Annotated in this window: 455 protein-coding genes, 3 tRNA genes, 1 other RNA gene, 1 pseudogene and 2 riboswitches (2 of these 462 running past the window's edge); of the genes and pseudogenes, 273 read left to right on the plus strand and 187 right to left on the minus strand. The window is 62.2% G+C overall.

All coding sequences use genetic code 11. The features are described 5' to 3' along the window. Together ACR3EL_RS00535 and ACR3EL_RS00540 are read right to left on the minus strand one after the other, a co-directional pair. On the minus strand, positions 1–658 hold the 5' portion of the coding sequence (locus ACR3EL_RS00535; protein WP_170340807.1) for a winged helix-turn-helix domain-containing protein. Its footprint begins 587 nt before the window's first position; the window shows 658 of its 1,245 coding nt (coding positions 1–658); it begins with the start codon at positions 656–658; the stop codon falls past the left edge of the window. Next, positions 633–1,658, minus strand: a complete 1,026-nt coding sequence (locus ACR3EL_RS00540) for a LacI family DNA-binding transcriptional regulator (protein ID WP_170340809.1) — start codon at positions 1,656–1,658, stop codon at positions 633–635. The genes ACR3EL_RS00535 and ACR3EL_RS00540 overlap by 26 nt, the downstream gene beginning before the upstream one ends. A 114-nt stretch (positions 1,659–1,772) precedes the next feature. Between ACR3EL_RS00540 and ACR3EL_RS00545 the strand changes: the two genes are divergently transcribed. Continuing rightward, positions 1,773–1,849, plus strand: a tRNA-Arg gene (locus ACR3EL_RS00545). A gap of 586 nt (positions 1,850–2,435) precedes the next feature. Here the strand turns inward: ACR3EL_RS00545 and ACR3EL_RS00550 are convergent. After that, the gene (locus ACR3EL_RS00550; protein WP_480719999.1) at positions 2,436–3,821 is read right to left on the minus strand and encodes a peptidase M16 family protein; all 1,386 of its coding nucleotides are present in this window, start codon (positions 3,819–3,821) and stop codon (positions 2,436–2,438) included. Between the two features lies 1 nt (position 3,822). After that, the gene (locus ACR3EL_RS00555; protein ID WP_480720003.1) at positions 3,823–5,112 is read right to left on the minus strand and encodes a M16 family metallopeptidase; all 1,290 of its coding nucleotides are present in this window, start codon (positions 5,110–5,112) and stop codon (positions 3,823–3,825) included. Positions 5,113–5,429: 317 nt separating this feature from the next. Between ACR3EL_RS00555 and ACR3EL_RS00560 the strand changes: the two genes are divergently transcribed. Continuing rightward, positions 5,430–6,755: a sensor histidine kinase gene (locus tag ACR3EL_RS00560; RefSeq protein ID WP_480720005.1), complete on the plus strand. Its 1,326-nt coding sequence runs from the start codon at positions 5,430–5,432 to the stop codon at positions 6,753–6,755. Beyond that, positions 6,752–7,408, plus strand: a complete 657-nt coding sequence (locus ACR3EL_RS00565) for a response regulator (protein ID WP_480720007.1) — start codon at positions 6,752–6,754, stop codon at positions 7,406–7,408. The genes ACR3EL_RS00560 and ACR3EL_RS00565 overlap by 4 nt, the downstream gene beginning before the upstream one ends. 61 nt (positions 7,409–7,469) lie before the next feature. On the opposite strand, the gene ACR3EL_RS00570 is transcribed toward ACR3EL_RS00565, so the two are convergent. The 3 genes from ACR3EL_RS00570 to ACR3EL_RS00580 all read right to left on the minus strand — a co-directional run bounded on the left by ACR3EL_RS00570 (position 7,470) and on the right by ACR3EL_RS00580 (position 9,789). Beyond that, positions 7,470–8,297: a hypothetical protein gene (locus ACR3EL_RS00570; protein WP_480720010.1), complete on the minus strand. Its 828-nt coding sequence runs from the start codon at positions 8,295–8,297 to the stop codon at positions 7,470–7,472. Positions 8,298–8,399: 102 nt separating this feature from the next. Beyond that, complete coding sequence (locus tag ACR3EL_RS00575) at positions 8,400–9,308, minus strand: c-type cytochrome (protein WP_170340819.1); 909 nt, start codon at positions 9,306–9,308, stop codon at positions 8,400–8,402. Positions 9,309–9,321: 13 nt separating this feature from the next. After that, positions 9,322–9,789, minus strand: a complete 468-nt coding sequence (locus tag ACR3EL_RS00580) for a c-type cytochrome (protein WP_170340820.1) — start codon at positions 9,787–9,789, stop codon at positions 9,322–9,324. An 86-nt stretch (positions 9,790–9,875) separates the two neighbouring features. On the opposite strand from ACR3EL_RS00580, the gene ACR3EL_RS00585 reads away from it, so the two are divergent. Continuing rightward, the gene (locus tag ACR3EL_RS00585; RefSeq protein ID WP_170340823.1) at positions 9,876–10,721 is read left to right on the plus strand and encodes a LysR family transcriptional regulator; all 846 of its coding nucleotides are present in this window, start codon (positions 9,876–9,878) and stop codon (positions 10,719–10,721) included. A gap of 2 nt (positions 10,722–10,723) precedes the next feature. On the opposite strand, the gene urtE is transcribed toward ACR3EL_RS00585, so the two are convergent. The 6 genes from urtE to ACR3EL_RS00615 form a co-directional block, all read right to left on the minus strand. Continuing rightward, positions 10,724–11,431, minus strand: a complete 708-nt coding sequence (gene urtE, locus ACR3EL_RS00590; RefSeq protein WP_170340825.1) for an urea ABC transporter ATP-binding subunit UrtE — start codon at positions 11,429–11,431, stop codon at positions 10,724–10,726. Beyond that, entirely contained in the window at positions 11,421–12,161 is a 741-nt protein-coding gene (urtD, locus tag ACR3EL_RS00595) for an urea ABC transporter ATP-binding protein UrtD (RefSeq protein WP_170340827.1), read from the minus strand. The genes urtE and urtD overlap by 11 nt, the downstream gene beginning before the upstream one ends. Next, positions 12,158–13,411 (minus strand): urea ABC transporter permease subunit UrtC, encoded by a 1,254-nt coding sequence (gene urtC, locus ACR3EL_RS00600; RefSeq protein WP_480656824.1) that lies wholly within the window; start codon positions 13,409–13,411, stop codon positions 12,158–12,160. The genes urtD and urtC overlap by 4 nt, the downstream gene beginning before the upstream one ends. 10 nt (positions 13,412–13,421) lie before the next feature. Then, positions 13,422–15,377, minus strand: a complete 1,956-nt coding sequence (gene urtB / locus ACR3EL_RS00605) for an urea ABC transporter permease subunit UrtB (protein ID WP_480720014.1) — start codon at positions 15,375–15,377, stop codon at positions 13,422–13,424. A gap of 67 nt (positions 15,378–15,444) precedes the next feature. Next, a complete protein-coding gene (urtA, locus tag ACR3EL_RS00610; protein ID WP_093964383.1) occupies positions 15,445–16,719 on the minus strand; it encodes an urea ABC transporter substrate-binding protein in 1,275 nt (424 codons plus the stop codon). A gap of 287 nt (positions 16,720–17,006) precedes the next feature. Next, the gene (locus ACR3EL_RS00615) at positions 17,007–17,315 is read right to left on the minus strand and encodes a hypothetical protein (RefSeq protein WP_170340832.1); all 309 of its coding nucleotides are present in this window, start codon (positions 17,313–17,315) and stop codon (positions 17,007–17,009) included. Between the two features lie 289 nt (positions 17,316–17,604). Here ACR3EL_RS00615 and ACR3EL_RS00620 point away from each other — a divergent pair, with 289 nt between their 5' ends. Next, positions 17,605–19,116: an FAD-binding domain-containing protein gene (locus tag ACR3EL_RS00620; protein WP_170340834.1), complete on the plus strand. Its 1,512-nt coding sequence runs from the start codon at positions 17,605–17,607 to the stop codon at positions 19,114–19,116. A 6-nt stretch (positions 19,117–19,122) separates the two neighbouring features. Beyond that, positions 19,123–19,275, plus strand: a complete 153-nt coding sequence (locus ACR3EL_RS00625) for a DUF2256 domain-containing protein (protein WP_217354938.1) — start codon at positions 19,123–19,125, stop codon at positions 19,273–19,275. Here the strand turns inward: ACR3EL_RS00625 and ACR3EL_RS00630 are convergent. From ACR3EL_RS00630 to ACR3EL_RS00665, 8 genes are all read right to left on the minus strand, one after another. Further along, positions 19,272–20,816 carry a cryptochrome/photolyase family protein gene (locus ACR3EL_RS00630; protein WP_480720017.1) on the minus strand — a complete coding sequence of 515 codons (1,545 nt, stop codon included), beginning with the start codon at positions 20,814–20,816 and terminating at the stop codon, positions 19,272–19,274. The two genes, ACR3EL_RS00625 and ACR3EL_RS00630, sit on opposite strands and share 4 nt — an antisense overlap. A gap of 135 nt (positions 20,817–20,951) precedes the next feature. Further along, a tRNA-Thr gene (locus ACR3EL_RS00635) sits at positions 20,952–21,027 on the minus strand. Positions 21,028–21,223: 196 nt separating this feature from the next. Continuing rightward, entirely contained in the window at positions 21,224–23,152 is a 1,929-nt protein-coding gene (gene dxs, locus ACR3EL_RS00640; RefSeq protein WP_480720019.1) for a 1-deoxy-D-xylulose-5-phosphate synthase, read from the minus strand. 15 nt (positions 23,153–23,167) lie between these two features. Continuing rightward, complete coding sequence (locus ACR3EL_RS00645; RefSeq protein WP_170340841.1) at positions 23,168–24,034, minus strand: polyprenyl synthetase family protein; 867 nt, start codon at positions 24,032–24,034, stop codon at positions 23,168–23,170. Beyond that, positions 24,034–24,276: an exodeoxyribonuclease VII small subunit gene (locus ACR3EL_RS00650; protein WP_005979588.1), complete on the minus strand. Its 243-nt coding sequence runs from the start codon at positions 24,274–24,276 to the stop codon at positions 24,034–24,036. The genes ACR3EL_RS00645 and ACR3EL_RS00650 overlap by 1 nt, the downstream gene beginning before the upstream one ends. Beyond that, a complete protein-coding gene (locus tag ACR3EL_RS00655; RefSeq protein WP_170340843.1) occupies positions 24,273–25,199 on the minus strand; it encodes a histone deacetylase family protein in 927 nt (308 codons plus the stop codon). The genes ACR3EL_RS00650 and ACR3EL_RS00655 overlap by 4 nt, the downstream gene beginning before the upstream one ends. Positions 25,200–25,269: 70 nt before the next feature. After that, positions 25,270–25,971 carry a response regulator gene (locus tag ACR3EL_RS00660; protein WP_093964013.1) on the minus strand — a complete coding sequence of 234 codons (702 nt, stop codon included), beginning with the start codon at positions 25,969–25,971 and terminating at the stop codon, positions 25,270–25,272. Beyond that, the gene (locus tag ACR3EL_RS00665) at positions 25,968–26,480 is read right to left on the minus strand and encodes a MarR family winged helix-turn-helix transcriptional regulator (RefSeq protein WP_093964014.1); all 513 of its coding nucleotides are present in this window, start codon (positions 26,478–26,480) and stop codon (positions 25,968–25,970) included. Before ACR3EL_RS00665 ends, ACR3EL_RS00660 begins: the two co-directional genes overlap by 4 nt. Positions 26,481–26,638: 158 nt before the next feature. Here ACR3EL_RS00665 and ACR3EL_RS00670 point away from each other — a divergent pair, with 158 nt between their 5' ends. The 3 genes from ACR3EL_RS00670 (at position 26,639) to ACR3EL_RS00680 (ending at position 29,039) form a co-directional block, all read left to right on the plus strand. Further along, on the plus strand, positions 26,639–27,505 hold the full coding sequence (locus ACR3EL_RS00670) for a branched-chain amino acid aminotransferase (RefSeq protein WP_170340845.1): 867 nt from the start codon (positions 26,639–26,641) through the stop codon (positions 27,503–27,505). Between the two features lie 108 nt (positions 27,506–27,613). Further along, positions 27,614–28,564, plus strand: coding sequence for an AraC family transcriptional regulator (locus ACR3EL_RS00675; protein ID WP_170457115.1), 951 nt, complete (start codon positions 27,614–27,616; stop codon positions 28,562–28,564). Positions 28,565–28,673: 109 nt separating this feature from the next. Beyond that, the gene (locus ACR3EL_RS00680) at positions 28,674–29,039 is read left to right on the plus strand and encodes a hypothetical protein (protein ID WP_170340849.1); all 366 of its coding nucleotides are present in this window, start codon (positions 28,674–28,676) and stop codon (positions 29,037–29,039) included. Positions 29,040–29,436: 397 nt separating this feature from the next. Here ACR3EL_RS00680 and cobO read toward each other — a convergent pair whose 3' ends face one another. The 5 genes from cobO to ACR3EL_RS00705 form a co-directional block, all read right to left on the minus strand. After that, positions 29,437–30,036 (minus strand): cob(I)yrinic acid a,c-diamide adenosyltransferase, encoded by a 600-nt coding sequence (cobO, locus tag ACR3EL_RS00685; RefSeq protein WP_170340851.1) that lies wholly within the window; start codon positions 30,034–30,036, stop codon positions 29,437–29,439. A 56-nt stretch (positions 30,037–30,092) separates the two neighbouring features. Next, the gene (locus tag ACR3EL_RS00690; RefSeq protein WP_149774168.1) at positions 30,093–31,028 is read right to left on the minus strand and encodes a DMT family transporter; all 936 of its coding nucleotides are present in this window, start codon (positions 31,026–31,028) and stop codon (positions 30,093–30,095) included. A gap of 32 nt (positions 31,029–31,060) precedes the next feature. Beyond that, positions 31,061–31,735, minus strand: a complete 675-nt coding sequence (locus ACR3EL_RS00695) for an HD domain-containing protein (RefSeq protein WP_170340853.1) — start codon at positions 31,733–31,735, stop codon at positions 31,061–31,063. Continuing rightward, the gene (gene aroC / locus ACR3EL_RS00700) at positions 31,719–32,819 is read right to left on the minus strand and encodes a chorismate synthase (protein ID WP_170340855.1); all 1,101 of its coding nucleotides are present in this window, start codon (positions 32,817–32,819) and stop codon (positions 31,719–31,721) included. The genes ACR3EL_RS00695 and aroC overlap by 17 nt, the downstream gene beginning before the upstream one ends. A gap of 94 nt (positions 32,820–32,913) precedes the next feature. After that, positions 32,914–33,354: a 6,7-dimethyl-8-ribityllumazine synthase gene (locus tag ACR3EL_RS00705; protein ID WP_170342850.1), complete on the minus strand. Its 441-nt coding sequence runs from the start codon at positions 33,352–33,354 to the stop codon at positions 32,914–32,916. Positions 33,355–33,471: 117 nt separating this feature from the next. After that, positions 33,472–33,626, minus strand: a riboswitch (FMN riboswitch). A gap of 54 nt (positions 33,627–33,680) precedes the next feature. On the opposite strand from ACR3EL_RS00705, the gene ACR3EL_RS00710 reads away from it, so the two are divergent. Beyond that, positions 33,681–34,295 carry an FMN-binding negative transcriptional regulator gene (locus ACR3EL_RS00710; RefSeq protein ID WP_480720027.1) on the plus strand — a complete coding sequence of 205 codons (615 nt, stop codon included), beginning with the start codon at positions 33,681–33,683 and terminating at the stop codon, positions 34,293–34,295. A 17-nt stretch (positions 34,296–34,312) separates the two neighbouring features. On the opposite strand, the gene ACR3EL_RS00715 is transcribed toward ACR3EL_RS00710, so the two are convergent. Continuing rightward, positions 34,313–34,756 (minus strand): c-type cytochrome, encoded by a 444-nt coding sequence (locus ACR3EL_RS00715; protein ID WP_480720029.1) that lies wholly within the window; start codon positions 34,754–34,756, stop codon positions 34,313–34,315. A 473-nt stretch (positions 34,757–35,229) separates the two neighbouring features. Between ACR3EL_RS00715 and petA the strand changes: the two genes are divergently transcribed. The 6 genes from petA (at position 35,230) to ACR3EL_RS00745 (ending at position 39,497) form a co-directional block, all read left to right on the plus strand. Then, positions 35,230–35,790, plus strand: coding sequence for a ubiquinol-cytochrome c reductase iron-sulfur subunit (petA, locus tag ACR3EL_RS00720; RefSeq protein ID WP_093964025.1), 561 nt, complete (start codon positions 35,230–35,232; stop codon positions 35,788–35,790). A gap of 12 nt (positions 35,791–35,802) precedes the next feature. After that, positions 35,803–37,134: a cytochrome b gene (gene petB / locus ACR3EL_RS00725; RefSeq protein ID WP_093964026.1), complete on the plus strand. Its 1,332-nt coding sequence runs from the start codon at positions 35,803–35,805 to the stop codon at positions 37,132–37,134. 18 nt (positions 37,135–37,152) lie between these two features. After that, positions 37,153–37,938, plus strand: a complete 786-nt coding sequence (locus ACR3EL_RS00730) for a cytochrome c1 (RefSeq protein WP_170459606.1) — start codon at positions 37,153–37,155, stop codon at positions 37,936–37,938. 207 nt (positions 37,939–38,145) lie between these two features. Next, a complete protein-coding gene (locus ACR3EL_RS00735; RefSeq protein WP_480720032.1) occupies positions 38,146–38,397 on the plus strand; it encodes a PepSY domain-containing protein in 252 nt (83 codons plus the stop codon). Positions 38,398–38,403: 6 nt separating this feature from the next. Next, positions 38,404–38,979 carry a cytochrome b/b6 domain-containing protein gene (locus ACR3EL_RS00740; RefSeq protein ID WP_480720034.1) on the plus strand — a complete coding sequence of 192 codons (576 nt, stop codon included), beginning with the start codon at positions 38,404–38,406 and terminating at the stop codon, positions 38,977–38,979. Then, entirely contained in the window at positions 38,976–39,497 is a 522-nt protein-coding gene (locus ACR3EL_RS00745) for a helix-turn-helix transcriptional regulator (RefSeq protein ID WP_170370326.1), read from the plus strand. Before ACR3EL_RS00740 ends, ACR3EL_RS00745 begins: the two co-directional genes overlap by 4 nt. Before the next feature lie 6 nt (positions 39,498–39,503). On the opposite strand, the gene mtaB is transcribed toward ACR3EL_RS00745, so the two are convergent. Both mtaB and dapF read right to left on the minus strand, forming a co-directional pair. Beyond that, positions 39,504–40,760 (minus strand): tRNA (N(6)-L-threonylcarbamoyladenosine(37)-C(2))-methylthiotransferase MtaB, encoded by a 1,257-nt coding sequence (mtaB, locus tag ACR3EL_RS00750; RefSeq protein WP_170340869.1) that lies wholly within the window; start codon positions 40,758–40,760, stop codon positions 39,504–39,506. Then, the gene (gene dapF, locus ACR3EL_RS00755) at positions 40,757–41,599 is read right to left on the minus strand and encodes a diaminopimelate epimerase (protein WP_170340871.1); all 843 of its coding nucleotides are present in this window, start codon (positions 41,597–41,599) and stop codon (positions 40,757–40,759) included. Before dapF ends, mtaB begins: the two co-directional genes overlap by 4 nt. A gap of 211 nt (positions 41,600–41,810) precedes the next feature. Between dapF and ACR3EL_RS00760 the strand changes: the two genes are divergently transcribed. The 4 genes from ACR3EL_RS00760 (at position 41,811) to ACR3EL_RS00775 (ending at position 46,578) form a co-directional block, all read left to right on the plus strand. Beyond that, positions 41,811–41,886 (plus strand) — tRNA-Lys (locus ACR3EL_RS00760). Positions 41,887–42,282: 396 nt separating this feature from the next. Further along, entirely contained in the window at positions 42,283–42,732 is a 450-nt protein-coding gene (locus ACR3EL_RS00765) for a hypothetical protein (RefSeq protein WP_174825053.1), read from the plus strand. A gap of 331 nt (positions 42,733–43,063) precedes the next feature. Further along, positions 43,064–44,602 (plus strand): ShlB/FhaC/HecB family hemolysin secretion/activation protein, encoded by a 1,539-nt coding sequence (locus tag ACR3EL_RS00770; protein ID WP_170369048.1) that lies wholly within the window; start codon positions 43,064–43,066, stop codon positions 44,600–44,602. A gap of 1,613 nt (positions 44,603–46,215) precedes the next feature. Next, positions 46,216–46,578: a hypothetical protein gene (locus ACR3EL_RS00775; RefSeq protein WP_170340909.1), complete on the plus strand. Its 363-nt coding sequence runs from the start codon at positions 46,216–46,218 to the stop codon at positions 46,576–46,578. Positions 46,579–47,223: 645 nt separating this feature from the next. Here the strand turns inward: ACR3EL_RS00775 and ACR3EL_RS00780 are convergent. The 8 genes from ACR3EL_RS00780 to ACR3EL_RS00815 all read right to left on the minus strand — a co-directional run bounded on the left by ACR3EL_RS00780 (position 47,224) and on the right by ACR3EL_RS00815 (position 53,451). Continuing rightward, a complete protein-coding gene (locus ACR3EL_RS00780) occupies positions 47,224–47,892 on the minus strand; it encodes a tyrosine-type recombinase/integrase (protein ID WP_480720039.1) in 669 nt (222 codons plus the stop codon). 69 nt (positions 47,893–47,961) lie between these two features. Then, the gene (locus tag ACR3EL_RS00785) at positions 47,962–48,741 is read right to left on the minus strand and encodes a tyrosine-type recombinase/integrase (RefSeq protein WP_480656815.1); all 780 of its coding nucleotides are present in this window, start codon (positions 48,739–48,741) and stop codon (positions 47,962–47,964) included. Positions 48,742–48,760: 19 nt separating this feature from the next. Beyond that, positions 48,761–48,994 (minus strand): integrase arm-type DNA-binding domain-containing protein, encoded by a 234-nt coding sequence (locus ACR3EL_RS00790; RefSeq protein ID WP_367646656.1) that lies wholly within the window; start codon positions 48,992–48,994, stop codon positions 48,761–48,763. 268 nt (positions 48,995–49,262) lie between these two features. Then, on the minus strand, positions 49,263–49,796 hold the full coding sequence (locus ACR3EL_RS00795) for a DUF3833 family protein (RefSeq protein WP_170340913.1): 534 nt from the start codon (positions 49,794–49,796) through the stop codon (positions 49,263–49,265). Beyond that, complete coding sequence (locus ACR3EL_RS00800; protein WP_093964038.1) at positions 49,793–50,410, minus strand: DUF3833 domain-containing protein; 618 nt, start codon at positions 50,408–50,410, stop codon at positions 49,793–49,795. The genes ACR3EL_RS00795 and ACR3EL_RS00800 overlap by 4 nt, the downstream gene beginning before the upstream one ends. Further along, positions 50,407–51,630, minus strand: a complete 1,224-nt coding sequence (locus ACR3EL_RS00805) for an MFS transporter (protein ID WP_170369050.1) — start codon at positions 51,628–51,630, stop codon at positions 50,407–50,409. The genes ACR3EL_RS00800 and ACR3EL_RS00805 overlap by 4 nt, the downstream gene beginning before the upstream one ends. Continuing rightward, positions 51,630–52,166, minus strand: coding sequence for a hypothetical protein (locus ACR3EL_RS00810; RefSeq protein ID WP_170340917.1), 537 nt, complete (start codon positions 52,164–52,166; stop codon positions 51,630–51,632). The genes ACR3EL_RS00805 and ACR3EL_RS00810 overlap by 1 nt, the downstream gene beginning before the upstream one ends. Beyond that, on the minus strand, positions 52,117–53,451 hold the full coding sequence (locus ACR3EL_RS00815) for an NAD(P)/FAD-dependent oxidoreductase (RefSeq protein WP_170340919.1): 1,335 nt from the start codon (positions 53,449–53,451) through the stop codon (positions 52,117–52,119). Before ACR3EL_RS00815 ends, ACR3EL_RS00810 begins: the two co-directional genes overlap by 50 nt. Positions 53,452–53,690: 239 nt before the next feature. On the opposite strand from ACR3EL_RS00815, the gene ACR3EL_RS00820 reads away from it, so the two are divergent. Continuing rightward, complete coding sequence (locus ACR3EL_RS00820; protein ID WP_170340920.1) at positions 53,691–54,416, plus strand: SDR family NAD(P)-dependent oxidoreductase; 726 nt, start codon at positions 53,691–53,693, stop codon at positions 54,414–54,416. 3 nt (positions 54,417–54,419) lie between these two features. On the opposite strand, the gene ACR3EL_RS00825 is transcribed toward ACR3EL_RS00820, so the two are convergent. Both ACR3EL_RS00825 and ACR3EL_RS00830 read right to left on the minus strand, forming a co-directional pair. Further along, entirely contained in the window at positions 54,420–56,072 is a 1,653-nt protein-coding gene (locus ACR3EL_RS00825; RefSeq protein ID WP_480720044.1) for a Y-family DNA polymerase, read from the minus strand. Positions 56,073–56,139: 67 nt separating this feature from the next. Then, positions 56,140–56,427, minus strand: coding sequence for an I78 family peptidase inhibitor (locus ACR3EL_RS00830; protein ID WP_170340924.1), 288 nt, complete (start codon positions 56,425–56,427; stop codon positions 56,140–56,142). A gap of 130 nt (positions 56,428–56,557) precedes the next feature. Here ACR3EL_RS00830 and ACR3EL_RS00835 point away from each other — a divergent pair, with 130 nt between their 5' ends. Together ACR3EL_RS00835 and ACR3EL_RS00840 are read left to right on the plus strand one after the other, a co-directional pair. Then, entirely contained in the window at positions 56,558–57,670 is a 1,113-nt protein-coding gene (locus ACR3EL_RS00835; RefSeq protein ID WP_170360395.1) for an S-(hydroxymethyl)glutathione dehydrogenase/class III alcohol dehydrogenase, read from the plus strand. A gap of 89 nt (positions 57,671–57,759) precedes the next feature. Continuing rightward, the gene (locus ACR3EL_RS00840; RefSeq protein ID WP_260063756.1) at positions 57,760–58,488 is read left to right on the plus strand and encodes an NYN domain-containing protein; all 729 of its coding nucleotides are present in this window, start codon (positions 57,760–57,762) and stop codon (positions 58,486–58,488) included. Between the two features lie 22 nt (positions 58,489–58,510). On the opposite strand, the gene ACR3EL_RS00845 is transcribed toward ACR3EL_RS00840, so the two are convergent. The 3 genes from ACR3EL_RS00845 to ACR3EL_RS00855 all read right to left on the minus strand — a co-directional run bounded on the left by ACR3EL_RS00845 (position 58,511) and on the right by ACR3EL_RS00855 (position 62,942). Beyond that, entirely contained in the window at positions 58,511–59,449 is a 939-nt protein-coding gene (locus ACR3EL_RS00845; RefSeq protein WP_170433682.1) for a DMT family transporter, read from the minus strand. Between the two features lie 108 nt (positions 59,450–59,557). Continuing rightward, a complete protein-coding gene (locus tag ACR3EL_RS00850) occupies positions 59,558–59,971 on the minus strand; it encodes a group III truncated hemoglobin (protein WP_480720048.1) in 414 nt (137 codons plus the stop codon). 16 nt (positions 59,972–59,987) lie between these two features. After that, positions 59,988–62,942 carry an error-prone DNA polymerase gene (locus ACR3EL_RS00855; protein ID WP_480720049.1) on the minus strand — a complete coding sequence of 985 codons (2,955 nt, stop codon included), beginning with the start codon at positions 62,940–62,942 and terminating at the stop codon, positions 59,988–59,990. Positions 62,943–63,064: 122 nt separating this feature from the next. On the opposite strand from ACR3EL_RS00855, the gene ACR3EL_RS00860 reads away from it, so the two are divergent. Then, the gene (locus ACR3EL_RS00860) at positions 63,065–63,535 is read left to right on the plus strand and encodes a DUF1203 domain-containing protein (RefSeq protein WP_170340942.1); all 471 of its coding nucleotides are present in this window, start codon (positions 63,065–63,067) and stop codon (positions 63,533–63,535) included. Here the strand turns inward: ACR3EL_RS00860 and ACR3EL_RS00865 are convergent. Beyond that, positions 63,525–64,517, minus strand: a complete 993-nt coding sequence (locus ACR3EL_RS00865) for an ABC transporter ATP-binding protein (protein ID WP_170340944.1) — start codon at positions 64,515–64,517, stop codon at positions 63,525–63,527. The two genes, ACR3EL_RS00860 and ACR3EL_RS00865, sit on opposite strands and share 11 nt — an antisense overlap. Positions 64,518–64,606: 89 nt before the next feature. On the opposite strand from ACR3EL_RS00865, the gene ACR3EL_RS00870 reads away from it, so the two are divergent. Beyond that, entirely contained in the window at positions 64,607–64,786 is a 180-nt protein-coding gene (locus ACR3EL_RS00870; protein ID WP_093964387.1) for a zinc-finger domain-containing protein, read from the plus strand. 126 nt (positions 64,787–64,912) lie between these two features. Then, positions 64,913–67,714, plus strand: a complete 2,802-nt coding sequence (gene polA, locus ACR3EL_RS00875; protein WP_170340946.1) for a DNA polymerase I — start codon at positions 64,913–64,915, stop codon at positions 67,712–67,714. A gap of 49 nt (positions 67,715–67,763) precedes the next feature. Here the strand turns inward: polA and ACR3EL_RS00880 are convergent, their stop codons facing one another. Both ACR3EL_RS00880 and ACR3EL_RS00885 read right to left on the minus strand, forming a co-directional pair. Beyond that, entirely contained in the window at positions 67,764–67,994 is a 231-nt protein-coding gene (locus ACR3EL_RS00880; RefSeq protein ID WP_170340948.1) for a DUF2798 domain-containing protein, read from the minus strand. 76 nt (positions 67,995–68,070) lie between these two features. Next, positions 68,071–68,823 (minus strand): hydroxypyruvate isomerase family protein, encoded by a 753-nt coding sequence (locus tag ACR3EL_RS00885; RefSeq protein WP_170369061.1) that lies wholly within the window; start codon positions 68,821–68,823, stop codon positions 68,071–68,073. 174 nt (positions 68,824–68,997) lie between these two features. On the opposite strand from ACR3EL_RS00885, the gene ACR3EL_RS00890 reads away from it, so the two are divergent. Beyond that, positions 68,998–69,942, plus strand: a complete 945-nt coding sequence (locus ACR3EL_RS00890) for a DMT family transporter (protein WP_254432929.1) — start codon at positions 68,998–69,000, stop codon at positions 69,940–69,942. On the opposite strand, the gene ACR3EL_RS00895 is transcribed toward ACR3EL_RS00890, so the two are convergent. Next, positions 69,939–70,514, minus strand: coding sequence for a DUF1285 domain-containing protein (locus tag ACR3EL_RS00895; RefSeq protein ID WP_480720054.1), 576 nt, complete (start codon positions 70,512–70,514; stop codon positions 69,939–69,941). The two genes, ACR3EL_RS00890 and ACR3EL_RS00895, sit on opposite strands and share 4 nt — an antisense overlap. Before the next feature lie 65 nt (positions 70,515–70,579). Between ACR3EL_RS00895 and ACR3EL_RS00900 the strand changes: the two genes are divergently transcribed. From ACR3EL_RS00900 to ACR3EL_RS00925, 6 genes are all read left to right on the plus strand, one after another. Then, a complete protein-coding gene (locus ACR3EL_RS00900) occupies positions 70,580–71,587 on the plus strand; it encodes an AAA family ATPase (protein WP_093964056.1) in 1,008 nt (335 codons plus the stop codon). After that, on the plus strand, positions 71,584–72,459 hold the full coding sequence (locus tag ACR3EL_RS00905) for a DUF58 domain-containing protein (protein ID WP_480720056.1): 876 nt from the start codon (positions 71,584–71,586) through the stop codon (positions 72,457–72,459). The genes ACR3EL_RS00900 and ACR3EL_RS00905 overlap by 4 nt, the downstream gene beginning before the upstream one ends. Then, positions 72,456–75,218, plus strand: coding sequence for a DUF4159 domain-containing protein (locus ACR3EL_RS00910; protein ID WP_480720060.1), 2,763 nt, complete (start codon positions 72,456–72,458; stop codon positions 75,216–75,218). Before ACR3EL_RS00905 ends, ACR3EL_RS00910 begins: the two co-directional genes overlap by 4 nt. Next, entirely contained in the window at positions 75,215–77,257 is a 2,043-nt protein-coding gene (locus ACR3EL_RS00915) for a hypothetical protein (protein WP_480720062.1), read from the plus strand. Before ACR3EL_RS00910 ends, ACR3EL_RS00915 begins: the two co-directional genes overlap by 4 nt. 72 nt (positions 77,258–77,329) lie before the next feature. Beyond that, a complete protein-coding gene (locus tag ACR3EL_RS00920) occupies positions 77,330–79,543 on the plus strand; it encodes a response regulator (RefSeq protein ID WP_170340962.1) in 2,214 nt (737 codons plus the stop codon). A gap of 9 nt (positions 79,544–79,552) precedes the next feature. Next, on the plus strand, positions 79,553–80,014 hold the full coding sequence (locus tag ACR3EL_RS00925) for a VOC family protein (RefSeq protein ID WP_170340964.1): 462 nt from the start codon (positions 79,553–79,555) through the stop codon (positions 80,012–80,014). On the opposite strand, the gene yaaA is transcribed toward ACR3EL_RS00925, so the two are convergent. The 3 genes from yaaA to ACR3EL_RS00940 form a co-directional block, all read right to left on the minus strand. Beyond that, complete coding sequence (gene yaaA, locus ACR3EL_RS00930) at positions 80,005–80,775, minus strand: peroxide stress protein YaaA (protein ID WP_170340967.1); 771 nt, start codon at positions 80,773–80,775, stop codon at positions 80,005–80,007. The two genes, ACR3EL_RS00925 and yaaA, sit on opposite strands and share 10 nt — an antisense overlap. Positions 80,776–80,809: 34 nt before the next feature. Further along, positions 80,810–82,849 (minus strand): DNA helicase RecQ, encoded by a 2,040-nt coding sequence (gene recQ / locus ACR3EL_RS00935; RefSeq protein WP_170369067.1) that lies wholly within the window; start codon positions 82,847–82,849, stop codon positions 80,810–80,812. 76 nt (positions 82,850–82,925) lie between these two features. Beyond that, positions 82,926–83,213 (minus strand): YggT family protein, encoded by a 288-nt coding sequence (locus ACR3EL_RS00940; RefSeq protein ID WP_005980077.1) that lies wholly within the window; start codon positions 83,211–83,213, stop codon positions 82,926–82,928. A gap of 131 nt (positions 83,214–83,344) precedes the next feature. Here ACR3EL_RS00940 and ACR3EL_RS00945 point away from each other — a divergent pair, with 131 nt between their 5' ends. From ACR3EL_RS00945 to smpB, 10 genes are all read left to right on the plus strand, one after another. Beyond that, positions 83,345–84,712: an MFS transporter gene (locus ACR3EL_RS00945; protein WP_170369069.1), complete on the plus strand. Its 1,368-nt coding sequence runs from the start codon at positions 83,345–83,347 to the stop codon at positions 84,710–84,712. Then, positions 84,709–85,572 (plus strand): penicillin-insensitive murein endopeptidase, encoded by an 864-nt coding sequence (mepA, locus tag ACR3EL_RS00950; protein WP_170369070.1) that lies wholly within the window; start codon positions 84,709–84,711, stop codon positions 85,570–85,572. Before ACR3EL_RS00945 ends, mepA begins: the two co-directional genes overlap by 4 nt. Beyond that, positions 85,545–86,429, plus strand: a complete 885-nt coding sequence (locus ACR3EL_RS00955; protein WP_170369071.1) for an esterase-like activity of phytase family protein — start codon at positions 85,545–85,547, stop codon at positions 86,427–86,429. The genes mepA and ACR3EL_RS00955 overlap by 28 nt, the downstream gene beginning before the upstream one ends. 91 nt (positions 86,430–86,520) lie before the next feature. Further along, positions 86,521–87,165 carry a queuosine precursor transporter gene (locus tag ACR3EL_RS00960; protein WP_170340977.1) on the plus strand — a complete coding sequence of 215 codons (645 nt, stop codon included), beginning with the start codon at positions 86,521–86,523 and terminating at the stop codon, positions 87,163–87,165. Positions 87,166–87,427: 262 nt separating this feature from the next. Further along, a complete protein-coding gene (arfB, locus tag ACR3EL_RS00965) occupies positions 87,428–87,847 on the plus strand; it encodes an alternative ribosome rescue aminoacyl-tRNA hydrolase ArfB (RefSeq protein WP_170340979.1) in 420 nt (139 codons plus the stop codon). A 60-nt stretch (positions 87,848–87,907) separates the two neighbouring features. Further along, complete coding sequence (locus ACR3EL_RS00970) at positions 87,908–88,654, plus strand: SDR family oxidoreductase (RefSeq protein ID WP_170340981.1); 747 nt, start codon at positions 87,908–87,910, stop codon at positions 88,652–88,654. 73 nt (positions 88,655–88,727) lie between these two features. Further along, positions 88,728–89,741 (plus strand): P1 family peptidase, encoded by a 1,014-nt coding sequence (locus ACR3EL_RS00975; protein WP_170340983.1) that lies wholly within the window; start codon positions 88,728–88,730, stop codon positions 89,739–89,741. A gap of 112 nt (positions 89,742–89,853) precedes the next feature. After that, entirely contained in the window at positions 89,854–90,267 is a 414-nt protein-coding gene (locus tag ACR3EL_RS00980; RefSeq protein WP_093964070.1) for a c-type cytochrome, read from the plus strand. 189 nt (positions 90,268–90,456) lie between these two features. Further along, a complete protein-coding gene (gene idi / locus ACR3EL_RS00985) occupies positions 90,457–90,999 on the plus strand; it encodes an isopentenyl-diphosphate Delta-isomerase (protein ID WP_093964071.1) in 543 nt (180 codons plus the stop codon). Between the two features lie 47 nt (positions 91,000–91,046). Next, positions 91,047–91,523: an SsrA-binding protein SmpB gene (smpB, locus tag ACR3EL_RS00990; protein WP_480720070.1), complete on the plus strand. Its 477-nt coding sequence runs from the start codon at positions 91,047–91,049 to the stop codon at positions 91,521–91,523. 28 nt (positions 91,524–91,551) lie between these two features. Here the strand turns inward: smpB and glpK are convergent, their stop codons facing one another. From glpK to panB, 3 genes are all read right to left on the minus strand, one after another. Then, a complete protein-coding gene (glpK, locus tag ACR3EL_RS00995) occupies positions 91,552–93,030 on the minus strand; it encodes a glycerol kinase GlpK (protein WP_480720072.1) in 1,479 nt (492 codons plus the stop codon). A 72-nt stretch (positions 93,031–93,102) separates the two neighbouring features. After that, the gene (panC, locus tag ACR3EL_RS01000; RefSeq protein ID WP_170340990.1) at positions 93,103–93,954 is read right to left on the minus strand and encodes a pantoate--beta-alanine ligase; all 852 of its coding nucleotides are present in this window, start codon (positions 93,952–93,954) and stop codon (positions 93,103–93,105) included. After that, complete coding sequence (gene panB, locus ACR3EL_RS01005; RefSeq protein WP_170340992.1) at positions 93,951–94,790, minus strand: 3-methyl-2-oxobutanoate hydroxymethyltransferase; 840 nt, start codon at positions 94,788–94,790, stop codon at positions 93,951–93,953. Before panB ends, panC begins: the two co-directional genes overlap by 4 nt. 171 nt (positions 94,791–94,961) lie before the next feature. Between panB and ACR3EL_RS01010 the strand changes: the two genes are divergently transcribed. Genes ACR3EL_RS01010 through ACR3EL_RS01035 form a run of 6 tightly spaced genes read left to right on the plus strand, consistent with a single transcriptional unit; the run spans position 94,962 to position 102,448 of the window. Then, positions 94,962–96,449 (plus strand): ABC transporter substrate-binding protein, encoded by a 1,488-nt coding sequence (locus ACR3EL_RS01010; protein ID WP_480720075.1) that lies wholly within the window; start codon positions 94,962–94,964, stop codon positions 96,447–96,449. 53 nt (positions 96,450–96,502) lie between these two features. After that, on the plus strand, positions 96,503–97,564 hold the full coding sequence (locus ACR3EL_RS01015; protein WP_170340995.1) for a ligand-gated ion channel: 1,062 nt from the start codon (positions 96,503–96,505) through the stop codon (positions 97,562–97,564). Between the two features lie 49 nt (positions 97,565–97,613). Then, a complete protein-coding gene (locus tag ACR3EL_RS01020) occupies positions 97,614–98,561 on the plus strand; it encodes an ABC transporter permease (RefSeq protein WP_170364081.1) in 948 nt (315 codons plus the stop codon). After that, positions 98,558–99,373: an ABC transporter permease gene (locus ACR3EL_RS01025; RefSeq protein WP_170340999.1), complete on the plus strand. Its 816-nt coding sequence runs from the start codon at positions 98,558–98,560 to the stop codon at positions 99,371–99,373. The genes ACR3EL_RS01020 and ACR3EL_RS01025 overlap by 4 nt, the downstream gene beginning before the upstream one ends. Further along, a complete protein-coding gene (locus ACR3EL_RS01030) occupies positions 99,370–100,968 on the plus strand; it encodes an ABC transporter ATP-binding protein (RefSeq protein WP_170369078.1) in 1,599 nt (532 codons plus the stop codon). Before ACR3EL_RS01025 ends, ACR3EL_RS01030 begins: the two co-directional genes overlap by 4 nt. A gap of 34 nt (positions 100,969–101,002) precedes the next feature. Continuing rightward, positions 101,003–102,448: an aldehyde dehydrogenase family protein gene (locus ACR3EL_RS01035; protein WP_170341003.1), complete on the plus strand. Its 1,446-nt coding sequence runs from the start codon at positions 101,003–101,005 to the stop codon at positions 102,446–102,448. A gap of 6 nt (positions 102,449–102,454) precedes the next feature. Here ACR3EL_RS01035 and pncB read toward each other — a convergent pair whose 3' ends face one another. Further along, positions 102,455–103,747: a nicotinate phosphoribosyltransferase gene (gene pncB / locus ACR3EL_RS01040; RefSeq protein ID WP_480720080.1), complete on the minus strand. Its 1,293-nt coding sequence runs from the start codon at positions 103,745–103,747 to the stop codon at positions 102,455–102,457. A gap of 328 nt (positions 103,748–104,075) precedes the next feature. Between pncB and ACR3EL_RS01045 the strand changes: the two genes are divergently transcribed. Next, on the plus strand, positions 104,076–104,447 hold the full coding sequence (locus ACR3EL_RS01045; protein ID WP_254432930.1) for a hypothetical protein: 372 nt from the start codon (positions 104,076–104,078) through the stop codon (positions 104,445–104,447). Between the two features lie 4 nt (positions 104,448–104,451). Here ACR3EL_RS01045 and pncA read toward each other — a convergent pair whose 3' ends face one another. After that, a complete protein-coding gene (pncA, locus tag ACR3EL_RS01050; RefSeq protein WP_480720082.1) occupies positions 104,452–105,045 on the minus strand; it encodes a bifunctional nicotinamidase/pyrazinamidase in 594 nt (197 codons plus the stop codon). A gap of 96 nt (positions 105,046–105,141) precedes the next feature. On the opposite strand from pncA, the gene trhO reads away from it, so the two are divergent. Continuing rightward, the gene (gene trhO, locus ACR3EL_RS01055) at positions 105,142–106,047 is read left to right on the plus strand and encodes an oxygen-dependent tRNA uridine(34) hydroxylase TrhO (protein ID WP_480633745.1); all 906 of its coding nucleotides are present in this window, start codon (positions 105,142–105,144) and stop codon (positions 106,045–106,047) included. Between the two features lie 79 nt (positions 106,048–106,126). Beyond that, positions 106,127–106,645: a potassium channel family protein gene (locus ACR3EL_RS01060; RefSeq protein ID WP_480720085.1), complete on the plus strand. Its 519-nt coding sequence runs from the start codon at positions 106,127–106,129 to the stop codon at positions 106,643–106,645. A 19-nt stretch (positions 106,646–106,664) separates the two neighbouring features. On the opposite strand, the gene ACR3EL_RS01065 is transcribed toward ACR3EL_RS01060, so the two are convergent. After that, positions 106,665–106,994, minus strand: a complete 330-nt coding sequence (locus ACR3EL_RS01065; protein WP_170457244.1) for a hypothetical protein — start codon at positions 106,992–106,994, stop codon at positions 106,665–106,667. Between the two features lie 187 nt (positions 106,995–107,181). On the opposite strand from ACR3EL_RS01065, the gene betB reads away from it, so the two are divergent. The 3 genes from betB to ACR3EL_RS01080 all read left to right on the plus strand — a co-directional run bounded on the left by betB (position 107,182) and on the right by ACR3EL_RS01080 (position 112,578). Continuing rightward, complete coding sequence (gene betB, locus ACR3EL_RS01070) at positions 107,182–108,636, plus strand: betaine-aldehyde dehydrogenase (protein ID WP_480720087.1); 1,455 nt, start codon at positions 107,182–107,184, stop codon at positions 108,634–108,636. A gap of 142 nt (positions 108,637–108,778) precedes the next feature. Next, positions 108,779–111,223 (plus strand): GcvT family protein, encoded by a 2,445-nt coding sequence (locus tag ACR3EL_RS01075; RefSeq protein WP_170341018.1) that lies wholly within the window; start codon positions 108,779–108,781, stop codon positions 111,221–111,223. After that, positions 111,220–112,578 (plus strand): MmgE/PrpD family protein, encoded by a 1,359-nt coding sequence (locus ACR3EL_RS01080; protein ID WP_480720090.1) that lies wholly within the window; start codon positions 111,220–111,222, stop codon positions 112,576–112,578. Before ACR3EL_RS01075 ends, ACR3EL_RS01080 begins: the two co-directional genes overlap by 4 nt. Here ACR3EL_RS01080 and thpR read toward each other — a convergent pair. From thpR to ACR3EL_RS01110, 6 genes are all read right to left on the minus strand, one after another. After that, on the minus strand, positions 112,551–113,114 hold the full coding sequence (gene thpR / locus ACR3EL_RS01085) for an RNA 2',3'-cyclic phosphodiesterase (RefSeq protein WP_170341021.1): 564 nt from the start codon (positions 113,112–113,114) through the stop codon (positions 112,551–112,553). The two genes, ACR3EL_RS01080 and thpR, sit on opposite strands and share 28 nt — an antisense overlap. A gap of 123 nt (positions 113,115–113,237) precedes the next feature. After that, positions 113,238–115,382, minus strand: a complete 2,145-nt coding sequence (locus ACR3EL_RS01090; RefSeq protein ID WP_480720093.1) for a hypothetical protein — start codon at positions 115,380–115,382, stop codon at positions 113,238–113,240. Further along, positions 115,379–116,248 carry a flagellar motor stator protein MotA gene (gene motA / locus ACR3EL_RS01095; RefSeq protein ID WP_170341025.1) on the minus strand — a complete coding sequence of 290 codons (870 nt, stop codon included), beginning with the start codon at positions 116,246–116,248 and terminating at the stop codon, positions 115,379–115,381. Before motA ends, ACR3EL_RS01090 begins: the two co-directional genes overlap by 4 nt. 46 nt (positions 116,249–116,294) lie before the next feature. Further along, the gene (locus ACR3EL_RS01100; RefSeq protein ID WP_480720096.1) at positions 116,295–116,876 is read right to left on the minus strand and encodes a MotE family protein; all 582 of its coding nucleotides are present in this window, start codon (positions 116,874–116,876) and stop codon (positions 116,295–116,297) included. Next, complete coding sequence (locus ACR3EL_RS01105) at positions 116,876–117,430, minus strand: hypothetical protein (RefSeq protein WP_170447451.1); 555 nt, start codon at positions 117,428–117,430, stop codon at positions 116,876–116,878. Before ACR3EL_RS01105 ends, ACR3EL_RS01100 begins: the two co-directional genes overlap by 1 nt. 9 nt (positions 117,431–117,439) lie before the next feature. After that, positions 117,440–117,937 carry a flagellar basal body-associated FliL family protein gene (locus ACR3EL_RS01110; RefSeq protein WP_480720098.1) on the minus strand — a complete coding sequence of 166 codons (498 nt, stop codon included), beginning with the start codon at positions 117,935–117,937 and terminating at the stop codon, positions 117,440–117,442. A gap of 119 nt (positions 117,938–118,056) precedes the next feature. Between ACR3EL_RS01110 and fliF the strand changes: the two genes are divergently transcribed. Genes fliF through fliP form a run of 4 tightly spaced genes read left to right on the plus strand, consistent with a single transcriptional unit; the run spans position 118,057 to position 121,256 of the window. Next, positions 118,057–119,652, plus strand: coding sequence for a flagellar basal-body MS-ring/collar protein FliF (fliF, locus tag ACR3EL_RS01115; protein ID WP_480720100.1), 1,596 nt, complete (start codon positions 118,057–118,059; stop codon positions 119,650–119,652). Next, positions 119,652–120,248, plus strand: coding sequence for a FliH/SctL family protein (locus tag ACR3EL_RS01120; RefSeq protein ID WP_480720102.1), 597 nt, complete (start codon positions 119,652–119,654; stop codon positions 120,246–120,248). The genes fliF and ACR3EL_RS01120 overlap by 1 nt, the downstream gene beginning before the upstream one ends. After that, positions 120,241–120,528, plus strand: a complete 288-nt coding sequence (locus ACR3EL_RS01125) for a FliM/FliN family flagellar motor switch protein (protein ID WP_170341923.1) — start codon at positions 120,241–120,243, stop codon at positions 120,526–120,528. The genes ACR3EL_RS01120 and ACR3EL_RS01125 overlap by 8 nt, the downstream gene beginning before the upstream one ends. Beyond that, complete coding sequence (gene fliP, locus ACR3EL_RS01130) at positions 120,528–121,256, plus strand: flagellar type III secretion system pore protein FliP (RefSeq protein WP_437342671.1); 729 nt, start codon at positions 120,528–120,530, stop codon at positions 121,254–121,256. Before ACR3EL_RS01125 ends, fliP begins: the two co-directional genes overlap by 1 nt. A gap of 17 nt (positions 121,257–121,273) precedes the next feature. Here the strand turns inward: fliP and ACR3EL_RS01135 are convergent, their stop codons facing one another. Both ACR3EL_RS01135 and ACR3EL_RS01140 read right to left on the minus strand, forming a co-directional pair. After that, on the minus strand, positions 121,274–122,713 hold the full coding sequence (locus tag ACR3EL_RS01135) for a sensor histidine kinase (RefSeq protein WP_170341036.1): 1,440 nt from the start codon (positions 122,711–122,713) through the stop codon (positions 121,274–121,276). Then, positions 122,710–123,447 (minus strand): response regulator transcription factor, encoded by a 738-nt coding sequence (locus ACR3EL_RS01140; RefSeq protein WP_093964100.1) that lies wholly within the window; start codon positions 123,445–123,447, stop codon positions 122,710–122,712. Before ACR3EL_RS01140 ends, ACR3EL_RS01135 begins: the two co-directional genes overlap by 4 nt. A gap of 218 nt (positions 123,448–123,665) precedes the next feature. Between ACR3EL_RS01140 and ACR3EL_RS01145 the strand changes: the two genes are divergently transcribed. The 4 genes from ACR3EL_RS01145 to ACR3EL_RS01160 are packed head-to-tail and all read left to right on the plus strand — an operon-like array spanning position 123,666 to position 127,833. Then, a complete protein-coding gene (locus ACR3EL_RS01145) occupies positions 123,666–124,910 on the plus strand; it encodes an ABC transporter substrate-binding protein (protein WP_093964101.1) in 1,245 nt (414 codons plus the stop codon). A gap of 57 nt (positions 124,911–124,967) precedes the next feature. Then, positions 124,968–125,840, plus strand: a complete 873-nt coding sequence (locus tag ACR3EL_RS01150) for a carbohydrate ABC transporter permease (protein WP_093964102.1) — start codon at positions 124,968–124,970, stop codon at positions 125,838–125,840. After that, on the plus strand, positions 125,833–126,732 hold the full coding sequence (locus tag ACR3EL_RS01155; protein WP_093964103.1) for a carbohydrate ABC transporter permease: 900 nt from the start codon (positions 125,833–125,835) through the stop codon (positions 126,730–126,732). Before ACR3EL_RS01150 ends, ACR3EL_RS01155 begins: the two co-directional genes overlap by 8 nt. Positions 126,733–126,735: 3 nt before the next feature. Next, complete coding sequence (locus ACR3EL_RS01160; protein ID WP_170341040.1) at positions 126,736–127,833, plus strand: ABC transporter ATP-binding protein; 1,098 nt, start codon at positions 126,736–126,738, stop codon at positions 127,831–127,833. 61 nt (positions 127,834–127,894) lie between these two features. On the opposite strand, the gene ACR3EL_RS01165 is transcribed toward ACR3EL_RS01160, so the two are convergent. Both ACR3EL_RS01165 and ACR3EL_RS01170 read right to left on the minus strand, forming a co-directional pair. Further along, a complete protein-coding gene (locus ACR3EL_RS01165; RefSeq protein ID WP_170341041.1) occupies positions 127,895–128,503 on the minus strand; it encodes an MlaC/ttg2D family ABC transporter substrate-binding protein in 609 nt (202 codons plus the stop codon). Then, positions 128,493–129,320 carry an MlaA family lipoprotein gene (locus ACR3EL_RS01170; protein WP_170341043.1) on the minus strand — a complete coding sequence of 276 codons (828 nt, stop codon included), beginning with the start codon at positions 129,318–129,320 and terminating at the stop codon, positions 128,493–128,495. Before ACR3EL_RS01170 ends, ACR3EL_RS01165 begins: the two co-directional genes overlap by 11 nt. Positions 129,321–129,616: 296 nt before the next feature. Between ACR3EL_RS01170 and ACR3EL_RS01175 the strand changes: the two genes are divergently transcribed. The 4 genes from ACR3EL_RS01175 to ACR3EL_RS01190 are packed head-to-tail and all read left to right on the plus strand — an operon-like array spanning position 129,617 to position 132,361. Further along, positions 129,617–130,072, plus strand: coding sequence for a RidA family protein (locus tag ACR3EL_RS01175; RefSeq protein ID WP_005980179.1), 456 nt, complete (start codon positions 129,617–129,619; stop codon positions 130,070–130,072). Then, entirely contained in the window at positions 130,069–130,836 is a 768-nt protein-coding gene (locus ACR3EL_RS01180; RefSeq protein WP_170369089.1) for a glycerophosphodiester phosphodiesterase family protein, read from the plus strand. The genes ACR3EL_RS01175 and ACR3EL_RS01180 overlap by 4 nt, the downstream gene beginning before the upstream one ends. A gap of 47 nt (positions 130,837–130,883) precedes the next feature. After that, entirely contained in the window at positions 130,884–132,071 is a 1,188-nt protein-coding gene (locus tag ACR3EL_RS01185) for a GNAT family N-acetyltransferase (RefSeq protein WP_170369090.1), read from the plus strand. Continuing rightward, entirely contained in the window at positions 132,068–132,361 is a 294-nt protein-coding gene (locus ACR3EL_RS01190) for a 4a-hydroxytetrahydrobiopterin dehydratase (RefSeq protein WP_093964109.1), read from the plus strand. The genes ACR3EL_RS01185 and ACR3EL_RS01190 overlap by 4 nt, the downstream gene beginning before the upstream one ends. On the opposite strand, the gene ACR3EL_RS01195 is transcribed toward ACR3EL_RS01190, so the two are convergent. The 4 genes from ACR3EL_RS01195 to ACR3EL_RS01210 all read right to left on the minus strand — a co-directional run bounded on the left by ACR3EL_RS01195 (position 132,358) and on the right by ACR3EL_RS01210 (position 133,929). Then, positions 132,358–132,669 carry a hypothetical protein gene (locus ACR3EL_RS01195; protein WP_093964392.1) on the minus strand — a complete coding sequence of 104 codons (312 nt, stop codon included), beginning with the start codon at positions 132,667–132,669 and terminating at the stop codon, positions 132,358–132,360. The two genes, ACR3EL_RS01190 and ACR3EL_RS01195, sit on opposite strands and share 4 nt — an antisense overlap. Positions 132,670–132,718: 49 nt before the next feature. Then, positions 132,719–133,066 carry an EF-hand domain-containing protein gene (locus ACR3EL_RS01200; protein ID WP_170360535.1) on the minus strand — a complete coding sequence of 116 codons (348 nt, stop codon included), beginning with the start codon at positions 133,064–133,066 and terminating at the stop codon, positions 132,719–132,721. Between the two features lie 11 nt (positions 133,067–133,077). Beyond that, the gene (locus ACR3EL_RS01205) at positions 133,078–133,323 is read right to left on the minus strand and encodes a glycine zipper 2TM domain-containing protein (RefSeq protein WP_170369091.1); all 246 of its coding nucleotides are present in this window, start codon (positions 133,321–133,323) and stop codon (positions 133,078–133,080) included. Between the two features lie 120 nt (positions 133,324–133,443). Beyond that, on the minus strand, positions 133,444–133,929 hold the full coding sequence (locus ACR3EL_RS01210) for a peroxiredoxin (protein WP_170341455.1): 486 nt from the start codon (positions 133,927–133,929) through the stop codon (positions 133,444–133,446). A 99-nt stretch (positions 133,930–134,028) separates the two neighbouring features. Between ACR3EL_RS01210 and ACR3EL_RS01215 the strand changes: the two genes are divergently transcribed. From ACR3EL_RS01215 to ACR3EL_RS01230, 4 genes are read left to right on the plus strand one after another with little or no spacing between them, the layout of a single operon-like run. Beyond that, the gene (locus tag ACR3EL_RS01215) at positions 134,029–135,240 is read left to right on the plus strand and encodes an NAD(P)/FAD-dependent oxidoreductase (protein ID WP_480720108.1); all 1,212 of its coding nucleotides are present in this window, start codon (positions 134,029–134,031) and stop codon (positions 135,238–135,240) included. Continuing rightward, positions 135,237–135,800: a 16S rRNA (guanine(966)-N(2))-methyltransferase RsmD gene (gene rsmD, locus ACR3EL_RS01220; RefSeq protein WP_170341057.1), complete on the plus strand. Its 564-nt coding sequence runs from the start codon at positions 135,237–135,239 to the stop codon at positions 135,798–135,800. Before ACR3EL_RS01215 ends, rsmD begins: the two co-directional genes overlap by 4 nt. Further along, entirely contained in the window at positions 135,793–136,428 is a 636-nt protein-coding gene (locus tag ACR3EL_RS01225; protein WP_170341059.1) for an HAD family hydrolase, read from the plus strand. The genes rsmD and ACR3EL_RS01225 overlap by 8 nt, the downstream gene beginning before the upstream one ends. A gap of 23 nt (positions 136,429–136,451) precedes the next feature. Further along, a complete protein-coding gene (locus ACR3EL_RS01230) occupies positions 136,452–136,631 on the plus strand; it encodes a hypothetical protein (RefSeq protein ID WP_093964114.1) in 180 nt (59 codons plus the stop codon). On the opposite strand, the gene map is transcribed toward ACR3EL_RS01230, so the two are convergent. Then, positions 136,619–137,431, minus strand: a complete 813-nt coding sequence (gene map / locus ACR3EL_RS01235) for a type I methionyl aminopeptidase (RefSeq protein ID WP_170341061.1) — start codon at positions 137,429–137,431, stop codon at positions 136,619–136,621. The genes ACR3EL_RS01230 and map overlap by 13 nt on opposite strands. 251 nt (positions 137,432–137,682) lie before the next feature. Between map and ACR3EL_RS01240 the strand changes: the two genes are divergently transcribed. Then, positions 137,683–138,078: a RidA family protein gene (locus ACR3EL_RS01240; RefSeq protein ID WP_254432932.1), complete on the plus strand. Its 396-nt coding sequence runs from the start codon at positions 137,683–137,685 to the stop codon at positions 138,076–138,078. A gap of 29 nt (positions 138,079–138,107) precedes the next feature. On the opposite strand, the gene sfsA is transcribed toward ACR3EL_RS01240, so the two are convergent. Then, positions 138,108–138,815 carry a DNA/RNA nuclease SfsA gene (sfsA, locus tag ACR3EL_RS01245; protein WP_170341063.1) on the minus strand — a complete coding sequence of 236 codons (708 nt, stop codon included), beginning with the start codon at positions 138,813–138,815 and terminating at the stop codon, positions 138,108–138,110. A 50-nt stretch (positions 138,816–138,865) separates the two neighbouring features. Here sfsA and ACR3EL_RS01250 point away from each other — a divergent pair, with 50 nt between their 5' ends. From ACR3EL_RS01250 to ACR3EL_RS01265, 4 genes are read left to right on the plus strand one after another with little or no spacing between them, the layout of a single operon-like run. Beyond that, positions 138,866–139,588: a competence/damage-inducible protein A gene (locus ACR3EL_RS01250; protein WP_170369097.1), complete on the plus strand. Its 723-nt coding sequence runs from the start codon at positions 138,866–138,868 to the stop codon at positions 139,586–139,588. Then, entirely contained in the window at positions 139,585–140,295 is a 711-nt protein-coding gene (locus ACR3EL_RS01255; protein ID WP_170341067.1) for a GNAT family N-acetyltransferase, read from the plus strand. Before ACR3EL_RS01250 ends, ACR3EL_RS01255 begins: the two co-directional genes overlap by 4 nt. A gap of 12 nt (positions 140,296–140,307) precedes the next feature. Beyond that, positions 140,308–140,880: a peroxidase-related enzyme gene (locus ACR3EL_RS01260; RefSeq protein ID WP_093964120.1), complete on the plus strand. Its 573-nt coding sequence runs from the start codon at positions 140,308–140,310 to the stop codon at positions 140,878–140,880. Next, the gene (locus tag ACR3EL_RS01265) at positions 140,877–141,776 is read left to right on the plus strand and encodes an OmpA family protein (protein ID WP_170341069.1); all 900 of its coding nucleotides are present in this window, start codon (positions 140,877–140,879) and stop codon (positions 141,774–141,776) included. The genes ACR3EL_RS01260 and ACR3EL_RS01265 overlap by 4 nt, the downstream gene beginning before the upstream one ends. Before the next feature lie 56 nt (positions 141,777–141,832). Here ACR3EL_RS01265 and ACR3EL_RS01270 read toward each other — a convergent pair whose 3' ends face one another. Beyond that, the gene (locus ACR3EL_RS01270; protein WP_093964122.1) at positions 141,833–142,738 is read right to left on the minus strand and encodes a LysR family transcriptional regulator; all 906 of its coding nucleotides are present in this window, start codon (positions 142,736–142,738) and stop codon (positions 141,833–141,835) included. Between the two features lie 229 nt (positions 142,739–142,967). Between ACR3EL_RS01270 and ACR3EL_RS01275 the strand changes: the two genes are divergently transcribed. Beyond that, positions 142,968–143,405 carry a DUF4399 domain-containing protein gene (locus ACR3EL_RS01275; protein ID WP_170341071.1) on the plus strand — a complete coding sequence of 146 codons (438 nt, stop codon included), beginning with the start codon at positions 142,968–142,970 and terminating at the stop codon, positions 143,403–143,405. 125 nt (positions 143,406–143,530) lie between these two features. Continuing rightward, entirely contained in the window at positions 143,531–144,463 is a 933-nt protein-coding gene (locus ACR3EL_RS01280; protein WP_480720115.1) for a glycosyltransferase family 8 protein, read from the plus strand. Positions 144,464–144,570: 107 nt separating this feature from the next. On the opposite strand, the gene ACR3EL_RS01285 is transcribed toward ACR3EL_RS01280, so the two are convergent. Beyond that, positions 144,571–146,598 carry an FAD-dependent oxidoreductase gene (locus tag ACR3EL_RS01285; RefSeq protein WP_480720117.1) on the minus strand — a complete coding sequence of 676 codons (2,028 nt, stop codon included), beginning with the start codon at positions 146,596–146,598 and terminating at the stop codon, positions 144,571–144,573. A 135-nt stretch (positions 146,599–146,733) separates the two neighbouring features. Here ACR3EL_RS01285 and ACR3EL_RS01290 point away from each other — a divergent pair, with 135 nt between their 5' ends. Together ACR3EL_RS01290 and ACR3EL_RS01295 are read left to right on the plus strand one after the other, a co-directional pair. Then, complete coding sequence (locus ACR3EL_RS01290) at positions 146,734–147,219, plus strand: RNA pyrophosphohydrolase (protein WP_170341076.1); 486 nt, start codon at positions 146,734–146,736, stop codon at positions 147,217–147,219. 96 nt (positions 147,220–147,315) lie between these two features. After that, positions 147,316–148,242: a DMT family transporter gene (locus ACR3EL_RS01295; RefSeq protein WP_480720119.1), complete on the plus strand. Its 927-nt coding sequence runs from the start codon at positions 147,316–147,318 to the stop codon at positions 148,240–148,242. 8 nt (positions 148,243–148,250) lie between these two features. Here the strand turns inward: ACR3EL_RS01295 and ACR3EL_RS01300 are convergent, their stop codons facing one another. The 4 genes from ACR3EL_RS01300 to nth form a co-directional block, all read right to left on the minus strand. Next, complete coding sequence (locus ACR3EL_RS01300; RefSeq protein ID WP_170341079.1) at positions 148,251–148,544, minus strand: hypothetical protein; 294 nt, start codon at positions 148,542–148,544, stop codon at positions 148,251–148,253. A 26-nt stretch (positions 148,545–148,570) separates the two neighbouring features. Further along, on the minus strand, positions 148,571–148,927 hold the full coding sequence (locus ACR3EL_RS01305) for a hypothetical protein (RefSeq protein ID WP_170341080.1): 357 nt from the start codon (positions 148,925–148,927) through the stop codon (positions 148,571–148,573). A 323-nt stretch (positions 148,928–149,250) separates the two neighbouring features. Further along, positions 149,251–150,240: an adenosine kinase gene (locus ACR3EL_RS01310; protein WP_170341082.1), complete on the minus strand. Its 990-nt coding sequence runs from the start codon at positions 150,238–150,240 to the stop codon at positions 149,251–149,253. Continuing rightward, entirely contained in the window at positions 150,237–150,881 is a 645-nt protein-coding gene (gene nth, locus ACR3EL_RS01315; RefSeq protein WP_170341083.1) for an endonuclease III, read from the minus strand. Before nth ends, ACR3EL_RS01310 begins: the two co-directional genes overlap by 4 nt. Before the next feature lie 132 nt (positions 150,882–151,013). Here nth and ACR3EL_RS01320 point away from each other — a divergent pair, with 132 nt between their 5' ends. After that, entirely contained in the window at positions 151,014–151,865 is an 852-nt protein-coding gene (locus tag ACR3EL_RS01320; RefSeq protein WP_170341085.1) for a methylated-DNA--[protein]-cysteine S-methyltransferase, read from the plus strand. Positions 151,866–152,042: 177 nt separating this feature from the next. Next, the gene (locus ACR3EL_RS01325) at positions 152,043–152,477 is read left to right on the plus strand and encodes a glyoxalase superfamily protein (protein WP_170341087.1); all 435 of its coding nucleotides are present in this window, start codon (positions 152,043–152,045) and stop codon (positions 152,475–152,477) included. A gap of 63 nt (positions 152,478–152,540) precedes the next feature. On the opposite strand, the gene ACR3EL_RS01330 is transcribed toward ACR3EL_RS01325, so the two are convergent. Then, positions 152,541–153,980, minus strand: a complete 1,440-nt coding sequence (locus ACR3EL_RS01330; protein ID WP_170341089.1) for an aldehyde dehydrogenase family protein — start codon at positions 153,978–153,980, stop codon at positions 152,541–152,543. A gap of 217 nt (positions 153,981–154,197) precedes the next feature. On the opposite strand from ACR3EL_RS01330, the gene ACR3EL_RS01335 reads away from it, so the two are divergent. Beyond that, positions 154,198–154,848, plus strand: coding sequence for a peroxiredoxin (locus ACR3EL_RS01335; RefSeq protein WP_093964131.1), 651 nt, complete (start codon positions 154,198–154,200; stop codon positions 154,846–154,848). A 54-nt stretch (positions 154,849–154,902) separates the two neighbouring features. Here the strand turns inward: ACR3EL_RS01335 and ACR3EL_RS01340 are convergent, their stop codons facing one another. Continuing rightward, positions 154,903–155,598: a type 1 glutamine amidotransferase domain-containing protein gene (locus tag ACR3EL_RS01340; protein ID WP_480720123.1), complete on the minus strand. Its 696-nt coding sequence runs from the start codon at positions 155,596–155,598 to the stop codon at positions 154,903–154,905. 132 nt (positions 155,599–155,730) lie between these two features. On the opposite strand from ACR3EL_RS01340, the gene ACR3EL_RS01345 reads away from it, so the two are divergent. Continuing rightward, on the plus strand, positions 155,731–156,618 hold the full coding sequence (locus ACR3EL_RS01345; RefSeq protein WP_480720124.1) for a LysR family transcriptional regulator: 888 nt from the start codon (positions 155,731–155,733) through the stop codon (positions 156,616–156,618). Here the strand turns inward: ACR3EL_RS01345 and ACR3EL_RS01350 are convergent. Then, on the minus strand, positions 156,615–157,346 hold the full coding sequence (locus ACR3EL_RS01350; RefSeq protein WP_480720126.1) for a glycosyltransferase family 25 protein: 732 nt from the start codon (positions 157,344–157,346) through the stop codon (positions 156,615–156,617). The genes ACR3EL_RS01345 and ACR3EL_RS01350 overlap by 4 nt on opposite strands. A gap of 92 nt (positions 157,347–157,438) precedes the next feature. Next, complete coding sequence (gene pnp / locus ACR3EL_RS01355; protein WP_170341993.1) at positions 157,439–159,589, minus strand: polyribonucleotide nucleotidyltransferase; 2,151 nt, start codon at positions 159,587–159,589, stop codon at positions 157,439–157,441. Positions 159,590–160,200: 611 nt separating this feature from the next. Here pnp and ACR3EL_RS01360 point away from each other — a divergent pair. Next, positions 160,201–161,802, plus strand: coding sequence for a BCCT family transporter (locus ACR3EL_RS01360; RefSeq protein WP_170341096.1), 1,602 nt, complete (start codon positions 160,201–160,203; stop codon positions 161,800–161,802). 103 nt (positions 161,803–161,905) lie between these two features. On the opposite strand, the gene ACR3EL_RS01365 is transcribed toward ACR3EL_RS01360, so the two are convergent. Then, the gene (locus tag ACR3EL_RS01365; protein WP_170341097.1) at positions 161,906–162,229 is read right to left on the minus strand and encodes a potassium channel family protein; all 324 of its coding nucleotides are present in this window, start codon (positions 162,227–162,229) and stop codon (positions 161,906–161,908) included. Positions 162,230–162,271: 42 nt separating this feature from the next. On the opposite strand from ACR3EL_RS01365, the gene ACR3EL_RS01370 reads away from it, so the two are divergent. Further along, a complete protein-coding gene (locus tag ACR3EL_RS01370; protein WP_480720130.1) occupies positions 162,272–163,048 on the plus strand; it encodes an amidohydrolase family protein in 777 nt (258 codons plus the stop codon). After that, positions 162,999–163,520, plus strand: a complete 522-nt coding sequence (locus ACR3EL_RS01375; protein ID WP_367646657.1) for an amidohydrolase family protein — start codon at positions 162,999–163,001, stop codon at positions 163,518–163,520. The genes ACR3EL_RS01370 and ACR3EL_RS01375 overlap by 50 nt, the downstream gene beginning before the upstream one ends. A gap of 224 nt (positions 163,521–163,744) precedes the next feature. On the opposite strand, the gene rpsO is transcribed toward ACR3EL_RS01375, so the two are convergent. From rpsO to rbfA, 6 genes are all read right to left on the minus strand, one after another. After that, a complete protein-coding gene (rpsO, locus tag ACR3EL_RS01380; protein ID WP_005980247.1) occupies positions 163,745–164,014 on the minus strand; it encodes a 30S ribosomal protein S15 in 270 nt (89 codons plus the stop codon). Between the two features lie 144 nt (positions 164,015–164,158). Beyond that, on the minus strand, positions 164,159–165,178 hold the full coding sequence (locus tag ACR3EL_RS01385; RefSeq protein ID WP_480720133.1) for a calcium-binding protein: 1,020 nt from the start codon (positions 165,176–165,178) through the stop codon (positions 164,159–164,161). A 95-nt stretch (positions 165,179–165,273) separates the two neighbouring features. Then, positions 165,274–165,783: a DUF1643 domain-containing protein gene (locus ACR3EL_RS01390; RefSeq protein WP_170341100.1), complete on the minus strand. Its 510-nt coding sequence runs from the start codon at positions 165,781–165,783 to the stop codon at positions 165,274–165,276. A gap of 22 nt (positions 165,784–165,805) precedes the next feature. Beyond that, positions 165,806–166,711 (minus strand): tRNA pseudouridine(55) synthase TruB, encoded by a 906-nt coding sequence (gene truB, locus ACR3EL_RS01395; protein ID WP_170341101.1) that lies wholly within the window; start codon positions 166,709–166,711, stop codon positions 165,806–165,808. Positions 166,712–166,765: 54 nt separating this feature from the next. After that, complete coding sequence (locus ACR3EL_RS01400; RefSeq protein ID WP_480720136.1) at positions 166,766–167,509, minus strand: phosphodiester glycosidase family protein; 744 nt, start codon at positions 167,507–167,509, stop codon at positions 166,766–166,768. Further along, complete coding sequence (gene rbfA / locus ACR3EL_RS01405) at positions 167,506–167,901, minus strand: 30S ribosome-binding factor RbfA (RefSeq protein ID WP_093964142.1); 396 nt, start codon at positions 167,899–167,901, stop codon at positions 167,506–167,508. Before rbfA ends, ACR3EL_RS01400 begins: the two co-directional genes overlap by 4 nt. A gap of 92 nt (positions 167,902–167,993) precedes the next feature. Here rbfA and dapB point away from each other — a divergent pair, with 92 nt between their 5' ends. Continuing rightward, positions 167,994–168,803, plus strand: coding sequence for a 4-hydroxy-tetrahydrodipicolinate reductase (dapB, locus tag ACR3EL_RS01410; RefSeq protein ID WP_480720138.1), 810 nt, complete (start codon positions 167,994–167,996; stop codon positions 168,801–168,803). Here the strand turns inward: dapB and tmpB are convergent. Next, positions 168,800–169,390, minus strand: coding sequence for a (R)-1-hydroxy-2-trimethylaminoethylphosphonate oxygenase (tmpB, locus tag ACR3EL_RS01415; RefSeq protein WP_170341105.1), 591 nt, complete (start codon positions 169,388–169,390; stop codon positions 168,800–168,802). The two genes, dapB and tmpB, sit on opposite strands and share 4 nt — an antisense overlap. Next, complete coding sequence (tmpA, locus tag ACR3EL_RS01420; RefSeq protein ID WP_170341107.1) at positions 169,387–170,523, minus strand: 2-trimethylaminoethylphosphonate dioxygenase; 1,137 nt, start codon at positions 170,521–170,523, stop codon at positions 169,387–169,389. The genes tmpB and tmpA overlap by 4 nt, the downstream gene beginning before the upstream one ends. Positions 170,524–170,621: 98 nt before the next feature. On the opposite strand from tmpA, the gene ACR3EL_RS01425 reads away from it, so the two are divergent. Continuing rightward, positions 170,622–171,482, plus strand: coding sequence for a LysR family transcriptional regulator (locus ACR3EL_RS01425; RefSeq protein ID WP_170341108.1), 861 nt, complete (start codon positions 170,622–170,624; stop codon positions 171,480–171,482). A gap of 4 nt (positions 171,483–171,486) precedes the next feature. Here the strand turns inward: ACR3EL_RS01425 and ACR3EL_RS01430 are convergent, their stop codons facing one another. After that, a complete protein-coding gene (locus ACR3EL_RS01430; RefSeq protein WP_093964397.1) occupies positions 171,487–171,669 on the minus strand; it encodes a DUF1674 domain-containing protein in 183 nt (60 codons plus the stop codon). 88 nt (positions 171,670–171,757) lie between these two features. Here ACR3EL_RS01430 and ACR3EL_RS01435 point away from each other — a divergent pair, with 88 nt between their 5' ends. The 9 genes and pseudogenes from ACR3EL_RS01435 to ACR3EL_RS01475 all read left to right on the plus strand — a co-directional run bounded on the left by ACR3EL_RS01435 (position 171,758) and on the right by ACR3EL_RS01475 (position 180,939). Then, complete coding sequence (locus ACR3EL_RS01435; protein WP_170341110.1) at positions 171,758–173,017, plus strand: RsmB/NOP family class I SAM-dependent RNA methyltransferase; 1,260 nt, start codon at positions 171,758–171,760, stop codon at positions 173,015–173,017. Between the two features lie 88 nt (positions 173,018–173,105). Further along, entirely contained in the window at positions 173,106–174,845 is a 1,740-nt protein-coding gene (locus tag ACR3EL_RS01440; RefSeq protein ID WP_480720141.1) for a heparinase II/III family protein, read from the plus strand. 21 nt (positions 174,846–174,866) lie between these two features. Further along, positions 174,867–176,456 carry a bifunctional phosphoribosylaminoimidazolecarboxamide formyltransferase/IMP cyclohydrolase gene (gene purH, locus ACR3EL_RS01445; protein WP_170341114.1) on the plus strand — a complete coding sequence of 530 codons (1,590 nt, stop codon included), beginning with the start codon at positions 174,867–174,869 and terminating at the stop codon, positions 176,454–176,456. Next, positions 176,456–176,932 carry a signal peptidase II gene (gene lspA, locus ACR3EL_RS01450; RefSeq protein WP_480720143.1) on the plus strand — a complete coding sequence of 159 codons (477 nt, stop codon included), beginning with the start codon at positions 176,456–176,458 and terminating at the stop codon, positions 176,930–176,932. Before purH ends, lspA begins: the two co-directional genes overlap by 1 nt. A 50-nt stretch (positions 176,933–176,982) precedes the next feature. Further along, on the plus strand, positions 176,983–177,498 hold the full coding sequence (locus tag ACR3EL_RS01455) for a DUF3035 domain-containing protein (protein WP_170341119.1): 516 nt from the start codon (positions 176,983–176,985) through the stop codon (positions 177,496–177,498). 80 nt (positions 177,499–177,578) lie between these two features. Further along, complete coding sequence (locus tag ACR3EL_RS01460) at positions 177,579–178,919, plus strand: M16 family metallopeptidase (protein ID WP_170341121.1); 1,341 nt, start codon at positions 177,579–177,581, stop codon at positions 178,917–178,919. After that, a complete protein-coding gene (locus ACR3EL_RS01465) occupies positions 178,916–180,226 on the plus strand; it encodes a M16 family metallopeptidase (RefSeq protein WP_480720147.1) in 1,311 nt (436 codons plus the stop codon). Before ACR3EL_RS01460 ends, ACR3EL_RS01465 begins: the two co-directional genes overlap by 4 nt. A gap of 248 nt (positions 180,227–180,474) precedes the next feature. Then, a pseudogene (locus ACR3EL_RS01470) lies at positions 180,475–180,783 on the plus strand (cupin domain-containing protein); the annotation flags it as partial. Positions 180,784–180,795: 12 nt separating this feature from the next. Continuing rightward, positions 180,796–180,939 carry a hypothetical protein gene (locus ACR3EL_RS01475; RefSeq protein ID WP_480722468.1) on the plus strand — a complete coding sequence of 48 codons (144 nt, stop codon included), beginning with the start codon at positions 180,796–180,798 and terminating at the stop codon, positions 180,937–180,939. A 42-nt stretch (positions 180,940–180,981) separates the two neighbouring features. On the opposite strand, the gene ACR3EL_RS01480 is transcribed toward ACR3EL_RS01475, so the two are convergent. The 4 genes from ACR3EL_RS01480 to ACR3EL_RS01495 form a co-directional block, all read right to left on the minus strand. Further along, positions 180,982–181,998 carry a DUF2955 domain-containing protein gene (locus ACR3EL_RS01480; protein WP_170369117.1) on the minus strand — a complete coding sequence of 339 codons (1,017 nt, stop codon included), beginning with the start codon at positions 181,996–181,998 and terminating at the stop codon, positions 180,982–180,984. Beyond that, positions 181,988–183,052, minus strand: coding sequence for an HlyD family secretion protein (locus tag ACR3EL_RS01485; protein ID WP_170369118.1), 1,065 nt, complete (start codon positions 183,050–183,052; stop codon positions 181,988–181,990). Before ACR3EL_RS01485 ends, ACR3EL_RS01480 begins: the two co-directional genes overlap by 11 nt. Next, positions 183,049–184,128 carry an AI-2E family transporter gene (locus ACR3EL_RS01490; RefSeq protein ID WP_170341131.1) on the minus strand — a complete coding sequence of 360 codons (1,080 nt, stop codon included), beginning with the start codon at positions 184,126–184,128 and terminating at the stop codon, positions 183,049–183,051. The genes ACR3EL_RS01485 and ACR3EL_RS01490 overlap by 4 nt, the downstream gene beginning before the upstream one ends. A gap of 163 nt (positions 184,129–184,291) precedes the next feature. Beyond that, complete coding sequence (locus ACR3EL_RS01495) at positions 184,292–184,561, minus strand: potassium channel family protein (RefSeq protein ID WP_315901678.1); 270 nt, start codon at positions 184,559–184,561, stop codon at positions 184,292–184,294. Between the two features lie 245 nt (positions 184,562–184,806). Between ACR3EL_RS01495 and ACR3EL_RS01500 the strand changes: the two genes are divergently transcribed. Then, on the plus strand, positions 184,807–187,455 hold the full coding sequence (locus ACR3EL_RS01500; RefSeq protein WP_480720150.1) for an AsmA family protein: 2,649 nt from the start codon (positions 184,807–184,809) through the stop codon (positions 187,453–187,455). Positions 187,456–187,524: 69 nt separating this feature from the next. Here ACR3EL_RS01500 and ACR3EL_RS01505 read toward each other — a convergent pair whose 3' ends face one another. The 3 genes from ACR3EL_RS01505 to deoC are packed head-to-tail and all read right to left on the minus strand — an operon-like array spanning position 187,525 to position 191,704. Next, entirely contained in the window at positions 187,525–188,334 is an 810-nt protein-coding gene (locus ACR3EL_RS01505; protein ID WP_170419938.1) for an SDR family oxidoreductase, read from the minus strand. Positions 188,335–188,360: 26 nt separating this feature from the next. Beyond that, positions 188,361–190,694 carry an aldehyde dehydrogenase family protein gene (locus ACR3EL_RS01510; RefSeq protein WP_480720152.1) on the minus strand — a complete coding sequence of 778 codons (2,334 nt, stop codon included), beginning with the start codon at positions 190,692–190,694 and terminating at the stop codon, positions 188,361–188,363. 11 nt (positions 190,695–190,705) lie between these two features. Beyond that, a complete protein-coding gene (gene deoC, locus ACR3EL_RS01515; RefSeq protein ID WP_480720154.1) occupies positions 190,706–191,704 on the minus strand; it encodes a deoxyribose-phosphate aldolase in 999 nt (332 codons plus the stop codon). 197 nt (positions 191,705–191,901) lie between these two features. Here deoC and ACR3EL_RS01520 point away from each other — a divergent pair, with 197 nt between their 5' ends. The 6 genes from ACR3EL_RS01520 to ACR3EL_RS01545 all read left to right on the plus strand — a co-directional run bounded on the left by ACR3EL_RS01520 (position 191,902) and on the right by ACR3EL_RS01545 (position 199,237). After that, complete coding sequence (locus ACR3EL_RS01520; RefSeq protein ID WP_480720156.1) at positions 191,902–192,855, plus strand: metal ABC transporter solute-binding protein, Zn/Mn family; 954 nt, start codon at positions 191,902–191,904, stop codon at positions 192,853–192,855. 2 nt (positions 192,856–192,857) lie between these two features. Continuing rightward, on the plus strand, positions 192,858–193,661 hold the full coding sequence (locus tag ACR3EL_RS01525) for a metal ABC transporter ATP-binding protein (RefSeq protein ID WP_480720158.1): 804 nt from the start codon (positions 192,858–192,860) through the stop codon (positions 193,659–193,661). Between the two features lie 3 nt (positions 193,662–193,664). Continuing rightward, on the plus strand, positions 193,665–194,870 hold the full coding sequence (locus ACR3EL_RS01530) for a metal ABC transporter permease (protein WP_170360633.1): 1,206 nt from the start codon (positions 193,665–193,667) through the stop codon (positions 194,868–194,870). After that, on the plus strand, positions 194,867–195,796 hold the full coding sequence (locus ACR3EL_RS01535; RefSeq protein ID WP_170360635.1) for a metal ABC transporter permease: 930 nt from the start codon (positions 194,867–194,869) through the stop codon (positions 195,794–195,796). Before ACR3EL_RS01530 ends, ACR3EL_RS01535 begins: the two co-directional genes overlap by 4 nt. A gap of 282 nt (positions 195,797–196,078) precedes the next feature. Continuing rightward, positions 196,079–197,941 carry a DNA mismatch repair endonuclease MutL gene (gene mutL / locus ACR3EL_RS01540; protein WP_480720162.1) on the plus strand — a complete coding sequence of 621 codons (1,863 nt, stop codon included), beginning with the start codon at positions 196,079–196,081 and terminating at the stop codon, positions 197,939–197,941. Positions 197,942–197,998: 57 nt separating this feature from the next. Further along, positions 197,999–199,237 carry a DNA recombination protein RmuC gene (locus ACR3EL_RS01545; protein ID WP_480720164.1) on the plus strand — a complete coding sequence of 413 codons (1,239 nt, stop codon included), beginning with the start codon at positions 197,999–198,001 and terminating at the stop codon, positions 199,235–199,237. Between the two features lie 3 nt (positions 199,238–199,240). On the opposite strand, the gene ACR3EL_RS01550 is transcribed toward ACR3EL_RS01545, so the two are convergent. The 3 genes from ACR3EL_RS01550 to ACR3EL_RS01560 are packed head-to-tail and all read right to left on the minus strand — an operon-like array spanning position 199,241 to position 201,019. Continuing rightward, positions 199,241–199,645, minus strand: coding sequence for a hypothetical protein (locus ACR3EL_RS01550; RefSeq protein WP_480720166.1), 405 nt, complete (start codon positions 199,643–199,645; stop codon positions 199,241–199,243). Between the two features lie 56 nt (positions 199,646–199,701). Beyond that, complete coding sequence (locus tag ACR3EL_RS01555) at positions 199,702–200,352, minus strand: ChrR family anti-sigma-E factor (protein WP_480720168.1); 651 nt, start codon at positions 200,350–200,352, stop codon at positions 199,702–199,704. 10 nt (positions 200,353–200,362) lie between these two features. After that, entirely contained in the window at positions 200,363–201,019 is a 657-nt protein-coding gene (locus ACR3EL_RS01560; RefSeq protein ID WP_174825133.1) for a sigma-70 family RNA polymerase sigma factor, read from the minus strand. Positions 201,020–201,169: 150 nt separating this feature from the next. On the opposite strand from ACR3EL_RS01560, the gene ACR3EL_RS01565 reads away from it, so the two are divergent. From ACR3EL_RS01565 to ACR3EL_RS01585, 5 genes are all read left to right on the plus strand, one after another. Then, complete coding sequence (locus tag ACR3EL_RS01565) at positions 201,170–201,940, plus strand: DUF1365 domain-containing protein (protein WP_170341158.1); 771 nt, start codon at positions 201,170–201,172, stop codon at positions 201,938–201,940. 87 nt (positions 201,941–202,027) lie between these two features. Further along, on the plus strand, positions 202,028–202,345 hold the full coding sequence (locus ACR3EL_RS01570) for a DUF3775 domain-containing protein (protein ID WP_093964170.1): 318 nt from the start codon (positions 202,028–202,030) through the stop codon (positions 202,343–202,345). Between the two features lie 91 nt (positions 202,346–202,436). Further along, on the plus strand, positions 202,437–203,510 hold the full coding sequence (locus ACR3EL_RS01575) for a hypothetical protein (protein WP_480720171.1): 1,074 nt from the start codon (positions 202,437–202,439) through the stop codon (positions 203,508–203,510). A 121-nt stretch (positions 203,511–203,631) separates the two neighbouring features. Next, a complete protein-coding gene (locus ACR3EL_RS01580) occupies positions 203,632–203,859 on the plus strand; it encodes a DUF1127 domain-containing protein (protein WP_141138513.1) in 228 nt (75 codons plus the stop codon). Positions 203,860–203,909: 50 nt separating this feature from the next. Further along, positions 203,910–204,113, plus strand: a complete 204-nt coding sequence (locus ACR3EL_RS01585) for a DUF1127 domain-containing protein (RefSeq protein ID WP_093964173.1) — start codon at positions 203,910–203,912, stop codon at positions 204,111–204,113. 82 nt (positions 204,114–204,195) lie between these two features. Here ACR3EL_RS01585 and ACR3EL_RS01590 read toward each other — a convergent pair whose 3' ends face one another. Genes ACR3EL_RS01590 through ACR3EL_RS01605 form a run of 4 tightly spaced genes read right to left on the minus strand, consistent with a single transcriptional unit; the run spans position 204,196 to position 207,695 of the window. After that, positions 204,196–205,338, minus strand: a complete 1,143-nt coding sequence (locus ACR3EL_RS01590; protein WP_170341162.1) for a saccharopine dehydrogenase family protein — start codon at positions 205,336–205,338, stop codon at positions 204,196–204,198. A gap of 3 nt (positions 205,339–205,341) precedes the next feature. Continuing rightward, positions 205,342–206,397, minus strand: coding sequence for a saccharopine dehydrogenase (locus tag ACR3EL_RS01595; RefSeq protein ID WP_170341164.1), 1,056 nt, complete (start codon positions 206,395–206,397; stop codon positions 205,342–205,344). 14 nt (positions 206,398–206,411) lie between these two features. Next, positions 206,412–207,026, minus strand: a complete 615-nt coding sequence (locus ACR3EL_RS01600) for a glutathione S-transferase family protein (protein ID WP_093964176.1) — start codon at positions 207,024–207,026, stop codon at positions 206,412–206,414. A gap of 18 nt (positions 207,027–207,044) precedes the next feature. Further along, a complete protein-coding gene (locus ACR3EL_RS01605; protein ID WP_170341166.1) occupies positions 207,045–207,695 on the minus strand; it encodes a histidine phosphatase family protein in 651 nt (216 codons plus the stop codon). A 158-nt stretch (positions 207,696–207,853) separates the two neighbouring features. Here ACR3EL_RS01605 and ACR3EL_RS01610 point away from each other — a divergent pair, with 158 nt between their 5' ends. From ACR3EL_RS01610 to gcvP, 4 genes are all read left to right on the plus strand, one after another. After that, positions 207,854–209,035, plus strand: coding sequence for a hydantoinase/carbamoylase family amidase (locus ACR3EL_RS01610; RefSeq protein WP_170341168.1), 1,182 nt, complete (start codon positions 207,854–207,856; stop codon positions 209,033–209,035). A 316-nt stretch (positions 209,036–209,351) separates the two neighbouring features. Continuing rightward, positions 209,352–210,446, plus strand: a complete 1,095-nt coding sequence (gene gcvT / locus ACR3EL_RS01615) for a glycine cleavage system aminomethyltransferase GcvT (RefSeq protein WP_170341169.1) — start codon at positions 209,352–209,354, stop codon at positions 210,444–210,446. 18 nt (positions 210,447–210,464) lie between these two features. Next, the gene (gene gcvH, locus ACR3EL_RS01620) at positions 210,465–210,830 is read left to right on the plus strand and encodes a glycine cleavage system protein GcvH (RefSeq protein ID WP_170341171.1); all 366 of its coding nucleotides are present in this window, start codon (positions 210,465–210,467) and stop codon (positions 210,828–210,830) included. Between the two features lie 143 nt (positions 210,831–210,973). Continuing rightward, positions 210,974–213,829, plus strand: coding sequence for an aminomethyl-transferring glycine dehydrogenase (gcvP, locus tag ACR3EL_RS01625; protein WP_480720175.1), 2,856 nt, complete (start codon positions 210,974–210,976; stop codon positions 213,827–213,829). A 39-nt stretch (positions 213,830–213,868) separates the two neighbouring features. Here the strand turns inward: gcvP and ACR3EL_RS01630 are convergent, their stop codons facing one another. Beyond that, a complete protein-coding gene (locus ACR3EL_RS01630; protein WP_170369136.1) occupies positions 213,869–215,149 on the minus strand; it encodes a cytochrome-c peroxidase in 1,281 nt (426 codons plus the stop codon). Positions 215,150–215,155: 6 nt separating this feature from the next. Here ACR3EL_RS01630 and ACR3EL_RS01635 point away from each other — a divergent pair, with 6 nt between their 5' ends. Then, entirely contained in the window at positions 215,156–215,626 is a 471-nt protein-coding gene (locus ACR3EL_RS01635; RefSeq protein WP_170369137.1) for a tetratricopeptide repeat protein, read from the plus strand. Positions 215,627–215,666: 40 nt separating this feature from the next. Here the strand turns inward: ACR3EL_RS01635 and ACR3EL_RS01640 are convergent, their stop codons facing one another. Genes ACR3EL_RS01640 through ACR3EL_RS01665 form a run of 6 tightly spaced genes read right to left on the minus strand, consistent with a single transcriptional unit; the run spans position 215,667 to position 221,243 of the window. Beyond that, the gene (locus ACR3EL_RS01640; protein WP_170341179.1) at positions 215,667–216,728 is read right to left on the minus strand and encodes a TRAP transporter substrate-binding protein; all 1,062 of its coding nucleotides are present in this window, start codon (positions 216,726–216,728) and stop codon (positions 215,667–215,669) included. A 25-nt stretch (positions 216,729–216,753) separates the two neighbouring features. Then, positions 216,754–218,043, minus strand: coding sequence for a TRAP transporter large permease (locus ACR3EL_RS01645; protein ID WP_170341181.1), 1,290 nt, complete (start codon positions 218,041–218,043; stop codon positions 216,754–216,756). Further along, positions 218,044–218,631: a TRAP transporter small permease gene (locus ACR3EL_RS01650; RefSeq protein WP_170369139.1), complete on the minus strand. Its 588-nt coding sequence runs from the start codon at positions 218,629–218,631 to the stop codon at positions 218,044–218,046. It lies immediately after the preceding gene. A 52-nt stretch (positions 218,632–218,683) separates the two neighbouring features. Next, positions 218,684–219,202, minus strand: coding sequence for a flavin reductase family protein (locus tag ACR3EL_RS01655; RefSeq protein ID WP_170369140.1), 519 nt, complete (start codon positions 219,200–219,202; stop codon positions 218,684–218,686). Next, a complete protein-coding gene (locus ACR3EL_RS01660) occupies positions 219,199–220,089 on the minus strand; it encodes an aldo/keto reductase (RefSeq protein WP_480720179.1) in 891 nt (296 codons plus the stop codon). Before ACR3EL_RS01660 ends, ACR3EL_RS01655 begins: the two co-directional genes overlap by 4 nt. Further along, positions 220,089–221,243 carry an LLM class flavin-dependent oxidoreductase gene (locus ACR3EL_RS01665; RefSeq protein ID WP_480720181.1) on the minus strand — a complete coding sequence of 385 codons (1,155 nt, stop codon included), beginning with the start codon at positions 221,241–221,243 and terminating at the stop codon, positions 220,089–220,091. The genes ACR3EL_RS01660 and ACR3EL_RS01665 overlap by 1 nt, the downstream gene beginning before the upstream one ends. A 104-nt stretch (positions 221,244–221,347) precedes the next feature. On the opposite strand from ACR3EL_RS01665, the gene ACR3EL_RS01670 reads away from it, so the two are divergent. The 5 genes from ACR3EL_RS01670 to ACR3EL_RS01690 all read left to right on the plus strand — a co-directional run bounded on the left by ACR3EL_RS01670 (position 221,348) and on the right by ACR3EL_RS01690 (position 227,009). Beyond that, positions 221,348–222,058: a GntR family transcriptional regulator gene (locus ACR3EL_RS01670; protein WP_093964188.1), complete on the plus strand. Its 711-nt coding sequence runs from the start codon at positions 221,348–221,350 to the stop codon at positions 222,056–222,058. A 13-nt stretch (positions 222,059–222,071) separates the two neighbouring features. After that, complete coding sequence (locus ACR3EL_RS01675; protein WP_170341190.1) at positions 222,072–223,172, plus strand: Gfo/Idh/MocA family protein; 1,101 nt, start codon at positions 222,072–222,074, stop codon at positions 223,170–223,172. A gap of 182 nt (positions 223,173–223,354) precedes the next feature. Further along, positions 223,355–224,509 (plus strand): phosphoserine transaminase, encoded by a 1,155-nt coding sequence (locus ACR3EL_RS01680; RefSeq protein ID WP_170341192.1) that lies wholly within the window; start codon positions 223,355–223,357, stop codon positions 224,507–224,509. A 68-nt stretch (positions 224,510–224,577) separates the two neighbouring features. Next, positions 224,578–226,173, plus strand: a complete 1,596-nt coding sequence (gene serA, locus ACR3EL_RS01685) for a phosphoglycerate dehydrogenase (protein ID WP_170341193.1) — start codon at positions 224,578–224,580, stop codon at positions 226,171–226,173. Positions 226,174–226,280: 107 nt separating this feature from the next. After that, a complete protein-coding gene (locus tag ACR3EL_RS01690; RefSeq protein WP_170341195.1) occupies positions 226,281–227,009 on the plus strand; it encodes a metallophosphoesterase family protein in 729 nt (242 codons plus the stop codon). Here ACR3EL_RS01690 and ACR3EL_RS01695 read toward each other — a convergent pair whose 3' ends face one another. The 3 genes from ACR3EL_RS01695 to ACR3EL_RS01705 all read right to left on the minus strand — a co-directional run bounded on the left by ACR3EL_RS01695 (position 227,010) and on the right by ACR3EL_RS01705 (position 230,699). Beyond that, positions 227,010–228,527: a malonate--CoA ligase gene (locus tag ACR3EL_RS01695; RefSeq protein WP_170369145.1), complete on the minus strand. Its 1,518-nt coding sequence runs from the start codon at positions 228,525–228,527 to the stop codon at positions 227,010–227,012. Between the two features lie 77 nt (positions 228,528–228,604). Beyond that, positions 228,605–229,309: a GntR family transcriptional regulator gene (locus tag ACR3EL_RS01700; protein ID WP_170341198.1), complete on the minus strand. Its 705-nt coding sequence runs from the start codon at positions 229,307–229,309 to the stop codon at positions 228,605–228,607. A gap of 28 nt (positions 229,310–229,337) precedes the next feature. Then, the gene (locus ACR3EL_RS01705; protein WP_170369147.1) at positions 229,338–230,699 is read right to left on the minus strand and encodes a formimidoylglutamate deiminase; all 1,362 of its coding nucleotides are present in this window, start codon (positions 230,697–230,699) and stop codon (positions 229,338–229,340) included. Positions 230,700–230,780: 81 nt separating this feature from the next. Between ACR3EL_RS01705 and hutI the strand changes: the two genes are divergently transcribed. The 8 genes from hutI (at position 230,781) to ACR3EL_RS01745 (ending at position 238,111) form a co-directional block, all read left to right on the plus strand. Then, a complete protein-coding gene (gene hutI / locus ACR3EL_RS01710) occupies positions 230,781–231,989 on the plus strand; it encodes an imidazolonepropionase (protein WP_170341201.1) in 1,209 nt (402 codons plus the stop codon). Further along, entirely contained in the window at positions 231,986–233,524 is a 1,539-nt protein-coding gene (gene hutH, locus ACR3EL_RS01715) for a histidine ammonia-lyase (protein WP_170341202.1), read from the plus strand. The genes hutI and hutH overlap by 4 nt, the downstream gene beginning before the upstream one ends. After that, complete coding sequence (gene hutG, locus ACR3EL_RS01720; protein ID WP_480720187.1) at positions 233,521–234,336, plus strand: N-formylglutamate deformylase; 816 nt, start codon at positions 233,521–233,523, stop codon at positions 234,334–234,336. Before hutH ends, hutG begins: the two co-directional genes overlap by 4 nt. Next, positions 234,333–236,015: a urocanate hydratase gene (gene hutU, locus ACR3EL_RS01725; protein WP_170341205.1), complete on the plus strand. Its 1,683-nt coding sequence runs from the start codon at positions 234,333–234,335 to the stop codon at positions 236,013–236,015. Before hutG ends, hutU begins: the two co-directional genes overlap by 4 nt. A gap of 72 nt (positions 236,016–236,087) precedes the next feature. Beyond that, on the plus strand, positions 236,088–236,966 hold the full coding sequence (serB, locus tag ACR3EL_RS01730) for a phosphoserine phosphatase SerB (protein WP_170341206.1): 879 nt from the start codon (positions 236,088–236,090) through the stop codon (positions 236,964–236,966). 50 nt (positions 236,967–237,016) lie between these two features. Continuing rightward, a complete protein-coding gene (locus ACR3EL_RS01735) occupies positions 237,017–237,346 on the plus strand; it encodes an ArsR/SmtB family transcription factor (RefSeq protein WP_170341208.1) in 330 nt (109 codons plus the stop codon). Next, positions 237,334–237,771, plus strand: a complete 438-nt coding sequence (locus ACR3EL_RS01740; RefSeq protein WP_170341210.1) for an SRPBCC family protein — start codon at positions 237,334–237,336, stop codon at positions 237,769–237,771. Before ACR3EL_RS01735 ends, ACR3EL_RS01740 begins: the two co-directional genes overlap by 13 nt. 19 nt (positions 237,772–237,790) lie before the next feature. Then, positions 237,791–238,111 carry a YciI family protein gene (locus ACR3EL_RS01745; protein ID WP_170341211.1) on the plus strand — a complete coding sequence of 107 codons (321 nt, stop codon included), beginning with the start codon at positions 237,791–237,793 and terminating at the stop codon, positions 238,109–238,111. Positions 238,112–238,114: 3 nt separating this feature from the next. Here ACR3EL_RS01745 and ACR3EL_RS01750 read toward each other — a convergent pair whose 3' ends face one another. Continuing rightward, on the minus strand, positions 238,115–239,113 hold the full coding sequence (locus ACR3EL_RS01750) for an asparaginase (RefSeq protein WP_170341213.1): 999 nt from the start codon (positions 239,111–239,113) through the stop codon (positions 238,115–238,117). Between the two features lie 179 nt (positions 239,114–239,292). Here ACR3EL_RS01750 and ACR3EL_RS01755 point away from each other — a divergent pair, with 179 nt between their 5' ends. The 5 genes from ACR3EL_RS01755 (at position 239,293) to ACR3EL_RS01775 (ending at position 242,735) form a co-directional block, all read left to right on the plus strand. Beyond that, positions 239,293–239,826, plus strand: coding sequence for an invasion associated locus B family protein (locus ACR3EL_RS01755; RefSeq protein WP_170341214.1), 534 nt, complete (start codon positions 239,293–239,295; stop codon positions 239,824–239,826). Between the two features lie 162 nt (positions 239,827–239,988). After that, positions 239,989–240,156, plus strand: a complete 168-nt coding sequence (locus ACR3EL_RS01760) for a hypothetical protein (protein ID WP_170341216.1) — start codon at positions 239,989–239,991, stop codon at positions 240,154–240,156. 87 nt (positions 240,157–240,243) lie between these two features. Beyond that, positions 240,244–240,621 (plus strand): lysozyme inhibitor LprI family protein, encoded by a 378-nt coding sequence (locus ACR3EL_RS01765; protein WP_170341218.1) that lies wholly within the window; start codon positions 240,244–240,246, stop codon positions 240,619–240,621. An 89-nt stretch (positions 240,622–240,710) separates the two neighbouring features. Further along, a complete protein-coding gene (gene rlmN / locus ACR3EL_RS01770; RefSeq protein WP_093964202.1) occupies positions 240,711–241,898 on the plus strand; it encodes a dual-specificity RNA methyltransferase RlmN in 1,188 nt (395 codons plus the stop codon). A 216-nt stretch (positions 241,899–242,114) separates the two neighbouring features. Next, positions 242,115–242,735 carry a cytochrome P460 family protein gene (locus ACR3EL_RS01775; RefSeq protein ID WP_254437809.1) on the plus strand — a complete coding sequence of 207 codons (621 nt, stop codon included), beginning with the start codon at positions 242,115–242,117 and terminating at the stop codon, positions 242,733–242,735. Here ACR3EL_RS01775 and ACR3EL_RS01780 read toward each other — a convergent pair. From ACR3EL_RS01780 to ACR3EL_RS01790, 3 genes are all read right to left on the minus strand, one after another. Next, positions 242,717–244,396 carry a U32 family peptidase gene (locus ACR3EL_RS01780; RefSeq protein ID WP_170341222.1) on the minus strand — a complete coding sequence of 560 codons (1,680 nt, stop codon included), beginning with the start codon at positions 244,394–244,396 and terminating at the stop codon, positions 242,717–242,719. The genes ACR3EL_RS01775 and ACR3EL_RS01780 overlap by 19 nt on opposite strands. Positions 244,397–244,480: 84 nt before the next feature. Beyond that, on the minus strand, positions 244,481–244,825 hold the full coding sequence (locus ACR3EL_RS01785) for a hypothetical protein (RefSeq protein WP_170341224.1): 345 nt from the start codon (positions 244,823–244,825) through the stop codon (positions 244,481–244,483). Then, entirely contained in the window at positions 244,822–245,751 is a 930-nt protein-coding gene (locus ACR3EL_RS01790) for a DnaJ C-terminal domain-containing protein (RefSeq protein ID WP_170341226.1), read from the minus strand. Before ACR3EL_RS01790 ends, ACR3EL_RS01785 begins: the two co-directional genes overlap by 4 nt. Positions 245,752–245,930: 179 nt before the next feature. Here ACR3EL_RS01790 and ACR3EL_RS01795 point away from each other — a divergent pair, with 179 nt between their 5' ends. After that, entirely contained in the window at positions 245,931–246,314 is a 384-nt protein-coding gene (locus tag ACR3EL_RS01795; protein WP_093964407.1) for a hypothetical protein, read from the plus strand. A 3-nt stretch (positions 246,315–246,317) separates the two neighbouring features. Here ACR3EL_RS01795 and ACR3EL_RS01800 read toward each other — a convergent pair whose 3' ends face one another. Together ACR3EL_RS01800 and ACR3EL_RS01805 are read right to left on the minus strand one after the other, a co-directional pair. Beyond that, positions 246,318–247,424, minus strand: a complete 1,107-nt coding sequence (locus ACR3EL_RS01800; RefSeq protein WP_480720195.1) for a cystathionine gamma-lyase — start codon at positions 247,422–247,424, stop codon at positions 246,318–246,320. A 3-nt stretch (positions 247,425–247,427) separates the two neighbouring features. Further along, the gene (locus ACR3EL_RS01805; protein ID WP_093964208.1) at positions 247,428–248,270 is read right to left on the minus strand and encodes an LOG family protein; all 843 of its coding nucleotides are present in this window, start codon (positions 248,268–248,270) and stop codon (positions 247,428–247,430) included. Positions 248,271–248,349: 79 nt separating this feature from the next. Between ACR3EL_RS01805 and ACR3EL_RS01810 the strand changes: the two genes are divergently transcribed. The 3 genes from ACR3EL_RS01810 to dapD all read left to right on the plus strand — a co-directional run bounded on the left by ACR3EL_RS01810 (position 248,350) and on the right by dapD (position 250,859). Further along, positions 248,350–249,267, plus strand: a complete 918-nt coding sequence (locus tag ACR3EL_RS01810; protein ID WP_170369158.1) for a threonine/serine dehydratase — start codon at positions 248,350–248,352, stop codon at positions 249,265–249,267. A gap of 45 nt (positions 249,268–249,312) precedes the next feature. Then, a complete protein-coding gene (locus ACR3EL_RS01815; RefSeq protein WP_093964210.1) occupies positions 249,313–249,912 on the plus strand; it encodes a GntR family transcriptional regulator in 600 nt (199 codons plus the stop codon). Between the two features lie 119 nt (positions 249,913–250,031). Further along, positions 250,032–250,859 (plus strand): 2,3,4,5-tetrahydropyridine-2,6-dicarboxylate N-succinyltransferase, encoded by an 828-nt coding sequence (gene dapD / locus ACR3EL_RS01820; protein WP_170341233.1) that lies wholly within the window; start codon positions 250,032–250,034, stop codon positions 250,857–250,859. 73 nt (positions 250,860–250,932) lie between these two features. Here dapD and ACR3EL_RS01825 read toward each other — a convergent pair whose 3' ends face one another. Then, the gene (locus ACR3EL_RS01825) at positions 250,933–251,472 is read right to left on the minus strand and encodes a GFA family protein (RefSeq protein ID WP_170341234.1); all 540 of its coding nucleotides are present in this window, start codon (positions 251,470–251,472) and stop codon (positions 250,933–250,935) included. A 28-nt stretch (positions 251,473–251,500) separates the two neighbouring features. On the opposite strand from ACR3EL_RS01825, the gene ACR3EL_RS01830 reads away from it, so the two are divergent. Continuing rightward, on the plus strand, positions 251,501–251,848 hold the full coding sequence (locus tag ACR3EL_RS01830; protein WP_170370135.1) for a hypothetical protein: 348 nt from the start codon (positions 251,501–251,503) through the stop codon (positions 251,846–251,848). Here the strand turns inward: ACR3EL_RS01830 and ACR3EL_RS01835 are convergent. Continuing rightward, positions 251,845–252,903, minus strand: a complete 1,059-nt coding sequence (locus tag ACR3EL_RS01835) for a transporter substrate-binding domain-containing protein (protein WP_170370133.1) — start codon at positions 252,901–252,903, stop codon at positions 251,845–251,847. The genes ACR3EL_RS01830 and ACR3EL_RS01835 overlap by 4 nt on opposite strands. A gap of 200 nt (positions 252,904–253,103) precedes the next feature. On the opposite strand from ACR3EL_RS01835, the gene dapE reads away from it, so the two are divergent. Next, positions 253,104–254,243 carry a succinyl-diaminopimelate desuccinylase gene (dapE, locus tag ACR3EL_RS01840; RefSeq protein WP_480720200.1) on the plus strand — a complete coding sequence of 380 codons (1,140 nt, stop codon included), beginning with the start codon at positions 253,104–253,106 and terminating at the stop codon, positions 254,241–254,243. A 65-nt stretch (positions 254,244–254,308) separates the two neighbouring features. Next, complete coding sequence (gene rnr / locus ACR3EL_RS01845) at positions 254,309–256,573, plus strand: ribonuclease R (RefSeq protein ID WP_480720202.1); 2,265 nt, start codon at positions 254,309–254,311, stop codon at positions 256,571–256,573. Here rnr and ACR3EL_RS01850 read toward each other — a convergent pair. Beyond that, a complete protein-coding gene (locus ACR3EL_RS01850) occupies positions 256,564–256,950 on the minus strand; it encodes a DUF1801 domain-containing protein (RefSeq protein ID WP_170341241.1) in 387 nt (128 codons plus the stop codon). The two genes, rnr and ACR3EL_RS01850, sit on opposite strands and share 10 nt — an antisense overlap. Then, a complete protein-coding gene (locus ACR3EL_RS01855; RefSeq protein ID WP_170369166.1) occupies positions 256,947–257,645 on the minus strand; it encodes a glutathione S-transferase family protein in 699 nt (232 codons plus the stop codon). Before ACR3EL_RS01855 ends, ACR3EL_RS01850 begins: the two co-directional genes overlap by 4 nt. A gap of 83 nt (positions 257,646–257,728) precedes the next feature. Here ACR3EL_RS01855 and ACR3EL_RS01860 point away from each other — a divergent pair, with 83 nt between their 5' ends. Together ACR3EL_RS01860 and ACR3EL_RS01865 are read left to right on the plus strand one after the other, a co-directional pair. Beyond that, a complete protein-coding gene (locus ACR3EL_RS01860) occupies positions 257,729–258,442 on the plus strand; it encodes a helix-turn-helix transcriptional regulator (protein WP_170341244.1) in 714 nt (237 codons plus the stop codon). A gap of 65 nt (positions 258,443–258,507) precedes the next feature. Then, entirely contained in the window at positions 258,508–259,821 is a 1,314-nt protein-coding gene (locus ACR3EL_RS01865) for a lytic murein transglycosylase (protein ID WP_170341246.1), read from the plus strand. Between the two features lie 51 nt (positions 259,822–259,872). On the opposite strand, the gene ACR3EL_RS01870 is transcribed toward ACR3EL_RS01865, so the two are convergent. Beyond that, the gene (locus ACR3EL_RS01870) at positions 259,873–261,270 is read right to left on the minus strand and encodes an aspartate aminotransferase family protein (RefSeq protein ID WP_170341247.1); all 1,398 of its coding nucleotides are present in this window, start codon (positions 261,268–261,270) and stop codon (positions 259,873–259,875) included. Positions 261,271–261,345: 75 nt separating this feature from the next. Continuing rightward, the gene (locus tag ACR3EL_RS01875) at positions 261,346–262,029 is read right to left on the minus strand and encodes a GntR family transcriptional regulator (RefSeq protein WP_093964408.1); all 684 of its coding nucleotides are present in this window, start codon (positions 262,027–262,029) and stop codon (positions 261,346–261,348) included. 140 nt (positions 262,030–262,169) lie between these two features. On the opposite strand from ACR3EL_RS01875, the gene ACR3EL_RS01880 reads away from it, so the two are divergent. The 5 genes from ACR3EL_RS01880 (at position 262,170) to ACR3EL_RS01900 (ending at position 267,460) form a co-directional block, all read left to right on the plus strand. Further along, the gene (locus tag ACR3EL_RS01880) at positions 262,170–263,255 is read left to right on the plus strand and encodes a polyamine ABC transporter substrate-binding protein (protein WP_093964222.1); all 1,086 of its coding nucleotides are present in this window, start codon (positions 262,170–262,172) and stop codon (positions 263,253–263,255) included. Between the two features lie 74 nt (positions 263,256–263,329). Next, positions 263,330–264,457 carry an ABC transporter ATP-binding protein gene (locus tag ACR3EL_RS01885; RefSeq protein ID WP_480720208.1) on the plus strand — a complete coding sequence of 376 codons (1,128 nt, stop codon included), beginning with the start codon at positions 263,330–263,332 and terminating at the stop codon, positions 264,455–264,457. Continuing rightward, entirely contained in the window at positions 264,457–265,347 is an 891-nt protein-coding gene (locus tag ACR3EL_RS01890) for an ABC transporter permease subunit (protein ID WP_005980379.1), read from the plus strand. Before ACR3EL_RS01885 ends, ACR3EL_RS01890 begins: the two co-directional genes overlap by 1 nt. Beyond that, positions 265,344–266,162, plus strand: coding sequence for an ABC transporter permease (locus ACR3EL_RS01895; RefSeq protein ID WP_005980381.1), 819 nt, complete (start codon positions 265,344–265,346; stop codon positions 266,160–266,162). Before ACR3EL_RS01890 ends, ACR3EL_RS01895 begins: the two co-directional genes overlap by 4 nt. After that, positions 266,159–267,460: an NAD(P)/FAD-dependent oxidoreductase gene (locus ACR3EL_RS01900; RefSeq protein ID WP_480720211.1), complete on the plus strand. Its 1,302-nt coding sequence runs from the start codon at positions 266,159–266,161 to the stop codon at positions 267,458–267,460. The genes ACR3EL_RS01895 and ACR3EL_RS01900 overlap by 4 nt, the downstream gene beginning before the upstream one ends. 12 nt (positions 267,461–267,472) lie before the next feature. On the opposite strand, the gene ACR3EL_RS01905 is transcribed toward ACR3EL_RS01900, so the two are convergent. From ACR3EL_RS01905 to ACR3EL_RS01915, 3 genes are read right to left on the minus strand one after another with little or no spacing between them, the layout of a single operon-like run. Then, entirely contained in the window at positions 267,473–268,366 is an 894-nt protein-coding gene (locus tag ACR3EL_RS01905) for a phosphotransferase (RefSeq protein WP_254437811.1), read from the minus strand. A gap of 25 nt (positions 268,367–268,391) precedes the next feature. Next, complete coding sequence (locus tag ACR3EL_RS01910; RefSeq protein ID WP_170369169.1) at positions 268,392–269,057, minus strand: flagellar hook capping FlgD N-terminal domain-containing protein; 666 nt, start codon at positions 269,055–269,057, stop codon at positions 268,392–268,394. A 3-nt stretch (positions 269,058–269,060) separates the two neighbouring features. Beyond that, a complete protein-coding gene (locus tag ACR3EL_RS01915) occupies positions 269,061–270,302 on the minus strand; it encodes a flagellar hook-length control protein FliK (protein ID WP_170341255.1) in 1,242 nt (413 codons plus the stop codon). 111 nt (positions 270,303–270,413) lie between these two features. Here ACR3EL_RS01915 and ACR3EL_RS01920 point away from each other — a divergent pair, with 111 nt between their 5' ends. The 6 genes from ACR3EL_RS01920 to ACR3EL_RS01945 all read left to right on the plus strand — a co-directional run bounded on the left by ACR3EL_RS01920 (position 270,414) and on the right by ACR3EL_RS01945 (position 274,141). After that, positions 270,414–270,689: a rod-binding protein gene (locus tag ACR3EL_RS01920; RefSeq protein ID WP_170341256.1), complete on the plus strand. Its 276-nt coding sequence runs from the start codon at positions 270,414–270,416 to the stop codon at positions 270,687–270,689. Beyond that, a complete protein-coding gene (locus ACR3EL_RS01925) occupies positions 270,679–271,038 on the plus strand; it encodes a flagellar biosynthesis protein FlgN (RefSeq protein WP_170341257.1) in 360 nt (119 codons plus the stop codon). Before ACR3EL_RS01920 ends, ACR3EL_RS01925 begins: the two co-directional genes overlap by 11 nt. A 207-nt stretch (positions 271,039–271,245) precedes the next feature. Continuing rightward, positions 271,246–272,493: a flagellin gene (locus ACR3EL_RS01930; RefSeq protein ID WP_170341259.1), complete on the plus strand. Its 1,248-nt coding sequence runs from the start codon at positions 271,246–271,248 to the stop codon at positions 272,491–272,493. A gap of 78 nt (positions 272,494–272,571) precedes the next feature. Continuing rightward, the gene (gene flaF / locus ACR3EL_RS01935) at positions 272,572–272,946 is read left to right on the plus strand and encodes a flagellar biosynthesis regulator FlaF (protein ID WP_170369173.1); all 375 of its coding nucleotides are present in this window, start codon (positions 272,572–272,574) and stop codon (positions 272,944–272,946) included. Continuing rightward, on the plus strand, positions 272,946–273,347 hold the full coding sequence (gene flbT, locus ACR3EL_RS01940; protein ID WP_170341263.1) for a flagellar biosynthesis repressor FlbT: 402 nt from the start codon (positions 272,946–272,948) through the stop codon (positions 273,345–273,347). The genes flaF and flbT overlap by 1 nt, the downstream gene beginning before the upstream one ends. Before the next feature lie 32 nt (positions 273,348–273,379). Further along, complete coding sequence (locus ACR3EL_RS01945) at positions 273,380–274,141, plus strand: DUF1217 domain-containing protein (protein ID WP_480720215.1); 762 nt, start codon at positions 273,380–273,382, stop codon at positions 274,139–274,141. A 107-nt stretch (positions 274,142–274,248) separates the two neighbouring features. Here ACR3EL_RS01945 and ACR3EL_RS01950 read toward each other — a convergent pair whose 3' ends face one another. The 3 genes from ACR3EL_RS01950 to ACR3EL_RS01960 all read right to left on the minus strand — a co-directional run bounded on the left by ACR3EL_RS01950 (position 274,249) and on the right by ACR3EL_RS01960 (position 276,884). After that, a complete protein-coding gene (locus ACR3EL_RS01950; protein WP_170341266.1) occupies positions 274,249–275,820 on the minus strand; it encodes a DUF427 domain-containing protein in 1,572 nt (523 codons plus the stop codon). A 103-nt stretch (positions 275,821–275,923) separates the two neighbouring features. Beyond that, the gene (locus ACR3EL_RS01955; RefSeq protein ID WP_093964234.1) at positions 275,924–276,625 is read right to left on the minus strand and encodes a winged helix-turn-helix domain-containing protein; all 702 of its coding nucleotides are present in this window, start codon (positions 276,623–276,625) and stop codon (positions 275,924–275,926) included. After that, a complete protein-coding gene (locus ACR3EL_RS01960) occupies positions 276,597–276,884 on the minus strand; it encodes a hypothetical protein (protein WP_093964235.1) in 288 nt (95 codons plus the stop codon). Before ACR3EL_RS01960 ends, ACR3EL_RS01955 begins: the two co-directional genes overlap by 29 nt. A 176-nt stretch (positions 276,885–277,060) precedes the next feature. Between ACR3EL_RS01960 and ACR3EL_RS01965 the strand changes: the two genes are divergently transcribed. From ACR3EL_RS01965 to ACR3EL_RS01980, 4 genes are all read left to right on the plus strand, one after another. Continuing rightward, on the plus strand, positions 277,061–277,525 hold the full coding sequence (locus ACR3EL_RS01965; RefSeq protein WP_093964236.1) for a hypothetical protein: 465 nt from the start codon (positions 277,061–277,063) through the stop codon (positions 277,523–277,525). 111 nt (positions 277,526–277,636) lie between these two features. After that, a complete protein-coding gene (locus ACR3EL_RS01970; RefSeq protein ID WP_170341270.1) occupies positions 277,637–278,254 on the plus strand; it encodes a ribonuclease HII in 618 nt (205 codons plus the stop codon). Between the two features lie 106 nt (positions 278,255–278,360). Beyond that, positions 278,361–279,464 (plus strand): site-specific DNA-methyltransferase, encoded by a 1,104-nt coding sequence (locus ACR3EL_RS01975; RefSeq protein WP_170341272.1) that lies wholly within the window; start codon positions 278,361–278,363, stop codon positions 279,462–279,464. 145 nt (positions 279,465–279,609) lie between these two features. Next, on the plus strand, positions 279,610–280,995 hold the full coding sequence (locus ACR3EL_RS01980; protein WP_170341274.1) for an adenylate/guanylate cyclase domain-containing protein: 1,386 nt from the start codon (positions 279,610–279,612) through the stop codon (positions 280,993–280,995). A 6-nt stretch (positions 280,996–281,001) separates the two neighbouring features. Here the strand turns inward: ACR3EL_RS01980 and ACR3EL_RS01985 are convergent, their stop codons facing one another. Beyond that, positions 281,002–282,138 (minus strand): alkane 1-monooxygenase, encoded by a 1,137-nt coding sequence (locus tag ACR3EL_RS01985; RefSeq protein WP_480720222.1) that lies wholly within the window; start codon positions 282,136–282,138, stop codon positions 281,002–281,004. A gap of 23 nt (positions 282,139–282,161) precedes the next feature. After that, on the minus strand, positions 282,162–283,253 hold the full coding sequence (gene mutY / locus ACR3EL_RS01990) for an A/G-specific adenine glycosylase (RefSeq protein ID WP_170369178.1): 1,092 nt from the start codon (positions 283,251–283,253) through the stop codon (positions 282,162–282,164). Between the two features lie 81 nt (positions 283,254–283,334). On the opposite strand from mutY, the gene ACR3EL_RS01995 reads away from it, so the two are divergent. Genes ACR3EL_RS01995 through ACR3EL_RS02005 form a run of 3 tightly spaced genes read left to right on the plus strand, consistent with a single transcriptional unit; the run spans position 283,335 to position 285,632 of the window. Continuing rightward, a complete protein-coding gene (locus tag ACR3EL_RS01995) occupies positions 283,335–283,841 on the plus strand; it encodes a DUF721 domain-containing protein (RefSeq protein WP_170341278.1) in 507 nt (168 codons plus the stop codon). Between the two features lie 13 nt (positions 283,842–283,854). Beyond that, on the plus strand, positions 283,855–284,520 hold the full coding sequence (locus ACR3EL_RS02000) for a DsbA family protein (RefSeq protein WP_170341279.1): 666 nt from the start codon (positions 283,855–283,857) through the stop codon (positions 284,518–284,520). Continuing rightward, the gene (locus tag ACR3EL_RS02005; protein WP_170341280.1) at positions 284,520–285,632 is read left to right on the plus strand and encodes a CaiB/BaiF CoA transferase family protein; all 1,113 of its coding nucleotides are present in this window, start codon (positions 284,520–284,522) and stop codon (positions 285,630–285,632) included. Before ACR3EL_RS02000 ends, ACR3EL_RS02005 begins: the two co-directional genes overlap by 1 nt. Here ACR3EL_RS02005 and lpxK read toward each other — a convergent pair. From lpxK to ACR3EL_RS02025, 4 genes are read right to left on the minus strand one after another with little or no spacing between them, the layout of a single operon-like run. Continuing rightward, positions 285,629–286,627 carry a tetraacyldisaccharide 4'-kinase gene (lpxK, locus tag ACR3EL_RS02010; RefSeq protein WP_170341281.1) on the minus strand — a complete coding sequence of 333 codons (999 nt, stop codon included), beginning with the start codon at positions 286,625–286,627 and terminating at the stop codon, positions 285,629–285,631. The genes ACR3EL_RS02005 and lpxK overlap by 4 nt on opposite strands. Continuing rightward, a complete protein-coding gene (locus ACR3EL_RS02015; RefSeq protein WP_170341282.1) occupies positions 286,614–287,849 on the minus strand; it encodes a 3-deoxy-D-manno-octulosonic acid transferase in 1,236 nt (411 codons plus the stop codon). Before ACR3EL_RS02015 ends, lpxK begins: the two co-directional genes overlap by 14 nt. Continuing rightward, positions 287,846–288,646 carry a 3'(2'),5'-bisphosphate nucleotidase CysQ gene (locus ACR3EL_RS02020; protein WP_170341283.1) on the minus strand — a complete coding sequence of 267 codons (801 nt, stop codon included), beginning with the start codon at positions 288,644–288,646 and terminating at the stop codon, positions 287,846–287,848. Before ACR3EL_RS02020 ends, ACR3EL_RS02015 begins: the two co-directional genes overlap by 4 nt. Then, complete coding sequence (locus ACR3EL_RS02025) at positions 288,633–289,979, minus strand: TldD/PmbA family protein (protein WP_170341284.1); 1,347 nt, start codon at positions 289,977–289,979, stop codon at positions 288,633–288,635. The genes ACR3EL_RS02020 and ACR3EL_RS02025 overlap by 14 nt, the downstream gene beginning before the upstream one ends. A gap of 199 nt (positions 289,980–290,178) precedes the next feature. Here ACR3EL_RS02025 and ACR3EL_RS02030 point away from each other — a divergent pair, with 199 nt between their 5' ends. Beyond that, positions 290,179–290,859 (plus strand): FkbM family methyltransferase, encoded by a 681-nt coding sequence (locus ACR3EL_RS02030; RefSeq protein ID WP_170341285.1) that lies wholly within the window; start codon positions 290,179–290,181, stop codon positions 290,857–290,859. A 61-nt stretch (positions 290,860–290,920) separates the two neighbouring features. On the opposite strand, the gene ACR3EL_RS02035 is transcribed toward ACR3EL_RS02030, so the two are convergent. Continuing rightward, complete coding sequence (locus ACR3EL_RS02035) at positions 290,921–292,444, minus strand: DUF2125 domain-containing protein (RefSeq protein ID WP_170341286.1); 1,524 nt, start codon at positions 292,442–292,444, stop codon at positions 290,921–290,923. Between the two features lie 133 nt (positions 292,445–292,577). Here ACR3EL_RS02035 and ACR3EL_RS02040 point away from each other — a divergent pair, with 133 nt between their 5' ends. The 3 genes from ACR3EL_RS02040 to ACR3EL_RS02050 all read left to right on the plus strand — a co-directional run bounded on the left by ACR3EL_RS02040 (position 292,578) and on the right by ACR3EL_RS02050 (position 294,644). Next, positions 292,578–293,327: an SDR family oxidoreductase gene (locus tag ACR3EL_RS02040; protein WP_093964250.1), complete on the plus strand. Its 750-nt coding sequence runs from the start codon at positions 292,578–292,580 to the stop codon at positions 293,325–293,327. Continuing rightward, a complete protein-coding gene (locus ACR3EL_RS02045) occupies positions 293,324–293,932 on the plus strand; it encodes an enoyl-CoA hydratase/isomerase family protein (protein WP_170341288.1) in 609 nt (202 codons plus the stop codon). Before ACR3EL_RS02040 ends, ACR3EL_RS02045 begins: the two co-directional genes overlap by 4 nt. A gap of 271 nt (positions 293,933–294,203) precedes the next feature. Then, positions 294,204–294,644, plus strand: coding sequence for a hypothetical protein (locus ACR3EL_RS02050; RefSeq protein WP_254437812.1), 441 nt, complete (start codon positions 294,204–294,206; stop codon positions 294,642–294,644). Here the strand turns inward: ACR3EL_RS02050 and ACR3EL_RS02055 are convergent, their stop codons facing one another. Further along, positions 294,645–294,941, minus strand: coding sequence for an HNH endonuclease (locus ACR3EL_RS02055; RefSeq protein ID WP_170341290.1), 297 nt, complete (start codon positions 294,939–294,941; stop codon positions 294,645–294,647). A gap of 48 nt (positions 294,942–294,989) precedes the next feature. Here ACR3EL_RS02055 and ACR3EL_RS02060 point away from each other — a divergent pair, with 48 nt between their 5' ends. After that, complete coding sequence (locus tag ACR3EL_RS02060; RefSeq protein WP_170341292.1) at positions 294,990–296,180, plus strand: TIGR03862 family flavoprotein; 1,191 nt, start codon at positions 294,990–294,992, stop codon at positions 296,178–296,180. Here the strand turns inward: ACR3EL_RS02060 and ACR3EL_RS02065 are convergent. From ACR3EL_RS02065 to ACR3EL_RS02085, 5 genes are all read right to left on the minus strand, one after another. Continuing rightward, a complete protein-coding gene (locus tag ACR3EL_RS02065) occupies positions 296,177–296,773 on the minus strand; it encodes a glutathione S-transferase family protein (RefSeq protein ID WP_480720232.1) in 597 nt (198 codons plus the stop codon). The genes ACR3EL_RS02060 and ACR3EL_RS02065 overlap by 4 nt on opposite strands. 81 nt (positions 296,774–296,854) lie before the next feature. Then, complete coding sequence (gene holA / locus ACR3EL_RS02070) at positions 296,855–297,883, minus strand: DNA polymerase III subunit delta (protein WP_480720234.1); 1,029 nt, start codon at positions 297,881–297,883, stop codon at positions 296,855–296,857. Then, the gene (gene lptE / locus ACR3EL_RS02075) at positions 297,880–298,380 is read right to left on the minus strand and encodes an LPS assembly lipoprotein LptE (RefSeq protein WP_170341298.1); all 501 of its coding nucleotides are present in this window, start codon (positions 298,378–298,380) and stop codon (positions 297,880–297,882) included. The genes holA and lptE overlap by 4 nt, the downstream gene beginning before the upstream one ends. After that, a complete protein-coding gene (gene leuS, locus ACR3EL_RS02080) occupies positions 298,367–300,904 on the minus strand; it encodes a leucine--tRNA ligase (protein WP_480720236.1) in 2,538 nt (845 codons plus the stop codon). Before leuS ends, lptE begins: the two co-directional genes overlap by 14 nt. Before the next feature lie 72 nt (positions 300,905–300,976). After that, on the minus strand, positions 300,977–301,465 hold the full coding sequence (locus ACR3EL_RS02085) for a DUF3576 domain-containing protein (RefSeq protein ID WP_170341302.1): 489 nt from the start codon (positions 301,463–301,465) through the stop codon (positions 300,977–300,979). Positions 301,466–301,745: 280 nt separating this feature from the next. Between ACR3EL_RS02085 and ACR3EL_RS02090 the strand changes: the two genes are divergently transcribed. Both ACR3EL_RS02090 and ACR3EL_RS02095 read left to right on the plus strand, forming a co-directional pair. Further along, complete coding sequence (locus ACR3EL_RS02090; RefSeq protein WP_170341461.1) at positions 301,746–302,828, plus strand: porin; 1,083 nt, start codon at positions 301,746–301,748, stop codon at positions 302,826–302,828. 103 nt (positions 302,829–302,931) lie between these two features. Next, positions 302,932–303,591 carry a YggS family pyridoxal phosphate-dependent enzyme gene (locus ACR3EL_RS02095; RefSeq protein ID WP_480720240.1) on the plus strand — a complete coding sequence of 220 codons (660 nt, stop codon included), beginning with the start codon at positions 302,932–302,934 and terminating at the stop codon, positions 303,589–303,591. Here the strand turns inward: ACR3EL_RS02095 and ACR3EL_RS02100 are convergent. After that, on the minus strand, positions 303,575–304,075 hold the full coding sequence (locus ACR3EL_RS02100) for a L,D-transpeptidase family protein (RefSeq protein WP_480720242.1): 501 nt from the start codon (positions 304,073–304,075) through the stop codon (positions 303,575–303,577). The two genes, ACR3EL_RS02095 and ACR3EL_RS02100, sit on opposite strands and share 17 nt — an antisense overlap. Further along, positions 304,072–305,166: a GTP cyclohydrolase II gene (gene ribA / locus ACR3EL_RS02105; RefSeq protein WP_480720244.1), complete on the minus strand. Its 1,095-nt coding sequence runs from the start codon at positions 305,164–305,166 to the stop codon at positions 304,072–304,074. Before ribA ends, ACR3EL_RS02100 begins: the two co-directional genes overlap by 4 nt. Positions 305,167–305,328: 162 nt before the next feature. Between ribA and ACR3EL_RS02110 the strand changes: the two genes are divergently transcribed. From ACR3EL_RS02110 to ACR3EL_RS02130, 5 genes are all read left to right on the plus strand, one after another. Next, positions 305,329–306,015: a response regulator transcription factor gene (locus tag ACR3EL_RS02110; protein WP_093964262.1), complete on the plus strand. Its 687-nt coding sequence runs from the start codon at positions 305,329–305,331 to the stop codon at positions 306,013–306,015. A 192-nt stretch (positions 306,016–306,207) separates the two neighbouring features. Further along, positions 306,208–306,996, plus strand: coding sequence for an exodeoxyribonuclease III (locus ACR3EL_RS02115; protein WP_480720246.1), 789 nt, complete (start codon positions 306,208–306,210; stop codon positions 306,994–306,996). Positions 306,997–307,084: 88 nt separating this feature from the next. Continuing rightward, a complete protein-coding gene (locus tag ACR3EL_RS02120; protein ID WP_480720247.1) occupies positions 307,085–308,002 on the plus strand; it encodes a tetratricopeptide repeat protein in 918 nt (305 codons plus the stop codon). A gap of 27 nt (positions 308,003–308,029) precedes the next feature. Beyond that, positions 308,030–308,671, plus strand: coding sequence for an LON peptidase substrate-binding domain-containing protein (locus ACR3EL_RS02125; RefSeq protein ID WP_093964265.1), 642 nt, complete (start codon positions 308,030–308,032; stop codon positions 308,669–308,671). Then, complete coding sequence (locus ACR3EL_RS02130) at positions 308,668–308,853, plus strand: Trm112 family protein (RefSeq protein ID WP_093964266.1); 186 nt, start codon at positions 308,668–308,670, stop codon at positions 308,851–308,853. Before ACR3EL_RS02125 ends, ACR3EL_RS02130 begins: the two co-directional genes overlap by 4 nt. Here ACR3EL_RS02130 and ACR3EL_RS02135 read toward each other — a convergent pair. After that, positions 308,850–310,112, minus strand: a complete 1,263-nt coding sequence (locus ACR3EL_RS02135; protein ID WP_480720250.1) for an FAD-dependent monooxygenase — start codon at positions 310,110–310,112, stop codon at positions 308,850–308,852. The two genes, ACR3EL_RS02130 and ACR3EL_RS02135, sit on opposite strands and share 4 nt — an antisense overlap. Before the next feature lie 57 nt (positions 310,113–310,169). On the opposite strand from ACR3EL_RS02135, the gene ACR3EL_RS02140 reads away from it, so the two are divergent. From ACR3EL_RS02140 to ACR3EL_RS02155, 4 genes are all read left to right on the plus strand, one after another. Beyond that, positions 310,170–311,498: an amidase gene (locus ACR3EL_RS02140; RefSeq protein WP_480720253.1), complete on the plus strand. Its 1,329-nt coding sequence runs from the start codon at positions 310,170–310,172 to the stop codon at positions 311,496–311,498. A gap of 109 nt (positions 311,499–311,607) precedes the next feature. Next, positions 311,608–312,789, plus strand: coding sequence for an aminotransferase class I/II-fold pyridoxal phosphate-dependent enzyme (locus tag ACR3EL_RS02145; protein WP_480643025.1), 1,182 nt, complete (start codon positions 311,608–311,610; stop codon positions 312,787–312,789). A 13-nt stretch (positions 312,790–312,802) separates the two neighbouring features. Beyond that, positions 312,803–315,706, plus strand: coding sequence for a DNA translocase FtsK (locus ACR3EL_RS02150; protein WP_480720255.1), 2,904 nt, complete (start codon positions 312,803–312,805; stop codon positions 315,704–315,706). Positions 315,707–315,745: 39 nt separating this feature from the next. After that, the gene (locus ACR3EL_RS02155) at positions 315,746–316,342 is read left to right on the plus strand and encodes a LolA family protein (RefSeq protein WP_170341318.1); all 597 of its coding nucleotides are present in this window, start codon (positions 315,746–315,748) and stop codon (positions 316,340–316,342) included. 12 nt (positions 316,343–316,354) lie between these two features. On the opposite strand, the gene ACR3EL_RS02160 is transcribed toward ACR3EL_RS02155, so the two are convergent. Continuing rightward, positions 316,355–316,936, minus strand: coding sequence for a transglycosylase SLT domain-containing protein (locus ACR3EL_RS02160; protein ID WP_093964271.1), 582 nt, complete (start codon positions 316,934–316,936; stop codon positions 316,355–316,357). A 188-nt stretch (positions 316,937–317,124) separates the two neighbouring features. Between ACR3EL_RS02160 and hspQ the strand changes: the two genes are divergently transcribed. Next, positions 317,125–317,451 carry a heat shock protein HspQ gene (gene hspQ, locus ACR3EL_RS02165; protein ID WP_170341320.1) on the plus strand — a complete coding sequence of 109 codons (327 nt, stop codon included), beginning with the start codon at positions 317,125–317,127 and terminating at the stop codon, positions 317,449–317,451. A 24-nt stretch (positions 317,452–317,475) separates the two neighbouring features. Here the strand turns inward: hspQ and ACR3EL_RS02170 are convergent, their stop codons facing one another. The 3 genes from ACR3EL_RS02170 to ACR3EL_RS02180 form a co-directional block, all read right to left on the minus strand. Beyond that, a complete protein-coding gene (locus ACR3EL_RS02170) occupies positions 317,476–319,053 on the minus strand; it encodes a gamma-glutamyltransferase family protein (RefSeq protein WP_170341322.1) in 1,578 nt (525 codons plus the stop codon). 188 nt (positions 319,054–319,241) lie between these two features. After that, on the minus strand, positions 319,242–319,703 hold the full coding sequence (locus ACR3EL_RS02175; RefSeq protein WP_170341324.1) for an ATP-binding protein: 462 nt from the start codon (positions 319,701–319,703) through the stop codon (positions 319,242–319,244). A gap of 20 nt (positions 319,704–319,723) precedes the next feature. Continuing rightward, a complete protein-coding gene (locus tag ACR3EL_RS02180; protein ID WP_170342291.1) occupies positions 319,724–320,062 on the minus strand; it encodes an STAS domain-containing protein in 339 nt (112 codons plus the stop codon). A 100-nt stretch (positions 320,063–320,162) separates the two neighbouring features. On the opposite strand from ACR3EL_RS02180, the gene ACR3EL_RS02185 reads away from it, so the two are divergent. Continuing rightward, positions 320,163–321,335, plus strand: coding sequence for an acetyl-CoA C-acyltransferase (locus ACR3EL_RS02185; RefSeq protein WP_170341327.1), 1,173 nt, complete (start codon positions 320,163–320,165; stop codon positions 321,333–321,335). Positions 321,336–321,408: 73 nt separating this feature from the next. Continuing rightward, complete coding sequence (locus ACR3EL_RS02190) at positions 321,409–321,864, plus strand: GAF domain-containing protein (protein WP_093964276.1); 456 nt, start codon at positions 321,409–321,411, stop codon at positions 321,862–321,864. Between the two features lie 5 nt (positions 321,865–321,869). Here ACR3EL_RS02190 and ACR3EL_RS02195 read toward each other — a convergent pair whose 3' ends face one another. Then, on the minus strand, positions 321,870–322,766 hold the full coding sequence (locus ACR3EL_RS02195) for a cation diffusion facilitator family transporter (protein WP_170341329.1): 897 nt from the start codon (positions 322,764–322,766) through the stop codon (positions 321,870–321,872). 38 nt (positions 322,767–322,804) lie between these two features. Further along, complete coding sequence (locus tag ACR3EL_RS02200) at positions 322,805–323,077, minus strand: DUF1294 domain-containing protein (RefSeq protein ID WP_170341332.1); 273 nt, start codon at positions 323,075–323,077, stop codon at positions 322,805–322,807. A gap of 116 nt (positions 323,078–323,193) precedes the next feature. Here ACR3EL_RS02200 and ACR3EL_RS02205 point away from each other — a divergent pair, with 116 nt between their 5' ends. The 10 genes from ACR3EL_RS02205 to rarD all read left to right on the plus strand — a co-directional run bounded on the left by ACR3EL_RS02205 (position 323,194) and on the right by rarD (position 334,382). Then, entirely contained in the window at positions 323,194–323,763 is a 570-nt protein-coding gene (locus ACR3EL_RS02205) for a helix-turn-helix domain-containing protein (RefSeq protein ID WP_093964278.1), read from the plus strand. After that, complete coding sequence (locus ACR3EL_RS02210) at positions 323,763–324,386, plus strand: LysE family translocator (RefSeq protein WP_170341334.1); 624 nt, start codon at positions 323,763–323,765, stop codon at positions 324,384–324,386. The genes ACR3EL_RS02205 and ACR3EL_RS02210 overlap by 1 nt, the downstream gene beginning before the upstream one ends. Positions 324,387–324,390: 4 nt before the next feature. Beyond that, positions 324,391–324,771 (plus strand): GFA family protein, encoded by a 381-nt coding sequence (locus ACR3EL_RS02215; protein ID WP_170341336.1) that lies wholly within the window; start codon positions 324,391–324,393, stop codon positions 324,769–324,771. Between the two features lie 15 nt (positions 324,772–324,786). After that, positions 324,787–327,234, plus strand: coding sequence for a GcvT family protein (locus ACR3EL_RS02220; protein WP_170341337.1), 2,448 nt, complete (start codon positions 324,787–324,789; stop codon positions 327,232–327,234). Between the two features lie 15 nt (positions 327,235–327,249). Further along, positions 327,250–327,726, plus strand: coding sequence for a cupin domain-containing protein (locus tag ACR3EL_RS02225; protein ID WP_093964282.1), 477 nt, complete (start codon positions 327,250–327,252; stop codon positions 327,724–327,726). Positions 327,727–327,738: 12 nt separating this feature from the next. After that, positions 327,739–328,791, plus strand: coding sequence for an alcohol dehydrogenase family protein (locus ACR3EL_RS02230; protein WP_480720265.1), 1,053 nt, complete (start codon positions 327,739–327,741; stop codon positions 328,789–328,791). A 12-nt stretch (positions 328,792–328,803) separates the two neighbouring features. Continuing rightward, positions 328,804–329,697 carry a homocysteine S-methyltransferase family protein gene (locus ACR3EL_RS02235; RefSeq protein ID WP_170341341.1) on the plus strand — a complete coding sequence of 298 codons (894 nt, stop codon included), beginning with the start codon at positions 328,804–328,806 and terminating at the stop codon, positions 329,695–329,697. A 9-nt stretch (positions 329,698–329,706) separates the two neighbouring features. After that, a complete protein-coding gene (locus ACR3EL_RS02240; RefSeq protein WP_170341343.1) occupies positions 329,707–330,690 on the plus strand; it encodes a GlxA family transcriptional regulator in 984 nt (327 codons plus the stop codon). An 87-nt stretch (positions 330,691–330,777) separates the two neighbouring features. Beyond that, positions 330,778–333,231, plus strand: coding sequence for a GcvT family protein (locus tag ACR3EL_RS02245; protein WP_480720267.1), 2,454 nt, complete (start codon positions 330,778–330,780; stop codon positions 333,229–333,231). A 245-nt stretch (positions 333,232–333,476) separates the two neighbouring features. Then, positions 333,477–334,382, plus strand: a complete 906-nt coding sequence (gene rarD / locus ACR3EL_RS02250) for an EamA family transporter RarD (RefSeq protein WP_170342316.1) — start codon at positions 333,477–333,479, stop codon at positions 334,380–334,382. On the opposite strand, the gene ACR3EL_RS02255 is transcribed toward rarD, so the two are convergent. Both ACR3EL_RS02255 and ACR3EL_RS02260 read right to left on the minus strand, forming a co-directional pair. Continuing rightward, positions 334,373–335,080, minus strand: coding sequence for an SGNH/GDSL hydrolase family protein (locus ACR3EL_RS02255; protein ID WP_480720270.1), 708 nt, complete (start codon positions 335,078–335,080; stop codon positions 334,373–334,375). The two genes, rarD and ACR3EL_RS02255, sit on opposite strands and share 10 nt — an antisense overlap. 7 nt (positions 335,081–335,087) lie before the next feature. After that, complete coding sequence (locus ACR3EL_RS02260) at positions 335,088–335,498, minus strand: nuclear transport factor 2 family protein (protein WP_480720272.1); 411 nt, start codon at positions 335,496–335,498, stop codon at positions 335,088–335,090. A gap of 94 nt (positions 335,499–335,592) precedes the next feature. Between ACR3EL_RS02260 and ACR3EL_RS02265 the strand changes: the two genes are divergently transcribed. The 4 genes from ACR3EL_RS02265 (at position 335,593) to ACR3EL_RS02280 (ending at position 338,572) form a co-directional block, all read left to right on the plus strand. Next, positions 335,593–336,240: an RluA family pseudouridine synthase gene (locus ACR3EL_RS02265; RefSeq protein ID WP_480720274.1), complete on the plus strand. Its 648-nt coding sequence runs from the start codon at positions 335,593–335,595 to the stop codon at positions 336,238–336,240. Between the two features lie 129 nt (positions 336,241–336,369). Then, a complete protein-coding gene (locus ACR3EL_RS02270; RefSeq protein WP_170341353.1) occupies positions 336,370–337,041 on the plus strand; it encodes a YiaD family glycine zipper/OmpA-like lipoprotein in 672 nt (223 codons plus the stop codon). A gap of 137 nt (positions 337,042–337,178) precedes the next feature. Next, positions 337,179–337,721, plus strand: coding sequence for an NADPH-dependent FMN reductase (locus ACR3EL_RS02275; protein WP_170451355.1), 543 nt, complete (start codon positions 337,179–337,181; stop codon positions 337,719–337,721). A 38-nt stretch (positions 337,722–337,759) separates the two neighbouring features. Continuing rightward, positions 337,760–338,572, plus strand: coding sequence for an HTD2 family dehydratase (locus ACR3EL_RS02280; RefSeq protein ID WP_480720277.1), 813 nt, complete (start codon positions 337,760–337,762; stop codon positions 338,570–338,572). Here the strand turns inward: ACR3EL_RS02280 and ACR3EL_RS02285 are convergent. Beyond that, on the minus strand, positions 338,564–339,598 hold the full coding sequence (locus tag ACR3EL_RS02285; RefSeq protein WP_480720280.1) for an NAD(P)/FAD-dependent oxidoreductase: 1,035 nt from the start codon (positions 339,596–339,598) through the stop codon (positions 338,564–338,566). The genes ACR3EL_RS02280 and ACR3EL_RS02285 overlap by 9 nt on opposite strands. Positions 339,599–339,653: 55 nt before the next feature. On the opposite strand from ACR3EL_RS02285, the gene mnmC2 reads away from it, so the two are divergent. Both mnmC2 and ACR3EL_RS02295 read left to right on the plus strand, forming a co-directional pair. Further along, positions 339,654–340,319, plus strand: a complete 666-nt coding sequence (gene mnmC2, locus ACR3EL_RS02290) for a tRNA (5-methylaminomethyl-2-thiouridine)(34)-methyltransferase MnmC2 (protein WP_170341361.1) — start codon at positions 339,654–339,656, stop codon at positions 340,317–340,319. Next, on the plus strand, positions 340,316–341,185 hold the full coding sequence (locus ACR3EL_RS02295; protein ID WP_093964295.1) for a DMT family transporter: 870 nt from the start codon (positions 340,316–340,318) through the stop codon (positions 341,183–341,185). Before mnmC2 ends, ACR3EL_RS02295 begins: the two co-directional genes overlap by 4 nt. Here ACR3EL_RS02295 and ACR3EL_RS02300 read toward each other — a convergent pair. Beyond that, positions 341,159–343,132 (minus strand): lytic transglycosylase domain-containing protein, encoded by a 1,974-nt coding sequence (locus ACR3EL_RS02300; protein WP_170341362.1) that lies wholly within the window; start codon positions 343,130–343,132, stop codon positions 341,159–341,161. The two genes, ACR3EL_RS02295 and ACR3EL_RS02300, sit on opposite strands and share 27 nt — an antisense overlap. A 133-nt stretch (positions 343,133–343,265) precedes the next feature. On the opposite strand from ACR3EL_RS02300, the gene dapA reads away from it, so the two are divergent. Next, positions 343,266–344,138, plus strand: coding sequence for a 4-hydroxy-tetrahydrodipicolinate synthase (gene dapA / locus ACR3EL_RS02305; protein ID WP_093964297.1), 873 nt, complete (start codon positions 343,266–343,268; stop codon positions 344,136–344,138). 74 nt (positions 344,139–344,212) lie between these two features. Here dapA and ACR3EL_RS02310 read toward each other — a convergent pair whose 3' ends face one another. The 6 genes from ACR3EL_RS02310 to pdxR all read right to left on the minus strand — a co-directional run bounded on the left by ACR3EL_RS02310 (position 344,213) and on the right by pdxR (position 353,249). Beyond that, on the minus strand, positions 344,213–345,085 hold the full coding sequence (locus ACR3EL_RS02310) for a dimethyl sulfoxide reductase anchor subunit family protein (RefSeq protein ID WP_170369211.1): 873 nt from the start codon (positions 345,083–345,085) through the stop codon (positions 344,213–344,215). A gap of 1 nt (position 345,086) precedes the next feature. Then, positions 345,087–345,836 (minus strand): 4Fe-4S dicluster domain-containing protein, encoded by a 750-nt coding sequence (locus ACR3EL_RS02315; protein WP_170341366.1) that lies wholly within the window; start codon positions 345,834–345,836, stop codon positions 345,087–345,089. A gap of 112 nt (positions 345,837–345,948) precedes the next feature. Further along, positions 345,949–348,768, minus strand: a complete 2,820-nt coding sequence (locus ACR3EL_RS02320) for a molybdopterin oxidoreductase family protein (RefSeq protein WP_170341367.1) — start codon at positions 348,766–348,768, stop codon at positions 345,949–345,951. A gap of 90 nt (positions 348,769–348,858) precedes the next feature. Next, the gene (gene pta, locus ACR3EL_RS02325; RefSeq protein WP_170341369.1) at positions 348,859–349,866 is read right to left on the minus strand and encodes a phosphate acetyltransferase; all 1,008 of its coding nucleotides are present in this window, start codon (positions 349,864–349,866) and stop codon (positions 348,859–348,861) included. A 21-nt stretch (positions 349,867–349,887) separates the two neighbouring features. Further along, positions 349,888–351,663 carry a sulfoacetaldehyde acetyltransferase gene (xsc, locus tag ACR3EL_RS02330; RefSeq protein ID WP_170341371.1) on the minus strand — a complete coding sequence of 592 codons (1,776 nt, stop codon included), beginning with the start codon at positions 351,661–351,663 and terminating at the stop codon, positions 349,888–349,890. A gap of 125 nt (positions 351,664–351,788) precedes the next feature. Continuing rightward, complete coding sequence (gene pdxR, locus ACR3EL_RS02335) at positions 351,789–353,249, minus strand: MocR-like pyridoxine biosynthesis transcription factor PdxR (RefSeq protein ID WP_170341373.1); 1,461 nt, start codon at positions 353,247–353,249, stop codon at positions 351,789–351,791. Between the two features lie 134 nt (positions 353,250–353,383). On the opposite strand from pdxR, the gene ACR3EL_RS02340 reads away from it, so the two are divergent. Further along, the gene (locus ACR3EL_RS02340; RefSeq protein WP_093964304.1) at positions 353,384–353,692 is read left to right on the plus strand and encodes an ArsR/SmtB family transcription factor; all 309 of its coding nucleotides are present in this window, start codon (positions 353,384–353,386) and stop codon (positions 353,690–353,692) included. Beyond that, positions 353,685–354,713, plus strand: coding sequence for a permease (locus tag ACR3EL_RS02345; protein ID WP_170341375.1), 1,029 nt, complete (start codon positions 353,685–353,687; stop codon positions 354,711–354,713). The genes ACR3EL_RS02340 and ACR3EL_RS02345 overlap by 8 nt, the downstream gene beginning before the upstream one ends. A 41-nt stretch (positions 354,714–354,754) precedes the next feature. On the opposite strand, the gene ACR3EL_RS02350 is transcribed toward ACR3EL_RS02345, so the two are convergent. Next, a complete protein-coding gene (locus ACR3EL_RS02350) occupies positions 354,755–355,144 on the minus strand; it encodes a hypothetical protein (RefSeq protein WP_170341377.1) in 390 nt (129 codons plus the stop codon). Positions 355,145–355,194: 50 nt separating this feature from the next. Beyond that, positions 355,195–355,956 carry a DUF1013 domain-containing protein gene (locus ACR3EL_RS02355; RefSeq protein WP_170341379.1) on the minus strand — a complete coding sequence of 254 codons (762 nt, stop codon included), beginning with the start codon at positions 355,954–355,956 and terminating at the stop codon, positions 355,195–355,197. A 130-nt stretch (positions 355,957–356,086) separates the two neighbouring features. Between ACR3EL_RS02355 and ACR3EL_RS02360 the strand changes: the two genes are divergently transcribed. Then, on the plus strand, positions 356,087–356,728 hold the full coding sequence (locus ACR3EL_RS02360; protein ID WP_480720287.1) for a ribonuclease T2 family protein: 642 nt from the start codon (positions 356,087–356,089) through the stop codon (positions 356,726–356,728). Here the strand turns inward: ACR3EL_RS02360 and ACR3EL_RS02365 are convergent. Continuing rightward, the gene (locus ACR3EL_RS02365) at positions 356,725–357,213 is read right to left on the minus strand and encodes a hypothetical protein (protein WP_170341383.1); all 489 of its coding nucleotides are present in this window, start codon (positions 357,211–357,213) and stop codon (positions 356,725–356,727) included. The two genes, ACR3EL_RS02360 and ACR3EL_RS02365, sit on opposite strands and share 4 nt — an antisense overlap. Before the next feature lie 196 nt (positions 357,214–357,409). Here ACR3EL_RS02365 and ACR3EL_RS02370 point away from each other — a divergent pair, with 196 nt between their 5' ends. Continuing rightward, positions 357,410–357,907 (plus strand): lactoylglutathione lyase family protein, encoded by a 498-nt coding sequence (locus ACR3EL_RS02370; protein WP_093964418.1) that lies wholly within the window; start codon positions 357,410–357,412, stop codon positions 357,905–357,907. A gap of 71 nt (positions 357,908–357,978) precedes the next feature. Here the strand turns inward: ACR3EL_RS02370 and recR are convergent, their stop codons facing one another. The 3 genes from recR to ACR3EL_RS02385 form a co-directional block, all read right to left on the minus strand. Then, positions 357,979–358,572: a recombination mediator RecR gene (recR, locus tag ACR3EL_RS02375; RefSeq protein WP_170341385.1), complete on the minus strand. Its 594-nt coding sequence runs from the start codon at positions 358,570–358,572 to the stop codon at positions 357,979–357,981. A 46-nt stretch (positions 358,573–358,618) separates the two neighbouring features. Further along, positions 358,619–358,963, minus strand: a complete 345-nt coding sequence (locus ACR3EL_RS02380) for a YbaB/EbfC family nucleoid-associated protein (protein ID WP_170341387.1) — start codon at positions 358,961–358,963, stop codon at positions 358,619–358,621. Positions 358,964–359,049: 86 nt separating this feature from the next. Then, positions 359,050–360,804: a DNA polymerase III subunit gamma/tau gene (locus tag ACR3EL_RS02385; protein ID WP_480720291.1), complete on the minus strand. Its 1,755-nt coding sequence runs from the start codon at positions 360,802–360,804 to the stop codon at positions 359,050–359,052. A 155-nt stretch (positions 360,805–360,959) separates the two neighbouring features. Between ACR3EL_RS02385 and ACR3EL_RS02390 the strand changes: the two genes are divergently transcribed. Then, entirely contained in the window at positions 360,960–361,463 is a 504-nt protein-coding gene (locus ACR3EL_RS02390) for a protein-tyrosine phosphatase family protein (RefSeq protein WP_480720293.1), read from the plus strand. 3 nt (positions 361,464–361,466) lie between these two features. On the opposite strand, the gene ACR3EL_RS02395 is transcribed toward ACR3EL_RS02390, so the two are convergent. Together ACR3EL_RS02395 and ACR3EL_RS02400 are read right to left on the minus strand one after the other, a co-directional pair. Further along, positions 361,467–361,874, minus strand: a complete 408-nt coding sequence (locus ACR3EL_RS02395; RefSeq protein WP_170341391.1) for a hypothetical protein — start codon at positions 361,872–361,874, stop codon at positions 361,467–361,469. A gap of 86 nt (positions 361,875–361,960) precedes the next feature. Beyond that, a riboswitch (cobalamin riboswitch) is annotated at positions 361,961–362,178 on the minus strand. 28 nt (positions 362,179–362,206) lie between these two features. After that, entirely contained in the window at positions 362,207–362,740 is a 534-nt protein-coding gene (locus ACR3EL_RS02400; RefSeq protein ID WP_480720297.1) for a TetR/AcrR family transcriptional regulator, read from the minus strand. Positions 362,741–362,863: 123 nt separating this feature from the next. Here ACR3EL_RS02400 and ACR3EL_RS02405 point away from each other — a divergent pair, with 123 nt between their 5' ends. After that, the gene (locus ACR3EL_RS02405; protein ID WP_170341395.1) at positions 362,864–363,721 is read left to right on the plus strand and encodes an alpha/beta hydrolase family protein; all 858 of its coding nucleotides are present in this window, start codon (positions 362,864–362,866) and stop codon (positions 363,719–363,721) included. 81 nt (positions 363,722–363,802) lie between these two features. Here the strand turns inward: ACR3EL_RS02405 and ffs are convergent. Next, an RNA gene (ffs, locus tag ACR3EL_RS02410) (signal recognition particle sRNA small type) lies at positions 363,803–363,901 on the minus strand. 39 nt (positions 363,902–363,940) lie between these two features. Continuing rightward, positions 363,941–365,809, minus strand: coding sequence for a 5'-nucleotidase C-terminal domain-containing protein (locus ACR3EL_RS02415; RefSeq protein ID WP_480720300.1), 1,869 nt, complete (start codon positions 365,807–365,809; stop codon positions 363,941–363,943). Positions 365,810–365,982: 173 nt separating this feature from the next. Between ACR3EL_RS02415 and nudC the strand changes: the two genes are divergently transcribed. After that, complete coding sequence (gene nudC / locus ACR3EL_RS02420) at positions 365,983–366,966, plus strand: NAD(+) diphosphatase (protein WP_170459975.1); 984 nt, start codon at positions 365,983–365,985, stop codon at positions 366,964–366,966. Positions 366,967–367,004: 38 nt separating this feature from the next. Next, entirely contained in the window at positions 367,005–367,472 is a 468-nt protein-coding gene (locus ACR3EL_RS02425) for an SRPBCC family protein (protein ID WP_170360904.1), read from the plus strand. 56 nt (positions 367,473–367,528) lie between these two features. Here the strand turns inward: ACR3EL_RS02425 and ACR3EL_RS02430 are convergent, their stop codons facing one another. Continuing rightward, the gene (locus ACR3EL_RS02430; protein WP_093964319.1) at positions 367,529–368,362 is read right to left on the minus strand and encodes a prephenate dehydratase; all 834 of its coding nucleotides are present in this window, start codon (positions 368,360–368,362) and stop codon (positions 367,529–367,531) included. A 119-nt stretch (positions 368,363–368,481) separates the two neighbouring features. Here ACR3EL_RS02430 and ACR3EL_RS02435 point away from each other — a divergent pair, with 119 nt between their 5' ends. The 5 genes from ACR3EL_RS02435 (at position 368,482) to ACR3EL_RS02455 (ending at position 374,845) form a co-directional block, all read left to right on the plus strand. After that, on the plus strand, positions 368,482–368,985 hold the full coding sequence (locus ACR3EL_RS02435) for a c-type cytochrome (RefSeq protein ID WP_170341467.1): 504 nt from the start codon (positions 368,482–368,484) through the stop codon (positions 368,983–368,985). 172 nt (positions 368,986–369,157) lie between these two features. Continuing rightward, on the plus strand, positions 369,158–371,068 hold the full coding sequence (locus ACR3EL_RS02440; protein WP_480722452.1) for an extracellular solute-binding protein: 1,911 nt from the start codon (positions 369,158–369,160) through the stop codon (positions 371,066–371,068). Between the two features lies 1 nt (position 371,069). After that, positions 371,070–372,164, plus strand: coding sequence for a microcin C ABC transporter permease YejB (locus ACR3EL_RS02445; RefSeq protein WP_170341405.1), 1,095 nt, complete (start codon positions 371,070–371,072; stop codon positions 372,162–372,164). Next, positions 372,165–373,271: an ABC transporter permease gene (locus ACR3EL_RS02450; RefSeq protein WP_170341407.1), complete on the plus strand. Its 1,107-nt coding sequence runs from the start codon at positions 372,165–372,167 to the stop codon at positions 373,269–373,271. Continuing rightward, positions 373,268–374,845, plus strand: a complete 1,578-nt coding sequence (locus ACR3EL_RS02455) for an ABC transporter ATP-binding protein (RefSeq protein ID WP_170341409.1) — start codon at positions 373,268–373,270, stop codon at positions 374,843–374,845. The genes ACR3EL_RS02450 and ACR3EL_RS02455 overlap by 4 nt, the downstream gene beginning before the upstream one ends. On the opposite strand, the gene ACR3EL_RS02460 is transcribed toward ACR3EL_RS02455, so the two are convergent. Beyond that, the gene (locus tag ACR3EL_RS02460) at positions 374,842–376,770 is read right to left on the minus strand and encodes an elongation factor G (protein ID WP_170341412.1); all 1,929 of its coding nucleotides are present in this window, start codon (positions 376,768–376,770) and stop codon (positions 374,842–374,844) included. The two genes, ACR3EL_RS02455 and ACR3EL_RS02460, sit on opposite strands and share 4 nt — an antisense overlap. A 212-nt stretch (positions 376,771–376,982) precedes the next feature. Continuing rightward, the gene (hemN, locus tag ACR3EL_RS02465; protein ID WP_170341414.1) at positions 376,983–378,338 is read right to left on the minus strand and encodes an oxygen-independent coproporphyrinogen III oxidase; all 1,356 of its coding nucleotides are present in this window, start codon (positions 378,336–378,338) and stop codon (positions 376,983–376,985) included. Between the two features lie 61 nt (positions 378,339–378,399). On the opposite strand from hemN, the gene fnrL reads away from it, so the two are divergent. Further along, positions 378,400–379,143, plus strand: a complete 744-nt coding sequence (gene fnrL, locus ACR3EL_RS02470; protein ID WP_170341416.1) for a transcriptional regulator FnrL — start codon at positions 378,400–378,402, stop codon at positions 379,141–379,143. Here fnrL and ACR3EL_RS02475 read toward each other — a convergent pair. After that, positions 379,140–380,012 carry a LysR family transcriptional regulator gene (locus ACR3EL_RS02475; RefSeq protein ID WP_170341418.1) on the minus strand — a complete coding sequence of 291 codons (873 nt, stop codon included), beginning with the start codon at positions 380,010–380,012 and terminating at the stop codon, positions 379,140–379,142. The genes fnrL and ACR3EL_RS02475 overlap by 4 nt on opposite strands. A 98-nt stretch (positions 380,013–380,110) precedes the next feature. Between ACR3EL_RS02475 and ACR3EL_RS02480 the strand changes: the two genes are divergently transcribed. Together ACR3EL_RS02480 and ACR3EL_RS02485 are read left to right on the plus strand one after the other, a co-directional pair. Further along, positions 380,111–381,433 (plus strand): serine hydroxymethyltransferase, encoded by a 1,323-nt coding sequence (locus tag ACR3EL_RS02480; protein ID WP_170341420.1) that lies wholly within the window; start codon positions 380,111–380,113, stop codon positions 381,431–381,433. Between the two features lie 58 nt (positions 381,434–381,491). Then, complete coding sequence (locus ACR3EL_RS02485; protein WP_093964328.1) at positions 381,492–381,746, plus strand: GlsB/YeaQ/YmgE family stress response membrane protein; 255 nt, start codon at positions 381,492–381,494, stop codon at positions 381,744–381,746. Positions 381,747–381,797: 51 nt separating this feature from the next. Here ACR3EL_RS02485 and ACR3EL_RS02490 read toward each other — a convergent pair whose 3' ends face one another. Further along, the gene (locus tag ACR3EL_RS02490) at positions 381,798–382,637 is read right to left on the minus strand and encodes a universal stress protein (RefSeq protein ID WP_170341422.1); all 840 of its coding nucleotides are present in this window, start codon (positions 382,635–382,637) and stop codon (positions 381,798–381,800) included. 196 nt (positions 382,638–382,833) lie between these two features. On the opposite strand from ACR3EL_RS02490, the gene ccoN reads away from it, so the two are divergent. Genes ccoN through ccoP form a run of 4 tightly spaced genes read left to right on the plus strand, consistent with a single transcriptional unit; the run spans position 382,834 to position 386,241 of the window. Beyond that, positions 382,834–384,441: a cytochrome-c oxidase, cbb3-type subunit I gene (gene ccoN, locus ACR3EL_RS02495; RefSeq protein ID WP_093964421.1), complete on the plus strand. Its 1,608-nt coding sequence runs from the start codon at positions 382,834–382,836 to the stop codon at positions 384,439–384,441. A 14-nt stretch (positions 384,442–384,455) separates the two neighbouring features. Next, positions 384,456–385,184 (plus strand): cytochrome-c oxidase, cbb3-type subunit II, encoded by a 729-nt coding sequence (ccoO, locus tag ACR3EL_RS02500; RefSeq protein ID WP_093964330.1) that lies wholly within the window; start codon positions 384,456–384,458, stop codon positions 385,182–385,184. A gap of 11 nt (positions 385,185–385,195) precedes the next feature. After that, entirely contained in the window at positions 385,196–385,381 is a 186-nt protein-coding gene (locus tag ACR3EL_RS02505; RefSeq protein WP_093964331.1) for a cbb3-type cytochrome c oxidase subunit 3, read from the plus strand. Next, positions 385,378–386,241, plus strand: coding sequence for a cytochrome-c oxidase, cbb3-type subunit III (gene ccoP / locus ACR3EL_RS02510; RefSeq protein WP_170342399.1), 864 nt, complete (start codon positions 385,378–385,380; stop codon positions 386,239–386,241). Before ACR3EL_RS02505 ends, ccoP begins: the two co-directional genes overlap by 4 nt. Before the next feature lie 150 nt (positions 386,242–386,391). On the opposite strand, the gene ACR3EL_RS02515 is transcribed toward ccoP, so the two are convergent. Beyond that, entirely contained in the window at positions 386,392–386,553 is a 162-nt protein-coding gene (locus ACR3EL_RS02515) for a hypothetical protein (protein WP_170342401.1), read from the minus strand. A gap of 99 nt (positions 386,554–386,652) precedes the next feature. Between ACR3EL_RS02515 and ACR3EL_RS02520 the strand changes: the two genes are divergently transcribed. The 10 genes from ACR3EL_RS02520 to rplA all read left to right on the plus strand — a co-directional run bounded on the left by ACR3EL_RS02520 (position 386,653) and on the right by rplA (position 395,359). Beyond that, on the plus strand, positions 386,653–387,528 hold the full coding sequence (locus ACR3EL_RS02520) for a LysR family transcriptional regulator (RefSeq protein WP_170341427.1): 876 nt from the start codon (positions 386,653–386,655) through the stop codon (positions 387,526–387,528). A gap of 101 nt (positions 387,529–387,629) precedes the next feature. Further along, complete coding sequence (ccoG, locus tag ACR3EL_RS02525; protein WP_170341430.1) at positions 387,630–389,057, plus strand: cytochrome c oxidase accessory protein CcoG; 1,428 nt, start codon at positions 387,630–387,632, stop codon at positions 389,055–389,057. Between the two features lie 3 nt (positions 389,058–389,060). Continuing rightward, positions 389,061–389,519 carry a FixH family protein gene (locus ACR3EL_RS02530; protein WP_093964335.1) on the plus strand — a complete coding sequence of 153 codons (459 nt, stop codon included), beginning with the start codon at positions 389,061–389,063 and terminating at the stop codon, positions 389,517–389,519. Between the two features lie 4 nt (positions 389,520–389,523). Then, on the plus strand, positions 389,524–391,701 hold the full coding sequence (locus tag ACR3EL_RS02535) for a heavy metal translocating P-type ATPase (protein ID WP_170341431.1): 2,178 nt from the start codon (positions 389,524–389,526) through the stop codon (positions 391,699–391,701). Positions 391,702–391,706: 5 nt separating this feature from the next. Further along, a complete protein-coding gene (gene ccoS / locus ACR3EL_RS02540) occupies positions 391,707–391,865 on the plus strand; it encodes a cbb3-type cytochrome oxidase assembly protein CcoS (RefSeq protein WP_170341432.1) in 159 nt (52 codons plus the stop codon). 89 nt (positions 391,866–391,954) lie between these two features. Then, positions 391,955–392,152: a preprotein translocase subunit SecE gene (gene secE, locus ACR3EL_RS02545; protein WP_170341433.1), complete on the plus strand. Its 198-nt coding sequence runs from the start codon at positions 391,955–391,957 to the stop codon at positions 392,150–392,152. A 247-nt stretch (positions 392,153–392,399) separates the two neighbouring features. After that, positions 392,400–392,933 carry a transcription termination/antitermination protein NusG gene (nusG, locus tag ACR3EL_RS02550; protein WP_093964422.1) on the plus strand — a complete coding sequence of 178 codons (534 nt, stop codon included), beginning with the start codon at positions 392,400–392,402 and terminating at the stop codon, positions 392,931–392,933. Positions 392,934–393,154: 221 nt separating this feature from the next. Beyond that, positions 393,155–393,982 carry a DUF2189 domain-containing protein gene (locus ACR3EL_RS02555; protein WP_480720311.1) on the plus strand — a complete coding sequence of 276 codons (828 nt, stop codon included), beginning with the start codon at positions 393,155–393,157 and terminating at the stop codon, positions 393,980–393,982. Between the two features lie 227 nt (positions 393,983–394,209). Then, entirely contained in the window at positions 394,210–394,659 is a 450-nt protein-coding gene (gene rplK / locus ACR3EL_RS02560; RefSeq protein ID WP_093964340.1) for a 50S ribosomal protein L11, read from the plus strand. Position 394,660: 1 nt separating this feature from the next. Next, positions 394,661–395,359 carry a 50S ribosomal protein L1 gene (gene rplA, locus ACR3EL_RS02565; RefSeq protein WP_480720315.1) on the plus strand — a complete coding sequence of 233 codons (699 nt, stop codon included), beginning with the start codon at positions 394,661–394,663 and terminating at the stop codon, positions 395,357–395,359. A gap of 65 nt (positions 395,360–395,424) precedes the next feature. On the opposite strand, the gene ACR3EL_RS02570 is transcribed toward rplA, so the two are convergent. Then, positions 395,425–396,696: a DUF2254 domain-containing protein gene (locus tag ACR3EL_RS02570; protein ID WP_480720317.1), complete on the minus strand. Its 1,272-nt coding sequence runs from the start codon at positions 396,694–396,696 to the stop codon at positions 395,425–395,427. A gap of 331 nt (positions 396,697–397,027) precedes the next feature. Between ACR3EL_RS02570 and rplJ the strand changes: the two genes are divergently transcribed. The 6 genes from rplJ (at position 397,028) to ACR3EL_RS02600 (ending at position 409,026) form a co-directional block, all read left to right on the plus strand. Further along, positions 397,028–397,546 carry a 50S ribosomal protein L10 gene (rplJ, locus tag ACR3EL_RS02575; protein ID WP_093964423.1) on the plus strand — a complete coding sequence of 173 codons (519 nt, stop codon included), beginning with the start codon at positions 397,028–397,030 and terminating at the stop codon, positions 397,544–397,546. Positions 397,547–397,625: 79 nt separating this feature from the next. Next, a complete protein-coding gene (gene rplL, locus ACR3EL_RS02580) occupies positions 397,626–398,003 on the plus strand; it encodes a 50S ribosomal protein L7/L12 (protein WP_480720319.1) in 378 nt (125 codons plus the stop codon). Between the two features lie 251 nt (positions 398,004–398,254). Further along, positions 398,255–402,391 carry a DNA-directed RNA polymerase subunit beta gene (rpoB, locus tag ACR3EL_RS02585; protein WP_170341436.1) on the plus strand — a complete coding sequence of 1,379 codons (4,137 nt, stop codon included), beginning with the start codon at positions 398,255–398,257 and terminating at the stop codon, positions 402,389–402,391. Between the two features lie 50 nt (positions 402,392–402,441). Beyond that, complete coding sequence (gene rpoC / locus ACR3EL_RS02590; RefSeq protein ID WP_170341438.1) at positions 402,442–406,683, plus strand: DNA-directed RNA polymerase subunit beta'; 4,242 nt, start codon at positions 402,442–402,444, stop codon at positions 406,681–406,683. A gap of 195 nt (positions 406,684–406,878) precedes the next feature. Beyond that, positions 406,879–407,988 (plus strand): HlyD family secretion protein, encoded by a 1,110-nt coding sequence (locus ACR3EL_RS02595; protein WP_170341439.1) that lies wholly within the window; start codon positions 406,879–406,881, stop codon positions 407,986–407,988. Between the two features lie 168 nt (positions 407,989–408,156). Further along, complete coding sequence (locus ACR3EL_RS02600; protein ID WP_170341469.1) at positions 408,157–409,026, plus strand: DMT family transporter; 870 nt, start codon at positions 408,157–408,159, stop codon at positions 409,024–409,026. On the opposite strand, the gene ACR3EL_RS02605 is transcribed toward ACR3EL_RS02600, so the two are convergent. Beyond that, entirely contained in the window at positions 409,011–409,817 is an 807-nt protein-coding gene (locus ACR3EL_RS02605; RefSeq protein WP_170341440.1) for a putative rhamnosyl transferase, read from the minus strand. The two genes, ACR3EL_RS02600 and ACR3EL_RS02605, sit on opposite strands and share 16 nt — an antisense overlap. Before the next feature lie 374 nt (positions 409,818–410,191). Here ACR3EL_RS02605 and rpsL point away from each other — a divergent pair, with 374 nt between their 5' ends. The 9 genes from rpsL (at position 410,192) to ACR3EL_RS02650 (ending at position 417,792) form a co-directional block, all read left to right on the plus strand. Next, complete coding sequence (gene rpsL / locus ACR3EL_RS02610) at positions 410,192–410,563, plus strand: 30S ribosomal protein S12 (protein ID WP_005980675.1); 372 nt, start codon at positions 410,192–410,194, stop codon at positions 410,561–410,563. 15 nt (positions 410,564–410,578) lie between these two features. Then, a complete protein-coding gene (gene rpsG, locus ACR3EL_RS02615) occupies positions 410,579–411,049 on the plus strand; it encodes a 30S ribosomal protein S7 (RefSeq protein WP_093964348.1) in 471 nt (156 codons plus the stop codon). 18 nt (positions 411,050–411,067) lie between these two features. Next, a complete protein-coding gene (fusA, locus tag ACR3EL_RS02620) occupies positions 411,068–413,185 on the plus strand; it encodes an elongation factor G (RefSeq protein WP_093964349.1) in 2,118 nt (705 codons plus the stop codon). A gap of 60 nt (positions 413,186–413,245) precedes the next feature. Continuing rightward, entirely contained in the window at positions 413,246–414,421 is a 1,176-nt protein-coding gene (gene tuf / locus ACR3EL_RS02625) for an elongation factor Tu (protein ID WP_170343064.1), read from the plus strand. 235 nt (positions 414,422–414,656) lie between these two features. Further along, entirely contained in the window at positions 414,657–415,604 is a 948-nt protein-coding gene (locus ACR3EL_RS02630; RefSeq protein WP_170342975.1) for an aldo/keto reductase, read from the plus strand. 222 nt (positions 415,605–415,826) lie between these two features. Next, positions 415,827–416,141, plus strand: a complete 315-nt coding sequence (rpsJ, locus tag ACR3EL_RS02635) for a 30S ribosomal protein S10 (protein ID WP_008756422.1) — start codon at positions 415,827–415,829, stop codon at positions 416,139–416,141. 18 nt (positions 416,142–416,159) lie between these two features. Then, the gene (rplC, locus tag ACR3EL_RS02640) at positions 416,160–416,885 is read left to right on the plus strand and encodes a 50S ribosomal protein L3 (RefSeq protein ID WP_170342973.1); all 726 of its coding nucleotides are present in this window, start codon (positions 416,160–416,162) and stop codon (positions 416,883–416,885) included. Next, entirely contained in the window at positions 416,882–417,499 is a 618-nt protein-coding gene (rplD, locus tag ACR3EL_RS02645; RefSeq protein WP_170342972.1) for a 50S ribosomal protein L4, read from the plus strand. The genes rplC and rplD overlap by 4 nt, the downstream gene beginning before the upstream one ends. Further along, positions 417,496–417,792, plus strand: a complete 297-nt coding sequence (locus tag ACR3EL_RS02650; RefSeq protein ID WP_093965341.1) for a 50S ribosomal protein L23 — start codon at positions 417,496–417,498, stop codon at positions 417,790–417,792. Before rplD ends, ACR3EL_RS02650 begins: the two co-directional genes overlap by 4 nt. Before the next feature lie 55 nt (positions 417,793–417,847). Here ACR3EL_RS02650 and ACR3EL_RS02655 read toward each other — a convergent pair whose 3' ends face one another. From ACR3EL_RS02655 to ACR3EL_RS02665, 3 genes are read right to left on the minus strand one after another with little or no spacing between them, the layout of a single operon-like run. Continuing rightward, entirely contained in the window at positions 417,848–418,399 is a 552-nt protein-coding gene (locus ACR3EL_RS02655) for a type II toxin-antitoxin system VapC family toxin (RefSeq protein WP_480720326.1), read from the minus strand. Continuing rightward, complete coding sequence (locus ACR3EL_RS02660) at positions 418,386–418,745, minus strand: STAS-like domain-containing protein (protein WP_480720328.1); 360 nt, start codon at positions 418,743–418,745, stop codon at positions 418,386–418,388. Before ACR3EL_RS02660 ends, ACR3EL_RS02655 begins: the two co-directional genes overlap by 14 nt. A gap of 4 nt (positions 418,746–418,749) precedes the next feature. After that, a complete protein-coding gene (locus tag ACR3EL_RS02665) occupies positions 418,750–419,625 on the minus strand; it encodes a hypothetical protein (protein ID WP_480720330.1) in 876 nt (291 codons plus the stop codon). A gap of 315 nt (positions 419,626–419,940) precedes the next feature. Between ACR3EL_RS02665 and rplB the strand changes: the two genes are divergently transcribed. From rplB to ACR3EL_RS02700, 7 genes are all read left to right on the plus strand, one after another. After that, the gene (rplB, locus tag ACR3EL_RS02670; RefSeq protein ID WP_093965344.1) at positions 419,941–420,783 is read left to right on the plus strand and encodes a 50S ribosomal protein L2; all 843 of its coding nucleotides are present in this window, start codon (positions 419,941–419,943) and stop codon (positions 420,781–420,783) included. 3 nt (positions 420,784–420,786) lie between these two features. Further along, positions 420,787–421,065 (plus strand): 30S ribosomal protein S19, encoded by a 279-nt coding sequence (rpsS, locus tag ACR3EL_RS02675; RefSeq protein WP_005980699.1) that lies wholly within the window; start codon positions 420,787–420,789, stop codon positions 421,063–421,065. A 3-nt stretch (positions 421,066–421,068) separates the two neighbouring features. Beyond that, positions 421,069–421,449, plus strand: coding sequence for a 50S ribosomal protein L22 (rplV, locus tag ACR3EL_RS02680; protein ID WP_039538267.1), 381 nt, complete (start codon positions 421,069–421,071; stop codon positions 421,447–421,449). Next, positions 421,449–422,159 (plus strand): 30S ribosomal protein S3, encoded by a 711-nt coding sequence (gene rpsC / locus ACR3EL_RS02685; RefSeq protein WP_093965346.1) that lies wholly within the window; start codon positions 421,449–421,451, stop codon positions 422,157–422,159. Before rplV ends, rpsC begins: the two co-directional genes overlap by 1 nt. Positions 422,160–422,171: 12 nt before the next feature. Further along, on the plus strand, positions 422,172–422,585 hold the full coding sequence (rplP, locus tag ACR3EL_RS02690) for a 50S ribosomal protein L16 (protein ID WP_005980704.1): 414 nt from the start codon (positions 422,172–422,174) through the stop codon (positions 422,583–422,585). 125 nt (positions 422,586–422,710) lie between these two features. Beyond that, the gene (locus tag ACR3EL_RS02695; protein ID WP_170342968.1) at positions 422,711–423,112 is read left to right on the plus strand and encodes a YybH family protein; all 402 of its coding nucleotides are present in this window, start codon (positions 422,711–422,713) and stop codon (positions 423,110–423,112) included. Between the two features lie 75 nt (positions 423,113–423,187). Beyond that, positions 423,188–423,808 (plus strand): 2OG-Fe(II) oxygenase family protein, encoded by a 621-nt coding sequence (locus ACR3EL_RS02700; protein WP_170342966.1) that lies wholly within the window; start codon positions 423,188–423,190, stop codon positions 423,806–423,808. 16 nt (positions 423,809–423,824) lie between these two features. On the opposite strand, the gene ACR3EL_RS02705 is transcribed toward ACR3EL_RS02700, so the two are convergent. Continuing rightward, a complete protein-coding gene (locus tag ACR3EL_RS02705) occupies positions 423,825–424,460 on the minus strand; it encodes a thermonuclease family protein (protein ID WP_480720333.1) in 636 nt (211 codons plus the stop codon). Positions 424,461–424,722: 262 nt separating this feature from the next. Here ACR3EL_RS02705 and rpmC point away from each other — a divergent pair, with 262 nt between their 5' ends. The 25 genes from rpmC to ACR3EL_RS02830 all read left to right on the plus strand — a co-directional run. Next, positions 424,723–424,929 carry a 50S ribosomal protein L29 gene (gene rpmC / locus ACR3EL_RS02710; protein ID WP_093965352.1) on the plus strand — a complete coding sequence of 69 codons (207 nt, stop codon included), beginning with the start codon at positions 424,723–424,725 and terminating at the stop codon, positions 424,927–424,929. Between the two features lie 4 nt (positions 424,930–424,933). After that, complete coding sequence (rpsQ, locus tag ACR3EL_RS02715) at positions 424,934–425,164, plus strand: 30S ribosomal protein S17 (RefSeq protein WP_170342963.1); 231 nt, start codon at positions 424,934–424,936, stop codon at positions 425,162–425,164. A gap of 76 nt (positions 425,165–425,240) precedes the next feature. Beyond that, complete coding sequence (rplN, locus tag ACR3EL_RS02720) at positions 425,241–425,609, plus strand: 50S ribosomal protein L14 (protein ID WP_005621870.1); 369 nt, start codon at positions 425,241–425,243, stop codon at positions 425,607–425,609. A gap of 2 nt (positions 425,610–425,611) precedes the next feature. Then, positions 425,612–425,923 carry a 50S ribosomal protein L24 gene (rplX, locus tag ACR3EL_RS02725; RefSeq protein ID WP_093965356.1) on the plus strand — a complete coding sequence of 104 codons (312 nt, stop codon included), beginning with the start codon at positions 425,612–425,614 and terminating at the stop codon, positions 425,921–425,923. Next, positions 425,916–426,476: a 50S ribosomal protein L5 gene (rplE, locus tag ACR3EL_RS02730; protein ID WP_093965358.1), complete on the plus strand. Its 561-nt coding sequence runs from the start codon at positions 425,916–425,918 to the stop codon at positions 426,474–426,476. Before rplX ends, rplE begins: the two co-directional genes overlap by 8 nt. A gap of 19 nt (positions 426,477–426,495) precedes the next feature. Next, positions 426,496–426,801 (plus strand): 30S ribosomal protein S14, encoded by a 306-nt coding sequence (rpsN, locus tag ACR3EL_RS02735; RefSeq protein ID WP_093965360.1) that lies wholly within the window; start codon positions 426,496–426,498, stop codon positions 426,799–426,801. A 13-nt stretch (positions 426,802–426,814) separates the two neighbouring features. Beyond that, the gene (gene rpsH, locus ACR3EL_RS02740; protein ID WP_093965361.1) at positions 426,815–427,207 is read left to right on the plus strand and encodes a 30S ribosomal protein S8; all 393 of its coding nucleotides are present in this window, start codon (positions 426,815–426,817) and stop codon (positions 427,205–427,207) included. 11 nt (positions 427,208–427,218) lie between these two features. Continuing rightward, positions 427,219–427,752: a 50S ribosomal protein L6 gene (gene rplF, locus ACR3EL_RS02745; protein ID WP_093965363.1), complete on the plus strand. Its 534-nt coding sequence runs from the start codon at positions 427,219–427,221 to the stop codon at positions 427,750–427,752. Positions 427,753–427,763: 11 nt separating this feature from the next. After that, positions 427,764–428,123, plus strand: a complete 360-nt coding sequence (gene rplR, locus ACR3EL_RS02750) for a 50S ribosomal protein L18 (protein WP_010437103.1) — start codon at positions 427,764–427,766, stop codon at positions 428,121–428,123. Between the two features lie 114 nt (positions 428,124–428,237). Continuing rightward, the gene (gene rpsE, locus ACR3EL_RS02755) at positions 428,238–428,801 is read left to right on the plus strand and encodes a 30S ribosomal protein S5 (protein WP_093965365.1); all 564 of its coding nucleotides are present in this window, start codon (positions 428,238–428,240) and stop codon (positions 428,799–428,801) included. 12 nt (positions 428,802–428,813) lie between these two features. Beyond that, on the plus strand, positions 428,814–429,002 hold the full coding sequence (gene rpmD / locus ACR3EL_RS02760; protein WP_093965366.1) for a 50S ribosomal protein L30: 189 nt from the start codon (positions 428,814–428,816) through the stop codon (positions 429,000–429,002). Between the two features lie 235 nt (positions 429,003–429,237). Next, entirely contained in the window at positions 429,238–429,573 is a 336-nt protein-coding gene (locus ACR3EL_RS02765) for an ArsR/SmtB family transcription factor (protein WP_170342961.1), read from the plus strand. Next, positions 429,566–430,021, plus strand: coding sequence for an SRPBCC domain-containing protein (locus ACR3EL_RS02770; RefSeq protein ID WP_170342959.1), 456 nt, complete (start codon positions 429,566–429,568; stop codon positions 430,019–430,021). Before ACR3EL_RS02765 ends, ACR3EL_RS02770 begins: the two co-directional genes overlap by 8 nt. A 150-nt stretch (positions 430,022–430,171) precedes the next feature. Then, positions 430,172–430,387 carry a DUF1127 domain-containing protein gene (locus ACR3EL_RS02775; RefSeq protein WP_170342958.1) on the plus strand — a complete coding sequence of 72 codons (216 nt, stop codon included), beginning with the start codon at positions 430,172–430,174 and terminating at the stop codon, positions 430,385–430,387. Between the two features lie 542 nt (positions 430,388–430,929). Beyond that, positions 430,930–431,403 carry a 50S ribosomal protein L15 gene (gene rplO / locus ACR3EL_RS02780; protein ID WP_170342955.1) on the plus strand — a complete coding sequence of 158 codons (474 nt, stop codon included), beginning with the start codon at positions 430,930–430,932 and terminating at the stop codon, positions 431,401–431,403. A gap of 109 nt (positions 431,404–431,512) precedes the next feature. Further along, entirely contained in the window at positions 431,513–432,877 is a 1,365-nt protein-coding gene (gene secY, locus ACR3EL_RS02785) for a preprotein translocase subunit SecY (RefSeq protein WP_170342953.1), read from the plus strand. Further along, a complete protein-coding gene (locus ACR3EL_RS02790; RefSeq protein ID WP_093965377.1) occupies positions 432,874–433,518 on the plus strand; it encodes an adenylate kinase in 645 nt (214 codons plus the stop codon). Before secY ends, ACR3EL_RS02790 begins: the two co-directional genes overlap by 4 nt. A gap of 199 nt (positions 433,519–433,717) precedes the next feature. Next, positions 433,718–434,086, plus strand: a complete 369-nt coding sequence (rpsM, locus tag ACR3EL_RS02795) for a 30S ribosomal protein S13 (RefSeq protein WP_093965378.1) — start codon at positions 433,718–433,720, stop codon at positions 434,084–434,086. 15 nt (positions 434,087–434,101) lie between these two features. Next, on the plus strand, positions 434,102–434,491 hold the full coding sequence (gene rpsK, locus ACR3EL_RS02800; protein WP_093965380.1) for a 30S ribosomal protein S11: 390 nt from the start codon (positions 434,102–434,104) through the stop codon (positions 434,489–434,491). Positions 434,492–434,607: 116 nt separating this feature from the next. Then, entirely contained in the window at positions 434,608–435,624 is a 1,017-nt protein-coding gene (locus tag ACR3EL_RS02805) for a DNA-directed RNA polymerase subunit alpha (protein ID WP_170342951.1), read from the plus strand. Positions 435,625–435,742: 118 nt separating this feature from the next. Further along, a complete protein-coding gene (gene rplQ / locus ACR3EL_RS02810; RefSeq protein ID WP_093965383.1) occupies positions 435,743–436,168 on the plus strand; it encodes a 50S ribosomal protein L17 in 426 nt (141 codons plus the stop codon). A 171-nt stretch (positions 436,169–436,339) separates the two neighbouring features. After that, positions 436,340–437,725 (plus strand): trypsin-like peptidase domain-containing protein, encoded by a 1,386-nt coding sequence (locus ACR3EL_RS02815; protein WP_170342950.1) that lies wholly within the window; start codon positions 436,340–436,342, stop codon positions 437,723–437,725. A gap of 4 nt (positions 437,726–437,729) precedes the next feature. After that, the gene (locus ACR3EL_RS02820) at positions 437,730–439,043 is read left to right on the plus strand and encodes a replication-associated recombination protein A (protein WP_170342948.1); all 1,314 of its coding nucleotides are present in this window, start codon (positions 437,730–437,732) and stop codon (positions 439,041–439,043) included. A gap of 96 nt (positions 439,044–439,139) precedes the next feature. Beyond that, the gene (locus tag ACR3EL_RS02825; RefSeq protein WP_480720342.1) at positions 439,140–439,946 is read left to right on the plus strand and encodes a crotonase/enoyl-CoA hydratase family protein; all 807 of its coding nucleotides are present in this window, start codon (positions 439,140–439,142) and stop codon (positions 439,944–439,946) included. A 133-nt stretch (positions 439,947–440,079) separates the two neighbouring features. After that, positions 440,080–440,836: the 5' portion of an RluA family pseudouridine synthase gene (locus ACR3EL_RS02830; RefSeq protein ID WP_480720344.1), read on the plus strand. Its footprint extends 287 nt past the window's final position; the window shows 757 of its 1,044 coding nt (coding positions 1–757); it begins with the start codon at positions 440,080–440,082; the stop codon falls past the right edge of the window.

Genomic DNA, 440,836 nt, shown 5'->3' on the forward strand with positions numbered 1-440,836 from the left:
CTTGATGATCGCACTCCATCACGCCGGGGCATAGATGGGTATCGATCACGCGCTCGGTCAGGTCGTATTGCTTTTGAAACCCTCGGCGCCCTACCACCGTCAGCGCGCCCGAGCGCCACAGGTATTCCAGCGCCGTTTTTGAGGGATGCCAATCCCACCACCCGCTCGAGCCCTTTTTCTCATCCTGCCCCAGATCGGCCGAGCACACCGGGCCGTGGTCGCGGATGTGCCGCAGCACGGTTTCGAACTGCTGTTCGAACCCGTCGCGCCGCCAGTTGCGCCAGCGGGCCCGCAGCATCTCGGCGTCGCGCTGGAAGCGCAGGTGCCAATGCGGGTAGAATGCCATCGGGATCACGGCGGCGTCGTGGGTCCAGTGTTCGAACAGGCCGCGGTCGCGCTCGTACAGGCGCTTTAGGTCGTTCGGCCGATAAGACGGGCGGCGCGAGAACAGGATCATGTCATGGGCGCGCGCCACGGTGTTGATGCTGTCGAGCTGCACGAAACCCAGCCGGTGGATCAGATGCAGCAGATCGGGCCCTTTGGCCGGACCTGCGGGCTGTTCCGCCAGCGCATGACGATCCATGAACAACGCACGGGCGGTTCGGTTGTCGAGTTGTTGCAGCTTGCCCCGTTCAGCGCCGCTTGAGCGTGTCGCCATAGCTGATCTTGGGGGTCAAGGTTATGCGTGTTTCGATCTCGGTATTCGGGTCGGCCAGTTGGGCGGCGATGATTTCTGCGGCCTTGCGACCGATTTCAAGCCGGCAGGCGTCCATGGTGGCCAGCTTGCGCGGCAGACCCTGCAGCAGTTCGACGTTGTTGAATCCCGCAAGGCCGATCTGTCCGGGCACGTCGATACCCTGCTCAAGCAGGTACAGCAGCCCGCCCGCGCCGATCATGTCGTTGGAATAATACAGGAAATCCAACTCCGGAGAGCGGTCGAGCATGGCCTTTGTCATCTCGCGCCCCTTGGCCAGGGCCGAGCCGCCGGAATAAAACTCTCGGTCCTCGATCTCGATCCCGTGCTTGCCCAGAACTTCGGTGAAGCCCTCGAACCGTTTGCGCGCGCGGTGGTCCAGCGGCATCTTGGTCCCCATGAAGCCGATATGCTGATACCCGGCCTTCAGGATCGCCTGCGCCATCTCGCGCCCGGCCCGGCGGTGCGAAATGCCCACCATCGCGTCCACAGGCTTGCCGTCCGTATCCATGATCTCGACCACCGGAATGCCCGCCGAATCCAGCATGGCCCGCGCGGCCTCGGTGTGTTCCAGCCCGGCGATGATCACGCCGGAAGGCCGCCACGACAGCATCTCGTACAGGACCTTTTCCTCTTTTTCCGGCAGATAGTCGGTGACGCCGACCACGGGCTGCAGCTCGGTATCCTCAAGCACCTGGTTGATGCCGGTCAGCACCTCTGGGAAGACCATGTTCGACAGCGACGGGATGATCACCGCCACCAGGTTCACCCGGCTCGAGGCCAGTGCGCCGGCGATCTTGTTGGGCACATATCCCAGCTCTTTCGCGGCGGCCAGAACCCGGGTGCGGGTCGCGTCCGACACATCGCCCCGATTGCGCAGGACCCGGCTGACCGTCATTTCCGACACACCGGACGCTTCTGAGACATCACGGAGGGTAAGCGGGCGTTTCGTTTCTGTTGTCACCGGGGATACCTGCATTGTTGTTTCCCCGATGCTAGCGCGAACAGGGCAATCTGTTCAACTGTTGTGCAAAGGTCATGACAAGCCGAAAAAACCCGGCTACAGAAGGCGCCGCGCGGCCCCGTGGCTCAACTGGATAGAGCAGCCCCCTCCTAAGGGGCAGGTTGCAGGTTCGAATCCTGCCGGGGTCGCCAGCAACTCAGCGCGAGTCGGATTTCGGGTTCGGTTTCACCGCTCAACCGCGATGGCGCGCTTACTTCGTACATGCAGTCCTGGCGATCCTGTTTGCCGTGCATACACTTCTTTTGGTGCAGTCGCCCTGAGAGTTTCTGCCTCTCTCAAATCTGCATTCTGGTGCGGTTTTGGACCAGCCTCGGCTCGTCGTGCATTTGGTATTCCCAGTGCATTGCGCTCCACCGCAGGTTTTCGGCTGCCATTTTCGGTAGGAATCGTATGAGCGCCACCCCTCTGGGCATGCTCCGCCCGCGAACGCGCAAGCGGTCTTTCCCTTGATCGTGACGGTTTTTCCTCCCGCACCATTGCACTCTGCTGCCGTTGGGGCCGCACTTCCGGGAAGTGGCGATACCAACACCAAACACAGACCAACCAAAGATAGTATCTCAAGAACACGCATAGCGTTCTCCTTGCTGCGCGACAGGCAAGTCCAAGCTTACGTGACCGACAGACAATCCCAAAGGGTCAATCCCACGGTACCTTCGAGACGATGTATCGCGGGGATCATCTGCTCTTTGAAGCACCGCAGCATTGGCCCGCGGACAGTCAGTATTCCGCGTTTGACAGCTTGTTAAGGCAACGGCTGATCGGTGCGCCTTTGGGCAGGGCACAGTACACGTCCGACCGCATGTCGGCCGACGGGGATACACCTCCTCCAATCAAGATCACCAGGAACTCCTCAACCGGGGGCAACAGCGTATCGGCGTTCTCAATCGTCTCTTCGGTCGAGACTGTCCGGAATGCCTCAAACAGTGGAAGGGTGATTTCGCCTTCTACGCCGTCAGGATGTTCGTCCAGAAACTGGCGCGCGCCCCAGTCAGGGTCTGTGAAGAATCTGTGATAGTAGGTGCGGTCCAACCGATCTTTCTGGATTTCCAGACTTTCCGGGACAACGCCTCCGTCGCGGACGCCCTGATAGATTTCCATGATCTTGCCGTGGACCTCGGGCCATGCGCTGGCTTCGACGGTCGCGCTCAGCGCGATCACGGCCTTGTTCTTGCCCACGACCACAAAGTCCGCACGTGGATCGTAGGATGCGCGCATGGACTGGCGGATGACCCGAAACATCTCCGAGCCCTGATTGGCGCCGATGTAGTCAACAAGAAGGTTCGAGCCAAGCTGGTCCTGTGCGTTCGAAAACGCCTTTGCATTGGCAAGCAGGATCAACATTTCGGATGCGTCGGGATCGGCGAGATGCACGATACCTTTGGGCAGGGCAAAGGGCGCCCCGTTCGCGCCCGTCCACCCTTCGGCCCATTTGCTCAGGGCGCGCCCCAGCCGGAACCGCGCGCCCGGCAGCGAATTGATCAATCGGACGGTGCGGCGCGTTACCTCTTCTCCCTCTGATCTGAGGATGACCTGAGCAGGTCGTCCGAACTGAAAGTCGGTTTCAAGGGTTTCTTCGTCCGTGGCGGCAGGGTCGAATTCCAGATAATTGGTAATCTCGTTCAACACATCCGACGGCTGTCTGGTTCTGGTCGAGATAACTGGGCGAGACGTCTCAAGCTCTCGTGCGTACCAGTTTGGTGTGTATCGGGGTTCGAGCAATACGTTCTCGAGGTGCACCAGGACTTCCGGGAAGACGTCGCTTGGCGCCGAGACGGTGAGCGTCAGGTTCTTGCCGCTTCTGCCGATTTTCTGTTCGACACCTTTCAGCTTCAGGAACGAACTGACTTCGTAGGATGAGCGGGTCGAGGTCCCACCTGTCACCACGCTCGCAATGGCGGCGGACATGGCGGCAGTGCGGTCCAGCGTCGGGTGGTCAATCGTCCAAACCAGGGTCAGCGCGGACGTGCCGTTCTCGAGCGGAGAGAGCTCGACCAGTTTTGTTTCGCCTGCAGTCGCAATCAATTCTGCCTGTGCCCGCTCACCTTGCAGCAAGGTAAGCGCCACAAAGAGAACTGTGAGAAGCCGGCCCTTGAAAACGCTCATGTCAGTCAGCTTTCTCTGCAAGAACAAAAGACGTCGCCGAGGGCTGCAAGACTTTTTCCGCAAAATCGATAACTTCCTGATCTGTGGTGTTGCTCAGTGTTTCGGCAAAGACCGACGGGCTGATGGGTGGGAATCCATCGGCGGCGACGTTCTGCAGAAACCACAGAAAGACAGAGGGACGGCGGGCCATGTTTTGGGACCAGACCACCTCCTTTTGACGAAGCTGATGAATTTCGTATTTGCTGATGGGCTCGTCCAGCAAGCCAGCCAAGGTCTCGGTCAGCAGATCCTTGGCTTCATCCACGGTGAAGCCAGGCATGAGTTGCAGGTCGATCACCAGTTCAACATCGGCATTCTTCGCAAAATACCAGTTGACGCCATGGTTGAGTATCCGCGTGTCCTCGTGCCGCAGGACCTTGGCGATCCGTTCGTTCAGAATCCCGCTTGCGATGAAGAACGCGCCTTGCATGTCGATGCTCGTGGAGCGGTCTTCGAATTCCCCGAATTTTGCGAACAGCACGGTGTCGCGTTGCAACCGATCCGACTGCAGGCGCACGACGGACTGTTTCCCCGGATTCGGCTTTTGATCCAACCACGGTTTTTTCGGAGCCTCCGATGGTTCGGTATCGCCAAACACCCGCGCCACCAGTTCTTCGGCCCGGGCTGGGTCAATGTTGCCGGAGACGATCAACGTCACGTTGGACGGCACATAGTGTTCCTTGTGAAACTGATAGGCCTTTTCGAGGCTCAGCTTGGGCAGATCCTCGACGGTGTTGTCTGCCCGGCCGCGCAAAGTGCCGTAGAGGTTTTGAAGTGCCATTCGGCTGAGCCAGCGAAACGGATATTGCCGTTCACGCAGCAAGGTTTCCCGCTGGACGATAGCGACTTCGCTCTCCGCAAATTGCGTGGATACGGATGGCGTGTCCAGAACGGCCCGGGAAAGCCGCAACAGCATCTCCGCCTCGGATGGCAGTCCGGAATTCGTGTACACTGTCGCGACATTGTGCGTGGTGGCGTAGATGTCGCGTTCGCGCGGTTTTCTGAGAATGGTGGCGTCGGCCGAGAACGCGGCGAGATGCTCGGTCAGATGGGCTGTGCCGGACGGGTCCGGGTCGTCATACGACCCCGAAAGAACAATCAACTGAACATCCACGCGGTCGAAGTCGTTCACGGGAACCACATATGCCGCGTGCAGCCCGCCTTTTTGGGCAAGCGGAATGACGCTCTGTGCCTGGGCGGATCCGGAAAAACCCAAAAAGACGATCGACAAGAAAAATACGGCGGCGCGCATCAAAATCCTTTGAACTATTTGATTTTCGCTGAAACGCCGGTCAGCCGACGCTCAACCAAAGGGGCAACGGTTGTATCAATGCTTGCGGCGTGCGGGGTGTTTTTCAAGTCGCAAAAGGCATAGCAAATCGGGGTGTGCTTCTGAGGCTGCGGTCGGGGCTTGCTGGGGCGAACATCTGGATCACGTCAGACCAAGGTCTGTGGTGCGGTTTTCGATTGTGGGTCATAGTCGGGACCACAATGAGGACGAAAGTTGCTGAGCTGACGATTGGGAATTGGTCGTTGTCGCGAGTTTTTCTTGCGGCAAGCATCCTTGTGATGGGATCTGCAACCGCGATCGTCGGTGTGTGGGTTTCAAATCGAATCCAGAATGCGGTCGTGCAGAACTCGGCCAATTCGGCGGCGCTGTATATGGAAAGCATCGTCTCACCTCTCAGCCAGGAACTGGCGTTGGGTGACCGCCTGTCCGAGCAGGCGAGGCGGGCGCTGGACGAGATTTTCATGACCCAGCCGATGCGCGATCGTATCGTATCATACAAGTTCTGGAAGCAGGGTGGTGTGGTCGTACACGCCTCGGACACAAGCATCATCGGTAACCGTTTCGAGCCGACGGGTGACCTTCAGCGCGCCTGGATCGGCGAAATCTCGGGCTCGTTCGAGGAACTGGATCACGATGAAAGCGCTGCCGAAGCAGCCTTGGGGATACCGCTGCTCGAGGTCTACAGCCCCATTCGTGAACTGTGGTCCGGTGAAATCATTGCCGTGGCCGAGTTCTATGAAAGGGCCGATCAATTGGAGATGGATCTGGCAAAAGCCAGGCGCACAAGCTGGTTGGTGGTCGGTTCCGCCTTTCTGGCAAGCACGGTTGTCCTGTTTTGCATCGTTGCGATCGGGGACAACACCATCCGGCGGCAGGCGCGGCTATTGAAGAAACGGCTGGCAGAAAGCGAAAGGATGGCGGCGCAGAATGCGATGCTGCGGTCGCGCGTGGTCGAGGCCTCGGGGCGGTATGCCGCGCAGACGGACCGTTTTCTGAAGAAACTCGGCGCCGAACTTCATGACGGCCCGGCGCAGTACCTTTCACTTGCCGCCCTTCGGTTGGAGGCCGCGTTTTCGGACAAATCCCCAAAACCGAAGCAGGCCGAAGAAATCCAGCAGTCGCTGCAGAAGTCTTTGACCGAAATCCGCGCACTGTCCCGGGGACTGTCCGCACCCGATATCGACAATCTGACCTTGGCTGACGTCGTAAAAAGAGCGGTCGAGGACCACGCGGAGCACAGCCCGTTGCGGCCTGAAATCTCGTTTTATGGCAGTGACATGCCGGATTTGTCGGTGTCTGACAAACTGTGCGTTTTCCGCTTTCTTCAGGAAACACTGTCGAATACTGCGCGATATGCCCCGCAGTCCCGCTGCAGCGTCACCTGCCATGTTCGCGACGATTGCATTGTCATTCAGGTCAAGGACGATGGCCCTGGCTTTGATCCTTTGGACGGCACTGTTCTGCGCGATGATGGCGGCCAGGGGCTGCTGGGGCTGCGCGATCGGGTCGAAAGCATCGGCGGGAGGTTTCAGGTCTCGTCCAGTCCCGGCCAGGGCACCACCGTCGAAATGACCCTGCTTCCCAACAAAACGAGCTCACCATGACCCAGACACTTGTCATAGCAGATGATCATCCGATTTTCCGGGATGGGCTGCGGCGGACCTTGGATGAGGCAGAAGGGTTCGAAGTTCTCGCGGCCGGATCCAGCGCCGACGAGGCTGTTGCGCTTGTCGCTCAGCACCAGCCCGACATCGCAATTCTCGATCTCTCGATGCCCGGAGGTGGGATCAACGCGACACGCCGGATCGCCGCAATGGAAAAACCGCCCTGCATCGCGATTCTGACGGTTTCGGAGAACAGCAGCGATGTTGCCGATGCACTCGAGGCCGGAGCGATTGGGTATATTGTCAAAGGCGTAACCGCGAGCGAACTGACCGCCTCCCTGCGCAGCATCGCCGCGGGGGAAGGGTTCGTTTCGCCGGGGCTGGCTTCGCGGGTACTTCTTCAGATCAACAACGACGCAAGCCCTGCGAACAGCAGCGATGTCCTGGATGATCTCACGCATCGCGAAGAGGAGATACTCAGGCGCGTGGCCAAGGGTTTGAGCAATCGCGAGATCGCCGTGGAGCTGGATCTTCAGGAAAAGACGGTGAAACACTATATGACGGCGATCCTGTCCAAGCTGCACGCGCGGAACCGGGTCGAGGCCGCACTTATCGCGCACGACGCGTGGGGCAAGAAAAACAAGCCCGCATAGCCTGTAAACGCCGAAACGGCCTCTCCGACCGAGAGACCGTCCGGGAAATTCGCGCTGTTCGTCAGTTCGCGACCGATTGCAGCCTCCGGATGTCTGCGGCCGTGGCTGTTCTTTCCACAACGGTCCGGTTGAAGGGGTCTTTCAGCTCGTAGCGCCCGAACTCGATCTCTTCTTTCCAGCCGTTGGCGTAGTTGACTTCGATGTTGTTGCCCTGACGTTCGATCTTTGTGGGGCGGCTTCCGGCCGCGCCACCTTGCCGGGATCCGCTTACATTCTTGATCGAAATGCCGTTCGCCAGGGAACGAAGCCTTGAGATATCGGCACCTGTGGCTGGCCGTTCCTCAACGGTCCGATTCTGAGCATTCTTTCTCTCGTATCTGCCGTTTTCGATTTCTTCCTTTGTTCCGTCCGCATAGCGAACTTCGATCCCGTTCGCAGTTGTCTCGACCTTGGTTATGCCGGCCGACCCGGTCGGGGTGGTTCCGGATTGCGACGATCCCTTTTTGCTGCCGCTGCGACTTGATCGATCGTCGTCATCGTCGTCGTCATCATCCCGATCATCATCGTCGTCGTCATCCCGGTCGTCGTCATCATCGTCCCGATCGTCATCGTCATCATCGTCGTCCCGACCGCTGCCACTCTTGCCTTTGCCGCTTTTCGCAAACGCGTAAGCGGGCTCAAGCTGTAAGCCGCCCTCGGTGCTGAACTTGGGAGTGTATGGCGCCGCCGAAATCAACGTCGCCAGTGCCACAGTGCTGAGAAGTTGTCCCAGTTTCCGGTTCGCAATCATTTCAGCCTCCTTTGCTGTTCGACAAATGTCTGGTTGTCGAAGGGAGGCTAAAGCGGGTTGGATCCGTCCACATCGGGCTTTGGTCTGACGAATTTCCAACCAAAGGTCCGAAAGGTGAAGCGAAAAGGCCCAAGGTGCCAAGATCACGCCGCCAGACGAATCGCCAAGGCTTATAGGTTGCCGGGGGATGTGGGCGTCGGCTCAGTCTGTTGTGGCGTCGTTGGCCGGTACCGGAACAGCCTTGAGATATGCGGCAATCGCCAACCGGTCCTCATCGGACAGACGGGAAGTGTTCTCGATGACCTCGGCCATCTCTCCGCCGGCGCTGTCATAGTCCGGAGCGAAACCGGACTTCAGGTATTCGGAGATGTCGGCTTCGGACCAATCCAGGTGGTTGGTGGTCAGGCCGGGAATGCGCCCTTTTCCGCTGGGATTTGGCGCACCCGTCAGCCATTGATCCCGGCTCAAGCCGCCAAGGCCATCTCTGGGCGTGTGGCACTCGGCGCAATGGCCCAAGGCTTCGACCAGGTAGCGCCCGCGCTGCTGCTGCGCATCGAGATCACCGTCCACCACCCACCCTGGTTCAAGGTAGAGAAGCTTCCAGCCGCCCAAGCTTCGCCGGATGTTGAAGGGGAACCCGACCTCGTGCGCGCTGCTTTCCTGCGAGGCGGCCGGCAGGGTGCCGAGGAATGCGTGCAGCGACACGACATCCTCCGGCGTCATGTTCGTATAGGTCGTGTAAGGGAAGGCCGGGTAATAGTGCTGCCCGGCCGGCCCGGTTCCGTAGATCAGGGCATCCGCCAGTTCCAGCGCCGACCATGACCCAATTCCGGCTTCTGGGTCGCTGGATATGTTCGGAGCTATGAACGTACCGAAATCTGTTTCGAACCGACGTCCGCCCGCCAGCACCAGCTTTGCCTCACCCTCGGAGTTCGGCGCTGAATGGCACGAGGCGCATCCGGCCGCAAAGAACACGGTCTCGCCCCTGACAAGATCAGGGGCAATACCGTCCAACTCGGCCGGATCGACGTGTTGCGGTCGGGTTAGAACCAGACCGGTCAGCCCGGCCACGACCGCGACGCCCGCGGCAATCGTCAGAAGCCGCCGCACCGTCAGGGCCTTGTCAGTTCTTTGGGGCTCTGTATGCCTTGTGACATGCCGAACAGGCTCCACCCAATGGTCCCATCGCTGCTTTCAGCGCTTCGACATCTTGCCCGGCGGCGGCCTGCATCGCAACCGCGGCTTCAGCCATTGCCTGGCCCTTGGCGCTGACATCCGGGAAGTTCTCCCAGATCGCCGGAAGCGCACGAGAAGATGGGTCGGAGACATTGTCGGACCCGGCTGGCCACATGGCCGACTGATCGATCTGCGTCACGGCAACCAGGTTGTTTGCCGCGCGCGTCGCGGCCTCGGCGTTGTATTCCACCTCGCCCTTGGCCATGCCGCCAAGCGTGCCCAGATTAAACGCATACAGCTGCATGACGGCCTTCCGCGCCTTGACGGCCGGGTTTTCGCTTTCCTGGGCTACGGCCGTGCCAATAATGGCCGCAGAAAACAAACTCGCCGCAAGGATTGAGAATTTCTTGATCATGGTATCTCTCCCACATGAATGTGTCGAATGGTAACTTGATCGAAATTTCTTGTAATTGTTTATTTCTCTGCGTTTCTTGTTAACTTATGAACAATCAAAACTGGGATGACATCCGATACGCACTCGCCGTAAGCCGGCACGGCTCGTTGAATGCAGCGGCCACAGCGCTGGGCGTGACCCATGCAACGGTGCTGCGCAGGGTGGCGGCGTTTGAACGACGTCATGGGTGCGTGATCTTTCAAAAGAACCCGTCGGGTTACAGTGCGCTGCCCGAGGCCCGGGCCATTCTTTCGGCCATGGAAAATGTCGAGGATGCGGTGCTTTCGGTCGAACGGGCAATCGTGGGCGCAGACCGTTCGCCGACCGGGCGGGTGCGGATTGCCTCGACCGACAGTCTTTGCCAGCTTGTGCTGCCCGGGATACTGAACCGCATTTCTGCGCTTTATCCGGGTTTGGAACTGAGTCTGCTGAGCGGGAACAATCACCATGACCTGTCGCGGCTGACCGCTGACATTGCCGTGCGTCCATCAATACGCCTGGGCGAAGACTTGGTGGGCGAGCGGGCTGGCGCGTTGGCCTTCGGGGTCTACGACGATGGGTCCCCCAACCGAAAATGGATGCGGTTGGACGGGGCGCTGAGCGGTTCGGTCCCGGCCAGATGGATGGCCGAACATGTGCGGGATGAAGACACCACCATCGGCGCGGACAGTTTCCTTGTGCTCGAGCAGATGGCTGCGACAGGTGTCGGCAAGGCATTTTTGCCGACGTTCATCGGTGATGCGGACCCGCGGTTGCGGCGGGCGCCGGACATCGATCCGAAAATCGAGGTTCCTCTGTGGGTGGCCACGCTTGAAGAGATTGCGCGCACGCCGCGGTTTGCCGTCGTGCAGCGGGCCTTGGTGGAACACCTGCCCGAAGCACTGGGCCGGTAAGATCAAACCGAAACGGCCGCCCTGAGCTGCTGCTGACCAAGTTCGGATTTTGATCCTTTCAGGAATGGCGACCCGCGTTCCAGCACCAGAAAACTGTCGCCCAGAGAATACGCGAAATCAAAATACTGCTCGACCAGGACAATCGCCATCTCACCTTGATCGCGCAACAGGCGGATGACTTCGCCGATCTGCTTGATGATGTTGGGCTGGATGCCCTCGGTTGGTTCATCCAGCAAAAGCAGCCTGGGTTTCGTGATCAAGGCCCGCGCAATTGCGAGCTGCTGCTGCTGACCGCCTGACAGATCACCACCGCGCCGCGACAGGAACTCTTTGAGAATCGGGAACAGTTCGAAGATGTAATCAGGTATCCTGTGTTCGCTGCGGGGCAGGCAGGCAAAACCGGTTTCCAGGTTCTCGCGGACCGTCAGAAACGGAAAGATTTCTCGTCCTTGCGGAACATAGGCCACACCTTTTCGAGCCAGCTCATAGGATGTGGCCTTGCCGATCTGCTCGCCGCCAAGCCGGTATTCACCGCCGCTGCGGGGGTGCGTTCCGGAGATGGCTTTCAACAGGCTGGTCTTGCCGACGCCGTTGGTGCCCATCACGCAGGTGACCTGACCCTGACGTGCGGTGATGTCGATCCCGCTCAGGATCTGGCTGCCGCCGTAGTGCAGGGACAGGTCCGAGATTTCCAGAAGCTCAGCGGCCAAGATACACCTCAATCACTTTGTCATTATTGGTGACGTGGTCCAGCGACCCTTCGGCCAGAACTGACCCTTCGTGCAGCACCGTGACCTTGCAGTTCAGGCGGCGGACGAACTCCATGTCATGTTCAACCACCACCACGGCGCGGGTTTTGGCGGCCGCGACAAGAATGTCGGTTGTGTGCTCACGCTCGGCGGGGGTCATTCCGGCGGCCGGCTCATCAACCAGCAGCAACTGCGGATCCTGCGCCAGCAGCATGCCGATCTCAAGCCACTGCTTCTGCCCGTGGCTCAACTCACCCGCCTTGCGGTTCAAGGCATTCTGCAGTCCGATTTCCTCGGCCAGGTCAGCGACCTTCTGATGATCCGACTGTCCGGCCCGAAACCGCAGGACCGCCAGCGGGCCGCGTTTGTTCCTGAGGGCCAGCATCAGGTTCTCGCGAACGCTCTGGTCCTCGAAGACGGTGGGGCGCTGGAACTTTCGGCCGATGCCGGCCTGGGCAATCTGGCTTTCGCTCATCGACAGAAGCGACACGGATTTGTCGCCCCACAGAACATGGCCGTCATCCGGTTTGGTCTTGCCGGTAATGATGTCCATGAACGTCGTCTTGCCCGCCCCGTTCGGGCCGATGACCGCGCGCATTTCGGCTGGGCCAATCTGGAATGTCAGGTTGTTGATGGCTTTAAATCCGTCGAAGGTTACGGACACGCCGGAGACTTCAAGTAACGTACTCATTCGTCGGCCTCTTTTTCGCGCAGCGACCCAAGGTCCGGCCCCAGATCGGCGCCGTGGCGGTCCGGGGCGCGCCGTTCGGCAAACCTGTCGATCAGACCGCCGATGCCCCGAGGCGCAAACAGCGTGACCGCGACAAATGACAACCCAAGCAGGATGGTCCACCAGTCGACCCATTGGATCGCGTAGAATCCCAGCGAGATGTCGGGGGCCTGACCACCCGTGAACCAGGTGGACAGCAGAGAAACGAATGCTGCGCCGATCACCGCTCCGTACAGACGGCCCCGTCCGCCGATGGCCACCCAGACGGCCAGGTAGATTGATGCAATGGGCGCGATCTCGGCTGGATTGATGATGCCGGCTTGAGGGTAGTACAGGGCGCCCGCGATGCCGCAGATCACGGCGGTGAAGGTGAAGATGAACAGCTTGTAGGCTTCGACCGAATACCCAAGGAACCGAACCCGGCTTTCGTCGTCCCGGATGGCGCGAATGACCGATCCGAACTTGCCGGACACCATCCAGGCGCAGACCAGATAGCCCAGCCCCAGCGCCAGGGCCGACGCCCAGAAGAACAGGATCGAAACCGTCGATTGCGGCACCGAATCCAGACCCGGCAGATTCTGCAGACCCGACAGGCCGTTGTTCCCGCGCAGCCCGCTGTCGTTCTGAAACAGGTACAGAGACAGCGCCAGCGTCATCGCCTGTGTCAGGATCGACAGGTAGACCCCGGTCACGCGGCTGCGGAAGGCCAGCCACCCGAACACAAGGGCCAGCAAGCCGGGCACCAGTACGACCGCAGCCAGTTGCAAGGGCAGCGAATGCGCAACAGCCCAGATCGGTGGGAACTCGGATGCGCCGACGACTCCGAAGATCTGGGTGGCGATACCGTCAGAGATTTCCTGGGCCGTTGGTGGCAGGGCCGAGGACGCGAGGCTTTCGATCACGATGATCTCGGTCCGCGCATACATCAGCCACATGCCGATGGCGTATCCGCCGATACCGAAGAAGGCCATATGCCCCAGGGACAGGATGCCCGTGTAGCCCCACACCAGGTCCATCGCCAGGGCCGCAAGGCACAGGCAGAGGGTCTTGCCCAATGTCTTGACGAAGCTGGTGGATATCAGGCCGATCCCGAACCCTTCGCCCAGCACTGTTATGGTCGCCGTGAACAGCGCCAGGACGATCAGAAAGATCGCGACCGAGGGATAGCGCAGCACAAATGGCTTTCGCATCGGGCTGGCTGTGGATGTCATGTCAACCATATCACGCTTCCGCCGCCCGACCCTTGAGCGCGATGATGCCGCGCGGCCGGAATTGAATGAACAGGATGATGAACAGGATCATGTAGGTCTGCGCCGCCAGGGTATTGGACGGGTTGAACCATTCGATCCCCTTCTGCAGCGTGCCGACCATCGTGGCCCCCAGCAGCGTCCCCCAGATGTTGCCCACACCGCCCACGACCACTGTCATGAAGCTTTGCACGATATAGTCGGATCCCATCTCGGACGTGACCTTGGCGTAAAGTCCGATTGCCACGCCGGCAATGCCCGCGATGCCCGAGCCAAAGCCGAAGGTCAGCATGTTGATCCGGTCGGGATTGATACCCATCGAGGACGCCATGCGCGGGTTCTGCGTCACGGCGCGCACCTCAAGCCCCAGCCGGGTCCGGTTCATGACGATGAGGAAAAGCGCGAGGAACAGCAGCGCCAGAACAAAGATCGCGATGCGGATGTAACTGATGGAGACGATATCGTTCAGCACCATCGAACCGTCCAGCCAGGCCGGGGCGGTCAGGGGACGCGCCTGGGTTCCAAAGATGTTCTTGGCCAGTTGCTGCAGCGCGATGGAAACCCCGAAGGTCGCAAGCAGCGTCTCCAGCGGACGGTGATACAGCCAGCGAATGACCAGACGTTCCAGCAGAACACCGGCGCCGAAGGTCACCAGGAATGCGCAGGGAATGGCGACAATGATCGACAGGGTCAGGTCCGGAATGAACAGTTGAACCACATATCCGGTATAGGCGCCCATCATGATGAACTCACCATGCGCCATGTTGATGACGCCCATGACGCCGAAAGTGATGGCAAGGCCGATGGCGGCAAGGAAATAGATCGAGGCGAGCGACAGCGCATCCAGAACCAGATCCGCCGTCTGGTTGAGAGCGACTTGCGTCTCGATATTGTCCAGCACGGCCTGCGCCGCCAGCGCCACCGGCAACGGCGCCGAGGTGTAGACTCGGTAGAACTTGTACTGTTGCACAGCCTCTGCGATGTCGTCCTGCGTCACTAGCGGAGCGGCGAGCCCCTGATCGGCCAGCAGCTGGTATGCCGCTTGTCGTGCCGCATCTTCGTCCAGACTTGCCACCTGTACGCCTGCGACCCTGTCACCGTCGATATTCGAAATCAGGGTCTCTTTGATGGTGCTGTCGTCCACCAGGGCCGGTGCCAACCCGTTCTCGACCAACAGGTCATAGGCCTGTTTCTGTGTCAGTTCGTCCGACCCGGCCTCGATGGTCACAGCGCCATCCGGAGCCGTGTCGGACACCTTGATTTCAGATGCAACAAGGGGATTGAGCGTTGCGCGCACGTCAACGCCCAGATCGCCGGCGAAGCTGTCGATTGCAGCCAGCCTTGCGGCCGCGTCATCATCAAACCGGATCGTCAACAGACGCTCGAGCCGGTTCTTGCGGGCCCGCAGATCCGGGTCCTGCTCTCCGGCAATGGCGCCGCGCAAGGCGGATAGGTGCGAGGGTTCCGCGTCCCGCTCGATCGCCGTCAGCGCTGCGCTTCGGTTCAGCGGGTCGGGGTCGTTCAATTGAAACTGCACCAGCGCCGAAGCGATCAATCCGCGAATGCCCGAGTTCGGCTTGAGTTGTTTGTAGTTCTTCTTGTCGACGACACCGATCTCGGCCCCGTCTGAGATATCGAAAACCCGCAAACCGCCATCGGCCTTGGACGCAAAAACGAAAAGGCCCGTATCCCGGTTGAACCACATGTCCTTGGCCTGCCACTGCTCCAGGACGGTTTGTGCCTCGGGCAATCCACTCTGCGCAAGGGCGTCAATTGCCGGGCCGATCGTCTTGCGAGAGGATTTTTGAATGACCTCCGCATGGGCCTGCAAAAGCTTCTGCACCGGCGCGTCGGAGGATTGGGCTTGCAAAAGACCAGGGGCCACGAACAGCAGCAGGGCAAGCAAAGCCCGGCAAATCGAAAGCGTCATTTGGGGAGACCTCGGCATTGGGTCCCGGGGCACATGTGATGCGCCCCGAGGTGTTCCGGTTCAGATCTTAGTAGTTCGATTTGATCTGTACGCAGCTTTTCGTTTCGGTGTTGTACATACCGCAACCCAGCTCTTTCCAATCCGAGACCAGAACCGCGGATTCGGGCAGGTAGTCCGTCCAGGCATCGCCCGGAACCTCTTCGGTCTGGCTGATGATGTCGAACTGACCGTCTTCCTGGATTTCGCCGATCAGAACCGGCTTGGCGAGGTGGTGGTTCGGCAGCATGACGGCCGTGCCGCCCGTCAGGTTCGGGAATTCCTGGCCGTACATGGCTGCGCGCACGGCATCGACATCCGTCGAGCCCGCCTCAGTTGCGGCGTTCACCCACATGTTGAAGCCGATGTAATGCGCTTCCATCGGATCGTTGGTCACCCGATCTTCGCCCATGCGGGCTTTCCAGGCGGCAACCCAGGCCTCGTTCGCTTCGCTCTCTGCCGACTGGAAGTAGTTCCACGCCGCCAGATGCCCGACAAGGTTGGTTGTGTCCAGACCGGCCAATTCTTCCTCGCCGACCGAGAAGGCAACTACTGGGATGTCATCCGCCGAGATACCTGCGGCGGCCAGTTCCTTGTAGAAGCCCACATTCGCGTCGCCGTTGATGGTCGAGATAACGCCGACTTTCTTGCCGTCCGCGCCCAGCGCAACGACATCCGCCACGATCTTGGACCAGTCGGAATGGCCAAAGGGGGTGTAGTTCACGAAGATGTCCTCTTCGGCGATCCCTTTCTGCTTCAGATAGCTTTCGAGGATGTTGTTCGTCGTGCGCGGATACACGTAGTCGGTGCCCAAAAGGGCGAATTTCTCGACCCCCAGTTCCTCAAGGAAGTAGTCCGTTGCGGGGATCGCCTGCTGGTTCGGTGCGGCACCGGTGTAGAAGACGTTCTTCGAGCTTTCTTCGCCTTCGTACTGAACCGGATAGAACAGCAAACCGTTGAGCTCTTCGATGACCGGCAACACGGATTTGCGGGAGACCGATGTCCAGTTGCCAAAGATCACGTCAACTTCGTGTACGGTCAGCAGTTCGCGCGCTTTCTCGGCAAACAGCGGCCAGTCCGAGGCGGGGTCGACAACTACGGCTTCCAGTTCGCAGCCCAGCAGGCCACCAGCTTCGTTCTGCTGTTCGACCAGCATCTCCATCGTGTCTTTCAGCGTGGTCTCGGAGATGGCCATCGTGCCGGACAATGAGTGCAGAACGCCCACTTTGATCGGGCAATCGGCCAGCGCGGGCAGGGCGGTTGCGAACAATACAGCAGCAGTAGTGTTGAGTAGTTTGGAGTGCATCAGCGTTTCCTTTTGTGCGATGCGCAGCAGGCTTGTCCGGAACGCCGAAACATCCCATATACCCCCCACGCTTAATTGCGGTGTGCGAGGGCGTCATCAGGTTCCTAGGCCGGGCACCTTCGCACATTTTCCAAGCCGTCTTTCGGCGCACCACATTGCTAGGTCAGCTTTTGCCGGGGCTCAGAGTCCGGTGGCGTGAGTTTTTGGATTGATTCAGCGTGTTGCCCAAATTTGCGGCGGTGCCGCATGGTTCGCCCAAAAATGCGGCGCTGCAGCGAGGAGTGGTCTTAGACGCCGCCCAGTATCAGCAGGCTGCACTGATCGAGAAGGTCGCTGGCCGTTTGCCGCGCGGCGCTGGCCGCCGTGATGTCCGAGCCAAAGGTTGCCGTATGGAGCAAGCGCGCATGGGCGTGTTTTGAGTTCACCCGGTGGCTCAGGACCAGTTCGGCCTCCTCTGCCGTCACGGTCGCCTCAAGCAAGGACACGAAGCCGCCGCGAAGCAACTCATAGTCCTGCGCCTTGGGGTCGTTCAGAAGCCAGGCATGCTCCATCTCGGCCGAAAAACGCCCGGCGCAGCCGGCAAACGATTTGACCATGTCGGTTTCAGCATGAAGCAATCCGATGGATGAGAAAGTGCATAGTGCTGAAACGAAAATAGTTTTCAAAGCGCCCATGTTTTGATCATTGCAACCGAAAAAGCGCCCGTCAAGGCAGCGCTTTGTGAACTGGCCTGCCCATTTCCCGACAGGCTTCGGTCGCACCGGGCCATGACGGAACCGGTTCCGCGCGGTTTTTGCGTCCCGGCCCTGCCGGGGCGCATTGAACACGGTTGAGGGCTGGCCGGACCAGACTAGCTATTGCCCAGATTTGGTTCGGAGAACGGTTTTGCAGATCGTCTGGTTCAAGCGGGATCTCAGGGTGCAGGACAATCGTGCCCTGGCTCAGGCGGCACAGCGGGGGGCGCTGGTGCCGCTTTACGTGGTTGAACCCGATCTTTGGCGTCAACCCGACATCTCCGCTCGCCAATGGGCGTTCATCCACGAAACCCTGGTCGAGCTGCGCAGGCAGCTTGCGGAACTGGGCCAGCCCCTGATCGTACGGACGGGCGAGATGCTGTCGGTCCTGGACGATCTTGCGCAAAGTTTCGACCTCACGGCCCTGTGGTCGCATGAAGAAACGGGAAACGACTGGACCTTTCAGCGGGACAAACGCGTGGCGTCCTGGTGCCGAACCCAGGGTATTCCCTGGCACCAGCCGCGCAATCACGGGGTTCGCCGCCGTCTGGCTTCGCGCGATGGCTGGGCCAAAGAGTGGGATCGCTTCATGAGCGAACCGATCACGCCCGCACCCATATTGCGGCCCATCCCGATGGACCCGGGTGGGATCCCGTCCAGCACGGAATTGGGGTTGCACCCGGACCCATGTCCACGGCGGCAGTCGGGCGGCCACACGGCGGCGTCGGACCGGTTGACCACATTCCTGAGCACGCGCGGCCGGACCTATCGCAGCGCGATGTCCTCACCTCAGCTGGGGGAACATGCGTGTTCGCGCCTGTCCCCGCATCTGGCATGGGGAACGCTGTCGATGCGCGAGGTGATGCAGGCCACATGGGCGCGGCAAAAAGCGCTGAGCCACACCTCCGACAAACAGTGGCGGGGGGCGATGTCCTCGTTCGAAGGCCGGCTGCTTTGGCACTGCCACTTTATCCAGAAACTGGAGGATGACCCCCGGATCGAGTTCCAGAACGTGCATCGCGCCTATGACGGGATCCGCCCCTCGGCCCCGGATTCGCATCGGCTGGAGGCCTGGGCCAACGGTGAGACCGGCCTGCCATTTGTTGACGCATGCATGCGGTACTTGCGGGCAACGGGGTGGCTCAACTTTCGAATGCGCGCGATGGTGATGGCGACGGCCAGCTATCACCTGTGGCTTGACTGGCGCGCACCCGGTGAGGTTCTCGCCCGCCTGTTCACCGATTACGAACCGGGCATCCACTGGAGCCAGGTGCAGATGCAGGCCGGCACCACGGGCATCAACGCGCTGAGGATCTACAACCCGGTGAAACAGGGCCATGATCAGGACCCGACCGGGACCTTTACACGCTGTTGGTTGCCGGAATTGGCTGATATCCCGGATCGCCATCTGCAAGAGCCGTGGAAGGCCGAGAACGCAGGTGCCGTGCTGGGCAAACGCTACCCGATGCCCATCGTCGATCACGTCGCGGCGGCCCGGTTCGCCCGGGATCGGATCTGGGCGGTGCGGCGCGGGGACGGTTTCCGGGACGAGGCTGCGAAGGTCTTGGCCCGGCATGGCAGTCGCAAAGGGCGTTTGCGGAAAGGAAACAGCCGTGCGGTCACCCGCAACCCGGCGCAATTGTCATTGGATCTGGGGGACTAGATGCGGATGCGGAAAAAGTCGGATCTTCCGACGAAAACCTGCGCTACATGCGGGCGCCCTTTCACCTGGCGGCGAAAATGGGCCAAGGTCTGGGACGAGGTCCGCCACTGCTCGCAGCGTTGCCGCCGAGCCCGATCATCTTCGACCGGCCAGAGTTAGAGGCTGTCGAGTATCTCGCGCGCGCTGTCGCGGTATTGGGCCTGTTTTTCGGGGTCCATCCGGTCCCAGGTTCGGTAGGCATGGCCCAATCTGGGATTGCCACGCAGCTTGTCGGCGTTGCGTGCCAGGAAATCCCAGTACAGTGGATTGAAAGGGCAGGCATTCGCACCGAACTTGCGTTTCACGTCATAGCGGCAATGCGAACAGTGATCCGACATCTTGTTGATGTAGTTTCCGCTTGCTGCGTAGGGTTTTGACCCAAGCAATCCGCCATCGGCGAATTGGCTCATTCCGATCACGTTGGGGGCCTCGACCCATTCATACGCATCGGCGTAAACCGCCAGGTACCACTCGTGGACTTCGTGCGGATCGACCCCGGCCAGCATCGCGAAATTGCCAGTCACCATCAGGCGCTGGATATGGTGGGCATAGGCGTGGTCGCGCGTCTGCCCGATTGCGGCCGCCATGCAGGCCATTTCCGTTTTGGCCGTCCAGTAGAAATCCGGCAGCGGGCGGGTTGCCCCGAAGTGGTTGCGCTCCGTGTACCCGGGCATGTTCAGCCAATAGAGGCCCCGAACATATTCTCGCCAGCCGATGATCTGACGGATAAAGCCCTCGACCGCATTCAAAGGCGCGCGGCCTTCATAGTAGGCACGCTCGACCTGCCGGCAGATCTCCATCGGCCCCAGCAGACCCGCGTTCAGGTAATGCGACAGGACCGAGTGATAGAGGAACGGCTCTGCCTGTAGCATTGCGTCCTGGTGGTCCCCGAACAGAGGCAGAGCGTGTTCCACGAAGTGGTCCAGCGCCTCGAGCGCGCCGGCGCGGGTCACTGCGAACCAGAACGGGCGCAGTTGTCCGAAGTTGTCGCCAAACTGGGTTTCGACAAGGCTCAGAACCTCGGTGGTGATGTCATCCGGGTCGGATCGGGGTGGTTGGGGCATAAACAGATCGGCAGTGGCGGGCTTGCGGTTTTCCGCATCAAAGTTCCAGCGCCCGCCTTCGGGTTGGTCGCCGTTCATCAACAGCCCCGTTTTGCGCCGCATCTCGCGATAGAAAAATTCCATCCGCAACTGCTTGCGTCCGTCCGCCCAATTGCGGAACTCTTGGTGCGTGGCGACAAACCGGTCATCTTCCAGCATATGTAGATCGGTTTGGCTCTGGTCCGCCCACTCAAGCAAGGCGGCTTTCAGCCGGTACTCGCCGGGCTCGGTCACCTGAACGCTCTCAATAGACAGATCCGCGGTGGCCCGCGCGATCTCGCCTGTGATGGAGCCGGTATTGTCAGGGTCATCCAGCCTGACATAACGAACCTGCCACCCCGCCGCACCGAGCTCATCTGCGAAATGGCGCATTGCCGAAAAGACAAACGCGATCTTCTTTTTGTGATGCGGAACATATCCCGCCTCGTCCGCGACTTCGGCCATCAACACCGTGTCGCGCGCCATCTTCGCCTGGCTCAAGGCGCTCAAGTCTTGGCTCAGTTGGTCGCCCAGCACCAGGATGAGCCGGCTGGGGGAGCGTTCGTTTGTCTGCGTCATTTCCGTCGAGTTAGGGCCGCCTCGCGGATGAGCAACCTAAACTTCTGGAAAGATTGAACGGCAGATAAATTGCGAAACCGAATCAACAGACGGGAAAACCGGCGGCGAAACACCGAAGTTTGTTCCGAGAAGCTATGGTGCCGCTGAAGGGACTCGAACCCCCGACCCCATCATTACGAATGACGTGCTCTACCAGCTGAGCTACAGCGGCCCATTCTTCCACGCGCACCCGCGCCCGTGGGGGCGTGGTATGCGGTGCGAAGGATCGTTTAAACCGTCCCACGGGCGTAGGCAAGACCGGTTGTTGACCCCAATGTGAGGTTTTCTTGGAGGGCGACTGGCCTTGTTCACCCGTCGTTCGACCCGAATGCCGCTCTGGCTGAGGGCAACCGACGATCCGGTCGGAATCAGGCGCGCTTTTCTCCGATTGATGCGATGCCCAGAACGGCAAGCACCTTGGCTTCGATCTGTTCGGCGTTCATACCCGCGACCGCGTACATGTCGGCGGGGCTGGCCTGGTCGATGAAAATGTCCGGCAGCACCATCGAGCGGTATTTCAGGCCACGATCGAACACGCCCTCATCCGCCAGCAGTTGTGCCACGTGGCTGCCGAACCCGCCGATGGCGCCTTCCTCGATGGTGATCAGCGCTTCGTGGTTGGCGGCCAGGTCCAGGATCAGGTCGCGGTCCAGCGGCTTGGCGAACCGGGCGTCGGCGATGGTCGGGGTGATACCGCGCGCGGCCAGAGATTCGCCGGCCTTCTGCACCTCGGCGAGGCGCGTGCCGAAAGACAGGAGCGCAACGCGTGCCCCCGACTGGATCAGGCGGCCCTTGCCGATTTCCAGAACCTGCCCGCGTTCGGGCAGATCGACGCCCACGCCCTCGCCCCGCGGATAGCGGAATGCGATGGGGCCGTCGTCATGGGCGGCGGCGGTGGCGACCATGTGCATCAGTTCGGCCTCGTCGGCGGCGGCCATCACAACCATGCCCGGCAGGTTGGACAGGTAGGCGATGTCGAACGACCCGGCATGGGTCGCGCCATCGGCGCCCACCAGCCCCGCGCGGTCGATGGCAAAGCGCACCGGCAGGCGCTGGATCGCCACGTCGTGCACCACCTGGTCATAGCCGCGCTGCAAAAACGTTGAATACATCGCGCAAAACGGTTTCAGCCCACCCGCCGCCAGCGCGGCCGAGAAAGTGACCCCGTGCTGCTCGGCAATCGCTACGTCAAAACAGCGCGACGGGTAGCGTTCGGCGAACAGGTTCAGCCCGGTACCGTCGGGCATCGCCGCGGTCACCGCCACGATCTTGTCGTCGCGGCTGGCCTCATCCACCAGGGTCTTGCCGAAGACCGAGGTGTAGGACGGTGCGTTCGACGGCGCCTTCTGCTGCTTGCCGGTGACCACGTCGAACTTGGCGGTGGCATGGCCCTTGTCGCGGGCCTGCTCGGCCGGGGCATAGCCCTTGCCCTTTTTGGTCAGCGCGTGGATCAGAATCGGCCCGGTCGCCCGCGCCTTGACCGTGCGCAGAACCGGCAGCAGCTGGTCCAGGTCATGCCCGTCGATCGGGCCGACATAGGAGAATCCCAGCTCTTCGAACAGCGTGCCGCCCACGGCCATGCCCTTGAGCATTTCCTTGGCGCGCTTGGCGCCTTCGCGGAACGGTTCGGGCAGCAGCGACACCGCCCCCTTGGCGGCGGCCTTCAGATCGTGGAACGGCTCTTCGGCATAGATGCGTGAAAGATAGTTCGACAGTGCACCCACGGGCGGGGCGATGCTCATCTCGTTGTCGTTCAGGATCACGATCAGGCGTTTTTTCAGGTGGCCAGCATTGTTCATCGCCTCGAAGGCCATGCCGGCCGACATCGACCCGTCGCCGATCACCGCGATCGCGTCGCCCAGCCCCTCGGGCGTGACCCCGCCCAGGTCGCGGGCCACGGCAAAGCCCAGCGCCGCGCTGATCGAGGTCGAGCTGTGCGCCGCGCCGAACGGGTCATAGGGGCTTTCGCTGCGCTTGGTGAACCCGCTCAGGCCGCCTTTCTGGCGCAGGGTGCGGATGCGGTCGCGCCGCTCGGTCAGGATCTTGTGGGGATAACACTGGTGCCCGACATCCCAGATGATCTTGTCGCGCGGCGTGTCGAACACCGCGTGCAGGGCCACGGTCAGCTCGACCACGCCCAGCCCCGCGCCCAGATGCCCGCCGGTCACCGATACGGCCGAGATCGTCTCGGCCCGCAACTCGTGTGCCAGCTGATGCAGCTGCACGTCCGAAAACTGCTTGAGATCCGCCGGGCGGTTCACAAGGTCCAGAAGCGGGGTTTTCGGACGGTCTGACATGGCATCCCTTACGGTTCAGCTTTCACGCGCAATAACGAAGCGGGCGGCGTCCTTCAAGGTTTCGGCCCGCGGTCCGTACGCGTCCAACGCGGCGCAGGCCTGCTCGACCAGCTCGGCAGCGCGCGCCTTCGCTGCATCCAGACCCAGCAGCGAAACGAAAGTTGCCTTGCCCGCCTGTGCGTCCTTCTGCAATCGTTTGCCCGCCTTTTCGCTGTCACCCTCCACATCAAGGATGTCGTCGGCGATCTGAAAGGCAAGACCCAGCGCACGGGCATATTGGCGCAATGGGGTCGGATCAGCCTCCGACAGAACAGCACCGGCGCACGCCGACCATTCGATCAGCGCCCCGGTCTTGCCGGCCTGAAGATGCGTGATTTCCGGCAGGGTCAAAGGTTGTTCGGCAGTTTCGGCAGCGATGTCCAACGCCTGACCCAGAACCATGCCTTGCGCACCGCTGGCCCGGGCGAGGGTCAGCGCCAGTTCGGCCCGAACGCCTGCAGATCCGACCTCGGGCCGGGTGCAAAGTTCAAATGCCAGCGACTGCAAAGCGTCGCCAGCCAGAACCGCAATGCCGTCGTTCCATTGCTTGTGCACGGTGGGGCGACCGCGACGCAGATCGTCATCGTCCATGCAGGGCAGATCGTCATGCACCAGGCTGTAGGCGTGCAGCGCCTCGATCCCGGTCGCGGGCCAGATCGCGCAGGTCTCGTCCATTCCGTGCAGCCGGGCGCTTTCCAGCACCAGAAATCCGCGCAGCCTCTTGCCGCCCTGCGTGGCATAGGCCATCGCGCGGGTCACATCGACATCGTCCAGCGCGCCCAGAACCAGATCGAACTGCGCCTGGATCAGCGCAGCATCCTGCACCAGCCTTCCGGAAAACATTACAGGCCTTCGACAGGAGTCGTCCCGGTGGGCTGACCATCGGCATCCAGCGTGATGGCGGCTACTTTCTCCTCGGCGCGCTTCAGCTCGTCCTCGCAGCGTTTCTTCAGCTTGGCGCCGCGCTCGTACAGGGCGATCGACTGGTCCAACGCCACGTCTCCGCGCTCCAGTTGGCCGACCACGGCCTCCAGCTCTTTCATCGCCTGTTCGAATGTCATCTGTTCAACGGGGGTCTCGGTCATCGGGCTGCCTTCATCAGTTCTTCAACATGGGCGCGTGTGGCCTTGGCCAGTGCGTTCAGATCATACCCGCCTTCCAGAGTCGAGACGATACGGCCCCCACACAGCTCATCGGCGATCCGGCACAGCTGCGCGGTGATCCAGGCGAAATCGTCGGTGGACCAGTTCAGATTGGCCAGCGGATCGTCCTGATGGGCGTCGAACCCGGCCGAGATGATGATCAGCTCGGGCTTGAACGCGCGCAGCCGAGGAAAGGCCTGCGCCTCGTAGGCCGCGCGCATCTCGGCCCCGCCGGTGCCGGGGGCCAACGGGATGTTCACGATGGTGTCATGCGCACCGGTTTCATCCGGTCGCCCCGAGCCCGGCCACAGCGGCATCTGCTGGCTGGTGATCACCAGCGCCTGGGTCTCGTCCCACAGCAGATCCTGCGTGCCATTGCCGTGATGCACGTCAAAATCCACCACCGCGACCCGATCCAGCCCGTGATGATCCAGCGCATGCTTCGCTGCCAGAGCAGCGTTGCCGAATAGGCAGAACCCCATGGCGGTTTCCCGTTCGGCGTGATGGCCCGGCGGCCGAATGGCGCAGAACGCATTCGGCGCCTCACCGCCCAGCACCATGTCCACCGCCCGCACCACGGCCCCCGCCGCACGATAGGCCGCATCGACCGAGCCGGGCGACATGAACGTATCCCCGTCGATCTGGCGGAACCCCTCGGTCGGGCGGCTGTCACGGATTTCGCGGATGAAACTCTCGGGATGGATGCGCAGCAGATCATCGTCCGCCGCCAGCGGTGCGGTCACCCGCTGCAGGTCCAGCGGCTCAAGCGCATGCAGGATATGTTCCAGCCGGGCCACCCGCTCGGGGTGCCCCTCGGGGGTGACATGACCCAGACAATCGGCATGCGTCAAAACAGCGGTCTTCATGAAACTCCCCCACTTCATCTGGCCAACAATACCCTCGCCGAAGGCAAGAAAACGCCGCGCAGCGGCAAAATCAATCGGGCGCCAGCATATATCCCGCGCCCCGCACCGTCTGCAGATAGCGCGGCTGCTTGGGGTCCTGCTCGATCTTGCGGCGCAAGCGGGTGATCTGCACGTCCACCGCGCGTTCCTGCGCCTGCCCCTTGTCGCGCCCCAGATCTTCGACCAGCTTCGACCGGCTGATCGGCTCGCCCGGCTGGGCCGAGAAGATCTTCATCAACTGGCTTTCAGTGGCGGTCAGCCGCACCGGCTCTTCGCCCTGCCACATCTCGCCGCGTTCAATGTCATAGCGGATCGGCCCCAGATGCAGGATCTTGGCGGCCGTATCCTGCGCCGTGGTTTCCGGCATCCGCCGCAGGATGGCGTTGATCCGCAACAGCAGTTCCTTGGGCTCGAACGGCTTGGCCAGGTAATCGTCGGCCCCGGCTTCCAACCCGGCGATCCGGTGCTCGGTCTCGCCGCGTGCGGTCAGAAGAAGGATCGGCGTGTCGTGTGTCTCGCGCAGGGCTCGGGTCAGGCTGACGCCATCCTCACCCGGCATCATCACATCCATCACGATCAGGTCGAAATCCAGCCCCGACAGGACCCGTCGCGCATGGGCGGCATCACGCGCCGCCGTCACCAGAAATCCGCTGCGCATCAAGAACTTCTTGAGTAGATCGCGGATGCGTTCATCGTCATCGACGATCAGAAGGTGGGCGTCCACATCGCTCATGAAGTTGAATCCCGCAGTTTCACATAGGCTCGACGCATATCAGCATCCATCATCGCTTCAAGAACTTTGCGGAACCCGGCAACCGCCTCGGGGCCGGCATCCTTGTAGGCCGCGCGCATACGGGCGCGCTGGGCGTCCGACAGCTGCGACTCGAGCGCCTTGCCCTTTTCGGTCAGGTACAGATGGCGTTCGCGCTTGTCGACGGTGCCGACCCGGCTCTCGACCAGGCCATCGTCGATCAGCGTGCGCAGCACACGGTTCAGCGACTGCTTGGTCACCCCCAGGATCGCCAGCAGGTTGTTCACCGTGGTGCCCGGCGCGCGGTTGATGAAATGGATCGCCCGGTGATGCGCCCGCCCATAGGCCATTTCGCTTAAGATGCGGTCGGGGTCGGCGGTAAAGCCGCGATAGGCAAAGAACATCGCCTCGATCCCCTGCCGAAGCTGTTCATCTGTCAGAAACAACAGGCTTTCTCCGCCAAAGACCGGGGCGGGGCGGATCTCGGACATATCGGGCCTCATTCGTTACGCGCCCCGACTTTAAGTCAGCGTTATTGACATTCCAAGGGCGGACAGGTATCGAATCGCAGTTTTTGCGCAATTTTGTGTCCGGGCCGGACCTAAGTGGCGCAACAATCGGAAATGTAGCCCGGGTCAGGAGGTTTCGGATGGCGGGATATGACGATCGTGACGGTGTCATCTGGATGGATGGCGAATTTGTGCCCTGGCGCGATGCCAAGGTGCATGTCCTGACCCATGCGATGCACTATGCCAGCTCGGTCTTCGAGGGCGAGCGCGCCTATAACGGCAAGATCTTCAAAAGCCGCGAACATTCCGAGCGGTTGATCAAATCGGCCGAGGCGCTGGACATGCCGATGCCTTACACGGTTGATCAGATCGAGGCGGCCAAGGCCGAAACACTGGAAAAAAGCGGCCTCAAAGACGCTTACGTGCGCGCGCTGGTCTGGCGCGGCTCGGGCGAGGATATGGGCGTGGCCTCGGCGCGCAACCCGGTCCGCATGGCCATCGCGGTCTGGCCTTGGGGCGCCTATTACGGCGACGCCAAGATGCAGGGCGCCAAGCTGGACATTGCCGAGTGGAAGCGGCCCAGCCCGGAAACGATCCCGGTCCATGCCAAGGCGGCGGGGCTGTACATGATCTGCACCATCTCCAAGCACAAGGCCGAGGCCAAGGGCTGTTCGGATGCCTTGTTCATGGATTACCGCGGCTATGTGGCCGAGGCGACCGGTGCCAACGTATTCTTCGTCAAGGATGGCGAAGTGCATACGCCGCTGGCCGACTGCTTCCTGAACGGGATCACCCGCCAGACGGTGATTCAGATGCTGAAAGACAAGGGCATCACCGTACACGAACGCCACATCCTGCCCGAGGAGATGGCCGATTTCGAACAGTGCTGGCTGACCGGCACCGCGGCCGAGGTCACGCCGGTGGGCCAGATCGGCGAGTATACCTTCGAGGTCGGCGACCTGACCCGCGAGATCGCCAACGATTACGAGCAGCTGGTCCGCAGCTGATCCGACATCCGCGCGGGCGGTGGCCAACCGGCCTTGCCGCCCGTCCGGACCTTGTTGCAGATCGTCCGCAGCGCTGGACGGTCGGGTGCGAATCCGTATCCTTGGCGCATGTTGGACCTGCTCAGCGATATCCTGACGCGCCTTTCCCTGAGGGGCACCCTGTATTTCCGGACCTCGTTCACGCCGCCCTTCGGCGTGCAGGTACCTGCATTCGAAAACGTCGCCCGGTTTCACTTCGTCCAGCGCGGAGAGCTGAAGGTGCATGTGTCCACCACCGGCGAGACCCTGCGGTTGCGGCAGGGGGATCTGATCCTGATCCCGCACGGGGCCGCGCATGCGCTGCTGTGCAACGAGGTCCGGCCCGTGGATGCCCTGCCGCTGGAGCAGGTCCTGGACCGGGCCGGCTACAAGGGTGATGGTGTGCTGGTCTATGGCGGAGCCGAGCAGGACCGTGACACCCAACTGATCTGCGGGCATTTCTCGTTTGCCGGTCCGGCCGGGCGGCGCGGCACCGGGCACATGCTGATCGATCGCCTGCCGCCCTATATCCTGATCGAGAACTACGGCGAATCCGCCGGGGCCTGGATCGAGGCGACGCTGCGGATGATCGAATCCGAGGTTGCGGGCGCCCGGATCGGCGGTGACCTGATCGCGCTGAAACTGTCCGAGGTTCTGTTCGCCCAGGCGATCCGCGCCTATCTGGAACATCAAAGCCCCACCGATGCGGCCCTGTCGGGCTTCGCCGATCCACGTATATCACGCGCGCTGGGCGCCTTTCACCGCGACCCGGCCCGCGAGTGGAGCGTGGCATCGCTGGCGCGTGAAGCCGGCATGTCGCGCACGACATTCGCACAGCTGTTCACCCAGAAGATGGGCACCACGCCCATGCAATACCTGACCGACTGGCGTATGCAGATCGCCTGCCACGGACTGATCGAAAGCCGCTGGAACGTGGCCGACGCGGCGGCTCAGGTCGGCTATGCCTCCGAGGCGGCGTTTTCGCGGGTGTTCAAGAAGCAGATCGGTCTGTCTCCGGCCGCCTACAGGGCGATGCACTGATCCGGCGATTCGGCGGACGATCTGCAAGATATCCCAAACGATCTGGGCTGCTGCGTTCGAGTTGGCGAGCCTATCCTTGATCCGTCCTCAATCAAGGAAAGGAAACATCATGTCTCTGCGTTTTGTTACTCGCACCATTCATGCCTATCTGGACTACCCGGTGGCACTGGCCCTGATTGGGCTGCCTTTTGCCCTGGGACTGGGCGCGTCGAACCCGATTGCGCTGTGGCTGTCGGTGGCCACCGGCGTGGCGGCTTTCGTGTTGACGGCGCTGACGGATCATCACCTGGGTGTTTGGCGCGTGCTGCCCTACAGGTTTCACCTGGCCGTCGATCTGCTGGTGGGGCTCACCTTCCTGTTCGCGCCCAGCCTGTTCGGCTTCACCGGTCTGGATGCGGTCTACTACTGGCTGAATGGCGCCGCTGTGGTGGCCGTAGTCTCGCTCAGCGCGCCCGACCAGACAGCCACCGCCTGACCCCTTGCTCCGGCCATTTGGGCGGGGCGAATTTTGGTCTTGAAAAATCCGACAGAAATTGTCAGTTTTAGCCCAACGCCAGATACCCCGGTATCAAGCCTTTGATTCCGAGACGGCCTGCGCGCCAAGCCGAACACCTGCGAGGGCGCGCCACCGTCTCGGAAACGATTTCGGAAAGGCCACGCGATGCGCGACCCGATACTCGAACTTCTGTCCAGTTCAGACCTGCCCCTTGGCAGCGGGTGTTGCGCCGATGGCGACCTGGTGGCCTACCTGGACTGCAAGTGCCAGAACGGACGCTGTGATCGGGCGGCCGGGGTCGCGGACGCCCGGATTGCCACCGTCCCCCGGAAAACGCCGGCGGCACCGGCAAGTGGTGCTGTCCCGCGTTGACCGATCAGAAATCGACGCCGCGCTGGGCCTTGATGCCGGCCTGGAAGGGGTGCTTCTCCTCGGTCATTTCGGTGACCAGATCGGCATATTCGCGCAGCGCCTGCGGCGCGTCGCGCCCGGTCAGGAACACGCTGGTCCGGTCCGAGCGGGCCTTCAGCCCCTCGATCACCGCGTCCACCGACAGGTATTCATAGCGCAGGGCGATGTTGATCTCGTCCAGCACCACCAAGTCATAGTCGCCGCTGGCCATCAGGTCGCGCGCCTTGTCGAAGGCGGCGGTGGCGGCGGCGATGTCGCGGTCGCGGTCCTGGGTGTCCCAGGTGAAGCCTTCGCCCATCGTGTGCCAGGTGACCAGATCGCGTTCTTCGAAGAACCGCCGCTCGCCGGTCTTCCATTTGCCCTTGATGAACTGCACCACGGCGACCTTCTGGCCCCAGCCCAATGCGCGGATCACCACGCCGAAGGCGGCCGAGGATTTGCCCTTGCCCTTGCCGGTGTTGATCAGCACCAGCCCGCGGCCGGGATCTACGGCCTCGGACACTTTCTTGCGGTGCTGGGCCTGCACCTGTTGCATCTTCTGTTTGTGGTCCTGTGCGTCGCTCATGGCAAAACCTCGTTGATTGTTCGCGCCAACCTAGGCGATGGGCGCGAAAGGTAAAGTCAGGGTTTGTGATCGGTCAGTGACCGCGCTTTGCCGCGTTCCAGTCCCAGCTGGTGTTCGCGCCAGATCACCACTGCATTGCCGGCGATCACCAGCGCCGCCCCCAGCAGGATCGCCAGGGTCGGCAGCTCGTCAAACCAGACATAGCCGATGAAGATCGCAAACAGCATCGACGTGTAGTCATAGGGCGCCAGCATCGAGGCCTGCCCGAACCGGTAGGACGAGGTCACCAGAATCTGCGCGACGCCGCCGATCAGCCCCATCGTAATCAGGATCAGCAGCTGGTTCAGGGTCGGCATGGTCCAGCCCCAGAACACGGTCAGCGCTGACAGCAGCGTGGCGGTCATCGAGAAATAGAAGACGATTGCGGCGGGGTGATCGACCTGAACCAGTTGCCGGATGTGGATCTGCACGAAGCCACGGGCCACGGTCGCGCCCAGCACGCACAGCGCGCCGATCGTGGCGCCGGTACCCAGATCGGCCGAGCCCAGCCGGGGCCAGATCATGATCAGCACGCCCAAGAGCCCGATCGCCACTGCGCCGATGCGGATCAGGCGGATGCGCTCGCCCAGCAGCAGCGCGGCCAGGATCAGGGTGAAGATCGGAGTGGCATAGCCGATCGCCGTAACCTCGGGCAGCGGCAGAAGGCTGAGCCCGGTGAAGGTCAGGCCCATGGCGGTGGTGCCCAGCACCCCGCGCCAGAAATGGCCCATGGGTTTCCTGACGACAAAGCCCTGCGCCAGTTCCCCGCGCGAGATCAGCCAAGCCACGATCACCGGCACCGCGAAAAGCGAACGGAAAAACACCATCTGGCCTGGCGGGAAATCCGCCGACAGCGCCTTGACTAGCGCCGACATCGCCGTGAACAGGAACAGCGCGCTGAGTTTCAGCGTCACGGCCAGCACGGGGCGATGAGAGGTCAGGGATTGGGCCATCGGCGCGACCCTGCGCCTTTGCGCGGCAAAGATCAACGGGTCGGATTGGGGCGTGTCCAGCTGTCGGGCAGGGGGCTGCCGATCTCTTCGGCAAATTCGGTCAGAAACCGGATCATGCGCCGGACCCGTTGCTGAGCGATCTGCCGTCCGGCTTCGGTCAGCATGTCGTCGGGCAGGGCCAGCAGCTTCACCTTCCAGTGGTCGATGGAATAGTGCAGATCGTCCAGCGGCCGGTGCGATGCGAACGGATCGGCCGGATCATAGAGCGTCCGCCCCAAAGCGCCGGACACCGAGAAATTCCGTGCGATCCCGATGGCGCCCAGCGCATCCAATCGGTCGGCATCGCGCAGGATGCGCGCCTCGGGCGTCTCGGGCGGGATGTTGGCGGAAAAACTGTGCGCCTCGATCGCGTGGCGGGTGGCGGCGATCTGGGCATCGCTCAGGCCCAGGTCTCGCAGAACAGGCTCGGACTCCTCGGCCGACCGGCGCGAGGCCAGGTGTCGGTCGGGGTCGTTCTTGGGCAGGTTGACCAGATCGTGCAGATAGCAGGCCGCCAGCAGCACGGTCCTGTCGGTTTGCGCATCGGCGATGGCGCGGGCATTGACCCAGACACGGTCCAGATGGGCCAGGTCATGGGCCGGGTCGGTGATCATCCGCTGCGCGACGACCGCGCGTAGGCGGTCGCGCAGCTCAGCCAATCCGTCCACGGTTCTCACCGATCTGGCCCCGATGCAGCAGCAGGTGGTCCAGGATCACGCAGGCCATCATCGCCTCGCCCACCGGCACGGCGCGGATGCCGACGCAGGGGTCGTGGCGGCCCTTGGTGATGATCTCGGTCTCTTCGCCCGATTTGGTGATGGTCTTGCGCGTGGTCAGGATCGATGAGGTCGGTTTAACTGCAAAACGCACCACGATGTCCTGCCCGGTCGAGATACCGCCCAGAATGCCGCCTGCATGGTTCGAGCTGTATTGCGGGCCGTTCTGGCCCATGAAAATCTCGTCGGCATTGGCCTCGCCGGTCAGTTCGGCGGCGGCCATGCCTTCGCCAATCTCGACGCCCTTGACCGCGTTGATCGACATCATCGCCGCGGCCAGATCGGTGTCGAGCTTGCCATAGACCGGCGCGCCGAGGCCCGCGGGAACGCCGCGCGCCACTACTTCGACCACCGCGCCGACCGAGTTGCCGGATTTGCGCAGATCGTCCAGATAGGCCGCCCAGTCCTCGGCGGCTTGTGCATCCGGGGTCCAGAACGGGTTCTGTTCGATCTGCGCCCAGTCAAAGTTGGCCCGGTCGATCCGGTGCGGGCCGATCTGGGTCATGTAGCCGGTGATCTGGACATTGGGCGCGATCTGTTTGATCGCCTCGCGCGCCAGCCCGCCCGCGGCCACCCGCGCCGCCGTTTCCCGGGCCGAGCTGCGCCCGCCGCCGCGATAGTCGCGGATGCCGTATTTCTGCCAATAGGTAATGTCGGCATGGCCGGGGCGGAACTTGTCCATGATGTCCCCGTAGTCCTTCGAGCGTTGATCGGTGTTCTCGATCATCAGCTGGACCGGGGTGCCGGTTGTCTGGCCCTCGAACACGCCTGACAGGATCTCCACCTGATCGGGCTCGCGCCGCTGGGTGGTGAACTTGTTCTGGCCCGGTTTGCGCTTGTCCAGCCAGTGCTGGATCATACCCTCGTCGATCGGGACGCCGGGCGGGCAGCCATCCACCGTGGCGCCCAGCGCGGGGCCGTGGCTTTCACCCCAGGTGGTGACGCGGAAAAGGTGTCCAAAGCTGTTCATCGACATGGGGCGTGCTCCTTTGAGGGTCGTGATTAACGGCGAGAGCCTGCCGCCTCAAGCGGATTTGCGGTTGGGGCATCGCTGCCCCAACCCAGTGTGCTTAGGCCGCACGGGTCAGTGCGGCGCGGGTTTCGACGATTTTCAGCGCCGCCCGAGCTGCCTCGCGCCCCTTTTCCACGAAATGCGCGCGGTAGATGGCGTTGTGATGGTCGGTTTCCTGGTACTGGTGCGGCGTCAGCGACACCGACAGGACCGGCACGCCGGTTTCCAGCCCCGCGCGCATCAGCCCGTCAACCACGGCCTGCGCCACGAAATCGTGCCGGTAGATGCCGCCATCGACGACAAAAGCCGCGCAGGCCACGGCGGCATAGCGGCCCGTCCGGGCCAGGTCGCGGGCCAGCAGGGGCATCTCGAACGCGCCCGGCACGTCGAACACATCGACCTGATCGGCGGGGATCAGCTCCAGAAAACCGTCCAGCGCGCGGTCGACGATATCGGCATGCCAGTTGGCTTTGACGAAAGCATAGCGGGTGTGTGTCATCGTGATCTCCTTTCAGCTTGGTGGCCTGCTGGCGGGTGCGAACGGTTTCGCGGCCAGCGCGGCATGACACGTCACCCAAGGCGATCACGGACAGACGCGCCCTTGGCGGGGCGCGCTGCTCGTTCTCTTTCATCCGGACTTTAACCGTCGGCTCTGGCTTCTCACCAGATCTGCTGACACTCTGCCGGTTGGATGGCAGAGCCGCTCGCGGGCTGACGGGCCTGGGCCCGCATACCGCCGGTGGGGAATTCCGCCCCGCCCTGAGAACGGCGCGACCTTGCCAAGCGCACGCGCGATCTGCAAGACCTGTCTGCAGGAGGACGGTCATGCACCCCAACCCAGCCTTTCGCGCCGAGGACCGCGCGCGCCATGTGGAGTTTGCCCGCAGCCGGGGGTTCGGTGTACTGGCACTGTCGGTCGACGGCCCGCCATTGATCAGCCATGTGCCGTTTCTGCTGTCCGAGGATGGGGCGGTGGCCGAGCTGCATCTGGTGCGGTCGAACCCGATCGTGCGGGCGCTGGCCAACCCGCAGGAGGCGCGGATCGCGGTTCAAGGGCCCGACGGCTATGTCTCGCCCGATTGGTACGGGGTCGCGGATCAGGTGCCCACATGGAACTATGTGGCGGTCCACCTGACCGGCCGGCTGGAAATGCAGCCCCAGGACCGGCTGCGCGATCTTCTGGATCGGCAATCGGCCTTTTTCGAAGAGCGGCTGCAACCCAAACCGCCCTGGCGCGCCGACAAGATGGACCCGGCGGCGCTGGAGCGCATGATGCGCATGATCGTGCCCTGCCAGATGCAAATCACCCAGATCGACGGCACCTGGAAACTGAACCAGAACAAGCCCGAGGCGGCGCGGCTGGCCGCAGCCGAGAATGTCGAGCAGTCCGGGATCGGCACCGAGCTTGGTCAACTGGCCGCCCTGATGCGGGACAGTTGACTGGCGCCGGGTTGGGTTCAGTCGGTGAACGTGGCCAGATAGGCGGCGATGTCCTCGGCGCCTGTCTTCAGCTTGACGCTCATGTTCGGGCGAGCGGTGTCGTCGTTCAGGAAGTCCTGGATGAACCCGATCGGGTCGCGGGCGTAGGCGGCGATGTTCTCCTGCGTCCAGACCAGGCCGTTTTCACCGGCGCGGATCATGTCATCGGTGAACATGCCGATGGGCAGCCGTTCGCTGCCGTTCAGATAGTCGTTTTCGGTTCCGGCGGCCCTGCCGACCACACCATAGAGATTCGGGCCGGTGATGCCGCCTTTGACCAGAACCTCGCCATCCTTGATGATTGCGTGACAGGAAGAGCAGCGGTTGTAGAGTTTCTCGCCGCGCGCGGCGTCGCCTTCGGCGGCGGCCTGGTGTGCGGCGGTGAACGCGAGCAGCAGAATGGCATTTTTAGACAAAGTCATTTGGGTCCTCATTCAGATCGGTCGCGCGCCCGCCGCCTTTGCTTGAAAAACCCCGGGATCGCAACCGGGAAATTCATCGCAACGCAACCAAAAAAATGATTTCAAAATAGATGTTTACATGGGTTTCGTGGTCCCGAAACCGCGCAGTCAGGTTGCTGTCGTATATGCCTCGTGCCGGATACCCGAGTGAACAGGTGCTCGGCCGGGCCAAGGCCGATAGCCGTGGCGAAGGGTCAGAGAATCACCTGCGAAGTGATTCGCGCCTTGGAACGGCGATTTTCGCAACATCCGAGGAAGTTCTTGAAAAATGACCCCTTCATTGTGACATGAATGCCCAGATGCGGCGTAGTGCGCGCCTATGACCGCTGGACGAACCGATTTCCGCCAGCTAGATACCCGCGATGAGACGCCGCTTTGATGCGGTGCTGATGCATGTTTGCCCGTAGCCGGGCGCTGGAATCGGAGAAAACCTCGTGTCCCACGCAGAAGACCACGAAGGCACCCGCAGAGATTTCCTCTACTACGCCGCCGGCGGCGCAGGTGTCGTTGCAACGGGAGCCGCCGTGTGGCCCCTGGTCAACCAAATGAACCCCTCGGCAGACGTTCAGGCGCTGTCCTCGATCCGCGTGGACGTCAGCGGCGTCGAGATCGGCACCCAGATCACGGTCAAGTGGCTGGGCAAGCCCGTCTTCATTCGTCGCCGTACCGAAGAAGAGATCAACTGGGGCCGCGAAGTGCCGCTGGAGGATCTGCCGGATCAGAACGACCGGAACGAAAACAAGCCGAACCTGCCCGCGACCGATGAAAACCGGACGCTGGACGAAGCCGGCGAATGGCTGGTGATGATGGGCGTCTGCACCCATCTGGGCTGCGTTCCTCTGGGCGACGGCGCTGGTGATTTTCACGGGTGGTTCTGCCCGTGCCACGGATCGCACTACGATACGGCGGGCCGTATCCGCAAAGGTCCCGCTCCGGAAAACCTGCATATCCCGGTCGCCGAGTTCCTCGACGAAACCACCATCAAGCTGGGTTAAGGAGACGCGCTCATGTCCGGTATCCCGCACGATCACTATGAACCGAAGACCAACGGCGAGAAGTGGCTGAACAGCCGTCTGCCCATCGTCGGCCTTCTATACGACACTTTGATGATCCCCACCCCGAAGAACCTGAACTGGATGTGGATCTGGGGCATCGTCCTGACCTTCTGCCTGGCGTTGCAGATCGTCACCGGCATCGTTCTAGTGATGCACTATACCCCGCATGTCGATCTGGCCTTTGCCAGCGTCGAGCACATCATGCGCAACGTAAACGGCGGCTACATGCTGCGGTACCTGCACATGAACGGCGCGTCGCTGTTCTTCGTGGCGGTCTATATCCACATCTTCCGCGGCCTGTTCTACGGTTCGTACAAGGCGCCGCGCGAAGTGACCTGGATCATCGGCATGCTGATCTACCTGATGATGATGGGCACCGCCTTCATGGGTTATGTTCTGCCTTGGGGTCAGATGTCCTTCTGGGGCGCCACCGTGATCACCGGCCTGTTCGGCGCGATCCCCTTCGTGGGCGAAGCGATCCAGACCTGGCTGCTGGGCGGACCGGCCGTCGACAACGCGACGCTGAACCGCTTCTTCTCGCTGCACTATCTGCTGCCCTTCATCATCGCAGGGCTGGTCATCGTGCATATCTGGGCCTTCCACACCACCGGCAACAACAACCCCACGGGTGTTGAAGTTCGCCGCACGTCGAAAGCCGAGGCCGAGAAAGACACGCTGCCGTTCTGGCCCTATTTCGTGATCAAGGACCTGTTCGCGCTGGCCGTCATCCTGGTCGTGTTCTGGGCGATCGTCGGCTTCATGCCGAACTACCTGGGCCATCCGGACAACTACATCGAAGCCAACCCGCTGGTCACGCCCGCGCACATCGTGCCCGAATGGTACTTCCTGCCGTTCTACGCGATCCTGCGTGCCTTCACCAGCGAAGTCTGGGTCGTGCAGTTCGCCAGCTTCATCACCGGTGGCATCATCGACGCCAAGTTCTTTGGTGTTCTGGCGATGTTCGGTGCAATCCTGGCGATGGCGCTGGCGCCGTGGCTGGACACTTCGACCGTGCGTTCGGGCAAGTACCGCCCGATGTTCAAATGGTGGTTCTACCTTCTGGTCATCGACTTCTTTGCCCTGATGTGGCTGGGTGCGATGCCGGCGGAAGAGCCCTATGCGACCTTCTCGCTGATCGCGTCCGCCTACTGGTTCGCCTATTTCTTCGTGATCCTGCCGATCCTGGGTGTCATCGAAAAGCCCGATGCCCAGCCGGAAACCATCGAAGAAGACTTCAACGCGCATTATGGCAAGGCTGACGCCGACGCCACGCCGGCCGAGTAAGAAGAGGGACCGGAAACCATGTTCAAGAAACTTGCAATCGGTGCCGCGTTTGCCATCGCCCTTGCTCCTGCTGCGGTATCCGCAGCCGGAGGCGGCGAGCAGCATATCGAGGACTTCGACTTCTCGTTCGAAGGGCCTTTTGGCGCTTACGATCAGAACCAGCTTCAGCGCGGCCTGCAGATCTATACCGAGGTTTGCGCGGCCTGCCACGGTCTGAAGTACGTACCGCTGCGCGACCTCACGGCGCTGGGCTACTCGGAAGAAGAAGTCATCGCTTATGCCGCCGGCTCGTTCGAGGTGTTCGATCCCGAGCTGGACGATTTCCGCCCCGCGAAGCCGACCGATCACTTCCCGGCCAACGATGCCGTGGGCGCACCTGACCTGAGCCTGATGGCCAAGGCACGTGCAGGCTTCCACGGCCCCTACGGTCTGGGGATCAACCAGCTGGTCAAAGGCATGGGTGGCGCTGAATACATCGCCTCGCTGCTGGACGGCTATACCGGCAAGGAAAAAGAAGAGGCCGGCACGATCCTGTACGAAAACACCGCCTTCCCGGGCGGCTGGATTTCGATGGGTCCGCCGTTGTCTGACGAACAGGTCGAGTTTGCCGACGGACACGAAAACACCGTCGAGGCCATGTCCCAGGACGTCGCAGCGTTCCTGATGTGGGCCGCCGAACCGAAAATGATGGATCGCAAGGCCTCGGGCTTTGTTGGGGTTCTGTTTCTGACCATCATGTCGGTGCTTCTCTACTTGGTGAACAAGCGCCTGTGGGCGCCGGTCAAAGGCAAAAAGTCGGTTTGACCTGAAGGTCACCTGCAAAAGCAAGACAACCCCGCGCATGGCGCGGGGTTGTTTCTTTTTGCGGTCGGAAGTTCGCCGAACCGGGCATCAGCGCGGGCTTATTCACAGCTTTTAAGCGGAATGCGCATGGCGCCGGCGGGGTCGGCTGCTCAGGTTTTCGACAGCGTCAGGCGGTCTGACGCAGGATCGAAACCGAGGAGACCCGACATGAAACTACCCATACTTGCAGCCGCGTTGCTTGTGGCCACTCCGGTTCTGGCTCTGGACCTGGTGCCGGATACGGGACTGGGCAAGACAGAGACCGAAGTGCGCACCGCTCTGACCGAGCTTGGCTATGACGTGCGCAAGATCGAAATGGAGGACGGTGAAATCGAGGCCTATGTCGTGAAAGACGGACAGATGGCCGAGGTCTATGTGGACCCCGCGTCCGGCAAGATCCAAAAGATCGAGGACAAGTGACCGGCAATGTCTGAGTCAATCCAGCACCAGGGCGGGCGCGAGGGCGCCCGCACCATCCGGGTCTGGGACCCGCTGGTCCGCCTGATCCACTGGTCGGTGGTTCTGGGCATTCTGCTCAACGCCGCTGTGACCGACCCCGAGGGGCTGCCGCATGAATATGTCGGTTATGCCGTGCTCGGGCTGGTTCTGCTGCGCTTGGCCTGGGGCGTCCTTGGGCCGGCACCGGCCAGGTTCTCGGCATTTCCGTTCAGCCCGAATGCTGCGGTCCGACATGTGCGTGACACCGTCCGGGGCGACCGGTCGGTTCACCTGTCGCACAATCCTCTGGGCGCGCTGATGGTCTACAACATCTGGATGACGTTGGGCTTCATCTGCGCCACAGGCATCATGATGGGTACCGCGGCCTTCTTCGGGGTGGGTTGGGTCGAGGATGCGCACGAGCTGGCGTTCAACTGGCTGATGCTCAGCGTTCTTCTGCACGTGCTTGGCGTGCTTTTGGACCAACGTCGAACCGGTGTCGCTCTGGTCAAAGCCATGGTATCAGGAGACAAGAATATTCCTGATGGCTGGTCGACCAAATGATCAAATGGATCACCGAAAACCTGCGGTCCGGCGATGCGGATGCACGCCGGGCCGTTCTGATGGCGGCGATGATCGTGGTTCAGGGTCTATGCGCCGCATTCTACATGGGCGACGCCATTCTGGACCTCGATGGCAGCGAGCCCCTGGCACATCTCGTTTTGGAATCCCTGGTCGCGACCGTACTTTGCCTTGGCGTCCTGTTCTTCATGCTCGAGCTGCGCAGATTGCTGGCGCGAATGGACCAGGCAAAACAAGGCCTGCGCGCGGCGCAGGGCGAAATGAGCGCCGTGATCGACACTTTCTTTACCCGCTGGGGCCTGACCAGCGCCGAGCGCGAAGTGGGCCTGTTGATCCTCAAGGGCGTCGACAATGAGAATATCGCCCGGATCCGAGGCCGCGCCGTGGGTACCGTTCGCGCGCAATCGGCTTCGATCTATGGAAAAGCCGGCGTGGACGGGCGGGCCCAACTGATCAGTGTTTTCATGGAAGAGCTTCTGGCGACTGACGGGCCGGCCTGAGAGGCGTCAGGCCACCAGCTGCTGATCGCGAACCCCGGTGATGGCGGCAGTCACGATCTGCCCTTCGGGTTGCGCGTTCGCAAATGTCACTTCGGTGAACTGCTCGGTCCGGCCCATGTGAGAATTCTCCATCAGAATGTGATGGGTCTTGCCCAGTTGGGCCGCCAGGTGCCTTGCTACCTGCGTATCACCCGCCTCACGTAGCCTGGCCGCACGTTCCTTTGTGACCTTGCCGTTGACCTGCTGCGGAATGCGCGCCGCCGGCGTACCTTCTCGCTTGGAATAGGGAAAGACATGCAGCCAGGTCAGGTCGCAGTCGGTGACCAGTTTCAGCGAGTTCTCGAAATGCGCCTCGGTTTCCGTCGGAAAGCCCGCGATGATGTCGGCGCCAAAGGTGATCTCGGGGCGCAGCTTGCGGGCCTCTTCGGTAAAGCGGATGGCGTCGTCGCGCAGGTGGCGGCGCTTCATCCGTTTCAGGATCAGATCGTCACCATGCTGCAGCGACAGGTGCAGATGCGGCATCAGGCGTGGCTCGGTCGCGATGGCCTGCATCAGGTTCTCGTCCACCTCGATCGAATCGATCGAGCTGATGCGCAGGCGCGGCAGGTCCGGCACCAGTTTCAGGATGCGCATGACCAGATCGCCCAGCTTGGGGCTTGCCGGCAGGTCGGCGCCCCATGAGGTCAGGTCGACCCCGGTCAGCACCACCTCGTTATAGCCCCGGTCCACCAGCCGCTTGATCTGGTCCACCACCACGCCCGCCGGGACGCTGCGCGAGTTGCCGCGGCCATAGGGGATGATGCAGAAGGTGCAGCGATGGTCACAGCCGTTCTGGACCTGCACATAGGCGCGCGAGCGGGTGCCGAACCCGTCGATCAGATGACCCGCGGTTTCGGTGACAGACATGATGTCATCGACCTGCATCGCCTCGGTCTCGCCGATGAAATCGGCGGCCATGCCCTTCCAGGTTTCGGGGCGCATCTTCTCGGTGTTGCCGATCACCGCATCGACCTCTTCCATCTCGGCAAAGGTCTGGGGCTCGGTCTGGGCCGCGCAGCCGGTGACGATCAGCCGGGCATTGGGGTTCTCGCGGCGCAGCTTGCGGATCTCCTGCCGGGCCTTGCGCACGGCTTCGGCGGTGACGGCGCAAGTGTTCACGATCACCGCATCTGTCAGGCCGGCCTGCTGCGACAGCTCCTTCATCGCTTCGGTCTCGTAGGCGTTGAGCCGGCAGCCCAGCGTGGTGAATTTCGGCGGGTTCATCCCAGCGTCCTCAGGAATTCGGGCGTCAGCGTGCCCGAGAAGACATGGCAGGTGGGACCGGTCATCCAGACGCCGTCCTCGCGCCAGTCGATCCAGATGGTGCCGCCGTCCAGCTCGATCTGCACCTTGCGCCCGGTCAGGCCACGCCGGGCCGCGGCAACGGCGGTGGCGCAGGAGGACGAGCCCGAGGCCAGCGTGATGCCCACGCCGCGCTCCCACACCCGCATGCGGATGTGATCCGGGCCGATGATCTGGGCGATTTGCACATTGGTGCGCTGCGGATAGAGCGGGTGATGCTCATAGCGCGCGCCGAATTCCTCCAGCGGGATCGCCTCGGCATCCTCGACGAAGAAGGTGCAATGCGGGTTGCCCATGCCGGTGGCCACCGGTCCACCTTCGATCGGCAGTTCCAGCGTATCCACCTCTTCGGCCAATGGAATATCGGCCCAGTCCAGCTGCGGATGCCCCATGTTGACCGAGGTCAGCCCGTCGCCCGCGTCCCGCGCCTGCAGCGTGCCGTGGCTGGTGGTCAGCGTCAGTTCGGATTTGCCGCTTTCCTGCATCAGGAACCGGGCGATGCAGCGGGTGGCGTTGCCGCAGGTGGCCGAGACCGATCCGTCGGCATTGTAGAACACCAGGTGCACATCCGATTCGCCGTTTTCGATGACGGCCAGCTGGTCGAATCCGACCCCGAACTGCCGGTGTCCGATCCCGCGCGCCAGCGCTGGCGTGATCTGCACCGGATGCGCGCGCGCGTCCACAATGACGAAGTCATTGCCAAGCCCGTGCATCTTCATGAAGGGCAAACCGGTGTCGGATCGTTGTTGCATGGCGGGCATATAGCCTTGCCGCAGACATGAATCCAGCCCGGCGCGAAGATTCCTGAAAAAAGGGGTTGACCCCCCGCCGCCTCAACCCTAATTAGGCCGCCTATCGGGACGCCGGGAACACAATGATTTCAGGCGGAACGCGGTGCGAGAAAGGGCTTGTACCCGGTCGGGAAAATGCCTTAGACAGCGCCACGGATCGCAACGATCCGATGAAAAGAGTGGGCCGTTAGCTCAGTTGGTAGAGCAACTGACTTTTAATCAGTGGGTCGCAGGTTCGAATCCTGCACGGCTCACCACTTTTTCAAAGACTCAGAGAGGCGATCTCGTGCCAGGCGCTCCTTTCAGGTAAGCACAGGGTAAGCGACTGAGCCCATATTTCCCTTTACATTCGCCCGAGGGTTGCATGCCTTTGCAGGCAAGGGAAGAGCTGATGGGACACATCAGGCTTGGCACGTTGCCTCGGTCCAAGAAGTGGCGCGAGGTCGTTGATTTGATCGCAACCGATACGTCGGTCGAAGAGATCGCCGAGGCCGCAGCGGATGCATCTGAGAGCGATCTCGCACTGGCGAGTCGTGACCCCAGGTTTCAGTTTGTAAGTGATCTCCTCGTGAGGCTGCCTTTGCTTGCAAGGGCTCCGGGCTTCGAAGACGCTTTGGCTGATTTGGGCATTGCGACGTCGGAACTCAGTTACAGTGACCGGCTTGCTGGCCGGTTTGGATCGTGCCGTTGATCGCAACAGCTTCGATCTCCGAGGATCTTCCGATGTAGGAGAATTGGCGAAGGTCGCGCTGCGGGAAACCCTGTCCATTCAGCTGCGCGACCGGTTGCCAACCCTGTTTGAACCGACACCGCAGGAAATCCGTAGGACACTTGCGAGTTTTGCCTCGAGAGATGAATTTGCGAGGCTCGCGCGGGATTTCTTTGCCCGGCTAACTTACCGCTCTCTGGACTACTACCATAGCCGGGAACTCGCCAATCATACCGGCGAAGATCGACGCTTTTCTACCGACGCACAGCGTGTTGCTTTCCAGCAGGCGCTCTCCCAGCACACCTTTGAAGTTTCAAAATTGTCGAAGAGTATGCGGGCGGTTGGTACGGCAAGACCGTCTGGCAGAAACAAGCACTTGATCGTGATAAAATAGACAAGTTCACAGCTTACGCATTCAAAAAGATGCGCTCGGAATTTGGGCGTCGTCGCGCAAGTCGTCGTGCTCTCATCCGCGTTCAGCGAGGCTGGAACACAAGCCACCGTTGGTGTCGGAGAGGGTCGGGCTCCGTGGAATTGTATCGCCTACAGTGATGGCACGACAGCCGGTATCGAGTTCCCGGGCGACGAAGGCGCATTGTGACCTTTCAGGTGTGTATCCGGAAAGCACCAACCATGATCAAACTAGAATAGCGTCAAGTTCACACATGCGCACGTCGTAATAAGATTGGGCTTGAACATGCCCGATTTCCGTAAGGTTATAAAAAATGCACGTATTCAGCTCGGTTGTATTTGCGATCATTTGCACTGTTATAGCCGTCGTATCAGTTCCAAAATACGGCATTGCCCAAACTTGGGACATCGCATCCCGGCACTCCGTCAGCGGCGTAACGGTATATGATGCGGATGAGTTGCTAACTTATGCCGGCCAATTGGCCTTCAATCGGTCAGGTCGCATCACGGCGGACGGGGTCGCATCAACGATCACTCAAATCTACCGAGAAGACGGTTATTTCTTGGCTGAGGCCTGGCCTGGACCCGATGGGCAGAGCATAGTTGTGGATGAAGGGCGCATTCAAACCATCGAAATTGAAGGTGTAGATACGCGCACGTTCCAAACCCTGGAGAAGATCTTTCGCCCACTCACCACCGCATACCCGATAACTCTCAAACAATTTGAGCGGGCGGTCATGTTAGCCGAGGACATACCCGACTTGGACGTGTCGACCGAACTTGATTACCCGGATCAGGCTGGCGCTCGGTTGAGGGTACTGGGCGAACCTCTGCGCAAACAAGCCGGTAGTGCGACACTCGACAACCCTCCGCGTGAGCTGGGAGAAGCGCTCAGCTTCTATGTCGTACAAGAGTTTTATTCGACGCTGACCGTCGGGGATTTGCTGCGATTTGAGGGGTCTGGCAACTACAATTGGGACAAAGACGACGAACACTCTTTGTGGGGTGCTGTTACCTATCGCACGCCGCTGAACAGCGATGGTCTGTACGGTGAGGTTTTCTACGGAAACATAAACGCAAAACGTGATCTCTCGGGGGAGTTTGCAAGGACAGATGTTGATGGCGAGAACTTCACCGTCGCGTTGGGCTACCCGGTGATCCGCGATGTGGCCCGTTATGGATATCTTCTGCTGGATTATCGCCTTTCCGAAGCGGACTCAGTCAGTGGCGGCGTGCCATTATCCAGTGACGCAGGTGTCGTCGGCCTAACGTATCTCTATGGGCAAAACTATTCAAAAGGGCAAACTTTGGAGGCGGGATTAACCTTATCGTTTGGCAACAATAATACGACGGACGCGAATTTTGACGACGGCGACTCCTCATTCTGGCATCTACGGGGCGGCATTGGATACGAAAGCCCGCTTACGGGCTTGTCGCCCAACACAGCGTGGCGCACTGAGATCTGGGGCCAGTTCACAACCGACCGGCTGCCCTCGGTAGAGGAGTACTTCCTTGGTGATCGTTATGCTTTGCGCGGATATCGTTTTGACGAGGTAGATGGTGATTCTGGGATCTCCGCGATTTTCGAAGTGTCTCATTCCTACTTCCCCAGGTCCCAGAGCATACATCGCTTGACGCCCTTTGCCTTTTTCGACGTGGGTTACATCTCGAACAATGACCCTGCGAGTTTTGAAGTTGAAAGTGCTACACTGGCATCGACTGGTCTGGGTTTGGACATTGAGTTTAAGCAGAACCTATTCTTGTCCGGATATGTCGGTGTTCCTTTGAGGGACGGTCCTTTGACCGACTCTGGCGATCCTGGCGCGTATCTTGCTCTGACAACAAGTTGGTGAGGATGTTATGAAACGGAACCGCATTGCTTTACTTTCCGCAGCTTGTTTGATTGCCGGACTGGCCGCTACGCAGGTCTTTGCCCGCGGAAACCAATACGGTTGGTGCCGAGGTGTAGGGAACCCACACCAGTCCGGCCAAGGATGCGGGCAGACCGGTGGGCAAGGGCCAGGCAATCAAATTACCGGCCCAACGCAGCCGGTGGCAAATCAGTTGCCACCTCGGGGAACGCCGCAAACGCCCACGTCCGTTGCAGTGCCGGTCCTTGCGCCGGGCGCGGTTCCGAACGCAATTCCCGGTCGGGTTCCTATCGCGACGCCAATAGCGGTTCCCGGTCAGGTTCCAACGCCGATCGTAGCGCCGACACTAGCTCCGCCATTGGTGCCAAACCCGACACCAAACCGGGTTCCGACAGCCGTTCCCAATCAGGTTCCGCCGTTGGCTACCGGACCGACTGCTGTGCCGCCGCAAGTTCCGACTGCGACTCCCAATCAAGTTCCGATAGCTGTCCCTGGCCAGGTTCCGCCTCAACCCAATGTGCCGCCCCTGGTGCCGACAGCAACACCTAACCAAATACCAGTCGCGGTTCCTGGTCAGGTTCCGCCTCAACCCAGCGGTCAAACTGCTGTGCCACCGCTCGTTCCAACCGCGACTCCCAATCAGGTTCCCACAGCGGTCCCTGGCCAAGTTCCACAGTTGACACCAAAACCTACGGCAACTCACGTGGCCGTCCCAGGACATCCAAAACCACAAGGCGTAGTGACAGTTATGCGCCCAAAGCCAAGGCCGACGACCGGTACTGTCCAGCCAACTGGCACAACACAGGTGACCCACCATTTGACCCACCAAAGCAATTCAAAGAAACACGATCATGTCGCAGCAACACCTGGACGGCATGACCCGCACGACTTACCCAGGTTCCGCAACGCAGCGGCCAAGGAAAACTGGGAATGCGTTGCCAGCGGATTTGGACAGCGCCGTTACGACGCAGGGCGTGGTGTATTGCTGAACAGCGGAGCGTTGCGGCACCTAGGAAACGTGGACGCTATGGCGCGGGATGTACCAGCACGGCATCCAAAACACTCTGGGTGCATTATTTCGGTTAAACGAAAACAGCGCTGAAGCTTGTCTGGTAGCTATTGCTCGGACAAAGAGGTCAATCGACCAATATCGTCTGGTTTGGTGGAGTTTGTATTGCCCTTATTCCCCTAGCACTAACGTTGGCTGACGTAGCCCAACAATGCTCAGTACCTAAGTTTTGTCAAAATAGGCCAACAATCTAAAGCGCCGCACTTCCAAGAGGGGTCTCCGGCTATTTGGGCCGGTCTGGTTAGGCGAGCAAAAGCTTGAACGGCACCTTTGCAAAGTCAGATTTCAGCGCATTTCTGTAATTAGGGAGCCACGCGGCATCAATCAATCGGGCTCAAAGCGGTCGTTCGCTACAGTCCCCACGAACGACCGTTATGCGGACGGAACGGGCCTTCGCTGTGCCCTATTCGAATGGCAGTATTCCACTGAGAATTCATAAGAGCGGTTTGAACCAGCAAGGTGTACTACAGTCCTGTGCCGCCGCTCAGAACAGGCTGTGAGGTAGGATCAACAGCGAGTACTATAAATGAAAGCTTGGAAAATTAAATGGAGCTGGGTAGGGAGCCACGCAGCCGTCAAGCAACCGCATGTCGGTATCCTCAGTGCACGGACGTCGGCAGCAAAAGTTCGCGAGTATGTGGAGGTACTGTACCAGGTTCAAAAATACAATCTGTGCGAGCAACTTGATCAAGCTCGGTACAACAAACCAATGCTCAATCCTTATCCGGCCGCGATTGTTGGCTCATGGGAAGGCAGCATCACATGCGGGCATAATCTGTTTCTTGAAGCATTCTTAGCACAAGAAATCACTGTTGAGATTGACGAGGCTGGTCAAGAAGTGCTGTCGTACAAACGAATAGTGTTCGGCGACTTGTCTCAGAATACGTAGGCAATCGGAACGGTTGCCCAAGATCGCGGCACAAAGATTGAGGTTGGTGCAATGTGGCGCCTTGCGGCTTTATTGACAGAAAATATGAAGCTCCTATCGGCATCCTTTTTGCTTGGCTTAAGCCCGACCACGTCGTTCGGCCAAGATTGGGTATCAGTTTGTGTTTCAAATAACTCGGTTATTGTGAGAACCGAGAGGCAAGCTCGTCCTTTGGTTGTGGGTGTACATGGCGATATCTTGGCCGATAGCGCTTACGATTGTGCCGGGGATGTTTGCAGCTCTCCGGGCGTAGAAAACACAACTAGGTTTATGCAGTTCTTCCCGTCGGGCAGTGGTAGAGTTGGCGATTATCGGTCGATGACCTCAACTGTTACGATTAACGGGAACCAACTAAAGTCTAGTAGAGACCTGAGTTGCACGGTTTCGAGAGTGCAGTACTAGGTCCTATCAAGCCGCAAAGAGTCTTTAGCCAGAAATGCTCGGCAAAACTACGTTTGGATTGCCACTTGTTGAGTCGATCAATCAAAACCGACATTCGACACAACGTGCAGCATCGTTCAAGATGGGCTCTGAGCGGAAGATGAACCGGAGAATTCGAATGTCTGCTTGGGAGCAGCGAGCGGGAGATCCCGCCCGCCTATTTCGTTAAAGATCGATACGTTCGGCAATACTCAGCGCGTCTTCAAGCTCGACACCAAGGTAACGCGCCGTACTGTCCACTTTGCTGTGACCGAGCAGAAGTTGAACGGCACCTAGGTTCCCGGTCTTTCTGTATATCATAGCCGCTTTGGTGCACCTAAGCGAATGCGTGCCGTAGCTGGACGGATCGAGACCAATCGCTGACACCCATTCCCGGACAAGCCTAGCGTATTGCCGGGTCGAAAGATGCGGTAAAGCATGCATACGACTCGGAAATAGATACCGTTGTCCATGCATGTATTGAGAAGAGACCCATTGCGACACGACTTCACGTGTATTCTCTGTCACTTCAAATTGCGCCGGCTTTGCAGTTTCGCTTTGAACAACGGAAACCCGATCGCGAACAGTGTTGCCAACGGCAAGATCGTTAACCCTCAGGCGGACCAGATCGCACCCGCGCAACTTGCTATCGATGGCAAGGTTGGACAATGTCAGGTCTCTCAGCTTGTTTGCAAGTTCGAGTCGAGCGCGAATGGCCCAAACTTGCTTTGGCTGCAATGGCCGCTTTTGTCCAGCTAGTCTGCCATTGTTCCAAGGCGGACGACGCGTTGTGACAACGGGAAGTAGAGATTTGGACACCTTAGATCTCCGTCCATTCCTTTCCGCCCCGAACATCGACACTGTGCCGACAGCTGCAGTCTAATTGTCGCTCGTGAGTCTTCAGCACAGGAAAGTTCTCAGGTTTCAGGAACTGCCACCGCTGATCTTCTTACCCATCACATCCGCTGTCTGCCGCAATGGGTCATCTGCGAGGTGCGCATGGCGTTGCGTGGTGGACGGGTTCGTGTGTCCAAGTAACCGACCGACTATAGGCAGACTCAGACCGCTGGAAACCAGATGCGACGCATGTGTATGCCGATTTTCGTGGATACGGTAGTCTTGAAGACCTGCAGATGTGGTGACCGAGCTCCAAAGTTTCTTCAGATCCTTGTACGGTTGGTCCGGAGAGCGTCCCGGAAACAACCAACGACTTTCAGGAGATGCCCCTGCTTTCATTGCCGCAAGCAAATCACAGGTTGCTGACGAAATCGGCAGGTGCTTTTGTCGCTTTTGCTTTGTGTGGTGCGACGGCTTTGTCCACACCGCGCGGTCCAAATCGAAGTCTTCCCATTTTGCCTTCAGCACTTCGCCGATCCGTGCGCCTGTCAGAAGTTGCAGGCGTATAGCGTTGGCTGCAACCTGATTTGGATGCTCTGACAGAGCCACCAAAAGCCTTTGCAGCTCATCGTCTGACAGCCAGCGGTCCCGCTTTTCCTCGGGAAACTTTTCTATAGCGCGCGCCGGATTGTCAGAACGCTGACCCCAGCGTACAGACAGTTCAAACATTTTCGACATGAGGGCCAGAGTGCGATTGGCTTGATATGGTGTATCGCGCATTTGATTGTGAAGCTTTTGAACATGCTGACGCGTCACTTCAATGCCTTTAAAATCCCCAAGCTCGGGGAGAATGTATCGGTCCAGCATCGGCCGATCATTCCGAACACTACCGGGACGTTTCTTTGGCTCCGCATGTTCGGTCATGTATCGCTGCAAGTGAGTTCACCGTTGGTGAATGCCTGAGCGTTTGAGCATCCGCGACAGGATCTCCGCCGCGCACCACGTCAGCAAGAAGCGCGCGTGCCATTTCGCGGGCGGCGCCCAAAGACAAGGTCGGCCCATATCGCCCAAGTGTCTTGCGTTTCGACCGTCCGGTTTGTTGCTGAAATGCGATCGACACTTGATTTTGTTAGTCTGGCATTGGGCGTATTGCATCCAGATGACTTAGGTAGCATAGGGTAAGCAAAATGCGGGGAGTTGGGGAGAGCCTTGTAGCAACCACAGCGCGTGAATACTCCGATTTTGCAGGGGAGTACGCCACTCAATCGAACTGCCCATAATGCTGTCGAAAAAAGAGAAATAAGACTCTTAATCAGTGGGTTGCAAGTTCGAATCCTGCACGGCTCACCACTTTTTCCAAAGATTGATCAGGACGCGGCGCGGCGCGTTCACTTCTTTTCGAAGAACAGCACGACTTCGCCCAGCCGTATGCCAAAGCGCGAGACATAGGCGCGGTTCAGCAGGCGGTCGTCGTCCAGCAGCCACATCCAGTCGTCGAAATCGACGCGCATCGTTCCGTCTTTCACCGGCAGGTCGATGCGGTATTTCCAGTTGAACGTGTCGCCGCGCTCGGTTCCCGACGCGGTGCCCAGAACGCCGGGCGCGGTGCCGGTCCAGGTATCCTCGCCGGTTTTGGTCAGGGTCCAGATGCGCTGTTCCGTGGCGCCGTCATCATAGACGAAATCCTCGACCAGGGTCAGCGTCTGGCCGGCCCATGTCCCGTTGATGTCGACCGTGAACCGGCGCGGGATGTTGCCCAGAACGTCCTGGAACTGCCCATAGGCCACGGTGTGGCCCTCAAAGAACTCTTCGAGGTTCAGCTGGCGGTCCGACAGAAAAGTGGTCGGAACTTTTGGTTTGAAGGCACAGGCCGCCGTCAGCAGCAGGCACGCGAAGGCCAGTCGTTTGATGAGATGGGTCATTGCAGGGCCCTCGGGTCGGCGGTGCGGTCATGACCGTTTGCACCGGGCACATGCGCGGCCTTTTCCGGCGGGGCGGGGCGCATCGTGGCGACAAGCTCAGCCACCTTCAGGCCGAACTTGCGCATCTCCGAGCGGTTCATGATCGCCCCGCTCTCGGTCAGGTACATCCAGTCTGTCACATCCAGGGTATGGCCCCCGGCGTCTTCGGGCAGAACGATGCGATAGGTCAGCTTGACCGTCGCGCCCGAGATCACGCCGCGGCCTTCGCCGACGATGTCGTCGGCGGTTGCGGTAAAGCTGTTGCCTGTGCCCATGGTCAGGTACCATTTGCGGGTCATCTGCTTGCCGTTCGAATAGGTGAAATACTCGGTCAGGGTGCCGGAATTGCCGTTCCATTCCCCGATCATCCGCGCAACGAAGCTGTTCGACATCTTGCCGGTCGGGCCATAGATCAGCCCTTCGGACAGGATTTCTCCGTTCAGATTATCCTTCAACGAGAAATCGGGGCCGGTTCCGGCATAGTCCGACGGCGATTGCGCGCGAAAGCTGAGAAGGCGGGTTTTGACCGCGATCAGGGCCAATACGGCCAGTGCGGCAATCAGAAGGAATGTCATTTTGCGGGTACCTCTGTAGGCAGCGTCAGGACCATTCCGAACGCGCCGAGTTTCAGGATGCAGGGCAGCACGGCATAGGCCAGGTTGAGCGTTTCCAACGCCTGCGCCGAATTCGTCTGACCGGGCACGAAGCCGCTGCGCTCCAGCAGCGGAAGGGTGAAGAATGCGGCCAAAGCCAGCCCCAGTTTGCCGGCGAATGACCAGATGCCGAAGGCCGCCGAGGCATTCAGCCCCGCGCGTGTCAGCACCACCGAGAACATGGCCGGCAGAACCACCATGTCCGCCCCCAGCGCCGCTCCCGACGCCAGGCAGATCACCGCGAACCCGACCAGATTGCCGGGCGCCAGCATGGCCGCCCCGACAAAGCCCAGAATGGCCAGCGGCATCGCGATGATCAGAGTCTGTTTCGGGCCAATCCGGTTGCTGAGCCGCGCCCAGAGCGGCACTGTGGCCCCGGCGCTGAGGAAGAACAGGATCAGCAGCGGCCCGGCCTTGCCCGGCAATTGCAGCCGGTCCTCGACGAAGAACAGGAACAGCGTCGAGGTGATCGCAACCGGCAGGCTGTTGACGAGCGCCAGCGCCAGCAGACGCAGGGCCCCGGCCTGACCCAGCCCGTCGAACGACAACCCCTGACCGGTGATGGGCGCGCGCCGCCAGATCGGCAATGTCAGCACCATGGTGACCACCGCCAGCGCGCCCAGAAACAGCCCGAAGGCCGGATAGCCCTGCGCGCCCGCGCCCAAGGCGACGAACAGCGCCGGTGCGCTGGCGGCCAGGACCACGCCGGCCAGTTGTCCGCCCTCACGAAAGGCGGCGAGCGTCATCAACTCGCGCGGGGTGGCCTGTTTCGCCAGCGTCGCGCTGCGACCATAAAGCAGGATTGTGCCCAGGCTGTAGGCGGAAAACAGCAGGATCAGGATCGTCACGAGGGCGCCGACGCTCGCCCCCTGCGGCAGTGAGAACAACAGCGGAAAACCCACTGCCAGACCCCCTGCGGCCAAGACGGCAAAGCCCATCTGCCCGCCGGGCCAGCGGTCAATGGCCCAACCGATCAGCGGGTCTTGCACCAGATCCACCAGCCGGATCAGCAGCAGAACCGTACCGATCACGCCCAGGCCGATCCCGAGGTTCACCGCCGCGAAACGCGGCAGATGGATGTAGAGCGGGATACCCGCCGCAGCAAGCATCAGCGCATAGAGGCTGACACGCGGATACAACATCACTGACCCCGCAGCTGGCGCGTAAAGGCGGCGGACCGGGTGTTGTTTCCCAGAAAGATCGACATGAAACTGCGCTTGATCCCCGGATAGGACAGGGTGCAGGTCTTGCGACCGTTGCGCCAGAACTCGATCGCGTTGGGGCCTTTGGTGACGGCCAGATAGCTGTCCCCGGCACCAACCGCCTGATAACAGGTTTTCAACTGCGCCTCGATCGGGGCGCTGTTGCCCTGCCGGGCCATCTCGTCCAGCGTGGATTCGATCAGCGCCTTCTGCTTCAACGATTTCCGATAGGTCAGCTTCAGGCCGAAATCCTGCGACCAGCTGAGCGGGCCGCCGCCTTTGGTGAACAGCTGCGCGTCGTAGATCGGCAGACCGAGGAACCGGAAGGTGGCAGTGCCGCGCAGCTCGGCATCGGGCAGCAGGTTGGTGACGGGGGTGGCCGCCAGCCCGGCAGGGGCCAGCAGAACCAGGCTCAGGATCGCTGCGTTACGGGCTGGCCGTAACCGGGACAGCGACGCTTGGATCACGTATCGCATTTTCAGCTCCGTTGGTTTGCGGATCGCCGGTCAACAGCCCGACCACGTGCATCGCGCTGGCGATTCCGTCTTCGTGGAACCCGTGCCGGTTGTAGGCGCCGGCGAACCAGGTCCGGTTGCGGCCCTGCATTTCCCGGATCTGGCCCTGCGCTTTCAGCGCGGCCTTGTCGAACACCGGATGGGCAAATTCCACCTCGTCATAGATCTTGTCGGGCGCGATGTCGGAGGACGGGTTCAGGGTGACGAACAGGGGGTCGCTTTCGGGGATGTTCTGCAACCGGTTCATCCAGTAGGTCACGCCCACGTTGCCCGCCTGCGAGCGGTAGGTCCAGCTGGACCAGCAGGCGCGGCGGCGCGGCATTTGGCTGGGGTCGCAGTGCAGAACCGCGCGGTTCGGCTGATAGCGGATCGCGCCCAGGGCCGCTGTCTCGTCGGCGGTGGCGCTCTGACCCAGAATGGCCAGCGTCTGGTCGGAATGGGTGGCCAGGATGATCTCGTCATATTGATCCGAGCGGCCCTGCGCCTGCACGGTCACGCCTAAGGCGTCGCGGTCGACGCTCGAGACCGGCGCGCCGAGGCGGATGTCGCAACCCCGGCCGCGCAGAGCGGATTCGATCCGGCGGACATATTCGATGCTGCCACCCATTACGGTCCACCACTGGTGCTGGGCGCCGCGTTTGCTGGACAGCAAGGCGTGGTTGCGGAAGAACTGCACCAGCGACCGCGCCGGGAACTGATCGACGAACTCTACCGGAGTGGACCAGATCGCGCCGCACATCGGCATCAGATAGTTGTTGCGGAACCAGTGGCCCAACCGCATCTGGTCAACCAGTTCACCAATCGTGGTGTCATCATCCCGAGCGGCCTCGGGCGCTTCTTTGCCAAAGCGCAGGATGTCGGCGATCATCTTGTAATAGGAGGGCCGCACGAGGTTGCGCTTCTGCGCGGTGATCGTGCGCAGGTTGTTCAGACCATATTCGATGCGCCCGTTGTCGATTGTGGCGCCAAAGCTCATCTCGCTTTTGATGACCGGCACATCCAACTCACCGAACAGCTTGGTCAGATAGGGATAGGTGGCATAGTTGAAGACGATGAACCCGGTATCGACCGGTTGGTCGCCGTTGCGCCCGGCCATCACCGTGCGCGCATGTCCGCCCAAACGGGGTTCGGCCTCGTACAGGGTGACGTCGTGACTCTCTGACAGGTAATAAGCCGCTGATAATCCTGAGATGCCTGCGCCTACAATTGCGATTTTTTTCCGTACGCCCCGGGTTTCGTCGAACATGCCATCCTCTTTATGCGACATTTTACAATAAGATACGCAGGGTAGGCCGGAGCGGATCAAATCCGCGCCATGTTTTTCCCTGTTTCCCGCTGATCGGCGGGCAGTGCGTCAGGATTGCATCAATCGCGGTTGCTGGTGATCCGAGGTCCGCCCGTCCGCGTAATGAAAGATGTTATGATCGAGACAACCCAACCCAAGACCGCGGCTGTTCACGCTTCGGCAAATGCGAACCGCCCTGCATGAGCAGTTTTGACGGAAAAACCTATTGGATCATCGGCGCCAGCGAAGGTCTGGGCCGGATGCTTGCCGAAGCCTTGGGCGGTCAGGGCGCGCACCTAGTGCTGTCCGCGCGCAATGCCGAGCGGCTGGAGCAGATCTGCGCTGCGCTGCCTCATGCCCGTGCGGTGCCGCTGGACGTGACCGATCTGGCGCAGGTGCGCCGCGCCGTGGCCGAGGTCGGCCCGGTGGACGGTCTGGTCTACAACGCCGGGGCCTATGAGCCGATGCGCGCGCAGGACTGGAAGACCGAAGCCGCGCTGGCCGTCAGCGACGTGAACTATTCAGGCGCGCTGCGGGTTCTGGGGGAAACCGTGCCGGCCATGGTGCAGGCGGGACGTGGCGACATTACCCTGATCGGGTCGCTGGCGGGCTATCACGGACTGCCTGCGGCGATCGGGTACGGGTCCAGCAAGGCGGCGCTGGTCTCGCTGGCCGAAACGATGCGGCATGACCTGGCGGGAACCGGGGTGACGGTGCGCATCGTCAATCCGGGGTTCATCAAGACCCGGCTGACCGACAAGAACAGCTTCAAGATGCCGATGCTGATGGAGCCCGAAGACGCCGCGCAGCGCGTGCTGCGCGCAATGGCGCGCCGGCGCTTCCGTACCGACTTTCCGGCGCCGTTCTCGTGGGTCATCCGGCTGATCGATTACCTTCCTGATCTTCTGGTCTATCGCGGAAAATAGACTCTAACCAAAGCGTCCTTGGCAGAACCAGCCCGCCGACATGGTGCCGCCATGGCCGTAGAACAGCCATAGCCGCTCGCCCTGTTCGGTCACCACCACCCAGTAATCGCGCACGCCGCTGCGCCAGTTGGGGTCATCCAGCCACCATTCCGGGGCGATCCGTTCCGGGCCGGTGGCCTGCGCCAGGTGCCAGTCGCGCCCGCGCCAGCGGAAATTGGCGGGCACATCGGGGCGGTCGGGGGCCATCACCGGCTCGGGCCGCCACATCAGCAGGGGGCGCGGGCGCGGCGGGGCGGGCCAGTCGCGCGCCGGTTCCGACCAGGCCGCCGCCAGCGTCTGGGCGGTTTTCTCGGGGATGTGCGAGGCCGCCGGGTGCCGCCGCGTGATCGCCTCGAGCCCCACCCGCGCGCCCAGTTTGCCGATCAGGTCGTCCAGCGCGGTGTTCCCCTCCAGCCGGTTGCGGACGGCGCGGCTGGCTTCGGCATGGCCGGTCAGGGTGCGGGCATGCACCGGCTCGGTCTGCACCGCCGCAAGGCGCAGCATGTCGATTCCATAGCCCGCGTCGATCTGGTCGATTTTCATCTCTAACAAAGGGCGAATGCGGTGTTTGTCGTGGCTCGGCCGGGCCAGCCCGATCTCGATGATCTCGGCCGCCTGATCGGTTCGGTGCGCCTCGAGCCGCAGGGTCCGCGCCCCGCGCGCCTTTTCTTCCAGCCGCGCGCACAGGGTCGGCAGCATCCGGTCGATGGCGGCCATCACGTCCTCGGCCAGACCGATCGGGTTGGGCAGGGTCATCCGCACCGCAAAGTGATGCGGGGGCCGCGCGGGCGAGACCGGCTCGGGTGCGCTGCCCATCGCCTGATCCAGCCGCAGCACCAGCCCGCGCCCGAACCGGCGGGCAAGGGACGCGCGCGGCTGGCCCAGCAGGTCGCCGATCCGCCGCAGGCCCAGCCGGTTCAGCTGCGCCACGGTCTGGTCGTCCAGCCGCAGCGCGGCGATGGGCAGGGGGGCAAGCGCGCCATAGGCCTGCCCCGGCGGCGCGACCCTGGCTCCGCCGCCCACGGTCACCACCTGCGGCGCGGCGCCGCCCTTGGTCCAGTGCCGCCGCTTGCCAGCCCGGGCGCGGGTGGCGCGGGCCTCTTGGGAAATGGCGTCGCCATTGCGGTCGGACGTGGCCTCTTGCCCGGCATAGCGCGCCAGCGCCCAGGCCGCGCCCAGCGTGTCGGCGATGCCCATCTGCACGCTCAGCCCCATGTCGGCGCAGTCGGTCTCGATCACGTCCAGCAGCGCCTCTTCGCCGCCGAACAGATGGGCGCAGCCCGACAGATCGACGATCAGGCCGTCGGGTGCCTCTTCGGCGACCCAGGGGCTGAACTTGCCCGCCCAGCGGCGCAGCGCGGTCAGAAATGCGGCCTCGGCCGGGGCGTTGCGGGGGCGGGTGACAAGGGCCGCGCACATGGCATGGGCATCGCGCACCGGCTGGCCCACGCGCAGACCGGCAGCCTGTGCATCAGTGTTCAGCGAGGTGATGACCTGCATGTTCGACTGTTCGGCCACCACCGCCAGCGGGCCAGAGTGCAGGCCCCGCGCGGCGCGGATCAGCCGTTCGGCCCCCAGACGGGGGAACCACAGCGAGAGTATTCGGCGTTTGGGCATCGGGCAGACATCAAGGCGTTCTCATTTTGTTCTTATCTGAGAATCATGCCCCGAGTCGAGTCCGCCCTTATCCGCAGGTCAGCCGCTGAATGACCCCGGCTCCGTTCACATAGACGTTCAGCCGGTCGATGCGGTAATCCTGCGTGGCGATGTCATCAGGGCCCAGAACGCGGCTCCGTTCCGGCAGGCTGGTCTGAATGGTCGAGACCGGTTGCCCCACGGACTGGGCAAAGGGTTCGCCCTTGCAGAAGGCCAGATCCACCGGGGCGGCATCCAGCTCGGCAGAGCCCGGTTCGGGCAGGTCGGTTTCGGCGCAGGCGGCCAGGACGATCAGGATCGGGATGAACCGGTACATTGGCGCTCCTCTTTTCGGCAATGTCGTTTCTGAAATATCAAAAGCTTACAGAGACTGCCATGAAAGCGCAGTTGAAAACACCCTGTATTTGACGCAGGGTCGGGTCAAACAAGACAGGGAGACAAGCAACATGCGAACCCGTGCCGCCGTCGCCGTTCAGGCGGGCAAGCCCTTGGAAGTGATGGACGTGAACCTCGAAGGCCCCAAGGCGGGCGAGGTTCTGGTCGAGATCAAGGCCACCGGCATCTGCCATACCGACGAATTCACCCTGTCGGGCGCCGACCCCGAAGGCCTGTTTCCGGCCATTCTGGGCCACGAGGGCGCGGGCGTCGTGGTCGAGGTCGGCCCCGGCGTGACCAGCCTGAAGCCGGGCGATCACGTGATCCCGCTCTACACCCCCGAATGTCGCGAGTGCGAATACTGCCTGCACCCCAAGACCAACCTGTGCCAGGCCATCCGCGAGACGCAGGGCAAGGGTTTGATGCCCGACGGCACCTCGCGTTTTTCGACGTTGGATGGGGATCCGATCCTGCACTACATGGGCTGCTCGACCTTCTCGAACCACACGGTTCTGCCCGAGATTGCACTGGCCAAGGTGCGCGAGGACGCGCCGTTCGACAAGATCTGCTATATCGGCTGCGGTGTTACCACCGGCATCGGCGCGGTGATCAACACCGCCAAAGTCGAGATCGGCAGCCGCGCCATCGTGTTCGGCCTGGGCGGTATCGGCCTGAACGTGATTCAGGGCCTGCGTCTGGCCGGGGCCGATCAGATCGTCGGCGTCGACCTGAACCCCGCCAAGGTCGAGATGGCCGAAAAGTTCGGCATGACCGATTTCGTGAACCCGTCCGAGGTCGAGGGCGATCTTGTCCCCTATCTGGTGAACCTGACAAAGGGCGGAGCGGATTACACCTTTGACGCCACCGGCAACGTGCAGGTGATGCGCGCGGCGCTGGAATCGGCGCACAAGGGCTGGGGCGAATCCATCATCATCGGCGTGGCGCCCGCGGGGGCCGAGATCTCGACCCGTCCGTTCCAGCTGGTCACCGGACGGTCGTGGCGCGGCACCGCCTTCGGCGGCGCGCGTGGGCGCACGGACGTGCCCAAGATCGTCGACTGGTACATGGAAGGCAAGATCGAGATCGACCCGATGATCACCCACACCATGGGTCTGGACGACATCAACACCGGCTTCGACCTGATGCACAAGGGCGAAAGCATCCGGTCGGTGGTGGTTTACTGACAATCGGAATTTGCAAGGGCGGGGTTTAACCCGCCCTTTTTGTCTCTTATCTTCACAGCATTGATAAATACCTGAATAGAGAGACTAAATTGACCACTGATGCAACGGAACGCCTGGCCGTTCTGATCGACGCCGAAAACGTACCGGCAAAGCATGTTGCCGAGATTTTCGAAGAAGTTGCCACATTGGGTGAGGCCGGTCTGCGCCGGATCTACGGTGACTTCTCGGGTGGCACGCCGCAGGGTTGGAGCGCCGAGAAACTAGCGGAATACGCCATCGTACCGCACCAGCAATTCGCCAATACCACCGGCAAGAACGCCGGGGATATCGCCCTAGTGATTGATGCCATGGATATACTGCATTCTGGCCGATTTGGCGGCATCGTGCTGGTGTCGTCAGACAGCGACTTTACGCGGTTGGCCAGCCGAATCCGTGAGCAAGGGTTGAGCGTGTTCGGGATCGGCGAACGCAAAACGCCCAAAGCCTTTGTCGCAGCTTGCAACCGGTTCATCTACATTGAGAATATCAAAAAGGAGGAGATGCAGGCGAACGAATCTCCGGAGAAATCCAAGAAGCCGTCTGCCAAACAAGAGCTGAACCATGCTTATCAGTTGATCCGGAATGTCGTCCTGAAATCGGATGACCCGGACGGGTGGGCTGCACTTAGCGGCGTTGGGAGTCAGCTCAGCAAGAACTATCCCGATTTCGACACACGTACCTATGGGTTCAAAAGGTTGAGCGATCTGGTGCGCGCGACAGGCAAGTTTGACGAGGCCAGTGCAAACGGGAGCCTTAAAATCAGGCCAAAAGATAGATAATACTTTATGCCGTTCCGCCGCGTTATGACCCCGGCCGTGCTGAGGCCCCGGTGTCAGAGCGCGGCGAGCGGACGCGCAAAACCGGCTTGTTCGGCGATACATTTGCCCGGCTTTCGCGCCAGACGACGAAGATGCCCGATGCGATGATGATCGCGGCCCCCACGGCCACCCATTTGTCGGGCTTTTCGCCGAAGAACACCGCGCCGAATATCGTGGCCCAGATGATCTGGCTGTACTGGCTGGGCGCGACCACGCCGGCGGGCGCCGCGCGATAGGCCAGGATGATCAGGTGCTGGGCGATCACCGAGAACACGCCGACCAAGGCCATCATCGCCAGATGGATCAGCGAAGGCGGCTGATAGACCGCTGGTTGCGCAAGGCTCATGACCGCGATCGCCAGCAGCATCGGATACAGGATCAGCACGGCCGAGCGTTCCTCGTTTCCGATCTTGCGCACCAGCACGGATGCGAAGGCGCTGCAGAACGCGGCCGTCAGGGCGGCAAGGTGGCCGAGGGTGATCTCGGTCGCGCCGGGGCGCAGGACGATCAGCACTCCGATCAGGCCCACGCCCACTGCGGCCCAGCGTTGGGCGCGCACGACCTCGCCCAGTATCGGGATCGACAGGACGGTGACGATCAGCGGAAAGGAAAACAGCAGCGAATAGACTTCGGCCAGGGGCAGGACCGAAAAGGCGTAGAAGGCACAGGACATCGACGTGACCATCAGCCCCGAGCGTAGCATGACCAGCCACGGGTGATGCGGCCGAAAATTGTCAGCGGTCCGGTCCGCCAGAATCGTGACCGCCATCGGCACAAATGAAAACAGCGTGGCAAAAAAGATGATCTGCAGCACGGAATAGGTGCCGCCCAGCGTCTTGATCAGCGCGTCATGGGTGGCAAAGACGGCAAACCCGAGAAAGGCAAAGCCAAGTCCCTGCAGGGTCGAGTTCTGTGTGCTCATCTGGCTGGTCCCGGGCGATTGGATGCTGTGTCTGAGGCCTGATTAAACCCAATCGGCAGAGTCGGATAGTCCAAACTTTACCGCTAACATCTCTGCGGGATCGGCCGTTCAGCGCAGGATCGGCGGAGCCCCGGCCGGTTGGCGGGCGGCCGCGACACCGGCCTGCATCCCCGCGCCGATGCGGCGGGCCAGCGCCACCCAGGGCGTGGCCGTTTCCGGGGGCAGGGTGCCGTGGGCGACCTCTTCGAACAGGTCCAGCCAATGGGCGAACATTTCGGGTTTCACGTTCGGACGCTCGATATGCACGCGCTGCGGATTGCCGCTGTAGCCGCGCTCGTACAGGATGGCGTTGCGCCAGAAGGCGGCGATCCGGTCCTCATGCGCGGGCCAGTCGGTGACGTGGCGGTTGAAGATCGGGCCCAGCAGGGCGTCCTGCCGGACGCGGGCGTAGAATGCGGTGACCTGCGCGCGGATCTGGTCGGGCGTGGCGGGAAAACGTGGGGGCAGCACGGGCCGGGTCATGGTCGAGGCTTTCGATTCAGGCTCTGTTCCGGGCAGATACCGCGTTTTTCGGCCCGGATGCAGGGGCGGAATTGTCGCGCTGCCCCGGCGTCAGCAGGTGCCGCAACAGGGCCACCGGGTGTGCCCGCAGGCTCAGGCGGGTGGCGACGTAATCCTCGACCACCTGCTCGCCCAGCGACATCTGCGGCAGATGGGCGGCGGGTTCGTCCAGCGCCTCGCCTTCCAGATCCTGCGCGAACAGGGGCAGGGGTTTGGCGGTGGCGATCGCCTTGGCCTGCCACAGCGCCTCGCGCCGGGTCAGGCCGCAGGCGGCAAAGGCATCGGCCTCGGCCAGACGCTCGATCACCGAGGGGCCAAGGCCCGCGCGGCGCCAGACGTCGTCAACCTGGTGGTAGCCGTTGCCGCGCGCGGCGGTCAGCCAACTGGCGTCCTCTTCGCTCAGGCCCTTGATCTGGCGAAAGCCCAGCCGCAGGGCCAGCCCGCCATGGCCGTCTGGCTCCATCACGTTGTCCCAGAAGCTGGCATTGATGCAGACCGGACGCACTTGCACGCCATGCTCGCGCGCATCGCGCACGATCTGGGCGGGGGCATAGAACCCCATTGGTTGCGAATTCAGCAGCGCGCAGGCAAAAATCCCCGGATGGTGGCACTTGATCCAGGCGCTGGCATAGACCAGCAGCGCAAAGCTGGCCGCATGGCTTTCGGGGAAGCCGTAGGAGCCGAACCCCTCGATCTGCGAGAAACAGCGCTCGGCAAATTCGGCGTCATAGCCGTTGCGCTGCATCCCGCGCAGGAACAGGGTGCGGAATTCGCTGACATTGCCGTGCTTCTTGAAGGTCGCCAGCGACCGCCGCAGCCGGTCGGCCTGTTCGGGGGTGAAGCCCGCGCCGACGATGGCGATCTGCATCGCCTGTTCCTGAAACAGCGGCACGCCCAGCGTCTTGCCCAGCACCTCGCCCAGCGCGTCCGAGGGGAAGCTGACCTCCTCCTCGCCGTTCCGACGCCGGATATAGGGATGCACCATGTCGCCCTGGATGGGGCCGGGGCGGATGATGGCGACCTCGATCACCAGGTCATAGAAATTGCGCGGCCGCATCCGGGGCAAGAAGTTCATCTGCGCACGTGATTCCACCTGGAACACGCCGACCGAATCCGCGCGGCACAGCATGTCATAGACCGCCGGGTCCTCGGGCGGCAGGGTGGCGAGCGTGTAACTCGTCTGATGGTGCTGGGCGATCAGGTCGAAGGCCTTGCGGATGCAGGTCAGCATGCCAAGGCTCAGGACATCGACCTTGAGGATGCCCAGACTGTCGATGTCGTCCTTGTCCCAGCAGATGACCGTGCGGTCCTCCATCGTGGCGTTCTCGATGGGCACCAGCTCGTCCAGACGGCCCTCGGTGATGATGAACCCGCCCACATGCTGGGACAGGTGGCGGGGGAAGCCGTTGATCTGATGCACCAGTGTCAGAGTCTGTTTCAGGCGGCGGTCCTCGGGGTCGAGGCCGATTTCGCGCATCCGTTCCGCCTCGAGCCCTGCGGTCGAGAAGAACCCCCACAGCTGCGAGGACAGGGCGGAAATCGTGTCCTCGGTCAGGCCCATGGCGCGGCCCACCTCGCGGATGGCGCGCTTGCCGCGATAGTGGATCACCGTGGCGCACAGCCCCGCGCGGTGGCGGCCATAGCGTTCATAGATGTGCTGGATCACCTCTTCGCGGCGTTCATGTTCGAAATCCACGTCGATGTCGGGCGGCTCGTCCCGCGCCTCGGAGACGAAGCGTTCAAAGACCATGGTGCCCATCTCGGGGCTGACCGAGGTGACGCCCAGGCAATAGCAGACCACCGAATTGGCCGCCGAGCCGCGCCCCTGGCACAGGATCCCGCGGCCGCGGGCGAACTGCACGATGTCGCGGACGGTCAGGAAATAGGGCTCGTATTTCAGCTTGCCGATCAGGGTCAGCTCATGCGCCAGCATCGCCTTGACCTTTTCGGGTGCGCCAGCGGGATAGCGCCATTTCAACCCCTCATGCGCCAGACGATGCAGGCGCTGGGCGGGGGTTTCGGTGCCGCTGACCTCGCTGGGGTATTCATAGCGCAGCTCGTCCAGCGAGAAGGTGAGCTGTTCGCTGAGCGCATACGCGCGAGCCACGGCGCCTTCGTGCCCCTTGAAGATGCGCAGCATCTCGGGTTCCGAGCGCAGGCGCTGTTCGCCATTGGCCAGCGCGTGACGGCCCAGATCGTCCACCTTGCGGCGCAGCCGGATCGCGGTCAGCACATCGGCCAGCCGGCGGCGCGAGCCGTGATGCATCATCGGCGCGGCGCTGGCGATGGTGAGCAGGCCCAGATGGCACGATTCAGTCTCTAACAAATGGAAAAACGCCGAATCCGCCCCGTCATAGCGCGGATGCATCAGCAAATGCATGCGCCCGGTAAAGCGGCGCGTCAGCTGTTGCGCCTGTGTCCGCCACCCGCTCGCGCCGCCGGTCGGACGGCCCGCCTGTGGCCAGAGCAGCAGGTGGAGGCCGTCGGAAAACTCCAGCAGGTCGGACAGGTGCAGGATGCAGTCGCCCTTGGCCGCGCGCAGCCGTCCGGTGGACAGAAGGCGGCACAGGCTGGCCCAGCCCTGCCGGTTGAGGGGCAGGGCGGTGACGGGCGGGGCGTCGGTAAAGATCAGCCGCGCCGCCGGGATCAGGCGCGGCACCGCATGCACCGGGAACGAGGGCGGTTTCGGGATGTGATCGGGGCAGGGCGGGCCGATGGGCGTGTTCTGCTCTTCCCACGCGCGGCGCTCACGCACCTTGCGGGCGATCTCGCGCGCCTGGGTATGGGCGCGGACGATGCCCGCCACCGAGTTGTCATCGGCGATGGCGATGGCGGGCAGGCCCAGGGTGACGGCGCGCTCCATGTACTCCTCGGGGTGCGAGGCCCCGGTGAGGAAGGTGAAGTTCGACGTGATCGACAGCTCGGCATACATGGCGATTCCACATTATATTCACGTTTTGTTCTTTTTCGAGTCCCTGTCTGCATTGCGCAGGAAACGGGTCGTCTGCCCGCGTGTGGCAGGCGCATTGTCAGGGCAACAAAAGGAGACTCGAGATGTTCAAGATCACCGCCCTGCCCACCGACGAAGTACGCGCCTTTCAGGCAGGCGCGCCCGATGCCTACGGACACGCGCCTGAACGCGCGGTATCAACCGGAACCGGAAATCCGTGCCGCCATTGCTTGCAGCACATTCCCGAAGGTGCAGAAATGCTGATTCTGGCCCATCGGCCTTTTGCAGAGACACATCCTTATGCCGAAACGGGGCCGATCTTTCTGTGTGCAAGCCCTTGTGAACGGTATGAAGGGACTGATCTGCCAGAGGTTCTGACCTCATCGCCCGATTATCTGATCAAGGGCTATGGCCGCGATGACCGGATTGTCTACGGTACCGGCGTCGTGACACCCACCGGACGGATCAGCGCGGCGGTGGATGCAATACTTGCCCGCCCCGAGGTGGCCTATATCCATGTACGCTCGGCCCGGAACAACTGCTATCAGGCGCGGATCGACCGGGTCACAGCTTGACCCGGTGCAGACCCCGGCGCGGCTGGTCCTGATCGTCGGCCGGGGCATCGTCGGCGCGCGAGGAGGTGAGGGCAAGGAACACGTCCTCGAGATCGGCCTCTTCGGTGCGCACGTCGCGGATGCGGATGCCGGCCTGACGGACCGCTTCGAGCACCTGCTCGGCGCTGGTTTCCGGGCTGCGGTAGTGCAGCGCCAGGCTGCCGTCGTCGCGCAGGCTGGCCTGAACGCCGGGGGCGGCGGGCAGGGCGGTCACGGGGGCCTCGGGGGTGATGACCATGGTGCGGCCGTCCATGCGGCCCAGCAGGTTGGCGGTGCTGTCCTGTGCCACCTTCTCGCCGTGGTTGATGATGGCGATCTCGTCGCACATCTCCTGCGCTTCTTCCAGGTAATGGGTGGTCAGGATGATGGTCATGCCCTGCTGGTTCAGCTTGCGAACATTGGCCCACAGCATCTGGCGCAGTTCGATGTCCACGCCGGCGGTGGGTTCGTCCAGCACCAGGATTTTGGGGTGGTGCACCAGTGCCTTGGCCAGCAGCAGCCGCCGCCGCATCCCGCCCGACAGCGTGCGGGCATAGGCCTCGGCCTTGTCGCTGAGGCCGACCAGTTCGAGGATCTCGTCGCTGCGACGTTGCGATTTCGGGACGCCATAGAGCCCGGCCTGCACCTCGAGCGCGCCACGGGGGGTGAAGAACGGGTCGAGGTTCAGCTCCTGCGGCATCACGCCGATGGCGGCGCGGGCCTGGCGCGGGTTGCGGTCCTGGTCATGGCCCCAGATCGTCACCTGGCCTGCGGTCTTGATCACCAGCCCTGCCAGGATGTTGATCAGGGTCGATTTGCCGGCCCCGTTCGGCCCCAGCAGGCCAAAGACCGATCCGCGCGGGATCTCCAGATCGATGCCCTTCAGCGCATGTTTCTCGGGCTGGCCCTTGCCGCCGCGATAGGTTTTGCGCAGGCCGCGAAGGCTGATCGCTGCATCGGTCATTGCTGGCTCTTGCCCCCGGTTTCCTGATCCCTCATAAACGCACCTAATGCATGCCCGCGAGGCCGACAACCAGTGAAGGATCGCACGCCGTGACAATCGAAGCTCCGGAAACCAAGATCGTCGAGACAAGCCGTGTCGCCTGTGATGGCGGCGAGGGCGCGCTGGGCCATCCGCGCGTTTGGTTGCAGATCCCCGAAGATCAGGGCTGGGTCGAGTGCCCCTATTGCGATTGCAAATACGTGCTGAAGGGGCACGAAGCAGCGGCCTGACCACCCATGGCCTGTCGGGTCGGAAGAATTTGACCGAACACAGCAGACGGCCACGCGTGACGGGTGGCCCTGACGGCGCGCCCATGCCATGAGTTGGGTTGGCGAAGACGAGGGAAAGGGCGCGCGATGACAACGGGATTCGGCAAAGGCTGCCATCTGCATCTGATCGACGGATCGGCCTTCATCTTTCGCGCCTATCACGCCCTTCCGCCGCTAACGCGGAAATCGGACGGGTTGCCGATTGGCGCCGTTTCGGGCTTTTGCAACATGCTGCAGCGTTACGTGGATGGCGACCACGGCCCCGATGCGCCGACCCATCTGGCAGTGATCTTCGACAAGGGCTCGCACACCTTCCGCAATGACATGTACGACCTCTACAAGGCCAACCGCGAGGCGATGCCCGAGGACCTGCGCCCGCAGATCCCGCTGACCCGGCAGGCGACCGAGGCCTTCAACATCGCCTGCAAAGAGCTGGAGGGGTACGAGGCCGACGACATCATCGCCACGCTGGCCTGCCAGGCGCGCCAGGCCGGGGGGCGGGTAACCATCGTCAGTTCCGACAAGGACCTGATGCAGCTGGTGGGCGACGGTGTCGAGATGCTGGATGCCATGAAGAACAAGCGCATCGACCGCGAGGGAGTGTTCGAGAAATTCGGCGTCTATCCTGAGCGTGTCGTCGATGTGCAGGCGCTGGCCGGTGACAGCGTCGACAACGTGCCGGGTGCGCCGGGGATCGGGATCAAGACGGCGGCGCTGCTGATCAACGAGTTCGGCGATCTGGAGACGCTGCTGGACCGCGCCGAGGAGATCAAGCAACCCAAGCGCCGCGAAACCCTGATCGAGAAACGAGATCAGATCGAGTTGTCGAAAAGGCTGGTGCAGCTGGATTGCGAAACACCGCTGGACTTCACGCTGGATGATCTGGAGCTGCGCGATCCCGATCCGGACAAGCTGATGGAGTTTCTGGCCGAGATGGAGTTCCGCACTCTGACCAAGCGGATCGCCGACAAGCTGGGCGTCGAACCGCCGGTGATCGCGGATACTCCGGCGCCGGCGGCAGATGAGCCGCAGGCCGAAGACATTCCGTTCGATTCCAGCAAATACGAATGCGTGCGCGATGCGGCCGCGCTGCGGAAATGGAACGATCAGGCCTATGAGCGCGGCTGGCTGGCCGTGGACACCGAGACCACGGGCCTAAACGAAATGATCGCCGATCTGGTCGGCATCTCGCTCTGCATCGAGCCGGGCGAGGCCTGTTATATCCCGCTGACCCACCGCGACGGGGCCAGCGACGACCTGTTCGGCTCGGACGCGCTGGCCGAGGGGCAGATGCCGCTGGATGAGGCGCTGCAGATGCTCAAGCCGGTGCTCGAGGATCCGTCGATCCTGAAGATCGGGCAGAACATGAAATACGACGCCAAGATCTTTGCGCGCTACGGCGTGGATGTGGCCCCGATCGACGACACGATGCTGATGTCCTATGCCATGCATGCGGGCGAGCATGGGCACGGCATGGACACCCTGTCCGAACGCTATCTGGGCCACACGCCGATCCCGATCAAACCGCTGCTGGGCTCGGGCAAATCGGCGATCACCTTCGACAAGGTGCCGATCGACGAGGCGACCGCCTATGCCGCCGAGGATGCCGACATCACCCTGCGCCTGTGGAAGCTGTTCAAGCCGCAGTTGCACCGGGCTCAGGTGACCACCGTCTATGAAACGCTTGAACGCCCTCTGGTGCCGGTTCTGGCCGAGATGGAGATGCATGGCATCAAGGTCGATCGCGATGTGCTGAGCCGCATGTCGAACGCCTTTGCCCAGAAAATGGCCGGGTTAGAGGCTGAAATCCACGAGCTGGCCGGAGAAACCTTCAACGTCGGCTCGCCCGCGCAGTTGGGCGAGATCCTGTTCGACAAGATGGGTCTTGAGGGCGGCAAGAAGGGCAAGACCGGAAAGTATTCGACCGGCGCCGACGTGCTGGAAGATCTTGCGACCGAGCATGAGCTGCCGCGCCGGGTGCTGGACTGGCGGCAGCTGTCCAAGCTGAAATCGACCTATACCGACGCGCTGCAGACCCATATCAACCCCGATACGGGCCGGGTGCATACGTCTTATGCCATCACCGGGGCGAACACGGGGCGTCTGGCCTCGACCGATCCGAACCTGCAGAACATCCCGGTGCGCACCGAAGAAGGCCGCCGCATCCGCGAGGCCTTCATTGCCGAGCCGGGCAACGTGCTGGTGTCGCTCGACTATTCACAGATCGAGCTGCGCATCCTCGCGCATATCGCCGATATTCCGGCCTTGAAACAGGCCTTTGCCGACGGGCTGGACATTCACGCCATGACCGCGTCGGAAATGTTCGACGTGCCGCTGGACGAGATGACGCCCGAGATCCGCCGCAAGGCCAAGGCGATCAATTTCGGCGTGATCTACGGCATTTCGGGCTTTGGTCTGGCGCGCAACCTGCGCATTCCGCGGGCCGAGGCGCAGGGCTTCATCGACCGATATTTCGAACGCTTCCCGGGCATCCGGCGCTATATGGATGACACCATCGCGTTTGCCAAAGAGCATGGCTATGTGCAGACCCTGTTCGGGCGCAAGATCCACACGACAGAAATCAATGCCAAGGGGCCGCATGCGGGGTTTGCCCGCCGGGCGGCGATCAACGCGCCGATCCAGGGCACAGCGGCGGACGTGATCCGCCGGGCGATGGTGCGGATGCCCGAGGCGATCGACGGGCTGCCGGCCAAGATGCTGCTGCAGGTGCACGACGAACTGCTGTTCGAGGTGGCCGAAGACGCGGTGGATCAGACCATCGAGACTGCCCGAGACGTGATGGAAAACGCGCCCGATCCGGCGGTGAAGCTGGACGTGAAACTGACGGTGGATGCGGGCAAAGGCGCCAACTGGGCCGAGGCGCATTAGGCAAGCGCCGTGCCGCTCATCAGGCCCAGCGGGCCATCTTCGCGGCAGGTCAGGCCTCGGGCCTGACCAACAGCGCGACCAGCCGCCGGGTCAGCGGGGCCATGACCAGAACCACCGCAAAGGCCACCGGCCAGCTGATGCTCCACGCGCCCATCCAGCTGGCAAAGGTCTCGGGGCCAAGCCCGATCTCTTTGACCGTTGCGATGCAGGTCACGATGCAGGACATCAGCCCCGACAGGATCAATCCGAACAGGACGGGGGCAAAGCGGGCGGGGATCATGCGGCTGTTCCTCTACTGAATTGCCGCTTCGTATGCGATATCCAAGATGTGATTTCCAGTGCGCAGGTGCACAGGCCTATCGCATCCAGTGCAGAGAGGCGTCGGTGCGCCGCGTCGAGGGCGTGTATTCGGCGCTGACCCAGCCGTCATAGCCGCTGTCGTCGATCGCTGCGAACAACGCGGGGAAATCGGTCTCATCCCGGCCGGGTTCCGACCGGTCGGGGGCCGATCCGATCTGAACATGTACGATCCGGTCGCGGAATCTGTCCCAGATGGCCTGTGCATCGCCATGGATCATCCGGGCATGAAAGCTGTCGAACTGCAGGCCCACATTCGGACGGTCGATCCGGTCCAGGCACGCGGCGGCCAGATCATAGTCATTCAGGAAGTATCCCGGTTGCGAGACGGGGTTCAGCGGTTCGATCGTGAACCGTTGATGCGGCGCAAAATCCGCGGCCCATTGCAGGTTGTGCACAAAACAGTCCCGTGCGTCCGCCCCCGAGGCATAGCCCGCCATCACATGGATCAGGCCGGGCTTCAGCGCCTCGGCATAGCGCAGGACGCGGCGGATGTCGGACTGGAACCGCCCCTCGCCCCCCGGAACGGCCGCATAGCCGGGCTGGCCGCCGGTATAGTTGGGCGGCGGCGCGTTGATCAGCACCAGGTCCAGACCGTTGGTCATCAACGCGCGGCGGGTTTCCTTGGCCGCGATATCGTAGGGGAACAGGATTTCGACCGCCTTGAACCCAGCATCCGCAGCCGCCTTGAATCGGTCGAGATAGGGCAGCTCGGCAAAGAGCAGCGAGATATTGGCGGCAAATCGGGGCATTGTCCTCTCGGTCCGATGGCATGCTGACCTTAGTCGCGGGCGGTGCGCAGAGAAAGGGTTTGAAAACGACAATATGTCGAAAATCGGCCAGACCGGCGCGGGCCGAATGTGAAGGGTCGGGGTATTGCAGCGAATCATTTTCGTGGCGCTGCACCAACAAAAGGATTGAAACCGATGGCGATGAGTCCGGACCCCGTTCGCGGGCCCAGTTTCGCTGTGCCCGGTGCGCGGCAATCCGCCTTGTCCGGAAACGGGCTGGCGGTGGCGTCGATGCTAACCTGGGCGGCCGGATTCCCGGCGGCCGAAATCCTGCTGCAGACCTGGCCGCCGGTTGCCTTGCTGGCTGCGCGGCTGATGCTGGCGGTGGCCGTGATGATCCCGATCTGGCTGTGGATCGATGGCGCGGACGCGGTTCTGCGGGCGCGTTGGGCCCATGCGATGCGAGTGGGCGGGTTTGGCCTTGGCTTGGGCATGTTCCTGATCATCCTGGCGCAGAAACTGACCGATCCTGTTACCGTTGCCATCATCGCGTCCTGCGCGCCTTTGGTTGCGACACTGCTCGAGCTGGCTGCCGGAACGCGCAGATTGCGCTGGAACTTCGCGCTGGGCGTTGCTGTTTCGATCATCGGCGGCCTGATCGCAACCAGCGCGGTGGCGCCGGCCCAGCTGGGGTTGGGTGCGCTCTGCGCCATCGCCTCGACCGCGCTTTTCTGTTGGGCCAGCATGGCGACCGCGCGGGACTTCCCGGACCTCAGCCAAACCGGACGTACCACGATCACGCTGATCGGCGGCACGTTCATGGCCGGCGCGCTGTTCTATCTGTCGAGCGTCCTCGGGTTCGAAGTCTGGCCATCGTCGCCGATCGACCCGCAGCAGGCAGGAATGCTGGCGATCTACGCCGTGATCTCTCTCGGCCTCAGCCAGGTCCTGTTCATCGCTTCGATCGGCCGGCTGGGTGTTGCTCTGGCGTCATTCCACATCAATGTGGCCCCGTTCTACGTGATGCTCATCATGGTGGTTCTGGGTTCGGAGTGGAACTGGACCCGGGCGCTGGGCGCCGGAGTCGTGGCGCTGGCGGTTGTCCTTGCGCAAGACCGTCCCGCACGACGGGTTGCCTAAGGCGCTTCCTCGGCGCGACCCAAGACAAAGAACTGCCCGCCGGACCAGACCCCGACCTGCCCGGCGCGTTCCGTGGCAATGTCCACAAGGCGGTAGAAACTCTTGCGGTCGATCCGCGCCTCAAGGTTCGATCGCACCAATATGTAGGGTCTTGGCTCGTTTGTTTCCGGGTCAATGGCAACCCGTATCGGGTGATCCGGACCTACCGTCACAGTATCGCCGACATGGGTGGTAAAGGTCAGAATCTGATCCTCGTCCGCGCCGGTCCGGTCGAAATCGACCGCCACAAACGGTGCGTCTTCGACGATGATGCCGACCTTTTCGACAGGGGTGACCAGAAAATAGGCGTCCCCTTCTTTCTTAAGAATTGAGGAAAAAAGCTTCACAAGCTCGAACCGGGTGATGGGCGACCCTAGATAATACCAGGTGCCATCGCGCGCGATGCGCATGTCCAGATCGCCGCAGAACGGAGGATTCCACTTGTCCACAGAGGGCAGACCCCGCGGTTTGACTGCCTTGACCGAGGCCGCCAGACCCTCGGGGGACGGTTTCACAGGATTTTGTCCGCTCATTGTTTTTGCCATTTCCTCGCAGCGCGATACACTTCATCTATAATAAGTCCACGGAAGGGAAAGTCATGACCGAACCTGCCGACCTCGTGTCCGAGATCGAAGCGCTGGAAGAGAAACTGCAACAGGCCAAATCCTCGATCACCCGCCGCTTCATCGGGCAGGAGAGGGTCGTCGACCTGACGCTGACGGCGCTGCTGTGTGGCGGTCATGCCCTGCTGATCGGGCTGCCGGGCCTGGGCAAGACGCGGCTGGTGGAAACCCTGTCCACCGTCATGGGCCTGCATGGCAATCGCATCCAGTTCACCCCTGACCTGATGCCGGCCGACATTCTGGGGTCCGAGGTTCTGGACACCGCCGAGGATGGCAGCCGCCATTTCCGCTTCATTCCTGGCCCGATCTTCTGTGAACTCTTGATGGCGGACGAGATCAACCGGGCCAGCCCGCGCACCCAGTCGGCGCTGCTGCAGGCGATGCAGGAACGCACGGTGACCGTCGCGGGCGAGGATCGCGCGCTGGGCGTGCCGTTCCATGTGCTTGCCACCCAGAACCCGATCGAACAGGAGGGCACCTATCCGCTGCCCGAGGCCCAGCTGGACCGTTTCCTGGTGCAGATCGACGTGAACTATCCCGACCGCCAGACCGAGCGTGACATCCTGCTGGCCACTACCGGCGCGGCCGAGGAGGAGGCGCACCAGATCTTCACCAAAGAAGAACTGCTGGCCGCGCAGGTTCTGCTGCGCCGGATGCCGGTGGGCGAGTCGGTGGTCGAACTGATCCTCGATCTGGTGCGCGCGTTCCGCCCCGAAGAACCCGGCGTATCCGAGCGCGTGTCCGAGACCGTCGCCTGGGGCCCCGGTCCGCGCGCGGCGCAGGCGCTGATGATGACGGTGCGGGCGCGGGCGATGCTGCAGGGCCGGCTGGCCCCCAATGCCGAGGATGTGCTGGACATGGCGCGCCCGGTGCTCAGCCACCGGATGGCGCTGAACTTCGCCGCGCGGGCGCGCGGCGACAGCTTGGCCGACCTGATCGAAACCACCGCGGCCGGGCTTGTCCGGGCCGAGGCGGCGGCGTGAACGCGGCCCGCACCCTTCGCGAAAGATCCGAGGCCGAGGCGTCCCGGCTGCCGCCCTTGTTGGCGCGGGCCGAACACCTGGCCGGAACCGTGCTGCTGGGCGATCACGGCCGGCGGCGTTCGGGGTTGGGCGATGATTTCTGGCAATACCGGCCGGCGCAAATCGGCGACAGCCGGCGGATGATCGACCACCGGCGCTCGGCCCGCGGCGATCAGCAATATGTGCGCGAACGCGAATGGCAGATTGCGCAGTCGATCATGCTGTGGGTCGATCAGGGCGCCTCGATGCGCTTTGCGTCCGACAAATCTCTGCCCACCAAGGCCGACCGGGCCCGCCTTCTGGGGTTGGCCACGGCGATCCTTCTGGTGCGCGGGGGCGAGCGTGTGGGCCTGACCGGAACAACCCTGCCGCCCCGGCGCGGCAACGCCCAGATCATCCGGCTGGCGCAGGCCCTGTCCGAAGATACCGAGGCCGAGTATGCCCCGCCCGAGCACCGCGCCATGATCCCCCATGCCCGCGCCGTGTTCATCTCTGACTTCCTCGGCCCTCTGGACGAGGTCGAACTGGCCCTGACCAAGGCCGCCGACCGCGGCGTGCGCGGTGTGCTGCTGCAGGTTCTGGACCCGGGTGAGGAGAACTTCCCCTATCGCGGGCGCACCATCTTCGAAAGCGTCGGCGGCACGGTCCGGCACGAGACCCTCAAGGCCGGCGACCTGCGCGAGCGCTATCTGGCGCGGCTGGCGCGGCGCAAGGATGACCTGACCCGCCTGTGCCGGGTGACCGGGTGGCAGCTGGGCCTGCACCATACGGGCGACAGCGCGCAGGCGGCCCTGTTGTGGCTCTATCGTGCGCTGGACGGAGGGGCGCGATGACGGTTCTGGCGGGCATCGGCTTTACCGCGCCATGGGTGTTGCTGGGTCTGCTGACCCTGCCGATCCTGTGGCTGATCCTGCGCGCCGTGCCGCCCGCGCCGATCCGCCGGCTGTTCCCCGCGGTGACCCTGTTGCTGGGCCTGAAGGACGACGAGAGCGTATCTGACCGCACCCCGTGGTGGCTGTTGCTGCTGCGGATGCTGGCGGCGGCGGCGATCATCATTGGGCTGGCCGGCCCGGTACTGAACCCGTCGCGCGATGAGTCCGGATCGGGGCCATTGCTGCTGGTTCTGGATGCCAGCTGGGCCGGGGCCACGCGCTGGCCCGCCACGCTGGATCAGATCGACGCGCAGCTGACCGAAGCCGGACGGGCCGGGCGCCCCGTGTCGATCCTGCGCCTGACCGAGCCGGAACCGCCGGTCTTCCAGGCCGCCGAAGCCTGGCGCAATCGCCTGCCCGGGCTGGTTCCGCAGCCGTGGCAGCCGGACGCGGCGCAGATCGAACAGGCCCTGGCCGACCTGTCGGCGGTCGAGGGCGGGTTCGATACGCACTGGTTCACGGACAAGCTGGACTATCCGGGCCGTGAAAGCCTGCTGTCCGCGCTGCAGGCGCGGGGCGCGGTCACGGTCTATCGCGCGGCGGCGCCGATCCTGGCGCTGCGGCCGGCCACCTATCAGGACGGGGCGATCCGGCTGACCGCGGTGCGCGCCACACCCGGTCCGGCGCAGACCGTCACCATCAATGCGCAGGGGCGCGACCCTGCGGGCGTGATGCGCCTGCTGCAATCGGTCGAGGTCAGCTTTGACAGCGGCGCGACCCAGGCGCAGGCCGATCTGGCGTTGCCGTCCGAACTGCGCGCCCGCATCACTCGGTTCGAGCTGCAGGGCCAGCGGTCGGCCGGGGCGGTGTCGCTGACCGATGACAGCCTGCGCCGGCGCGAGGTCGCCCTGATCGCCGGAACCGTCAATCGCGAGGGGCTGGAGCTGTTGTCGCCGCTGCACTACCTGACGCAGGTGCTGATCCCCACCGCCGATTTCGTCGAGGGCGGGCTGACCGAGGTTCTGCCCGCCAACCCGGATGTGATCGTGCTGGCCGATGTGGCCAAGCTGACCCCCGCCGAACAGGCCGGATTGGTCGAATGGGTCGAGCAGGGCGGGCTGTTGCTGCGCTTTGCCGGTCCGCACATGGCAGGCAGCGATCTGGGCCGCGATGCCGAAGACACTTTGCTGCCGGTGCGGCTGCGCAGCGGTGGCCGCTCGGTCGGCGGCGCGATGAGCTGGGGCGAAGCCAAGGGGCTGGCGCCTTTCCAGGAAGGCTCGCCCTTTTACGGGTTGCGGATCCCCGACGACGTAACCGTCAGCACCCAGGTGATGGCGCAACCCGACCCGAACCTGGCCGACCGGGTGATCGCTGCGCTGTCGGATGGCACGCCGCTGGTGACGCGCAAGCCGCTGGGCCTGGGTCAGGTGGTGCTGTTCCATGTCACCGCCGATGCCGAATGGTCGACCCTGCCGCTGTCGGGCCTGTTCGTCGAAATGCTCGACCGGCTGGCCGTGGCCTCGGCCGCCAAGACCCGGCAGGTCGAACAGCTGCAAGGCACCACGTGGGAGCCGATTCAGGTGATGGACGGGTTCGGAACCCTGTCTGATGCGGGCAATCTGGCCGGTGTCGATGGCCCGGCGCTGGTATCCGGCGCCCTGGGCCCCGACCTGCGCCCGGGTCTGTATGAAAGCGGCAAGCAGAAGCTGGCCCTGAACGTGCTCACCGAGGACACCACGCTGCGCCCGATAAGTTGGCCTGCGGATGTGCCCATCAAGGGGCAGGAGGTCAGTGCCGAAACGCCGATCGGGGGTCTGCTGCTGAGCCTGGCCCTGATCCTGCTGGCGGTTGACGTCGTGGCCTCGCTGGCTCTGTCAGGGCGCCTTGGGCTGGCGCGGGCGGCGGCGGTCGCGCTGGGTGCGGTTCTGATCGCACCGCAGGCGCATGCGCAGACGCCCGAGGAGACTGAATTCGCCCTGCAGGCGACCAAGGAATTGGTGCTGGCCCATGTACTGACCGGCAATGCCCAGATTGACGACGTCGCCCATGCCGGGCTGCGCGGCCTGTCGCAAACTCTGTTTTATCGCACGTCCGTCGAACCGGCCGAGCCTATGGGTGTGGACCTTGAACGTGATGAACTGGCCTTCTTCCCGTTGCTCTACTGGCCGATCACGCCGGATCAGCCCCAGCCTTCGGCCGAAGCTTATTCTAAGCTGAATGGCTATCTGCGGTCGGGCGGGATGATCCTGTTTGACACGCGGGACGCCAACATCGCTGGGTTTGGCGCCTCGAGCCCCAATGGCCGCAAGTTGCAGCAACTGGCTGCTCCGCTGAATATCCCTGCGTTGGAGCCTGTTCCGCGCGATCACGTCCTGACCCGCGCGTTCTACCTGTTGCAGGATTTCCCCGGCCGCTTTGCCGGAACCGAGGTCTGGGTCGAGGCCGCGCCCCTGGACGCCGAACTGATCGAAGGCATGCCCTTCCGCAACCTCAACGACAACGTCACCCCGGTGGTGATCGGTGGCAACGACTGGGCCGGGGCCTGGGCAATCGACCGGAACGGGCAGGCGCTGCTGCCGGTCGGGCGCGGCTATGCCGGAGAACGCCAACGCGAGCTGGCCAACCGGTTCGGCGTCAACCTGGTCATGCACGTGCTGACCGGGAACTACAAATCCGATCAGGTGCACGTGCCTGCTCTGCTTGACAGGTTGGGCCAATGACCGGTTCCGTCATCTTTGACCCGCTGATCCCGTGGCTTGTGCTGGTGGTCATCGGTTCGATCGCTTTGGCCGCGACGGTTCTGGCGCTGTGGCGCGGGCTGTCGGGTTGGGCGTTGCGCGGACTGGCGGCGCTGGTGCTGCTGGCGGCTTTGTCCGGCCCGGTCTACCAGATCGAGGACCGCGCTCCGCTGACCGACATCGTGTTGATGATCGAGGATGAAAGCGCCAGCCAAACCCTGTCGGACCGCGCCGAACAGACCGCGCAGACCGCCGAGGCCTTGGCCGCCGAGATCGAGGCCCGCGACAACACCGAACTGCGCCGCATCACCGTGGGCGACGGCGACGGAGACGAAGGTACCCAGGTGATGGCGGCGCTGAATGCCGCGCTGGCCGAGGAACCGCGCGCCCGGATCGCCGGAATTCTGGTCTTGTCGGACGGCATCGTGCATGACGTCGATCAGGCCCCAGACCTGCCCGCGCCGATGCACCTGTTGCAGACCGGTCGCGCGCAGGACTGGGACCGCCGCCTGATCGTGCGCAACGCGCCGGCCTTTGCAATCATCGATGAGCCCGTCACTCTGACCTTGCGGGTCGAGGACAGTGGCGCGGTGCCCGCCGGTCCGGCGTCCGCCCCACTCGAGATCGCGGTGGACGGGGGCGAGCCGCAGCAGTTCAGCATCCCGATCGGTGTGGATGTCGAGCTGCCAGTGACCCTGCCCCATGGCGGGCGCAACGTCATCCAGTTCACGGTTCCGCAGGCCGATGGCGAACTGACCGACCGCAACAACACCGCCTTGATCCAGATGAACGGCGTGCGCGATCGGCTTCGGGTTCTGTTGGTCTCGGGCGAGCCGCATCCGGGCGGGCGAACCTGGCGCAATCTGCTGAAATCCGACAGCTCGGTCGACCTGGTGCATTTCACCATCCTGCGCCCGCCCGAGAAACAGGACGGGGTTCCGGTGGACGAACTGTCGCTGATTGCATTCCCCACGCGCGAGCTGTTTCTGGAGAAGATCAACGATTTCGACCTGATCATCTTTGACCGCTACAAGCGGCGCGGCATCCTGCCGGCGATCTATCTGGACAACGTGACCAACTACATCAATGACGGAGGTGCGGTGCTGATTGCGGCCGGACCCGACTTTGCCACCGCCGACAGCATCTTCCGCTCGCCCCTGTCTGCGATCCTGCCGGCGCAGCCCTCGGCCCGGGTCATCGAAGAACGCTACGTGCCCACGGTGACAGACCTGGGCCAGCGTCATCCGGTGACCGCCGATCTGGGTGAGACGGGCGATTGGGGCGCATGGCTGCGCCAGATCGACGTAAAACAGCGCTCGGGCGAGCTGCTGATGACCGGCGTCGAAGATCGACCTCTGCTGGTGTTGGACCGGGTGGGGGAAGGACGCGTGGCGCTGCTGGCTTCGGACCACGCCTGGCTGTGGAGCCGCGGCTACGAGGGCGGTGGCCCGCAGTTGGAACTGCTGCGCCGCCTTGCCCACTGGATGATGAAGGAACCCGAGCTTGAAGAAGAGGCGCTGTGGGCCGAGGCCAACGGGCAGTCAATGCGCATCATCCGCCAGACCCTGAACGAAGAGGTGGGCCCTGTCACGGTCACCCGACCCAATGGCGACACGCTTGAAGTGCCCTTGCGCGAATTGTCCCCCGGCCGGTTCGAGGCGCAGTATTTCGGGCCTGAAATTGGGCTCTATCGCCTGCAGGAAGGTGAGCTGTCCTCGGTCATCGGCCTTGGCCCTGCGGCGCCGCGGGAATTCGAACGCACCATCGCAACAGCTGAAATCCTTGAACCGGTCATGGCCGGGATGCGCGGCGGGGTAATCCGGGTCGAGGATGGGCTGCCGGCAATCCGCAACGTACGCGCCGGGCGCCCTGCGGCCGGGCGTGGCTGGATCGGTCTGACCCCGCGCGAGGCATATGAAACCCGTGACGTGACCCAAGCCGGACTGTTGCCGCCCTGGCTGGTGCTGCTGTTGGCGGGTGGCTTCCTGCTGGCGGGCTGGTTGCGCGAAGGACGGCGCTGATCGACCTTTGGCCTTAAACAGATTTTCACGGTCTGCGGGAATGCTGATCCCGAACCGACCGGGAAGATGACCATGAGTGTTGCAGAAAAACTGGCACAGGAACGGCGGGCGCGTCTGGCCGCCGAACGCATGCTTGCACTCAAGCAGAGTGAACTGTCCGAGGCCAATCGCAAACTGGGTGAATACGCGATGGCCCTGACCAAGCGTATTGGCGAGACTGAGGCCGAGGTCGAAACCGTGCGTGGCGAGAATGAAAAGGTCAAATCGGACCTGACCGTTGCAAATGCCAAGATCGAAGTGGCCGAACGCCGCCTCTGGCACTCGATCCAGACGATCCAGGACGGTTTCGCCTTCTTCGACGGCAGTGATCGGTTGATCAGCGCAAATACAGCCTATCTGAGCGTGTTCGAAGGACTGGATGAGGTCGCGCCCGGGATATCCTATCCCCGCATTCTTGATCTGCTTACCACCGAGGGCATCATCGATATCGGGTCGGAACCGGTCGAGGCATGGAAAACCCGCATGATGCGCCGCTGGACCCGGATCAACCCGCCGCCCGAAGTGATCCAGCTGTGGAATGGGCAATATATCAAGCTGATCGACCAGCGCGGGCAGGGCGGCGATGTGGTCAGTCTGGCCCTGAACATCACGGCCTCGGTCCAGCATGAGGCGCAACTGCAGGCCGCGCGCGAGAAGGCCGAGGCCGCCAACCGGGCCAAGTCGGCTTTCCTTGCCAATATGAGCCATGAGATCCGGACCCCGATGAATGGCATCGTCGGGATGACCGACCTGCTGTCGGAAACGCCTCTGAATGAGGAGCAGAGGCTTTATGTAGAGACGATCCGCAATTCGGGGGACGCGCTGCTGGTCATCATCAATGACGTTCTGGACTATTCCAAGATCGAAGCGGACAAGCTTGTGCTGCATCCCGAGGATTTCGATCTTGAACGTTGCATTCTCGAAGTTGCGATGCTGCTGCAGCCCACGGTGCGCGACAAGGGGCTGACCTTGCTGGTCGACTATGACCTGTTCCTGCCGACGCTGTTCGTGGGTGATCCGGGCCGGGTGCGTCAGGTGCTGACCAATCTGGTGGGCAACGCGGTCAAATTCACCGCCCAAGGCCATGTTCTGATCCGGGTCACCGGAGTACCGCATGCCGATCAGAAGACCTGCGACATCCACATTGCGATCGAAGACACCGGAATCGGCATCGAAGCGGACAAGATCGAGCACATATTTGGCGAGTTCAATCAGGTTGAAAACGAAAAGACCCGCGCCTTTGACGGCACTGGCCTTGGTCTGGCCATCACCAAACGCCTGATTACCTTGATGGGTGGCTCGATCTGGGTCGAGAGCGAGGCCGGCAAGGGGTCGTGCTTTGGGTTCCGCATCACACTGCCCACCGCCGAAGGCCCTCAACCGGCACCGCCTGCCTTGGCGGACAGGCTGAAACATGTCCTCGTGGTCGAGGATTTGGCCGTCAATCGGGCCATTCTGAACAAGCAGCTGCGGCGTTTGGGGGCCGAGGTGACGGTTTGCGCCACAGGCACCGAAGCGCTGAGGGCGGTGGATGCGTCGGTCGACCTGATCCTTTGCGATCACGATCTGCCTGACATGGACGGGCTGGATTTGGCGGAAACTCTGCGCAAGCGAAGCTGGTCCGACGTTCCGATCGTGCTGATGTCCGCAAACCCGGCCATCGTACACGCCGATCCGAACCATCGGCTGATACAAGGGGTGGTTCAGAAACCGATCCCTCGGGCCGAGCTGTTCTCGCGGCTTCAGGCGCTGGGCGCGGCTGTGTTGCCGGCGCCTGTTTCCCCGCCCTGCCGCGCAGAGCCGGCCCAATCGTCCGGCGGAAACACGAAGCTGCGCAAGATGCGCGTTCTGGCAGCCGAGGACAATCGCACCAACCAGTTGATCCTGAGCAAGATGACCAAGGATCTGAACATAGACCTCAAGCTGGTGGCCAACGGGCTTGAGGCTGTCGAAGCCTTTGCGAAATTTGCCCCTGACCTGATCCTTATGGACATCTCGATGCCCAAGATGGACGGAAAGCAGGCCACGAGTGAGATTCGCCGACGCGAAATCGGCACAGGGCAGCATGTGCCGATCGTGGCGCTGACCGCTCATGCCTTGGCCGATGACGAGCACAGCATCCTTGGGGCCGGGCTGGATCACTACCTGACGAAACCGCTTCAGAAGAAGCTGATTTGCGAGATGATCCAGTCCAACTGCCCGACGGATGCGCAACCTGTCATTGTCGAGCCGGCTGGTGCGGTCTAGGCTGACGCCATGTCACAGGAACGAGGTTTTCGCCCCCGCGCTTTGGGTGAAATCGCAATACGCTGCGCCGACATGGCAGCAATGGTTGATTTCTATGAAAACGTCATCGGGCTGACCCGCCTGCATGGCGGCCATAACAGCGCCATCACATTCTTTCGGATTGCGGATGGGTTCGAAGGACACACACAGGTTCTGGCGCTTTTTCACCATGGGGCAGCGCCGCGGCCGGGTTTGCACCCCACCGGTGCCGACAAACCCGTGACCGGGGCGCAATCGTCGCTGCACCATGTCGCCTTGTCTCTTCCCTTTGCGGAACAGGAGGCCGTCATGCGCTGGTATGACCAAATCGGCCAGCCCTATCGTGTCGAACGGTTCGGCTGGATCGGTTGGCGCGGAGTATTTACCACGGACCCCGAGGGCAACACGGTCGAACTGGTGGCGTATGATGCCTCGATGCTGGATCAGGCCTGATAGGGGCGCACGAATACCGGTTTGTCCGGTTCCGACAAATCAGACCGATACGCATAGCCGCCGGTGTCGAAATCCCGGAGGCCCGCAGGGTCGGTCAGCCGGTGCTGGATGATGTACCGCGCCATTGAGCCGCGAGCTTTTTTGGCAAAGAAGCTGACGATCTTCGGTGCGCCGCCCTTGTCCTCCATAAAGACAGGGGTGATGACCCGCAGTTTCAGCGCCTTGGGGGCCACCGCGCCAAAATATTCCTGGCTGGCGCAGTTCACCAGCGTATCGGTGCCGATCTCCTCGGCCTGCGCGTTCAGCGCCTTGCTCAGCTGGTCGCGCCAGTAGTCATACAGGGTCTTGCCGCGCCGGGTCTTCAACCGGCTACCCATTTCCAGCCGATAGGGCTGAATGGCGTCCAGCGGGCGCAGCAGGCCGTAAAGCCCCGACAGGATGCGCAGATGATCCTGCGCCCAGGCCAGTTCGTCGGCGTCCAGCGAGGCGGCCTCGAGCCCCTGATAGGTGTCGCCGGCAAAGGCCAACGCGGCCGGGCGGGTGGTCTCGGGCGGCGGGGTATCGGCAAAGGTGCGGAACCGGTCGCGGTTCAGCCGGGCCAGATCGTCGCTGAGGCTCATCAGCTTTTTTAGTTCTCCCAGCGTCAGGTTGCGCGCGGTTTTCGCCAGCCGGATCGCGTCGTCCTGAAAATCGGGCTGGGTCGGCGTCGCGTCCCGTTCTGCCCAGTCCAGCCGTTTGGCCGGAGAGATCACCACCAGCATATCTACCCCCTTGTACGTGCCTGCCCGCCGATACCTAGCCCGCCGCGCGCAGCACGTCCAGAAAGGCGGCCGCGAAACGTTCGGCGCGGCGGTCGCCCAGAATTTGCTCCAGCGCGCGGTCGTCGTCGGGCCGCATCTGCGCAACCTTCGCCAGTTGCGCGGCCGAACAGCTCAATGGTTTGTCGATCCCGTCCGGGCCTCGGGCCAGCTGTGCCTGCACCTCGAGCAGACGGTCGTAGATATTTCCCTGTTCACGCCCGGCCAGCTTGCGGCGCGCCGGGTGGACCGCCTGCGCCTCGCCCGCGATTACTTCGAGGAAGGTGTCGCCATAGCGGTCCAGTTTTTTTGCGCCCACGCCGCCGATCCGGGCCATCTCGTCCAGGGTCATGGGGCGTTTTTCCGCCATCTCGATCAGCGTGCGGTCGGGGAAGATGACATAGGCGGGCACACGGGCGGCCTCGGCCAGGGCGCGGCGCTTGGCCTTGAGCGCCGACAGCAGGGGCGCATCCTCATCCGAGACCATCATCTTGACCGCGGGCCGCCGGGTGGCCTTGCGCAGCGTGTCCTTGCGTAGGGTGATCTGCGCCTCGCCCTTCAGGATCGGCTTGGCGGCCTCGGTCATGCGCAGGGCGCCGTGGCGTTCAGGGTCGGGGCGGACCAGGTCATGGCCCATCATCTGCCGGAAGATCGCCTGCCATTGCGGGCGCGACCAGTCCTTGCCGATGCCGTAGGTGGGCAATTCGTCATGCCGCCGGGCGCGGATCTTGTCGGTGTCATTGCCCAGCAGGATGTCGATCAGGTGGCCCGAACCGAACCATTCCTCGGTGCGCAGGATCGCCGACAGGGCCATGCGCACCGGGGTGGTGCCGTCGAACAGCTCGGGCGGGCTGTCGCACAGGTCGCATTTGCCGCAGGGCTCGGCCTGTTCCCCGAAATAGCCCAGCAGGGTCTGGCGGCGGCAGTGCAGCGCCTCGGCCAGACCCAGCAGCGCGTTCAGGCGGGCATGATCTGCGGCGCGGCGTTCAGGCGGGGCCAACCCCTCGTCGATCTGGCTGCGGCGCAGGCGGATGTCGTCGGGGCCGAACAGGGTCAGGGTTTCGGCCGGCCCACCGTCGCGGCCGGCGCGGCCGATTTCCTGGTAATAGGCCTCGATCGATTTCGGCAGGTCCGCATGGGCGACCCAGCGGATGTCGGGCTTGTCGATACCCATGCCAAAGGCCACGGTGGCCACCACGAGCAGCCCGTCCTCGCGCGCGAAGCGGGTTTCGACGATGCGGCGGTCTTCGGCTTCCATCCCGCCGTGATAGTGGCAGGCGCTGTGGCCCTGTTCGCGCAGGGCCTGCGCCAGCACTTCGGTCTTGTTGCGGGTGCCGCAATAGACGATGCCCGACTGGCCCCGGCGGGCGTCGGCGAAATCAAGGATCTGCTTGCGCGGGCTGTCCTTCGCGGCAAAGGCCAGGTGGATGTTCGGCCGGTCGAAGCCACGCAGGAACTTGCGCGGGGGCGTGCCGTCGAACAGTTTCTCGACGATCTCGTCCTGGGTTTCCGCATCCGCCGTGGCGGTGAAAGCGGCCAAGGGCACGTTCAGCGCGCGGCGCAGCTCTCCGATCCGCAGATAGTCGGGGCGGAAATCATGGCCCCACTGGCTGACGCAATGCGCCTCGTCCACGGCGATCAGGCTGACATTGATCCGCCGCAGCATGCCCAGCGCCGAGCCCGCCGCCAGCCGTTCGGGCGCCATATACAGCAGCTTCAGCCGCCCGGCCTCGAGCGCCTCCCACACGGCGTCGGTTTCCTCGGGCGTGTTGCCCGAGGTCAGCGCACCGGCTTCGACCCCGGCCTCTTGCAGCCCCCGCACCTGGTCGCGCATCAGGGCGATCAGCGGCGAGATCACCACCGTGACGCCGTCGCGCAGCAGGGCAGGCAGTTGGAAACACAGGGATTTGCCGCCCCCGGTGGGCATGATCGCCAGCACGTTCTCGCCGGCGGTCACGGCATCGACGATCTCTTCCTGCCCGGGGCGGAAGTCATCGAATCCAAAGACATCTCGCAGCAGAGGCGCGGCGTCGAACATGTGCGGGGGTGCCCTGTTTCAAGATTTGACTGCTCTTGAACGGACAATCACACAGTCGGAATCGGGGAACAAGAGGTCAGTAGAAATAGACCGCGTTGTTGATGAGGATGATCCGCAGCGCATAGACCCCGATCAGCACCACCAGCGGCGTCAGGTCCAGACCGCCCATGTTGGGCAGAATGCGGCGGATCGGGCCGTAAATCGGTTCGAGCAGGCGGTTCAGGCCGTACCAGATCTGGGCGACCAGCTGTTGATGCAGGTTCAGGACCTGGAAGTTGATCAGCCAGCTCATGATCACATGGGCCAGGATGATGAACCAGACGATGTCCAGGATCAGCAGCAGGATTTGGATCAGCGACAGCATGGGCACCTCGTTTTCCGTACGGCCTGAGACCTAAGTGCCCAAGCGGCAATAGGCAAGCCCGCAGTCACAGAACGCTTGCGAAATGGCCCAAAGGCCCGTCTTATGAAATCAAAAGCAGGCAAGGGGCAGAGATGGCAGAGATTTCCAAGCGCAGGCGCATCTGGGGCTGGTGGTTTTTCGACTGGGCTAGCCAGCCGTATCACACCCTGTTGGTGACCTTTGTCTTTGGCCCGTATTTCGCCGGCGTTGCGGCCGAATATTACGCAACCGTCGGGATGGATGCCGAAGCCGCCGCCGCGCAGGCGCAGACGGTCTGGGCCAACTGCCTGACGATCACGGGGCTGATCATCGCCTTCGGCGCGCCGCTGCTGGGGGCCATGGCCGATGTCTCGGGGCGGCGCATCCCGTGGATCTTTGCCTTTTCGGTGATGTATGCCGTTGGGTCTGCGGCGCTATGGTTCACGCTGCCGGACGGGTCGAACATGTGGCTGATGCTGTCGGCCTTCGGTCTGGGCTTCGTGGGGGCCGAATACGCGCTGATCTTCATCAACTCGCAACTGCCCGATCTGGGGGACGACGATGAGGTGGGCGAGATCTCGGGCTCGGGCTTTGCCTTCGGCTATTTCGGCGGGCTGATTTCCTTGGCGATCATGCTGGCGCTGTTCGTCGAGCAGCCCAACGGGAAGACGCTGATCGGGATGGAGCCGCTGTTCGGTCTGGACGCCGGCACGCGCGAAGGCACGCGTTTCGTGGGGCCGTTCACCGCCGGGTGGTTCATCCTGTTCATGGTCCCGTATTTCCTGTGGGTGCGCGACGATCCCGCCGCCGACAAAAAGGGCAGCGTATCCGAGGCGCTGAGTCTGCTGGGCAAATCCGTGGCTGCCTTGCGGCACCGGGTCAGCCTTGCCAGCTATCTGGGGTCATCGATGTTCTACCGGGACGCCCTGAACGGGCTGTACAGTTTCGGCGGCGTCTATGCGCGGCTGGTGTTGGAATGGGACCTGATCAAGATTGGCGTCTTCGGCATCATCAGCGTGCTGGCTTCGGCAGTCTTCGCCTGGATCGGCGGCAAGCTGGACCGGAAATTCGGCCCCAAGCCGGTGATCCTGACCGCGATCTGGGTTCTGATCCTGGTCTGCACCACCATCGTGTCGATGGACCGGACGCAGATCTTCGGCATCGCCCTGCCCCAAGGGTCGGGCCTGCCGGACATGGTGTTCTTTGGCTGCGGCATCCTGATCGGTGGGATGGGGGGCATTCTGCAATCGGCCAGCCGTTCGTTGATGGTGCGCCACACCGACCCGGCCGCCCCGGTCGAGAGCTTTGGCCTCTATGGTCTGTCGGGCCGCGCCACCGCTTTTGCGGCGCCTTTGCTGATCGGAATTGCAACAACCGCGACCGGCAGCGCTCGGTTGGGGGTGTCTCCGATCGTCGGGTTGTTTATTCTGGGATTGTTCCTAATGCGCTGGGTCAAACCGGAAGGGGATCAGAGCAGATGATTTCATTACGTTTTTTGGTATTTTTGGCAGGAATTGCGCTGGCCGGAGCGGCTGGGGCCCAACCGCTGGCCAAGCAGTTGTTCGGGGCTCAGAAGGACAGTTCGCAACAAAAGCCGGCCGCTTTCGGCAGTTATTCGCGCGGATGCGCGGCCGGATCGGTGCAACTGCCCGAGACCGGACCCACCTGGCAGGCGATGCGCCTGTCGCGCAACCGCAACTGGGGCCATCCGCAAGCCATCGACTTCGTGCAGGACCTCAGCCGTTTTGCGGCAAGGCAACCGGGATGGAACGGGCTGTACATCGGGGATATCAGCCAGCCGCGCGGCGGGCCGATGACCTCGGGCCACCGCAGCCACCAGCTGGGCCTGGACATCGACATCTGGATGCTGCCCGGTGACAACATGCGCCTGTCGCGCAAGGCGCGCGAGAACATCTCGTCGGTCTCCTTGCGGCGCTCGAACGGCGCCTATGTGAACGGCAACTGGACGAAACAGCACCACGCCATCCTGCGCGAGGCGGCCAAGGACAAACGCGTGGCCCGCATCTTCGTGTTTCCGGGCGCCAAGGTGCAGATGTGCAAGGAAGAGAAGGGCAACCGTGCCTATCTGCGCAAGATCCGGCCCTGGTGGGGGCATCATTATCACTTCCACGTCCGGCTGAACTGCCCGCGCGGCTCGCGCGGGTGCGTCAATCAGGATCCGCCGCCCAAGGGTGACGGCTGCGCCGAGGCCGAACAGTGGGTGCGCAACATCCTGAACCCGCCGCCGCCCGACCCCAACGCGCCGCCTCCGAAGAAACGGCGTGAGTATGTTCTGGCGGATCTGCCCCAGCAATGCGCCGCCGTCTTGCAGTCCAACTGATCGCCAGCCTGTTTCTGGCCGGTTCCGCCTGGGCGGTCGAAGTCAAATCGGCCGAATATCTGGGCAGCTTTGCATGGCGCGCCGGCCATGACTGGTTCGGCGGGTTTTCCGCCATCCATGTCTCGGATGACGGGCAGCACGCATGGGTGCTGAGCGACCGCTCCACCCTGGCATCGGTCCGCATCGACCGGGATGGCGATGAGATTGTCGGCATCCGTATTGTTGGCCACTGGCCGGTTCTGTCCAGCCGGGGACGGATCATGCCCGGCAGCTCGGGTGACTCCGAGGGGCTGGCGCTGGCGCCGGATGGCAGCTTCTACCTCTCGTTCGAAGGCGTGCATCGCGTGGCCCGTTATGCCGCGCCCGGTGCCCATGCTCAGGTGCTGCCGCGCCCCAAGGCCTTTGACGCGCTCGACCAGAATGGTTCGTTCGAGGGGCTGGCCATCGACGCCCAGGGTCGCCTGTACACGTTGCCCGAGAAAAGCCGCACGGCAAATGGCGACATTCCGGTCTATCGGTGGAACGGGCGCGCCTGGTCCACGCCCTTTGTCCTGGCGCAGCGGGACGGTTTTCTGCCCGTAGCGGCCGATTTCGGTCCGGACGGGCGGTTCTACGTTCTGGAACGCGCGGTCTCGCTGACCGGGTTCCGGTCGCGTTTGCGTCGGTGGCGGATCGCGGGTGATACACCTGCGGCCGAGGAAATCCTGTTCCAGACCGGAACCGGAACCCATGACAATCTCGAGGGGCTGTCGGTCTGGCGCGACGGGCAGGGGCGGTTGCGGGCCACGATGATCTCGGACGACAACTTTCTGGCGCTGCAGCGTACCGAACTGGTCGAGTATCTGCTGCCGGATTGACACGGGCCGATCCCGGGTCTAGAAGCGCGGCTTGCCTTGGGACGGTCCCTTGGCCAAGTCGCCGCTACCTTGTCAAAACGGGCATCAGAACATGCAACGCAACTTTATCCCCGGCATTCTTGCCATGGCCGCCATCGTCGTGGCCTCGAACATCCTGGTCCAGTTCCTGATCTTTGATGGGCTGTTGACCTGGGGTGCCTTCACCTACCCGCTGGCCTTTCTGGTCACCGACATCATGAACCGCGTCTATGGCGTGGGCCCGGCCCGCAAGGTCGTCTTCGCGGGCTTCGTCACCGGCGTGATCTGCTCGCTGATCGGCAGCCAGATCATGCTGCAGGGCGACGGCTTCACCTACGTCGCCGTGCCGCTGCGCATCGCCGTGGCTTCGGGAACGGCGTTCCTGATCGCGCAGCTGACCGACGTCACCGTGTTCAACGCCATGCGTGAAGGCCGCTGGTGGCGCGCGCCGCTGGTATCCACCCTGGTCGGGTCGGCGCTGGATACAGCGATCTTCTTCACCATCGCCTTCTCGGCCTCGGTGACCTTCTTCGGCGCCGATGCGGATGCGGCCATCAACTGGGCGTGGGAGCCCGTGCCCTTCATGCTGTCAGGCCCCGAAGCGCCCCTGTGGGTGACGCTGGCCTTTGCCGACTGGCTGGTGAAGCTGTCGCTGGCCTTGGTCGCACTGATCCCCTTCAAGGTGATCGTCGCCCGCCTGACCGCACAGCCCGCGTAAAAAACGCTTTGAGAATGGCACAAGTTGTGTCACCATCCTTTTCAACCGCAACAGATAGAAAAGGAGGTGATCCAGTGTCGAGAAAGAGATTGGAGAGAGGTGTCGGAACAACCGGGGGGACCGCCTGCTAGGGCAGCCCTTGGCGGAGCGCGCGCTCCGGCTGGTCGATTGATCTAACCGACCCGACCTCCTGAACTTTCGAAGGGCCGTCCCGCCGGGGCGGCCCTTTCTGTTTCCGGGTGGCGCCTGTAAGGTCGCGTCCATGTTGCGCATCACCGACGATATCACCCTGCACGATTGGGAAATGACCGAGAGCTTCATCCGCGCCTCGGGTCCCGGCGGGCAGAACGTGAACAAGGTCTCGACCGCGGTCGAGCTGCGCTTCGAGGCGGTGCGCTCGCCCTCGCTGCCCGATCCGGTCAAGGCGCGGCTGAAACGGCTGGCCGGGCGGCGCTGGACCAAGGATGGCGCGATCATCATCCAATGCGACGAGACCCGCAGCCAGGCCCGCAACCGCGAGATCGCCCGCGCCCGTCTGGCCGAGCTGATCGGCAAGGCGCTGGTCAAACCCAAGCGGCGGATCGCGACGAAGCCCACCTATGGCTCGGTCAAGCGCCGGCTGGCGGCGAAAAAGGCCCGGTCCGACGTCAAGGCGCTGCGCGGCAAGGTGGCGGAAGATTGATCTGGCATCTTTCCCTGCCGTTGCTAGTCTGACCGCAACAGGCGGCAGGGAGGCAAGGCCATGAGGCTGGAGGGAAAAACCGCAATCGTGACCGGCGGCGCATCCGGGTTCGGGGCCGGGATCGTGCAGAAATTCCTGACCGAGGGCGCACGGGTGATGATCGCCGATATCAACGGGGATGCCGCGCGTCACATGGCGGCAACGCTGGGCCCGCTGGCCGACCACTGCCAGGTGGATGTCTCCGACGGCGACTCGGTCCAGGCGATGGCGGATGCGGCGCTGGGACTCTACGGCCACCTCGACATCCTTGTGAACAATGCCGGCGTGACCCACCTTCCGACGCCGCTGGAGGAGGTCAGTGAAGAAGACTTCGACCGCGTCTATCGCGTGAACATGAAGTCGGTCTTTCTGACCGCGCGGGCGCTGGTGCCGCATATGAAATCGCGCGGGTCGGGGGCGATCCTGAACGTCGCCTCGACCGCCGGATTGTCACCGCGCCCGAACCTGAACTGGTACAACGCCTCCAAGGGCTGGATGATCACCGCAACCAAGACCATGGCGGTCGAACTGGCCCCGTCCGGTGTGCGCGTGAACGCGATCTGCCCGGTGGCGGGGGAAACGCCGCTGCTGAAATCCTTCATGGGCGAGGACACGCCCGAAATCCGCGCAAGGTTCCTGTCGACCATCCCGTTGGGCCGGTTCTCGACCCCGCAGGACATGGGCAACGCCGCCTGTTTCCTGTGCTCGGATGAGGCCAGCATGATCACCGGCACCGCGCTCGAGGTGGACGGGGGCCGCTGCATCTGAGCCTGTCCTTCATCTGGCTAGAGATATCCCCGCCAGAGGCAGCCCGCTTTCCCGCAGTAAAGGACAAACTTCAATGACCCCCGGACCCAGAAACCTGATCACCGACGTGCCCGGCCTGCTGGTGGGCAACGCACAGGACGCGGCCCTGAAATCCGGCGTCACCGTCCTGACCGGAGATCAATCGCTGCGGGCCTCGGTGCATGTGATGGGGGGCGCCCCCGGCACGCGTGAGACCGATCTGCTGGCCGCCGACAAAACTGTCGACCGGGTGGATGCGATCGTGCTTTCAGGAGGCTCGGCCTTCGGGCTGGATGCCTGTTCGGGCGTGATGGACGCGCTGCATGCACAGGGACGCGGGTTTCAGGTGGGGTCAGCCGTGGTGCCGATCGTACCCGGGGCGATTCTGTTCGACCTGCTGAACGGTGGCGACAAGGCGTGGGGTGAAAACCCGTACCGCGCCTTGGGCCGGGCCGCATTCGACGCCGCGGCGGAGAGGTTCGATCTGGGCAGCGCCGGGGCCGGAACCGGCGCGCTGACGGCCATGTGCAAGGGTGGGCTGGGCTCCGCCTCGGCGGTGTTGCCGGGCGGCGTGACAGTGGGTGCGCTGGTTGCAGCCAACCCGCTGGGCAGCGTCATCACCCCGGGGGACCGGCATTTTTGGGCCGCCCCGTTCGAGATCGGGGCCGAGTTCGGCGGGCTGGGGCCGGATGCGGCGTCCGGACTGGGGGACCCCGTGCCCAGCCGCAAGGCCCGGGCAATGGGCCATCCCCCGCCCGACAAGGCCAACACGACCATCGCCATCGTCGCCACCGATGCCGCCCTGACCAAACCGCAATGCCAGCGCATGGCGGTGGCCGCCCATGACGGGATCGCCCGCGCCATCCTGCCCGCCCACACGCCGGGCGACGGTGACCTGGTGTTCGGCGTCAGCACGGGGCGGATCCCTTCTGCCGAGGCCGATCTGGCCCTGCTGGGCCACGCCGCTGCCCTGTGCCTGACCCGCGCCATCGCGCGCGCGGTCTATCATGCGAAACCGGCGCCGGGCGACCTGTTGCCGTGCTGGTCGGATCTGCAAAATACGCCTTGAAAATATACCTTTTTGACTGCGTCAGGTCGCCGCCGCGCGTCAAATTGCGCATTGACTCTGCGCGCGTTTGATACTGGTTAAAGGGCAGCCAATTCATATCGGAGCAACGCCAATGAAACGTATCATCGCGACTGCCATCGCCGGCCTGCTGGCCGTGCCGGCCCTGGCCGAAGGCGACGCCGAAGCCGGTGCCAAGACCTTCAACAAGTGCAAGTCCTGCCACATGATCGCAACGCCCGACGGCGAAGCCATCGTCAAGGGCGGCAAGACCGGGCCGAACCTGTACGGTATCGCTGGCCGCGCCGCAGGTGCAGAGGAAGGCTTCAAATACGGCGACAGCCTGGTTGCGGCCGGTGAAAAAGGTCTGGTCTGGGACGAGGAAAGCTTTGTTGCCTATGTTCAGGACCCCAAGGCGTTCCTGAAGGACTACCTGGGTGAAACCTCGGCCAAGTCGAAGATGACCTTCAAACTGAAGAAGGGTGGCGAGGACGTCTTTGCCTATCTGCAAAGCGTTTCGGCCGAATAAGCCGCACTTGCCAAAAAACCGGAACAAGTACAAAAGGCCGCAGCCCTGCGGCCTTTCGTGCGCTTGATTGCAACGTCGATCATCGCCAGTTTTGTCGCAGACCAAAAAAACACTGCGCCCAATCCGCCAGCGCATCGCGCCCGGTCGCCGATGCCGCCAGACCGACGCAGTCACACCAGGAGAGGACAGATGGGAATCATGATCCCGGCTTGGGTTCATGGCGAGCTGACACCCGTGGACAAGCTGGAAGCCCACGAAAAGGGGCTCAAGCACAAGGCGGTCTCGGTCTTCGTCGTGCGGGGCACCGAGATTCTGATGCAGCGCCGCGCGCTGGGCAAGTATCACACGCCCGGCCTGTGGGCGAACACCTGTTGCACCCATCCCGACTGGGACGAAAACTCCTCGGACTGCGCCGTGCGCCGCCTGCGCGAGGAGTTGGGCATTACCGGGCTGTATCCGGAATACCGGCACCGGCTGGAATATCATGCGGATGTCGGCAACGGGATGGTCGAGAACGAGGTCGTGGACGTGTTCTTGGCGCATGTGCGCGGGCCGCTGAAGATCGAGCCCAACCCCGATGAGGTGATGGAGATCCGCTGGATCGACTACCACGATCTGCTGGCCGAAGTGCGCCGTCACCCCGAACGGTTCACCCCGTGGCTGAAGATCTATCTGCACAATCACGCAGACACGATCTTTGGCCCCGACCTGATCATCTCGGCCAAATCCTGACGCGCCCATCTTGCAAGGGCTGACGAAGCCGCATACATCACGGCGTCATGGCCAAGCAGAAGACAGACCCCAACTACAAGGTGATCGCCGAAAACCGGCGGGCCCGCTTTGATTACGCGATCGAAGAGGATATCGAGTGCGGCATCGTGCTGGAAGGGTCCGAGGTCAAGTCTCTGCGCGCGGGCGGGGCGAACATCGCCGAAAGCTATGCCGCGGTCGAGGATGGCGAACTGTGGCTGATCAACAGCTACATCGCGCCCTACGAGCAGGCCAAGGCGTTCAAGCACGAAGAGCGCCGTCGGCGCAAGCTGCTGGTGTCCCGCAAAGAGCTGTCGAACCTGTGGAACGCCACGCAGCGCAAGGGCATGACGCTGGTGCCGCTGGTGCTGTATTTCAACCACAGGGGTCGGGCCAAGCTGAAGATCGGCATCGCCAAGGGCAAGAAGATCCACGACAAGCGCGAAACCCAGGCCAAGCGCGACTGGTCGCGCCAGAAACAGCGCCTGCTGAAGGATCACAGCTGACCCGGGCTGCGCCGCGGGTCAGGATGGATCAGAACGCCATGGTGGCCTGCACCGCCCGTTTCCAGCGCGCATAGGCCGCTTCGCGGTCAGCCTCGGGCAGGATCGGTTCGAACCGTTGGTCCAGCGCCCAGGTTTCGGCAAATCCGGCCTGATCGGGGTAGACCCCGGCCTTCATCCCCGCCAGCCAGGCTGCGCCCAGCGCCGTGGTTTCCTGCATCACCGGCCGGTCGACCGGCGCGCCCAGAATGTCCGACAGGCCCTGCATCGCCCAGTCGGACGCGCTCATCCCGCCATCGACCCGCAGAATCACGTCCGCGTCGGCGCCCCAATCGCCCTGCATCGCGTGCCACAGGTCGCGGGTCTGGAAGGCGATGCTTTCCAGCGTGGCCCGTGCGATCTCGGCCCGGCCCGAGTTGCGGGTCAGGCCGAACATGGCGCCGCGGCAGTCGGGCTTCCAATAGGGCGCGCCCAGCCCGGTGAAGGCGGGCACCAGCACCACATGCTGGTTGGGGTCGGACTGCGCGGCCAGTTCGCCGCTTTGCGGGGCCGAGTCGATGATCTGCAGCGCGTCGCGCAGCCACTGCACCGCCGCGCCCGCGATGAAGATCGAGCCTTCCAGCGCATAGGTCCGCTGACCGTCCAGCTGATAGGCGATGGTTGTCAGCAGGCGGTTTTTCGACTCCACCGGCTGCGTGCCGGTGTTCAGCAGCGCGAAACAGCCCGTGCCATAGGTGGATTTCATCATCCCAGGCTGGAAACAGGCCTGCCCGATCGTGGCGGCCTGCTGGTCGCCGGCCACGCCCAGAATCGGGATCGTCCTGCCGAACAGGCCGGTCTGGCCGAAATCGGCCGCGCAGTCGCGCACCTCGGGCAGCATCGACAGCGGCACGTCCAGAAGATCGCAGATCTCGGCGCTCCAGTTGCCCTTGTGGATGTCGAACAGCAGGGTGCGCGCGGCGTTGGTGGCGTCGGTGGCGTGGACCTGGCCCTCGGTCAGGCGCCAGATCAGGAAGCTGTCGATGGTGCCAAACAGCAGCTCGCCCGCCTCGGCCCGGTCGCGCGCGCCGGGTACGGTGTCCAGTATCCATTTGACCTTGGTGCCCGAGAAATATGGGTCGAGCAGCAGGCCGGTCTGGGCGGTCACGTCATCCTCGCAGCCCGCGTCGCGGAACCGCTGGCAGATCTCGGCGGTGCGGCGGTCCTGCCAGACGATGGCGTTGTGGATGGCCTTGCCGGTCACCTTGTCCCAGACCACGGTGGTTTCGCGCTGGTTGGTGATGCCGATCCCGGCGATCTGGTCGGCCGAGGCGCCCACCTTGTCCATCACCTGCCGGCAGACGTTCAGGACACTGTCCCAGATTTCCTCGGGGTCGTGCTCGACCCAGCCTTCCTGCGGGAAATACTGGGTGAATTCCTGCTGTGCGGTGCCCACGCGCTGCATCTGCGCGTCGAACAGGATCGCGCGCGAGGACGTGGTGCCCTGATCGATTGCCAGAATATAGGTCATGCCCGTGCTCCCCCCGGTCGTCATTTTCAGGGGACATTAGGCGATTGGTCGGGGCCGTTCCAGACCCCAGTTTCAGGCCACCGGCACGTCGATATTGTCGATCAGGCGCACGCCCTCCAGCCAGGCGGTGGCGAACAGGCGCGCGGGGCGCGTGGCGGCGGTCAGCGGCGCAAGCGTTTCGGCGCAGCGCAGGTCGATATATTCCACCTCGGAAAAGCCCGCCGCCAGCAGCGTCTCGCGGGCCGGCCCCACCAGATCGGCGAACGCGGCGCCCTGCGCCAGTTGCCCGGCCATGTCCTGCATCAACGCTTGCATCCGCGCCCCGGTCGCCAGCCCCTGGTCCGACAGGCGCAGATTGCGCGAGGACATCGCCAGCCCCGAGGGCTCGCGCACGGTGGGGCAGCCGATCACCTCGATCGGGATGTCCAGATCGCGGGCCATGCGGCGCACGACCATCAACTGCTGATAGTCCTTTTCGCCGAAATAGGCTCGGTCCGCCTGCGTCTGCAGGAACAGTTTCGCCACGACGGTCGCCACGCCGTCGAAATGTCCGGGGCGGAATTCGCCCTCCATTACGTCGGTCAGGCCGGCGACGGACACGGTGGTGACGAACCCGTCCGGATAGATCTGGTCCGGGTCGGGGACATAGATCGCATCGACCCCCAGCGGCGCCAGCTTGGCCGCGTCGTCCTGCTCGGTGCGCGGGTACTTGGCCAGATCCTCGGGGTTGTTGAACTGCTTGGGATTGACGAAGATCGTCACGATCACACGGTCGCAATCGGCCCGCGCCGCCTGTGCCAGCGACAGGTGCCCCTGATGCAGCGCGCCCATGGTGGGCACCACGCCGATGGTCTGGCCCGCCCGGCGCCAGGCCCGGGTCTTGGCGCGCAGCTCTGAAAGGGAGCGCAGGATGGGCGCGGTCATGCCTTGCCCCCCTTGGCGGGCGCCTGATCGGCAAACACATGCTCGGCCGCGGGGAAGGTGCGGGCGCGCACCTCGGCGGCGTATTCGGCGATGGCGGCCTCGGCCAGCGGGCCCAGATCGGCATAGCGTTTGACGAATTTCGGTTTGAAGGCCGTGAAAAAGCCCAACATGTCGTCAACCACCAGGATCTGACCGTCACAGCCGGCCGAGGCTCCAATGCCGATGGTAGGGATGGGCAGCTCGGCGGTGATCCGGTCGGCCAGACCCTGCGGAACCTTCTCGAGCACGACGGAAAACGCCCCGGCCTCGGCCACGGCGCGGGCGTCGGCCAGCACCGTCTCGGCCTGTTCGTCGCGGCCCTGCACCTTGTAGCCGCCCAGCGTGTTGATCGATTGCGGCGTCAGACCCACATGCGCCATCACCGGGATGCCGCGCTTGACCAGAAAGCGGATCGTCTCGGCCATCTCGACCCCGCCTTCCAGCTTGACCGCGCCGGCGCCGGTCTCGGCCATCAGCCGGGCCGCGTTGCGGAAGGCCTGCGCAGGGCTTTCTTCATAGCTGGCAAAGGGCATGTCGATGACCATCATCGCCGTCTCCAGCCCGCGCGCCACGGCCTGCCCGTGCAGGATCATCATCTCCATCGTCACGCCCAGGGTCGAGCTCAGCCCGTGCAGCACCATGCCGACGCTGTCGCCCACCAGGACGAAGTCGCAATGGGGGTCCATCAGCCGGGCCATCGGCGTGGTATAGGCGGTCAGGCTGACCAGCGGATCGCCCCCTTTGCGGGCGCGGATATCCTCGGCATTCGGGGCTGTCTTGCGGGCGGTGGCGCTCATGCTCGCTCCTCGCGGGGTTCATGTTGCAGCGCGGCATAGCAGATCGGCAGGGGCCAGAGAAACCCCGGTTGCGCGAACATTTCCTTGAATGACCCAAGGTTTGCAGGGACATTGTTTCCGTCAGGGCCGCGTCATACGCCGCCCATCCGCACATTCTGGGAGGGAATTTACATGACCAAGCCGTTCTTTCGCACCTTTGCCTGCGCCATGGCGCTGGGCGTGGGGCTGCTCGCCTCGCAGGCCATGGCCCGGTCGGACATCACCATCGCCATGCAGCTGGAACCGCCGCATCTGGACCCGACCAGCGCCGCCGCGCAAGCCATCGATTCGGTGGTCTACACCAACGTGTTCGAAGGGCTGACCCGGTTCATGGGCGATGGCTCGGTCGTGCCGGGGCTGGCCGAAAGCTGGGAGATTTCCGAGGACGGAAAGGTCTATACCTTCACGCTGCACGATGGCGTCACCTTTCACGATGGCACCACGATGGATGCTGAGGACGTGAAGTTCAGTCTCGACCGCGCCACCGCCGAGGACAGCGCCAATGCGCAGAAGGCCCTGTTCGCCGGGATTGAAAGCGTCGAGGTCGTGGACCCGCTGACCGTCAGAATCACTCTGGCAGACCCCAACGGCAATTTCCTGTTCAACCTGGCCTGGGGCGACGCGGTGATCGTGGCGCCCGAAAGCATCGAGGGCATCAAGACCAACCCGGTGGGCACCGGCGCCTATAAGTTCGCCGAATGGGTCCAGGGCGACCGCATCACCTTGGAGCGCAACCCCGATTACTGGGGTGACCAACCCGCGCTGGAGAAGGCCACGTTCAAGTTCATCTCGGACCCCACCGCCGCCTTTGCCGCGATGATGGCCGAGGACGTGGACGTGTTTGACAATTTCCCCGCCCCCGAGAACCTGCCGCAATTCGAGGCCGACCCGCGGTTTCAGGTGCTTGTCGGTTCGACCGAGGGCGAAACCATTCTGGCGAGCAACAACAAGAAGCCGCCCTTCGACGACGTGCGGGTGCGGCAGGCGCTGGCCCATGCGATCGACCGTCAGGCGATCATCGATGGTGCGATGTTCGGCTACGGCACGCCGATCGGCACGCATTTCGCGCCGCACAACCCGGCCTATGTCGATCTGACCGGCAATTCGGCACATGACCCGGACAAGGCCCGCGCCCTGCTGGCCGAGGCCGGATTCGCGGACGGGTTCGAAACCACGTTGCACTTGCCGCCGCCCTCCTACGCCCGCCGCGGAGGCGAGATCGTGGCCGCGCAACTGGCCGAGGTCGGCATCAAAGCCGAGATCATCAACGTGGAATGGGCGCAGTGGCTGGAAACCGTGTTCAAGGGCAAGGATTTCGCCCTGACCATCGTCAGCCATACCGAGCCGATGGACATCGGCATCTATGCCCGGCCGGATTACTACTTCCAATATGACAACCTGGACTTCCAGGCTCTGATGGCAACGCTGAACGCGACCACCGACCCCGACGAACGCACCCGCCTTATGGGCGAGGCGCAGCGCATGATCGCCGAGGATTACGTCAACGCCTATCTGTTCCAGCTGGCCAAGCTGGGCGTGGCCAAGGCCGGCGTTCAGGGCCTGTGGGAAAACGCGCCCACGGCGGCCATTGACCTGACCGCGATCAGCTGGGCGGAATGAGCCTTTCGGGTCCGCCTTGCGGGCCCATTTCCCCATATTAGGGTCTGTTTCAGATGACACGTTGCCTGGTTTCGGTGTTTTTCTTCATGGTCGCCCTGGCCCTGTCTGGGCCCTCGGGCGCGCAAGGGTTGTTTCAGGATGGCCACAGCGCGCTGTTGGGCACCCCGGAAAACCCGGTCGAGGTCGGCGTCGGCATCAAGATCGACCAGATCACTTCGGTCGATCAGAAGGCCGAGAATTATGGCGCAGTGGTCGTGCTGCGTTTTGAATGGAGCGATCCGGCCCTGGCGTTCGATCCGGATGAGCTGGGCCGCGATTTCCGCGTATTCGATCCGCCGGCCTTCGTGCGCCATGCGGCCGCCCGGGATGCGGTGGTTCCGGCCTTCGTCATCCACAACCAGCAATCCAACCGCTGGGTGCACGAATCCGCGGCCGCTCTGCGCCATGATGGGCATGTGACGTTTGTCGAGAAATCCTCGCTGACGCTGCAGGCGCCGCATTTCAACTTCCTCAGGTTCCCCTTCGACACGCAGGAGTTCCACTTCGAGGTCGTCTCGGTCTTTCCGTCCGACTTCGTGCACTACTACGCGCTGGACCAGTTCTCGGGGCTGGGCGACACGCTGGGCGAAGAGGAGTGGATTTTGGGCAACGCCCGTATGCTGGCCTCGACCACGACCGGCCTGTCGGGCAATGAAAGCGATCAGGTGTCGCTGGTCTTCGAGGGCAAGCGCCACCTGACCTACTATGTCATCCGGGTGTTCCTGCCCATGCTGGTGCTGGTTCTGGTCGGCTGGGCGCTGTTCTTTCTGGACGAATACCGCAAGCGGATCGATATCGCGGGGGCCAACCTGCTGGTCTTTGTCGCCTTCAACTGGGCAATCTCGGCCGATCTGCCCAAGCTGGGCTATCTGACCTTTCTGGATTTCATCCTGCAATGCATGTTCCTGATGACCGGGGCGCTGGTGGTGTTCAACGTTATGCTGCGGCGGCTCAAAGTCTCGGGGCGCGAAGACACGGCGCGCAAGCTGGACAACTACGCGATCAAGTGGATCTATCCGCTGGGCTATGCCGCGATCGTGGGCTATGCGGTCTGGGCGTTTCTGATGCAGTCCTGACGCGCTGTGCCGCTGGACCGGCGGCCAATCCCGGCCTAACGTGGCGGCAATGCTCCGATATGCGCTCAAACGTCTGATTTCGCTGGCACTCAGCCTTGCCGTCGCTTCGGTGGTCATCTTCGCGGTGATCGAGGTGGCACCGGGGGATCCGGCCTCGTTCATGCTGGGGGTGAACGCCCAGCCCGAAACGCTGGCCGCCCTGCGCGCCGAACTGGGCTTGGACGTGTCACGGCCGCAGCGCTACCTGAACTGGGTCAGCGGCATGCTGGCCGGAGATTTCGGTACCTCGTACACCTATCGCACGCCGGTGGCGCAGATGGTGGCCGACCGGCTGTGGGTGTCGCTGCCGCTGGCGCTCTATGCGCTGACACTGTCGACGCTGATCGCCTTTCCGGTCGGCATCTATGCCGCCGCGCGCCGGGGGAAGCCGGGCGATCTGGCGGTGATGGGGGCCACGCAGTTGGGCATCGCGGTGCCGAACTTCTGGTTCGCGATGATGCTGGTGCTGATATTCGCGATCAATCTACGCTGGTTCAACGCGGGCGGGTTCGCGGGGTGGGACAACGGCCTGTGGGCCGGGCTGCACTCGCTGACGCTGCCGGCGATCGCGCTGGCCCTGCCGCAGGCGGCGATTCTGTCGCGGGTCATGCGCTCGGCGCTGCTGGACATTCTGGGTGAGGATTTCATGCGCACCGCCCGCGCCAAGGGGCTGTCGCGCCGCCAGGCGCTGTGGCGGCACGGGGTGCGCAATGCGCTTATCCCAGTGCTGACGATCATCGGGCTGCAGTTCTCGTTTCTGCTGGCCGGGTCGATCATCATCGAGCAGGTCTTCTACCTGCCCGGGCTGGGGCGGCTGGTGTTCCAGGCGATCTCGGCGCGGGACCTGATCGTTGTGGAGTCGGTGGTGATGCTGCTGGTCTTTGCGGTCATCACGGTGAACTTCCTGGTCGATCTGGCCTATGCCGCGGTCGATCCCCGGTTGCGGAGCCGCACATGAGCCGCGCGCTGATCCTTGGGGCGGGGCTGACCTCGGTGGTGGTGCTGATGGCCCTGCTGTCCTTCGTCTGGACACCCTATGACCACGCCGCGCTGAACATCCCCGAGAAGCTGCAGCCGCCCAACGCACAGCACTGGTTCGGTACCGATCATTTCGGGCGCGACATGTTCTCGATGATCATGGTGGGTGCGCGCACCTCGATCGCGGTGGCGCTGGTGGCGGTGGGCATTGGCATGGGGTTCGGCGTGCCATTGGGCCTGACGGCCGCGGCGCGCAAGGGGTCTTGGCTGGACGAGCTGATCATGCGCGGCAACGATCTGGTCTTTGCCTTTCCCTCGCTGGTGATTGCCATCCTAATCACCGCCGTCTTCGGCCCCGGTGCGGTGAACGCGATCATCGCCATCGGCATCTTCAACATCCCCGTCTTCGCCCGCATTACCCGCGGCGCGGCGCTGTCCCTGTGGGAGCGCGAGTTCATCCTGGCGGCCCGCGTCGCGGGCAAGGGCGCGGCGCGCATCTCGGCCGAGCACATCCTGCCCAACGTCGCCAACCTGTTGATCGTGCAGGGCACCATCCAGTTCTCTCTGGGTATTCTGGCCGAGGCGGGTCTGTCCTATGTCGGTCTGGGCGCGCAGCCTCCCACGCCCAGCTGGGGCCGCATGCTGGCCGATGCGCAGACAATGGTCAGTTTTGCCCCGCATCTGGCTCTGATTCCGGGGCTGGCGATCATCGTCACGGTGCTGGGGCTGAACCTGATGGGCGACGGGCTGCGCGACTGGCTCGACCCCCGCATCCGGGCGGCGCGCGCATGAGCCTGCTGGAAATCCATAACCTGTCGCTGTCGATCCACGCCGTCGGCATCCTCAAGGACGTAAGCCTGTCCGTCGATCCCGGACAGATCGTGGCCGTCACCGGCGAGAGCGGTTCGGGCAAGTCGATTACGGCGCTGGCGGTGATGCAGCTTTTGCCCAACGGGGCGCGGACATCGGGGGCGCTGCGACTGGACGGGCAGGACCTGCTAGGCCTGCCCGAGGCCGAGATGTGCGCCCTGCGCGGGGCGGCGATCGGCATGGTGTTCCAAGAGCCGATGACGGCGCTCAACCCGGTCCAGACCATCGGGGCGCAGGTGATGGAGACCATCCTGATCCACAAGGCGATGCCGCCCGATCAGGCCGAGGCCCGTGCCCGCGAGGTTTTGACCCGCGTCGGCCTGCCGCCCGAGAGGTTCCCGCTGGACCGCTACCCGCACGAATTGTCGGGCGGGCAGCGGCAGCGGGTGGTGATTGCCATGGCCATCGCCCTGCGCCCCCGGCTGCTGATCGCGGACGAGCCGACAACCGCGCTGGATGTGACCACGCAGGCGCAGATCCTCGATCTGCTACGGGGGCTGGTCACCGAATACGGCATGGGCCTGCTGATGATCACCCATGATTTGGCGGTCGTGGCCGACATGGCCGACCGGATCGTGGTGATGCAGAAGGGGCGAGTGGTCGAAACCGGGGCCACCGACCACCTGCTGCGCCACATGCAGCATGCCTATACGCGGATGCTGTTTCAGGCCTCGGGCCACCGGGTCGCATTGCCTGCGCCGCCCGCGCCCGCGCCGTTGCTCGAGGTCCTCAACGTGGTGCGCGACTATCGCCTGCCGCGCACGCGGCTGTTCGAAAAGCCCGGCCATCATCGCGCCGTGGACAATGTGAGTTTCACGCTGAATCGGGGCGAACGCCTTGGGCTTGTGGGCGAGTCCGGTTGCGGAAAATCGACTCTAACGCGAGCCATTTTAGGGCTCGAGGAGGTGCAGGGCGGGCAGATCCTGCTGGACGGCCAGCCGGTGTTCACCGGGCACAAACCCAACCTGGCCGTGCGTCGCAAGATGCAGGTGGTGTTCCAGGACCCGTTCGGCAGCTTCAACCCCCGCCACCGGGTCGCCCGCCTGATCACCGAACCTTTTCACCTGCTGGAAACCCCGCCCACCGGGTCTGAACGGCAGGATCGCATCGCTGAGATGTTGACCGCCGTCGGGCTCTCGCCCGACGATGCAGGCAAATACATCCACGAATTCTCGGGCGGGCAGCGCCAGCGCATCGCCATCGCCCGCGCCCTGATCATCCGGCCCGAGCTGATCCTGTTCGACGAGGCGGTCTCGGCGCTGGATGTCTCGGTCCGGGCGCAAATCCTCGACCTGCTGGCCGAGCTGTGTGCGGCCTATGACCTGACCTACCTGTTCATCAGCCATGACCTGAGCGTGGTGCGCACCATCACCGACCGGGTGATGGTGATGCAGGCGGGCCGCATCGTCGAACAGGGCGAGACCGAGCGCGTGTTCGCGGACCCGCAGCACCCCTATACGCAAACCCTGATCCAAGCCGTGCCGAAATTGCCCCAGATCGGGCAGGGCGCGGCATGATACCGCTTTGTTAGAGCCTGTTTTGGAGGCAGATATGCAAAATCCCATCTGGTTTGATCCCACCCTGTGCCTGATCGGAGGCGATTGGGTCGCAACCGACGACACGCTTGATCTGACCAACCCGTCCGACGGCACGCCGCTCTGCCGGATCGCGCGTGGTGGGGTGCCGCAGATCGATGCCGCCGTGCAGGCCGCGCAGGCGGCGCTGGACGGAGACTGGGGGCGCATGACCGCCGTTGAGCGGGGCCGTATCCTGACCAGTCTTGGACAGTTGGTGCAGGACAGGACCGAAGAACTTGCGTTGCTCGAAGCCTTGGACGTTGGCAAACCGCTGACCCAAGCCCGCGCCGATGCGGTGGCGCTGGCGCGGTACTGCGAATTCTACGGCGGAGCGGCGGACAAGGTGATGGGCGAGACCATCCCCTATCTGGACGGCTACACGGTCTACACCCTGCGCGAGCCGCATGGCGTGACCGGCCATATCGTGCCGTGGAACTATCCGATGCAGATCATCGGCCGCTCGGTCGGGGCGGCGCTGGCGATGGGCAATGCCTGCATTCTGAAACCGGCCGAAGAGGCCTGTCTGACCGCGTTGGCCTTTGCCCATTTGGCCACCGAGGCCGGCCTGCCGGCCGGGGCGCTGAACGTGGTGCCCGGCATCGGGGCCGAGGCCGGGGCGGCGCTGTCCGGCAATCCGGGTGTGCACCACATCTCTTTCACCGGGTCCGTGGCGACGGGCGCGCTGGTGCAGCAGGCGGCCGGGGCCAACGTGGTGCCGGTGACGCTGGAACTGGGCGGGAAATCTCCGCAATTGGTGTTCGATGATGCCGATCTGGAGGCGGCGTTGCCGTTTCTGGTGAATGCGGGCATCCAGAACGCGGGCCAGACCTGCTCGGCCGGGTCGCGTGTTCTGGTGCAGCGCGGCGTCTATGCCGAGGTCAAGGCGCGCATGGCCGCCGCCTATGCCGACCTGACCGTCGGCCCCGCGACCGAGGATCTGCGTGTCGGGCCGCTGATCTCGGACCGGCAGAAGCAGATCGTGACCGGCTTTCTGGCGCAGGGGGCCGATCTTGAGATCGCCGCACAAGGCCGGATCGTGGATCACGCGCCGCCGGGCGGGGCTTATGTGCGCCCGATGCTGTTTGGTGACGTGCCGCCCGATCATCCGCTGGCGCAGCAGGAAATCTTTGGCCCGGTCCAGGTTCTGATCCCCTTCGACACCGAGGAGCAGGCCATTCAAATCGCCAACGGCACCGACTATGGGCTGGTGGCCGGGGTCTGGACGCGGGACGGCGCGCGGCAGATGCGGCTGGCCAAACGGCTGCGCGCGGGGCAGGTGTTCATCAACAATTACGGCGCGGGCGGCGGGGTCGAGCTGCCGTTCGGCGGGGTCGGAAAATCGGGCCATGGCCGCGAAAAGGGGTTCGAGGCGCTGTACGGTTTTTCCCAGTTGAAAACCGTGGCCGCCCATCACGGCTGAGCCGGGCTAGACGATCACTTCGATCGCTTCTTGTTCCCCTACGCCAAAGACGCGCTTGTAGCGCTCGATCTCGTCTTTCGGCCCCATCGCCTTTTCGGGGTTGTCCGACAGTTTCACCGTCGGCCGCCCATTGGCCGAGACCGCCTTGCACACCAGCGAGAACGGCGCCAGCGCATCCCCCGGCACCAGACCGCGGAAATCGTTGGTCAGCAACGTGCCCCACCCGAACGAGACCTTCACCCGGCCCGCGAATTGGCCGTGCAATTCGCGGATCTTGTCCACATCGAGCCCGTCCGAGAATATGATCCGCTTCTGGCTGGGATCCTCGCCGCGCGATTTCCACCACTCGATGGCGATCTCGGCGCCCTTGGCCGGATCGCCGCTGTCAATGCGGATGCCGGTCCAGCCGGCCAGCCAGTCGGGTGCGCGGTCCAGAAACCCCTTGGTGCCATAGGTGTCGGGCAGGATGATCCGCAGGTTGCCGTCATGTTCGTCATGCCAGTCGCTCAGCACGTCATAGGGCGCGCGGGCCAGTTCTTCGTCGGTTTCGGCCAGCGCCGAATAGACCATCGGCAGTTCATGCGCATTGGTGCCGATCGCCTCGACCTCGCGCCGCATGGCGATCAGGCAGTTCGACGTTCCCGTGAAGGCCGGGCCCAGCCCTTCGATCATCGCCTGCACGCACCAGTCCTGCCACAGGAAGGAATGCCGCCGCCGGGTGCCGAAATCTGCGATCCCCAAACCGGGAATGCCGCGCAGCGTTTCGATTTTTTCCCAGACACGGGTCATGGCGCGGGCATAGAGAACCTGAAGCTCGAACCGGCGCATGTCGTTCAGAACCGCGCGTGAGCGGAGCTCCATCAGCACCGCCAAGGCAGGAATCTCCCACAGCATGACCTCGTGCCATTTGCCTTCGAATGTCAGCTCGTACTGATCGCCGCGGCGTTCGAGGTGATAGGGCGGCAGGCGCAGATTCTCGAACCATTCCATGAAATCGGGGCGGAACATCTGGCGTTTGCCGTAGAAGGTATTGCCCCGCAGCCAGGTGCTTTCACCCCGGCTGAGGCTGAGCGAGCGGATATGGTCCAGCTGTTCGCGCAGTTCGCCCTCGTCGATCAACTTGGCCAGGGGGACGTGATTCGAGCGGTTGATCAAGGAAAACTCGACCGTTGTTTGGGGTCGGTTTCGAAACACTGACTGGCACATCAGCAGTTTGTAGAAGTCCGTGTCGATCAACGACCGGACAATCGGGTCGATCTTCCATTTGTGATTGTAGACACGGGTCGCGATGTCGACCATGGGGAACTCCTGCCATTTCCGTTGTTAGATCAATCAGGGCGGTGAATGGCAAGAGTCGCGGATTTGGTAACAATGCCAAGGACAGGCCATAATGCGGGCATAATGTCTGTTCTTTTCGCGGTCTAGTTAGTCGGTGGGATGGTACGAGAAGGTAGTAGTTGGTTGAATGGGTCTGGCTTACGACTTTGATATTGTAACGATTGCAAAAGATGGGAGCGATTGCGGTTCGTCGGCTACGACTGAGCCGAAAACCGCAACGGTCTGCGCGCGTTTTCGCGATGTGAAGACGGCTGATGCTCTGAGGGGGGCGTCACCGAATCTGCGTCAGGTGTTCGTAGATGCCGGATTCATTCTGGACAGCCACGGCAGTGGTGAATCGCGTGGTTTCTATCCGCCCGAAGACGCCGCGGCCCGCGAAAAGGTCCTGCGCCAGCTGTTTGCAAATATTCGGGCCACGGGATTGCGCGGCCAGTATTGCGGTGAATTCAATCTGCGCGACTTTCTGCGCCATGTTCGCAGCGCGCAGCCTGGGATCGGCATCAAACGCCGCGATCCGGTGCGCCGCCCGCAACCGGCCACACCTGCGCCCGCAAAACCTGACCGAAGAACCGTGCCGGGGCGCATTGGCTTCGCCCTTGGCCTTGCGGTAATCGTGTTCGTCCTGCTGAAATATCTGGCTGCGGCCGGAGCGACGCCCTGAACCGTTAGGCCAGCGTAACACCCGCGTCGCGCATGGCCTGTTCCGCCGCTGCGAGCGACCCATCCAGATCGATTGCGCGGCAAACGTCGGTTCTGACGGCCACATCAAAGCCCAGCCGGGCCGCATCCACCGCCGAATAATGCACGCAGAAATCGGTCGCCAGCCCCACCAGCGTCAACCGGTCTATCCCGCGCGTGCGCAGATAGCCTTCCAGCCCAGTGGGCGTGGTCCGGTCGTTTTCGAAGAAGGCCGAATAGCTGTCGATCGCACTGCGGAAGCCCTTGCGCAGGATCAGGTCGGCGTCGGTGCGCAGGTCGGGGTGGAATTCGGCGCCGGGCGTGCCCTGCACGCAGTGGTCGGGCCACAGGACCTGTGGGCCATAGGGCATCTCGACCAGATCATAAGGCGCCTTGCCCGGATGGGATGACGCGAACGAGGAATGACCCGCCGGGTGCCAGTCCTGCGTCAGGATCACCGCATCGAAATCGGGCATCATGGCATTGATCGGGGCGACGATCTCATCCCCGTTGGGAACCGCCAGCGCACCGCCGGGGCAGAAGTCGTTCTGGACGTCGATCACGATCAGGGCATGGGTCATGGCGGCCTCCTTTGCGTGTCCTATCGGTAGGCGGGCGGGCGGGGGTCGTCAATGCGGTGTCTTGCGTTGCGGGGGGCCGCGCATTAGATCGCGGCCATGTACACGATCGCCGCACTGTATCACTTCACCCGTTTTGCCGACCCGGACGCCCTGCGCGCGCCGCTGTTGGAGCTGTGCCGCGCGCAGTCGGTCAAGGGCACGCTGCTGCTGGCGCATGAGGGCATCAACGGCACCATCGCCGGCCCACGCGCCGGGATCGACGCGGCTCTGGCGCATATCCGGGCGCTGCCGGGCTGCGCCGATCTGGAATGGAAAGAGGCCACCGCCAGCCAGCCGCCTTTTGGAAAGATGAAGGTGCGCCTGAAGAAAGAGATCGTGACCATGGGCCAGCCGGATGTCGATCCGCGCGCCCGCACCGGCCACTATGTCGAGCCTCAGGACTGGAACGATCTGATCCGTTCGGATGATGTGGTGGTGATCGATACGCGCAATGATTATGAGGTGTCGATCGGCACGTTCGACGGCGCAATCGACCCTAAAACGGCCAGTTTCCGCGATTTTCCTACCTGGTGGGAGCATAACAAGGACCGGTTCCACAACAAGCGCGTCGCCATGTTCTGCACCGGCGGTATCCGCTGCGAGAAATCCACCAACTATCTGCTGGGGCAAGGGGTCGAGGACGTTTATCACCTGAAGGGCGGCATCCTGCGCTATCTCGAGGAGGTCCCGCCCGAAGACAGCACCTGGAAGGGCGAGTGCTTCGTGTTCGACAATCGCGTTTCCGTAGGGCACGGGTTGGCCGAGGGACCGCACCAGCTGTGTCATGGCTGCCGCCGCCCGATCCTGCCCCAGGACATGGAGCGCCCCGAATACGAGCACGGCGTGTCCTGCCACCAGTGCATCCACGAGACGTCCGAGGCCGACAAGGCCCGGTTCCGCGAACGGCAGAAACAGATCACGCTGGCAAGGGCGCGGGGCGAAGAGCATATCGGCGGCCAATAGCTTCGAATCCCGCAAAAAAGCTTGCGATGATGCGCCCGGCGTTAAAAAATGGCCGGTACCCGTGCTTGGGAGGGGGACGATGGCGCATGATCCAACCACATTGCAGGATTGGAAGCCCACGCTGATCGCAGCGATGGGCCTTGTCATGCTCAGTGGTCTGGCTTGGTACATCCTTTCACACCTGACCGAATCCGCCGCCGGCGACACGATCGGAGCTGCAGCCACCATCGGGTTGGCGATTTGGCTGTTCTCGCAAACCTGGTACTACATTGTGCTTGTGCGCTCGCCCAAGCGGCAGTTGCTGCTGATGGGGATTTCCTTCATTCAGGTCGTGCCGTTTCTGTTCGCTGCAGTCTACGGGTCATACGGGTACTACGATCTGTGCGTTGAAGGCGCCCGCGGTCCGGCGGATGTCCTGTACTTCTCGTATGTTACCTTCACGACGGTTGGTTTTGGTGACTTGCGGCCGGTTGGCGTGTGCCGCGCGCTTGCCGTGGCTGAGGCGATTACCGGCTATATTCTACTGGGCCTGTTCGTGGCAGCGGCCGTAGGGCTGTATGGTCGGTCGCATCGCCATCGCCATGACAAAGACGCCTGAGCCCGCCGGCCACATTTCTTCACTTGTTCCGCTCAATCCATTGCGACATCGCACGTTTGTCGCGGAAGCACTCGCTGGGGATCGGGCGGCGTTTTGTGCGCGAGATCCGCTCGGCAAAGGCCACCTGTTTGCCCGTCGGGTAGTCGGCAAAGGGGGAGGGATCGTGCGGCTTGTGCGCCGAGATCCAATCGGACATGGATCGCCGGTCGCGCTGCGCCTCGACCGGAATCTCCAACGCGGACTGCTGGGCGATCGCGCGCGCATAGCGCATCTGACGGTCCGTGACGGGCAGAATGTGGTAGTCGTTGGTCGGCCCCATCGGGGTGGTTTTGCGCAATGACTGTTCCATCTGGTGATCCTCCGATCATGTAGAACAGAAATGGAACATTAACCATTTTTTTCAAGAGGGCCCCTTTTTTTGTTGGCAAGAATTCGCCCAAAGCAGTGCTTTATTGACTGATCAATCAATAATCATTACCTGCGGATGAAACCGACCGGCACCGGTTCCCCGGGGCCAGAGTAAAAAAGGATCCGCGATGAAAGTTCAGCCCAAGGCCAGCCACTTTATTGATGGCGAATATGTCGAAGACACCGCAGGCACCCCGATCGACGTGATCTATCCGGCCACGGGCGAGGTCATCGCCCGCCTGCATTCGGCGACGGCGCAGATCATCGAACAGGCTCTAACAAGCGCAAAGCGCGCGCAAAAGGCCTGGGCGGCGATGACCGGGACCGAGCGCGGCCGCGTCCTGCGCCGCGCCGCCGACATCATGCGCGAGCGCAACCGCGAGCTGTCGATCCTCGAAACCCATGACACCGGCAAGCCGTTGCAGGAAACGTTGGTGGCCGATGCGAACTCGGGCGCGGACGCAATGGAATATTTCGGCGGGCTGGCCGGGTCGCTGACTGGCGAGCATATCCCGCTGGGAGGCGGCGATTTCGTCTATACCATCCGCGAGGCGCTGGGCGTCTGCGTCGGCATCGGCGCGTGGAACTACCCCACCCAGATCGCCTGCTGGAAGGGCGCCCCGGCGCTGGCCTGTGGCAATGCGATGGTGTTCAAACCCTCGGAAACCACGCCCCTGTCGGCGTTGAAAGTGGCCGAGATCCTGATCGAGGCCGGCGCGCCCAAGGGCATCTACAACGTGGTTCAGGGCTATGGCGACGCGGGCGCCGCGCTGGTCACCGACCCGCGCGTGGCCAAGGTGTCGCTGACCGGCTCGGTGCTCACGGGCCGCAAGGTCTATGCCGCCGCGGCCGAAGGCATGAAACACGTCACGATGGAACTGGGGGGCAAGTCGCCCCTGATCGTATTCGACGACGCCGATATCGACAACGCCGTCTCGGGCGCGATCCTGGGCAATTTCTATTCCTCGGGCCAAGTTTGTTCCAACGGCACGCGGGTCTTCGTGCAGAAGGGCATCAAAGAGGCCTTCCTGGCCCGTCTGACCGAACGCCTTGCCAACGTGAAGATCGGCGACCCGATGGATGAGGCCGTGAATTTCGGCCCGATGGTCAGCGAAAACCAGATGAACATCGTTCTGGGCTATATCGAAAAGGGCAAGACCGAGGGCGCACGGCTGGTCCATGGCGGCACGCGGCTGGATCGCCCGGGCTTCTACATTCAGCCCACGGTCTTTGCCGACGTGACAGACGACATGACCATCGCGCGCGAGGAGATCTTTGGCCCCGTCATGTCGGTGCTGGATTTCGAGACCGAGGACGAAGTGATGGCCCGCGCCAACGCCACCGAGTTTGGCCTGGCCGCCGGCGTCTTCACCAAGGACCTGACCCGCGCCCATCGCGTGGTGGCCGGGTTCGAAGCGGGCACCTGCTACATCAACACCTACAACCTGGCCCCGGTCGAAGCGCCGTTTGGCGGGTCAAAACTGTCGGGTGTCGGGCGCGAGAACTCGAAGCTGGCGATCAACCACTATTCGGAAATGAAAACCGTCTATGTCTCTATGAACGACGTCGAGGCACCCTACTAGACGATCCCAAATCGGGATTCCGGCCCAACTTGCACTGTTCCCGACATTTGGGGTCGGGAACAGAGCATACGGTGTGCGGACACTGTGGCTGACTTCTGATGCCGAGGGGTGACGCGCCCCCGCCAGTCAGGAGAGAAGTCCAATGAGAACCCATGCACAGGCCGTCGTGATCGGAGGGGGCCTTGTCGGTTGTTCCATCCTCTACCACCTTGCCAAGCTGGGCTGGACCGACGTGATACTGCTGGAGCGGGACGAGCTGACCAGCGGTTCAACCTGGCACGCGGCGGCCAATATCCACGGGCTGCACGACAACAACAACGTCACGCGCATCCAGCACTACACGATGAACCTGTACAAGCAGCTGGAGCAGGAAACCGGGCAGGGCTGCGGCGTGTTCCAGCCGGGCTCGCTGTATCTGGCCCAGACCGAGGCGCGCGAACACCAGCTGCGCCTGCAAGAGGCCAAGGCGCGATTCTATGGCCTGAATTTCCATGAGATCAGCCGCGAACAGGCGATGGAGCTGCACCCGCTGGCGCAGTTCGATGACATCCGTTGCATCATGTATGAACCCGATGGCGGCAACGTAGACCCCTCGGGCGTGACCCATGCCTATGCCGCCGGCGCGCGCGCGCTGGGGGCCGAGATTCAACGGTTTTGCCCCGTAATAGGGACTGAACAGCAGCCCGACGGCTCGTGGATCGTGCGCACGGAAAAGGGCGACATCCACACGCAATGGGTGGTCAACGCAGCCGGGTTGTGGGGGCGTGAGGTGGCCGCACTGGCGGGACTGGAACTGCCGCTGCAACCGACCGAGCATCAGTATTTCGTGACCGAAGCGATTGACGAGGTTGCCGCCCTTGGCCGCCGTCTGCCCTCGATCGCCGACCGCGACGGCGAGTATTACTTCCGGCAGGAGGGCAACGGGCTGCTGATCGGCGCCTACGAAAAGGACATGCGGTTCTGGGCCGAGGATGGCACGCCGCTGGATTTCGCCCATGACCTGTTTCCCGACGATCTGGACCGGATCATGGAAAACGTGATCCGCGCGACCGAGCGTGTGCCGGTGGCCGCCACCGCAGGCGTGAAACGGGTGATCAACGGCCCGATGATCTGGTCGCCGGACTCCAACGCCATCTGGGGGCCGGTGCCCGAGCTGTGCAACTATTTCTGCTGCACCGGCATCATCCCCGGCTTCTCGCAATCGGGCGGGCTGGGGCTGTTGGCTGCGCAATGGATGATCGAGGGCGAGCCGCAATACGACATGTTTGCCTGGGATCTGGCGCGGTTCGGCGACTGGGCCGACAAGAAATTCACCAAGGCGCGGGTGGCCGATCAATATTCCCACCGCTTCGCCATCCATTTCCCGAACGAGGAACGCAGCGCCGGCCGCCCCGCCCGCGTGCGCCCCGCCTATGAGATGCAGAAACAGTTGGGCGCGGTCTTCGGCCTCAACTGCGGCTGGGAACACCCGCTGTGGTTCGCCGACCGGCCCGGAATGGTCGAAACCAACGGCTTCACCCGCCAGAACTGGTTCGAACCGGTGGGGCAAGAGGCCCGGATGCTGCGTGAAAGTGTGGGCGTGATCGACATTTCGAACTTTGCCAATTACGTCGTCAAGGGGCCGGGCGCGCATGACTGGCTCGACCGGCTGGTGGCCAACCGCGTGCCGACCGAGGTGGGGCGGTCTTGCCTGACCCCGCTGATTTCCGTGCGTGGCGGCGTGGCGGGCGATTTCACCATCACCAAGACGGCCCAAGACGAATACATGATGATCGGCTCGGGCATGGCCGAACGCTATCACCAGAGGTTCTTCAACATGGTGGACCTACCCGAGGGCACCACCTTCGAGGTTGCCACAAACCGCATCGCAGGCTTCAACATCGCCGGCCCGAAATCGCGCGAGGCCTTGCAACGGCTGACCAACGCCGACCTCTCGAATGAGGCGTTCCGCTTCATGCGCTCGGCCACGATCGAGGTTGCCGGGGTCACCTGCCTTGCCATCCGCGTCAGCTTCACCGGCGATCTGGGGTGGGAGTTGCACTGCGCCGAAGAGGACCAAATCAGACTCTATACAGCGCTTCTGGACGCTGCCCGCGCCTGTGGTGGCGGGCCGGTCGGCGGCCGTGCTCTGGGCGCGTTGCGGATCGAAAAAGGCTATGGCTCATGGGGGCGCGAGTATTCGCAGGAGTACTGGCCGCATGAAGTCGGTCTGGATGGGCTGATCAAGCCAGACAAGGATTTCCTGCACAAGGCGGCCTGGCTGGCGATCAAGGACAATCCCGCGCGCGAGGTGCTGTCGATCTTCGAGGTTGATGTCACCCACGATGCCGATGCCAGTGGGGGCGAGCCGATCTTCACCCCAGATGGTACGCCCGTCGGGCGCGTCACCTCGGGCGCCTATGGTTATACGGTCGGCAAGTCACTGGCCATCGGATACGCCAACCCAGCGGTGGCTCAGCCGGGTGACGAGGTGCATGTCTTCATCCTGGGCAAGCCGCACAGGGCGTGGATCCTGCATGCGCCTCCTTTCGACCCAAAGGGCCTGCGCCTGCGAGACCAGAAACCGGCGATGGAGGGCGCCAGGTGACCGAAACCTTCGCCCGCGTTGCCGAGTTTGTTCTGAACCGCCCGGCGGACCAGATGCCCGACAGCGCGCGCGAATCGGCGGCCCTGATGCTGCTGGATACATTGGGCATCGTGATCGCATCGACCCCGATGGAGGCCGGCGTGATCGCCCGCGATACTGCCGCATTGCTGTACGGATCGACAGATCCTGCGTTCTCGGCGCGGATGCTGTGCGACGGGCGCCGGGTCAGCCTGGCGGGCGCGGCCTACGCGGCCGCCACGCAGACCGACAATCTCGACGGGCACGACGGTTACAACCCGACCAAAGGGCATATCGGCGTGGTGGTCGTGCCCGCGCTGTGCGCATTGGCCGAGCACTGCCCTGATCTTTCCGGACCCGATGCGCTGGCCGCCGTCATCACCGGCTACGAAATTGCGGGCCGCGCAGGTATCGTGCTGCATGCCACCGTCAGTGACTATCACACCTCGGGGGCCTGGAACGCACTGGGCGTGGTTGCAATGGCGGCCCGCTTGCGGGGCCATTCACCGGACCAGTTGCGCCAAGGCCTTGGCATTGCCGAATATCACGGCCCCCGCAGCCAGATGATGCGCGAGATTGCCAACCCGACCATGCTGCATGATGGGTCGGGCTGGGGCGCGCTGGTGGGCATGTCGGCGGCAATTCTGGCCGAGCGCGGCTTTACCGGCGCCCCCGCCATCACCATCGAGAAAGCCCGCGCGGCACCCTATTGGCAGGACCTCGGCACATTTTGGCAGATGGAACATCAATACGTGAAACCCTATCCGATCTGCCGCTGGGCCCATGCCGCCATCGACGGGCTGCGCACGGTGATGAACACGCACGATCTGACCCATGACCAGATCGCCCGCGTCGAGATACATAGTTTTCACGAAGCGGTTCAACTGTATTCGGGGATGCCCGAGACAACGTCGCAGGCGCAATACTCGCTGCCATTTGCCGTCTCGACTTTTGCAGTACACGGGCGGATCGGGGTAGAGCACATCAGCGGCGATGGACTATCCGATCCGATCGTCGCCGATTTCCTGAACCGCATCACCGTATCCGAGTCGGACCGCCATAATTCCCGCTTTCCCGCCGGGCGCTGGGCCGACGTTCAGGTAACGACGCAAGACGGTCGCGTTTTCCGCTCGGGTGACATCCATGCCCGGGGCGGGCCTGAGGCTCCAATGTCGCGACAGGACGTCATCGACAAGTTTGTCGAGTTTTCTTCTGCAGAAATCGGAGAGTCTGCTGCCAAGAATCTGAGCAGGGCGGTTTTGAACCTTACCGATCCCGGCACCCGGTTTAGTGACATGGTGCAGCCTCTCTACCGGTCGGCCAAGTCGTCAGCCTGACCGGACCAACCTTGCAGCTGCAGAGGATAGGTCGACAGCGTTTCATATCGTGCCCCGTCCGGCCGTAATGTCGAAGACTTCAGGTTGAACTGGGTCACGAACATGGTGGCTTGGGGAACTGGGATTTGCAAAAAGCCCCTGTTTAGAGCCGATTCAATACCCCGAACGATGGTGATATGTGGTCGAAAGCGGCGGCGTTGCAGCCTCATCCCGGCCAGCCTAATGCACTGCAGGACGCTTTCATGCAGGTGCAGGAGTTCGGGATCGGGCTCTACCGCCATGTGCAGCGAGTTGCCGAAGCTGCCCAGCCCGGACAGTCTGATAGAAAAGGCCGGGCACCTAACCGCCTCAAGATGATCATTCAGTTCGATCAAGGCGTCCCGGGTCTGGTCGCCCAGGAAAGCCAGCGTCAGATGAAGGTTTTCAGCAGGCAAACTTCGACCGCAATGTGCTGCATGCGCGACGTCGGCGCATAGCTGGGCGATTTCGGAAGATACGGGAATGGCGACAAAACACCGAATGAGCGCTCCGGACATCCGTTGCCCCTGATCTGGATAAGGTTGAATTTGCCGGGCAGTCTGCCGGTGCTTGCATTTTCAGACAAGCGCATGTTCTCAATGCGAGGCGCATAAGCCGACCGTTCGTCGCGCCGATCCTAACTATTCCAATTCAGTTGTCACGTTCAGCAATTCGGCTATCTTCTGTCGCGTGTCGGCGCTGACCTCAAGCAGCTGTTCAGCGTCCGAAATCGGCTTGTCCGGGTCTCGCTGCACTGGCGCACGCAGGGCCGAGCTCAGATCTATGACCTGCCCCAGCGCGGTGTCCTTCGCCCCAACTTCTTCCAAGTTGAACCCCGCCCACCATGACAGGCGAGCGGCGGTATCCTCATCCCCTATGTCCCGCCAAGCCTCAACAGCGGCCGCGTAATTACCCATATCGGTCAGGGCTTGCGCCCGCAGCCTTTCAGCGTCATCGGAGGGATCCTCGGCCAATTCGCGAAGGGCCAGATCCGGTCGGTTTTCCAGCAGCGCGGCCCGGGCCCGAAGGATGGCGCGGTCGCGCCTGCGTGTCCCATCCGAACCTGCACCAGTCAAGTCTCGGGCTAGCTTGGCAAAGCCGAGGTCTGCAAAACGCCTGGCGAGCAACAGCGAAGTCTCAGTCGAAATAGACTCTAATTCATGTGGTTTCAGGGTACTTGCATACAGCAGAAAGGTCAGGTCATCCGCGCGCTCTGCTGCCAGAAGCAGGATACGATTGCGCGTGCCGGACCAGGTCTCGTCTCTGCGATGGGCATCAAGGATATTGAAGGCCGCAGAAAACTCGCCGCCCAGGGCAAGTGCCAGGGCGTGACAGCGGGCCATGACCGGGCCCAATTCAGAATTGCGCAGTTCGATCGCGTAGCCCGAGATCAGATCGATTTGGCGTCGCGAAACGGCCCCACCCTCTGCCGACTTCTTTTCAACAAGCCGGGCCAGCGCAAGCGGGGCTTCCAAATCCGAGCTTGGGTTGTCGATGACGTCGTTCAACAAAGTGTCGCTGGTGTCCGCATCTCCCTCAGCGGCAGCCACAGTTGCCTGCGCGAGTGTCACCTCGGGGTGTTGCAGAGTTTGGACGCGATCTACCGAACGCAATACCCGCCGGGCGGCTTCAAGCTGGCCGGAGTTGACGAATATCTCGGCCAGCCGGGGGCCGAGGATCCGGCGTAGATGCTCAGGAAGCCTCAGGTACGCCTGTTCCATCCGTTCCTGCTGCGCATCATCCTGCAACTGGCCATCCGCCATCGCGGCCCACATGGCAACCGCGCCGTCGCAGCGTTGCAACCCACGCAGTTGGTTAGGCTCTGATACGGGCTGATCATCAATTATTTGCGCGACCGCTCGAACCCATTCCTGTTCCGGCGATGAATCTTCCATCAACTGCAGAACCTGAATGGCCTCTGAACCGAAACCCCAGTGTGCCAACAGCTTCGCGAGCTTTAGCGCGATGGATCTGTCGACCCTGTCGAACTCCCGGAACAGCCCTGCACGCAGCTCAGCCACCTGATGCGCAAAGGGCCGACCGTCAGACCAGGTGTCGAACCCCAATTCGGCATCCGAAATACAGGCTGGCAGCGACTCCAGAGGTTGCAGAGGTGGCTCTCCCAGTTTGCCCAACTCGTCAAGGATCAAGCTTACCTGGATATGCGCAGGCAGATCCCGCGCGATGTCCGGAAGCGCTTCCGGCACCGAAGCACGCGGACCCGGAGGTGTGACATTCAGGTCGACAAGCTCGCGGTCCGCACCTTGCAACAGACGGGTCGAAAGGCGCTGCTGCAGGCCATCGCGATCCAGTTGCAGAAGGGGGGCAACCAATTCAATTGATGGGGCTTCGGCCTGTGGACGACGTTTGGAAGTCTGTTCTGGGATCACAATCGATGGAATGTCCAGCCTTGGCGGAGGCAAGGCTTTTTGCGCCGCTATGTCCACAACGATCATCGTATCCTTGTACAAAAAAGCGGCCGCCGCGCAATCACAGCCGAAGTCCAGCTCAAGCGGCGCGCCGGGATCGGCCTGCGATATCGCCTCAAGCCGGCCTGCGGACAATCGTGCAAAGACCGATCCGGTCTTGAATTCCACGTCGTCCAATTCGACCGCCAGGCGCGCACCGTTTTTCCGGTGGGCGAGGCTCCAGTTGGTGCCCGCAGGAACGCCGAGAACAAGCCGCGTGAAGCCGTCATGTTCGCCGGACCGCACCGGAACGTCCTTCGCCAGCACTCCAGTTGCCGATGCGCTCAGGCCAAGGGTCAGGAGCAAAACCCGGATCATGCTGCCGCCTGCTTGATCTCTTTCAAGGCTTTCTCCAATTCGGTGAAGCCGGGGCGATTGTGGGTCGGCGTGTTCTGGCGACCAACCTCGATACACATTGCAGGGTTGTGATTGTGCAGGTTGGCAACCAGAACTTCCCGGATCAGTTGATAGAAGTGATTGTCTTCCTCCACGACCGCTTTCAGCTTTCCGGCGAAGGGGCCGACCAGCCCGTAGGCCAGAAAGACGCCCAGGAAAGTCCCGACAAGGGCACCTCCGATCAACTTGCCCAAGACCTCAGGCGGTTGGTCGATTGAGCCCATGGTCTTGATCACGCCCAGAACGGCCGCGACGATCCCCAGTGCCGGCAACCCGTCCGCCACGGTTTGCAGGGCGTGGCTGGAATGCATGGCGTGGTGGAAATTGGCATCCATCCGCTTTTCCAGAACCTCTTCAACCTGATGGGGATCGTCATAGTTCATCGCCGCCGACCGCATGGTGTCGCAAATCAGGTCCACTGCCTCTTTGTCCGCCTGTATCTTTGGGAAGGCCGCAAAAATGGCCGAGTTTTCAGGGTCTTCTATGTGCTGCTCGAGCTCGACCGGATTTGAACGGGCAAGCCGGATCAGCGAGAACAGAAGGCACAGCAGATCGCGGTAGTCTTCGGGCTTCCATTTCGGGCCTTTGAAAACCTTGCCTAGATCCTTGATCGTGTGTTTGACCGCCGACATGTCATTGCTGATCAGAAAGGCGCCGATGGCGGCCCCGCCGATCATCATCATCTCGAACGGCAGAGATTTGAGGATGATGGCCATCTTGCCGCCGGCGGCGAGGTAGCCGCCGAACACCATTACGAAAATAACAACGATTCCAAGAATTCCGATCATGTGGTCTCTCCGGCAGAGCGGTCTTTGAGGGTGGGGCTCATGGCGGCTACTCAGTGGGGGCGTTGGCGTTGCGTCCGGCCATTACGACGCTGATGGTATAGGCGGCCTCGGGGCTGAGACCGGCCATCACACCCGCAGCAGCCTCAGGCGGCATACGCGACAGGAAGCCGGCCGCAAAAACCGGATCCATCGTTTCGAAAAGCGCCGCGGCGTCCTTGGGCTTCATGTTCTGATAGACATCGGTCAGACGGGTGAGGTCGGATTCAGCCGCCTTGTCCGCCACGGCCAATGTCTCGCGCAGCGATGCCTCGGCCTCTTGCAAATCAGAGAGGCGCGTCGCAATGGCCTCGTTGGCAATCTCCAGGGCGCGCTCCCTGTCGCGCAGCGCGCTCTCACGCTGTTTGACGGCTGCTTCCCGACGCAGCAATTCGGTCAGCAAGGCTTGCATGTCCGGCTTTTCGTCCGAGCCGGCGCTGTGTGCAGAGACTTCCGAGGGGTCAGACCCCCTTGCCAAAGCTGGCCCAGCCTCCAGCCCCAGCCGTATGATGGCGGAACTGATCATCAAGGCTGAAATGAGGGTCAGAACGCCACCACGTGGTCGACGCTGGGCAGGTTGCAGGCTGCGCATCAGGATCGGGCCTCGCTACCTTGCGCCTTGTGCCTGAAGAACAATACGCCCTTGGGAATCGGGGCCGGATCCTCTGCGGGGTCGTTGGTGGATTTGACCTCGGCTTCCGGCCTGGATGGAATTTGTTCCACAGCCGCAGGCTCGGCGGGTTGCTCGGGGTCCTTTGGCCCGACCTCTTCTTCCAACGAGACCGGTTCTACCTCAAGAGGTGACGGCTTTTTGGTTTCGGCCGAGGAATTTGCAGGCTCTTCAGCCGCGGGTTTGTCCTCGGGGATCACGTCGTGCATCGACGCCATGATCAACTCAAGCCGCTGTGCGACTGACTCGGCGCGCACGGTCAGATCCTGCAGTTTGTGCCCGGCCTGGTCAGATGCAGCACGCGCGGCATCCAGGGATTTTTTCAGTTCTTCCGCCTGTGCGGACAGCACGGAAACCGCGCCACCGACGCCCCGCTCCAGGTCCGTGAACCGCCTGAGGCGTCGGGACAGAACAAAACAGTACAATCCGGCCCCCAAGGCGCCGGCGACCAGCAGAATGTCCGAGATCAGTTCCAATTTCGCCTCCTAGTTCAATACGAATTCCGTGACCAGAACGTCACGTACCCGACCTTCGCCAACGACGATGCCGATGCGCCGCAGCAGGTGCCCGCGGATGCGAACCAGGGCCAGCGAGTCCTCGAGGTCAGACAGGTTGATGGCCCGGAGATAGCCGTTCATCACGTCCATGATGCGGGGAATCATCTTTTCCACCTCGGCCTCGTGACCGGCGGCCACCTCAAGTTGCGCGTGGAATTTCAGATGGCGCGAATCGCCGGAATTCACGGACACGATCACGGGCGGCAGGTCGACGAACCCGAAGTCCGGCAACGCATCGATCGCATGTCCGGCGTCCGCGTTTTCCGCTGTTTCTCCTTCGGCCTCTGGGGCTTTGCCCAAAAGCCCGGACGCGGTCACATAGTACCCGCCCGCAGCACCCAGCAGCGCCAGAACCACGCCAATCATCAGTCCCTTTTTACCCGACTTCTTCGGGCCTTCTGCCTCATCCACGGTCGCGTCTGTCATGGCGTCCTCATTCTTGCGTTCGGCACCCGTCATAACCCCGCAGGGACTAACCGATTGTTAAGGGCAATCGTTCAAACAGGGCACGAGCCGCACAGAATGTCGGCGAGTCGGAGGTGAGCGTGCAGCAGATTGGAACTGTCTGGGCAAGTTTGGGCAGGCGCAAACAAATCATCGTGGCGGGGGCGGCTGTCGTCGTGTTCCTGAGTGTCCTGGCGATGTCGCGGTTGGTGACATCTCCGTCCATGACACTCCTCTATGCGGGGCTGGAAAGCGGGGCGGCGGGGGATATCGTCCGCGCCCTGGATCAACGCGGTGTCACCTACGAGATTCGTGGCGGCTCAATCTATGTTCCGGGCTCGCAACGCGACGAGTTGCGCATGACCCTGGCAAGCGAGGGTCTGCCTGCAAATGGCAACCGGGGTTATGAACTGCTGGATACCCTGAGTGGGTTCGGTACGACCTCGCAGATGTTCGACGCTGCCTATCGGCGCGCCAAGGAGGGTGAACTGGCGCGAACCATCGTCAGCAGCCCTCATGTGGGGCAGGCGCGGGTTCACATTGCCAGCGGGTCCACAAGCCCGTTCCAGCCCAGCGTTTCGCCAACCGCTTCGGTCTATCTGGTGCCATCCGGGGCCAAGATCACGGTCGAACAGGCCAAGGCGATCCGTTTTCTGGTGGCCTCCGCCGTGACCGGCCTCGCGCCCGAGGATGTTGCGGTGATCGATTCCAACGGTGCGGTGATCGGCCCGCAAGAGACGGCGGTTGCCGCCGACACTGCCGATGACAAGGCCAAGGTCTTGCGCGACCGCGTCCTGCGGCTGGTCGAGGCACGCGTCGGACCCGGCAATGCGGTGGTCGAAGTCAGCGTCGACACGGTCACCGAGACCGAATCCATAAGAGAGCGGCGGTTCGACCCCAAGGGCCGCGTCGCAATCAGCACCGATGTCGAGGAACGGTCGGATACCTCCCGCAATCAGTCGTCTGATGTGACGGTCGCGTCCAACCTGCCGGACGGGGACGGCAATGGCAGCGATGAATCGAATTCTTCAGCCACGCAAACCCGCGAGCGGATCAACTATGAGGTTTCAGAGACCGAGCTTGAAGTTCTGCGGGTGCCGGGCGCCATCAAACGCCTGACGGTTGCCGTGCTCGTCAACGGAATCCGCACAACGGACGCCACCGGTGCCGAGGTTTTTGAACCGATGGCACAGCCGGAACTGGAGGCTCTGGAAGAGCTTGTCGCCTCGGCCGTGGGCTTCGATGCGGATCGCGGGGATGTCATCACGCTGAAATCCCTGGAACTGCCCAATGTCGAACCGCAGGGAACATTGGCGACCGCTTCGGTCTGGCAAAGCATCCATCTGGATACGATGTCGCTGATACAGATGGCAGTGTTGGCCATCGTATCGCTGGTCATGGGGCTGTTCGTGATCCGGCCGATCCTGACCGGTTCGGCCGCAGTGCCAGCCTTGCCGCCTGCCGCAGCCTCCGCCGAGGGCGGCGCGCCATATCTTGTCGGTGAAATCTCAGATGCTGATGGACAGGAATTCAGCGCTCTCACCGGCCAGGGTGAAAACGGAGGCTCTGTGCCTGCGATTGGGTCCACGGCAAGCGAAGATGCGGTCGGCCGTCTGCGCGCCATGATCGGGGACAAACAGGAAGAGACGGTCGAAATTCTGCGGAACTGGCTGGAAGAAAACGAGGAGAAGGTGTGATGTCGATCGCCCACCTCCTCGAGGATTTCACCGCTCAGGCCGACGGCGCGAATCTGCGATTGCTGGACGAAGAAGCTTTGGAGGAAGAGCGGCTCGCCGCTTTCGAACGCGGATATGGTGCCGGGTGGGAGGATGCGCTGCAGGCCCAAGCCCAAGATCGCGCTGCGCTGACCGAGGATATGCGGGCAGCCTTCTCCGACATGTCCTTCACCTACCAGGAAGCTCTGACCCGGATGACCTTGTCGCTTGAACCGATGTTCAGCGCTCTGGTTCAGACCGTTCTTCCCCAGGCGTTGGATCGGGGGCTTGCCGCCCGCGTGATCGAGCAGTTGAGCGAAATGGCCAATGCGCAGGTTGCAGAACCGATCCTTCTGTTGGTTCCACCCGGTGTTGAAGGGGATGTCGAGGCGTTGTTGCCCGTCGACATCACGCCCCTCCCCAAGGTCGTCGCGGACCCCGAGTTGCTGCCAGGTCAGGCGCGGTTGCAGGTCGGCACCGCCCGGTCCGAGGTTGATTGCACCGCGCTGCTGGACGCGATCGCCGCCGCTTTCGACGCATATGTTTTTGAGGCAAAAGAGGCTTTGTCAAATGAGTGACGCACCTGCATCCAAACCTGAAAGACCCAACCCGTTCGAAGCCGTTCCCATCGAGGTGACGGTTTCCGTCGGTCGGGCGCGCCCCTTGATACGCGACTTGTTGACCATGGGTGAGAACGCCGTTCTGACCTTGGACAAACGGGTCGAAGATCCGGTGGATCTGTATGTCGGCGACCAATTGGTCGCCCGTGGTCTGCTCGAGGAAATGGAGGGGGACAACGCCGGTCAATTGGCGGTGCGTCTGACCGAGATTTCGGATTTCCAGAACGGACTTGGATGATGCGTCGGGCGGCCTGGTGTGCATCGGCGATCCTTGTGCTGACACCAGCACTGGCATCGGCACAGGAGCTGTCGCTGTCATTGGGCGACGGCGGATCCATATCGGCGCGAACCATTCAGTTGATCCTGCTGATCACGGTGCTCAGCCTGGCACCCGGCCTTGCGATCATGGTGACCTGCTTCCCCTTTCTGGTCACGGTACTGGGTATTCTGCGGCAGGGGATCGGATTGCAACAGTCCCCGCCCAACATGCTGATCGTCAGCCTGGCGCTGTTTCTGACCTACTTCATCATGGAGCCAGTCTTTACCCAGGCTTGGGATACCGGGATCCGACCGATGGTCGAAGAAACGCTTGCGGTAGAGCCTGCATTGGAACGTGCCATGGTGCCGTTCCGCGAGTTCATGGTGGCGCGGCTGGATGGTGACACGTTTCGGGCCATGGCGGCCTTGCGCCCCGACACCGCGTCGATGGAGCTGTCGCCGGAGGCGCCTCTTTCGGTTCTCATGCCGTCCTTCATGCTGTCCGAGGTTGCCCGCGCGTTCCAGATCGGATTCCTGATATTTCTACCGTTTCTGATCATCGATCTTGTAGTGGCCGCGGTACTCATGTCGATGGGGATGATGATGGTGCCGCCCGCCACGGTTTCGCTGCCGTTCAAACTGGCGTTTTTCGTGATTGCGGATGGGTGGTCCCTGATCGCCAGTGCCTTGGTGCGAAGCTATTCCTAGCCTGCGTGTGGACGGTCTCAGCGCCGGATTTGCAGCCGTGCCCGTAGACCCTGATCACCCGCTTCAAAGCGCAGCGAGCCACCATGTTGCTCTGCCACGGTTGCAACGATTGTCAGGCCCAGTCCGAACCCGTCGGACGACCCGATGTTCGAACCGCGCCGGAACGGGGCCATCAGCGCCTCGATATCCGAGACGGACAAGTTGGTTCCCTTGTCTTCGACGACAATCGTGGCGGTTTCCGCGTCGGTTGCCAGTTCAACCGTCGCGTGGCGCCCGTATTTCAGCGCGTTGTCGATCAGGTTCGTCAACGCCCGTTTCAATGAGATCGGCCGGGCCATGACAAGGATGCGGCGGGTCTCTGGAAGCGAGCCATGCCCGCGCCGCGACATGAAGAGCGACGCCGCGCCCTCCACCTCGACCGGGGCGACCTGTTTCAGGGTCACAGGCAGATCCATGTCCTGATAGTCGGCAACCAGCGACTCGACCAGTGAGGTGAGGGAGATCTGGCGCGGGTCTTCGACGCTCAGTTCCGAGCGGGTGTAGGTCAACACGCTTTCGATCATGCCCGTCATCTGGTCGACATCGGACTCTAGCTTCTCTCGCAATTCGGCGTCCGGAATCAGCGCCGCGCGCAGACGCACCCGGGCTGCTGGCGTCCCAAGGTCGTGGCTGACGCCGGACAAGACCGTGGCACGCTTTTCCAGCTGTGCGCGTTCGTCCTCAAGATGCGTATTGACCGCCGATACGATGTCGCGCAGTTCGGCCGGCCCGGACATATCGTAGCTGTCCGGACCCCCGCTGCGCCGGCGGTCACGCAGCGACTGGGAGAACCGCGAAAAGCTGTCTGTCACATTGCCGACCGATGTCAGAATGATCGCAAGTGCCACGACGGCCAGAAAGATCGCGGGCAGGCGCAGGTCGGCCGGGGCCGCGTCGCACCCCCAGACCTGCGTACCGTCGATCTTCTGCCACGCGCCCTGTCCGAACCGGGCCACCAGAATGGGTTCGCTGCAATAGGTGGCCAGCAGGCGTGTCAGGTTGCCCATCTTCTGCGGCCCGGTCTGATCGCTGCCCGACACGATGTCGGATACCGGATAGACCAGCCGGTCGGACAAGACCGCAAGCGTCAGGTTCCGCCCGCTGAGCGGCGCGGAACTGTCGGTCAGAATGGACAGGTTGGTCAGAAACCGGCGCCCTGCAAGGTCGGGCAACTGCTCGAATTCACCGGCATCGGCCAGACTTGATGCCTCGGGCGGCAGTGGCGTGATCAACACGTCGGGATGCGAGGCGCGACCTGTGCGCAGATCTTCGTAGACCGAGAACCCGGCAACATAGGCCCGGGTCAGATAGGCGTCCCAGTTGCGAACGGATGAAAACCACAGTCCTGCCGCCAGCAACCCGGCAGCAAACGCACCCAGGCTCCAGGCCCAGCCCAGATCCCGCAAGCGCAGGGTCATGCCTCCTGTTCCACGGTGACCTCGCAGGCGAAGACATAGCCGACACCGCGGGCCGTGCGCAGCATCTGCGGATCTTTGGGGTTGGCCTCGATCTTGGACCGCAGCCGCCCCACCAGAACGTCGATGGCCCGACCCTGCGCTTCGGGCTTGTCACCGCTGCCGGTCACGTCCAGCGCGGCGGCGATCTCGTCGCGGGTCAGCGGAATGTGCGGGTTGGCCAGCAGCACCTTGAGCAACGCGGTTTCGCGCTGCGACAGCGAAACCTGGTACCCGTCCGGGGCATGCACCTCGTCACGTTTGCCGTCATAGACCCACCCGCCAAATCGGAAAGTGCGGATCCGCCGGCGATAGGCCAACGATGGCGTGCGCCGCGCGCGCTGCATCACCGCGCGCACGCGCGCCAGCAGCAGTTGCGGGTTGAACGGCTTGGCGATGTAGTCATCGGCGCCCACCTCGTACCCGGCCATACGCTGATGATCGGCAGACAGGGCCGACACGAAGATGATCGGCACGTCCTGTTCGCGGCGCAGCCGGGCGCAGATATCAACACCGTTTTCATCACCCAGCATCACATCCAGCAGGATCAGGTCGATGCGGCCTGATTTCAGGTGCGCCAGCACCTCGCGCTCGGTTGCTGCTGGCAGGGCAATGAACCCGTTCTGGTGAAAGAACTGGGTCAACATCGACCGGATTTCCGGATCGTCATCCACAACCAGCAGACGTGGAATGCTCACGCTGTTCCTCCCCGATTTCCCCCTCGACGCTGCCCTCAATTGTAACGGACTGCAACAGATTCAAGGTCAACGTAACACGCTGTAACAAAAGGCGGGAATATTTGCAGCCCGCGCCGGATACATGGGAAATTTGCCATTGCCAGACGGCAAGCGGCTGCCGGTAATGTCCCGCATCGCTGCCCCGCGGCAGCAAACAAGGATCTGGGAGGATACCAAACATGAAACGTTTCGCACTCGCCACGGCGTCGTCGTTGGCCGTTCTGGCTGGCACGTCGGTGATGGCCGAACCGCAGGCCGAAGTTCTGCACTGGTGGACGTCGGGCGGCGAGGCCAAGTCGGTCGCCGTTCTGCAGGAAGAGTTCGCAGCCAATGGCGGCACCTGGACGGATATGCCCGTCGCAGGCGGCGGCGGAGACGCGGCGATGACCGCCCTGCGCGCCCGCGTTCTGGCCGGCAACGCGCCGACCGCCGTTCAGCTGAAAGGCCCGGCGATCCAGGAATGGTACGAAGAGGGTGTTCTGGCGGACATCTCGAACGTTGCCGAGGCCGAGGGCTGGGCCGAAGTCCTGCCCGCCTCGATCGCGGCGCATATGCAATGCGAAGGCACCTGGTGCGCCGCACCGGTCAACGTGCACCGTATCGACTGGATCTGGGCAAATGCCGACATCCTGGCCGCCAATGACATCGAGATGCCGACCACTTGGGAAGAGTTCAACGCCGCTGCCGAGAAGCTGCAGGCAGCAGGTATCATCCCGCTGGCCCACGGTGGTCAGGCCTGGCAAGACGCAACCGTCTTCGAAGCAGTTGCGCTGGGCATCGGCGGACCCGAGTTCTTCAAGAAGGCCTTTGTCGATCTGGACCCCGAGACTCTGACCTCGGACACGATGGTTCAGATTTTTGACCAGATGCGCACCCTGCGCGGGTTCGTTGATGAAAACTTCTCGGGCCGCGACTGGAACCTGGCCACCGCGATGGTCATGAACGGCGAGGCCGCCTTCCAGATCATGGGTGACTGGGCCAAGGGTGAATTCCTGGCCGCGGGCAAAGTCCCGGGCGAAGACTTCCTGTGTGGCTCGACCCCCGGTGACGGATACCTGTACAACGTCGACAGCTTTGCCATGTTCGACGTGGACGGCGACGACAAGCGCGCCGGTCAGGAACTACTGGCCAAGCTGATCGTTGCCCCCAAGTTCCAGGAAGTATTCAACCTGAACAAGGGTTCGATTCCGGCGCGGACCGACGTGGCGCTGGACAAGTTCGACATCTGCGCCAAGATCTCGGCCGAAGACATGGGCGCTTCGTCCGCCAATGGCTCGCTGCTGCCGTCCTACGCGCATGGCATGGCGCTGCGCGGTGCGCAGGCCGGTGCGATCACCGACGTCGTGACCGCACATTTCAACTCGGATATGTCCTCGGCTGATGCGGTTCAGCAACTGGCGGACGCGGTGGCAAACAGCTACTGATCCAACACGCTCTGCCCCCTATACTGCGGGGCAGAGCATCTTTCCCCGGAGGAAAAAATGTCCGAATGGCTGGAAAACCACCTTCCAAAGGTGGTGCTGGCACCGTCGTTCATCGCCGTATTGATTTTTGTCTACGGATTTATCGGATGGACCGCCTGGGTGTCGCTGACCCGATCGAAACTTCTGCCGAAATACGAGATCAAGGGCTTCATCCAATATGAACGCCTGTTTGACTCGCCCCGCTGGGACACGGCGATCAACAACCTTTACGTCTTTGGCGCGCTGTTCATCGTGATCGCGATGGTTCTGGGCCTGCTGCTGGCGATCCTGCTGGATCAGAAGATCCGCGTCGAAGGCGCGATCCGCACGATCTATCTCTACCCGATGGCGCTGTCGATGATCGTGACCGGTACCGCGTGGAAGTGGATTCTGAACCCGGGTCTGGGTATCGAGGCCATGGTCCAGGGCTGGGGCTTTCCGAATTTCAAGTTCGACTGGCTGGTGAACCCGGACTACGCGATCTACACGATCGTCATCGCCGCGATCTGGCAGAGCTCGGGTTTTGTCATGGCGCTGTTCCTGGCCGGACTGCGCTCGGTGGATGGTGAGATCATCAAGGCCGCGCAGGTCGATGGTATCCCCACTTGGCGGATCTATACGGCAATTATCATTCCGTCGATGGCTCCGATCTTCCTGTCGGCCTTCATCGTGTTGGCGCACCTTGCGATCAAGAGCTTTGACCTTGTCATCGCCCTGACAGGCGGCGGTCCGGGTTATGCGACCGATCTGCCCGCAACATACATGTATGCCATGGCGTTTTCGCGCGGCGATATCGGCCAGGCGGCGGCGTCCGCAATGATCATGATGCTGGTCGTCTTTGCCATCGTGGTTCCTTACCTCTACTCAGAACTGAGGGCGAAAAATGACTGATCTGTCGATGCCCCAAACCCGAACCCGCAGCCAGAGTGCCACGGGCAAGATTGCCCTGCGTTGGTTGCTGTATGTCCTGCTTGGTCTTTTTGCGCTCTACTACCTGATGCCGCTTTTCGTGATGCTGACAACATCGCTCAAAAGCCTCGAGGAAATTCGTACGGGATCGCTGATCTCGTTGCCGCGCGAGGTCAGTCTGGATGCCTGGAAAACCGCCTGGTCAGGCGCCTGCACCGGTATCCAGTGCGAAGGCCTGCGGCCCTATTTCTGGAACTCGGTCCTGATTGCGGTCCCTGCCGTGGCAATCTCGACCCTTCTGGGGGCGTTGAACGGATTTGTCGTCGCGCAGTGGCGTTTCAAAGGGGCCAACATCATCTTTTCTCTGATGCTGTTCGGTTGCTTCATCCCATTCCAGGTGGTCCTGCTGCCGATGGCGCGTCTGCTGGGCCTGATGGGGATTGCCGGAACCATTCCGGGCCTGATCTTCGTCCACGTGATCTATGGGCTTGGCTTCACCACGCTGTTCTTCCGCAACTACTACGTCACCATCCCGGCCGAGCTGACAAAGGCAGCGCGGGTGGATGGTGCCGGGTTCTTTCGGATCTTCTGGTCGATCTTCCTGCCGCTGTCGCTGCCCATCATCGTGGTGACCGTGATCTGGCAGTTCACCCAGATCTGGAACGATTTCCTGTTCGGCGTTTCGTTCAGCCAGGCGGGCACGCAGCCCGTGACCGTGGCGCTCAACAACATCGTCAACTCAACCACCGGCGTCAAAGAGTACAACGTCGACATGGCCGCCGCGATCATCGCGGGGCTGCCGACGCTGCTCGTCTATGTCGTTGCCGGTAAGTATTTCATCCGCGGCCTGACCGCCGGTTCCGTGAAGGGATAACCCATGGCTCCCATCCTCGATATCCAAAACCTGTACAAGAATTACGGCGCAACCGAGATTCTGAAGGACATCAACATCTCGATCGAACCGGGCGACTTCCTGGTGCTGGTCGGCCCTTCCGGCTGTGGTAAGTCGACCCTGCTGAACTGCATCGCCGGGCTCGAGCCGATCTCGGGCGGGACGCTGTCGATTGGCGGCAAGGACATGACTCATGTCAGCCCCAAAGACCGCGACATCGCGATGGTGTTCCAGTCCTACGCCCTGTACCCGACCATGTCGGTGGCCAAGAACATCACCTTTGGCATGAAGGTGCGCGGCGTCGATCAGGCAACTCAGGACGCCAAGCTGAAAGAGGTCGCCTCGCTTCTGCAGATCGAGCCGTTGCTGAACCGCCGCCCCAGCCAATTGTCGGGTGGTCAGCGACAGCGTGTGGCAATGGGCCGGGCTCTGGTGCGTGACCCCAAGCTGTTCCTGTTCGACGAACCGCTGTCAAACCTGGACGCCAAGCTGCGGGTCGAGATGCGGACCGAGATCAAGAAGCTGCATCAGACGCTGGATGCCTCGATCGTCTATGTGACCCATGATCAGATCGAAGCGATGACCCTGGCCACCAAGATCGTGGTGCTGAAGGGCGGTGTGGTGCAGCAGATCGGCACTCCGGCCGAGATATACAATCGCCCCGCCAACCTGTTCGTGGCCGATTTCATGGGCTCGCCGGCGATGAACCTGATCCCGGCGCGGGTCCAGCGCAACGGGACCGGCACGCAGGTCGCCATTGCGCGGGATGGGGCTGATCCGATCGTGCTGACGGATACGCGCGATCTGGACCTGCCCGAAGAGGTGATCCTGGGCCTGCGCCCCGAGGACATCGCTGAATCCGGGTTCCGCGCTGGTGCCGGTGTGCAAGAGGCCGCCTGCCTGGTCGATATGGTGGAACCGGCCGGTGCCGATACCTACGTCGTGTCGGAACTGGGCGGCAAACAGGTCACTGCGCGCCTGCATGCCGAGACCAGCGCCAGGGCCGGTCAGATGCTGAACCTGGCCTTTGACATGAGCAAAGTGTCCTATTTTGCGAAAGCGACAGGCGAACGCCTGAACTGAGCCACAAAAAAACGCCGCGCAGGGATCCTGCGCGGCGTCATCACTACTCTGACCGGTTGGTTCAGCCGGTCTTTTTCAGGTCATTGATCAGCTGATCCAGGTTGCCTTTGCGTGCATCCAGCATGGCGCCGATCTCGGTCCGCTCTGTCAGCAGCAGGTTCACCCCTTCGATGAACATGTTGTAGAACTTGTCGCGACCCGACTTGTCCGACACCAGGAAGGTCACTTCGAACGGCGCTTCGCCGCGCAGCTTGACGCTGCTGCGAACCTCGTAACCGGCCTTGATCTTGCGGGCATTCTTGACGGTGACCTCACCCCCGATGAATTCGCGGAAGCGTCGACCGTATTTGCGCGAGATATACCCCTGGAAAGCCTTGGTGAATTCGCGCATCTGCGCCTTGCTGGCGCTGCGCGCATCGGCGCCCAGCGCATAGCGTGCCATGATCGGAACGTCGGCATATTGCACGAAGATCTTTTCGAAATCGCGCAGCATGGCGCTTTCGGATTTGCCCGACTCGATCACGCGCGTGATGTCGGCAACGACGCTGTTGACCAGTTGTGTCGCGCTGGCCTCGGTCAACGCCAGGGTCTGCTGCGGAAGGCCAGCCACGGCCAGCCCGGCCAGGGCGGTGGCGGCAAAGGTACGGCGGTTCATGGCGTTATTCAGCATAGGGGTCCTCATATGGGTCCTCGTAAGGGTCAAGGTATGGGTCCCTGACCGGGTCGGTGCCGGTATCGGCGTAGGGATCGGAATACAGACCCAGATAGGCATCCTCATCGTCCCTTGCCAGTTCGAACCGGCGGTTTTGCAAATAGATCAGGCGGGCCTGAGCGTAACTGTCTGCGCTTTCGTACAGAATCGAGTCGACCGTGTCCGAGAATCTGCCCCGATCGCCCATCCGCCGTACCACCTCGGCATAGACGCCCAGGTTGTCGGCCGGTCGCGTCGGCGAGAAGTTGATCGGGTTCGAGAACAGGTTGACCACAACGCCGACCGCATCCCGGGTCGTCGAGGGGCCGTAGAACGGCAGTTCGACATAAGCCCCTTCGCCGAAGCCCCAGACATGAAGCGTTTCGCCGAAATCGGTATCAACCGGCGGCAGGTTCAACTCATCCGCCGGTTTGGACAGACCGAACCCGCCCACGGTCGAGTTGATCACGAACCGCAGCAGGGCGTTGCCCGACTGTTTCAGATTGCCCTGCAGCAGATAGTCGACGGCCTGTCCGGGCAACGAGATGTTTTCAGCGAAGTTGTTGAAGCTGGTGACCATCGGGTCGGGTACGATTTTCACATAGCCTTTCGAGGCCGGGCGGAACAGGAACCGGTCGACGCCCAGATTGAACTTGTGAATGCCGCGATTTGCGTTTTCGTAGGGGTCGAAGACCTCGCCGCGGGCCGCTGCGTCCTGGGGCTGCGACGCGCAGGCCGACAGAACCGCGAACAGCGACACTGCGACGATGTGCTTGAAACGGATCCGGTTGGACACGGTCTTGGTTACTCCCGATCGTCCGGATGTAATCCAGCCGGACACTCAATCAATACGTTTTCTCGTTGGCACAACGGACCAATTCAACGGCACATAGTCGTTTCGCACTCGAAAGGAAACTCCTAGCGTTTAACCCGCGCGCCGGACCCGGGTAAAGTGGCCTGCATTCAACACATCCGCATGAGTGGAGACCTGCCCAAATCGCGGGCAAAGGCGAAATTGCCGGTTTCCGGCTTTCCGTGGGCGGTGTTCCCGGTTAGCGTCCGCCCGAGTCACATGAAGTTGAGGACAATCACATGAGCATCGCAGCCAAACTGGAATCCCTGGGCGTGACCCTGCCGGACGCCCCCGCACCGGCAGCCAATTACGTGCCGTTCGTGCGGGTGGGCAACATCGTCTATGTGTCGGGCCAGATCTCGAAGGACGATGCGTTGATCACCGGCAAGCTGGGCGCCGATATGGATGTGGCCGCCGGTGCGGCGGCGGCCCGGGTCTGTGCCATCAACCTGCTGGCCCAGGTCAAGGCGGCCTGCGGCGGGGACATCGACAAGCTGGTGCGGGTGATCAAGCTGACCGGCTTCGTGAACTCGACCGCCGATTTCACCGACCAGCCGCAGGTGATCAACGGCGCGTCCGACTTCCTGGTCGAGGCGCTGGGCGATGCCGGCCGCCATTCGCGCTCGGCCGTCAGCGCCGCGTCGCTGCCGTTGGGCGTGGCCGTCGAGATCGAAGGGATTTTCGAGATCCAATGACACCGTCTCTTTCTCGTGTGCTCATGGGCGCGCCGATCGCGCATCGGGCGCTGCATGACATTCGGCAGAACCGCCCGGAAAACAGCCGGGCGGCCATCCGGGCCGCCATTGCTGCGGGCTACGGGATCGAGATTGACCTGCAGCTGACGTCGGACGGCCATGCCATGGTGTTCCACGATTATGACATGGCGCGTCTGACCGGGCGGTCCGGCGCAATCCAGCAGATCACCCGGGCCGAGGCCGCGGACCTTCCGCTGCTGCACGGGGACGAGGGGATCCCTTCGCTTGAGGAAGTTCTGCAACTGGTGGCGGGCCGCGTGCCGTTGCTGATCGAGTTCAAGGATCAGCACGGTGCGATGGGGCCTGTAGACGGGCGGCTGGAGCAAGACGCGGTCGCGCTGTTGAAGTCCTATGACGGTCCGGTCGCGCTGATGTCGTTCAACCCCAACTCGGTGGCCGAGCTGGCCCGGCTGGCGCCGGAGATTCCGCGTGGATTGACGACCTGTTCCTACAAGCCCGAAGTCGAGCATCTGCCGGCCGCGGTCTGCGACCACCTGCGCGACATCCGCGATTTCGACCGGGTTGGCGCCGGCTTCATCAGCCACGAGGTGCAGGATCTGTCCCGTCCCCGCGTGGCCGAGCTGAAGGCGCAAGGCGTACCGATCCTGTGCTGGACGGTGCGCTCGGCCGAACAAGAGGCCGAGGCGCGGAAGGTGGCCGACAACGTGACCTTCGAGAACTATCTGGCCGCCATTCCGGGTTGAACCCGGCTGCCGGCGTCACAGATAGTTCAGGGGACGCAGGAGGGCACATGGACCAGTCACAGATCGAAATACGGGTTCTGTCGACGCTGGATCAGATCCCGGCGGCCGAATGGGACAGTTGCGCCTGCCCCGAGGCCGCCGACGGCACCCGCCCGCTGGACCCGTTCACCACGCACCGGTTCCTGCGCGCGCTGGAAGACAGCGGCTCGGTTGGACGGGGCACCGGCTGGCAGCCGCAATACCTGACCGCCTATCTGGACGGCCTGTTGATCGGGGCCGCGCCGATGTATGCCAAGTCGCACAGCCAGGGCGAATATATTTTCGATCACAGCTGGGCCCATGCCTATGAAAACGCGGGCGGGCGGTATTACCCCAAACTGCAGATCGCGGTGCCCTTCACCCCGGCCACCGGGCGACGGTTCCTGACACGGCCCGGCTATGACGGGATCGCCATGTCGGCGCTGGTGCAGGGGGCGGTGCAACTGGCCGCCGACAATCGCCTGTCGTCGCTGCACGTTACCTTCTGCACCCAGGACGAGGCGCTGGCCGGGCAGCAGATGGGCCTTCTGGTGCGCGACTCGCAGCAGTTTCACTGGCTGAACGACGGCTATGCCGATTTCGATGCCTTTCTGGGCGCCCTCTCCTCGCGCAAGCGCAAGAACATCCGCAAGGAACGGGCACAGGCCAATGCCTTTGGCGGCGAGATCCGCACACTGACCGGTGCCGATCTGCGCCCCGAACACTGGGACGCGTTCTGGGAATTCTATCAGGACACCGGCGCGCGCAAGTGGGGCTCACCCTATCTGACGCGGCAATTCTTTGACATCGTTCACGAAACCATAGCCGATGACGTGGCGCTAGTGCTGGCCGAGCGGGGCGGATACCCGGTGGCCGGCGCGCTGAACTTCATCGGGCGCGAGACCTTGTTCGGGCGCTATTGGGGCTGCAACGAACATCACCCCTGCCTGCATTTTGAACTGTGCTACTATAGGGCGATCGACTTTGCCATCGCGCATGGTCTGGACCGGGTCGAAGCCGGCGCGCAGGGAGAACACAAGCTGGCGCGGGGTTATCTGCCCACGCGCACGCACAGCCTGCACTGGGTCGCCGATCCAGGCTTTGCGGACGCCGTCGCGCGGTATCTCGAGGCCGAGTCCCGCGCGGTGGGGGAAGAGATCGAGATTCTGACGGACTATGGCCCGTTCAGAAAAGCCAACCCGGAGGAACAGCAATGAGCGAACTTCTGTCGACCGAGACCCGTGGCCCGCTGCTGGATCCGCTGTTCAAGAACGGCTGGACCATGGTCAAGGATCGTGACGCGATCACCAAGACCTTCATCTTCGACGATTTCGTCGATGCCTTCGGCTGGATGACCAAGGTGGCGATCTTTGCGGAAAAGTGGAACCACCACCCCGAATGGTCCAACGTCTACCGCACGGTCGAGGTAGTGCTGACCACCCATGACGTAGGCGGCCTGTCGTCTCAGGACGCCAAGCTTGCCCGCAAGATGGACAGCCTGCTTTAGCCGCGGTCGCCCCGCGACCCCATGCCGCCAGCCAGCATCGCAACCTCGCCCAGACGGCGGAACTCGGCCGGGGTAACGGTGCCGTCGCTCACGTCGATGTCGCGCGGGATCCCGGCGGTGCGGTTGCCCATCATCCGTACGCTGCGCGCAGCCGGATTGATGTCGAGACAGCGCGTCTGATAGCAGGTCAGACCAGCCGTATTGATCTGAATGCGCGCTTGCCCATCCGGCCCGGTCACGACCGGAGCCTGCGGGACGTCGCACGCTGCCAGCAAAACGACCGCACCAAGCCAATAAAATACTCTCATGCCTGCGCTCCTGTTGGTCACAGGGTCAGCCGTACCGGGGCGCCGGGCCTCAATCCAACTGACCGTTCCGGTCCTTGTCCGCAGACAGGAAATCGTCATTCATCTGCGAGTCATACTCTGACCGAGAGATAGAGTTGTCGCGATTGCGGTCAATCTTCTGGAACATCTTGATATCCATGAACGGCTTGGCTTCGTCCAGACCGAGCGTGCCGTTCTTGTCATCGTCCATTTCCTGATAGGCATAATCCGAAAAGGCATCGAATTCGTCGCGCGACAGGAAACCGTCATTGTTGGCGTCGATCGCGTTCAATTCGCGCTCATTCAGTTCGGCCACGCTGTCTGCTGCGGCAGGTGCTGCCATCATCAGGGCCGTCATCAATAGAACCGAGTGTTTCATCCTGGCGCTCCTCAGCATGCGAATCTCTGGCCTTCGACCCCGCCGGCCAGGGCGCCGGCTGCGGTCAGAATATCCTTGCCCGACCCACCGCCGAACTGGTTGCCGATGGCTCCGCCGATCAACGCGCCGCCCAGAGTGCCGCCAAGACAGGCGATCTCGTGCTGGCGCGCAGCCTGTTGCTGCGGTGTTGGCGCAGGCCCGCACGCGGTCAACAGCCCCACGCCGCCCAAAGTAATGACTGCTAGAAATCTCTTCATAAATGAGCTCCCGGTTCCCATGCAGGAACACTGGCACATTCCGAGGGTGCGGGCCAAGTTAATTGGCCTTCATCCAACATGACCTGTGGCATGGCCCCGGTGCGCACCGGGGCCGCCCTGTCAAATGACTTCGAGCAAGCCTTCTCCGGCCGAAATCTCGCAGGCGCCGGGGCTTTCCTCGAGGTTCAGCGCCACGACCTTGCCGTCTTCGACCAGCATCGCGTAGCGCTTGGAGCGCGAGATCAGGCCGGCGGGCGGGGCGTCGAAATCCATGCCGATCGCCTTGGTGAACTCCGAGGCCGGATCGGCCAGCATGGTCAGCCCGGCCGCGGTCGCACCCGTGGCCTCGCCCCAGGCCTTCATCACGAAGGGGTCGTTGACCGACACGCAGATGATCTCGTCCACGCCTTTGGCCGCAAACTGGTCCTTGGTGCGCATGAAGCTGGGCACATGGGCCGAGTGGCAGGTGGGGGTGAACGCGCCGGGCACGGCAAAGATCACCACCTTGCGGCCCTTGATCTTGCTGGAGACCCGCACCTCTTCCGGTCCGTCAGCGCCCATCTGGATCAGGGTTGCTTCGGGCAGGGTGTCGCCGGTTGAAATCATCTTCATGCTCCTGTCGATTGAAATTGCAAACTCGCTCCTTGCCGCAATATAGGTGGGCGGGTGGCACAAGCCACGGGAAATTGACAGGGGGCGGACCAGATGAGCCATATCGTCGTGATCGGAGCCGGGCAGGCGGGGTCATCACTGGTGGCCGGGCTGCGCAAAGGCGGGTTTGACGGGGCGATCACCCTGATCGGGGCGGAACCCGTGCTGCCCTATCAGCGCCCGCCGCTGTCCAAGGCCTATCTGCTGGGCGAGATGGAGCTTGAACGGCTCTACCTGCGCCCCGAAAGTTTCTATGCCGAGAACGATATCACCCTGCGTCTGGGCCAGCAGGTGGGCGCGATCGACCCGGCGGCCAAGACCGTGACCATAAGCGGTGAGGTGATATCCTACGACCAGCTTGCCCTGACCACCGGCTCGCATCCGCGCCGCCTGCCTGCCGCGATCGGCGGAGACCTGGCGGCCGTGCATGTGGTGCGCACGCTGGCCGATGTGGACGCGATGGCCACCGCCGTCACCCAAGGCGCGCGGGCGCTGATCGTGGGCGGCGGTTATATCGGGCTCGAGGCTGCGGCGGTCTGCGCCAAACGCGGCGTGCAGGTGACGCTGGTCGAGATGGCTGACCGCATCCTGCAGCGTGTCGCGGCCCCCGAGACCAGCGACTATTTCCGCGCACTGCACAGCGCGCATGGCGTGGACATCCGCGAAGGCGTAGGGCTGGACCGGATCACCGGCGAGAATGGCAAGGTCACCGGCGCGGTGCTGGGCGACGGGACCGAACTCGAGGTCGATTTCGTGGTGGTCGGCGTGGGCATCGCTCCGGCCACCGAACTGGCCGAAGCGGCCGGGCTTGCCATCGAAAACGGTATCAAAACCGATGTGCAGGGCCGCACCTCTGCCGCCGATATCTGGGCGGCGGGCGATTGCGCCTCGTTCCCCTACAAGGGCCGGCGAATCCGTCTGGAAAGCGTGCCCAACGCCATCGACCAGGCCGAGGTGGTGGCGCAGAACATGCTGGGCGCGGGCAAGGATTACGTGGCCACGCCCTGGTTCTGGTCGGACCAGTATGACGTGAAGCTGCAGATCGCCGGGCTGAACATGGGTTATGACCGGGTCGTGACCCGCAAGGGCGAGGGAGCGACTACCTCGTTCTGGTATTACCGGGGCGATCAGTTGCTGGCCGTGGATGCGATGAACGACCCGCGCGCCTATATGGTCGGCAAGCGCTTGATCGACGCAGGGAAAACCGCGGATCCGGCGGTGGTGGCCGACCCCGCAGCGGATCTGAAACCGCTGCTCAAGGCGTGAGGATCATCGCCGGAGACTTCCGGGGCCGGGCGCTGGCCTCGGTCGGCAAGGGGGATGCAGGCGCGCATCTGCGCCCCACCACCGACCGGGTGCGCGAAAGCCTGTTCAACGTGCTGAACCACCTGATCGATTTCGGCGGGCTGCGGGTGCTGGACCTGTTCGCCGGCACCGGCGCGCTGGGCCTCGAGGCGCTGTCGCGCGGCGCGTCCCATGTCACCTTCGTCGATGACGGGCGGGTGGCGCAGGGGCTGATCCGCAAGAATATCGACCTGACCCGCAGCACCAACCGCACCGCCCTGATCCGCCGCGACGCGACGCGGCTGGGCGATAATCCCGAAGCGCCGTTCGACCTGATCTTTCTCGACCCGCCCTATGGCAAGGGAATGGGGCAAAAGGCGCTGGTGGCGGCACTCAAGGGCGGCTGGCTGGCCGACGACACGCTGGTGGTCTGGGAAGAGAACGCCCCGATGGCCCCGCCCGAAGGCTTTACGCTGCACGATGCGCGCAAATACGGCGACACCCATATCTCTCTGATGTGGCGGGACGGAACGCATGCATGATCTGGTAATCTTTGATTGCGACGGTGTCTTGGTCGACAGTGAAACGATCTCCAATCAAGTGATGGTCGACAACCTGGCCGGGTATGGGCTGCACCTGTCGCTGCAGGACTGCATGTCGATGTTCGTGGGCGGCACCATGTCGGGCGTCCGGGACTCGGCTCGCAAGATGGGCGCTGACCTGCCCGATGACTGGACCGAGCAGATCTATGCGCAGATCTATGATGTGCTGCGCGCCGGTGTTCCCGTGATTCCGGGAATCCCCGAGTTGCTGCGCCATCTGGACGAACAGCGCATTCCATTCTGTGTGGCCTCGAACGGGCGGCGCGAGAAGATGCAGATCACCTTGGGCCAGAACGGGCTGTGGGACAGGTTCCAGGGCGCGATCTTCTCGGCCCATGAGGTCGGCAGCGCCAAGCCCGAGCTGGGGTTGTTCCAGACCGCGGCCCGACATTTCGGTGCGAAGTCGCCCGTCGTCATCGAGGACAGTGCGAACGGTGTGACCGCCGCGATCCGGGCCCGGATGAGGTGCCTTGCCTATGCGCCGCATGATGACGGCGCGCGCCTGGCCGGGCTCGGGGCTGAAGTCATCCGTGACATGAAGGACGTGCCGCGGCTTTTGGGTCATTGAAGGGTCTGTGCTAGACTGCGGTCATGGACCGCGCACTTTCACGCCCACTCTGGCCCGCCCGGTTCGAGGCGCAGGCCACCTCAGGACCCGAGCCGCAGCCTCGGCCCGCACCCGTCTTCATTCAGGACGCGGTGACGCCTTGGGGCCCGGACACCCTGCTGCTGAAGCTTCTACGCGATCAGGCCGCCGATCAGGAGGAGTAGGTCGGGTGGAACTTGCCGCCTGGTGACAGGGTAAAGATATCTACCCCGTCCGCCGTCACACCTACAGAGTGCTCAAACTGCGCCGACAGCGACTTGTCGCGGGTCACGGCGGTCCAGTCATCGGCCAGCGTCTTGGTCTCGGGACGGCCCAAGTTTACCATCGGCTCGATGGTGAAGAACATACCTTCTTCCAGAACCGCGCCGGTGCCCGGGCGGCCGTAATGCAGCACGTTGGGCGGCGCGTGGAACACGCGGCCAAGCCCGTGCCCGCAGAAATCGCGCACGACGCTCATGCGGTGGGCTTCGACGTAAGACTGGATCGCGTGGCCAATGTCACCGAAGGTGTTGCCCGGCTTGACCATCTCAATGCCTTTGAACAGGGCGTCGTGGGTCACCTGGATCAGCCGCTCGGCCTTGCGCGGCAGCTTTCCGGCCACGTACATGCGCGACGTGTCGCCGAACCAACCGTCGACGATCACGGTCACGTCGATATTCAGGATGTCGCCATCCTTGAGCTTCTTGTCCCCGGGAATCCCGTGGCAGACCACGTGGTTCACGCTGATGCAGCTGGCGTGCTGATAGCCTTTGTAACCGATAGTGGCCGATTTCGCGCCGGCGTCCTCAACCATCTGGGTGATGATCCGGTCGATCTCGCCCGTGGTCTGGCCGGGAAAGACATGCTCGGCAATGCCATCGAGGATGCGCGCCGCCAGAACCCCTGCCGCGTGCATGCCGGCAAAGTCAGCCTGTTCGTAGATGCGGATACCGTCCTTCGTCAGACGGCCACGATGCTCTTTCATTCGTGCGGGGCTCCAAAAAATTCTGCGCAGCATCCCTTCTACGCTGCTTGTGCAGAAAGTACCAGAGGGCGCAGGGTCGCGGGTGCCTGCCCTGATCTGAATTTGGATGCGGGGGGCGAAACGTCAAGGCACGTTGCCGCGTTTTGCGCGGGTGGTCCGGCCCGGCGTCAAAAGGCCTCGACCGATGCCCGGATTTGGGGCCAAATGAATGTACAGAGACTCATTTGGTCGGGAAGAGAGGAGCCGGATGAATGTCGCAGAAACGGGAACTGATATCGAATGGAAACCCCATGGAGGCGGTCGTCGGCTTCAGCCGCGCCGTCCGGGTGGGGAATTTCATCGCGGTCGGGGGGACTGCCCCGGTCGATGCGCAAGGCAAGACAGTCGGGGTCGGGGACGTCTATTTGCAGACCAAACAATGCTTTGAGATCATCAAGGATGCGCTGGAGCGTGCCGGATCGGGTTTGCAGGACATCGTGCGAACCCGCGTGATCCTGACCGATATCGACAATTGGAAGCAGGCGATCGAGGCCCGCAAGCTGTACTGTCTGGACGCGCGACCCGTGGACACGATCATGGCGATCAGCCGGTTCGTAAATCCCGAATGGCTGGTTGAAATCGAGGTCGACGCCGTCGTCCCCGATTGAATCGCTACGCGGCGGAAATCGACCGGCCTTCAGTCGCTGGAGATCGTCGCCTGCGGCTGAACCCAGACGCCGTCCGGTGAAATGCGCGTACCACAGACCAAGTGTTCAACCCCATTGGCCTGGGCAGTCGCAAACGCTACCGCGTAGGCCGGGTCGATATCCGCGGCCAACGCGAATTTGCGGCAATCCGTGCGCTGAACAAGGTAGAGCAGGATAGCCCGGTGTCCTTGCGCGGCCATTTCGGCCAGTTCCCCCAGATGTTTGGTGCCCCGTGCGGTGACGCTGTCGGGGAATTCGGCCAGCCCCGGTTCGCGCGACAGGGTCACGCTTTTGACCTCGACATAGGCGTCGGGCAGCCCGGGTTGCGTCAGCAAAAAGTCGATGCGACTGTTTTCGCCGTATTTCACCTCGGGCCGGACGGTTTCATAGGCGGCCAATGCAGGGATTTCCCGGGCTTCGAGCACCGCCCGCAGCGCCCGGTTGGGCACCGAGGTATCGACCCCGGTGAAATGGCCGTTTTCATGATCGACCAGCCGCCAGCCGAATTTGAGCTTTTTCTTCGGGTCGTCATTGGGCTCAAGCCAGATCTTTTCGCCCGGTTCGGCCAGACCCATCATCGAACCGGGGTTGGCGCAATGGGCCGTCACCTCGCGCCCGTCCTCAAGCCTGCAATCGGCCAGAAAGCGTTTGTAGCGGCGGATCAGGCGGGCGGGCACAAGAGGGGTTTGAAAGCGCATGGTTCCGGGCCTATACCTGCCGCAAAGGTCGATCAAGAGGAGAGCGTGCCATGCCCAACCCAACCGCTGCAATGCTGGTGATCGGGGATGAAATCCTGTCCGGCCGAACCCGCGACGCCAACATGCATTATCTGGCGCAGGAGCTGACCAAACACGGCATCGATCTGAAAGAGGTCCGCATCGTCAGCGACGAGGCACCGGCGATCGAGGCCGCCGTCACGGCGCTGTCGCAGGGCTATGACCATGTGTTCACCAGCGGGGGCATCGGCCCTACCCATGACGACATCACCGCCGATTGCATCGCCCGCGCGTTCGGGGCGCAAATCGATGTGCGAGACGATGCCCGCGCCCTGCTGCAGGCGCACTACGACCAATCGGGGCTGGAGCTGAACGAAGCGCGCCTGCGCATGGCGCGCATCCCTGACGGGGCAACGCTGATCGACAACCCGGTTTCCACCGCGCCAGGGTTCACACTAGGTAATGTCCATGTGATGGCCGGCGTCCCATTGGTCTTCCAGGCGATGGTGGCCAGTGTGCTGCCCACCCTGACCGGAGGAAAACCGTTGTTGTCTCAGACCTTGCGGGTCAACCGGGGAGAAGGTGACATCGCTGCGACCCTGGCCGCCGTGGCAGAGGAATTTGGCGACGTGTCGATCGGGTGTTACCCGTTCCAGATCAACGGCGTCTTCGGGGCCAACGTGGTTGTTCGGGGCACTGACGGGTCGCGTATCGATGCGGTCACGACGCGACTGGCCAAGGAGCTTGGCCTGTGACGGTAGACTGGGCGGCAGTGGTCGATGGCACCTGGCCCGCCGCACGGTATGAGCAATTGGGTCCGTTTCTGCTGCGCGAAGGGCAGGGGGGCGGCTCGCGCGTGTCGGCGGCCAGCCGTATCGGCCCGGTCACCCCGCCGGATATCGACGCGGCCGAGGCGGCCATGCTTGCGATGGGCCAAAAGCGCATCTTCTGCCTGCGCCCCCACGACGCGGACCTGGACGAAATCCTGGCGCAACGCGGATACGAGGTTCTGGATCCGGTCAACATCTATGCCTGCCCGGTCTCACAGCTGACGGACCAGCCGGTCCCGCCGGTCACGGTGTTCTGCCTGTGGGAGCCGTTGGCGATCATGCGCGAGATCTGGGCCCAAGGTGGCATCGGGCCTGCCCGGCTGGCCGTGATGGAACGGGCAACAGGTCCGAAAACCGGACTGTTGCTGCGTCACCGCGATCAACCGGCCGGCACCGGTTTCGTGGCCATCCACGACGGCATCGCCATGCTGCATGCGCTCGAGATCGTGCCGGCGCACCGCCGACAGGGGCTGGGCCGCTGGGCGATGCGCGCCGCGGCCTTTTGGGCGCTGGACAATGGCGCGCATACCCTTAGCGTGATCTGCACCAAGGCCAATACCGGCGCCAACGCGCTCTACCACTCTCTCGGGATGGAACGCGTCGGAGAGTATCACTATCGCCAGCTGGTCTGAGAGGAGACAGACGTGACCGATCGAGACATGCCCACCGCGCTTGACCTGCCAATGGTGGATCCGCTGCCGCCCGAGACTCAGAAGTACTTCGATATCTGCGTCGAGAAGCTGGGCATGGTCCCCAACGTGCTGAAGGCAAATGCCTTTGACATCGACAAGCTGAACGCGTTCACGGGCATGTATAATGACCTGATGCTGGCGGACAGCGGGCTCAGCAAGCTGGAACGTGAGATGATCGCGGTCGTGGTCTCGTCGATCAACCGGTGCTTCTATTGCCTGGTGGCCCATGGTGCCGCCGTGCGTCAGCTGTCAGGTGATCCCAAGCTGGGTGAAATGCTGGTGATGAACTACCGAGTGGCGCCTCTGGACGACCGCCAGCGCGCGATGCTTGATTTCGCCGCCAAGATGACCACAGCCAGCGCCGAGATCGAGGAACCGGACCGCCAGCGCCTGCGCGATGCGGGGTTCACCGACCGCGACATCTGGGACATCGCAAACGTTGCGGGCTTCTTCAACATGTCCAACCGGGTCGCCAGTGCCACGGCGATGGTGCCCAATGACGAGTATCACGCGCAGTTTCGATGATCCGATTTACTGTCCTTCTTTTCTGTCTGATCGCGGGTCCTGTGGCGGCGCAGGACCTGTCGCTGCCGGCGAGCGCGCGACAAATCAGCCAGCGCGTCAGCCCGTTGGACAGCTACCAATTGCCGACCGGCCCGTTTGCAGACAACGCCGTTCCCGCGCGCACGGTCGAAGGCCGGATCGAGCGCACCACATGGCGGCTGCAGGCCGGTTCCAGTACGACGCTGCAGATCCTCGACCCGCTGCGGGATCAGCTCAAGGCGCAGGGTTTCGAGATCGCTTTTGAATGTGAGGCCCGCACTTGCGGCGGGTTCGACTTCCGCTTTGGAACCGAGGTGGTGCCGACGCCCGACATGTATGTCGCAATCAATGATTATCGATTTCTGTCAGCCACTCGTGGAGCCGAAGCCCTGACCTTGCTGATCAGCCGAAACCAGCCCGACGGGTATGTGCAGATGATCCGCGTCACTCCGAAGGGTCAGACCCCACCGCCGCTGGTGGTCGAGGAAACGGTGATTGGCAGCAACGGGCTGGTTGCCAGCCTGGTGCGGGATGGTCACGTGATACTCGGCGATCTCAGCTTTGAGACGGGCGAGGTTGCCTTGGGGGCCGGGCCGTTCGAGTCGCTGGGCCTGCTGGCCGGCTACCTGGCCGAGACCCCCGGCGCACGGCTGGCGCTGGTTGGGCACACCGACGACACAGGCGACCTGCAGGCCAATATCGAGGTCAGCACACGCCGCGCCCAGGCTGTCCGTGCGCGATTGATTGAGGCACATGGAGTGGCCGAGGACCGCGTGCAGGCGCAGGGTGTCGGCTACCTCGCCCCGATCGTTTCGAACGCCACCCCGGAAGGGCGCGAACAGAACCGCCGGGTCGAGGCTGTTCTGCTGTTGAACTGACTACGAAAAAAAGCCCGCGCAATTTGCGCGGGCCGGTCAGTCTTCACTGGGAGGTCTTACCAATCCATCGGACCTTTTTCGGCAAAGGACTCGACAAGGAAATCAATGAACGCCCGCACCTTGGGCTGGGTGAACCGGCCCGGCGGGTACACCGCATAGACGCCCTGAACCTCGTCCGGCAACGATGGCATCGCGTCGACCACCTGGCCGGATTTCAGCGCGTCCGCGTAAAGATAGCTGGGCAGATAAGCGATTCCGAGGCCCGAGATCGCCGCATTCAACAGGGATTGTCCGTCGTTCACGCTCAGCCAACCGGCCGTGCGCACCTGCCTCTTTTCGCCCGAGGGCGCAGTCAACTTCCAGACGTTGCCCGAGGACTGGCTGGAGTAATGCAGCAGCTTGTGTTCGTTGAGGTCATCGATCTTTGCCGGGCGCCCGAACTTCTCGATATAGCTGGGGGCCGCAACCATGCGTTTGACCGTTTCGGTCAGCTTGCGCGCGCGCAGGGTGCTGTCTTCCAGTTCGCCGATACGCACGGCCACGTCGAACCCTTCGGAAATCAGCTCGACATAGCGATTGTTCAAGACCATGTTCACGGTGATGTCGGGATAGGCCGCCAGGAAACCGGACAGAACGGGCGACAGGTGGTTCACCCCGAAATCAGTAGCCACACTGATGCGCAGCAGACCTGAAGGCGCCGATTGCATCGACGTCACCAGCGCGTCGGCTTCGCCTGCATCATTAAGCACACGGCGTGCGCGGTCGTAATAGGCCAGCCCGATCTCGGTCGGCGACACGCGGCGCGTCGTGCGGTTCAGCAAACGCGCGCCCAAGCGGGCCTCCAAGCTCGACACGTGCTTTGACACGGCTGATTTGGAAATGCCCATCTTTTTGGCCGCGTCGGTGAAACCACCTTGGTCCACCACGTTGGCGAAGGCCTCCATTTCTGTCAGTCGGTCCATTCTCGTTCCCCAGGTCGTCTGTTCGTTGACCGACCATCGCCTCCAATCTGGGCGGAAACTGGGCAGACATGGGATAATATCAGGGTTTTGAATCGGATCGTTTGCGCTTCGGAAACGCGGAAACAGTGGTTTCCCTCCTGCATCCGCCCCCTGTTTGCGTGTTCTTTTCTGGTAATTTCTCCCGACGTGCTAAAGTCAGAATGGCATTTTTGTGACCAGGGAGGAGATCATGAAAGCCATTCTAGCAACTATTTTTTGCCTGTTTGCCCCCTTGGCCTGGGCCGGAGGGGAGACGCCATCGAACCCGGACGCTGAGGTCTATTTCGTCAACCTGTCGGACGGCGACACGGTAACGTCGCCGGTGACGGTGGTCTTTGGCCTCCGCGGTATGGGTGTTGCGCCAGCCGGGACCGAAAAGGAAAACACCGGCCATCACCATTTGCTGATCGACCGTCCCCCATTGGGTCAGGGTGAGGACGGGGCCGACGAACTGGCCTATGGACTGCCGGCTGATGACAACCACCTGCACTTTGGCGGTGGTCAGACCGAAGTCACGTTGGAGCTTGCCCCCGGGACGCACACGTTGCAACTGGTCCTGGGCGATGCGGGTCATGTGCCTCACGCGACGCCGATCGTTTCCGAGGTGATAACGATCACCGTGGAGTAACCCGTACCGACCAACCGCAGCGCCGGGTCGAACCCGCCAACAGCGGCGGGACGGTTTCGGTTTGATTACATGTGCTTGCCTCGCCTATACACGATCCCGATCGGGGGCGGAGCCATGGTATTTGAATGAACGTTGTTTTTGGGGTCGATCGGAACTTTCTGTATCCCGCATTGCTGTCGGCCTATTCCGTGGTCAAGAACGCCAGCCGGTCTGTTGACGTTACCATTTTCGGTCAGGATTTCACCGCACAAGACATCGCAGCCGTCGACCAGCTGGACCGCGCCGTCGGCAACGGCACGGTCCGCTACCGGGAGTTTCAGTCCGAGACGCTCGGCCGATTTTCTCAGTTCAAGACGAAATACCCGAAAATCACGCTGCTGCCGTTGTTTCTGCATGACTTCTTTTCGGGCCGGTGTCTGTTCATTGACGCCGACACTCTTGTGCTGGGCGATGTCTGCGAGTTGCAGGAGCTCGACATGAATGGCCACGGGATCGGGGCCTGTGTCGACATGGGATTGGTCACGTTGGGCGAAGGCCGCTTTCTGCGCCCATCCCTTCAGAGTGTTCTGAGGCCGGGGCACGAACACCAAAAGTCGGTGACGCGCGTTTTGCGCAGCATCCGGTTGGGCTTTCTGCCCGGCGAGAATTACTTCAACGCGGGCATCCTTCTGATGGATTGCGAAGCGATCCGGAATTCACCCGCGGGCAAGGAGCTGGGCAATTTCGACAAGCTGATCCCGCATATCCACGACCTGCCCGAGCAGGATCGGATGAACCAGATTTTCGCCGGCCAGTGGCTCAGACTCCCTCAGCAATGGAACACGCGACCGCAGATTTGGTACGACGCGCACAGTCCGAAATTCCGGCATACCTCTGCCGAATTTCGGAACCAACTGAAACAGGCAAGCCGGAACCCGAAGATGTGGCACTATATCGGAGGCAAGAAGCCCTGGCGCGCGAAGCCAGCGTCACAGATTCTGCTGCGCCGCGCCTTTCGGGATTACCAGGAATATTTGGCACGGTTCGAGGACGAGACAGGTCTAACTTTTTCCGTATAGGGCGCGGAACTGGCTCAACACTCTAAGAAGCCACCCGGGCATCGCTCGGGTGGCTTTCTTTTGTCTGAGTGTTCTCGCCTTGGGGAAGTGGACGGAACGGGTCTTCCCTAGAGTGCGGCGGCCAGCCGCGTGCCCTGGTTGATCGCCCGCTTGGCATCCAGTTCCGCGGCCACATCCGCGCCGCCGATCACATGCGGGGTGATCCCGCGTTCGATCAGTGCATCGGCCAACGACCGCTCGGGCACCTGTCCGGCACAAAGGACAATCGTTTCGGCTTTGATAACCGTCGGGTCCGCGCGCTCTTCTCCGAATGAGACATGTAGCCCCTCGTCGTCGATGCGCTCATAGTTCACGCCGCCCACGAAGTTCACGTCCTTCATCTTCAGCGTCGCGCGGTGGATCCAGCCGGTCGTCTTGCCCAGCCCCTTGCCATGCGCCTGCTTCTTGCGTTGAAGCAGCGTGACCTGCCGCTTGGGCGCCTCGGGCTGCGGGCCTTCGGGCGCCAGGCCCGAGCGGTGTTGTTCAGGGTCGGCGACGCCCCATTCCTTCATCCACAAGGGCAGGTCGGTGGTGGGCGAGTGGCCTTCCTCGAGCAGGTATTCCGACACGTCGAAGCCGATGCCGCCGGCGCCGATCACGGCCACCGATTTGCCCACCGGGGCCTTGTCGCGCAGCACGTCGATATAGTTCACGACATTGTCGCGGTCCTCGCCGGGGATCTGCGGGTCGCGCGGGTTGACGCCGGTGGCGATCACCACCTCGTCGAACCCGGCCAGATCGTCGGCGCCAACCGCGCGGCCCAGTTCCACCTTGACGCCAAGGCTGTCGAGCATGGTGCGATACCAGTCCACCAAGCCCCAGAACTCTTCCTTGCCCGGCACCTGCTTGGCCATGTTCAGCTGGCCGCCGATCTCGTCGGCCTTGTCGAACACGGTCACGTCATGGCCGCGTTCCGCCGCCGTCATCGCCGTGGACAGGCCCGCCGGACCCGCGCCCACGATGGCCACGCGCTTGGGCGCGGCGGCCTTTTCGATCACCAGCTCGGTCTCGTGGCAGGCGCGCGGGTTTACCAGGCAGGAGGTCAACTTGCCGCTGAAGGTGTGATCCAGGCAGGCCTGGTTGCAGGCGATGCAGGGTGCGATCTTGGCCGACTCGCCAGCCATCGCCTTGGCCACGAAATCCGCATCCGCCAGCATCGGCCGCGCCAACGAGACCATGTCGGCGCAGCCGGTCGACAGCACTTCTTCGGCCACTTCGGGCGTGTTGATCCGGTTCGAGGTGATGACCGGAATCCCCACCTTGCCCATCAGTTTCTTCGTCACCCAGGCAAAGGCCGCGCGCGGCACCGAGGTGGCGATGGTCGGAATCCGCGCCTCGTGCCAGCCGATGCCGGTGTTGATGATTGTCGCCCCGGCCTTTTCGACTGCTTGCGCCAGCTGCACCACCTCTTCATGGGTCGAGCCATTGGGCACAAGGTCGATCATCGACAGGCGGTAGATGATGATGAAATCGGTCCCAACCGCCTCGCGCGTGCGGCGCACCACTTCCAGAGGCAGGCGCATCCGGTTCTCATAGGACCCGCCCCAGCGGTCGGTGCGCTTGTTGGTGTGGGTCACCAGGAACTGGTTCAGGAAATACCCCTCGGACCCCATGATCTCGACCCCGTCATAGCCGGCCTTCTGCGCCAGCACGGCGGCGTTGACGATGTCGCCGATCTGCTTCTCGATGCCTTCCTCGTCCAGCTCGTTGGGCGGGAAGGGCGAGATCGGCGACTTCACCGGGCTGGGCGCCACGCATTTCGGGCCATAGGCATAGCGCCCCGCATGCAGGATCTGCATGGCGATCTTGCCGCCCGCCTGATGCACCCGGTCGGTAACGACCGAGTGGTTCGCCACGTCCTTGTCGCTGGCCATCATCGCAGCGCCGGGCAAAACCGAGCCTTCGAGGTTCGGCCCGATGCCGCCCGTCACCATCAGCGCCACGCCGCCACGTGCGCGCGAGGCATAGAACTCGGCCACCCGGTTCCAGTCGCCGGTTTCTTCCAGCCCGGTATGCATCGAGCCCATCAGGACCCGGTTCTTCAACGTGGTAAAGCCCAGATCCAGCGGGGCCAGCAGGTTCGGGTACGCAGTCATCTTGAAACTCTCCCTCAATTCGGGGCTGACAATCGCGCCGCACCGCGCCGGTGTCACGCGAAACCTGACGTCACCCCCTTTGCCGCCGCTTTGCCAGTTGCTACAGCTTGGCCAACCACATTACGAGGCCCGCCCATGACCCCAGAACAGATCGCCAAACTGCCCTATCGCCCCTGCGTCGGCCTGATGCTGATGAACGATCAGGGTCAGATTTTCGTCGGCCAGCGCAATGACCGGTTCGAGGACGCCTGGCAGATGCCCCAAGGTGGCGTGGACGAAGGCGAGACCCCGCGCGCGGCGGCGCTACGCGAGTTGCAGGAGGAAATCGGCGTCACCCCCGACCTCGTGGAAATCGTGGCCGAGACCGACGACTGGCTGCCCTACGACCTGCCGCATGACATCGTACCCAAGATCTGGAAGGGCCGCTTCCGTGGGCAAGAGCAGAAATGGTTCCTGTTGCGGTTCCTGGGGGAAGACGACCAGATCAATATTCAGACGGACCACCCTGAGTTCACCCGCTGGAAATGGCAGGACCCCAACCGCCTGATCGCCGAGATCGTGCCATTCAAACGCGAAGTCTACGAGCGGGCGATGGAGGCTTTCAGGGGGTATTTGGGGTGAACTAGAACTCGATCAAGCGGGTTCCGGGTTGCGGACAAGGTGCCTAGTCCATGGAACTCTGTTATGGATTTCGCGAACCTGTGCTAGCCCTTGTTCATGGCAAAGACCTCAACACAAACCGGACCGGCTATTCCCTATGCGCTTGCGGTTGCAGGCGTTCTTTTCGCGTCGATCTGCTTTGGGCTGGTGCCCTATTTCAGCAGAGGGCTGACGCAGCAGGGCGTCGCACCCTATGCCGTCGCATTCTACCGCTACATCGTCGCGGCAATTCTGCTGCTGCCCGTTATCGTCATGCACCGCAAAGCTTGGCGCGAGATTTGTTGGGGCCTTTCGGCAGGAGCCGTGATGGGACTTGGGTGGATTGGATACGTGACGGCTTTGGAGGCCTTGCCCGCGTCAACCGTGGGCGTGCTCTACATGACCTATCCGGTTTTTACATTGGTCATTGCTTGGGCGCTTTTCTCTGATGCACCCACGCGGCGCGCCTTGCTCGCTTCTGGCCTTATCGTTCTGGCGGCAATCATTGCTGGTTCGCCCGCATCCGTGTCCCCACAACACATACCTACTCTTTTAGCGGCACTGGCGGCCCCGTTCGGCTTTGGTTTCGGTATTTGTGTTTTGGTCCACAGGCTGTCCCGCATCGCGCCGCTTGCGCGCATAGCCTCGGTTTCCGTGGGATCGGTTCTTGGGCTCTTGCCGCTGATGCTGAGTGCCGATGTGCGACAGCTGCTCCCGGAGGGGCAATCCGACTGGATCTTGATCGTCGGAATTGGCCTGGTCACGGCGCTTGTGCCACAGCTCATCTACACGATCTGCTCGCCGTTGATCGGCGCCTCCCAAACCGCGGTCGTCGGAAGCATAGAATTGCCAACGATGTTCGTGGTCGGATTTGTTGCTTTTGGCGAAGCAATCACGGCGCCCCAAGCCATAGCCTGCGCTTTGGTTCTTGGAGGGATCGCAATCACCCGAAGCCGAACGACACGCACCTTGACCACCGTGATCGCGAACGAACCGAGGAAGTAGGTTCTGCCTCAGACCAACCCTTCTTTCTGCAACATCTCCAGCACGTTGGTATCCGGCCGCGACGATCCGGCCGACATCGAAACGGCCGCGAGTTCAACCGCTGGAAATGACAGGACCCCGACCGCCTGATTGCCGAGATCGTGCCCTTCAAGCGCGCGGTCTACGAGCGTGTGATGGAGGCGTTTGGGGGTTGTCTTATCAGAAAACAACGAAACACCAGTAAATGAACACAATGAATCGTTATCAAGTAACCGCCGCCTAACGATAGGCACTGCCCGCAGACCAATGGGTGCATATTCCAAGGGGTATCCGGCAGATTGGGAGTTTTTCACCCATGGAGAGGAGGGAGGCCGACGATGAAAAACAATAAAATGATAACTCCGGGTAGCAACACTATTGCATTCCGAACGTAGGTAATATTCCAGTCGTCTTCCTCAGTTCGTTTGACGCCATAGTGGTACCAGTCTGCCGCTGAAAAATATAGGTCAACGAGTGCTGCAAGTATCACAAGAACGCTGAGGTGGTCGTCCCAATCCCATATGCTGTCGGTTTCTCGAAATGCAAAAAGAATGATCGATGCAACTAATATCGTAAATGGCAACAAAATACGTAAAAATCGGGCTATCGGATTGTTCCCAAAATTCTTATACATCAGCGGTTCTTTCGGTTTTTTGTTGATTGTCATCTTTTATTTCATCTCGTGGTTTGGAATGGTTTTTCACGTAAAGGGTGAGTTAACCCAACAGCTTTGCACCCTGAAGGGGCGTTTTGATGGTGCGGCTCTTGCTTTGGGGGGTAATTGTGAGGCGCACTTTGAGCGATTGCTTGGTCGCGGTTCGCTCGCGCGTCGCGTCGCTTTGGCAAGGCTTGGTTCTTCGAGCTTCTTGCCTTGCTCACTTTTCACGGCGCGGCTTCATTTTTCCCTGAACCCAAGCGCTGTCCCGGACTACGAACACACGAAAATCTTCGTCCCAACATCATTGCGACGCGGCAAATCGCTTGCGCGCGTCAAACCAACCCTTCGTCCCGCAGCAGTTCCAGCATGTTCGCCTCGGGACGCGGGCCGATATGGCTGATCACTTCTCGGGCGCAGACGTTGCCTATTCTGGCGCAGGTTTCATAGTCGCGGCCCGTCGCCATGCCGAAAAGGAACCCGGCGGCGAACTGGTCGCCCGCGCCGGTGGCGTCCACTGGCACCACTTTCTCGACCGGTACATCGATGCGCGAGCCGTCGTGCAGAACCGTCACCCCATCGCCCGAGCGGGTGCAGACCACCAGCGGGCAGATCGCAGCGGTCTTGGCCAGCGCCTCTTCCAGGTCGTCGGTCTCGAACAGGGATTTGATCTCGGCCTCGTTGCCGATCACGAAATCCAGCTCGTGTTCGATCAGCAGCAGGAAATCGGTGCGGTGACGCTCGACGCAGAACGGGTCGGAGATGGCGATGCCGGTCTTGCCGCCCCCGTTGCGGCAGTCGCGCGCGGCCTCGAGGAAGGCGGTTTTGCCCTTCTCCTTGTCGAACAGATACCCCTCGAGGAACATGATCTGGCTGTTGCCCGCCACCTCGGCCGGCACGTCCGTCGAGGACAGTTCGGACGAGATGCCCAGATAGGTGTTCATCGACCGTTCGCCATCGGGTGAGACGAAGATCATCGAGCGCGAGGTCGGCAGCTCGCCCCCAGGCACCGGCGGGTTCACGAAATCCACGCCGTCCTCGTTCATCGCATCGGCGTAGAACCGGCCCAGCGCATCATCGTGCACTCGCCCGATGAAGGCCGCGTCCAGTCCCAGAGCACCCGCGCCCGCGATGGTGTTGGCCACCGAACCGCCCGGGGTCTGCACCCGGTTTTCCATGGCCGCATACAGCACCTCGCCGCGTTCCCGCTCGATCAGCTGCATGATGCCCTTCTCGATCCCCATCATCTCGAGAAAGCTGTCGTCGGCCTGAGAGATGACGTCCACAACGGCGTTGCCGATGCCGGTCAGGTGATAGGTTTTCATAGGGTCTTGTCCTCGAATTGGCACAGGTCGCGGATCAGGCAGGTGCCGCATTGCGGTTTGCGCGCCTTGCAGTGGTAGCGGCCGTGCAGGATCAGCCAGTGATGGGCGTGAAGCTGAAAGTCCACAGGGATATTGTCTTCGATGGCGCGTTCCACGGCGTCCACGTCCTTGCCGGGGCAGATGCCGGTGCGGTTGCCGACGCGAAAGATATGCGTGTCGACCGCCTGCGCCGGGTATCGCCACCACATGTTCAGAACCACGTTCGCGGTCTTGCGCCCGACGCCCGGCAGCGACTGCAGCGAGGCGCGCGAGTTGGGGACCTCGCCGCCGTATTCCTCGACTAGGATGCGCGACATTTTTATGACGTTCTTGGCCTTCTGGCGGAACAGGCCGATGGTCTTGATGTGCTCGATCAGCCCCTCTTCGCCGAGGTCGAGCATCTTTTGCGGGGTATCGGCGATCTTGAAGAGCGCGCGGGTAGCCTTGTTGACGCCTGCATCGGTTGCCTGCGCCGACAGCGCCACGGCGACGACTAACGTATACACGTTCACATGCTCAAGCTCGCCCTTGGGTTCGGGGTCGGCCTGCTGGAACCGGGTAAAGATCTCGCGGATCGTGTGATAATCAAGCTGCTTTGCCATCCGGGCCTTAATGCCGCCCGCGGTGCCGGGTGACAAGCCCAAAGCCCGCTGCACCGGCAATGCGCAAGTTTCGGGTCGCACCGTCGGGCCCGGCCCGGCTAGGATGGGGCAAGCCACAGCAAGGTGAATGCCATGAACGTCCAGACATCCGAATCCGGTTACCACTACAACGTGATGCGACGCGCGATCGAGCTGATCGACCAGGGCGGCGAGTCGCTGTCGTTGGAAGAATTGGCCCGCCAGATGGACATGAGCCCCGCTCATTTCCAGCGCCTGTTCTCGCGCTGGACGGGCGTTTCGCCGAAACGCTACCAGCAATATCTGACGCTGGGCCATGCCAAGGCGCTGCTGCGCGAGCGCTTCACCATGCTGGAGACCGCGCACAGCGTCGGCCTGTCCGGCAGCGGCCGCCTGTACGACCTGTTTCTGAAATGGGAGGCGATGAGCCCCGGCGAATACGCCCGCAAGGGCGCGGGGCTGATCATCTATTGGGGCTGGTTCGAAAGCCCTTTTGGCCCGGCGCTGGTGATGGGCACGGCCAAGGGCATCTGCGGCATGGCCTTTGCCGCCGAGACCGGCGAAGAGGCCGCGATGCAGGACATGCTGTCGCGCTGGCCCTTGGCCGACTATGTCGAGGATCCGATGCGCCTGCGCCCGTGGGTCCTGTCGGCCTTTGGCGCGGCCAGCGACCGGCTGGAGCCTACGCCGTTGTACCTGATCGGCTCACCCTTGCAGATCAAGGTGTGGGAGGCGCTGATGCAGATCCCCTCGGGCCAGGTGACGACCTATTCCCAGATAGCGCAGGCCGTGGGCACGCCGCAGGCGGTGCGGGCAGTGGGCACGGCGGTGGGCCGCAACCCGGTCAGTTGGCTGATCCCCTGCCACCGCGCGCTGCGCAAATCGGGGGGGCTGGGCGGCTATCACTGGGGGTTGCCCGTCAAACGCGCCATGCTGGCCTACGAGGCGGCGCAGGCCGATGCCTGATTGACTTGGGGTCTCGCGCCTGCCAAAAGGCGCGCAGGTTCGGGTCTCCTGCCGCTCGCGGCCCTTTGGCTTTGGTGAAACCCGGTTCAAACCACATCTGTTGCCCTTTCCCGGCGCGCGGATGGCAAGGCGAGCTCCGTCCAATACTCGCGCCCGTTTCTGGAAACGAGGCAAGACATGACACAGATCCGAACCATCGCCCCCGTGGGCGAGCTGAAAGTGCAGGCCAAACGCCTGCGCGAGAAACTGCGTGGCGCCGGCGTGGCCCTGAGCCATGCGCAATCGCTTGAGATGATCGCCCATCAGCACGGCGCGCGCGACTGGAACACGTTGCACGCGATGGCCGGAAACCGGCTGCACCTGAAGGTCGGAGACCGCGTGCGGGGCACCTATCTGGGCCAGCCCTTCACCGGGGAAATCCGCGGCCTGACGATGCTGGGCGACGGCGCGCAGCGGCGGATCACGCTGCAGTTCGACACCCCGGTCGACGTGGTGACCTTTGACAGCTTCTCGGCCTTTCGCCAGCGCGTCAGCGGTCAGATCGGCTGGGACGGTCGGTCAGCTCGCCATACGTCGAACGGCGAGCCACAACTGGTGGTGCGTCCGGCGTGACGCAAACGGGGCAAGGTGCCTGTCCGCGCCTTGCCCCGCATTTTGAACTTTCCTGTGCCGGGGTTATTCCGGGGTCCAGCCGCTGACGGCCTTGACCTCCAAAAAGTCCTCCAGCCCCCAGACACCGCCTTCGCGCCCGTTGCCGGACTGTTTCATGCCGCCAAAGGGCGACCCGGCAGCGCGCGATTGGCCGTTCATCTCGACCATGCCCGAGCGCAGTTTGCGCGCCATGCGGTTGGCGCGGGCGCCGTCCTGTGTCTGAACATAGTTGGTCAGGCCATATGGCGTGTCATTGGCGATCTCGATGGCCTCTTCCTCGGTATCGAAGGGGATCATCGTCAGGACCGGGCCAAAGATCTCCTCGCGCGCGATGGTCATCTGGTTGTTGGCGTCGGCAAACACGGTGGGGCGCACGAAATAGCCTTTGTTGAACCCTTCGGGGCGACCGGGACCGCCGGCGACCAGGCGCGCACCCTCGTCGATGCCTTTCGTGATCAGGGCCTGGATCTTGGTCCATTGCAGCTCGTTCACGACGGGGCCGATATGGCGGCCTTCCTGCATCGCCGGGCCCACGGTGACCTTATTGGCGACCTCGGCCGCGGTTTCCACGGCTTGATCATAGATCGGGCGCTGCACCAGCATCCGGCTGGGCGCGTTGCAGCTCTGACCGGTGTTGTTCATCATGTGCAGCACGCCACGCTTGACCGCCTTGTCATCGGCATCGGCAAAGATCACGTTGGCACCCTTGCCGCCCAGTTCCAGATGCACCTTCTTCAGCGTGTCGGCGGCGTTCTTGGAAATCGCCGTGCCCGCACGGGTCGAGCCGGTGAAGCTGACCATGTCGACGTCCGGATGCCCCGACAGTTGCGAACCCACGCCCACGCCGTCGCCGTTCACCAGGTTGAAGACACCCGGCGGGAAGCCCGCCTCGTGCATCATCTCGGCAAAGATCATCGCGTTCAGCGGGCTTTGCTCGGACGGTTTCAGAACCATGGTGCAGCCCGCGATCGCCGCCGCGCCCACCTTGAGCGTGATCTGATTCATCGGCCAGTTCCACGGGGTGATCAGCGCGGCGACGCCGACTGCCTCGTAGATGATCCGGTCATTGGGGGCATGATCGCCCAGGGGGCGCTCGAACTGGAAACTCTTGGCTGCTCGAATGAAATTCTTCAGGTGCCAGATCCCGGCGCCCACCTGCTGGGTGCGCGACATGTCGATCGGCGCGCCCATCTCCATCGACATCGCCTGCGCGAGGTCTTCGGCGCGGGTGGGGTAGATCTCGATCAGCTTTTCCACCAGCGCGATGCGCTCTTCGACCGGGGTGGCCATCCAGCCCGGCAGCGCCGCCTTGGCGGCCGCCACGGCCGCGTCGGTATCGGCCTGACCGCCCAGCGAGATCACCGTGCAGGACTCCTCGGTCGAGGGGTCGATCACTTGGAAATCATTGGGCTGGCTGGGGGCGACCCACTGGCCGTTGATGTAAAAATCGCGTTTCTCGATCATGGCGTGTCCTCTTGATCCGCATTCATTCGACCGCGCGGTCGGTTTTCCCGGGCACTCTGTCACTGCGGCCCCCTTGGGGCAAGGCAATTCTGGAAATTTGATCAAATTATTGATCGCACGTTTTTTGCCCCTGTGCCACATCAATGGTTTAACCTGAGGGCAAAGTGATTAGGTTTGCACCAACCGACTCGGGTTTTCACAGGAAAGGAGATGCATCATGGGTTTGCGCATCAACGATACCGTCCCCAATTTCACCGCTGAAACGGACCAGGGCACCATCCAGTTCCACGACTGGATCGGCGACAGCTGGGCGATCCTATTCTCGCACCCCAAGGACTTCACTCCGGTCTGCACCACCGAGTTTTCGGCCGTGGCGCAGTTGAACGACGAATGGGCCAAGCGCAACACCAAGGTGATCGGTGTTTCGGTCGATGGGGTTGAGGACCACAAGAAGTGGAAGAAGGACATCGAGGCCTATGGCAAGGCCAACCCCGGCTTTCCGATCATCGCCGATGACGGACTGGCAGTGTCCAAGGCCTTCGACATGCTGCCCGCCGAGGCATATCTGCCCGATGGCCGCACGCCGGCAGACAGCGCCACGGTGCGCTCGGTCTTCATCATCGGGCCGGACAAGCAGCTGAAACTGTCGATGACCTATCCGATGACCGTGGGCCGAAACTTTGCCGAGATCCTGCGCGCGCTGGACGGCCTGCAAATGAGCGCCAAGGGCGTGGCTACCCCGGCCAACTGGGTGCCGGGCGAAGACGTAATCATCCCGCCGTCGGTTTCGAATGACGAAGCCAAGGAGAAGTTCGGCGAGTTCGAGACGATCTTCCCCTATCTGCGCAAGACCAAAGCGCCGAGCTGACGCAAAGAAGGGGCGGGGCGCATCACGCCCCGCCCTGTTCCGCATTGAACGTCCTCAGGCCTCAAACGCCTCAAGCACTTTCCTCGCAACCGCAGCGGACGAAGCCGGGTTCTGCCCGGTGATCAGTTTGCCGTCCTGCACCGCGTGAGGTTGGAACGGCTCCAACTTGCTGAACTGTGCGCCCCGGTCCTTCATCGTATCCTCGACCAGCAGCGGCACGATTTCGGTCAGGCCGACGGCGTCTTCTTCTTCATTCGTGAAGCCGGTGACGGTACGACCCTTGACCAGCGGCGACCCGTCCGCGGCCTTGGTGTGCGCCAGAACGATCGGGGCGTGACACACGGCGCTGACCGGTTTCCCCGCTGACCAGAACGCCTCGATCAGATCAATCGATTTCTCATCCGACACAAGGTCCCACAGCGGCCCGTGCCCACCGGGATAGAAGATCGCGTCATAGTCCTGGGCGTTCACCTCGGACAGTTTGACCGTGTTGGCCAATGCTGCCGTCGCTTCGGGGTCGGCCTCGAACCGGCGGGTATCGTCGGTCTGGCTGTCGGGTGCGCTGCTTTTGGGGTCCAGCGGCGGCTGCCCGCCTTTGGGCGAGGCCAGCGTCAGTTCCGCCTCGGCATCCTTGAACACGTAATACGGAGCGGCCAGCTCCTCGAGCCAGAACCCGGTCTTTTCTCCGGTGTCGCCCAGCTGGTCATGCGATGTCAGGACGACCAGAATTTTCTTTGCAGTCGAAGCCATGTGTTTTCTCCTAGTTCGGCCGGTTCACCCGGCCCGTGTCTTGTGTGACGGGATATATGGCTGTTGCCGCTTGTTGATTAGTGCCGGATTTGGCAAAGCATTATTGCTGACAGGTAATAATGAGGCTGCGAGATGGCGCTGTGGGACGGGCTGGAAGAATTCCTGATGGTGGTCGAGGCGGGGGGCTTCACTGCTGCGGCCCGGCGGCTTGGGGTTTCGGCCAGTCATGTCTCGCGTCAGGTCGCCCGGCTTGAGGATCGTTTGGGCGTCAAGCTTTTGGCGCGTTCGACCCGCGTGGTGCGCCTGACCGACGCCGGACGCGACTATCACGCGCGGGTGGCCGGGCTTGTGGCGGGTCTGGAAGAGGCGAACCAGTCGGCGGCAGGGGATCGGGCCCAGATCGCAGGGCGCATTCGCGTTTCGGCCGCCGGGCCGTTTGCTGAACAGTTCGTGGCGCCCGCTTTGGCGCGGTTCGCAAGCCTGCACCCAAAGCTCTCGGTCACCATCGACTTCAATTCGCGCCTTCTGAACCTGACCGAGGAAGGCTTCGACTTTGCCATCCGCTATGGCACGCTGACCGAAAGCGGGCTGATCGCGCGACGTCTGGCAACCCGACGGATGGTCTGCGTGGCCGCGCGCGGCTATCTCGACCGGCACGGAAGGCCGACCCATCCGGCCGACCTGCGGCATCATCAGTGCCTGGTCACCAACAATGACCGGTGGGTGTTCAGCGACCCCGGCTCGGGCGATCCGATCGAGGTTCGGGTGCATGGCCGGTGGCAGGCAAACAACCCGCACGCCATCCTTTCAGCCGCGCGGCAGGGTCTGGGGGTCATGTACGCGCCCGAGATTTTTCTGGGCGCGAAGCGCCCCCCTGAGCTGGAGCCGATACTGCAGGGGTTCGAAGATCCAAGCCGCGCGAGTTGGATCGTCTATCCTGAACGGCGTCATCTGCCGCTGCGGGTGCGCCGGGCGATGGATTTCTTGGTCGAGGAACTGGGCGATGCGGTGCCCGACTAGGCGGGGCGCTGCGGATGCAGGTGCAGTTGCGCGCGATAGGCGGCGCGCTTGAACTCGCGGGTCAGCTTATCGGTCAACGGCGGTTTCGTCTGGATCGTCGAGCCGCCGATTTCACCGGCCACTTCCTGGTTGCCGCTGCCCAACAGCGCGTGGACGGACTGGCCCGTGATCCAGTGCATCTGCAGAAAGGTGTCCACCGGGCGGTCAATGCGGGCGGTGGCCGCCAGCAGACGTTCCGCCGCCTTCCGGCCCACCACCTGGCAGACGCATTGCAGTCCGATGACCTTGGGCAGGATCAGACGAAGGCCGTCATGCTCAGCGAGGGTCTGGGCTGCGGTTTCGCGCTGCTTGACCGGGATGCGGATATAGTGGTCAGGGGTCGCGATCGGGCGTAGCAGATCCAGCGCCGCCGACATCCGGTCAGGATCGACGCGCAGGTCATCCTCGGCGGTGATTGCCAGGTCGATCCCTTCGTCGACCATCTTGCGCCAGATCCGGCGGTGGCTTTCGAAGACGCCGATCTCGGCCGGGCGCAGAGTGAACGGGTAGCGTGGGCGATGCAGGTTGCCCGGGTGCAGCGTGACCCCAGCAATCTGCGCCGGATCGCGCCCGTTGACCGCTTCGATCAGTTCGGCATTGGGCAGGTCGGCGCAGAGCTGCTCGGCATTGGGTCGGCGCGCGGTGCTGGAGGACATATGGATGACGAAGGATCGCATGGTGTCGTGCATAGAACAGGGGCGCCGCCCGGGAAAGGCCTCGGTAAAACAAAAAAGACCCCGGCCGGAACCGGGGTCTTGGATCAAGCAAGGGGCAGGGCGGATTATTCCGCGCCTTCCTCTTTCTTTTCTTTCTTCTCGGGCACGATCTCTTCGCCGGTTTCCTGATCGACGCATTTCATCGACAGGCGGACCTTGCCGCGATCGTCGAAGCCCAGAAGTTTGACCTTCACTTCCTGGCCTTCCTTCAGAACGTCCGAAGGGTGGTTCAGGCGACGGTTTTCGATCTGAGACACGTGGACCAGACCGTCACGCTTGCCGAAGAAGTTCACGAAGGCGCCGAAATCGACGATCTTCACGACCTTGCCGGTATAGATCTGACCTTCTTCCGGCTCAGCCACGATCGAGTGGATCATCTCGTAGGCTTTCTTGATCGACTCACCATCGGGCGATGCGATCTTGATGATGCCGTCATCGTTGATGTCGACCTTGGCGCCGCTGGTTTCCACGATCTCGCGGATCACCTTGCCGCCCGAGCCGATCACTTCGCGGATCTTGTCGGTCGGGATCTGCATGGTCTCGATGCGCGGTGCGTGGATCGAGAACTCGGCAGTCTCGCTCAGCGCCTTGCTCATCTCGTTCAGGATGTGCAGACGGCCGTCCTTGGCCTGAGCCAGGGCTTTTTCCATGATCTCGGGCGTGATGCCCGCGACCTTGATGTCCATCTGCAGCGAGGTGATGCCGTTTTCGGTACCCGCAACCTTGAAGTCCATGTCGCCCAGGTGGTCTTCGTCACCCAGGATGTCGGTCAGAACGGCATAGTCGCCGTCGTCTTCCAGGATCAGACCCATGGCCACACCGGCCACCGGAGCCTTGAGCGGAACGCCCGCATCCATCATCGACAGCGAACCGCCGCAGACCGATGCCATCGAGGACGAGCCGTTCGACTCGGTGATCTCGGACACCACGCGGATGGTGTAGGGGAAATCGGTCGGAGCCGGCAGAACCGCCTGCAGGGCGCGCCATGCCAGTTTGCCGTGGCCGATTTCGCGGCGACCGGGCGAACCGACGCGGCCCACTTCGCCGACCGAGTAGGGCGGGAAGTTGTAGTGCAGCAGGAAGTTCGATTTGAAGTTGCCGTGCAGCGCGTCGATGAATTGCTCGTCGTCACCAGTGCCCAGCGTGGTCACGGCCAGCGCCTGGGTTTCACCTCGGGTGAACAGGGCCGAACCATGGGTCCGCGGCAGCAGGCCGGTTTCGGCCACGATCGGGCGCACGTCGGTGGTCGAACGACCGTCGATCCGCTTGCCGCCCTTCACCACGTCGCCGCGCAGGATGCTGGCTTCGAGCTTTTTCATCGCCGAACCCAGGTTCGAGTCCTCAAGCTGCTCTTCGGTCAAAGCGGCCTTGATGGCCTCGCGCGCGGCGGCGACAGCTGCGGTGCGCTCTTGCTTGTCGGTGATTGCGAATGCGGCACGCATCTGCTCTTCACCGGCAGCTTTCACGGCAGCGTACAGCTCCGAGTAGTCGGGGGCTTCGAAGGCAAAGGGCTCTTTCGCGGCGTCTTCGGCCAGCGAGATGATCAGGTCGATCACCGGCTGGATCTGTTCGTGCGCGAAGGTCACGGCGCCCAGCATCTCGGCTTCGGTCAGCTCGTAGGCTTCCGACTCCACCATCATCACGGCGTCTTTGGTGCCGGCCACAACCAGATCCAAACGCTGTTCGGGGTTCAGGCGCAGGTCCTGCATGTCGTCCACGGTCGGGTTCAGGACGTACTCGCCATCCACGAAACCAACGCGGGCACCGGCGATCGGGCCGCGGAAGGGCGCGCCCGAGATGGTCAGGGCCGCCGATGCGGCGATCATCGCCACGATGTCGGGGTCGTTGACCAGATCGTGGCTCAGTACGGTGCACATCACCAGAACTTCGTTCTTGAACCCGTCAACGAACAGCGGACGGATCGGACGGTCGATCAGGCGCGCGGTCAGCGTCTCTTTCTCGGTCGGACGGGCCTCGCGCTTGAAGAAGCCACCCGGCACCTTGCCGGCGGCATAGTATTTTTCCTGATAGTGCACGGTCAGCGGGAAAAAGTCCTGACCGGGCTTCTGTTCCCGGGCAAAGGTCACGTTGGCCATGACGCTGGTTTCGCCCAGCGTGGCAATCACGCTGCCGTCAGCCTGACGGGCAACCTTGCCGGTTTCCAGTGTGAGCGTTTCCTCGCCCCACTGCATCGATTTCTTCGTTACATCAAACATATGCGTATCCTAGATGGGAGCACTCCCGCCCCTGCGGGTCTCCCGTTTTGCGTGGCGGCCCCATTGCCGCCGACCCCAATTTATCTTCCATTCGAGTGCCGGGGTCAGGGCACAACGTCTCAGATACCGCGCGCATACATGAGATTGCGTCGGATTGAAAGGGATAAGGCCGCAGAAGGCACACGGTCCTGCATCTGCCGTGGTTCGCCTTTGCGTCAGCCGACACCGCGAACGTTCCGATGCGTAAGCCCGCATAGCATCTGGCGTGCACCCGCTCGCAAACAGGACCATCGCTCGTCATCGAGGATATGCAGATCGGAAATCGGCGCGGCAGAGGCTGGAGAGAAACTCCGGGCTGCGACGGTGGTAGGAAAGCCGCGAAACTAATGCGACCCCGTCCTCTCGACCTCGGTCAGGCCATCGCTGGCCATGCGCAGACATATTCCCGTAGGCGAATGCATTTTGTGAAAAAGTGATTGCAGTGTAGCCTCTTACCACGGAACCCGCGGTCCAGACGACGAAAAGGCGCCAAGGGGGTAAGACTACTCACTGTCGTCCGACGGCCGAATACCTTGGCGTTTGCAATTCGCGCGAACGAAAGGGACGGCCACATGTCTCAGACCAAGAAAATGCTGGATCCGGATCCGCGGATCTATGATTTCGAAACGGAATACGAGCTGGGGCAGGACAATGTTCGCCCATTCGGGCTGGATATTCACAACCCGGTTTTTCTTATCTCAAGCATCCTGATCTTTGCCTTCGTGCTGATCGCTCTCGCCAATCAAGAGGCCGCAGCAACGTTCTTCGGTTGGCTGCGGCCGTGGCTGACCAGCACCTTCGACTGGTTCCTCGTCCTGTCCGTGGATGCAATCACGCTGTTCTGCCTGGCCTTGATCGTTCTGCCGGTGGGCAAGGTGCGCATCGGCGGCAAAGACGCCAAGCCCGATTACTCCTACGCCGGCTGGATTGCGATGATGTTCGCGGCCGGGATCGGCATCGGATTGCTGTTTTTCGGCGTGTTAGAGCCGGTCTACTACAATTTCGCCGAGGATGGCGGCGCCCGTCCTTTGGGCATCGACATCGCGGTGCCGGGCAATGAATACATTGGTGTTGTAGGTACCATCCACCACTGGGGGCTGGAGGGCTGGGCGGTCTACGCCGCCGTGGGCCTGAGCCTCGCGATCTTCAGCTACAATCTCGGCCTGCCATTGACCCTGCGCTCGGCCTTCTACCCGTTGCTGGGCGAGCGTGTCTGGGGCTGGTGGGGCCATGCGATCGACACGCTGGCGGTGTTTGCCACCCTGTTCGGCCTGACCACATCGCTGGGGCTGGGCGCGCAACAGGTTGCCGCCGGTCTCTACGAGGTGTTCGGCATCGAACCCAGCCCAACCGTCGTCGTCTTGCTGATCATCGGTATCACGATGATCGCGCTGGGCTCGGTGCTGATGGGCATGGACGCGGGCGTGAAGCGGCTCAGCGAGATCAACATGATCATGGCCGTGGGCCTGTTCCTGTTCGTGATCGCAGTGACCGGGATCGGCACGGCGATCTCGCGCTATTTCAGCGTGATGACCGATTACGTCAGGCTGCTGCCGGCTTTGTCGAACCCGTTCGGGCGGGAAGACACCAGCTTCTTCCACGGTTGGACAACCTTCTACTGGGCCTGGTGGATCGCGTGGTCGCCTTTCGTGGGCATGTTCATTGCCCGCATCTCCAAGGGGCGCACGGTGCGTGAATTCGTGATTTGTGCGCTGCTGGCGCCGACAGCGGTCTGCGCGCTGTGGATGTCCACCTTTGGTGGCGCGGCCATCGATATGCTGAACGTCGGCGGCGCCGAGGGCGTCAAGGCCACGGTGATCGACAGCTATGCCCCCGAAGGCGCGCTGTTCGGCTTCCTGAAAGAGCTTCCGCTCTACGGCATCGTGGCTCCGATCGCGCTGATTCTGATCGTGGTCTTCTTTGTCACCTCGTCCGACTCGGGGTCTCTGGTGATCGATACGATCACCGCCGGCGGCAAGATGGACGCACCGGTGGTGCAGCGTGTGTTCTGGTGCACGCTGGAAGGTCTGGTCGCGATCGCGCTGCTGCTGGGTGGCGGGCTTGCCGCGCTGCAAGGGGCGGCGGTGTCAACCGGCATCCCGTTCACGCTTGTGGTGCTGATCATGTGCTACTGCCTGTGGCTGGCGCTGAAGTCTGAGCGCGCCAAGATTTGAGCCGCCCTCGACGGCCTATGAACGCCCGCCAATTGGCGGGTGTTTTTTCGCTTTAACCGGACCCAGCTGTAAGTTCCGAAGGTTTGACCCGGGTCGGAAGTCTCTATTCAGGATCTCGCAACAAAGCTTTCGCAAATTGAATGAACATTGCGATGAACACGCCGACCCCAACGAAAATGTAGATCACGGTGAAGACCTTGCCGATCTTGGTCGCCGGGGACAGATCGCCGAACCCGACCGTCGACAGAGTGGTCGCGCTGAAATAAAGCGCGTCCACCCAATGCCAGCCCTCGACGCTGCTGTAGAACAGCGTCCCGGACAGAAGAATAAGAATACATAGCAGCAAACCGCCCCGAAAATGCGGATCATCCCACGATCGGACGATCGCCTTGAGCAGACGGTAGGCATTGAGGATCAGAGCTATCATTCTGTACGCCTTTCGGCTGTTTCGAGGATACGTTCAGGATGCATGTTTTTGAGTGAAATTCCGCATTTACAAATCGGATTATTTGCTAAGATGACGGTGTTTGACAGGAGATACTTTATGCGAATTCATCTTCTAGTGGCGCTGCTTGCCGCCACCTCGGTTTCCGCGCAGCAAGACCCGGCTCAGACCCTGATCACCAATGTGCATGTATTTGATGGCGTCAACGACGGGCGCATCGAAAACGCGAATGTTCTGATCGAGGGCAACCTGATTGCGGCTGTGTCGACAGACCCGATCTCGGCCGAAGGAGCAACGGTGATCGACGGCGGTGGGCACACCCTGATCCCAGGCCTCATCGATGTGCACTGGCACACCCATTATTGCTGCAGCCCGCAAAGTTCGGTTGTGACCGATGATATTCTGGGTGTGGCAATCCGTGGCGCTTTGGGGTCCGAAGGCACTCTGATGCGGGGATTCACCAGCGTCCGTGATGTTGGCGGCAATTCCTTCGCCATCAAGAAGATGATCGACGCCGGCGAAATCCCCGGTCCGCGAATCTTGCCGTCCGGTCCGCCGATCACGCAGACGGGCGGGCATTTTGACTACCGCCCTTATCAGGCGGTGCCGACAAACGAAGGCGATGCTTTGTGGTATTGGTACAGCGTTGGTCTGATGATGCAGGCAGACGGCGTCCCAGAAGTGACCAAGCGGGCCCGAGAAGTCATGCGTATTGGGGGCCACGCAGCTAAAGATTTCTGGCGGGGGCGGTGTGTCGTCCACATACGACCCGCTGGACGTTCGCCAATACACAAAGGATGAAATCGAAGCCTTTGTCGAAGTGGCCGACACCTACAACACCTATGTTGCCTCTCATCTGTTCACCGACGATGCTGCGCGCATCGCGATTGAGGCCGGTGTGAAATCCATCGAACATGGCTTCCTCATGAGCCGTGAGACGATGGAAATGATACGTGAGAATGACGTGTGGCTGTCCGTGCAACCGTTACTGGATGACGAAGACGGGTTTTCCTTTGATGACCCCGTCAGCCAACAGAAGTGGATCGACGTGACCGACGGCACCGATTTCACCTACAAGACCGCAAAGGAAGTGGGGGTCAAAACCGCCTTCGGGACCGACATCCTGTTCGACCCGAAATTGGCCGAGCGGCAGGGCGCGTTTCTTGCCAAGCTGCAGCGGTGGTATTTTCCTTACGAGGTTTCGCAGATGGCCACTTCGACCAATGCCGAACTGCTGGAATTGTCCGGCCCCCGGCATCCCTATCAGCAATGACCGCTGGGCCAGATTACAGAAGGCGCTTGTGCCGATTTGATCTTTGTGGATGGCAACCCGCTAGAAGACATCGATCTGGTTGCCGACCCACACGAAAACTTCGACCTGATCATGAAAGACGGTGTGGTCTACAAGAACGCGCTGGATTGAACACCGCGCTCCTCTGACAAAAAACGCCCGCCATATGGCGGGCGTCTCGAACTTGAAAGCGGTGTATTCCGCGCTTAGCGGCGGATGCCCAGCTTTTTGATCAGGTCCTGGTAGCGCGCTTCTTCCTTGCCCTTCAGGTAGTCCAGCAGCTTGCGGCGCTGGGCGACCATCTTCAGAAGACCACGGCGGCCGTGGTTGTCTTTCTTGTGGGTCTTGAAGTGCTCGGTCAGGGTGTTGATGCGCGAGGTCAGGATAGCAACCTGGACTTCCGGCGAACCGGTGTCGCCGTCCTTGGTTGCGAATTCTTTCATGACGCGTGCTTTTTCTTCAGCAGTGATCGACATCGGGGTCTCCTTCGAAGGTTAGAGTTGATGGCGCAGGCCGGGATGTCGTCCAGCACAGGCCCATGGAGAAAACCGCACCGATTCCGATGCGGATGGGCGCGTATAGGCGCAATCGGAATAAATGGCAAAGGGATTCTGCGTATCTCAGCCCATGGGGCTGGTCAGGGTCGGGTCCAGACCCGGAGTCAGTTGAATATCCTCGGGCCCAAGACCTTGGGCGCCGAACAGATAGGCCACCTCACGCCCGTTGACCAGAACGCGCGTCAGATCGGCGTTGTCCGCGTCGTGTTCGATCCCGATATCGGGCGTGTCAGGGCCGTTCCATTCGATCAGCAGCTTGTCTTCTCCGGGGGTGAAATCCACGACGCTGACTTCCTTCCCCGTGACCGTTCCGTTGATGGCGATCTGGTCCGCTCCCTGACCGCCGGTGACGACATCTCCGGCGCCTGCCAGGATCGTGTCGTCCCCTGCGCCGCCGTTCAGAAAATCGCTGGCGGGCGTGTCGCCATCGTCCTGTCCGGACAGAGTGTCGTCGCCATCACCGCCGAACAGCCTGTCTTCCCCTGCGCCGCCGGCGAGCATGTCTTCACCGTCGCCGCCTTGCAGCGCGTCTTCGCCCTCACCACCGGCAAGGTTATCGTTGCCCTGACCGCCGTACAGATCGTCATCGCCTTCGCCACCAACCAACTGGTCGTCGCCAGCATGGCCGTACAATATGTCGTCACCGGCATTCCCCGAGAGGTCATCGTGACCGTTGCCACCGTGCAGAATATCATCGCCAGTGTTTCCGTTTAGCGTGTCATCCCCGTCCGCGCCGAACAACGTATCATCTCCGGCGCCACCATCGATAATGTCATCGCCATCATAGCCGTTGATCTGATCGTTGCCCTCGGCCCCGCTCAGAACATCCACACCCGGCCCTCCGGCGATGACCAGGTTTCCGTCCACGTCCGAGAGTATGATTCCGTGGGACGCATCCTCGGCCTCGGCTGGGTCTTCGAAAGAATCGTCAATCTCAAGCAGATTTCCTTCGGGAATGTCTTCGACGGCATCTTCCTCGATGACATCGTCGTTGTCCTCGTCCTCATCCCCCGAGAATACGTCGCTGATCGCGTATGCTGCGCCGCCCATTGCGGCCAGACCGAACAATCCGAGCAGAAACATGGGAACCCTCCGAAAGCGTGCCGCCCCGAGTGTGAAATATCCCATGCCGCCAAAGGGTTGGTCAAAGCCAACCTGAGTCTGTGGTTAACCCTTTGTCACCGGTCCCACGGTTCGGGTTGCTGGGTATACGCGATGTAGAGCGGATGCTTGGGATGGCCTGCCTTGCTGAGCCCAAGGTGGAACAGCGGCTGGCCGGTGCCGCGCAGCAGACTCTCGACCGCCGGACCGCGATCCAGATGCGCGCCATGGGTGCCCCAGGCGGCGATCACCTGATCGGCCCAGTCCACGCCGGCCAGGATGGCGGCGTCGTTTTCCGGCCCCACCGGATCGACTGCGGCACGCATCTTGCGCGGGTCGGTGTCGCGCCAGGCAAAGATGTTGGTCACCTGGAACGCCCCGAAGCCCAAAGCCCGCGCGCGCCGCTCGCAGCGCTCGACGGTCGGGTCATTCTGAACCTCGGTCGCGGTCGAGGGGTTCAGCATCACGAATAAGGCCCGGCGCCCGGCCGGCTCCCAGATGCGGGTCAGGCTGTAGCGATAGCGTTCGCAGTCGGAATAGACGGCTGTCGAGGGCGCGTCGCCCTTGGTGTGGGACCGGGTGATCATGCGCCTTCGCTTAGCACGGGACCTAGCCGGCGAACACCCGGCTGGGGTGCAACTCACCGGATTTGTAGACCCCTACCGCCACGGCCTTGCCGTCGAACGAGGCCCAGGCCTCGTCGCCGTATTCCACGTCGCTGGCCAGAACCATGCCGGGGTTGCCGTTGCGCAGGCGGGTGGCGCCTTCGGGGGTGCATTTCAACTCGGGCAGGTCGGCCAGCCCTTGTTCCAGCGGGCGCAGGTAGTCATCCAGCGCCGGGATTTTCGCCATCGCGTCGATCTGCTCGATGCTCAGCCCGTCCTCGGCCTCGAACGGGCCGGACCAGATCCGGCGCAGCTCCTTGACGTGGCCATAACAGCCCAACGCCTCACCCAGGTCGCGGGCGATCGAGCGGACATAGCCGCCCTTACCGCAGGTCATTTCCAGAACGACATGGTCGGGATCGGGCCGGTCGACCAGCACCAGTTCCTCGACCCACAGGGGGCGGGCGGCCAGTTCGACATTCTCGCCGTCGCGGGCCAGCTTGTAGGCGCGCTGGCCCTCGATCTTGACCGCCGAGAACTTGGGCGGCACCTGCATGATCTCGCCCACGAAGGGCAGCAGGGCCTGCTTGATCTCGTCGTCGGTGGGGCGCAGGTCGCTTTCCGCGATCACTTCTCCCTCGGCATCGTCGGTATTGGTGGCCTGACCCAGCCGCACGGTAAAGGTATAGGCCTTGAGCGCATCGGTGATGTAGGGAACGGTCTTGGTGGCCTCGCCCAGGGCCACGGCCAGAACGCCGGTGGCTTCGGGGTCGAGCGTGCCGGCATGGCCCGCCTTCTTGGCGTCCAGTGCCCAGCGGACCTTGTTGACCACGGCGGTCGAGGTCATGCCCGCGGGCTTGTCGACCACCAGCCAACCGGAAATGTCACGACCCTTGCGTTTGCGTCCCATGATGCACCTTGCCGTCTGCTAAGGCGCGCGACCTAGCGGATCGGTCCGGCGCTGTCAATTTGCCGGGATGTCCTCGACCACGCCGACGATCGGCCCCAGCGAGAAACCCACGTCGGACCGGTTCGCCGCCCGGTCATACATTCGCGAGATGTTGCCGTCGAAAAACAGCGCGTTGGGCGTTTTCAGCACGTCGCGGAACAGGCGGCCGAATTCATGGAAGGTGACGTAATCTTCGGAGATCACGAACACCGCGCGGCTGCCATCGACGCTGGTGCCCACCCCGTTGCGCACATAGCTCGAGGTCGAATCCTCAAGAAACCGCGGATGCAATTCGCCGTCGATCACCAGCATCGGGCCGGATTGGGTGGCAAAGCGGCAGTCGGGCTTGCGATCTAGATAGTCCAGCGTCTCGAACACGTCGGCACGGCCTTCGCGGATGCAGAACACCCCGTTGGGCAGCAGGCCGAAATTGCCGGGTCCGGCGTTGGGAATCACGCGCATGAGTTCCTGCCCGTCTTCGACATAGTGGCCCACGGGCGAGCGGTCCTCGTGATACATGCCGGCATTCATCGCAAAGCTCAGGCGTTGGCCCGCATCGGCCAGTTCCTCGTTCACCGACGAGAAGTGGCCCAGCACTTGGCCCGCTTCGTCATACAGGAACAGGCGCAGGTCCTCGGTGGTGGCGTCGACCTCGCACACGGTATAGCGCCGGTCTTCGTGTGCCACGCGCTCGCAGGTCACCGCACCGGCCTGTCCGGCCCAGAGCAATGCGATCAAAGCGGCGGTCCCGCGGATCACTCGTCCAGGTCCCGGCGCACGGCGTCCTGTTCGAACATCCGGCGTGTGTCGTCCATGCGGTCGAACGTTTCGTCCAGCCGGAAGCGCAGGTCGGGGGCGAATTTCAGGCCGACCTTCTTGCCGACCATGCGGCGCAGCTCGCCCTTGTTGCGGGCCAGCAGCTCGATCACGGTGTCCTGCCCCTTGCCGCCCAGCGGCAGCACGTAGGCGGTGGCGATCTTGAGGTCGGGCGAGGTGCGCACTTCGCCCACGGTGATCGACAGGCGGTTCAGGTCGGGGTCGTGCACGTCGCCGCGCGCCAGCACCTCGGACAGGGTGCGGCGGATCAGTTCGCCGACGCGAAGCTGCCGTTGCGAGGGGCCGGGGCCGTCGTGGAATTTGTTCTTAGCCATGTCCCCGATCTAAGCGCAAAGCGGGGCTTTGCCAAGCGGCCCCGAACCGGGTAGGAGGCTTTGAGCCGAATTTCAGAAGAAGGACCAGCGCAATGACGCATATTCCGGGAATCGTCGTGACCGGGGCTTCGGGCCGGATGGGGCAGATGCTGATCAAGACCATCACCGACAGCGAACAGGCGCGGCTGGTCGGTGCGGTCGAGCGCACGGGCCATGACTGGATCGGCGAGGACGTGGGCACCGCGATGGGCGGCCAGCCGCTGGGCGTGACCGTCACCGACGATCCGCTCGAGGCTTTTGCCCAGGCCCAGGCGGTGATCGACTTCACCGCGCCCGAGGCGACGCTGGAGTTCGCCGCGCTGGCGGCGCAGGCGCGCTGCGTGCATGTGATCGGCACCACCGGCATGAGCGACGAACAGATCGCCGCGCTGGAACCCGCCGCGCGTCATGCGGTGATCGTGCGGGCGGGAAACATGAGCCTAGGCGTGAACCTGCTGGTGCAACTTACCAAAAAGGTCGCCGCCGCGCTGGACGAGGATTTCGACATCGAGGTGATCGAGGCCCATCACCATCACAAGGTCGATGCGCCCTCGGGGACGGCACTGATGCTGGGCGAGGCCGCGGCCGAGGGGCGGGGCGTGAACCTTGCCGATGTCTCCGACCGGGGCCGCGACGGGATCACCGGCGCCCGGCAGAGGGGCCATATTGGCTTCCACGCCGTCCGCGGTGGTGACATTGTCGGCGAACATGACGTGCTGTTCGCCGCGCCGGGCGAGCGGATCGTGCTGCGCCACGTGGCCACTGACCGGGCGATCTTTGCCCGAGGCGCGCTGAAAGCGGCGCTGTGGGGGCAGGGCAAGGCCCCCGGCCAATATGACATGTTGGATGTGCTGGGGCTCTAACCCTCGCCCAGATGCCGGTCGACCATGCGCTGAACCATCGGCGCGAAATGGTCGAATCCGGGGGTGTCCATGTCGGGCCGTTTGCCGGCCTCGTCCAGATACCGGACCTGGATGATTTCCTTCAGGTTCGGGTTGGCCTCGAATGCAGCGACTTCCTTGGCACTCATCGGGCCGCCCTGCAGTTCCAGCGTATGGGCCGAGGCCGCCGACAGGCGGTTGAAATACTCGGGCCTGGTTGCACACAGGTACCGCTTGGCCGCGACGTGATAGCGGCAGCAATCGGTGATGACCGAGGGAAAGAACCGCTCCAGCACCTCGGCGCCGGCATCCTCGTGATGGCGGTCTTCGGTGTCGTCGGGGTGGTAGGTGCCGAATTCCGAGGTGAAATGCCCGATATCGTGCAGCAGAGCGCCCACGATGATCTCTTCGGGCATGCCGTTCTGCTCGGCGATGGTGGCGCCCTGCAGCATGTGCTGGGCCATGGTCACCGGCTCGCCCAGATATTCCTCGCCCCCACGCCGGTCGAAGATATCGGCGATGAAGGCCACGATGTTGTCGCGGGTCAGGGTCTGGAAATCGGGGTTCATTCCGCCGCCTCCGGTTGCGCCATCCGCATCGCGGCCAGGGTCGACAGCAGCCCGTCCTTGTCGGCATAGCATCCCTGCAGCCAGCGCGACCCGGCACCCGAATAGCCCAGCCGCGCATGCAGGACACGGGTGTTGTCGACGATGAAGCTCTCGCCCGGTTCCAGCTTGAACGCCACGCCCATGGCCGGGTCGTCGATGATCTCGCCCAAACGACGGTAGGCGGCGTAATAGGCTTCCATCCGGTCGAAGGGCACATCCACGAACGGGGCCGAGGACCGGTTGTTGAAGCGGATGCCGATCAATTCGCCATCGGGCGACAGTTCGATCATCGGGCGGCGCGCGCGCAGGCAGACCCCGTCTGAACCGCGGTATTCGAACCGCGCGGGATAGCCGGCCAGCAGGGCAAAGCCTTCGGGGGTTTCGTCGCGCAGGCGCTGAGCCGCGCGAAAACCGTCGACCACGATCGACTCCCCGCCCTCGGCGCTGTTTTCCAAGCAATAGAGGATCTGCAGCGTGGGCACCGGGTCGCGATAGGGATTGTCGGTATGCGCCTGCAGGCCAAGGCCGGTATAGGCCAGGTTGGTCGGGTTCACCTCGGTCCGCACCTCGAAATAAGGGCCATAGTTGGTCTCGCGCACATAGCCGAACAGATCGGCGACCTTCAGCAGCGAACCGGGCTCGGTCGGGCCGTCGGTCAGCTTGGCAAAGCCGTATTCGGCGACCGCCGCCAGCCAGTCGCGCTTGGCGGCGGGGCTTTCATGCACCTGCGTCCAGTCGCCGGCCGGGGCCGCGAACCCGCCGTCCCAGGTGGTGATGCCGGGCGACAGCCAGCCCATCGGGCGGGTCTGGTCCCGATCATAGACATGCGCGGCCAGCCAGTTTGCGGGGAAGGTGACGGTCTTGTCCTCGGGGGCGAAGATCACCTGCAGGTCACCGTCCGCCACCTCGGCCGCCTGTATCGCGATCTCTGCCGGAATGTCGCCGATCGTGATCAGGCGCTGGCCGTTGCCGGGGTCGCGCGTCTGCGGGTCCAGCGCATTGTCGCGCAGCCAGATGGCGTGGAAACGGGCGCGGGTGCCGTCTTCGAATTCAACCGAAACGACCGCCGGGTCATGGGTGGCGTGGCGCAGCATGGGGCTCTCCTGTTCAGCGCGGGCTTTGATTGAGGAGATACGCGGGATATGGCATTACGACAATTAAGGCTTGTTTCCTCTGAGGATTGGAAAATCTAATGAGTAAGAAAAAGGTGGGCCTGCCCCCGCTGGACTGGCTGCGCGTGTTCGAGGCGGCCGGGCGGCTGGGCGGATTTTCGGCTGCGGCGCGCGAGTTCGGCCTGACCCAGGCGGCAGTCAGCCAGCGCATCGCCAATCTGGAATCCTGGCTGGGTCGGTCCCTGTTCGTGCGCGAGGCGCGCGGCGTGTCGCTGACGGTCGAAGGCGAAAGCTATCTGCCGCTGGTGCAGGACAGCCTGCGCGCGTTGGAACGCAACACCGAGGATCTGTTCGGCACCGCCCCGCGCGCGTTGCGGGTGGCTGGGCTGTCCTCGCATATCCAGGCGCTGGTGCTGCCCAGCCTGGGGGCATTTCGCGCCCTGCGACCGGAGGTGCAGGTGACCACGGATTCGGTGGCGCGGCGGTCCTCGCTGGAGGGCGAGCGGACCTGGCTTCAGCTCCGCTATGGGCGCGGCAACTGGCCGGGGCGCGCCGCCGACCTGATCGCGCCCGAGGTTCTGACTCCGATGGCGGCGCCGGGCGTCAGCTGGGGCGCGCCGGTGATCGAGCTGCGCGGCGAACGGCCCGGCTGGCAGGACTGGATGCAGAAGACGGGCGACACAGACCTGCCACGCGCCGGTCTGAGCTTTGATTCGATGGAACACGCCCTGGGCGCGGCGCGGCAGGGGCTGGGGGTCGCTTTGGGGTCGGTCGCCTTGGCCTCGGCGGATCTGGCTTCTGGCCGCCTGATCCGGCTGGGGCGTCCCGATTTGAAAACCCGCGACGGATACTGGCTGACCTGGCCGCGGGACCGGGCGCAGTCGAAAAAGCAGCAGGCCCTGATCGGTGATTTTCTGCAGGCCCTGCGCGCGGCGGTCTGAGCGGTCAGAAATCGATCGCGATGCCCTTCTTCTCCCAATCGCCATAGCGCGCGGGATCGGGGCCGTCGCGTCCACCCAGTTCCTTGGGCAGGGGTTTGGCCTCGGCTTCGGCCTTGCGCCGGCGCTCTTCGGCCTCGGCCAAGGCGCGCTGGGCGGCGGGCGGCAGGTCTGTGCGGTCGTCGCTCATGACATCGGGTTCCTTTCCGTGCATGGCCTTGATATACGCCCTCGTCCGCTGATGGCAATGCGGGCGAAAACCTTGCAAAGGCGGTTTCATGACCAACACCCCGACGGCGGCGCGGCGCAGCGCCATCTATCTGCTGGATCAGATCTTGGGCGAGGGGCGCCTGTTGTCCGAATGCCTGGCGGCCGGGGCGCTGGATCGCCTAGCCCCCGAAGACCGCGCGCGGGCGCAGCGCTTGACGCTGGAGACCTTGCGCGGGCTTGAACGCGCCGACCGCCTGCTGGAGGGACATCTGCGGCTCACACCGGCGCTGACCGTTCAGAACGCGCTGCGTCTGGGAACGGTCGAACTGTGCCAGGGCGAGGCTGCGCATGGCGTCGTGAACGCCATGGTCGAGATCATCGGCCGCTCGCGCAAGCACGGGCGGCTCAAGGGGCTGGTCAACGCGGTTCTGCGTAAGATCGCCGCCGAAGGCCCCGAGGCCTGGCCGAAGATGCGGGTGCCGCGCCTGCCGGACTGGCTGCGCGAGCCGCTGATCGCGGCCTGGGGCACGGATGCGGTCAAGGGCATGGAGCAGGCCCATTTCGCCGGCGCGCCGCTGGACCTGACGCCAAAGCCCGGCGCAACGATCCCCATGGGGACCGAACTGCCGACCGGCTCGGTGCGGGTTACTGACGCGGGTCAGGTCTCGGCCCTGCCGGGCTATGCCAGCGGAGACTGGTGGGTGCAGGATGCCGCCGCCGCCCTGCCGGCGCGGATTCTGGCGCCCCGGCCCGGCGAGCGGGTTCTGGACATGTGCGCCGCGCCCGGCGGCAAGACGCTGCAACTGGCAGCGGCGGGGGCCGAGGTCACCGCGCTGGACATTTCCGAAGGCCGGCTGGCGCGGGCGCGGGAAAATCTCGAACGGACCGGGTTGTCGGCCCACGTGGTCGCCGGCGACGCGCTGGAGCATCAGGGCCAGTACGATGCGATCCTGCTGGACGCGCCCTGTTCGGCGACCGGCACCATCCGGCGTCACCCGGATCTGCCCTTTGCCAAAGACGGCTCCGAATTCGGCGGCCTGATCGCGTTGCAGGGCCGGATGCTGGCCCATGCCTGGACCTTGCTGAAACCCGGCGGACGGCTGGTCTATTGCACCTGTTCGCTGTTGCCCGACGAGGGCGAGGTGCAGATCGAAGAGGCTTTGCCGCACCATCCCGACATGCAGGTGGACCGCGCCGCGCTACAGGTACCCGGCGTTCAGCCCGACTGGCTGACCGAGGAAGGCGGGCTGCGCCTGCGTCCCGATTATTGGCCCGATCTGGGCGGCATGGATGGGTTCTACATCGCCTGCCTGAACAAATCGGCCTGACCGGTCGCTTTTCGATGACTTGACGAACCGGCCCGGCTATCGTTGGTTCAAACGCCAGCAGAGCGGCAGGGGCAGAGCAACACACGTCATGTCGAATTCGGACACCATGGCCAACCGATGGGTGCGGTTTCAGAACCGTCTCTACGCGCGCCTCAGCCAGCGCCGCAAGCCCGTCAGCGGCTTTGTCGGTCAGCCCGAGCCGCGCACCGTTGGTTCATTTGCGCGCGGGCGGCAACTGGTGGCGGGAAATCTTTTGTTTGCGGGTTATCTGGTCGAAGCTCCGGACACGGGCTTATGGGAGGTCGTGGCCCCCAACGCCGCATTCGACGATGAACGGCATGGATTTGCCTGGCTGGACGATCTGGCCGCGGTGGGTGATGCCGCGGCACGGGAAAAGGCGCAACGCTGGGTCTGGGGCTGGATCGAGACCCACGGCAAGGGGCAGGGTCCGGGCTGGGCCCCAGACCTGACCGGACGCCGCCTGATCCGCTGGATCAATCACGCGCTGTTCCTGCTGCGCGGTATGGACGAGGCCCATAGCCGGCTGTTTTTTCGGTCTCTGTCACAGCAGACCTGGTTCCTGTTCAAACGCTGGCACGCCGCGACACCGGGTCTGCCGCGGTTCGAGGCCTTGGCAGGTTTGGTTCAGGCCGGTTTGGCACTGGAGGGGATGGAAGACATCTCGGACCCGGCCGTTCGGGCCCTGGCGCGGGAATGTGAGGCCCAGATCGACGCCCAAGGTGGCATTCCCACGCGGAATCCGGAAGAATTGCTTGAGGTCTTTACCCTGCTGGCCTGGACATCCGCTGCGCTCAGCGAAGTCGGGCGCGGCACGCCCGCCGCTCAGACGACAGCAATCAAACGGATTGCCCCGACCCTGCGCAGCCTGCGTCATGCCGACGGCGGGCTGGCCCGGTTTCACGGCGGTGGCCGCGGCATAGAGGGCCGGTTGGAACAGGCGCTGGCCCAAAGCGGGGTCAAGCCCAAACCCGCCAAAGGCCTGACCATGGGCTATGCCCGTCTGGCCGCCGCCCGCACCACGGTGATCATCGACGCAGCACCCCCGGCCAAAGGGGCGGCCTCGTACATGGCGCACGCCTCGACACTGGCTTTCGAGCTGACCTCGGGGCGGCGGCCATTGATCGTCAACTGCGGTTCGGGCGAAAGCTTCGGGTTGGAGTGGCGCCGGGCAGGGCGGGCCACGCCTTCGCACTCGACCCTTTGCCTGGATGGATACTCCAGCGCCCGGTTGGCTGCTCCGACCAAGCGAACCGCGAACGAAGCAATGGTGGACGCCCCGAGCGAGGTACCGGTGGAGTTCGAGGATTCGTTCGAAGGCGCGCGCGTGATGGCGGGCCATGATGGGTACGCCAAGGTGTTCGGACTTACCCATGCCCGTACGATCGAGCTGCGCTTTGACGGGCGCGAGGTAACAGGTGAAGACATCCTTCTGACGGCCACCGACAAGGCAAAACGCCAGTTCGACCGGGCGGTTGACGCATCCAAGCTGTCAGGGATCGGTTTTGACATCCGGTTTCACCTGCATCCGGACGTGGACGCAGCGCTGGATCTGGGGGGGTCTGCGGTGTCGATGGCGCTCAAAAGCGGCGAGATCTGGGTTTTTCGCCATGACGGCGCCGGAAAATTGTCGCTTGAGCCAAGCGTTTACCTGGAAAAAGGCCGCCTGAAGCCCCGCGCGACAAAACAGATCGTTCTATCCGGCCGCGCAATCGAGTATGCGACGCGCATCCGGTGGACGCTGAGCAAGGCGCAGGATACAGCCTATGCCGTGCGCGACGTGCACCGGGACGAGCCCGATTTCGACTGAGCCAAAAGGATCTTTGGACCCATGACCGACCTTCACCCCGTGCGCCGCGCGTTGCTTTCCGTTTCCGACAAGACCGGATTGATCGATCTGGGCAAGGCCCTGGCCGACCGCGGGGTCGAGCTGCTGTCGACCGGCGGCACCGCCAAGGCGCTGCGTGATGCGGGGCTTGCGGTCAAGGATGTCAGCGAGGTCACTGGGTTCCCCGAGATGATGGATGGCCGGGTCAAGACGCTGCACCCGATGGTGCATGGTGGCCTGCTGGCGCTGCGCGACAATGATGCCCATGTGGCGGCGATGCAGGAGCATGGCATCGGCCCGATCGACCTGCTGGTGGTCAACCTCTACCCGTTCGAGGAAACGGTGGCCAAGGGCGCGGGCTATGACGAATGCATCGAAAACATCGACATCGGCGGCCCCGCGATGATCCGCGCCGCGGCCAAGAACCATGCGTTCGTCAACGTGGTGGTGGATGTCGAGGATTACTCGGCCCTGCTGGATCAGCTCGAGGAAAACTACGGCAAGACGTCGCTGGGCTTCCGCCAGTGGCTGGCGCAGAAGGCCTATGCTCGCACCGGAGCCTATGACGCGGCCGTCTCCAGCTGGCTGGCCGACGCGCTGCAGATCGACACCCCCAAGCGCCGCATGTTCGCCGGTGAACTGAAACAGCCCCTGCGCTATGGCGAGAACAGCCACCAGCAGGCGGCGTTCTATGTCGATGGCACGGGCCGCCCCGGTGTCGCCACCGCCGTGCAGCATCAGGGTAAAGAGCTGAGCTACAACAACATCAACGACACCGACGCCGCCTTTGAACTGGTGGCCGAATTCGACCCGCGTGACAGCGCCGCCTGCGCCATCATCAAGCACGCGAACCCCTGCGGCGTTGCGACGGGCGCGACGCTGCTCGAGGCATACAAGGCGGCATTCGACTGCGACCGGACCTCGGCCTTTGGCGGGATCGTGGCGCTGAACCGGCCGCTGGACGCGGAAACCGCGCGCGAAATCACCGGCATCTTCACCGAGGTCGTGATCGCCCCCGGCGCCACCGACGAGGCCAAGGCGATCTTTGCCGCCAAAAAGAACCTGCGCCTGCTGACCACCGAAGCGCTGCCCGACGTGCGCGCCGGCGGCAAGACCGTCCGCCAGGTGGCCGGCGGGCTGCTGGTGCAGGACAAGGACAACGGGCATATCGAGATGGATGACCTGAAGGTCGTTACCAAGCTGGCCCCCACGCCCGAGCAGATGCGCGATCTGCTGTTTGCCTGGAAAGTGGCCAAGCACGTCAAGTCGAACGCCATCGTCTACGTCAAGAACGAGGCCACGGTGGGCGTCGGCGCCGGTCAGATGAGCCGGGTGGATTCCGCCCTGATCGCCGCCAAGAAGGCCGAGCGTATGGCTGAAAGTCTGGGCCTGCCCGAACCGCTGACCATCGGCTCGGCCGTAGCCTCGGACGCGTTCTTTCCCTTCCCCGACGGGCTGATGGAGGCCGCCGCCGCAGGCGCGACCTGCGTGATCCAGCCGGGTGGGTCGATGCGCGATGACGAGGTGATCGCCGCCGCCGACGAAGCCGGTCTGGCCATGGTGTTCACCGGCATGCGGCACTTCCGTCACTGATGCGGGGCCGGGTTCTGCTCTGGGCCGGGCTGGCCGCATTCGTGATCGACCAGCTCAGCAAATACTTGGTCGTCCACGTGTTGCGCGTGGCCGACCGGCCCGGTGGCATCGACGTGCTGCCGCCGCTGCTGACCTTTCGGTACGGCGAGAACCGCGGCATCAATTTTGGCCTGTTTCAGGGCAATTCCGAAGCCGCGCGCTGGTTTCTCATCGCTATTTCGCTGGCCATCAGCATCGGCGTTTTCGTCTGGCTCTGGCGCACGGCCGCATCAAGGCGGATGCTGGTTTTCGGCGGATTGCTGATCGGCGGAGCGTTGGGGAACGTGGTTGACCGGGTGTTGTATGGATACGTTCTGGATTTCCTGAACATGTCCTGCTGTGGCATCAACAACCCGTTCGTCTTCAACCTCGCCGACGTGTTCATTTTCGCGGGTGCCCTCGGGTTGGTGCTGTTCGAAGGCAAAAAGCCCTCGTGACGCGCCGGATGTTATGCGATAAAAGCGCCTGAAACAGGCTGGAGACCAAGATGCGGATGCCGCGCGCCATTATTGCTCTGACACTTGCTGCTGCGGTCGCAGGATGTTCCGATATCGGCCTGCGCCATCTCGAAGCGCCAGGGCCCGGGCCGGACGAGTTTTCGGTCATGCCGGTCAAGCCGCTGACCCAGCCCAAAGATTATGCCTTCCTGCCCGCGCCGACGCCGGGTGGCGCGAACCTGACCGACCCGAACCCGAATGCAGACGCCGTGGCTGCCTTGGGTGGCAATCCCGGGGCGCTGAACCCCGGCACCGGTATTCCGTCGTCTGACGGGGCGCTGGTGACGGCTTCCAGCCGCTATGGCGTTTCCCCCAACACCCGCCAGGTTCTGGCGCAGGAAGATGCGGATTTCCGCAAGCGTCAAAGCCGTTGGACGCGGTTGCGCCTGTTCAAGGTGGACCGCTATTCGCAGGTCTACAAGCGCAATTCCATCGATCCCCAGGTGCAGACCGAAGCTTTGCGCAGACAGGGCGTGGAAACACCCTCGTCGCCGCCGGATGAATAATTCTTAACTTTCCGTCATCGCTCTTGAACCCGTTCGGCGTCACCGTAGTTTGAACACCGTAACGAAACGGAGGATGCCCCATGGCTCGGGCCTTGGCGTTTTGCGCCGCTTTGATGACCGCAACCCCGGTTTTGGCCGAAACCGGGCACGAGGCCGTCACCACATTTACCCTGGACAACGGCATGGATGTCGTCGTGGTGGAAGATCACCGCGCGCCCGTGGTTCAGCACATGGTCTGGTATCGGGCCGGATCGGCGGACGAGCCGATCGGGTCGTCAGGTGTGGCGCATTTCCTCGAGCATCTTCTGTTCAAGGCCACCGATACAATGGCGGCGGGCGAGCTTTCGGCGACCGTTGCGGCCAATGGGGGCAACGACAACGCCTTCACCTCGTATGACTACACGGCCTATTTCCAGCGCGTCGCGGCCGACCGGCTGGAGTTGATGATGAAGATGGAGGCCGACCGGATGCGCAACATCCGGCTGACCGAGAGCGACATCGCCACCGAGCGCGACGTGATTCTGGAAGAGCGCAACCAGCGTACCGAGAACAACCCCCGTGCCCTGTTCGGCGAACAGATGAGCGCGGCGCAGTATCTCAACCACCGCTACGGGGTTCCGGTGATCGGCTGGAAGCACGAGATGGAGACATTGGACATGGAGGACGCGCTGTCCTTCTACCAGACCTATTACGCGCCCAACAATGCGATCCTGGTGGTGACCGGCGATGTGGATCCGGCTGAGGTCAAAGCCTTGGCCGACACCTATTATGGCGTGATCCCCGCCAACCCGGACCTGCCTGAACGGGTCCGATCGCAGGAACCGCCGCAGACCGCCGAGCGGCGTCTGACCTTCAAGGATGCGCGGGTGTCGCAACCATATGTTCAGCGCAGCTACCTCGCGCCCGAGCGTGATGCCGGTGCGCAGAAGAAGGCTGCGGCGTTGTTCCTGCTGGCCGAGCTGCTGGGCGGCAGCACCACATCCTACCTGAACGAGAAACTGCAGCTTGAGCAGCAGTTGGCTGTTTATGCCGGGGCGTTTTATCGTGGGGTGTCGCTGGATGACACGACCTTTGACCTGATCGTTGTTCCGGCTGAAGGCGTGTCGCTGCAAGAGGCCGAGGATGCGATGGATCAAGCGGTGGCCGATTTCATCGCCGAAGGCGTCAACCCGGAGGATCTGGACCGGATCAAGATGCAGCTGCGCGCCGCACAGGTCTATGCCCGAGACAATGTCGATGGAATAGGCAACCGCTATGGTCGGGCGCTGACCAGCGGCCTGACGGTCGAGGACGTGCAGGCCTGGCCCGACATCCTGCAGGCCGTCACCGGCGAAGAAATCATCGCCGCCGCGCGCGAGGTGCTTCAGCCCGAAGCGTCTGTCACCGGCTGGCTGATGCGTGATGACGAGGTGACCCAATGATCCGTTTCCTTGCCCCCTTGATCGCCCTGCTGATCGCGCTGCCTGCCTGGGCCGAGATCAAGATTCAGGAGGTCACCTCGCCCGGCGGCATCCGGGCCTGGCTGGTCGAGGATCACTCGATCCCGTTCACTGCGCTGGAACTGCGGTTCCGTGGGGGAACGTCACTGGACGATCCCGACAAACGCGGCGCGGTCTATCTGATGAGCGGCCTTCTCGAAGAAGGCGCGGGCGACATGGATTCCCGCACCTATGCGCGGGCGCTGGAATCTCTGGCCGCGTCGATCGGATACAGGGCCACGGATGACAGTGTTGCGATCTCGGCCCAGTTCCTGACTGAAAACCGGGACGACGCCGTTGAGCTGCTGCGCACCACCATCCAGCAACCGCGCTTTGATCAGGACGCGATCGACCGGGTTCGGGCGCAGGTCCTGTCCGGGCTGCGCTCGGAACAGACCGACCCCAATGACATCGCGGGTGAGACATTCGCCAAAATGGCCTATGGCGATCATCCGTATGGATCCAACGGCAAAGGCTCGATCGACAGCGTATCGGCCCTGACCCGTGACGACATCATCGACGCATACAAAGGCGTCTTCGCCAAGGACCGTCTGTATGTGGGCGCAGTGGGCGACATTACACCCGAAGAGTTGGGCGCGTTGCTGGACAATTTGTTGTCGGACCTGCCCGAAACGGGCAAACCGATTCCCGGGAATGCCGAGGTAACGATCCCCGGTGGCGTCACGGTGGTCGAGTTCGACACGCCGCAATCGGTGGCGCTGTTCGGCCAGAAGGGCATCGACCGCGACGATCCGGATTTCTTTGCGGCCTACATCCTGAACCACATCCTCGGCGGCGGCGGCTTTGAAAGCCGCCTGATGCAGGAAGTCCGCGAAAAACGCGGCCTGACCTATGGCGTCGGGACCTATCTGGTGCCCAAGGATCTGGCCTCGGTCTATCTGGGGTCGGTATCCTCGGCCAATGACCGGATCGGGCAGGCTATCGAGGTAATTCGCGACGAATGGCGGCGCGCCGCGACCGAAGGCGTAACCCAGAAAGAGCTGGACGATGCCAAGACCTATCTGACCGGCGCCTATCCGTTACGCTTTGACGGCAATGCCCAGATCGCGGGCATCATGGTGGGCATGCAGATGGAAGATCTACCGATCGACTACATCGCGACCCGAAACGACAAGGTGAACGCGGTGACGCTGGACGACGTGAACCGCGTCGCGGCCGAGCTGCTGGACCCGGACGGGCTGCATTTCGTGGTTGTAGGCAAACCCGAGGGGCTTGAGACCACGAACTGACGCGGAGGGCCGGCAGTCGGCAGGGCTTTTGCAGAATTCCAGACGAGCGGTCATTCAGCGCCGCTCGCCCTGGGCCCCCGTGATCCGGAAGCGTGTGCAACCTTTGGATCGTCCGCGTATCCGGCATCTGTTCCGTGAAATCTGCTTGGAGTTCACGGTCATGCGGGTCCGCCGGCGGGCTTGTTTCACTTGATGGACAGATGTCATCATGAAGCGGAACTGTTTTCGCGGGTAAGGAAGGATCATTGATGCCTTATAATTTCTGGCATTCGAAGTTGACCGACCCTCCCATCCACGTCCCGGCGATTGGACTGCAGTTGTTTGTCCGGATACCGCACGACACCACCGACGAGAATATCTCGGTCATAGAGACAATAAATGAACCGGGGTTTGGCCCGCCCCTGCACCGTCACCCACAAACTGAGATCTTTCGCGTTTTGGACGGGCAGTATCTCTATGAGTGCGATGGAAAGCGCTTTGTTGCAGAGACAGGGGACGTCGTAACGATCCCCGGGGGCGCCGCGCATGCGTTTTGCAACCTTTCCGACGGGCCGGCGCGGCAACTGGTCATGATACTGCCATCCTTCGACACGGTCGCCGTCTTCAACGGGCTGGGAGACATCATGGCAGACGGAGTTCCCGACCGGGACGTGCTGAATGCATTCTCCGAGAAATGGCAGATCGAGTTTCTGGGGCCGCCCCTGCAGCTTTGACGTCGTTCCAATTTACCGCGGGCGCCAAAGTTGGCGGCTGCGTCAAGCATTCACCGGGTTTTCGCGTTTCTTTTCCGGCCAGAACTCATCCACGACCACGTAGGCTATGATGACGAAAAGGGCCGCGCTGGCGACTTGCAGAACGCGAGTGATGCTTTTGACATCGGCCTCATCCGAAAACGGTGAAATCGACCCGCCGTAGACAATCAGGACCGTCGTCAGGGCCGATCCGGCGGCGGCGGCAAGCGGTATCTGGGATTTGCCGAGCGCGCCCAGTGTCACGCATGCGAAAAAGCACAGCAGGATCGGCGTGAGAATGACCGGCGCGATGACGTTGACTTCGTAGCAGATGATGGACGCAGCTGCTCCGAGCAGGTTTGCCGTCAGCATCGCCTTGGCCACGGCTTTGCCGGCAGCAGGCATCGCAGCGAGTTGCTGGCTGAGAAGGGCCACAAAGAACAGAACCAACAGGGCAGACGCACCAGACACAAAAAATGCCAGGGCGAAAGGAACCGTGACAAGCGACATTCTGACGATACGCCGATGCTTGTCAAAGTCAGCGACGGATGCGGCTTTGGCCTGCGTGGCGTTCTGGGGGGCGGCCGGAATCAGCGTGAACGTCAGCGTCGATACGAAACCGGCAAACAACAGATTCAGCGGGATCCAGAATACAAGCACCAGCGCCAGATCCTGAGATTGCAGAACAAGGTTGGGGATCATCAGCGCCCCCATCAGGGCGATGACGCCCGGCAGGACACCGGCACCAGACACGGACCATATGAAGGACAGGATTATCCCGATCGCCACCAGTATGAGAAATACGACCGGATAGGGCGCGAAAACCGATGAGAGCAGGAAAGAAACGAACATCAACGCAATCGAGAAGATGAACAGTTTCGCAAACGCGGCCAGCGGTAACGCGGTAGGTGCCTGAAGGAAGAGCGCAGTGAAAACCGCGCCAACAACCGCCAATGGCCACCCAAGGAAAAGCCCCAAGGAAAAGACGGCGGTCACACCCAGTGCAAGTCTGTAAACGGCGTTTCTGTCCTCAGTACGCATAAGAAAAGATCGAAACCAAACGAATGTATGTCCGACCGACCGCGTTCAGTATCCCGTTGTCGCTGAGGTACATGATGACATCCGCCTGACCGTTCAACTGAAACCTGAGATCGTCCTCCGCGCTTCCGGCCTCGTAGCCCGGCAGTATGATGCGCACGGGAAACCGTTCAGGTTCACGCAGAAAGCCTTTGGTGCTCGGCGGGCTTGCCAATTGTCCGGGAGTGTCGCCGCCACTCAGCGAGACGGCAGCGCTGAAGCTTTCGATTTTGCCCGGGATGATCTGACCGGGGTGCATATCCAGCACGACATCCACCGGAGACCCGACGGTGGCGCGCCCCAGATTGTTCTCGGTGAAATACGCCTCGATCCACACGTCCGTCGCATCAAGAAAGGTCAGCAGATCCTGGCCGGACCGGGCGTATGTGCCGGGCGCAATCAACAAGTTGGATATGACACCGGTAGCCGGCGCGCGCAGTTCGGTCCATTCCAGATTGAGCTCTGCATCCGCCAAAGCCGCCAAGGCACGTTGGATTTTGGGATTCTCATTCCCTTCGTCCCCAAGCCTTTGCTTGGCCTTCTCCAGATCCGCTTTGGCGTTTTCATAGTTCGCCTCGGACTCGGCCAGCTGGCCTCGGGCATCGTCGGCTTTCGAGATGGAAATCAGCCCTTTCTTCTCGAGCGCGAAGACTCGTTCCGTCTGAATGCGCATCGTATCCAGATCGCTCTGCGCGCGGGCCAACTTGGCTTGCGCCGCACTTACCTCGGCCGAGGATGCGCCGACCTCCTGAGTGGCCGCCTCAAGGTCGGCCTGGGCTCTGTCGCGATCAATCTCGTAGGGTCTCGGGTCGATCCGAACCAGCATATCGCCGGCCGAAACGATCTGTCCGTTTTCCACCAATACTTCGATCACGGTTCCCGTGACCTGCGGAACGATTTGGGTCGCCACGGCTTTTACCCGCGCATTCCCGGTGAACGGTGTCTTTCGATCAGCAACCAGATACCAGGTGAGGAAGATGAGAATGACGGCCAGTGTCGTCCAGATCGTCTTCCTCATTTTGCGGCTCCCTCGGCGGTGTCATCCGTCGCTGGTGAAGCGTCGATCCAGACCTTGAACAACTCGTAGAAGACGGCGAACAAGACCGGGCCCATGAAGATTCCGATCAGGCCATAGGCCATCATCCCGCCCAGAACCCCGATGAGGATCACGAGCATCGGTGTCTCCAGGCCTTTTGAGATGAAAACCGGCCGCAGGAAGCTGTCCATTATGCTGACGGGAATGGCCAGAACGGTGAAGATCAGCGCCGCTCCGCCGGACATGGAACTCCATGCATAGATGACCAGCGGCAGAAGAACGAGGCCGGGGCCGATCTGGATGATCGAGAGGATCAGGCAGATGAACGCCAGCGTCGCGGCCGAGGATATCCCGAACAGCGCCAACAAGACCCAGACAACAACGGCCTGAATAGCGGCAACGCCGATTACACCCTTGGTCACGTTCCGGATCGTGGCCCCTGCCAGAGTGACGAATTCGCCGCCGCGTGGCGCAAATACGCGGTTGGCAAAGCGCTGAAGGCCCTGCACCAGATCCGGTCCGGGGCTGAACAGGGCGCCCATGATCAACACCGACAGGGCAAGGCCGAGAAGCCCGATTCCGATCCCCAGAACTTTGCCAAAGAGCGATTTGGTGATCTCGAGGATTTGCGCGCCGTATTTTGCAAGCGCACCATCCAGGTTCCGTTCGAACATGCCCCAGGCATCGGCAAGCTTGGCGCCGACCAGAGGCAGATCCTTCAGGCCTTCCGGCGCCGGCGGTATCTTCAACTCGCCCTTGTCAGCTTGCTCGGCAAACTCGGACCCCAGTTCCGCGGCCCCAGATACCGCCGTTGCGACCGGCCCCAGTGTGAGAACCAGACCCAGCAAAACCAGGATCGTCGTTGCCAGCTTCTTCCGTCCTCCCAGCTTGGACTGAAGCCAATCGAAGGCCGGATAAAGCGCAACGCAAAGAATTGTGGCCCAGATGACCACGCTTGCAAGCGGGGCGACCATGACCAAGGCGCTGTAGAGAAACAGCCCGAGAAACAGCAACCTTATCGCGAGGTCGACAATCTTTGCGTCCTGAGTCTTTTCCATTCCATCCCCCTGGTATGTGTTTTTGTATGTTATACTCAAAAAAACAAATATATATATTTTTTGAGCTTTTAGGGGATGCCCGGCAGTGCGGTGGTTGACTCAGCCCCCAATTTGCAAGCGGATCCTGAGGTGCAAAGCACGCTGTTGCTCACCTTGCCAGAGCCTATTTTTTCGGAGTCTCATCCTCCTGGGATAGGATCGTGTCGGCCACGGTCGTGGCGGCGGTGACGAAGATACCCAGACCCACGATTATGTACGCCATCGTAAAGATCTTGCCCGCAGCGGTTTCAGGAGAAAAGTCGCCAAAACCCACGGTCGAGATCGTCACTACGGAAAAATAGACGGAGTCCAACCAGCTCCACCCCTCGACAAAATGGTAGAACACTGACGCCCAAAGGATCATTCCGACGGTGAAGGCGAGTATGCCTTTCACTCTGCCGTCCTTGAAAGCGACGCCTATCCCACGCGTTATTCTGGTCAGTGAATTCATCATGCCCTCATTCGCAAAAGAATTCACGTATAGCAGTAATTGGATGATTGTGTGAATCCAAAGGGTGAGTTGGCCAGGGCAATGGCGATTTCGTGGCCAGAGAAGGCGTGCGAAACATGTATTCCATTAACATGATGGATAATTGCTCTAGGGTAATCACATGCTGAATCGGGACACTGAGGGATAACGTGCGAATAATTGTCAAAGGTGTCTTGATCTGTTGCGCGGTCGCGCTTGTGGTTTTTGCCGCGGCTTGGCTATTTCTGTCGTCCGCTTTGTTCTCGTCGGTGCGGACCAGTTTCGTTGAGAACCTGATCTCAAGGAAGCTGGGCCAGCAGGTCTTGATTGAGGATGAGGTGCGTTTGGGCCTTGGCCGTCAGTTGCAGGTTTCAGCAGCTGGAATGGTTCTGCCCGCTACGCCCAAAGCCGAGGCGGATCTGGCGGCGATCGATCAGATCGAATTCGAAGTATCTGCACGGGACCTGTGGAACAGCAAGCTGTCGGTGAGCAATCTTTCAGTGTCGGGAGTTCATCTGAACCTGATCACAGACGAAGAAGGCGTGACCAACTGGCAGTCCTTTTCGCGCACCGGGGCCGAAACCGACAAGGCTTCGGAACGTCCGACCCAGCCTTTGGCCGGAATTCTGACGGATCGCACGATCGACCTGAAGGATGTCACTGTACTTTATCAAAACGACCTGAACGGCATTGGACTGGACTTGCAGCTTCCAGAACTGGTTTTGCAGCGCGATGCCGAAACCGATGTTGCCTCGGCGGTCGGAGCGGGGTCGCTCAACGGTCAGAGTTTTGACCTGAAGGGCACGTTCCCGCCCCAGGACCCGTTCCAAGTAGCATTGAGCTTTGATCAGATTTCGGTCGAAGCCCAACAGATTCCTGTGGAGACCGGCCTTCAGGTCAAGACGACCCTCGAGGTCGATCAATTGGGTCAATTGCTCGATGTCCTGAAACTCAACCGCGTGTTGGAGGGTTCGGGCAATGTAGGTGCAACATTCAAGCTGGCAGACGGCGTCGCACGGGTTGATGACCTGTCTGTTCTGGCCGAGCTGGATGGTGGCCAAAGCCTTTCCGTCACCGGACAAATCGGGGAATTGGGCAATCCGGAAGATGTTTCTCTGACGACCCGCATTCGCCTGTATCCTGAGGATGCCGAGCCGGCTCCGGCTGCCTCGCGGTATGACCTCAAGCTTATCGCTGTGGATATGGTCATCGACAGTGTCCCGGGCCAGGTCCCGCAACGGCAGATGGTCATCAAGACGAACGGTTTCACGCTGGACACCTCTGGTGAGGGCCCGCCGCCGATCAAATTCTCCGAGCTTGCCAGAACGCCCGAAGGTGCCCTGAGCGTGGGCAACATCAATTTGAGGATCGGAAACCCCGCCGATCCGTTTATCATTCTGACCGGTTCGGTCGAGGATGCGTTGCAGTTGCAGGGCGTATCCGCCGAAGGTTTGATTGATATTCCGGCAAGCAGTCTGATCTCGCCCGAACTGCTGGGCCCCGATGACCAGCTGGGCAGGTTTTCGGGAGACTTTCATTTGAACGGAAACATCGAACAGCTTGCTTTGACCAATCTGGATGGTCAGACAAGCGAAACCGAGGTCTGGAGCCTGGAGGTGCACGGATCCGTAGAAAATGTCCTCAAGTTCGAGAATCTGGATCTGGCAATCGACGTGGATGTTCCGTCGGGCGCAGATCTTCTGAAGGCCTTGTCGCTGGAGCCGGTGGACACCGGTCGGGCCCATCTTGAAATCGACCTGGTAAGTGAAGGCACCGATTGGAATGCCAACGCCAATGTCGAGGTTTCCGAGTCGGTCTTGAAAATCGCGGCGGATCTTGATGACGCAACAAGCGATCCCGTGCTGCAGGGGTCGATCGAGAGCGATCTGATAAAAATCGATCAAATCCGGACCATCGTTCAGGCGGCCGCCCAACTGCGCAAGATAGGTGGTTCACCGCCGGAGCAGGAAGATGCCGAGCAAGGCGACGGTGACACAGGTCCGTTGAGGGATGTGACCCTCAAACCCATCGGGCGGGCCATTTTGCTGTCGGGTGTGAATGTAGATGTCGACATAGACCTGCGTCACATTGAGGGTGCAAAGGGCATCAGCAGCCTGCAGAGCGAACTGACTCTGGACGAAAACGAGCTACGGGCCGGACCTCTGAAGTTTGAATACGGAGGTGGTCATTTCGACGTCAGCGGGCAAATGGATCTTTCGAATGAGGCACATCTGCTGACCCTGACCGGAAAGGCGGGCGGATGGCAGTTGGATGACCTTCTGCAAAACCTGAACTTCAAGAAAGGCGCCAGCGGTACGGTGTACGCAGATTTCTCGGTTACGGGGGGCACGGAAACCGTCAAGCAATTCGTCGGCACCATGAGTGGCAATGCCACGGTTTCCATGCGTGACGGTTCGATCGAAACCCAGCTTCTGGATCTGGCCGGGCTGGGTATTCTTCCCTGGGTATTTACCAAGGAAAAACAGAAAGTGGCGCCAATCGTGTGCCTGCGCGCGCCGATCAGCATTTCCAACGGAAAAATCGAGACGAAACAGACGACGCTGGAAACAGATCATGTTCAGGTCGTTGTCTTTGGCGCTGTCGACCTGACGGACAAGGTGTTGGACCTGAACATCCAGCCAAGAAAGATTGGCGAGCCACTTGCGCGCAGCCCGTGGCCAGTGACACTGAGGGGAGCGCTCGCTGAGCCCAAGGTCAAAGTCAAGGATGGTCCGAAAAGGCTGAAGCGGTCGGATGGTGCAGACCAGATGCCGGCACAAAGAAAGCTCTGCATCCCGGATATCCTGCAGTTGCAGTAGCGGCGGTTTGCCAAGCGGCCACGGCCCTGCCTGTGTTCGGCAAGGCCGGCCAAGCCTGTCGGACGCGGATCACCCCTTTTTCATGCTGCGCAGCATCTGCCCCATCATCTGGCCGAACTGACCCGAGCCGCGCTGATACAGCGCCCCGTCCACGGCCAGAACCGTACCGCTGACATAGCTGGCCATGTCCGAGGCCAGGAACAGACAGGCGTTGGCCACGTCCTGAGGCGTGCCCCAGCGGCCCAGCGGCACGTCTCGGCGCAGCTGCTCGCCCGCGTCGGGGGTGGGGGCCAGACGCTTGGCGCCCTCGGTGCCCTCGATGAAACCCGGCACCACCGAGTTCACCCGGATGCCTTCCACGCCCCATTCCATCGACAGGGTGCGGGTGATCTGATCGACACCCGCCTTGGCCGCGCAGACATGGGCCTGGCCCTCGTAGGGCAGGTAAGATTGCGGGGCCGAAATGTTGATGATGTTGCCGCCGGGCCGTTTCAGATAGGGATAGGCGCCTTTCAGCACATGTACAGTACCCATCAGGTCGATCTCGACCACGGTGCGGAAGGCGTTGACCGACATCTCCGCCATCAGCGCCGGGAAGTTGCCCGCCGCCCCCGAAACCAGCACGTCGAAATCACCGAGCGCCGCGTGGAACTGTTCCAGCCCCGCGGCGACCGCCTCGGCATCACGCACGTCGAAGGCCGCGCCGATGGTCTCGGCCGCGCCGGCTGCCTTCAGCGCGGCGATGGTGTCGTCCACCTTCTCCTGCGAGCGGCTGGCCACGGCCAGTTTGGCGCCCGAGGCCGCGAAGGCCTCGGCGATGCCCCGATTGATACCGCTGGTCCCGCCGATGACGATGACCGTCTTTCCTGCAAAGTCCATGTAGAGCCTCCCGCTTTGGAGGGGCCCTACTCGCCGTAGGGCACCCAGATGTTCTTGATCTCGGTCGCAGCCTGCAGGAAGCGGCGGGTGTGGTCCATGCCCCAATCGAATGCCGTCGCGTTATTGACCCAGGTCCGTTTCAGGTTCCCGGCCGAGACGACCTCGATCTGTGCTGACAGGTCCGACGACGAGAAGGACCAAACCGCATCCACGTTCAGATGCGAGGCCAGCGGTTTGGCCAGCTCCTCGTGGCTGCCCGTCAGGATATTGACCACGCCTGCGGGCACGTCCGAAGTGTCCAGCACCTGATAGAAATCGGTGGCCGCCAGCGGATAGGGCTCGGACGCCACCAGAACCACCCGGTTGCCCATCGCGATCGCCGGCGCCATGGCCGAGACTAGACCCAGCAGCGGCGCCTCATCAGCGCAAAGCGCGCCGATCACGCCAACCGGTTCCTTCATTGCAATCGCCACGCCCCGGATAGGAACGCCATGCACCTGGCCGTCATACTTGTCGGCCCAGGCGGCTGCAGTGAACAGGCGCTGGATTGCGGCGTCGACTTCTTTCGCGCCGTCCTTGCGGCCGGTCATTGCGTCGATGCGATGCGCGAACTCGTCGGCGCGGGCCGAGAGGTTCTCGCCGATGTAATACAGAATCTGCGCGCGCAGATGGCCGGTTGTTTTCGACCAGCCCGCCGCGCCTGCCGCGGCCTCGACCGCGTTGCGCACGTCCTTGCGGTTGGCCAGACCCACATGGCCCAACAGCCCCGCCTTGCCCCAGACCGCGCGGGAATAGCCGCCATCAGGCCGGGCCTGCTTGCCGCCGACATAGAGCTTGGCGGTACGGTCGATTGGGTCAACCGGGCCGCCTTCGCCCACGACGGGTTCGATTTTCGCCAGCGGCTTGGTCTTGCCCTTGGGCTTGGTATAGGCACTCAGCCCTTCCCAGCCACCTTCGCGGCCAAAACCGCTTTCGCGCACGCCGCCAAAGCCCGCGGCCGCGTCGAACAGGTTGGTGGCATTGACCCAGACCACGCCCGCGACCAGCTTGGGCGCGATGTCCAGCGCAAGGTTGACGTTCTCGGTCCAGACCGTGGCCGCCAGTCCGTAGCGGGTGTTGTTGGCCAGCTCGACCGCCTCGGCCGGGGTACGGAAGGTCGACGAGACCAGAACCGGGCCGAATATCTCCTCCTGCATCAGCGGGTCCGAGGTCTCGAGTCCGGTGATCAGCGTCGGAGGGTAGTAGCAGCCATTCGATGGCAACTCACAGGCGGGCTGGTAAACCTGGCCTACCGCGTTGCCCTCGACCATCGAGGTGATGGTCTGCAGCTGCACCGGGTCCACCACGGCGCCCACGTCGATGCATTTGTCCAGCGGGTTGCCGATGCGCAGCGTGTCCATGCGGGCGCGCAGCTTGGCATAGAACCGCTCGGCGATGCCCTCCTGCACCAGCAGGCGCGAGCCCGCGCAGCAGACCTGGCCCTGGTTGAACCAGATCGCATCGACCAGACCTTCGATGGCACTGTCGATGTCGGCATCGTCAAAGACGATGTAGGGCGACTTGCCGCCCAGCTCGAGCGTGAGGGCCTTGCCCGACCCGGCGGTGGCCTCGCGGATGCGGCGCCCCACGATCGTCGAGCCGGTAAAGGCGATCTTGTCCACGTCTGCCTTCACGATCATCTCGCCCACCGCGCCGTCGCCGGTGACGATGTTGACCACGCCCTTGGGCAGACCGGCCTGCATGCAGATATCGGCAAACAGCAGCGCCGTCAGCGAAGTGTATTCGGCAGGCTTCAACACCACCGTGTTGCCCATGGCCAGCGCCGGGGCCACCTTCCACGCCAGCATCAGCAGCGGGAAGTTCCACGGGATGATCTGGCCGCAGACCCCCAGCGCCTGTGCGTCGGGCAGCTCGGTTTCCATCAGCTGGGCAATGCCTGCGTGATAGTAGAAATGCCGCTGCACCAGCGGAATGTCGATGTCGCGAGATTCCCGGATCGGCTTGCCGTTGTCCAAGGTCTCCAGCACTGCGAACAGGCGGGCGTGTTTCTGGATCAGCCGGGCGATGGCATAGAGGTAGCGGGCGCGGGCCGGGCCGCCCAGCTTTTCCCATTTGGGTTGCGCCTTTCGGGCCGCGGCGACAGCGGCGTCCACATCGGCCTGGGTGGCCTGAGTCAGCTTGGCCAGAACCTCGCCGGTGGCCGGGTTGCGGCTTTCAAACCCTTTGCCCGGCTTGGTGAAGGCGCCGTCGATGAAATGGCCGAACTTGTCGCCCTGATCGACCAGCCATGCCAGGGCCTCGGCGGCACTTTCCGGGGCGGGTCCGTATTCCATGGTCTCGAAAATCTCTTTGACTGTCATTGTTCCTGTCCTCAGCCCATCGGGTGCCGGTAACCGGCCGAGTATGCCCCGGTGACGAAATGTTCCAACTGCCGCTCGATATCGCCCAGCAGCGACGACGCGCCGAACCGGAACAGGTCGGGTTGCAGCCAGCGGTCGCCCAGCTCGTCCTTGATCAGCGACAGGTAGACCAGAGCATCCTTGGCCTTGGAAATCCCGCCCGCGGGCTTGTAGCCCACGCGATAGCCGGTACGGTCATAATAGTCGCGGATGGCGCGGATCATCACCAGCGACACGGGCAGGGTGGCGTTGACGCTTTCCTTGCCGGTCGAGGTCTTGATGAAATCCGCCCCCGCCATCATGCAGACCAGCGAGGCGCGCGCCACGTTGCGCAGACTGCCCAGCTCGCCGGTGGCGAGGATGGCCTTTACATGCGCATCGCCGCAGGCGGCGCGAAACGCCTTCATCTCGTCATAGAGCGCCTGCCAGTCGCCCTTCAGCACATGGCGGCGCGAGATCACGATGTCGATCTCCTCGGCCCCGGCCTTTACGCTTTCCTCGATCTCGGCCACGCGCAGGTGAAAGGGCGACAGACCCGCCGGAAAGCCGGTGGACACGGCCGCGACCGGAATGCCGGTGCCTGTCAGCGCATCCACCGCCGTTTCGATCATGTCGTGATAGACACAGACCGCGCCGGTGGTAATCGGCGGCATGTCCAGCGCCTTGAGCAGCGCAGGTGACACGGGCTGGCGGGCCTTGGCGCACAGGCGGCGCACGCGGCCCTCGGTATCATCGCCCGAAAGGGTGGTCAGGTCGATCATGGTGATCGCCTTCAGCAGCCACGCGGCCTGATGCTCTTTCTTGACCGACCGGCGCCCGGGCAGGGTCGCGGCGCGGCGTTCAATGGCCGAGGTGTTGGCCTGCACGGCGCGCACCCAGTCCAGGTCCAGATCCATGCCGGGATTTCGGGGCTCGGTCACTTGCGGCAGATGCGCGGTGCGCACGGGGCTTTCTGAGCTCTGCGTATCCATTGTCACGTCCTTTGGGAGGTTTGCGCCAAAATCGCACGGGAAACAGCCAAAGGAAAGGCAAACCAGACGCCTTTGGCCACTTTTTTGACCAATTGGACAAATTCGGCTTTTTCTTGCGAGTAATTCGCAACACGGTTGACTTAGTTGCGAATGGTTCGCATATTCATTCTCAACTGGTACTCGGAACGAGGTCACATATGATTCGCCGCAGTTTTCTTCTTGCCCTTGCTCTTGGCGCCGCGCTGCCCTTGGCGGCGTGGGCCGAGGCGCCGCTGAAGGTCGTGGCGACGACCGGAATGATTGCGGACGCCGTGCAGCAGGTCGGCGGTGATCAGGTCGAAGTCAAAGGGCTGATGGGGCCCGGAGTCGACCCGCACGGCTATCGCCAGACCCGCAGCGATATCGTTGCCGCGACAAGGGCCGACCTGGTCTTGTGGCACGGCTTGTATCTTGAGGCGCAGATGGAAGACTTCTTCCACGACCTGGAGCGCAAACGCAAAGTCGTTGCCGTGGCGGATGCCATCGACAAGTCGAAACTGCGTGCGCATGCCGACTATGCCGACAAATACGATCCGCATGTGTGGATGAGCCCGGTTTTGTGGAAAGACGTCGTGGTCGAGGTGCAAAAGGCGCTGACCGACGTGCGGCCAGACTCCGCCGCTTATTTCGCCGCCAACACCCAGCGTTTTCTGGCCGAAATCGACCAGTTGGACGCCTATGGGAAGAAGGTGCTGGCCCAGGTGCCCGAAGACAACCGGGTGCTGGTCACCGCCCATGACGCCTTTGCCTATTTCGGCGAGGAATTCGGGTTCGAAGTGTTGGGGATCCAGGGTATCTCGACCCAGTCCGAGGCGGGGCTGAACCGGATCGGAGAATTGGTCAACACTTTGGTCGCGCGCGACCTGACCGCCGTCTTCGTTGAAAGCTCGGTCTCGGATCGGTCGATGCGGGCGTTGATCGAGGGTGCGGCGGCGAAGGGTCATACCGTCTCGGTCGGGGGTGAGTTGTATTCGGACGCCATGGGCGAGCCGGGTACCTATGAGGGCACCTATATCGGGATGCTGGATCACAACATCACGGTTATCGCGCGGGGCCTGGGTGCGGATGTGCCCGAACGCGGCATGTCCGGCAATCTGTCGGCGGGGCTCTGACCATGTTGGAGCTTGCGGCTGGAAAATCGGCATCAAACGGGGACCTGACGGTGCAGGACAGCCCGCTTGTGATCCGGGGGATGACGGTATCCTACGGCCAGAAACCGGCCATTTTCTCGGTAGATATGACGGTGCAGCCCGGGGCCATGACGGCGATCATCGGACCGAACGGCGCTGGCAAATCGACGCTGCTCAAGGCGGCGCTGGGTATCGTCAAGCCGCTGTCGGGCCAGGTGCTGGTGTTCGGCAAGGCGTTGGACCGGCAGCGGGCCCGTATCGCCTATGTGCCGCAGCGCGCCAGCGTCGATTGGGATTTCCCGACGCGGGTCATCGATGTGGTCCTGATGGGCCTGTCGCGGGAACTGGGCTTGCTGGGCCGGGTCCGGATGCGACACATGGCCCACGCGATGGAGTCTCTGCATCGGGTCGGGATGCATGAGTTTGCGGACCGCCAGATCGGCCAGCTTTCGGGTGGTCAGCAGCAACGTGTGTTCCTGGCGCGCGCACTTGCTCAGGATGCCGATCTGTACCTGCTGGATGAACCGTTTGCCGGGGTCGATGCCGCCACCGAAAAAGCGATCATCTCGGTCCTCAAATCCCTCAAGGAAGCCGGCAAGACGGTGGTCGTGGTCCACCATGACCTTGCCACGGTCACGGATTATTTCGACCACGTGTTCCTGATCAATACCCGCAAGGTCGCCGAGGGCCCGGTGGAGCAGGCCTTTACCGCCGAGACTCTTCAGGCCGCCTACGGGGGGCGGCTTGCCACCGCCCAGATCAACCAGATCTCGGGCACTGCGGGCTGACACATGCTGTGGGACGCACTGACCCTGCAATTGGGGTACAACGCCACCTTGGTTGCCATCGGCGCCACGCTGCTTGGGTTTTCGGCTGGCGTGACAGGCACCTTCCTGTTTCTGCGCAAGCGGGCGCTGGTCAGTGACGCCATCAGCCATGCGACCCTTCCGGGCGTCTGCATCGCCTTTATGGTTTTGGTGGCGCTGGGCGGAACCGGGCGAAACCTGATCGGACTGCTGTCCGGTTCCGCGATTTCGGCCGCCATGGGCCTTTTGTGCATGAATTGGCTGATCCGCCGCACCCGTCTGGCCGAGGACGCGGCGATCGGGGCGGTCCTGTCGGTCTTCTTCGGCTTTGGTATCGTTCTGCTGACAATCATCCAGACCATGGGAGTGGGCCGACAGGCCGGGCTTGAGGGGTTCTTGCTGGGCTCGACGGCCGGGATGCTGTGGTCTGACGCTCTGATCATCGCGATCGGCGGCGCTGCAACGCTGCTGCTCGTCATGATCATCCGCCGCCCCATGATGATGGTGGCGTTCGATTCCGAATATGCGGCCGCCTTGGGGCTGCCAGTGCATCGCATCGACCTTGCGATGATGGGACTTGTCATGGCGGTCACGGTTGTCGGGCTGAAGATCGTCGGATTGATCCTGATCGTGGCTTTGCTGATCATACCCGCCGTCACGGCGCGGTTCTGGTCGGACCGGTCCGACCATGTGGTGCTGTTGTCGGGGGTCATTGGTGGGTTGTCGGGCTATCTGGGTGCGGCGGTGTCCGCCTCGGCGCCCAACTTGCCGACCGGACCGATCATCGTCCTGTTCAGCTTTGGCTTTTTTGTCGTATCGCTGTTTCTGGCTCCGGTGCGCGGCGTATTGGCCGCAATCGTGCGGCATCTGCGGTTCCAGCGGCGGGTTCACATCCGACAGGGGTTGCTGGCGCTTGCACAAGGCCAGAACATCTATGAGCCCTACACACTTCGCCTGCTGCGTCAGGCCGGACTTGCCCGGCCCGACGGGGTGGCTACGGATGCCGGCAGAGCGCAGGCGGCCAAGGCGCTGCGCGACGAGAAACGCTGGGAAATCGTACGCGCCGACAATGCGCACGAGGCAGCCGCCGCCCTGTATGACGGGTTACGCGACATCGAAACGGTTCTGACCCGGGACCAGATCGACGACATCGACCGCCGCATCGGCAGACCACGGGAGGTTCGCCCATGAGCGGTGAAGAATTCGTTCCCTTGTCCCTGACGCCGCTGCTGATCGGGACCTTCGCGGCCATCGCCTGCGCATTGCCAGGAAACTTCCTTGTGCTCCGCAAACAGGCGCTGATCGGCGACGCCATCAGCCATGTGGTTCTGCCCGGAATCGTCGTGGCCTTTCTCGTCACCGGCGCGATCTCGACCTGGCCGATGATGCTGGGCGCCGCCGGCGCGGCGGTTGTCGCCGTTGTGCTGATCGAGACCATCCGGAGGCTGGGCCAAATCGAACCGGGCGCCGCAATGGGAGTCGTGTTCACCACCATGTTTGCCGGAGGGGTGCTGCTGTTGGAGCAGACCGACACTTCGAGCGTTCATCTGGATGTCGAACACGCACTCTATGGGAGCCTGGAAAGCCTGATCTGGCTTGACGCGACTGGCTGGTCCTCGCTGCTGGATCCGGTCGCGCTGGCCGGCCTGCCGCCTGAGCTTGCTCGGATCGCCCTGACCCTGGTGGGTGTCAGCCTGTTCGTCTGGCTGTTCTGGCGGCCGCTCAAGATCTCGACCTTCGACGAAGGCTTTGCCCGGACGATCGGAATTCGAACCGGGGCGCTGGGAATGGCGCTGGTGATTGCGGCGGCGATTGCAGCCGTGGCCGCGTTTGATGCCGTCGGCTCGATCATCGTGATCGCAATGTTCATCTGCCCGCCGGCCGCCGCCCGGATGATGACCGACCGGCTTGAGACCCAGATTGCCTGGAGTGTTGTCTTCGCCATCCTGTCCGCCGTGTCCGGCTATATCCTGGCTGGATATGGCCCGCTGTGGTTGGGCGGGTCGGACGCCGTCAGTGCGGCCGGGATGATTGCCACCATGTCCGGCCTGATTCTGGCTTTCGCGGCCGTGTTTGGCCCCTGCCGGATGCGCGCAGCGGCGCCGGGTCCGGGCTGATCCGGCGTGTTCCCGCCACCCGGTCCAGTCGGTGATCGGCCAAACTTTGCCCACCAAACGGGGCAAGCGAACCTTAAGCAGATTTGTCCAACGCACCGTGTTAGACACCGCGCCATTACATCGTTAATGACCACCACTCACCACGGATCGTCCGGGCAATCGTGAAACTTATGGCAACCAATTCGGGTTGCGCATCTCGATTGGCCGGGCGATCCGACCCCCTATACCAAAGCAGCGTAAACCGGTGGCAGAATCGCGTGCGATTGTGCTAGGTCTAGCGGTATGGCGCAGGCAAACCCCAATATCAGCGAAAATCGCCCGGTAATCCGGCAACTCGACGAGGCCGCGATCAACCGCATCGCCGCCGGTGAAGTGGTCGAACGCCCCGCTTCCGCCGTCAAGGAACTGGTGGAGAACGCGATCGACGCCGGCGCGACCCGGATCGCCATCGACATCGCCGATGGCGGCAAGACCTTGATTCGCGTCACCGACGATGGATGCGGTATCGCGCCCGAGGATCTGCCGCTGGCCCTGTCGCGCCACGCGACCTCCAAGATCGACGGGTCGGACCTGCTCAACATTCACACCTTCGGGTTCCGGGGCGAGGCGCTGCCCTCGCTGGGCGCGGTGGGGCGCCTGACCATCACCAGCCGCGCGCCGGGGGCCGAGGCGGCCCAGATCCGCGTCGCCGGCGGCAAGATGGAAGGCGTCAAGCCCGCCGCCCTGCGCGCCGGCACCGTAGTCGAGCTGCGCGACCTGTTCTATGCCACGCCCGCGCGGCTGAAATTCATGCGTACCGACCGGGCCGAGGCTCAGGCGATCTCGGACACGGTCAAGCGGCTGGCCATGGCGGAACCCTCCATCACCTTCACCCTGCGCGATGTCTCGGGCGGGGGCGAGGGGCGCGTGGTGTTCCGCGCCGACCGCGAAAACGGAGACCTGTTCGACGCGCTGCACGCCCGGCTGGCCCGCATCCTGGGGCGCGAGTTTGCCGAGAATGCCTTGCGGATCGACGCCACGCGTGAGGGGATCAGGCTGTACGGATATGCCGCGCTGCCGACCTATTCGCGCGGCGCGGCGGTGGCGCAGTTCCTGTTCGTCAACGGCCGTCCGGTGCGCGACAAGATGCTGACCGGGGCCTTGCGCGCGGCTTATTTCGACTTCCTCAGCCGCGACCGGCACCCGGCGGCGGCGCTGTTCATCGACTGCGAGCCAACGCTGGTGGACGTGAACGTGCACCCCGCGAAATCCGAGGTGCGGTTCCGCGATCCCGGCGTGGCGCGGGGGCTGATCGTCTCCAGCCTGCGGCACGCGCTGGCCGAGGCGGGGCACCGCGCCTCGACCACCGTGGCCAACGCGACGCTGGGTGCGATGCGGCCCGAACCGGCCCCGGTGGCACCCGCGCGGGTCTATCAGATGGACCGGCCCTCGCCCGCGACACGGGCCATGGCCTATCAGGCGCAGGCACCTGGCTTTGCTGATCTTGCCAATGCCTACAGCGGCAGCGTGGTCGAGCCCGTGGCCGAGCCCGCCTCTGCGCAGCCCGACCAGACACCGCCCGAGCATCTGCCCCTGGGGGCCGCGCGCGGGCAGGTGCATGAAAACTACATCATCGCCCAGACCGCCGACGGCATGGTGATCGTGGACCAGCACGCCGCGCATGAACGGCTGGTCTATGAGAAACTCAAGAAGCAGATGGCCGAGAACGGCGTGGCCGCGCAGGCGCTGCTGATCCCCGAGATCGTGGAACTGTCCGAGGGCGACTGCGCCCGCCTGCTCGCGGTGGCCGACGACCTGTCGCGCCTGGGTCTGACCATCGAGCCCTTCGGCGGCGGAGCGTTGGCGGTGCGCGAAACCCCGGCCATTTTGGGGGAGGTCAATGCGCGGGCGATGATCCTGGATATCCTGGACGAGCTGGCCGATCAGGGCGAAAGCCAGACGGTGCAGGCGCGGATCGAAGCGATTCTCAGCCGCGTGGCCTGCCATGGCTCGGTCCGCTCGGGCCGCCGGATGCGCGCCGAAGAGATGAACGCCCTGCTGCGCGAGATGGAGGCGACGCCCCATTCGGGCCAGTGCAACCACGGGCGGCCGACTTACGTGGAACTGAAGCTGAGCGATATCGAGCGCTTGTTCGGCCGCAGTTGATCCGACCGCCGGTCGGCGGTAGAAAAGAAGAAACAAAACAAGAACGCGCAGGTTGAGATGATAGAAATCGCAGGCACCCAATATTCACTGAACGATCCCATGGTGATGGCCGCCCTGATCGGGGCGGGGGTGGTTCTGCTGATCCTCGTTCTGCTGTTCCTGGCCCTGCGCGCGGCCAACCGCTCGGCCCGGATGGCCGAGCCGCTGGCGCAGCAGCTGGCCTATCTGGGCCAGCATGTGCAGCAGTTGGGGCAGGGGCAGGAGCAATTGCGCGGCGGGTTGCAGCATGTCTCGGACACGCAGGCCAATGCGCAGGTGCAGGTGATCCAGACGGTCGAGGCGCGGCTGTCGGCGGTGCAGCAGCAGATGAACGACCGGCTGGCCGACAACGCCATGAAATCCGCCCGCGCGCTGGCTGAGATGCAGGAGCGGATGAAGGAAACCCTGCATGGGTCGTCGAAGCAGACAGCGACCTCGCTGACCCAGCTGCAAGAGCGTCTGGCCGCCATCGACAAGGCGCAGGACAACATCACCAAGCTTTCGGGCGACGTGCTGTCGCTGCAGGACATCCTGTCGAACAAGCAGACCCGCGGCGCCTTCGGCGAGATCCAGTTGAACGACATCGTGTCCAAGGCGCTGCCCTCGGACAGCTATGTGCTGCAGGCGACCCTGTCGAACGGCAGACGCGCCGACTGCCTGATCCGCCTGCCCAACCCGCCGGGGCCCATCGTGATCGACAGCAAGTTCCCGCTGGAGGCCTATGAGGCGTTGGTGGGCGCCGGCAATGACATGGAGTTGAAGGCGGCGGTGCAGATGTTCCGTAGCACGGTGCGCAAGCACATCACCGATATCTCGACCAAGTACATCCTAGACGGCGAAACCGCCGACGGGGCGCTGATGTTCCTGCCCTCCGAGGCGGTCTATGCCGAGTTGCACGCCAAGTTCCCCGAACTGGTGCAGGAGAGTTTCTCGAAACGGGTCTGGATCGTCTCGCCGACCACCTGCATGGCCACGCTGAACACGATGCGGGCCATCCTCAAGGACGCGCGGATGCGCGAACAGGCGGGCGCGATCCGCAAGGAGCTGGGCCTGCTGCACAAGGATGTCGAGCGTCTGGGCGACCGGGTGGCCAATCTCGACCGGCATTTCGGGCAGGCGGCCAAGGATATCTCGGAAATCAAGATCAGCGCCGAAAAGGCCGGCAGGCGCGCGCAGCGGCTGGACAATTTCGATTTCGATGAACTGGCCCCCGAAGACCGGGCCAACGTGGTGCCGCTGGGCAAGTCCGAGGGCTGAGGCCTACTGGATCGACAGGTCCAGGTTGTAGCCAACGGTCTTGCCGGTATCCCGGTCGTTGCCCATCAGGTAGACGCGGATAGTATAATTCCCATCCTCGGGCAGGTTGATGCGGGCGGTGGTGCCCTCGATCGAGCCGTTGTAGATGGCAACCCCGTCGCTGCCCGGCGGCAGGATGTTGAAATAGGCTACGCCGCTGCCATTGGTTTCGCTGACCTGAAGCTCGGCGAACAGTTCCTGCCCGCCCTTGGCGCCCAGTACGTAGTCGAAGTATTCATCACCCGTAACGGTGCCGTTGACCATTGTGCCAAAATTTCCGGGCTGGAACTCCACCTCGGCTGTCCTTTGGGCCGATGCGGGCACGGCCACAACGGCAATGAACAGGGCTGCCAGAGCTTGTTTCAACATTCTGCATATCCTCCCGGTGATTCCCGGCAACAAACCTAGCACAACCGAGGGGCCGTTCAAATTCGCAGGAAGGGCTGCACCAACCGTGGGATCAGGCTGTTGAACTTCAGCGGAGCGTCTGTCACCGCCAGGCAGATGCAATCCTCGGACATGTCGGCCACGGGCGTGTGTTCCAGGTCCTCGTCTGCAATCTCGACATCGCCGCGGGCGAAATGATCCACCTCGTCGGAAAACGCGCCTTGCAGAACCATGGTCAGTTCCATGCCCTTGTGGCCGTGGTCCGGTACTGCGGCACCGGCCGGAATGAACAACAGGCGCGCCATAGCATCGCGCGAGGTTGGCAGAATGGCCTGCTTGACGCCCATCCCAATCGGCTTCCAGCGGATGCTGTGCACGTCACCGCCGACGTAATCCTGCAACGGGGCCGGAAGCACATCGCATTTCGCGCGCGCGGGCTTGGGGGTCGGAGCACCCTGCGCGATCAGAGCCATTGTCGATGACAGGGCATCCGCGGACAAAGGTGCGGCTTCGACCTGGTCCTCAAGCATGTGTCCGCCCACCGCGTCATAACTCTCAGCGCGGGCGCGACAATGGTCGCACAGGGACAGGTGGGTCGCGACCATCAGGTCGAACGCTTCGGGCAGTGTGCCCGAGGCGTAGGCCATCAGCAGGTCGTCCGTCAGGTGATGTTTGATCTCGTGGCTCATCTCTATCATCTCAGTTCATCGCGTGGCGCAAGCGGTCCAGCGCCAGCCGTATTCTTGATTTGATGGTGCCCAACGGAAGCCCGGTCTGCGAGGCGATCTCGCGATGGCTCAGGTCACCAAAATATGCCTTCTCTATCAGTTCCCGCTGTGCCTCGGGCAATTGCAGCAGGGCCGTCTTCAGTTGCGCCGTTTCCTGTTGCAGCGCGATTACGTCTTCCTGTTCGGGTTCCGCTTCGGGACCCCATGTCAATTCTTCCGGTTCAGGACGCCGCTGTTTTCGAATGGCGTCGATGCGTTTGTTCCGCGCGATCGTAAAGACCCATGTCGCCACGGTGGCCCGTGACGGATCAAACAGATGCGCCTTGTGCCACAACGTGGCCATGACTTCCTGCGCGCACTCCTCGGCCAACGTCGCGTCCGAACCCGACCGGATCAGGAACGCTTTGACCCGAGGGGCAAAGTGCTGGAACAGCTCGGCAAACGCCGCCTGATCCTGCGACTGACGGATGCGTTGGACGTGGGACACCCACTCGCATCTTGCTGCGCCATTATTCTTCGTACCGTTCACCGACGATCCCTTGGTTCGTTTCGTGCCTCGCCCAGCCGGCCGCGCCGCCGGGGCGGTCGCGACATCGTCCGGAACAACGGTGTCCATCTCGGTAAACATAACTATATTACGGTGCCGCACCCAAGTCGGATCACGCCTGCCCGAGATTTTTGATCCGGTCGCGCGTTTTTTTCGTATCATGATCATGGATGTTCGCTGAAAAACGCAGCCGATCCAGAATGTTGACCGCTAGAAAAGATCAGTCCGACCATGCCAGAAATCGACTTCGTTCCGGCCCATACCTTTCACGGAAGGAAAGGTGCCATCGAGAACGCCTTTCGCTACTCGGTCGACTACATTCTGCTGGATCCCGAACAGGCAGCGGAAACGCCCGCGTTGTTTTCGGTAGATAGACCCAACCTCACCGGCTGGCGGACCCGCGATCATGGAGGTGTGCCTGGCGATGGTCGGGGTGCCCCGTGGCTCCGCGACAGTCTGCGGGCGATGCAAATCCCCCAACCCGCGCAGGTTCTGTTGCTGACCCAACCCCGGGTGCTGGGCCACGTATTCAACCCGGTCAGTTTCTGGTTTTGCCTGAATGACGCAGGCGCACTGTTTGCCGTGGTGGCCGAGGTCACCAACACTCATGGAACGCGGCACAGCTATGTCTGCCACAAGCCGGGGTTTGACGTGATCGCTCCTTCTGACCGGATTTGCGCGACCAAGGTCATGCATGTCTCGCCCTTTCAAAAGATCGAGGGCACCTACACTTTCCGGTTCGACCTGCGCCCGGATCGGGTCGGGGTTTGGATCGACTACGGCCGCGACGGGGGCGGTTTGATTGCCACGCTCACGGGCATCCGGCAACCTCTCACCAATGGCGCGATCCTTCGTTCGCTGCTGCGACGCCCGTTTGGCGCGCGGCGGGCGGTTGCATTGATCCACTGGCAGGCACTGAAACTGTGGGTCAAGAAGGCCACCTTCCGACCGTTCCGCACCGCACCGGTGCCATCTCACCCCGTCTCGCGCCCGCACGAGTGACGATCTGCAGTTTGCGCAAGATCAAGGACGCAGGCGCTGTGCAATGATTGAGATGGACTCCAATTGCGGACAGAGGAGTTGAAACCAATGCTGGAAATCTCGCCAACCAAAGTCGCCCAGGTCGCCATGATGGGCCGCGAACTGGATCGCGCCGAGGGCGAGCTGCGAGCTTTTATCGATCGCATGGACGAGGACGAGCAAGCCGAGTTGGTCGCGATCATGTGGATTGGACGTGAAAGCTTTTTCCCGGACGACCTCAGCGAGGCGATCGCTACGGCCAAGGCCGAGGCATCGACGCCATGTGCCGATTACCTGATCGGCACGCCGCATCTGTCGGATCACCTTGAGAACGGGTTGGACGCGTTGGGCATCTCGGCCGAAGATGTCGAGAACGACCTGATGTAGACTTGGTCGCCCGCACGGTGTTTCTGCGCTATGCTCCGGGGCAGAGGGCGCCGTGTATGGCACAGCGCCCGGTCCACAGCAGGGGCGCCAGATGCCGCGGATGTTGAAGACGATATTGGTGTTGGCCCTTATGGCCGTTCCGGCGTGGCCGCAGCGTCCGGCGCGGGCCTGCACTGTTTGTCTGTCGCTTCCCGAAAACTCTCTGGCCGACCGGTTGTTGTCTGCTTCGGTCATCGTTCTGGCCGCGCCCGCGCCCGACGACCCGTTCCGCTATGCACCCGTCGGGTTGCTGAAAGGCAGTTGGGACGAGGTTTCGAACCTCCCCCAGATACCGTTTCTGGTGGACAGCAGCACGCGGAATGCCCTGCGGGCCGATCCTGACCGGGTGGTCCTGATGATCTATGGCCCAGGCAGCCGGGACAAGGCCGGGCGCGCCTTTGATCAGTCCTGGACCAAGGGGTTTCTGATGACGCCGCAGCGGTCCGGTTTTGTTGTCGAGGTACAGGCGCAAGGCCAAGGCTGGCGGTTGGACGGATCCCGATCCGCCGAGCGCGCCGCGTTTTTCGCCGTCTATCTGAGTTCCGGTGACCGGTTGTTGCGGAACACCGCTCTCATCGAACTCCACCGGGCACCCTATGCGGCTGTGCGCGACCTGCGCGATGCTGCTGCAACCCCGTATCTTCTGCGCGATTTGCGGAGCCTGAATCGCGTAGCCTATGCCCCGGCAACGATCCGGCTGCTGGGCCTGCAATCTGATCCGGCCGCGGCAAAGGCGGTGCGCGCGGTCTATCCAAAGGCGGTCGCCACCGGAGGGTTCAATCTGCGCGAATGGGCGCTTGCCGGTATCGAAATCGACGGCGACCAAGCCCTGAGCACGATCAAGGAGGCTCTGACCGCCAGCCCGCTTTCTCCAAAGGATCGCCGGGCGATCATCGCGGCGCTGATCGACGGCGGCGAAGCGATGCCGGAACACCGCGGGAAAATCCTGGATATCTTTGTCGACGAGATGGCGCACGACAAAAGCACGGCCGGGCAGATCGCCCTGGCCACGCGCGATTGGGGGGATGATACGCTTGCCCCTGCGCTGCGGGCGCTTCTTGCTGACCCGCAGATCGACCCCGCCACCGCCTTCGCCATCCGGGTGGCCCTGCCATCCGGTCAGTGACTCTGCCCATCATGACGTCAGGTTAACAAAGCTTAATCCGTTGGTACGGAACCGTTAACGCGGCGTCCTTTTATCTGATGACAGTACTGCAATGCAGTTCGGTTTTCAGGAGGACAAACCAATGGCAACCGCACAAACCACACAGTCGAACCACAGCCTGTTTCATGACCTTTTTGCAAAATACGCCGAGGCCAAGACCGAACGGTTTCGGAAGCAGATCTTTGCGAAGACGGTCCGTGACCTCGAACGCCTGAGCGACCAGCAGCTCCACGATATCGGCATCACCCGCTCAGACATCCCCCAAACGGCCTATCAGAGCGTCTATCAGCGCGCCGCGTTTACGCAGTAACCAGGGCCGCGCCCCAAAAGGACACCGGCCAAACCGGGAGGAAACAGCCGATGCTCGACACAATGCAACCGACTCAACAACCCTGCCCATCCGCCAGCGCGCTGCTACTGTTCGATCGCGCCATGCGCATCCGGGCGGTCAAGGATGACATCGTACGCGCGGCGCAACATCTGAGTGGTCTGGATGACCGGCAGCTGTCCGAGCTTGGCATCAACCGCAGCGATCTTGAGGAAACGATCGAGCGCTACATCTGAACCACAGGCGCCGATCGAACGGTCGGTCACAATACCAGAAAAAAGCCATTCCGGTGCGTCCGGAATGGCTTTTTTGGTTGGTTCAGGCCAAGTGGTCGACCACCTGCAGGTGCTGTGCCAGCTTGTCGATCTCGGCCATCCAGGCCTGAACCAGTTTCGGATCGCTGGGCGCGGCATGGACACCGGCGGGAATGGCGCGGTCCTGCACCGCCTCGACCGCCAGCGAAACCGGGATCGACACCAGACGCGCCATCGCGCTGCCGCGCGCGTCGCCCCAGGCATCCATCACGTAGGTCTTGTGCCAGACGGCCTTGCCATCCTTCTCGGCCTTCAGCCCGACACAGAGCACGACGCGGTCCGGCTCACCCTCTTCATAGGCGTTCTCGGCCCAGAACTGGTCGGACATTTCCTTGAGCCGGGCATCGCCCTCGGGGCCTTCCAGCGTTTCGATCTCGCGGAACACGTCCGACCAGGCATCCGACCAGCCGTTCAGCCGCAGGGTGCCGCGGACGAACTCCTTGACCGGCCAGTGCTCCTCGAAATGGTACTGCTGCATGAAGGGGATTGAATCGCGGTTCGGATAGACCTCGAAGCTCTCGGGCGTGGGAAGCGGCGCGACATAGGTGCTGATCGCGTCCCAGGGCCGGGCCACGTCCAGCGGGGCATAGTCGCGGATCGACCGCGAGGGCGAACGCAGCGCCTTGAGCACACCCAAGGGCGACCAGCTGAACTTGTAGCGGAACGGGTTGGGGTTCTTGGGGATGCCGCCGCAATAGGAAATGAAGCTGAGGTGGTTTTCCGGGTCGAAGGCGTCGGACGCGCGGTAATCGTCCACCAGCGCATGGGCCATCAGGTGGTCGATGCCCGGGTCCAGCCCGACCTCGTTGACCAGCGCGACGCCGGCCTCGCGGGCTTTGTCGTCCAGCGCGCGCATCTCGGGCGCGATGTAGGAGGACGAGACGAAATGCGCGCCCTTCTCGATCGCCAGTTCCGCCAGCGGCACGTGCCAGTCGCCCGGCAGCATCGAGACGATCACGTCGCCCTTTTCCAGCACCGCGCCCAGCGCATCAATGTCGAAGGCCCGGATGTCGTCGGACAGGTCACCGACCTCGGCGCGGGCCTTGCCGACGGTCCGGTTCCAGACGGTGACCTTGTGGCCGGCCTCGATCAGGCGGCGCAGGCCGGGGATGGCCGACAGGCCGGTGCCACACCAGTGAATCGTCATGGCTCAGATCCTTTCGATATGGGATTTGAAGGTGTCCTCGGCCCGCGCCCAAACGCCCGAGGTCAGGTCGGTCAGGGTCAGCAACGAGGGCAGAAGCTGCGCGGCGTAGTCTTCCGAGCTTTCGACCGGCAGCATCGAGGGCAGGTTGTCGATGGCCATGACGTCGAGAACCGGGTCGGTGGCCACGCGTAGGGCGGGTTCTTCCCAGGTTGTGGCGCGGTCATAGACCGGCACCGGGTTGTAGTCGCTGTCGGGGTCGCAGGCCACGTCGCCGATGGCGGTCAGCTTGCGCGGGGCATTCAGCGCCTCGCGCGGGACAAAGACCGGGGTGCCGGGGCGCGCGAAGATGCAGTTGAGGAAGATGTCGTGTTCGAGGATCTCCGGGAACGGCCCGCCATCGGCGGTTTCGGCCATGTCCCATTTGGTCACCTCGACCCCCATCGCCTCGCACAGATCGGACGCGCCGGTGCCGACCCTTCCAAGCGCGCCGATGACGATGGCGCGGGGGCGGGGAGCGCCGGTGGCGTCCAACTCGGCCAGAAGTTCGGCGTTCAACGCGTCCTTGCCGGGATAGACGCCGACGGGGCCGCAGATCTCGCCCCGCTGCTGCGCCGCCCAAGTCTTGAGCGTGACCGCCGCGCCGGCATACCCGGCCCAATAGCCGAAGGCCGCGACCCGCCGCCCGGTCTCGTCCACCAGGTATTCCAGGTCATACAGCGTGCCACCACCGGCCTTGAACCGTTCCAACAGCTTGCGGCCCGAATGCTGGCCCTTGAAAGCATGGCCGAACATGATGTGGCGGTGCGGCAAGGGCGTGCCGTCCTCGGGCAGTTCCTTGAGGCCGAAGATGATCGCGTCCAGCGGCGCCTCCGGCCACGAGTTCTCCGGCGCGATTTCGCAGCCCGCCGCGCGGTAGCCGTCGATCGGGATGGCGCGGACATGGCTTTCCTCGACCGTCACGCGGATGCCCGCCGCGATCAATTGCGCCGCGCCCTCGGGCGTCAGCCCCACCCGTTCCTCGTTCGGGCGCTGTTCGGCCCGGACCCAAAGATGTGTCATGCGATGTCCTTTTGTCAGAGCATTCCGGCGGCCCGTACCGCCTGAACCGAGGGTCGGGCCTCCATCGCCGCGCGGAAGGCCTGGATCTTGGGAAAGGCAGTGACATCGACCCCGTCACCTTCCAACCAGCTGCAAACCACGTAGAGATAGGCGTCGGCCAGCGAGAATACCTCGCCCAAAACAAACGGGCCGCGCAGCCCGTTTGACGAGATGTAAGCGCAGGACTCGGTCATCGTCTGGGCCACCTTGCCCTTCATGTCCTGCCAGCTGGACTCCTGATCCGCCCAACGGTGACCGCGCATTTTGTGCGCATGGTTCACATGCATGGTCGAGGCCAGGTAATACATCACCTCGCGCATCCGCGCGGCCAGGACCGGATCGTCCGGAACAAGCCCGGCCTTCGGGGCCTTGGCTGCAATGTATTCAAGCAGAGCGCCGGTTTCCGTCAGAATGCCACCATCGACCACCAGAGCGGGAACGCGACCCTTGGGGTTGATCTGCTTGTAGCCCGCCGTCGTCTGCTCGCCCGCAGCGAAGTCCAGTTTGATCGCCTCATAATCCAGACCGGCTTCCTCAAGCGCGATGACGACGGCGATCGAGATAGTGCGGGGTGCGTAGTAGATCTGCATCTGGGACCTCCGATCCGGTTACAGGTGGGTCTGGGCGAAATGCCGGTCCGGCGCTTCCAGATGCGGAACCGCGTTGAACAGAACCGGGCTCAGGTCCGCTCCGATCGGGTGCAGACGATGCAATGAGGTGTTCATGATGGCAAGGGCCACCCGCGCCATTGCCGGAATGTCCAGACCCATCGCCTGTCGCACCACCATCGAGATCAACCCGCCCGAGGTCACCACGATGGCCGGCCCGTCGTCGTCATGGATTTCCCGCAGAGCGTCCGAGACGCGGGTCTCGAACTGCTCGAAGGTTTCGGGCGCGTTCCGAATGTCGCCGTTGGCCCAAGCCTTGAAGGTCAGCGGCAGGTGCTGAACGAAGCCTTCGCGGTCCGTCGGGATCGTCACGCCGTGCTGTTCCTCGAACAGTTGCGCAAGGGTGAAATACTCGATTTCATTCAGACGTGCATCACGGACGGGTTCCGGCAGACCCATGCTTGCCGCCGTTTCCACATGCCGGGTCAGGGTGCCGCAAAACACCCGTGGATAATGGGCTTTGGTCTCGCGCAGATGGGCCCCAAGCCAGCGCGCCTGCTGATGCCCAAGCTCGCTGAGCTTGTCATAACTGTGTTCGTCCCGTGCGGTGGTGTTGGCCTGCCCGTGGCGTACCAATGTGATGTATGACATGTCGGTCCCTCTTGGCCCGAAGTCTTAGGGCAGCTTGCACGCAGGGGCCAGAGGTGTTCGGCCGGTTGCCGTCAAAAAACCGGGACAGGCTGCAACCGGGCTTGCGGGCGGACGGCTCGGCGATAGAGTTGCGGCAAGCGACAAGAAAGGACAGCGCAATGGCCGTGAATGCGCAGAGGTTTCTGGATGATCTGCACAAGCTGCGGGAATTCGGAGCTGCGGGGGTGGGTAAGGGCGTCGTGCGCCCGGCATATTCAGACGCGGACATTGCGGCGCGGCGATGGCTGGCCGACCGGTTTCAGGAGGCCGGGCTGCAACCGCATTTTGATCCGGTCGGAAACCTGTTCGGTCTGGCATCCGCGCCGTCGCTTTTGATGGGGTCACATTCAGACAGCCAGCCCGAGGGCGGTTGGCTGGATGGCGCGCTGGGCGTAATCGCGGCGTTGGAGCTGGCTCGCTCCAGCCAGCGCCCGATCTCGGTGGTCAGCTTTCAGGATGAGGAAGGCCGGTTCGGCGTCACGACCGGATCAGCCATTTGGTCCGGCAAGTTGCCCCTTGCGCAGGCTGACGACCTGACCGACCACGCGGGCAAACGGTTCGGTGACGCGCGCGCTCGGATGCAAAGTCTGATGCAGGATTTTGTGAACCCCGCCCAATTCACCGGGTTCATCGAAATGCATATCGAGCAGGGTCCGATTCTGGATGCCAACGCCGAGGCCATCGGTGTGGTCTCGGACATCGTGGGCATTCGCGACATGGTCATCGAGTTTTCCGGCCAGCAGAACCACGCCGGCACGACGCCGATGCACTTGCGCCGAGACGCGTTCCAGGCTCTGACGATCTTCAATGGCCTGATCAACGAGCGGTTCCGCAACGTGGTGACCCCGCAGACGGTCTGGACGATCGGTCATGTTGAGCTGTCTCCGAATGCCTCGTCAATCGTTCCTGGTCGGGTCCGTTTCTCGATGCAGTGGCGCGATCAGGACACGGATCGTCTGGCCCGAATGGAAAGCATTATTCGTACGACCGCCCAAGAGGTCAGTGAATCCATCGGGGGCGAAGCGCAGTTCGGGCCAATGCTGGGCATCGAACCGGTTGAAATGGATCCAACCCTCCGGCGGTCGCTGGAACACGGAGCCCAGACCGTCGCGCCCGGCAACTGGCGGGTCATGCCGTCCGGGGCCTTGCACGATGCGTCGAACGTGGCAGCCTTGATGCCGGTCGGAATGCTGTTCGTTCCATCCATCAACGGTATCAGTCATGACTTCGCGGAGGATACCGCCGAGGCCGATTTGGTGACGGGGCTGAAGGCCTTGGAGGCGGCACTTGCCGATCGCTGAGGTATGTGGCCGCCGACCGTGAATATTGCAATTTCAGCTGTTGCGTAACGGAAAAAAGTTTCCTATACGACACAAAGCTGCAGCATGCAGATGTATACTCCTTGTCCATGAGCGATTTAGGCCGTGATGAATACCTGCGATCTGAAGTCGGACGGAACACCGCCAGCCGTGAAGTTGCCGGTACCGGAAAATGCATGTCGCCCTGCCAGAATTCCTCTGACTCGATCCGAAAAGGCTGCCGTGGCATGGTATTCCCAGCCATATGCTTCCGGATCCAGTCCATCGCGTCACTTTTGCCAAAAGAAAGAACACTGACATGCCTGGAATGAAGCGCACGCCGTTGTATGACCTTCATGTTGAGTTGGGAGGCAAGCTGGTTGATTTTGCGGGCTGGGAGATGCCCGTTCAGTATCCTTTGGGAATCATGGGCGAACACAAGCAGTGCCGCGAGAAGGCGGCGTTGTTCGACGTGAGCCACATGGGCCAGGTGATCCTGCGGGGCGAGAATGTGGGCGAGAAGCTCGAGGCGCTGTGCCCGCAGGCTTTTGCGACGCTGCCCGAGGGCAAGGCGCGCTATGGGTTCTTCATCAACGCGGACGGCGGGATCATGGATGATCTGATCGTGTCGAACGCGGGCGATCATTTCTTCGTGGTGGTAAACGCGGCGCTGCGCGATCAGGACATTCCGCACATGCGCGCGCATCTGGACGGGGTCGAGGTGACCGAGATCTTCGACCGCGCGCTGGTGGCGGTTCAGGGCCCGAAAGCCGAGGACGTGGTGGGCGCACTGTGCCCCGCGGCCCGCGATCTGAAGTTCATGGAAACCACCGTGGCCCGGATTAACGGCGTCGAATGCCGGATCTCGCGACTGGGTTACACGGGCGAGGACGGCTATGAGATCTCGATCCCCGAGGACAAGGCGATCGAGGTCACCCGCGCCCTGCTGGCGCATGAGGATTGCGAACCAGCGGGCCTGGGCGCGCGCGACAGCCTGCGGCTGGAGGCGGGTCTGTGCCTCTACGGCAATGACATCGACCAAAGCACCTCGCCGATCGAGGCCAACCTTGCCTGGGCGATCCAGAAGCGGCGCAAGGAAGAGGGCGGCTTTCCCGGCGCGGATCGCATCCAGCGCGAACTGGCCGAAGGCCCGGCACGCAAGCTGGTGGGGATCAAACCCGACGGCCGCGCCCCGGCGCGACAGGGGGTCGAGGTGCAGGATCTTCAGGGCAACACGATCGGTCAGATCACCTCGGGCGGGTTCGGCCCAACGGTCGGCGGCCCTGTTGCGATGGGCTATGTCGCGGCCGGCCACACCGAGCCGGGCGAACAGGTAAATCTGATCATCCGGGGCAAGGCGCAGCCGGCGCAGATCGTGGCGCTGCCCTTCGTCAAACAGAATTACAAGCGTTGAAGTCAGGAGAGAGACAGCATGGCAACCTATTATTCCGAAGAACATGAATGGCTGACGGTCGAGGGCGACACGGCCACGCTGGGCATCACCAAGCACGCGGCCGAGCAGCTGGGCGAGGTGGTGTTCGTCGAGCAGCAGGACGTGGGTGAAGAGTTTGCGAAGGACGGCGAGATCGGGGTGATCGAATCCGTCAAGGCGGCCTCCGAGATCTATGCCCCGGTCGATGGTGAGATCCTCGAGGTGAACGAGACGCTGGCCGACAACCCAGGCGCGCTGAACGAGGATCCCGAGGGCGAAGCGTGGATCTACAAGATCAAGATCACCGATGCCGCGCAGCTGGAAGATCTGATGGACGAGGCCGCCTACAAGACGTTCATCGGGTAAACCCGACCGGAGTCCCGGCATGGGGCTCCATCGTTTTTCATATACCGCCGAATTTGGGCTCCGCCCTTCATCTGGCAAGAAATATCCCCGTCGGAGGCTCCCGCAGTCTCCGCCGGGCCTGACCTATCCATGGGAGCGCTGCAATGGCCTTCAAACTGACCGACTACGAAGCCTATGACTTTGCCAACCGCCGCCATATCGGTCCCAGCCCGACCGAGATGCGTGACATGCTCAAGGTAATCGGCTTCAAGACGCTGGACGATCTGATCGACGCCACCGTCCCCCCGGCGATCCGGCAGAAAGACCCGCTGGACTGGGGTCCGGCGATGACGGAACGCGACGCGCTCTATCACATGAAAAAAGTGGCGGGTAAGAACAAGGTTCTGACCTCGCTGATCGGTCAGGGCTATTACGGCACCACCACGCCTGCGCCGATCCTGCGCAACATCCTGGAAAACCCGGCCTGGTACACCGCTTATACGCCCTATCAGCCCGAGATCAGCCAGGGCCGGCTCGAGGCGCTGTTGAACTTCCAGACCATGGTCAGCGACCTGACCGGGTTGGACGTGGCCAATGCGTCCCTGCTGGACGAGGCGACCGCAGCGGCCGAGGCGATGGCGATGGCCAAGCGCGGCGGCCGCTCCAAGGCCAATAACGCGGCCTTCTTCGTGGACCGCAACTGCCACCCGCAGACCATCGCGGTGATCAAGACCCGCGCCGAGCCCTTGGGCATCGACGTGCAGGTGGGTGACCCCGATCAACTGGATGCGGGCGCGGTGTTTGGCGCGATCTTCCAGTACCCGGGCACGCACGGCCATGTGCGCGACTTCACCAATGAGATCGCCGCCCTGCACGAACACAAAGCGATTGCCATCGTCGCCGCCGACATCCTGTCGCTGGCACTGCTGAAGTCACCGGGTGAGATGGGCGCGGATATCGCCATCGGCTCGACTCAGCGCTTTGGCGTGCCGATGGGCTATGGCGGCCCGCACGCGGCCTATATGGCGACCACCGACAAGCTGAAGCGGTCGATGCCGGGCCGGATCATCGGCGTCAGCATCGACAGCCGCGGCAACAAGGCCTACCGCCTGTCGCTGCAGACCCGCGAACAGCATATCCGCCGCGAGAAGGCCAACTCGAACGTCTGCACCGCGCAGGCGCTGCTGGCGGTGATGGCCTCGATGTACGCCGTTTACCACGGCCCCGACGGCATCAAGGCGATCGCGCAGTCGGTGCACCGCAAGACCTCGCGCCTGGCCGCCGGTCTGGAAGAGGCGGGCTTTGCCGTCGAGCCGGAAGTGTTCTTCGACACCATCACGGTCGAGGTTGGCCATCTGCAGAAGACGGTCATGGAGGCCGCCGTGGCGCGGGGCATCAACCTGCGCAAGGTCGGTGACACCAAAGTGGGCATCAGCCTGGACGAACAGACCCGGGCCGAGACGATCGAGGCCGTCTGGGGCGCCTTCGGCATCGACCGCAAGGATGACAGCTCGAACAAGCAGTACCGGCTGCCCGATTACGCGCTGCGCGAAAGCGAGTACCTGACCCACCCGATCTTCCACAAGAACCGGGCCGAGGCCGAGATGACCCGCTATATGCGCCGTCTGGCCGACCGTGATCTGGCGCTGGACCGGGCGATGATCCCGCTGGGCTCCTGCACCATGAAGCTGAACGCGACGATCGAGATGATCCCGGTCACCTGGCCCGAGTTCAGCAACCTGCACCCGTTCTGCCCCGAAGATCAGGCGCAGGGCTATCACGAGATGATCGCGGATCTGAACGACAAGCTGTGCCAGATCACCGGTTATGACGCGATCTCCCAGCAGCCCAACTCGGGCGCGCAGGGTGAATATGCGGGGCTGTTGACCATCCGCAACTATCACGCTGCGCGCGGCGAAGGGCACCGCAATGTCTGCCTGATCCCAACCTCGGCGCATGGCACCAACCCGGCCTCGGCGCAGATGGTGGGCTATCAGGTGGTACCGGTGCAGGCGGACGAGAATGGCAATATCGACCTGGCCGATTTCCGCGCCAAGGCCGAGAAACACTCCGACCATCTGGCCGCCTGCATGATCACCTACCCCTCGACCCATGGCGTGTTCGAGACCACCGTGCAGGAGGTCTGTCAGATCACCCATGATCACGGCGGTCAGGTCTATATCGACGGCGCCAACATGAACGCCATGGTCGGCCTGTCGCGTCCCGGTGACATCGGCGGCGATGTCAGCCACCTGAACCTGCACAAGACCTTCTGCATCCCGCATGGCGGCGGCGGCCCCGGCATGGGTCCGATCGGCGTCAAGGCGCATCTGGAGGAACACCTGCCCGGCCACCCGGAATACGGCACCGCCGTGGGTCCGGTCTCGGCGGCGCCGTTTGGCTCGCCCTCGATCCTGCCGGTCAGCTGGGCCTATGTGCTGCTGATGGGCGGCGCGGGTCTGACGCAGGCAACCAAGGTGGCGATCCTGAACGCCAACTACATCGCCGCGCGCCTGCAGGAGGCCTATCCGATCCTCTACACCTCCGAGTCCGGCCGGGTGGCGCATGAATGCATCCTCGACACCCGCCCGCTGGCCGAGGCCGGCAACATCACCGTTGACGACGTGGCCAAGCGGCTGATCGACAGCGGCTTCCACGCGCCGACCATGTCCTGGCCGGTGGCCGGCACGCTGATGGTCGAGCCGACGGAATCGGAACCCAAGGACGAGCTGGACCGCTTCTGCGACGCCATGCTGTCGATCCGCGCCGAGGCGCAGGATGTCATCGACGGCAAGATCGACCCCGAGAACAACCCGCTGAAGAACGCCCCCCACACGGTGCGCGACCTGGTGGGCGAGTGGGACCGACCCTATACCCGCGAACAGGCCTGCTTCCCGCCGGGATCTATGGGCGTCGACAAATACTGGTCGCCCGTCAACCGCGTCGATAACGCCTACGGTGACCGGAACCTCGTCTGCACATGCCCCCCGATGGAGGCTTACGAGGAAGCTGCCGAATAAAAACACTGAAACCCCCGCCCGATCCGGCGGGGGTTTTTCTCAGGGCTTGAAGTCCGCGGGCACGCCAAAAGGCGGCGTCTCCACGCTCGTTCCGGTCAGGGCGTGCAGGAACGCCAGCAGTTGCGCGATTTCACCGTCGCTCAGGTCAACTGGCGTGATGTCGACTTTGGCGCGTTGGCGCGCCATCTCGAACCGGTCCTGCCAGACGATGAAATCGGCCTGTTCCAGCCACGGCACCTTGGGTAGCGCGGCCTGATCGGTCGTCCAGCGTGACAGGCTGGTTGCCGGATTCAGGTGGTGACGGATGATCCCTTCGAGGTCGGGAAAGGCGCCGTTGTGGCCGTAGGGCGCCGTCAGCGCCACGTTGCGCAGCATGGGCGTGCGGAACCGGTAGGCGTCCTCCAGCCGGTCGCTTTCGCCCATGCGGCCCACGTCGCGGGCATAGGCGTCCCATTGCCGGGTGCGGCCAGGGCCGAATGGCGGCAGGGCCAGCGCGTGGAATTTCTGATCCGACAGCAGCGGCCCCGAATGGCAGGCGGCGCACCGCGCCTTGCCGTAGAACAGCTGCATCCCGGCCTTCTGATCGGGGGTCAGGGCGGTCTCGTCTCCGGCCAGGTACTGGTCGAACGGGCTGTCGGTGCTGCGCCATTCGATGGCCATGAAAGCGGCCAGAGCGTTGGCGACATGGGTGATGGTGATGTCCTCGGTGCTGTCCACGTCGTCAAAGGCGGCCACCATCGCGGGGCCGTATTTCGGGTCGGTCCGCACCCGTTTGGCGATGATCGGCCAGCCCTTGTCGATCCGGTCATGCACGGCGCCGGTAACCTCGTTCTCGGCCACGTTCCCGGCCATTTCGAACTGAGCGGTCAGCGGAAACAGCGCCTGCGCGGCCAGCAGCGAGTTCAGCCCTTCGGGCAGCCATTCCTGCGCGGGCGAGTTGAACCCGTTGCCATAGACGTCCGACAGGCTGAGCCGCCCGTCATGGAACATCGTGTGGATGTCGCGCGCGCCCAGGTTCCACAGGCCCGGCGCGTTGCGCGGGATGCGCTTGCGGATGCGGTCCGCCCCGGTGCCGGGTGTGCGGTCGGGGCCAAGACCCTCGCCGCCCTCGCCGATGCCAAGCGACAGACCGTCGGAGGTGCCGAAATCGGGGTGGTGGCAATGGGCGCAGCTGATGTTGCGGTTGCCCGACAGGATCGGGTCATAAAATAGCTGGTGACCGATCGCGGCCTGTTCCCTATCAAAGAACAGAAAGTCGTCATCGGTAAGGGGCGAGGGCAGGTCCTGCGCCCAGGCCGCCCCGCAAAACAGGAGACCCACCGCCCCATGCGCCAGCTTGTGCTTGCCCTTTGTCTTGCCGCTACGCCCGTCTGGGCCGAACTGGAACAGGCCCGTGACCTGATGGAGGCAGGCGAGTTTGCCGCCGCGCGCGAACAGCTTCTGCCGGCGGCCCGGTCGGGCAACGCCGAGGCCGAGGAGCTGATCGGCGTGATGTACGGCCTTGGCCTTGGGGTCGAGCAGGATTACGAACGGGCGTTCGAATGGTATCTGCGTGCCTCGATGAAGGGGCACCCGGGCGCGCAATCGGGTGTGGGATGGTATTACGAGCTGGGCCTGGGCCTGCCTGCGCCCGATCTGGTGCGGGCCTACATGTGGTACACACTCAGCGCCATCGGCGGCGACCCCGATGCGGCGATCAGCCTGGAAGAGGTGGTCAAGAAGATGACGCCCGAACAGATCGAAAAAGCCCATGTGCTGGTCTATGACTACAAGGGGTGGATGTACCCCTTTCGGTAAGGGCGGGCCGGGATGACGCGACACCCCGGCCCGAACCGCATCAGTTCAGGTCGGCGGCGCGTTCCGCGTTGATCTCTGCCTCGGCCTCGGCCACGGCCGCGGTCAGCGCGCCATAGATCTCGTCCCCGCGTGCGACGTTCTGCTGGAACCAGTCATAGACCGGGGTCGCGGCCTGCTTGAACGCCTCTTTTTCTTCGGGGGTCGGCACGTACAGGTCGCCGCCACCGGCCACGAAATCTTCGTATGCCTGGATCGACTTGCGCTTGGGCGAGGCAAAGGTGGCCTGCTGCAGCGCATAGAACCCATCGACGACGACACGGCGCAGATCTTCGGGCATTTCCTGGAACTTGGCGTTGTTCATCCACCAAAGCGCGCCCATATAGGCGTGCCCGTCCAGCGTGACATATTGCAGGCCGGCATCGGGGAATTTCATGCCCATGATGTCGGTGATGCCGTTCTTCGAGCCGTCAACCACGCCGGTCTGGAAGCTGGTGAACAGTTCCGGCCACGGGATCGGAGTGGGCGAGGCGCCCAGGGCCTTGACCAGTTCCTGGGGCAGGTCTGCGACCACGGTGCGGATCTTCAGCCCGTCCATGTCGGACGGCTGGGTCACGCGGCGCTTGGTGTTGGCGAAGTTGCGCCAGCCGCCGGTGTTGCCGATGGTCATCAGGCGGATCGCGCCGCCCGAATCCTCCAGCGCCATTTCGCGCATCTTGCGGGTGAAATCACCCGACAGAACCCGCTCGGCGATGCGGTCGTCGGCCATCAGATAGGGCAGGTCCAGTACCTGCACGTAAGGGAAGATGCCCGAGGCCCCGCCCGAGGTCGAGATGTAGATGTCGATGGTGCCGTCGGCCACGCCCTGCAGGCATTCGGCCCCGTTCGAGCACAGCTGCGTGCCGATGAACAGCTCGACCTCGATCGCGCCGTTCGAGGCGTTCTCGACGAAGTTCTTGAACACGACCAGGCCGTCATAGTCCTCGTCGTTTTCGTTCGAGTTGGCGGTGGCGCGCAGCGTATAGTCGGCCGCCGAGGCCGCCAGCGCCGAGGCCGCCACCAGCGACGTGGCCAGTGCTGCGGTTTTGAAGAATGTTCTGAGCATGCGTTTCCTCCCTGTGGTACTCAGTCTAATTTGCAAATCCCGTCAAACGCGGGATCGTCATGGATATTGCGGGGACATAGGTGATCAGGAAGATCACTGCGATTTCGACGGCCAGGAACGGCAGGATCGCCTTGGCGATGGTTTCCACCCGTTCGCGTGACACGGCGGCGGCCACGAACAGCACCAGCCCCATAGGCGGTGTGGCCAGGCCAACGGTCAGGTTGACGCTCATGATGATGGCGAAATGGATCGGGTCGACGCCCAGGCTGGTGAAGATCGGGCCCAGGATCGGCCCCAGGATGATGATCGCCGGGCCTGCATCCAGGAACATGCCCACGACGAACAGCAGCAGGTTGATCAGGAACAGCAGGATCAGCGGGTTTTCCGACAGTCCGAGGATCAGCGCGGCCAGTTGCTCGGGCGTGTGGCTGAGGCTGACCACGGTCTTGAACGCCATCGCCGCCCCCACCAGCAGCAGCACCACGGCCGAGGTCATGCCCGCGTTGCTGAGGACGTCGGGCACCTCTTTCAAGGTCAGCGTGCGCAGCACGAAAAACCCGATGATGAAGGCATAACCCACGGCGACGGCGGCGGCCTCGGTCGGGGTGAAGATGCCGCCCAGGATACCGCCCAGGATGATCACCGGCGTCATCAGCGGGAAAAAGGCCTTGAGGCTGGCCTGACCGCGCTCGGGCCAGGTGTATTTGCGGCTGGCCACCGGGAAATCATACCGGTCGGCCATGACCTTGATCATCAGCATCAGACCGATGCCCACCATGACGCCCGGCACGATGCCGGCCAGGAATAGGGCCGCGACGCTTTCTCCCATGACATAGGCATAGATGATCATGATCCCCGAGGGCGGGATGATCGGTCCGATGACCGAGCTGGCGGCGGTGATCGCGGCGGCGAACTTGCGGGTATAGCCCTGCTTCTCCATCGCCGGGATCAGCATCGAGCCCAGCGCCGAGGTATCGGCCACCGCCGAGCCCGACAGCCCCGCGAACAGGATCGAGCTGAGCACGTTCACATGCGCCAGCCCGCCGCGCAGATGCCCCATCAGCGCCTGGCTGAACTCGACCAGGCGGATCGTGATGCCGCCGCGGTTCATCAGCTCTCCGGCCAGCATGAAGAAGGGGATGGCCATCAGCGGAAAGCTGTCCATCCCGTTGTAGACATTGCGGTACAGCAGCGTGATGTCGTTGGTCTGGCCATTCAGCCACAGCAGCAGGCCGGGCGCGGCCAGCAGTGCAAAAAAGACCGGCAGGCCGATCAGCAGAAACACCAGAAAGACGGGCAGGAACCAGACCAGCATCTATTCGGCCCCCACGGCGGCTTCGGGGATCTCGGGCAGCAGGTCACCGCCGCCCAGCATGGTGATGATCGAGCGCAGGATCAGTTCGATGTTGACCGACAGCAGCAGGATCACACCCACCAGCAGGGAGGCCATCATCCAGCTGCGCGGGATCCGGTACCATTCGTCAAAGCCCAGCGAGGTGGGCAGGTACAGCGCTGCGGTGGCGAAACGCCCGCCAAAGCCCGTGACCTCGGACCAGCCGATGCGCACGGCGACCACCAGAACCGTCAGGCTGAGCAGCAGCAGAAACAGGTTCAGCAACTGGCCGGGTACGCGCGGCAGAAAGCGGACCAGCATGTCGATGGCCACGAACCCGCCGCGCCGGAATGCGGTGGGTGCCATCAGGCCGGTCATCCACAACATGCAGAACCGCGCCGCCTCGTCAGGCCAGGGCAGGGCGTTGCCCAGAACGTAGCGGAAGAACACCTGGATCAGGATCGCGATCACCATGAAGGCGATCGCAACGACACCAACCGCGCGGCCCACACGCAGCGCGGTTTCGTTCACGAATGCAATCGGCGCAAGCACCGACGTCAATCCGCCCATGCGGATCCTCCCTGTTCAGGCCGCGGGTTTGGCCCGCGACCGTGTCCCGCGCTTATTGGTGCGCGAATTGGCCGAGCTTGCCGGCGTAAAAGGTCAGCGCGTCTCCGTCCGCCATGCTGGCCCGCAAGACCTTGCCCACCACGATAACGTGATCGCCCGCATCGTGATACGCATGTTGTTCACATTCGAACCGCGCCAGGCATCCGCGCAGCAGCGGCGTGCCGTTTTCGCAGCGGTCGTGGTCGATGTCGCGCAGGGCAAAGGCGTCTTTCGAGCAGCCAAAGCACAGCTCGGCCTGGTCGGCCGACAGAACATGAACATTGAAATGACGCGCCTTGTGAAAATAGGGGAACCGGCGCGAATTCCTGTCGCCGGCCCACATCACCAAAGGCGGGTCCAGCGACAGCGAGGAAAAGCTGTTGGCCGTGATGCAGACCGGCCCGTCGGGGCTGTCGCAGGTCACCACGGTGACGCCGGTGGCGAACCGACCAAAAGCGTCCCGCAGGGTGCGGGTGTCGTCCTTGTGCGGAATGAAGGTGCGCGCCATGTCGTTCGAAAATGCGTTCATCATGGTACCTCATGCCCCAGCGCCGCCTCGTAGAGGCGGAACCAGGCTTCACGATCCAGATTGACTTTCAGGGCCTCCGAGATGCGCTTGATGCGGTCCAGGCTGTTGGTGCCCAGAACCGGCAGGATGCCGGCCGGATGGGCCAGCAGGAAGGCCACGGCCACCGCGGCACGGTCGACGCCGAACTGCGCGCCGATCTCATCCGCGACGACGCCAACCGGAGGATTGCCCGCCATCAGCGCTCCGCCGCCCAGCGGCGACCACGCCATCACCGGGTGGCCGTGCTGCTGGTGAAAGGCCAGATCGCCATTGGTGAACGGAGCGATCGCGCCCAGAGAAATCTCGATCTGGTTGGTCACCAGCGGGGTCTTCATGGCCGATTGCAGCAGTTGCCAGTCCCAGGGGCGGAAATTCGACACGCCCACTGCGCGGACCTTGCCGCTGGCCACGACCTCGTCCAGCGCGGCGCCGGTTTCATGGTGGTCCATGAACGGGTCGGGGCGGTGGATCAGCAGCAGGTCGATACGGTCGATCGCCATTTCCCGCAGCGAGGTTTCGACCGATTTCAGGATATGCGCACGCGAGGTATCATAGTATTTCACCTTGGCATCCGCATAGCGCCCGCAGGGGGCGACGATGTCGCATTTGGTGACGATCTCCATCCGGTCCCGCAGGCCGGGATTGGCGCGCAGGGCGTTGCCCAGAACCGCCTCGGCGCCATAGTCGCCATAGATGTCGGCCTGATCGAAGCTGGTGATGCCCTGATCCAGACAGGCGTGGATCTTGGCTGCCACATGCGCGGCCGAGGTGTCGCTGTCATCGCCCAGCCGCCACATGCCATAGACAAGGCGGCTCAGTTCCAGGGTGTCAGAAAGCTTGATACGTTGCATCAACGACGAACTCCGTTGCCCAGCGGCGTCGCCGGGGTGTCAGCAGGGGCCCTTCCATAGGCTTCGGGAAGAGAGCAGGTTTTCAGATGTGGCATCACACGGGTGCCGAAATGGCGGGCCTCGTCCATATGCGGATAGCCCGAGAAGATGAAGGCGCGGATGCCCATCTTCTGATACTCTTCGATCTTCGACAGCACCTGGTCGGTCGACCCCACCAGCGCCGCGCCGCACCCTGACCGCGCCCGGCCGACGCCTGTCCACAGGCCCGGTTCGACATAGCCGTATTTGTCGGCCAACTCGCGGTTCCTGGCCTGATGCGAAACCCCGAGCGAGGTGGCGTCCAGCGCCCGTTCACGGATTGCGCGGCCGTATTCGTCATCCAGCTTCGACACGATGTAGTCGGCGTATTCCTTGGCTTCGGCCTCGGTGTCGCGCACGATCATGTGCACCCGCAGACCATAATCCAGCGTGCGGCCGTACTCGTCGGCCACCGCGTGTACGGCCTTCATCCGCTCGGCCAGCTGGTCTTTGGTTTCGGGCCACATCAGATAGACGTCGCAATGCTGCCCGCACAGCTTCAGCGCATCGGGCGAATAACCCCCGAAATACAGCAGCGGCCCGCCGGTCTGATAGGGTTTGGCCGGATCGGTCGTCAGTCCCGAGAAATTGTAGACCTGACCTTGGTAATTGATCTCATCCTGCGCCCAGGCCTGTTTCAGAATCTCGACCACCTCGCGCGAGCGCTGGTAGCGATAGCTGCTCTCGGCCTTTTCCCCGGGAAAATCCGACGAGATGATGTTGACCGTCAGCCGCCCCTTCAGCATGTGATCCAGCGTCGCGATGGTGCGCGCCAGCATGATCGGCTGCATCTCGCCGCAGCGAACGGCGGCCAGCAGGTTGATCTTTTCGGTGATCGGGGCGCAGCCGGCGACGAAACTCAGCGTGTCCTGCCCCACCTGATACGAGGACGGGCACAGGATGTTGCGGAAGCCCTGCGCCTCGGCCTCTTTCACGATGCCCGAGCAATGTTCCCAGCTGGAGCGCAGATCCCCGTCGGGCACCCCCAGAAACTGATAATCGTCCGAGCACAGCGCCGCGAACCACGATACCTCGGCCGCATCCAGATCGGGGGATGTGATGGGGACGATCGTCATCTGATTCTCTCTCCTGCCGAGCTCAACTTTTCTCTTGCGTAGCAACCACATTGATGTAGATCAATAGTGTATCAATTTTTTCTGCGACCAAGTGAAGCGCCCGCGTGCCCCCATCCACCAGAAACCCCAACGCCCTGCCGATCTATGTGCAGATCGCCGAGCTGCTGATCCGCGACATCGCCGCCGGCCGGCTGATCGACGGCGAGCGTCTGCCGCCCGAGCGGGACATGGCGGCGCAGTTGAACGTCTCGGTCGGGACGCTGCGAAAATCGCTCGCCGAGCTGGAAAAAAAGGGGATGCTCGAGCGGATCCAGGGCTCGGGCAACTACGTGCGCGAGACCGGGACCCAGAACAGCGTCTATGCCATGTTCCGGCTGGAGCTGCCCGAGGGCGGCGGCCTGCCGCGCGCTGACATCCTGTCGGTCGATCACCTGGACAAGCCCGCCGACCTGCCCGATTTCGGCACCTCACGGCGCGGGTCGCGCGTGCGGCGGATGCGCTATCTGAATGACACAATCATCGCGGTCGAGGAGATCTGGCTGGACGAATCAGCCGGTCTGATCGACCGGCGGCTGCTGTCGGACTCGCTCTATCGCTATTACCAGCAGCAGCTTGGGTTCTGGATCACCCGCGCCGAGGATCGGGTTTCGGTCGGCCGGCTGCCCGACTGGACCCCCGCGCACTTCACCCGGCCGGCGGGCGAGACCGTCGGTTACATCGAGCGGTTCAGCTGGTCGGAACGGCCTGAACCCGTCGAGTTTTCGAAAACCTGGTTCGACCCGGACCGGGCAACTTACGTCCAACGACTGAAATGACGAGGAAACGCGCATGACCCGGACCATGAATTACGGGCTGATCGGATGTGGCATGATGGGGCAGGAACACCTGCACAACATCGCCCTGCTGGAGGGCACGCAAGTGGCCGCCATTTTCGAGCCCGACCCCGAGATGGCGCGCGCCGCGCAGGCGATTGCGCCGGGGGCCAGGATGGTGCCGTCGCTGCAGGATCTGCTGGCGGTCGAGGCGCTGGACTGCCTGGTCATAGCCAGCCCCAACCATCTGCATGTGGATCAGATCGCCCAGATCGCCGAAACGCGTCCCTTGCCCCTGTTGGTGGAAAAGCCGCTGTTCACCAACCCCGACGATGCGGCCCGTCTGGCCGAGATCGAGCGCAGCTATCCCTGTCCGATCTGGGTGGCGATGGAATATCGCTACATGCCGCCCATCGCCGCCCTGATCGCCGAGGCGCAGGACACCAGCGGCGGGGTCAAGATGCTGAGCATCCGCGAACACCGCTTTCCGTTTCTGGAAAAGGTCGGCAACTGGAACCGGTTCAACCGCAACACGGGCGGCACCTTCGTCGAGAAATGCTGTCATTTCTTCGACCTGATGCGCCTGATCCTGCAATCCGACCCGGTGCGCATCAGTGCCAGCGGCGGGCAGGCCGTGAACCATCTGGACGAAACCTATGACGGGGAAACCCCCGACATCCTGGACCACGGCTATGTCATCGTCGATTTCGCTTCGGGCGCGCGCGCGATGCTGGAGCTGTGCATGTTCGCCGAGGGCGCGCGGTATCAGGAGGAAATCTCGGTCATCGGCCCCAAGGCCAAGATCGAGGCACTGGTGCCCGGGCCGGGCCGGTTCTGGCCCGAACATCTGGGCGCGCCGCCGGTGCCGCAGTTGATCGTCAGCCCGCGCGACCCCAAGGGCCCGATCGCCCGCGACATTCCCGTCGATCCGCTCCTGCTGGCGGCGGGCGACCACAACGGCTCGACCTTCTATCAGCACCAGGGCTTTCTGGCACTGGTGCGCGGTGAGCGCGACGCCCCGGATGTCAGCCTGACCGACGGCATGTGGGCCGTGCGCATGGGGCTGGCGGCACAGCAATCGCTTGCCACGGGTGAAACGGTCCGGCTGGATCGCTGAGGTCTTTCTGCGGGTGCAAAATGCGCCGATCGGAAACCTGTGTTCCGATTTGGCGTCACCGCCCGTGTCGTTTTTGATATTCAAAGCGTCTTTTCCGCTTGCCCGCCCATCCGCGGCCCCCTAGGTCTGGCCGCGGGACACCCCTCCCCAACGAGGGGCGTATATCTGGAAGGGTAACACCAATGACCATCGAACGACCGGCAACGCGGCCGGCCAATCCGCGTTTTTCCTCGGGCCCTTGCGCCAAACCCCCCACATTCGAGCTGAACAAGCTGGCCGATGCCGCGCTGGGCCGGTCGCACCGCGCCGCCGTCGGCAAGGACAAGCTGAAGGCCGCCATCGAAGGCACGCGCGAGCTGCTGGGCATTCCGGCCGACTATCGCATCGGCATCGTTCCGGCCTCGGATACAGGCGCGGTGGAAATGGCGCTGTGGTCGCTGCTGGGCGAACGCAAGGTCGAGATGCTGGCCTGGGAAAGCTTTGGCGCGGGCTGGGTCACCGACGTAGTCAAACAGCTGAAGATCGACGCCGAGGTGAAAACCGCAGACTACGGGCAGATCGTCGATCTGGCGTCCATCGATTTCAACAATGACGTGGTCTTTACCTGGAACGGGACCACCTCGGGCGTGCGGGTTCCGAATGGCGACTGGATCGCCGATGACCGCGCCGGCCTGACCATCTGCGACGCCACCAGCGCCGCTTTCGCGATGGACCTGCCCTGGGACAAGCTGGATGTCACCACCTTCAGCTGGCAGAAGGTTCTGGGTGGCGAGGCCGCGCATGGCATGCTGATCCTCAGCCCCCGCGCGGTTGAGCGGCTGGAAAGCTATACCCCCGCATGGCCGCTGCCGAAGATCTTCCGCCTGACCAAGGGTGGCAAGCTGATCGAGGGCATCTTTACCGGCGCAACCATCAACACGCCGTCGATGCTGGCGGTCGAGGATTACCTGTTCGCGCTGGACTGGGCGCGCTCGGTCGGCGGGCTGCAGGGCCTGATCGCCCGCGCCGATGCCAACGCTCAGGCGATTTTTGAGTTTTGCGACCAGAACGACTGGATCGACAACCTGGCCGAGGACCCGGCCACGCGGTCGAACACCAGCGTCTGCCTGAAATTCACCGATCCGCGTGTTCGCGACGGCGCAAGCTTTGCCAAGGCGGTCGCCAAGCGGCTGGAGGCCGAGAACGTGGCGCTGGACATCGGCGCGTATCGCGATGCGCCGGCCGGGCTGCGCATCTGGTGCGGCGGCACGGTCGAGACGTCCGACATCCAGGCGATGCTGCCCTGGCTGAAATGGGCATTCGAGGCCGAGATCGCGGCCCAGGCCGAAGCCGCCTGACCCCTTTCCCTTAGAAGATCCGGGCCGTGTCCGGCCCGGAGTTATCATCCCATTCAAGGACCACGCACATGGCCCCCAAAGTACTCGTATCCGACAAGCTCAGCGAAACCGCGGTTCAGATCTTCCGCGACCGCGGCATCGACGTGGATTTCATGCCCGACGTGGGCAAGGACAAGGAAAAGCTGGCCGAGATCATCGGCAACTATGACGGCCTGGCCATCCGCTCGGCCACCAAGGTCACCGAGAAGATCCTGGAAAAGGCCGACAAGCTGAAAGTGATCGGCCGCGCTGGTATCGGCACTGACAATATCGACAAGGACGCGGCCTCGAAAAAGGGCGTGATCGTGATGAACACGCCGTTCGGCAACATGATCACCACCGCCGAGCACGCCATCGCGATGATGTTCGCTGTGGCGCGCCAGATCCCCGAGGCCAATGCCAGCACCCATGCGGGCAAGTGGGAAAAGTCCAAATTCATGGGGGTCGAGCTGACCAACAAGACGTTGGGCGTGATCGGCGCCGGCAATATCGGCGGCATCGTCTGCGATCGGGCGCAGGGCCTCAAGATGAAGGTCATCGCCTATGACCCCTATCTTGGCCAGGAGAAGGCCGACAAGATGGGCGTGGAAAAGGTCGAGCTGGACGAGCTGCTGGCACGGGCCGATTTCATCACCCTGCACGTGCCGCTGACCGACCAGACCCGCAACATCCTCAGCCGCGAGAATCTGGCCAAGACCAAGAAGGGCGTGCGTATCATCAACTGCGCCCGCGGCGGTCTGGTCGACGAAGAGGCGCTGGCCGAACTGATCAAATCCGGCCATGTCGCCGGCGCGGGGTTCGACGTGTTCAGCGAGGAACCGGCCAAGGAAAACCCGCTGTTCGGCCTGCCCAACGTGGTCTGCACCCCGCATCTGGGCGCGGCGACCACCGAAGCGCAGGAAAACGTGGCGCTGCAGGTGGCCGAGCAGATCTCGAACTATCTGCTGACCGGCGCGGTCGAGAATGCGCTGAACATGCCCAGCGTCACCGCCGAAGAGGCCAAGGTCATGGGCCCGTGGATCAAGCTGGCCGGCCATCTGGGCAGCTTCATCGGCCAGATGACCGACGAGCCGATCAAGGCGATCAACATCCTGTATGATGGCGTGGCGGCGCAGATGAACTTGGCCGCGCTGAACTGCGCGGTGGTGGCGGGGATCATGAAACGCTCGAACCCCGAGGTGAACATGGTCTCGGCCCCGGTCGTGGCCAAAGAGCGCGGCGTCAAGATCTCGACCACCAACCAGGACAAATCGGGCGCCTTCGAGGGCTATATCAAGGTGACCGTGGTGACCGACAAGCGCGAACGCTCGATCGGGGGTACCGTGTTCAGCGACGGCAAGCCGCGCTTCATCCAGATCAAGGGCATCAACATCGATGCCGAGGTCGGCGCGCACATGCTGTACACCACCAACGAGGACGTGCCGGGCATCATCGGCACCTTGGGGAAGACCATGGGCGAGCATGGCGTGAACATCGCCAACTTTACCCTGGGCCGCGCCCAGGCGGGCGGCGAAGCGATCGCGCTGCTGTATGTTGACGAGCCGGTTCCGGCCGAAGCCCGCGCCAAGCTGGCTGAAACCGGGCTGTTCACCCAGATCAAGCCGCTGGAGTTCGACGTGGTCTGATCCGGCAAGACCCGGATGAAAGCGATTGACGCCTGCACCCACCCGGTGCAGGCGTTGTCGTTGCAAAGGCCCGCAAATCCAACCCGGCCCGGAACGGAGACATGGACATGACTGCGCCCATCTACGCCATCGGAGATCTGCACGGCCAGACGGCCGAGTTCGACCGCGCCTTGTCGCTGATCGAGCAGGATGGCGGGCGCGATGCGCGGATCGTGTTTCTGGGCGACTACGTCGATCGCGGCCCCGACAGCAAGGGCGTGCTGGACCGGCTGATTGCCGGGCGCGACGCCGGGCGGAACTGGGTCACGCTGCTGGGCAACCATGACCGCATGTTCGCGTGGTTCCTGCAGGATGAGCCGCGCCATGATCCGCATCTTCTGGTCGGGTACCACTGGCTGCACGAGCGGCTGGGCGGCACCGAAACCCTGCGCAGCTATGGCGTCGAATTCGAGGACCGCACCCGGCTGCAAGATGTGCATCGCGCGGCCCTTGCGGCGGTGCCGACCGCGCACAAGGCATTTCTGCGTGACCTGGTGCGGATGCATCAGACCCCCGAGCTTGCCTTTGTCCATGCCGGCATCCGGCCGGGCGTGCCGCTGAGCGCGCAGGCCGAAGACGATCTGGTCTGGATCCGTCAGAGTTTTCACGCCTGCGAAACCCCGCACCCCAAGCTGATCGTGCATGGCCACACGGTGGTGGACCGCCCCGCCCATTACGGGAACCGCATCAACCTGGACAGCGGCGCAGGCTACGCCCGCCAAACCGGGGTTGCCGTGTTCGAGGGGCGCGACTGCTGGCTGCTGACCGAAGCCGGACGCGTGCCGCTGCGCCCCTGATCAGCCGCCCGCGAACATGTCCTTGTAGGTCTCACGCAGAACGTTTTTCTGCACCTTGCCCATCGTATTGCGGGGCAGTTCGTCCAGCAGGATCAGCCTGCGGGGATGTTTGAAACGGGCAAGGCTTTTGCTCACCGCCTCCATGATCGCATCCAGATCCGGTGCCGCGCCGACCTCGGGCACCAGGATGCCCAGCACGGTTTCCCCGAAATCCGGGTGCGGCACGCCGATCACCGCGCTTTCCAGCACGCCGGGCTGGTCATCCAGAACCAGCTCGATTTCCTTGGGATAGATGTTGTATCCGCCCGAAATGATCAGGTCTTTGCCGCGTCCCACTATTTGCACATAGCCATCCGCGTCGATGCGGCCCAGATCGCCGGTGATGAAGAACCCGTCCTCGCGCAGTTCGGCGGCGGTTTTCTCGGGCATCTGCCAATAACCCTTGAACACGTTCGGCCCGCGCACCTCGATCATGCCGATCTCGCCCTGTGGCAGCGGCTCGCCCGTTTCGGGGTCGGTGATCTTCAACTCGACCCCCGGCAGCGGAAAGCCCACCGTCCCGGCGCGGCGCTCGCCTTCATAGGGGTTCGAGGTGTTCATGTTGGTCTCGGTCATGCCATAGCGTTCCAGGATCCGGTGGCCGGTGCGGTCCTCGAACCGCGTGTGGGTTTCGGCCAGCAGCGGCGCCGAACCGGATATGAACAGCCGCATGTGCCGTGCCAGGTCCCCGGTGAATCGGTCGTCGTCCAGAAGCCGGGTATAGAAGGTCGGCACCCCCATCATCGAGGTCGCCTTGGGCATCAGGCGCAGGATGTCGTCCAGATCGAAGCCCGGCAGAAAGATCATCGACCCGCCGGCCGACAGCATGACATTGGTGGCCACGAACAGGCCATGGGTGTGAAAGATCGGCAGCGCGTGCAGCAACACGTCGTCCGCGGTGAAGCGCCACTCCTGCACCAGCGTTTCGGCGTTCGACAGCAGGTTCGCCTGCGTCAGCATGGCGCCTTTGGACCGCCCGGTGGTGCCCGAAGTATAAAGGAAGGCCGCCAGGTCATCCTCGGTCCTGTGCGCGGGTTCGAAGGCTGGCAACATCCCAAGTGCGCGCCGCATCAGGCTGCCGGAACCGTCCGCGTTCAGGGTTTCGAGCATTGCATTCTGCGCTTGGGCAATCGGCTCGATATCGGCTTGTGAATTGGCATCCGCGACAACCATCCGAGCACCGCTGTTTTCGATGAAATACCGCAGCTCGTCTGTCGTGTAGGCGGTGTTCAGCGGCAGAAAGATCAGCCCGGCCTGAACGCAGGCTGCGTAAAGCGCCAGTGCCTCGGGCGATTTCGCGACCTGCACCGCAACGCGGTCATCAGGTTCCAGTCCGCAGGCCGTCAAAGCGTTGGCGATCCGGGCCGCCATGTCCAGGAAATCGGCATGTGAGAGAACGCGTCCGTCCGGCAGATGCAGGAACGGCGTTGTCTTGCCCGCGTGAATGCCGAAAAGTCGATCGTATAGCGGGTTGCTCATCCCGTTCTCCGTGTTGCCGTTGTTCGGTCAAGGCGAACCTGTACCGGATTCGGGCCGCGGTAAAGGCCCGGACAACCTCAGAACCGGGTGGTCATCCGGTAGCCTGCCGCGAAATACATCTTGGCGAAGGTAACCGGGCTGCCTTGCAACCAAGTGATACGTTCCGCGGTAAAAACCGGCTCCCCAACCGTTACGTCCAGAAACCCGGCCAGTTCGGCATCGGCGCGGCTTGCCAGAAAAGACAGCTCGACATTGGTGAAGGGGACCGTCTGGATCAGCCATTCATTGGGTCCCAGCGTCGAGAAATCAGCCTGTTCGACAGCCGGGACGCTGGCCGTAACGATCCAGCGATCTTCGAACTGAAACGGGGTGTTGTCCAAAAAATGCATACACCGCACATGAATCACCCGCCGATCCGAACCCAGCGCCAGCCGCGCGGCCAGCCATTCGGGTGCCTGATCGGCTTGGGCCGAGACAAGTGCATAGCGGTAGGTGCCGCCCAGAGCTTCGACCTCTTCCCGGACCAGCGGGATGGTGAACCGGGCCTGTCTTTGGGGCGCGCTCAGCACCCGGGTACCGGCCTTGCGGCGGCGTTCCAGAAATCCTTCTTCGGCCAGTTCGCGCAGTGCCCGATTGACCGTGGTACGCGTGCACGAAAATTCGACCGCAAGGTCCTGCTCGTTGGGAAGCAACATGTCCGGCAGCCACTGGCCCGAGCGGATGCGGTCAAGCACAGTCTGCTTGATTTCCTTGTAGCCGGTCGTGTCAGCGGTCTGGGTCATCTTGATCTCAACTCAGTTCTTTGCCGGTTCAGACGTCGGTCAACAGGTCTGCAATCGCGGCTTTGTAGTCTCTGATTATCGTCTCGCGCGCAATATGCCTGCCATCCCGCACCATATGACGGCCCGCCGACCACAGATCCGTTACCAGACCATCGGGTGCGGCAAAGCACAAGCCGTCCAGAAGTTGATGATCCGCCAGCGCGCAAAGCGTCGGGTGCGACCGGTCAACCGCCGCCAGGTCGGCCAGTTTGCCGACCGCGATCTTTCCGGCATTGCGGCCCAGAGCCTGCGCCCCGCCTTGTGCCGCGCCGGTGTACAACGCATGTCCCACGGAACCGTTGGCTGCCGCCAGAACCGCGCGGGATCGGTCGCGAAGGCGCTGGGAGTATTCCAGACTGCGCAACTCCTCTGGCAGAGAAATCCGCACGTTAGAGTCTGATCCGACACCGAACCGTCCTTGAGTTTCAAGGTAGGGCACTCCGTTGAAGATCCCGTCGCCTAGGTTGGCTTCTGTGATCAGACACAGGCCGGCCACGGCCCCCGAACGCGCCAGAGCCCGTGTTTCGGCGTCGTTCATCTGGGTAGCATGGATCAGACACCAGCGTGAATCGACCTGGGCATTGTCCAGAAGCCAGGCGACCGGGCGTTGGCCCAAAGCGGATTGCACGTCCTCGACCTCTTTCACCTGTTCGGCGATATGGATGTGAACCGGACCCTCCGGAACTTGCGCCAGCAGCAGGGCCAAGTCTGTGGGTGAGGTGGCGCGCAAGGAATGCGGCGCGATGCCGACCACCGTGTCCGCGGCAAGATCTGCGGCAGCCGACCGGCATTCGTGATACAGGTCCATGAACCGGTCTACGTCATTGCCGAACCGCAACTGGCCGCCAGACAGGGGCTCTTGCCGGACGCCGCCGTAGGAATAGAGAACCGGCAAATGGGTCAGACCGATTCCCGTCCGCAAAGCTGCTGCGAAGATACGCTGGCTCAGCTCGGAAAGCTGGTCGTAGGGCGCGCCGCCGGGCTGGTGATGCACATAGTGGAATTCCCCGACCGCGGCATATCCGGCCTCCTGCATCTCAAGGAACACCAGCGCAGCGATGGCCTCCATCTGCGCGGGCGTCAACCTGTCCAGAAAGCGGTACATCAGATTTCGCCAGGACCAGAAGCTTTCCCGCCCGGCTGCGCGAAACTCGGTCATACCGGCCATGGCGCGCTGAAACGCGTGGCTGTGCAGGTTCGACAAGGCTGGCAGCAGGACATCAACGCTGGTGTCGGCCGACTGCGGACGCGCGCCGATCTCCAATCCGGTGATGACGCCATTCGCAGTTTCGACCCTCAGGTTCGAAACCCAGTCAGAGCCTAACAAGGCGGTTTTGGCATGGATCGGCATCAGTGCTTCTTTTTGTGTAGACTTTAATTTTTTACACGTATACGAAAAATTGAAACCCGAGGGGAGTCCAAAAGAATCGCGATGACCAGAAATTCGGTGATTTGTTGTCGGCGGGTCGCAACCATGGCGGATGGGGGTGCGTCCTATGGCTTGGTCGAAGACGCGGCGATTGCTGTTTCATCGGGCCGGATCCAATGGATCGGGCCGCACCGAGATCTGCCGCCGGATCACGCCGGCTGGCCGATCGTCGATTTTGCAGATCGGTTGATCACTCCGGGCCTGATCGATCCGCACACGCATGCGATTTTCGGGGGCAACCGGGCGGTTGAGTTCGAAATGCGGCTGAACGGGGCAACCTACGAGGAGATCGCGCGCGCCGGAGGGGGGATTCTGTCGACGGTCACAGCCACACGCGCCGCCAGTATGCAGGACCTGATCCATGAGGCACTGCCTCGCATAGACGCGCTGTTGGCCGAGGGTGTGACCTGCATTGAACTCAAGTCCGGCTATGGACTGGATCAGGACACCGAGCTGCGCATGTTGCGCGCGGCCCGAGAAATTGCAAAGCAGCGCCCGGTGCGGGTCCGGACCAGCTTTCTGGGCGCTCATGCAGTGCCGCCCGAATTCACAGGGCGTGCAGACGCCTATTTCGATACGGTCTGCATCCCGACCCTGCGCGCGGCCCATGCCGAGGGGCTGGTCGACGCGGTCGACGGGTTCTGCGAGGGCATCGCCTTCGATACGACTCAGATCGCGCGGGTGTTCGACGCCGCACGTGACCTGGGGCTGCCGGTCAAGCTGCATGCCGAGCAATTGTCAAATCTGGGCGGGGCCCGGCTGGCGGCGTCCTATGGCGCCCTGTCAGCCGATCATGTCGAATATCTGGACGCCGCCGGGGTGGCTGCCATGGCCGAGGCTGGAACGACCGCGGTTCTGCTGCCCGGCGCGTTCTACACGTTGCGGGAAACGCAGGTCCCGCCGATCGACCTGTTCCGCAAGGCCGGGGTGCCGATGGCACTGGCCACCGATTGTAACCCGGGGTCCTCGCCGCTGACGTCGCTGCTGCTGGCGATGAACATGGGCTGCACCCTGTTTGGCATGACCCCGGCCGAGGCGCTGGCCGGGGTTACCCGCAATGCCGCCCGCGCGCTTGGGCTGGCCGATGCCGGCTCGATCGCGCCGGGCCAGCGGGCGGATATGGCCGTGTGGGACGTCTCTCACCCGGCCGAGCTGGCCTATCGGATCGGGTTCAACCCGCTGCACGCACGCATTTTCGGAGGGGAGGTATGAGCGCCCTGACCTTGGTTCCAGGGCAGGTCTCGCTGACCCAACTGGCGGACATCTACTGGAACGAAACGCCGGTGGTTCTGGATCAGGGCTGTCGCCCGGCTGTCGAGGCCGCTGCCGCCCGCATCGCCGAGGCCGCCGCCGGTGATCAACCTGTCTATGGCGTGAATACCGGGTTCGGCAAGCTGGCAAGCCTCAAGATCGCGGCCAAGGACACCTCGGCGCTGCAGCGCAACCTGATCCTCAGCCATTGCTGCGGGGTCGGCCCAGCGGTGCAGCGGCGGTTGGCGCGCCTGATGATGGCGCTCAAGCTGTTGTCCTTCGGGCGCGGCGCATCCGGTGTGCGGTGGGCGCTGGTGGACCTGCTGCAGCAGATGCTGGCCCGTGGCGTGACCCCGGTGATCCCGGCGCAGGGCTCGGTGGGGGCGTCGGGGGATCTGGCGCCGCTGGCGCATATGACGGCGGTGGTCATCGGCCAAGGCGAAGCCGAACTGGACGGTACGGTCATGCCGGGCGCCCAAGCCTTGAAAAAAGCTGGGTTAGAGCCTGTTCAGCTGGGGCCGAAAGAGGGCCTGGCCTTCATCAACGGCACCCAGTTTTCGACAGCCTACGCCTTGGCGGGCCTGTTCGAAGGCTGGCGCGCGGCGCAGAACGCGCTGGTCGTTTCGGCCGTTTCGACCGATGCCATCATGGGCTCCACCGCGCCGCTGCAGCCCGAGATCCATGCCCTGCGCGGCCATCGTGGCCAGATCGAGGCCGCCAGCGCCATGCGCGCCGTGTTGCAGGGTTCGGAAATCCGTGAAAGCCATCGCGAGGGCGACAGCCGCGTGCAGGACCCGTATTGCATTCGCTGTCAGCCGCAGGTCACCGGTGCCGCGATGGACGTGATCCGGCAGGCCGCCGCGACCTTGCAGACCGAGGCCAACGCGGCCACTGACAACCCGCTGGTGCTGTCCGATCCCGACATGATCGTCTCGGGCGGCAATTTTCACGCCGAACCGGTGGGGTTTGCCGCCGACATGATCGCGCTGGCCCTGTCCGAGATCGGTGCCATCGCGCAACGCCGGATCGCGCTGATGGTGGATCCCACGCTCAGCTTCGATCTGCCGCCATTCCTGACCCCCGATCCGGGCCTGAATTCCGGCTTCATGATCGCCGAGGTCACCACCGCCGCTCTGATGAGCGAGAACAAGCATCTGGCCAATCCGTGCGTCACCGACAGCACGCCCACCTCGGCCAACCAGGAAGATCACGTCTCGATGGCCGCCCACGGGGCGCGGCGTCTGACGCGCATGGTGAAAAACCTGAACCATATTCTGGGGATCGAACTGCTCTGCGCCGCCCAGGGCGTCGAGTTCCGCGCCCCGCTGGTCACCAGCGCGCCCTTGCAGCGGGTGATTGCGCGGCTGCGCGCCGATATCCCGCCTTTGGCGGAGGACCGGTACCTAGCCCCGGAGCTGGAGCAGGCCAAGGATCTTGTGGCCAGCGGCGCAATCCTGGGGGCGCTGGGCGTACCGCTGCCGGAGGTGACGGCATGACCGTGGTCGAGGTGCAGCGGGGGCAGGGCCCGATCGTGCTGGGCCAACCGCATGGCGGAACCTTCGTGCCCGAGGAGATCCACGTGCGCCTGAACCAGACCGGTCGGGCGTTGGCCGACACGGATTGGCACATTAACAGGCTCTATAAGGGGCTTTTGGGCGATGCGACGGTGGTTCAGTCCCGCGTGCACCGCTATGTGATCGACGCCAATCGCGATCCGGCGGACGTGTCGCTCTATCCGGGGCAGAACACGACGACCCTGGTGCCTCTGACCGATTTCGACGGGCGCCCCATATGGCTGGAAGGTCAGAAGCCGTCGGAAGATGAAATCGAGCAGAGGCGCGAGAAGTTCCACGCCCCCTACCACGCCGCGTTGCAGGAAGAATTGGAGCGGGTGCGGGCCAGGCATGGCGTGGCGATCCTGTTCGACTGCCACTCGATCCGGTCCCTGATCCCCTTCCTGTTCGACGGAGAGTTGCCGGTCTTCAACACGGGCACCAATGACGGCACCACCTGCGCACCCGAGGTCGCGCATGCGGTGGATGCCGTGGCCCATGCGTCGGGCTGTACCGCGGTGCTGAACGGCCGATTCAAGGGCGGCTGGACCACCCGGCACTATGGCCGCCCAGACAAGGGTATACATGCGATCCAGATGGAGATCGCCCAACGCGCCTATATGGACGAGACCCCGCCCTGGACCTGGCGCGCGGACCGGGCTGAACGCCTGCGCCCGCACCTGCAAGAGATGCTTGACCGCCTGCTTGCCTTGGCCTTGTCGGGCGCACTGGCCGAAAAAGGAGCCCCGAAATGAGTGACCCGCGCAAGAACACCCGTGACGTCTTTCCACCGACCGGGCCGGACCTGAATGCCAAAAGCTGGCTGACCGAGGCCCCGTTGCGGATGCTGATGAACAACCTCCACCCCGACGTTGCCGAAAACCCGCACGAATTGGTGGTCTATGGCGGCATCGGCCGTGCGGCTCGAACCTGGAAGGATTTCGACACTATTGTGGCCAGTTTGAAGGATCTCGAGTCCGACGAGACCCTGATCGTGCAGTCCGGCAAGCCGGTGGCGATCATCCGCACTCACAAGGACGCGCCGCGGGTGCTGATCGCCAATTCCAACCTCGTGCCGCATTGGGCGACCTGGGATCATTTCAACGAATTGGATCGGAAGGGCCTGATGATGTACGGCCAGATGACGGCCGGGTCGTGGATCTACATCGGCACGCAGGGCATCGTTCAGGGCACCTATGAAACCTTCGCCGAGGCCGGGCGCCAGCACTATGGTGGTGACCTGACCGGGCGATGGATCCTGACCGGTGGGCTGGGCGGCATGGGCGGAGCACAGCCCCTGGCGGCAGTCTTCGCCGGGGCCTGCTGTCTGGCGGTGGAATGCAATCCTGACAGCATCGATTTTCGCCTGCGCACCAAATACCTGGATGAAAAGGCCGAAACGCTGGACGAGGCGCTCGCCATGATCGACCGCTGGACCAAGGCGGGCGCGGCGAAGTCCGTGGGTCTGCTGGGCAATGCGGCCGAGATCTTTCCCGAGATCTACCGCCGCATGGCCGCCGGCGGGATGCGCCCCGACATCGTGACCGACCAGACCAGCGCCCATGATCCGATCAACGGGTATCTGCCCTTGGGCTGGACCTTGGCGCAATGGCGCGAAAAGCGGGAAACAGACTCTAAATTAGTGGAAAAGGCCGCGCGCGCCTCGATGAAGCAGCATGTCGCGGCGATGGTCGATTTCTGGAACGCGGGCGTGCCGACGCTGGACTATGGCAACAACATCCGTCAGGTCGCGCAGGACGAGGGGCTTGAGAACGCCTTTGCCTTTCCCGGCTTCGTCCCGGCCTATATCCGCCCGCTGTTCTGCCGAGGCATCGGCCCGTTCCGCTGGTGCGCGCTGTCGGGCGACCCCGAGGATATCTACAAGACCGACGCCAAGATGAAGGAGCTGTTCCCCGAGAACGAGCATCTGCATCGTTGGCTGGACATGGCGCAGGAGCGGATCGCGTTTCAGGGCTTGCCCGCGCGGATCTGCTGGATCGGGCTGGGCGACCGGCACCGTGCGGGTCTGGCCTTCAACGAGATGGTCGCCAATGGAGAACTGAGCGCACCGGTCGTCATCGGACGGGATCATCTGGACAGCGGCTCGGTCGCCAGCCCAAACCGCGAGACCGAGGCGATGCTGGACGGGTCCGACGCCGTGTCGGACTGGCCGCTGCTGAACGCGTTGATCAACACCGCCAGCGGTGCGACCTGGGTGTCCCTGCATCATGGCGGCGGGGTCGGCATGGGCTTCAGCCAACACGCGGGCGTGGTGATCTGCGCCGACGGCACCGAGGACGCCGCGCGGCGGCTGGAGCGGGTGTTGTGGAACGACCCGGCCTCGGGCGTGTGGCGTCATGCGGATGCGGGGTATGACATCGCCAAGGACTGCGCCCGCGAACACGGGCTGCGCCTGCCGGGCATTCTGGGGTAGCGGCGCGGAATTGGCCTCTGGCGGAAATGCTGCGCCTGCGATATGCGCAGGTCAGGCTGCCGGAGGATCAAGATGTACGTTGCCACCCTGTTGACCAACCCCAAGACGCCGTCGCTGGACGGGGCGCTGATCGACTCGTTGCGCAATGCCTGGGGCGGGGGCGACATCCAGTGGCTGAGCCCCGACGAAGCGGCCGAATTTGCCCTGCCGGCGGTTCCGGCCAACCGCTGGGATGTCTGGGCCGATCTGCAGAAGCTGGGCGTCGATCTGGTGGTGCAACCGGCCGAGGGCCGCCGCAAGAAGATGCTGCTGGCCGATATGGACAGCACGATGATCCAGCAGGAATGCATTGACGAACTGGCTGACGAGGCCGGGGTGGGCGAGCGGGTCAAGGACATCACCGCTCGCGCCATGAATGGCGAGCTGGATTTCGAAGGCGCGTTGACCGAGCGGGTGGGCCTGCTTAAGGGGCTGGACGTATCGGTGATCGACCGGGTGCTGAACCAGCGCATCACCTTGATGCCGGGCGGCCGCGAACTGGTCGCGACGATGCGGGCCAATGGCGGGTATGCCGCGCTGGTCTCGGGCGGGTTCACCGCGTTCACGGCCCGCGTGGCCGAGTTGCTGGGTTTTGACGAGAACCGCGCCAACACGCTGCTGGCGGAGGACGGCAAGCTGACCGGAGACGTGCAGCGCCCGATCCTAGGCCGCCAGGCCAAGGTCGAGGCGCTGGAGCAGATCTCGGCCCGGCTGGGCATTTCCGAGGCCGAGGTGATTGCCGTGGGCGACGGTGCGAACGATTTGGGCATGCTGGACCGCGCCGGGACGGGGGTGGCCTTGCACGCCAAACCCTCGGTCGCCGCGCAATGCGACGTGCGCATCAACCATGGCGACCTGACCGCGCTGCTGTATCTGCAGGGATTTGCCCGATCGGATTTTGCGCAGGGCTGATCCGACGATTTCAGGTTTCCATTGTTTAACATTCATGTTAATCAATGGGCATGAACACGCTGCTCGATGCCTTTTCGGCCCTGTCCGACCCGACCCGATTCACGATCGTTGAACAACTGATGGATCAGGGCGAACTGCCCGCAGGCGACCTTGCCCAAGGCAAGGGCATGTCCGGTGCGGCCATATCCCGGCACCTGAAGGTGCTGCGGCAGGCCGGGCTGGTGAACCAGCGCGTGAACGGCACCCAGCGCATCTATTCGATCCGCTCCGAGGGGCTGCGGGCGATTGCCGAATGGACCATCTCGAAACGCAAGTTCTGGGAGGCCAGCCTGAACCGCCTGGGCGACATTCTGCAGGAGGACTCCTCATGGCCGACCTGAAGCTGGTGCGTGACTTTCCGGTCAGCGCCGAAACCCTGTTCGCCTGGATCAGCGACGGAACCAGATTGTTGCAGTGGTGGGGGCCCGAAGGGGTCGAGGTGCCGGAGCACGATCTGGATTTCTCGCGCCTAGGTCCGTGGTATTCGGTCATGGTCAATCGCGAGGGGCAGCGTTTCAAGGTGTCCGGGCATGTGACCCATGTGGACCCACCGAACTCGGTCGGGTTCACCTGGGGCTGGCATGACGACCAGGACCAGCGCGGCGCCGAGAGCCATGTGAAGCTGGCGGTCGAGCCGACCGACACCGGAGCGCGCCTGATCCTGGATCACCGCGATCTGGGCGATGACGACGTCTCGGCCAATCATGAAAGCGGCTGGACTTCGTCGCTGCGCAAGCTGGAAGCCCGGCTTGCCAACCCCGTCTGACCAAAAGGGAGACCAGAAAATGCCTCAGTACCTGTTTGTCTATCACGGCGGCACCACGCCGACCGACCCGGCCGAGATCGAAGCCACCATGGCCGCCTGGGGCGCGTGGTTCCAGAACATGGGGCCGGCGCTGGAAATCCCCGGCAACCCGGTAGGCCAGTCCCATACCGTCAGCGCCGATGGCGTGGCCGGCAATGGCGGGCCGAACCCGGCCTCGGGCTTTACCGTCGTCAAGGCCGACAGCATCGAAGCCGCCACCGACATGGCCAAGGGCTGCCCCATGGTGGTCAACGGCTCGGGCTCGGTCGAGGTGGCCGAGATCCACGAGATCGAGATGTGACCCTCAGCCGGGGAAACCCGGCGCGGGGCGGATCACGCCGCATTCCAGCCCGCGGCGGCTGTATTGCGTGGCGTTCATGAATTTGCGCGTGGCCGGGTGATCGGCCTCGAGCACGCCGAGGCTGACGAGAATGGCGGCGATGGCACACTCGCTGGCGCGGGTGGTGCCATCGGTGATCTTCAGCGCCACACCCATCTTCTTTTCCGGGATGATCGCGACGAACACGGCCTCGGCCCCGGTCTTGATCGCGGCACGGCCGTTCATCACCCGCATCAGTTCGGTGCAGGCGCGGGTTTCGCCCGCCACCAGCTCGGGGTGGGCGACCATCGCCCGGGTCAATTGCAGGGCCGCGTCGCTGGCCCGGTCCGACCGGTCGCCGGCCGAGGCAAACCACGCCATCGACCGCGCCAGTCCCACCAGAGAAGTGGCGAAATTGGGCGCCGAGCAGCCGTCGATCCCGTAACAGGGGCTGTCCTCGCCCGTGGTCTCTTCGAAGGCAGACAGGCAGGCCTGCTGCACGGGGTGGTCGATCTCGATATATTCGGGGCCTGCACCCATGTGCCGGGCCAGGGTCAGGAACCCGCAATGCTTGCCCGAACAGTTGTTGTGGATCTGGCAGGGGGTGTCGTCGGCCAGGATCAGGCCGTCGCGTGCGGCCATGTCGGCCGGCTCCTGCGGGCCGCAGCGCAGATCGGGCTCGGACAGGCCCAGGTGATCCAGCCAGGCGGTCACGCGCTCGGTATGGATCGCCGCGCCGTTGTGCGAGGCGCAGGCCAGCGCCAGATGCTCGGAGCCCAGCCCGTATTTGGCCGCCGCGCCCGAGGTGATCAGCGGCAGCGCCTGGATCATCTTGGCCGACGACCGCGGATAGATCACCGCGTTCGGATCGCCCCAGCTGCGCACGATCTGACCGCTGTCGTCGCAGATCACCGCATGGCCCAGATGAAGGCTCTCCAACAGCGGTCCGCGCCACAGTTCGGTCATCGGTACTGGCTGCGTCATGTCGTCCCTCCGGAATGTGCGCAAAATTCTGCCAATCGCCCTTTCGCCTGTGGCGAAACCTGCGTTAGTGTGTGTATGTCGGCAATCATCCGGATGCGCAACTGCAACAGACGGACCGTCAGGGTTCGCGGCCTTCCGGGATGGAGTTGAGGTGTGGGTCGAGCTAGGAGGCTGAACAAATGAAAACAATGCTCGCCCGCGTATGCGCGGGCCTTTGTGTGGCAGGGATGGCCACGACAGCGATCGCCCAGCAGGCGACCAGTACGAACCGTGTGTCCGCTCAGACTGATTGGAGCGTGTTCGTCGAAGACGATCCGACCGAGTGCTGGAGCGTATCCGCCCCCAAGGAGACCGTGAATACCCGCGGTGGCCGTGTGGTATCGGTGCGTCGCAGCGACATTTTGCTGTTCGTGTTTTATCGCCCCAACGCCGAGGTCAAAGGTCAGGTGACATTCACCGGAGGCTACCCATTCGCCCCCGGGTCCACGGTGAATCTGGAAATCGACGGATCCGAGTTCGAACTGTTCACCGAGGGCGAGTGGGCGTGGCCCGCCAGCGCTACGGATGATGCAAAGATCGTCACGGCGATGAAGCGCGGGACCGAGGCCGTGCTGACTGCGCGATCCGAACGCGGCACCCAGACCAAGGACACGTTCTCGTTGCTGGGCTTTACCGCAGCCATCGAAGACGCCGAGAAGCGCTGCACCAAGTAACTGCCCAACCAGTCCAGATCTCATGCCCCGCCAAAATGGCGGGGTTTTGCGTTTTTGTGCCGCCCGTTTACGCAACGTCCGCACCAAAACTTGATCCGCATCAAGGCTGACGGACTCGATTTCTGAACCAATCGGTTCAGACAACGAAGAAGGAGTCCAGACATGTCGACCAAACCCCTTGTTGCGGTTCTGATTGTTGCAGCAGCAACTCTGAGCGCGTGCGAGAAATCCACCGAAACCTATCCGGTCACGGGCGAGCAATGCGGCCCGAATGATCCGGTCAAGACACTGGATGCCGAGGACTGTTACATCCCGCAGGCCGGGGTGTGATCGCCCGCTGAACCTAAATCGTGCCCAAGCCTGGCCGCTGTGCTAAGCTCTGTCTGAAACCGTGGGTAGACAGGCGAGGAGACGGACATGCGTTGGGTTTGGGTGGCAATTCTTCTTCCGGTATCGGCATTTGCAGACCCTGCGCTGGAATGTGCCGATGCCGGATCTCAGGTCGAGATCGGGACATGCGTCGGTCGGGCCGAAACCAATGTCGAGGCCGCGTTGGTCGTGGCCTTTGGGTTCGCGGTCGATGCGGCGAAGGAACTGGACGAAGTGACGGGCCGGGCTGTCGCCTTGCCGGCGCTTGAGACTTCTCAAGAAGCCTGGAAGACTTACCGCGATGCGCAGTGCGAAGCAGTTGGCGCGTCTTTTGGTGGTGGATCCGGAACTGGCATTGCAATCACCTCGTGCCGAGTCGAGTTGGGGCGGGCCCGTGTCACCGAGCTGTTGCGGTTCCTCGACTGACATTCGGACAGGTTCTCACGAATCCTTTTGATCTTTGGCGGCGTTCCTATATAGAGGCGCATCCCAAGCCAGAACGCCCGAGAACCACAATGTCCGCCAAAGCGCCGATCACCCAGGATGTCATGACCATTCCCCGCAAATTGCCCGAGGGAAAGATCAACCTTGTTGGCCTGACCCGCGACCGGCTGCGCGAAGTTCTGATCGAACATGGGACGCCTGAAAAGCAGGCCAAGATGCGGGTGAACCAGATCTGGCAGTGGATCTATCAATGGGGCGTGCGCGATTTTGATCAGATGACCAATCTGGCCAAGGCCTATCGCGCGCAGCTGGCCGAGCATTTCGTGATCGAAATCCCCGAGGTGGTTACCCGCCAGGTCTCGGAGGACGGTACCCGCAAGTACCTGGTGCGCATCGCCGGTGGGCACGAGGTCGAGGTCGTCTACATCCCCGAAGAGGATCGCGGCACGCTGTGCATCTCGTCGCAGGTGGGCTGCACGCTGACTTGTTCGTTCTGCCACACCGGAACGCAGAAGCTGGTGCGCAACCTGACCGCCGCTGAGATCATCGGTCAGGTGATGATGGCGCGTGACGATCTGGACGAATGGCCGACCCCGGGCGCGCCCAAGAACGAAACGCGCCTGCTGTCCAACATCGTGCTGATGGGCATGGGCGAGCCACTGTACAATTTCGAGAACGTCCGCGACGCGATGAAGATCGCGATGGATCCCGAGGGCATTTCCCTGTCGCGCCGGCGGATCACTCTGTCGACCTCGGGCGTGGTACCCGAGATCGCCCGCACGGCGGAAGAGATCGGTTGCCTGCTGGCGATCTCGTTCCACGCCACCACGGACGAGGTGCGCGATGTTCTGGTCCCTATCAACAAGCGTTGGAACATCGAGGAACTGCTGCAGGCGCTGGCCAGCTATCCCAACGCGTCGAATTCTGAGCGGATCACCTTTGAATACGTGATGCTGGACGGCGTGAACGACAGCGACGAGGATGCGCATCGCCTGATCGACCACATCAAACGCCACGACATTCCGGCCAAGATCAACCTGATCCCGTTCAATGAATGGCCGGGCGCGCCCTACAAGCGCAGCTCGAACAACCGGATCCGGGCCTTTGCCAACATCATCTATCAGGCCGGGTATGCCTCGCCCATCCGCAAGACGCGGGGCGAGGACATCATGGCCGCCTGCGGCCAGTTGAAATCGGCCACCGAGCGCGCCCGCAAATCGCGCCGCCAGATCGAGGCCGAGGCCGGGCTGAAAGGTTGATCTGACGCCCGCGGGTTCGCGGGCAAATGGTGTGTGATTCTACGGTCGGATTTGGTAGTCTTGATCCATGAGAGGTGCGCGGTTGCGCGCACGTAAAATCTGCGCACAAGACGGTGAGTTGGACAGTCCGGTTCTGGTGCGTTTCGTCCAGTCCGCTCATATTTGTCGGGGAAATCTGCGGAATTCAGGCAAGCCTTGAACAGGGTGGGCCAAAACATGAACGCACTGACGAACCTGTCCACGATCTGCATGACCGCAGCATTGGTAGCCTCGTGCGTCGCCATTGCATGGGCGCAATCCAACGAGTCCGAGGCGCATCTGGCGATCGAGAACCCGGCGGACCTGAGCAAAGAAGACGCGCGGCAGCATTATCGCACCCTGAAGAAACAGATGGATCGCGGCTATGCCACCGCGCATCTGGATCAACTGATGAATTATCAGAACTGGCCGTTGTTCAACGACGCGCCGTACCTGTCGGCCACGCATGGGCAGCGCTACGTCAACAGCTATGCCAACCGGATGGCCCACAATTACGGCACCTTGCAACCGGGTGAAAAGCTGCCCGTGGGCTCGGTTCTGGCCAAGGACAGCATGACCGTCACGGATGAGGGCCGGGTGCATCCCGGCGCCTTGTTCGTGATGGAGAAACTGCCTGAAGGCAGCAGCCCCGACACCGCCGACTGGCGCTATGTCATGGTGATGCCCGACGGATCGCTGTTCGGCGACACGATGGGGGATCGCGCGGGGGCGGTTGCCTATTGCCATGTCTGCCACGAAGCGGTCGCCGACCGCGACTATACGTTCTTCGTGCCCGAGGATTACCGCGTCGGCAACTGATCGCGGGCCGCGTCGCCGGGCAGCTTCAGGGCGGCGGCCTCGCGCCGGCTGAGCTGCTCTCCCTGCTTGCGTTTCGACAGAACCTCGCGCGCCAGGGCGTATTTGTCATCCTGCCAGAAGATCAGACAGCCGTTGCACCCCTTGCCGCAACAGCCCTCGGTGCCCACGCGGTTGGTCTTGAACCGGCGCGCGGTGCCGTCCTGGCCGATCTTCTCCACCAGTTGGTCCCGGCGGCGGGCATAGGCGGTAGGGTTGTCGCGCCCCGAAGTTTCCAACCCCTGCACCAGCTTGTCAAAACGGATGCGGCTCCAATGTTCGTCGGTCAGGGCGCGTTCCTTGCGCAGGACCGAATATACCGGGAAACGGGCGCGCAGGTCGTCGGGGTCTTCGTGATCGAACAGGGAAAACGGCAGGCGGATCACGGTTTTCGTGCTGCCATGCACCACGTCCAGCTTGGCGCCGTCGCTGGCGCGTTCAAATTCGTAGACGCGCAGCAGGACCGTCTCGCGCGAGATGGGCGAGACGAAATCCAGCACGTCGCCGGGTTCAAGCTTGTTCTTCACCTCGACCAGGAAGGCATCCTCGGTCACGTCGGTCACCAGTCCGGCATATTCCCACTGGGCGATGGTCGCGGTGTGCTCGTAATCATGCGCGTAATTGGTCAGCCGCCCTTCGTGAAAGGCCAGCGTGTAGCCGCGGTTTCCCACGGTCTCCAACTCTCGCATATACGGCTTCGGGTCCCAGTTCTCGGGGTCGGCATAGTAGTCGTCTATGGCCATGCGATAGGCGCGCGCGACGATGGCGGCATAGTATTCCGACTTGCCGCGCCCTTCGACCTTGAGACTGTCGACGCCGATCTTCAGATATTCGTCCAGCTTGGGCATGATGCACAGATCGCGCGAATTGAGGATGTACGAGCCGCGATCATCCTCTTCGATCGGCATCAATTCACCCGGGCGGCAGCCTTCTTCCAGCAGGAATTCGAACAGGTTGGCGTTTTCCTCGGTGATCCGCAGGTCTTGATGGGTGCCGTCCTTCAGGCGCAGCTTCAGCGCATAGTTCCAGCGGCAGGAATTGGCGCAGTTGCCCTGGTTGGCGCCACGTTCCGCCATGAAATTCGACAGCAGGCAGCGGCCCGAATAGGTCATGCACATGGCGCCGTGCACGAAGGCCTCAAGTCGGATGTTGGGGCATTTCTCGCGGATTTCCACCAGTTCGGGGTAGGAAACCTCGCGCGCCAGCACCACCAGTTCGGCCCCCTGATCCTGCCAGAACTTCACCGACAGCCACGAACAGATATTGGCCTGGGTCGAGATATGCAGCGGCAGTTCGGGCGCGCGGTCGCGCACATACTGGAACACGCCGGGGTCCGCGATGATCAACCCGTCGGGCCGTACCTTGCGCACGGTGTCGATGTATTCATCCAGCTTGGGGATGTCCTTGTTGTGCGAGAACAGGTTCAGTGTCAGATAGGCGCGGCGTCCATGCGCGTGGCAGAACTCCACCCCTTCGATCACCTCGTCCAGCGAAAACTCGGACTTGGTGCGCAGGGACATGTCGGGCGTGCCCAGATACACCGCATCCGCCCCGTACAGGACGGCCAGTTTCAGCTTGCGCAGATTGCCCGCAGGCATCAGCAATTCCGACTTGGTCCGTGTCATCGCAGCACCCGGTTCTGAATCGATGGCGCCTTCTAAGGCAAAACCACCGAGTCCAGAAGGGCAAACCTGCCTTGCAGACAGGTCCTAGCCGCGGCGGAACCGCGCTGTTCCGATCCGTTCGACCAGCTGGCTGCGGACCGGGTCGGGTTGGGCGTCGATGGCGCGCAGCACCTCGCGCAGTTCTGCCCGCAGGCCGTGCATCTGGTCGATCAGCGACAGCACCATCGACAGGGCGTCGGGCTCCATCTCGTACTGGTCATCCAACTCGCAAGCCAGTTGCAGGCGCGCCATGTCCAGCCGCTCGTAGACCAGCCCCTGGTCGGACTGGCGCGGGATCACGATCCGGGCGGACAGGAACCGGGACAACCGCTCTGATGTCAGGTTCTGGACGGCTTCGATCAGTTCGGCTTCGGTCAGAGAACGGGTCATGCCGGCATTCCTTTCCGCGGGTCATAGCTGTGCGACTTGCGCCAGTTCTGCATGAACTGCTTCAGTTCGTCGTCGATCTTGTCGGGCAGCACCACGCTCAGCTCGATCAGCTGGTCGCCGCGTTTGTCCGAGCCGCGTTTCCTGACGCCTTTGCCGCGCAGGCGCAGGGTCTTGCCGCTGCTTGTGCCCTCGGGCACGGTCACGTTCACGCGGCCGTCGATCGTGGGCGCGGGGACCTTGCCGCCCAGAACGGCCTCGTCGATGGTGATCGGCAGGGTGATGCGGATGTCGTCGCCCTCGCGCTTGAACACCGGGTGTTCGGCCACGCGGATCGTGACCAGCGCGTCGCCCGGCGGCCCCTCGCCATAGCCCGGCGCGCCCTTGCCACGCAGGCGGATGGTCTGGCCGTCGGTGATGCCGGCAGGGATCTTCACCTCGATCCGGTCACCACTGGGCAGGGTAAGCTTTTGCGTGGCGCCAAAGACGGCATCCAGGAAGCTGATCTGCAGGCTGTAGTTCACGTTGTGACCGGGCGCATGAAACTCGCGCGCACGCCCCCCGCTGAAGCCACCGTTGCCACGGTTGCCGAAGAACTGGGCAAAGATATCGGACATGTCGTCGTCCTCAACCCCGCCACCCGCGCGATAGGGGTTGCCCGCGGTTTCCGCATATTCGCGGTAGTATTGCTGCTGCGGGCGCTCCTGGCCCGAGGCGTCGATCTCGCCCCGGTCGAATTTTGCCCGGGTTTCGGGGTCCTTCAGCAGGTCATAGGCTGCGGCGGCGGCCTTGAACTTGGCCTCGGCCTTGGCGTCCCCGGGTTTGAGGTCCGGGTGGCAGTCCTTGGCGATGCGCCGGTAGGCTTTCTTGATTTCGGCGGCACTGGCGTCTTTCGAGACGCCCAAGACCGAATATGGATTGTCGCTCATATATCTCTCGTTTCTGATGGGGTTCGCCAGTGGATGTTGTTGGCAGTTAACCCTTCAGATTGTGCCGTGTCATGTAATTTCAACAGGACCGAATACCGAGGAGATTGAATTTTCTCGAAAAATTCCGGCATCCTGATAATATCCGCATGTTTCGAACTGTTGCGGATGGAGTCAAACGCATGTCACGCAGAATCAAGTCGGCCCTGGCCCTGTTGGCGGGCAATGCCATCGGTCTGTTGCTGGCCAGCCTGTTGCTGACCGGCTTTTCGATCAAACCGGTGTCCTTCATCGTGGTGGTGATCGTGTTCACCCTGGTTCAGGTCGTGGCCGAGCCATTGATCCTGAAGATCGGGGAAAAGAACGTGCCGGCGCTGAAGGGCGGCATCGCGCTGGTGGTCACATTCGTGGGCCTGCTGATCACCGATCTGGTCGCCGCAGGGCTGACCGTGGGCGGGATCTCGAACCTGCTGGCGGCGACGCTGCTGGTGTGGCTGGGCGCCTTGATCGCGGGGGTTCTGCTGCCGATCTATGTGTTCACCGAACTGCGCGAGCCCAAGAAATAAGGCTCAGGCCAGTGCAGTCAGGCTGTCGTTCAGAGCCTGCCACAGCTCGTCCACCGGCTCGCACCCGACCGAAAGTCGCACGAATCCGGGATCGACTTGATCCCCCCAACGCGCGCGCCGCTCGGCCGAACTGTGCACGCCACCAAATGACGTGGCCGGGCGCAGCAGCGGGCAATTATTGATGAACCCTTCGGCCTGGTCTTCAGAGGCCAGCGTGATCGTCAGCAGAAAGCCGAACCGCGTGGTCTGTTTGCGGGCCAGATCATGGGACGGGTCCGACGGCAGGCCGGGATAGCGGATCTGCGTGACCGCCGGATGATCGGCCAGCCGTTCGGCCAGAACCTGCGCCGAGCTGCTCATGCGGTCGAACCGGACGTCCAGCGTCTCCAGCCCGCGATGCAGTAGCCAGGCCTCATGCGGGCCGGGGATCGCGCCCGAGACGCGACGCCATTCCTCGACCCGTTCCATGATCTGGGCATCGCGGCTGGCCACGTGGCCCATCAGCAGGTCGGAATGCCCGCCCATCGCCTTGGTGTCCGAGGCGACGACGATGTCGATGCCCAGGTCCAGCGGGCGCTGTCCCAGCGGGGTCAGCGTCGTGTTGTCGGCGATGGTGATGCCACCCGCGGCGCGCACGTCGCGGGCCACCTGCGCCAGGTCGATCATGTCGAGCCCGGGGTTGGAGGGGCTTTCGACGAAGACCACGTCGAACCCGTCGAACCCGCCCTGCGCAAATGCGGTCGTTGGGCGCTCTTCGACCGACACGCCCAGCGGGGCGAGGAACCGGTCGGCCAGCAGGCGGGTGACATAATACCCGTCCGACGGGATCAGGATGCGCGACCCCGCGCGCACGGTCGCGAACAACGCCGCCGAAATTGCACCCATGCCGGACGGAAAAATCAGGCAGGGTGCGTCTTCGAGATGCGCCAGCACATGCTCGACCTGTGTCCAGGTCGGGTTGTCCACCCGGCCATAGGTCGGGTGACCGTCCGGCGCGCCGGGCAGGTGGAACATGCTGCTTTGGGTCAGCGGCAAGGCCACCGGTTCGCCTTTGCTCAGGGCATTGCCGCGCAGATGCAGCATCTCACCTGTCTTGGGGGTGCGCGCCATCGCTCAGCGCCCCGGAATGTCGTCGCGCGGCGGGGCGGGTTCCCAGCGCTCGATGATATCGACCGCCTCCTGCGCGGTATCGACAAAGCGGAACAGGTCCAGATCCTCTTCGGAAATGGTCCCGGCATCGGCCAGCGCTTCCCAATTGATCACCCGCTCCCAGAACTCGCGCCCGAACAGCAGGAACGGCACGCGCTCCATCCGGCCGGTCTGGATCAGGGTGAGGGACTCAAACAACTCATCCATCGTGCCGAATCCGCCGGGGAAGATGGTGATCGCACGGGCGCGCATCAGGAAATGCATCTTGCGTATGGCGAAATAGTGGAAATTGAAGCTCAGCTCAGGGGTGACATAGGCATTGGGCGCCTGCTCGTGCGGCAGCACGATGTTCAGCCCGATCGAGCAGCCACCGGCATCCTTGGCGCCGCGATTTCCGGCCTCCATCACGCCGGGGCCACCGCCGGTGACGATGACGTTCTCGCGGCACCCGCTTTGCTTGGATTTCTCGGTCATCAGCCGGGCGAATTCGCGCGCCTCGTCATAGTATTGCGACAGACCGGCCAACGTGGCCGTCCGGGCGCTGTCCTTTTTGGCCGGTTCCGGGATTCGCGCGCCGCCGAACATCACGATGGTCGACGTGATCTGGCGTTCGGCCATGATCATTTCGGGCTTCAGCAGTTCCAGTTGCAGACGCACGGGCCGCAGTTCCTCGCGGCACAGGAAATCGTCATCGGCAAAGGCCAGCCGGTACGAGGGCGAGCGTGTCTGCGGCGTGTCGGGGACTTCGCTTGCGGTCGAGCGGTCGGTATGCGCATCGCGGAAAGGGCTGAGGCGGTCTTCTCTCATTGCTGGGGGTTCCCTGCTTGCGTGTTTTTCAAACAGCTATAGGGTTCGCGGGCAGAGTGCCAGTCACGGAAAGACGAGAATGGATTGGAAGACTGAAATTTCGGCCGCAGCCGAACGCATCAATGGCCACGCGCAGGTGACACCGGTCATGACAAGCGACGCGCTGGGACTGGCGCAGCCGGTCGAGATGAAGCTGGAGCATTTCCAGCACACCGGCAGTTTCAAGGCGCGCGGGGCGTTCAACACGTTGCTCAGCCTCGATGTTCCGGCGGCAGGGGTCGTGGCCGCCTCGGGCGGGAATCACGGTGCGGCTGCGGCCTATGCTGCGCGGGCGCTGGGCCATCCGGCCAAGATCTTCGTGCCCGAGATGGCCGGCCCCTCCAAAATTGCTCTGATCGAACGGATCGGCGCGGATCTGAGCGTGGTGCCGGGTGAATACGCAAACGCCCTGGCGATGGCGCGTGAACACGAAGATCGAACGGGTGCGATGCAGATCCATGCCTATGACGCGCCGGCCACCGTGGCCGGGCAGGGCACCTGTTTTGCCGAATGGGACAGCCAGGGCCTGCAGGCCGATACCGTATTGGTGGCGGTGGGCGGCGGCGGGCTGATCGCGGGGGCGCTGGCCTGGTTTCAGGGCGCGCGCAAGGTCGTTGCGGTCGAGCCGGAAACGTCATGTGCCTTGAACGCGGCGTTGCAGGCCGGAGCGCCCGTGGATGTGTCCGTTTCCGGCATAGCCGCCAACGCGCTGGGTGCGCGGCGGATCGGCGACATCTGTTTCGGGCTGGCGCAGGGGATGACGTCGGTGCTGGTCAGCGATGACGCGATCGCCGAGGCGCAACAGCGCCTGTGGCAGGCGCATCGCATTCTGGTCGAGCCGGCGGGCGCGACGGCCCTGGCGGCCTTGACCTCGGGCGTCTACACGCCGGAACCGGGCGAACGGGTCGCGGTTCTGGTCTGCGGGGGCAATATCGCACCTGACCCTCTGACCGCCTGAATTTGCGCCTTGAGGCCCGAGCCTTGGGATTATAGATAAAATCCCATGACCGCCACGATCGCAGATTCCATCTATGACCGGCTCAGCCAGCGCATCATCACGGGCGAGCTGCCCGCGGGTGAGAAACTGCGGCAGGACCATATCGCGCGGGCGTTCGACACCAGCCATGTCCCGGTGCGCGAGGCGCTGTTGCGGCTTCAGGCGCATGGCCTGGCCCACAGCGAACCACGGCGCGGCATGCGCGTCACCGCGTTGGACCCGGCCGAGGTGCGCGAGGTGATCGAGATGCGCGTGGCCCTGGAATCGCTGGCCCTGCAACATGCGATCCAGAATTTGACACCGGCGGATCTCAAGGCGGCCGACAAGGCCCGCATCGCCTGCGACGAGGCGCAGGACATGCCCACATGGGAAACCCGGAACCGCGCCTTTCATCGGGCGATCCTGACACCCTGCGCGCGGCCGCGCCTGCTGCATACGATCGACGATCTGCATATCGCCAGCGCCCGCCATCTGTTCGCCCATTGGCGTCACCGCTGGGTCCAGCGGAAAGACACCGACCACGCCGCCATCGTGCAGGCGATGAAGCGCCGCGATACCGCCACGGCCACAGCGATTCTGGTGCGCCATATCCGCCGCGCCAGCTGAGACCGACGGGTTTTGGCACCTGGTGGCCGCAAATGGCCCCGCCAACGTCGCATTGCGCATTGGCCCCGGCTTTCATATAGGCAACACCAACCAAACGAGAGTCAGCACGGAGTTACCCCATGTCCAACGCCCAACTGGAAACCGCCATCGAGGCCGCATGGGAGGCCCGCGACACGATCACGCCCGCCACCACCGGCGAACAGCGCGAAGCGATCGAGGACACGCTGAACGCGCTGGACAGCGGCGCTCTGCGAGTCGCGGAGAAGCAGGCCGATGGCAGCTGGCATGTGAACCAGTGGGCCAAGAAGGCGGTCTTGCTGGGCTTTCGCATCAAAGACATGGAAATCCAGTCCGGCGGCCCGCAGGACGGCGGCTGGTGGGACAAGGTCGACAGCAAGTTCGTCGGCTGGGGTGAGAACCAGTGGCGCGCGGCCGGTTTCCGTGCGGTGCCCAACTGCGTGGTGCGCAAGTCGGCCTATATCGCGCCGGGCGTGGTACTGATGCCGTCTTTCGTGAACCTCGGCGCCTATGTGGACGAAGGCACCATGGTCGATACCTGGGCCACCGTCGGGTCCTGCGCGCAGATCGGCAAGAACGTGCACCTGTCGGGCGGCGTCGGCATCGGCGGCGTGCTGGAACCCATGCAGGCCGGTCCGACCATCATCGAAGACAACTGCTTCATCGGTGCCCGCTCCGAGGTGGTCGAGGGCTGCATCATCCGGGAAGGCTCGGTTCTGGGTATGGGCGTCTACATCGGCCAGTCCACCAAGATCGTCGACCGCGAGTCGGGCGAGGTCTTCTATGGCGAGGTGCCGCCTTATTCGGTGGTGGTCTCCGGTTCGATGCCGTCGAAGAACGGGATCAACCTGTACTGCGCGGTGATCGTGAAGCGGGTGGATGAAAAGACCCGCTCGAAGACCGGGATCAACGAGCTGCTGCGCGATTGATCGCAGACATTATTCAACGTCTCAAAGGTCGCGGCTCTGGTCCGCGGCCTTTTTTTGTTTGGCAGGGTCGGACCTATCCCGCCTCGTAGTCGGCGAGATCCTCGGGCGCGTGCAGTAGGGTGCTTTCGTATTTCGGCAAGTCATCGCGCAGATCCAGCCAGGGCAGCTTGCTTTGATAATTGACGTGAAAGGTTGGCGCAAAGTCCGAAGGGTCTTCCAGCGAGGCCGCGTACAGGTGCATCCCGCCCTCATAGTGGTCGGCCTCGAACCCCATGGGAGAGCCACACGTGGCGCAGAAATGCCGCTGGACGCCTTTCGAACTGGCGAAACTACGCGGTGTTGCGGCGGTCCATCGGAAATTGCGCAAGGGTACGCCCAACCACGCGACCACGGGCGCGGCGCAATTGCGGCGGCAATCGTCACAATGGCAATAGCAGCTCCAGGTCTCGGCGCCCTCAAACTCCCAGCGGGTTTCACCGCACAGGCAGCGGCCGCGTTTGGTCATGATGTCCTCCGTCGTTTTTCGGGACCAGTCTGACTGGACGGTGGGCTTGAGCGCGTCAAAAAACGACACGGCATCCGGGAACCGCGTCCAGCTGCCATGCTTGACCATCGACCACCCCCCGGCTAAGGCCCACGGCATGGAAAAGCAAAAGAAACCCTCGCGCCAGCAGGTCTATACTCTGTTGGTCCAGATTGGCCGCAAGGATGGCGACGGCCTGCCCGAAGGCGCCACCGGCGCGGCGCTGATGTGCTATGCCAGCGGCGTGGACGAGGCCGAGGCCGTGCGCGAAACCGTGGCCATTCTCAAGCAGGCCGATACGGCTCCACTGGACGTAACCGGCTATGGCACCCTGGCCGAGCGCGAGGCGCAGGGGCACGAGATCGACCCCGACGAACGCGCTCTGATGCAGAGGGCGCTTGAGGAAAACGCGGTTATTGTTGCGCAGATGACGCCCTTCTTCGGCGACAAGCCCGAAAGCGCCTAGCGGCGCGTGCCGAACCACTTGCGATAGATCTGGTCATAGGTGCCATCTTCCCGGAGGCCCAGAAGCGCCTGGTTCACATCCTCGACCAGAGGTGACCCGGTCGGGAAGACGATACCGTAATTCTCGCGCAGGAAGACGCCGCCGGTCATTGCCGCAATCTTGCGGCCTTCATGTGCGGCGAAATACGACAGGATCGGCGCGTCGAACACGACGGCATCCAGGTCCCCATCCTTGAACGCGGTCAACATGCTGTCCAGGTCTTCGTACCCGGTGAATTCGACCTCGCGCCGGTTCAGAAAACTGGCGGCGGTCGAACCCGAGATCGTCCCGACCTGCTTGCCGTACAGATCATTGACCGAGTTGATGTTGCTGGTGATCGCATCCACCGTCATGACCGAGGTGATCCTTGCGGTGAAAACCGACACGATGAACAGCGAGGATACGACCAGGATCACACCCAGAATTCGCCCGAATGGGGTCCGGGGCATCCGCTCTTCAAATCCGCCATTGACCACCAGGTTCAACGCCCACCAGAAGGATGGGAACCAGGCCTCGTTCAGGTCGCGGTCGAAATAGGGTTGGGATCGGCGTTCGAACCCCCACATCAGCATGCCGCCACCCAGCAGGATGGCAAAGGCCAGCCCGATGGCGATGAACAGCTCGCGTGACAGAAGCGCCTGCATCAAGGACGGGCTGCGCGCCGCGTCTGATGGTACCATGATCTGAAGGCCGGCTTCGAAAATCGGCTGGCTGAAATCCATTCGGGCTTCACGGCCTGCGGTGATCGAAATATTCGCGATCGCCATGTCGGCTTCGCGGTTTTCGACCGCCGACAGCATGTCCCCGAACGCATCGACACGAACGACCGTGTATTCCCAATCCAGTTCTTCAGCCAGCGCGGCCAGCAGGTCCATTGAGAAGCCGGTGTCCTCGCCCTCATCCACATACGAGAACGGAGGACGCTCCACCGTCGTGACCGTCAGAGTTTCGGCTTGGCTGTGTTGTGCAAAGACCGCGAAGGTCAGGCAGATTAATGCGAAAAGGGCGCGCGTCATAGCTGGTTCACCTGTTTCGCGGCGCTCTAGCGCAATTTGCCATGGCGCGGCAAGGTCGTCGCGAGGTCATCGACCGGGATTTCTTTTTGCCGTTTTTTCGGGCTGGGCGACCGGAAAACCGCCGATCGGGGTTGGCATTGCGGCCAATTCGTTGAATCTGTGCGTGAACCCACATCCTGCCGACCCTGCGAGGCCCCTGAATGTCCGACCCTGTCCAGTTGACCGCAGACCTGATCCGTTGCCCCTCGGTCACACCCGAGGAGGGCGGGGCGCTGGTTCTGCTGGAAGATATCCTGACGCGGGCCGGTTTCACCTGCACGCGGGTGGACCGCGGCGGCGTCTGCAACCTGTTTGCCCGGTGGGGCGACAAGGGGCATGCGCGCAGCTTCGGGTTCAACGGCCATACCGACGTGGTGCCGGTGGGCGACGAGGCCGCATGGACCCGCCCGCCTTTCGGCGCGGAAATCCATGACGGCGTTCTGTATGGCAGGGGCGCCACCGACATGAAATCGGGGGTGGCGGCCTTTGTCGCGGCCGCGGTGGATTTCGTGCGCGACACCCCGCCCGACGGGGCGATCATCCTGACCATCACGGGGGACGAGGAAGGCGATGCGGTGGACGGCACCACCGCGCTGCTGGACTACATGCAGGCGCAGGACGAGCGGATGTCGGTCTGTCTGGTGGGCGAGCCAACCTGCCCCAATGAGATGGGCGAGATGATGAAGATCGGCCGCCGCGGGTCGATGACCGCGTGGTTCGAGGTGACGGGCGTGCAGGGCCATTCGGCCTATCCGCATCGCGCCAGGAACCCGCTGCCCGCGCTGGCGCGGCTGATGGATCGGCTGGCCAGTCACGAGCTGGATAGGGGGACGGACCATTTCGACGCTTCGACCCTGGCCGTGGTCACGATGGACACCGGCAACGCGGCCACCAACGTCATTCCCGCCCAGTGCCGTGGGGCGGTGAACATCCGGTTCAACGACCTGCATACAGGCGCCAGCCTCAGCGACTGGCTGAAGGCGCAGGCGGCCGACGTGGCGACCGAGTTCAGCGTGCAGATCGACACGCGGATCAAAGTTTCGGGCGAAAGCTTTCTGACCCCTCCGGGGCCGTTGTCGGATCTGGTCGCCCGAGCCGTCGAGGCCGAGACCGGCCGCCGGCCCGAGCTGTCGACTACCGGGGGCACCTCGGACGCTCGGTTCATCAAGGACCACTGCCCCGTGGTTGAGTTCGGCCTGGTCGGGCGCACCATGCATCAGGTGGACGAATCCGTCCCGGTCGAGCAGATCCGCCAGCTCAAGGCGATCTATGCCCGGATCCTGGCCGACTATTTCGCCTGAGCGATTGATGCGCCCGGCCACTTTTTGGTCATGACGCGGTCGTATCGGCGTGCTAGGCGGAAAACATGAAACGCATACCGACCAAGCAGGAGATCCTCGACTGGATCTCGGCGAACCCCACGCTCACCTCGAAACGCGACATTGCCAAGGCCTTTGGCATCAAGGGCGCGGACCGGATCGACCTGAAACGGATTCTCAAAGAGCTTGAGGCCGAGGGCCATCTTGAAAAGCGCAAGCGCAGCTATCGCGACCCGGACCGCCTGCCGCCGGTCAGCGTGCTGCAGGTCAAGGCGCCGAACGCCGATGGCGACCTGTTCGCGCGGCCGCTGGAATGGCATGGCGAAGGGGTCGAGCCGATCGTGCTGATCATTCCGCGCGCCAGCGACCCGGCGCTGGGCGAGGGTGACCGCATCCTGGCCCGCCTGACCCAGGTGCATGCAGAGGACCACAATTACGAGGCCCGCCTGATCCGCCGCATCGGCGCCAATCCGCGCCGGGTCGTGGGGATTTTCCGCAAGGGCGCCGAGGGCGGGCGCATCGTGCCCATCGACAAGGCCGGATCGACCGAATGGCTGGTGGCTGAAGACGCGGCGCTGGGCGCCAGGGATGGCGAACTGGTCGAGGCCGAGCAGGCGGGGCCGAAAAATCGTATGGGGCTGCCGCGTGCGCGTATCGTGGAACGTTTGGGCGATCCGTCCGCGCCCAAGGCGGTGTCGCTGATCGCGATCCACCAGCATGGCATCCCGGATGATTTTCCCGATGACGTGATCGCCGAGGCCGACCGGGCCAAGCCCGTCGGGCTGAAAGGGCGCGAGGATCTGCGGGACATCCCTCTGCTGACCATCGACCCATCGGACGCGCGCGACCATGACGACGCCTGCTATGCCCATACCGATGATGATCCGAAAAACCCGGGCGGCCACGTGATCTGGGTCGCCATTGCCGATGTGGCCGCCTATGTGCGCCCCGGCAGCGCGCTGGACCGCGAGGCGCGCAAGCGGGGCAATTCAACCTATTTCCCCGACCGCGTGGTGCCGATGCTGCCCGACCGTCTGTCGGGCGATCTGTGTTCGCTGCACGAAGGCGTGCCGCGCGCCTGTATCGCGGTGCGGATGCGGATCGATGCAAACGGCAACAAGATCGACCACCGCTTTGTGCGGGGGCTGATGCGCTCGGCCGCGTCTCTGCATTATGCCGAGGTGCAGGAGGCTATCGACGGCACCCCCAATGACCGGACCGGCCCGCTGCTGGAGAGCGTTCTGAAGCCGCTCTATGCCGCATATGGCGCGCTGAAGACGGCCCGCAACGAACGCCAGCCGCTGGACCTGGACCTGCCTGAACGCAAGATCGTGCTGAACGACAAGGGCGAGGTCGAAAGCGTGGCCTTCCGCGAACGGCTGGATGCGCACCGGCTGATCGAGGAATTCATGATTCTGGCCAACGTGGCCGCGGCCGAGACGCTGATCGCCAAGCGCAGCCCGCTTCTGTTCCGGGTGCACGAGGAACCCGCGCCCGAAAAGCTGGAAAGCCTGCGCGAGACGGCGCAGGCCGCCGGGCTGAATCTGGCCAAGGGGCAGGTGCTGCAGACCCGTCACCTGAACGCGCTGTTGAATGCCGCCGCCGGCACCGAGGATGCCGAGCTGATCAATCTCAGCACCTTGCGGTCGATGGCGCAGGCCTATTACAGCCCGGAAAATTTCGGGCATTTCGGGCTGGCGCTGCGCAACTACGCGCATTTCACCTCGCCCATCCGTCGCTATGCCGACCTGATCGTGCACCGGGCGCTGATCTCGGCCCATGGCTGGGGCAAGGACGGGCTAACCGCCGACGAGATCGAGCGTCTGGAGGAGACCGCCACCCACATCTCGGACACCGAGCGCCGCTCGATGATGGCCGAGCGCGACACGACCGACCGCTATCTGGCGGCCTATCTGAGCGAGCGCGTCGGCAACGAGTTCACCGGCCGCATCAGCGGCATCGCCCGGTTCGGGGCCTTTGTCAAACTGGACGAAACCGGGGCCGACGGGCTGGTGCCGGTGCGGTCACTGGGGCGCGAGTTTTTCCACTTCGACGCCGAGGCTGGCACCCTGATGGGAGCCGATACCGGCCTGACCATCGCCATCGGCCAGCGCGTCACCGTGCGCCTGACCGAGGCCACGCCGGTAACTGGCGGGCTGGAGTTGGAGCTGCTGTCGATCGAAGATCAGGCCATGCCGCGCGGCGGCGGTCGTGGCAAGTCGGGTCGTCCGACACGGCGCAAGGCGGTCAGCACCAAGCGCAAGAAGGACAAGATCAAGCGCAAGGTCGAGCGCAAGCGCCGTCAGCGGTGATAGGTCAACGCCCGGGCGATCAGCCATCCATGCCTGACGGGGTCGATCTTTCCGACCTCGTCGAACAGGATGGCGCGATTGCCGTCAATCCTGTCAGCGCCGGGAAAGGCCGAGGTAAACTCACCGATAAGCCGGGTCTGGCAGTGGACAAACAGGGCAAACCGGGCGGACGTGTGCCCGCCCAGCCTGATTGTCGTGCCCTTGGGGCTCAGATAGGCCGGCTGGCCCCATCGCAGAGCCTCGGTCACCGAAACCGCCGGCTGAAGTTCCTGCGCGGTGGCGAGGACCAGATCGCGCAAAACCAGAGCTCCGCGCCTGGTGTCCGCGGCGAATGCCTCGTAGGCAGACGCCACGTTGGGGTCATCGAAACTTCTCATGGCAGGGGGATCGCCTGTTCCATCCGGTCAACATAACTGTTCAGCAGCGTATCCTGTTTGATGCGCCGGGTCAGCCGGGTATCGGCCGGAGTGGCCCGCATCGCAGCCAGCATCGGGCCGACGCTGAGGTCGGCCGAAGTGGGGTGATCCCCCAAAAGATACGGGGCCTGCCACAGATAGGCTGAGATCGCCTCGAGGTCGCGTTCGACCCGTGCCATCCGTTCGGCCTCGGAGAAGCGTCCGATCCCTTGCGACCGAAGGCCTTTCAAGACCGATTTACGGACCGAGTTCGAGATCGGGCGTCGGACGATTCGGGGAATCTCATAGAAGAAGGTGTCGCGCAGAACTGGCCAAACCTCGTCGTTGGCCCAGCGGTCCATGACAATCTGGAAATACAGATGTTCCTCGGCCATGCGGATCAACGCGCGGGACTGGCCCTTTTGCACATCGCTCAGGCCACCGTCGAATTCGGCGCCCTGCGCTTCCAGCCAGTCGCGAATCTGGTCGCTGTCTGGCACCAGGCGTTCGGGTGTGCGCAAAACCGGCAACTTGCTGTGCGGCATCTGTCGCGGATCGACCATGTCCGAGCGGCGCCAATGCAGCCCGGCCAGCTGCAGCATATAGGCGGTTTTGACGCAAAAGGGGCTGGCGCTGAAAAGTCCGAAAGCGGAAGGGTAGGTAAGAAGGGTCAACATAATTGGGCTCCGAAATTGGGGTGCCGCCGGTCTAACGCGAGCTAATGACAGTTTCTGTCATTAGGTTTAGATTGAATGACATCATGTCCCGAACCGCCCGACTGTTCCAATTGATGCAGGCCTTGCGGTCTGGCCCGTCGCCCAAGACCTCGGCGCAGTTGGCGCAGGATCTGGGGGTTTCGGCACGCACCGTGCATCGCGACATCGACGCCCTGCGTGGTCTCGGTGCAGTCATTGATGGCGAGGCCGGGTTCGGGTTTACCCTGATCGAAGACGCGACACTGCCGCCGCTGGGATTCACCGATGACGAGTTGGAGGCGCTGGTTCTTGGCCTGCGCGAGGTGCAACTGATCGGAGACCCGGCTCTGTCGGACGCCGCCGGCGCGGCGCTGCGCAAACTGCAGGGCCGGCTGCCCCACCGCCAGTCCCACCGCCTAAGCCACGCAGTCCTGACCGCCACCCGGTTCGACCGTCCCGCCGCACCCAGCATAGAAGTTGCCGACCTGCGGCAGGCGACGTGGGACGAGCGTGTGGTCGAATTCGACTATACAGATGCGAAAGGTGACGACACGCAGCGCCGCGTGAGCCCACTGAGCATCGTGTACATGGATCATGCCAGCGTGCTTCTCAGTTGGTGCCATCTGAGGCGGGATTTTCGCGTGTTTCGGTTGGACCGGATGCGCGCGATGTCCGTCACCGAGGAAAGTTTCCGCCCCAACCGGGTATCTTTACTGCGCGAGGCGCTGGCCAAGATCCGGGCCGAGCGTGAAGCAAAAGATCAAGGGAGCCAGTCCTGAGCGCTTTGTGATTTGCGCAATCTGGGGTACCCTGTCCGCGAGCAGTAATCAGGAAAACCTGAATCATGAAATATGTGTGTGGCTTTGTGGCCGCCGCATTTTGGGCATCCATCTTGCAGGCGGAGACTTCGAATACAACCAAACGACCACAGATCAGACCGGCGCTGGATTCGATCCAGTTGGCGTCGGCCGATCTGACGGTTTCGATCCGGCCGGTGCCAAGGCCGACCACGGGCATGCACCGGGTGGTCGTCGAAGGAAACACCAGCTTCGAGACCTGGCTGAACGCCTTCCGGCACCGGGCAGTTGCGGCAGGTATCCGGCCACAGGTCCTGGACCGGTCATTGTCCGGCCTGACCTATGACACCGACGCCATCAAGCGCGATCGCAGTCAGGCCGAGTTTTCGAAACCGATCTGGGAGTATCTGGATTCGGCGGTGTCAGACCTGCGCATCGCGAATGGGCGCAAGGCGCTGGTGCGGTACAACGATACGCTGGACCGGATCGAAGCCCGGTACGGGGTCGAAAAAGAGGTGGTGGTCGCGGTCTGGGGGCTGGAAACGTCCTACGGCACGTATCGGGGCAGCAGTCAGACAATCCGGTCGCTTGCAACGCTTGCCCATGACGGGCGGCGTGCGCAGTTTTTTGAAACGCAGTTGCTGGCGGCATTGCAAATCGTGCAGGCCGGCGACATCACCTCGGACCGAATGACGGGCAGTTGGGCGGGTGCCATGGGGCACACGCAATTCATGCCGACCTCATACCTGGAGCATGCGGTTGACTTCGACGGCGACGGACGCCGCGACATCTGGTCGGACGATCCTACGGATGCGCTTGCGTCCGCTGCCGCCTACCTTGCCAAGTTCGGGTGGACCAAAGGTCAGCCCTGGGCGGTCGAGGTGCGTTTGCCGAAAGGGTTCGACTATGCCAGCGCCAGTCGGGACGTTAGTTTGCTGCCCTCGGAGTGGGCCGCACGCGGCGTCCGCGCCGCGAACGGCGGTGGCATCGCAGATTTTGGACCCGCCTCGATCCTGCTGCCGGCCGGCAGCGGTGGCGTGGCCTTGATGATCTTTGACAATTTCAGCGTGATTGAGCGCTACAACGGCGCCGATGCCTATGTGATCGGCATCGGCCACCTGTCAGACCGGCTGGCCGGGCAAGGCCCGTTCCGCGCAAGCTGGCCGCGCGGCGAACGGGTGCTGAGCTTTGCCGAACGCAAGGAACTGCAACTGCGCCTGACCCTGGCCGGGTTCGACACGCAGGCCATCGACGGGCGGATCGGTCCGAACACTATCAATGCGCTGCGGGCCTATCAGATGGCGCGGGGTCTTTTGCCCGATGGATACGCCACCGTTCAATTGCTTGAACGGATGCGTTGAACGAAAAAGGGCGGCCCTGCCGGACCGCCCATTTCCGATGTTTTCCTGAATTCACGAGGCCGCTTTCATCAAGCCTTGGGCGATGATCTCGGCCTGCGCCTCGTCCAGAGACTTGTAGATGCGCACGAACATCTCGTCGATATCGGCCGGGGTCAGGATCAGCGGCGGCGAGATGATCATCCGGTCGCCCACATGGCGCATGATCAGGTTGTTGGCAAAGCAGCGATCGCGGCAGATGTACCCGACCGTGCCCGGATCGGACGCGAACTTGGCCCGGCTGGCCTTGTCCGGCGTCAGCGCGATCGAGGCCATCATGCCCACGATCTTGGCCTCGCCGACCAGCGGGTGATCGACCAGCGCCTCCCATTTCTGTTTCAGATAGGGGGCGGCGACATCGCGCACATGCTCGACGATCTTTTCCTCTTCCAGAATGCGCAGGTTTTCCAGCGCAACGGCCGCCGCGACCGGGTGACCCGAATAGGTATAGCCGTGGTTGAACTCGGTTCCGCCGATCACCTCGGCGATCTCGTCATTGACGATCGAGCCGCCGATTGGCGCATAGCCCGAGCTGAGCCCCTTGGCGATGGTCATGATATGCGGGCGGATGTTCATGGTCTGCGAGCCGAACCAGTTGCCGGTTCGACCAAAGCCGCAGATCACCTCGTCGGCGATCAGCAGGATGTCGTACTTGTCGCAGATGCGCTGGATTTCCGGCCAGTAGGTGTCGGGCGCGACGATTACGCCGCCTGCACCCTGAACCGGCTCGGCGATGAAGGCGGCAACGCGGTCTTCGCCCAGTTCCAGGATCGCCGCTTCCAGCTCGCGTGCGCGGGCCAGGCCGAAATCTTCGGGCGTCATGTCGCCGCCCTCGGCCCACCAGTTGGGCTGGTTGATGTGGTGGATGTTCGGGATCGGGATGCCGCCCTGCGCGTGCATGCCGGCCATGCCGCCCAGCGAGGCCGACCCCACACTCGACCCATGATAGGCGTTGTGGCGGCTGATGATGATGTTCTTGTTCGGATGGCCCTTTTCCGCCCAATAGGTGCGGACCAGACGGATGTTGGTGTCATTGGCCTCGGACCCGCCGGCGGCGAAGAAGACATGGTTCAGGTCACCCGGCGCCAACTCGGCCAGCTTGGCCGCCAGCGCGATGGCCGGGACATGGGTCGTTTTGAAGAAGGTGTTGTAGTAGGGCAGTTCGCGCATCTGGCGCGCCGCCACTTCGGCCAGTTCGTCGCGGCCATAGCCGACGTTCACGCACCACAGACCGGCCATGGCATCCAGGATCTCTTCGCCCTCGCTGTCGGTCAGATAAACGCCTTTGGCACGAGTGATGACGCGTGCGCCCTCCTTGCCCAGTGCGCCGTTGGCCGAAAATGGGTGAAGGTGATGCGCCGCGTCCAGAGCCTGCAATTCGGCGGTCGGCATGTGGTTGGTGATGGTCGACATCGGTCTCTACTCCTGAAACAGCGGTTGCCGTCACAATATGATCAAATTTTTTTCTGTCAATCGAATCGCGCTGACCTATTCGGTCGCCAGCGCCTCGGCCATCAGTTCCATGCCCTGTTCGATATCCTGGGTCGTTGCTTTTGCCACTTTTTCAGCGTCGCTGGCGCGCAGGGCATCGATGATGTCCTTGTGCCGGTCCGGAAGGCTCTGGGTGCCGAAGCGCCCGCAGACGACGCGCAAGGACGGGCCGAATCGCAGCCACAGGCGCTCGGCCAGATCCTTTAGAATCGGCGCACCAGCGTGGTCATAGAGTTTTTCGTGGAATGCGTGGTTCAGGCGAAGATAGCCGCCAACGTCCCCGTCGGCGATCGTGCGATCCAGCTGTTCGTCGATCTTTTCAAGCTGGTCGATATCCGCCGTGGTCATGTTGACTGCTGCGCGCCGGGAAAGCTCTGATTCTACGGCATTTCTGGCGAAAATCATCTGTTCGACATCTGTTGCGGTCAGAAGGGGAACGCTGACCCGCCGGTTGCCCTGAAAGATCAGCGCACCGTCCGAGATCAGGCGCCGGATAGCCTCGCGCACCGGGGTCATGCCCACGCCCAGCGAATCGGTCAAGCCTTGGATCGTGACCGGTTGCCCCGGCACCAGATCGCCGAACATGATCTGCGACTTCAGTGTCTGGTACACCTGTTCATGTGCTGGTCGTTTTTCGGTCTGGGTCACTGCAGCAGATGCCTTATTTTTGATCAAATCCAATTGGTTCACCCCGATCCCAATGCTCCCGGCTTGTCAGGTTTCTTGCCCCGTGAAACCATACGACGTATCGAGGGAAAACGCAAAACTTGATCAAATCCAAAAAAACGGGAAAATGCCCGTACACTTGCAGGGAGAAGAAAATGAAAATCAAAACGCTGACGATGACGGCAATTGTCGCATTGGGGACGTCGGCCGCTGTTGCGGAAGAGGTGCGCGTATACAACTGGTCGGACTACATCGACGAGGAGTTGCTGAGCAAATTCCAGGAAGAGACGGGTCTGACCCTGATCTACGACGTGTTCGACAGCAACGAGGTTCTGGAAACCAAGATGCTGGCCGGAGGATCCGGTTACGATGTGGTGGTGCCGTCGGGCACCTTCCTTCAGCGCCAGATCCAGGCTGGAGCCTTCCAGAAACTGGACATGTCCAAGCTGCCCAATGCAGTTAACCTCTGGGATGTGATCCAGGAACGTACGGCCGGATATGACCCGGACAACGCCTATTCGATCAACTACATGTGGGGCACCACGGGGCTGGGCGTGAATGTCGACAAGGTCAAGGAAGTGCTGGGCGACGATGCGCCCTTGAACAGCATGGACCTGGTGCTGAAGCCCGAGAACATGGAAAAGCTGGCCTCATGCGGCGTCCATTTCCTGGACGCGCCGTCCGAGATCATTCCCATGGTACTCCAGTACATTGGCGAAGATCCGGACAGCCATGACACCGACGTGATCGCCAAGACCGAAGAAGTGCTGACGGGCGTGCGTCCCTACATTCAGAAGTTCCACAGCTCGGAATACATCAATGCACTGGCCAATGGGGACATCTGCGTGGCCGTGGGCTGGTCGGGCGACATTCTGCAGGCCCGCGATCGGGCGGATGAGGCCGACAACGGTGTGACCATCGAATACCATCCGTTTGCCGAAGGCTCGCTGATGTGGTTCGACCAGATGGCCATTCCGGTGGATGCACCCAACCCGGACGGCGCGCATAAATTCCTGAACTTCATCCTGGATGCCAACAACATGGCGGCGGCGTCGAACTACGTCTACTACGCCAACGGCAACAAGGCGTCGCAGGAGTTTCTGGAAGAAGACGTGATCGGCGATCCGGCGATCTACCCGGATGATGCCACGATGCAGAACCTCTACATCACCACGCCTTACCCGGCCAAAACGCAGCGGGTCGTGACCCGCCTGTGGACCAAGATCAAATCGGGCACCTGATCCGAAATGATTGTGCAAGGCAGAATGGTTCTGCCTTGCGCACTACCTGTACAGGCTGACTTACGGGGGCCGATTTGAACTCTACCGTCTTTGCGCCGTGGGAAGATCCGCAGGCGAAACCCTTGATCCAGTTCAAAAATGTGACCAAGCGATTCGGGGATTTTACTGCCATCGACAATCTGTCGCTGGACATCTTCGAGCGGGAATTCTTTGCTTTGCTCGGGCCGTCGGGTTGCGGCAAGACGACGATGATGCGGATGCTGGCGGGGTTCGAGAAACCCACCGAAGGCCACATCATGCTGAGTGGTCAGGACATCGATCCGGTGCCGCCGAACAAGCGGGCGGTCAACATGATGTTCCAGTCCTATGCGCTGTTTCCCCATCTGAACGTCTGGGACAACATCGCCTTTGGCCTGCGCCGGGACAACATGCCCAAGCATGATTTGGAAGACCGGGTCGAGGAGATGCTGCGCCTGACCCGTCTTGAGAAATTCGCCCGCCGCAAACCGCACCAGATTTCCGGTGGCCAGCGTCAGCGCGTGGCGCTGGCCCGGTCGCTGGCCAAGGCGCCCAAACTGCTGCTGCTGGACGAACCTCTTGGTGCACTGGATAAAAAGTTGCGCCAGGACACCCAGTTCGAACTGATGGACATTCAGGAAAAGACCGGCACCACCTTCGTGATCGTGACCCACGACCAGGAAGAGGCGATGACGGTGGCCAGCCGCGTTGCGGTGATGGATCAGGGTCAGTTGATGCAGGTCGCCACGCCGGACCGGATCTACGAAAACCCGAACTCGGTCTATGTCGCCGATTTCATTGGGGACGTGAACATTATCGAAGGTCGTGCAACCGCCGCCGGTGAGGGCTCGTACAGTATCGAATGGGCCGAGGGCCAGCCGCCGCTGACCGCGACATCGGCGGCAATCTTTGGAAACGGGCAGGCCTGTCACCTGGCCATCCGGCCGGAAAAGGTAACGATCTCGGCCGAGCGTCCTGCCGATGCCGTCAACGCCGTGCAGGGCAAGGTGCATGACATTGCCTATTTGGGCAACCTGTCGACCTACCATGTCGAATTGCCAAACGGGACGATCATCAAGGCGCAAACGGCCAATACACGGCGGATTTCCCGCCGGTCCTTTACTTGGGAAGACCCTGTCTGGCTGTCCTGGACAGCCACGGCGGCGGTTCTGCTGGCAGACTGATGCGCCGCGCGGTCCTGATCGCCATTCCCTATGTCTGGCTGCTGGCCCTGTTCCTGGTGCCGTTCTTCATCGTGTTGAAGATCTCGCTGTCGGACATCGCGCTTGCGATCCCGCCCTACACCCCGACTCTTGATCTGTCGCAGGGCTGGGCCGGGATCAAGGAATTCTTCAGCCAACTGGATTTCGAGAATTTCGTCTGGCTGACCGAGGATGACCTGTACTGGAAAGCCTACCTGTCCAGCGTCAAGATCGCGCTGATCGCGACCGCGCTGACCCTGCTGGTGGGCTATCCCATCGCCTATGGCATGGCCCGCGCGCCCGAGGAATGGCGCCCGACGCTGATGATGCTGGTCATCCTGCCGTTCTGGACCTCGTTCCTGATCCGCGTCTATGCGTGGATGGGGATCCTGTCGAACGAAGGCTACCTGAACCAGTTCCTGCTGTGGACGGGCATCATCTCGACCCCGCTGACCATTCTGAACACGCAGACGGCCGTCTATATCGGTATCGTCTACACCTATCTGCCCTTCATGATCCTGCCGATCTATGCCGCGCTCGATCGGCTGGACGGCTCGCTGATCGAGGCGGCCGAGGATCTGGGCTGTTCGCGCACGCAGGCCTTCTGGCTGGTGACCATCCCACTGTCGCGCCCGGGCATCATTGCGGGATGCTTCCTGGTGATGATCCCGGTGATCGGTGAATTCGTGATCCCCTCGCTGCTGGGCGGGTCGGGCACGCTGATGATAGGCAAGGTCTTGTGGGAGGAGTTCTTCTCGAACCGCGACTGGCCGGTGGCCAGCGCCGTGGCGGTGATCCTGCTGCTGATCCTGGTGATCCCGATCGTGCTGTTCCAGCGCAACCAGCAGAAACAGGCGGAGGCAGAGCAATGAACAGGCTGAGCTGGTTCAACACGGTCTCGCTGACGCTGGGCTTTGCGTTTCTGTACATCCCGATGGTGATTCTGATCATCTTCAGCTTCAACGAAAGCAAGCTGGTCACGGTCTGGGCCGGGTTCTCGACCAAATGGTATGGCGAGTTGATGCAGAACCAGGCGTTTCTGGATGCGGCCTGGGTCACCGTTCGCGTTGCCGTGTTCTCGTCGACGCTGGCGACCATTCTGGGCACCATGGCCGCCTATGTCATGGTGCGGGGCGGGCGGTTCTTTGGCCGCACGCTGTTTTCCGGGATGATCTATGCGCCGCTGGTGATGCCCGAGGTGATCACCGGCCTGTCGCTACTGCTGTTGTTCATCGGCATCGGGCTGGACCGTGGCATCCTTACCATCGTGCTGGCGCATACGACCTTCTCGATGTGCTACGTCTCGGTCGTGGTGTCCTCGCGGCTGGTGACGTTCGACCGGTCGCTGGAAGAGGCGGCGCTGGATCTGGGCTGCTCGCCGGCGCAGGCCTTCAGGTTGGTGACGCTGCCGATCATCGCGCCGGCGGTGATCTCGGGGTGGTTGCTGGCCTTCACCCTGTCGCTGGATGACCTGGTGATCGCGTCCTTCACGTCCGGCCCCTCGGCCACGACCCTTCCGATCAAGATCTTCTCGGCCGTACGTCTGGGGGTCAGCCCGGAAATCAACGCGTTGTCGACCATCATGATCGCCGTGGTCACCGTGGGCGTGATCACCGCTTCGCTGGTGTCGAAACGCGCGATGGTCCGGCAGCGGCAAGAGGAACAAGCTGCCGCGCGTACCGAATGAAACGGATCTTTCCGGCCTACACCTATGGCCCCGGCCCGCGCGCGGGGTGTTGGTGGGATGAAACCGTGCCAGCGCCTGACTGGCCCGTTCATTCAGGTGACTTGTCGACCGACGTTGCGATTGTCGGCGGCGGGTTCACCGGATTGTCTGCGGCCCTGCACCTCGCCGAACGCGGTGTGTCTGTCGCCGTGTTCGAGGCCGAAGCTCCGGGCTGGGGCGCTTCGGGGCGCAATGGTGGGTTTTGCTGCCAAGGAGGGTCCAAGCTTGGTTCGGCGACACTGGCGCGGCGCTATGGGATCTCGGCAGCACAGGATTATGCGCAGGCCGAAACCGACGCGGTCACCTTGGTTGCGGATCTTTTGCAGCGCCTTCGGATCGATGCCAACGTTCACTCCGAAGGAGAGACGCAGCTGGCACACACCCCGCGCGCGATGGAGAGGCTTCGGCGTCGCGCGGACAGCGGTGGGGTTCTGCATGAGCCGTCGGATTTGGGACGCCTCGGTATGGGGGGGCGTTTCTTTGGCGGATATACCGATCAGGTCGGCTTTGGGCTGAACCCGCAGAAATACCTGTTCGGGTTGGCCCGGGCCGTGCAGGCGCAAGGTGCCGCAGTATTCTCGAAAAGCCCGGTTCAGTTCATCAAAAATGCCGGGTCCGGGTACAAGATGACCACCCCCATGGGCCGTATTCAGGCCAAGACGGTGTTGATCTGCACCAATGGATATTCCAGCGACGATCTGCCCGACTGGTTGGCCGCCCGTTACATGCCCGCTCAGTCCACGATCATGGTGACACGTCCGCTGACCGAAGCTGAATTGCAGGCACAGGGTTGGACTTCGCGCCAGATGGCGTATGACACGCGCAACCTTCTGCACTATTTCCGTCTGATGCCGGACAATCGGTTCCTGTTCGGAATGCGAGGAGGCCTCATGTCTTCGCCGCGCGCCGAAGCTGCGATCCGTCGCAAAGTACGCCGTGACTTTGATCGCATGTTCCCGGGTTGGGCCGAGGTTGAGGCAACTCATATGTGGTCAGGTATGGTTTGCCTGACCCGCGACCTGCTGCCCTTTGTCGGGGAGGTCCCGAGCCATCCGGGCTTGTTTGCCGGTCTGGCCTATCACGGGAATGGCGTGGCGATGGGCAGCTATTGCGGGCGGGCATTGGCCCGCTTGGTCTTGGGTAAGCCCGCGAATATTCCGGACGTCATCGCCAAACCGCCGTCAAAGTTCCCCTTCGGGCGCTGGCGGCGACTGCTGATGCCACCGGCTTATGCGGCGATGGCTCTTGCCGATTTGTGATACGGCCCACAGTCAGAGGGCCGCAACCTCAAGGTCAAAGCCGGCCCTATAGGCTGGCGCGCCATTCTCGGCCCGCCACAGGCAGTAGGCAGCCATACGCCAATTGTACCAGGGCTTCAGCGCGAGGTATCGGCGCACCGTCTGCGGGCTGTCATAGGCCGACAGAAACGTAGCCTCTTCCTCGGGGCTCAGCGCCTTGCCGCGATAGAGGTGCTGCATAGCGGGTGACAGGAACAGGGCAAGATCCTCGCATGGGTCACCCATCGCCGGGCATTGCCAGTCGATCAGTGTCAGCCCCGCAGAGGAGACGAGGATGTTGCCGGCGACCGGGTCGCCATGGATCAGGCATACTCGGGGGGTCGGCGGCACCTGGGATCTGGGTTTGCGTTCGGCCAGAACGGCGCTGAGTTCCGAGCGGCAACCGTTCAAAATACGGGTGCCGTGATGATCGAGATCAACGCTTCCATTGCATCCCTTAGGGACCTCAAGCACGACTTCTTGGGTGTGCAGATCATGCAGCAGTTCCGCCACCTGCGCGGTGCCTTCTCGCCATGGTGCCCCAGCCGCATGGTCATAAAAAACCCAGCGATCCGGGCCAAAGCGGCCCGAGGCGCGAAGCCGCGGAACAAACCCCGTCGCTGCAAGCGCGTGCAGACAGGCTGCTTCGAGTTGGGCGTCGTTGCGAAATAGCGGGTTTTGTAGCGAAGACCGGTAGAACTTCAAAACCCGGTCCGGCTCGGCGTCCAATACCTTCCACACCTGGTTCGTGCGTCCGCCATACAGCGTCTCGAACTGGGCGTCTTTTGCGATCAACCCGCTTTCGACAAGTTGGTCTGAAAGGCCAGGTGGAGGAGCGGTTGGAACGGACAGTTGGGACACCGGAGCGTTGCGAATCTGGATGGCCAATCCTTGGCCCGCAGCGCTCCCGAGTTCAAGCGCCGGTACGAACGGCAACGACGTCGGTCGCCGGAATCACGACGCCACTGTCCAAGGTCAACATGACAACACCGGCCCCGACTTGGGCTTCGACGACGCGGCTGTAGGTGGCCGCGGGCCGCGCCGAGAGCAGTTCATCCCTCAAATAGCTTTCCAGCGTTGCGGAATAGGTGCCGTTGGGCAGCGGATTGCCCGACGCATCCACTCCAGCCCAAAGAAACTCGGTTTCAGATACCGGAACAGAGACCCGATCGATTTCGGTTTCGTCAGAATCCTTGATGACCAGCACAGACGCATCCGCGCCCAGGTCGGGCCGAGTGAATATGGTCTGTGGCTGGCCATCAAACCGGAAGGTGGTTGCCCCCTGCACATCGACCCCAATCCAGTTGGACAGCTCATCCAGGTTGACGCTGCTCAGGGCGGCGGTGAGGTTTGCCAGAAGGTCGTTGGTCTGAACCTGCTGCTCGACCATCGAAAACTGGGCGAGCTGCGATGCATATTCCGACGAATCAAGTGGCTCCAGAGGGTCCTGGTTGCGCGCCTGCGCTGTCAACATCATTAGAAACGTCTCGAAGTCCGAGGTCAGCCCTGTTGCCGCCGAGGTTCCCGTTGGTTGCGCTGTTGAGGGTGTTTGTGTCGCGGATGCCGCTGTGGTGATCATGGGTCAAAGCCTCAGGTCCAACGCCCGGTCCACCTGGGTTGGGCGGGCCCGAGCGGGTGTTTCGGTTGCAGGGTCAAGGTCTCCCGCGGTGATGAATGTGCTGCGTTCAGGTGGCTCACCGTCCTGATCTGGGTTCGCCGAGGTGCCCAGATAAAAGGAAAGATCGCCCAGCCCCATCTCTTTGAATTCGGCTGACAGGATCGAAATATGCCGGCGCATGAGGTCCATGGTTTCGGGCCGGTCAGCGACGATCATCATGTGCAACCCGTCTTCGCGCCCGGTCACCTTGATCGAAACTTTGCCCAGCTCTTCCGGAGTCAGTGCGATCTCCACGCTACCGCTTCTCGGCTTTGCGACGATGGTGGCCGCCATTTGCCCGGCGATCGCCCGAGCAATTTCCGCCCGGCCCGAGAACGGGGCGCCGTTGGTCGGGCCTGTATCCCTTTGCGCTGGGGTCGTACCAAAATCCTGTGTTGGCATCCGGTCGTGCAGACTGTCTTCAGGCGTCGGGTCCTTTAGCGCTGCGCGTTCCGGTGTTCCTACGATCTGTGCCCGGATGATGGCTTCGGTTCCCTGGCCGGCAGGTTTGGCCGGCCGCTGAACAACCACCCCCGATCCGGTGGCCTGCTCGTCTCGTCTGGCTTCTTTTCCGGCTGCAGTGCGCAATTCGTCCTTACGGTTATGCAGGCTCCCACTCATTCCAGGTTCGGTGGCGTTCAACTGCTCTTTTGCAGCTGGCGTAGGTTGCGACGGTGTGTTCCCGGCACGCTCGGACGCTTCGGTTCCCTTGCCCAAGTCGCCAGCGAGTGATCGGCGATCGGGATCAAAGGTTTCTGCGTGCATGGCTGCAGCGGCAGTTGACTGGCGTCCCTCCGCCGGGGGACTGGCCCCGAGAGTGGCGTGCGCCGTCGTTTGGTGCTTTGGCAATTCCCCGTGCGTTGCAGCGAGCAGAGGGGTGTCTTTCTGTCGCGCGTCCTGTTGTGATCCCTGCAATCCCAGCGGTTCAGCCAAATCAGGTTCGGCCTGCGGGACATCCGGGCTGGTGTCTTCATCGTCATCCACGATTTCTGGATCCGTGCGGCTGTCCGGATGAGGTTTCGCCTCGGCCTCGAGGTTCGGCATCTCTTCTTCGGCCATGAGTTCGGCGAAATCAGAGTCGCCTTTTGCTGCGGGCTCGGACTTTGCGGCCCAATCCGGCTTTCCGCCGGAAATCACATTGGTCATCATGGTCAGGGCGTTGGGCATTTTGCTCCGGCTCCGGTTGTTTGGCCCAAACCTGCCCACAAGGTAGTTACGTTTATTTTAACCGCTCTTCGCTTTGATCGACAAAGATCGAAACAATTTTCGGAGAGGGCGATGGAAATCCCAAACCTTGCGCCGGTACCGCGCAGCAATATGACCGAACAAAGACTCAAGGCCGCGGCGGTCGAGCTTGAGGCAACTTTTCTAGCCGAAATGCTGAAGGCCGCAGGCTTGGACAAGGCGCGGCAGGCTTTCGGAGGCGGCGCTGGTGAAGACCAGTTTTCGTCTTTCCTGCTGCAGGAGCAGGCCAGGCAATTGGCCCGATCCGGCGGGATCGGACTGTCTGAAACCCTATTCAATGCAATGATGGAGAAGACCCATGCCGACTGAGCACAAGCAGGGACTGATTAAGGCTCTCGAGGAGATTCTCGATCTCGAGCGCAGGGCCTTGGTCGAGGGGGACCTGGATCGACTGGGCAAGATGATGCCGCAGAAGGAAAAGCTGATCGGCGCAGTCAACGAGATGCAGGTGCACGACAGTGACGACTTGATTCGGCTGCACCAGAAGGTCGAGCGCAATCAGGGCCTGCTGAACAGCGCGGCCGAAGGGATTCGGGCGGTCATGAACCGGATGGCTGAACTCAGAAAAATCCGGCAGGAATTCACGACCTATGACGCGTCCGGGCAACGCAATGGTTTCGCCGTCCGTCAGGATCCCAAGCTGGAGAAACGTGCCTAGCGGCCGGTTTGATTCAAATCCGTTCTTTTCCGTCGGACCGCCTTAGCACTCCGTTAGGAAGTCAGGCCCAAAAGTGGTCCCGCACCTCGAAAGAAGGTGGCGCGAGCACCGACCGGTAGCTCGCACAGGTCAGAACGACAACACGTCCGCCAATGATGGTCGGGCGTCACTGGGCGAAGAAGGCCCGAATGGAAAAGGATGAAAAACATGTCCAGCATTCTGACAAACAACGGCGCGATGGTGGCGCTGCAGACTCTGAAATCGGTCAACAAGAACCTTGCAGCAACCCAGAACGCGATTTCGACAGGTAAAGATGTCGCTACCGCCAAGGACAACTCGGCCGTATGGGCGATTTCCAAGGTGATGGAATCCGACGTCAACGGTTTCAACGCGATCAAGGATAGCCTGGCACTGGGTGAATCGACTGTCGCCGTGGCGCGGAACGCTTCGGAAACCGTGACCGACCTGCTGACCCAGATGAAGAACAAGATCGTCGCCGCACAGGAGGACAACGTCGACCGCGGCAAGATCAATGATGACGTAACCGCCCTGCGGGACCAGATCGCATCGGTTGTCGGTGCCGCACAGTTCAACGGCCTCAATCTTGTGGACGGGTCAGCAGGCACCGCATCGATCCTGTCGTCGCTGGATCGCGACAGCGCAGGCAACGTGACCTCGTCGTCGATTTCGGTGGCCAGCCAGGATCTGTCGACCGGTGGGTATGCCAGCAAGGGCGTTCTGGCCGGCTCGGACAACGCGACCACTGACAATGACGCCGCCGGGTTCACAATGGACAAGTCGGGCGGGTCTGGTGACATCGTGATCGATAGTTCGACCGACAACTTCGCCGTCGGTGACAAAGTGTCGATCACCATCGGGGACAAAGTTGCTTCGTACACCGTGCAGGCCAGCGATCTGGACCCTTCGGGGACCTATGACTCTGCCTACACAGATGCCATCGTGGCAGTTGGGCTGAAGAACCAGATCGACGCGCTTGGGATCACCGGTGTTGCGATCGATTATGACTCCAGCGCGCCGGGTACGCTGTCCTTCGTGACCGGGACCGCAACCGCTGGTGCTGACGCAGATCGCGACGTAACCGTTTCGGCCCAGTTCACCAATGCCGGTTCTGGCGGTCTTGGTGCGTTGTCGTCGATTGACGTTTCGACCAGTGCCGGCGCTGCCGCAGCACTGGGCACGATCGAAACCTTGATCGACACGGCGATTGATGCGTCGGCCGCGTTCGGTTCGGCCCAAGGGCGGATCGAGACCCAGAAGGAGTTCATCTCGAACCTGACTGACTCTTTCAAATCCGGCATCGGCTCGCTGGTGGACGCCGATATGGAAGAGACCTCGGCCCGTCTGCAGGCCCTGCAGGTCCAGCAGCAATTGGCGACACAATCGCTGTCGATCGCCAACCAGGCGCCGCAGTCGATCCTCTCGCTGTTCCGCTAAGGCGGAAACTTGGCCGGGGCGTGATCTACGCGCCCCGGCTGTGACTGCAAATACGACGGCCTTTTGAAAGGATTTCAAGTGACCCCGCAAACGCTTGCACAACGGGCATATGCTCAGTCCGCCGCTCCGACGCGAACCCCGCGTGATACCGAGTATGAGGCGATTTCAAAGATCACGCATCGGCTCAAGGCAGCGGCCGCGCGCAAAGCCTCGGATTTCGCGGGCTTTGTTCAGGCCCTGCATGAAAACCGCCGCTTGTGGTCCGTCCTGGCCAATGGCGTCGTGGACTCGGACAATGCACTGCCGAATGAGCTGCGCGCGCGGATTTTCTATCTGGCCGAGTTCACCGAGCAGCATACGGGCCAGGTTCTGGCCAGCAAGGCCGGGGTCGAGCCGCTGCTTGAAATCAATCTGGCGGTTTTGCGCGGGCTACGTCAGCGGGGGACCGCGTAATGGGCGGGCTGGTTCTGAAGCTGGCTCCGAAAGAGCGGGTTCTGATCAATGGCGTTGTGATCGAGAACGGCGACCGCCGGACCCGCTTTTCAATCATGACGCCCGAGGCAAATGTCCTTCGGTTGCGCGACGCGATACATCCCGACGAAGTGACGACCCCGGTCAGGCGCGTGTGTTACGCGGCCCAGCTGGTCCTGTCCGGAGATCTGGAAGCCGGAGACGCAAAACAACAGCTGCTGCGACGGATCGAGGAACTGAGCCAGGTCTTCACGGATGTCGACAGTCGCCGGGTCCTGGCACAGGCGACCGAAGCCCTGGTGACCGAGCAGTACTACAAATGCCTGAAGGCTCTTCGATCGTTGCTGCCGCGCGAAGAGCGTCTGATGGCCTATCGGCAATGACATTCCTGCCGGTCATTCCAACTGGGGGTATCGTGGGGTGGCGTTTTTTGCAGCGCACCTATGACGCCCAGTTGCAGGCCTTTTCCACCTCGGCGGTCAATGACCGGGACACGCAGTATTTTGTGGAAAACATCCGAAACGTCCGATCGGCAGAAGATCTGGTCTCTGACCGACGCCTGCTGCAGGTCGCGTTGGGCGCGTTCGGATTGGAAGGTGACCTGGACAATCGGTACTTCATTCAAAAGGTCTTGTCAGACGGTACGAGTTCGGATGACGCCCTTGCGAACCGGCTTGCTGACAGCAGATATCGGGAGTTTTCCGAAGCATTCGGCTTGGGTCCGGGCGAGGTTCGGAAAGCCGCACTGATCACTGACATGGAGAAGATCGCTCAGAAAAATGTCGTCGCCCGGTTCGAAAGCTCGGTCGGAGAAGCCGACGACTCCATGCGGATCGCGCTTTTTGCCCAGCACGCTTTGAAAGACCTTGCCGGGCAGTCCGGAAGCGAGACCAAGAAGTGGTACGATCTGATGAGCCTACCGCCGTTGCGCAGCATGATGGAAACAGCGCTGGGCCTGCCGGCAAGCTTTGGACAGCTGGATATCGACAAGCAGCTGGACGTATTTCGGGACAAGCTGAGTAGAGTGACTGGTTCGCCGAACCTTTCGCAGTTCGTCGATGCCGATGCCATTGCCGAGCTGACGGATACTTATCTCGCCCGGACTCGGATCGCACAGATGCAAAGTTCGATTTCTCCCGCGCAAACTGCTTTGATTTTGCTGGGTGCCGCAAGTTAAACCGTTCGGGCTAAGGTCAGTACCTCGCGCCAGGATCAAAAGACGCACCAGTGCCGTGCGCAGCTATGAGTGGCCATTTAGGATCGGGGGGCAAGGGTGCCGGGTGCTCAGGCATCCAGAACCGTGTCAGCGGATGTCTGCAAGGCAAAAGACATCACCGGATGCGAAACGTTGTGCAGGTCGACCGGCCCCAATGGGACGGCCCGGGAACAGGCCGGCTCGATATCTTCGGACACGACGATCCGATGGCCATTGAGCTTGCCGAACTCGCCCAACCGCGCCGCGACATTGGCTGCATGTCCGATCACCGTAAAATCAAGCCGCTCGCGCGAACCGACATTTCCGTACGTGACACGCCCGAACGATACGCCGATCGAACAATCGCATTGCCGGTTCTTGTCGGAGCGACGCAACTCGGCCAATTTCTCGACGATTTCAACGGCACTGCGCTGAGCGTCTGACCGTGCCTTGCCGGGGTCCTCACCTGCCGGGAAAACCGCAAGAACGGCGTCGCCGATAAATTTCAGAACCTCACCGTCATTTTCGTGGACGATGCCGGACACCGTTTCGAAGAATTCGTTCAACAGGTTGATGTATTCCGTGCGGCCCAGATCCTCTTCCAGACTGGTCGAGTTGCGCAGGTCACAGAACATGATGGCCGCGTCGATGTCATCGCCGTCGCCGCGACGAATGTCGCCGCCCAAAACACGGGCCCCGGTTCTTTTGCCCACATAGGTCTCGAGAAGGGCCTGGGCATTCTCGCGCTGCATGAACACCTCATAGTAGCGGGCGATGACGGCCGAGCACTCAAAGACAAGCCCCAGGTTTTCCGTGGTAAAGCCGTTGGGGTGGTCGCAGGTCAACGTCAGGACGTTGATGCGCCCGTCGGAAAACGGCAGAGGCATTGCCACGTAATCGGTGCCCCCCTTGGCGCGCAGGTCCTCCATGATGGGGAAACTGTTGTGGGGGTTGTCGACGTTCAGCCGTTGCCGAACGCCGCCCAACCCGTTCGAGACATGCCGCAAGGGGCTGTTGATGAAAGCGGGGTGATCGTGAATCTCGTAGGTTGGAATATTGGTCGAAATCTCCTCGGCACCCTTTTCCCAGATGTAGTGCTTACCTGCGATCAGGGGATGCAGCGACCAGACAAGGATGCTGAGACGTTGAATCGCGATGCCGTGTTCCAGCATTTTTTCGGCTAGGGTCTTGGTGAAATCTTCGGGTGTTGCGATCGACCCCGCGCCACGCATCAGCCAATCGATCAACGGGCCGCTGATGTTGCCGTCTCGCGGTTGGCGCAATTGATTGTCGCCCAGATCGATATGAGTGTACGCCGCCGGCATGAAGCCGATGTGACCCTGGATGGCTTTGCTTTCAGGCAGGGAATCCTCGTAGGCCCAAACCGAGTTTGCCAACCGTTCGTCGCCAATCAGGACATCGTGATAGGTTGCCGTGCCCTTGAACGGGCAGAAGGTCTGCAACTCGGTCTCACCGCTCAGATCAACGCGCACGTCTTCGCGCGGAACATAAATCGCAGGCGGCAGCCGGGTTTCATACATGACCTTGGCATTCGTGCTTTCAGCCAGAAGGATGTCATCGCGGTAGATGGCAACCCTGCCGTCAAGCGTTTCGATCGAAATTCCGTAGCCGTTCGTATTCCGTGTGGCGTGGACATTCATCGGCCGTCTCCCTTGCCCGGGTCCCTAGAGGATGGGCTTTTGCAGCCCGATTTCCAAGGGGCGCAACACAGAATTTACCGATCGCGATCCACGGCCGAGACGGTCAGACCATCTGGATCACGTCTTTTTCGATCGCCAGCATATAGCCCTTTTTGGCGATGTTTTTGACCAACAGCTCGCTGACCATCTGATTGCCCAGCGCGTCCCGCAGCCGTTTGATGCGCGTGGCCCCGGCGGCTTCGTCACAGTCCGATATGTCTCGGCCAGAGATCATGGCTTCGATCTGAACCCCCGACAGCACTTCGTCGTCGAGACGGGACTCGGCCAGGACGGCCAGCGTTTCCATCGCTGCGGGCGTCAGCTTGAAATCCATGTTGTTCAGGTAGACGGTGTTCTCTTCGCGACTGATCAGCAGCGACGTGACCTGGATTCCCGTGCGCTCGATCTGGGCCATTCTACGGTTCAACGTCACCAGCATCACCAGAAAGACCAAGGCGGCCAACAGCATGGCCGTGGCAAAGATCAGCAGCACGAAGATCACCATCCGGTAGCTGGCCAGCGTGTCGGCAAATGCGGTTCCGGATTGCGCGAGGATCTCCAGCAATCGGATTTCAGCCTGGGTGGTCAGATCGCTTTCGACGAACAGCCGCTCGACCCGAGCGTTGAAAGCATTGGCATCGGGCAGGGTCCAGAACAAGAAGGCTGCGGCCGTAATCAGGATCACGACAATTGCGGCGATGCCTGCTCCAACCAGCCGGGTGCCAGACCGCCGCGCCTCAGAAACGGAGATAGAATTTTCCGGCATTGGCCTTCCTTTGATCCAACCCTTCCGGTCCAAAAACGCTGATCACGTTGAGCAACGTCCACCCCGAGGATTTCAGCCTTTTGGCCACCTCTTGCTTGGCTTGCCCCTTTTTGCAGGCGGACACCTGCATCACGCCATAGTGCAGGCGCAGCGGGTTGTCCTGTTTGGCCTTGTAATCGGCATAGCATTCGGCCGCCGAAACGGTGGTGCTCAGCGATATCAACGTCGCAACGACCAGGAAAGAGAGGATCTGTTTCATAGGCTGCATCCTGCGCATGGCTTGGCACGATATTCAATATCTCAAAGGGTTTGCGGCGATGATATCGGATAACACCGGGCCGTTATTGCTTGTCTGTCGGCGGGTGGCCGAAAGCTGTTGCATCAGTTTCGCGGTTAGCCACTGGCGCCGCGTCCCGCTTTGAAAGGACACTTGTCATGCACCGGAAGTTCATCGCCCTCGTCGTCGCCACCGCAGTCGCCATCACCGGCGTTTCCGCATCCCAGGCCAAGGCGGCCGACGCCCATGACATTCTGGGCGGGTTGGCGGCCATTGCCATCATCGGCGCGGCCGTCAATCACTATAACAAGGAAAAGCGCAAAGAGCGTGTCACCCGGCAGAACAACTATGTCCACCAGCCGCAAAACGTTCGGCCGGATCATATCCGCCCTCTGCCCCGGCGTGTCGCCCGCTATGACCTGCCGCAACGTTGCCTGAAGACCTACAACGGCTATTCGAAGAAACGTCCTTTGCTGGGGCCGAACTGCCTCGAGAAACACTACAAACATGCCAATAGCCTGCCACAACAGTGCAAAGTGGGGTTCTGGGACGGCAAGAAGGTGAAGCGGGCCTACGAACCCGCCTGCCTGCGCCAGAAAGGATACCGCGTGGTTTACCAGTAATCGGTTTCGAGCAGGAGCAGCGCCGCAGAAGCGCTGTGCGGGAGGGGGGCGGCCTGGGTCGCCTCCTTCTTTTTTGTTGCGGTTCGGGCCAAAAAACGGTTTGCCGATGGGATGACGACTCCGACGTTTGAATTGGAACAGGCGCTGATTGCGCAGGGCTACCCCCGAATAGCAGGTGTAGATGAGGTTGGCCGCGGCCCATTGGCCGGTCCGGTCGTGGCGGCTGCGGTCATTCTGAATCCGCAAGACATTCCCGACGGTTTGAATGACTCCAAGAAGCTGACGGCGCGAAGGCGGCTCACCCTTGACGAAGATCTGCGCGCCCGGGCCGAGTTTGCCATTGCCGAGGCGTCGGTGGAGGAAATTGATGACCTCAATATCTTGTATGCCTCTCATCTGGCGATGGAGCGCGCCGTCGCCGCCCTGCATCCTGCGCCGGACTATCTGTTGATCGACGGCAATCTGATCCCCAAAGGGTTGACCTTGCCGGCGCAGGCTGTGGTCAAAGGGGATGCGAAGTCAGTCTCGATTGCGGCGGCGTCGATCCTTGCAAAGAATTGGCGCGATCAACTGATGGTGGATTTGGCGCAACAGCATCCGGGCTACGGCTGGGAAACCAATGCGGGCTATCCGTCTAAACAACACCGCGAGGCGCTGCAAAATCTTGGGGTAACCCCACACCATAGACGTTCATTCAAGCCCGTCCACAATATCTTGTATCAAGAGTAAATCGTAACCCTCTGATTCAAAAAAGAATTTGACGCCGAATCCGGTTTGACTCATCCTAGTCTCAACCAAATGAGCGCAAAAGCGCCGTGGAACTTGAGGCAGAGACATGACAACTACCAAGACAAAGGGCGCATCCGCGCTCCCTTTAAACACGATTCTATCTGGCGACTGCATCGAGGTGATGAACAGTCTGCCCGAGGCGTCGGTCGACCTGATTTTTGCGGATCCGCCGTATAATTTGCAGCTGAAAGGACAGTTGCATCGCCCGGACAACAGCCAGGTGGATGCCGTCGATGATCATTGGGACCAGTTCTCGAGCTTTGCCGCCTATGACCAGTTTACCCGCGAGTGGCTGAAGGCCGCGCATCGCCTGCTCAAGCCCAATGGGGCGATCTGGGTGATCGGCTCGTATCATAACATCTTCCGCGTGGGCTCGGCCCTGCAGGATGCGGGCTATTGGATTTTGAACGACGTGATCTGGCGCAAATCGAACCCGATGCCGAATTTCCGCGGCAAGCGGTTCACTAACGCGCATGAGACGATGATCTGGGCCAGCAAGCGGGAAGGGGCGAAATACACCTTCAACTACGAGGCGCTGAAGGCCTTGAATGAAGGCGTGCAGATGCGCAGCGACTGGGTACTGCCGATCTGCACGGGCCACGAGCGCCTGAAAGATGAAAATGGTGACAAGGCGCACCCGACGCAGAAGCCCGAGTCGCTGTTGCACAGGGTTCTGGTTGGTTCGACCAATCCGGGTGACGTGGTGCTTGACCCGTTCTTCGGCACCGGAACCACCGGCGCGGTGGCCAAGATGCTGGGCCGCGAGTTCATCGGGATCGAGCGTGAGGACAGCTATCGCAAGGTGGCCGAAAAGCGCATCGCCAAGGTGCGCAAGTTCGACCGTGACGCGCTCGAGGTCAGCGCCAGCAAACGCGCCGAGCCGCGCGTGCCCTTCGGCCAGCTGGTCGAACGCGGCATGCTGCGCCCGGGCGAAGAGCTGTATTCGATGAACCAGCGGCACAAGGCCAAGGTGCGGGCCGACGGTACGCTGGTGGGCGACAACATCAAGGGCTCGATCCATCAGGTGGGCGCGCATCTGGAAAACGCGCCGTCCTGCAATGGCTGGACATACTGGTGCTTCAAGCGCGACGGAAAAACCGTTCCGATCGACGTGCTGCGCCAGCAGATCCGGGCCGAACTGCACAACTGATCACACCAATACCGCCGGTGCCTGTGGCCTGACACATGGTACCAAGCCTTGCCCCGCCGAACCCGGCGGGGTCTTTTGTTTTGTGCCCCGTGATGTTTGGATGGTGCGACCCCATATCCCGCTACATAGCGAGGGAGCATCAGGAATGTCTGATACCACGGCCAGCCAATCCCGGTTTCAGCGGTTTTTCGTGACCACGCCGGACAAATTCAATTTGGACAACAAATACACCGAAGCCGCGCTGGAACGGCACAAGCGCGAGGGGCTGGAACTGGCCGTCCGCGCCCGCTGGATCGCCATGGCGTTGACCGGTGTCCTGCTGGTGTTTCTGAATCCGAACTGGGATGTGATGTGGTATCATTTCATCCTGCTGCTGCTCTGCGGCAACGGCTGGTTGATCCGGCGCGCTGGCCGTGTGGGCCAATCCCGGATCGAGCTTCTGCTGATTTTCGCCGATCTGCTGATCATGACGCTGGGCATGGTCGTTCCCAACCCGTTCAGCGACGATGTGCGCCCGCTGGCGATGCAGTACCGGTTCGACAATTTCCAGTATTTCTTCATCATCCTGGCCGCAGGTACGCTGGCCTATTCCTGGCGCACGGTGATCGCCATGGGCAGCTGGACGGCCCTGATGTGGACGGCGGGCTGGATCGTCGCCTGGTGGGTGGCCACGCCCATCTCTGGCCTCAGCGAAAAGGTTGCCACCGCGTTGCAGGGCTATCCGGCCGTGGCCGAACTGTTGGACCCCAACAGCTTCATGGTTCCGATGCGCGTGCAAGAGGTGATCGTGTTCATGATGGTCGCGGTTACGCTGGGCGTGTCGATGCGGCGGCTCAATCGCCTGTTGATCTCAAATGCCGGACTGGAGCGGGAACGCGCCAACCTGTCGCGATACTTCTCGCCCAACGTGGTCGAGGAGCTGAGCCAGAACGACGAACCGCTCAAGCAGGTGCGCAAGGAAAACATCGCGGTTCTGTTCATCGACATCGTGGGCTTCACGAAATTCGCTGCCGGCCGCGACCCGTATGAGGTGATCGAGGTGCTGCGGGGCTTCCATGCGCGAATGGAGGCCGAGGTGTTCCATCACCACGGAACCTTGGACAAGTATCTGGGCGACGGGCTGATGGCCACGTTCGGCACGCCGGTTCCAACCCCGCTGGACGCGGTCAACGCCCTGTCCTGCGCGCGGTCAATGGCTGACATCATCGACCGTTGGAATCTGGAACGCCGACGGGCAGGCGAGCAGGAGATTCAGGTTGGCATCGGTGTTCACTACGGTCCGGTCGTTCTGGGCGACATCGGGGCCAACCGGCTGGAATTCGCGGTGATCGGAGACGCGGTCAATCTGGCTGCCAAGCTTGAAGCAATGACGCGAAAGATGGGTGCGCGGATTGTCATCAGCGACGCGCTGCGCGAAAAGGCCCTAAGCGAAGCGTCGACGGCTGCCGATCTGATGAACGGGTTCCAGCGCCACGATGCACAGGCGGTTGGCGGCGTCGAGCGGCCGGTCGATATCTGGGCGCTGCGTTGACCGCTCTCAGGACCGTGGCATCGGAAGCATTGCCTTGTTGTACGGCTTCCAGTCCGTGATCTCGGGGTAGTACTGTCGCCGCCAAGCCCGCACCCGCGGGTTCATCACACGCCGCCACAGCGGCGGGACCATCGCCGCGATCGTCATCACCGGATAGCCATAGGGCAGCTGCGGGGCCGCCTCGGGTGGGTGGTTCTGCAGCAGCGGAAACCGCCGGTTGGGCTTGTAATGATGGTCCGAGTGGCGTTGCAGATTGATCAGCAGCCAGTTCGAGGCCTTGTGCGCGGCGTTCCACGAATGGCGCGGCCGGACGTGCTCGTATTTGCCGTCGCCCAGGTATTTGCGCGTCAGCCCGTAATGTTCGACATAGTTGACCAGCTCCAGTTGCCAGATCGCGGTGCCGGCCTGAACCAGGAACAACCCCAGCCCCGCCCATCCGCCGAGCAGCAGCGCCAGCGCCAGCATCAACCCCTGCAGCGCCCAGTACCGCCAGAACGGGTTCGACCGGTCCGTCCAGTTCAGCCCTTTGCGCGCCAGCTTGGCCTTTTCGGCCTGAAACGCGGACACCAGGCACTGGCGCAGGACGCGCGGATAGAAGCGGTGGAACCCTTCGTTGTAGCGCGCGGTCACCGGGTCGCGGGGCGTGCCGACATAGCGGTGGTGCACCAGCAGGTGTTCGGACCGGAAATGCGAATACAGAACCATCGCCAGCAGGATGTCGCCCAGCCACCGCTCCAGCCAGCCCTTCTGGTGCATCAGTTCGTGGCTGTAGTTGATGCCGATCGTGCCCGAGATCACGCCCATCCCGAAGAACAGCCCGATCTTTTCCAGTGATGACAGATGTTCGGCGCTGGTGGCGTACCAGATCAGGCCATAGAGCGTGAAAAACTGGACCGGAACCCAGGCCTTGGTCAGCAGGACGTACCAGCGCAGCGCGTCCTCGGGCGTTTCGGGGTCGGCGTTTTCAAGGTTCAGCCCGGTCAGCCCGTCCAGCGCTGCAAACAACCACCAGGTGGACAGCGGCACCAGCAATACCCACCAGGCGCCGGCGAAAGCGGTGAACCACAGGATCGGGATCAATAGGAACGAAACCCAGAAAGGAAGGGCTGTTTGCCAGCGCGACAGGGTGTCAGTCGAGATCATGGTCAGGCTCCGAAACTCTGCCGTCAGGATAATCCTGCCCGATCCATTTTCCCAGATGCAGAACTGCCGCGCCACAGATCATGCGCCTTGCGCATCACGGTCGGAAGGTCGCCGGGGCGAAAGGCATGTTTAGGCATCACGACCAAACCCACGGGGTCCACCTCTGCGGGTACGGCGGCGGTCCAGACGCGCAGGATCAGGTGGAAATGGGTAAAGGTATGGCGCACCTCGGCGGGCAACAGGGTCCAATCAGCCGGAAAGGGCGGCGTCTCGGCCGCGTCCTCGGCCCAGTCCGAGCCCGGAAAGCCCAGCATCCCGCCCAACAGCCCCGTTTCCGGTCGGCGCTCCAACAGGATTGCGCCATCGGCGCGCTGCGCGATGTAGACGTGGCCAAGCCGGGTGGGCTTCGGTGCCTTGGGCGTCTTGCGCGGCAGGTCGGCCTGTGTTCCGGCAGCGCGGGCCTCGCACGGGTCTCGCAGGGGGCAGATGCCACAGGCCGGAGACTTCGGCGTACAGATCGTGGCCCCCAGATCCATCACCGCCTGAGCATAGTCGCCGGGGCGGTCGTCCGGGGTCAGCGCGGCGGCTTTCGCCTTCAGCAGAGGTTTCGATTTCGGCAACGGGTCGTGGATGTCATACAGCCGGGCCATGACCCGCTCGACATTTCCGTCCAGCACGGTTTCCGGCCGGTCAAAGGCGATGGCCGCGATGGCGGCGGCGGTGTAGGGGCCGATGCCGGGCAGCTTCAGTAGCGCATCATGGCTGTCAGGAAAGCGCCCGTCGTGCTGGTCCACCACCGCGCGGGCGCATTTCAGCAGGTTGCGGGCGCGGGCGTAATAGCCCAGCCCGGCCCATTCCGCCATCACCTGGTCATCGGGTGCGGCGGCCAGCGCCCGGACATCCGGCCAACGCGAGGTGAACCGCAGGAAATAATCCCGCACGGCGGCCACCGTGGTCTGCTGCAACATCACCTCAGACAGCCACACGCGATAGGGGTCGGGTTGCACGCCCGCGGCCCTGTCGGCGGGGCTGACCCGCCACGGCAGGTCGCGGGCGTGGCGGTCGTACCAGGCAAGCAGGCTGCGGCTCAGGTCGAAAGTGGCGATGTCACGCAAGTTTTATCCATTTCTCTGTCGGGTTTCGCTGGCGCCCGGATGCACGCCCATTACAATAGCGGCGCAGGAGTTGGAAACCAGATGCAACCAAGACGGTCCACCACCCGCGGGTTCAAACGCACCGCGTCCTTGCTGAGCGATCGGATCCGCAAAGCCGGTGAAAGTCGCGGCTTTGCCGTGTCGCGCTTGTTGACCCATTGGGCCGATATCGTGGGCCCCGACATCGCCGCCATCGCCCGACCGGTCAAGGTGGGCTATGGAAAGGGTGGGTTCGGCGCCACATTGACCGTGCTGACCACCGGACCGCAGGCCCCGATGCTTGAGATGCAGAAGGACCGTCTGCGCGACAAAGTGAATGCCGTCTATGGCTACAGTGCCATCAGCCGCATCCGCATCACCCAGACTGCTCCTACAGGATTTGCCGAGGGGCAGGCCAGTTTCGAGCATCGGCCGAAACAGGCGAAACCCACCATCGCACCGGAAGTCGTTGCCGAGGCAGACAAAGTGACGCGCGAGGTTCACGACCAAGACTTGCGCGCGGCCCTTGAACGACTGGGCCGGAACGTTCTATCCAAACAAAAACGCTGAGAAAGGGCTGAGTATGAGCCGTATTGCAACCGTAATCTGCGCGGCCGTGGCGCTGGCCGCAGGCGGCTATTGGCTGACCCAATCGCCAAGCACCGTACCTGTGCCACAACTGGTCGGCAGCGCCGAAGCGCAAAACGCCGATCTGGACACCTCGACCATCGTCGAGATGGTTCAGGGGGCCGAGGACGCACCGGTCGAGATCATCGAATATGCGTCCTATACCTGCCCGCACTGCGCGAATTTCCATCAGGGGCCGTACAAGCAGCTCAAGAAGGAATACATCGACACCGGCAAGGTCAAGTTCATCTACCGCGAGGTCTATTTCGACCGCTACGGCATCTGGGCGTCAATGGTGGCGCGCTGCGGTGGCCCTGAGAAGTTCTTTGGCATCACCGACCTGATCTATCAGGGCCAGTCCGAATGGACCCGCGCCGGCGGCCCGGCCGAGATCGTGGAAGAACTGCGCAAGATCGGCCGTCTGGCCGGGCTGAGCAACGATCAGCTGGAAGCCTGCCTGCAGGACGGCACCAAGGCGCAGACCCTCGTCGCCTGGTACCAGAAAAACGCCGAGCAAGACGGTATCCAAGCCACCCCGTCCTTTGTCGTCAACGGCAAAAAGGTCGACAACCAGTCCTATGACGAGTTCAAGGCGCTGATCGAAAAGGAACTGGGCAACTGATGACCGGGCCTCTGGCCGGTCTCAAGGTTGTCGAACTGGCGCGCATTCTGGCTGGCCCCTGGGCCGGCCAAACCTTTGCCGATCTGGGCGCCGAGGTAATCAAGGTGGAATCTCCGGCCGGCGACGACACCCGCGCTTGGGGTCCGCCCTTCGTGACCCGCGATCAGGATGTCTCGGCGGCCTATTACCATTCGACCAACCGCGGCAAGGCGTCGGTAATCGCCGATTTCTCGACCCCCGAAGGGCAGGAGAAGGTGCGCGCACTGGTCGCTGACGCCGATGTGGTGATCGAAAATTTCAAGGTTGGCGGGCTGAAGAAATTCGGGCTGGACTATGACAGCCTCAGCCAGTTGAACCCGCGCCTCGTCTATTGCTCGATCACCGGGTTCGGGCAGACCGGGCCTTATGCGCATCGGGCTGGCTATGATTTCATCATCCAGGGCATGTCGGGTCTGATGTCCGTGACCGGAGAGCCCGACGGCCAGCCGCAGAAGGCAGGCGTGGCGATCACCGACGTGTTCACCGGCATTTATGCAGTGGCCGGGGTTCTGGCCGCCTTGCACCAGCGCCAGCGCACCGGGCGCGGGCAGCATGTGGACATGGCCCTGCTGGACGTGGCCGTGGCGGTCACGGCAAACCAGGCGCTGAACTATCTGACCACGGGCCAGGTGCCGCAGCGCATGGGCAACGCGCATGTGAACCTGGCGCCCTATCAGGTGTTCGATTGTGCCGACGGACACATTATCATCGCCACCGGCAATGACCGGCAATATCAGCGCCTGTGCCAGGTGTTGAACCTGCCCGACATGGCCGAGGCGCCCGAATATCTGCACAACAAGGACCGGCTGGCCAATCGCCGAACCCTGATCGCACGGCTGAACGGCGCCACGGCGACTTGGGCCAAGGCCGACCTGCTGGCCGCCTGCGAGGCGCAAGGCATCCCTGCCGGTCCGATCAATACGCTGGACGAGGTCATGGCAGATCCGCAGGTGATCGCGCGCGGCATGCAGATTGACCTGGACGGCGTGCCGGGGATTCGCGCGCCGTTTGTCTTTTCGGATGCCGATCTGAATCTGTCGCGCCCCGCCCCGAAACTGGGCGAAGACGCCTAGGGCGGCGGCGCGGCCGTCAGCAACCGTTGACGCACGTCGTCGGCCTGATCCACCTGAAGGCGCACCGGCAGGGTGATGACCTTGCTGCGAAAGGCGGGCGGCAGGCGAACGGCGTCTTTCTCGGTGGTGACCATTTGCGCGCCCAGCAGCCGTGCCTCGTTCTCCAGCCGGGTCATCAGGGCCGGCGTCAGCGTCTGGTGATCGTCCAGAGCCTCGGCCCGCAGCAGCCGCGCGCCCTGCTGGCGCAGGGTCTGAAAGAACTTCTCGGGGTGGCCGATGCCGGCAAAGGCCAGAACCGGAGTTTCGCTCCAGTCCATCCCGGTTTGGAGTGCCGTGACCTGACCGGTGGCGTGCGGAACGCCCAGCTTGTTGCCCCACAGCTGCACGAACCTCTCCTGCGCGGCCAAGTCACCCAGTGACAGCACAAGATCGGCCCGTTGCAGCCCGACATCGACCGGTTCGCGCAGCGGTCCGGCGGGCAGGCACAAGCCGTTGCCAAAGCCGCGGGCCGCGTCCACCACGACGATCGAGAAGGTCTTGGTCACCGAGGGGTTCTGGAACCCGTCGTCCAGCACGATCACGGTGGCGCCGGTCTCGGCGGCGGCGCGGGCGCCGGCGGCACGGTCCTTGGCGACCCAGACCTCGGCGAATGCCGCCAGCAACAATGGTTCGTCACCAACCTGCGCCGCCGTGTGTCGGACCGGGTCCACCCGAACCGGGCCTTCAAGCGATCCGCCATGGCCGCGGGTGACCACATGCGGCGTGTGATACGCGTCACGCAACTGTTCCAGAACCCATATTGCCGTCGGTGTCTTGCCAGTGCCGCCAGCATTTAGGTTGCCGACGCAGATCACGGGCACACCCGGATCAACCCCGGGCCCCGACGCCACCCGCCGCGCCGTTGCCTGCGCATAGACGCGGCCAAGCGGCGCCAGCAGCCTTGCGCGCAGGCCGGGGTGATCCGGCGCGTTGTCCCAGAATTCAGGTGCCCTCATGTTCCGCTCCGTGCTGGTCCAGATGTTCCTGTACCATGTCGATCAGGGTATCCACCTGGGGCGCGCTCTCGGTCACCAGTTGCCAACCGGCAAGGGCCATGTTCGCGGCCAGGTCCGGGGCCAGCAGTTCAACGACAGTGTCGCCCAGTTCGGTGGCGGTGCGAATTTCACGAGCGGCTCCTACACCATCAAGCGCGTCATAAAGGGCCTTGTGGCCGCTCACGTCCGGTCCATGGATCAAGGCCGAGCCCAGGGCTGCGGCCGCGATCGGGTCATGCCCGCCTATTCCCGGCTCGAGCGTGCTGCCCATGAACGTCACCGGAGAGACGCGATACCACAGGCCAAGGGCCTCGGGGTCCGACGCAAGGATGACCTGGGTCATGTCTTCGATCATGTCCCCATCTTCCCAGTTGGCACAGCGCAGGTCCATCGTTTCCAGCCTTTTGCGCAGGGGCGCTGCCTCGGATATGTCCGCGACATGCAGGATCAGGGCCAGCCTCGGCAGCATCCGCATGGCCTGCCGATGTGCGCTGAGCACCGAGATGAATTCCTTGGCGTCGACCCACGCCGCCAGCCAGACCGGCCGCCCTGCAAACGCATGGTTTGTCTCGATCAGCTCGTCCTCGGGCCAAGGGCGAAGGGTGGGGCTGATACTGAGCGGCGGAAACAGTGCCACCTTCGAAGTCGGGACGCCCAGACGTCGGATTTGCCGGGCTGCATCCTCGGACGTGACGTGGATCGCGCGAAAGCAGTCAAAGGTATAGCGGTTGATGTCCGGCAGCCATTTCCCGACAAAGGCAACACGAACGTCGTTCTCGCCCTCAAGCAGGACCATGGGTATACCGCGTTCGGCCGCGCGGGTGATCACGTTGGGCATCAGGCCGCCGCCAACCCACAGCCCCATGTCAGGCTGCCAGTGCTCCAGGAATCCACGCGCCGCGCCGGTTTGTTCGTCAGGCAACGGAACCAGTTCCATGTCGCAATCCGCCCAGCGTGTCAGGTCCGCGTCAGGCGGGACGGTCAACAGAATCGACAGCCCTGGCCGGGACTGCTGCAGGCGCTTGCAAAAGTCGTTCACCGCGCGCAGGCGCTGTTCGTTGGCAACATGAATCCAAAGCAACTCACCCGCGGGGCGAGGCGGCGCGTAGTGTCCGGGGGGCTTGGGAACACCCCAGGACAACGCGCGATAGGCCGCCAGGCTGAGGGATCGAGGTTTGCTCATGCCCGGTGCCCCTGAATTGGCTGATCCAGTCGGCCCATCAGCACCTTATGCAATTTGGACCCGGCGCCAACAACACCGTTCAGCCGTGGGTTGGGGTTGTTGAACCGCAAAGTGCGCCCGGTACGGTCTGTACAGGTGCCGCCTGCTTCGCGCAGGATCAGGTCCCCGGCCGCGATGTCCCATTCCCAGCTTGGGCGCAAGGTCAGCATCCCGTCGAACCTGCCCTGTGCGACCAGCGCCATTCGGTAGGCCAGCGACGGGCGATAGGCCCGACGGAAGATCGGCGCGACGCCCTCCTGCCAATGATCCGGTTTCAGGTTCGGCTTTGCGGCCAGAACCTCGGCTTCGGCCTCTGTGGCCGCCGCGGTCACCCGGATCGGCTGACCGTTCAGGGTTGCCCCCTGTCCCCGCGCGGCAGCAAACAGCATGTCGCGCATCGGCAGGTAGATTACGCCGGCAATGACCTGTCCGCGATCGGCGACCGCCAAGGAATGCGCCCAGGTGCGCGACCCTTCGGCAAAGCTGCGGGTGCCGTCGATCGGGTCGATGATGAACACTCGGTCACGGGTCAATCGGTCCTGATTGTCCTCGGTCTCCTCGCTCAGCCAGCCATATCCGGGCCGCGCGCTGGGCAGGCGTTGTTCCAGCATCGCGTTGACGGCCAGATCAGCCTCGGTCACCGGCCCGGCGCCCTTGGGTTTGTCCCAGCTCTGCATCTCGCGGCCTGCGTAGGCGACAGCAATCCGGCCAGCCTCACGTGCGGCGTCGATCAGCAGGGACAGGTCAGTTTCCGGCAAGTGTCATCCCTTCGATCAGAAGCGAGGGCACGACCCGGGACAGATAGGTGCGCGCGTCGTTGGCCGGGATGATCCGCATCAGCATGTCCCGCAGGTTTCCGGCAATCGTGCATTCGTTGACCGGGTGCGAGATCTCGCCGTTTTCGACCCAGAAACCCGACGCACCGCGTGAGTAATCGCCGGTATTGGGGTTGATGGTGGACCCGATCATCGAGGTCACCAGCAACCCCGTTCCCATATCGCGAAGCAGGTCGTCGCGGCTGAACTCGCCCTGGGTCAGGCTCAGGTTCCAGTTGCTGGGAGATGGAGGACCGGACACGCCACGGGCGGCGTTCCCGGTGGAATTCATGTCCAGTTTGCGCGCGCTTGAAAGATCCAGTGTCCATCCGGTCAGCACGCCGTTTTCGACGATCATCCGGCGCGCGGTCGGCAATCCTTCGGCATCAAACGGGCGCGATCCTGCAATTCTGGGGCGATAGGGGTCTTCGATCAGCGACAGATGTGCAGGCAGCACCTGCTGGCCCAGGCTGTCCTTGAGCCAGGAGGCGCCGCGGGCCACCGCCGCGCCGTTGCTGGCCGCCAGAAGATGCCCGATCAATGAGGACGAAATCCGCTCGTCGAACAATACCGGGAAACGCCCTGTTTCCGGCTTTCGGGCACCCACTCGCTGCACGGCACGCTCGCCCGCGATCCGGCCGATCTCGTCGGGGCTGCGCAGGTCGGACTGAAAGCTGCGGCTGTCTCCGTCATAGTCGCGTTCCATCCCGGTGCCTTCGCCCGAGATCGCCACGCATGAAACCGAGCGGCTGCTGCGCGCATAGCCACCGGAAAATCCATTTGTCGCGGACAGATGAACCCGGTGCGTGCCATAGGATGCCGCCGCATCAGATACCTGGGTAACGCCTTCCACCGCCAGGGCCGCAGCCTCGGCGGTCAGCGCGTCCTGCATCAGAGCGTCTGCTGAAGGTTCGGGCGTGGGGTCAAAAAGCTCCAAGGAGTCGACGGAAAAATCGCTGGCCAGTTGTTCCGGATCTGCAAGGCCAGCGAACGGATCCTCGGGCGCTTCGCACGCCATCGCTACGGCCCGTTCGGCCATGGCGGCAAGCGTTTCGGGACGACTGTCCGAGCCGGACACGATGGCCTGCTGCTTGCCGATGAAAACACGCAACCCCACGTCGGTGCTTTCGGCGCGTTCGGCGTGCTCCAAAGCGCCGCCACGCACCTCGACCGAGACCGAGGATCCGTCGATCACGATCGTGTCGGCCGCTTCGGCTCCGGCCTTGCGGGCCAGGTCCAGCATTTCGTGGCTGATTGCTTCGAGTGATCGGGTCATGGTGCCTCCAATTGATTGTATTGGACCTAGCCTTGGTCAACCCGCCTCGCAAGCCCTGTGATCGTTTGCGATTCTCTTCAACTTGTTGAAGCATCCTTTTCGTGGAAGAGCTGGTTGTTGTTCGCACAACCTGCTCATGCGAAGGAACAAGCACTGCCATAAACGAAATATCGGAGTGCCAGTCACAGACAGGAGAAAGATGCAGAAACACCTTACGCTACGCGGTGTCCAGATTCCCGACGACCCTCAAATCATAACCCCGCAAGTGAAACGCTCGATACTCGCTGGAAGATACGAGAAGGACGAGGTTGGGGGGTTGCCGAAGTTCATCCAGGCTGACGACCGCGTTGTTGAGCTTGGTGCGGGTATAGGTTTTATTTCGACCTTTCTGTATACGCAGCTTGGGGTGTCAAAGTTAACCTGTATAGAAGCAAATCCTTCGCTCTGCGAGTTCATCGGTCGTGTTCACAGAGCTAATGACGCAACCGGGTTGAACGTACTAAACGCGGTGGCAGTAGGGGCCAGTGAAGTTGCGGGAAAATCAAGGTTCTACTTGCGGGAACCATTCTGGTCGTCGTCACTTGATCCTGAGCCTGAGTACAAAAAGTCAATAGAAGTGGACAAGACTCCTTTGTCCGATGTGCTAAGGGAGACCAGAGCAAATGTTTTGATTGTCGATATTGAAGGGGGCGAAAGGACTCTATTCGATGACATAGATTTGGTAGGTATCCAAAAAATCTACCTAGAAGTGCACACTCGGAAGATCGGGTTGCGCGGCATTCAGTCTTGTTTCGATTCCTTGTCCGCATTGGGGTTCGCATACGATCAAAGAGTTAGTTGCGGCGGGTCAGTTCTGTTCCGCCGCGTTCGAAAACAATAGCGTGCAACTGTAGTATACGTGTGAGGCCGCCTTTTGGCGGCCCCATTGTGTACAAATTTTGTTACTTGATCCGTTGACCATTGGCCAAAATCTGGCCGTCCTTGGTGAACTCGATCTTGGAGTTCAGCGTGTCGGGCTGGTCGCCGGGAACAGCCATCATCCCCATCATCATGCGCGCGCCCATGGCGTCGTTCTCGGACATGAACCCCATTCCGATCAGCTTGTCGATCAGGGCGTTGGCACCCACCAACTGGAGGTTTGCCTCACCCGCCGGCGCCGGAACGCCTCCGAACTCTTCGGTGTTCGAGTTGTCGAAGGTGAAATCACCGGTGCCCGTCAGCTTGGCACCGACCATCGAGACCAGCAGTTCATTGATTTTGAGCGAATGCAGTTCGGCCGGAACTTCGTCCGAGCCTTCCAATGCTTCGGCAACTTCCGGGTCCAGGAAGTTCAGGAGAACCTTTGCGGTGCCAGTCGCATCCAGCGCGATCGTGGCTGGATCGCGTGGCAACGCGCCTGCGGGGTCGAACATGCTCCACAGAATGTCGGACATGGTGAAGTCTGTCAGGTTCATCGCAAAGCCGAACGGCTCAACCTCTTCGGATGCCTGGATGGGTGCCTCGAGTTTCAAACCGGCCTTCGCCATTGCAATCTCGATGGGAAACGGCAGGTCTGCCGTGGTTACTTCCAGCTTTGCATTGTTCTGTTCGACGTCATACGCCAGACGCTCGGCGTCGATGCTGGCACCGAAGCGGCCACCGTCCGAACTGCTGGCCATCGAGAAAGCCTCGCCCTCGCTGGTGCCTGCGATGCTGGTTTGGCCTGCGCCGTAGGTGAAGATCCCGTCAAAGGCAAAACCAGCCTCATATGCGCCTTCCACGTCCGCCAGGCTGAAGCCTTCGGGGATTACGTTCTTGCCTTCAAACTCCAGCTGGTCGAGCTTGCCGTTGATGCGTGCATCTTCGCCCGTTTCCGGGTCTTGGAAATTCAGGTCATAGGTCAGGTTTGCCGCCGTGAAGTTCTGGTCGACCTTGCGGCCCTCTCCGATCTGCATCCGGGATGCACCGGCCAGGTTGATCATCTCAAAACCCAGATCCAGCACGTCTTCGGGCATCGCTTCGCCATCGACCATGATGTTGTCGAGCGCCAGTGCCAGCTTGCTGGCAGAGTAGTCATAGGTCATGTCGTCGGGCGACCCCGAAACCAGCATTTTCAACCCGGTCTGCGAGTACAGGATATCCACCGAGAATTCTTCCTCCTCGGCCTGGCCGGATACCGTCATGGGGAAGCTTTCGGGGAATTCGATGCTGACCGTTCCGTCGCCGTTTTCCGTCAGGGTCATTTCCGGAACGACCATGTCGAACGAGCCTTCTCCCTCGGGAAGGTCCATCTTCATGGTCATGTTCGTGATGGTGGTGACGTCGCCAGAGGTGTTCTGCTCGCCGGTGATGGTGTACCCCATGCTGCCCATGTAGGCCTGCCAATCCGACCAGACATCGTTGGCGGACAGATCGGCAAAAGCGCCTTGGGTTGCAACGGCATAGGCCAGCGCGGCACCGCAGCTGCGGCGGAAGAAAACGGACATTAGGGAACCCTTCTCGGTAAAAATTGCGCGCATGGTCGTGGTTGTCGCGGCTGCCGTCAAGGGGCAAGGGCTGGACGATTTCCCCGTTTGCGCGGTACCACTTTACCCGATTTCAATCCAAAAGGATTACAGGATGCATATGAAGGGCAAAACAGTACTGATCACCGGAGCCAGCCGCGGCATCGGCGCCGAAGCAGGGCGCGTATTTGCCGCAGCCGGCGCCAATGTCGCGCTGGTAGCGCGCAGCCATGATCAGATCGATGCATTGGCCGCGGCACTGGGTGAGAACGCCATCGCGCTGTCCTGCGACGTCAGCGATTTTGCGCAGGTGGAACAAGCGGTTGCGGATTGCGCCGACCGCTTTGGCCGCGTGGACGTGCTGATCGGCAATGCAGGTGTGATCGATCCAATCTTTCACCTGTCAAATGCCGATCCAGCAGCCTGGAGCAAGGCCATCGACATCAACCTCAAGGGTGTGTTCCACGGGATGCGCGCGGTTCTGCCGCTGATGCGCGCGGCGGGCGGCGGGACGGTTCTGACCGTTTCCTCCGGAGCCGCCTCGAACCCGGTCGAGGCCTGGAGCCACTACTGCGCGTCCAAGGCCGGGGCGAAAATGCTGACCGAATGTCTTCACCTGGAAGAGGCGCATCACGGCATACGCGCCATGGGTCTGTCCCCGGGCACGGTGGCGACCGACATGCAGCGGGTCATCAAGGCCAGCGGCATCAACCCGGTCAGCCAGTTGGACTGGGACGATCACATCCCGGCCGACTGGCCGGCGCGGGCGCTGCTGTGGATGTGCTCGGAAGATGCGGACGAGTTTCTGGGAACCGAGATTTCGCTGCGCCGTGATGACATTCGCCAGAGGATCGGCCTGACGTGATCGACCTGACCCAGCAGGACGGTCTGTGGACGGTCACGATCAACAACCCCGGCAAGGCCAATGCCCTGACCGGGGCCATGTTGTCGGACCTGCTGCAGATCGCGGAAGCGGCCCAAGAGGCGCGCGCCCTGATCCTGACCGGAGCGGGCAAGGTGTTCAGTGCCGGCGCCGATCTGGACGAGGCGCGGGCAGGCCTTGCGACCTCGGACCTGTGGGAGCGTTTGTCCGGAGCCATCGCGGCGCTGCCCTGCCTGACCGTTGCTGCGTTGAACGGCACCATGGCGGGCGGGGCCAACGGTATGGCATTGGCCTGTGACCTGCGCATCGCGGTGCCCACGGCCAAAGTATTCTACCCGGTCATGCGGTTGGGGTTCCTGCCGCAGCCATCGGATGTGAAACGCATGCGTGCGCTGATCGGCCCCGCCCGGACCAAGTTGATCCTGATGGCAGGCCAGAAGGTCACCGCAGACGAAGCGCTTGCCTTTGGCCTGGTGGACCGGGTGGTCGCCCCGGAAGATCTGATGCAGACCGCGCGGGACCTGGTTGCCGACAGCCTGGCCGCTGATCCGCAGACGGCGGCCGGTATCGCCGGGATGTGCGGTTGAGGATCGCTGCCCTTCGCCTGCGTGTGGCTGATCCCGCACGGCTGGCCGAGTTCTACAGGGTAAACCTCGGCATGGTCGTTCGTGCCGAGGGCGATGCGCGACGAGTGGGCTATCCGGGGCCCAGCGCCGACCTTCTGCTGTTGCCCGGAGGCTGCGGATACGCCCACGACCGGGGTCAGAGGTACTGGAAGATCGGCATCACCCTGCCGGATGGCTCCGGCGCGCCGGCGTCAACGTCAGCCGCCAGGCCCAGTTTCGAGATATCGGTTACATGTGCCACCTGTCGGACCCCGAAGGCTTCTCGATCGAGCTTCTTCAGCATGATTTCGAGGGGAACCGGCCCGAAAAGCAGCCGGATGCGAAGCCGTTCGGACAGGCCGCCATGGGCCAGATCACTCTGCGGACCGGCGACATTTTGGCAGAGGATGCGTTCTGCAGGGATTTGGGCCTGCGCCTGCTCTCCATGCAGGACGTGGCCTCGCACGGGTTTGATCTGCATTTCTATGCCTTCACGACCGAGGTGCCGCCGGACCCAGATCTCTGGGCGGTGGCCAATCGCGAATGGCTGTGGAAACGTCCCTATACCACCTTGGAATACCAGCATATTCCCGATGCGCGAATCGTTCCCGCGCCAGACTTTCTGGGCATCGAGGTCGAGGGCCTGGCTGCAACGGAAACAGACCCGATGGGTGACCCGTTCCTGCCAGCCTGATCAACGGCTGCGGCGTCGGCCCGGGACTTTGGATTGAAATCCCGGCGGACGTTTGCGTACCCAGTCCAGAAAACGGTTCAACCGGGGATGCGTGCGTAGGCTTTCTACAGTGTTGAAGTCTCGCGCAAGCTCGGCTTCGGTCAGGGTGGCGTGCACCTCCTTGTGGCAGATCTTGTGCAGCAGAACGGTGGGACCGCCCTTGCCACCTTTGAGTTTTGGGATCAGATGGTGCAGGCTGCCGGTCCCGTTCGGGATCGGGCGGTTGCAGAGCGGGCAGATCGGATCGCTGTTCGTCATCACTGGAACACAGTCGCGGCTGAACGCAAGTCAGGCAAGAGGGCAGATATGGCACAGGCAGTGGTGATCGGGGCGGGGCCCGCCGGGCTGATGGCTGCCGAAGAGCTTGCCGGGGCCGGACACAATGTGCTGGTTGCCGAGGCCAAACCCTCGGTGGCCCGCAAATTCCTGATGGCGGGGAAGTCCGGTCTGAACCTGACAAAGGACGAGCCGTTTGACCGCCTGATTTCGGCCTACGGCGATGCGGCGGACTGGTTGCACCCAATGATTGCCGCCTTCGATGCGCAGAGCGTGCAAAGCTGGGCGCGGGACTTGGGCCAAGATCTGTTCACGGGGTCCACAGGGCGGGTATTTCCCAAATCAAAAAAAGCTTCGCCATTGCTGCGCGCCTGGCTGGCGCGGCTGGCCGAGATGAGGGTCGAGATTCGAACCCGTTGGCGCTGGCTGGGTTGGGACGGCACCGCGCTGGTCTTTGATACGCCAGTAGGTCGGCAGAAAGTGGTTGCTGACGTCACGGTTCTGGCGCTTGGCGGTTCCAGCTGGGCGCGTCTGGGATCGGATGGCGCCTGGGCGCCGGCTCTGGCCGAGGCCGGGGTTCCACTGGTCCCTTTTGCACCATCGAACGCCGCACTGTCCGTCGAATGGAGCCCCCATATGGCCGCGCATTTCGGTCAGGCACTGAAATCTGTTCGGTGGCGCGCGGGCGACCTTGCCAGCCGTGGCGAGGCGGTCATTTCGGCCAAAGGTCTGGAAGGCGGCGGTCTTTATCCGCTGACACCCGCACTGCGGCAGGGATCTGATCTGTATGTGGACCTCGTGCCGGACCGCACGATCCACGATCTGTCCAGGCGTTTGTCGACAGCTGGCCCGAAAACCACTTTGACCCGTTGGTTGAAGAACGGCCTGCGCCTGCCTCCGCCAAAGATCGCCCTGTTCCACGAAATGACCCACGGGCAGAATCTCCGCCGCGATGATTGGGTCAAGACTTTGAAGGCTTTGCCTGTTCGCAATGCAGGCTTGCGCCCGCTGGACGAAGCCATTTCGACTGCGGGTGGCGTTGCGAGAAGCGGGCTGGACTCGGGGCTGATGCTGAAAGCCAAGCCCGGCGTGTTCTGCGCAGGCGAGATGCTGGATTGGGAAGCCCCGACCGGCGGCTATTTGTTGACCGCATGCCTGGCTACTGGTCGATGGGCAGGGCGCTCGGCCGCAGAATGGGCCGGGCCGTCCCAAGCGGATTAGGCGGATTTGGCCATTTCACCCAGTTTCTTGTAGGCCGGACGCTCGCGAACGCGCTTGCCGTAGGCTTTCAGGCTGTCTGAATTCATCGGGAAGCCAGCCGATTTTGCCCAGCTCATGCAGTGAATGCACAGGATGTCCGCGATCGTCATCTGCTCGCCCTGAAGGAATGGCCCTTTGAACCGTTGCCCCATGCGTTGAAAGCTGCGGTCAAACTCCCATTTGGCAGTTTCGACGACCTGTGGAACGCGTTTGTCCTTGGGCAGGATGAACATATGGCGGGCGGCCAGCCAAAGCGGAGCGTCGAATTCTTCCAACAGCGCGTGCAACAACGAATCCTGCTCGGCCCGTTCCGGGGTGCCGGCGGGGAAAGTGAAGGCCCCGTGCTTATCCGCCAGATAGGTCATGATCGCAGCGCTGTCCGAAATGACTGCATCGCCATCCTGCAGGACAGGGATCTTGCCCGTTCCGTTCAGGTCCAGAACGCACGGATCGTGCGGGCCGGCATCGATCCACTCATAGACCTGCCCCAACTCTTCCAATAGCCAGATCACTCGAGAGGCACGACTTTGGATGCGCCCGTAGATCTTGTACATGTCATGCTCCTGCGTGGTTGCTCTGGCGTCAGGGTGGGGGACTGCGCCGCCGCGTCAAGTCGGACGCGCCGTCAGTTCAATTCAGCGTGACCGCGCCAGCATGGCCAGCCGGATCAGAGCGCGTTCGACCAGGGCCGTGGCCGGGGCAGTCTGCCCCGCCGACCGGAGAGACAGATCCGTGTCCGTCAGCACGGTCAAAGCGGTCTGCAGCTTGTGCGCGCCCCAATTCTGCGCCTGCCGAAGGATCCGGTCACGCCGTTTGCCATAGACCGGCGGCCGGAGTTTGCCGATCCCTTGCGCCGCGCCACCGGGGTCCGAGGCGCAGGCATAGAGCGTGCGAAAATGGCGGGTCGCACCGATGCATAGGGACACCGCATTGGTTCCCTGCGCCTGCAACCGTCGGATCAGGGGCCCGATTTCACCGGATCGGCCTTCGGCAACGACGTTGAGAACGTCATCCAGGGCCGCCTCATTGGATTGCGGTGCGCAGGCCTCGATGTCCTCGACGGCAACGCCTGAGGCATCACCGCGTTTGTAAAGAGACAGCTTTTCAACGGTTTGCGCAAAGTCGCCCGGGCTGAGTTCGGTCGCCAGATCGCTGAGCACGGACATCGCGTCACGGGGAACGCTCGCAAGTCCGGCTTGGGCCAGAACACGCTCGATCTCCGCGCGCGACGGTGGATCGTCATAGATTCCGACCGCATAGGCAGCCCGATGGCCTTCGAACGCTTTGCGCAGCTTCGAGCTGGCCTTGAGCTGCCCGGCGGTCACAATGATCTGGGCGTCGCCTTGCGCCCAATCCTCGAGCGCGGCGGCGATCGCCGGGGTTGCGGCGTCGGTTGCATCCTCGACGAATACGGCGCGCGCACCGGGAAAGAACCCCACAGCCTTCACGGCATCCAGCAGAAGGGCAGGATCCGCGCGCAAATCCGAGGCCGGAAGACGGGTCAGGCGCATTTCCTCTTCGGCACCCGGGCCCAGCAGCGCGGCCAATACCTGCTGGCGCTTGAGCGCGACGCGCATTGCGTCGGCGCCGTAGATCAACAATCCAGTCTTGTCGGGGTCAGGTTTGGCGAAATACCCCTCGGCGTCGCGCGGGGACAGCTTCATGAAGCCAGGCCCGGTGCGGAATACAGGCGCGTGACGATCTGATCGGACAGGATGACCATCAGCCTCTCTTTGGCATCCCGTTCATCAGCGAGCGTGGAAACGGTAGACCCCGCGGCGGAGTAGCCTACGAAATCGGCCACAGTGCCGGACACAAGGATCTGGCCCGTTTCATTGGATTTCAGCGTATAGCTGGCGCGCCCGTCGATCGAATACCGGTTGGTCTCGTTCGAGGTCGTGATCGCGGCCCCGCGGGTCACAGTAGAGACCTGCACATTCAGGCTGTAATCCTTGGCCGAACTGACGCTGCGCCCCAGTGACTGCTCCAGATTCTGCACCAGAAGGTAGCTTTCGACCGAATCCGGCGCTGACACGGCGACCTTGCCGTACAATTCGCTGCCGGCGCCGCCCGGGGCATAAACCGGCTGGAACCCGCAAGCGGGCGCCACGGTCAACGCCGCCAACGAAAGCAGCAGGTTTCTGCGGTCAAACAACGACATTCACGATCCGGCCCGGAACAACGATCACCTTCTTCGGAGCAGCGCCATCCAGCGCCTTCTGCACAGCTTCGGTGCTGAGCGCGATTTTTTCAACCTGCGTCTTGTCCAGATCCTTGGCGACGCTGATTTCGGCGCGGCGTTTGCCGTTGATCTGGATGGGCAGGGTGACGGTGTCATCGACCAGCATCGACTCGTCTGCCACCGGCCAGGGCGCCAGCGCCACCAGCCCTTCGCCGCCCAGCATCTGCCACAGTTCTTCGGACAGGTGCGGGGTCATCGGCGACATCAGCTGCGCCAGCGTCTTGGCCGCCTGCCGCTTGGCCTGTGCGCCCGCCTTGGATTTGGCCAGCGTGTTGGTAAAGGCATAGAGCTTGGCGATCGAGGCGTTGAAGCCGAAGGATTCGACCCCGCCGGTCACGTCATGGATGGTCTTGTGCATCTCGCGCAGCAGCGCTTCGTCCTCGGCATTGGCCGGGGCGTCGGACGCGGCGATCTCGGACACGATGCGATGCACGCGGCTGAGGTGCTTGTGCGCGGCCTCGGCGCCGGCGGCGGTCCATTCCACGTCACGCTCGGGCGGCGAATCGGACAGAACGAACCAACGCGCGGTATCCGCCCCGAAGGCCGAGATGATGCTGACCGGGTCGACCACGTTTTTCTTCGATTTCGACATCTTGGCCGAGGGGATGATCTCGACCGGCTCGCCCGTCGCCTTCAGCTTGCCGTCCTCGACCTCTTCGGGAAGGTGATAGACCGGGCGGCCCTTGTCGTCGCGGGTCTGATAGATTTCATGGGTGACCATGCCCTGGGTGAACAGCGCGTCGAACGGCTCGATCGCCTTTTTCGGCAGATGCCCCGTCAGATGCATGGCCCGGGCGAAGAACCGCGAATACAGCAGGTGCAGGATGGCGTGTTCGATGCCGCCGATATACTGGTCCACGTTCATCCAGTATTCGGCTTCGGCCAGATCGGTCGGCGTTTCCGCCCGCGGGGCGGTGAAACGGGCGAAATACCACGACGAATCGACAAACGTGTCCATCGTGTCGGTTTCGCGCCTGGCCGGCTTGCCGCAGGACGGGCAGGCACAGTCGCGCCAGGTCGGGTGACGATCCAGCGGGTTGCCCGGTTTGTCGAAGGTGACATCGTCGGGCAGGCGAATCGGCAGGTTTTCCTTTTTCTCCGGCACCACGCCGCAATCGTCGCAATGCACCACCGGGATCGGACAGCCCCAGTAGCGCTGGCGCGACAGGCCCCAGTCGCGCAGGCGGTACTTGGTCACGCCCTTGCCCCAGCCGGCCTTCTCGGCAAAATCGACGGTCGCGTCGATCGCTTCCTGCCCGGTGGCCTCGGTCAGACCGGCGAAATGGTTGACCCAGCGCACTTTCTGCTCTTTCGGCGGGACGAAAGCGATCTTGTCCACCGGCGTGTCGTCATCCAGCGCAAAGAAGGTGTCGATCACCGGCAGGTCGTATTTGCGGCAGAAATCCAGGTCGCGCTGGTCATGCGCGGGGCAGGCAAAGATCGCGCCGGTGCCGTAATCCATAAGGATGAAATTCGCGATCCAGACCGGCAGTTCCCAGTTCGGGTCCAACGGATGCTTGACGCGGATGCCGGTGTCGAAACCCAGCTTCTCGCCGGTCTCGATGGCCTCTTCCGTGGTGCCGCCCTTGCGGCATTCGGCAACGAATTCAGCGACTTCCGGGTTCTCGGCCTCCAGCTGCTTGGCGATCGGATGATCGGGCGAGATGCCCACGAAAGACGCACCCAGCAGCGTGTCCGGCCGCGTGGTATAGACGGTGATGGGTGCACTGCCGTCGGTGCGCTCGAAGGAAAACTCCAGCCCGCGTGACTTGCCGATCCAGTTCTCCTGCATCAGCCGCACCTTGGCGGGCCAGTTGTCGAGCGTATCCAGCGCATCAAGCAACTCTTCCGAGAACTCGGAGATCTTGAAGAACCACTGGGTCAGCTCGCGCCGCTCGACCAGCGCGCCCGAGCGCCAGCCGCGGCCGTTCTCCACCTGTTCGTTGGCCAGCACGGTCATGTCCACCGGGTCCCAGTTGACCACGGCGTTCTTGCGATAGACCAGCCCCGCATCCAGCATGTCCAGGAACAGCGCCTGCTGCTGGCCGTAATATTCCGGGTCGCAGGTCGCGAACTCGCGCGACCAGTCGATCGACAGGCCCAGCGGCTTCATCTGCGCGCGCATGTCGGCGATGTTGCCATAGGTCCAGTCCTTGGGGTGGCCGCCGATGGCCATGGCCGCGTTTTCCGCCGGCATCCCGAAGGCGTCCCAGCCCATCGGGTGCAGAACGTTGTGCCCGGTGCTCAACTTGTGGCGCGCGATCACGTCACCCATGGTGTAGTTGCGCACATGCCCCATATGGATGCGCCCCGACGGATAGGGGAACATTTCCAGCACATAGTATTTCGGCTTGTCCGCCGTCCGTTTGGCGGTGAAGATCCCGGCCTTGTCCCAGGCCTCTTGCCATTTTGCTTCGATTTCGTTGGCCGAGTAACGCGACATCATGCGGTCCTTCGTGAATGAAAACGCCGGGCAGGGGCCCGGCGTGGTAATATTGTGATTTTCTGCGGGTTGCTAGAGCTTGTTGTCCGCGATCCGCAGCTGGCGCGCCCGCGAAAGAATCGCATCTTCGACCGCACGCGTGGTCGCCGCGCTGACCGGAGCGCCCCCGCTGGTCTGCAGAGCCACCGAAAGGGACCGCGCCGCCAGGGCCGGATCACTGATGTGCACCGTTGCCCGATAGGACCGCCCACCGCCCGGCGGTTTGCCGTAACCCGTTATGATAACGCCGGTAAACGGATCCACCTCCTGCACCGGCAGGAAGCTGAGCACATCCAGCGACGCCGCCCACAGGTACCGGTTGACCTGGGTGACCTGTTCCGAGTTGTTGGGGCCGAACACATCCCAGATGGTCGAACGATTCGGATCGTTGAGCTCGCGGGCCTCGGACGAGCTGCCGTCGGCGGATAGAACATTGGGGTTGGGCGACGTGCTCCGATTCTGTCCGCACGCAGAAACGGAGGCAGTCAAAACGGTCAAACCCAAAATCGTCAGCAGGCGCATCGTCGGCAGGTCCTGTTTTCACATGTTTTGCTTTGCTAGGAGATACTCCTAGACAACGTACTGTGCTGCAACAACCCCATTCTTGGCTTACGTACCGGTGCCGCTGAAATATCGGGGTGAATTCGACTGTGGCATCCTTGCACCAATTTGGGGCCAAAGAACCGAAGCTGTCCAAGGCATGCTTGCGCAACAGGGGCAAAAAGAGCGAAACGGTCTGCGTGCTGAGACATATGCAGCAGGTATGTGTCGAGTAGAAATTATTGAAACCGAGGGAAACAAGATGAAAAAAGTTCTCTTCGCATCGACCGCACTGATCGCAACCGCATCGGTTGCCGCGGCCGAAGTTAAGTTCAGCGGTTATGGCCGCTTTGGTATCGGTTACCTGGAAGACCGTACCGGCGTTGTGACCAACTTCAACACCGGCCAAGCCGCTATGACCACTACCGCAAGTGGCGGCATGACCACCGTGACCACAACCAGTGGTGCGACGGTTACCACCACCACCACCAACACCACGACCGTTTCGACCGACGAAACCATCCTGGTCTCGCGCTTCCGCCTGAACATCGACGGCATCGCGGAAACCGACGGTGGCGTCCGCTTTGAAGCACGTGTTCGTCTGCAGGCTGACGAAAACGCCGGCAACGGCGAAGCAAACGCAGCCGGCCTGAACGGCGCTCGCTTCTCGGTCATCTACGGTGGTCTGCGTGTTGACGCCGGCAACGTTGCTGGTTCGTTCGACAACTTGGCAAACTACTACGGTAACGAGCCGGGCCTGGAAAACTTCATCGGTCAGTACTCGGGCGTTGACTACAGCTTCCTGGGCTACTCGTCGACCGGTGCTGGTTCGAACGCTGTGTTCTTCCAGTACGCAGTTGGTGACTTCGCCTTCGGCGCATCGTACGACCAGGCAACCTTTGGCCTGAACGGTGTTGCAGACAGCGCAGACCGCTGGGACATCAGCTTCACCTACAGCTTCAACAACTTCACCGCAGCTGTTGCTTATGGTGAAACCAGCGCCATCGGCGACGTTGTTGAGAAGCAGAGCCTGGCAGTTCTGACCCTGGGTGCTGAATTCGGTGACTTCTCGGGCACCATCTTCGTCGCAGACGATGACGTTGCAGACGAGGACCTGAACGGTACCGCATACGGTCTGTCGGCAGCCTACAACGTTGGCGCTGCAACCACCCTGACCTTCGCTTACGGCGACGGTTCGGCTGACAACGACACCCAGCAGTACGGCATTGGCGCCATCTACGACCTGGGCGGCGGTGCATCGCTGCGCGGTGGTATCGGCCAGTCGAAAGCCGGTGACGGCGACAGCCGCCTGCGCGCTGACTTCGGTGCTCAGTTCAACTTCTAAGTTGATCTGAACCGCAAGGTTTGAGGGCGGGTCTTCGGACCCGCCCTTTTCTTTTGTACCGACATGGTGTTTTTCTGCGGACAAATGGAAACAGAGGGAATCCATGTCGCTGCAAGAAATCACCGCCCGCATCGCCAAGGCCGAAGCCGCAGCCGGCCGCCCCAAGGGCTCGGTCCGGCTGATTGCTGTATCCAAGGTGCAGCCCAACGATCGGGTCGAGGCCGTGTTGAAGCAGGGTCACCGGTGTTTTGGTGAAAACCGGGTGCAGGAGGCCGCCGGCAAGTGGCCCGCCTTCCGTGAAAGCTATCCCGATATTGATCTGCATCTGATTGGTCCGCTGCAAACCAACAAGGCGCGGCAGGCGATGGAGCTGTGCAACGCGATCCACTCGGTCGACCGTCCCAAACTGGCCAAAACCCTTGCGCGGCTGGCGCAAGAGCTGGGGCAGTGTCCTGAGCTGTTCATTCAGGTGAATACCGGCGAAGAGGCCCAGAAAGCCGGGGTTATGCCCGCCGAGGCCGATGATTTTGTCGCCGAATGCCGCTCACTTGACCTGCCGGTGCGTGGGTTGATGTGCATTCCGCCCGTCGACGAAGAGCCCGCGCTGCATTTTGCTCTGCTGGCCAAGATCGCGCGCCGAAACGGTTTGGAAGGCCTGTCCATGGGGATGAGCAGCGATTTTGAAACCTCGATCGCGCTGGGTGCAACTCATGTCCGGGTGGGGTCGGCCATTTTTGGTGACCGGGTCAAACCCGGGGAATGATGATCCGGGTTCCGGGTGCGATGCGCCGCGCGATCCAGTGCAGATGGTCGCGGCGGAACGCTACGCAGCCTTCGGTCGGATAACCCGGCCTGCGCCACTGATGCAGAAAGATCGCTGATCCGCCGCCCGGTGTGGCGACGGGCCAATTCCAATCGGTAATCAGCACCAGATCGTACAGCGGGTCAGCCCGACGCAGGCGTTCGTGACTGCATGGATAGGGCGCCCGAACGTGTTGGTTGTAGTCCTGATCCCTATCGTCATCCGACCACAGATCGCCCGGCCCGATGGGCAAAGCCCACGGGGCTGGCGGGGCAATCCGATCCGGGCGGTACAGCATCCCGACAATGTGGTGGTGCCCTGTGGGGGTGGCCCCGTCGCCCTCGCGCTTGTGGTTGCTCAGGCCACCTTTGCCGATGGTGCAGGGAAACCTGCGGCCGAAGAACCGCACTCCGGTCGGCGTTACCACCAGATCAAGAGGGCTCACAGCAGGTGGCCCGATTTCGAGGCCTTGGTCGCCAGATAGGCCCGGTTGTGGGCGGTTTCCCCGACCTTCAGCGGCACACGCTCGGTAACGGCAATCCCGGTCCGTTCCATCATTGCGATCTTCGCCGGGTTGTTGGTCAGCAACCGGACCGAACTGAACCCGAGCGATTTCAGGATGTCCGATCCCAGGCGGAAGTCGCGCTCGTCATCTTCAAACCCAAGCCGGTGGTTGGCTTCGACCGTGTCGAAGCCCTGATCCTGCAGGAAATAGGCGCGCATTTTGTTGGCCAAGCCGATCCCGCGACCTTCCTGGTTGAGATACAGCAGAACGCCATGCCCCTCGGCCCCCATCTGGGCCAGGGCACCGCGCAGTTGCGGGCCGCAGTCGCATTTCAGGCTGCCCATCAGATCACCGGTAAAACAGGCCGAATGCAACCGAGCCAAAACAGGTTTCGAGCGATCCGGGCGGCCGATTTCGATGGCATAGTGCTCCTCGCCACCGTCCTCTGGGCGGAAGACGTGCAGACGACCGGCCTCGGACACCTCCATCGGCAGGCGCGCGGCCACCACCTCGTGCAAGGGGCTGCGATCGGCCAGATGCGGCGCGGCGCGTGTGTGGTCGATGCAGGTCAGACCGTGTGTCGCCGCAAAGGCCCGGCCGTTTTCGACCGCAACCACCACAGCGGCCGGCAGCAGGCGGGCGGATTTGGTCAGTGCGATTGCGATGCGATGAAGGTGTGCATTGCCCTGGCGCTGAGTCATCAAGGGCCCCTTCATCGGGGCATTCAGGTCATCGGACGGGTCTGCAACCGCCTGCACCCACCCCAGATCAGCCTCGGCCGGTATCACGACCCGAGCAAGATCACCGTCATAGGCGCGGGCTTTCAGCGTTTCGGCCCGTCGTCCTGTGATGGCAACCACAGGCGTGTCGCCAAGCCTCCTCAGGTCCGCCAGACGCTGCGGGTTGAGTGTCTCTGCGGCGACGGCAACAACGCTGAAATCCCCGTCATCCGTCAGCACGACCGGAACGCCCATCCGAAGGTCGGCACGCGCCCGGGCCAGCAACTCGGTGATGTCTGGAATGAGACTCATTGATGTTATCCTGTAACGTTCGACCCTCGTCCTAGCCCGTTCGAAAGGAAATGTGAAACATTTCCGGCCCACCAGACACGAGGGCGTGAGAGCATTGCAGCAAAACTTGTTGATTGCATCTTCCACGCTCAAGTGTTGCAAAAGGTTTAGGAGGACCGGGACATGGCGCAACTCAAGAAAATCCTGCTGGTCGATGACGATGAAGACCTGCGCGAGGCGCTCAGCGAGCAGTTGGTGATGACCGAGGACTTTGATGTATTCGAAGCCTCCGACGGCCAATCCGCGATGGAGCGGGCGCGCGAAGCCATCTATGACCTTGTGATCCTGGATGTGGGTTTGCCCGACACGGATGGGCGCGAGCTGTGCCGCCTGATGCGCAAGCAGGGGGTCAAAAGCCCGATCCTGATGCTGACCGGCCATGACAGCGATGCCGATACGATTTTGGGGTTGGATGCGGGCGCCAACGACTATGTTTCAAAGCCGTTCAAGTTCCCGGTGCTTCTGGCCCGGATCCGCGCGCAGCTGCGCCAGCATGAACAATCCGAGGACGCGGTTTTTGTCCTGGGGCCGTACACCTTCAAGCCGGCGATGAAGATGTTGATCACCGAGGACGACCGCAAGATTCGGCTGACCGAGAAGGAAACCAACATTCTCAAATTCCTGTATCGCTCGACCGACGGCGTGGTGGCGCGCGATGTGCTGCTGCACGAGGTCTGGGGCTACAACGCCGGTGTGACCACACATACGCTGGAAACGCACATCTACCGCCTGCGTCAGAAAATCGAGCCCGATCCTTCAAATGCGCGCCTTTTGGTCACAGAATCTGGTGGATATCGACTGGTGTCGTAACCATAGGTGGATTGATGTGGATCAAAGTGATACTCTGCAAGCATCTTTAGGATAATCCCATCCCGTGCATGTCCGGGTCATGACATGTACCTCCCTGTTGGACTGCCGGGCCTTTGGCCCGGCTTTTTTTCGGATGGCACCCCGGCACCTGCCGCGCTAGTTTGCCCGAGTCGCGACAAGGGAACCCCGATCATGCCTTTCACTCTGGCCACCTGGAACATCAATTCCGTTCGCCTGCGCGAGCCGATCGTGCTGAAGCTGCTGCAGGAAGAAGCGCCGGACGTGCTGTGCCTGCAAGAATGCAAATCGCCGGTCGACAAGATCCCGACCGAGGGATTTGTGGAACTGGGCTACACCCACATGATCGCCCGCGGTCAAAAGGGCTATAACGGTGTGGCCATCCTGTCGCGCCTGCCGATCACGGATCTGGGCGATCAGGACTTTGCCGGGCTGGGCCATGCCCGCCATGTGGCAGGGCAACTGGAAAACGGGGTGATCATCCACAATTTCTACGTCCCGGCAGGCGGCGACGTTCCCGATCGCGAGGTGAACGAGAAATTTGGCCAGAAGCTAGATTACCTGACCGACATGCGCGACTGGTTCCACGCCGAAAAGCCACAGAAATCCATTCTGGTCGGTGACCTGAACATCGCCCCGCGCGAGGACGACGTGTGGTCGCACAAGCAACTGCTCAAGGTCGTGTCGCACACGCCGATCGAGGTCGAGCAACTTGCCGAGACGCAGGATGCGGGCGGCTGGGTCGATATCACCCGGCAGGACATCCCCGAGGGACAGCTCTACAGTTGGTGGTCTTATCGCGCCCGCGACTGGGATGCGGCTGACAAAGGGCGGCGCCTGGATCACGTCTGGGCAACGCCTGATATCTCGAACGCCGGCCATTCCAGCCGCATCCTGCGCGACGCGCGCGGCTGGGAGAAGCCCAGCGACCACGCGCCCGTCTTTGCCAGTTTCGATCTTTGATCGGTGCGGGATTCCGCAACTCGGCCCTTGGTTTCCCGGTCGGCTGGTTGCATATAAGGCGCAAGACTGAATCCGGAGAGTGAATGCCATGGAACTTCTGAACGGCGCAGGCAGCCCCGCAGCCACCGATCTGATCAAAGACGGAACCGAGGCCACTTTCATGGCCGATGTCGTCGAGGCATCGCAGGAATTGCCCATTATCGTCGACTTCTGGGCGCCCTGGTGCGGTCCCTGCAAGACCTTGGGTCCGGCCTTGGAAGAGGCCGTGACCGCGGCCAAGGGCGCGGTCAAGATGGTGAAAATCAACGTGGACGAGGCGCAGATGATCGCCTCGCAATTGCGTATCCAGTCGATTCCGACCGTCTACGCCTTCTTCAAGGGGCAGCCGGTTGACGGGTTCCAAGGCGCATTGCCAGGATCGGAGATCAAGGCCTTTATCGACCGTGTGATCGAGGCCGCCGGGGGCCAGAGCCCGGGCGGCCAGCTGGACGAGGCCGTGGAGGCCGCCGAAGAGATGCTGAATGATGGCGCGGCAGTGGATGCGGCCCAGACCTTTGCCGCCATTCTTGGCGAAGACCCCAAACATGCCGCGGCCTATGGCGGCCTGGTGCGGGCGCATATCGCGATGGGTGACCTTGATCAGGCCGAGGCGATCCTGAACGGCGCTCCGGCCGAGATTTCAACGACGGCAGAGTTGGAAGCTGCCCATGCGCAGCTGGAACTGGCCAAACAGGCCGCAAATGCCGGGCCGGTGGCCGAGTTGACGGCAGCGGTCGAAGCAGATCCCGACAACCATCAGGCTCGGTTTGACCTGGCGCAGGCGCTCTATGCCAACGGCAAGGCCGCCGAGGCGGTTGACCAGCTTCTGGAGCTGTTCCGCCGCAATCGGGAATGGAATGATGGCGCAGCCAAGGCGCAGTTGTTCACCATTTTCGATGCGCTCAAGGCCAACGACCCGATCGTTTTGAACGGTCGCCGCAAACTCAGCTCGATGATATTTGCCTAACCGCGCATCAGAGCTAGAATCGGAAACATGATGCATCCCGCCGATCTGCCGGACACGGTGTCCGTGTTTCCTCTGCCCGGGGCGCTGTTGCTGCCCCGGTCACGCCTGCCGCTGCATATTTTCGAGCCTCGCTACCTGCAAATGCTGGATGACGCCTTGAAAACCAAAGAGCGGCTGATCGGCATGGTCCAGCCGAACCCTTGTCAGAACGACGACACCAAGTTGCATCGGATCGGATGCGCCGGACGTGTCACGCAGTTTTCCGAGACCGAAGACGGGCGCTATCTGATCACGTTGTCCGGTGTATCCCGGTTTCGCATCCAATCCGAATTGGATGGATTCACCCCGTATCGTCGCTGCGCCGTTACCTGGGACGGGTTCGACCGCGATCTGGGCAAAGGGGAAATAGACGATACGTTCGACCGGTCCGGTTTCCTGCGTCTGCTGGGGCGTTACTTTTCCGCCCGCCAACTGTCGACCGATTGGGAGTCACTGAACGAGGCGGATGACGAATTGCTGGTCAATTCCCTGTCTATGCTTCTGGATTTCGACCCTGAGGACAAGCAGGCCCTGCTTGAGGCGCCCTGTCTGCGCACCCGGCGCGAAACGCTTGTCACACTGATCGAATTCTCGCTGCGCGGGGGTTCAAACGAGGAACAATTGCAATGACAGAGACGGAACCGGGATTCGACCGCCACATGCTCGAGGCGCTGATCTGCCCACAGACTCATACCACGCTGGAATATGACGCCGAGCGGCAGGAGTTGGTCTCGAAAGCCGCTGGTCTGGCTTTTCCCATCCGCAACGGGATTCCGGTGATGCTGGTGGATGAGGCGCGCAAGCTCGACTAGATCGGGCGGCCCTGCAGCAGCCTGGGCAGGTCGCCTGTCAAACCGGCGGCCTCGCGCACGAAGCCGCGGCGCAGGCTGGGCAGGGAGCCCACGATGCCCATTCCGATGTCGCGCCCCAGCCGCAGTATCGGATTGTCGTTCGAAAACAGCTTGTTGAACACATCCGTCGCCATTGCCAGGGCCGCCGTGTCAAAGCGGCGCCATTCCTGATAGCGCTCCAGAACCAGCACCGAGCCGATGTCCTCGCCGCGCCGCCCGGCCAGCGTCAGAACCTCGGCCAGCGCGCCGACGTCGCGCAGCCCGGCGTTCAGCCCCTGACCGGCGATCGGGTGCATGCCATGGGCCGCATCACCCACCAGCGCCAGCCGCTCGGCGATGAAGGAATTGGCGATGGTCAGGTTCAGCGGATAGGTGAACCGGTCGCCCTGCAGGCGGATGTTACTCAGAAAATCGCCGAATCTGGGCCGCAGAACTTGAAGGTACTCGGCCTCGTCCAGCGCGTTGATGCGCTGCGCGGTGTCAGAGCGTTCGCTCCAGACGATCGAGCTGCGATTGCCGGTCAGCGGCAGGATCGCCAGCGGGCCGGGGGGCATGAAGAACTGATGTGCGATGCCGTGATGGGGCAGGTCGTGTTCGATGGCGCAGACCAGCGCGGTCTGGCCGTAGTCCCATCCGGTCCGCTTGATCCCGGCGCGGGCGGCGGTGCCGCTGCGGCGGCCGTCACACCCCACCAGAAGCCGACCGGACAGCGCCGATCCGTCATCCAGCGTCACGGTCACGCCACCAGGCCCGGTTTCCTGCGCAACCACGGTTTTGCCATCGACCCGAGTGATCGCCGGTTCTGCCTCCATCGCCGCAAGAAACGCGCGCCGCAGGTGACGGTCCTCGACCATATAGCCCATCGGGCCTTCCTCGATCTCGGCATGGTCGAAATGCATGAAAAACGGCGACGGGCCTGCGCCCGCATGGCCATCGGTGACCTTGATCTCCAACATCGGCTGGGCGTGGTCCGCGACCCGCTCCCAAATGCCGATCGCGGCCAGCAACCGTTGCGAGGCCAGCGCCAGCGCATAGGCACGCCCGTCGAACGCCGCGTTCTTGCGCACCTTTTCGGCCAGCGCGTCGATCACGGTGACGCTGTGCCCGGTCTGCGCCAGCGCCAGCGCCAGGGCGGGGCCGTTCAGCCCGCCGCCCACGATCAAGATATCGGAAACCTGTGTCATGCGGTGCAATATGCGCGCCCTTTCGGGATTGTCCATGTGCAGTCCTGTCGCTACCGTCGCCGAAACACGAATTTTTCCGACAAGGGGGCAAAGATGCAGGACTGGCTGACCATGACGGCATGTGACCTGGGCCGGGGGATCGGCATGGGGCAGATCGATCCCGAGGAACTGACCGAGGTCTATCTGGCGGCCATCGACGCCCATCCGCACCGCGATCGCATCTATGCCCGCGTCACGCATGACCGCGCCCGCGCCGAAGCCCGCGCGGCCAAGGAACGGGTGGCCCAAGGGCTGCGCCGGTCCCTGCTGGATGGGGTGCCGATCAGCTGGAAGGATCTGTTCGACACCGCCGGGATCGGAACCGAGGCCGGATCGGCCCTGCTGCGCGGCCGGGTTCCCGACCATGACGCAACCGTTCTGCGCAACGCGACGGCCATGGGCGCGGTCTGTCTGGGCAAGACGCATATGAGCGAGCTGGCCTTCTCGGGCCTTGGCCTGAACCCCGTCACCGCGACGCCGCCCTGCGTGAATGACGAAAAGGCGGTTCCCGGCGGGTCGTCCTCGGGCGCGGCGGCGTCGGTGGCCTTTGGTCTGGCGGCCTGCGGAATCGGCTCGGACACGGGCGGATCGGTGCGCATTCCGGCCGCGTGGAACGATCTGGTGGGGCTGAAGACCACCTCGGGTCGGTTGAGCCTTGAGGGCGTGGTGCCCCTGTGCCTGCGGTTTGACACGGTTGGCCCGCTGGCGCGGTCCGTCGAGGATGCGGCGCAGATGCTGGCGCTGCTGGGGGGCGGAACGCCGGCCGATCTGCGGGGCGCCAGCCTGAAAGGGCGGCGGTTTGCCGATCTGCAGACCATCGCGCAGGACGATCTGCGCGACGCGCCACGCCAGGCCTATGCCGAGGCGCTGGACCGCCTGCGTGATGCAGGGGCCGAGATCGTGCCGCTGGAGGTGCCGGAACTGGCCGAGGCGATGGGCCTGTCCGGTGTTCTCTACACCACCGAAGCCTATGGCCTGTGGCGCGACGTGATCGAGGCCAACCCCGAGGCGATGTATCCCGAGATCCTTGAACGGTTCCGCGCGGGCAAGGGGCATTCCGGCCCGGATTACGTGGCCGCGTGGTCTCGGCTGAAGGCCTGCCGGTCGGCCTGGGACGCGGCTACCGCCGGCTTCGACGCAGTTCTGGCCCCCACCGCGCCGATCCTGCCGCCGGATCTGGACCGGCTGATGAATGACCATGACTACTACGTCACCGAGAACCTTCTGGCCCTGCGCAACACCCGGATCGGCAACCTGATGGGGCTGGCGGCGCTGTCGCTGCCCACCACGACACCGTCCTGCGGGCTGATGATGTTGGGCTATCCGGGCTCGGAAGAGGCGCTTTTGCGGCTAGGTGCGGCGGCCGAGGCTGTTCTGACCTGAATGCCACAATCCCCTGATTCGGAACCTGTTTGTCTGGACGCGCGGGGGTTCGGCCTGTAATCTGCTGGAAAACCGGGGCGCCAATGATCCCGGTATCGAGGCAGCAGTCATGAATTTCCCCGAGCGGTTTTCGAACCTACCGGCCTATGCTTTTCCGCGTCTACGCGCCCTGCTCGACCATCACGCGCCGGGCGGCGAAGTCGTGCATATGACGATTGGCGAGCCCAAGCATGACTTTCCGCCCTGGGTGACCGATGTCATCGTGGAAAACGCCGCCGGATTTCAAAAATACCCGCCGAACGAGGGGTCGGACGCGCTGCGCGGGGCCATCGCCGACTGGATCGACCGCCGCTATGGCGTGCGGATGGACCCCGAGGCCAACATCATGGCGCTGAACGGCACGCGCGAGGGGTTGTACAACGCCGCCATGGCGCTCTGCCCCGAGCAGAAGAACGGCCAGCAGCCGATCGTTTTGTGCCCCAACCCGTTCTACCAAGTCTACATGGTGGCCTCGATCTCGGTCGGGGCGCAGCCGTATTTCGTGCCCGCCACCGCGGCCACCGGGCATCTTCCGGACTATGCCGGCCTTCCAGAGGATGTGCTGAACCGCACCGCCGTGGCCTATATCTGTTCGCCCGCCAACCCGCAGGGTGCCGTCGCCTCGCGCGACTACTGGGCCGATCTGATCCGGCTGGCCGAGCGGTACGATTTCCGCATCTTCGCCGACGAGTGCTATTCCGAAATCTACCGCGACGCGCCGCCCACCGGCATCCTGACCGTCGCGCAGGAGCTGGGCGCCTACCCCGAGCGGATCACGCTGTTCAACTCGCTGTCGAAACGCTCGAACCTGGCGGGGCTGCGGTCGGGGCTGATCGCGGGCGGGCCGGAAAGTATCAAGCGGGTCAAGCAGTTGCGCGCCTATGCCGGGGCGCCCTTGCCGTCGCCGTTGCAGGCCGCCGCGGCCAGGGTCTGGGCCGACGAGGCGCATGTTCAAGAAAACCGCGCGCTGTATCAAGAAAAATACGCGATCGCCGATCAGGTGTTTGCGGGCGTTCAGGGCTATATGCCGCCCGAGGCGGGGTTCTTTCTTTGGCTGCCCGTCGAGGATGGCGAGCAGGCCGCATTGAAGCTGTGGCGGGAAACCGGGGTTCGGGTCCTGCCGGGCGCATATCTTTCACAAGGGGATCCGGGGCAGAACCCGGGCAAAGGCTTTATCAGGGTCGCGATGGTGGCCCCAAAAACAGAGATGCAGCGCGGGCTGATCACGCTCCGCGACTGCATCTATTCGTGAGGTACGAGGGCACATGGCATCTTACAACGCGCGCAACCGCGACCCATTGTTGGACAGCACCACCCAGGCCGCGATCGAGCGGCGCAGCAAGGAACTGATCGGGATCGCCTTGATCCTGGCCGGCCTGGCCGCCGCGGCGATGATCTGGTCCTACACGCCGGATGATCCGAACTGGATGGTCTCGACCGACGCGCCGGTGCAGAACTGGCTGGGCCGGTTCGGCGCCTCGATCGCTGCGCCGTTGTTCATGATCGTGGGCTGGGGCAGCCTTGGCATCGCGCTGGTGCTGGTCGGCTGGGGCGTGCGCTTTGCCGGCCATTTCGGCGAGGATCGCGCCGTGGCCCGCCTGATTTTCGCGCCGATCTGGATCGCCGTCCTCTCGGTCTATGCCGCAACCCTGGTGCCCGGCGCCGAATGGCGCGCGACGCACAGCTTTGGTCTGGGCGGTCTGTTCGGCGACACGGTGATGGGGGCGCTGCTGACGCTGTTGCCGATCTCGTCGCATTTCATGGTCAAGCTGATGTCACTGGCCATGGCGGCCGGCATGCTGGCATTGGGCGTCTTTGTGCTGGGTTTCACCAAATCGGACGTCCGGCGCGGGTTCCGGGCTTTCCTGCTGGGTCTGGTGATGGCCTATGACATGCTGATGACCGCGCTGGGTCAGGGGGCTTCGGCCACGGCCCGTGCGGCGCAGGCGCGCCGGGAAAAATGGCAGGAACGCAAGGCAACCCAGGCCGTCGGTGCCGAATTCGAGGATGAACTGGCCTATGCCGATCCGGTCTTTGAAGAGCCCGAGATCGCAGCCTCCGAGCCGGCCAAAACGGGCCTGCTTGCGCGCATGCCTGGCCTGATCCGCCGCCCCGAGCCGATGCCCGAACCCGAACTGGTCGATCCGGAACCCGTTACCGGATATGACGAGATGCCGGGCGAGGACCGGATCCGCTCGAAGATCTCCGCGGTGATCCAGAACCGCAAGGTCGCCACCGGTGAAATCGCGCCCGAGCCCGATCCGAACCGCCCGCTGACCAAGGGGCGCGGCCGTGGCCCTGACCCGCTGATCCTGAATGCGCCGCGAGCGGGCAACCTTCCGCCCGAACCTCCGCTGACTGCTGCCGGGCTCCCGCCCGAGCCGCCGTTGACAGGTCACCCGGCGCAGCCTTCTGCGGAAATGGAGACGTTCGCGGAAGACCCGGTCTCGGCATATGCGCCGGAGGATATCGACGACGATCAGGTGTTCGAGGATGCAGAGGACCCAATCGCCGAGGCACGCCCGGCATTGAAGATCCCGGTTGCCGAACCGCGCAAGCCGGTCGTGGCGCAACCCGTCCGGCGCAACGTCCTGCCGTCGCGACGGGCTCAGGCCGAAGCGCAGCCCAGCCTGTCTTTCGAAGAGCGGCACACGGATTTCGAACTGCCGCCGCTCAGCCTGTTGACGAACCCGTCGGGCATTCAGCGTCATCACCTCAGTGACGAAGCGCTGGAGGAAAACGCGCGGATGCTGGAGAACGTGCTGGATGATTATGGGGTCAAAGGCGAGATCGTCAGTGTCCGCCCCGGCCCTGTCGTCACGATGTACGAGTTGGAACCCGCACCGGGCCTGAAAGCCAGCCGCGTGATCGGGCTGGCCGATGATATCGCCCGGTCTATGTCGGCACTGTCCGCGCGGGTCTCGACCCTGCCCGGACGTTCGGTCATCGGCATCGAACTGCCCAACGAGAACCGCGAGATGGTGGTCCTGCGCGAAATCCTGGCAAGCCGCGATTTCGGCGACGGCACCCATGCGCTACCGCTGGCGCTGGGCAAGGATATCGGCGGAGACTCGGTCGTGGCCAACCTGGCCAAGATGCCCCACCTGCTGATCGCCGGGACGACCGGTTCGGGCAAGTCGGTGGCGATCAACACGATGATCCTGTCGCTGCTCTACAAGCTGACACCGGATGAGTGCCGCCTGATCATGATCGACCCCAAGATGCTGGAACTTTCCGTCTATGACGGCATCCCGCACCTGCTGTCGCCGGTGGTGACCGACCCGAAAAAGGCGGTGGTCGCCCTGAAATGGGTCGTGGGCGAGATGGAGGACCGCTATCGCAAGATGTCCAAGATGGGCGTGCGCAACATCGCCGGCTACAACGGCCGGGTGAAGGACGCGCTGTCCAAGGGCGAGATGTTCAGCCGCACGGTCCAGACCGGGTTCGACGACGAAACCGGAGAGCCGATCTTCGAGACCGAGGAATTCGAACCCAAGGCCATGCCCTATATCGTCGTCATCGTCGATGAGATGGCCGACCTGATGATGGTCGCGGGCAAGGAGATCGAGGCCTGTATCCAGCGTCTGGCGCAGATGGCACGGGCCTCGGGCATCCACCTGATCATGGCCACGCAGCGGCCCTCGGTAGACGTCATCACCGGTACGATCAAGGCTAACTTCCCGACCCGGATCTCGTTCCAGGTGACGTCGAAAGTCGACAGCCGGACCATCCTGGGGGAAATGGGGGCCGAGCAGCTGCTGGGGCAGGGCGACATGCTGTATATGGCTGGCGGAGCCAAGATCACCCGCTGCCACGGGCCGTTCGTGTCCGATGAAGAGGTCGAGGAGGTGGTGAACCACCTCAAGCAGTATGGTCCGCCGGACTATGTCGGCAGCGTGCTGGATGGACCGTCCGAGGACAAGGCCGACAATATCGACGCGGTTCTGGGCCTGAATACCGGCGGCAACACCAATGGTGAGGACGCCCTGTACGATCAGGCGGTTGCCATCGTGATCAAGGATCGCAAGTGTTCAACCTCGTACATCCAGCGAAAACTTGCCATCGGCTACAACAAGGCCGCGCGGCTGGTCGAGCAGATGGAGGACGAAGGCGTTGTTTCGGCAGCAAATCACGTGGGCAAACGCGAAATCCTCGTCCCGGAACAGTAGGATATTTAATAACAAGGGCAGAGCGCATATCTGTGTGTCATGAAACAGATTGCCTTTGCCCTTGCCCTTGCTTTGACTGCCCCGGCAGCCTGGGCCGCCGACAAGCTGCCCTTGTCGCAGATCTCGAACTATCTGAACGGATTGAAGGCCGTTCAGACGACGTTTACCCAAGTCAACGATGACGGATCGCTGAGTACCGGCAAGCTGTGGCTGCAGCGCCCCGGCAAGATGCGGTTCGAATACGATCCGCCCAACAGTGCGGTCGTGCTGGCTAATGCCGGCACCGTGATGGTGTTCGACCCCAAATCAAACCAGCCGCCCGAGCAGTACCCGTTGAAGCGCACGCCGCTGTCGCTGGTTCTGGCGCGCAACGTGAACCTGTCGCAGGCCAACATGGTGGTCGGCCACACATTTGATGGCACAGCCACGGTCGTCACCGCGCAGGACCCGAAAAACCCCGAGTCCGGACGGATCGAGCTGATGTTCACGGCAAATCCGATCGAGTTGAGGAAATGGGTCATCTACGACAACGCCGGGGGTCAAACCACGGTGCTGCTGGGACCCCTCAACGAAGATGTCAGAATCGACAGTGACCTGTTTTCGAACAAGGCGCGGCGCGGGTCAGAAAACCGCTGACCCGCGGCTCTTTCAGTAGCGGCAGCTGGACAGCTGCGCCTGGTACATCTGCGCACGTGCATCCACGTCGTTGGCTACGTTCAACAGCCATGTTTTACCGTAGTGGCTGCCGCGTGCGTAACCCGCGCGACCTTCGTGATACGCCAGATATTGGTTCCGCGTGTCGCTGGTCGAGATGCCGATCTTCTGACTGCTTTTGTTCATGTACCATCCGACGAAATCTGACGCGTCACGAATGCGGTCACGCTTGGCGCGCCGCTTCCCAGTTTCGCGCTGATATTCTTCCCAGGTTCCGTCGAGGGCCTGGCTGAAGCCATAGGCGCTGCTCTGACGGCCCATCGGAATAACCCCCAGAACATATTTGTGGGGCGTCCGCGCGTCGTGACGATAGCGGCTTTCTTGGTAGATGGTTGCCATCTGGACATGAACCGGGACACCCCATTTGCGTTCGGTGCTTTTGAACGCCTTGATCATGTCCGGCCGCTCGCGCGCGATGGCGCAAGCGTCATTGAGGTTGCTGGGCGGACGCTGTGCGCCGCCCCCACAGGATGCCAAAAACAGCACCCCGAAGAGTACGAGAAGTTTTCTGCTCATGTGCCTCGTGCCTTTTTTTCTTTATTCTAGCGCAGATTGCAGGCTGAGGAAATCACAATCGTATAAGAAACTGTGCAGCAGGCCGCCGACTGTCAGGCATAGGTTCACAGACTGTTTCCGGGAATTTCAGATCAATGATTGGCAATTGCCGGCGGAAAGGTTTAGTAAGTGCCTTGGGGGCTGAAACAATGCTGAAGACACATGCAAAGTACCGCCTGGGCCAGGTGGTTCGTCACAAGAAACATCCCTTCCGAGGGGTGATTTTTGACGTGGATCCGGAATTTGCGAACACCGAGGAATGGTACGAGGCAATTCCCGAAGACAGCCGCCCGATCAAGGATCAGCCGTTCTACCATTTGCTGGCCGAGAACGATCAATCCTTCTATGTGGCTTATGTATCAGAGCAAAATCTGATTGCCGACCAGTCAGGCGAACCTGTTGATCATCCTGACATTCCCAACATGTTCGGGCCGTTTCAGGACGGCAGCTATCCGCTGCACTTCCAACTGAACTGATGCGGTGCTGACGCCGTTGCGGCGTCAGTAACCCAAAGCGCAGCCGTCCTTTCGGGGGTCGCTAGCGCCTTCCAATACTCCGCTTTGATGGATTCGGATCGCCTGTGCACCGCCCAAAGGTGTTTCCGTATCGACGACATTGTGACCCAAGTCTGACAATTGTTGCGCGATCCTGCGATCGTAGCCGGGTTCGATCTTCAAGATTGAACCGTCGGCAAAAACGCGGGGCGCGTCGACGGCGTGCTGCAGCCCCAAGTCGAAATCCAGAAGGTTGGAAACCAGGCGCGCGTGGCCCGTCGGCTGATAGGCCCCGCCCATCACGCCGAACGGCATGGCAATCTGGCCGTTTTGCTTCAGCATCGCGGGAATGATGGTGTGCATCGGGCGCTTGCCGCCGCCTAGCTCGTTCGGATGCCCCGGTTCAAGGTTGAAACCACATCCGCGGTTCTGCAGGAGAATGCCGAACTTTTCCGAGGCGATGCCCGATCCGAAGCTGTGGAAGATCGAATAGATCAGAGAAACAGCCATACGATCCCGGTCGACGACCGTGACATAAACCGTGTCCTTGTGCACCGCTTCGGTCAGCGGGGCGGCGGCGGTCATGGCGCGCCGGGGATCAATCAGCTCGGCCAGCTTTGCCGCCGTTTCCGGCGCCAGAAAATGTTCCATGCGCGACGTATGATCCGGGTCGGCGATGAACCGGTTGCGTGCATCGTAGGCCAGCTTGGTCGCCTCGGCTTCGATATGCGCCCGTTCGGCGCCCCACGGGTCCATGCCGGCAATGTCGAAATGCTTAAGGATGTTAAGAAGCAGGATCGCAGTCGCGCCTTGTCCGTTCGGCGGATGTTCAAGCAGTTCAGCGTTGCGGTAGTCACCTCCAACCGGTGAGGCTTCGATGAACTTTGTGTCGTGAAAATCGGTGGCCGAATGAATCCCGCCTCGGGAATTCAAGGCAGCCAGCATGTCATCGGCGATTTCGCCCTCGTAAAAGGCGTCACGCCCATTTCGGGCCACGCGACGCAGGACTTCTGCCTGACCCGGAGCGCGAAACATCTGACCTGTCGTTGGGGCGCGGCCGTCGATCAGATAGTGATCCCGCGCTGCGCCCTGCAGTGTTTCGGCCCCGAGCGACCAGTCATGCGCAACGCGGGGTGCAACTGGAACGCCCGTTTCGGCATAGTGAATTGCAGGTTGAAGAAGGGCCTCGATCCCCAATCGGCCCTCGGCTTCTGACAGGTGGCAGAATGCGTCGACGGCGCCGGGGATTGTCACCGCTTCGGGGCCGTCAAGTGGCACCGTAGCCAACCCACGAGCCCGCAGATCTTCGGCCGAGGCTGCAGCGGGCGCCCGCCCAGAGCCGTTCAGCGCGCGAACCGTCGTTTCGCCCGCGCGATTGAAAAGAACGAAACAGTCGCCACCCAGACCTGTCATCTGCGGTTCGCAGATGCCCAGAAGTACGCCCGCGGCAATGGCGGCGTCCATTGCGTTTCCGCCGCGGCCCAGAATATCCAGCGCCACCTTTGCAGCCAGCGGATGCGAGGTTGCGCACATCCCTTCGGTCGATAAAACCTCGGAACGGCCGGGGGCGTGGAAATCGCGCATGGAATGGGTCTCCTCCTGAACGCGTCGACACTAGGGTGCCGTTGGCTGATGTCCAGTCATTTCAAGGAGAAGGTCCTCGGCGCCGTTCACTGGGTGGGGGCTGTGACACATGGCGCCGAGGGAAGCTATCTGAGCTACCCCTTGTTTCTGCCAGTCGTTTGCGGCGCGACAATGGTCCGATCTGGGCGTTATTGTGGCCGATCCGCTTTTTTTGTGCGCTCAAACCGCAAGAATAGCAGGTTTTGGCCGTTTCTGCGGTCATACCGCACCTCGTCGGCCAATGTGCGGATCAGGAACCAACCGAATCCACCTTCGGGCAGGTTTGAAGTATCGGTTTCCACACTGGCAGGAATGCCATCAGGCATCTTCAGGCCGGGCAAGGGGTGCCCGGTGTCAGTGATCTGGACCTCCAGGTAATCTTTGGAGTCCAGCACGGAAACCCGGACAATTCCGGGCGCGCGCTCAGCATAGGCGTGTTCGACAACATTGTTGATCGCCTCGGCCAACACGATCTTGATGTCGGCAGTCTTTTGCCCCGGCAAGCCGAAATTTGACAGCCCTGCCTGCAGCGAAGCAATGGCGCGGCTGGCCTCGGCTTCGACGGCAGGGAACGCCACTTCGAGTCGGCCGTCTTCGCAGTTGACTGTCACGCCATTTGCCCCCTGGCGCTTCACTCCAACTCGGAGGCCAGCGCGTCATCCAAGTTGGGATGCAGTTTGAAAACCGTATCCATACGCGTCAGCCGAAAAACCTTGGCCACGACAGGCTGCAATCCCGCCAGTTCCAGCCTGCGCCCATTTCCAAGTTGCTTCATGGACGCCACGATCGCGCCCAATCCACTGGAGTCTATGAACTCGACCGCAGACAGGTCCAGGATGATCCGACCGGCGCCATCTGCGGTTTGGGTCCGCATGTCTTCCTTGAACTGTATCGCCATGGCGGCGTCGATGCGGGCGGCGTCGACTGTGATGATCTGCGTTTCGCCTGTCGTTTTGCTGCTCAGTGCCACGTGACTCCCCTCGGATTCCGTCGATCGATCGTAGAAATACGCTAGACGGCATTTCTTACCATTCGGTATCCAAGCACACGACAAAAGGAGGAGTCGTCACATGAAAGAGGTTGTGATCGCTGGTGCGGCCCGGACGCCGATGGGCGGGTTTCAAGGAATGTTCGACGGCGTGCCTGCGGCAGAACTGGGTGGCGTCGCCATTCGTGCGGCGCTTGAAAACGCCAAGACGCAGACGGTCGACGAGGTTTTGATGGGCTGCGTTCTGCCCGCCGGTCAGGGGCAGGCTCCGGCGCGGCAGGCAGGGTTCGCGGCAGGTCTGGGTGAAGAGGTACCTGCGACCACACTGAACAAGATGTGCGGGTCGGGCATGAAGGCGGCAATGATGGCGTTCGATCAGATCGCGCTTGGCCATGCAGACTCGATGGTTGCGGGTGGAATGGAAAGCATGACGAATGCGCCCTACTTGCTGCCCAAGATGCGCGGCGGGGCGCGTATCGGTCACGGCCAGGTGGTGGATCACATGTTCCTGGACGGGCTGGAGGATGCCTATGACAAGGGCCGCCTGATGGGCACTTTTGCTGAAGACTGCGCCGAGGCTTATCAATTCACCCGAGAGGCGCAGGACGAATACGCGTTGAAGTCGCTGTCGAATGCGCTCGAAGCGCAGGCCAGCGGGGCCTTCTCGGACGAGATCGCAGCCGTCACGGTCCGAAGCCGCAAAGGTGAAATCATTCAGGATTCGGATGAGCAGCCCAAATCGGCGCGGCCGGAAAAGATACCGACGCTGAAGCCGGCATTCCGCAAGGATGGCACGGTGACGGCGGCCAATTCCTCGTCAATCTCGGATGGCGCGGCGGCGCTGGTTCTTGCCGCGGCTGACACGGCTGAGGCGCGCGGCCTGAATGTCCGTGCCCGCATCCTGGGCCACGCGAGCCACGCCCAGGCGCCCGGCCTTTTCACGACGGCTCCGGTCCCGGCCGCGCAGAAGCTGCTGGAACGGATCGGTTGGAGCAAGGACGACGTGGACCTGTGGGAAGTGAACGAGGCTTTTGCCGTTGTTCCGATGGCCTTCATGCATGAAATGGGCCTGCCGCGCGACAAGGTCAACGTCAACGGAGGCGCCTGCGCCCTTGGTCATCCGATCGGTGCCTCAGGTGCACGCATCATGGTGACGCTTCTAAATGCACTCGAGAAGCGTGGCCTGAAGCGCGGAGTGGCCGCGATCTGCATCGGAGGCGGTGAAGGCACTGCAATCGCGATCGAGCGGGTTTGACGCTTTGGCATTTTGCCATTAGCTGAACCGGGCCGCAGCGGTTGCGGCCCGGTTGCACTTTGGAAATGACCCCATGAAAGCTGACTACGCGCTCTTGTCCAAAACCATCGAAGCCCTGACGGAAGGTGAAACTGATCAGGTCGCTCTGATGGCCACCGTCGCCTGCGAGGTGCATCACAGCGACGACCGCTTTGACTGGACGGGGTTTTACCGTGTGACCGAGCCGGAGTTGTTGAAGATCGGACCCTATCAAGGCGGGCACGGGTGTTTGGTCATTCCATTCTCCCGCGGGGTCTGCGGGGCAGCGGCGCGCACCGGAGAGGTTCAGCTGGTCCCGGATGTGGATGCGTTTGAGGGGCACATTGCCTGCGCCTCGTCGACCCGGTCCGAACTGGTTCTGCCGGTGCGGGATTCTGCGGGGCAGGTCATCGGGGTCTTTGATATCGACAGCGATCAGCCCGATGCGTTCGAGCAGGCCGATGCCGAAGGGCTGTCGCGTATCCTCGCGCAGGTTTTCGGGCGTCTGTAGAACCTTTATTCCGGTTCGATCCCCGAGGCTTTGAGCTGAGAGTCCGGCTCCACGTGAATGATGGTCCGGGCCTCGGGCAGCTTTTCCGCGATTGCATCTTCGATCGCGTCGCAGATGTCGTGGGCGTCACCGACTGTCATGTTGCGATCGACGACTAGGTGAAATTCGATGAACACGGCTTTGCCGGCCCGACGTGTGCGCAGATCGTGGATCTGCAAGGCTCCCTGAGACGAGTTCCGAACGGCGGCTTCGATGATGTCCGTGTCCTCGGTGTGGGCCGCGGAATCCATCAGATCTCCGGCCGAATGGAAAATGACCTTCCAGCCTTCGCGCAGAATATTTGCGGCCACCAGAATGGCCAGCAGCGGGTCAAGAACGGCCCAGCCTGTCAGCAATACGAGGATCAGTCCCAACAAGACCCCGGCCGAAGTCCAGACGTCGGTCATCAGGTGGCGTCCATTGGCCGTCATGGCCGGCGAGCGCCGTTTCTGACCCGCCGAGATCAGCACGCGTGCCCAGACCAGGTTCAGGACCATGGCCGCGGCGTTCACTGCCAGTCCGATCGGCCCGAGTTGGTCCAGGTGTGGGGCGAACAAGGCACCCCAGGCTTCCTGAATGATCAGGATTGCGGCGAGAACGATCAGAGTCCCCTCGGCGATGGCCGAGAAGTTCTCGGCCTTGTGATGTCCGAAAGGGTGATTGCTGTCGGCAGGACGCTCCGCCATCCGAATGGCGAACCACGCCAGCAGCGCGCCAACTACGTTGACCAAAGATTCCATTGCGTCGGAATACAGAGCGACCGACCCGGTCAAATGCCATGCCAGGACCTTGAGCAGCAGCACCAGCAGGGACACCGCCACTGACCCGATGGCCAGCGCCTGGGACGAAGTTCTGTCAATCATGTGCAACCATTGCCCGATCGCACTGCCAATTTCCAGTTTCAAACAGAACTGTAGGTGAGGAACAGGTAGATCGCGCCCGCCTGCAGAGCCGCAATGGCATACAGCAGAGTCGTCAGCCGCTTTTTCCGAGTCTTGTGTCCGAATATCCAGCGACCCAGCAAAGCTGAGGGGCTGCCGCCCAACAGCGCCAGTCGCAAAAGCCACTTCTCCGGGACACGCCGCCTGCGTCGGATCGCCCGCAGCTTGTCCCAGCCGAACACCAGCAAAGTCAACGCGTTGATGGCCCAGAAATACAGAATGACGATCCACATTCCGCAGCCATAGCGTGGAAGGATCGGGACCGGTAGTGAAAAATATCTTGGAATTTTCACCGATTCGGGACATCGTGAAAAATGTGACGTAAATTTCATGACTCGGAGGGGAAAGCGTGAACGATCAGGCCCATATCGCTGCGACGCTGGGGGCGGACATTCGCGCGCTGCGCAAGGCGCGCGGGTTGACGCTGACCGATATCGCTTCGCGGTTGGACCGGTCGGTGGGCTGGCTTAGCCAGGTCGAGCGCGATTTGTCTGCTCCGTCGATCTCGGATCTGCGCCTGATCGCGGAATGCCTGGGCGTGCCAATGTCGATGCTGTTCGCCCACACCGGCGTTCTGGCCGAGGAACAGGGCTATGTGGTGCGCGCCGGTTCGCGCCGGCCGATGGGGTCGGGCGAGGAAGGGCTGATCGAGGAATTGCTGTCACCTGACCTGACCGATGATTTCGAGATGGTGCATTCCACCTTTGAGCCCCATTCCCGGATGCAGACCCCGGCCAACCGTCCGACGCAAGAGGTTGGATACATGATCTCGGGCCGTCTCGACCTGACGATCGGAGGCCGAAATTTCACCGTCGGCGTCGGGGACAGCTTTCGGATCAAGCACGAACCCTACCAATGGGCAAACCCTTACGACGAGCCCGCCGTGGCCGTCTGGGTGATCGCTCCGCCGGTGTACTGATGAGCTTTGAGGCCTGGACCATATTCGCGATGTTCTGGGTGGTGTTCGTGACCACGCCGGGTCCGAATGCGGTGAATTGCATCTCGAACGGGATGAGCCTGCCATTTCCCAAGGCAATGCTTGGGGTCCTGGCGATCCTGACCCAGGCCAGCGCCTTTCTGATCCTGTCGGCTCTGGGGGTGACGGCCCTGATCGCGGCCTCGCCAACCGGGTTTTTCGTGGCCAAACTGATCGGGGCGGGGTTCCTGATCTGGATGGGACTCCGGGGGTGGGTGAACGCCACGCGTCCCGCACCGGCCAGCCAGCGCCCGGCCCGCCATGTCTATCTCCATGCTTTGGCTGTCGCCACGATCAATCCAAAGAGCGTCGCAGGTTACCTAGCCGCGTTTTCCCAGTTCGTGCAGCCCGATGTGCCGATCTGGCAGCAAATGGCGATCATCATGCCGACGGCGCTGATCATCACGACGCTCAGCTACACCGGGTTCACACTGTTGGGTGCGGTGATGGGGCGGGCGGCGCTGGGCGCCGTGTTCAACGTCTGGGTGCGCCGCGTCATGGCCACCTGTTTCATCATTTATGGCGTCCTGCTGGGAACCAGCGCGGCACCTGCAGGAAAGGGATAGAGCCATGCAAAAAGGATCGTGCCTTTGCGGTTCGGTGGCCTTCACGATCAACGGAGAGCTGTCACCGCCCTCGGCCTGCCACTGCGGGCAATGCCGTCGGCAGTCAGGGCATTATTGGGCCTCGACCGCGACCCACCAGGACAACCTGACCCTGAACAGCAGCGAAACGCTGGGATGGTTCCAGGCTTCGGACACGGCCCGGCGTGGTTTCTGCAAGGCATGCGGAAGCTTTCTGTTCTGGCAACACAAGGACGAAGACACGATTTCGGTTTCGATGGGGGCTCTGGACCAGCCCACTCAGTTGAAACTGGCTCGCCACATCTTCGTGGCGGACAAGGGCGACTACTACGACATCACGGATGAACTGCCCCAAAGGGCACAATGACAGGGATCTAGAAAAATGAGCGATTTTCCGACCAAGGCCCGCGTGGTCATCATTGGTGGCGGCGTCGTAGGGGCGTCCTCGCTGTACCATTTGGCCAAAAAGGGCTGGACCGACTGCGTTCTGCTGGAAAAGAACGAGCTGACCGCAGGTTCGACCTGGCACGCGGCCGGCAACGTGCCGACCTTCTCGACCTCTTGGGCGATCATGAACATGCAGCGCTATTCGACCGAGCTGTATTCACGTCTTGGCGAAGAGGTCGACTACCCGATGAACTACCACGTGTCGGGATCAATCCGTCTGGCGCACAGCAAAGAGCGGATGCAGGAGTTCCAGCGGGCCATGTCGATGGGCCGCTACCAGGGAATCCCGATGGAAATGTGGACGCCGGAGCAGGCCAAGGAACGCTACCCGTTCCTGGAAACTCATGATCTTGAGGGCGTTCTGTATGACCCGACCGATGGGGACATCGACCCGGCGCAGCTGACCCAGGCGCTGGCCAAGGGCGCACGCGACATGGGACAGAAGATCATCCGGTTCTGCCCGGCCACCGGCGTGACCCAGCATGACGACGGCACCTGGACCGTCCACACCGAAAAGGGCGACATCGACTGTGACTATGTCGTCAACGCCGCCGGCTACTACGCGCAGCGTGTGGGCGAGTGGTTCAAGCCTTATGGCGGCCGCACCGTGCCGGCGATGGTCATGAGCCACCAGTATCTGCTGACTGACGAGATCCCCGAGGTCGAAGCCTGGTCGAAGGAAAACGGTGGCAAGCTGCCGCTGCTGCGCGACGTGGATATCTCCTACTACCTGCGACAAGAAAAGCACGGCTTCAACCTTGGCCCATACGAGCCCAACTGCAAGGGCCACTGGATGACCGAGGACGACCCGATGCCTGAGGATTTCAGCTTTCAGCTGTGGAACGACGATCTGGACCGGATCGAGGACATCGTCACTGACGCGATGGAGCGTGTGCCGCTGATGGCGACCTCGGGCGTGGGCCGCGTGATCAACGGGCCGATCCCTTATGCGCCCGACGGCCTGCCGCTGATTGGCCCGATGCCCGGCGTCAAGAACGCCTTCGAGGCGCATACCTTCACCTTCGGCATCGCCCAAGGCGGCGGTGCAGGCAAAGTGCTGGCCGAATGGATCGTGGATGGCGCCACCGAATGGGACATGTGGGCCGTCGATCCCCGCCGCTATACCGACTACACCGATCAGGATTACTGCAATCAAAAGGGCATGGAGGTCTACGGCAACGAATACGCCATGCACTTCCCGCATCATGAATGGCCCGCCGCGCGCGACAAGAAGCTGTCGCCGGTTCACGCCAAGGTCAAGGAACTGGGCGGCGTCATGGGCGTCTACAACGGCTGGGAGCGCGCCAACTGGTTCGCGCAGCCGGGGGATGACACCTCCGAGGAAAGCACCCACACCTGGGGCCGCTCGGGCCCGTGGGAGCAGCGGATCAAGGAGGAATGCGAGGCCGTGCGCGACTATTGCGGCGTGCTCGACCTGCCGGGTTTCTCGCGGTTTGTCGTCAAGGGCGAAGGCGCGGCCGAGGCGCTGCGCGGGCTGGTCACCGGCGGCCTGCCCAAGGTAGGCCGGATCAACCTGGTCTACATCGCCGACGACCGCGGCCGCATCCTGACCGAGATGTCCTGTATGCGTCTGGGTGAGGATGACTTCGTGATGATCACCGCCGCCACCGCGCAATGGCACGACCGCGACATCCTTATGAACGCGATGCCCGCGGGTGTCACGGTCGAGGACGTGACCACCACCCGAGATACGCTGATCGTGACCGGTCCGAAATCGCGTGAGATCCTGTCGGGTCTGACCGATGCCGACCTCTCTCTGGGTTGGCTGACCCATCAGGCCGCCACCGTGGCCGGACAGCCCGCCCACCTGATCCGCGTGTCCTTCGCCGGCGAACTGGGCTGGGAGGTGCATGCGCTCAACGAGCACATGCCCGCGATCTATGATGCGATCCTAGCCGCCGGGGCCAAGCCGTTTGGCATGTATGCGCTGAACAGCCTGCGCATCGAAAAGGGATACCGCGCGTGGAAGGGAGATCTCAGCACCGACTACTCGCTGCTGGAAGGCGGGTTGGAACGCTTCGTCAAGTTCGACAAGCCTCAGGATTTCCCCGGCAAGGCCGCCTTGCTGGCGGAAAAGCAGCGTGGAGTGAAGAAGTCTTTCGTCACGCTGGTCGTCGAGGCCGGTGACTGCGATGCGCCTTACATGTCCTGCATCTGGCAGGGCGATCAGATCGTGGGCGAGACCACATCGGGCGCCTGGGGCTATCGTGTCGGCAAGTCCGTCGCGCTGGGCATGATCAAGGCCGATCTGGCCAACCCGGGCACCGAGCTCGAGGTGGAAATCTACGGCGAAAAGTGTCGCGCCGTGGTACAGGAGGATCAGCCGCTGTGGGATCCCGCAAACGAGCGGCTGCGCGCCTGACACAAGGAGGCCCATATGCGCCCGCGATATTCCAAGCAGGGACCCGGTGAGGGTCCCAACTATGACTGGGAGAACGACCATACCTTCGTGAAGGTTTCCGGTCAGGACACGGGCGGGGCGTACACCCTGATGGAAGACAACTTGAAGGCCAGCTTCGCGCTTGGCCTTCATCGCCACGACAGCCACGCCGAGACTTTCTATTTCCTAGAGGGCGCCGTGGATTTCTACGTCGACGGAGATTGGCACCTGTGCACGCCGGGCACCACCATGCATGTTCCGCCGGGTGTGCCGCATGCGTGCCGCGTCGCTGACAACAAACCGGCACGGATGCTCATGATCTTTCAACCCTCCGGGTTTGACGGTTTCCTTGCGGAACTGGCAACCATGACCCAGGCAGATTTTGAGGACGAGGCCAAGATGGCTGATCTGAATGCCCGCTACGACATCGTGCCGATGGGGCCGGTTCCACCCCATCCCGACGACCAGACCTGAGAAGCCAGCGAAATGAATGCTCCAAAGACGATGTGCGGTGTCTTTCTGACGGGTCACGGTGGCCCCGAAGTTCTGGAATGGCGCGAGGATATTCCGGTTCCGGTACCCGGGCCCGGGCAGGTTTTGGTCCGCGTGGCTGCGGCGGGCGTCAACAACACCGACATCAACACGCGGATCGGATGGTATTCCTCGGACGTCACCGGCGCGACGGACGCGGTTGACCAAGAGGTCGAAGCCGGCGGGTGGGGCGGCGCGCTGTCCTTCCCCCGCATTCAAGGCGGAGATCTTTGCGGCATAGTCGAGCAGATCGGGCCGGGTGCCGGCTTCAAACCGGGGCAACGCGTGACCTGCCCGATCAACCTGCCGCGCCCGCGCCCGGGTAACCCGACAGGCTTCATCGCGCTGGGGTCCGAGATCGACGGGGCTTTTGCGCAATACTGCCTGCTCGAGGCGGATGACCTCTATGACGTGACCGCCTCACCGCTGTCGGATGTGGAAATCGCCGCCATCCCCTGTGCGTTTGGCACGGCCGAGAACCTGTTGACCCGCGCGGGCGTGACTGCCGGGCACAAGGTGCTGATCACCGGCGCCTCGGGCGGCGTCGGGCTGGCGGCCGTGCAATTGGCAGCCCTGCGGGGAGCAACCGTGTGGGGGTTGACCAGTGCGGCCAAGGCCGAAGTGGTGCGGGCGCAGGGTGCGGCTGGTACGTTCGAGCGCGACGCGCCGCTGCCGCAGGACAGCTTTGACGTGGTGATCGACGTGGTTGGCGGCCCGGCCTTTCCCGGCCTGATCCTGGCACTGAAGCCGGGCGGCCAATATGCCGTGTCCGGGGCCATCGCCGGCCCGATCGTGCAGGCTGATCTGCGCGAAATCTACCTGCGTGACATCACGATCCACGGCTGCACCCATCAGGCTTTCGAGGTCTTCGGCCGACTGGTCGAGTTGATGAACGCGGGTCGGATCAAGCCGTTGATTTCCAAGACGTACCCGCTGCGCGAGATCGTGCAGGCGCAGACGGACTTTCAATCAAAGACCCTGCCCGGAAAGCTGGTTCTCATACCGTAAGGAGGCACCGAGATGGCAGACATCACGCTGTTGGATGGTTCGATCGGTCAAGAGCTGGTCAAACGTCGTGGCGAACAGCCAACCGCCTTGTGGTCAACCCGCGTAATGATCGACGAACCTGGGTTGGTCGGAGACATCCATCGGGATTATTTTGACCGCGGGGCAACCGTTGCGACGACAAACACCTATGCCGTCCACCGCTCTCGCCTCGTACGAGCGGGGATCGAGGACCAGCTGGAGCAACTTATTGATGCGGCTCTGACACAGGCCGAACTGGCGCGCGATGGGCGGGCGGGGCGTATCGCCGGTGCGCTGGGCCCCTTGCTGGCCACCTATCGCCCCGATCTGAACCCCGATCCCGACGAGGCCGCGCAGAAATTCTCGGAACTGGTGCGATTGATGCAGAACCGGGTGGACCTGTTTCTGATCGAAACCGTCTCGTCCGTGACCGAGGCCGAAGGCGCGCTGCGTGGAACTGAAGGCTGTGGCAAGCCGGTCTGGCTGGCCCTGTCGGTCATGGACGAGGACGGTACGCGGCTGAGGTCGGGCGAACCGTTGGGCGCGATCGCGCCACTGGTCGAACGCTTCGATCCCCAGGCGGTTCTGATCAATTGCACCCGGCCCGAGGCGGTGCCCGCGGCGCTGGAGATCCTTGCGACACTTCAAAGACCTTACGGTGCCTACGCGAATGGTTTCACCCGGATTTCCGACGGCTTCCTGAAAGACGCTCCGACAGTCGACGCGCTGGAGGCGCGCCACGATCTGGGCCCGTCGGCCTATGCCGTACATGCGATGAGTTGGGTTGACCAAGGGGCCACGATCATCGGTGGATGCTGCGAAGTGGGCCCTGAGCACATCGAAGCTTTGGCCAACGCCCTGCGCTCGGCCGGGCACAGGATCGTGTGAGTGGCGGGTATGGCGGAGAAACCGGACCCTGGAAAACCCGAAGGCGTCAGGGCGCAGTGGCATTTTGACATCATCACCGCGCCGGGCTTCGTTCTGCTGGAACTGGCGTCGGTGGTGGATGTGCTGCGTCTTGCCAATCGGGTTTGCCCGCACCCGCCGTTCACTTATGCCTATCGGTCGCTCAAGGGAGGGACCATCGTCAGTAGCAGCGGCGCCAGCATTCCGACCCAGCCCGTTACGCGCCAACCGGACGCCGACTATCTGTTCGTGATCGGCAACACCGACCCGGACCAGCCCGAGCTGTCGCTGGGCCGGGTTGTGTCCGACTATACCTATCGCGGTGCCCAAGTCTTTTTGCTGGCCGAGGCCGCCAGCCGATACATCGACGAACACGGCACGCCCGACATGGCAACACATTGGGAAAACGCGTCGATCTTCCGCGAACGCGGTGCCCGGTTCGAGGCCAAGCTTTCGATCGCGACCGAGCAGGGCCCGGTCGTGACCTGCGCGGGAATGGGGGCCACGGCCGATATTGCTTTGGCGGTGATCGGGCGTCACATCTCGGGGCCGGCCAAGATGACGGTGGCCGACATCATGCTGCACGAACATATCCGCGACTTTTCGTCGTTGCAGCCGTTCTCGGGGGCCAAGACGACAACGACCGGGGACGCCCGACTGGATCAGTGCATCAAGTTGATGCAGGCCAATATCGAAGATCCGTTGCCCATCAATCAACTGGTCGAAGAGCTTGGAATGTCGAACCGCTCGCTGGAGCGCAAATTCAAGACATTCTTCGGCACCACGCCGAACGGGTTCTATCGGGAGATGCGGTTGGCCAAGGCCAACAACCTGCTTTTGAATACCACTATGAGCGTGCGTGAAATAGGCCTCGCCTGCGGCTTTCCCAACGGGTTCTCATCCGTCTACAAGAGCTTTTTCGGGATCACGCCATTCGCTCTGCGCCGCCAGAAACGCCAATCGGCGCTGCGGTGATTTTTGTGCCGCAGTTGACGTTTTTGCTGCATTTTTTGTCGCCTGTTCGTGGCACTCTGACGCCGACTCGAGATTGGAGACTTCGGAATGGTTGATCTTCCCAGCAAGGCCCGCGTGGTGATCATCGGTGGCGGTGTGATCGGATGCTCGGTGGCCTATCACCTGACCAAGAAAGGCTGGAGCGACGTTGTTCTGCTGGAGCGCAAGCAGCTGACCAGTGGCACGACCTGGCACGCGGCTGGCCTGATCGCTCAACTGCGCGCGACCGCGAACATGACCAAGCTGGCGAAATACAGCCAGGAACTCTATGGCGCGCTCGAGGAGGAAACCGGCGTCGCCACGGGCTTCAAACGCTGTGGCTCGATCACCGTGGCGCTGACGGATGAGCGCAAGGAAGAGATCTACCGCCAGGCCGCCATGGCCCGCGCCTTCGGGGTCGAGGTCGAAGAGATCTCGAACGAACGCGTGGCCGAACTGTATCCGCATCTTAATCTGGATGGGGTCAAGGGCGCGGTCTATCTGCCGCTGGACGGGCAGGGCGATCCGGCCAACATTGCGCTGGCGCTGGCCAAGGGTGCCCGTCAGCGCGGCGCAGTCGTCAAGGAACGGGTGAAGGTCACCGAGATCGCAAAGCAGGGCCGCAAAGTTACCGGCGTCGACTGGGTGGCGGATGATGGCAGCGCCCCGGGCCATATCGAGTGTGACATGGTGGTCAACTGCGCCGGCATGTGGGGGCATCAAGTGGGGCGCATGGCGGGCGTGAACGTTCCGCTGCATGCCTGCGAGCATTTCTACATCGTGACAGAGGGCATCGACGGCCTGACCCAGCTTCCGGTTCTGCGGGTGCCGGACGAATGCGCCTATTACAAGGAGGACGCCGGGAAAATCCTGCTGGGCGCCTTCGAGCCCAACGCCAAGCCCTGGGCGATGGACGGCATCCCCGACAGTTTCGAGTTCGACCAACTGCCCGAGGATTTCGACCATTTCGAACCGATCCTCGAGGCCGCCTGCAACCGCATGCCGATGCTGGCCGAGGCGGGCATCCATACCTTCTTCAACGGGCCGGAATCCTTCACTCCCGACGACGCCTATCACCTTGGCCTTGCGCCCGAGATGGACAATGTCTGGGTCGCCGCCGGGTTCAACTCGATCGGGATCCAGTCTGCGGGCGGCGCGGGAATGGCGCTGGCGGAATGGATGGACTCGGGTGAAAAACCCTTTGACCTGGGCGACGTGGACATCAGCCGGATGCAGCCATTCCAGGGCAACAAGCAGTATCTATTCGAGCGGTCCAAGGAAACGCTGGGCCTGCTCTATGCCGACCACTACCCCTATCGGCAAAAGGCCACGGCGCGCGGCGTGCGCCGGACGCCGTTCCACCACCACCTGAAAGAAAACGGGGCCGTCTTTGGCGAGCTGGCCGGCTGGGAGCGCGCGAACTGGTTCGCCAATGAGGGGCAGGAACGCGAATACCGCTACAGCTGGAGGCGCCAGAACTGGTTCGAAAACTCGGCCGCCGAACACCGTGCAGTGCGCGAGAACGTGGGCATGTATGACATGTCCTCGTTCGGAAAAATTCGGGTCGAAGGCCCCGATGCCCAGGTTTTCATGAACTATATCGGTGGCGGCGACTACGCGGTTCCAAACGGCAAGATCGTCTACACCCAATTCTTGAACCGGCATGGCGGGATCGAGGCAGACGTGACCGTGACCCGCCTTTCCGAGACCGCCTATCTGGTCGTGACCCCGGCGGCGACGCGACTGGCCGACCAGACGTGGATGATGCGTCATTCGGGCAATTTCAATGTGGTCATCACCGATGTCACGGCCGGCGAAGGCGTTCTGGCGGTGATGGGGCCCAACGCGCGGAACTTGCTTGAAAAAGTTTCGCCCAACGACTTCTCGAACGCGGCAAACCCATTCGGCACCGCGCAGGAAATCGAGATCGGAATGGGCCTGGCACGCGTTCACCGCGTGACCTATGTGGGCGAACTTGGGTGGGAGGTCTACGTGTCGTCGGATATGGCCGGCCACGTTTTTGAAACGCTGCACGAGGCCGGGCAGGACATGGGCCTGAAGCTGTGCGGTATGCACATGATGGACAGCTGCCGGATCGAAAAGGGATTCCGTCACTTCGGTCATGACATCACCTGCGAAGATCACGTGGTGGACGCCGGTCTCGGCTTTGCCGTCAAGGTGGACAAGGGGTGTGATTTCATTGGCCGAGATGCGGTAATTGCCCGCAAGGACAGCGGCCCCCACAGCCGCCTGGTGCAATTCAAGCTGACCGACCCTGAACCGCTGCTGTTCCACAACGAACCGATTATCCGCGATGGCGAATATGTGGGTTACATCAGCTCAGGAAACTATGGCCACACTTTGGGTGGCGCGATCGGCATGGGTTATGTCCCCTGCAAGGGCGAAAGCGCGGCCGACGTGCTGTCCTCGACATACGAGATTGACGTCTGTGGAGTTAAGGTCCGCGCCGAGGCGTCGCTCAAACCCATGTACGATCCGAAATCCGAACGTGTGAAGGTCTGATGGCGGGTTGGGGGCGTTGCTCCCATGCAATTGCATAGCGCCGGATGGAGGTTCTTGACGAGGCCTCCATCCGGCCACGACTTTAGCGAAAAACAAAGCAGAGCCGAACAAGGCCCTGCCGGCCGTACACCTGACGATGGGGTTGCCGACCCATCACAATTCGTTATGGGCGTCTTCAAGCTTTTCTGAGTTTCAATGGCAAAGCACTTTGCCTAAAGACGGGGGGTATCAGCTGGAGACCATTCATGGCCGAGCGCCCGACCCAAACCCAGAACACGGATTCGCCAAAAGGCCTTGCGCTGGCTGTTACGGCGTATGTCCTTTGGGGTTTTCTGCCGCTCTACATGAAGGCAATGGCGCATATCGGTCCCGTCGAAATCGTGGCGCATCGCATCATCTGGTCGGTGCCGGTGGCCGGGTTGTTGCTGGTCGCGCTGGGGCGAACCGGTGATCTGAAGGCGGCGCTGCGTGATCCGCGCATGTTGGGAATGGCATGCCTGACGGCGGCCCTGATTTCGGTGAACTGGGCTATCTACGTCTGGGCGATCGCCAGTGGCAACGCTTTGGACGCGGCGCTGGGGTATTACATCAACCCGCTGTTCAGCATAGCGCTGGGAGCGATCCTGCTGCGCGAGTCCCTGACCCGAACACAGTTGATTGCCGTGGGGCTTGCCGCCTTGGGCGTTCTGGTTCTGGTGGTCGAGGCCGGCCGTCTGCCATGGGCGGCGCTGGGGTTGATGGTCAGCTGGGGATTTTATGCGTTCTTCAAGCGCTCGTTGCCCATCGGACCAAACCAGGGATTCCTGCTCGAGGTTCTGATTTTGCTGGTTCCCGCGCTGGCTTATGTGACTTGGTTGGGCGTGCAGGGCACCGGACATTTTGGAGGCGCCGCAACAGATACCATGCTGTTGGCCGGGGCGGGTATCGTGACCGCTGTTCCGCTGCTGGTCTATGCCAACGGGGCCAAGCTGGTGCGACTTTCGACCATGGGCATCCTGCAGTACATCGCGCCGACCATGATATTCATCACGGCGATCACGCTGTTTGGTGAGCAGATCGACCGCGGGCGCATGATTGCCTTTCCGCTGATTTGGGCCGCACTGGTTGTCTATTCAGTGCCCATGATCCGTCAGGTGCGCGGTCAGACCTGATCGAGGATCATTCGCGCGGCCTGCTCTGCCCAAAGGCGATAGGCTTTGGGGCTTGGGTGATAGCCGTCCACAGCGGCTAGGGCCGGATCGTCGGGCAGGTGCAGCGCCAGATGCCGGGCCTGTGGAAAGCTCGAGATCACCTCTCTCAGCCCCTCGTCAAGGCGCGCGGATTGCCTTCCCAGAACCCATGCCAAGGGCTGTGGCAGCGCCGGGAACCGATCCATCTGCGGGACGCCCGTCACGATCACAGTCCGCACGCCCAGATCAACGGTGAGCAAGCGCATCAACTCGGCCTGTTGCCGTTTGAACCGGCTGCAGGACACGGCTCGAGTGACGTCGTTGACGCCCAAGGCCGTAACAGCCGCGTCAAACTGGCCTTCGATCCCGCGCAGGTCTTCGATCGTGTCACCGGTCGTGTGGCCGGTCGTTGCAACAAGGCGCCACTCAACGCTGAACTGGCGGCTGAGCAGTTTCACCAACTGGCCCGACAGCGCCTGTTCCTGAGTGCCAGCCCCAACGCCTGCGGCTGAACTGTCGCCTGCGATCAGCAAGCGCAGTCTCGGCCCGCGGCCTTGCCGGCCCTCACGCGCACCGGAAGGTTCGGGCAGCCGCACGGCCCTCTGCCGAACCAGCAGAGCCTGTGCCGCCAACACCGGCAGCAGCGGAACTCTCAGAAGCTGATCGGCGGCAATGGACACGGGTGGCTCAGCTCAAAGCGTTCCGAAATTCCAGGAACCGGTGGTCTTTCATGACGCGCGCCATCATGGCCTCGCGCAGGGCGCCAACGGTCTTGTAGGGACGCATGGCGACTTCGAATGTCTGAATCAGCCCGTCATCGTTGAGCTTGATCAGGTCAACGCCAACAGCGTCCAGTTCACCCACCTTGCATTGAAACTCCAATGCCCAGTCTTTGCCATCGCCCATGATCCGGCGATAGCGAAACTCGGAAAAAACCTGTCCGACATGACCCAATACCGCCGCCACCGGGGCGCGGCCTGTCCAGGTGCTGTAGTAGGTCGGCGGAAGGAACTGCACGTCTTCGGCCAGCAATTCATGGATCAGGCTCTCGTCGCCCTTGGCGACCACTTCCTGCATTCGTTCGATCGTCGGGTGCATGTCATCTCCTCTGCCTGGCGCGAGAGTTGCCGAGAAGCCTTCTCATCGCAAGGACGACGTTGCGAGAGGCGGCGCCCTGCGATAGGCAGCCCGCATGAGCGATACCTATGATCCCCCCAAAACGCCGCTTGACGTGCTGCACGAGGATGCGCAGGTGATCGTGGTGAACAAGCCGGCGGGCCTGCTGTCGGTGCCCGGCCGTGGAGAGCACCTGGCCGATTGTCTGCTGGTCCGTGTGCAGGCTGCATTTCCGCAGGCCTTGCTGGTCCACCGGTTGGACCGCGATACCTCAGGCGTCATGATCTTTGCCCAGACCCCGCACGCCCAACGATATCTGGGACAGCAATTCGAAAACCGGCAGACACGAAAAACCTACGTCGCCCGTGTGTGGGGCCGGGTGGAACCAAAGACCGGCACGGTAGACTTGCCGTTGATCGTGGATTGGCCCAACAGGCCGCGCCAGATGGTGTGCCACGAGACCGGAAAGCCGGCAGTCACGGATTGGCGGGTCGTCCGGTACGAAGGGGACACCACCCGCGTTCGCCTGTTTCCAAAAACCGGTCGCTCGCACCAGTTGCGGGTTCATATGCAGGCACTGGGCTATCCGATCCTGGGCGACCCGTTCTATGCCGAAGGACCGGCGCGCGATTTCCCCAGGCTGATGCTTCATTCCGAGGAATTGCGCGTCAAACACCCCGAGGATGGCATATCGATGAAATTTCGCGCTCTGCCGGATTTCTGAGCGCCTTGGGGGCGGCGGGTATTCGCCGATCTCACGTTTTTGTCGCTTGAGCCTGTTTGTGTCAGGCGTGCTATAATCACGTCAAACACGTAACCCGGAAAAACGGGTGCAGGAGCAGAAGGTGAACCCATGAAAATTTCCAGATTCTTGCTGCCGGTCGGGCTGAGCGCCGCATTTGTGCTGGGGGCCTGTACCGACCCCGGTACGTTGCGGGTTCAGGACGACCCGAACCAGAACGCCAAGCAGGGAGCGTTGCTGGGCGGTCTGATTGGCGCCGGTGTTGGCGCCATCGCCAATGACTCGAACCCTGGGCTGGGTGCCGTTGCCGGTGCGGCCATCGGTGCTGCCGGCGGCGGGTTGATCGGCAACCAGTTGGACCGGCAGGCAGCCGAACTGCGTCAGCAACTGGCCAATGACGGTATCACGATCGTCAACGCCGGAGACCGGCTGATCGTCACGGTTCCGAATGACATCACCTTCGACACCGACAGCGCCACGGTCCGGCCTGCGCTGAGGGCGGATCTGGTCCGCGTGGGGCAAAACCTGGTGAACTATCCCAACTCGAACGTACAGATCATCGGGCACACCGACAGCGATGGTGAAGCCGGCTACAATCAGATCCTGTCCGAACGCCGCGCCAACGCGGTGGCGGATGTTCTGCAGGCCAATGGCGTCAGCTATGCGCGTATCGCCACGATCGGCCGCGGTGAAAACCAACCGATCGCCTCGAACCTGACGCCCGAGGGCAAGGCGCAGAACCGCCGGGTCGAGATCGTGATCGTGCCAAGCGGCAACGCCTGAGCCGATCAACAGCCAACTGCCGGGGGCCGCCGCGAGCGGCCCCTTTCTTTTTTGCACACTGACTGCGCGTCAGGCGGGCTATGGTTTGCGGTCGGGATGACTAAACTGCAGCCGAAACACATGACGGAGATATCCTGATGTCCGAACCGATCCTTCTGGGCCTGTCCGGCTCGTTGCGGCAGAACGCCACCAATCGACGCCTGATCCGTGAAGCGGCGCGCCTGTTCGGCGCGGGAACGTTCATCGAAGCTGATCTGAATCTGCCACTCTATGATGGAGATGCTGAGGAGGCCGAGGGGATCCCGGCCGAAGTTCAGATCCTGGCGGATCAGATCGCCGGTGCCCATGCGGTGGTCATTTCCACTCCGGAATACAACAAGGGGCCGTCAGGCGTTCTGAAGAACGCGCTGGACTGGGTCAGCCGGACCAAGGGCAATCCCTGGGCCGACAAACCGGTTGCGGTGATGTCCGCGGCGGCGGGCCGGGCCGGAGGCGAACGGGCGCAGATGATCCTGCGGTCTTTCATGGTGCCGTTTCAGCCGCGCATCCTGCAGGGCCCCGAAATTCATCTGGCCGACAGCTCGAACGAGTTCGACGATTCAGGTCGGTTGCGCAGCGACCGGTACGAACGGACGCTGGGCCAGTTGATGGAGAAGCTGCGGGCCGAAGCAGGTTTCTGAGCCTTGTCGGGCTGGCCGAGCCTGCTTAGGGTGCGGCCATGACGGATCAAGTTTCCTCGGAAATTCAGCACGACGTGATGGACCCTGCCCGGGCGGCGGCGTTTCAGGTCGCGTTGGGGCAGGCACCTTCGATCGGCATGGGCACGTCGCTGCCGCCGTTCTTTCACCAGCTGTATTTCTGGTCACCGCGCCCGCCCGAAGGTTTGGGTCGCGACGGCCATCCCGCGGTGGGCGGAGGGCTGGTCCCCGATCTCGGTCTTCCGCGTCGGATGTGGGCCGGTGGGCGATTACGGTTCGCCGCTCCGCTGATTGCTGGCACACCAGCCGAACGCCGCTCGACCTTGAGCAATGTGAGCACCAAAACTGGACGGACCGGGCCCTTGGGGTTTGTGACCCTCAAGCGCGAAATCTGGCAGGACGATACGCTGTGCCTGACCGAATGGCAGGACCTTGTCTATCGCGAGGACCCCTCGGCCGATGCACCAAAACCAGAGGCCTCGGTTGCCCGGACGGACGAAACAGACCTGCGCCAGGTCGCGTTCGACACCACGCTGCTGTTTCGGTACTCGGCGCTGACTTTCAATGGCCACCGCATCCACTATGACCTTGACTATGCCCGCGATGTCGAAGGCTATGCCGGGCTGGTGGTTCATGGACCGCTTCTGGCGCAACACCTGATGCTGCTCGCCACTGATCTCATGGGGCCGCTGGCCGAGTTCTCCTTTCGCGCGTCCTCTCCGCTGATGCATTTCGAGCCTGCCACGCTGTGCCGAAACGGAAACGATTTATGGGTCCGCGGTCCGGACGGTCGGCAGTGCATGCAGGCCGTGGCCCTTCCACGGTCACAGTGACGCCTCGGGGCGGAAGCCTTCGGGGATCGAATCCTGTCCGTCCAGCACCAGATCTGCCATGATCTCGGCCACCTTTGGGGCCATGCCGAACCCGATCTTGAAGCCGCCATTGGCAATGAACTGGCCCTTGTGCAGCGGGTGTGCGCCCAGCATCGGCGCTCGGCTCTTGCTGCGGGGGCGGACCCCGGCCCAACGCTCGATCACCTCCGCGCCGTGTAGAACAGGAACCGCCTGCAACGCGCGCTGGATCACATCGTCAAGCGCAGCATCGGTGCCGGTCGGGTCGTCATAGGCCCGCTCAGACGTCGAGCCGATGGCCAGTGTCCCGTCGGCGTGGGGCACGAAATGGATCGACTCCGCAAACAGCTGCGGCACTTGGCCCGCGTCGAAGCGCAGCAGTGCCGCCTGTCCCTTGACCCCGTTTCCGACCGCCTTGCCGAAAGCATCGGACAGTTCCAACAGGCCGGACACCCCGGTCGCATGAATGACTGCCCCGGTGTCCGGGGCCTCGGGCACGACCTCAACCCCCATCACGGCCAGCGCGGCCACCAGCGCGGCGCAGGCCCGGCGTGGATGCATGCGTGCACTCAACGTATCGTGGATGACGAATCCCGTTGCGCTGGGCGGGCACCATGATCCGACCGAGCGCGCCTCGACCACGGTCCATTCAGCCCGGCCCTGCCACAGGTCGCGGGCCGAGGTCGCACGCTGATGTGCAAGGTCGAGGCTCTTTTGGTCGTTGATGGGCTGGATCCTCCCCAGACGCGCATAGCCGGGCGAAACGCCGCCGGTGGCTTCAACCTGCCGCCAGAACGGTTGGGCCATCAGCAAGCTTTCGAATTGGAATGCTTTCTTGTCGTTCCAGTTTTCCGGAACGTGCGGGGCAAGGGCACCCACCAGCCCGCCGCTGGACCCTGAACCAGCGCCGTAGGGATCGACGACCCGAACCTTGGCGCCACGTCGCGCACAGGTCCAGGCGATGGACAGGCCGAATATCCCAGCCCCGCGGATCGTCACATCGACCATTGCCAATCCCCTTTTCCTTGTTCAGTGTCGCGCCGCTTAGCTACAGGAATTCCCGATGGCAGACCAGCGCGCCAAATTGTCGTGGAGGGATGAGACAGTCCCTGTTTCTGATCGTTTCGACGACCCCTATTTCAGCCTTCAGAACGGACTGGAGGAGACCCGTCATGTCTTTTTGCAGGGCAACGATCTGCCCGCGCGCTTTGCCCCCGGCTTTCACATCGCCGAGCTGGGATTCGGAACCGGACTGAACATGCTGACCGCTTGGTCGGAATGGGAGAAGTCCGGACAATCGGGTCCGCTGACGTTCACCAGTTTCGAAGCCTTTCCAATGGCCCCTGCCGACATGAAACGCGCGCTTGCGGCCTTTCCCGAGCTGGCGCCTTGGGCCGACCGGTTCCTTGACCGATGGCAGGGTGGCGGCTGTGATTTGGACACGCTGCGTCTGACCGTGATCGAAGGTGATGCCCGCCAGACCCTGCCCCTTTGGGACGGGCTCGCCGATGCCTGGTTCCTGGATGGGTTCTCGCCCGCCAAGAACCCTGAGCTGTGGCAGCCGGAAATGATGCGGCAAGTGGCGGCCCATACCGCGCCCGAAGGGACGGCTGCCACCTATACTGCAGCCGGGTTCGTGCGGCGTGGGTTGCAGGATGCCGGGTTTTCGGTATCCCGCGCGCCGGGATACGGCCGCAAACGGCACATGACGCGGGCGACCAAGGCATGACCCAGACAAACAACGTGCGGGCGGGTATTGCGCTGATGATCGCGGCCACGATCGTGTTTGCGCTGCAGGACGGCATCTCGCGTCATCTGGCTGGCACGTACAACACCTACATGGTGGTCATGCTGCGATACTGGTTCTTTGCGGCCTTCGTGATTGCCTTGGCGGCACGTGCACCCGGCGGTCTGGCGGCCGCGGCCCGGACCAGGCAACCGGGCCTGCAGATCCTGCGCGGCCTGCTGCTTGCCGGCGAGATCTGCGTCGCCGTCTACGGCTTTACCATTCTCGGACTGATCGAGAGCCAGGCGGTGTTCATCTGTTATCCTCTTCTGGTCGCCGCGCTCAGCGGGCCGGTGCTGGGCGAGAAGGTCGGCTGGCGGCGCTGGTCGGCCATCGGGGTCGGATGCGTTGGCGTGCTGATCATTCTGCAGCCCGGCATGGGCGTCTTCAATCCGTGGGCAGTGATCCCCCTGATCTCGGCGCTGATGTTTGCGTTCTACGGTCTGCTGACCCGCTATGCCGCGCGTCAGGACAGCACCGCAACCAGCTTCTTCTGGACCGGGATCGTGGGAGCATTGGTCATGACCTGCATCGGCCTGTGGTTCTGGGAGCCGATGGTACCGCGGGATTGGTTCTGGATGGGGCTGCTGTGCATCACCGGTGTTCTGGGGCATTGGCTGCTGATCAAGTGCTACGAGATGGCCGAGGCCAGCGCCGTACAGCCCTTTGCCTATTTCCACCTGATGTGGAGCGCAATCCTGGGCATCACGATCTTTGACGAGACCCTGCGCCCCGCGGTGGTCGCGGGGGCGGGGCTGGTGGTGGCGGCGGGTCTGTTCACCCTATGGCGCGAACGCAGACAGGGTTGATCCGACCAACTCCTGCGAGAAGGGGATCGGCAGCGCGGGTTTGCCCAGCCTTGCGCGGTAGACGGGCAGGCTTTCGGTCACCCGCATCACATAGTTGCGGGTCTCGTTGAATGGGATCGTCTCGATCCAGTCGACGATATCCACTGCGCCCGTTCGCGGGTCGCCGTAGCGGTCCATCCATGATTTCGGGCGATTGGGGCCGGCATTGTAACCTGCGGCCATCATCACGACGTTGCCGTTGAATTCGTCAGCCAGCCCGGCCAGATAATTTGCCCCCAGTTTGGCGTTGTATCGCCAATCCGAGGTCAAACGTCCCGTCTGATGGCCGCTGAGAATGCCCAGTTCCTGCGCGACCAGCTTGGCGGTCGCAGGCATCACCTGCATCAGGCCGCGCGCGCCGGCACCGCTGATTACAACCGGGTCGAATTCGCTTTCCCGACGGGCGATGGCCAGGGTCATTTCCTTGGCCATGGGCAATCCGATATCCGCAACGGGATGGACCGGGTAATACGCCGCAGGCAATACCACGCCATTCGTCGCGGCCCGTTTGGCGATCATCACCGCCAAGTGCGGCTCCTTCAACTCGACCGCCAGATCACCCAGCTGGCCGGCCTGCACCGGATCCAGGCTTTCGACCAGGTGCGTCAGGAACCGTTCGCCCAATTCCGGCTCACCAGCTCGTATCAGCAGCAGCCCCGCCTCAAGCACACTGGACTTGGCGAACTCGGCCTGTTTCCAATGGGGCGCCCGGCGCGGGTTGGCCAAGTCGCTGTCAAATGGCCGTCCGATCTGTTCTGCAGCTAACAGGCCATAGAACGAGGTCTGGTAGTCGGCGCCGATTGCATAAGCCTCATAGGCTTTCTCGGCGTTTCCGGTGGCAGCGTAGGCCCGGCCCAGCCAATACCCGCCCCGACCCATCGAGATCGGAGACTTCACGGCCCCCAGGAAGTTCTGGAAATGCCGAACCGCTGTGGCCGGGTCGTTCAGCTTGCGCAACGCCAGGAAACCCGACAGCCACTCAAGGTCGGCATAACCATACCCCATCTCGGGTGTCATGTGGTGATTGGCGGCGATGGCATAGGCCCGGTTCGCATCACCCTGACGCATTTCCAGCCGAGCCAGCCTGCGCCGCCCTTCGGCCCACTTGTCGGGTTCGCCCAGCGCCTGTGGGCTGGTCGAGCGCGCCAGCATCAGGTCAATGGCGCTGTCGTCCAGCTCTTTGCGGTCCCGCCATACGAACCGGTCAAAGGCCAGCCCCGGATCATCGGCAAGCGCCTTCGGAACGGCGGCAACCTTGCCATCCACGCCGGGTTGGCGCTTTTGCAGGGCGATCCGCGCTTCGGCCAGTTTGCGGTAGTCTTCGCTGACCAGTGGCAGCATCTGGGTCGAGCTGATCAGATGGCCATCCCACAGCATCCGGTCCAGACGAGCCTCGTGATGCGGTTTCAGCAATGACCCGAAGTTCTGAACGTAGTCCTGCTGCAGGCCCGAACCCATCGGCATCGTCCGCCAGGCAGTGACGATATCCGCCTCGGCCTCACCGGTCCGGCCTTTGGCCTTCAGTGCCACGGCATAGTTCAGAGCTCCTTCGGCGGTCTGTGGTGGGTTGTCCTTGTAGAACTTCAGCACCCGGTCCGGGTCCGCGCCGGTAAAGGACGGCTCGCTTTTGCGGCGCAGCCAGGCAAGGCCCGGCCAATCGGGCCGCCGGTCCAGAAAGACCAGAACATCGCCCGAACTGCCAAACCCTTGGCGCAGCCAGTGCCACACGATGATGTCGCGCGCGACCGAGCCGCGGGTGCCGGCCACGCGCAAGGCGGCGTTCCAGTCGCCTTTGCGCATTTCGGACATTGCGGCCCGAAGATCGGATACCGCATCGGCCCGCACGCCCTGAGTTTGAAGCGTCAAAGCTAGAATCATCGTCGCGATCAGCGACAGAATCCGTGTCATCCCTTGCATTTCCCGACCAACCGAGGATACAGCCATTCAGGATAAACCTTGCGCCGCCGGGATCAACTCAAGAAACCTAAATTCGTGTCGGCCCGCGGCGCGCATCACACGATTGAACCTCAAGGAGCGTTCCATGTTCAAAGGCTCGATGCCAGCTCTCGTCACCCCGTTCCGCAACGGCGAGTTGGACTTGGATACGCTCAAACAATTGGTGGAATGGCAAATTGCCGAAGGGTCGACCGGTCTGGTGCCCGTCGGCACGACCGGCGAGAGCCCGACGCTGAGCCACGAGGAACACGAAACCGTAGTGGCCGAGGTGGTCAAGGCCGCCGCGGGGCGCGTGCCGGTCATCGCCGGGGCCGGGTCAAACAACACGGTCGAAGCCATCCGGTTCGTGCGATTCGCACAGAAAGTGGGTGCGGATGCGGCCCTGGTCGTCACGCCCTACTACAACAAGCCGACTCAGAAAGGTCTGTTGTCGCATTTTCGGGCGCTGCATGACTGTGCGGATATTCCGATCATCATCTACAACATCCCGGGCCGCTCGGTCATCGACATGAACCCGGACACCATGGGTGCGCTGGCGCAACTGCCTCGAATCATCGGTGTCAAGGACGCCACGGGCGATCTTGCCCGCGTCAGCCAGCAGCGCGCTTCCTGCGGCAAAGACTTCTGCCAGCTTTCGGGTGAGGACGCGACAGCCCTGGGTTTCAACGCCCATGGTGGCGTCGGCTGTATCTCGGTCACCGCAAACGTGGCCCCGAAGCTGTGTGCCGAGTTCCAGCAGGCGACCCTGTCCGGCGACTATGCGACGGCGCTGGAGTATCAGGATCGGTTGATGCCGCTGCACGAAGCCATATTCATCGAACCGGGCCTGGTGGGTGCGAAATACGCGCTCAGCAAACTGGGACGCTGCACCGAAGAAGTGCGGTCGCCGCTGACGACGCTGGAAAACAGCACAAAGGCCGCGATTGATGCCGCGATGGAGCATGCAGGCCTGATCTGATCAGGCGCGTTCCGAAAGAAAAAGGGCGGTGTCCGGGAGAACCGGCACCGCCCTTTTCTTGTTTGCAGGGTGACTTAGCGCTTGCCGTAGTACAGCCCGACCACATGTTCAGCCTGGGCAAAGAACAGCCAGCGCGAAGTTGCGATACCCGCCATATGAGACAGCACCGCCAGCGCTCCGACCAGGTGGTTGAACGGTAGGATCAACAGACCGACGGGAACCACGAAGGCCAAGGCAAAGGAAATGGCCCGCAGCTTGTCTGCGTGTTTGCGTCCGACAACGTGAACAAATTCGCGCAGCAGATAGTTGGTTCCTGTATGCGGCGGTTCAAACGCGCGGACAGAACCCCGGTCGCCAAGGCCAGTTGCCGTACCAAGGTTGGTTCCCGAGTTGGCCAAGGCCTGATCGCCCGAACGCCAGTACAGGATCTGAACCAGCGCGGCGATCAACAGCAGCGGGATCGCAAACGCGGTCTGCCCCGCCAAAAGCGCGCCGCCAGCCACGCTGAAGCTCAGAAACATCACGGGCGTCAGTGTCAGATTCCACCGCGGGATCGTCTTGAGTTGCGTGTAGATCATCGAGGTGGTGAAAACGGTCGCCAATGAGAGCAGCGAACCGATCAGACCCAGACCGGACCAGCGTTGGTTCAGAAAGATCACACCGATCGCGTAGAGCCCCATGACCAACAGGGCCAGAACTGCGCACCAGCCCTCGCGGCTGAGCCAGCTTGTCTTCCATTGGGTGAACGCCTTGAGGGCGCGCTCGGGGTGGCCGAGGTGAAAGGTCGAGGCCATGAGCCCACCCACGGACAGCGCATAGGCGATGGCGAAGAACACGAAGGCCACCCAGCCCGAGACATTCGGAAAGCCGAGGCCCAGGAAAAACAGCAGGCCGAAGCCCAGCCCCGACAGGGTGGTGAACAGGATGACGGAAGGTGCGGGATGCATGTCAGAGCTTCTCCAATGCCTTGTCCAGCCAGCCAAGGAAGCCCTTCGGCTCGTCGGCGACCGGCGCCAGCAGGGGCGCCAGGATGTCGATCTGCTCTTCGACCGTATCCTTGGGGCGGGGTGGCAGGTATTTGTTGACCGGTTTGGTGCCCATTTCGGGCATCAGATCCATTCCGCCGCGCTCGGCCACCAGTTGGCTGACCTCGCTGTCGGGGTCGCCCAGGTCACCGAAATGGCGGGCACCCGCGGGGCAGGTCCGCACGCAAGTGGGAACGCGATCTTCCTCGGGCAGGTTGTCGTTGTAGATGCGATCGACGCACAGGGTGCATTTCTTCATGACGCCCTCTGCGGCGTCCAGTTCGCGCGCGCCATAGGGGCAGGCCCAGGCGCACAGGCCGCAGCCGATGCAGTCGCTTTCGTTGACCAGCACGATCCCGTCCTCGACCCGCTTGTAACTGGCGCCGGTGGGGCAGACGGTGACGCAGGGGGCATCCTCGCAATGCAGGCAGGATTTGGGGAAATGGATCAGCTGGGCGGCACCTTCGGCCGGCTGCACCTCGTAGGAGTGCACCCGGTTCAGGAATGTGCCCGAGGGGTCGGCGCCATAGGCGTCCTGATCGGACAGGGGCGCGCCGTAGTTCTCGGTGTTCCAGCCCTTGCAGGAGATCACGCAGGCGTGGCAGCCGACGCAGGTATCCAGGTCAATGACCAGGCCCATTTTTCGCTCGGTGGATTGGGGAAGTTGGGTCATGGCGTCTGCTCTTTGTCGAGGGCCGGGGCCGACAGGGGGCCAGCCCCCTCCTGAGCCGCTCGGCTCAATTCATCCCCGGAGTATTGCGGGCCAAATGGAGTGTGGCGCTGGGTCATTTGCCGATCTTCCATGCAAGATCCTTGGGGCCGGTGCCGACCGGAGACTTGATTGGCGGGAATTCCGGTTGGCTTTGGGCGTCTGCCGGTGCTTCGGCTTTTTCGATCTTGACCTTGAGGTCAAACCACGCGGCCTGTCCCGTGATCGGGTCGGAATTGGCCCAGCGCAGACCGTCGCCCTTGGGCGGCAGCAATTCGTGGATCAGGTGGTTGAGCAGGAATCCTTTAGTTGCCTCGGGCGCGTCGGGCTGCAACGCCCATGCCCCTTTGCGTTTGCCGATGGCGTTCCATGTCCAGACGGTGTTGTCGTTCAACGCCGCCATTTCCATCACCGGCACAGTGATTTCTCCGTGCGGAGAACTGACTTTGGCCCAATCCCCGTCCTTCAGTCCGTGTTCGCGCATCAGCTTGGTGGGAACATAAAGCGGGTTGCGCCCGTGCAGTTGCCGCAACCAGGCATTCTGGGTGCCCCAGCTGTGATACATCGCCATGGGGCGCTGGGTCAGGGCGTTGACGGTAAAGCCCTCGTTTCCGGTCTGGTCGGTTTCGTACCAGATCGGAAGCGGGTCCATGGTTTCCCTGATACGGCCGCGCAGGTGTTCGGGTGGCTGGCGGTCACCATAGCCTTCGGCGGCCAGCTGGAACTTGCGCATCGGCTCGGAATAGAGCTGGAACAGGTAGGGTTGCGGGCTGTCATACAGGCCCATTCCCACTGCCCAGTCCTGATAGGCGGCGTTCCAGGGTTTGTAGAACAGGGCCTCGTCCGGGATGTGTTCCAGGTAGAAGCCGCCATTCTCGATGTAGCGCTCCAGTTGGTTCGGGTTCACGTCGCCCCGACCCACCTGCGAGCCATCTGCGCCGCGGAACCCAGCCAGCGGGCCGATCCCGGGCTTACGCTGGTGGTTGACCATGTAGTCGGCGTAGTCCGTATACTTGGCCGAGCCGTCCTCATCCGTGAAACCCGGCAGACCCAGCTTGTTGGCCAGTTGGATCAGCACCGTCTGAAATCCGCGCACGTCGCGATCGGGTTCGATCACCGGCCAGCGGATCGCATCTGCGGCTCCGTCGGCCTCGCAGATCGGGCGGTCGAGGAGCGAGATGCAGTCATGGCGCTCCAGATAGGTCGTGTCGGGCAGGATCAGGTCGGCATAGGCCACCATTTCCGAGGAATAGGCGTCGGAATAGATGATCCGCGGGATCACGTAGTCGCCGTTGTCATCCTTATCCGTCAGCATCTCGATCACGCCCTTGGTGTTCATGGTCGAGTTCCAGGACATGTTGGCCATGTACATGAACAGCGTGTCGATCTTGTAGGGATCGCCCGCGTGAGCGTTCGAGATCACCATGTGCATCAGCCCGTGGCTGGACATCGGGTTTTCCCAGGTAAAGGCCTTGTCGATGCGCGCCGGGCTGCCATCGGCCTTCAGGGCCAGATCTTCGGGGCCGCGCACGAAACCCAGATGCGGGCCGTCCAGGGGAGAGTTTGGCGTGACCTTGCAATGGGGGGTCGGGTGTGCTTCGACCGGCTTCGGATAGGGCGGCTTGAAGCGGAACCCACCCGGGACTTCGACCGTGCCAAGCAGGATCTGCAGCACGTGCAGCGCACGGCAGGTCTGAAACCCGTTGGCATGGGCCGAAACGCCGCGCATGGCATGCATGGCCACCGGCCGGCCGATCATCTTGCTATGCTTTTCGCCCCGGAAGTCAGTCCATTCCTGGTCCAGCTCGAAGGCCTCGTCAAAAGCGACGCGCGCCAGCTCACCGGCGATGGCGCGGATCCGGCTGGCGGGTACGCCGCATTCCTCGGCCACCGCTTCGGGGGCGTATTCGTCGCTGAGGTATTTTTCCGCCATCAGGTGGAAGACCGGCCTGTGGGTGATGCCGTCCATTTCATAGGTGGCGGTCAGGTCGGGCCGGACGCCCGGTTTGTCAAAGGCCGTCGGTTGCCCGGTGACCCGGTCAATCACCAGCGGCTTGCCATCCGCGTCCCGCAGAAACAGGCCGTTCTCGGGGCCTTCGGCGGCGTTGATGAGCACCGGCGCATTCGTGTAGCGGCTCAGGTAATCCAGGTCGATCTTGCCGGCCTTCATCAACACATGGATCAGCGACAGGATGAACAGACCGTCGGTGCCGGGCGTGATGCCGACCCAGTCATCGGCCACTGCGTTGTAGCCGGTGCGGATCGGGTTCACCCCGATCACGCGGGCACCGCGCGCCTTGATCTTACCAATGCCCATCTTGATCGGGTTGCTGTCATGGTCCTCGGCCACGCCGAACAGCATGAACAGCTTGGTGCGGTCCCAATCGGGCTGGCCGAATTCCCAGAACGCGCCGCCCATCGTGTAGATGCCGCCGGCCGCCATGTTGACCGAGCAGAAACCGCCATGGGCCGCATAGTTGCAGGTGCCGAAATTCTGGGCCCAGAAGCTGGTGAAGGACTGCGACTGGTCGCGGCCGGTGAAAAAGGCCAGTTTCTCGGGGTTGTCCTCGCGCAGCGGCTTGAGCCAGCCGACCGCGATGTCCAACGCTTCGTCCCAGCTGATTTCCTCGAACTCACCCGACCCGCGCGGACCCACCCGCTTGAGCGGAGCGCGCAGGCGTGACGGGGCGTTGACCTGCATGATGCCCGCGCTGCCTTTGGCGCACAGAACCCCCTTGTTCACCGGGTGGTCACGGTTGCCCTCGATATATGCGACCTTGCCATCTTTCATGTGGACGTTGATCCCGCACCGGCAGGCACACATGTAGCAGGTTGTCTTGCGAACCTCGTCCGAGACCTTGGGGGACGTGTCGAGGATTGGCTGCTGATGGGTCATTTGCGGATCCAGTCGTTTGCGTCGGGACGAACTTGTCACTTTCAGCTCGGATTTAGAATACTGTTCTGACGATGGCGTCAGATTTGATGGTCATGTTCCCAATGCCTGCAGCACGGTCACGGCGATCATCTGGTCGACATCCTCTGCGCTGCAGCCCCGGGACAGATCATTCGCCGGTCGGGCCAGACCCTGCAGCACCGGACCGATCGCCATGTATCCACCGATCCTCTGGGTGATTTTGTAGCTGATGTTTCCCGCGTCCAGATTGGGAAAGATCATGACGTTGGCCTTGCCGGCCACAGTCGATCCCGGAGCCTTTTTCTGGCCGACGGGGGGGTGGAAAGCCGCGTCGAATTGCAGCTCGCCGTCGACATGCAGCTCGGGATGCTGTTCGCGCAAAAGGCGCGTTGCCTCGGTAACCTTGTCGACACCGGGATGTCTTGCGCTGCCTTTGGTTGAAAAGCTCAGCATCGCCAGCGACGGCTGTTCCCGCAGGATGGCCCGGGCCGACTGGGCCGAGGCCGCCGCGATATGGGCCAGTTCCGATGCGGTCGGATCAATCACGAGCCCGCAATCGGAAAACAGCATCGCGCGCGCATCAGGTCCGCCCGGATCCGGCGGGTACATCAGGAAAAACGAGGACACCAATCCGGCATCCGGGGCCAGGCCGATCACCTGAATCGCCGTGCGAACCACCTCACCGGTCGTGTGGACAGCGCCACCGACCGTTCCCGTGGCACGGCCCGTCCGGACCAGCATGGCCGCGTAGACCAAGGGCGTTTCGGCGGCGGACCGGGCCGACACCGCATCCACGCCCTTGTGCCGGCGCAGATCGTGGTAGATGGCCGCGAACTCCTCGGTCAGCGGCGACTCGGTCGGGTCATGGATGGAAAGGTCATCGCCCGATGCGGCGCCCTGCGCCAGCAACTCGGTTTCGATCTCTGCCCGCGGACCGACAAGGATGATGTCGGACAGCCCTGCGGACCGGGCGGCAAGCGCCCCCGCAACGATGCGGGGATCACTGCCTTCGCTCAGTGCAACGACTGGCCGGATTGCCGGAGCTTGCTGACGCAACAACTCAATGGGTGTCAGGGTCATCCGCTCCAGCTCCGTTCCCGCTCAGACCTGCTGCGGCAACATGTCGTCGGCCGAAATACCGGCCACCGCCACAGGCTTTTTCATAGCGTCGCGGCGGAACGGCTCACCCAGTTCCTGGTTGATCAGGGCTTCGATCAGGGTGGTGATGCCGTTTTTCTGGTCTTCGATGGCCTGGTTCAGGGCGGCGGTCAGCTCGTCCATTGTGCGGGCGACGACACCCTTAAGGCCGCAGGCTTGGGCTATGCCGGCATAGGACACTTTGGTGTCCAGTTCGGTGCCCACGAAGTTGTCGTCGAACCACAGGGTCGAGTTGCGTTTTTCCGCGCCCCACTGGTAGTTGCGGAACACGATCTGCGTCACGGCAGGCCATTCCTCGCGGCCGATGGCGGTCAGTTCGTTCACCGCGATGCCGAAGGCGCCGTCACCGGCAAAACCCACTACGGGCACGTCCGGGCAGCCGATCTTGGCGCCGACGATGGCGGGCAGTCCATATCCGCATGGTCCGAACAGGCCGGGGGCCAGATACTTGCGACCTTCCTCAAAGGACGGGTAGGCGTTGCCGATGGCGCAGTTGTTGCCGATGTCCGAGCTGATGATGGCTTCTTTCGGCAGTGCGGCCTGAATGGCGCGCCAGGCCATGCGAGGGCTCATCCAATCGGGCTTGGCCGCGCGTGCGCGCTCGTTCCAGCTGGTGCCCGGATCGTCGTCCTCGTGGTCCATGCTGCTGAGCTGCTGGGCCCAACGCGATTTCTTTTCGGCAATCTTGGCCTTGCGTTCGGCGCGGCCCTCGTCTCCGGCCGTGTCGCTCAGCTGCGCCAGGATGCCATTCGCCACCTTGGCCGCGTCGCCGACGATACCGACCGAGACCTTCTTGGTCAGGCCGATCCGGTCGGGGTTGATGTCGACCTGGATGATCTTGGCGTCAGCCGGCCAGTATTCCATGCCATAGCCCGGCAGGGTCGAGAACGGGTTCAGGCGCGTGCCGAGGCACAGGACCACGTCGGCTTCCTTGATCAGCTCCATCGCTGCCTTGGACCCGTTGTAGCCCAGCGGGCCGGCAAACAGCGGATGGCTGCCGGGGAAGGCGTCGTTGTGCTGGTAGCCGACGCAAACCGGCGCATCCAGACGCTCGGCCAGAGCCTTGGAGGCCTCGATGCCGCCTTTGGCCAGCACCACGCCCGCTCCGTTCAGGATCACGGGGTTTTTGGCATTCGACAGCAGTTCGGCGGCCTTTGCGACAGCGGTTTCACCGCCTGCGGGACGCTCGAAATCGACAACCGCGGGCAGTTCGACGTCAATGACCTGAGTCCACATGTCACGCGGGATGTTGATCTGGGCCGGGGCGCTGGCGCGCTTGGCCTTCATGATCACGCGGTTCAGAACCTCGGTGACGCGGGATGGATCGCGGACCTCTTCCTGATACGCGACCATGTCCTCGAACAGTTTCATCTGCTCGACTTCCTGGAACCCACCCTGTCCGATGGTCTTGTTCGCGGCCTGCGGGGTGACCAGCAGCAGCGGCGTATGGTTCCAATAGGCGGTTTTGACGGCAGTGACGAAGTTGGTGATGCCGGGGCCGTTCTGCGCGATCATCATCGACATCTTGCCGGTGGCGCGGGTGTAGCCGTCGGCCATCATGCCGGCGCTGCCTTCATGAGCGCAGTCCCAGAACATGATTCCGGCCTTGGGGAACAGGTCCGAGATCGGCATCATGGCCGAGCCGATGATCCCGAACGCGTGTTCGATGCCGTGCATCTGCAGAACCTTAACAAAGGCCTCTTCTGTCGTCATTTTCATTTGGACGCTCTCCAAGCAATGGTGGAAACGGTCAGGCGATACGCCTTGGCTTGCCATTGGTTTTGGCGCAACGGGGGCATCTGGGTTAGGGCCAGACACGGCGCCGGAGTAGGTCCAGTGTGGCCTCAGCAGGCCCGGATCACGGCCGCAACCCGTTCGATTCCCGCGGGTATCCGGTCAGCCGAAATCGAGGAATACCCGAGGCGGTAATAGTTCCTGGGCCGATCCGGCCCCGAGAAGAACGCAGAGCCGGGCTCGATATGAACACTCTGATTTTGAAGCGTTTTCGCCAATTCCGCGGTGTCGACGTGGTCCGGTGCCTTCATCCACATCGACGATCCACCGAAGACCCCGCGCCCTGCCACGGTCAACCCGTTCGCCTCGATCGCGTCCTCGATCGTCTTGCGCCGCTGCATCAGAGCCTTGGACATACGCCGTATCTGGGCGTCATAGTGCCCGAGCGACAGGAAATAGGCCGCCGTTCGCTGGATATGGCCGGGTGGGTGTCGGAAAACGAGCGACCGCAGCGCGCGGGCCTCGCGTATGAACGGTTCGGATCCGACCATGTACCCCAGCCGCAGTCCCGGGAACAAAGACTTGGAAAAGCTGCCCACGTAGACCACACGCCCATCCTTGTCCAACGACTTGAGCGCCGGGGACGGGGCACCCAGGAAGGCCATCTCGAACTCATAGTCATCTTCGACGATCATCGCGTCCAGTTCGCGGGCACGTTTCAACAGGTCGTGACGCCGGGCGACGGGCATTGTCGCGGTTGTCGGGCATTGGTGGCTGGGCGTGGTGTAGATCACGTCGGTGCCGTCCGGGATGGACTCGGGCGGTAACCCATCCTTGTCCACCCGCAATGGTGTCATCGAGGCATCCGAGCAGCGCATAAGCTCGTGCAGAGCGTAGTAGCTGGGATCCTCGATCGCAGCCTTGCGCCCATGGCCCAGAAGAATGCGCGAGGTCAGCCAAAGGGCGTTCTGAGCGCCCAACGTGATCAGGATTTCCTCGGGCCGAGCGGCGATACCGCGGCGGGGCAAGGTGTGGCGGGCAATGAACTCGATCAGCAACGGATCGTCCTGATCCACGTAGTCGCCGGTCAGCGAGTCGAAATCCTTGTGGCCAAGGGCTCGAACGGCGCAGAGGCGCCAGTTCGCATGATCAAACAGGGTGCGGTCGGCCTGGCCGTAGATGAACGGATAGCTGTATTCCCGCCAATCCGGTGGCTTGGCCAGAAAATCACCCTCGGAAAAGCGGCGGGCCAGTGCGGCGTCCCAGTTGACGGTTTCTTCGCTGCGCTGAACCGGTGTGTATTTCGGTGGCACCGGCGCGTTCTGTGACACGTAGTACCCGGACCGGCCTTTGGCCGTCAGATAGTCATTTGCCAGCAACTCGGTATAGGCCAGCGTCACCGTGATGCGGCTGACACCCAGATGCCCGGCCAGTTTGCGCGACGACGGCAGTTTCTCACCGACATGAAAGCGGCCTGACAGGATGCCCTCGGCAATCATCTGCTGGATCTGCGCCTGCAGAGTGCCCTGACCGCCCGGTTTCAGAAAGAAGGTATCGACCGAAATTCCCATGCCTCGTTATATGTTGGACTTAAATACAGGGCAATCTGGACTTATTCGGGATCAACGGAAATTTATCCATACGGTTGACTCGGGCTTTGCTCATCACTAAAAAACTATAAATCTAGTTTAATAGAGATAACCAAATGTGGGAAAAAGCTGCTGCAGGGTTTTCGGCGATGGGGTCCGAGGCGCGATTGCAGGTGCTCAAGACCCTTGTGCGGGCCGGACAGGCTGGTCTGACGGTCGGAGAGATCCAAAGTCGGACTGGGATGGCACCGTCCACCCTGGCTCATCACCTGCGATTCCTGGCGGCAGGCGGCGTGGTCGAGCAGGAGAAATCCGGGCGGACCACAATCAACCGAGCATGTTTCGATGAATTGAGATCACTGGCGCAGTTCATCCTCAGCGAATGCTGCGCGGATGAATCCAGAAAGGTTGCCAACGATGGCTGAATTGACCCAATCCCCGAAGGCCGTTGGTCAAACCCTGTCCGGTCTGCTGAAGACACCCTGGGCCCTGATCGCGGCGATCCTTGTGCTTGTGGCCATTCTGGACCCGGGCAATTGGGTGAACGTCACGACTTTTGCAGCCAAGGCTCTGGTGCACACCGGTCAGTACATACTGTTTGCAGTGCTGTTGCTGTCCTACCTCAAGGCCAGCGGGGCCGAGACTATGGTTGCCCGAGCCTTCGAGGGCCGTGAAACCCGGATGATCCTGCTGGCCGCATTGTTTGGCGGGTTGGCTCCGTTCTGCTCTTGCGAGGTGATCCCGTTCATCGCAGGCCTGCTTGCATTGGGTGCGCCCTTGTCGGCGGTCATGGCCTTCTGGCTGAGCTCGCCGTTGATTGACCCGCCCACGCTGTTGATCACGGCGGGCGCTTTGGGCTGGCCGTTTGCGATCGGCAAAGCGGTTGCCGCCGTGGCACTGGGATTGTTCGGCGGGTTCGCGGTGCGTTTTCTTATGCGTCAGGGTGCCTTTGCCCAACCTCTGCGCCACTATGAACCGGCCGGATGCTGTGGCTGCGGCCCGAAGAAAGACACGCTGCTTTGGCGCTTTTGGCAAGAGCCCGAACGCCGCGTCCGGTTCCGTCGGGAATTCGTGCAGAACGGCCTGTTCCTGCTGAAGTGGCTCGCCCTGGCCTATGTGCTCGAGGCGCTGCTGGTCAGCTATGTTCCGGCTGATCTGATCGCGCGGCTGGTTGGTGGCGACGGTGCCTTGCCGATCGTGATCGCCGCCTTTGTCGGGATGCCGGCCTACCTGAACTCGTATGTCGCGCCGCCGCTTCTGGCCGGCCTGATGGAGCAGGGGATGAGCGCGGGCGCGGCGATGTCCTTCATGATCGCCGGGGCCGTCAGTTCCATTCCGGCCATGGCGGCTGTCTGGTCTCTGGTCAAACCCCGTGTGTTCGCAGCCTATATCGGGCTTGGGATCAGCGGAGCTATTGCAGCCGGGATCCTGTTCCAGCTTTTGTAAGAAGAAAACCGCCCGGAGTATTCTCCGGGCGGTTTTGCAAATCAGCTTGCGCCGCAGTTGCTTGGCAATTTGAACCGATAGCGCGGTTCGCCGCTGTCCACGAAAACCCGTTTTTCCACACAGGCCGTGGTTCCGACACTGCGCGCGATCGGCGCCTCGGTCGCGGTGATTGAAGTTGCCGATCCGTCCGGCAATCGAACCGACGCGATGACCCCGTTCTTGAGATCACCATTGATTGGCGTAGCCGACAGTACAGGAACGGTCATATACGCTTCGTGTTCGTGTTTCCCATCGCCGCTGAACAGCAGCAGACCGGCAGCTACGGCGATAACGGCCACGCCGCCCAGAATGGCCAGTCCCTTGGTTTTTGCGAAAGCGTAAATCGAAACCGCCCGGTGCGGCCCGAAGATAGACGATAGAATGTTCAGCATGGTCCAGTTCCAAAAAGGCCCCGGTCCATCGGACCGGGGCCAGCACAGTGTCAGTTGCGCAGATCGTCCTCGTCGTCTTCTTCGGCGCCGCCCTTGGGCAGGTTGAAGAAGCTGTCGGCATCCACCACTGCTTCGTCTTCTTTTTCCTCGTCGCCGTCATCGGACAGCGAGAAGGTTTCCAGCCCCTCGATCGCCGTGGGGATCTTGGGAGCGGCATCCATTTCCAGCGACTGTTCGGTAGAGACCAACTTGCGGCGCTCGTCATCGCTCATGACGCCACCTTCGGCGGCCTTCTTGGCGGCGGCTTTCTGGACGGCGGCATCTAGTTCGGATTGTTTGCACAGGCCCAGCGCGACCGGGTCGATCGGCTGCATATTGGCGATGTTCCAGTGGGTGCGCTCGCGGATCGACTGGATCGTGGGCTTGGTGGTTCCAACCAGTTTGGCGATCTGGCCATCGGTCAGCTCCGGGTGGAACTTGACCAGCCACAGGATCGAGTTCGGTCGGTCCTGACGCTTGGACAGCGGCGTGTAGCGCGGACCGCGGCGCTTTTCCTCGCCGGCGGCGGCCGGGTTGAACTTGAGCTTCAGCTTGTGCAGCGGATCGTTCTCGGCCTTGTCGATCTCTTCCTGAGTCAGTTGGTTGTTGGCGATCGGGTCGAACCCCTTGACGCCTGCCGCCACATCGCCATCAGCGATGCCTTGCACTTCCAACTCGTGCATGCCCACGAAATCCGCGATCTGCTTGAAGCTGATCGTGGTATTGTCCACCAGCCAAACGGCGGTTGCCTTGGCCATCAGGGGTTTTGCCATCAGCCCGTCTCCTTTGAATACATCTGTCCCGTCGCCGGAATTCGGCGGCCCCGTGGTCTTGGGGCAGGTTTCCGTTGTCGGGGAACTTGGCCCGTATATAGTCGTGCAGATGCAAGAAGGGAAGAGGCGAATGCGCTGGGCGTTATTGGGGCTGCTGGTGTGGACTTTGGGCGCGACGGCCGCGCTGGCCGATGGCGAGAAGTCGGGCGTGTTCGACTATTACGTCCTGTCGCTGAGCTGGTCGCCCAACTGGTGCGCCCGCGAAGGCGACGCGCGCGGATCCGACCAATGCGATGCGCGCCACGATCACGGCTGGATCCTGCACGGGTTGTGGCCGCAATATCACCAAGGCTGGCCCTCCTATTGCCCGACAGCCAAGGCGCCGCCGTCCCGTGCGATGACCCGACAGATGGAAGATATTCAAGGCAGTTCGGGTCTGGCCTGGCACCAGTGGAAGAAACACGGCACCTGTTCGGGCCTGTCCGCAGCGGACTACTACGCGTTGTCCCGGCAAGCCTATGACCGCATCACCCGACCGCCGGTGTTTCGCAAGTTGGACAAAGCCGTGAAACTGCCGGCGCGCGTGGTCGAGGATGCCTTCCTCGACGCCAATCCGGGGCTCGAGCCAGACATGATCACCGTCACTTGCAAGCAGGGTTACATCGAAGAAGTGCGCGTCTGTCTGTCACGTGATCTGGACCCGGTGCCCTGTGGGCGGGACGTGATCCGGGACTGCACCGCTACTGATGCGTTGTTCGATCCGATTCGCTAGAGCTTCTTGTTCTGGCAGTCCCGCGCATAGTCCAATGCCTTGGCGGTGCCCTTCAGATCGATCGCCAAAACCCGCTCGCCTGCGGGGTTGTAGATCGTCATCGTCTTGTTCTGGGCGATGGCCGCAACAAAGTTCCGGTCGGTGAAGAAAACGGTCGCACCGGGCACCCGATCCTGCTTGAACCCGATGGCTGTGGCGTCAAAGCTCTTGCCGTCCAGCTCGAACCGGATCGGATAGGATTTGCCGGGCTCGATGTTGCCCCACCCCTTGTGGAAAACGGTGAAATAGCCCCGATTGTCCAGAGCATCATAGCCCAGGCGCACCACGGACAGGTCCTGATACACCGTCTGGATCAGACAGCCGTTGCCCAGATTGGGGTCCATCATGATGTTCCAGCCTTCGACGAACCCCTTGTCGACCAGTTGCTGTGACCACGCGGAAGTGGCGGTGAAGGCGGCGAAGGTCAGGGCGAGAAGGCGTTTCATGGCGGGTTCCGATATCAAATGGGTCAGGCTAGGGCATAGTACACGGTGGGGGGTCGACGGAAAGATCATTCTAGGCCTCGGCAGCAGTGCATGATGATCTATGTGCATGGAACAACACGGCTTTGCCTTGTGGGGCGGGCGCTTGAAACAAGGACGTTGCAAAATACGTCTTGCCCAATAGACCAAGGAGCAAGCCATGCCTCAACATCCAAGAACATTCTCTCACATCGGGTTGTCCGTCCCGAACGTGGACGAAGCCGTGAAATTCTATTCCGAGGTTTTGGGATTTTACGTGATCATGCCGCCAACCGACGTGGTCGAGGATGACACGGACATCGGCGTGATGTGCACGGACGTGTTTGGCCCGAATTGGAAAAAACTGCGTATCGCGCATCTGGCGACCGCCGATCGTATCGGGATCGAGCTTTTTGAGTTTGATGGAAACTACGCGCCGGAAAACAACATCGACTTTCGCAGGAACGGGACGTTCCATTTCTGCGTCCAGGATCCTGATGTCGAAGGCTTGGTGGAAAAAATCGTGGCGGCCGGCGGGAAACAACGCATGCCTATCCGATACTACTACCCCGGCGAGAAACCCTACCGCATGGTCTATGTCGAGGATCCGTTTGGGATAGTCTTCGAGATCTACAGCCATTCCTATGAATTGACCTACTCGTCGGGTGCCTACACCTGACCGATGGGTAAAGTGGTACCTTGCAATCGAGGAGGGGCGAGAGCGTGCTGCTTGCAGGCAGCACGCGGCGGCTACAGTTCTTTCCGCGCCCGCAGCGCTGCGGTGATGGTCCCGTCATCCAGATAGTCCAACTCGCCCCCGATCGGCACGCCCTGCGCCAGCGAGGTCAGGCGGACCTGTCCTTCCAACTGATCTGCGATGTAATGGGCCGTGGTCTGCCCGTCGACGGTCGCGTTCAGGGCCAGGATTACTTCCGTGATGTTTTCGGCGGTGACGCGGTCGCGTAGGCGGGGGATGCGCAGGTCTTCCGGGCCGACGCCGTCCAGCGCCGAGAGCGTTCCGCCCAGCACATGGTAGCGGCCTTTGAACACGCCCGCGCGTTCCATCGCCCACAGGTCGGCCACGTCTTCGACCACGCACAGCTCTCCGGTGGCGCGGTCTTCGGAATTGCAGATGTCGCAGATGTCGGTGGTGCCCACGTTGCCGCAGTTCAGGCATTCGCGTGCGGTGGCGGCGACCTGCTGCATGGCGTCCGACAACGGCGTCAGCAGCAGGGCGCGTTTGCGGATCAGGTGCAGCACCGCCCGCCGGGCCGAGCGCGGTCCCAGCCCCGGCAGCTTGGCCATCAGATCGATCAGGGCGTCGATGTCACTGTTCGAACTCATGGCCTGTCCTGCGTGGCTTTGGCGGCGGGGGTTTGAGGGGCGAAGATCAGAACGGCAGCTTGATGTCCGCCGGCAGGCCCATGCTTTCGGTCAGCTTGGCCATTTCTTCCTGCGACCGCTCGGCGGCTTTGGTCTGCGCGTCCTTGATTGCGGCCAGGATCAGGTCCTCGACCACTTCCTTGTCGTCGCTGTTGAAAATCGAGGGGTCGATGTCCAGACCTTTCAGTTCGCCCTTGGCCGAGGCCGCGGCCTTGACCAGGCCCGCGCCGGATTCGCCGACGACCATGATGGTGTTCAGCTCTTCCTGCATCTGCGCCATCTTAGTCTGCAGTTCCTGCGCGGATTTCATCATCTTGGCCATGTCGCCCAGACCGCCGAGTCCTTTGAGCATCTGTATGTCTCCTGTCATTCGATTTGCGGCCTAAATACGGGCCGTCTGCGTCCTTCACAAGGGCAGCGCGCCTTCTGCGCGGATGATCAGTCTTCCTCGAACGGGTCCCATTCGTCTTCGACCTCCGGCAGGGCTTCGGTTTCGACCTTGGCCGCACGGTCCTCGGGTGTTTCAATCCGGGTGATGCGGGCCATGGGGAACTGTGTCAGAACCGCCTGAACCAAAGGGTGTTCTTCGGCCTTGGCCTTCAGCGCCAGCTCGGCCGCGTCGCGCAGTTCGGCGATGGTGGGCGCGTCCCCGTCCGAGACGATCGAGACCGCCCAGCGATTGCCGGTCCAGCGCTGCAGCGCGGACCCGAGCCGCGCGGCCAGGTCGGTGGGCGCCTTTTCGGTGGGCGTGAACTCGATCCGGCCCGGCTGGTACGAGACGAGGCGGACGCCGTTCTCGACCTCGACCAGCAGCTTCACGTCACGGTTGGAGCGGATCAGCTCGACCACATGCTCAAACGTTGGATAACGCGCCAGCGCGGTCTGCACGTCTTGGGCCAACGCCGCCGTGGGCGCGCCGCCCGCACCGCGCGGGGCCGGCGCATGGGCCGAGGCCGTCGCAGTCACGGGCGGGGCGCTGTTTCCGGCGACCGGAACGCCGCCCCCCGGCCCGCCGGCGGGCGGCGGAGGGCTGTCCTGAAGGCGCTTGATCAACTCTTCCGGGCTAGGCAGGTCGGCCACATGGGTCAGGCGGATCACCGCCATTTCCGCGGCCATCATCGCGTTGGGGGCGGCCGAGACTTCCTCGAGCGCCTTCAGCAGCATCTGCCACATCCGGGTCAGCACCCGCATCGGCAACGCCTCGGCCATCTGCTGGCCGCGGGTGCGCTCATCGGGCGAGACGGTGGGGTCTTCGGCCGCGTCGGGGGTGATCTTCACCACCGAGACCCAATGCGTGATTTCGGCCAGATCGCGCAGCACCGCCAGCGGGTCGGCGCCCTCGGCATATTGCGCGCCCAGTTCGGTCAGGGCCCCGGCCGCATCGCCGCGCAGGATCATGTCCATCAGGTCCAGCACGCGGCCCCGGTCGGCCAGTCCCAGCATCGCGCGCACCTGATCGGCAGTGGTTTCTCCGGCACCATGGCTGATCGCCTGATCCAGCAGCGAGGTCGCATCCCGGGCCGAGCCTTCGGCGGCGCGGGTGATCAGGGCCAGCGCGTCATCCGAGATTTCCGCGCCCTCGGCGGTGGCGATCTTGCGCAGCAGGCCGATCATCACCTCGGGCTCGATCCGGCGCAGGTCGAACCGTTGGCAGCGCGACAGCACGGTGACCGGAACCTTGCGGATTTCGGTCGTGGCGAAGATGAATTTCACATGCTCGGGCGGTTCCTCCAGCGTTTTCAACAGCGCGTTGAAGGCGCTGGTCGACAGCATGTGGACTTCGTCGATGATGTAGATCTTGTACCGTGCGCTGGCGGCGCGATAGCGCACGCTGTCGATGATCTCTCGGATGTCGTTCACGCCGGTGCGGCTGGCGGCGTCCATTTCCAGCACGTCCACATGGCGACCTTCCATGATGGCCACGCAATGCTCGCACTGGCCGCAGGGTTCGGTCGTTGGGCCGCCATTGCCGTCGGGTCCGATGCAGTTCATGCCCTTGGCGATGATCCGGGCCGTGGTCGTCTTGCCGGTGCCGCGGATGCCGGTCATGATGAAGGCCTGCGCGATGCGGTCCGCCTCGAACGCGTTTTTCAGCGTACGCACCATGGCATCCTGACCGACCAGGTCGGCAAAGGTTTCCGGGCGGTATTTTCGGGCGAGAACCTGATAGGCGGGGCTGGACTGTGTGGTCATGTCTGCTCTGACGGATTCGTACTGACGATGCAGGGTAGAGTTCCAGGTGCCCCGCGTCCACAGCACCGGTGCAGGTTTTTCGCTTTGGCGAGCGCGCGGTGTGAGGCATACTGCGCGGATCAAGTTCAATCAGCCAGTTTCGGGGGGAACGTCTGATGACAAATCTTGTGGTTCATGCATTGCAGGTGGGCGGCGGTACGCTGGCCCTGACCTCGGTTCCCGGCGGTGGCGGCGACTATGAGGGAGACCTGGACCTGATTTCAGCCTGGGCGCCGGGGCTGGTGATTTCGATGACAACCCTTGCCGAACTGGTTTCTGTGGGTGCGGGCGAATTGGGCTGTGACATTCATCGGCGCGCCTGTCGGTGGGCGCATCTTCCGGTCGCCGACTTCTCGGCGCCGTCGACCGAGATATCCGACCGATGGCCCGAAGTCAGCGCCGCCGCCCGCCATGCGCTGTCGGGCGGTGGGCGGGTACTGGTCCACTGCCGGGGCGGTTGTGGGCGGTCTGGCATGGTTGTTCTGCGCTTGATGATCGAGAGCGGCGAGCAGCCGGAACAGGCCCTGAAACGCCTGCGGGCCGTACGCCCCTGCGCGGTTGAGACTGATGCTCAGATGGACTGGGCCGTCGCCCCAGCGCGCGAGGCACTGGCGACCTGACATTCAGGCGGTTGCGCGGAACTCGCGCTCGGCCCTGACCACGGGCATGATCGCCGTGGCCTGCAGCATCGCACAGGGTCGATCACTGATGACCTGCGCAGGCAGGGCGTCGCTCTGGTCGTCAAACAGCATGTCGGCGTAGGTATCAAGGCAGTCGGACGGGGTGTCGGCGGCCGCTCCGCAATACACGCGGATCCGTTCGGGACGTGCATCGAACCGCGCCGTGCAGCCATGTTCGCAATGGGCCAGTTCGCTACTGCCTTCCACTTGGAAGTCGGGGGATGTAGCGGCCTGCGCCGTCGCCATTGCCTGCGCGATGGCCCGTGCCATGCGCGCCAATGCCGGGCAGGTCTTTCCGGTGCGCTGGCAGATGGTTGCCGCGAATTCATGGGTATCGGTCTTCCAAATCATGTTGCGCCCTCCGCGCGCTGGGCGAGGTGGATTTGGACAGACGCCGGTTTCAAGGCCAGACCCTGCCCGGACACCCCGTCCGAGTTTCGGTTTCACGTTTGATGGCAGGTCTCCTGACTTGCGGGTCTTTGCTTTGCCGACCTTCCCAACCTTGCGGTCAGTGGTATTTAGGCATCGCTCTCCGCCTACAGTTGCGGGGGCAGTCGCGGCCTTGGTCCGCTCCGGAGTTCCGGGTTGGACCGCACCGTGTTCCCTTTTCATCCCGGACCGAAACGGCACGGGAACCATCCCCTCATCGCTAGCGGTGTATCCGGGATCGAGTCAAGACGGTTTCAGCCCGGTTGCCGGAGTGAGTCCCAAGGGAACAGATCAGGCAGTCTGCGCAGCACATTCGAATCCCCGCGGGCACGGGCCAATTGCCAGCCGCCTTGCATCACGATGAACAGGGTGTCCGCAGCATTTTCAGGGTCGGAAACTCCGAACCGCGCGGCGTGGTTTCGAACTTCGATGATCCAGCTTTCATACAGACGGTCGGCATGTTCCCGAAACGCGCGGTTGTCGGGGCTTTCGAACAGGGTGGCGGCGATCGGGCAGGTCTCCCATTGGGCCGAGGTGTCGAACAGCTTCGCGATCTTGTGGCACAGGGTGGTGACCCCGTCGCGAAAATCCGCGGCGTCGTCGAATGCCGCAGCAATCATGCTCAACATCCCGTCCGAGGCCCAACTGGCCGCCGCCAGGGCCAGATCCGGCTTGCCCTTTGGAAAATGGTGATAAAGCGAACCCTTGGGGGCTTGCGCTTCGGCCAGCAATTCCGCCAGACCGACACCGTTATAGCCCGAGCGCTGGAACAGTCGGGCGGCAGTCACGATCAGGCGATCTTTGGTGTTTGGTGGACGTTGGGTCATGCAGGCCAAATATTGACAGGCCTAGACCAATTGGTCCAGACACAAAGTATTAGACCGATCGGTCCAGAGTGTTTGGAGGCAAAGATGTTGGATTCGCAGCACGCGGTTGACGTGGAAGACTTTAAGTTTCCGTCGGGCCAGACCCAGCTGGCGGCGCGGCTTTACACTCCGGCGGTCGAGCCGCAAACCGTTGTTGTGCTGAACGGCGCAACAGGAGTGCCACGTGACTACTATCAGCACTTTGCTCGCTGGCTGGCCGCCGAGCGCGGTATGGCTTGCCTGACATATGATTACCGGGATTTTGAGCATTCGCTGACCGGGCGGCTGAAAGACTCGAAGGCCACGATGGCGGACTGGGCGCTGATCGACATGCCCGCAGCGCGTGCCGAGATGCGCCGTCGATACCCGCAGGCAAAACTGTGGGTGATCGGGCATTCGGTCGGTGGAATGCTGGGTCCGCTGCAACCGGAAATCGAACAGATCGACCGGATGATCTGTGTGTGCGCAGGTTTGGTGACGGTGGCCGATCACCCGTGGCCCTACAAGGGCTTGGCGACTTTGTTCTGGTATGGCCACGTGCCACCTCTGGTGCGTCTTCTGGGGTACCTGCCGGGGAAACTTCTGGGATTCGGAGCCGATTTGCCGGCGGGCGTCTATTGGCAATGGCGCAAGTGGTGTACATCGCCCACCAGCTATCTGCCCGAATTGGGAGACACGCTTCCCCAAGCGGATTGGAGTCGGGCGAACGCCACGGCGGATATCATTGCGTTCGAGGATGACCAGACTGTGCCACCGCCCGCCGTCTGGCGGCTGGCTGAACTCTATGGTCCGACCGCCCGTCGGCATTTGTTGGAGCCGAGGGATTTCGGACTGTCCGAAATCGGTCATATCGGCGCCTTCGCCCGGCGCAGCAGTGCCGTTTGGCCGCGATTGATCGCCTGACCCGCCCGCAAGCGCGGTTTTCAGGAACAACGACGAAATACAGAGGTTGGATTGACCGGGCCGAATACGTGGCGCGGCGTCAAGTGAGAGGTTGGACATCGACCCAAGCGGGGCTCGTTGTGGCTGCTTCCTTCCGGACCTGACCAGGTTGGCGAGGCGCTTGCCCGCGCCAACCTCTCGACCGACGATATAGGCATCACGCACCCGCTTGGCAACCCGTCACAAAGACAGGCGTACCCTAAGAAACCCGCGCGCGTCCTGCCCGTCGGTGGTGGCTGCAAAGTGGTCGAGCTCGCGCAGGTAGTTTGCAGCGCGTGGCCCGGTCTTCAGAATCACGGACCGGCCCGCCTGCGGAACAAAGGAAAAGCTTTGGGCGGTGTTTTCCACCGGATCCGGACCCAATCGTCCCGCCAGGTAGTCGCGCAAGATTCCCTGGAGGCTCAGCGGCGGCACCGGGATCAGCCGGGCCGGGTCTGGGACGGGAAAGTTGCCGCCGCCATTGGCTCGGTAGCTGTTTGATGCAACGACGAATTGTTCATCCGGATCGACGGGGCGACCCTGATAGGCAAGATCGCGCAGGCGGGAATGGGACGTGTCGATCGACTGGCCGCCCAAATCATATCGCGCGGGCTGCGTCAGATCGAACCTGTAGGTCACCCCATGCAGCACGTCGAAATTGTGCCCGGTGCCCTCGGGGTTGATCAGAACCTGCTCGTCGCTATCGCCAAGTTGCGAGAATTGGGCAGCCGACATCTCCAGCCAATCGGCGATCTGGCGGCCATCCAGCAGCATGGCGGCCAATTGGTTCGGGAACACATGCAAGTCCGAGACATGCCGTACGGTGACATCGCCAGCCGGGACTTCGGTGTAGTGTCTTGGGCCGGCCCGGCCTCCGAATTTCGAAGGTGCGGCTGCGGACAGAACTGGCAGAGTCTCAAAGGCCGTCCCGGCCAGAACCGGTCGCAGGGCTGCCGCCTGGGCTGCGGCGACCAAGTTCAGCCCCTGATCCACCCCGCAGAAGGTGAAATAGCTATGCAAAGGACGATTGATCCGGCCCACCGGCTGGGCAGCGGCTTTGCGGGTCACTTTGTGGGCTGCGGCAAAAAGTTCGACCATCTCAGGGTCTTCAGGAACGACCCAATCTCCGGCTTCAGCCCCGCCCGGGCAGATCGCGCGCAGATGCGCGCTGCGACCAGCAATTCTCGCTTCTCCCGCGGCGTTCATAGCAAGCGTGAGGTCGATCACCCCCAAATGCGACCCCGCTGATCCGGGCATGACCACGGGTCTGGCCTGCTGCGGGTTACCATCGCTTGGGTCGGGCAGTGTCAGGTGCGTGTGTCCGGCCACGATTGCATCAATACCGCCCAGAGCAGAAAGCTGTGCGACCACATTTTCCGACATCGGCGCGACGTCGGGCTCGCCTAGACCAGAATGTGCAAGAGCCACAATCAGGTCGCAGCCCTGACGACGCAAATTCTCGGCCATCCGGCGCGCCGTGGCGACGGCATCCTCGGCTGCAACCTGGCCTTCCAATTGTGGTGCTTCCCACTTCACCGTCTGCGGTGGCAGGATCGAGAACACGCCAATTCGGACAGGAGTGCTTTGGCCGTTGATGTGGACATGACGGGTCAGGATGGCCTGTTTCTGCCAGGGCGCTACCCCGGTCAGACACTGCATGTTGCTGCACAAAACCGGGCAAGGTGCCCGAGAAACGATCCGGCCCAGAGCTGGCAGACCAAAGCCGAAATCGTGGTTCCCCAGCGCAATTGCGTCGTAGCCCAAGCGCCCAAAGGCGGACATCAAAGGGTGGGTCGTGTCGGTCTGTTCGGCCGCCCAATCACCCAGAAGTGTCCCCTGAAGGGAATCGCCGTTGTCGAACAGCAGGACAGTTGCATTTGCGTCTTCCGCCTCTTGACGTGCAGAGCGGATCAAACTGGCGGTTCGGGTGAAGCCCACACTTGGTTCCGGCCGGTCCGCATAGTAGTCGAAACTGGTCAGATTCATGTGCAGATCGGTCGTTGCAAGAATCCGGATGTGCGCGGTTTTCAAGTGGGGATGTGCCTGAAGCAGGGAGGATTTCAGAGCCAATTTTCTTCTTTTAAGTGCTGTTGTGCATACGTTTTCACTGAAAGGTAGAATACAGGCAATCGTCCGGGCTTCCATGCGTCCTTTGCGACAACGATGCTTTTTGCGAGTGTGGATTCCCATTGCGCCAGTGCCCAAGTCGTGGCAGCCCTTGTGCAAATTCCAAAGGGACAGGCATGAAACGGGCGGAAAGCGTGACATTTGGCGGCTCTGGACTGGACCGGGCGGCGCAGATCCGTACCGATGCCAGAGCCTTGGAGGCAGCACGGTCCGATACTACGGCGCGGTGCATCCTTATGTGGCGGGGCAAACCGTTGGTCATGGGCGAAGCGCTGGACCAGTTGGCCTTGGTTCCGATAGACCACGATCTGGTTGCGAACGGACCCGGCGGGGCGATTGACCAACCGATCTTGCTGGGGCGCAGTGATGCGGGTGCGCCGCTGTTTGCAATGGACATTTCGAATTGGTCTGCCGACGGGTTGGACCTGTCGGGCGTTGGAGCGTTCGTGGACCGAACCGAACAGCAGCATCCGGGGCTGCCCGTGGGCCACGTGTTCGCCGAGCTTCGTCGGATCATGACCCGGCTGTCGGCCCGGGACGCCGAATTGGCAGCCACCGCCAAAGCCGTGATCGGCTGGCACGAGACGCACAGGTTCTGCGCGCGCTGCGGCAACCCGACCAACATTTCACAGGCGGGGTGGCAACGACTGTGCCCGACCTGTGGCGGTCAGCACTTTCCACGGACCGATCCGGTGGTGATCATGTTGGTCACGTATGGCGATTCCGTCCTGATGGGCAGATCTCCGGGGTGGCCCGACGGCATGTATTCACTGTTGGCCGGTTTCGTCGAGCCGGGCGAGACCCTCGAAGCCGCCGTGCGGCGTGAGGTCATGGAGGAGGCCGGCGTTCCGGTCGGACACGTCAGCTATCTGGCAAGTCAACCCTGGCCATTTCCGTCGTCGCTGATGTTCGGGTGTGCAGCGCAGGCGCTGTCCCGCGAGATCACGATCGACCCGGTCGAGATCGAGGACGCGATGTGGGTCACCAAGTCCGAGATGATGCAGGCTTTTGCAGGCGAGCACCCCAAGCTTCTGCCGGCGCGAAAGGGGGCAATCGCGCATTTTCTTTTGCGTAACTGGCTTGCAGATACGCTGGACTGACGAAACACTGACACCCTGACTGAGCAGAAAAGGCCGACATGCAGGTTTCAGCACGCGAAGATATCCAGGCGCCGATCGATGCGGTGTTCGACATGGTCGCGGACTTCGAACGGTTCGAGCGCATGGCGATGCGCCGCGGTGTCGAGGTTCGACGCACTGTCGAAATGCCGGGCCACTGGGTCGGGTCGTGCTGGGAAGCCGATATCATGATCCGTGGCAAGCCACGCCACGTCGCGATCGAGGTGGCCGAGTTCGATCGCCCCACAGCCATGCGGTTTCGATCGACAAGCAAGGGGATGAACGGCCTGACCACGATTGATCTTCTGTCGCTGTCGCAGAAGCAGACGCGGCTGAGCATCGAGATGTCACTGGCGGCCAAGACCTTGCCTGCGCGTCTGCTTCTGCAGTCGTTGAAGCTGGGCAAGGCCAGATTCCGACGCCAGTTCCAGATGCGACTGAGCGATTTTGCGCGCGAAATGGAAGAACGCTATCTGCACGGGGCTTGAGAGCCGGCATTTGACCGGCCTCCAGCAGTCCCAAGCGGCTTGCGCGTGGGAGCAGACTAACCGCGTGGTCGAGCAGCGGGGTACACGCCCAGCACTTCCACATTCGTGGTGAAATGCTGCAGTTCATCCATCGCGAGTTGCACGTTGCGGTCTTCCGGGTGGCCGACGATGTCCGCGTAGAACTGAGTCGCCGTGAACGAGCCATCAACCATGTAGCTTTCCAGCTTGGTCATGTTGATGCCATTGGTGGCAAAACCGCCCATGGCCTTGTACAGCGCCGCCGGAATGTTCCGGACCTGGAACACGAAGCTGGTGATCATCCCGTGCTCGCCACGGCGGCTGCGGTCGTCCTCGCGCGACATCACCAGAAAGCGGGTCGTGTTGTCGTCGCTGTCTTCGATGTGGCGCGCCAGCAGTTCAAGGCCATAGATTTCGCCAGCAAGCTCGCTGGCCAGGGCCGCCGAATGTTTCTCACCCGCTTCCGAGACCTCACGCGCCGCGCGGGCGTTGTCAGGGCTGACCCGCCCGCGGATGCCATGGGCCTTCAGGAAGCTTGCGCATTGCGGCAACAGCACCAGATGCGAATGGGCTTCGGTGATATCTTCGAGTTTTGCGCCCGGCACGCCCAGCAAGTTGATGTGAACCCGCACGAAGGCCTCGTCCACGATGTGCAGCCCGCTGTGCGGGAGCAGGCGGTGGATATCGGCCACTCGTCCATAGGTGCTGTTCTCGACCGGCAGCATGGCCAGATCGGCCTCGCCCGAGCGCACCGATTCGATCACGTCCTCGAATGTTCGGCAGGGTAGGGCCTCCATATCCGGACGCGCATTGCGACAGGCTTCGTGACTGTAGGCGCCGGGTTCCCCCTGAAAGGCGATGCGTTTGGTCATTTGGTCGATTCCGTGCAACAAGTTCCAGAATTGGGCGTTTCGTCGCGGTGTCTATACCTTGCCTCTTGCAAGGGGAAGCCTTAGACACCCCGAAGACAGCTGAAATGGACTCGCGATCAATGTTCGACACGATGACAGTTACCAAGGCCGCAGCCGGCCTGTTCGGTGCCTTCCTTGTACTCCTCCTGGCAAAATGGGGGGGCGACGTTCTCTACCATGTCGGCGGGCACGGCGAAGCCGCCTATGTTATTGAAACCGAAAGCTCGGGCGAAAGCGCTGACGGCGAAGAAGTGGTCTTTGCCGATCTGCTGGCCGCAGCTGACCCGGAAAAGGGCGCGAAGGTTTTCCGCAAGTGTTCGGCTTGCCACAAGCTGGAAGAAGGCGCCAATGGCACCGGTCCCTACCTGTATGGCGTCGTGGACCGCCCTGTGGCGGCGGCTGCGGGCTTCGGCTACTCGGCGGCGATGCAGTCGCATGGCGGCAACTGGACCCCGGAAGAGCTGGATGCGTTCATTGCAAACCCCAAAGGCTATATCCAAGGCACTTCGATGAGCTTTGCCGGTCTCAAAAAGGCTCAGGAACGCGCAGACCTGATCGCGTACCTGCAGACGATTGGCGGCTGATCTGCCCACCCAGACACCGAAAAGCGAAAGCCGCTGCCATGTGCAGCGGCTTTTTTTGTCTGAGCAAAACTTCACAAAGCGCTCACGCATTCTAAACTTGCAAGTGTCAGTGCTGGGCTTTTAGCTTGCCCACAAGGACATGGACAGAAGACAACATCGAAGGATGACCCGTATGATTTCCCATCTGCCTGGCGCGCGCGAACAAGGTTTTCGTCATTGGGTCGCGGCATTGGGCATTTCGGCGGCGTTGGTTCTGGGGCAGGCGGGGCCAGTCCGGGCCGACGAGGACCAGATCATTCGCAGCCATGGCTACTCGTACTTCGGCAATCTCGACTACCCCGCCGACTACACGCACTTGAACTATGCCAACCCGGATGCACCCAAGGGCGGCGAGCTGTCATTGGCCGCATCGGGCACGTTTGATTCCCTGAATCCATATTCACGCAAAGGTCGCCCCGGAGCGTTGACGACACTGCAATACGATCGGCTGATGGACAGCACCGATGACAGTGTCGGCCAGTACTACGGCGTATTGGCTGAGAGCCTGGAGTATGACGCCGACCGCAACTGGGTCATTTTCCACCTGCGCCCCGAAGCGACGTTCTGGGATGGCACGCCCGTCACCGCCGAGGATGTGGTCTACAGCCACCGCCTGTTCATCGAACAGGGCCTGCCGTCATATGCGCAGGCCGTCGGGCGGATGGTGACCGGCGCCGAGGCGCTGGATACGCACACGGTCAAGTTCACGTTCAATCCCGAATTGACGGCCCGCAGCCGGATCGAAACCGTCGGCGCGACGCCCGTATTTTCGAAAGCGTGGTTCGAGGCCGATCCGTCCCGTCGCCTCGACGAGCCGCGCCTGGAAGTGGCCGTTGGATCTGGGCCGTACAAATTGGAGAGCTACGATATCAACCGGCGCATCGTCTACAAACGCCGGGACGACTACTGGGGCAAGGACTTGCCGTTCAACAAGGGCCGGCACAACTATGATACCATCCGAGTCGAGTATTTCGCGGACCAGACAGCCGCCTTTGAAGGCTTCAAGGCAGGCGAATACACGCTGCGGATCGAAAGCGATCCCAAACTGTGGGCGACCGGCTATGACTTCCCCAAGTTGAAAGAGGGCTATGTCGTCAAGGACGCGATTGCGAATGGCAGTCCGCCGACCCCGTCGGGATTTGTGTTCAACCTCGCGCGTCCGCAATTTGCGGACAAGAATGTTCGAAAGGCACTGGCGCTGGCATTCAACTTTGAATGGGCCAATGAGTCTCTGCTGTTCGGGCTGAACTCGCCCCGCGATTCGTTCATCGAAGGCACGCCGCTTGAAGCGATGGATACACCGCAGGGGCCAGAGCTGGCATTTCTGCAAGCTTTGGGCGACGTGGTTCCACCCGAGCTGTTTTCCGAACCGGTGACGACCGTTCACGAATCCAACCCGGCGCGCCTGAACGATCGGCGCAACCTGCGCAAAGCCTCAAAACTGTTGGACGAAGCCGGATGGCCGGTGGGCGACGGCAACTTGCGCCGCAATGCTCAGGGTCAGACCCTGCGGGTGAACATCCCCTATCCGTCCAACCTGCCGACATCGACAGCCACGATGATCGAGACCTTTGTCCAAAACCTCCAGGCGCTGGGCGTGGATGCGTCGGCCGAAAAGGTCGATCCGGCGCAGTACACCCTGCGCAGCCGCGAGCGTGACTATGACATGGTTTATTCAACACGCTATGGCGCGTTCCTGTCCACTGGCGGCGGCCTCAGTCAGATGTATGGCTCGAAAGAGGCCGAGTTCAGCCTGTTCAACCCGGCAGGCCTTGCCAGCCCGTTGGTGGACGCCATCATCGAGGCGTCTTTCGCGACCAACAATCAAACTGATCAGGACGCAGCGCTTATGGCCTTGGATCGCGCCTTGCGCTATGAGTTCTTCATCATACCGGATGGGTATATCGCGGAATACTGGACAGCCTACTACAACATGTACGAATACCCCGATCAGTTGCCGCCCTATGCGCTGGGATACCTTGATCTGTGGTGGATCAATCCCGAAAAGGAAGCGGCCCTGAAAGCAGAAGGCGCGCTGCGTTAACATGGGCGCATATATTCTTCGACGCCTGTTGCTGGTCATTCCGACCCTTCTGGGCATCATGATCGTCAACTTCACGCTGGTGCAGTTCGTGCCCGGCGGTCCGGTCGAGCAGATCATCGCCCAGATCGAAGGGCAGGGCGATGTATTCGCGGGTTTTGCGGGGTCCGGTGACGCGGGTGCCGGGGCCGAACCCGGCGGTGGCGTTTTCGATGACAAATACGTGGGCGCCCGCGGCCTACCGCCGGAATTCATCGCCGAACTGGAGAAAGAATTCGGCTTCGACAAACCGCCGGTCGAGCGGTTCCTGAACATGATGGGCAACTATCTGACGCTGGATTTTGGCGAAAGCTACTTCCGCTCGGTCTCGGTGATCGACCTGGTGCTCGAGAAGATGCCGGTCTCGATCTCGCTGGGCCTGTGGTCGACGCTGATCGCCTATCTGGTCTCGATCCCGCTGGGCATCCGAAAGGCGGTCAAGGATGGTTCACGCTTTGACACATGGACCAGCGCGACCATCATCGTGGCCTATGCGATTCCCGGCTTCCTGTTTGCGATCCTGCTGCTGGTGCTGTTTGCGGGCGGCTCCTACTGGCAGATCTTCCCGCTGCGCGGGCTGACCTCGGACAATTGGGAAGACCTCAGCCTGCTGGGCAAAGTGGCCGACTACTTCTGGCACATCGCCCTGCCGACCATCGCACTTACGATTTCCGCGTTTGCCACGCTGACGCTACTGACCAAGAATTCGTTTCTGGACGAGATCAAAAAGCAATACGTCATGACCGCTCGCGCCAAGGGGCTGAGCGAGCAGCGCGTTTTGTACGGCCACGTATTCCGCAACGCGATGCTGATCGTGATCGCCGGCTTCCCGGCGGTGTTCATCGGCGTGTTCTTCGGCGGGTCGATCATCATCGAGACGATCTTCTCGCTGGATGGCCTCGGTCGTCTGGGCTTTGAGGCCGCAGTGGCGCGCGATTATCCGGTGATCTTCGGGACGCTGTTCATTTTCGGTCTGCTCGGTCTGGTCGTCGGCATCATCAGCGACCTGATGTATGTGCTGGTCGATCCGCGCATCGATTTCGAGAAACGCGAGGGGTAAATGGCACTTTCTCCTCTGAACCAACGTCGCTGGCGCAATTTCTGCCGCAACCGCCGGGCCTTCTGGTCGCTGATCATCTTTTCGGTGCTGTTCGGTCTGTCGCTGTTCGCGGAATTCATCGCCAATGACAAACCGATCCTTGTGAAGTATCGGGGCGAGTTCTATACGCCCATCTTCAACTTCTACGCCGAGACCGAGTTCGGCGGCGACTTCCAGACCGAGGCGATCTACCGCGACCCCGAGGTCCGCTGCCTGATCGACAGCGGCGGGCTGGAAGACTGTTTCGATGACCCCGAAGGCATCATCGAGCAAATCAAGGCGGGAACGTTCCAAGCCGAGGGTTTCGAGCGTGGCTGGGCCATCTGGCCGCCGATCCCCTATTCCTACAACACCAGCGTCGACCGTCCCGGAGCCGCGCCCCTGCCGCCCAACGGGCAGAACCTGCTGGGCACCGATGACACCAAGCGCGACGTGCTGGCGCGCGTCATCTATGGCTTCCGCCTGTCGATCCTGTTCACCCTGATCGTCACCGGCGCGGCCAGCCTGATCGGCATATTCGCCGGCGCGTTGCAGGGCTTTTTCGGCGGCTGGCTGGATCTGATCTTCCAGCGCATCATCGAGATCTGGTCATCCACCCCGTCGCTTTACGTCATCATCATCATGTTCGCGGTGCTGGGGCGCAGTTTCTGGCTGCTGGTGATCCTGATGGTGTTGTTTTCCTGGACAGGCCTGGTGGGCGTGGTGCGGGCCGAGTTCCTGCGCGCCCGCAACCTGGAATATGTGCGCGCGGCCAAGGCGCTGGGCGTGGGCAACCTGACCATCATGTTCCGCCACATGCTGCCCAACGCGATGGTGGCCACGCTGACCTTCATGCCGTTCATCGTGACCGGCACGATCGGCGGGCTGGCCAGCCTCGATTTCCTGGGCTTTGGCCTGCCGTCCTCGGCACCCTCGCTGGGTGAACTGACCCTGCAGGCCAAGCAGAACCTGCAGGCGCCGTGGCTGGCCTTCACCGCCTTTTTCACCTTTGCCATCATGCTGTCGCTGCTGGTCTTCATCTTCGAAGGCGTGCGTGACGCGTTCGACCCGCGAAAGACCTTCTCATGAGCTTGCTGGATGTCAAAAACCTGAAGGTCTCGTTTCGTCAGGACGGGCAGGTGACCACCGCGGTTCGGGGCGTGTCGTTCCATGTCGATCGCGGGGAAACCGTTGCGCTGGTGGGCGAGTCCGGGTCGGGCAAATCGGTCACCGCGCTGTCCACCGTGTCGCTGCTGGGCGACAGCGCGATCGTCGAAGGGTCGGTCACCTATGACGGGCAGGAGATGATCGGCGCATCCGAGCAGCGTCTGATGGAGGTGCGCGGCAACGACATCAGCTTTATCTTTCAGGAGCCGATGACCTCGTTGAACCCGCTGCACACGATCCAGAAGCAGATGGCGGAATCGCTGGCCCTGCACCAGGGGCTGACGGGCGACGCGGCGCGGGCCCGGATCGTCGAATTGTTGAACAAGGTCGGCATCCGCGACCCCGAGGAACGGCTGGACGCCTATCCTCATCAGCTGTCCGGCGGACAGCGGCAGCGGGTGATGATCGCCATGGCGCTGGCCAATCAGCCCGACATCCTGATCGCGGATGAGCCGACCACCGCGCTGGACGTGACCATTCAGGCGCAGATCCTCGAACTGCTGGCCGAGCTGCAGAAATCGGAAAACATGGGGATGCTGTTCATCACCCATGATCTGGGCATCGTGAGGCGCATCGCTGACCGGGTCTGCGTGATGAAGGATGGCGAGATCGTCGAGACCGGCCCTGTGGCCGAGATCTTCGACAACCCTCAGCATCCCTATACGCGCAAGCTGCTGGCGGCCGAACCCACGGGCATACCCGACCCGATCGACCCCGCGGCCGAAGAAGTGGCCCGGACCGAGCATCTGAAGGTCTGGTTCCCGATCCAGCGCGGGTTCCTGAAGCGCACGGTCGGCTATGTGAAGGCCGTGAACGACGCTACGCTCAGCGTGCGGGCGGGCGAAACCGTTGGGATCGTGGGCGAAAGCGGCTCGGGCAAGACCACGCTGGCGCTGGCGATCATGCGGCTGATCGCCTCCGAGGGCGGGATCACCTTCCGCGGGCAGGATGTGCGCCGCTGGTCCACGCGTGAACTGCGCCGCCTGCGCAAGGACATGCAGATCGTGTTTCAGGACCCGTTCGGCAGCCTCAGCCCGCGTATGACCTGCCAGCAGATCATTGCCGAGGGTCTGGCGATCCACAAGGTTGATCCGCACCGCGCCCCGCGCGAGCTGGTGGCCGAGGTGATGACCGAGGTGGGCCTGGACCCGGCGGCCATGGACCGCTACCCGCACGAGTTTTCGGGCGGGCAACGCCAGCGCATCGCGATTGCCCGCGCCATGGTGCTGCGGCCCAAGCTGTTGGTTTTGGATGAACCTACCAGTGCGTTGGACATGACGGTGCAGGTGCAGATCGTCGAACTGCTGCGCGACCTGCAGAAGAAATACGGGCTGGCCTACCTGTTCATCAGTCACGACCTGAAGGTGGTGCGGGCGATGTCACACAAGGTGATCGTCATGCGCAACGGAGACGTGGTCGAGATGGGCGCTGCCGAAGACCTCTTCGTCAACGCCCAGGATGACTATACCCGCGAACTGATCGCAGCGGCGGGCTAGGCGTTGGCCGCTTCGCGCGCCGCCGATTTCGGCACCGGGCCGCGAAGCTCTTCATAGTGGTCGAATTGCAGCTTGACCCAGCCGGTCCCGCGCGTGGCGCTGGCCAGCGTGCGGTGCAGCTCGTCCTCGGCCACGGCGGGCAGTTTGGCGTTGAAGATTTCCCAGCCCGGCGCGTTCGGGTTGCCCTCGAACCCCAGGACCTGCCCCTGAAGCGAACTGATCGTGGGTACCAGATCGCCCACGAAGGCCGACGGAACATGGATCTCGGCGTTCAGGATCGGCTGCAACACGACGGGTTTGGCCTGGGGCAAGGCCTCGCGCACGGCGTTTTTGCCGGCCGTCCGGAAGGCAAAATCGGAACTGTCCACGTTGTGATGCTTGCCGTCATGCAGCGTGACCTTCACATCCACCACGGGAAAACCCTCGGGGCCCTGCGCCAATGCATCGACCGCGCCTTGTTCGACTGAGGGGATATAGTTCTTGGGCACCGCCCCGCCCTTGACCACCTCGTCGAACTGAAAGCCAGATCCGCGCGGTAGCGGCGCGACCGAGATCACCACGTCTGCGAACTGCCCCGCGCCGCCGGATTGCTTGCGGTGGCGGTGCCGGTGTTCGACGGTGGCGCGGATGGTCTCGCGATAGGCAGTCTCGACCGGAGAGGTTTCGATCTCGATCCCGAAATCCTCGGCCAGCTTGGCGACCACCCGACGCATATGCTGCGGGCCTTGCGAGCCCAGAACGGCGTGGCCGCTCAGCTCGTCCTGTTCCAGCGTCAGGCCCGGGTCGATCTCGACCAGCCGGGACAGCGCGTTGGACAGGCGCACGTCGTCGCGTTCATGGGCCGGCGACACCACCTGCCGATAGGCGACCGGATGCGCCTTGGCCCAATCCGGCAGCGGCGTGGAGCCGCTGCTGTCATAGATATTGCCGGGGTTGAGGTGATCGGATTTCACCGCCAGCCCGATCTCGCCGGCCTTCAGCCCGTCGATCTGGGTTTTGGCGTCCAGCGCGGTCAGGTTGCCAACGGTTTCGCCGCCCAGCGGGTCATGCGCCTTGATCCCGTCGCCCAGCCCCCGCAGGACGATGATCTTGCCGATGTGCTTCTTGACGTCGGCAAACCCGGCGATGGCGCGGGCGGCCTCGGGCGCCGCGTCCCGGTCGGCGGCGATGTCGAACTCGGGCGCCTCGTGCCGCAGGGCCTTCATCAGGCGGGTCAGCCCGTTGCCATGGCTGGCCGCGCCCAGGCAGGCCGGGATCAGCTGGTGGTTCTGCAACACCTGCGCTGCCAAGTCATAGATCTCGGCGCTAGGCGGCTGTTTGTCCTCGATCAGCTGCTCGAGCAAGTTGTCGTCGAAATCCGACAGGGTTTCGAGCAGTTCGGTGCGGGCTTCGGCCTCGCGATCCGCAACCGATTGCGGCAGTTCGATCAGCGCCGAGGGCTGACCTTCCTGATATTTCCACGCGCGCTCCGAAATCAGGTCGACGGCCCCGATGATGGTTTCGCCTTCACGGATCGGAACCTGCCGCAAGGTGATGTGATGGCTGCAATAGGTCTGCAGCGCGGCGATGATGTCGCGGATGCGGCCGTTGGGGTTGTCCATCCGGTTGATAAACAGAAAGCAGGGAATGCCCGCCTCCTCGACCAGCCGCAGATAGGGGGCGCATAAAACCGCCGCGTCCGGATCCGGCGGGACCACGACCACCGCCGCGTCGGAAATGGCCATGGCGGGCCCGGCATAGGCCAGCGCATCGCCCCCGCCATCCACGTCGATCGCGCACCACGGTTCGTCCAGATAAGAAAAACCGTGCAGATGCACGGTTCCGGATAGGTCGAATGTGGTGGGCCGGCCATCAAGGCGACTGATGGCCTCGACCAGTGTTGTCTTGCCCGATTGGCTGGGGCCGAGGACGGTGAAAACGCGCATGGGTGTAGTCCCTTCGTCAAGTTGCAGAGTGGCTGCACGAAAGGACCTGTCGGACGCGGATGCGCCGGCGAGTTTTGTCTGAATGATGGCCTGCCTCGGCGTCGGGCGGCCTGCCGCCCGTCTTCCGAGTGTGGGGAAAACCCACCGCGCGCGTCAACCCCCCGCTTTTTAGCATTGTGGCGACTGGCCGGCATGCGGCCTGCCGCCTGTCGTTAGATCGCCGAGCTGTGGCCCGCCTTGCTCAGGTCATAGGCGTCGAAGGTGCGGGCGATCATCCGGGTCAAGGCACGCGCTTCGGGCGGGATGAACAGCCCGTCATCGGTGACTTGCAACAGCCCGTCGAAGGTGTCATTGGCGCGCTGGTACATCGCCGTCAGCTCGGCCGCCGAGATGTCGTGGTCGCGCAGGATCTCGGCCGTGTCGATGCGGAAGTCGCACATCAGGGCCTCGATCAAACGGGCACGCAGAATGTCCTGATCCTTGAACAGATGCCCGCGCGAGGTCGAGAACCGGCCATCGCGTACCGCTTTGGTATGGGCCGACGTGGCTGGCGCGTTCTGCGCATAGCCCTGCGGGAAGCGCGAGATCGAGCTGGCGCCGACGCCGATCAGAACCTCGGCCTGGTCGTCGGTGTAGCCCTGGAAGTTCCGCTTGAGCCGCCCGGCTTTCAGTGCATGGGTCAGCCCGTCATCCTTGGTGGCGAAATGGTCGATGCCGATTTCTTTGTAATTGTCCCACAGGAACAGACGGCGGGCGGTATAGAACAGATCAAGCCGCTGTTCCGGCGTCGGCAGGGCGTCGGACGGGATCAGCTGCTGGCGTTTCGCCATCCACGGCACATGCGCGTAGCCATACAGGGCCACCCGGTCGGGGTTGAGCGACAGCAGCTTTTGCACGCTTTCGGTCATCCGCGCCTTGGTCTGGTGTGGCAGTCCATACAGGATGTCAGCGTTCAGGCTGGGCACGCCGCGCTCGCGGATCATGTCGATCGCCTCGCGGGTGGTGTCATAGCTCTGGATGCGCCCGATAGTCTTCTGGATCTCGTCATCGAAATCCTGAACCCCGATCGAGGCGCGGTTCATCCCGGCTTCGGCCAGCGCATCCAACCGGGCGGCATCCACCTCGTTGGGGTCGATCTCGACCGAGAATTCCGCGTTGTGTCCCAGTGGGACGATGCCCAGAATATGCGCGGCCAGTTCGCGCATCAGGTCGGGGTTCAGCAGCGTGGGCGTGCCCCCGCCCCAATGCAGGCGCGACAGGGTCACCCCGCTGGGCAGGCGCGCGGCCAGCAGGTCCAACTCGGCCTTGAGGACATCGACATAGGCGATGACCGGGTTGTCGGTCTGGGTGCCCTGGGTGCGGCAGGCGCAGAACCAGCACAGCCGGCGGCAGAACGGCACATGGACATAGAGCGAGATCGAACTGCCCGGCCGGATGGCGGAAATCCAGTCGCCAAACATGTCGGGCCCCACGTCATTGCTGAAGTGGGGGGCGGTCGGATAGCTGGTATAACGCGGTACCTTCGCGTCAAAAAGTCCGAGCTTTGCCAATTGAGGTTTTACTATCATGACGACACCGGTATAGGCTCGACGACCAGAAAACCTTGACCGAGATCAAGTGGACGCGCGCATGACTCTGAATACCCTCGTTGACCACTCCAATTGCGAAGACTGCCCAATTCGGCATCGAGCCGTCTGCGCGCGCTGCGATGCGGACGAGTTGGTCGCTTTGGAAGAGATCAAGTATTACCGCAGCTTCGAGGCCGGTCAGACGATCATCTGGTCGGGCGATCAAATGAATTTCGTCGGCTCGGTCGTGTCCGGGATCGCGTCTCTGACCCAAACCATGGAGGACGGGCGCACCCAGATGGTGGGCCTGCTGCTGCCCAGCGACTTCGTAGGGCGGCCGGGGCGCGACTCGGCGCCTTATGACGTGCAAGCCACCACCGACGTGGTCATGTGCTGTTTCCGCAAGAAACCGTTCGAGGACCTCATGGGCCGCACGCCGCATATTGCCCACCGCTTGTTGCAGATGACGTTGGACGAGTTGGACGCGGCGCGTGAATGGATGCTGGTTCTTGGCCGCAAGACCGCGCGCGAGAAGATTGCCAGCCTGCTGTCGATCATCGCGCGCCGCGATGCGTCTGCCAGCCAGAAGGGTTCATCCGGCCCAATCGTCTTCGACCTGCCGCTGACCCGCGAGGCGATGGCCGACTACCTTGGTCTGACGCTCGAAACCGTCAGCCGTCAGATATCTGCGCTGAAAAAGGATGAAGTGATCCTGCTGCAGGGCAAGCGCCACGTGACCGTTCCAGATATCGGCCGCCTGATGGAAGAGGCCGGGGATGATTCGGACGGCGGGTTTCTGGTCTAAGCGGTTTTTCTGAGCCACTCGACAACGCGCCCAACCGGTGTCTGCGACCGGACCGCACGTGGCGACCACAGCTTGAGCCTGTCGGGAAGAGTGACCACCGTTTCGAACGGAGCCACCAGTCGATCGCTGTCCAGATGCGGCTGGACCAGCGCCCTGTGTCCCATCAACACTCCCGCACCGTTCAGCGCTTCTTCGACTGCCAGCGCGTACAAAGAGAAGACCGGCCCGCGGGGTGTGAACGCCCATCCGGGTCGCGCCGCGGCCACCCAGGTTTGCCAATCGTCGAACCAGGTAGAGTCGGACAGGCAGGTCACATTCGCCAGGTCCTCGGGCGTAGTCAGGCGATGCGCCAAGGCCGGCGCGCAAACCGGAAAGATGGCGTCTTCGGCGATGGGGTCCCCCAAGTCTCCGCCAAAAAACAGGTAGATGTCGAAGGGCGCGCGCTTGAGGTTGGGCGGGGTTTCCTCGGCCGTGAGCGAAACTTCGATTTCCGGCTCTGCGGCTCGAAGTTCGGGCAACCTTGGCGACAGCCATAGCTGTGCAATCGAGGGTAGCGTCACGATATGCACCACCTGCGGCTGTGCCTGGGCGCGCATGGTCAACGTGGCTTGTCCCAAGGTGTCGAAGGCCTTGGTCAGGTCCGGCAACGCCTTGTGCCCCAGCGCGGTCAGGGCAACGCCTCTCGCGGTGCGCTCGAACAGGGGCGCACCCAGTTCGTCTTCCAACGTTTTGACATGGGCTGATATCGCCCCTGCGCTGACGCCAAGTTCCGTAGCCGCCGCCGAGAACCCGCCCAGGCGGGCAGCGGCCTCAAACGCCCGCAGCGCGTTCAAAGGTAGGGGCTTGGGGCGCGGTGGAGCAACGGGCATGGATTTAGGCTCAATTTTTCTGACCCTAATTTTTCGCAAAACTGATTTGCGCGCAAGTCAGGATCTTTGCATCGTTGGCCGCAAAGACGGAGGATCAGATGCAGCACCTTGCTCACCGTGCCTGGGTTCCGGGCGACTGCGAAAACCTTGTTCAGACCATCGCCCGGCAAGTTGCCGACAGCAGCTCGGAGGCGATTGAGGCCCGGATCGACGCGCTGATCGCGCGAAACTCGGATATTCATGATGCCGAGTGTTTCAATCTGAACCCGGCGACGAATGTCATGAATCCAAGGGCTGAAGCTGCACTCGCCGCGGGTCTGGGCAGTCGTCCATCTTTGGGCTATCCGGGCGACAAATACGAGATGGGGCTTGAGGCCATCGAGGAGATCGAGGTGATCGCGGCCGAGCTTGCGGCCCGCGTGTTCAACGCGCGATACGCCGAAATCCGGGTGGCATCCGGCGCCTTGGCCAATCTGTATGGCTTCATGGCTCTGACACGGCCCGGCGATACGATCATCGCGCCGCCGGCAGCGATCGGCGGGCACGTGACCCACCATGAGGGTGGCTGCGCAGGGCTTTATGGGCTGCAAACGATCAATGCACCAGTGGATGCGGACGGGTACAGTCTGGATCTGGCCGCGCTGAGCGACATGGCCAAAACGCACCGCCCCCGGTTGATCACCGTTGGTGGCTCGCTGAACCTGTTTCCGCATCCTGTGTCGGCCGTGCGCGAAATTGCCGACGAAATTGGGGCCAAGGTTCTGTTCGATGCGGCCCACCAATGCGGGATCATTGCCAGCGGGGCTTGGGCGAATCCGTTGGATGAAGGCGCGCATCTGATGACGATGAGCACCTACAAAAGCCTAGGCGGCCCTGCGGGTGGGCTGATCGTCACCAACGACGCCGAAATTGCCGAACGGCTGGACGCCATCGCCTTTCCCGGAATGACGGCCAATTTCGATGCCGCGAAATCGGCGGCTCTGGCAATTTCGTTGCTGGACTGGGTCGACTGCGGGCCGGCCTATGGGCAAGCGATGATCGATCTTGCGCAGGCAATTGCCAGCGAGATGGAAGATCAGGGATTGCCAGTGTTCAAGGGGGCTGGTGGCGTCACCACCTCGCACCAATTCGCGCTGAAGGCCGCCGACTATGGGGGCGGGCAGGCGGTGTCAAAACACCTGCGGCGGGCTGGGTTCCTGGCATGTGGTATCGGTTTGCCGATCGCCTCGGTTGCGGGTGACATGAACGGATTGCGGATCGGAACGCCCGAGTTGGTCCGGCGGGGAGTGACCCCCGAACATGCCGGAGACCTTGTGGCCCTGTTCGCCGAGGCACTGTCGGCGGATGATCCCGCATCGGTTGCGCCCAAGGTGCGGGATCTGCGATCCGGGTTCCAGGGGATGCACTACGTTCGTGCGTGACCCAACGGCCCGGCCGTGTTCTAATGCCTTTGCGTGAAACAATATTCAGGAGCAAGGCATGGAATTCAGTAGCCTATTGGCAATGCTGATCATCGGCGCGATCGCGGGCTGGTTGTCGGGCAGGATCATGAAGGGGCGCGGCTTTGGCGTGATCGGGAACATCATCGTCGGGATCGTTGGCGCTTTTCTCGCCGGAACGATTTTTCCCGCACTCGGGTTTTCCGTCGGCGGCGGTATGGTGTCGTCGATTTTCTTTGCAACGATCGGAGCCGTCATCCTTCTGTTCCTGATCGGTTTGGTCAAAAAGGTCTGACGAAATAACCGCCCCGTCTGGGGCGGTTATTTCTTTTGCCGTGCCCGCAGTTCAGTGGGCCAGGAAAACCGGAACCGAGGACTGTTCCAACATGTTCCGTGTCGCGCCACCCAGAATGGCCTCGCGGAACCGCGAGTGACCATAGGCGCCCATCACGATCATGTCGGCTTCGACGTCTGCGGCGTGACGGTTCAGAATGTCGGACACACGCGTCATCGTCTTGCTCAGCACGTCGATTTCGCATTTCACGCCATGGCGGGACAGCATTTGCGACAGCATACCGCCCGGGTCCGAGCGATCAGGGCCGTGACGCGGCGGGTCGATCACAACGATCCGGGTCAGTTCGGCCGCCCGCAGGAACGGCAGCGCGCGCCGAATGGCATTCATCGCCTCGACACTCTCATTCCAGCCGATCAGAACCGTCCGAGGGCTGGCGAATGGTTTCGCCTCATCCGGTACCACCAGAACCGGGGCGTGACCCTCGAACATGGCGGCCTCGATGATCGGTTCGGCCTCGGCGCCGCGATCTTTGCCATAGGGCTGGGGCAAAACGACAAGGTCCGAGAAACGGGCCCGGTGCGCGACGTGCCGACCCAAGTCGGCGATCTGCGCCACGCCGTTTTCAGCGGACCAGCGTACGCCTGACTTGCCCAGGAAATCCTCGGCAAAGGCAAGCACTTCATCGGCCTCGGCATTTGCGCGCTTCAAGGTCTCCTGAAGGATCAGGGCGTTTGCGCCCGCGTAGTAGTAGCCGGTCTGGCTACGGTCGACACCGAGGCACAGCGCTTCGGCATGGCCGTCCTGCGCTTCGGCCAAGGCGACCAACTGGGCCAGAGCCGGCTCGGCAAACTTGGTTTCCGTCATGACGGTGAGAAGAGATTTATAAGCCATTTCGACCTCGTGTTTCGGGTTCTGAAACCTGTGCGACCAGGTAACCCATTCATTTGCTTATGCCTGTCACAGTTTTCAGGCTATTGTCTTGATGCAGATCAAAGCAGCATTGGTTGTGCATGGATCATACAGCAACCAGTCAACGAAAGCTCCATGCGGCACAAGAATCGCCCGGAGCATGGCAAAGGGACGCAATATGTCGAATTACATCAAGCTGATCGCGCTTGGTCTGGTCGTGCTGTTCGCAGCGATCGGATCCAACTATGCGCGGGATTTGGCGTATCAGGTGCACGCGATACTGGTGATGCTCATCGCCGGTGGCCTGTTCATCTGGACGCTGCGAAATACGGATGAGCCGGATATTCTTGTCGATCGTTCGGGTGAGTACATGGATGGCGTGATCCGCTATGGCGTGATCGCAACCGCCTTTTGGGGTGTCGTAGGGTTCCTGGTGGGAACCTTCATCGCGTTCCAGCTGGCCTTTCCGGTGCTGAACTTCGAATGGGCGCAGGGGCTTCTGAACTTTGGCCGGTTGCGCCCGCTGCACACATCAGCGGTCATTTTCGCGTTCGGCGGCAACGCCCTGATCGCCACATCCTTCTACGTCGTGCAGCGCACAAGCGCCGCGCGTCTCTGGGGCGGAAACCTTGCCTGGTTCGTGTTCTGGGGCTATCAGCTGTTCATCGTTCTTGCCGCGACCGGCTATGTGCTGGGCGGGACCCAGTCCAAGGAATATGCCGAGCCTGAATGGTATGTGGACCTGTGGCTGACCATCGTCTGGGTGGCCTATCTGGCCGTGTTCCTGGGGACGATCGTCAAGCGGAAAGAGCCCCACATCTATGTGGCGAACTGGTTCTACCTGGCGTTCATCGTTACCGTCGCGATGCTGCACCTGGTCAACAACATGACCATTCCGGTCAGCATCTGGGGTTCGAAATCGGTCATCGTCTGGTCTGGTGTGCAGGATGCCATGATCCAGTGGTGGTATGGGCACAACGCCGTGGGCTTCTTCCTGACCGCGGGCTTCCTGGGCATGATGTATTACTTCATTCCCAAGCAGGCCGAACGCCCGGTCTTCAGCTACAAACTGTCGATCATCCACTTCTGGGCGCTGATCTTCCTGTATATCTGGGCTGGTCCGCACCACCTGCACTACACCGCGCTGCCTGACTGGGCCTCGACGCTGGGCATGGTGTTCTCGGTCGTGCTGTGGATGCCTTCGTGGGGTGGCATGATCAACGGCCTGATGACCCTGTCGGGCGCTTGGGACAAGCTGCGCACCGACCCGGTCATCCGCATGATGGTGATCTCGGTCGGCTTCTACGGCATGTCCACCTTCGAAGGTCCGATGATGTCGATCCGCGCGGTGAACTCGCTGTCGCACTACACTGACTGGACCATTGGTCACGTACATTCCGGCGCGCTGGGCTGGAACGGCATGATCACCTTTGGTGCGCTGTACTTCCTGGTGCCGGTTCTTTGGAAGCGCGAGCGTCTGTACTCGCTGCAGATGGTCAGCTGGCACTTCTGGCTCGCCACCATCGGCATCGTGCTCTACGCCGCGTCGATGTGGGTCACCGGTATCATGGAAGGCCTGATGTGGCGTGAAGTGGATGCCAACGGCTTCCTGGTGAACTCGTTCGCCGACACCGTTGCGGCCAAGTTCCCGATGTATGTGGTGCGTGCGCTGGGCGGTGTTCTGTTCGTCGCTGGTGCGCTGATCATGTGCTACAACCTGTGGATGACCGTCCGGCGGGCTCCGGCCAAAGAGGCCAGCCTGACCGTCGCGGTCCCGGCTGAATAAGGAGGGCCGGAGCAATGGCAATTCTCGACAAACACAAGATCCTCGAGACCAACGCGACCCTCCTGCTGATCTTCAGCTTCCTGGTCGTGACCATCGGTGGCATCGTTCAGATCACCCCGCTGTTCTACCTTGAGAACACAATCGAGAAGGTGGAGGGCATGCGCCCTTACACCCCTCTCGAGATGGCGGGGCGTGAGATCTACATCCGCGAAGGCTGCTATGTCTGCCACAGTCAGATGATCCGCCCGATGCGGGACGAGGTCGAGCGCTATGGCCACTACTCGCTGGCGGCCGAGTCGATGTACGACCACCCGTTCCAGTGGGGGTCCAAACGCACCGGGCCTGATCTGGCCCGTGTGGGTGGCCGCTACTCGGATCAATGGCACGTGGACCATCTGCGTGATCCGCAATCGGTGGTGCCGGAGTCCGTGATGCCGAAATACGGCTTTCTGGAAAACCGCAAGATCGACGGCCGGTATATCGGTGACATCATGGCCACCAATGCGGTTTTGGGCACGCCTTACACAGACGAGATGCTGGAAAACGCAGTTGCCGATTTCCGGGCGCAGGCCGATCCGGACAGCGACTATGACGGGCTGCTGGAGCGTTACGGCGAAAACGTCAACGTGCGCAACTTCGATGGTCAGCCGGAACTGACCGAAGCCGATGCGTTGGTTGCATATCTGCAGATGCTGGGAACGCTGGTCGACTTCTCGACCTTCACCCCGGATGCAAGCCGCTAAAGGAGGGTGTGATGGAAGAATACACGATCCTGAGGCAATTCGCGGATAGCTGGATGCTGCTGCTGTTGTTCGCCTTCTTTGTCGGCATCGTCATCTGGGTGTTCCGCCCCGGTGCCAGCAAGGAATACAAGGACACCGCAAACATCCCGTTCCGGCATCAAGACAAACCCGCCACATCCGAGGAGGCGCGGAAATGAGCAAGACACCTGAAAAACAGCCGGGTGATCCCAAGACGACCGGTCACAGCTGGGATGGCATCGAGGAATTCGACAATCCGATGCCGCGCTGGTGGTTGTGGACCTTCTACGCGACCATCTTCTGGGGTGTGATCTACACGATCATGTATCCGGCGTGGCCGCTGGTGCAATCTGCAACCGCCGGTGTGCTTGGCTGGTCCTCGCGCGAGCTGGTGCAGAAGGAGATGGTTTCGTTCGAAGAGGCCAACGCTCCGTGGAACGCCAAGCTGGTCGAGACACCGCTGGATGATATCGCCAAGGATGCCGAGCTGCAGCAATATGCGGTCAACGCCGGTGGCGCCGTGTTCCGCACCTGGTGCGCTCAGTGCCACGGTTCGGGCGCGCAGGGCGCAAAGGGTTTCCCGAACCTTCTGGACGACGCCTGGCTGTGGGGCGGCACCTTGGATGACATCGTCACAACGGTCAGCTACGGCATTCGCAACGAAGAAAGCGACGACGCGCGCTACTCCGAAATGCCGGCGTTCGGCGAGATCCTCGAGCCCGAGGAAATCACCCAGGTCGTGCAATATGTGATGTCGCTGACCAACGCCCAAACCGACGATGCTGCGGCGCAGGCGGGCAAGGTTGTCTACGAGGACAATTGCGCAGCCTGTCACGGTGAAGACGGCAAGGGCGATATTGCGCAGGGCGCACCGAACCTGACGGATGCGATCTGGCTGTATGGCGGCGATGAGAAAACGCTGACCGAAACGGTGACCTACAGCCGGTTTGGCGTCATGCCCCCCTGGGACACGCGTCTGACCGAGGCGCAGATCCGCGCCGTGTCGGCCTATGTCCACCAGTTGGGTGGCGGTCAATAAGATCCGAGAACACCTTCGGGCGGCGTGCCGCCCGAAGGCCCAGGTGCCGGCTGTTCCATCTGTTCGCGCGTTTCCTGAACAGCCGGCACCGCATTTTCCGAAAATAGTGCCGACAATGGCCCCGGTCCAGCGCGGGCACGCAAACTGATCCTAAAGGTTGCGCGGATCCAACTCGCGGCTCTTGCTGACCCACCAGTGTCCGGCGGGCAGCCATTTTTTCCTTTTTGGCGCATTCGGTTTGGGCGCGTCGCGCAGCTTGGGTGCGTTCAACCGCGTGGCGGTCATGAAGGAAGCAGCGTAGATGTTCAGCATGGTCTTTCTCCTGATGCGATGAACTCGGGTTCCAGCATCGGCTCTTGACCGGATATTTGCGACTCAATTACCGTGTTCATATGTAAGCACAGGTTACATATGGACTGGCTGAACCTTCCGCCACTATCGGCGCTACGGGCTTTCGCTGCATTCGCCGAGCACAGAAACATCGTCAAGGCTGGCGATGCGTTGAATGTAAGTCATGCCGCCATAAGCCAGCAGTTGCGCGCGCTTGAGGCGCATATGGGCGTGACCCTGTTGGACCGGTCGGGCAAGACTCTGGTCCTGACGTCGGATGGCGAACACTTGGCCCGCAGCGTTCAGCTGGGGTTTGGCGCCATCCATGCGGCGGTCTCGGACCTGGTGCACGCGGGAGAGGATCGGCCGGTACACGTTTCGCTGACCTCCTTATTTGCAGCTTCATGGCTGATGCCGCGGCTGCCGATTTTCCGGTCGGATCACCCGGGGATCGATCTGACCTTGGATCCGTCACCGGAACTGGTCGATCTGCGCCCCGGCGGGGTGGATGTCGCGATTCGATACGGGGCAGGCGGTTGGCCGGGCGTCCGGTCCGAGATGTTGTTGAAAACCCCGATGGTCATCGTTGCCGCGCCCAGTCTCTTAGGGTCCAGATCCGAGTGGTCCCCGGCTGATCTGGCCCGTTTGCCGTGGCTGGAAGAGGTGGGCACGACCGAAGCCAGCACATGGCTGGCACAACATGGGGCGGCCATGGACCCAGGCGCCGGACGGACCAGTCTGCCGGGCAACCTGGTCCTTGAGGGCGTTCGCGCGGGGCAGGGGGTCACGGTGACGGTGCGACATTTCGTCGAACGTGATATCGTGGCCGGAAGACTCGTTGAACTTCATGTCGCACCTGACGCCCGAGGCTACCACATCGTGACCGCGCAAACGCCGCAGAGAAAGGCGGTGAAGACGTTCGTCGGGTGGCTGAAACGCCAAGCGAACCAGGTGTGACAAAAGGTGTCTGCGCGATGCGCTTTTGACCCATGTCAAAGTTGTCCGGTGTATGATCTGGAACAAGTCGCCCGACAAACAGCAAGATCCGGAGCCATGCCGTGAGCGATCACACCCCAGCCCCCAGCCTTTACGCCGCAAGGGAACCGATCTTTCCACGGCGCGTTTCCGGCAAGTTTCGGAACCTCAAATGGATCATAATGGCCGTCACGCTTGGCATCTATTATGTGACGCCGTGGATCCGGTGGGATCGGGGGCCCAGCCTTCCGGATCAGGCGGTGCTGCTGGATCTTGCGAACCGCCGCTTTTACTTCTTCTGGATCGAGATCTGGCCACACGAATTCTATTTTGTAGCCGGTCTGCTGATCATGGCCGGCTTGGGCCTGTTCCTGTTTACGTCGGCCTTGGGCCGAGTGTGGTGCGGCTATGCCTGCCCACAGACGGTTTGGACCGACCTTTTCATTCTGGTCGAGCGCTGGATCGAGGGCGATCGAAACGCCCGCCTGCGCCTGCATCGTCAGAAGAAGCTGGATTTCCGCAAGGTTCGCCTGCGATTGACCAAATGGGTGGTCTGGTTCCTGATCGGTCTGGCGACCGGCGGGGCCTGGGTGTTCTATTTCGCGGATGCGCCGACCCTTGCGCGGGACCTTGTGACCGGCAACGCTCATCCGGTCGCCTATACCACCATGCTGGTTCTGACCGGCACGACCTTTTTCTTCGGTGGGTTCGCGCGCGAGCAGATCTGCATCTATGCCTGTCCGTGGCCGCGAATTCAGGCGGCGATGATGGACGAGGACACGCTGGTGGTTGGCTACCGAGAGTGGCGGGGCGAGCCGCGCGGCAAGGGCAAACGGACGGCCGACTCTGAACTGGGCGACTGCATCGACTGCATGGCCTGCGTCAATGTCTGCCCGGTCGGGATCGACATCCGTGATGGCCAACAGCTGGAGTGCATAACCTGCGCGCTGTGCATCGATGCCTGCGACGACATGATGGCCAAGATCGGCAAGCCGCGCGGTCTGATCGACTATATGGCGCTCAGCGACGAAACGCGTGAACGCGCGGGCCACCCCCCAAAAAATGTGTGGAAGCACATCCTGCGGCCCCGGACAATCATGTATACCGCGCTTTGGTCGTTGGTGGGTTTTGGCCTGCTGTTTGCGCTGTTCATCCGGTCGGATATCGATCTGACGGTGGCGCCAGTGCGCAATCCGACATTCGTGACCATGTCCGACGGTTCGATCCGCAACACCTACGACGTGCGGTTGCGAAACAAACATGGCGAAGACCGCCTGTTCAAACTGTCTCTGGTCGGTGACCCAAGCCTGCAGGTTCAGATTGAAGGAACGGAACTGGATACGGTAAACGTAACTGCGGACACGGCACAGTTGACCCGGGTCTACATCGTCGCCGCGAAAGACACAGCGCCCGCAATGGCTGAAACGACACCGGTCCGGATCTGGGTCGAAGACCTGCAAAGCGGCGAGCGCGCCTACAAGGACACCACGTTCAACGGGCGGGGGAACTGAATAATGGCCGAGCGCAAATTCACCGGAAAGCACGCTCTTGCGGTTTTTGTCGGGGCCTTCGGGGTCATCATCGCAGTTAATCTGGTGCTGGCCTACAAGGCAGTCGCGACATTCCCCGGGCTCGAGGTCAAGAACTCCTACGTTGCCAGTCAGGAGTTCAATGAAAAGCTGAAGGAGCAGCAGTCTCTGGGCTGGGATGCAGAGGTGGAAACCAAGGGCGGCCTGCTGATCCTTCGCATCACGGATGCGCAAGGCGTGCCTGTGCGGGTGGCCGAACTGCAGGCCGTGGTCGGCCGCGCAACTCATATGCGCGAGGATTTTTCGCCGGACTTCACCTTTGACGGTGTGGCGTATTCCACCCCGGCGACGCTTGGAAAAGGCAACTGGAATGTCCGTATTGTCGCGCGCGATGCGGACGGCGCGGAATTCAGTCGGCGCATTCCGTTGTACATCAAGGGTTAGGCCGATGTCGTCGCAGGTGACATCCGGGACCGCGGCCTGTCCGGGCTGCATCGCGGCTCCGGCGGAACCGGCCAGGCCGGTACCGGTCGACGTTCAGATCGCGCTGTCACTGCCGGGCATTCATTGCTCGGCCTGTATTGCCAATGTCGAACGTGCGTTGAACGCGCACCCCGGCGTACAGGACGCGCGGGTCAACCTGACGCTCAAGCGCGCTCTGATCAAGGCAGGCCCCGAGGTTCGGGCAACGGACCTGATCCCGGTCCTCGATCGGGCCGGGTACGAGGCGCATGAGCTGGATCCCGGTGCCCTGTCAGCCACGCAATCAGACAAGGCCGGACGAGACCTTTTGATGCGGCTCGCGGTCGCCGGCTTTGCATCGATGAACGTGATGCTGCTGTCAGTGTCCGTCTGGTCCGGCGCCACTGACGCGACGCGCGACATGTTTCACTGGATATCGGCGGCCATCGCCCTCCCGGCCATTGCGTTCTCGGCCCAACCGTTTTTTGCCAACGCGTGGAGCGCGCTGCGTGTTCGCCGCCTGAACATGGACGTGCCGATCGTTCTGGCAATCCTGCTGGCCTTGGTCACTTCGCTTTGGGAAACGGCGCTGAGCGGTGAGCACGCCTATTTCGATGCGGCTTTGACGCTGACGTTCTTTCTGCTGGCGGGGCGCTATCTGGATTACCGCACCCGTGCCGCGGCCCGGTCCGCCGCGGAAGAGCTGACAGCCCTCGAGGTGCCGCGCGCCATCCGTCTTGTTGACGGGGCCGAACGCGAGGTCGCCGTTGCCGAACTGGCCGTCGGTGACCTGATCCTGGTGCGACCAGGGGGGCGGATGCCGGTGGACGGCAAGATCGTGACCGGTGAATCCGAGTTGGACCGGTCTTTGCTGACCGGTGAAACCCTGCCGGTATTTGCCCAGCCAGGCACGCAAGTCAGCGCGGGTGAGGTCAACCTGACCGGGCCGCTGATCATTCAGGCAACGGCGGTGGGCGAAGAGACTTCGCTGCACCGCATGGCAGATCTTGTGGCCATCGCGGAATCCGGGCGGTCGCGCTATACGTCCTTGGCGGACAAGGCGGCCAAGCTGTATGCCCCCGGGGTTCATATCCTGTCCGCACTCAGTTTCGTTGGCTGGTACATCTATTCTGGCGATCTGCGCACAGCGCTGAACATCGCCGCCGCTGTGCTGATCATCACCTGCCCCTGTGCGTTGGGGTTGGCGGTTCCTGCGGTCACCACCGCGGCCTCGGGGCGGCTGTTCCGCAAGGGGATGCTGATCAAGGACGCCACGGCGTTGGAGCGGTTGGCCGAGGTCGACACCGTGGTGTTCGACAAGACCGGAACGCTCACATCAGGCGCGCCTCAACTGGTCAACGGTGGCAAACACACAGGCCGTGAGATCGAGATCGCTCTGGCCTTGGCACAGGCTTCGGCGCATCCGCTGGCGGTCGCCCTGACCCGGGCCACTCGGGACGAGGGGTATACCCCGGCCGAGGTTGAAAACGTCACCGAGATTCCCGGTCACGGGACCGAGGGCCAGTTTCAGGGGCAACTCGTGCGGCTGGGCCGAGCCGAATGGGTGGGCGCGACGGAAGGTGATTACACCGCGGCCTGGTTGGCGGTGGGGGACGATCGCCCGGTCGAGTTCCGCTTTGCCGACTCTTTGCGCCCCGGCGCCGCCGACGCGGTCGCGGCTTTGCGTGATGCGGGCAAGGACGTCATCCTCATGTCCGGGGACACGACCAACGCCGTGAAAGCTCTGGCCGAGAAGCTGGGGATCGAGACCTGGATCGCGCGGGCACTGCCGCAGGACAAGGCGCGACACATTCAGAAGCTGGCAGACCAAGGCCGCCGGGTTTTGATGGTCGGTGACGGGTTGAACGACACAGCCGCGCTGGCGGCGGCCCATGCCTCGATCTCTCCGGCTTCGGCACTGGATGCGGCCCGTGTGGCTTCGGACATCGTTCTGCTGGGCAATGACCTGTCGCCGATCGCCGATGCCTGCCATACTGCTGTCCGGGCGACGCAGCGCATCCGCGAGAATTTTCAGATTGCGACGATCTACAATGTCATCGCGGTGCCTTTGGCCGTTGCCGGCCTTGCGACGCCCTTGATCGCGGCCTTGGCGATGTCCACATCGTCGATTACCGTATCCCTGAACGCTCTGCGCCTGAGGTGATCCTTATGGAAGTTCTGGCCTATTTGATACCGATTTCGCTGCTGTTGGGCGGTGTTGGGCTGGTGGCATTCATCTATACGGTCCGCAGCAACCAATATGACGACCCCGAAGGCGATGCCCGACGGATTCTGAGCGACGAGTGGGATGATCGCCCCAAGTCCTGACCGGGTGCAATCGTGATGCCGACGGCCCTTGAAATTGCCGCAATGCCCGGCTATGTCCGGCCCATCCGCTAGCAGAGAGACCAAGCCTAATGGCCACCACAAACCCGATCCAGTTCATTCAGCAAGTCCGTTCCGAAGTTGCAAAGGTCGTCTGGCCGACGCGGCGCGAGGTTCTGCTGACCACGGTCATGGTGTTCATCATGGCGGCTCTGACTGCCGTGTTCTTTGCTCTGGTGGATCTGGGCATTCGCGGCGGTCTGCAACTGATCCTGGGTATGTTCAGCTAAAGCCGACTGCCGGGTCCCGTCGGATCGCGCCGAGACGCGCCCGCTTCGGGCGCCCGACCGGCACTGCCCCCTTGCACAGCAGGCAATGTCAGAGTAGTTGACGCGGGACCTTTCGGGATGGGCGTGCGGCGATTCGGACTGCGCGCCGCTTTTTATTCCGGAACACGCGGCCGGGCCGCGACGAAATTTCAATTCAGGTGCTTCCGCCCGACGCGGCGCGCCAAAGGCAAACAAGGACGACAGGTTCATGGCGAAACGGTGGTACTCGGTCAGCGTTCTTTCGAATTTCGAAAAGAAGATCGCAGAGCAGATCCGCACGTCGGTGGCCGAGCACGGCCTTGAGGACGAGATCGACGAGGTTCTGGTTCCCACCGAAGAGGTGATCGAGGTGCGCCGGGGCAAGAAGGTCACGACTGAACGCCGTTTCATGCCCGGCTACGTACTGGTGCACATGGAAATGTCGGATCAGGGCTATCACCTGATCAACTCGATCAACCGGGTCACCGGTTTCCTGGGTCCGCAGGGCCGCCCGATGCCGATGCGCGACGCCGAGGTGAACCAGATCCTCAACCGTGTTCAGGAAGGCGAGGAAGCACCCAAGCTGATGATCAGCTTCGAGGTTGGCGAGAAGGTCAAAGTCAACGACGGCCCGTTCGAGGATTTCGACGGTATGGTCGAGGGCGTGGACGACGAGAACCAGAAGCTGAAGGTTACCGTCTCGATCTTCGGGCGCGAAACTCCGGTCGAGCTGGACTTTACGCAGGTCACCAAGCAGAGCTGATTTTTCTTTCAGGAACTGACTTTGCAGGAATCGAACGCGCCGCTGTAACAGGCGGCGCAACTGTTTCAGGTGGTTGCCGGTAAGGTTTCGCCACAGCCTTGGCCGCTTGCCCTAACTCCTTGCCTGATGCACACTTATACTTGGTACAGGCATGACCGTTGCGCAGCCGGGCTCATGGGCCAGAGGATTTGCGCGCAGTGATGCTTTGGGAGGACTCTGTCATGACATCCAAGGCTGCAGGCCCCGCGCCACCCGACAGGCCGACCCCGCCTCAGCGGACGATGCCTGTGGTCAACACGGTCACCGCCGCCGACATCACCGACTCGCTGAAGGCCGGGTTTTCCGACTTCCTGGCGCGTCCCATAATGAGCGGATTTTTCGGACTGTTCTATGCCGTTTTCGGGTTTCTGCTGGTCTGGAGTTTGGTCTGGCTTGGCAAGATTTGGATGATCATTCCTGCCGTCGTGGGATTTCCGCTGGTCGCCCCTTTCGCCGCTGCAGGCCTCTATGAGATGTCGCGTCGACTTCAGGCCGGAGAGGATTTTGGCTGGTCGGAAATACTGACGGTCATGGCCAATCAGCGTAAGCGGGAAATGGGCTGGATGGCCTTCGTTACGCTGTTCGTTTTCTGGGTATGGATCTACCAGGTTCGGCTTTGGTTGGCGATCATCCTGCAGAATGCCTCGTTTTCGGATTTCGATGGGTTCCTGAACACCGTGTTCTTTACCCCCCAAGGCTGGGCTTTCCTGGCTGTTGGCACCTGCGTCGGTGCGTTTCTGTCCGCCGTACTGTTTTCGGTGACTGTTGTTGCCATGCCCTTGCTGCTGGATCGCGACACCGATTTCGTAACGGCCATGCTTACATCGCTCCGCGTTGTCGCCGAAAGCCCTGTGGTCATGCTTGGCTGGGCGGCCATCATCTCGGTCACGATGCTGTTGTCGCTGGTGCCGGCGTTTCTGGGGCTTGTCTTTACGTTGCCGATCCTTGGGCATACCACTTGGCATCTCTACCAGCGCGCCGTGCAGCCGGAGGCGACTGCTGACCCATAGCGAGGGCCCTTGAATGCCGACGAACGCCGTTGAGACCGCGGCTTCGCCAGCCATTCGGTTTTCAGTGGCATGCCCTTGCCAACCCATTCGTTCCCCTGTAAACGCCGCCCCTATCGTCTTCGGGCGAGATTCTCTCGTGGGAGATCGCAGGGATCGCGATTCCGGATCGGACCACGCAACATAAAACCGGATGGGACGCGTCCCATTCACGTTGAAAGGAAAACCAAATGGCCAAGAAGCTTGCTGGTACGATGAAGCTGCAGGTTCCTGCAGGTCAGGCGAACCCGTCGCCGCCAGTTGGTCCGGCGCTGGGTCAGCGCGGCATCAACATCATGGAATTCTGCAAGGCGTTCAACGCCAAGACCGCAGACATGGAGCCCGGCGCTCCGTGCCCGACCGTGATCACCTACTATCAGGACAAGTCCTTCACCATGGACATCAAGACGCCGCCCGCGTCTTACTACCTGAAGAAGGCGGCCGGTCTGAAGCCGGTCGGCAAGCGCAACCGCCCCCGTGGCGCGGAGAACCCCGGCCGTGAGACCGTGGCAACCGTGACCACCAAGCAGGTGCGCGAGATCGCCGAAGCCAAAATGAAGGATCTCAACGCCAACGACGTCGAAGGCGCAATGAAGATCATCCTGGGCTCGGCCCGTTCCATGGGCATCGAGGTGAAGTAAGATGGCAAAACTCGGTAAACGTACCCGCGCAGCGCGCGAAGCCGTCGCCGGCAAGGAAAACCTGTCGGTCGAAGAGGCAGTTGCACTGGTCAAGGCCAACGCAACGTCGAAGTTTGACGAAACCATCGAAATCGCCATGAACCTGGGCGTCGACACCCGTCACGCAGACCAGATGGTGCGCGGTGTCGTCGGTCTGCCGAACGGCACCGGCAAGGACATGCGCGTTGCTGTCTTCGCGCGCGGCCCCAAGGCTGACGAGGCGAAAGAAGCCGGTGCGGACATCGTCGGCGCCGAGGACCTGATGGACAGCATCCAGGCCGGCAACATCGACTTTGACCGTTGCATCGCAACCCCGGACATGATGCCGATCGTCGGTCGTCTGGGTAAGGTTCTGGGCCCCCGCAACCTGATGCCGAACCCCAAGGTCGGCACCGTGACCATGGACGTGAAAGCGGCTGTGGAAGCAGCCAAGGGCGGTGAAGTTCAGTTCAAAGCGGAAAAAGGTGGTGTCGTACACGCAGGCGTTGGCAAGGCGTCGTTCGACGAAGCCAAGCTGGCGGAAAACGTCCGCGCCTTCATCTCGGCCGTTGCCAAGGCGAAGCCGTCGGGCGCCAAGGGCACCTATATGAAGAAAATCGCGCTGAGCTCGACCATGGGCCCCGGCGTGACCGTGGATGTGGCGCAAGCTTCGGGCGAATAAGCTGACACTTTCTTTCGGAAATTCGAACCCCGGGCGGTCATGCTGCCCGGGGTTTTCCTTTGCTCTCAGATAGCAGGTTCGACTGTGACCTGATTGGGTATTTCGCGCACGCGTGCCTTGTCGGCCTCCAGCCTGAGGTCGCGCTCGGCAACGGTCAATGCCTGGTTCGCAGCCGCGTGGGCCGCGGTTGTCATTGCACCGTCTTGAGTCTGCGTCAGTCGGGTCAGCGCGCTGAGAATGGCCTCGTGGACTTCGACCTTGTCACCGGCATCCCGGGAAATGGCCGCATAAGCGTCACGCAGGAATGTGTCGATCGCGATCTCCGGGGCATGGATTCTCGGGAATTGCGGGTCGGCGGGCTGGGTGGGCCGCGAGCCAAGTGGGAGGAGAACCCGCAGCAACCTCTCGACCATCTGAATTGCAGTCATCGGGTCGTTGATACCCGGTGAGAGCGCGCGCTGCGCGATTTCGGACAGGGTTTGAATGCCAAAGCGGGGGTCTTGATTGAAGCTGCGCTCGGTCCCGATCACGAAGGCTTCCCGGATGGTTTCACCATCCATTTTCCGGGTCGCTCTGGCCAGGGGTTGGCCTTCGGTCACGAACTGCCCCGGCAGCGCCATGATCCAGATCTCGCAGTCGTTCTCTTCGGCGCAGGAATTCAGCATACCGACATCCACGTGGCGCACATTCCCTGTCGAACTGGCCCGCACGTCGTGACCGGTTTGCGGAACATCCGCGGCGGCTTGATACGGAATGGCTCCGAGGCTCGGCAGTTCCATGGCTCGGGCCATGGTGTCCCTGGCGTTCTTTTCTATCTTGCGCGCCGTCTCGGAGATGCTGCCATAGCTGGGCAATTGGTCGATCCAGAGCAAGAGCGCCAGTGTCACCAAAAAGATCACCACCAAGGTGAACGCAAGCGCAACGGCGATGGATTGCTGGGTGTAGACCCCGGTTTCGACAAGGATCAGCGATACGAGCGCGAAGATGAATGCGCCGAGAAACGTGGCCAGCACGTTTTGCGAGACACTGTCTTCTTCGATCACCTGCTGGGCGCGCGGAGAGGACTGGTTCGACGCCCATCGCTGTGCCGCGACCATGATCGACAGAGAAAAGGTCGTCACCGCCAGCATGGACGACGCCAGAATGCCGAGGATCTTTGCCACGGCCTCGGTGCTCAGCCGTTGTGCGAGAAAGTCGGGGACGAAGCCGCCGAGGTAGGTGCCAATCCCCGCGCTGACCACGGCGAGAGCGGCAATCAGGCTGGTTCGAACCCATAATTGGCGAGAAATCTGACGAAACAGGAATTGCGGCTTGGAAATGGATTTCAACTTGATCATCCGTTGATCCTGTTCGGGTTTGCGGTCATTGTCTACCGGCTTGGGGTTCGGTCAATTTACCCCTTGGAAACCCCGGCCATCTGCCCTAAAGAGGGCTGCGGAATAAAGCGTGCGATTCGTCGTGCGCTTTATTTCGTTTCGTCCAAGACGGTGGGTGGGTCCTTCCGGCCCCTTAATTCCCTGCCTGAGACGGGTAAGACCAAAGAATTTCGAGGGTCCTGACCCTCGGGCGCATTTTGGCCAATCCCGTAACAACGGACCTGAACGCCGGGGCGCAGCCCTCGGCAAATATGAGCCGGGGTGAAGCATCGCCCCTAACTTGGAGAGAACTGTGGATAGAGCCCAGAAAGAGAAAGTGGTCGAGGAACTCGGCCAAATCTTCGAAAGCTCTGGCGTCGTAGTGGTTGCTCACTACGCCGGTCTGACAGTTGCCGAGATGCAGGACCTTCGCGCACGTGCTCGTGACGCGGGCGGCTCCGTGCGTGTTGCCAAGAACAGGCTCGCCAAAATCGCCCTCGACGGTAAGCCATGTGCGAGCATTGCTGACCTGCTGACGGGTATGACTGTTCTGACCTATTCCGAGGACCCCGTGGCAGCAGCCAAGGTGGCCGAGGACTTCGCCAAGGAGAACCAGAAGTTCGAGATCCTTGGCGGTGCAATGGGCGAGAACGCTCTGGACCGGGCTGGTGTCACAGCCGTGTCGAAAATGCCGTCGCGTGAAGAGCTTATTGCTTCGATCGTGGGCTGCATCGGCGCGCCTGCTTCGAACATCGCCGGTGCAATTGGCGCACCTGCAAGCAACATCGCAAGCATCCTTTCCACCATCGAAGAGAAGGCGGAAGCTGCGTAAGCGGTTGGCACTGAATGATCTGCGTGGGGCACATGCCCTGACGTTGGAACACACACTGTAAACGGAAAGAGCTGATACAATGGCTGATCTGAAGAAACTGGCAGAAGAGATCGTTGGTCTGACCCTGCTGGAAGCACAAGAACTGAAAACCATCCTCAAGGACGATTACGGCATCGAGCCCGCAGCTGGCGGCGCCGTCATGGTCGCAGGCGCAGCTGGCGATGCCGGCGGTGCAGCTGAGGAAGAGAAAACCGAATTCGACGTCGTTCTGAAGAACGCCGGCGCTTCGAAAATCAACGTCATCAAAGAAGTTCGCGGCATCACTGGCCTGGGCCTGAAAGAAGCCAAGGAACTGGTCGAAGCCGGCGGCAAGATCAAAGAAGGCGTGGACAAGGCAGAAGCCGAAGAGATCAAGGGCAAGCTGGAAGCAGCTGGCGCCGAGGTCGAGCTGGCCTAAGCCTGTCTTTCGGTGCATCGCGGATGCGCCGTGGAATTTGGCTGGGCCCGGAGAAATCCGGGTCCAGCCGAACCTGTCTTAGAAAGGGCCTCATAGGCTGGGGCGTTTTCTAAGACGCGGTTCGCGGATCGGGAGGCTACCATTCGGGACGGTGGCCACGAATTGATCCGGACGTGTCGTCTCGTATGTGCAAGGCGCCGGGGCCCGACGGTGTTTTTGCCCGCTGAGAACATCGAAAGGTGACATCTGACATGGCTCAATCGTTCCTTGGCCAGAAACGTCTTCGGAAATACTACGGCAAAATCCGCGAAGTCCTGGAAATGCCGAACCTCATTGAGGTCCAGAAATCCTCCTATGATCTATTCCTGCGCTCTGGCGATGCCGACCAGCCGACCGACGGCGAAGGTATCAACGGCGTGTTCCAATCGGTCTTTCCGATCAAGGATTTCAACGAAACTTCCGTGCTGGAATTCGTGAAATACGAGCTGGAAAAGCCGAAATACGACGTTGAAGAGTGCATGCAGCGCGACATGACCTACAGCGCGCCGCTGAAGGTCACCCTGCGCCTGATCGTGTTCGATGTCGACGAAGACACTGGGGCCAAATCGGTCAAGGACATCAAGGAACAGGACGTGTTCATGGGCGACATGCCCCTGATGACGCCGAACGGTACCTTCATCGTGAACGGCACCGAGCGTGTGATCGTGTCCCAGATGCACCGGTCGCCCGGCGTGTTCTTCGACCACGACAAGGGCAAGACCCACTCCTCGGGCAAGCTGCTGTTTGCCTGCCGCATTATCCCGTACCGCGGCAGCTGGTTGGACTTCGAGTTCGACGCCAAGGACATCGTCTATGCCCGGATCGACCGTCGCCGCAAACTGCCGGTGACCACGCTACTCTATGCCCTGGGCCTGGACCAGGAAGCGATCATGGACGCGTATTACGACACCGTGTCCTACAAGCTGAACAAGAAGAAGGGCTGGGTCACCCCGTTCTTCCCCGAACGTGTGCGCGGCACCCGTCCCACCTATGACCTGATCGACGCAAAAAGCGGTGAAGTGATTGCCGAAGCCGGCAAGAAGGTCACCCCGCGCGCGGTCAAGCAGCTGATCGACGAGGGCAAGGTCACCGACCTACTGGTGCCGTTCGACCACATCGTCGGCAAGTTCGTCGCCAAGGACATCATCAATGAAGAAACCGGTGCGATCTATGTCGAAGCCGGTGATGAGCTGACGCTGGAATATGACAAGGATGGCGAGCTGATCGGCGGCACCGTGAAGGAGCTGATCGATGCCGGCATCACCGATATTCCGGTTCTGGACATCGACAACATCAACGTCGGTCCGTACATCCGCAACACCATGGCGCAGGACAAGAACATGGGCCGCGAAAGCGCGCTGATGGACATCTACCGCGTCATGCGTCCGGGCGAGCCGCCCACCGTCGAGGCCGCGTCGGCTCTGTTCGACACCCTGTTCTTCGACAGCGAGCGCTATGATCTGTCGGCCGTTGGCCGCGTGAAGATGAACATGCGCCTGAACCTGGATGCTCCGGACACCCTGCGGACTCTGCGCCGCGAAGACATCGTGGCCTGCATCAAGGCACTGGTCGAGCTTCGTGACGGCAAAGGCGACGTGGACGACATCGACCACCTAGGCAACCGTCGTGTGCGCTCGGTCGGTGAACTGATGGAAAACCAGTACCGCGTCGGCCTGCTGCGCATGGAACGCGCCATCAAAGAGCGCATGTCGTCGGTCGAGATCGACACCGTCATGCCGCAGGACCTGATCAACGCGAAACCGGCGGCGGCCGCCGTGCGTGAATTCTTCGGCAGCTCGCAGCTGTCGCAGTTCATGGACCAGACCAACCCGCTGTCGGAAGTCACCCACAAACGCCGCCTGTCGGCGCTTGGCCCGGGTGGTCTGACGCGCGAGCGTGCGGGTTTTGAGGTGCGCGACGTGCACCCAACCCACTATGGCCGGATGTGCCCGATTGAAACGCCTGAAGGTCCGAACATCGGTCTGATCAACTCGCTGGCCACCTTTGCCCGCGTGAACAAGTACGGTTTCATCGAAACCCCCTATCGCGTTGTGAAAGGCGGGCAGGTGACCGACGAGGTCCACTACATGTCCGCGACCGAGGAGATGCGTCACACCGTGGCCCAGGCCAACGCGACGCTGGATACGGATGGCAAGTTCATCAACGATCTGGTCTCGACCCGTCAGGCCGGTGACTACACGCTTGCCCCGCGCGAAAATGTGGACCTGATCGACGTGTCGCCGAAACAGCTGGTTTCGGTTGCTGCATCGCTGATCCCGTTCCTTGAAAATGACGACGCCAACCGCGCTCTGATGGGCTCGAACATGCAACGTCAGGCGGTTCCGCTGCTGCGGGCCGAGGCGCCGCTGGTCGGTACCGGGATTGAGGAAAAGGTTGCGATCGACTCGGGTGCTGCGATCCAGGCGAAACGTGCCGGTATCATCGACCAGGTCGATGCCCAGCGCATCGTTATCCGCGCCACTGAAGATCTGGAACTGGGCGACGCTGGTGTGGACATCTACCGTCTGCGCAAATTCCAGCGGTCGAACCAGAACACCTGCATCAACCAGCGTCCGCTGATCAAGGTGGGTGACACCGTCCAGAAGGGCGAGGTCATTGCCGATGGTCCGTCGACCGATATGGGTGAACTGGCTCTGGGCAAGAACGTGGTCGTCGCGTTCATGCCGTGGAACGGTTACAACTACGAAGACTCGATCCTGATCTCGGAACGTATCGCGCGTGACGACGTATTCACCTCGGTCCATATCGAGGAATTCGAAGTCGCCGCCCGTGATACAAAGCTGGGTCCGGAAGAGATCACCCGCGACATTCCGAACGTCGGTGAAGAAGCGCTGCGCAACCTCGACGAGGCGGGCATCGTTTACATCGGCGCGGATGTTGAGCCGGGCGATATTCTGGTCGGCAAGATCACTCCGAAGGGCGAAAGCCCGATGACCCCGGAAGAAAAACTGCTGCGCGCCATCTTTGGTGAAAAAGCATCTGACGTGCGCGACACTTCGCTGCGCGTGAAGCCGGGCGATTACGGTACGGTCGTCGAAGTCCGCGTCTTCAACCGTCACGGCGTCGAGAAAGACGAGCGTGCGCTGCAGATCGAGCGTGAGGAAGTCGAACGTCTGGCCCGTGACCGGGACGACGAACTGGCGATCCTCGACCGCAACATCTATGCGCGTCTCAAGTCGATGATCCTGGGCAAAACCGCCGTCAAGGGGCCGAAAGGCGTCAAGGCGGGCTCGGAGATCACCGAAGAGCTGCTCGAGTCGCTGACCCGCGGTCAGTGGTGGCAGCTGGCGCTGGAAGACGAGAAGGACGCCCAGATCGTCGAGGCTCTGAACGAGCAGTACGAGGTGCAGAAACGCGCCCTGGATGCCCGTTTCGAAGACAAGGTCGAGAAGGTCCGCCGTGGCGACGACCTGCCGCCGGGCGTGATGAAGATGGTCAAGGTCTTCATCGCCGTGAAGCGCAAGCTGCAGCCGGGCGACAAGATGGCCGGCCGTCACGGGAACAAGGGTGTGATCTCGAAGGTCGTGCCGATGGAGGACATGCCGTTCCTTGCGGATGGTACTCCGGTAGACTTCTGTCTGAACCCTCTGGGCGTGCCGTCGCGTATGAACGTCGGTCAGATCCTTGAAACCCACATGGGTTGGGCCGCTCGCGGTCTGGGTCTGAAGATCGACGAGGCGCTGCAGGAATACCGCCGCTCGGGCGACCTGACACCGGTCCGTGACGCGATGAAACACGCCTATGGCGAGGATGTCTACGAAGAGGGCATCAGCGGCATGGACGAAGATCAGCTGATCGAAGCGGCCAGCAACGTGACCCGCGGTGTTCCGATCGCAACCCCGGTCTTTGACGGCGCCAAAGAGGCCGACGTCAACGACGCGCTGATCCGCGCCGGTTTCTCGGAAAGCGGTCAGTCGATCCTGTTCGACGGCCGCACCGGCGAGCAGTTCGCGCGTCCGGTGACCGTGGGCATCAAGTATCTGCTGAAACTGCACCACCTGGTGGACGACAAGATCCACGCGCGTTCGACCGGGCCGTACAGCCTGGTGACCCAGCAGCCGCTGGGCGGCAAGGCGCAGTTCGGTGGTCAGCGCTTTGGTGAGATGGAGGTCTGGGCTCTGGAAGCTTACGGCGCCGCCTACACCCTGCAGGAGATGCTCACCGTGAAATCGGATGACGTCGCCGGCCGGACCAAGGTCTATGAGTCGATCGTCAAGGGCGAGGATAACTTCGAGGCGGGCGTACCGGAATCGTTCAACGTTCTGGTTAAAGAAGTCCGTGGCCTCGGCCTGAATATGGAACTCCTGGATGCGGAGGTTGAGGAGTAAGGGCGCTGCCCTTTCTCCCGTCCCCCCTTCCGCAAGATTTGAGGTAACAAATGAACCAGGAAATCACCAACAACCCGTTCAACCCGCTGACGCCGCCCAAGGTTTTCGACGAGATCAAGGTCTCGCTGGCGTCGCCCGAGCGGATCCTGTCTTGGTCCTATGGCGAGATCAAGAAACCCGAAACCATCAACTACCGGACGTTCAAGCCCGAGCGTGACGGTCTGTTCTGCGCGCGTATCTTTGGCCCGATCAAAGATTACGAATGTCTGTGCGGCAAATATAAGCGGATGAAGTATCGCGGCGTCGTCTGCGAGAAATGCGGTGTGGAAGTCACCCTGCAGAAAGTCCGCCGCGAGCGTATGGGCCACATCGAACTGGCCGCGCCCGTCGCTCACATCTGGTTCCTGAAATCGCTGCCGTCCCGCATCGGTCTGATGCTGGACATGACGCTGCGCGATCTGGAACGCGTTCTGTACTTTGAAAACTATGTCGTCATCGAGCCCGGTCTGACGGACCTGACCTACGGCCAGATGCTGACCGAAGAAGAGTACATGGACGCGCAGGATGCCTATGGCATGGACGCGTTTACCGCGAATATCGGTGCCGAAGCCATCCGTGAGATGCTGGCCCAGATCGATCTGGAGGCCGAAGCCGAGCAGCTGCGCGCTGATCTGGCCGAAGCCACCGGCGAGCTGAAGCCCAAGAAGATCATCAAGCGTCTGAAGGTTGTTGAGTCCTTCCTCGAGTCGGGCAACCGCCCCGAGTGGATGGTGATGACCGTGATTCCGGTCATTCCGCCGGAACTGCGTCCGCTGGTTCCGCTGGATGGTGGCCGTTTCGCGACTTCGGACCTGAACGACCTGTATCGCCGCGTCATCAACCGGAACAACCGTCTGAAGCGTCTGATCGAACTGCGCGCGCCTGACATCATCGTCCGCAACGAAAAGCGGATGCTGCAGGAATCCGTGGACGCTCTGTTCGACAATGGCCGTCGTGGCCGTGTGATCACCGGCGCCAACAAGCGTCCGCTGAAATCGCTGTCGGACATGCTGAAAGGTAAGCAAGGTCGCTTCCGTCAGAACCTTCTGGGTAAGCGCGTCGACTTCTCGGGCCGTTCGGTCATCGTGACCGGTCCGGAACTCAAGCTGCACCAGTGTGGTCTGCCCAAGAAGATGGCGCTGGAACTGTTCAAGCCGTTCATCTACTCGCGCCTTGAAGCCAAGGGTCTGTCTTCGACCGTGAAGCAGGCGAAGAAACTGGTCGAGAAAGAGCGTCCCGAAGTGTGGGATATCCTCGACGAGGTGATCCGCGAACACCCAGTCATGCTGAACCGTGCGCCGACACTGCACCGTCTTGGCATTCAGGCGTTCGAGCCGGTCCTGATCGAAGGTAAAGCCATCCAGCTGCACCCGCTGGTCTGTTCGGCCTTCAACGCCGACTTCGACGGTGACCAGATGGCCGTTCACGTCCCGCTGAGCCTTGAGGCGCAGCTGGAAGCGCGTGTTCTGATGATGTCGACGAACAACGTTCTGTCGCCTGCAAACGGCGCTCCGATCATCGTTCCGTCGCAGGACATGATCCTGGGTCTCTACTACGTGACCCTGGAACGCGAAGGCATGCCCGGCGAAGGCAAGGTCTTTGGTTCGATCGACGAAGTCCAGCACGCGCTGGACGCGGGCGAGGTGCACCTGCACTCGAAAATCACCGCGCGGATCACCCAGATCGACGAAGAAGGCAACGAGGTTCAGAAGCGTTTTGAAACCACGCCGGGCCGTGTTCGCTTGGGGGCTCTGCTGCCCAAGAACAACAAGGCACCGTTTGAACTGGTCAACCGCCTGTTGCGGAAGAAAGAAGTGCAACAGGTGATCGACACCGTCTACCGCTACTGCGGCCAGAAAGAGTCGGTGATCTTCTGCGACCAGATCATGTCGATGGGCTTCAAGGAAGCTTTCAAGGCCGGTATTTCGTTCGGCAAGGACGACATGGTGATCCCCGAGGACAAGTGGGGCATCGTGGACGAAACCCGCGAACAGGTGAAAGACTTCGAACAGCAGTACATGGACGGCCTGATCACTCAGGGCGAAAAGTACAACAAGGTTGTCGATGCCTGGTCGAAGTGTAACGACCGCGTAACCGAAGCCATGATGCGCACCATCTCGGCCGTGGCCAAGGATGAGGGCGGCGCTGACAAAGAGCCAAACTCGGTCTACATGATGGCGCACTCCGGTGCGCGTGGCTCGGTGACCCAGATGAAGCAGCTGGGCGGTATGCGCGGCCTGATGGCCAAGCCGAACGGCGACATCATCGAGACGCCGATCATCTCGAACTTCAAGGAAGGTCTGACCGTTCTTGAATACTTCAACTCGACCCACGGTGCCCGTAAGGGTCTGTCGGATACCGCTCTGAAGACGGCGAACTCGGGCTACCTGACCCGTCGTCTTGTTGACGTGGCGCAGGATTGCATCGTGCGCGAGGTTGATTGTGGAACCGACCGTGCGATCACGGCCGAAGCTGCGGTCAATGACGGCGAAGTCGTCGCATCGCTGGCGGAACGCGTTCTGGGCCGTGTGGCCGCAGATGACGTTCTGCGTCCGGGAACCGACGAGGTCATCGTCGCCGCCGGACAGCTGATCGACGAACGCATGGCCGATACGATCGACGAGGCCGGTGTTGCCTCGATGCGCATCCGCTCACCTCTGACCTGTGAGTCCGAGGAAGGTGTCTGTGCAACCTGCTACGGTCGTGACCTTGCCCGCGGGACCATGGTGAACACCGGTGAGGCTGTCGGCATCATCGCCGCGCAGTCGATCGGTGAACCGGGTACGCAGCTGACGATGCGGACCTTCCACATCGGTGGTGTTGCGCAAGGTGGTCAGCAGTCGTTCCAGGAAGCGAACCAGGACGGTGTCGTTGCCTTTGAGAACCCGCAGATTCTGGTCAATGCCGCCGGCGAAAGTCTGGTCATGGGCCGGAACATGAAGCTGGTGATCAACGACGAACACGGCGAAGAGCGCGCCAGCTTCAAGCTGGGCTACGGCTCGAAGCTGTTTGTCAAAGAAGGCACCAAGGTCAAGCGCGGCGACAAGCTGTTCGAGTGGGACCCCTACACCCTGCCGATCATTGCCGAGAAAGCCGGTACCGCAAAATACGTCGACCTGGTTTCGGGCATTGCTGTCCGCGACGAGACCGACGATGCAACCGGCATGACCCAGAAGATCGTGATCGACTGGCGCGCGGCCCCTAAAGGCAGCGATCTGAAGCCCGAGATTATTCTGGTGGACGACAACGGCGAGCCGGTCCGCAACGATGCGGGCAACCCGGTTCACTATCCGATGTCTGTGGACGCGATCCTGTCGGTCGAAGACGGTCAGAAGATCGAAGCCGGTGACGTTGTTGCGCGTATCCCGCGTGAAGGCGCCAAGACCAAGGACATCACCGGTGGTCTGCCGCGTGTGGCCGAACTGTTCGAAGCGCGTCGTCCGAAAGATCACGCAATCATCGCGGAAGCCGATGGTTACGTGCGCTTTGGCCGCGACTACAAGAACAAGCGCCGCATCAGTATCGAGCCGGTCGATGAGTCGCTGGAGACGATCGAGTACATGGTGCCCAAGGGCAAGCACATCCCGGTGCAGGAAGGCGACTTCGTGCAGAAGGGTGACTACATCATGGACGGCAACCCGGCTCCGCATGACATCCTGTCGATCATGGGTGTCGAGGCGCTGGCTGACTACATGATCAACGAGGTGCAAGAGGTCTACCGCCTGCAGGGCGTGAAGATCAACGACAAGCACATCGAAGTCATCGTACGCCAGATGCTGCAGAAGTGGGAGATATTGGACTCGGGCGACACCACCCTGCTGAAGGGCGAGCATGTCGACAAGCAGGAGTTCGACGCGGCCAACGAAAAGACCATCGCCCGCGGTGGTCGTCCGGCCCAGGGCGAGCCGATCCTTCTGGGGATCACCAAGGCATCGCTGCAAACGCGTTCGTTCATCTCAGCGGCGTCGTTCCAGGAAACCACCCGTGTGCTGACCGAAGCTTCGGTTCAGGGCAAGAAGGACAAGCTGGTTGGCCTGAAAGAGAACGTCATCGTCGGCCGTCTGATCCCGGCCGGTACCGGTGGTGCGACACAGCGTGTCCGCCAGATCGCGCAGCAGCGTGACAATGTCGTCATTGAGGCACGTCGCGAAGAGGCCGAGGCTGCAGCCGCGCTGGCCGCTCCGATGATGGATGATGACATGGTCGGCGATGAGCTGGACTCGCTGGTGGAAACTCCGGAAAGCCGCGAATAATATCGGCGACGAGAAACTCAGAAAGGCCCTGCGGTTCCGCGGGGCCTTTTTTGTTTCGGCCGGTGCCGGAAGCGGCCAGGGTTCGATCCAAACACTGTGATTTCAAATGGAACTGCTGCATACTCAAAAATCAGAATGTGGTAATGGAATTGCTCCCGTCATCACTGTTTGGAACTCAACACGGGTCTTGATCGGATGCTCATAGTCCTTGGATTGTATTTTGGCGTGATTTGGCTGGTCTTCTCCAAGTTCAGCCTGCTGCCCTGGAATGGCTTCTGGAAGACCGTTTCATACGGTGGGGCCGCCGTCGTCGCGTTGGTTGTCATCGGCGCACTCAACCACACGGCGCCTACGGGGCCTGTGTCGGTTCTGGGTGTTCAGACAAGCATTGTGCCTAATGTCTCCGGAACGGTCGTCGAAGTTGCCGTTGAGCCGAACCAGAAGGTCAACGAAGGCGATCTCTTGTTCAGAATCGATCCCGAGTTCTACGTGCTCGAGGTAGCGCGGCTGGAGGCATCTCTGGAAGCCGCCCGGTCGGCAGCGGACCAATTGACCACGGATCTGGCGGCTGCCGAAGCCGATATCGCTTCATTGACCGCGCAACTTGTTTTTGGGCAGCAGCGGCGGGATGACATCGTTCAACTGGAAGAGCGTGGCGCATCCACCACCTTCAAACTGCAGGAAGCGGTCGCGACGATCGAACAGCTCACCGCAAGCATTCGTGCAGCAGAAGCGCGAAAAGCGGGGCTGGAGCGCCGGATCGCAGCTCAGATCGACGGTGAGGATGTTGCGGTCGTGGAGGCCGAACAGGCGCTTGCGCAGGCCGAATGGAACCTCAAGCAGACGGAAGTCTTCGCGCCGGGCGACGGGATCGTCAGTGCGGTCACGCTGCGCCCGGGCAATCGCGCGACAACCTTCCAGGGCGCATTGACCTTCATAGATCCGACGAACCACGCGTTGGTGGCCTCGCTGCCCCAATCCAGCCGATCCAATGTCGGCCTTGGCGATGAAATCCGTGTGGCGCTGCGAACCCAACCGGGATCCGAGATCACGGGAACTATTTCAGGGTTCCCGCCGGCCCTGTCTGAGGGCGCATTGGATCTCCGCTCCGGTTTGCCCTCGATGCGCGAACTTGTCGGGATCTCCAGCTTTCCGGTCCTCATCGAACTGCCTGGCGATGTACCTCTGGAAACACTTCAATTCGGCGCGTCGGGCACCGCGCTTGTGATGACTGACAAGGCGGGGCCGATTTCGCCACTTGCAGAGATTCTGTTCTGGGTCACGCAGAAGCTGAACTACCTGTAGGCGGAAACACAGGGACCCGCCCCATAAAAGTGAACAGGTACAGCTACGATGCGTTGAACCTCGGGTCTGCGATCTGACCAAACAATATCGAATTGGCCGGATCACAAGTTGACAATCTGCTCAGGTGAGATGCCAATGCCGGGACCAGATTGAAACCGGGCCATGGCAATGACACCGAACGTCAAAGGCGCCCTGCTGATGATGGGCAGCATGGCCGCATTCACTGTGAACGATACACTGGTCAAGGCGGCCGGTCAGGAGGTGCCACTGTTCCAGCTGGTGGCTCTGCGCGGGTTGTTGGCGACGATCCTGGTTTTTGCGTTGGCGCGGCATCTGGGGGCATTGCATCTGCGGTTTGGGCGGCACGATCGCTGGTTGGTGGCTTTTCGCTGCGTGGCGGAATTGTCGGCGACGTTCTTCTTCCTCACGGCGTTGATGCACATGCCACTGGCCAATGTGACCGCGGTTCTGCAGGCCCTGCCGCTGACCGTAACCCTCGGTGCGGCCCTGTTCTTTTCGGAACAGATCGGGTGGCGGCGGATCATGGCCATAGCATTGGGATTTGCGGGAATGCTGCTGATCGTGCGACCGGGTCCGGACGGATTCAGCATCTATGCCATGTATGCCCTGATTGCCGTCATCTGCGTGACGGCTCGGGATTTGATCACCCGCCGAATGTCGCCAGAGGTGCCGTCGATGGTCGTTACTTTGGCAACCTCATTGACGATTACCACCGGAGCGGCAATTGCCTCGGCTTTTCAGGGTTGGGTTCCGATGACGGCCGGGTCGGGGATGCTGATTGCCTCGGCGGCTGTTTTCGTCCTGCTCGGGTATCTCTTCAGCGTAATGGTGATGCGCGTTGGCGAGGTTAGCTTTGTCGCACCGTTCCGATACTCGAGCTTGATCTGGGCCTTGGGTCTGGGCTGGGCGGTTTTCGGGGATTGGCCCGACCGGATCACCATGCTGGGCGCTGCACTGGTGGTCAGCGCGGGGCTGTTCACCCTCTTTCGTGAGCGGGCGCTTCAGACGTCCGAATAGACGCGTCGGACCATCTTCTGATCAATTGCAAACCGGGTTTCGAACTGCTTGGCCAGAGCGGGGGTCGGCGGTTCCAGCTTGGCCTTGCTTGCCCGGGTGTTGGGTGAATCGTTGAACCCGTTGAGACTGCGCACCCACATCGGTGGTTCGTTCTGGCTGATGACTGGCATGAAGTTGCCGATCTTGTGGTGGGCAAAGTTCATGATCGTCAGATCACACCCGCCGCGCACATACATCCCAAAACCAACACCCAGCAGCGACCGGTGAACCGGCGTGGCCTGGATTCCGCTGGCGTCGAACCGGGCAAGAAAGCCGTGATTGAAATCGATGGCAACCATTTTGTTGCGCCGTACCAGTCCTTCGGCGTCCTGAACCGCGCGGCGCAGTAATTCGACGAAATCCACCGCAACCGCATCGTCGTCATCGTGGCGGAATTGCAGGCATGGCAGGTCAGGGTTCAAGCGTGCCCGGTTCAGGACGTCCTTCATGACAGAGCGATGCCGGCCGGGTTCCTGCGAGACGATTTGCACTTGTTTCATGCCCGAAGTCAGGTCGTTCAGACGATCACGGGCGACCCGAGGCAGGCAGGTCCCGGTCACGATCACAAACTGAAACCGCGGATCGGTTTGGGCGCGCAGGGCGGGCAGGGCGCAGGTCTCGAACAGGCGGAACCGCTCGTCCAGACGTCGGGGGTCGTACAAGTGGCGCCGGCGCGCTTCGACCGACTCGTGCATGGTCTGGAACCCGCCGATGGCCGGGTAGGAGAAACGGCACAGACCAATGACTTGCATCTTCACTTCCGGTAGGAATACACCAGTGCGGACTATGCCCCGAGGGATGTGACACCGCAACCGATGTCGCTTCCGCTGCAACGCACGGCTGCAAGGCGGGCGGCCATCTGCCGGGGCTGTTGACAGTCGGGCCGACTCCCCCTATACGCCCGTCATCTCGGTACCGGGGGCCGCCCCAAAACCGATTTCAGTATTGAACTGGTCAAGGCCCGGACAATTTTGCAGTTCGCGCCCTCTGATAACCAACCGCGACGTTCACCTCGGAATGGGAACGCTCGCGGGTTTTGCGCTTGTGGACGCATTGGCGCAGCAAAGTTAGCCGCACGCAACGCGCGTGCATGTCATGTGTGTTGCAAAACGGGGAAGAAACCGGAATGCCAACTATTCAACAGCTGATCCGCAAACCGCGGCAGCCCAAAGTAAAACGCTCGAAGTCCATGCACCTGGAGCAGTGCCCGCAGAAGCGCGGCGTCTGCACCCGCGTGTACACCACCACGCCGAAGAAGCCGAACTCGGCTATGCGTAAGGTTGCCAAGGTGCGCCTGACCAACGGTTACGAAGTCATTTCGTACATCCCGGGTGAAAGCCACAACCTGCAAGAACACTCGGTTGTTCTGATCCGTGGCGGCCGTGTGAAAGACCTTCCGGGTGTCCGCTACCACATCCTGCGTGGTGTTCTGGATACCCAGGGCGTCAAAGACCGTAAGCAACGTCGTTCGAAATACGGCGCGAAGCGTCCCAAGTAAGAAGGAGAGGCTGATATGTCACGTCGTCACGCCGCCGAAAAACGCGAAGTCCTGCCTGACGCCAAATTTGGCGACAAGGTCCTGACCAAATTCATGAACAACCTGATGATCGACGGCAAGAAGTCGGTCGCAGAGCGTATCGTCTACAACGCCTTCGACCGCGTTGAGAGCAAGATCAAGCGCGCTCCTGTCGAGGTGTTCCACGAAGCACTCGACAACATCAAGCCGTCGGTCGAGGTTCGCTCGCGCCGGGTTGGTGGTGCAACCTACCAGGTTCCGGTCGAAGTGCGCCCCGAGCGCCGCGAAGCTCTGGCCATCCGCTGGCTGATCACCGCCGCGCGCGGCCGCAACGAAAACACCATGGAAGAACGCCTCGCCGGCGAACTGCTGGACGCCGTACAGTCCCGCGGTACTGCCGTTAAGAAGCGCGAAGACACCCACAAGATGGCCGAGGCGAACAAAGCCTTCAGCCACTATCGTTGGTAATCCCAGAGGCTTATCCAAATGGCACGCGAATATCCGCTCGAACTATACCGTAACTTCGGTATCATGGCGCACATCGATGCAGGCAAGACCACCTGCTCGGAGCGTATCCTGTATTACACCGGCAAATCCCACAACATCGGTGAGGTGCACGATGGTGCAGCCACCATGGACTGGATGGAGCAGGAGCAGGAACGCGGCATCACCATCACTTCGGCTGCGACCACCACCTTCTGGGAGCGCACCGAGGACGGTCAGACCGCCGATACCCCCAAGCACCGCCTGAACATCATCGACACCCCCGGCCACGTTGACTTCACCATCGAAGTCGAGCGTTCGCTGGCGGTTCTCGACGGTGCCGTTTGCGTTCTGGACGCAAACGCAGGTGTTGAGCCCCAGACCGAAACCGTGTGGCGTCAGGCTGACCGCTACAAGGTTCCGCGCATGGTCTTCGTCAACAAGATGGACAAGATCGGCGCGGACTTCTTCAACTGCGTTCGCATGATCGAAGACCGCACCGGCGCGCGCGCCGTTCCCGTCGGTATCCCGATCGGTGCAGAGAACGAACTTGAAGGCCTGATCGACCTGGTCACCATGGAAGAATGGCTGTGGCAGGGCGAAGACCTTGGCGCAAGCTGGGTCAAGGCTCCGATCCGCGACAGCCTGAAGGACATGGCTGAAGAATGGCGCGGCAAGATGATCGAAGCGGCCGTCGAAGAAGACGACGACGCGATGATGGAATACCTGGAAGGCAACGAGCCCGACATTCCGACCCTGCGCAAACTGCTGCGCAAGGGTACCCTGGCGCTGCACTTCGTGCCGGTTCTGGGTGGTTCGGCGTTCAAGAACAAAGGTGTTCAGCCGCTGCTCAACGCCGTGATCGACTATCTGCCCAGCCCGCTGGACGTTGTCGACTACATGGGCTTCAAACCCGGTGACGAGGAAGAAGTCCGTAACATCGCGCGTCGCGCTGACGATGACATGGCCTTCTCGGGCCTGGCGTTCAAAATCATGAATGACCCCTTCGTTGGCTCGCTGACCTTCACCCGGATCTACTCGGGCGTTCTGAACAAGGGCGACTCGATCCTGAACTCGACCAAAGGCAAGAAAGAGCGCATCGGTCGTATGATGATGATGCACTCGAACAACCGGGAAGAGATCGAAGAAGCGTTCGCAGGCGACATCATCGCTCTGGCGGGTCTGAAAGACACCACCACCGGTGACACCCTGTGCGATCCGAAGGATCCCGTGGTTCTGGAAACCATGACCTTCCCCGATCCGGTGATCGAGATCGCGGTCGAGCCCAAAACCAAGGGCGACCAGGAAAAGATGTCTCAGGGTCTGGCCCGTCTGGCCGCCGAAGACCCGTCCTTCCGCGTGGAAACCGACCTGGAATCGGGTCAGACCATCATGAAGGGCATGGGCGAACTTCACCTGGACATCCTGGTTGACCGTCTGAAGCGCGAGTTCAAGGTCGAAGCCAACATCGGTGCGCCGCAGGTGGCCTATCGTGAGACCATCTCGATGCCGATCGAACACACCTACACCCACAAGAAACAGTCGGGTGGTTCGGGTCAGTTCGCTGAGGTCAAGCTCGAGATCACTCCGACCGAACCGGGCGAAGGTTATTCGTTCGAAAGCCGCATCGTTGGTGGTGCCGTTCCGAAGGAATACATCCCCGGTGTCGAAAAAGGCATCCAGTCCGTCATGGACAGCGGCCCGCTGGCCGGCTTCCCCGTGATCGACTTCAAGGTTGCCCTGCTGGACGGTAAATTCCACGACGTCGACTCGAGCGTTCTGGCGTTCGAAATCGCGTCGCGGATGTGCATGCGCGAAGGTCTGAAAAAGGCCGGCGCGAAACTGCTGGAGCCGATCATGAAGGTCGAAGTGATCACCCCGGAAGAGTACACCGGCGGTATCATCGGCGACCTGACTTCGCGTCGGGGCCAGGTGTCTGGACAAGAGCCGCGCGGCAACGCGATTGCGATCGACGCATTCGTGCCGCTGGCCAACATGTTCGGCTACATCAACACTCTGCGTTCGATGTCGTCGGGCCGCGCCCAGTTCACCATGCAGTTCGACCACTATGATCCGGTTCCGCAGAACATCGCGGAAGAGATCCAGGCAAAATACGCATAACCGAAAAATAGAGGGAGCCTGCTGCCCGGGCTCCCTTCATTTCCGAAAAAGGAGGCCATCATGGCAAAGGAAAAGTTTGAGCGTACAAAACCGCACGTCAACATTGGCACGATTGGCCACGTTGACCACGGCAAGACGACGCTGACCGCAGCAATCACCAAGTATTTCGGCGACTTCAAGGCGTATGACCAGATTGACGGCGCGCCGGAAGAGAAAGCGCGCGGCATCACCATCTCGACCGCCCACGTGGAATACGAGACCGACAACCGCCACTATGCGCACGTCGACTGCCCCGGCCACGCCGACTATGTGAAGAACATGATCACCGGTGCCGCTCAGATGGACGGCGCGATCCTGGTTGTGAACGCAGCTGACGGCCCGATGCCGCAGACCCGCGAGCACATCCTGCTGGGCCGCCAGGTTGGCATCCCGAAGATGGTCGTGTTCCTGAACAAGGTTGACCAGGTTGACGACGAAGAGCTGCTGGAACTGGTTGAGATGGAAGTTCGCGAACTGCTGTCCAGCTACGACTACCCCGGCGACGACATTCCGATCATCGCAGGTTCGGCTCTGGCCGCGATGGAAGGCAACAACCCGGAAATCGGCGAGAACAAGATCCGCGAACTGATGGCGGCCGTTGACGAGTACATCGACACGCCCGAGCGCGCTGTTGACCAGCCGTTCCTGATGCCGATCGAAGACGTGTTCTCGATCTCGGGTCGTGGTACCGTTGTGACCGGTCGTGTCGAGCGTGGTGTGATCAACGTTGGCGACGAGATCGAAATCGTCGGCATCCGCGACACGCAGAAGACCACCTGCACCGGTGTCGAGATGTTCCGCAAGCTGCTGGACCGCGGTGAAGCGGGCGACAACATCGGCGCCCTGCTGCGCGGCGTTGACCGTGACGGCGTTGAGCGTGGCCAGGTTCTGTGTAAGCCGGGCTCGGTTACTCCGCACACCAAGTTCGAAGCCGAAGCCTACATCCTGACCAAGGAAGAAGGCGGCCGTCACACTCCGTTCTTCGCGAACTACCGTCCGCAGTTCTACTTCCGTACGACTGACGTGACCGGCACCGTGACCCTGGCCGAAGGCACCGAGATGGTCATGCCCGGCGACAACGTGTCGTTCGGCGTCGAGCTGATCGCCCCGATCGCCATGGAAAACGGTCTGCGCTTCGCCATCCGCGAAGGCGGCCGCACCGTCGGCGCAGGCGTCGTGTCCAAAATCATCGAGTAAGGCGCGCTTTCCGCGCCCGGTTGTGGCAGGCGGTTTTCCAAAGCGAAGCCAGCCGAAAGAAACTCGGTGAGAAATCAAAGAAGGCCGTCCCAAACCGGGGCGGCCTTTTTCGTTAAGTTCCCAAAACCATGGCTGCGCCGATCTTGGTGTTGCACGCGAATACGCCAAGCTTGCGTTGAGCGGCGCCCCTCGACACAATTGCAGTCAGAAATGTCCTGTAGGGGAGGATGGTGGAATGACCAAGCATGTTGAAATCGGCCGGACTGGAGTCAGGTTGCCGCAAGTAGGGTTCGGTTCAACAGGGCTGGGAAGCATTCCTCAGATATATGGATACGAAGTAGACGAAGGCCGTGCACTGGACACCATCCGGGAAATTCTCCAGCGTCCGGACGGCTTCATCGATACAGCGCGCGGGTATGCGTTGGGCCGAAGCGAAGAACGTATCGGGCAAGTCATTCGCGAACTGGGCGGGTGGCCCGAGGGCCGGGTTCTGTCTACGAAACTGGACCGGGACATGGAGAGTAACAGGTTTGATGCGGCACAAGCGCGAAGGTCGCTTGAAGCAAGCCTTGAAGCCCTTGGCGTTGATCACGTGGATATTCTTCACCTTCATGACCCTGAATACGCAGCAGATCTTTCCGAGGTGACCGGCAAGGGCGGCGCGCTTGATGAGCTGTTTCGGATGAAGGAAGAAGGCCTGGCCAAAGCTGTTGGGCTTGCCGGTGGTCGAATTGACGTCCTGATGCCAATGCTACGCGATCGTGAGTTCGACGTCCTTCTGACGCACAACAGGTATACAGTCGTCAACGTGAATTCCGCTTCGCTGATTGAACTCGCGCGTTCCAAGGGAGTGACCGTTCTGAATGCTGCGCCCTATTCCGGAGGAATATTGGCCAAGGGAAGTTCCGCTCATCATTTCTACGTCTATCAGCCGGCGACCGAAGCGGTTCTGGGCCCGGTTCGTGCTGTCGAGAGTATCTGTTCCCGCTACGATGTCCCGTTGGGGGCGCTTGCGTTGCAGTTCTCGGTCAAAAACACAGATATCGCTTCGACAATTTGCGGCGCGACATGGCCGCAGCACGTGGACCAGACATTCGAATGGGCCAACTGGTCTATCCCGGATGCGGTCTGGACAGAGCTGGTGAAATTGGGGCAATCCCAAAACGATCCTGAAGCCGGGTAGGGTCTTCAAGATTCAGCGCGGCGGCCTATCACTTGTTAGACAATCCGCATTTGGGGCTTGGTGGCATTTCCCCCTTGCCAAACAGCGCCAACCCCACTAAACCGCGCGAGTTCTCGGTGAGAACGTGAAGGCGGGGTGATTCCCGCCTTTTGGGTTCGATGAGGGTTGGCGATGAGCGCCCGTCCTCCTCTCAACTCCAACGCCTGAAAAAAGGCTGTTAATATGCAAAGCCAAAACATCCGTATTCGGCTGAAGGCATTTGACTATCGCGTCCTGGATGCCAGCACGCAAGAGATCGTCAACACTGCAAAGCGGACCGGCGCAAACGTGCGCGGCCCGATCCCGCTGCCGAACAAGATCGAGAAGTTCACGGTTCTCCGTGGTCCTCACGTTGACAAGAAATCCCGCGATCAGTTCGAGATCCGTACGCACAAGCGTCTGCTCGACATCGTTGATCCGACCCCCCAGACCGTTGACGCGCTGATGAAGCTCGACCTCGCTGCTGGTGTGGACGTCGAGATCAAGCTGCAGTCGTAAGATCGGAGGGTATAGATTATGCGCTCTGGTATTATCGCAAAAAAAGTTGGCATGACCCGCCTGTTCATGGAAGACGGCAAGCAGATCCCTGTGACCGTTCTTCACCTGGACAACCTGCAGGTCGTTGCACAGCGTACCGCTGACAAAGACGGCTACACCGCCGTTCAGCTGGGCGCCGGTGCTGCCAAGGCAAAACGCACCTCGAAGGCCATGCGCGGTCACTATGCCGCTGCCAAGGTTGAGCCCAAGCGTAAGCTGGCCGAGTTCCGCGTGTCGGAAGACGCGCTGATCGAAGTGGGCGCCGAGATCTCGGCAGAACACTTCCTGGAAGGTCAGAAAGTTGACGTTTCGGGTACCTCGATCGGTAAAGGCTTTGCCGGTGCAATGAAGCGCCACAACTTCGGTGGTCTGCGCGCCTCGCACGGTGTTTCGATCAGCCACCGTTCGCACGGTTCGACCGGTCAGTGTCAGGATCCGGGCAAGGTGTTCAAAGGCAAGAAGATGGCCGGTCACATGGGTGCTGCCCGTGTTACCACCCAGAACCTGGAGGTTGTCAAAACCGACGCCGACCGTGGTCTGGTCTTCATCAAAGGCGCCGTTCCCGGACCGAAATCGGGCTGGGTTACCGTCAAGGACGCCGTCAAGAAGAAAGCACCGGAAGGCCTGCCTTTCCCGGCTGCTGTGAAATCGGCTGCAACCGAAGCACCTGCGGAAGAAGCACCCGCGGAAGGTGGTGAAGCATGAAACTTGATGTAATCAAACTGGACGGCAAGAAGGCCGGCAACATCGAGCTGGATGCGGACCTGTTCGGCCTGGAGCCGCGCGCGGACATCCTGCACCGTGTGGTCCGTTGGCAGCGCAACAACGCGCAGGCTGGCACCCACAAGGTGAAGACCCGCTCGGAAACCAGCTACTCGACCAAGAAGATCTATCGCCAGAAGGGCACCGGTGGCGCACGTCACGGTGACCGCAACGCGCCGATCTTCCGCAAGGGTGGCATCTACAAGGGTCCGACGCCGCGTTCGCACGGCCACGACCTGCCGAAGAAGTTCCGCAAGCTGGGCCTGCGCCACGCACTGTCGGCCAAGGCCAAAGCCGGTGAGCTGGTCGTGATCGAAAGCGCCGAAGCCGAAGGCAAGACCGCCGCACTGGCCAAGCAGGTTGCAAACCTGGGCTGGAAGCGCGCTCTGGTCATCGACGGCGCCACCGTGAACGAAGGGTTCGCCCGCGCAGCCCGCAACATCGAAGGTCTGGATATCCTGCCGTCGATGGGCGCAAACGTCTATGACATCCTCAAGCGTGACACCCTGGTGCTCACCAAAGCGGGTGTCGAAGCACTGGAGGCTCGACTGAAATGAGCGCGAAGGCAGAACACTACGACGTGATCCGCAAGCCGATCATCACCGAGAAAACGACCATGGCGTCTGAAAACGGCGCGGTTGTCTTTGAAGTGGCGATCGACAGCAACAAGCCGCAGATCAAAGAGGCCGTTGAGGCGCTGTTTGGTGTGAAGGTCAAGGCGGTGAACACCACCGTGACCAAAGGCAAGGTCAAGCGGTTCCGCGGCCAGCTGGGCAAGCGGAAAGACGTCAAAAAGGCCTATGTGACCCTGGAAGAGGGCAACACCATCGACGTGACCACCGGTCTTTGATCGGGCCCGTCTTTGGAGAGAGATGAAAGCCCCCGCCGAGAGGCGGGGGTTTTTTTTATACTAGGTTCCGTAGAATATGTTGGTTTGCTGTTACTAACTCTATGTCAGTGTTTGCAAAATCCTTGTCGTGTGTCACGAACACAAGGCCGTGTTCTGTACATTGCTTGACTAATGCGAGGTCGGTTAAATCTAACGTACCCATGGTCGCGTCATGTATTCGCTTGTAGAGGGTAGCTTGGCAGCAACTACCTTCAAAAAATATGCAGTCGTCAATGATGTTCAAGCAAGTGTCCCGAACAGACTCTATCCGCTCCCGGAACTCTTCGTGCACTTGACGCCGCTCTTTAAACCGATGCCACTGAGCCTTGCCAAACAAGTCCTCGTACTCGATTTTCACAGTACGATTGAAATACTCTGAGACTACTTGCTCGTTGACGCAAATGGTGTTTCCTCGTTTGAGCGCCGAGGCATAGTAGTTGCTATAAACCGCTCTAGTTTGCCTTGGGTCATTCCCATAGATTGCAATCCAAACGTTTGTATCAAAGAGAATTTTTCTACCCTCAAAACAACACTCTTGGAAAGCGCTGTAAATGTTAGGCATCTTCATCCCCGAGATTATCTCTATAAAGTTCGTCGATTTCTTCCTGTCGAGCAAAGTAAGTCTTTGCTCTGTCTACCACTAACTTGAGCCTTCGAAGATGCCATTCTTCAAAGTCCACTGGCGGAGCTAGGTGGCGTCTTAAATAGTCCTCCGAAAACTCACCGTATAGTTGACCCACTGCTGCGTTGAGAAAAGCGGTAGTCATACGGCTCACACCAAAGAACGAAATCTCGGCTTTGTCGCCTTTCGAAATGATATCATAGATTTCTCGGTGTACTCGCTGACCATCTGTTGCAGCAAGGCACATTCCTCCGTCGACAATTCTAGCCAAGGAGACCCTAACGGTTTTCATTGCGTCACCATATCTCGTGGGGGTTTACATTCGTGCTTAGGGAATAAGAATTTCGGTCGGCAGTGTTAATCTCAAGTGAAATCACCGTTCCGGGGAATTTGGAAGCGATATCTGACTTGTGGATTCTCCCTTCTGAAAGTTCCCAGTAGCCGGTGTGCGAGCACACCCGCAATTTTCCCTTGTTCTGTTTGATGAAGTCTTTCAGGATACCTAGGCCCAACCCGCCGGGTATATCCCCGGTTCGAGAACTGTTGTTCAGTTCCATTGCCCACTCAATAGCTTCGGATGCCCTTGAAAAGTGCTTCTGCGAAGCAGCTAGCGAGCCTGGAATGCCGCGGCCCCCATCGCACAATAGGAAAGTCAATTTATCCAGCCTTGGGAAGAACTGACCGCAGGCAAACACCGGTACTTTCGACAGCGAGTGTAGAGAACTGTTTGCAAAGAGCTCATCGATCCCTTCAAAGAACTTTTCTCTTAGGCTGTTGCTCATCTTTGGCATTTGTTTGCGCTTCAAATGCTCCCTAGTGTACTGAGCAAACTGGACTTCAGATTCTAAACTGAAGGAGGCAACAGGTATGGCGGTCCCATGAGTATCTGCTTTAGGCCCGAGAAGCGTTCTGTTTTTGCGCAATATATTCTGGATGCGCTGAGCCAGATTATACAGCTGAACAGAGTTCCCGCGACTCCTGCTCTGTTGAACAATCGACAAAAGGCACGCGCCTAGCTGCGCATCAATCCACGACAGCCTTTTGCAGTCGATCCCAATTCTCGACTTCTCTAAGGTGGACATCGCTCCATGAAGCTTGCCTAGGCTCTCAAATCCATTTGAATCCGCGTGGATTTCCCTGGCTGGCAAATCGAGTAGAATCTCGCCGTTCAAAGTCTACCTCCGAAAAATATTGGGAGAACAAAAGTGGTTTGCAGCGAAGGACGATGTTGTGTCAACATATGTCCCCGTTTCTCGTCTTTCGGCCGGCAAGCGTATGGTCTAAAACCGATTACAAAAACGGTATTTCCCTATTGCCCGCCACCCCCAACCCTGCTAAACGCACCCAATCTTGCGGCCTCGGATTCGTTCCGGGGCCTCTGATATTTGCAGCCGGGGACCTTCGGGGCCCTATAACCTGGGCACCTACGGGGGCCTCTCACATAGCGGGGATTGATCCTCGCGCTTGCTAAACGGAAGACAGAAAGCATGGCACTCAAGTCGTACAAACCGACGACGCCGGGCCAGCGCGGGCTGGTGCTGATCGACCGTTCGGAGCTTTGGAAAGGACGTCCGGTCAAGTCTCTCACCGAGGGTTTGACCAAATCGGGCGGCCGGAACAACACCGGACGGATCACTTCACGCCGCCGTGGCGGTGGCGCAAAGCGTCTCTACCGGATCGTTGACTTCAAACGGAACAAACTGGATGTGGCGGCAACCGTCGAGCGGATCGAATACGACCCGAACCGGACCGCATTCATCGCACTGATCAAATATGACGACGGCGAGCAGGCCTATATCCTGGCGCCGCAGCGTCTGGCGGTTGGCGACAAGGTCATCGCTTCGGCTAAGGCCGACATTAAGCCCGGCAACGCGATGCCGTTCTCGGGCATGCCGATCGGTACCATCGTGCACAACATCGAGATGAAGCCCGGCAAGGGCGGTCAGATCGCACGTGCAGCGGGCACCTACGCCCAGTTCGTCGGCCGCGATGGCGGCTATGCTCAGATCCGTCTGAGCTCGGGCGAGCTGCGCATGGTGCGCCAGGAATGCATGGCCACCGTCGGTGCCGTGTCGAACCCGGACAACAGCAACCAGAACCTCGGCAAAGCCGGTCGTATGCGCCACAAGGGCGTGCGTCCGTCGGTCCGTGGTGTTGCCATGAACCCGATCGATCACCCCCACGGTGGTGGTGAAGGCCGGACCTCGGGTGGCCGTACGCCGGTTACGCCTTGGGGTAAGGACACCAAGGGTAAGCGTACCCGCAACAAGAACAAAGCGTCCCAGAAGCTGATCATCCGCTCGCGGCACGCCAAGAAGAAAGGGCGTTAAGACATGTCTCGCTCTGTTTGGAAGGGTCCTTTCGTCGACGCTTACGTGCTGAAAAAAGCCGAAGCAGCGCGCGAGTCGGGCCGCAACGAAGTCATCAAGATCTGGTCGCGTCGTTCCACCATTCTGCCCCAGTTCGTGGGTCTGACCTTTGGTGTGTACAACGGCCAGAAGCATATCCCGGTAAACGTCTCGGAAGACATGATCGGTCAGAAGTTCGGTGAGTACTCGCCGACCCGGACCTATTATGGCCATGCCGCAGACAAAAAAGCGAAGCGGAAGTAAGTCATGGGCAAGGAAAAGAACCCCCGCCGCGTGGCTGAAAACGAAGCAATGGCAAAAACCCGTATGCTTCGCACCAGCCCGCAGAAACTGAACCTGGTTGCGCAAATGATCCGCGGCAAGAAAGTCGAGAAGGCTCTGACCGACCTGACTTTCTCGAACAAGCGTGTCGCGCAGGACGTCAAAAAGTGCCTGCAGTCCGCAATCGCGAACGCCGAAAACAACCACAACCTGGACGTGGACGAGCTGATCGTCGCCGAAGCATGGGTTGGCAAGAACCTGGTCATGAAGCGCGGTCGTCCGCGTGCCCGTGGCCGTTTCGGCAAGATCATGAAGCCGTTCTCGGAGATCACCATCAAGGTGCGTCAAGTTGAGGAGCAAGCCTAATGGGACATAAAGTCAATCCGATCGGCATGCGCCTTCAGGTCAACCGCACCTGGGACAGCCGTTGGTACGCAGATACCAAGGACTACGGTGATCTTCTGCTGGAAGACCTCAAGATCCGTGAGTTCATCAAGAAAGAGTGCAAGCAAGCCGGCATCGCCCGTGTGATCATCGAACGCCCGCACAAGAAGTGCCGCGTCACGATCCACACCGCGCGTCCCGGTGTCATCATCGGCAAGAAAGGCGCGGACATCGAAGTTCTGCGCAAGAAAATCGCGCAGATGACCGACAGCGAACTGCACCTGAACATCGTCGAAGTGCGCAAGCCGGAACTCGACGCGCAGCTGGTTGCCGAGTCGATCGCTCAGCAGCTGGAGCGCCGCGTTTCGTTCCGCCGCGCGATGAAGCGGTCGGTTCAGAACGCCATGCGCATGGGCGCCCTGGGTATCCGGGTGAACGTCGCTGGTCGTCTGGGCGGCGCCGAAATCGCACGGACCGAGTGGTACCGCGAAGGCCGCGTGCCTCTGCACACCCTGCGTGCCGACATCGATTACGCACATGCCGAAGCGATGACTCCCTACGGAATCATCGGGATCAAGGTCTGGATCTTCAAAGGTGAGATCATGGAGCACGATCCGCAGGCACGTGACCGTAAAGCACAGGAACTCCAGGACGGCCCTGCACCTCGTGGTGCTGGTGGCGGTCGTCGCTAAGGAGGGAAAGATATGCTTCAACCAAAGCGTACAAAATTCCGCAAGATGCACAAAGGCCGGATCAAGGGCGAAGCCAAGGGCGGCTCGGATCTGAACTTTGGCACCTACGGTCTGAAGGCCCTGCAGCCCGAGCGCGTCACCGCACGCCAGATCGAAGCTGCGCGTCGTGCCATGACCCGTCACATGAAGCGTCAAGGTCGCGTCTGGATCCGGATCTTCCCGGATACTCCCGTGACCTCGAAGCCGACCGAAGTCCGTATGGGTAAAGGTAAAGGCTCGGTCGACTATTGGGCAGCCAAAGTGAAGCCCGGTCGCGTGATGTTCGAGATCGACGGCGTCAACGATGAAATCGCGCGCGAGGCCCTGCGCCTGGCTGCGATGAAGCTGCCGATCAAGACCCGCGTGGTGGTCCGCGAGGACTGGTAAGCCGGTCTTTCTAAGACTTCAGAAAACCCCGCCGTTCCGGCGGGGTTTTTTGTTTTTCGGATGGTTTGGGTTAGGCTCAGCTTCAGCTTTTGATATTTCGGAAAAGCCTAAAACAGGGGCCCCAAATGACTTTGAAGTCAGAGATTGAAAAGATTGACGGCGGCTTCTTTGCCGCACTGAACGCTATGCTTGAGGGTGACGTTGCGCCGATGGAGGCGCTGTGGTCGCACGCAGACGACGTCATCTATATGGGGCCATCACCCGATCTGTTCCACATCGGGTGGAAGGTCACGGATCAGGATTGGGTCGCGCAGGGACGGGCGCATCTTGGTGGGTCGATCAAAGTGCTGAACCGGCATGTTGTGCTAGGGGATACGCTTGCCACCGTGCATCACGTCGCCGAGGCGTCGGGGCAGGGCGATGGGTCCGGTATCCGGATGCGCGGCACGAATGTCTATCGCCATGAAGGTGGAGCGTGGAAGCTGATCGCGCACCACAGCGACCCGTTGCCCTATATTGACTTGTGACAGCTGCAGCGGTTTTCCCGATTCGAAGAAAGTTCCTCTATCGCGCCTTGGCGTCGAATGGGGTAATGGACGCCCATGGCACAGATTGAATCACTCTTTGTTACCCGTCTCTACCGCGCCGCTCTGTCTGAGTTCGATCCAAGGATCGATCCGGAGGAGCTGGAGAACTCGTGCCTTGTCATCGCTGAGGATGACGAGGCCGGGCAGGAGTGGTGCGAAAAGAACGGCTATCCGGGTTACACCAGCTATGCCTCGTTGACTGATCTGCCCTGGCGGTTCCCGATCTTTCAGGATTTGGTGAAGACTTTGGATCAGCACGTGGCTGCATTCGCAAAAGACCTTGAGTTTGATCTCGATGACCGGGAATTGAAGCTGGAGGATCTTTGGATCAACATCCTGCCCGAGGGTGGAATGCATGCCAGCCACATCCATCCGCACAGTGTGATTTCTGGAACGACCTATGTGTCAATGCCGGAAGGCACCAGCGCGCTGAAGCTTGAAGACCCCCGCTCGGGCCGCATGATGGCCGCGCCGGTGCGCCGCAAGGGCGCCCGACGCGAATTGCAGCCCTTCATTTATATGAAGCCGAAGGTCGGCGACGTTCTGCTGTGGGAAAGCTGGCTGCGCCACGAGGTGCCGATGAACATGGCCGAGGAAGAGCGGATTTCGGTAAGTTTTAACTATAAGTGGGAGTGAACCCCTAGGGGCGTATTCAACTGCCCGCACTGCGCCGGTTTGATCTGCGCCCATAGGCGACGACTGTCGTCGTCCTGCGAACCGAAATTGATGCGTGGCCGAAAGCCCCATTCCGCAGCCGTTCTCTGGCGCCGGTCGGTTCGAGATGCCTATACCTTCCCTTTGAAAAGAAAGGCAGGTCCAGCGCAAGCCCCCTTTTGACCAGCTCCGCGCCGATGTCCTGCCCATTGGGTAGGTATCCAATTCCAACTAACCGGTCGTAAGATGTTTCGCCGTTCAGCTTGACGGTAATCTCCTGACCTCTGCAGATTTCGACCATCGTCCACTTTGCCTTTAGACCCCATGGCATGTCCAGCTCGGGCGCATCAATGCCGGCTAGACGGATCTTTGTTCCACGGACAATGATTGTGTCGCCATCGATCACATAAGCGCGCCCCGTCAGAACGCGGTTGGAGGGAGCAACACTAGGCTGTTGTCGCGGGATTGCGCGGTTCCGTGTGGAGGCTTGCGGAGGTTTTTGATGGCCTCTATGACGGGCGACAAGGCGTGGCTTTCTTGATTTTAAAACAACTAGAAGTGCCGCAAACCCAATTAGGACAACCAGTTCCATTTTTTCCACCGTTCCTAAGTCAGCGGGATAAAGATACTTCAAGGGTTTCACGTGTCTTTTGAGTTTCGGCCAAACCCGTTTCCACAGAAGACAACGCGCAAGTGGTCAGGTTCTGACGTGACCCGTTGGTTGCCCGGTTCTGGTTGCAAAACTTCCTCTTGCCACCAACCCACCAAACCCTTATACGGCGGCATCCTGCGGTCTCCCGGCGTTGTCGGGCGATTCGCATGTCTATCATTCATCCACCAGGTCCAAGGTGACCCGTGTACGGGGCCTTCTGGTGTTTTGAGCAAAGGAAAAGGCGATGAACGCCCAAGAACTGCGTGAAAAGACCCCGGACCAGCTCCGCGAGGAACTGGCCAACCTGAAGAAAGAAAGCTTCAACCTGCGCTTTCAACAGGCCACCGGTCAGCTGGAAAACACTGCTGGTATCAAAGCGGCCCGCCGCAATGCTGCCCGCGTCAAAACCATTCTGAACGAAAAGGCCGCTGCCGCGGCATCCGAGGAGTAATCAGATGCCCAAGCGTATCCTGCAAGGCACCGTGACCAGCGACGCCAACGAACAGACCATCACCGTTCTGGTCGAGCGCCGTTTCAAGCACCCTCTGCTGCAGAAAACCGTTCGTAAGTCCAAGAAATACCGGGCTCATGACGAAAAGAACGCCTTCAAGGTCGGCGACACCGTACGCATCATCGAATGCGCGCCGAAATCGAAGACGAAACGTTGGGAGGTTCTGGAGGCCTAAGCCTCCGGGATTTTTCCATTTGTCGAAACCCTGGGGGATTTAACAAGACCAGCCCCCACAGGTCGGGAGAAACCACATGATCCAGATGCAGACCAATCTGGATGTCGCTGACAACTCCGGCGCCCGCCGAGTTCAGTGCATCAAGGTCCTGGGTGGTTCCAAGCGTAAATACGCCTCCGTCGGCGACATCATTGTCGTCTCGGTGAAGGAAGCCATCCCGCGCGGCCGCGTGAAGAAGGGTGACGTCCGCAAGGCCGTCGTCGTGCGCACCGCCAAAGAAGTCCGTCGCGAAGACGGCACCGCGATCCGCTTCGATCGCAACGCCGCCGTCATCCTGAACAACAACAACGAGCCCGTCGGTACCCGTATCTTCGGCCCCGTTGTTCGTGAACTGCGCGCGAAGAACTTCATGAAGATCATCTCGCTGGCTCCGGAGGTGCTGTAATCATGGCTGCTAAACTCCGCAAAGGCGACAAGGTCGTCGTGCTGGCCGGCAAGGACAAGGGCAAAGAGGGGACTATCACCTCGGTCGACCCCAAAGCCGGCAAAGCTGTCGTTGATGGCGTGAACATCGCCATTCGCCACACCCGCCAGTCGCAAACGTCGCAAGGTGGCCGCCTGCCCAAAGCTCTGCCGATCGACCTGTCGAACCTGGCCCTGCTGGACAAGAACGGCAAGGCAACCCGCGTCGGCTTCCGCATGGAAGGTGACAAGAAGGTTCGTTACGCCAAGACCACGGGGGACGTGATCGATGCTTGATGCTGCAACCTACACCCCGCGTCTGAAAGCTCAGTACGCTGAAACCATCCGTGCCGCTCTGAAAGAAGAGTTCGGCTACAAGAACGATATGCAGATCCCCAAGCTGGAGAAGATCGTTCTGAACATCGGCTGTGGTGCCGAGGCGGTGAAGGACTCGAAGAAGGCGAAAGCCGCGGTCGAGGATCTGACGGCGATCGCCGGTCAGAAGGCCGTTTCGACCAAGGCGAAGAAGTCGATCGCGGGTTTCCGCGTCCGTGAAGACATGCCGCTGGGCGCCAAGGTGACCCTGCGCGGCGACCGGATGTACGAATTCCTGGACCGTCTGATCACCATCGCGATGCCTCGCGTACGTGACTTCCGCGGTGTGAAACCGTCCTTCGATGGCCGTGGCAACTTTGCCATGGGCATGAAAGAGCACATCGTGTTCCCGGAAATCGACTTCGACAAGGTCGACGAGGTCTGGGGCATGGACATCGTAATTGCCACCACAGCGAAAACCGACGCTGAAGCAAAGGCACTGTTGAAAGCTTTCAACATGCCGTTCAACGCGTAAGCGCCGGGAGGATTGAGACATGGCTAAAAAAGCAATGATCGAACGCGAGAAGAAGCGCGCACGCCTGGTGGCACAGTATGCCGAAAAGCGTGCGGCTCTGAAAGAGATCGCGAATGACGAGAGCAAGCCGATGGAAGAGCGCTTCAAAGCGCGTCTGAAACTGGCGAAACTGCCGCGCAACAGCTCGGCTACCCGTCTGCACAACCGTTGTCAGCTGACCGGTCGTCCCCACGCTTACTACCGTAAGCTGAAGGTCAGCCGTATCGCGCTGCGCGAGCTGGGTTCTGCTGGTCAGATCCCCGGCATGGTGAAATCGAGCTGGTAAGGGAGAGACAGATATGAACGATCCTATCGGCGATATGCTCACCCGCATCCGCAACGCGCAAATGCGCGGCAAGTCCACCGTGATCACTCCGGCGTCGAAACTGCGCGCCTGGGTTCTGGACGTGCTGGCGGACGAAGGCTATATCCGCGGCTATGAAAAGACGACCGGTGAAAACGGTCATCCGGCTCTGGAAATCAGCCTGAAATACTACGAAGGCACCCCTGTCATTCGCGAACTGAAGCGGGTCTCGAAGCCCGGCCGTCGCGTATACATGGGCGTCAATGACATCCCGCAGGTTCGTCAGGGCCTGGGCGTGTCGATTGTCAGCACTCCGAAAGGTGTGATGTCGGACGCAAACGCTCGCTCCAACAATGTTGGCGGCGAAGTGCTCTGCACCGTCTTCTAAGGAGGTCTGCAATGTCTCGTATTGGTAAGAAACCGGTCGAGCTGCCCAGCGGCGTTACCGCCTCTGTGTCGGGTCAGACCATCGAAGTCAAAGGTCCGAAAGGCACCCGCAGCTTCACCGCAACCGATGACGTCACCCTGACGGTCGAAGACAACGTGGTCAAAATCGACCCGCGTGGTTCGTCCAAGCGTGCGCGTCAGCAGTGGGGCATGAGCCGCACCATGGTCGCCAATCTGGTGACCGGTGTGACCGAAGGCTTCAAGAAGGAACTGGAAATCCAGGGCGTGGGTTACCGCGCTCAGATGCAGGGCAACACCCTGAAGCTGAACCTGGGCTACAGCCACGATGTTGATTTCGTTGCTCCGGAAGGTGTCACCATCACCGCGCCGAAGCAGACCGAGATCGTTGTGGAAGGCATCGACCAGCAGCTGGTGGGCGAAACCGCGGCGAAAATCCGCGAGTGGCGCCGTCCCGAGCCGTACAAAGGCAAGGGCATCCGCTACAAGGGCGAGTTCATCTTCCGCAAGGAAGGCAAGAAGAAGTAAGGACGAACACAATGGCAAACAGCAAAAGAACCCTGTTTCTGAAGCGCCGCCTGCGCGTTCGGAACAAACTTCGCAAGGTCAACGCGGGTCGTCCGCGTCTGTCCGTACACCGTTCGAACAAGAACATCTCCGTTCAGCTGATCGACGACGTACGTGGCGTGACCCTGGCCTCGGCCTCGACCCTGGAAAAGGATCTGGGTGTTGTTGGCAAGAACAACGTCGAAGCGGCCACCAAAGTGGGCGCAGCCATCGCCGAGCGGGCCAAGAAGGCCGGCGTCGAAGAGGCTTATTTCGATCGTGGCGGCTTCCTGTTCCACGGCAAGGTGAAGGCAGTTGCCGACGCTGCGCGTGAAGGCGGCCTGAAAATCTAAGACCTGTGGGCGGGTTTCGATCCGCCCCGATGATCCGGGGGCCTCGACGTCAGTCGAGGCTCACTTGGATTGAAGAAAACGGCGCCAAGCGCCACATGAGAAAAGGGATGCCAAATGGCAGAACGTGAAAACCGTCGGGGCCGTGGCCGCGACCGTGAAGAAGCGCCGGAATTTGCCGATCGTCTGGTCGCAATCAACCGCGTGTCGAAAACCGTAAAAGGTGGTAAGCGCTTTGGCTTCGCCGCTCTGGTGGTTGTTGGCGATCAGAAAGGCCGCGTGGGCTTTGGCAAAGGTAAAGCGAAAGAAGTACCTGAAGCCATCCGTAAGGCGACCGAGCAAGCCAAGCGTCAGATGATCCGCGTGCAACTGCGCGAAGGTCGGACTCTGCACCACGATATCGAGGGCCGTCACGGCGCCGGTAAAGTGGTCATGCGCACCGCACCGGAAGGTACCGGTATCATCGCCGGTGGTCCGATGCGTGCCGTGTTCGAAATGCTGGGCGTTAAGGACGTTGTGTCCAAATCGCTGGGCTCGCAGAACCCGTACAACATGATCCGCGCCACCATCGACGGCCTGAAGAAAGAACAGAGCCCGCGTTCGGTTGCCGCGCGTCGTGGCAAAAAGGTCGCCGATATCCTGCCCAAGCGGGATGAAGCACCGGCTGAAGCCGAAGCGTAAGGAGAGCGAGCAATGGCAAAAACCATCGTCGTCAAGCAGATCGGTTCCCCGATCCGTCGCCCCGCCGAACAGCGCGCAACCCTGATCGGTCTGGGCCTGAACAAGATGCACAAGACCCGCGAATTGGAAGACACTCCGTCGATCCGCGGCATGGTCAACAAGATCCCGCATCTGGTTGAGATCATCGAAGAGCGCGGCTGAGCGCCAAATTCGAAAGACTAATGAACGCCTCCGATCTGATCGGGGGCGTTTTCTTTTTTAGCCGTCGCCTGCGCGGAATGTCGGAAGACCGCCTTTTGCGGTGAACTAGGCCAAAGCCTGGCCAGGAGCTCACAGGTAGACACCTTTTTGCCCTCTGTCCTGACCATAAAATTAAAACCTAGCCAAACGGCTAACTTTTTCTTGACGCGGGAGGTGTGTTGAAATACTTAGCCTTATGGCTAACAAACTCGATACATTTTTTTCTGCGCTGGCCGATCCGACCCGGCGTGCCGTGATCGAACGGCTGATCACTGGCCCAGCGGCCGTGTCAGAGCTGCACGAAGCGCACGACATGGCGCTGCCATCGTTTCTGAAGCATCTCGGCAAGCTGGAATCCGCTGGAATGATCCGTTCGGAGAAGATTGGTCGGGTTCGCATGTTGCATATCGAAGCCGCCCCGATCGCCGAGGCGGAAGGTTGGTTGAAACAACAACGTCACCTCTGGGAAGGCCGGCTGGATCGCCTGTCCGCACTTGCCGAGCAAATTGAAAAGGAATCCGATGATGGCTGATTACGAAACTTTGATCCTGGAACGCGAGATTGCCTGTGCTCCCGACCGGCTGTTTCAGGTGTTGACCGACCGGGAATTGCGCCAGAAATGGGCCGCACCGGACGATGAAAGCGTAGTTTTGATCGATGTTTTCGACTGTCGTCCCGGAGGCCGTGAGGAAACGCGATGTGGACCGAAAGAAGCGCCCGAGTTCAATACGACCAGCCTGTTCCACGTAGTCTCGCCGGAGTTTCTTTCATTGACCGAAACGCTGGTCATTCAGGGAGAGTTGGTCTCGGTCTCGCTGTGCGGCCACGAAATCATGCCGAATGGCCAAGGCAGTACGCTGCGCGTCACGTTGCAGATCACAAGCCTGGCGGGGCCAGAACTGTTTCAGGACTACAAAGGTGGCTGGTCTGCTGCTTTGGACAACCTGTCCCGGCTTGCGGCCAGTAGCGGTCACTCCTGATTTGTGCCGCCATGCCAAAAATGCATAGCGGCCAGTCCAAAACCATCGTTGTTAGCGATAACTGAAGTCCCTATCTCAACCCTGTCCAAGACAGGAACCAAGTAAGTGACATCGGGGAATACGCCCCGACATTCGAAAGGAAATGAGATAATGGCACACACAGTGACCCTGACACATGGCGGCTTCAACCTGACCGCCCGTATCGCAAACCTGATCGAGCGCGTGAAGGAAAACCGCGCCCGGGCCAGCGAGTACACCCGCACGTATACCGAGCTGCAGCGTCTGAGCGACCGCGAGTTGAACGACATCGGCATCCGCCGGTGCGACATCGCCGACGTCGCCCGCGAGCATGCCTACTGCTCGTAAGATACGGGACGACAACAGATGAAGCAGAGGCGCCCAAGTGGCGCCTCTTTTGTGTTTACGGATCCCAAGCAGGCAGGAAAATAGTTGTTACCACAACTGCGACGTTGCGCGACGCCGGGAATTGGGTCACTCCAATGAAGGCAAGCCGTCAAGATGGGAACATCATACCCGATCAACTTTTCGCGGCGTCGGGCCCTTGCCCGGCCGAACGAAAATCTTGACCGGTTTTTCCACGAGGATACCGTCTCGATCCATTTGTACGGGCGCCGGATGCGGGCGATTATGCGAAAGAACCATGGCGGAATACCACATCCTGACAGCCTGGTCGGGCGACTTGTGGCCAAACATGGAATTGTGCCCCAAGACGCGCCCATTGCTGGCCGCGACGACTGAGCCGCTGCTGCCGGGCAATCAAAACTTGCAACTCGGGGCCCGAGGCTGTACTGGGCTCCGGTGGCGTGTTTGCCACGAGAATCAAAACCAAGAAATGCCGTGTTTGACCCATCACGCTTCGGGGTCAATTCCGGCGAAGGAGAAGCGACATGAAACTGCACGAATTGCGCGACAATCCCGGCGCCGTCAAGAAACGGACCCGCGTTGGCCGTGGTCCTGGCTCGGGCAAAGGTAAAATGGGTGGCCGTGGTATCAAAGGCCAGAAATCCCGTTCGGGTGTGGCCATCAATGGCTACGAAGGCGGCCAGATGCCTCTGTATCAGCGCCTGCCCAAGCGCGGCTTCAACAAGCCGAACCGCAAGGAATTCGCCGTGATCAACCTGGGCCTGATCCAGAAATTCGTCGACGCCGGCAAACTGGACGTTAAATCGGCCATCACCGAGGACGCACTGGTCGCCTCGGGTCTGGTGCGCCGCAAGCTGGACGGTATCCGCGTTCTGGCCAAGGGCGAAATCAGCGCCAAGCTGAACCTCGAAGTGACCGGCGCCTCGAAAGCGGCGATCGAAGCCGTGGAAAAAGCGGGCGGTTCACTGAAGGTCACAAAAGCCGCTGCGGCAGAGTAAGCGCTTGTGAGCGGGCGCCGACCCGCTTACATAGACCTCAGAGTTTTCCAAGACGCCGCCCGAGCCGGAAAACGGTTCCGGGCGGCGTTTTCATAAGAGAGACCGATTTATGGTATCAGCAGCAGAACAAATGGCAGCCAACACAAGCTGGTCTGCCCTTGGCAAGGCCACCGATCTGCGCAACCGCATCCTGTTCACGCTGGGTTTGCTGATCGTCTATCGTCTGGGCACCTTTATTCCGGTGCCGGGGATCGACGGTCAGGCGCTGCGCGAGTTCATGGAGCAGGCGGGGCAGGGCATCGGTGGGATGGTTTCGATGTTCACCGGCGGGGCGCTGGGGCGGATGGGTATCTTTGCCCTCGGCATCATGCCCTATATTTCGGCATCGATCATCGTACAGCTGCTGACCTCGATGGTGCCCGCGCTCGAACAGCTCAAGAAAGAGGGCGAGCAGGGCCGCAAGAAAATCAACCAGTACACTCGTTTCGGCACCGTGGCGCTGGCCACCGTGCAGGCCTATGGCCTTGCGGTTTCGCTGGAATCGGGCGATTTGGCGACCGATCCGGGCCTGTATTTCCGCCTGTCCACGATGATCACGCTGGTCGGCGGCACCATGTTCCTGATGTGGCTGGGTGAACAGATCACCGCGCGCGGTATCGGCAACGGCATCTCGCTGATCATCTTCGTCGGCATCATCGCCGAGGTTCCGGCCGCACTGGCCCAGTTTCTGGCCTCGGGCCGTTCGGGCGCGATCAGCCCTGCCGTGATCGTCGGCGTGATCGTGATGGTGATCGCCGTTATCACCTTCGTGGTGTTCATGGAGCGCGCGCTCCGCAAGATCCACATCCAGTACCCGCGCCGCAATGTCGGCATGAAGGTCTACGAGGGCGGCTCGAGCCACCTGCCGGTCAAAGTCAACCCGGCCGGCGTTATTCCGGCGATCTTCGCCAGCTCGCTGCTGCTGCTGCCGGTCACGATCTCGACCTTCTCGTCGGGCGCTGCAAACGGGCCGATCATGTCGTGGCTGCTGGCAAATTTCGGACCGGGACAGCCGCTGTACCTGCTGTTCTTCGCTTCGATGATCGTGTTCTTTGCCTATTTCTACACGTTCAACGTGTCGTTCAAGCCGGATGACGTGGCGGACAACTTGAAAAAGCAGAACGGCTTTGTGCCCGGCATCCGTCCCGGAAAGAAGACCGCCGAGTATCTGGAATACGTGGTCAACCGCGTACTGGTTCTGGGCTCGGCCTATCTGGCGGCGGTCTGCCTGCTGCCTGAAATTCTGCGCGGCCAGTTCGCCATCCCGTTCTATTTCGGCGGTACCTCGGTTCTGATCATCGTCTCTGTGACCATGGACACGATCCAACAGGTTCAGAGCCACCTGCTGGCGCATCAATACGAAGGGCTGATCGAAAAGTCCCAGTTGCGCGGCAAAGGCAAGAAACGCGGCAGGAAGGGACCCGCTCGTCGATGAATATCATTCTTCTGGGCCCCCCGGGGGCAGGCAAGGGTACGCAGGCACGTCACCTGGTTGAAACGCGGGGCATGATCCAGCTCAGCACCGGTGACATGCTGCGCGAGGCCCGCAGCTCGGGAACCGAGATGGGCAAGAAGGTGGCCGCGATCATGGACGCGGGCAAGCTTGTCACCGACGAGATCGTGATTGGCTTGATCGAAGAGAAGCTGACCACCGAAAAGGGCGCCGGCTTCATCTTCGACGGCTTTCCGCGCACCTTGGCCCAGGCTGACGCCTTGTCGGCCCTTCTGACCAAGCTGGGCCAGTCGCTGCACACCGTGATCGAAATGCGCGTGGATGACGAGGCTCTGGTTGAACGGATCACTGCCCGGTCGACTTGTGGCGGTTGCGGCGAGGTCTACAATGACAAGACCAAACCGATCCCGGCCGATGGCAAATGTACCAATTGCGGCAAGGAAAACGATTTCGTCCGTCGTGCCGACGACAACGAGGAAAGCCTGCGCACCCGGCTTATGGAATATTACAAGAAGACCTCACCGTTGATTGGCTATTACTACGCCAAGGGCGATCTTCGACCGGTGAACGGGCTGGCGGACATCAAGGAAGTCCGGGCCTCGATCGCAGCCATATTGGGTTAAGCTTGCAAAGGGCTTGACGCCAAGCCCAAAAGCCCATATCGACCCCCATCCCTTTGGGGAATCAATCGCGCATGCGGGATTCGTTCCGCATGTATAGACCACCTCGAATAATGCTGAACCCTCTGGCCACACTGCCACGGTTAGGCGTTGTGAAAAAAGGTTCTGGAACTACGGAACCGCAACGAAAGGAAAGTGACACGTGGCACGTATTGCCGGCGTAAACATCCCGACTGCAAAGCGGGTACCAATCGCCCTCACATATATCACCGGTATCGGCAACACCTCGGCCAAAGCGATCTGCGAAGCCGTTGGCATCGACACGACTCGTCGCGTCAATGAACTGTCGGATGCCGAAGTTCTGGCCATCCGCGAATACATCGACGCCAACTTCACCGTCGAAGGTGACCTGCGTCGCGAAGTTCAGATGAACATCAAGCGTCTGATGGACCTGGGCTGCTATCGCGGTCTGCGTCACCGCCGCAACCTGCCGGTTCGCGGTCAGCGTACCCACACCAACGCTCGTACCCGCAAAGGCCCCGCAAAGGCCATCGCTGGTAAGAAGAAATAAGGGAGGGTCTGACTGATGGCACGTGACAAGACTCGCGTTAAGCGCAAAGAGCGTAAGAACATCGCATCGGGCGTCGCCCATGTGAACTCGACCTTCAACAACACCAAGATCCTGATCTCGGACGTGCAGGGCAACGCCATCGCTTGGTCGTCGGCCGGCACCATGGGCTTCAAGGGATCGCGGAAATCGACCCCCTACGCCGCTCAGATGGCTGCAGAAGACGCAGGCAAGAAGGCGCAGGAACATGGCGTCAAGACGCTGGAAGTCGAAGTTCAGGGCCCCGGTTCGGGTCGTGAATCGGCTCTGCGTGCGCTGGCTGCCGTGGGCTTCAATATCACGTCGATCCGCGACGTGACCCCGATTGCCCACAATGGCTGCCGCCCGCCGAAGCGCCGCCGCGTCTAACCGATCGAATTACCAGGCTGGGGCCGTGTTTTTACACGGCCCCGGTTCGCCGTTTTGAAACCTCGGGCGTCTGCACCTGATTGGTCATGGGGCGCAGACAGGAATGGAGGGATTACATGATCCACAAGAATTGGGCAGAATTGATCAAGCCGACCCAGCTGGAAGGCAAGCCGGGCAACGATCCCGCGCGGCAGGCAACCCTTGTTGCGGAGCCGCTGGAGCGTGGCTTTGGTCTGACCCTGGGCAACGCGCTGCGCCGTGTTCTGATGAGCTCGCTGCAAGGCGCGGCCATCACCAGCGTCCAGATCGACAACGTCCTGCACGAGTTCAGCTCGGTCGCAGGCGTTCGTGAAGACGTCACCGACATCATCCTGAACCTCAAGCAGGTTGCTCTGCGCATGGAAGTCGAAGGGCCCAAGCGCCTGTCGATCAATGCCAAAGGCCCCGCAGTTGTCACCGCCGGTGATATCAGCGAAAGCGCCGGCATCGAGGTTCTGAACCGTGATCACGTCATCTGCCACCTGGACGATGGCGCCGAGCTGTTCATGGAACTGACCGTCAACACTGGCAAAGGCTATGTCTCGGCCGAGAAGAACAAGCCCGAAGATGCACCCATCGGCCTGATCCCGATCGACGCGATCTATTCGCCGGTCAAGAAGGTCGCCTATGACGTTCAGCCGACCCGTGAAGGTCAGGTTCTGGACTATGACAAGCTGACCATGAAGATCGAAACCGACGGCTCGATCACACCCGAGGACGCGCTGGCCTTTGCCGCGCGCATCCTGCAGGATCAGCTGTCGATCTTCGTCAACTTCGACGAACCGGAATCGGCTGGCCGCCAGGACGAGGACGATGGTCTGGAGTTCAACCCGCTGCTGCTGAAGAAAGTGGACGAGCTGGAGCTGTCGGTCCGTTCGGCAAACTGCCTGAAGAACGACAACATCGTCTATATCGGCGATCTGATCCAGAAGACCGAAGCCGAGATGCTGCGCACTCCGAACTTCGGCCGCAAGTCGCTGAACGAGATCAAGGAAGTGCTGTCCGGCATGGGTCTGCACCTCGGCATGGATGTCGAGGATTGGCCGCCCGACAACATCGAAGATCTGGCGAAGAAATTCGAAGACGCGTTCTAAGCGCGTCTTCGCCAATGCCCGGGCTGCCGGGGACCGTATGGGCATTTCCGCCCCAAGGAGAGCCGGTGACACGCATCGCCGGCCAGACAAAGCAAAACGCGAAAGAAGGAATTGAAAAATGCGTCACGCACGTGGTTACCGCCGCCTGAACCGTACTCATGAGCACCGCAAGGCCCTGTTCTCGAACATGGCCGGCTCGCTGATCGAGCACGAACAGATCAAGACGACCCTGCCCAAGGCAAAAGAACTGCGCCCGATCGTTGAAAAACTGATCACGCTGGGCAAGCGCGGCGACTTGCACGCCCGCCGTCAGGCCGCAGCTCAGCTGAAGGAAGACAAGGACGTCGCCAAGCTGTTCGAGGTTCTGGGCCCGCGCTACAAGGACCGTCAGGGCGGTTATGTCCGCATCCTGAAAGCCGGCTTCCGCTATGGCGACATGGCTCCGATGGCGATCATCGAATTCGTTGATCGCGACATCGACGCCAAAGGCGCAGCCGACAAGGCCCGCGTTGCCGCTGAAGAAGTGGACGTTGACGAAGAATAAGAACCGGCCGCATTGCCGTTTCATGGCCCCTGTCCGGACATCCCGGTCAGGGGCTTTTTCTTATGGATCGCCTCGGTCGCGGCGGACATGGCAGCGGCAAGGTTTCGCGTGCTCTATTGCATTCGCGTGCCGACCTCCGCATATCTTCGGCGGATGATGAACGGAGCTGTCATGATACGCACGATCCTGGCCTTATGCCTGATGACACTGGCCACCCATGCCGGTGCCGAGACGCGGGTTCCTCAGTCACAGGTCGAGATTTCGATGGGTTTTGCCCCGGTGGTCAAAAAGGCGGCCCCGGCGGTGGTGAACATCTATGCCAAGATCGTCCGGCCCGGGCGCAGCAGCCCGATTTTCACGGATCCGTTCTTTCGCGACTTTTTTGGCGGCGGGTTCGGTGTGCCGCGGCCGCGGGTTCAAAACTCGCTGGGGTCGGGCGTCATCCTGACCGAGGACGGCTATGTTGTCTCGAACTATCACGTTGTTGGCACCGCGACCGAGATCCGGGTCGTGACCACGGATCGTCGCGAGTTCCAGGCCGAGGTCGTTCTGGGCGACGAGGAAAGCGACATCGCCATCCTGCGCCTGCAGGACGCGCAGGGACTGCCGTTTCTGCGTCTGCGGGATTCTGACCATGTCGAGGTGGGGGAGTTGGCTCTGGCCATCGGCAATCCGTTCGGCGTCGGGCAGACCGTTTCGTCTGGCATCATCTCGGGGCTGGCGCGGTCTGGCACCGCCACCGGCAATGCGCGGGGCTATTTCATTCAGACCGACGCGCCCATCAACCCGGGCAATTCCGGCGGCGCCCTGATCGACGTGAATGGTGACCTGATCGGCATCAACACCTCGATCCTGACGCGGTCGGGTGGATCCAATGGGATTGGCTTCGCCATTCCGGCCAATCTGGTCGCAGAGTTTCTGCGGCAGGCCCAGGAAGGAAACGATGGTTTCGTCAGCCCTTGGGCGGGTATGGCCGGACAGACCATGAGCGCCGACATCGCCGAATCCCTTGGGCTTTCGTTGCCGCAAGGCGTTGTGATCTCGGACCTCCATCCGCTCAGCCCGTTGGCCGAGGCCGGCCTGCGGGTCGGGGACATCGTCACGCATGTGGACGGCGAAGAGGTGAATTCTCCGGCTGAGATGAAGTTCCGCATGTCTGTGGCGGGTGTTGGTGGGACATCCGTTCTGACCCGGCTCCGCGGTAGCGAGCGCGCTGAGGTCGCCGTCGATCTGGTGCCCGCGCCCGAGACGCCTCCGGCCGAGGAAACCACTCTGGACGATCGCACGGTTCTTCCGGGAATGACGGTTGCGCGCATCAACCCGGCAATGATTGCCAAAATGGGTCTGCTGCTGTCGCAGACCGGCGTGGTCGTGGTCGACCCCGGCCCCTACGGCGCGCGAGCCGGGTTGCGGCCCGGCGATGTCATCAATGCCGTGAACGGGCGACAGGCTGAACGTCCCCGCGACATCGTTCGGGCGCTGCGCGATCCGGGGCGACGAGTGCAGATCGACCTGGTGCGCGGTGGCAAACCCGTGTCGTTGCGGTTCAGGCTGTGACCGCATGAGTGACCTGTTCGACACCGAAGGCCAGGCCTCGGAACCGGCCCCGAACCGCCCGCTGGCCGACCGGCTGCGGCCCCAGGCGCTGTCCGAGGTGATCGGGCAGCAACAGGTTCTGGGCCCCGAGGCGCCGCTGGGGGTGATGCTGGCGTCGGGCAGCCTGTCCAGCCTGATCTTCTGGGGGCCGCCTGGGGTAGGCAAAACCACGATCGCGCGGCTGCTGGCCAAGGAAACCGACCTTCATTTCGAACAGATCAGCGCGATCTTCACCGGCGTTCCCGACCTCAAGAAGGTGTTCGAGGCTGCCAAGTTGCGGCGGCGGAACGGCAAGGGCACGCTGTTGTTCGTGGACGAGATCCATCGATTCAACAAGGCCCAGCAGGACGGGTTCCTGCCGCATATGGAGGACGGGACGATCCTTTTGGTGGGCGCGACCACCGAAAACCCTTCGTTCGAGTTGAACGCTGCCGTGCTCAGCCGCGCGCAGGTGCTGGTGCTGGAACGGCTGGACCTGGCCGATCTGGAACGCCTGACACAGCGTGCCGAAAAAGAGCTGGGCAAGGCGCTGCCCCTGACACCCGCGGCGCGGGACGCGCTGCAGGAAATGGCGGATGGAGACGGCCGGGCGCTGTTGAACCTGATCGAACAGATCGCGGCCTGGTCGGTGGACGCGCCGCTGGACCCCGACGCGTTGGCCAAACGCCTGATGCGCCGCGCCGCGAAATACGACAAGTCGGGGGACGAGCACTACAATTTGATCTCGGCGCTGCACAAATCAGTGCGCGGGTCCGACCCGGATGCGGCATTGTACTGGTTCGCCCGGATGCTGACCGGGGGCGAGGATCCGCGATACCTGGCCCGCCGCATCACCCGGATGGCGGTCGAGGATATCGGTCTGGCCGATCCGCAGGCCCAGTCGATCTGCCTGCATGCCTGGGAAGTGTACGAGCGGCTCGGGTCGCCCGAGGGTGAGTTGGCGCTGGCGCAGGCGGTCGTGTATCTGGCGCTGGCGCCCAAATCCAACGGGGCCTATGTGGGCTACAAGGCGGCGATGCGGCTGGCCAAACAGTCGGGCAGCGAGCCGCCACCCAAACACATCCTGAACGCGCCGACCGGGTTGATGAAGGATCAGGGCTATGGCGCGGGCTATGCCTATGACCACGATGCCGAGGACGGGTTCTCGGGGCAGAACTACTTTCCCGAGACCATGAAACGCCCGGTCCTGTACCAGCCAGTCGAACGCGGGTTCGAGCGCGAGTTGAAAAAGCGTCTGGACTACTTTTCGAAACTGCGCAGTCAACGCAAGGGGCCGTGACGCAAGGTCAAATCAGGCCGTGCCGTCGCGTTCTGCGCGACACCCGAGGCGTGCCCGGGTTTCCCTAGGGTTACATGCCGCCAGTGAGGAGCGCAGATGACCGTTTCCATAGACAAGACAGACGACGTGTGGACCATCATCCACGACCGGCCCCTGGCCAGAAACGCCGTGGATGCCGAACACGCGGCAGCCCTGGCCGAGGCCTTCATCGCCTTCGAGGACAGCGCGGCCAAAGCCGCCGTGTTCTGGGGCAAAGGCGGCAATTTCTGCGCGGGCTGGGACCTCAAGATGGCAGCCACGCTGTCTGACCCGGACCTGCGCGAGCCCTATTTCGACAAGCACGCTTTTCCGATCGGGGCGGCGCCGTCGCTGCTGGGCCCGATGGGCCCATCGCGGCTGGAGCTGTCAAAGCCGGTCATCGGCGCAATCGAGGGTGCCGCAGTGGCCGGCGGCATGGAACTGGCCCTGTGGTGCGACATCCGGGTGATGGCCGAGGACGCTTATATGGGCGTCTATTGTCGCCGCTGGGGGATCACGCTGATGGATGGCGGTTCGGTGCGGCTGCCACGGCTGGTCGGGCAGGGCAAAGCGCTTGAGATTGCGCTGACCGGGCGCAAGGTCAGGGCTGACGAGTGCGAACGGATCGGGCTGGCCGAGAAAATCGTGCCGCAAGGTGAAACCCGCAAGGCGGCTGAAGCGATGGCGCACGAGATCGCCCGGTTCCCGCAGGAGGCCGTCCGCGCCGACCGCCGCTCGATCATCGAAACCCGGGGGATGCCGATGCGCGAGGCGTTGAAGGTCGAATGGGCCAACGGGCTGGACGCCATCCGCCGCGAGGGCACATCCGGCGCGGCTCGGTTCCGCGATGGGGCCGGGCGGCACGGGGATTTCACTGATATCTGAGCGGCCTTGGCCCGCGAACCCGTGAGCCTGCTTGACTCTTGCCTTGCGGCGCGCGACAGACGCGGATGTTTTCTGAGGCACTGACACGGGCGATTTTTCGGGCGCGCAGCATCCGGTCGCAAGGGGTATTGGCATGAGCGGCGTACAGATGATCACGGTCGAGCCGGGCGACGGCGACCAACGGTTGGACCGCTGGCTGCGGCGCCTGTTCCCGCATGTCAGCCAGGGCCGGATCGAAAAGATGTGCCGCAAGGGCGAACTGCGCGTGGACGGCGGGCGGGTCAAGGGCTCGACGCGGTTGCTGGCGGGGCAGGTGGTGCGCGTGCCGCCCCTGCCGGACCCGGATCACAAACCGGCCCCGGCCCGCCCCCGCGTGACCGATGCCGATGCGAAAATGATCCAGTCCTGCGTGATCTATCGCGACGACCACGTGTTGGCGCTGAACAAACCCCACGGCCTGCCCGTCCAGGGCGGTAGCGGTCAGGCCCGGCATGTGGATGGCCTCGCCGAGGCACTGCGCTTTGGCTATGACGAGAGCCCGCGGTTGGTGCACCGGCTCGACAAGGACACCTCGGGCGTGCTGCTGATGGCGCGTACGCGCGAAGTGGCCAAGGGGCTGACCGCGGCCTTCCGGCATCGCAACACGCGCAAGATCTACTGGGCGCTGGTGGCAGGCGTGCCGACCCCGTATCTGGGCGAGATCAAGACCGGGCTGGTCAAGGCCCCCGGTCATGGCAAGCAGGGGGAGGGCGAAAAGATGATCGCCGTCCACCTGAACGAGATCGACAGCACACCGGGTGCCAAACGAGCCCATACACTTTATGCCACGCTGTATCGGGTGGCGGGGCGTGCATCTTGGGTCGCGATGGAGCCCGTCACCGGCCGCACGC

This window comes from Ruegeria sp. BJ3 (genome assembly GCF_056535665.1).

What these genes read in the sequence shown, in the direction of transcription:
- ACR3EL_RS00550 (WP_480719999.1), bottom strand. Translation starts at nt 3,821, where the DNA reads ATGAGCGTTTTCAAGGGCCGGCTTCTCACAGTTCTCTTTGTGGCGCTT.
- ACR3EL_RS00555 (WP_480720003.1), bottom strand. Translation starts at nt 5,112, where the DNA reads ATGCGCGCCGCCGTATTTTTCTTGTCGATCGTCTTTTTGGGTTTTTCC.
- ACR3EL_RS00560 (WP_480720005.1), top strand. Translation starts at nt 5,430, where the DNA reads ATGGGATCTGCAACCGCGATCGTCGGTGTGTGGGTTTCAAATCGAATC.
- ACR3EL_RS00565 (WP_480720007.1), top strand. Translation starts at nt 6,752, where the DNA reads ATGACCCAGACACTTGTCATAGCAGATGATCATCCGATTTTCCGGGAT.
- ACR3EL_RS00580 (WP_170340820.1), bottom strand. Translation starts at nt 9,789, where the DNA reads ATGATCAAGAAATTCTCAATCCTTGCGGCGAGTTTGTTTTCTGCGGCC.
- ACR3EL_RS00585 (WP_170340823.1), top strand. Translation starts at nt 9,876, where the DNA reads ATGAACAATCAAAACTGGGATGACATCCGATACGCACTCGCCGTAAGC.
- urtD (WP_170340827.1), bottom strand. Translation starts at nt 12,161, where the DNA reads ATGAGTACGTTACTTGAAGTCTCCGGCGTGTCCGTAACCTTCGACGGA.
- urtC (WP_480656824.1), bottom strand. Translation starts at nt 13,411, where the DNA reads ATGACATCCACAGCCAGCCCGATGCGAAAGCCATTTGTGCTGCGCTAT.
- urtB (WP_480720014.1), bottom strand. Translation starts at nt 15,377, where the DNA reads ATGACGCTTTCGATTTGCCGGGCTTTGCTTGCCCTGCTGCTGTTCGTG.
- urtA (WP_093964383.1), bottom strand. Translation starts at nt 16,719, where the DNA reads ATGCACTCCAAACTACTCAACACTACTGCTGCTGTATTGTTCGCAACC.
- ACR3EL_RS00615 (WP_170340832.1), bottom strand. Translation starts at nt 17,315, where the DNA reads ATGGTCAAATCGTTTGCCGGCTGCGCCGGGCGTTTTTCGGCCGAGATG.
- ACR3EL_RS00625 (WP_217354938.1), top strand. Translation starts at nt 19,123, where the DNA reads ATGCGGAAAAAGTCGGATCTTCCGACGAAAACCTGCGCTACATGCGGG.
- ACR3EL_RS00630 (WP_480720017.1), bottom strand. Translation starts at nt 20,816, where the DNA reads ATGACGCAGACAAACGAACGCTCCCCCAGCCGGCTCATCCTGGTGCTG.
- dxs (WP_480720019.1), bottom strand. Translation starts at nt 23,152, where the DNA reads ATGTCAGACCGTCCGAAAACCCCGCTTCTGGACCTTGTGAACCGCCCG.
- ACR3EL_RS00645 (WP_170340841.1), bottom strand. Translation starts at nt 24,034, where the DNA reads ATGTTTTCCGGAAGGCTGGTGCAGGATGCTGCGCTGATCCAGGCGCAG.
- ACR3EL_RS00650 (WP_005979588.1), bottom strand. Translation starts at nt 24,276, where the DNA reads ATGACCGAGACCCCCGTTGAACAGATGACATTCGAACAGGCGATGAAA.
- ACR3EL_RS00655 (WP_170340843.1), bottom strand. Translation starts at nt 25,199, where the DNA reads ATGAAGACCGCTGTTTTGACGCATGCCGATTGTCTGGGTCATGTCACC.
- ACR3EL_RS00660 (WP_093964013.1), bottom strand. Translation starts at nt 25,971, where the DNA reads ATGAGCGATGTGGACGCCCACCTTCTGATCGTCGATGACGATGAACGC.
- ACR3EL_RS00665 (WP_093964014.1), bottom strand. Translation starts at nt 26,480, where the DNA reads ATGTCCGAGATCCGCCCCGCCCCGGTCTTTGGCGGAGAAAGCCTGTTG.
- ACR3EL_RS00670 (WP_170340845.1), top strand. Translation starts at nt 26,639, where the DNA reads ATGGCGGGATATGACGATCGTGACGGTGTCATCTGGATGGATGGCGAA.
- ACR3EL_RS00675 (WP_170457115.1), top strand. Translation starts at nt 27,614, where the DNA reads ATGTTGGACCTGCTCAGCGATATCCTGACGCGCCTTTCCCTGAGGGGC.
- ACR3EL_RS00680 (WP_170340849.1), top strand. Translation starts at nt 28,674, where the DNA reads ATGTCTCTGCGTTTTGTTACTCGCACCATTCATGCCTATCTGGACTAC.
- cobO (WP_170340851.1), bottom strand. Translation starts at nt 30,036, where the DNA reads ATGAGCGACGCACAGGACCACAAACAGAAGATGCAACAGGTGCAGGCC.
- ACR3EL_RS00690 (WP_149774168.1), bottom strand. Translation starts at nt 31,028, where the DNA reads ATGGCCCAATCCCTGACCTCTCATCGCCCCGTGCTGGCCGTGACGCTG.
- aroC (WP_170340855.1), bottom strand. Translation starts at nt 32,819, where the DNA reads ATGTCGATGAACAGCTTTGGACACCTTTTCCGCGTCACCACCTGGGGT.
- ACR3EL_RS00705 (WP_170342850.1), bottom strand. Translation starts at nt 33,354, where the DNA reads ATGACACACACCCGCTATGCTTTCGTCAAAGCCAACTGGCATGCCGAT.
- ACR3EL_RS00710 (WP_480720027.1), top strand. Translation starts at nt 33,681, where the DNA reads ATGCACCCCAACCCAGCCTTTCGCGCCGAGGACCGCGCGCGCCATGTG.
- ACR3EL_RS00715 (WP_480720029.1), bottom strand. Translation starts at nt 34,756, where the DNA reads ATGACTTTGTCTAAAAATGCCATTCTGCTGCTCGCGTTCACCGCCGCA.
- petB (WP_093964026.1), top strand. Translation starts at nt 35,803, where the DNA reads ATGTCCGGTATCCCGCACGATCACTATGAACCGAAGACCAACGGCGAG.
- ACR3EL_RS00730 (WP_170459606.1), top strand. Translation starts at nt 37,153, where the DNA reads ATGTTCAAGAAACTTGCAATCGGTGCCGCGTTTGCCATCGCCCTTGCT.
- ACR3EL_RS00735 (WP_480720032.1), top strand. Translation starts at nt 38,146, where the DNA reads ATGAAACTACCCATACTTGCAGCCGCGTTGCTTGTGGCCACTCCGGTT.
- ACR3EL_RS00740 (WP_480720034.1), top strand. Translation starts at nt 38,404, where the DNA reads ATGTCTGAGTCAATCCAGCACCAGGGCGGGCGCGAGGGCGCCCGCACC.
- ACR3EL_RS00745 (WP_170370326.1), top strand. Translation starts at nt 38,976, where the DNA reads ATGATCAAATGGATCACCGAAAACCTGCGGTCCGGCGATGCGGATGCA.
- mtaB (WP_170340869.1), bottom strand. Translation starts at nt 40,760, where the DNA reads ATGAACCCGCCGAAATTCACCACGCTGGGCTGCCGGCTCAACGCCTAC.
- dapF (WP_170340871.1), bottom strand. Translation starts at nt 41,599, where the DNA reads ATGCCCGCCATGCAACAACGATCCGACACCGGTTTGCCCTTCATGAAG.
- ACR3EL_RS00770 (WP_170369048.1), top strand. Translation starts at nt 43,064, where the DNA reads ATGCACGTATTCAGCTCGGTTGTATTTGCGATCATTTGCACTGTTATA.
- ACR3EL_RS00775 (WP_170340909.1), top strand. Translation starts at nt 46,216, where the DNA reads ATGAAAGCTTGGAAAATTAAATGGAGCTGGGTAGGGAGCCACGCAGCC.
- ACR3EL_RS00780 (WP_480720039.1), bottom strand. Translation starts at nt 47,892, where the DNA reads ATGTTCGGGGCGGAAAGGAATGGACGGAGATCTAAGGTGTCCAAATCT.
- ACR3EL_RS00785 (WP_480656815.1), bottom strand. Translation starts at nt 48,741, where the DNA reads ATGCTGGACCGATACATTCTCCCCGAGCTTGGGGATTTTAAAGGCATT.
- ACR3EL_RS00795 (WP_170340913.1), bottom strand. Translation starts at nt 49,796, where the DNA reads ATGACCCATCTCATCAAACGACTGGCCTTCGCGTGCCTGCTGCTGACG.
- ACR3EL_RS00800 (WP_093964038.1), bottom strand. Translation starts at nt 50,410, where the DNA reads ATGACATTCCTTCTGATTGCCGCACTGGCCGTATTGGCCCTGATCGCG.
- ACR3EL_RS00805 (WP_170369050.1), bottom strand. Translation starts at nt 51,630, where the DNA reads ATGTTGTATCCGCGTGTCAGCCTCTATGCGCTGATGCTTGCTGCGGCG.
- ACR3EL_RS00810 (WP_170340917.1), bottom strand. Translation starts at nt 52,166, where the DNA reads ATGCGATACGTGATCCAAGCGTCGCTGTCCCGGTTACGGCCAGCCCGT.
- ACR3EL_RS00815 (WP_170340919.1), bottom strand. Translation starts at nt 53,451, where the DNA reads ATGTTCGACGAAACCCGGGGCGTACGGAAAAAAATCGCAATTGTAGGC.
- ACR3EL_RS00820 (WP_170340920.1), top strand. Translation starts at nt 53,691, where the DNA reads ATGAGCAGTTTTGACGGAAAAACCTATTGGATCATCGGCGCCAGCGAA.
- ACR3EL_RS00825 (WP_480720044.1), bottom strand. Translation starts at nt 56,072, where the DNA reads ATGCCCAAACGCCGAATACTCTCGCTGTGGTTCCCCCGTCTGGGGGCC.
- ACR3EL_RS00830 (WP_170340924.1), bottom strand. Translation starts at nt 56,427, where the DNA reads ATGTACCGGTTCATCCCGATCCTGATCGTCCTGGCCGCCTGCGCCGAA.
- ACR3EL_RS00835 (WP_170360395.1), top strand. Translation starts at nt 56,558, where the DNA reads ATGCGAACCCGTGCCGCCGTCGCCGTTCAGGCGGGCAAGCCCTTGGAA.
- ACR3EL_RS00845 (WP_170433682.1), bottom strand. Translation starts at nt 59,449, where the DNA reads ATGAGCACACAGAACTCGACCCTGCAGGGACTTGGCTTTGCCTTTCTC.
- ACR3EL_RS00850 (WP_480720048.1), bottom strand. Translation starts at nt 59,971, where the DNA reads ATGACCCGGCCCGTGCTGCCCCCACGTTTTCCCGCCACGCCCGACCAG.
- ACR3EL_RS00855 (WP_480720049.1), bottom strand. Translation starts at nt 62,942, where the DNA reads ATGTATGCCGAGCTGTCGATCACGTCGAACTTCACCTTCCTCACCGGG.
- ACR3EL_RS00860 (WP_170340942.1), top strand. Translation starts at nt 63,065, where the DNA reads ATGTTCAAGATCACCGCCCTGCCCACCGACGAAGTACGCGCCTTTCAG.
- ACR3EL_RS00865 (WP_170340944.1), bottom strand. Translation starts at nt 64,517, where the DNA reads ATGACCGATGCAGCGATCAGCCTTCGCGGCCTGCGCAAAACCTATCGC.
- polA (WP_170340946.1), top strand. Translation starts at nt 64,913, where the DNA reads ATGACAACGGGATTCGGCAAAGGCTGCCATCTGCATCTGATCGACGGA.
- ACR3EL_RS00880 (WP_170340948.1), bottom strand. Translation starts at nt 67,994, where the DNA reads ATGATCCCCGCCCGCTTTGCCCCCGTCCTGTTCGGATTGATCCTGTCG.
- ACR3EL_RS00885 (WP_170369061.1), bottom strand. Translation starts at nt 68,823, where the DNA reads ATGCCCCGATTTGCCGCCAATATCTCGCTGCTCTTTGCCGAGCTGCCC.
- ACR3EL_RS00890 (WP_254432929.1), top strand. Translation starts at nt 68,998, where the DNA reads ATGGCGATGAGTCCGGACCCCGTTCGCGGGCCCAGTTTCGCTGTGCCC.
- ACR3EL_RS00895 (WP_480720054.1), bottom strand. Translation starts at nt 70,514, where the DNA reads ATGAGCGGACAAAATCCTGTGAAACCGTCCCCCGAGGGTCTGGCGGCC.
- ACR3EL_RS00900 (WP_093964056.1), top strand. Translation starts at nt 70,580, where the DNA reads ATGACCGAACCTGCCGACCTCGTGTCCGAGATCGAAGCGCTGGAAGAG.
- ACR3EL_RS00910 (WP_480720060.1), top strand. Translation starts at nt 72,456, where the DNA reads ATGACGGTTCTGGCGGGCATCGGCTTTACCGCGCCATGGGTGTTGCTG.
- ACR3EL_RS00915 (WP_480720062.1), top strand. Translation starts at nt 75,215, where the DNA reads ATGACCGGTTCCGTCATCTTTGACCCGCTGATCCCGTGGCTTGTGCTG.
- ACR3EL_RS00920 (WP_170340962.1), top strand. Translation starts at nt 77,330, where the DNA reads ATGAGTGTTGCAGAAAAACTGGCACAGGAACGGCGGGCGCGTCTGGCC.
- ACR3EL_RS00925 (WP_170340964.1), top strand. Translation starts at nt 79,553, where the DNA reads ATGTCACAGGAACGAGGTTTTCGCCCCCGCGCTTTGGGTGAAATCGCA.
- yaaA (WP_170340967.1), bottom strand. Translation starts at nt 80,775, where the DNA reads ATGCTGGTGGTGATCTCTCCGGCCAAACGGCTGGACTGGGCAGAACGG.
- recQ (WP_170369067.1), bottom strand. Translation starts at nt 82,849, where the DNA reads ATGTTCGACGCCGCGCCTCTGCTGCGAGATGTCTTTGGATTCGATGAC.
- ACR3EL_RS00940 (WP_005980077.1), bottom strand. Translation starts at nt 83,213, where the DNA reads ATGCTGTCGCTGATCCAAATCCTGCTGCTGATCCTGGACATCGTCTGG.
- ACR3EL_RS00945 (WP_170369069.1), top strand. Translation starts at nt 83,345, where the DNA reads ATGGCAGAGATTTCCAAGCGCAGGCGCATCTGGGGCTGGTGGTTTTTC.
- mepA (WP_170369070.1), top strand. Translation starts at nt 84,709, where the DNA reads ATGATTTCATTACGTTTTTTGGTATTTTTGGCAGGAATTGCGCTGGCC.
- ACR3EL_RS00955 (WP_170369071.1), top strand. Translation starts at nt 85,545, where the DNA reads ATGCGCCGCCGTCTTGCAGTCCAACTGATCGCCAGCCTGTTTCTGGCC.
- ACR3EL_RS00960 (WP_170340977.1), top strand. Translation starts at nt 86,521, where the DNA reads ATGCAACGCAACTTTATCCCCGGCATTCTTGCCATGGCCGCCATCGTC.
- arfB (WP_170340979.1), top strand. Translation starts at nt 87,428, where the DNA reads ATGTTGCGCATCACCGACGATATCACCCTGCACGATTGGGAAATGACC.
- ACR3EL_RS00970 (WP_170340981.1), top strand. Translation starts at nt 87,908, where the DNA reads ATGAGGCTGGAGGGAAAAACCGCAATCGTGACCGGCGGCGCATCCGGG.
- ACR3EL_RS00975 (WP_170340983.1), top strand. Translation starts at nt 88,728, where the DNA reads ATGACCCCCGGACCCAGAAACCTGATCACCGACGTGCCCGGCCTGCTG.
- ACR3EL_RS00980 (WP_093964070.1), top strand. Translation starts at nt 89,854, where the DNA reads ATGAAACGTATCATCGCGACTGCCATCGCCGGCCTGCTGGCCGTGCCG.
- idi (WP_093964071.1), top strand. Translation starts at nt 90,457, where the DNA reads ATGGGAATCATGATCCCGGCTTGGGTTCATGGCGAGCTGACACCCGTG.
- smpB (WP_480720070.1), top strand. Translation starts at nt 91,047, where the DNA reads ATGGCCAAGCAGAAGACAGACCCCAACTACAAGGTGATCGCCGAAAAC.
- glpK (WP_480720072.1), bottom strand. Translation starts at nt 93,030, where the DNA reads ATGACCTATATTCTGGCAATCGATCAGGGCACCACGTCCTCGCGCGCG.
- panC (WP_170340990.1), bottom strand. Translation starts at nt 93,954, where the DNA reads ATGACCGCGCCCATCCTGCGCTCCCTTTCAGAGCTGCGCGCCAAGACC.
- panB (WP_170340992.1), bottom strand. Translation starts at nt 94,790, where the DNA reads ATGAGCGCCACCGCCCGCAAGACAGCCCCGAATGCCGAGGATATCCGC.
- ACR3EL_RS01010 (WP_480720075.1), top strand. Translation starts at nt 94,962, where the DNA reads ATGACCAAGCCGTTCTTTCGCACCTTTGCCTGCGCCATGGCGCTGGGC.
- ACR3EL_RS01015 (WP_170340995.1), top strand. Translation starts at nt 96,503, where the DNA reads ATGACACGTTGCCTGGTTTCGGTGTTTTTCTTCATGGTCGCCCTGGCC.
- ACR3EL_RS01020 (WP_170364081.1), top strand. Translation starts at nt 97,614, where the DNA reads ATGCTCCGATATGCGCTCAAACGTCTGATTTCGCTGGCACTCAGCCTT.
- ACR3EL_RS01025 (WP_170340999.1), top strand. Translation starts at nt 98,558, where the DNA reads ATGAGCCGCGCGCTGATCCTTGGGGCGGGGCTGACCTCGGTGGTGGTG.
- ACR3EL_RS01030 (WP_170369078.1), top strand. Translation starts at nt 99,370, where the DNA reads ATGAGCCTGCTGGAAATCCATAACCTGTCGCTGTCGATCCACGCCGTC.
- ACR3EL_RS01035 (WP_170341003.1), top strand. Translation starts at nt 101,003, where the DNA reads ATGCAAAATCCCATCTGGTTTGATCCCACCCTGTGCCTGATCGGAGGC.
- pncB (WP_480720080.1), bottom strand. Translation starts at nt 103,747, where the DNA reads ATGGTCGACATCGCGACCCGTGTCTACAATCACAAATGGAAGATCGAC.
- pncA (WP_480720082.1), bottom strand. Translation starts at nt 105,045, where the DNA reads ATGACCCATGCCCTGATCGTGATCGACGTCCAGAACGACTTCTGCCCC.
- trhO (WP_480633745.1), top strand. Translation starts at nt 105,142, where the DNA reads ATGTACACGATCGCCGCACTGTATCACTTCACCCGTTTTGCCGACCCG.
- ACR3EL_RS01060 (WP_480720085.1), top strand. Translation starts at nt 106,127, where the DNA reads ATGGCGCATGATCCAACCACATTGCAGGATTGGAAGCCCACGCTGATC.
- ACR3EL_RS01065 (WP_170457244.1), bottom strand. Translation starts at nt 106,994, where the DNA reads ATGGAACAGTCATTGCGCAAAACCACCCCGATGGGGCCGACCAACGAC.
- betB (WP_480720087.1), top strand. Translation starts at nt 107,182, where the DNA reads ATGAAAGTTCAGCCCAAGGCCAGCCACTTTATTGATGGCGAATATGTC.
- ACR3EL_RS01075 (WP_170341018.1), top strand. Translation starts at nt 108,779, where the DNA reads ATGAGAACCCATGCACAGGCCGTCGTGATCGGAGGGGGCCTTGTCGGT.
- thpR (WP_170341021.1), bottom strand. Translation starts at nt 113,114, where the DNA reads ATGTCCGGAGCGCTCATTCGGTGTTTTGTCGCCATTCCCGTATCTTCC.
- ACR3EL_RS01090 (WP_480720093.1), bottom strand. Translation starts at nt 115,382, where the DNA reads ATGATCCGGGTTTTGCTCCTGACCCTTGGCCTGAGCGCATCGGCAACT.
- motA (WP_170341025.1), bottom strand. Translation starts at nt 116,248, where the DNA reads ATGATCGGAATTCTTGGAATCGTTGTTATTTTCGTAATGGTGTTCGGC.
- ACR3EL_RS01100 (WP_480720096.1), bottom strand. Translation starts at nt 116,876, where the DNA reads ATGCGCAGCCTGCAACCTGCCCAGCGTCGACCACGTGGTGGCGTTCTG.
- ACR3EL_RS01110 (WP_480720098.1), bottom strand. Translation starts at nt 117,937, where the DNA reads ATGACAGACGCGACCGTGGATGAGGCAGAAGGCCCGAAGAAGTCGGGT.
- ACR3EL_RS01120 (WP_480720102.1), top strand. Translation starts at nt 119,652, where the DNA reads ATGTCGATCGCCCACCTCCTCGAGGATTTCACCGCTCAGGCCGACGGC.
- ACR3EL_RS01125 (WP_170341923.1), top strand. Translation starts at nt 120,241, where the DNA reads ATGAGTGACGCACCTGCATCCAAACCTGAAAGACCCAACCCGTTCGAA.
- fliP (WP_437342671.1), top strand. Translation starts at nt 120,528, where the DNA reads ATGCGTCGGGCGGCCTGGTGTGCATCGGCGATCCTTGTGCTGACACCA.
- ACR3EL_RS01135 (WP_170341036.1), bottom strand. Translation starts at nt 122,713, where the DNA reads ATGACCCTGCGCTTGCGGGATCTGGGCTGGGCCTGGAGCCTGGGTGCG.
- ACR3EL_RS01145 (WP_093964101.1), top strand. Translation starts at nt 123,666, where the DNA reads ATGAAACGTTTCGCACTCGCCACGGCGTCGTCGTTGGCCGTTCTGGCT.
- ACR3EL_RS01150 (WP_093964102.1), top strand. Translation starts at nt 124,968, where the DNA reads ATGTCCGAATGGCTGGAAAACCACCTTCCAAAGGTGGTGCTGGCACCG.
- ACR3EL_RS01155 (WP_093964103.1), top strand. Translation starts at nt 125,833, where the DNA reads ATGACTGATCTGTCGATGCCCCAAACCCGAACCCGCAGCCAGAGTGCC.
- ACR3EL_RS01160 (WP_170341040.1), top strand. Translation starts at nt 126,736, where the DNA reads ATGGCTCCCATCCTCGATATCCAAAACCTGTACAAGAATTACGGCGCA.
- ACR3EL_RS01165 (WP_170341041.1), bottom strand. Translation starts at nt 128,503, where the DNA reads ATGCTGAATAACGCCATGAACCGCCGTACCTTTGCCGCCACCGCCCTG.
- ACR3EL_RS01175 (WP_005980179.1), top strand. Translation starts at nt 129,617, where the DNA reads ATGAGCATCGCAGCCAAACTGGAATCCCTGGGCGTGACCCTGCCGGAC.
- ACR3EL_RS01180 (WP_170369089.1), top strand. Translation starts at nt 130,069, where the DNA reads ATGACACCGTCTCTTTCTCGTGTGCTCATGGGCGCGCCGATCGCGCAT.
- ACR3EL_RS01185 (WP_170369090.1), top strand. Translation starts at nt 130,884, where the DNA reads ATGGACCAGTCACAGATCGAAATACGGGTTCTGTCGACGCTGGATCAG.
- ACR3EL_RS01190 (WP_093964109.1), top strand. Translation starts at nt 132,068, where the DNA reads ATGAGCGAACTTCTGTCGACCGAGACCCGTGGCCCGCTGCTGGATCCG.
- ACR3EL_RS01195 (WP_093964392.1), bottom strand. Translation starts at nt 132,669, where the DNA reads ATGAGAGTATTTTATTGGCTTGGTGCGGTCGTTTTGCTGGCAGCGTGC.
- ACR3EL_RS01200 (WP_170360535.1), bottom strand. Translation starts at nt 133,066, where the DNA reads ATGAAACACTCGGTTCTATTGATGACGGCCCTGATGATGGCAGCACCT.
- ACR3EL_RS01205 (WP_170369091.1), bottom strand. Translation starts at nt 133,323, where the DNA reads ATGAAGAGATTTCTAGCAGTCATTACTTTGGGCGGCGTGGGGCTGTTG.
- ACR3EL_RS01210 (WP_170341455.1), bottom strand. Translation starts at nt 133,929, where the DNA reads ATGATTTCAACCGGCGACACCCTGCCCGAAGCAACCCTGATCCAGATG.
- ACR3EL_RS01215 (WP_480720108.1), top strand. Translation starts at nt 134,029, where the DNA reads ATGAGCCATATCGTCGTGATCGGAGCCGGGCAGGCGGGGTCATCACTG.
- ACR3EL_RS01225 (WP_170341059.1), top strand. Translation starts at nt 135,793, where the DNA reads ATGCATGATCTGGTAATCTTTGATTGCGACGGTGTCTTGGTCGACAGT.
- ACR3EL_RS01230 (WP_093964114.1), top strand. Translation starts at nt 136,452, where the DNA reads ATGGACCGCGCACTTTCACGCCCACTCTGGCCCGCCCGGTTCGAGGCG.
- map (WP_170341061.1), bottom strand. Translation starts at nt 137,431, where the DNA reads ATGAAAGAGCATCGTGGCCGTCTGACGAAGGACGGTATCCGCATCTAC.
- ACR3EL_RS01240 (WP_254432932.1), top strand. Translation starts at nt 137,683, where the DNA reads ATGTCGCAGAAACGGGAACTGATATCGAATGGAAACCCCATGGAGGCG.
- sfsA (WP_170341063.1), bottom strand. Translation starts at nt 138,815, where the DNA reads ATGCGCTTTCAAACCCCTCTTGTGCCCGCCCGCCTGATCCGCCGCTAC.
- ACR3EL_RS01250 (WP_170369097.1), top strand. Translation starts at nt 138,866, where the DNA reads ATGCCCAACCCAACCGCTGCAATGCTGGTGATCGGGGATGAAATCCTG.
- ACR3EL_RS01265 (WP_170341069.1), top strand. Translation starts at nt 140,877, where the DNA reads ATGATCCGATTTACTGTCCTTCTTTTCTGTCTGATCGCGGGTCCTGTG.
- ACR3EL_RS01270 (WP_093964122.1), bottom strand. Translation starts at nt 142,738, where the DNA reads ATGGACCGACTGACAGAAATGGAGGCCTTCGCCAACGTGGTGGACCAA.
- ACR3EL_RS01275 (WP_170341071.1), top strand. Translation starts at nt 142,968, where the DNA reads ATGAAAGCCATTCTAGCAACTATTTTTTGCCTGTTTGCCCCCTTGGCC.
- ACR3EL_RS01280 (WP_480720115.1), top strand. Translation starts at nt 143,531, where the DNA reads ATGAACGTTGTTTTTGGGGTCGATCGGAACTTTCTGTATCCCGCATTG.
- ACR3EL_RS01285 (WP_480720117.1), bottom strand. Translation starts at nt 146,598, where the DNA reads ATGACTGCGTACCCGAACCTGCTGGCCCCGCTGGATCTGGGCTTTACC.
- ACR3EL_RS01290 (WP_170341076.1), top strand. Translation starts at nt 146,734, where the DNA reads ATGACCCCAGAACAGATCGCCAAACTGCCCTATCGCCCCTGCGTCGGC.
- ACR3EL_RS01295 (WP_480720119.1), top strand. Translation starts at nt 147,316, where the DNA reads ATGGCAAAGACCTCAACACAAACCGGACCGGCTATTCCCTATGCGCTT.
- ACR3EL_RS01305 (WP_170341080.1), bottom strand. Translation starts at nt 148,927, where the DNA reads ATGACAATCAACAAAAAACCGAAAGAACCGCTGATGTATAAGAATTTT.
- ACR3EL_RS01310 (WP_170341082.1), bottom strand. Translation starts at nt 150,240, where the DNA reads ATGAAAACCTATCACCTGACCGGCATCGGCAACGCCGTTGTGGACGTC.
- nth (WP_170341083.1), bottom strand. Translation starts at nt 150,881, where the DNA reads ATGGCAAAGCAGCTTGATTATCACACGATCCGCGAGATCTTTACCCGG.
- ACR3EL_RS01320 (WP_170341085.1), top strand. Translation starts at nt 151,014, where the DNA reads ATGAACGTCCAGACATCCGAATCCGGTTACCACTACAACGTGATGCGA.
- ACR3EL_RS01325 (WP_170341087.1), top strand. Translation starts at nt 152,043, where the DNA reads ATGACACAGATCCGAACCATCGCCCCCGTGGGCGAGCTGAAAGTGCAG.
- ACR3EL_RS01330 (WP_170341089.1), bottom strand. Translation starts at nt 153,980, where the DNA reads ATGATCGAGAAACGCGATTTTTACATCAACGGCCAGTGGGTCGCCCCC.
- ACR3EL_RS01335 (WP_093964131.1), top strand. Translation starts at nt 154,198, where the DNA reads ATGGGTTTGCGCATCAACGATACCGTCCCCAATTTCACCGCTGAAACG.
- ACR3EL_RS01340 (WP_480720123.1), bottom strand. Translation starts at nt 155,598, where the DNA reads ATGGCTTCGACTGCAAAGAAAATTCTGGTCGTCCTGACATCGCATGAC.
- ACR3EL_RS01345 (WP_480720124.1), top strand. Translation starts at nt 155,731, where the DNA reads ATGGCGCTGTGGGACGGGCTGGAAGAATTCCTGATGGTGGTCGAGGCG.
- ACR3EL_RS01350 (WP_480720126.1), bottom strand. Translation starts at nt 157,346, where the DNA reads ATGCACGACACCATGCGATCCTTCGTCATCCATATGTCCTCCAGCACC.
- pnp (WP_170341993.1), bottom strand. Translation starts at nt 159,589, where the DNA reads ATGTTTGATGTAACGAAGAAATCGATGCAGTGGGGCGAGGAAACGCTC.
- ACR3EL_RS01360 (WP_170341096.1), top strand. Translation starts at nt 160,201, where the DNA reads ATGTCTCAGACCAAGAAAATGCTGGATCCGGATCCGCGGATCTATGAT.
- ACR3EL_RS01365 (WP_170341097.1), bottom strand. Translation starts at nt 162,229, where the DNA reads ATGATAGCTCTGATCCTCAATGCCTACCGTCTGCTCAAGGCGATCGTC.
- ACR3EL_RS01370 (WP_480720130.1), top strand. Translation starts at nt 162,272, where the DNA reads ATGTTTTTGAGTGAAATTCCGCATTTACAAATCGGATTATTTGCTAAG.
- rpsO (WP_005980247.1), bottom strand. Translation starts at nt 164,014, where the DNA reads ATGTCGATCACTGCTGAAGAAAAAGCACGCGTCATGAAAGAATTCGCA.
- ACR3EL_RS01385 (WP_480720133.1), bottom strand. Translation starts at nt 165,178, where the DNA reads ATGTTTCTGCTCGGATTGTTCGGTCTGGCCGCAATGGGCGGCGCAGCA.
- ACR3EL_RS01390 (WP_170341100.1), bottom strand. Translation starts at nt 165,783, where the DNA reads ATGATCACCCGGTCCCACACCAAGGGCGACGCGCCCTCGACAGCCGTC.
- truB (WP_170341101.1), bottom strand. Translation starts at nt 166,711, where the DNA reads ATGGGACGCAAACGCAAGGGTCGTGACATTTCCGGTTGGCTGGTGGTC.
- rbfA (WP_093964142.1), bottom strand. Translation starts at nt 167,901, where the DNA reads ATGGCTAAGAACAAATTCCACGACGGCCCCGGCCCCTCGCAACGGCAG.
- dapB (WP_480720138.1), top strand. Translation starts at nt 167,994, where the DNA reads ATGACGCATATTCCGGGAATCGTCGTGACCGGGGCTTCGGGCCGGATG.
- tmpB (WP_170341105.1), bottom strand. Translation starts at nt 169,390, where the DNA reads ATGAACCCCGATTTCCAGACCCTGACCCGCGACAACATCGTGGCCTTC.
- tmpA (WP_170341107.1), bottom strand. Translation starts at nt 170,523, where the DNA reads ATGCTGCGCCACGCCACCCATGACCCGGCGGTCGTTTCGGTTGAATTC.
- ACR3EL_RS01425 (WP_170341108.1), top strand. Translation starts at nt 170,622, where the DNA reads ATGAGTAAGAAAAAGGTGGGCCTGCCCCCGCTGGACTGGCTGCGCGTG.
- ACR3EL_RS01430 (WP_093964397.1), bottom strand. Translation starts at nt 171,669, where the DNA reads ATGAGCGACGACCGCACAGACCTGCCGCCCGCCGCCCAGCGCGCCTTG.
- ACR3EL_RS01435 (WP_170341110.1), top strand. Translation starts at nt 171,758, where the DNA reads ATGACCAACACCCCGACGGCGGCGCGGCGCAGCGCCATCTATCTGCTG.
- ACR3EL_RS01440 (WP_480720141.1), top strand. Translation starts at nt 173,106, where the DNA reads ATGTCGAATTCGGACACCATGGCCAACCGATGGGTGCGGTTTCAGAAC.
- purH (WP_170341114.1), top strand. Translation starts at nt 174,867, where the DNA reads ATGACCGACCTTCACCCCGTGCGCCGCGCGTTGCTTTCCGTTTCCGAC.
- lspA (WP_480720143.1), top strand. Translation starts at nt 176,456, where the DNA reads ATGCGGGGCCGGGTTCTGCTCTGGGCCGGGCTGGCCGCATTCGTGATC.
- ACR3EL_RS01455 (WP_170341119.1), top strand. Translation starts at nt 176,983, where the DNA reads ATGCGGATGCCGCGCGCCATTATTGCTCTGACACTTGCTGCTGCGGTC.
- ACR3EL_RS01460 (WP_170341121.1), top strand. Translation starts at nt 177,579, where the DNA reads ATGGCTCGGGCCTTGGCGTTTTGCGCCGCTTTGATGACCGCAACCCCG.
- ACR3EL_RS01465 (WP_480720147.1), top strand. Translation starts at nt 178,916, where the DNA reads ATGATCCGTTTCCTTGCCCCCTTGATCGCCCTGCTGATCGCGCTGCCT.
- ACR3EL_RS01475 (WP_480722468.1), top strand. Translation starts at nt 180,796, where the DNA reads ATGATACTGCCATCCTTCGACACGGTCGCCGTCTTCAACGGGCTGGGA.
- ACR3EL_RS01480 (WP_170369117.1), bottom strand. Translation starts at nt 181,998, where the DNA reads ATGCGTACTGAGGACAGAAACGCCGTTTACAGACTTGCACTGGGTGTG.
- ACR3EL_RS01485 (WP_170369118.1), bottom strand. Translation starts at nt 183,052, where the DNA reads ATGAGGAAGACGATCTGGACGACACTGGCCGTCATTCTCATCTTCCTC.
- ACR3EL_RS01490 (WP_170341131.1), bottom strand. Translation starts at nt 184,128, where the DNA reads ATGGAAAAGACTCAGGACGCAAAGATTGTCGACCTCGCGATAAGGTTG.
- ACR3EL_RS01505 (WP_170419938.1), bottom strand. Translation starts at nt 188,334, where the DNA reads ATGGACTTTGCAGGAAAGACGGTCATCGTCATCGGCGGGACCAGCGGT.
- ACR3EL_RS01510 (WP_480720152.1), bottom strand. Translation starts at nt 190,694, where the DNA reads ATGACAGTCAAAGAGATTTTCGAGACCATGGAATACGGACCCGCCCCG.
- deoC (WP_480720154.1), bottom strand. Translation starts at nt 191,704, where the DNA reads ATGGATACGCAGAGCTCAGAAAGCCCCGTGCGCACCGCGCATCTGCCG.
- ACR3EL_RS01520 (WP_480720156.1), top strand. Translation starts at nt 191,902, where the DNA reads ATGATTCGCCGCAGTTTTCTTCTTGCCCTTGCTCTTGGCGCCGCGCTG.
- ACR3EL_RS01525 (WP_480720158.1), top strand. Translation starts at nt 192,858, where the DNA reads ATGTTGGAGCTTGCGGCTGGAAAATCGGCATCAAACGGGGACCTGACG.
- ACR3EL_RS01530 (WP_170360633.1), top strand. Translation starts at nt 193,665, where the DNA reads ATGCTGTGGGACGCACTGACCCTGCAATTGGGGTACAACGCCACCTTG.
- ACR3EL_RS01535 (WP_170360635.1), top strand. Translation starts at nt 194,867, where the DNA reads ATGAGCGGTGAAGAATTCGTTCCCTTGTCCCTGACGCCGCTGCTGATC.
- mutL (WP_480720162.1), top strand. Translation starts at nt 196,079, where the DNA reads ATGGCGCAGGCAAACCCCAATATCAGCGAAAATCGCCCGGTAATCCGG.
- ACR3EL_RS01545 (WP_480720164.1), top strand. Translation starts at nt 197,999, where the DNA reads ATGATAGAAATCGCAGGCACCCAATATTCACTGAACGATCCCATGGTG.
- ACR3EL_RS01550 (WP_480720166.1), bottom strand. Translation starts at nt 199,645, where the DNA reads ATGTTGAAACAAGCTCTGGCAGCCCTGTTCATTGCCGTTGTGGCCGTG.
- ACR3EL_RS01555 (WP_480720168.1), bottom strand. Translation starts at nt 200,352, where the DNA reads ATGAGCCACGAGATCAAACATCACCTGACGGACGACCTGCTGATGGCC.
- ACR3EL_RS01560 (WP_174825133.1), bottom strand. Translation starts at nt 201,019, where the DNA reads ATGTTTACCGAGATGGACACCGTTGTTCCGGACGATGTCGCGACCGCC.
- ACR3EL_RS01565 (WP_170341158.1), top strand. Translation starts at nt 201,170, where the DNA reads ATGCCAGAAATCGACTTCGTTCCGGCCCATACCTTTCACGGAAGGAAA.
- ACR3EL_RS01570 (WP_093964170.1), top strand. Translation starts at nt 202,028, where the DNA reads ATGCTGGAAATCTCGCCAACCAAAGTCGCCCAGGTCGCCATGATGGGC.
- ACR3EL_RS01575 (WP_480720171.1), top strand. Translation starts at nt 202,437, where the DNA reads ATGCCGCGGATGTTGAAGACGATATTGGTGTTGGCCCTTATGGCCGTT.
- ACR3EL_RS01580 (WP_141138513.1), top strand. Translation starts at nt 203,632, where the DNA reads ATGGCAACCGCACAAACCACACAGTCGAACCACAGCCTGTTTCATGAC.
- ACR3EL_RS01585 (WP_093964173.1), top strand. Translation starts at nt 203,910, where the DNA reads ATGCTCGACACAATGCAACCGACTCAACAACCCTGCCCATCCGCCAGC.
- ACR3EL_RS01590 (WP_170341162.1), bottom strand. Translation starts at nt 205,338, where the DNA reads ATGACGATTCACTGGTGTGGCACCGGCCTGTCGGCCATCCCCGGCCTG.
- ACR3EL_RS01595 (WP_170341164.1), bottom strand. Translation starts at nt 206,397, where the DNA reads ATGACACATCTTTGGGTCCGGGCCGAACAGCGCCCGAACGAGGAACGG.
- ACR3EL_RS01600 (WP_093964176.1), bottom strand. Translation starts at nt 207,026, where the DNA reads ATGCAGATCTACTACGCACCCCGCACTATCTCGATCGCCGTCGTCATC.
- ACR3EL_RS01605 (WP_170341166.1), bottom strand. Translation starts at nt 207,695, where the DNA reads ATGTCATACATCACATTGGTACGCCACGGGCAGGCCAACACCACCGCA.
- ACR3EL_RS01610 (WP_170341168.1), top strand. Translation starts at nt 207,854, where the DNA reads ATGGCCGTGAATGCGCAGAGGTTTCTGGATGATCTGCACAAGCTGCGG.
- gcvT (WP_170341169.1), top strand. Translation starts at nt 209,352, where the DNA reads ATGCCTGGAATGAAGCGCACGCCGTTGTATGACCTTCATGTTGAGTTG.
- gcvH (WP_170341171.1), top strand. Translation starts at nt 210,465, where the DNA reads ATGGCAACCTATTATTCCGAAGAACATGAATGGCTGACGGTCGAGGGC.
- gcvP (WP_480720175.1), top strand. Translation starts at nt 210,974, where the DNA reads ATGGCCTTCAAACTGACCGACTACGAAGCCTATGACTTTGCCAACCGC.
- ACR3EL_RS01635 (WP_170369137.1), top strand. Translation starts at nt 215,156, where the DNA reads ATGCGCCAGCTTGTGCTTGCCCTTTGTCTTGCCGCTACGCCCGTCTGG.
- ACR3EL_RS01640 (WP_170341179.1), bottom strand. Translation starts at nt 216,728, where the DNA reads ATGCTCAGAACATTCTTCAAAACCGCAGCACTGGCCACGTCGCTGGTG.
- ACR3EL_RS01645 (WP_170341181.1), bottom strand. Translation starts at nt 218,043, where the DNA reads ATGCTGGTCTGGTTCCTGCCCGTCTTTCTGGTGTTTCTGCTGATCGGC.
- ACR3EL_RS01650 (WP_170369139.1), bottom strand. Translation starts at nt 218,631, where the DNA reads ATGGGCGGATTGACGTCGGTGCTTGCGCCGATTGCATTCGTGAACGAA.
- ACR3EL_RS01655 (WP_170369140.1), bottom strand. Translation starts at nt 219,202, where the DNA reads ATGATGAACGCATTTTCGAACGACATGGCGCGCACCTTCATTCCGCAC.
- ACR3EL_RS01660 (WP_480720179.1), bottom strand. Translation starts at nt 220,089, where the DNA reads ATGCAACGTATCAAGCTTTCTGACACCCTGGAACTGAGCCGCCTTGTC.
- ACR3EL_RS01665 (WP_480720181.1), bottom strand. Translation starts at nt 221,243, where the DNA reads ATGACGATCGTCCCCATCACATCCCCCGATCTGGATGCGGCCGAGGTA.
- ACR3EL_RS01675 (WP_170341190.1), top strand. Translation starts at nt 222,072, where the DNA reads ATGACCCGGACCATGAATTACGGGCTGATCGGATGTGGCATGATGGGG.
- ACR3EL_RS01680 (WP_170341192.1), top strand. Translation starts at nt 223,355, where the DNA reads ATGACCATCGAACGACCGGCAACGCGGCCGGCCAATCCGCGTTTTTCC.
- serA (WP_170341193.1), top strand. Translation starts at nt 224,578, where the DNA reads ATGGCCCCCAAAGTACTCGTATCCGACAAGCTCAGCGAAACCGCGGTT.
- ACR3EL_RS01690 (WP_170341195.1), top strand. Translation starts at nt 226,281, where the DNA reads ATGACTGCGCCCATCTACGCCATCGGAGATCTGCACGGCCAGACGGCC.
- ACR3EL_RS01695 (WP_170369145.1), bottom strand. Translation starts at nt 228,527, where the DNA reads ATGAGCAACCCGCTATACGATCGACTTTTCGGCATTCACGCGGGCAAG.
- ACR3EL_RS01700 (WP_170341198.1), bottom strand. Translation starts at nt 229,309, where the DNA reads ATGACCCAGACCGCTGACACGACCGGCTACAAGGAAATCAAGCAGACT.
- ACR3EL_RS01705 (WP_170369147.1), bottom strand. Translation starts at nt 230,699, where the DNA reads ATGCCGATCCATGCCAAAACCGCCTTGTTAGGCTCTGACTGGGTTTCG.
- hutI (WP_170341201.1), top strand. Translation starts at nt 230,781, where the DNA reads ATGACCAGAAATTCGGTGATTTGTTGTCGGCGGGTCGCAACCATGGCG.
- hutH (WP_170341202.1), top strand. Translation starts at nt 231,986, where the DNA reads ATGAGCGCCCTGACCTTGGTTCCAGGGCAGGTCTCGCTGACCCAACTG.
- hutG (WP_480720187.1), top strand. Translation starts at nt 233,521, where the DNA reads ATGACCGTGGTCGAGGTGCAGCGGGGGCAGGGCCCGATCGTGCTGGGC.
- hutU (WP_170341205.1), top strand. Translation starts at nt 234,333, where the DNA reads ATGAGTGACCCGCGCAAGAACACCCGTGACGTCTTTCCACCGACCGGG.
- serB (WP_170341206.1), top strand. Translation starts at nt 236,088, where the DNA reads ATGTACGTTGCCACCCTGTTGACCAACCCCAAGACGCCGTCGCTGGAC.
- ACR3EL_RS01735 (WP_170341208.1), top strand. Translation starts at nt 237,017, where the DNA reads ATGAACACGCTGCTCGATGCCTTTTCGGCCCTGTCCGACCCGACCCGA.
- ACR3EL_RS01740 (WP_170341210.1), top strand. Translation starts at nt 237,334, where the DNA reads ATGGCCGACCTGAAGCTGGTGCGTGACTTTCCGGTCAGCGCCGAAACC.
- ACR3EL_RS01745 (WP_170341211.1), top strand. Translation starts at nt 237,791, where the DNA reads ATGCCTCAGTACCTGTTTGTCTATCACGGCGGCACCACGCCGACCGAC.
- ACR3EL_RS01750 (WP_170341213.1), bottom strand. Translation starts at nt 239,113, where the DNA reads ATGACGCAGCCAGTACCGATGACCGAACTGTGGCGCGGACCGCTGTTG.
- ACR3EL_RS01755 (WP_170341214.1), top strand. Translation starts at nt 239,293, where the DNA reads ATGAAAACAATGCTCGCCCGCGTATGCGCGGGCCTTTGTGTGGCAGGG.
- ACR3EL_RS01760 (WP_170341216.1), top strand. Translation starts at nt 239,989, where the DNA reads ATGTCGACCAAACCCCTTGTTGCGGTTCTGATTGTTGCAGCAGCAACT.
- ACR3EL_RS01765 (WP_170341218.1), top strand. Translation starts at nt 240,244, where the DNA reads ATGCGTTGGGTTTGGGTGGCAATTCTTCTTCCGGTATCGGCATTTGCA.
- rlmN (WP_093964202.1), top strand. Translation starts at nt 240,711, where the DNA reads ATGTCCGCCAAAGCGCCGATCACCCAGGATGTCATGACCATTCCCCGC.
- ACR3EL_RS01775 (WP_254437809.1), top strand. Translation starts at nt 242,115, where the DNA reads ATGAACGCACTGACGAACCTGTCCACGATCTGCATGACCGCAGCATTG.
- ACR3EL_RS01780 (WP_170341222.1), bottom strand. Translation starts at nt 244,396, where the DNA reads ATGACACGGACCAAGTCGGAATTGCTGATGCCTGCGGGCAATCTGCGC.
- ACR3EL_RS01785 (WP_170341224.1), bottom strand. Translation starts at nt 244,825, where the DNA reads ATGACCCGTTCTCTGACCGAAGCCGAACTGATCGAAGCCGTCCAGAAC.
- ACR3EL_RS01790 (WP_170341226.1), bottom strand. Translation starts at nt 245,751, where the DNA reads ATGAGCGACAATCCATATTCGGTCTTGGGCGTCTCGAAAGACGCCAGT.
- ACR3EL_RS01795 (WP_093964407.1), top strand. Translation starts at nt 245,931, where the DNA reads ATGTCACGCAGAATCAAGTCGGCCCTGGCCCTGTTGGCGGGCAATGCC.
- ACR3EL_RS01800 (WP_480720195.1), bottom strand. Translation starts at nt 247,424, where the DNA reads ATGGCGCGCACCCCCAAGACAGGTGAGATGCTGCATCTGCGCGGCAAT.
- ACR3EL_RS01805 (WP_093964208.1), bottom strand. Translation starts at nt 248,270, where the DNA reads ATGAGAGAAGACCGCCTCAGCCCTTTCCGCGATGCGCATACCGACCGC.
- ACR3EL_RS01810 (WP_170369158.1), top strand. Translation starts at nt 248,350, where the DNA reads ATGGATTGGAAGACTGAAATTTCGGCCGCAGCCGAACGCATCAATGGC.
- ACR3EL_RS01815 (WP_093964210.1), top strand. Translation starts at nt 249,313, where the DNA reads ATGACCGCCACGATCGCAGATTCCATCTATGACCGGCTCAGCCAGCGC.
- dapD (WP_170341233.1), top strand. Translation starts at nt 250,032, where the DNA reads ATGTCCAACGCCCAACTGGAAACCGCCATCGAGGCCGCATGGGAGGCC.
- ACR3EL_RS01825 (WP_170341234.1), bottom strand. Translation starts at nt 251,472, where the DNA reads ATGGTCAAGCATGGCAGCTGGACGCGGTTCCCGGATGCCGTGTCGTTT.
- ACR3EL_RS01830 (WP_170370135.1), top strand. Translation starts at nt 251,501, where the DNA reads ATGGAAAAGCAAAAGAAACCCTCGCGCCAGCAGGTCTATACTCTGTTG.
- ACR3EL_RS01835 (WP_170370133.1), bottom strand. Translation starts at nt 252,903, where the DNA reads ATGACGCGCGCCCTTTTCGCATTAATCTGCCTGACCTTCGCGGTCTTT.
- dapE (WP_480720200.1), top strand. Translation starts at nt 253,104, where the DNA reads ATGTCCGACCCTGTCCAGTTGACCGCAGACCTGATCCGTTGCCCCTCG.
- rnr (WP_480720202.1), top strand. Translation starts at nt 254,309, where the DNA reads ATGAAACGCATACCGACCAAGCAGGAGATCCTCGACTGGATCTCGGCG.
- ACR3EL_RS01850 (WP_170341241.1), bottom strand. Translation starts at nt 256,950, where the DNA reads ATGAGAAGTTTCGATGACCCCAACGTGGCGTCTGCCTACGAGGCATTC.
- ACR3EL_RS01855 (WP_170369166.1), bottom strand. Translation starts at nt 257,645, where the DNA reads ATGTTGACCCTTCTTACCTACCCTTCCGCTTTCGGACTTTTCAGCGCC.
- ACR3EL_RS01860 (WP_170341244.1), top strand. Translation starts at nt 257,729, where the DNA reads ATGTCCCGAACCGCCCGACTGTTCCAATTGATGCAGGCCTTGCGGTCT.
- ACR3EL_RS01865 (WP_170341246.1), top strand. Translation starts at nt 258,508, where the DNA reads ATGAAATATGTGTGTGGCTTTGTGGCCGCCGCATTTTGGGCATCCATC.
- ACR3EL_RS01870 (WP_170341247.1), bottom strand. Translation starts at nt 261,270, where the DNA reads ATGTCGACCATCACCAACCACATGCCGACCGCCGAATTGCAGGCTCTG.
- ACR3EL_RS01880 (WP_093964222.1), top strand. Translation starts at nt 262,170, where the DNA reads ATGAAAATCAAAACGCTGACGATGACGGCAATTGTCGCATTGGGGACG.
- ACR3EL_RS01890 (WP_005980379.1), top strand. Translation starts at nt 264,457, where the DNA reads ATGCGCCGCGCGGTCCTGATCGCCATTCCCTATGTCTGGCTGCTGGCC.
- ACR3EL_RS01895 (WP_005980381.1), top strand. Translation starts at nt 265,344, where the DNA reads ATGAACAGGCTGAGCTGGTTCAACACGGTCTCGCTGACGCTGGGCTTT.
- ACR3EL_RS01900 (WP_480720211.1), top strand. Translation starts at nt 266,159, where the DNA reads ATGAAACGGATCTTTCCGGCCTACACCTATGGCCCCGGCCCGCGCGCG.
- ACR3EL_RS01910 (WP_170369169.1), bottom strand. Translation starts at nt 269,057, where the DNA reads ATGATCACCACAGCGGCATCCGCGACACAAACACCCTCAACAGCGCAA.
- ACR3EL_RS01915 (WP_170341255.1), bottom strand. Translation starts at nt 270,302, where the DNA reads ATGCCCAACGCCCTGACCATGATGACCAATGTGATTTCCGGCGGAAAG.
- ACR3EL_RS01920 (WP_170341256.1), top strand. Translation starts at nt 270,414, where the DNA reads ATGGAAATCCCAAACCTTGCGCCGGTACCGCGCAGCAATATGACCGAA.
- ACR3EL_RS01925 (WP_170341257.1), top strand. Translation starts at nt 270,679, where the DNA reads ATGCCGACTGAGCACAAGCAGGGACTGATTAAGGCTCTCGAGGAGATT.
- ACR3EL_RS01930 (WP_170341259.1), top strand. Translation starts at nt 271,246, where the DNA reads ATGTCCAGCATTCTGACAAACAACGGCGCGATGGTGGCGCTGCAGACT.
- flbT (WP_170341263.1), top strand. Translation starts at nt 272,946, where the DNA reads ATGGGCGGGCTGGTTCTGAAGCTGGCTCCGAAAGAGCGGGTTCTGATC.
- ACR3EL_RS01950 (WP_170341266.1), bottom strand. Translation starts at nt 275,820, where the DNA reads ATGAATGTCCACGCCACACGGAATACGAACGGCTACGGAATTTCGATC.
- ACR3EL_RS01955 (WP_093964234.1), bottom strand. Translation starts at nt 276,625, where the DNA reads ATGCCGGAAAATTCTATCTCCGTTTCTGAGGCGCGGCGGTCTGGCACC.
- ACR3EL_RS01960 (WP_093964235.1), bottom strand. Translation starts at nt 276,884, where the DNA reads ATGAAACAGATCCTCTCTTTCCTGGTCGTTGCGACGTTGATATCGCTG.
- ACR3EL_RS01965 (WP_093964236.1), top strand. Translation starts at nt 277,061, where the DNA reads ATGCACCGGAAGTTCATCGCCCTCGTCGTCGCCACCGCAGTCGCCATC.
- ACR3EL_RS01970 (WP_170341270.1), top strand. Translation starts at nt 277,637, where the DNA reads ATGACGACTCCGACGTTTGAATTGGAACAGGCGCTGATTGCGCAGGGC.
- ACR3EL_RS01975 (WP_170341272.1), top strand. Translation starts at nt 278,361, where the DNA reads ATGACAACTACCAAGACAAAGGGCGCATCCGCGCTCCCTTTAAACACG.
- ACR3EL_RS01980 (WP_170341274.1), top strand. Translation starts at nt 279,610, where the DNA reads ATGTCTGATACCACGGCCAGCCAATCCCGGTTTCAGCGGTTTTTCGTG.
- ACR3EL_RS01985 (WP_480720222.1), bottom strand. Translation starts at nt 282,138, where the DNA reads ATGATCTCGACTGACACCCTGTCGCGCTGGCAAACAGCCCTTCCTTTC.
- ACR3EL_RS01995 (WP_170341278.1), top strand. Translation starts at nt 283,335, where the DNA reads ATGCAACCAAGACGGTCCACCACCCGCGGGTTCAAACGCACCGCGTCC.
- ACR3EL_RS02000 (WP_170341279.1), top strand. Translation starts at nt 283,855, where the DNA reads ATGAGCCGTATTGCAACCGTAATCTGCGCGGCCGTGGCGCTGGCCGCA.
- ACR3EL_RS02005 (WP_170341280.1), top strand. Translation starts at nt 284,520, where the DNA reads ATGACCGGGCCTCTGGCCGGTCTCAAGGTTGTCGAACTGGCGCGCATT.
- lpxK (WP_170341281.1), bottom strand. Translation starts at nt 286,627, where the DNA reads ATGAGGGCACCTGAATTCTGGGACAACGCGCCGGATCACCCCGGCCTG.
- ACR3EL_RS02015 (WP_170341282.1), bottom strand. Translation starts at nt 287,849, where the DNA reads ATGAGCAAACCTCGATCCCTCAGCCTGGCGGCCTATCGCGCGTTGTCC.
- ACR3EL_RS02025 (WP_170341284.1), bottom strand. Translation starts at nt 289,979, where the DNA reads ATGACCCGATCACTCGAAGCAATCAGCCACGAAATGCTGGACCTGGCC.
- ACR3EL_RS02030 (WP_170341285.1), top strand. Translation starts at nt 290,179, where the DNA reads ATGCAGAAACACCTTACGCTACGCGGTGTCCAGATTCCCGACGACCCT.
- ACR3EL_RS02035 (WP_170341286.1), bottom strand. Translation starts at nt 292,444, where the DNA reads ATGTCCGTTTTCTTCCGCCGCAGCTGCGGTGCCGCGCTGGCCTATGCC.
- ACR3EL_RS02040 (WP_093964250.1), top strand. Translation starts at nt 292,578, where the DNA reads ATGCATATGAAGGGCAAAACAGTACTGATCACCGGAGCCAGCCGCGGC.
- ACR3EL_RS02050 (WP_254437812.1), top strand. Translation starts at nt 294,204, where the DNA reads ATGTGCCACCTGTCGGACCCCGAAGGCTTCTCGATCGAGCTTCTTCAG.
- ACR3EL_RS02055 (WP_170341290.1), bottom strand. Translation starts at nt 294,941, where the DNA reads ATGACGAACAGCGATCCGATCTGCCCGCTCTGCAACCGCCCGATCCCG.
- ACR3EL_RS02060 (WP_170341292.1), top strand. Translation starts at nt 294,990, where the DNA reads ATGGCACAGGCAGTGGTGATCGGGGCGGGGCCCGCCGGGCTGATGGCT.
- ACR3EL_RS02065 (WP_480720232.1), bottom strand. Translation starts at nt 296,773, where the DNA reads ATGTACAAGATCTACGGGCGCATCCAAAGTCGTGCCTCTCGAGTGATC.
- holA (WP_480720234.1), bottom strand. Translation starts at nt 297,883, where the DNA reads ATGAAGCTGTCCCCGCGCGACGCCGAGGGGTATTTCGCCAAACCTGAC.
- lptE (WP_170341298.1), bottom strand. Translation starts at nt 298,380, where the DNA reads ATGTCGTTGTTTGACCGCAGAAACCTGCTGCTTTCGTTGGCGGCGTTG.
- leuS (WP_480720236.1), bottom strand. Translation starts at nt 300,904, where the DNA reads ATGTCGCGTTACTCGGCCAACGAAATCGAAGCAAAATGGCAAGAGGCC.
- ACR3EL_RS02085 (WP_170341302.1), bottom strand. Translation starts at nt 301,465, where the DNA reads ATGCGCCTGCTGACGATTTTGGGTTTGACCGTTTTGACTGCCTCCGTT.
- ACR3EL_RS02090 (WP_170341461.1), top strand. Translation starts at nt 301,746, where the DNA reads ATGAAAAAAGTTCTCTTCGCATCGACCGCACTGATCGCAACCGCATCG.
- ACR3EL_RS02095 (WP_480720240.1), top strand. Translation starts at nt 302,932, where the DNA reads ATGTCGCTGCAAGAAATCACCGCCCGCATCGCCAAGGCCGAAGCCGCA.
- ribA (WP_480720244.1), bottom strand. Translation starts at nt 305,166, where the DNA reads ATGAGTCTCATTCCAGACATCACCGAGTTGCTGGCCCGGGCGCGTGCC.
- ACR3EL_RS02110 (WP_093964262.1), top strand. Translation starts at nt 305,329, where the DNA reads ATGGCGCAACTCAAGAAAATCCTGCTGGTCGATGACGATGAAGACCTG.
- ACR3EL_RS02115 (WP_480720246.1), top strand. Translation starts at nt 306,208, where the DNA reads ATGCCTTTCACTCTGGCCACCTGGAACATCAATTCCGTTCGCCTGCGC.
- ACR3EL_RS02120 (WP_480720247.1), top strand. Translation starts at nt 307,085, where the DNA reads ATGGAACTTCTGAACGGCGCAGGCAGCCCCGCAGCCACCGATCTGATC.
- ACR3EL_RS02125 (WP_093964265.1), top strand. Translation starts at nt 308,030, where the DNA reads ATGATGCATCCCGCCGATCTGCCGGACACGGTGTCCGTGTTTCCTCTG.
- ACR3EL_RS02130 (WP_093964266.1), top strand. Translation starts at nt 308,668, where the DNA reads ATGACAGAGACGGAACCGGGATTCGACCGCCACATGCTCGAGGCGCTG.
- ACR3EL_RS02135 (WP_480720250.1), bottom strand. Translation starts at nt 310,112, where the DNA reads ATGGACAATCCCGAAAGGGCGCGCATATTGCACCGCATGACACAGGTT.
- ACR3EL_RS02140 (WP_480720253.1), top strand. Translation starts at nt 310,170, where the DNA reads ATGCAGGACTGGCTGACCATGACGGCATGTGACCTGGGCCGGGGGATC.
- ACR3EL_RS02145 (WP_480643025.1), top strand. Translation starts at nt 311,608, where the DNA reads ATGAATTTCCCCGAGCGGTTTTCGAACCTACCGGCCTATGCTTTTCCG.
- ACR3EL_RS02150 (WP_480720255.1), top strand. Translation starts at nt 312,803, where the DNA reads ATGGCATCTTACAACGCGCGCAACCGCGACCCATTGTTGGACAGCACC.
- ACR3EL_RS02155 (WP_170341318.1), top strand. Translation starts at nt 315,746, where the DNA reads ATGAAACAGATTGCCTTTGCCCTTGCCCTTGCTTTGACTGCCCCGGCA.
- ACR3EL_RS02160 (WP_093964271.1), bottom strand. Translation starts at nt 316,936, where the DNA reads ATGAGCAGAAAACTTCTCGTACTCTTCGGGGTGCTGTTTTTGGCATCC.
- hspQ (WP_170341320.1), top strand. Translation starts at nt 317,125, where the DNA reads ATGCTGAAGACACATGCAAAGTACCGCCTGGGCCAGGTGGTTCGTCAC.
- ACR3EL_RS02170 (WP_170341322.1), bottom strand. Translation starts at nt 319,053, where the DNA reads ATGCGCGATTTCCACGCCCCCGGCCGTTCCGAGGTTTTATCGACCGAA.
- ACR3EL_RS02185 (WP_170341327.1), top strand. Translation starts at nt 320,163, where the DNA reads ATGAAAGAGGTTGTGATCGCTGGTGCGGCCCGGACGCCGATGGGCGGG.
- ACR3EL_RS02190 (WP_093964276.1), top strand. Translation starts at nt 321,409, where the DNA reads ATGAAAGCTGACTACGCGCTCTTGTCCAAAACCATCGAAGCCCTGACG.
- ACR3EL_RS02195 (WP_170341329.1), bottom strand. Translation starts at nt 322,766, where the DNA reads ATGATTGACAGAACTTCGTCCCAGGCGCTGGCCATCGGGTCAGTGGCG.
- ACR3EL_RS02200 (WP_170341332.1), bottom strand. Translation starts at nt 323,077, where the DNA reads ATGTGGATCGTCATTCTGTATTTCTGGGCCATCAACGCGTTGACTTTG.
- ACR3EL_RS02210 (WP_170341334.1), top strand. Translation starts at nt 323,763, where the DNA reads ATGAGCTTTGAGGCCTGGACCATATTCGCGATGTTCTGGGTGGTGTTC.
- ACR3EL_RS02215 (WP_170341336.1), top strand. Translation starts at nt 324,391, where the DNA reads ATGCAAAAAGGATCGTGCCTTTGCGGTTCGGTGGCCTTCACGATCAAC.
- ACR3EL_RS02220 (WP_170341337.1), top strand. Translation starts at nt 324,787, where the DNA reads ATGAGCGATTTTCCGACCAAGGCCCGCGTGGTCATCATTGGTGGCGGC.
- ACR3EL_RS02225 (WP_093964282.1), top strand. Translation starts at nt 327,250, where the DNA reads ATGCGCCCGCGATATTCCAAGCAGGGACCCGGTGAGGGTCCCAACTAT.
- ACR3EL_RS02230 (WP_480720265.1), top strand. Translation starts at nt 327,739, where the DNA reads ATGAATGCTCCAAAGACGATGTGCGGTGTCTTTCTGACGGGTCACGGT.
- ACR3EL_RS02235 (WP_170341341.1), top strand. Translation starts at nt 328,804, where the DNA reads ATGGCAGACATCACGCTGTTGGATGGTTCGATCGGTCAAGAGCTGGTC.
- ACR3EL_RS02240 (WP_170341343.1), top strand. Translation starts at nt 329,707, where the DNA reads ATGGCGGAGAAACCGGACCCTGGAAAACCCGAAGGCGTCAGGGCGCAG.
- ACR3EL_RS02245 (WP_480720267.1), top strand. Translation starts at nt 330,778, where the DNA reads ATGGTTGATCTTCCCAGCAAGGCCCGCGTGGTGATCATCGGTGGCGGT.
- rarD (WP_170342316.1), top strand. Translation starts at nt 333,477, where the DNA reads ATGGCCGAGCGCCCGACCCAAACCCAGAACACGGATTCGCCAAAAGGC.
- ACR3EL_RS02260 (WP_480720272.1), bottom strand. Translation starts at nt 335,498, where the DNA reads ATGCACCCGACGATCGAACGAATGCAGGAAGTGGTCGCCAAGGGCGAC.
- ACR3EL_RS02265 (WP_480720274.1), top strand. Translation starts at nt 335,593, where the DNA reads ATGAGCGATACCTATGATCCCCCCAAAACGCCGCTTGACGTGCTGCAC.
- ACR3EL_RS02270 (WP_170341353.1), top strand. Translation starts at nt 336,370, where the DNA reads ATGAAAATTTCCAGATTCTTGCTGCCGGTCGGGCTGAGCGCCGCATTT.
- ACR3EL_RS02275 (WP_170451355.1), top strand. Translation starts at nt 337,179, where the DNA reads ATGTCCGAACCGATCCTTCTGGGCCTGTCCGGCTCGTTGCGGCAGAAC.
- ACR3EL_RS02280 (WP_480720277.1), top strand. Translation starts at nt 337,760, where the DNA reads ATGACGGATCAAGTTTCCTCGGAAATTCAGCACGACGTGATGGACCCT.
- ACR3EL_RS02285 (WP_480720280.1), bottom strand. Translation starts at nt 339,598, where the DNA reads ATGGTCGATGTGACGATCCGCGGGGCTGGGATATTCGGCCTGTCCATC.
- mnmC2 (WP_170341361.1), top strand. Translation starts at nt 339,654, where the DNA reads ATGGCAGACCAGCGCGCCAAATTGTCGTGGAGGGATGAGACAGTCCCT.
- ACR3EL_RS02295 (WP_093964295.1), top strand. Translation starts at nt 340,316, where the DNA reads ATGACCCAGACAAACAACGTGCGGGCGGGTATTGCGCTGATGATCGCG.
- ACR3EL_RS02300 (WP_170341362.1), bottom strand. Translation starts at nt 343,132, where the DNA reads ATGACACGGATTCTGTCGCTGATCGCGACGATGATTCTAGCTTTGACG.
- dapA (WP_093964297.1), top strand. Translation starts at nt 343,266, where the DNA reads ATGTTCAAAGGCTCGATGCCAGCTCTCGTCACCCCGTTCCGCAACGGC.
- ACR3EL_RS02310 (WP_170369211.1), bottom strand. Translation starts at nt 345,085, where the DNA reads ATGCATCCCGCACCTTCCGTCATCCTGTTCACCACCCTGTCGGGGCTG.
- ACR3EL_RS02315 (WP_170341366.1), bottom strand. Translation starts at nt 345,836, where the DNA reads ATGACCCAACTTCCCCAATCCACCGAGCGAAAAATGGGCCTGGTCATT.
- ACR3EL_RS02320 (WP_170341367.1), bottom strand. Translation starts at nt 348,768, where the DNA reads ATGACCCATCAGCAGCCAATCCTCGACACGTCCCCCAAGGTCTCGGAC.
- pta (WP_170341369.1), bottom strand. Translation starts at nt 349,866, where the DNA reads ATGACCCTGACACCCATTGAGTTGTTGCGTCAGCAAGCTCCGGCAATC.
- xsc (WP_170341371.1), bottom strand. Translation starts at nt 351,663, where the DNA reads ATGAAAATGACGACAGAAGAGGCCTTTGTTAAGGTTCTGCAGATGCAC.
- pdxR (WP_170341373.1), bottom strand. Translation starts at nt 353,249, where the DNA reads ATGGGAATTTCGGTCGATACCTTCTTTCTGAAACCGGGCGGTCAGGGC.
- ACR3EL_RS02340 (WP_093964304.1), top strand. Translation starts at nt 353,384, where the DNA reads ATGTGGGAAAAAGCTGCTGCAGGGTTTTCGGCGATGGGGTCCGAGGCG.
- ACR3EL_RS02345 (WP_170341375.1), top strand. Translation starts at nt 353,685, where the DNA reads ATGGCTGAATTGACCCAATCCCCGAAGGCCGTTGGTCAAACCCTGTCC.
- ACR3EL_RS02350 (WP_170341377.1), bottom strand. Translation starts at nt 355,144, where the DNA reads ATGCTGAACATTCTATCGTCTATCTTCGGGCCGCACCGGGCGGTTTCG.
- ACR3EL_RS02355 (WP_170341379.1), bottom strand. Translation starts at nt 355,956, where the DNA reads ATGGCAAAACCCCTGATGGCCAAGGCAACCGCCGTTTGGCTGGTGGAC.
- ACR3EL_RS02360 (WP_480720287.1), top strand. Translation starts at nt 356,087, where the DNA reads ATGCGCTGGGCGTTATTGGGGCTGCTGGTGTGGACTTTGGGCGCGACG.
- ACR3EL_RS02365 (WP_170341383.1), bottom strand. Translation starts at nt 357,213, where the DNA reads ATGAAACGCCTTCTCGCCCTGACCTTCGCCGCCTTCACCGCCACTTCC.
- ACR3EL_RS02370 (WP_093964418.1), top strand. Translation starts at nt 357,410, where the DNA reads ATGCCTCAACATCCAAGAACATTCTCTCACATCGGGTTGTCCGTCCCG.
- recR (WP_170341385.1), bottom strand. Translation starts at nt 358,572, where the DNA reads ATGAGTTCGAACAGTGACATCGACGCCCTGATCGATCTGATGGCCAAG.
- ACR3EL_RS02380 (WP_170341387.1), bottom strand. Translation starts at nt 358,963, where the DNA reads ATGCTCAAAGGACTCGGCGGTCTGGGCGACATGGCCAAGATGATGAAA.
- ACR3EL_RS02385 (WP_480720291.1), bottom strand. Translation starts at nt 360,804, where the DNA reads ATGACCACACAGTCCAGCCCCGCCTATCAGGTTCTCGCCCGAAAATAC.
- ACR3EL_RS02390 (WP_480720293.1), top strand. Translation starts at nt 360,960, where the DNA reads ATGACAAATCTTGTGGTTCATGCATTGCAGGTGGGCGGCGGTACGCTG.
- ACR3EL_RS02395 (WP_170341391.1), bottom strand. Translation starts at nt 361,874, where the DNA reads ATGATTTGGAAGACCGATACCCATGAATTCGCGGCAACCATCTGCCAG.
- ACR3EL_RS02405 (WP_170341395.1), top strand. Translation starts at nt 362,864, where the DNA reads ATGTTGGATTCGCAGCACGCGGTTGACGTGGAAGACTTTAAGTTTCCG.
- nudC (WP_170459975.1), top strand. Translation starts at nt 365,983, where the DNA reads ATGAAACGGGCGGAAAGCGTGACATTTGGCGGCTCTGGACTGGACCGG.
- ACR3EL_RS02425 (WP_170360904.1), top strand. Translation starts at nt 367,005, where the DNA reads ATGCAGGTTTCAGCACGCGAAGATATCCAGGCGCCGATCGATGCGGTG.
- ACR3EL_RS02430 (WP_093964319.1), bottom strand. Translation starts at nt 368,362, where the DNA reads ATGACCAAACGCATCGCCTTTCAGGGGGAACCCGGCGCCTACAGTCAC.
- ACR3EL_RS02435 (WP_170341467.1), top strand. Translation starts at nt 368,482, where the DNA reads ATGTTCGACACGATGACAGTTACCAAGGCCGCAGCCGGCCTGTTCGGT.
- ACR3EL_RS02440 (WP_480722452.1), top strand. Translation starts at nt 369,158, where the DNA reads ATGATTTCCCATCTGCCTGGCGCGCGCGAACAAGGTTTTCGTCATTGG.
- ACR3EL_RS02445 (WP_170341405.1), top strand. Translation starts at nt 371,070, where the DNA reads ATGGGCGCATATATTCTTCGACGCCTGTTGCTGGTCATTCCGACCCTT.
- ACR3EL_RS02450 (WP_170341407.1), top strand. Translation starts at nt 372,165, where the DNA reads ATGGCACTTTCTCCTCTGAACCAACGTCGCTGGCGCAATTTCTGCCGC.
- ACR3EL_RS02455 (WP_170341409.1), top strand. Translation starts at nt 373,268, where the DNA reads ATGAGCTTGCTGGATGTCAAAAACCTGAAGGTCTCGTTTCGTCAGGAC.
- ACR3EL_RS02460 (WP_170341412.1), bottom strand. Translation starts at nt 376,770, where the DNA reads ATGCGCGTTTTCACCGTCCTCGGCCCCAGCCAATCGGGCAAGACAACA.
- hemN (WP_170341414.1), bottom strand. Translation starts at nt 378,338, where the DNA reads ATGATAGTAAAACCTCAATTGGCAAAGCTCGGACTTTTTGACGCGAAG.
- fnrL (WP_170341416.1), top strand. Translation starts at nt 378,400, where the DNA reads ATGACTCTGAATACCCTCGTTGACCACTCCAATTGCGAAGACTGCCCA.
- ACR3EL_RS02475 (WP_170341418.1), bottom strand. Translation starts at nt 380,012, where the DNA reads ATGCCCGTTGCTCCACCGCGCCCCAAGCCCCTACCTTTGAACGCGCTG.
- ACR3EL_RS02480 (WP_170341420.1), top strand. Translation starts at nt 380,111, where the DNA reads ATGCAGCACCTTGCTCACCGTGCCTGGGTTCCGGGCGACTGCGAAAAC.
- ACR3EL_RS02485 (WP_093964328.1), top strand. Translation starts at nt 381,492, where the DNA reads ATGGAATTCAGTAGCCTATTGGCAATGCTGATCATCGGCGCGATCGCG.
- ACR3EL_RS02490 (WP_170341422.1), bottom strand. Translation starts at nt 382,637, where the DNA reads ATGGCTTATAAATCTCTTCTCACCGTCATGACGGAAACCAAGTTTGCC.
- ccoN (WP_093964421.1), top strand. Translation starts at nt 382,834, where the DNA reads ATGTCGAATTACATCAAGCTGATCGCGCTTGGTCTGGTCGTGCTGTTC.
- ccoO (WP_093964330.1), top strand. Translation starts at nt 384,456, where the DNA reads ATGGCAATTCTCGACAAACACAAGATCCTCGAGACCAACGCGACCCTC.
- ACR3EL_RS02505 (WP_093964331.1), top strand. Translation starts at nt 385,196, where the DNA reads ATGGAAGAATACACGATCCTGAGGCAATTCGCGGATAGCTGGATGCTG.
- ccoP (WP_170342399.1), top strand. Translation starts at nt 385,378, where the DNA reads ATGAGCAAGACACCTGAAAAACAGCCGGGTGATCCCAAGACGACCGGT.
- ACR3EL_RS02515 (WP_170342401.1), bottom strand. Translation starts at nt 386,553, where the DNA reads ATGCTGAACATCTACGCTGCTTCCTTCATGACCGCCACGCGGTTGAAC.
- ACR3EL_RS02520 (WP_170341427.1), top strand. Translation starts at nt 386,653, where the DNA reads ATGGACTGGCTGAACCTTCCGCCACTATCGGCGCTACGGGCTTTCGCT.
- ACR3EL_RS02530 (WP_093964335.1), top strand. Translation starts at nt 389,061, where the DNA reads ATGGCCGAGCGCAAATTCACCGGAAAGCACGCTCTTGCGGTTTTTGTC.
- ACR3EL_RS02535 (WP_170341431.1), top strand. Translation starts at nt 389,524, where the DNA reads ATGTCGTCGCAGGTGACATCCGGGACCGCGGCCTGTCCGGGCTGCATC.
- ccoS (WP_170341432.1), top strand. Translation starts at nt 391,707, where the DNA reads ATGGAAGTTCTGGCCTATTTGATACCGATTTCGCTGCTGTTGGGCGGT.
- secE (WP_170341433.1), top strand. Translation starts at nt 391,955, where the DNA reads ATGGCCACCACAAACCCGATCCAGTTCATTCAGCAAGTCCGTTCCGAA.
- nusG (WP_093964422.1), top strand. Translation starts at nt 392,400, where the DNA reads ATGGCGAAACGGTGGTACTCGGTCAGCGTTCTTTCGAATTTCGAAAAG.
- ACR3EL_RS02555 (WP_480720311.1), top strand. Translation starts at nt 393,155, where the DNA reads ATGACATCCAAGGCTGCAGGCCCCGCGCCACCCGACAGGCCGACCCCG.
- rplK (WP_093964340.1), top strand. Translation starts at nt 394,210, where the DNA reads ATGGCCAAGAAGCTTGCTGGTACGATGAAGCTGCAGGTTCCTGCAGGT.
- rplA (WP_480720315.1), top strand. Translation starts at nt 394,661, where the DNA reads ATGGCAAAACTCGGTAAACGTACCCGCGCAGCGCGCGAAGCCGTCGCC.
- ACR3EL_RS02570 (WP_480720317.1), bottom strand. Translation starts at nt 396,696, where the DNA reads ATGATCAAGTTGAAATCCATTTCCAAGCCGCAATTCCTGTTTCGTCAG.
- rplL (WP_480720319.1), top strand. Translation starts at nt 397,626, where the DNA reads ATGGCTGATCTGAAGAAACTGGCAGAAGAGATCGTTGGTCTGACCCTG.
- rpoB (WP_170341436.1), top strand. Translation starts at nt 398,255, where the DNA reads ATGGCTCAATCGTTCCTTGGCCAGAAACGTCTTCGGAAATACTACGGC.
- rpoC (WP_170341438.1), top strand. Translation starts at nt 402,442, where the DNA reads ATGAACCAGGAAATCACCAACAACCCGTTCAACCCGCTGACGCCGCCC.
- ACR3EL_RS02595 (WP_170341439.1), top strand. Translation starts at nt 406,879, where the DNA reads ATGCTCATAGTCCTTGGATTGTATTTTGGCGTGATTTGGCTGGTCTTC.
- ACR3EL_RS02600 (WP_170341469.1), top strand. Translation starts at nt 408,157, where the DNA reads ATGACACCGAACGTCAAAGGCGCCCTGCTGATGATGGGCAGCATGGCC.
- ACR3EL_RS02605 (WP_170341440.1), bottom strand. Translation starts at nt 409,817, where the DNA reads ATGCAAGTCATTGGTCTGTGCCGTTTCTCCTACCCGGCCATCGGCGGG.
- rpsL (WP_005980675.1), top strand. Translation starts at nt 410,192, where the DNA reads ATGCCAACTATTCAACAGCTGATCCGCAAACCGCGGCAGCCCAAAGTA.
- rpsG (WP_093964348.1), top strand. Translation starts at nt 410,579, where the DNA reads ATGTCACGTCGTCACGCCGCCGAAAAACGCGAAGTCCTGCCTGACGCC.
- fusA (WP_093964349.1), top strand. Translation starts at nt 411,068, where the DNA reads ATGGCACGCGAATATCCGCTCGAACTATACCGTAACTTCGGTATCATG.
- tuf (WP_170343064.1), top strand. Translation starts at nt 413,246, where the DNA reads ATGGCAAAGGAAAAGTTTGAGCGTACAAAACCGCACGTCAACATTGGC.
- ACR3EL_RS02630 (WP_170342975.1), top strand. Translation starts at nt 414,657, where the DNA reads ATGACCAAGCATGTTGAAATCGGCCGGACTGGAGTCAGGTTGCCGCAA.
- rpsJ (WP_008756422.1), top strand. Translation starts at nt 415,827, where the DNA reads ATGCAAAGCCAAAACATCCGTATTCGGCTGAAGGCATTTGACTATCGC.
- rplC (WP_170342973.1), top strand. Translation starts at nt 416,160, where the DNA reads ATGCGCTCTGGTATTATCGCAAAAAAAGTTGGCATGACCCGCCTGTTC.
- rplD (WP_170342972.1), top strand. Translation starts at nt 416,882, where the DNA reads ATGAAACTTGATGTAATCAAACTGGACGGCAAGAAGGCCGGCAACATC.
- ACR3EL_RS02650 (WP_093965341.1), top strand. Translation starts at nt 417,496, where the DNA reads ATGAGCGCGAAGGCAGAACACTACGACGTGATCCGCAAGCCGATCATC.
- ACR3EL_RS02655 (WP_480720326.1), bottom strand. Translation starts at nt 418,399, where the DNA reads ATGAAGATGCCTAACATTTACAGCGCTTTCCAAGAGTGTTGTTTTGAG.
- ACR3EL_RS02660 (WP_480720328.1), bottom strand. Translation starts at nt 418,745, where the DNA reads ATGAAAACCGTTAGGGTCTCCTTGGCTAGAATTGTCGACGGAGGAATG.
- rplB (WP_093965344.1), top strand. Translation starts at nt 419,941, where the DNA reads ATGGCACTCAAGTCGTACAAACCGACGACGCCGGGCCAGCGCGGGCTG.
- rpsS (WP_005980699.1), top strand. Translation starts at nt 420,787, where the DNA reads ATGTCTCGCTCTGTTTGGAAGGGTCCTTTCGTCGACGCTTACGTGCTG.
- rplV (WP_039538267.1), top strand. Translation starts at nt 421,069, where the DNA reads ATGGGCAAGGAAAAGAACCCCCGCCGCGTGGCTGAAAACGAAGCAATG.
- rpsC (WP_093965346.1), top strand. Translation starts at nt 421,449, where the DNA reads ATGGGACATAAAGTCAATCCGATCGGCATGCGCCTTCAGGTCAACCGC.
- rplP (WP_005980704.1), top strand. Translation starts at nt 422,172, where the DNA reads ATGCTTCAACCAAAGCGTACAAAATTCCGCAAGATGCACAAAGGCCGG.
- ACR3EL_RS02695 (WP_170342968.1), top strand. Translation starts at nt 422,711, where the DNA reads ATGACTTTGAAGTCAGAGATTGAAAAGATTGACGGCGGCTTCTTTGCC.
- ACR3EL_RS02700 (WP_170342966.1), top strand. Translation starts at nt 423,188, where the DNA reads ATGGCACAGATTGAATCACTCTTTGTTACCCGTCTCTACCGCGCCGCT.
- rpmC (WP_093965352.1), top strand. Translation starts at nt 424,723, where the DNA reads ATGAACGCCCAAGAACTGCGTGAAAAGACCCCGGACCAGCTCCGCGAG.
- rpsQ (WP_170342963.1), top strand. Translation starts at nt 424,934, where the DNA reads ATGCCCAAGCGTATCCTGCAAGGCACCGTGACCAGCGACGCCAACGAA.
- rplN (WP_005621870.1), top strand. Translation starts at nt 425,241, where the DNA reads ATGATCCAGATGCAGACCAATCTGGATGTCGCTGACAACTCCGGCGCC.
- rplX (WP_093965356.1), top strand. Translation starts at nt 425,612, where the DNA reads ATGGCTGCTAAACTCCGCAAAGGCGACAAGGTCGTCGTGCTGGCCGGC.
- rplE (WP_093965358.1), top strand. Translation starts at nt 425,916, where the DNA reads ATGCTTGATGCTGCAACCTACACCCCGCGTCTGAAAGCTCAGTACGCT.
- rpsN (WP_093965360.1), top strand. Translation starts at nt 426,496, where the DNA reads ATGGCTAAAAAAGCAATGATCGAACGCGAGAAGAAGCGCGCACGCCTG.
- rpsH (WP_093965361.1), top strand. Translation starts at nt 426,815, where the DNA reads ATGAACGATCCTATCGGCGATATGCTCACCCGCATCCGCAACGCGCAA.
- rplF (WP_093965363.1), top strand. Translation starts at nt 427,219, where the DNA reads ATGTCTCGTATTGGTAAGAAACCGGTCGAGCTGCCCAGCGGCGTTACC.
- rplR (WP_010437103.1), top strand. Translation starts at nt 427,764, where the DNA reads ATGGCAAACAGCAAAAGAACCCTGTTTCTGAAGCGCCGCCTGCGCGTT.
- rpsE (WP_093965365.1), top strand. Translation starts at nt 428,238, where the DNA reads ATGGCAGAACGTGAAAACCGTCGGGGCCGTGGCCGCGACCGTGAAGAA.
- rpmD (WP_093965366.1), top strand. Translation starts at nt 428,814, where the DNA reads ATGGCAAAAACCATCGTCGTCAAGCAGATCGGTTCCCCGATCCGTCGC.
- ACR3EL_RS02765 (WP_170342961.1), top strand. Translation starts at nt 429,238, where the DNA reads ATGGCTAACAAACTCGATACATTTTTTTCTGCGCTGGCCGATCCGACC.
- ACR3EL_RS02770 (WP_170342959.1), top strand. Translation starts at nt 429,566, where the DNA reads ATGGCTGATTACGAAACTTTGATCCTGGAACGCGAGATTGCCTGTGCT.
- ACR3EL_RS02775 (WP_170342958.1), top strand. Translation starts at nt 430,172, where the DNA reads ATGGCACACACAGTGACCCTGACACATGGCGGCTTCAACCTGACCGCC.
- rplO (WP_170342955.1), top strand. Translation starts at nt 430,930, where the DNA reads ATGAAACTGCACGAATTGCGCGACAATCCCGGCGCCGTCAAGAAACGG.
- secY (WP_170342953.1), top strand. Translation starts at nt 431,513, where the DNA reads ATGGTATCAGCAGCAGAACAAATGGCAGCCAACACAAGCTGGTCTGCC.
- ACR3EL_RS02790 (WP_093965377.1), top strand. Translation starts at nt 432,874, where the DNA reads ATGAATATCATTCTTCTGGGCCCCCCGGGGGCAGGCAAGGGTACGCAG.
- rpsK (WP_093965380.1), top strand. Translation starts at nt 434,102, where the DNA reads ATGGCACGTGACAAGACTCGCGTTAAGCGCAAAGAGCGTAAGAACATC.
- ACR3EL_RS02805 (WP_170342951.1), top strand. Translation starts at nt 434,608, where the DNA reads ATGATCCACAAGAATTGGGCAGAATTGATCAAGCCGACCCAGCTGGAA.
- rplQ (WP_093965383.1), top strand. Translation starts at nt 435,743, where the DNA reads ATGCGTCACGCACGTGGTTACCGCCGCCTGAACCGTACTCATGAGCAC.
- ACR3EL_RS02815 (WP_170342950.1), top strand. Translation starts at nt 436,340, where the DNA reads ATGATACGCACGATCCTGGCCTTATGCCTGATGACACTGGCCACCCAT.
- ACR3EL_RS02820 (WP_170342948.1), top strand. Translation starts at nt 437,730, where the DNA reads ATGAGTGACCTGTTCGACACCGAAGGCCAGGCCTCGGAACCGGCCCCG.
- ACR3EL_RS02825 (WP_480720342.1), top strand. Translation starts at nt 439,140, where the DNA reads ATGACCGTTTCCATAGACAAGACAGACGACGTGTGGACCATCATCCAC.